The sequence below is a fragment of the Flavobacterium cutihirudinis genome, from assembly GCF_003385895.1.
GTDB classification, from domain to species: Bacteria; Bacteroidota; Bacteroidia; order Flavobacteriales; family Flavobacteriaceae; genus Flavobacterium; species Flavobacterium cutihirudinis.
Map to the genome: position 1 here is coordinate 173,014 of NZ_QRDQ01000007.1, position 461,373 is coordinate 634,386.

Sequence of the window (461,373 nt, forward strand, 5' to 3'; positions counted from 1 at the left end):
AATTGGGTTACAACATTGCGACAGCTTATAATCAAGTTTGTCATGTTCTGTTCCAAAAACCAACATATCATAATTACTGCTGATAACTGGTTTATGGATATCCTCGTCGGCAGTATCTTTATTTCTTTTGATTTTATTTTTGAAGAAATTGATAAACGAATTGCTTTTTTGAGCCGCATAATCTTTTAACTGCTGATTTTCGATCGCTCCAATTCCAACTCTGTAAAATAAATCTAAGCTTGTTTTTAATTTAAAAAAGTTAACCAGCTCGTTTGTAACTTGCTCGTTGAGTGTAACTTTTAGATGTTTTAATTTTCGGGTAAGAAGTTCTTTTCCTTCCTCGCCAATTTTTTTCGTGTTCTCGTTAAGAACATTTTTAATCTTGTTTTTCGCGCGTGAAGTAGTAACATATTCCAACCAGTTTACTGTTGGTTTTTGATTGGCAGATGTGATAACTTCAACCTGGTCACCACTTTTTAATTCGTGGTTTAAAGGAACAAGACGACCATTTACACGCGTTCCTCTGGTTTTGATTCCAATTTCAGAGTGAATACTGAACGCAAAATCTAATGAAGTTGCTCCTTTTGGTAATGATTTAATTTCTCCTTTTGGCGTAAAGACGAAAATTTCTTTTGAATATAAATTCATTTTGAAATCCTCAACAAAATCTACCGCATTCGTTTCCTGATTTTCTAAAGCCTCACGAAGTAAGTTCAGCCAAGTATCCAGACCGCTTTCTTCGGTTGCGCCATTTTTATATTTATAATGGGCAGCATAACCTTTCTCGGCAATTTCATCCATTCGTTCACTTCGAACCTGAACTTCGACCCAACGACCTTTTGGCCCCATTACGGTGATGTGAAGCGCTTCGTAACCAGTTGATTTTGGAGATGAAATCCAGTCACGCAATCGGCTCGGGCTTGGTCTATAATGATCTGTTACAATTGAATAGATTTTCCATGCGATGAATTTCTCATCATGCGGATCTGATTTATAGACAATTCTAAGTGCGAATTTGTCATAAACTTCATCAAAACTTACATTTTGCGCACGCATTTTTCGGCGGATCGAATAAATTGATTTCGGACGGCCTTTTATGATATAGTCAATATTTTCAATATCCAGAGATTTTTTCAAAACATCCGAAATGTCTTTGATATATGCATCTTGTTCTTCTTTCGTTTCTCTGATTTTGCTAACAATGTCATTATAAACATTAGGCTCAGTATATTTCAGTCCAAGATCTTCCAACTTGGTTTTAATATTATAAAGTCCTAAGCGATGGGCTAGAGGAGCATAAATATAGAGTGTTTCAGAAGCAATTTTGGTTTGTTTGTATTCTGCCATCGAATCCATAGTCTGCATATTGTGCAGACGATCCGCCAGTTTAATCAGAATTACACGAACATCATCGTTTAATGTCAGGATCATTTTACGGAAATTTTCCGCCTGCATCGATGCATTCAAATCTTTCTGAACTAATGAAATTTTCGTTAAACCTTCAACTAACTGTGCCACTTTAGGATTAAACAGACGCTCGATTTCTTGAACCGTCATAGGAGTATCTTCAACAACATCATGCAGTAAGGCAGCAGCAATGGAGGTCGCACCCAAACCAATTTCTGAGGCAACGATTTTTGCAACCGCAATAGGATGAAAGATATAAGCTTCACCAGATTTACGTCTTTGTTCTTTATGAGCATCGACGGCAACATCAAAAGCTTTCCGAATTAATTTTTTGTCTGTAGGGCTTAAAGTTTGATAACTAATTCGAAGTAATTCTTTGTATTCCTGCGCAATAGCTTTGTTTTCTTTTTCAATATCAATTTCTGTCATAACGGCATAGTTCAAGTACTAAAAATAAGAATTAGTTTGAATATACGCAAGGGAATAGAATGTTGATTTGGGATTTATAATTTTAGATTTATGATTTTAGATTTTGGATGAATTTGAAGAAAAAAAAGCTAAGAATTCTATAGTGATTAGTGTAATTTATATAGTCCCGAAGGGACAAAAAAAGGATTATGTCAGTTTGGTTACCGATATGAAATCTCTACGAGATAATTTTTGAAGATGTTGGTTTGAAATGCTCCTTTAGGAGCTAAATATTTTTTTAAAAAAATATCAGTTGCGAACAAATATGAAATTTCTGCGAGATAATTTTTGAAGATGTTGGTTTGAAATGCTCCTTTAGGAGCTAAATATTTGAAAAAAATACATCAGTTGCGAACAAATATGAAATTTCTACGAGATATTTTTTGAATAGTTTGAAAAACAATGCTCCTTTAGGAGCTAAATATCGGTAGAAAAAATACATGCGCGAGAAATAAAATGTCCCGTAGGGACATTAGAAGTTTAATCTTTGTCAAAGTTTTTAAACATTGACAAAGATTAAACCACTAAGAAGTTTTCTTATATTTTAGAAAAATCCAAATCCTGAAAGTCATAACTAAAATCAGTTAATTCAGAGATAGGAAGCATTTTTAAGTTCGTAACTTTTCCACTTTCGTCATAAGTGAATAGCAAGTGAGCATCGGCATGGAAAAAAGCATTGTTCCATTTTATGACATAATTTCCATTTTTATAGAAAAAAACTTCACCGGCTAATTGCGGAGAACGTTTTGAAGCAAAGTATAATTTTCCTTTTTTTTCTGTAATGTTGATTTCGCCAAACCAATTGTCTTTGTAAGTTCCAATAATTTTTGAGAAATCAATTTTCAGTTTATCTTTTTTGTTTTTGGCTACGGTTGCCCAAACTTCATCAGTAACTTTGTCGGCAGAATCTTCACTTTCTTTTATTCTGCTGCTATAAATAGTGACATAATCGTCAGATTTGATTCCTAAATAACTGTCTTTTATTGTATTTGTAATAGCACTGAATGCTGCTCCAGATTGCTGATTAGTTAAAACGATGATTCCCAAACCTAACTCCGGTATTAAAGTCGTCTGCGTAACATTTCCTTCTAATCCTCCGGTATGCGAAACTTGTTTGTAACCTTTAACATCACTTAAAAACCAACCTAAACCATAACCGGAAAAATGTGTATTGTATGGAGGTCTTGTTTTCACCGGAATAATAGTTTGTAATTGCCACATTTCGTTATGCTCTTTTTCAGAGAATAATTGTTTGTCGCCATATTTTCCATTATTGATTTGTAAAATCGCCCATTTGCTCAAATCATTTACGCTTGAATAAATTCCGGCTGCGCCATCAAAAAGCTGATTTTCGTATCTTTTAATTGTTTTTAACTTTCCATCAATTGGTACATGAGGTGTAATTACGTTCGAAGTATCTTTTAAACGTTTTAGAGAAGCCACACTCTGATTCATTTCAAGAGGTTTCATAATGCGATTTTCGACGAAATCTGCCCAGCTTTGGCCGCTCACAACATGAACAATTTCACCGGCAATTATGTACATTAAATTGTCATAATCGTATTTCGTTCTAAAACTTGAAACCGGTTTTAAGTAACGTAAATTATGTACAATATCCTTGGCTGTAAAATCACTTCCGTCAGGCCAGATCATTAAATCTCCCGCACCAAGTCCGAGTCCGCTTCTGTGTGTTAAGAGGTCACGAATAGTAAATTCGTTCGTTACGTAATCGTCGTACATTTTAAAATCAGGAAGATATTTAATAACCTTATCGTCCCATTTTATTTTGCCTTCATCTACCAACATTGCCAGTGCTGCACTGGTAAAAGCCTTGCTGTTTGATGCAATTCCGAAAAGAGTATTAGCATCTACTTTTTGTTGGGTAATAACCGATTTTACGCCATATCCTTTAGACAAAACTACTTTTCCGTCTTTTACAATCGCAACTGAAATTCCGGGAACATCAAATGCTTTCATCGTTCGTTCTACTAAATTATCTACTTCCTGATTGGTAATTTGTGCGAAAGCGGTGAAACTGAATAATAGTGCTAAAAACGATATTTTGTACTTCATAACTTGGTAGTTTTAGGTTATTTAAATTCTCTTTGGCGTTTGGCTTCAAAAATTAAAATGGCAGCAGCAACCGAAACATTCATACTGTCAATTTCGCCCTGCATCGGAATAATGATATTTTGTGTGGCGGCATCGCGCCATTCTTGTGTTAAACCAGTGGCTTCTGTTCCTACAACCAAAGCGGTTGGTGTAGTAAAGTTTTGTGTATGATAGGAAGTCGAATTTTGCAAGGTTGCACAGTAAAAATCAATCTTTTTTTCTTTTAGAAAAGCAATAATTTCAGCTGTTGTGCCCGTTGCGATCTGATTGGTAAATAAACATCCAACACTCGAGCGCACAATATTCGGATTGTATAAATCACTTTTTGGATTTGCAATCAAAACGGCGTCAAGATTTGCTGCGTCGGCAGTTCGCAAAAGTGCACCGATATTTCCAGGTTTTTCAGGAGCTTCGGCAACAAGAATTAATGGATTTTCGGATAATTTTAAATCGGATAATTGTAAGGATTTGGATTTGGCTACAGCCAAAATTCCTTCAGTGGTATCACGATAAGCAAGTTTCTGATAAACTTCTTTATTGATTTCAATTAGTTGAACCGATGAAGAAACCAGTTTGCTAATTTGATTTTCAGTAACCAATTCAGGTAAAAATAAAACAGTCTCGATTTCGTATCCGCCTTTTAAAGCTATTGAAATTTCACGTAAACCTTCAATCAAAAATGTTCCGGTTTGTTTGCGGGCTTTTGCTTTTTCCTGCAATAAAACAAGAGATTTTATAAACGGATTTTGAACTGAAGTGATTTGTTTCATTCTTTTTGAGATGCTAAGATTCTAAGGTGCTAAGGTACTGAGATTTTTTTTAAAGTTGCAAAGGCTCAAAGAGCCAAAAAATGCAAGGCAATAAAAAAGTTTGCCACAAATTTCGCGAATTTTCACAAATTTTTCACCACTGCAGGTAAAATAGTAATTCGTGTAAATTCGTAAAAATTGTGGCAAAAAATATAAAGCTTATTTCTCAAAAACTTCTTTAACCTCACTGTCTACAGGATGGTCAGCGGTAAAATTATATCCCATACTTTTTGCCATTGTCTGAGCAAATTGTTTTTGATACAATTGAGATTCTGTTTTAATTTCTCCTTTTGGAGCAATTTCAGGTCCCATTGCAGCAAACCAGATTTGTGAAGCTCCCGGAACATCAGAACCATGGTCAGTCCATTGGTCTTTTACTTTGTCTCCACGACCGTGATCAACTGTAATAAACAAGGTAGTTTTGTTTTTATATTGCGGATCATTCTGTACAAAAGTCCAGATTTCTTTAATCCATTTGTCAACCTGATTGGCAGCGTCTAAATAAGAACGATAATGACCGTGATGCGCCCATTCGTCCGTTTCTCCGTAAGCGATATAAAGCACTTTTGGTTTCTTGGTTTTAAGCTCATCCATCGCTTGATAATGTGTGAAAACATCCAAACATTCCCCTTCCTGAAATGGTTTATAGGAGTTATCACGCATGTCGTTTAGTAATTTTTGAGAGGCTGTAGGTTTGTTTCCGCCTACTTTATCAAATGCTGAAATTACCGGAAAACCGCTTCTTTCTTCGTTTAAGATTCTGTCGAAAGCATCCCATGCACCAAAAGCAGCTACTTTTCCTTTTAGTTTGGATTGTTTGTTGAAAAACTCCAAAACATTTACGTTCGGATTGGCTTTGTAACCATTCGAATTAACTTTTGGATCAACATTTCCTGTCATAATTTCACTGTATCCAGGGTAACTAAACCAATACGGATTGGCAACGTCTACTTTGTTTCCAAGATCGCGATTGCCATAAATTTGTCCTTTAGAAACAATTTCTGACCAGAAGAATGGCATTATTTTTTTTCGTGATTCTTTAATGTCGACGTTTGCATAAGTCTTATAAATATAAGTACTATCGCCTTGATTGAAATTTTTGTTATTGGCAATTGCCGGATCAATTCCTTTAAAAACTTCCTGCCATCTAAAACCGTCAGTGGTAATGATAATGATGTTTTCTGTTTTTTGTGCAGAGCTTAAAAAGCTTGTTAAAATAAATGCTGATAGAAATAACTTTTTCATGTTTTTTCAATTTTAAGAAACGAATAATAATTTTATTTTTTTAAATCTGTATTTTCTGAATTTACAAAATCCCTCTAGCTTTAATTTCCAAATATTTATTAATAGCATCCAAAGTCAGGTTTTCCGGTTGTGTCAGCACCGAATGTATCCCGTATTTCTTCAATTCATTGACAATTAAGCGCTTTTCGAAAATGAATTTCTCTGCAATTACTTTGTCATAAACTTCTTGAATGGTGTCTGTTTTTTTATTGATGATTGCGTTCAGTTCTGTGTTTTGAAAGAACACAACAACCAATAAATGACTTTTGGCAATTCCCTTTAAATAAGGTAATTGGCGATTTAGACCATCCATTGTTTCGAAGTTTGTGTATAGAATAATCAAACTTCTTTGATTGATATTCTTCTTAATATCGACATACAAACGACTATAATCGCTTTCGAAAAAATCGGTTTTGATGTTGTATAAAGTTTCAAGGATTTTTTGCATTTGCGAAGCTCTTTTTTCAGCAAAAACTCTGTTTTCTACCTTTTTTGAAAAAGAGAAAATCCCTGCTTTATCCTGTTTTTTCAGAATTACATTCGATAAAACTAAAGTCGAGTTAATTGCATAATCCAGTAAACTTAAACCATCAAATGGCATTTGCATCACACGGCCTTTATCAATCGCCATATATACCGATTGCGATTTTTCATCCTGAAACTGGTTCACCATTAAGGAATTTTTCTTTGCGGTCGCTTTCCAGTTCAATGTTCTTAAATCATCTCCCTGAACATATTCTTTGATTTGCTCAAATTCCATGGTATGACCAATTCGGCGTATTTTTTTTATTCCGTATTGGAATAGATTATTCGAAAAAGCCAGTAAATCGTATTTTCTTAACTGAATAAAAGACGGATACGTAGGTACCATTTGATCTTTATTAAATATAAATCTTCGCGAAATTAAACGCAAAGGCGAAGACACATAAATATTCAGATAGCCAAAAGAATATTCGCCACGTTCTGTCGGGCGTAAATCATAGCCAATTTCTTTTTGTTCCGATGCTTTAAGAGTCTTAATAATTTTGAAATCACGCACCTGAAACTGAAACGGAATTTCATCAATTATTTTTACCGAAACCGGAAAAGTATAATGATTTTTCAGAATAAGATTTATCGGATTTAAATCTCCATTTGATAATTTTTCAGGAGTAATTCGGTCGGCTTCAAATCCTGTTCGGGTTAGGTATAAAAGTAAAATATCAAGACCTAAAAATGTAATTAAAATCAAAACCCCAAACCAAACTGCATTATACAAATTCGGAAAAATAAAAGCACAAACAAATAAGGCTATAATGCCCAAAAGCAAATAGAAAAAGAAGTTGTTGAGATATAGACTTTTTATGAATTTCATTTTTTTAGTTTTCAGTCACAGTTTTTGGTCGCAGTTTTCAGTCACAGTTTACAGTCACAGTTTACAGTTTTGAACTGCGACTGCGACTGAAAACTGAATACTTATCTCGGAATCTCAACCGTTTCAATAATTTGTTTGATAATTTCACTGCTTGAAATTCCTTCCATTTCTCTTTCCGGTGTTACAATAACACGGTGTTGAAGAACAGGAATTGCAGCTTCTTTAATATCTTCCGGAGTTACGAAATCACGCCCTCTAATCGCTGCAAAACCTTTGGCAGCATTAAGAATTGCAATAGAAGCACGTGGCGAAGCACCTAGATACAAAAAGGCATTTTCTCTTGTGTTCACTACAATTCGGGCAATGTATTCCAATAAATTTTGTTCGACTCTGATTTGTTTTACCAAAGCCTGATATTCTTTTATTTCAGCCGAAGAAAGAACGGTTTTTATTGCTTCCAGTTTCCCGTGATTTTGCAATAAATGTTCTCTTTGTATAATCAGTATTTCTTCGTCTATTTTTGGATAATCGATTGTGATTTTGAATAAAAAACGATCCAATTGCGCTTCAGGTAAACGATAAGTACCTTCCTGCTCAATTGGGTTTTGCGTTGCAAGCACCAAAAATGGCGTATCAAGCGTATAAGTCGTTCCGTCAATTGTAATTTGGCGTTCTTCCATAACTTCAAACAACGCAGCCTGAGTTTTTGCAGGAGCACGGTTAATCTCATCAATTAAAATTAAATTGGAGAAAATAGGCCCTTTTTTAAATTCAAATTCAGAACTTTTTAAGTTGAAAATTGAAGTTCCTAAAACGTCAGAAGGCATTAAATCCGGCGTAAACTGGATTCGGCTAAAGCCAATATTTAAAGTTTTTGCAAGTAATTTTGCTGTTATTGTTTTTGCAACTCCCGGTACACCTTCCAGCAAAACGTGTCCGTTTGATAAAATGGCAACCAAAAGCTGATCAATCATTTTATGCTGACCCACAATCACGGTTTCCAGTTCTTTTTTTATCACATTAATATGATCTAAAAGCGGTGCCAGATTTATTCTGGTTTCAAAATTCACATTTTCATTTATGATTTCAATTTCTGGGGTAGTACTATCGTCCATGTTTTGCTATAATTTCTGTTGGTGAATTTCGGTTAAATTAATGTATGATTTTTTCAATGGCATTGTTAATTCGGATTAAATCTTCTTCAAGACTTCCGTGATAACTTTTTCGGTGTTCATTGATCAAGCGAACAAGTTCCCGAACATCTTCTATGTTTTTGCCTGTTTTATGATTCAGTTTTTTGATAAAATCTTCATCCAGTTTTGAGGTATCAATGAGATATTCATTTCGGATTTTCTCTAAGAAATAGATGATTTTTTTATCAATAATATTCGTGTGATCGCCTTCCTGATAATACAAATTGCCAATCGTTTTTGTAAAATCTACTGTCAAATTGTTCAAAGGTTTAATAATAGGAACGATGCGTTGTTTACGTTTAATATTAAAAAGAATAAAAACCAATATTCCAATAATACTAAAGTAATATGCCCATTTTAAAGCCGGTTGACTAAAAATATAGCGCAAAGGTGATCCTGAAATCGATTCTCCATTTTGCCCTTTGGTATACCAAAAAACGTTGCCTTTTGGGAGATAAGACAACACATTTTCTGCATACTGATAATCGTTGCCTTTTAATAAATGATAGTTTGTAAAAGCCGCTGGCTGTGTGTGCAAATAGAAATAACCACCTTTATAGGGAACCTTAATAAAGTTGATTTGTTTTTTATCTTTGGCGGAAGCCTGATAACCTAAAACAGTAGTATTTGAAGTATCTATTTTAGAAAAATAATCTTCTATAGATTGTTTGAAAGTATATTTTTTAGTACTGACTTTTTTGTTGGCCATCCATGTGGATGTATTACTTGGATATTTTAAATCGCTTTTTACTTCTAAATTCAGACTGTCCAGCAATGCTTCCGGAAAACTTCTCATACTTAAGAAAGCATTGTTGCCGTGAGAAACAAAGTAAAAAAGTTCGGTTATTGATTGTTCGTCAATTTCGTTGCGTTCTGCGATATTTAGGAAAGTTCCTTTTATGGTATAATTCGCCACCAGCGTATCATCATTAAATTTTGAATCAAGATATTCGTAAGGTGTTACGGTTGAAATTTTTTCAATTTTTGAACCTTTGAAAAGCGTTTTAATTTCCTTATCGAAAACAAACAATCCGTACGGAATTTTGTCATGAACAGAAAATGTCGGACGCCAGTCGATTGGTTTTGGTTTCCCCTTGTCGGCGATTAAAATTAAGGCTAATACAAAAACCAGAATAGCCACATAAATTTTGATGGATTTATTCATTGCTAAAGGTTTTAATTGCTTTTTTAAATCGGTTTTCAGTTTTTATAAAAATAGTCTCGTCAATTTCGAATTCGCCATACCAAACGTAATTGTACAAATATGACAAATAGGTAAACTCTTCTTTGTGAACAGGGTTTTTAAGTTCGTATAAATAATCGGAATTGGTTTTTTCAATATCCCATTCGATATAATGATTCTGTGCCATTATTTTCAAAAGCCATAAATAATAGTAACGAACAGCAATTCTCTTTTGTCCGGAAGAAATACTCTCTTTTATTAACTTTTCAAAATCTAAAAGATGAATGTTCTTTTCAGCATCTGAATAATAAATGGTTCTTTTTTGAGCATTTTTTCCGAAAATCCATTGCCCTTCTTTATTAATTAGTGCTTTTACAATCAGGTAAATAACTACAATGATTATTAAAATGGCAACAATTTTAAAAAGCATTGCCACAAAATTCAATGATGCCTGCGGATTACTGAAAGTGAATATTTTTCTAAGAATACTCGCAAGCCATTCCTTGAAGCTGTCCCACCAGGTTTTTTCAGCTGGTTTGGTTTCGTATATAAAATCAGAATCGGTGTATTTTTTTTTGAAATTTTTCTCAAAAGTTCTGGCTTCAATCGTACTTGAATCAATTTGGATATCTTTTTCGGTGTATTTTATTGTAGCAATTTTTGGCGGATCTTCGTAAGTCAAAGAATCCTGCGCGTTAGAAATACTGCAGAAAAGGAGAAAAAATAAAACGAAGAAAAATCTGTTCATTAGGGTTTCCGATTAATTCAGTTTGGCTGATAATTGTTGAACTTTTTTATTTACGATAAAAGGATAAATCAAATAGTAAAATGAAATGATTCCTAATGTCAATAAGATGATAAAACTGCTTAACCAATTCGGCATATCAATAGAATATCGGGTTATAAAACCTTCCAGAAATCCGGCGCTGATGGTAAACGGAAAAGTACTAAGGAATATCTTAAAGCTATTTTTGAAGCCAATTTTAAAAGAATTTAATCTCGAAAAAGTTTTAGGAAATAACATAGAAGCACCCAAAATAAAACCAGCTGCGGTTTCAATGACAATTGCAAAAATTTCCATTGAACCGTGTATCCAGATTCCTCTGACACTTTTCCAGAAAACACCTTCTTCGTAAAAGAAATACTGAAAAGAACCCAGCATAATACAGTTATTGAGGAAAATAAAGAAAGTTCCGATGCCGGCAAAAATTCCGAAAAAATAACATTTTGCGCCTACGTAAAGATTATTCATCGTAATGGCAATAAAACTTCCCCAATTGCTTCCTGAGCCATAAACGGCCATTGGGTTTCCTTTTTTGATGTTTTCCAAAGTCATATTGACATATTCATCGCCTAAAATAAGACGAACAAAATTGGGATCGTATTTCGCCGAAACAACACCAATAGCGACTGTTGCAACAAACAAAATAAAAGAGTACAATAAATAGCGTTTGTACTCATAAACGAGCAAAGGAATCTCGGTTAGGAAAAATTCAACGATTCTATTTTTTTCTGTTCTTTTGGTTTTGTAAATCTTTTGATAAATCTGCGAAGCGAGATGATTTAAGTATATAACGGTCTTACTTTTTGGATAATACGTTTGTGCATACGACAAATCATTCATCATTTGAATGTACAAATTTGCTAATTCGTCAGGATTTTTTTTAGCTTTACCAAAAATAGCTAGCTCAAATTCCAGCCATTTTTCTTTATTTTGTTTTATAAAGGCAATCTCTCTCATTGTAGGCTAAAATATAAAATATGTCAGAATTATCTATTAATACAACACAAAATGTTAAAATAAATTTTATAGCTGCTTCTGTAGGAGAACGTCTAGGCGCGTATTTCATAGATTTGGCTATAAAATTGTCGTATATTTTTGTGATTTCGATGCTGTTTTTTTATGTGCTTCATCTTGATAAATTGCTGGATAATGTCGATTCCTGGTCCAGAATTTCGATACTTTTAATCATTTATTTTCCTGTAATAATCTATTCGATTACGTTAGAAAGTGTTTTTGAAGGTCAGTCTTTTGGAAAAAAACTGCTAAAAATAAAAGTGGTAAAATTAGATGGTTATCAGGCGAGTTTTGGTGATTATTTAATTCGTTGGTTTTTTAGAATAATTGATTTTTCTTCTCTGTATGGTCTTGTCGGATTGATTACCGTAATTACAAGTAAAAAAGGACAGCGTCTGGGCGATATGGCAGCTGGAACTGCGGTTATCACTTTAAAGAATAAAATAAATATTAGCCATACGATTTTAGAAGAAATAGGGACGGCTTATGTGCCAACTTATCCGCTCGTTATAAAGCTATCAGACAATGATATGAGAATCATAAAAGAAACATTCAAGAAAGCGGATGCTAAAAATGACCACGAAATCATCTATAAATTAGTTGCTAAAATAGAAAGTGTTACAGGAATTAAAAATCAATCCGGAAATAACAGCGATTTTATAAGAGTGATTTTAAAGGATTATAACTACTATACGCAAAATATGTAATCGTATTTTTAATGTTTTTATGAGCTAAATCATAAGGATGAATAAATTGATTTCAGTAACTTAGTGCTCATTAAATTAAGAAATTTCAAAAACAATAATCTTAAATATTTGCAGTATGAAAATTAAAAATGTATTTGCCATAATAGTTGCTTTATTGGTTTCAGTTAGTGTATTGGCCCAGGGATCAAAAAAATTAGATAAAATTATAAAGAGAGATTATCAGATTATTGACTGTACGGTTTCTAAAATATCTGATAAAACAGTTGAATATTCGTTACCAGGCGAAACTTTACTTATTGTTCTGGATGTTTCGCAGATTGCGAGAATCGATTTTGCAAGCGGACGTTCTCAAACTTTTAATGTGGGTCAGAGCGCGACTTCAACTGCGACTTCACCCGCTTCTTCAGGTTCGACTTACGTAGCAGCCGGAGAAATCAAACAGAATACTATCGCGGTACTTCCGGTTCCTTATTTAAATTCAGATACGCAGGAAAGCTCTGAAGATATGGCTAAGTTTGCTCAAAATGATTTGTACAATAAGTTGTTAGATAAATCTTCAAACATTTTTCCATTGACAGTTCAGGATTTGAGAACTACAAATAGTTTGCTTCACAAGGCCGGAATTGATTATAAAAACATTGATGAAACTCCGATAGAAGATCTTGAAAAAATTCTGGGTGTTGATAATATTGTAGCGGCTAAAATTTCGTACACAATAGGAACCAATACAACATCAACTACTTACAATAGCGGAAATGCAAAAGTAAGTAATGATAACAAAAAGGTAAAAACGAACGATATTTCGACTACAACAGCCAACTCACAAGAATATTACTATTACACCGTATATTTTGATATGTATAAAAACGCTTCAAAAATATACTCACAAACTCGCAAACCGTTCTTGGCAGTAAAAGACAGTTGGATAGATTCTGTTCAGTATTTGCTAAAAAGAAGTCCTATTTATGTGAAGAGATAACCCTTAAGATTATAGGTTTAAAATTTTAAGATATTCCACACAACTTTGTAACTTTTAACCTTCGTAACTTAAGAAAGAATGTTCCATCTATTAGATATTATTGGTACAATGGCATTTGCAATGTCAGGAGCTTTAACCGCAATGCATAAAAAACTGGATCCTTTCGGTGTTTTTATAATTGCGTTTGTTACAGCTGTTGGTGGCGGTACGCTGCGCGATACGCTAATTGGTAGAACTCCAGTGGGGTGGATGCTTGATATTCAATATGTTTATGTGATTATTTTAGGTTTTTTTCTTGCTATACTTTTTAGGAAGAAATTTGACAAGCTACGAACCTCTTTGTTTTTGTTTGACACAATTGGTTTAGGGGTTTTTACCTTAATCGGACTTGAAAAAGGCATTATGATTGGGTTGCATCCTGTAATTTGTGTAGCATTAGGAACCATGACGGCTTGCTTTGGTGGAGTGCTGCGTGATATCTTGTGCAATGAGATTCCGACGATTTTTAGACGGGAAATCTATGCAACTATCTGTATTTTTGGCGGAATTGTTTTTTTTGCTTTAAAGCGATTAAATTTAGAAGATGACATTCTGTATCTTTTAACTTCTCTGGTTATCATTTCGGTTCGTTTACTGGCGGTAAAATACAAATGGTATCTACCGGCTTTTGAGCACAAATAATTGAGGAAAGTGATAAAATATACGATAAAGAAATACGAAGAGAACGATTATACATTATGGAATGATTTTGTAAATCAAGCTAAAAATGCAACATTTTTGTTCCATCGTGATTTTATGGAATATCACAAAGATCGGTTTGAAGATTTTTCGCTTTTAGTTTTTGAAGATGAAAAGTTGCGGGCAATTCTTCCGGCCAATAAACAAGGGAAATCAATTCATTCACATCAAGGACTTACCTATGGTGGATTGGTTTTTTCGTCTAAATTGAAAGCAGAAAAAGTGGAATCAATTTTAGATGAAATTTTATTTTTTTTAAAAGAAAATAGAATTGAAACCTTTTATTATAAGTCGGTTCCCGATTTTTATTTTAAAGAAGGAAATAAAGAAGTGGATTTTTTTCTATTTCGGCGTGGTGCAATCTTAGAAAGAAAAGAAATGAATTTAGCTATTAATTTGTCGACAAACTTAAAGATTTCAAAAAGTAAATTAAAGCATTTTCGAAGAATCGAAAATCTAGATTTGCATATGTTAGAAGAAGAAGATTTTAATCCTTTTTGGGAAAAAATTTTGCAACCAAGACTGTTAGAGAAATTTGGTGTAAAACCTGTCCATTCAAAGCAAGAAATGACTTATTTAAAATCTCAGGTGCCGCAAAATATTAAACAATTTTCGGCATACTTAAATGGTGAAATTATTGCTGGAGTAACAATTTTTGAAACAATAAATGGTGTAAAATCGCAATATGGGGCAACTTCAAAAAAAGGTGAAAAATTTAGGGCTTTAGATTTTTTATTCATCAATCTAATTTATAAATATAAACAAGAAGGTAAGTGTTTTTTCGATATGGGTATTGTAGATGATGAAAACGAGGTAGGTTATAATCTAGGGCTTTTGAAACAGAAAGAAGAATTAGGCTGTTCTGTTTATAATCAGGATTTTTTTAAAATAAACTTACTATAATAGTTTGAGTTTCTATAGAAAAATAATCCACACAAACTTGTTTAAGATTATGTCCTTAAACACTTTTAGCGTTGTTTTAAAAATTGGAATCGGGCTGATTACCTCAAAAATATTAGCCATTTTTGTAGGGCCGAGCGGAATGGCATTGGTCGGCAATCTACGCAATTTTTTAACTTCATTAGAAAATATTTCGATTGTAGGTTTTCAAAACGGAATTGTAAAGTATACGGCAGAAAATGAAAAGAACAAAACAGAATTTCATAAAATAGTTTCAACTGTTTTAATAAGTTTAGTACTTGTTGCGCTTGTTTTAAGCGGAATTCTATTTTTTTCAGCTTCTTTCTGGAATGAGAAAATCTTTGGAAATAATATCGAATATTTAATCGTTTTTAGAGTTTTAGCTTTTGTCATACCAACTTACGGTTTGTCAATTTTTTTGATTGCAATAATTAATGGCTTGGGAAAATTTCAAAAAGTAATAGGAATAAATATTATTGGAAATTTCATAAGTTTATTAACTTCTGTTTTTTTGATTTTGCAATTTAAAACCACTGGTGCTTTATTAGCAATTGTTATTGCTCCGAGTTTATTATTTTTTGTCACTTTTTTTTTAGTGCAAAAAGAAATTCAATTTCTTCAGTTTGTAAATTTCAATTTATTTGATTTTAAAATTATAAAAAATCTTTCTTCTTACTCTTTGATGGTCTTGGTTTCGTCCGTTTTAGGGCCATTTGTATTTCTTGCAATTCGAAATTACATTATTAAGAATTTTGGAATCGAACAAGCTGGATATTGGGAAACCATAAATAGAATCTCAACTTATTATTTAATGTTTGTAAGTACAATTCTAAGCGTTTATTTTCTTCCAAGACTATCGAAAGCCTCAACTAAATTCCAAACTAAAAGTATTTTTTGGCAGTTTTATAAATTCATTTTGCCTGTTTTTATATTGTCTATAATTGTAGTTTATTTGGGTAGATTTTTTATTATTCAACTATTATTTACAAAAGAATTTCTGCCCGTAACCAATTTGTTTTTTTGGCAACTTCTAGGAGATGTTTTGAAAGTTTGTTCACTAGTTTTAGGGCTTCAATTTTTTGCAAAAAAAATGACTTTTGCTTTCATAATTTCTGAACTTTTTTCACTTTCAGTGCTATACTTTTCGAGTTTATATTTTATAAAAATATTTAAGATTGAAGGTGCTGTAATTGCTTATGCTTTTCAGAATTTGGTTTACTTAATGACACTTTCTCTATATTTTAGGAAAAGCCTTTTTTAGTGTTCTACCCATTTTTGAATATATTTTTCCGCAATTTTTATATACTTGTGATGCTCCTCAATAAAAATTCTTGCGTGTTTTCCTATCTTCCTAATTTCCTCCGGATTTTCTATTAAAAAAGACAATTCTTTTACCAGATAATCCACATCAGGAATGGCATTTATACATACTTTTTCGGTAAGATTGTAGTATTTGATGAACTCAGGTTCGGCGTTTGTAAAGACTACTTTTCCTTTTGCCATGGATTCTAGAGCATTGTATCCTTGATCGTAGCCATAAATTTGATCTAGTAAAATATGGGCACTATTATATAAATTAATATATTCCGAATAGGGAACACTGGTAACAGTAATTACTTCTACTTTAGAACTATATTTTTGTTTAATTATTTCTAGTGCTTTTTCAAAATAATCATTTCCTTTTTTTAAAAAGTTATCCTTGTTGATCCCATGAAAAATGATGATTTTACGAATGGTTTCTAAAGCTTGAAATGAAAGTTTGTTAATATTTATTGGATTCGGGATAAGTCCTAAATATTTTTTGTTTCCTTGGAGAGGTAAATGGTAATCTAAATCTGAGGCAATTATGCCGTTGCAGTTTTTATATATAAAGTTATGTAGCCTGAAAAAACTTTTTTTACGGAATTTTAAAACATTTTCAAATGATTTTTTATCAATTTTATGATTTAGATAGAGAGGGATTACAGATTTAAATTCAGGATTTTCAAAACAATATTTTACATTCAAATAGTCATAACCACAGCTTAATAAAAACAATTTTTGATTGTTTTTTAGTAAATAAGAAATGATTTTTTTTTCAAAGTAAGGTGTACAATGAAAACTATTTTCGTTAATGAGTTGTACAACATCAAAACCAAAACATTGATTTTTAAATTTTAGAAATTGAATATAAGTTAGATAAGAACTGATATCAAAACCAGAAATTTTGAAGATCGCAATTTTTATTTTTTTCAATAAACCAGAATCCCATTTTTTTTGAATAGGAAAATCTACAGGAAAATTTTTAAAACCGTCATTTTGACCTATAATAAAAACTTCATGCCCTAAAGCCTTTAAACCTTCTTTTAAAGAATTATGCAAATGGCTGTATTCGCCTACCAATAAAACTTTCATTTATATGTATATTTGACAAATATATTTACTTTTTAGGTTAAAACATGAATAAAAAGAAAGTTGCTATTGTTTCAAATTCTTTAGATAAAGGAGGGGCAGAACGTTTTGCAACTTTATTGACTTTTATGTTAGAAGATTCCGATTTTGAAGTTCATTCTATTACAGTAAATGATGGTGTAGATTATTTATTTGCTGGCACTTTATTTAATTTAGAGAAAGAAAGTGCGAAATCAGTTTCTTTTAGAAAAATAAAAAAAGGTATTTTATTGCGTCGATATTTAGTTCTAAATAAAATTGAAATTATAATAGACAGCAGAACAAGAAATGTTCTTTTTAGAGAATTGACAACAAGATTTATTTACGGAAAAAGAAGAATCTTTTATATAGTGCACAGTTATAATTTTGAAAATTATTTTCCTGCTTCGAAATTTTGGTCAAAATTAATTTATAAAGATGTTGAAGCTTTAATTTGTGTGTCAAAAGCAATTGAAAAGAAAGTGAATCAGTTGTTTGAATTAAAAAATACAATAACAATACATAATCCTTTTTTCCTTACTAAAGAAGGAATACAAAAAGATTATGTAGTAACTCAAAAAGTAGTTTTGTTTTTTGGTAGGTTTGATGAAAAAGTAAAAAACTTTACTTTATTATTGGAAGGTTTTTCACAATCTAAAATTTTTCTAAAAGGCTATAAGCTTCATTTGATGGGTGAAGGGAATGATGTGAACTTTATTAAACAAAAAATAAAAACTTTTAATTTAGATAATTACGTTGAAATTTTCCCGTTTAAAAATAATCCTTATCAAGAAGTTCAAAAAGCTAAATTTACAATTTTGACTAGTAATTATGAAGGCTTTCCGCTTTCGATTATAGAATCTCTTGCTTTGGGAACGCCTGTTGTTTCGGTGGACTGTAATTCTGGTCCAAGAGAAATTATTCAAAATGAATATAATGGATTACTTGTTGAAAATCATAATTCAAAAGCTTTGGCTGAAGCTATGAATAGATTTATTGATGATCATGAATTATATTTTTTTTGTAAAAAGAATGCTATCGAAAGTGTTCAGCATTTAAATTTAAAAACTGTTGCTGAAAAATGGAAAAATCTTTTAAAAATATAAGATAATGTTACTTAAAAACTGATGAGCCAATTCCTAAATTTGTCAAAAAAGTTTTAAACAAAATTAAAGGCCGCAATAAAAACGAAGGAAGAGTTAATAGAATTCTTTTTTTTAAGCCTAGTTTTTTGAAATCAATTGGAGCGCAATATTTATTATAAAGGGCTTTTTCTCCAACTAACCTGCACTTTATAGCAAGCGAGAAACGATTTAAATCTAAAAATCTCTTTAAATCAGAATTTATTTTTTCAATTGCTTCAAATTTCGAAAAATCCATTTTTTGTGTAATTAATTTAGTGTTTTTAGAAAGACTTTTCGGGTCGTAAACATAACGGGCTAATATTTTCCATGAAAAAACCACAGGATGAATTAATCCAATTCTAATCCATAAATCAGTATCTTGGCCACTTTTTATTTTGGTGTCAAAAAATCCAACTTCCACAAAAATAGATTTATGGAAAACGGCGCATGAACTACAGAGTACAGTTTCTTTTAAACTCGCTTTAAAATAATTTACAATTTCAAGTTCATTGCCTGATTTGTAAATAGAATACTGAGCAGGAACTATTTTTTTAGAAGTTTCAAATTCAATTGCTGCTGCAAATACTTTTTGAGCAGGAACTTTTTTAATAGCATCAAACATACTTTCTAAAAACATTGGGTACCAATAGTCGTCTGCGTCTAGAAACGTTATGAAATCAGCTTTTGCTTTTTCGATTCCGTAATTTCGGGCTGTTGAGGTTCCTTCATTTTTTTTGCTGAAATAATTAATTCTGGAATCTTTAAATTGCATTATTTTTTTTTCACTTTTGTCTGTAGAACCATCATTTATAATAATAATCTCAAAATCCTGAAAACTTTGATTCAGTATGCTTTTTATCGTGTTTTCGATAAAATTTTCTTTATTGTATAATGGAACTATGATGGAGAAAAAAGCCATTTATTTTGTCTTTAAAAAGCAATAATAACCTAATTTATAAATATCAAACAGAAAAAGTGATGGCTTTTCTGAAAGTAGATTTAGTCGAATTTTTTGCTCTGATTTTTTAAAAATAAAAACAAAAAAAGAAATCAGTTTTAATCTTCGCAAAAAATCAAATGAAGTGATAATTTTACTTTGGTCTTTGGAGATTTTATTAGCAATATTTAAAAAAACTAAATTTTCTAAAGCGACTTTCGTTTTGGTTAGAAAAATTTTTGAAGTTTCACAGTTTAAATGAAAAATAGGATTTTCAATATGAGTAATTTTAATGCCATTTGATTTTAAAATGGTGAAAAAAAGCAAATCTTCGTAACCGTATTTCGTTAGTGTTTCATCAAATGGAAAACCAATTAAAATTTCTTTTTTAATTAATAGATTAGAAACTAAAGCAAAATCATAATGATTTTTAGATCGTTCAGCTAAATTTTGGGATTCTCTTTTTTTTCCATAAATCCAACGTAAAAGTAATTCTTTAGCAGGTTTATCATCTTTATATAATTGACCACCAAAAACGACTTTTTGATTTTTTTTTATTGCGGTAATATAATTAGAAACGAATTGGTTATTAGTAGGAATTACATCAGCATCCAAAAGAAGCAAATTTTCATACATTGCTTTTTCGGCTAATAAATTCCGAATCGCACTTCGACCAACATTTTTTTTTAAAACAATAAAAGAGCATTCTTGAAATTGACTTATTTTGTGATTTTCCTCTATAACAAGATCTGAAGCATCATCATAACAAATAATTTCATATTCAATTCCTAAATTATCAGCTTGCTGTTTAATCTCAGAAACAAGAGGATAAACATTATAATTGTAAACAGGAATTAAAACAGAAAGCATTACACGCTTCTTTGTACCACTTCGAAGATTCTTTCATCTTCGCATTTCAGTGTTTTAGATGGGAATTTCATCAACAAAGCATAATCGTGCGTTGCCATAATAACCGTTTTTCCGTTTGCGTTGATGGTTTTTAAAACTTCTAAAACCTCAGAACTAGTTTGCGGATCTAAGTTTCCGGTAGGTTCATCAGCCAGAATAAATTCCGGGTCATTTAGCAAAGCTCTTGCAATTGCAACACGCTGTTGTTCACCTCCGGAAAGTTGGTGTGGCATTTTGTTTAGGAAATTGATCATTCCAACTTTATTCAAAACTTCATCAATTTTGTGTTCCATTGCTTCTTTTTCTGTCCATCCAGTTGCTTTTAGGACAAAAAGCATATTGTCTTTTACAGAACGGTCCGGAAGTAGTTTGAAATCCTGAAATACAATCCCGATTTTACGTCTCAAATACGGAATATCATTTTCTTTTAAAGTTGCCAAATCAAATTCAACAATATGTCCTTCGCCTTCCGTTAAAGGCAAATCTGCGTATAAAGTTTTTAAGAAACTACTCTTTCCGGAACCTGTTTTTCCAATGATGTAAATAAATTCACCATGTTGAACATCTAAATTAATATGAGATATAATTTTTCTTCCTTCTTGATATATAGTGACTTCTTTAAGCGAGAGTACGGTTTGTGACATAATAAAATTGATTTGATTGGTAAAAGTAATAAGATAACGATTGGATTCAAAATAAATTTCAATCATTTCTTAAGAAAATTTCTAGTAAAAGAAATGAAAATTTAAACCCTATAAGTAATACAAGTTCATTTTAGTAAATGGCATAAAGAATTTTTTATTGGTTAAAACTTATATGATTTTAGAGTAATAACCAGATGACGAAAACAACTCGCTTATAATTACTTATATGACTTATATGGTTAAAAAATGCCATGCTGGAAGCTGTGAAATAGCGCTTGTTAAATTTTTTGTTCATAATAAAAGCAGGAAACGTTTCGTTATAAACGGTATAAAATGATAAATTTGAATACTAAATAAAACTAAAATGCGTAGACTTTCCTGGTTCTTTTTACTCCAAATTATTCTTATTTCGACCACGGTTTCGGCACAAAAATCAGCTATATATACTTACGATTTAAAGGATTTTGATAAAGCAGTTGCTTTATACAATGACAAACAATATGCATCGGCGCAGCATATTTTTCAATATGTTAAAAATAATAGTGCACCAACTGAAGAAGTAAAATCAGATTGTGCTTATTATATCGCAAATTGCGCCATCAGAACCAATCAGCCAAATGCTGATGCTTTGATGGAAAAATTTGTTGCAGATTATCCAACAAGTACCAAACAAAATCAAGCTTACATTGAAGTAGCACAGTATTTTTTCGAACAGGGAAATTATCCAAAAGCGTTGCAATGGTTTGATAAAGTAGATGAAAGTTACATGAGTAAAGCCGATTCGGATAAGTTTAATTTCCAAAAAGGCTATAGTTATTTCAATGCAAAAAAGAAAAAAGAAGCAACTACGTATTTCAATAAAGTAGTAAATTCTGCTGAATATGGTTCTCAGGCCAAATATTATTTAGGATTTATGGCGTATGAAGGTGACGACTATAAAGAAGCAACGAAATATTTTGATGAAGTTTCAGGCGAAGAAAAATACAAAGAGAAGCTTTCGTATTATCAGGCCGACATGAATTTCAAACTTGGAAATTTCCAAAAAGCAATTGATTTGGGGCAAAAAGCCATGGCGAAATCAAATGAAATGGAAAAATCAGAATTGAATAAAATTATTGGTGAAAGTTATTTCAACTTAAAGCAATATGGCAAAGCAATTCCGTTTTTAGAGCAATACGCAGGTAAAAAAGGAAAATGGAATAATACTGATTTTTACCAATTAGGTTACGCGTATTACGAACAAAAAGACTATGAAAAAGCGATTTCTCAATTCAATAAAATTATTGAAGGAAAAGACTTTGTCGCACAAAATGCGTATTACCATTTAGGTTTAAGTTATTTAAATACAGGCAAAAAGCAAGAAGCTTTGAATGCTTTCAAAAATGCTTCAGAAATGGAATTTAATGCTCAGATTCAGGAAGATGCGGCGTTGAATTATGCTAAATTGAGTTATGATATTGGAAATGCTTATCAGACTGTTCCTGGAATTTTGCTTGATTTCCTAAAAAAATATCCAAATAATTCGAGCAAAGCTGAAGTTGAAAAATTGTTAGTTGACTCTTATATTTCGACTAAAAACTACAAAGAAGCTTTGGTTTTATTAGAAAAAAACAGATCAGCTGAGAATAAAGCTGCTTATCAAAAAGTTTTGTTTTACAGAGGATTAGAATTGTACAATGAATCTAATTATGCTGAAGCTGGAAAAATGTTCAAAAGTGCCATCAGCGAACAAAAAACACCAGAATTTACAGCACGCGCTACTTTCTGGAAAGCGGAAACAGAATATCTTTCAGACGATTTTCAGAATGCTTTACTGACATACAAGCAATTTGCAGGTCAGACTGCTGCGAAATCTACAGAAGAATACAAAAACATCAATTATAATATTGGTTATACATATTTTAAACTGAAAGAATACGATCAGGCTGCAACTTCATTTCAGACGCAAATTGATAATTCGCCTTCTGATAAATCACGTTTAAACGATTCATATTTGCGTTTAGGAGATTCCAGATTTGTGAGTTCTAAATATTCGCAGGCAATGGAAGCTTACGGAAAAGCAATTGATGCTAAAGGTGTAGATGCCGATTATGCACAATTTCAAAAAGCGCTTTCGTATGGTTTTATGTCAAAAAATGATCAAAAAATCAATGAGTTGAACAACTTCCTAAAAATGTATAAAAAATCAGAATATCGTGATGATGTTTTGTTTGAATTAGGAAACACTTACGTTGCAGACAAGAAAAATGATCTAGCAATTAAAACGTACGATCAATTGATTTCAGAATATAAAAACGGTTCCTTTACTTCAAAATCAATTTTGAAACAAGGTTTGATTTATTACAATTCAGATCGTGATGAACAGGCTTTGACCAAATTCAAAAAAGTAGCTGCTGAATTCCCAAAAACTCCCGAGGCTTTAGAAGCAGTTGCCACCGCAAGATTAATTTATGTTGATTCAGGAAAAGTAGATGAATATGCAACTTGGGTTCGAACTTTGGATTTCGTTTCTGTTACAGATGCCGAATTGGATAACGATACTTATGATGCTGCGTTTAAACAATACAGTCAAAACAACAGTAAAACTGCAATCGCTGGTTTTGCAGGTTATGTGAGTAAATTCCCTTCTGGATTGCATGCTTTAGAAGCTAATTTTTATTTGGCTCAATTGTATTACGCTGACGGATCAGAAACAAAATCGATTCCAAATTATCAATATGTAATTGATCAGCCAAGAAGCGAATTCACAGAACAAGCATTGAATAGATTAGCTCAGATTTACTTAAAATCAAAAGAATGCGATAAGGCAATTCCGGTTTTAGTGCGTTTGCAAAACGAAGCAGATTATCCTCAAAATAAAAACTTCGCTCAAGCCAATTTGATGAAATGTTATTATGATAAAAAAGATTATGACAATTCGGTTATAGCTGCGGAGAAAGTATTGGAAAATCCAAAATCAGATGCAGGAGTAAAAGCTGATGCGCAGATTATTGTTGCCCGCGCTGCAATGCAAACAGGAAATGAAGACAAAGCAAAAGCAGCTTATGCAAAACTTTCGGCAACGTCAAAAGGAGAATTAGCTGCAGAAGCGTTGTATTATGATGCTTATTTTAAAACTAAAGAAGGCAAATTTGATGCTTCGAATACAGCAGTTCAAAAGTTGGCAAAAAATTATTCGGCTTATAAATATTATGGCGCGAAAGGTTTGGTTTTAATGGCGAAAAATTTCTACGGATTAAAAGACAGCTATCAGGCAACTTATATTTTAGATAACGTAATAAACAATTTTACAGATTATCCGGATGTGGTTGAAGAAGCAAAAACAGAATTGAGTGCAATTAAATTGGAAGAATCTAAAACGAATTCCTCAATTAATAAATAAGAAAATTGTAGAGAAAAGAAGCAAGAAGCAAGATTGCTGAAAAAGTCTTTCTTCTTGCTTCTTTTCTCTACTTTCTCTAAAAAAAAATAAGAACAATGAGTTTACCTTTTTATATAGTTGATGTTTTTGCTGATAAAAAATACGCCGGAAATCAATTGGCAGTTTTCTTAGATGCACAAAATTTAAGTTCGGCAGAAATGCAGCAGATTGCAAGAGAAATCAATTTCGCAGAAAGCACATTTGTAACCAAACTGGACAGAGAAAATAATAAAGCTGAGATTAGAATTTTTACTCCGGCTCATGAAATGCAATTTGCTGGTCATCCAATTATCGGAACTTCATGGGTTTTGATGAATAAAATATTTGAAAATTCGCCAACTGAAATTAAACTGGAAGTTCCTATTGGACCAATTGAGATTCGTAAATCAGAAGGATTGGTTTGGTTAAAAGCAGCGCAGCCAAAGTTTTGGGATGTTTTTTCAAAACAAGATTTTACACAATTTAGCAATCTGCAATTAAGTGATTTTGAAAACCAATTCCCAATTCAGGAAGTGACAACCGGAAGTGCTTTTGTAATGGTTCCTTTAAGTAGTGAAAGAGCTTTGGAAAATTTGGTTCTAGATAAAGATAAAGCGGATCAATGGATGAAACAACATTGTAAAACCGATCATAGAGGCTTGTATTTTTACTATTTTGAAGGTACTAAAGTAATGAGCAGATTGTTGTACATAGAGCACAATCAGTTAATGGAAGATGCAGCAACCGGAAGCGCGAGCACGTGTTTACAGGCTTCTTTACTGAAATACAATACCAAAGAAATCGAACTTATCAATCATCAGGGAGATTATATTAATCGTCCTTCCGAAATTTATTTCAAAGGAAAACTAACCAACGATAAGTATGATATTGAAATTGGTGGGAATGTTCAGTTTGTTGCCAAAGGTGAGTGGGAAGCTTGATTTTAGAAAATAGAAAAAAGAGCAAAGTGTCAAGATATTAGAAAATAGAATAAAAAAATAGAGAAAAATTTAGGAATTGCAGAGAAGTCTTTCTTCTTTATTCTAGCTTCTTTTCTCTAATAAAAAAAGAAATATGAAATTAAACTGCCGAAATAAAATCACCATTTTACTAATGTTGTGTGCTGTTCAGCTTTCGTTTTCGCAAAAGAAGAATGAAAACATCGGAACTGAAACGGTAAACGTGGTAAAACCTTATTCGCCAACAATCTCGGATGCCTTCAAAGTGAAAGAAACTCCTTCGCTTGACGATAGTGGTAATCAGCCAAAAGAAACTATTAAATATAGCATTTTGTCGGTTCCGGTTGCGTCAACTTTTACGCCTTCAAAAGGAAATGCGCAAGGCGTGGACAAATCTAAAAAAGAAAGATTGTTTAATAATTATGCAACGGTTGGAGTTGGTAATTACGGAACTTTAAATGCGGAATTATTCGTAACACAGGATTTAGGTAATAATGATTATATCGCTGGAATGTTGCGCCATCATTCTTCGCAAGGCGGAATTAAAGATGTGAATCTGAATGATGAATTTTATGATACGGCATTAAATGTTGGATACGGAGTTATCAATCGTGATGTTTCGTGGGGCGTTGATTTAGGATATCAAAATCAGGTTTATAACTGGTATGGTCTTCCAACTGATTTTGGAATGACTTTACCGCCGGCAACACAGGAAGATTTAATAAGAGGTATTAATCCAAATCATTCTTATAATACTATTTCGCTTGGTGGAAATGCTGAATTTACAGAGGGAATTTTCAGTAAAATCTCAACTCGTTTTACGCATTTTTCAGATAGTTTTTCTTCTTCAGAAAATCGTTTTTATCTAAAACCGACTTTCAAAGTGGATGTAATGGATCAGGCGATAAACACCAATATAATTGTGGATCATGTTAGTGGTTCTTTCGAACATAATTATGCTTACGATAATGTGGAGCCATTAAAATACAGTCTGACTAATTTTGGAATTGAGCCAAGTTTTGTGGTTCACGAGAACGAATGGACGTTAGAATTAGGTGCTGGATTATTTTATGCTTTAGATTCAGAAAATAGTGGAAACAAGTTCTTTATTTATCCAAAAGTAAATGCTTCGTATAAATTGGTGGGTGATTTAATGATTTTCTATACCGGAGTAAACGGAAGTTTAAATCAAAACTCATATGCCGATTTTGTAACTGAAAATCCGTTTTTGTCTCCAACTTTAAATATGAGACCAACAAGTAATCAGTATACTGTTTTTGCAGGTTTGAAAGGAAAATTAGCTAATAATGTTAGTTATAATTTGACAGGTTCTTATTTGAATGAAAAAGACAAAGCGCTGTTTAAAAGTCAGGATTATACAGAAGATTTTTCGAACCAGAATTATGCCTTCGGAAATTCTTTTGGTGTAGTGTATGACGATGTGCGCACTTTTCGTTTTTACGGAGAATTAAAAGCTGATTTTTCTCAAAATGTTTCTTTTGGAATTAACGGAACTTTTAATAGTTATAAAACAGATAGTTTAGAAGCGTGGAATTTACCAGCGATGAAATTGAGTTCAAATCTTGATGTCAATATTACAAAACAATGGTATGCAGGTTTGAATGTGTTTTTTGTGGGTGAACGAAAAGATATGCAGACTAATCTGGATTTAGGAGTTGATCCTTTTGTTACCACACTAAAAAGTTATTTTGATGCCAATGCACATTTAGGCTATAAATATAACGAGCGTTTGACTTTCTTCTTAAAACTAAATAATATTGGAAATCAGGCTTACGAAAGATGGCTGAATTATCCTGTACAAGGATTCCAGGTTTTAGTTGGAGGTAATTATAAATTCGATTTTTAAGGTTTTTAACCGCAAAGTACACTAAGTTTTGCGCACAGTCGTAAAGCTTTTTTTAGCCATGGTTTCATGAATTTTTTGGAGTAAATTCGTGAATTCGTGGCTAATTTTTTATAATTTTATTTTTATGGAAATTAAAATAAGACAAGAAAATAAAGAGGATTTCGAAAGTGTATTTCATTTAATAGAAAAAGCTTTTGAAAAGGAAGAATATAGCGATCACAAAGAACAATTTCTGGTAGAGAGACTAAGGAAATCGGAAGCTTTTATTCCGGAATTGTCAATTGTTGCTGAAGTTGAAGACAAAGTTGTCGGACATATTTTATTTACCAAACTGGAGATCAAGAACGAAACTCAAACTTTTCATTCATTAGCATTGGCGCCAGTTTCTGTTTTGCCGGAATTTCAGGGAAAAGGAATCGGCTCAAAATTAATTCTTTATGGGCACGAAAAAGTAAAAGATTTAGGATACAAATCGGTTATTTTGTTAGGGCATCAGGATTATTATCCAAGATTTGGATATGAACTATGCAAAAAATACAATATCAAAATGCCATTTGACGTTCCTGCTGAAAATTGCATGGTTATTAAATTGACAGAAAACGGATTATCGGGCGTAAGCGGAGAAGTAGTTTACCCAAAAGCTTTTTTTGAATAAAAATTTAGACAAAGAAAAAAAACCTTTGCACCTTTGCTTCTCAAAACCTCAGTATCTCAAAAAAATGACTTTTAAAGAAAAAATATATACCCATTATACGCAAATGGTTCAGGATAGAATCGATGTTTTTAGAGACATGATTTCAAACCTGACCGAAGATTCAAAAAACGATGCAAAAGGGTCGGCTGGTGACAAGCATGAAACTGCGTTGTCGATGATGCATATCGAACAGGAAAAACTGACCAATAAATTAAAAGAAGCGATTGCTCAAAAAGCAGTTTTAGATAAAATTGATCCGCTCAAAGTAACTGAGAATATAATTTCGGGAAGTTTGGTAAAAGCAAATGGAATCTATTTGTACTTAAGTGTGGCGCTTCCTAAAATCGCAATTGACGGTGTAAATGTTATTGCACTTTCTCCGCAATCTCCTTTGGGTTCTCATTTAATGGGAAATAAAGTTGGGTTTCAATTTGAGATTAATAAAACGCATTATACGATTGAAAGTGTTGCGTAATTGATTAATTAAGATGCAGTCCCTACGGGACATTTTAATATTTCTAACTTATTTTATTTCTACCAATATTTAATCTCTACGAGATATACTTTATTTAGTGTTAAATGTTTTGTGGCTAATATTAATTTCTCAAAGTTGTACTCCGCCAGGAGTTAAATATTGGTAGAAAAAATATGCCACAGAATAAATTGTCCCGTAGGGACTAAATTCCATAAAGTTTATTATTCCTCGTTCGAAATCGAAATGACAAACTACTTGTTAATATTGAACATAGAATAATTTCTGAATAGCTTTTTATGTTTTGTTTGAGAATCTTTTATATATATTTAAATATCCTAAAATTTAATTCAAAGATTTCTCCAGAACCTTCAATTTTACTCATTGTTTATCCTTGAAATTAAAAATTTCAAGTTCAAGCTAATTTTTACTCTTAAAATTTTACATTTTGTATGTAAAATTGAAAATATGATTACAATTTATAACTGAAATAAAGATTTGTGTTTTTCAATTGTAACCATTACCGCATCTTTGCCCTATCAAAATAAAATTATTAAAAATAAAAATATAGAATTATGTGCGGAATCGTATGTGCCTTTGATCTAAAACAAAAAGCTGAAGCGCTAAGACCTCAAGTATTAGAAATGTCTAAAATCATTCGCCACCGTGGACCAGACTGGAGCGGAATTTACAGCAATGATAAAGCAATTCTTTCGCATGAGCGTTTGGCAATTGTAGATCCAGCTTCAGGAAAACAACCTTTATTTACAGAAGATAAAAAGTTGGTTCTGGCTGCAAACGGTGAAATTTACAACCACAGAGAATTGCGTAAGCAATTTGAAGGAAAATATAACTTTCAAACTGAAAGTGACTGCGAAGTTATTTTGGCACTTTATAAAGAAAAAGGACCTCATTTTGTTGATGAAATGAATGGAATCTTCGGATTTGCAATTTATGACGTTGATAAAGACGAATATTTTGTAGCTCGTGACCATATGGGAATTATTCCATTATACATTGGTTGGGATCAGCATGGAACTTTTTATGTAGCTTCTGAGTTAAAAGCTTTAGAAGGATATTGTACAAAAATTGAGTTATTCCCTCCAGGACATTATTTATCAAGTAAAGATGGTGAATTTGTACAATGGTACAAAAGAGACTGGACAGAATACGATGCAGTAAAAGACAACGAAACAAGTATTCCAGAAATCAAGAAAGCGCTTGAAGCAGCGGTTCACAGACAATTAATGAGTGATGTTCCTTACGGAGTTTTACTTTCTGGAGGTTTAGATTCGTCTATTACTTCGGCTGTAGCCAAAAAATTTGCGCAAAAACGTATTGAGTCAGATGATACAACAGATGCTTGGTACCCGCAATTACACTCTTTCTCAGTTGGATTAGAAGGTTCTCCAGATTTAGCTGCAGCGAGAAAAGTAGCAGATCATATTGGAACTATTCACCACGAAATTAAATTTACAATTCAGGAAGGTTTAGATGCTGTTCGTGATGTAATTTACAACTTAGAAACATACGATGTAACTACAGTTAGAGCTTCAACTCCAATGTGGTTAATGGCGAGAGTTATCAAATCAATGGGAATCAAAATGGTACTTTCAGGAGAAGGTGCAGATGAGTTATTTGGAGGATATTTATATTTCCACAAAGCACCAAACGCAAGAGAATTCCACGAAGAAAACGTTCGTAAATTAAGTAAACTTCATATGTATGACTGTTTACGTGCAAACAAAAGTTTGGCAGCATGGGGAATCGAAGGGCGTGTGCCTTTCTTAGATAAAGAATTTATGGATGTTGCAATGCGCATCAACCCACAAGATAAAATGATCAACAAAGAACACCCGATGGAAAAATGGGTAGTTCGTAAAGCTTTTGAAGATATGCTTCCGGAAAGTGTTGCATGGAGACAAAAAGAACAATTTTCTGATGGAGTAGGATACAGCTGGATCGATACTTTGAAAGAAGTTGTGGCAAGAGAAGTTTCGGATGAGCAATTAGCAAATGCGAAATACAAATTCCCATTACAGACTCCAACTTCAAAAGAAGAATATTACTATCGTTCAATCTTTACTGAACATTTCCCAAGTGATGCTGCTGCGTTGTGCGTGCCTCAGGAAGCAAGTGTAGCTTGTAGTACAAAAATTGCTTTGGAGTGGGATGAGGCTTTCAAAAACATGAACGATCCATCTGGTAGAGCAGTTGCAAGTGTACATGACGATGCATATGCAAAGTCTTAAAAAGTAATTTTTAGAATTAGTATATATTTTCAAAAAAAAGACGTTCTCTTCCTGAGAACGTTTTTCTTGTCTTTGGTAAATAAATTTTAAAGGTTAAAATTTAGAAAAACGATTTAGATTGCGTTTTTTCTTTTATTTAAATGAAATAAAGTTAAATCGTTGAGATTTTAAGATAGATATTCCGTAAAAGCAGAAAATTATATTTAGTTTTGTTTTGGAATAAAGGATTATAATTTGCGTTTTTAGATTGTTCATTTCATTGGGAAATGATTAAAAAAATAATGATAAAATAGAATACTATGTCTGGATTATTGGCTGTTATTGGTAAAGGAAAAGACCCGCAACTTGTTAAAGAACTTTCGGCTAGAATGTCACATCGTGGGCCTGACGAGAGAGATTTACATATTATGGATAATGGAAGTGTGATTTGTCATGAAAGTTTGTCGATCATTGATCTGCATTCCGGAAGACAACCAATTCAGGGAACAGATAAGGCCTGGATGATTCATGATGGTGAAATATACAACTATCAGAAGTTAAAAAATACGGTTTTAAAAGAACATACTTTCAGAACTAATTCAGATTCAGAAGTAATTGTACATCTTTATGAAGAGTTTGGATATAATTTCTGTAACAAACTAGATGGTGATTTTGCTTTTGTAGTCATTAATGGAGATGATTACATGGCAGGAAGAGATCCGATTGGGATAAAACCATTGTATTATGGTTTGGATGAAAGAGGAAGAATTTATTTTTCATCAGAAATGAAAGCCATTGCAGATCAGTGTAAATCGTTTTCAACTTTTCCTCCAGGACATTATTATACAGGTAAAACAGGTTTTGTAAAATATTATCAGCCGGAATGCGAAGATCATAAAAATGCGGTTGAAAGTCTAAATTTAGAATTAATTCGCGAAAAATTAATCGAAGCTACACGCAAGCGTCTTGTAAGCAATGTGCCTTTGGGCGTTGTTTTATCAGGTGGTTTGGATACTTCTTTGATTTCTTCTGTTGCTTCGAGATTGTTAAAAGAGAAAAATGAAAAATTACATTCGTTTTCTATTGGTTTAGATGCGGATGCGCCGGATAATATTGCCGCACGAAAAGCTGCGGAATTTTTAGGAACAGAACATCATGAAATTCATTTTTCTGTAGAAGAAGGAGTTCAGGTTTTAGATAAAGTAATCTATCACTTAGAAACCTATGATATTATTTCTGTGCGATCTGGTGTTCCAATGTATTTATTATCTAAAGCTATTGCCGATGCTGGAATAAAAGTAATTCTTTCAGGAGAAGGTGCTGACGAAATTTTTGGTGGACATTTGTATTTCAGAAATGCACCATCTACAGAAGAATTTCAAGATGAAACGATAGAAAGAGTTCAGAAATTATTTACTGCTGATTTACTGCGTGCCGATAAAATGACAATGGCAAATGGTCTTGAAGCTAGAATCCCATTTTTGGATATTTCATTTTTGGATACTGTAATCCGAATCAAACCGGAAGAAAAACAGCCAAAAACATATGACGGAATTGAAAAATATATTTTAAGAAAAGCATTTGATACTCCGGAAGATCCTTATTTGCCTTCTGAAGTTTTATGGCGTCAGAAAGAACAGTTTTCAGATGGAGTTGGCTATAATTGGGTAGATGAATTGATTGAATATTGTGCTTCGCAGATAACAGATGAACAATTGGCTGGTGCTGCAAAAGAATTTCCATATAATTCTCCAACAACAAAAGAGGCGTATTTATACAGATCGATTTTTCATAAACATTATCCTCAGGTAAGTGCGGCGCAAACAGTTCGCAAATGGATTCCGAAATGGCAGGATAATCTTGATCCAAGTGGAAGAGCTAATGCCGCGCATTTAAAAGCAGGCGTTGAATTTTCGAAATCAAAAGTTATCATGTAAGACAAGCTTTAAAAAGGCATAAATTATATAAGCCGAGATAGTACAGTAAGTATTATCTCGGTTTTTTTGTTATAATGGTAAAATCAATAAAAAAGTAAGATATTAATAAGTAATACGTGAAATGATTGTAAAATGTATTGGTTTTGGCTAAAATTATTAAAAGTAAGTTAATGTTAATCTTACGTGTTTAAGAAAAATACTATATTTGATTACCAAGAATGATTTTAAAATTACTAAACCATTAAATAAAATTATGAGAAAATTATTACTAAGTGGAATTTTATGCTGCTCATTAATTTCTTTGAGTACAGTTTATGCACAAAAATCGGAGGTACCTAAATTTATTACCAATGTTGAAGGTGTTAAAGAATATTCTTTAAAAAATGGATTAAAAGTTCTTTTAATTCCAGACGCTTCTCAGAGCAACATGGTGGTTAATATTGTTTATAATGTAGGCTCCAGAAATGAAGGTTATGGTGAGAAAGGAATGGCCCATTTACTGGAACATATGCTTTTTAAAAGCACCAAAAATCTCGGAGACATAAAAAAAATGCTTTCTGATAAAGGAGGAAATGCCAACGGAACGACGTGGTATGACCGAACAAATTATTATGAAGTATTTCCGTCAAGTGATGAAAACCTTAAATGGAGTATAGAAATGGAAGCAGATCGAATGATAAATGCGACCATTCTGCAAACTGATCTTGATAAGGAGTTTTCTGTCGTGCGAAACGAATTTGAAATTGGAGAAAATAATCCGGATCGCGTTTTACAGGAAAGAATTATTTCAACGGCTTATTTATGGCATAATTACGGAAATAGTACTATCGGAAGTAAAGAAGATATCGAACGCGTAAAAGCAAATACACTTAGAGTTTTCTATGAAAAGTATTATCAGCCTGATAATGCTACGTTAATTGTAGCCGGTAAATTTGATGAACAAAAAACACTGCAATATATTGGGCAGTATTTTGGAGCTGTTCCAAAACCTAAAAGAGTTTTAGATAAAACGTATACGATTGAACCAGCTCAGGATGGCGAGAAATTTGTCGAATTGAAAAGAGCAGGCGATAGCAAAAATGTTGGTGCTTTATATCATACGGTTTCGTATGCCGACAAAGATTATGCAGCCCTTGATGCATTAGGGGAAATTTTAACTGCAGATCCATCTGGATATTTATACAAATCATTGGTTGAAACTCAAAAAGTTTCCAGTTTGTATTTTTGGCAGCCAACAGTAAGAGATGCCAGTTATCTGTATTTTGGATTTGCGGTAGCTAACGATAAAGATATCAAAGGGACACAGGATGTTGTAAGAGCAGAATTAGATAAAATTACAACAATAAAATATACCGATCAGGATGTAAGCAGAGCTCAGGCTAAAATCATCAAACAAATAGAATCAATTAAAAATAACACTATTTCGTTTGCAATAAATCTGACTGAAATTATTGGCGCAGGCGATTACAGATTGGGTTACTTGTATCGTGACGCTATTGAAAAATTGACTAAAGAAGATATTCAGCGTGTTGCAGAAAAGTATTTTAGAAGTAATAACAGGACAGTTGGTGTTTTTATTCCTTCAAAAGATGAGCAGCGAACAAAACCTGTAGAATTTACGGATGAACAAATCGTAGCGCTTACGAAAGAATATAAAGGAAAAGCTTTAGAAAAAGAAGTGGCAGCTTTTGAAGCTTCGATTAAAAATTTGAAACAAAATTTAACTGAAGGGAAACTGACTAACGGCATGAAATATGGCTTGATTAAGAAAGAAATCAAAGGCGGAAAAGTTCAGGCTAATTTTGTATTTCCTGTAAGTAATGAGAAAGATCTTGCCGGTAAATCAGACGTTGGTGCTATTATGGCGCAGTTGCTAAAAACTGGAACAACTACTAAAAGCAAGGAGCAGATTCAGGATCGTTTGGATCAGTTGAAATCGAGTATTGGTTTTAATTTTAATGGACAAACTTTATCTGTTTACGTTAGTACTTATAAAGAAAATTTTAAGGAAGTAATGGCGATTTTAGAAGATCTGCTTCTTAATTCAACTTTTCCGGAAAACGAATTGACTAAAACTATTGCTGAGTATAACACCTATCTAGAAGCAAATTTAAATGATCCACAGTCAATTGCTATAAATGAAATTGACAGACAAACAAGTTCTTATCCTAAAGAAAGTATTTTTTATACTTCTACAACACAAGAACAGATTGATGCTTTTAAAAAGATAAAACAATCGCAATTGGTTGATTTCTATAAAAATATTTTAGGAGGAAATAATGGTGTTGGAAGTGTTGTTGGAGATTTGGATACAAAAGAGGCGACGCAAATTCTGGAAAGTACTTTTGGGAAATGGAATTCTAAATCAAAATATGAACTTGCCAAACCAATTTATTTTGAAACGAAAAAACTAGACAAAGAGTATTTAACTCCTGATAAAGAAAATGCTATTGCACTTGGTAAAGTAAGCTTAAAAATGGACCGAAACAGTCCTGATTATCCGGCTTTTGTAATGGCAAATGAAATATTAGGAAGCGGCGGATTTTTAAGTGCAAGAATCCCAATGCGACTTAGAGAAAAAGAAGGAATTAGTTACGGTGCAGGATCATTTATAAATGTGCCAATTACAAATGATGTTGCTTATTGGGAATATTATGCGCTTTTAAATCCGACTAAAAAGAATGCCGTTGAAGTTGCAGCGAAAGAAGAAATTTCAAAAGCATTAAAAGACGGATTTACAGCAGAGGAATTAAAATCGAATTTGGTAAGCTGGCAAAACGAGAGAAAAACCAGATTAGGAAGTGATGATACTTTGATGGGACTTGTAAATACATATCTACAATACGGAATTCCATTAGAAGATTATGATACTCTTGAAAGTAAAGTAAAAGTGTTAAAAGTAGAAGAGGTAAATACCGTTTTAAGAAAATATTTGAGCCTTGATAAAATGACATCAATTTACGCGGGAGATTTTAATAAAAAATAATAAAGAGGAAATTTCAAATTTCTTATCCCGAAGCTTCGGGACCAAATTCCAATTTGGGAACCAAATAAAAAGCCAAAACACATTTCAAATGTAGTTTTGGCTTTTTTGTTGTTATAGATTCCAATTTTTGGAATTTGGAATTTTCTTTTAGGATTATTTTTTGGTTTTTCAGACAATTGTGTTAATAACTTAAGCGCTTTAAATGGTATTTTAACGGATATATAAATTGCGTTTTTATATATTTGCGTGTTAGACAATAATTACATTTTTTTAGAATAAATTATATGAGCGAAGAAATCAAGAAGAACAATTATTCAGCAGATAGTATTCAGGCATTAGAGGGAATGGAGCACGTAAGAATGCGTCCGTCGATGTATATTGGAGATGTAGGGGTTCGAGGGCTGCATCATTTGGTTTATGAAGTTGTTGATAACTCTATTGATGAGGCGATGGGAGGACATTGTGATACCATTGGTGTTGCAATTAACGAAGACGGTTCGATAACAGTTGAAGATAACGGTCGTGGTATTCCAGTTGATTTACATAAAAAAGAAGGCGTTTCTGCACTTGAAGTTGTAATGACTAAAATTGGTGCCGGAGGTAAATTTGATAAAGATTCTTATAAAGTTTCCGGAGGACTTCACGGAGTTGGGGTTTCTGTAGTAAATGCACTTTCAGTTCATATGAAATCTACCGTTTTTAGAGAAGGTAAAATCTATGAACAAGAATATGAAAGAGGTAAATCATTATACCCGGTAAAACAAATAGGAGAAACAGATAAAAGAGGTACGCGTCAGACTTTTTATCCTGATAATACCATTTTTACGCAAACAACGGAGTTTTCTTATGATACTTTGTCAGCGCGTATGCGTGAGCTTTCTTTCTTAAACAAAGGAATTACGATTACGTTTACAGATAAAAGAGAAGTGGATGAAAAAGGTGAGTTTAAAAGCGAAGTTTTTCATTCAAATGAAGGATTAAAAGAATATATCCGTTATTTAGATGGTAACCGTGAGCCAATTATCACTCATGTAATCAGCATGGATCATGATAAAGGTGAAATTCCAGTTGAAGTTGCCCTTATTTATAACACAAGTTATACAGAGAATATTTTCTCTTATGTAAATAATATCAACACACACGAAGGAGGTACACACTTGCAAGGTTTTAGAAGTGGTTTGACAAGAACACTTAAAAAATATGCAGATGCTTCTGGAATGTTAGATAAATTGAAGTTCGAAATTTCTGGAGATGATTTCCGTGAAGGTTTGACTGCAATTATTTCTGTAAAAGTTGCTGAACCTCAATTTGAGGGACAAACAAAAACTAAACTTGGAAACAGAGAAGTAGTTTCTCCGGTTTCTCAAGCTGTTGGAGAAATGCTTGAGAATTATTTGGAGGAAAATCCAAATGATGCTCGCGTTATTATTCAAAAAGTAATTTTAGCAGCTCAGGCACGTCATGCAGCGAAAAAAGCGCGTGAAATGGTACAACGTAAAACCGTTATGGGCGGTGGAGGTTTACCAGGAAAACTTTCAGATTGTTCTGAGCAAGATCCGGCAAGATGTGAGGTTTACTTAGTCGAGGGAGATTCGGCAGGTGGAACTGCAAAACAAGGCCGTGATCGTAATTTCCAGGCTATTTTACCATTACGAGGTAAAATTCTGAATGTGGAGAAAGCAATGCACCACAAAGTATTCGAAAACGAAGAGATTAGAAATATTTTTACTGCTTTAGGAGTTACAGTTGGTACAGCTGAAGACAGCAAAGCGCTAAATATTGAAAAACTAAGATATCATAAGGTAATCATCATGTGTGATGCCGACGTCGATGGTAGTCACATTTCTACCTTGATATTAACGTTCTTCTTCCGATTTATGAAAGAACTTATCGAAGAAGGTCACGTTTACATCGCAGCACCACCTTTATACTTGGTTAAAAAAGGAAATAAAAAAGAGTATGCATGGAATGATGTGCAGCGTGATCAGGCTAACGAAAGAATGGGTGGAAGCGCTAATATTCAACGTTATAAAGGTCTTGGTGAGATGAATGCGGAGCAGTTATGGGAAACGACAATGGATCCTGAATACAGAACATTACGTCAGGTAACTATTGATAGTCTTGCAGAGGCAGACCGCGTGTTCTCTATGTTGATGGGTGACGAAGTACCGCCACGTAGAGAATTTATCGAGAAAAATGCAGTTTATGCAAATATTGATGCATAAAATGAAAAATTAATAATTCCAATTCGTTTAATTGTTTAAATTTACTAGACAATTAAACGAATTGTCTGTTTAAGGAATAGACAAATTAATAACCGATAAAGTATAAAATATGAAAGTTACCATTGTAGGAGCAGGAAATGTTGGAGCTACATGCGCAGATGTTATTTCTTATAGAGGAATCGCGAGTGAAGTAGTATTGTTGGATATTAAAGAAGGTTTTGCGGAAGGTAAAGCTTTGGATATTACGCAATGTGCTACAAATACAGGATTTAATACCAAAGTATCTGGCGTTACCAATGATTATTCTAAAACTGCAGGAAGTGATGTAGTTGTAATTACATCAGGAATTCCAAGAAAACCAGGAATGACAAGGGAAGAATTAATAGGTATTAACGCAGGAATTGTGAAAACTGTTGCTGAAAATGTACTTAAATATTCTCCTGACACTATAATTGTTGTTGTTTCAAATCCGATGGATACAATGACGTATTTAGCTCTAAAAGCTACAGGATTACCAAAAAATAGAATTATCGGTATGGGAGGAGCTTTAGATAGTTCTCGCTTTAGAACATATCTTTCTCTGGCTTTGGATAAACCAGCGAATGATATTTCGGCAATGGTTATTGGCGGACACGGAGATACTACTATGATTCCGTTAACTCGTTTAGCATCTTATAATGGTATTCCGGTAACTGAATTCCTTTCCGAAGAGGTTTTGCAAAAAGTAGCCGCTGATACTATGGTTGGAGGAGCAACACTTACAGGTCTTCTAGGGACATCAGCATGGTATGCGCCAGGAGCATCTGTGGCGTACTTGGTTGATAGTATTTTAAATGATCAAAAGAAAATGATTGCATGTTCTGTTTTTGTTGAAGGAGAATATGGTCAAAATGATATATGTATTGGAGTGCCTTGTATAATCGGTAAAAATGGAGTTGAAGAGATTCTGGATATTCGTTTAAACGAGCAGGAGAAGGCATTGTTTGCTAAAAGTGCAGATGCAGTTCGAGGCATGAATGATGCTCTAAAATCGATTTTATAATAACGATTATCAAAAAAAAATGGAGAAGGCTGCACTTTTGCAGTCTTTTTTTTGAGATTAATTGAAAAATAAATTGGTTAATCTTTTCGAGAATTATATATTTGCTCGGTTTAAAAAAAATGTTGTAATTCGTGATCTCGATTTTTTAGTTTTAAAAACTCATGTCAGGGCTTATTTTATGGGAATTTAAAGCAAAAACAAACAATAAAACATAATTAATTTTTAGTAATAATGCAGAATAAAGGACTTATTAAATTTTTCGCAATTCTATTTGCATTGGTAAGTATTTACCAACTATCATTCACTTTTGTGGCAAATAATGTCAAAGGTGAAGCTAAAGCTTTTGCAGGAGATAATCCTGATAAAGAACTTAAATATTTAGATTCTATTGGTAAAGAAAAAGTATTTAATCTTGGTTTTACGGATTTTACTTATAACGAAGTAAAAAACAAACAACTAAATAAAGGTCTTGACTTAGAAGGAGGAATCAACGTGATTCTTCAAATTTCTGTTAGAGACGTTTTAAAAGGATTATCAAACAATTCTAAGAATCCTGTATTTAATAAGTCATTAGCTGATGCAACTGCAAACTTAGAAGGTAATAAGACCTATTTAAATAAATTTTTCGAAGCTTTTGAAGCTAACTCAAACGGAACTGTAAAATTAGCTTCGCCAGATATCTTTGCAAACAAAAGTTTACAAGGTGAAGGTGGAATCGATTTTAAAATGTCTGATTCAGAAGCTCAAAAAGTAATCAAAAGAAAAGTAGCTGAGTCTATCGAAAGTGCTTACAAAGTATTAAGAGAGCGTATCGACAAATTTGGAGTTACACAACCAAACATTCAAAAGTTAGGTGAAACAGGAAGAATCTTAGTAGAGCTTCCAGGTGCTAAAGATGTTGATAGAATTAAAAAATTATTAGGTGGAAAAGCTCAATTAGAGTTCTGGGAAACTTACAAAATTGAAGAAATCGGAAACTTCTTAGTAGCTTCTAACGAAGCTTTGAAAAAGACTGAAGTTAAGAAAACAGAAACTAAAGCTGTTGTTAAAGATTCTTTGAATGCATTATTAACGGATGCTAAAGATTCTGTTGATACTAAAAAAGGAAACAACCCATTGTTCGACAAAATGATTGGTCAGGGTGGTGGACCAGTTTTAGGATATTTTGCTCCTAAAGATACTGCTACAGTTAACGCATATTTCAAAAGATCTGATATTAGAATTTTATTGGGTGCAGACCAACACAATGCTAAATTTGTTTGGAGTAAACCAACTACATTAAAAGATGCTAAAGGAAAAGAAGTTGAAGCAGTAGAATTATATGCTTTAAAAGGTAACAGAGATAACGTTCCTGCAATGAGCGGTGGTGTTGTTACTGATGCAAAAGATACTTTTGATCAATTAGGAAAACCAGCTGTTTCTATGCAAATGAACAGCCAAGGTGCTAAAGTTTGGGAAGAATTGACTGGAAGAGCTTTCTCTCAAAAAGGTTATATTGCTATTGTTTTAGATGATATTGTTTATTCTGCTCCTGGTGTTACAAGTGGTCCAATTGCTGGAGGAAGATCTGAAATTACAGGTTCTTTTGATGTAGCTGAAACTAAAGATTTAGCAAACGTATTAAATGCTGGTAAATTACCTGCTTCTGCTGATATTATTCAATCAACTGTTGTTGGACCATCTTTAGGTCAAGCTGCAATTGACGCTGGAACAATTTCTTCTGTATTAGGATTTTTATTAGTTTGTTTATGGATGGTATTCTATTATGGTAAAGCAGGTTGGTATGCTAACCTTGCATTATTATTAAACTTACTTTTCTTGTTCGGAATTATGGCAAGTTTTGGTTTTGTATTGACATTGCCAGGTATTGCAGGTATCGTATTAACATTAGGTACGGCGGTAGATGCGAACATTATTATATTTGAAAGAGCAAAAGAAGAATTACGTGAAGGTAAATCTTTATCTGAAGCTGTTGTAGCTTCTTACGGATGGCACGGAGCAATGCGTTCTATTATTGATGCGAACGTAACACACGTTTTAACTGGAGCTATCTTGTTTATTTTTGGAACAGGACCAATTAAAGGTTTTGCTTTAACTTTATTGATCGGTATCGTAACTTCATTGTTTACATCAATCTTTATCGCGAGAATTTTTATTGACAAAAACATCGCTGGAAAAGCTGATTTGACTTTCTGTACTAACATTACTAAAAACTGGTTTACTAATTTCCACTTTGACTTTATTAAAATCAAAAAATTCACTTATATCTTCTCTTCTATTGTAACGGTAGTAAGTTTAGTTTCTATCTTCTTCGTTAACGGATTAGATGAAGGTGTTGATTTTGTTGGAGGAAGAACTTTCCAGGTTAAGTTTGAGAAACCAGTTGATGCAACTGTAATTTCAGATGAATTATCTGCTGCTTTCGGAACTCCGGTTGAAGCTAAAGTTTTAGGTGATGATGATCAGTTGAAAATCACAACTAAATATAAAATTAAAGAAGACGGTGTTGCTGTTGATGAAGAAGTAAACCAAAAGTTATATCAGGCTTTACATAAGTATTATCCAAATACTACTTATGATAAATTCATCAACTCATTTGATGGAAAAAAAGTAGGGGTTTTACAAGCTTCTAAAGTTGGAGCTTCTATCTCTGAGGATATTAAAACTAACTCATACTGGGCAGTTCTTGGTGCGATGGCAGTTATTTTCTTATACTTAATGGTTTCTTTCCGTAAATGGCAGTATTCATTAGGTGCGATTGCAGCTGTTGCGCATGACGTAATCTTTGTATTAGGAATCTATTCTTTATGTTATAAATTCATGCCTTTCCACATGGAAATGGATCAGCACTTTATTGCTGCGATTCTTACGGTAATTGGTTACTCTATGAATGATACTGTAATTGTATTCGACAGAGTTAGAGAGTTTATCATTGGAAACCGTAAAGGTAGTTTTGAAGATATCGTAAATGCTTCTATTAATACTACTTTATCAAGAACATTGAATACTTCATTAATGATGATCATTGTATTATTGACGATGTTTATCTTTGGTGGAGAATCAATTAGAGGATTTATCTTTGCAATGTTAATTGGTATTATTGTAGGTACTTATTCTTCGTTATTTATTGCTACGCCAGTATTGGTTGATACAATTTCTAAAGATGAAAAACATACAATCGAAGACAAACATAATAAGGCATAATTAAAAACCTTAGTTATATAAAATAGATCCAGTGAAAACTGGATCTTTTTTTTATGCTCTATTATAAGGTGTTTTGTCTTCTTTTGGTTTATTACCCACTCACTGAAGGTTTTCTTTTGAAATGCTGCGCAAATGTCTCTGACTTTGCGCAATTTTTTTGTTTGTTAGAAATTGGAATGTTGTCAAAAGTCTTCTGGCTTTTTTTGTTAGTGTAAGATAATTTTTTCTGAGTTTAGGAAATTATACTATGTTTTTAATTTTGATTTGGTTTAAAGTCGGAGACTTTTAGGTGTTTTCGTTTTTTATAAGATTTAAGAATAGCGCAAAGTCAGAGACATTTGCGTAGCGCTATTCAGGGCTACTTTGTGAAGCGAATTCTTTTGAAAATGATTCTTTCTCGCTAGCCCCGATGGAAGCGGTATCCTTTTTCCTGCTTCTTTAGCAGGAAAAAGATATAGCGGACAGCGGGAAAGTTATTTCTTTTGAAATAATGGGTTTCTGCTTCAAATAATTATTAGAAATGGAAAGTTGTATTAGAGAGTCGGAAGATTGTAAATTTGCTTTGAATGCGTTACTTATAGAGTAAAAAAAATCCCAATATTTATAAATATTGGGATTCTATATATTTTTATTGTCTTTTTTAAGATGTAGCTAAAGGATTTCTTTGTGCTCTAATGATGAAGAAAAGACCGATTATGATAAAAGGTATGCTTAGCCATTGTCCTGTCGAGAAAAGGCCTAATTCGTTCTCGAAACCGCCTTGGCTTTCTTTTACATATTCCACTATAAAACGCACAACAAACAGAAGTACTAAAAATAATCCGGAAAGGTAGCCTGATTTAAGTCTTGCGTTTGTTTTCCAGTATAAGAAGTATAAAATTGCAAATACAAAAACATAACTGAAAGCTTCGTACAATTGAGTTGGATGTTTTGCAGGGACCTGTGCTAAAATATCAGCGAATTGTGGGTTGTTGGCGATAGCATTATAGGCTTCTTTTGGATCTGCGATTTGAGTTGCGTTTACCGCTTCTGCTTTACTGAATTTATCATGCAAGAAACGAATCCCGAATGCTGATGTTGTTTCGTGTCCGATAATTTCAGAATTGAAGAAATTTCCAAAACGAACAAAAATTGCTCCACTTGCAACAGGAATTACCACACGGTCAAGAATCCATAATAATGGACGTTTTAAAATCATTTTGCTGTAAAAATACATTGCTACTATGATTGAAATTGCAGCACCGTGACTAGCCAAACCTTGGTATCCTGTGAATTCGAATTTTGGCTCGAATCTAAAAGGTAAGAAGATTTCAAGTAAATGATTTCTGAAATATTCCCAATCATAAAAGAAAACATGTCCTAAACGTGCTCCGGCTAAAGTAGCCAAAACTGTCCACACAAATAAAGAGTCAAGTTTGTCAAGTGATTCGTTTTCACGTTCGAAGATTTTTTTCATCAGGTACCAGCCTAAACCAAAAGCTATTACGAACATTAAACTGTAATAACGAATCATAAAAAATCCTAAATTGATTCCTTCTGAAGGATTCCAAACCATATTTAAGGCGTGTGTCATGTAGTATTGTGTTTTTATTGATTGTAAAAATAAATATTTAAAGCAGGTTTCCTCTTTATAAAAAGTTAATGTTTATGTGAACATTTCTTTTCTGGAACGGGATCGTAGCCGGTTCTTCCCCAAGGATGGCAGCTTAAAATGCGTTTCATTCCTAAGTAACCGCCATAGAAAAGTCCATGTTTTTGCAAGGCTTCAATCATGTAACTTGAACATGTTGGCTCAAAACGGCATGACGCAGGAGTAAACGGCGAAATGGCGGTTTGATAAAAGCGCACAAGCATTACAAATGGGTATATTAGAATTTTTGAAAACATACTATTTTAGTAATCAGTGGTATGTATTTAGTGTTCAGTAAGCGGTTCAAATCTGAACTTTTTGAACTGCTTACTGAACACTTATTTTTTGTTAAATACTAAAAGAAGTGCCTTCTTTTCCGTCCTTCAATTGAATTCCTAAAGCAATCAATTGATCACGAATTTGGTCAGAAAGCGCGAAGTTTTTGTCTGCTCTGGCCTGATTTCTCATTCCGATAAGCATATTTACAACGCCTTCTAATTTATCATTATTACTATCAGAAGCTTTTTCGTCGCTCAAACCTAAGACATCAAATACAAAAGCATTAATTGCTGTTGTAAATATTTTTAGATCTTCGGCAGAAATTGTTTCTTTTCCGTCTTTTAATAAATTGATGTAACGAACGCCTTCAAACAACTGTGCAATTAAAATTGGTGTGTTAAAGTCGTCGTTCATTGCGTCGTAGCAAAGTTGTTTCCAGGCTTGAAAATCAATAGAACTTGAATTGCTTGCTGTAATAGTTGGCAAAGCGTCAATGGCTTCCATTAATCTTTTATATCCTTTTTCAGCAGCAGTTATAGCATCATCAGAAAAATCAAGAATGCTTCTGTAATGCGCCTGTAACATGAAAAAACGTGTTACTGAAGCTGAAAATGCTTTGCTTAAAATGGTGTTGTCTCCGCTTAAAATTTCTCCTGGTAAAATATTATTTCCAGTTGATTTTGCCATTTTCTTTCCGTTTAAGGTAAGCATATTGGCATGCATCCAGTAATTTACCGGAGATTGTCCTGTGCAGGCTTCATTTTGTGCGATTTCGCATTCGTGATGCGGGAATTTTAAGTCCATTCCGCCACCATGAATATCAAAATGATTTCCTAGATATTTTGTACTCATTGCAGTACATTCAAGATGCCAGCCCGGAAAACCATCGCTCCACGGAGAAGGCCATCTCATGATATGTTCTGGTTCTGCTTTTTTCCAAAGCGCAAAATCCTGCGGATTTCTTTTGTCTGATTGTCCGTCAAGATCGCGGGTATTGGCAAGCATATCTTCGATATTTCTACCGCTTAGAATACCGTAATTGTTGGTTTCATTATATTTTACAACATCAAAATAAACGGATCCATTGGCAACATAACCAATTCCTTTATCAATAATTTTTTTGATGATTTCGATTTGCTCAATAATATGCCCGGTTGCAGTTGGTTCAATGCTTGGCGGTAAAAAGTTGAATGCTTTTAGAATATCATGAAAATCTACAGTATAGCGCTGTACAACTTCCATTGGCTCTAATTGTTCCAAACGTGCTTTTTTTGCAATTTTATCTTCACCTTCATCAACATCATCTACAATATGTCCAACATCGGTAATATTACGAACATAACGCACTTTGTAATCCAGATGTAAAAAGTATCTGAAGATTACATCAAAAGACATAAAAGTTCTTACGTTTCCTAAATGTACATTACTATAAACCGTTGGTCCACAAACATACATTCCAACATTTCCTTCATGGATTGGTTTGAAATTTTCTTTTTCACCTGAAAGTGAATTGTATATTTTTAACGGCTGCGTTGTATATAAAGGCATAATTGTTTTAAATGTTTAATCGTTTATTTGTTTAACCGTTTAATTGTTTGGGTCGTTTAATTGTATAAACGTTTTATCGTTTTTATTCTTTTGAAAGATAATATTTTTTTAGACTATTTATCTGGTTGCAGATTTTTTCAATTTTTTCACGAGATTCTACATATTCTGTTTCGGATACATAATTTAAATCTTTTGAAATAATTAAATGATTTAAAGTTTCCATTGCAGATGAATAAGAAATCGTTAAAAAATGAGCTTTGTCTTTACTTGTATTTCTTGAAGTTCCTTCCGCAATATTAGTCGCAATTGATGATGAGCTTCTTTTTATCTGAGAAGTTATTCCGAACAATTCATTTGATGGAAATTTACTAGTTAATTTATAAATATCCAAAATAAACATTCTTGCATTCTGCCACACTTCTAGTTTCTCAAATGAAAAAACATACATTCTTTTTCTGTTTAATTGTTGATTTGTTTAATCGATTAATCAAAATTTTGAGGTAGGGAAGAAGCGATTAAACAAATTAACGATTTACCGATTAAACTAAAATTGAGTTTCTAGTTTAATATAATCAAGAAATTCTCTTTTTGTTTGAGGGTCTTTGAATTTTCCACCGAATTCAGATGTTACTGTGCTGCTTTCGATATCTTTAATTCCTCTTGAGTTTACACAAAGGTGTTTTGCATCGATGACGCAGGCAACATCTTCAGTTCCCAAAGCTTTTTGAAGTTCCTGAACAATCTGCATTGTTAAACGCTCCTGGACTTGAGGTCTTTTTGCATAATATTCAACAATACGGTTCATTTTAGAAAGACCAATAACTCTTCCGCTTGAGATGTAAGCCACGTGAGCACGACCAATAATTGGCAATAAATGGTGTTCGCAGGTAGAATAAACGGTAATGTTTTTTTCTACTAACATTTCGCCGTATTTATAATTATTGTCAAAAGTAGAAGCTTTTGGCTGTTTTGAAGGGTTTAAACCACCAAAAATTTCTTTTACAAACATTTTTGCAACTCGGTTTGGAGTTCCTTTGATGCTGTCGTCTGTCAAATCCATTCCAAGAGTCTGTAGAATGTTTTCAACATCTTTTTTTATTTTTTCTATTTTTTCGTCATCAGTTAAGTCAAATGCATCCGCTCTTAAAGGGTTTTTTGCATTACTGCTGAAATGACTGTCACCTATTTCGTCTAAAAAATCTTCGTTGTTTATCATTAAAAACTACTATTATAATGTGGTATATCTTTTTAAGGCGGTAAAGATAATTAATAAATAGGAAACCTTTTCTATGGTTTTTACTATTTAATTGCTCCTTTTTGGATATAATTTAAAATACCGCTGTTGTTTTTTAAATTAAAAAAGGCAATAACATAATGTGTTATTGCCTTTTAAGTTTGTTAAAATTTAATATTTTATCTTTTGTTGTAAACTAAAAGAGCTTCTTTTAATATGTTTACCGCGGTAATCAAATCTTTTTTATTTAAAACATAAGCAATACGAACCTGATTCAATCCCATACCCGGAGTCGAATAAAATCCTTTTGCCGGAGCGATCATTACAGTTTCTCCGTTTAAGTCATAACTTTCAAGCAACCATTGAGCGAAGTCATCAGAATCTTCTATTGGTAGTTGTGCAATGCAGTAAAATGCACCTTTTGGTTTGGTTACAATTACACCTTCGATTTTGTTTAATTCAGAAATTAAAGTGTCACGACGCTCTTTATATTCTGAAATTACTTCGTCAAAATAACTTTGAGGTGTATCTATAGCCGCTTCGCAAGCAATTTGTTCAATTGTTGGCGGACTTAAACGCGCCTGAGCAAATTTCATTACAGTTGCCAGAACATCTTTATTTTTGGTTACCAAACAGCCAATTCTCGCCCCGCACATACTGTAACGCTTTGAAACCGAATCTACCATTATGACATTTTGTTCTACATCTTCTAAATTCATTACAGAATAATGAACGTCATTTCCATCGTATAAGAACTCACGATAAACTTCATCAGCAATTAAATACAAGTCGTGCTTTTTAATTAAGCCAGCCAGTTGTTTGATTTCCGATTCAGTATATAAATAACCTGTTGGATTACCCGGATTACAAATTAAAATTGCTTTTGTTTTTGGAGTAATCAGCTTTTCAACTTCTTCAATACTTGGCAATGCAAAAGCCGTTTCAATAGTTGAAACAAGTGGTACTACCGTTGCACTTGTTGAAGATGCGAATGCATGATAATTAGCATAAAAAGGCTCTGGAATTATAATTTCATCTCCAGGATCCGTAATTGTGGCCAGTGCAAAAAGTAAGGCTTCAGAACCACCAGTTGTTACAATGATGTCTTCTGTGTTAACGTTTACATTTTGGCGCTGGTAAAATTTTGCTAATTTTTTTCTATAGCTTTCATATCCGGCTGATGGACTGTATTCTATTAGAGTTAAATCAATATTTTTTACCGCCTCGATGGCCACTTCGGGTGTCTTGATATCCGGTTGACCAATGTTTAAGTGATACACTTTGTGTCCTTTTTTCTTTGCTAAATCTGCAAAGGGAGCCAGCTTGCGTATCGGTGATTCAGGCATGTTTCTGCCTTTGTGTGAAATTGTTGGCATGAGTATAAATTATTGAAGTGCAAATTTGCATTTTTTTTTCCAATTTAACGTAAACATTATTGGGTGTTATGAAAATGTAACAATTATCAATATTTTTATTAATTTTATATTAAAATATTATCAATGAAAAAATATTTACTGTGGTTTTTTGGGCTTTTAGCATGTTTCTCTACTCAGGCTCAGGATGATTTTATGATCTCAAGCCATAGTAGCAAGATTGTTATACCCTTTAAATTGATAAATAACCTCATTTTTATTCCCATAAAAGTAAACGGAGTTGAATTGAATTTTTTGCTGGATTCTGGTGTTGAAGAAACTATTTTGTTCAGTATGGAAGAAAAGCAAGAAGTAAGTTTTAATAATGTAGAAAAAATTAAACTTCGCGGATTGGGAAGCGAGGAAGAAATTGAAGGCTTAAAATCGACAAATAATGTTTTGGAAACGCATGGTCTAAAATCAGAAAATCATCTGTTGTTTATTATTCTGGACCAAAGTTTTAATTTATCATCACATATTGGAATTCCGGTAAACGGTATTATTGGCTACAAGTTTTTTAAGCATAATTTAGTAGAGATTAATTACCTCAAGAAAAAAATTACAGTTTATCAGGATAATGAAAATATTAGAGAGAAGTTTCAGAAAAAATTTAAAGCTGTTCCAATTTCTATTGAAAGATCAAAGCCTTACGTACTAGCTAAAGCTATTGTTGACAGCACTGAAATAGATGCTAAATTGTTAATTGATATTGGTAATAGTGATGCTTTTTGGATTTTTGAAAACAAAAAAATCAAGTTGCCAACCAAAAACTTTCCCGATTTTTTAGGGAAAGGGTTTAGTGGAGATATTGAAGGACATCGTGCCAAGATTGCAAAATTTTCTATTGATGAATTTGATTTTAAGAAACCTATTGTTTCCTTTCCTGATTCTACATCGATTAGAAATGTGAAGATGGTTCCAGGCCGTATAGGATCTGTTGGTGGAGAAGTTTTAAAACGCTTTACGGTTGTTTTAGATTATGCCGATAAAAAAATGTATCTAAAGAAAAATGGCAAGTTTAAAGAACCTTTCAGTTATAATAAAAGTGGAATTACTGTTCAGCATCACGGATTGCAATGGGTGCAGGAGACTGTTCATTTACAAACCGTTCAGGTCGTTTCTTCTTTAAAAGAATCGGAAGATGCTAATACAAATGCAGATAATTTCAAGTATAAATTTTCACTGAAACCAATTTACGAGATTGTAAACATCCGAAAAAATTCTGCTGCTGAAAAATGTGGATTGAAGCAAGGCGATATTATTGTTCGTATCAATAATGTAGTTCCTTATAAATATACGCTTCAGCAGATTAATAATCTTCTAAAATCCGAAGATGATATTTGGATTACTATGGAAGTTGAAAGAAATAGTTTGATTTTAAAATTCAAATTTAAACTCGAAGATGAACTGTAAATAAGCATTTAAAATAAATTAAAAAAAAGGACTAAAATGTGTGATTATCAATGTTAAAAACGAATTTGATTAAGATATGCGAAAATTCAATTGTTAAATTTTATTTTTTGGCGAACTGGCGTTATTATTTTAGTATGTTTATCCCAAAATTGTTTATTCATGGTCAAAAAATACATTGATTTCTTACAAGTAACTCTGTTTTTTGTTTTTTTATCATTAATTCCAAATTCAATCTCTGCACAATGCGCAGGCGGTGACAGTGCCTTTACGGTTTGCGACGTTCCAAATCCTAGTAATCAAGCAATAGATTTATTTACGAAGCTGGCTGGTTCTCCCGTTTCAGGAGGTGTTTGGACAGATGAAGATGAATCAGGAGGATTAGACACCGCAACCGGAATTCTAAATATTCATAAAGTCCCTATTAGTGGTATTTTTCATTATACCTACACGGTTCAAAATGTGGCAGGATGTACCACAAAATCTGCAACTGTAACGGTTACAATTGGCGGATATTCAGGAGTTACTTCACCAAACGTATCTGTTTGTAGTTCAGAAAAATATTTCAATCTTTTTCAGGCTTTTAACGGACAAGTTTTAGGTCCACAATTTAATGGGCAATGGAAAGACGATGCAACTGGCCGAAATGTTGATGCTGTAATAAATATTGAAGATTTAGAAGGAGATTATAGTTTTACTTATACAATGCCAGCTATTGGCACTTGTCCGGCAATGTCCTCAACGGCTATAGTTACGGTTAAGAGAGCACCCAAATCCGGAGATGCAATTAATCTCTTTTTGTGTGCAACAGATGGTTTGTCTGCCTACACCAATTATGATTTAAATAGTTCGCTGACAGATGAAGATCCAAATGGTACTTGGGCTGATCTTAGTAATAGTGGTGAAATAACTTCTGTTACAGATCATAATGTCGATTTACAAAATATCTATAATAAGTTTGGAGAAAAAGATTTGTACTACAGATATACGGTTTTATCGAACAATCCTATTTGTCCCACGGCACAGACAACAGTAAGAATCAAGCTCGAAAGAAAGCTTGATTTTACAGGAGCAACTGTAGAAGTGAGTTCTGATATCTGCGAAACAGAAATTTCAACAGCCAAATATTCGGTTAGAATTACAAGAGGTCCCTCTTCAGTTCCAAATGGAGCATATTATGTAACATTTAGTGTTTCAGGCCCCATGGCGGCTACAGAAACGATACTTGTAAATATTACTAACGGAGTTCTTTTATTTCCTATAAAATCAGAGTATTTTCAGCAAATTGGAACTTTTAGGGTTACTATTAATGATATATACGCACAGAACAGTGCGCGAGCCTGTAATAATATTATAGGGAATTTGTTCGATGATTTAATAATTTCTCCGATACCGGATTTAGAAGGTTCAAAAATAACTCCGGCAGTAACCTGTCAAAATTCTGAAGCAGAAGTTCAAATTACAGATGCAGTAAAACTTGCTGATGGAATCTATGATATTGTTTATAATTTATCAGGAGCAAATACGGCTAATAATCAAATTTCAAGAATTACAATTACAAATGGAACCGGTACATTTAAGGTTCCTGAGATTTTAAATTCTAAAGTAGGAACATCAATTGTAAATATTACTCATATTACACATGTAAGTTCGCAATGTTCAAATTCTGCCGATGTACAAGGAGAAATTTTGATAAATCCATTACCAAATGCAACAAATTTAAGAATACAAATTGCAGATGTTTGTTTTGGATCGCCCGTTACTGCATCAGTTTCTGGTTTGGGATCTTTAACAGATGTGACACTTTCGTATACACTTTCGGGTAAAAATTCGGCAACTGTGCAAACTGTTGTTCTAACAAGCACAAACGGAAATGCTAGTTTTGAAATTCCTTCTACGTTACTTATAAATACGGGTTCTACTACGGCAACTGTTACGAATTTGAAAAACAATATAACAAGTTGTTCTATAGATGTGACTGGTGTTTCTGATCCATTTTCACTAAATCCAATTCCAGGTGCTCCTGTAGCAACGGATCAGTTATTTTGTAAATCGGATAATGCAACCATATCGAGTTTAGAACCAAAAGGAGCTCAGTACAAATGGTATATTTCAGATGTTTCGACAACACCGCTTGCCAGTGATTATCTTTTAAAAGAAGAAAATTATTATGTGAGAGAAACTATATTGGGCTGTACGTCTGATGCAACTGGTATCGGTGTAATAATTAAAGATACACCAGCGCCTAACTTAATTGCACCTGCTGAATTTTGTGGTTTAAACAATCCGACTATTTCAGATTTATCAAATAAAACCAATGTGCCTTTAACTGTGGTTTGGTACAATTCACCAACAAAGGACTTTTTACTAACGCCGGAAACAGCACTAAAAGATAAAGGAGAATATTATGCCTTTGATTTAGACGATTGCCTTTCTTACGAAAGTACTAAAGTTGTTGTTTCATTAACCGCATGTGATAATGTGCCAAATGATTTTTTTGTTCCGGATGGATTTTCTCCAAATGGAGATAATGTAAATGACACTTTTGTAATACCGGATATTGACTTTTTATTTCCTGACTACAATATTGAAATTTTCAATAGATATGGAAACCGAATGTACAGAGGATTTAAAGGGAAAGCCGGCTGGGATGGTACCAACTGGGAAACAGAAGGATTTGCTCATGGAGTAGCGCCAAACGGAGTTTATTTTTATATTCTCAATTTTAATAAAGACAACAAACCTCCCAAACAGGGGCGACTTTATTTAAATCGATAATTCCATTTTGCATTACTTAATAAAATTCAAATGAAAAAAATAATATCTCTTATAACTTTTCTCCTCTTTATCAGCACGGTATCAGCACAACAGGATCCGGAATATACACACTATATGTATAATATGAGTGTTGTAAACCCGGCCTATGCAACCGGAATGCCGGCGATGATGAATTTTGGAGCATTATATAGAACACAGTGGGTTGGGGCAGTAGGAGCGCCAAAAACATTTACTTTTTTCGGGCACACTGCTTTATCTGAGAAAGTCGAAGTAGGATTATCTTTTATTTCTGATGACATTGGAGACGGAGCAAAAAAGGAAAATAATATCTATGCTGATTTTGCCTATGTTTTAGATCTTGGAGGAAGAAATAAACTGTCGCTAGGTCTTAAAGCTGGAGTTTCATCCATGCAAACAAACTTTAACGGATTCCGTTTTAGCGATCCTGGAACTGATTTTGCTTTTTCGGAAAATATTAATGCTACAAAGCCTAATATTGGAGTTGGTGCCTATTACTTTAGAGATAATTTGTACGTTGGGTTTTCAGCGCCTAATCTATTAAAATCGAAATACATCGAAGAAAAATCAGGAGTAAATGCTTTTGGATCAGAAGAAATTCATATGTTTTTTACTGGGGGATATGTTTTTCAATTTAATGATGCATGGAAATTCAAACCGGCATTTATGACAAGATTTGTAAAAGCAGCTCCAGTTTCAATTGATTTAACTGCAAACGTTTTGTACAACGAAAAGTTTGAATTTGGTGCAGCGTATAGAATCGATGATTCTGTAAGCGCATTATTCAATTTTAATGTGACGCCGTCTTTAAGAGTAGGTTATGCGTACGATTATACACTTTCAAATTTGGGTCAGTTTAATTCGGGAACGCATGAAATTTTACTGCTTTTTGATTTGGATTTACTAGGTAAAGGCTTTGATAAATCTCCTAGATTCTTTTAAAATGAAAAATATGAAAAAACTACTCGTTATTATATTCGTATTTTCAATACAATTTATAAACGCCCAAGATAAAGAATTGGCGAGAGCTAAGCGATTCTTCGATAAGACATATTATGCCGAATCGATTGTTTTATATGAAAAATTAGCTGAAGAAAAGCCTTCACAGGAAGTCATTAAAAACTTGGCAGATTCTTATTATTTTACCAACAATCTTGTAAAAGCACAGCGTTATTACAGATTGCTTTTTCAAAATTATAATAAGGATTTAGATCGTGAATATTATTTCAGATATGCGCAAACATTGAAAGCAACAAATAGTTATGCTGATGCAAATGTGGCGTTGAAAAAATATTATGCTTCTTCAACAACCAGTCGAGATTCTGTTTATTTTCAGAAAGAGCTGAAAGAACTTGAAAATGTTTCAGCAATTGGAAACCGATTTGAAATAAAAAATTTGGGATTAAATACACCAAATTCCGAATTTGGAGCAGTGCAATACAAAGGCAATCTTGTTTTTGCTGCGGTAAAACTAAAGCCGGGGTTATTTGATAAAAAGTTCAAATGGGACAATGAAACTTATTTGAATTTAGTTTCAGTTCCTTTGAGTGAAGTCAACGCAGTTGAACCAAACATAAGTTATTTTGCGCAGGAATTAAAGACAGGAATGCATGAGTCAAATGCTGTTTTTACAAAAGACGGAAAAACGGTTTATTTTACGCGAAACAATTCAAAAAATAAAACCAGAAAAACAGACGATAAGAGAGTTTCAAACCTTCAAATTTTCAAGGCTGAATTAGTCGAAGGAAAATGGACAAATATTGTGGCGCTACCATTTAATAGTCCAAATTATTCGGTTGAACATCCGGCGCTTAGTGTTGATGAAAAAATACTGTATTTCGCATCAGATATGCCGGGAACATTCGGTTCATTTGATATTTATTCGGTAAACATTAATAAAGGAGCATTTGATACGCCAAAAAATTTAGGTCCAATTATTAATACTGATAAAAGAGAACAGTTTCCTTTTGTAGCTTCAGATAATAAACTTTATTTCTCTTCTGACGGACATTTAGGTTACGGATCGCTTGATGTTTTTGTTTCAGAAATCAACGGAAATGAATATGCTGAACCCGTAAATATCGGATTGCCATTAAACTCAAATTTAGACGATTTTTCATTTGTAATTGATGCAAATACTAAAGAAGGTTTTTTTGCTTCTAATAGAGATGGCGGAAAAGGAAGCGACGATATTTATCAATTCAAAGAAACAAAAGAATTAATAGTAGAAGATTGTAAACAATTTATTGCAGGTACGATTACAGATATTGATACAAATTTGGCTCTGGAAAATGCAACAGTAATGCTGCAAGATGCTGATAAAAAGACTTTAAATACGATAACAACTTCAGCAGACGGAAAATTCAGTTTTACGGTTGCCTGCGAAAGTTCATACACAGTTGTTGCCTTTAAAGAAAAATACACCAACGAATCTAAAACTTTGACTATCGGAAAAACAAGAAATGTTACCAACGATGGTTCATTAGCACTAAAATCTTTAGAAGCAATTAAACTAGAAGAAAAACAACTTGCCGAAAACAAAAGAAAGCAAGAAATTATTTTAGAAGAAGAAAAGAAGAAAAAAGAGGCTTTGGCAATTATTGCTTTAAATGAAGCGGCTAAAAAAGCAAAAGCGGACGAAATAAAAGCAGAAGAAGCCAAGAAAAAAGAGAAAGTTGATGCGATTTTAAAACAAGAAAAAGATGTTGTAAAAGATGATAAAGACCGATTAATTATAAAAACTGATCCGATTTATTTTGATTACAATATGTGGTACATTCGAAAAGAATCTAAAGTTGTTTTAGGCAGAGTTGTCGCTTTAATGAATAAATATCCAGGAATGGTAATTGAGATTGGCTCTCACACCGATTCTAGAGGAAATGCTAAATTCAACGAAGAATTGTCTCAAAAAAGAGCCAATTCTACAAGAGAATTTATTATTCAGTCCGGAATAAACGCTAACAGAGTTTCTGCGAAAGGTTATGGAGAATCAGTGCCAATCATAAAGTGTAAAACAGATGATGCTTGTTCAGAAGAAGATCATGAATTAAACAGAAGATCTGAATTTGTAATTAAGAAGTTGTAATGTATTACCATTACAGTATTCCGTAGAGGCGTACTGCAATGCGTCTTATTCATGAATTGATATTCTTAAAGAAAAAATATTTTTTTAATCAAGAAGCCTTTCTTTTGGCTTCTTTTTTATTTATTTTTATATGAAAATAAAATATTCAGTTATGAGAAAAATTATATTGTCTTGCATGCTTTTGTCTTTTGTCGGACTTCAAAGTTGTAAAAATGAAGAAAAACAAAAAGCAATCGAAGCAGCAAAAGCTGAGGGCGAAAAAGTTGTTGGTACCGAATGTTATCAGGCAATTTATGAAAAAGATACGCTTCAGCTAAAGTTAAATACCTTAAAAAACGGAAAATTAACGGGTGATTTGACGATGAATATTGCTCCTTCTACTGTGAGAACAGGTGAACTTGAGGGTGAATTTCACGGCGATACTTTATTTGTAGATTATACTTTTAAAGATTCAGCAGACAAAGGTAAAATTTTCAAAAACCCAATGGCACTTCTAAAACGTAATAAACAGCTTATTCTAGGAAACGGAACTATGCAAACTACAATGGGAGTAACTTATTTGGTAAAAGATAAGCCAATTGATTTTGAAAAGGTAAAATACAAATTTGATAGTGCAGAATGTGCAACGAAGTAAAATGTAAAATTCTGATTTGAATAAAATAAAAAGCCGTTTCTAAATCAAGAAACGGCTTTTTGTATTTTAAGATTTTAATTTATTTATAAAACTTCACCTTTTATTTTTAAGGCAACTCTTCCGTCAGGATAATTGATAGCATTGGTTTCAACTGTAATTGTTTTACGAATTGGACCAGAAGCCATATTGTATTTAACGTCAATTTTTCCTTTTTTCCCAGGCTGTATCGCAGCGGCTGGTTTAGTAACTACAATAGAACTTACTGTTGATTCTGCACCGATAATTAAGAGCGGGGCATCGCCAGTATTGGTGAATTCAAAAGAGCGGACTCCATTATCACCTTTCGAAATTTTTCCATAATCAATTGTATTGTCCTGTGCCGAAAATTCGATTTTTGGGCCATTTTGCGCATAACCGATTGCGCTGAACAATACGATTGCGATGAACGAGGCAACATTTTTCATTTGAAATTATTTTAAATTGTAAGTAAATATACATTCTTTTAATTAACACACAAATTAATAATTCGCTTTTTATAGTGTCTTTAATTATTTACTTTTGCTGTCAGTTATAATTACAAAAATTGAACCAAAGTTTCGTTTATTTGTCTAACTGTTTAATCGTTTAATTGATTGGGATTGAGTTTAGATATGCTAAAATTCCAAAAAAAATAACGATTAAACGAAATAACGATTAAACGAATCAACAAAAAATAAACGATTAAACAACCTAATAAATGACAATTCCAGCACAATTTGACGCTAAGACGATTGAGAACAAATGGTATGATTACTGGATGAAAAACAATTATTTTCATTCAGAACCTGATCATAGAACGCCGTATACTATTGTAATTCCGCCTCCAAACGTCACTGGTGTCCTTCACATGGGGCATATGCTGAATAATACTATTCAGGATGTTTTAATTCGTCGAGCGCGTTTAAAAGGTTTCAACGCATGTTGGGTTCCGGGTACGGATCACGCATCAATTGCTACTGAAGCAAAAGTTGTGGCTAAATTAAAAGCAGAGGGAATCAATAAAAATGATTTAACTCGTGAAGAATTCCTAAAACATGCTTGGGAATGGACAGATAAATATGGTGGAACAATCTTGGAGCAACTTAAGAAATTAGGTGCTTCGTGCGATTGGGAACGCACCAAATTTACTATGGATCCAGATATGTCAGCATCTGTAATTAAATCGTTTGTTGATTTGTACAACAAAGGCTTAATTTATAGAGGATACCGTATGGTAAACTGGGATCCGGAAGCAAAAACAACACTTTCTGACGAGGAAGTTATTTATGAAGAACAGCAAGGAAAATTATTTTTCTTAAAATATAAAATTGAAGGTTCAGAAGATTTTCTGACGATTGCTACAACGCGTCCGGAAACTATTTTTGGAGATACTGCAATTTGTATCAACCCAAACGATGAGCGTTTTACACATTTAAAAGGTAAAAAAGCGATCGTTCCAATTTGCGGAAGAGTAATTCCAATTATCGAAGATGAATATGTAGATGTAGAATTCGGAACAGGATGTTTGAAAGTAACGCCTGCACACGATATGAACGATAAAACGCTAGGCGAAAAACACAATCTTGAAATCGTTGATATTTTTAATGAAGATGCAACTTTAAACAGCTTCGGATTACATTATCAAGGGAAAGACCGTTTTGTAGTTCGTACTGAAATTGCAAAAGAATTAGAAGAAATTGGTGCTTTGGCAAGAACCGAAATTCACTTAAATAAAGTAGGAACATCGGAAAGAACCAAAGCGGTAATCGAACCAAGATTATCAGATCAATGGTTCCTGAAAATGGAAGATTTAGTAAAACCAGCCATTAAGTCAGTTTTAGAAACTGGAGATATTAAATTACATCCAAAACGTTTTGAAAACACTTATGCGCACTGGTTAAATAATATTCGCGATTGGAATATTTCTCGTCAATTATGGTGGGGACAACAAATTCCGGCTTACTATTACGGTGATGGAAAAGAAGATTTCGTAGTTGCAGAAAACATCGAAGATGCGTTAGTTTTAGCAAAAGAAAGAACCAACAACCAACAACTAACAACCGACAACTTAAAACAAGATGTTGATGCGTTAGATACATGGTTTTCTTCTTGGCTTTGGCCAATGTCAGTTTTCGGAGGAATTATGGATCCTGAAAGTGCTGATTACAAATATTATTATCCAACAAACGACTTGGTTACAGGACCGGATATCTTATTTTTCTGGGTTGCGAGAATGATTATTGCAGGTTACGAATATGCGGGTGAAAAACCATTTACAAATGTATATTTGACTGGTTTGGTTCGTGATAAACAACGTCGTAAAATGTCTAAATCATTAGGAAATTCTCCTGATCCTTTAGATTTGATCGATAAATTTGGTGCCGATGGAGTTCGTGTAGGATTGCTTTTAAGTGCTTCTGCTGGAAATGATATCATGTTTGATGAAGAATTATGTAATCAAGGAAAAGCGTTTTCAAACAAGATTTGGAATGCCTTTAAATTGATTAAAGGTTGGGAAGTTTCAGAAACTATTCCGCAGCCAGAATCATCAAAAGTGGCAATCGAATGGTACGAAGCGAAATTACAGCAGACTTTAGTTGACATTGAAGATAATTTTGAGAAATACAGAATTTCAGATTCTCTTATGGCAATTTATAAATTGGTTTGGGATGATTTCTGTTCTTGGTTCCTTGAAATGATTAAACCAGCTTATCAACAACCAATTGATAAAGCAACGTTTGATAAAGCGATCGAAATGTTAGAAAGTAACTTGAAGTTATTGCATCCATTTATGCCTTTCTTAACGGAAGAAATCTGGCAGTTAATTGCAGAAAGAACTCCGGAAGAAGCTTTAATCGTTTCAACTTGGCCAGAATTAAAACCATTTGACGCTAAATTGATTGCTGATTTTGAAAACTCAATTGAAGTAATTTCTGGAATCAGAACGATAAGAAAAGACAAAAACATTCCGTTTAAAGATGCTATTGAATTAAAAGGAATCAATAGCGAAAATCTTTCTACTTATTTTGATTCAGTTGTAACGAAATTAGGAAACGTTTCTGCCTTTGAATATGTTTCTGAAAAAGTAGATGGCGCTTTATCTTTCCGTGTAAAATCAAATGAATATTTTATTCCGATTACAGGAAACATTGATGTTGAAGCAGAAATCGCAAAACTGACAGAAGAATTGAATTACACAAAAGGATTCCTGAAATCTGTTGAAGCAAAACTTTCAAATGAAAAATTCGTAAACGGAGCTCCTGAAAAAGTTCTAAATATAGAAAAACAAAAACAAGCTGATGCCTTGGCAAAAATTGCTACAATAGAGCAGAGTTTGGCTGGTTTGAAGTAAGAATTAGGTTTTCTCTTAAATATAAAAGCTGTCCATTTAGGACAGCTTTTTTTGTTTTTGTCATTTCGACGAAGGAGAAATCTTCGCAAGTAACTCTGCAACGAAAATCCAATCTTTGTCGAGCTACTTGCGAAGATTTCTCCTTCGTCGAAATGACAAATATTGGGCATTTTTTTAGTTAAAAACCGATCCTGTTTATTGTTTTAATAATAACAAAAATCTAAAAAAAATAGTTGGTATTTTTTAATTTTTTTATTTCAAAAAGATATAATTTTAATACGATTTTACGTTAAAATAAAAAATATCATTGCAATGAAAAAATATCTGTTACTTGTGATTATTTCTTCTTTTTTATTGGGCTGTTCCAATAAAGAAAATAAAGTTAAAAATGTCGAAAGAGCCTTCTATTACTGGAAGAGTGGATCTTCTTTAAATCAGGAAACAGTCGATCAGCTAAATAAATTGCAAGTAAAGAAAATCTATTACAAATTTTTTGAGGTGGATTATAGTGAAACGATGGGAAATTTCCCCTATCAAAAAAATAGTCCTGATCGATACACATTAAAAAATCTGGATTCCGTAAGTATCGTTCCAACCATTTTTATCAAGAATGAAATCTTTCAATACAATAATGAAAAGTCACTGGATAAGCTTGCAGATAATATTGTTTTTTTAATAAATAAATACCGTAAGAATCGTTTTCAATATGGAAATGATGATGCTAATAATTTCGATTATTCTGAAATTCAAATTGATTGCGACTGGGCAAAATCTACAAAAGATAAATATTTCTATTTACTGAAAAAGATAAAGCAATTATCTAAAAAAGAAATTAGTTGCACGCTACGTCTATATCCATATAAATATCCTGATATAATGGGAGTTCCGCCTGTAGATAAAGTAACGCTAATGTGTTATAATTTGATTAAGCCACAATCTCAAAAAGACAAAAATTCAATTTTAGATATAAACGAGTTAAAATCTTATTTAGATAAAAAAAGAAGTTATCCGGTACATTTAGATGTTGCATTGCCTGTTTTTTACTGGACATTATGGTATCACAATAATCATTTTGCTGGATTGGTCAATTTTAATTCTGCAGATATAAGCGGAATTGCTAAACAAACTAAACCAATGTGGTACGAAATGACAGAAGATTATACTTTTGAATATGAATATTACTTAAAAAAAGGCGACCAACTAAAAATCGAAGAAGTCGATTCAAAAACAATTCAGGAAGCGATTTCGATTATTAAAAAAAATGTCGAATTAGACGACACAGCAACAATTTCATTATTCCATTTAGACGACAGTACTTTTAAAAAATACAACCATGAAGAAGTTTCTAGTTTTTATAGTTCTTTTAGTAAGTAGTTTTTACAGAAGTTTTGCTTGCGGATATTCGCCCTATGGTGAAGATGTGAGATATTGTTTGTTTAAACCTCAGTATTTTAATTATGCGCAATACAAATCGTTCTTTTACAATGCAGATTTATGGGGATTTGATTATAGCAGAAATCCAGAGGATTATAAGCTGAATGTAGATTCTAATATTGCAGACTGGTATAATTATACCAATAAAAAAGTTTCGATTGATGCGATTGAAGATTTTAATTTCAATTTGTCTTACACTGATATTCATTCTAAAAGCGACAATGACTTTATAAAATATTTATATCAACATAATAAAACATCTGCAATTGCTTACCTCAAAATGGCAAAGAATTGCGAAATGATTGGTGATGCAGAAGATGTTTGGGAAAGAAATGAAAATGCAAACAATAAAAGCAAAGCTGTATTATTAGATAAAATTATAGACGTTACCAATAAAGAACAAAACCAATATTTTAAGCGAAAATATGCTTTTTTAACTATTAGATTAGCTTATTATTCTGGAAGAAATGATATTATCAAATCGGTTTTTGAGGCTAATTTTAATAAAGCTAAAAAAGATTATTTGTACTACTGGAGTTTATTTTTCTACACCTTTACAAAATCAAATCCGGGATATATGGTTGATGTTGCCAATTTAATGGCAAATTCTCCAGAAAAAAGTTATGCGAGCTATTTTTATTTTCATCATGATTTCAAAATTCAGGAGGCTTTGAAATATGTTGAAAGTAAGGAAGAAACAGCAAATGTTTATGCGTATGCATCGGTTCAGAAAGTAGATAAAAACCTCGATTATTTGAAAGCGATTTACGAAAATAATCCAAAGTCTCAGATATTGGGATTCTTGCTCTTGCGTGAGATTAATAAAATTGAAGATTGGGTTTATACGCCTTATTATTCTAATTATAATCCGTCTACAGATTTTGCTGATTTTTGGGACAATAAAACAAAAAATACAACAGAAACTTTACGTAATCGTTCAGAGAATGATAGATTGTATGCACAGGAAGTTTTAAATTTTATAGATACGGTAGATGTTGCTAAAACACAAAATCCGATTGTTTGGGAAGCTTCAAAAATCAACTTGCAATTTATTACAAGAAATTATACGGATTGTTTAAAAAACATTTCCCTTTTTGAAAAAGCACATCAATCTGAAAAAATAACAGCTGAAATAGAGAAAATAAAAGCACTTTGTATTACAGCAAATCAGGAAAAAGGGAATGCAATTATCAAACCTGAAATCGAACCGATTATCTTAAAATATAAAGGCGATCAACGTTTTATTTTTGCTTTAGGAAGAGAATTGGAATTTAAAGAAAACATTACTGACGGATTAGCTTTAATGTCTCTAATTGAAGAAACAACACAGCGATCATATGATTCAGGTGATGTAGAATGGCGAGGAAATCGAATCAAAACATCTGGTAATTTACAGGAGTTTTATGTCTATTTTGATTATTTGGATTTTGTTTATTCTGCTAAAGATTTGCAAACAATTGTCGATCAAATTGACAAAGGTCTTTCTACAGAATTTCAAAAAATAATTTATGCAAAACTCTTGAAGGATAAAGATTATCTTAAAGATTTATTAGGAACAAAATACCTCAGAGAGAATCAATTAAACAATGCACTAATTACGTTTAGATCTTTAGATAAAAAATATTGGGATGATAATTATAATGCTTGGGAAAGGGGAAGCTTTGGAGATTCTTATGTTTTTGATCAAAATCCGTTTTATGATTTTAAGTACACAAATTCTTTTATTGAACATAAAGAAAAATATCTGGTTACTAAACTTTCTGTGACGGAACATTTAATAAAATATACCAGTTTAGCAAATAATTCAAAAACGAAAGATAGGGATTATTACTATTTTCTAATTGCAAATTGTTACTATAATATGTCAGATTATGGTAATTCCTGGATGATGAGGCGTTATTCAAGTTTTAGTTATGGAAGTAATGAAGTGAATGAATCTTATATCGACGAAATTGAATACCGAAACAAAATCAAAGCTATTGCAAATTATAAACTAGCTTATCAAAATGCAAAAACAGATAAATTTAAAGCACTTTGTTTGCGAATGATTGATTATGTAGAAAAAAATGAATATTCGAGTTCAAAAAGAGTGGGCAAAGAATTTTCGCAATTCAGTTCAGATTTATCAGGTTGTGAAAATTTAAAAAACTACTTTACATCGAGAAGATAATTCAACCCGACAGGTTTTTTAAAACCTGTCGGGTTTCTTGTTTTTATACATGCAGTTTGTTATTCCGAGGCACGAGAAATCTCCATGAGAAACTCCACAATCAGAATCGACAATCTTTGTCCAACTACTTGTGGAGATTTCTCGTGCCTCGAAAAGACAATATTGTGTTGTTCTCTTTGGAAAACAAAAAAAACAGGCTACTTTCTTCTTTTCAAAACCAAAAATAACGGATAAGAAACAACCGTAATTCCAACAATAATTGCAAAACCTTTTGGATCGCTGTAAATAAATCCCAATAATAAACCAATGGATGCAATTATTGCAATTAAAGTTGTCCACGGATACCAAAAAGAGCGATAAGGCCTTGGTAAATCAGGTTCTTTAGTTCTTAATTTTAAAAGTGAATAATAGGCTAATCCCCAAACAATAATTGACATAAAGGCGGCGAAAGAAAACAGAACTTCAAAAGAACCAATACAAATTAAGAACAAACTAAAAAGTGATGAAACCAAAAGCGCGACAATCGGAGTTCCGCCTTTATTGACTTGAGTTCCTTTCTCAATAAAAAAACCGTCACGGCTTAATCCGTAAAGAATTCTTGGCGGAATCATCATAAAAGCATTCAAAATACTGATTAAAGAGAAAATGGAAATTACAGTAACAATTATGGCTCCGTTTTCTCCAAAAAGAACTTTGGCAACATCGGCAGCAGCCAAATTTGATTTAGCTAAAGTTTCAATTGGTAATACATGGAAAAAAGCAGCATTTACTAAAACGTAAATTGCAATGACCAACAAAACGCCACTATACAATGATTTCGGAATATTTTTGCCAGGATCGTCATTTTCTTCGGCAAAAAAACAAACAGCGTTCCAGCCATTATAAGTTCCGATGATGAGTTGTAAAGATTTGAAAAATCCAAAAACAAGTCCGATTTGAAATATTGAACTATCTGTTTTGATTTTAGGAACCTCAATTCCTGAATACATAAAACAAGCAATTACTAAAGCAACAAAACAAATTACTTTTAAGAAACTTGTAATTTGCTGAATAACGCTTCCATTTTTTACGCCGCCTAAATGTAACAGTACAAAGGCAATTAATAACGAAATAGATATTACGGTAGAATAATTGGCAAGAGATGGAAATAGAATAATAGAATATTCGCTAATCACAATACAGTAAAATGCAGGAGGAATGGCATTGACAATATAATCAAACCAGCCGGACAAGAATCCAGCATATTCTCCTAAAGCTCTTTTTATATAATTATAAGATCCGCCTGCTTTTGGGAGCATTGTCGCTAATTCTGAATAAGAATTTGCTCCAAGTAAAACGTATAAACCTCCAAAAAGCCAAGAAGCGATAATGAGCCAGTAATTATTTAATAAATCGGCAATGGCGCCTGGTGTTCGCAAAATCCCGACTCCAATTGTTCCACCAATTAATACAGCAATGTTAAAGCTTAATCCAAGTGTTTTTTTTAATTGGTTTTGTTTGGAATCTGACATAGAATTTGGTTTTGTTGAAAGAGGTATTAGAAACAAATGTAAAAATAAATGAGGCACTTTCGGTGCTAAAAAAAGAAAACCTCATTTAATAGTAAATGAGGTTTTCGATGAAAATTAAAAACTAAAACTTTTTCTGAGTTTCAAAAAAAAATGAAATACAGAAAAAGCTTTAGTGGATTATAAACTAATTCAAAAGTTTAGAATTTATATCGTAAGCTTGTCATAACTTGACGTGGCGCAATTGGGTTTACACTATAGTTTTCGTGAACTGTGTAATTAAGCTCGTTTGTGATATTTGACAATCGGCATAAGATTGAGAATTTTTTCCATTCATATCCAAGAGAAGCATCTATGGTAACATATCCTTCTAACGGAATATCACGGTCTCTAATAGTAACTACATAAGTTGGCGGAGTTGTTGGAGGTGTAACCGCAGTCCATAAATAGTCATCATTCCATCCTCCTGTACGATCACCAATGTAGTTTCCTATAGCTCCAAAAGTTACGCCCTTGAATAAACCAGTTGGTAATTTGTAGAAAAAGCTCAAGTTGGCAGTATTTTTTGGAGTTCTTGCTAAAATATCTCCAACAACAAGACTTCCGTTAGTTCCTGATGATTTAGATACTTTGGTTTCATTAAAACTGTAACCAGCCATAATACTCAGTCCTTCAAGAGGGTTAGCTGTAATATCAATTTCAACTCCTTTTCCTTTTGTAGCCCCAACCAATTCTTTGAAAGATGTATTTGCATTCTGCGTAACACCATCTGCTAAATAAGGAGCTGTTTGTGCTAAATTGTTATTTGTAATTTGATATACGGTTACGTTTGTACTTAATAAACCTCTCCAGAAATCTTTTTTCACACCTACTTCATATTGATCAATAATAGATGGATCTAAAGGTTTTGAATCTACTGTTGTCCCAGTATTTGGAGTAAAAGAGTTAGAATAACTTGCAAACAAAGATAAATCTTTAGTTGGCTGAACTACCAATCCAGCTTTAGGTGAAAAAGCTTTGTTAATCGCTTTTGGTCCTATTACAGGTATTGCATTTTCGTAAGCGGTTGTAATGACATTTACATTATTCTTTTTCTCAATAACTTCTTTTGTAGTGGTAGCTCCACTTTCTTGCCATGACCAACGTAATCCCGCCAGAACTTTTACGTATTTATTTATCGAAATTAAATCTTGAAAATAGGCACCAAAACGTTGCGTTTCTGTATTTGTTAATTGAGTAATTCTTGTTGGATAAGGAATAACATTACTTTGTGTACTATAATCGTAAGTATATAAGTTTATAGCGGTAGCTTCTGTTGTGATAAGGTCTGCTGGTTTTTCAGGAGCGTAGAATCCAAAAGTATAATTAGGAGCAATAGAGTTTTCGTAATCTACACCAGTAAATAATTGGTGTTTAATACTACCCGTATTAAAGGTTCCTTGTAAACTTAATTGATCACCAAAAATGTTTTCAGCACCATCAGATTTTGTTAAACCACGTTTCCAGTTTCCATTAGCATCAATTGTACTTAATTGCGCTGTAGAAGTTTGCGTTCTTCTGTAGGATTGGTAAGAAGAATTGAAATTTAATTTCCAATTTTTATTGAAGTCATGATTAAACAACATGGAAGCACTAGAAGATTTTGTATTTGCAGTAGACCAAAGCGCTCCAAAGAACTCATTACGTGGCAAATCTAAAATTGTTTTCCCGTAGATTCCTGTACCAAAATCAGGAGTCCAGTCTGCACTTAAATAATCTCCTTGTAATGTAATTTGAGTTTTGTCTGAAAGTTTAAAAAGAAAAGATGGATTGATATAAATACGTTCGTTTTTTACAAAATCTCTAAAGCTTTCTGAATTTTCATAAGAACCAGTAATTCTATAAGCAATAGAATTGTTTAACGGTCCGTAAAAATCTATAGCAGGTTTATAGTATGAATAACTACCGATCTGCATTGATACTTCGCCACCTGATGTGAATTTTGGCGTTTTAGTAACCAAATTCATAATTCCTCCCGGCGCAACATTTCCGTACAATAAAGCTGAACCTCCTTTTAAGAATTCTACTTTTTCTAAAGATGAAACTTCTGGTATAGAACCGGCATTATATCGGAAACCATTTTTGAACATGTTGTTAGCACTCATATCATAACCTCTTGAGAAGAATGATTCCTGTGCGCCACCACGTGCAGATCCAACATACACACCATTTAAGTTTTTTACAACTTCACTTAACCTGATTGCTTGTTGTTGTTCGATTACTTCGCTGCCAATAATCTGAACGCTTTGTGGTAAATCCATTACTTTAATACCAGCACGAGCAGCTTCAATTGGTTTTTTGGGTTTGTTTGCTGTAATTAAAACTTCGTTTAATATTTCTCCTTTTTTATTTTTTACAGTATCAGTAACTGTAAACGTAGTTTTGTTGCTTGAAAAATCTTGAGCGTAAGAGACAAAGCTCAATAATCCTAATGCAAATAGTAAATTATACTTCATGGTATTTATTTAGATTCAATAAAAATAGATGCCGCAAATATACAATCGCAGAGATGTGTTAACAAAATTTATCAAGGTGTTTTCTTACTTAAACCTTTCTTAGATTTTTCTTAAGATTGTCTTAAGAACTTTCTAATGATCTTTTAATTTTGTATTAATGTATGTTGATTATAACAAAAAAAACCTTGCCGTAAAGCAAGGTTTTATCTATTAAGAAGAAGTTTTTCTTAAAATTATTTTACTGTAATTTGGTAAGTAGCCATTTTCCAGATTTCATCATATTTTTTGCCGTTATGATCTCCAGAAGCTTTTTCTGTATGAGCATATTCTACCATATAATTCCCTGACCAGATAGGAGTGAAAGAGAATTCACCTTTATCATTTGTCCATAATTCTTTTTCCCAGCCGTTTGGAGCAATAACTTTAATTTTAGCTTCTTTAGCGATAGCTCCATCATAAGATGCCACTCCAGTGATTTTTGCATCTTTTTTTGCAATGTCTACATTTTCTGAGAAAACGGCAATTTTGTTAGTGTTTGACGCAATTGTGTTTCCAGCAGTCTTGTTTCCAACTACTACATTAGCACTTGAGTTGTAATCTAAAACCATTGTTCCGTAAACATCTTTTACTTTATGATGCATAACAACAGTATAAACACCATCTTCATCTGGCGTAAAGAAAGCCTGATATTTATTGTCTAAAGCTTTTGCTGTAAGTTTTATTTCTTTTTTTGAAGGAGAAATTACCACTAGCGAAAAATCTTTTAAATCAGAAAACCATTTGTCTGCTTTTGTAATGTCATTTTCTGAGAACTCTCCAAAGTAAATCGAAATTTCCTGAGCTTTTCCTTTTGTTCCAGTTGCTTTGGTATCAATCCAAAGTGCGTGTGCAAAAATTTGAGGGGCAGCAAAAAGCATAAAAAATGCAAATGTTATGAACTTAAAAGTTTTTGATTTCATGGTATAAAATTTTAAAAATTAATATTAAAAAATCCCAGACAAATATGGTAGGGAACTTTATTTTAGGTTAAAAATGTTGTGTAGCAAATGTACAGTTTTATATTAGTTTCGCAATGTTTATTTAGAATAAATATTAATAAGTAAATAAAAATTAAACGGAACTCACTTTTAAGTTTAGTTCCGTTTTTTAAGTTTTAAAAGAAGCTGTACAATTAGAATTTATAAGCAAAACTAGCTACAAAGTTTCTTGGCTTTTGGGGATTTAATGTTGACCATCCACCATTAAAATAATCTTTATTGGTAATGTTATTTATATTAAAGCTTACGCGGAATTTATTTGAATTATAAAAAACAGAACCGTTAATTACAGTATATTCAGGTAGAACAAATTTCCCGGTTACAGAACTGTCCAAAATGGCATTTTCACTTGCATAATTTCCACCAAAACCAAGTCCGAAATTTTCTAAAGTGCCTTCGTCAAATTTGTACGTAGCCCAAAGATTTACTAAGTTTTTTGGTCCTGACCAAAAAGGTCTTTTACCTTCTTCTAACCAAACATTTCCATCGTCTCCTTTTGTGATTTTACTGTCATTATAGCTATATCCTGCAATAATGCTCAAACCTTTTATTGGTGAAGCATTTAAGTCAAATTCAAAACCTTTGCTTCTTGCTTCGCCACCCTGAGAGCTATACATTGGGTTGCTGGTTACTAAATTGGCCACATTGATATCATAATAACTCAGCGTTCCGGTTAATTTATCTGAAAAAAGATCGGCTTTTACTCCAAATTCTAATTGATTGGCATGCTCCGGCTCAAAAGTTTGAGAACCTATTACATTACCATCTGGATCATAATTTATCGAAGGCGCAATATTTCTGAAACCATTCATATAATTGGCAAAAACAGATAATTTATCCTGAATTGGCTGATAAACTAATCCGAATTTTGGAGACAAAGCAGTTTGCGTATAATCGTCATCATCTGAATTTATATCGCCTTCGGTATCAAAATAATCGACTCTTAAACTGGCCATTGCCAAAAATTGAGGTGTAATATTAATTACATCTGAAGCATAAGCACTGTAAGTAGCGTCTTGCGGATTAAAATTACTTGCCGGTTCGTTTGCTAAAAGCTGATCAACTGAAGTTTGCGTTAAGTAATAAGTCGCATCCGGACTTAATTGTCTGACTTCGCCTTGTGCGGTAACATTATAAAGTTTCCCATATCCCGAACCTCCATACATGACGTTGCGGTCAAAATAATCTAAACCAACAACCAAACGATTACGCATTTGCCCAATTTTAAAATCACCAATAAAATTTTGCTGAATATCGGTTGCAATAGTTTGTGATTGCTCTTTTGTAATCCAAAAACCAAAATCACCATTTCCGTCTTCGTTATCATAAATATAAGAGTAATATCCTCTTGATTTTGATGAACTTCTTGATAATACGGTTTGCGAAGTCCATTGGTCAGACATCTTATACGTCATTTGTCCCTGTAAACTGAACCTCGGATTTTTCATTGACAAATCATTGCTGTAAAAAGATAAATCAGTATCATAATTTAATTCGTCTAAATTGGCAAATTGCAAAGGAGCATCTCTTCCTAAAAATAACATTGATGGCGTTGTTTTTTCTTCAGCCATAAATTCGGTATTAATCAGGAAAGATAATTTGTCATTTACTTTATAAGAAAGGGAAGGAGCTACAAAAATGGAATTGCGAAATCCTGCATCCTGAAAACTGTTCTCCGTTTGATAGGCTGCATTAATTCTAAAAGCGACATTATCAGCATCGTCTAGGGGCGTATTGATATCGGCAGTAACTCGGTTTAAACCAAAACTTCCTGCTAAATAAGAAACTTCGCCTCCAAATCCGCTGTATGGTTTTTTAGTAACCGTATTTATAAGTCCGCCGTAACTTACCAAGCTGCTTCCAAATAAAGTTCCGGATGGACCTTTAATAACTTCAATTCTTTCAACATTTGAAGGATCTAAACTTCCGTTTGTCAAACCTGGAAGTCCATTTACGATATTGGCCTGAACTTCGAAACCGCGTAAAGAATAATAAGAACCTCCATCGCCACCACGACCCGTAGATTCCCATAATTTTTGAATTCCCGGTACGTTTTTTAGTGCATCTTCATAATTTGTAATCGCTTGTTCTTTGATTAATTCTGAAGAAACAATGTTATAAACTTGCGGGTTTTCAATGTTTTTAAGAGGCATTTTTGAAACATAAACACTTTGCTTCGGAAAAGCTTTTCCTCTATTAGCGGTAACAATTACTTCTTTTAATTGTTTGTTTGAAACATTCAGTTGTAGCGAAAGTGTAGTCGTTTCATTTACAGTAACATTTACTGCTTGTTCTAATGTTTCATAACCGGCTAATGAAACCTGAAGCGTGTACGTATTTGGTTTTACACGGTTAAATTCAAAAGCGCCATCTTCGTTACTTATTGTTCCGTATTTGGTGCTTTTGAGGATAATGTTAACTCCAACGGCCAATTCTCCGTCAGAAGTTGTTATAGTTCCTTTAATTTTTCCGAAGTTTTGCTGAGCAAAAGCTGAGGGTGTAAGCAAGATCAAACAAAATAATAAAATGAAATGTTTGATCTTTAAATTTGAATAAATCATGGTTTTATTTTATTGATTAGTAAAATATTTTTATTTAGAGTAAATAAAAATAAACAAATATAGAGATTATATTTTTTTTGCAAAGCCAATTTAAATTGACAGTGTATTTTTGGAATAAAAAAGTTTAAGAAATTCGTTTTTAAGTTTTTACCACAGTTTTCTTTTTTTTGTTCTTTCGTCCCCACCAAATTAAAAAACCGGTTATCGGTAAACTTGCAGATACAAGACTGGCAAAAAAAGCAAGTACTTTTCCCGGAAATCCCAAAATACTTCCAACGTGTAAATCATAATTGATGAATCGAAATTTTTCGCCATTATTTTTATCATCATAAGTAATAGTTTTTAAATGTTTGGCTGTGTATTGGTCAAACTCTATAAAAACATCATCAAACCGATTCTCATATCTTACGAATGTTCTAAAAGTTGCTAAAGAATCGTTAGCTTCTGGCGGAAATAAAAAGTAGCTTTTTGCTCCCGGTTGTAATTGTTTTGTGGCTGAGAAGATTTTATCAACTGCCATATTTTGGGAATATTGAGTAGTATCAGAAACAAATTTTTCTTTTTTCTCAAATGTTTTTCCTCCGTTAAATAACCACTGAACACCGGTATCGTAACATTCAAAAGCCCAGACTAATCCGGTAAGTGCAATGATTAAGGCAAAAAACATCATGTAATAGCCGAGAATATTATGCAAATCGTAATTTTTACGTTTCCATTGCGTAGTGCTTTTCCATCGAAACCAAAAGCGCTGTTTAGCCGCCTGTTTGTTTTTTGGCCACCAAAGTATTAAACCTGTAATCAACGAAATGATAAATATAATCGTTGCCGTACCTACAATTGGATCGCCTATTTCGTTGTTCAGACAAAGCGTTTGGTGAAGCATTCTTATAAAAACAAAAAACTCGGAGTTATAAGCTTCAAGCTTTTTTACAACTCCTGTATAAGGATCTAAATAGACGTAAGTACTTTGATAACGGTTCCAATACCAAATAGCATTTGTATCTAATTCTTCAAAAAACCAAACAATAGTAGTACGTTTATCATCGTTAGGAATTGTGCAGCCAGAAAGTGTTTGTTTCGGATTGATTTTATTCGCTTCTTTTGCAATTTCAACGAGCTTACTAAGTGGAAGTTTTTTTTCTTTAACCTGATCTACATAATAATATTCATGAATTATAGGCCGTAATTCTTCTTCGAAAACATACAAACAGCCTGTAATACCAAGTATAACTACAATTAATCCGGAAGCCAGACCCAACCAAAGGTGAATTTTAAGAATTGATTTTTTAAAAGTCATTTAATATTAATTTATAAATAAGGGTTTAAAAAAGCAACACCGCTATAATGTATAGAGGTGTTGCAAAAAAATATGACTTTAGAATTTTAATGTCAGATTCACTAAGAAGTTTGTTGGTGCTTGAGAGTTTCCGTAAAAATCCCAATATCTTTCATTGGTAATGTTGTTGAATTTAACTCCAATTCTCCAATTCGACTGATCATAAAATACGGTAGCATTAGCAGTTGTGTATGACGGAATATAGAAAACGTTGTCTTCAAACATATAGCTTTTCCCAACATAATTTATTCCAAATCCGGCTCCTAAACCTTTCAAAGTATTTTGTAGTGTATAAGTCGTCCAGAAGTTCGCTACATTTTCCGGTGCGCCTGGAGATTTGTTTCCTTCAATTGCTTTAGAATCATCAGAAGTTTTTACAATTCGATTGTCATTATAAGCATATCCGGCAATAATGTTTAAACCATTTATTGGATTGGCTATTAATTCAAAATCCAAACCTTTGCTTTCCTGAACTCCATCCTGAATCGTATAGCCATTTACATCAGATCTTGTAGCATTATCAATATTAATATTGTAGTAACTCAAAGTAGTGCTCAGCTTTTTGCCGAACGCTTCTACTTTTACACCCGCTTCATATTGCACGGCATAAATTGGATCTAAAATCAATCTTGTTGCGTCTGGTTGTGTGACAGGAGCAGAATTTTGGAATCCGTTCATATAATTTCCGAAAATAGAAACCTGATCCTGAACGATCTGATATACCAATCCTAATTTTGGAGATAAAGCAGTTTGGCTGTAACCTTCAGTTCCTTCAACTTCGTCACGTTTATAGTTGTCCATACGTAAACTTAACATGGCAGATAATCTATCAGTAAAATTAACTACATCAGAAGCGTAAACACTAAACGTTTTGTCGCCATCATTTGGATAAGCAGTTTGTTTTAAAGTAGCATCAACGGTTTTTCTTCTCATAGGATCAAAAGGAGTTCTTACGTCAACTGTATCGATGTAAGCCGTAATTCCAGAAGAGAAAATGTTTTTGTTAAAACTATAATTGGCACCTACCAAAAGTTTATGTTTTATACTTCCCGTTGCAAACTGACCGTTTACATTCTGTTGAATGTTGGTATAGTTGTTATAAATTGGACCCCAGTTACCAACTCTTCTTGCAGCCTCATAAGGATTTAGCCAGAGTGTGTACGTTTGGTAGCTGCGTTCTACGTTTTCTCCCATAAAAGAGAATAGAGTAGTAGATTTCCAGTTATCAGACATTTGATATTCCGCTTGAGCGAAAACTTTGTTGGCTGAGGTTTTTGCATCATTATCATCATAAAATAATGATTTTCTGTAAGGTACCTTCAAATCTCCGGGATTGGTAATTCCGGAAGCTGGATCATATCTATGATACGTACGACGAGTATTGTTCGAACTAATATATTCGGCATCAATATTAAAAGTAAGCTTTTCACTTGCTTTATAAGTTAAGCTTGGCGTGATTGCAACTGTATTGTTGAAACCAAAATCTAAAAAGCTTTTTTCTCTGCTCACAGCAGCGTTTATTCTGAATAATACTGTTTTCTCTTTGTTTAAAGCAGTATTGATATCGGCAGTGAAACGGTTCAAATTGAAACTTCCCATGGTATACGATATTTCAGTAGCGGTCGTTTCAAATGGCTTTTTGGTAACCAGATTCACCACACCTCCAAAAGAGGAAATCGTCGAACCAAATAAAGTTCCCGATGGCCCTTTTAAAACTTCAATTCTTTCGACATTGGCAAGATCGGTAGAAGAACGATTTGTAGAAGTTTCCATACCATTTCGGGCATTAATTCCTGTTGTGAAACCTCTAAAAGTTACACCAACTCCACCTGAAGGATAGGTAACCGGAACCGCTCCTGGCGAGTTCTGAACTGCATTTTTAATATCAATCGAAACTTGCTCCATTAAAAGTTCTTTATGAATAACATTATAAACTTGCGGATTTTCGAGATTCTTAAGTGGCATTCTGGCTACATAATCTGTTTTTTTGGATGCAATACTTTTTTTACCGCTTATTACAACTTCTTTCAATTCTTTGTTAGAAACTTTAAGTTGAAGATTTACGATACTCGTTTCGGCTTCGGTAACAATAACCTGACTTTCTGATGTTTCGTAACCTGTTAATGAAACTTGTAAAATATAAGTTCCTGCTTTTACACGGTTAAATTCGAATGTACCATCGTCATTTGTGGTGGTGCCATATTTAGAATTTTTTAGAATAATATTTACGCCGGCAGCTGCGTCGCCGTCTGAAGTGGTAATGGTTCCTTTGATTTTTCCGTTGTTCTGTTGTGCAAATACACTTAAAAACGAAAATAGAAAACTGAATGAAAATAGAAAACGAGTTGTTTTCGAATAAAGGTAATTCATGACTATTTTTAATTGGTTTATAATTAATTTTATTTAGAATAAATAAAAACAGTGCAAATGTAGAAATTAAAATAACTTTAACAATTTTTATTTTTATGATTTCATATTGAAATTGTTAAATGTTGATTTATGAGGAATTAAAAGGAATTCTTATTGAAACTTATGGCTGGATAAAGTTTAAAAGCCTTAATTTTGCAGTCAGAAAATAGATTTCATGATTTTACCTTTCTTAAAAAAGTATCAAAACACCCCCAAAGGCTATCGTATTGCTAACACGGTTTTTTTCTTTCTCTCCGGAATTGGATATTCGTCTTGGGTTTCCCGAATTCCGCACATACAAGCACAATTGCATTTGTCTGAAGCTCAATTTGGTGCTGTTTTATTTGCTTTCCCGATTGGTTTAATGCTTACAATGCCTTTTACAGGAAAGTTATTAAACAAATACAGCAGCCGTTACATTATGCTTTTAGGAGCAATCATGTTTAATATTGTACTGGCTTTGCCTGGTTTGGTTGCTTTTGTGTGGCAATTGGTTATTGTGCTTTTAATTTTTGGAGCATCCCGAAATATTTTCAATTTATCAATTAATGCGCAGTCTCTTGAGGTGCAGAAATTGTACCCAAAATCGATTATTACACGTTTTCACGCTGTTTGGAGTATTGCTGTTTTTTCTGGCGCAGGTTTAGGTTATGTAATGGTAACGCAACATATTTCGCCGGCCCAACATTTGTTGGGAGTAAGTGTTTTTATGATGGCACTTACGGCTTGTTTTTATCCAATGAGTATCCATAATGAGCCTGTTCCGGTTAAAAAGAAATTCTTTTCTATGCCGGAAAAAAACTTGGTGAAGTTTGCCTTGATTTGTTTCGTTTCAATGGCTTGCGAAAATACAATGTACGACTGGAGCGGAATCTATTTCGAAAATATACTTAAAGCTTCGCCAAAGCTAACTAGTGCTGCTTTTGTGTTTTTTGCATCTGCTGTAACTTTAGGAAGAATATTTGGAGATTATGGTGTAATGAAATTCGGAACTAAAAAAATTCTGCTTTACAGCGGAATTTTAATTACTGTTGGTTTTGGAATTTGTTTTATTCTGCCTTATATCTATCCAACTATTTTTGGTTATATGTTAATCGGATTTGGGGTTTCTTGTGTCGTTCCTTTAGTGTTCAGCATTGCCGGAAGATCTTCTAAATTAAGTAGTGGTTCTGCATTGACTTCTATTTCTACTATTGGTTATCTGGGATTTTTATTGGTGCCACCAATGGTTGGTTTTATTTCTGAATATCTAAGTATGAAATGGGCGTTTCTTGTAATGGCGCTTTTAGGTATTCTGATGATTTTTATGGTGAATAAGATTGGTGAGAATGAGTAGGTTTTTTTTAAGTTGCTAAGATTCTGAGGTTTTATGTTGCTGGGAGTGCGTTGTGGATTATCTTTGCGTAAACTGGACTGAAGTCCAGCTCTACAAAATAGATCGAACCGATGGTTCTTTTTGAAATTAAAAAGTTATTCTTTTTTAAACGATTGGCAGTTTTTATCTATATGAGATTCAATTGCTTTTTTAAATTTTAATGGCAATTGAAATTCTCTTGAACAAAAATCTTCGATTTCGTATAGTTGAGTTTTTTCAGTAAACAGCAAAGCTTTTGAAGAATTATAATCACCGTTGTAATACCATACATTGGCATTTTCATCTACATATAATTTCCAAAAATGATATGGACTAAAAGTTTCGTTTAAGCTTTGTTGAAAAAGTATCTCGTTTTGAGAATTTCGTATTGCAAATAGTATTGAACCGTCTTTTAATTCTTTTACTAATATATTTCTTTTTTTATGAGGCAAATTATAAATGCCAGATTCTTCTATAAATCCCGAATGAAGACTTTCCTTTCTTAATTCAGAATTATTACATGACGTAAATAGAGAACTTAAAATAACGAATAAAACCAAAACAAAGAATTTTTTCATTTTAGTTGGTTTTCAAATATTGATTTTCAATTATCCGATTTGTCCATCGTGAAAAGAAAATAACAAGTCCAATAATTAAAAAAAATGATCCGGTTACGATAAAGTTTAATTGATAATCATTTATAAAACGACCTATTGCAAAAATTCTAAAATAATTCCAGCCCAGCGCATTATATCGGTATAAAAGATAAATGAGTACCAGAACGATGAAGCTATTTAAAATAGACCATTTTTTAATTTTTGAGATCGCAATTGATAGAATAAAAGCAAAAACAATTCCTGCCAAACTATAAACACCAGGCCAAAAATTAAAATAAGCTACTTCACCTGGAGTTATTCCAAGCTTTTCATGATTGTCCATAACATATCGAGGACCGTGAATTTGTGCTAATTCAATCAATCTGATATCGCGGAGCCATGAAAATGTCCGAAAAGAAAAGATAATAAAGTAAGCTGCAATGAAATGAAAAATTATCTGGATATAATTTATTTTCTGTTTCATTGATTTACTTCTTCGTCATAACAAACTTCTCTGAACTCGGTTTTCCATTCAAATTTCCCGAAATTTCAGCAGTCAAAGTATTATTCGCGCCTTTTGTATACGTGATTTTTTGAGGATAATCGTGCTTAGGATTTTCAAAAACTAATTGTTTATCCGATTCTGAAGTTGACGGAAACGAAACCGGTTTATCATCATTTTGTCCTTTTACAGTCGCTTTGTAGGTTAGCGTTTCGCCTAATTGAGCGAGAACAATCGATTCAAAATGTAAAGTGTCTTTTCCTTTTATAAAATAAGATGAAGCGCTGAAAGTACTGTCATTTAGCTTTTGCCAATTTTCTGTCAAAACTCCGTCAGGCGAAGTATTTTCCCAGTTTCCGATAAGCCAGTCGGCGATTTTAATTTTATCTTTTTCAACAGATTCTTTTTTCTGGCAAGAAACAGCTGTTATAACAAGCGCTAAAAGAGTAATTTTCTGAAACATCTTAAATGGGTTTTGGTGTTAAATTCTAGTACTAATGTATGAAAAAAATGTTTGCCACGAATTACACTAATTTTCACGAATTTATTTTTGAAAATTGTGAAGTGAATTTTGGTCAAAGATCAAAGAGATTAAAATGATTTTCTCTCTCGCAGATTTAGCAAATATGGCAGATTTAATTTATAATTAGAAGCAAAAATAAATCATTTAAAAGCTAATCTTCAAGAGAAAAAATTAGTGAAAATTAGTGCAATTCGTGGCAAAAAAAATAAAAAATCATTTTAATCCTTTTAATCTGTGGCTAAAAAAAATTAAACGCTTTCACACAAAATAGAATAGACCAATTCCTTTGTTGGTTTTTGATCTCCAAGTTTAGTTCGAACTTCATCAAAAGTCACTTTAAAATCACAACCTGATTTATATTCAGCGCATCCGTAAGCCGTTTTTCCTTTTAGAATAGTTCCTTTTTTGCATTTCGGACACGTTAAAGAATCTGATGTTTCTTTTGATGTTGATTTTGTTTCCGTTTTTTTAGGTTCTAATTTCAGTTTGTAGTTTTCCTCAAAACGAATTAAACCTTCAACGGTTCCAGAATCGGTTTTGAAACCTTTTATATTTACGGTTGAACCTTTCTGAACCAATCGTAAATATTGGCTTTCCGTAATTTTTTTATTCAGAAAAACAAAAGGCAGAACAAAGTCACAACCCGATTTGTATTCGCTGCATCCAAAAGCCGATTTTCCTTTTATCAGATTTCCTTTTTGGCATTTCGGACACGTTTCTGCAGAAATTCCGGAAGCTTTCTTTTTTTCTGCTTTTACAACAGGTTTCTGAATCGTTGCTGCATGCGAAATGTTGGCGTGTTTGGTTTCGCTTCGAACTTCATAAACCAAAGCTTCTACCATGCTTTTCATGTTTCTAATGAATGCTGCCGCGGTAAAAGTTCCTTTTTCAATATCTTTCAATTGTTTTTCCCAGGTTCCGGTAAGTTCCGCCGATTTTACCAATTCATTCTGAATCGTATCAATCAATTGAATTCCGGTTAAAGTGGGTAAAACCTGTTTTTTATTTCGAACAATATACTGGCGTTTGAAAAGTGTTTCAATAATATTCGCACGCGTAGACGGACGCCCGATTCCGTTTTCTTTCATCAATTCACGTAAATCTTCGTCATCAACTTGTTTTCCTGCGGTTTCCATGGCGCGAAGTAAAGTTGCTTCCGTAAACTGATTCGGTGGTTTTGTTTCTTTTTGAAGGAACGAAGGCTCATGCGGACCTTTTTCGCCCACAGTAAAACTCGGTAATAAATCAGGTTCTTTTTCTTTGGCGTTTGGATCTTCAAAAACTACACGGAAACCTTTTTTTAAGATTTCTTTTCCTGTCGCTTTAAAAGTTACTTCGGCTGCTTTTCCAATTACTGTGGTATTCGCAACCAAACAGTCATCATAAAAAACAGCTATAAAACGTCGTGTAATAATATCGTAAACCTGCTGCTGATTGTATGCTAAATTATTTTGAACACCAGTCGGAATAATCGCATGGTGATCGGTTACTTTTTTATCGTTGAAAACCTTTGGCGATTTCTTGATTTTTTTCTCTAAAACAGGCTGCGTCAATTCGGCGTAATTAGTTAATTTTTGCAGAATTCCAGGTACTTTCGGATAAATATCTCCGGGTAAAAAAGTCGTATCAACTCTGGGATACGTAATTACCTTTTGCTCATATAAAGTCTGTGCAATTTTAAGCGTTTCTTCTGCCGAAAACCCAAATTTCTGGTTGCAATAAACCTGTAAGCCTGTTAAATCGAAAAGCTTTGGTGCATATTCGTTTCCGTTTTTTTTATCAACCGAAACAATTTCGAAATCACTTTCTTTTACTTTTTCGGCTAGAATTTCTCCGTCTTCTTTTTTTAGAAAACGACCATCTTCATAACTGAAAAGGGTTTCTCGGTACAAAGTCTGCAATTCCCAATAGGGTTGAGGTTTAAAGTTTTCAATTTCTCTAAAGCGATCTACAACCATTGCCAATGTTGGCGTTTGCACACGTCCGATAGACAAAACTTGTTTGTAACCGCCATGTTTTACGGTATACAAACGCGTTGCATTCATACCCAAAAGCCAGTCGCCAATTGCTCTTGAAAATCCGGCGTAGAATAAATTATCATAATTCGACGAAGGTTTTAAGTTTTCAAAACCTTCTTTGATTGCTTCTGTAGTAAGAGATGAAATCCATAAACGTTGAATTTCGCCTTTGTAATGCGCTTCGTTCATCACCCAACGCTGAATCAATTCTCCTTCTTGTCCGGCATCCCCGCAGTTTATAACCACTTCGGCTTTGTCGAAAAGACTTTTTATGATTTTAAACTGTTTTTGGATTCCCGAATTCTGAACGACTTTGGTTTCGAATTTTTCAGGAAGTATTGGGAGATTGTTCAAATCCCAGCTTTTCCAGTGGGGTTTGTAATCGTTAGGTTCTTTTAAAGTACATAAATGACCAAAAGTGTAAGTTACTGCATAACCGTTGCCTTCGTAATAGCCATCGTGTTTGGTATTGGCACCCAAAACGGATGCGATTTCTCGTGCTACACTTGGTTTCTCGGCAATACAGACCTTCATTTTTCTCCTTTTCTTATTGAGGAGCGAAGTTAGAATTTTTTTGGTTTGCAACAAAGTAGTAATCCCAATAGCTATAAGAACTTAGTTTTATATTGATTCCCATAACAATTTGGAAAAACATTTTTATGCATTGGTATAATTGTTACAAATGTTGTAGAATAATTTATAAAATGTTGTAAGTTTTAGATTAAAAATAGTCTACATAATCTGTTTTTTTATGAAAGAAAAATAGTGTTTTTTTTTGCCCTTGAATTTGTTTTTAATAGATTTTATCTAGTTATTTACAAGACTAAAAATAAATCAAAATTTATGACAAAGCATGCCCCAAGTAAAATTTTTACGTTTCAAAAAATTAATAAAATGTTGTTCTTATTTGTTGTATTAATAACAATGTCATGTAGTAAAGAGGATAGTCCGGAAGAGCCTACATTACCAGTTGTTACAGTTGGTGTAATTACCGGAAGTGTGAATAATGGCAGTACAAATCTTGAAGGAGCAAAAGTAACTCTAAAGCAAACAGGTCAACAAGATAAAAGTATTGTTACTGGCGTAGATGGAACTTTTAAATTCGAAAATATACCAGCAGGTAACGTTACTCTAGTTACTTCTTTAGTACTTTATGCTGAACAAAATACTCAGGCTGTTATAGAGGCAGGGAAAGAGGTTAATTTGTCAATAAGTATGACAGGCGATGCTACAGTATTAACACTTATACCAGATGCTAAATTCGAAGAATTGTTGATTAATGCAGGTTATGATGTTGCTCCTATTAATGGAAGTGTACCAACTTATAAAATCAGTACAGTTAAATATTTAAATTTTAATGATTCTGGCGTAGCAGATTTAACCGGACTTCAGGATTTCGCGGCTTTAGAATACTTCTCTTGCTCTAATATTTATGGTACTTCGGTAATAAAATTAACATCGGTAGATTTTTCAAAAAATAAGGCGCTAAAATCACTGGATATTTCGTTTAACAAAATATCGACTTTGGACGTTTCTAAAAATACAGCGTTAGAAAATTTAAAAATGAGTTCTAATTTAATAAGTAATATAGATGTTTCTAATAATACAGCTTTAAAGCTATTATTTTGTGACAGAAACCCACTGAGTGCTCTGGATGTTACCAAGAATACCGCATTAACAGATCTTTCGTTTGGAGTTGATATAACTACTATTGATATTTCTAAAAATACAGCATTGATCAATGTATATGCTCAGAATGGTAAATTAACAAGTCTTGATGTTTCAAAAAACACTTCTTTAGAGATATTATGGGTTTCTGATAATCAGCTAACTACTTTGGATATTAGTAAAAATACAGCTTTAGTACATTTGATGTGTCAAAATAATAATTTAACAACTTTAGACTTGAACACGAATACTGCTTTAACTGGAATTGTATGTTCATATAATAAATTAACTTCATTAGATGTTAGTAAATGTACTGAGTTAGTAAGATTGGATTGCAGAAATAATACTCTTATGAGTTTGGATGTAAGTAAAAATGTAAAATTAGTTGGTTTGAACCTTTCTTATAATAACCTTACTACTTTAGATCTATCTAAAAACCCTCTTATTGCAACTATAGACGGAGATTATCTTTTTTGTGACAATAATTTATTGAGTACATTAAATTTGAAAAATGGAAATAACTCAAAATTTACTACTGGAAATTTTAAAACAAATACTTCTACTCTAAAAATAGTCGTAGATGATGTTAACTACGCAAATACCAATTGGAAAAATTTAAAAGATGCAAGTGCCGTTTATGTTAACTCTTTATAGTAAACAATAAATGAGTGATTTTATGAGATTGCAGATTCTATTACAGTAAGCAAGATTTGTAATTTTCACGAAATAAAGCGATTAAAAAAAAGCTGCAGAAATAATTTTCTGCAGCTTTTTTTATACAATTTTATCTAAATTTTAAAAATATCAATTCTTTTCATCCATGGAATTTCTGATTCTAAAAACTGAAGTTTCGTCTCAACGACTTTATCGCTTTTATCTTCAGGATTTTTAGTTACAAATCGCGCTGTAAAATGATTGAAATCCAAAGTATATTTTTCGTCAAAATCTTCTTTTTAATGTAATGTTTTATCAATCGTACTGCCAAATTGATATTTATAATGTTACAATCCGGTTTGTAAAATAAACTGATAATTTTCATAACTTCGCCTTTTTTAGATAGAAAATCTTTTCATTTACAGGCTTTTTTGGCCTTGAATAAATTGATGAATTTCTAATAAAAAAACAATCTAAACCAAAAACAGACCTAAAACCGATCATGAACCTACACAGCTTAAAAAAGTACGTTTTACCATTCTTCACTTTGTTATTGTTTATTAATTGTTCAAATGACGAAAAACCAATTCCAGAAAATGCTCTTTTTGAACCACAAACCGAATTAATCAGCTTGACTGGAAACAATAGTCAATTAAAGTTAACCTGGAAACCGGTTGTAATAGAAAAATTTAAAAAGTTTCAAGTATACCGTTTTGATTCCAATACAGATGAATACACAAACCCCGAAGTAGTACGATATTCAGGCAAACTTGTATTTGAAACGGAAGATAGTTTTAGAGATAACTTCACAGATAATGAAGTTCCTTTTAATTCCTTTATTTCTTATGTGGTTGTAACCGAATATTATATCGAAAATACATCTCAGACAGCTTTAAGTATTAACTATCTTTCGTATGAAAATAAAGATTTGTCATTTTCGATTACTTCATTAGAAAAAGGAGAAGACGGAAGTTTAAAACTAAAATGGGATGAAGATTCGAATGCAGGTTTCGAAAAATATACGATTTACGCCTTGAATAAAAGTTATTTAAACAATGACGAAATTTTTCTTCCTGAAAATATAATAAAGGTTAGCACCAATGCAAAAGAAACAACTGTTTCAGACGCTAAACGATATTTAAACGAAAATGTATTTTACGCCGTTACAAAGGTTGTAAACGGAAAAACAATAAAATGCAAGAAGATTGTATCTATCGAAAATCCAAGAAGTTTAAAATTCAGACCCGGGCAAACGCTTAAAAATCCGTATAATGAAAATGAAATAATCATTATTAGTAAAGAGGATGGACAGGTTTTATTTTACAATACCCATTCGTTAAATAAAGATAAAATTGATGTAAAAGGCCAAATTTTCTTTTGCTCAATTGGAAATTATAATGGAGTGGAAGATTTATATGTTCCGAGTATAGATGGAAATGTTTTTGTTATTGATTTAGTTTCTCATAAAATAAAAGAAACGATAAACTTAAAAACAGATTATAACATATTAACTGCAATTCCGATCAACAATTATATCCTTTTTGTAGAAAAACATGAGTTTGCAGATATAGGCGGAATGTTTGTTTATAATCGTACAAATGATCGTGTTTTAAATAGAAATGGTTCATTTGGAGTAGGAGCAAATGCAAAGTTGGTAAATGGTAAAGAAAACTATTTTTTTAGACTAGGAAATGATGGACGAGAATATGGAAGTGAAACTGCTCTAACACAACTGCATGTAAATGGTGATGAAGTAAAAACGGACTTTACTTTTGAAGGCGGTATTTCTGATAGTAGATTATTTGCTTTGTCGCCTGATAAAAGTTATTTCGTAAGTACCAATATGGGCTATTTAACGAATGTTAATTACGATAATTTCACAGAAGTTACGACAGGAAAATATTCTGAAACTTTGAATTTGGAAGATGTAAAAATCTCGGCTGACAACAAAATCTATTTTGCAGTACCTACTATTTCACGAATTAAAGCTTTCGAAAAAAACAACTTTACAACTCCAATTAAGCAATACGAAACTTATGGTTTTCCGTTATTGTTGGAAGTTTTTGACAATGAAATTATCTCTATAAATCAACTGGAAAGAGGTTATTGTATAGAGAACATTGCGAAATAAAAAACAATAGCAGTGCGAAGTAAATAGAATTCGCGCTGCTATTGTTTGTTCTTTAAAAACAGCTTCTTCACAATCTTCTTTTGGGAGAAAAAAAAGCGTATATTGCAGAAAGATTAGAATTATAATAATGGTCACTGCAAATTTTTATTTACTTAACAGCGGTTTGATGTGCTTGATGTACACCTTATTGTATTTGCATGATGATACATTCTTAAAAAGCTCAAAAGAGTTTATTCCTTTTGCCCTGTCAAAACTCTAGACAGGGATCCTCCCATTTATATTGCTCGTTTATTAATCTTCAATTTTCATTCAGGATAAGATATCACTGAATTAGACTGAGCTGCGAAACATTCAGTGAAGAGTTGTATATCATTATCTATGGAAATGAAGCAAATAAGAAAATCATGTCACAAAATATTATTTTAACAACCGGAACATACGATTTAATCAAAGATCATGTACGAAGAAAAAAAGTAACACCTCAGGAAGAAGAGTTGTTATTGGGCGAATTAAAACATGCCACTCAGGTATTAAGGAAAAACCTTCCGGAAGATATTGTATCGATAAACCGAAAAGTGACCTACAAAGACCACATAAAAAATGAAGAAAAAACCATTTTTATAGTTGGTCCTGAAAATGCCAAAGTAAGTAAAAACAAAATTTCAGTTCTTTCTGATGAAGCTATTGCAATGGTAGGATATAAAGTAGGCGATCTTGTCGAATGGCCAGCTAAAAAAGGGAATTTAAAATTAGAAATTTTAAAAGTAGAAATAGAGGCGTAATACTTTTTCGTTTTCTGCTCTAACCTAAAAAACATCCTGAAAAGAGATTTCTTTTTGGGATGTTTTTGTATTTAATTATTTCTAAATGATGGATTAGGCGTTAAAAAAAATCAGTGCCATTATCAAAGCTCCAAAAGATAAAACTCCAATCATATGATTTAGTTCGCTGTTTTCATCCTTTTTCTTATTACTTACTTTTGGTGACCAGAAACCTGAAAATGTTCTAAAATCATCATCGTTTAACAGCGTGCATAAATTGAAATAAAGATAACGTACTGAAGCGCCTAAAAACTCCAGAATGATTCGGCCTGAAAGGATTGCTATAATGTCCATTTTGAAATAATAGTAAGCTTAATTATTAATCATAGGATCCAAATTTTCGTCTTTGTTGCGTAAATCTAAACCACCTTCATAAACCGATTTAAGATTCGTAAGGTAAAAATGCCAGCCGTTAGAACAGCCTAACCTGATGTATTGTTTTGAATAATCATCAGTTGGAATAGTATGATGATGAAGTTCGACAATTGTATAACCATTGGTTTCGCTCAATTTTATATCGACAAGACAATCACCTTCAAAAGTAAATTGCACGAAATCTTTTCCATTCGCAGACGTGATTTTTCCTTTCATTGCGTCTTTATACAAATACCAAAGCCATTCGTAAGTAATATCGTTTATAACGTTTTGATCTTTGCTTATAGGTTCCTGATTGGCACCATAAAAAATAACCTTCTCGAGAAACCATTTTTCTAATTCCGCCGCAATTGTCCAGGCGTTATATATGTCACTGATTTTAGCTTTTATGGCTATTTTTTTGGTGAAGGATGTCCAGTCGAAGTTTTCCATATTTAAATATACTATTTAAAGGGCATTATTCGCATAATAAAGGCTTCAATTTATAGCTGCCATATTGCAGTTGTATGAAAATGTATTTTAGCTAATTCGTTTACGATTTTGCTTTTATCGCTCTTATCAATTTTTGATTGCGTTTGTCGGCTCTTGAATTCTGTAACGAAATAACAGCCCAAATTGCCGCCGGAATCCAACCGATTAAAGTGATTTGCAAGATGAGACAAAGAATCGAAGTGAGTATTTTTCCTCTCAAAAAGAAAGAAGCAAAGGGAAAGAAAATTGCAATTAGTGTCATCATTTTGGTTGGTTTTTACATTTTACTAAAGTAAATCCTATTTTCTGATTTGCCAAATCATATCAGCTTCATCTGGAGTATCTGTACTAAGATCTCCAGTTTAGAATAAAATCGAACAAATTCTCGATAAATATTTTGAGCCAGTTTTTCTTTTTCTTCATAAGGATTGTTAAATCTGTTTTTTACGATTATTTGTAAGTGCGATTACCAATGCAATTCCACAGAAGAGCAAACATATAAGTGCACGTACAATTTCATTTCCACCACCTTCAGATGGGTTTGCAAAGGCATCAGGAATATGAAAGAAAAGGAAAAACAATAAAAGCGTAAAGGCTAAAAGTAGTGCAATAGGTTTTATTAGTAATTTGAAAATAATGGATATTCCAGAAACGACAAGAGCAACACCAAAAAAATACGTCCAAAACATTGGCGCTGGTAACCATTTTGGAACCATTGTCGCAATAAAACTGGCAAAAGCAAAGTGACTTAATCCAAATAATATGATCAGAATGGAATAAAAAATGCGTCCAAACGGAATAAGTTTTTCTAAGATGGAAGTAAAATTCTTTTCGCTTCTGATAATATTGTTTTCTGCAAATGATCCAGCCATTACAAACGCTCCGCCGCTATAGGTTAAGGCTTCGATTGCATTTATCCAAACTTGAAAATCTGGAGTTTTTTCTGCGCTAAGCATGATGATGTACGGCAAATGAGAAGCGATAACAGAAACAAGAAAACCAAAACCTAAATAAAGACATACTTTTTTGGTGTCAATAAATCTAACTGTAAATACGCCTGAAATGATAATTCCTGCAAGTAGTAAAGCTATTCCAACAAGAATAGGGAAGATGCTATTGTTATGCGCCCAAGCAGGAAATGGAGCTAAAATCTCTGAACGAAATTTTTTGATTATAAGTTGGTGAATTCCTAAAGCAACAACGCCGATACCATAAAACAAACGGCCGATTTTAATAAGTTTTTCCATTAGTGGTTTTTTAGAAAAAAGAATCAAATAATAGATTTTGGCAACAATCAAATATATAAATTAATTTGTAAGATATTGATTTGCTGTTTGTTTTGTTTTTAGATTAAAAAATAAACGGCTAGCGTCGGCATCTTGCTCGTGCCCGAATAGTTTTTAAAATTAATTTAGATTGTGTTAGCGATCGGGACATTCGCTCCAGCGATGGAAAAACTTTATTTATCTCCCAAATTTGACGTTCCGAACCCCAAATTTGACGTTCTATGGTGGTCAGTTGAGGTTCCGAACTCCAAATTTGAAGTCTCGAGGGTCAAATTTGACGTTAGCGACGTCAAATTTGAGGTAGCATGACCCCAATTTTGACGTTCCGTACCTCAAAAATGACATGCAAAGGCTCAATTTTGACGCTACATGACGTCTAATTTGGATGTTTATACGACTCCGATGGCTGCTGGAGCCTCATTTGGTAGTGTTTTTTGGCCTTGAACATACAGTGCAGAATATTACATACGATAGCGTGGATCTGCAATCCGTGCCGGCAAAGATTAGTTTATTCTCTATGTAAACATAAAGTAAAAGCTACATGATTTTGTAGCTTTTGTTTTTGATGATTTGTATTGTGTTTTACGGTTGCGGGCACGGATTACAAATCCGCGCTATCGGATTATTGTTTGTCTTTTTTTGTTGCTAAATAAATGATATAACCGAAACTTAAAACATAAGTCATAAAGCTTATTAATGAAATTACTGTATTGTTCATTCCTGAGGTAACAATATTTGTTCCGATTCCTATAAAAAAGAGGAGAATAGCAAGTAGAATTTTTGTTGAATTTCGCATGAATTGTAATTAAATTTGATGGAGTATAGAGTAATTTTTTCTCGTAAAGGTTCGTATATGCCCCGCTGCGCCTGCTGCGCAAATGTCTCTGACTTTGCGCCACTTTGCTCCGTTAACGCAGATTTGTAATCTGTGCCCGCAAAGATTGGTTTGTTCTCTTTGTAAATATAAAAAAAGCTACATGATTTAGTAGCTTTTGTTTTTGATGATTTGTATTGTGTGTTACCGTTGCGGGCACGGATTGCAAATCTGCGCTAACAAACCACAAAGATATATCTGCGTGATCTGGTTACACTTCTGATTTCTTTTTTAAAATGAGCAAAACTATAGGCAATAAGAGAAGTGAAAATTGAATGTATAAATGACTAACAGCGTTAAACTTTTGATCTTCCATATGCTTTTTGTTGTCTACAAAAAGTGCGTCATTAAGTTTGTTTCTCCATACTTTGATAGATTTTGCTTTTCGGGTATAGACGTAATTGAAATTATCGTTGTTAAGGGCAAGTCTTCCTTTATAGAATGTATAAATATTATTGCCCTGCCAAATTATTTCTTTTTTGATGTTCGAATGCAATAAATTACCTCTAATTACGGTGTATTTTGATTTTGTGTCAGAGGGTTTTCTGCCTGAAGTTTCTTCAATAAATGCAGTATCGACTACAAAAAAATCACTTTTTAAATATTTTTCGGGATTAGACAATGCGATATAATTTTCAAAAGGTTTTTTCAAACCTAGCAAAGGACCCCCATTATTATAACCACCAACTAATCCTGAAATAACAATAAACAGAGAAACAAACAAATGAAATAATAATAGATACTTGAAATTTCTATATTTTGTAAAAAACGGATGATTTTTTATATTCATTTTCTTAAGGTTTGCCTTTTATTATCGAGAGCTATTATTTCATATAGATCTTCTAAAAACAATATCATGATGGCGCGGATTTGCAACCACGATAGCGCAGATTTGCAATCTGTGCCCGCAAAGATTGGTTTGTTCTCTTTGTAAATATAAAAAAAGCTACATGATTTTGTAGCTTTTTGTTTTTGATGATTTGTATTGTGACTTACTGTTGCGGGCACAGATTGCAAATCTGCGCTATCGGTTTTTTCACATGCTAACCGCCATACGAAAGGATTCGTGCGGGAACGTGGAGTTGAAATATTTTTATCTCTTAGGAGGTGGAGGTATGTGTTTTTTTTGACGTTCGCTTTCTCTTAACGGTACTTGCCTTGGTTTTGGAGGAACAGATTTTGGCTGTGGCTTAGGATTTGGTTGTTGAGATTTATCATTTCTCATTGTTGACATGGTTTTTTTGGTTTTGGTTTTCTGTAAATAATTTTCTTTATAATAGTTGTATCTATTTTGCCGTTGTTATTAATAAAAATAGGATTGTTTTCTATGCTAATTGGAGGGATATTGTTAGAGCTTTTATTAATAGTATTTACATCTTTGCGGTTAGTTGAAGATTCAAAATTTTTATTTTTAGATAAAAAATTTAATGAAAAGAAAATACTTATAGATAATAATCCGAAACACATCATTAAAGTTGAGATTTTGTTTACAAATTCTAACTCTCTTATTTTAATGAGATAAATATCAAATATTTCATCATTATCTTCTCCTTTTTCCGAAAGGACTTCTTCTAGTTTTAAAATTAAATTGCTAGTACTGCTTGTTACTAAACGATTATAATACACCTGTAGTAAAATTGTAAGAAATAATAATCCCCAACCAATAATTAATATAAAATTGAAAAATGTTCCTTGAGATGAAACAATGTTATCACTAAAAGTCATGCTAATAGTTAAAGCACCTCCAGAAAGACCCATAATTATTTTTTGGTATTCTTTCTGAGTATCTAATTTATGTTCAATTAATTTCTCATAATAATTTCTTAATTCTTTTAATCTTGCTTCCGTCATTGTTTTTAGATATTTAATATTATAAAGGAGGATCTGTGTCTGTAAAGATTGGTTTTTTTCTTTGTTTTGATGATTTGTATTCTTTGTTGCTATTGTGGACACTGATTACAAATCCGCGCTATCGGGTTCTGGGAAAATAGCTACATTTCTAAATCTTTCGTTTTTGATAAAATATTTTCTATTTCCGTTTTAAAAATATTTTTCATTTCACCATTTTGAATTGCAATCATCGCATCTTTATTCCAGGAATTATACTTAGGAAAATCATTCCAGACCCAATTTTTATTTTTATCCTTAAATCTACCTTTCAGTATTTCTAGTATTTCATCTTTTCTATTGTCTGGATTTATATATGTCACTCCAATAATTGAATTTCTTAATCCACGGGCTTCAAATTCTAAAGCTATTTTGAAAAAGTTCCAGTTTGGATTTATAATTCGAAATCCAGCCCAAGATGTATTAACTCTGTCGTATTCGTCAGAATCATTAATTAAATTAAGCTCTTCGCACAAGTCATTTAACTGCGGTAAAAAAACTTTATTAATTAAATGATTTTTTACATCATTTAATCTTTCTCCAATTGTGAAAGTCGCTTCAATATTATCATTTTGACTTAAAAGTTCAATAATTTCATTATTCATTTTAGAAAGGGAAGTATTATTGGTTAAAAATTTTAGGTGATTGATGTATTGTATTAAGGTTTCTCTTATAACTGGACTTTTAGCGGAAATTTCTACACATCTTTCTAACCAGTTTATTATAGTGTAACTGTACGAAATTGTTGAGTAATTAGAGTCTTGAGCACTATCTTCAGAGGCTTCATCTCCGTACAATGTTAAGTAAAAGAGTTTATAATCTGTGAATTTATTTTTTGCATATGTTTCGTATCTCTTTAATTGTTCTAGCCGATCCTTTGCATAAATTTTATTTTCGATGATAATACATTGATAACTATTTTTAATGAGAATGTCGATTCTACCTAATTCTCCAATAGAAAATTCGGGAATTACTTTTATGTCTTCGAGAGAAAATTGATAATCTTCGGATAATAAATTTTCTTTTTTTAAAGTTTTTAGAAAAGCTATAAAAAATTTGTTGCCAAAATTATGAGATGAATTATTACTTAAAAGCTCTGTTAAAATTGATGAATGCGTTACTTCATAATGATTGACTCCACAAATTTTAAACATGTTAAATCTTTCTTCTGATGATAAGTCGGAAATCTTTTTTTGATATTTATTCAGGATTTTTATTTTATCTAATAGCTGTAGCATTTTCTTGTATTTATGACATAGGTTTTGTAAAGATGTGTTCACGAGCGGGACACTCGCGCTAGCGGTTTTTTTAGTTTTTAAGAACGTAAAAAAAAAATTGCGCAAAGTCAGTGACATTTGCGTAGCGCTTCATGAGGGACACTTCGTAGAGCGGAAGGCGGGGCAACTTTACAAACTGGCTTTTGCTTGTTCTAAAATTGATAACAGTTTAGGTAAATCTTCTTTATCTAAGAACACATAAGATTTCCCATCATATCTTTCTAGTTTCATGTAAAAATCCCAACTATTCTTTTTTGAAAAACAGCCGGCTTCAAAACCACTTCTACTTCTAAACGAAACTTCTGTATAGCTTGTGGCGGTCGTTGGAAGAATTTTTTCTTGAACTAATTTTAAAGATTTGATTAAACCATCTATTTCGTCAGAATCTAGTAAGGCAAGTTTTGTGTCGCTTGAATACGAACTTACGTAACTATATTCAAATCTAACCGCACTTGTTTTTTGATTGCTAACCAAATCGGTAAATTTTGCAATTTGAATTTTACACTTTTTCAAATCACCAACATCGATAAATTCTTTTTGAATTAGAGTTCCTGATTTATCTGAAAATTTTTCTGCGTTACTTTTTTCTTTCTCTTTTAAATCAGTTTGTGCAAAAGAGATTGCAATAGACGATAAACACAAAAGGATTGTGCATAGGTTTTTTGTGAATTTCATATGTTTGTTTTTATTGGTTACGTTTTTGTTGCTTGCGACTAACGTCTTGGCATTACAGCGAGGACTTCGCACAGCGATCATCGAATTTTATAAGCGAACACTTCGTAGAGTTGGGACATTTGGGTAGGGTTTCAGAAAGAACACTTAGGAGAGCGGGTTTCCAAATCAATACTTTTTCCATTCAAAACTTTTAAAACCACTATCTAAAGTCCATTTTTTCCAAACTGCTTGAAGAATTTCATTATCTCGTAGACCTTTAGGATATTTATATGATTGCAATTGATTGTTTTTATCTCTTTCGTGCGTTTCTAATATATGAAGGTTGATTTGCTTATTCTTATTGCTTTTCTCAGTTGGAAGACCTAATGAGCTTTCCATTTCAAGTGCTTTTGATATATCGATATTATTACTTTTAGAAAACTGTCTTACTTTTTCAATTTCGGAATTGCTGAAATAAAACTGACTATTTCCTTTTTTATTAAGATATTCTAAATAACCGTCTGTAAATACATAGATATGATTGTCGTATTTTATGAAAGTTGTGTCGATGCCATTCACAAAAGATGTATCATTTTTAATAATGGCTTCATTTTCGATTTTTTCAATTAGAATGCTTATCAAATCCAAGCCTTTATTTCTGGTAGTTGCATAGGCAATTTTTACTTTACTTTCAAAATCTTCTATTTGTTTAGCAAGTCCATTATTTTTGTACTTCCCTGTAGAGTTAATAAAACTCTGTTTTTCAGCCAAGTTTTTATATTTTTCTAAATCAATTGCAGTTATAGTTTTTTGTGAAAAAGGTGAAAAAGAAATAGATGATTTATCTCCAATTTTTTCACCAGGCTTAACGCATTCATTTTTAAAAAAAATAATTATTTTATGAATTTCATCTATGTCTTTCGAAGGTTTATTGTCTAAACGACTTGACATATCGGAAATTATCACGATATTTTGATATGTAAGATTCTTGTTTTGAGATTCGGGAGTGCACGAAACTAATGCAATTGATATAGAGCAAAAGATTAAAATTTTTTTCATTCCAGTTTTTTAAATTTATTAAGTTGTTGTTTGTTCTATTTCTTTAACTCTGGTTGTTACTTCATCTGTTGCATAATATTTTGGGAGATGTTCTACAAATCCTGATTTATAAGCAGAAATAACACTATCTAGAATTACGTCAGTAAAAATTTTGCCACTGAGTATTTTTGCGCTAAAGTCATCAAATATTACTTTAATTTGTTTTTGTAATTCACTATACTTACTGTTTATGTGATTTTCACAATTATTAATTTCTGTTTCCAAGTTTAAAATTTTAAAATTGTTGTCATTTATCTCATCTTCCTTTTCTTTAAGCTTGTTTAATAAATATTCTTTTTCCACATTTAAATCTAACATTTCCTCGTCTAAAGATTGAATGTTTTTATTTTTTTCAGCATCCACTATTTCTCTCTGTGATTTTTTATATGCATCAATTATAAAATCAATTAAAAAATGTGTAAGAATTAAAGGGAACATACCAAAAGTAAATATTAGATAAAACTCGCCATGTTTTACCACTTCCCAAATTTGCATTGTAGATTTCTGCCCTACTAATAAGCATTTTATTTCGTCAGTATTGATTGCAACCATTGTGGAAACTAAGATGTCAAATACCAGTAGACCTACCCAAAACATAATATTATTTAAAAGTTTATTTTCACTGCCAAGGATTTTTAAATTAGATAGTAAAACTGGAATAAGAAAGAAAAGAGTCGCAATGAAGCCAAATAATGCTCCTTGCTGTTTAAAAATTTTAATTATTGCATTTGCATCCACAAGTTGAGGAATTCCCGGATTTATGCCAACTTCTAATGAAGTGCGTATTATATTGCCTTCAAAAAAAACTTTATAAATTGCTGAAGCAAAGAAAATAGATAGGTAAAAGACGAAAGTTGCCAATGCAAATATTATTAATATTGTTCCGATTGTCCAAAACTTTTTTATAACGAAAGATTGTTCAAGCGCTCTTCTTTCAATTTTATTTTTTTCAATTTCTTTATTTATTTGCAATAATCCTTTTTCGCCTGTATTTTGGTTGCCTGATTCGAGAATAGATTTCTCTGCTTTTAATTCTGATATTTTATCTTTAATTTGTCGCTTTTCTAATTCGCTGTTTCTCTTTTCGATTGTTATTTTGTCCTGTTTTTCTATTTCTAGATTTGCTTTTGCACTTTCAAACGCGTTTGTTATATTAGAAGTTAAAATGTTTTTTTTACTACTTAATCCTTCGTCAGTTGCATATGTTTTAATTTCTTCTCTTATATTATTATATTCTGTCCTAAAAATATCAATATTGCCTTGATTTTCTTTTGAATCTTCATAGCCTTTCTTTTTGTATTCATCAGTATTAATTTGCGCAGCAGAATAAACAAGATTGTTTAATTGTTGCGAAAAAGTATCGATAATATTCAAAGGTTGTGGAAGTTGGATTTGTTGAGGTGGTGTATGGGAAGTATTGTTTACACCAATATTATGATCAATATTATATCGTAGACGCTCAAATTCAGTCAAAAACTGAGAATAAATTTTTGTATCATCCGACACTTGAATATTTTCAACATTATTATTACTTGCATTTATCGAATAATTGTATGAGCCATTAATTGAGATTTTATTATCGATTAAACAAAATTTGTGATGCATTATACCTCTTACATCACCTGTTTCAAAGGCATGCACCTTGATTCCGGCTCCCTTTAACATTAATTTTACGGTCTCATTTTGAGAATTTGAAGACAGTATAATGTCTATAGTTAAATTTCTGTTTTTTGCTTCGATGATTGCCATTGCAATATCTCTATCTGTAAACCAGGCCATCGCTAAGTAAATAACTTGACATGCATTATTTATTTCAGAAATGATTCTTTGTTTGATTTCTGTACCATTTGTAATAAGATCATTCATACTATTTTTGTTGTATTTGTTTTTGGGAAAAGATTATTTTATTTGCTCATTTGATAGTAAAAACTTTTTCAAACATAACTACTAATGAATTAAGCTCTATACGGAAAACCGTAAAGTGATAATAACTCTTTTAATTTAGTCATCATGTCAACAAGTTTTTATTTGAGTAAAAATGTAATTTAGACACAAAACAAACATCGTATAAAATCTATACCTATTATCAAGTAAAAACCCCTGTTTTTAAAAATAAAACCCATGAAAATCATCATCAAAAATCCCAAAAAATAACCACTAGAATTTTCCACAAAAATTTTGTAATTTTGCAGTCCAATAAAAGGAATTAGAAAATGTTAGATAGACTTCAATATGTAAAGCAGCGTTTTGATGAGATTTCGGATTTGATTATTCAGCCGGATGTTATTGCTGATCAAAAACGTTATGTGCAACTCAACCAAGAATATAAAAGCATAAAAGCTTTGGTTGAAAAGAGAGAAGAATACATTCTTGTTTTAGCAAATATTGACGAAGCAAACGAAATTATTGCTGACGGAAGCGATGCTGATATGGTCGAAATGGCCAAAATGCAGCTTGACGAAGCAAAAGAACGCTTGCCTCAACTAGAGGAGGAAATCAAATTTATGTTGATTCCGAAAGATCCTGAAGATGCTAAAAATGTTATGGTGGAGATCCGCGCCGGAACGGGTGGGGACGAAGCGAGTATTTTTGCAGGGGATTTATTCAGAATGTATACGAAATACTGTGAGTCACAAGGATGGAGAACATCTGTTGTGGATATGAACGAAGGTACTTCAGGAGGTTTCAAAGAGGTTATTTTTGAGGTTTCGGGAGAGGATGTTTACGGAACTTTGAAGTTTGAAGCGGGTGTTCACCGTGTACAACGTGTTCCGCAGACTGAAACGCAAGGTCGTGTGCATACATCGGCGGCGACTGTTATGGTTTTACCGGAAGCAGAAGAGTTTGATGTTCAAATCGATATGAACGAGGTTCGTGTAGATTTCTTCTGTTCATCAGGACCTGGAGGACAATCGGTAAATACTACGAAATCGGCTGTACGTTTAACGCACATTCCAACTGGATTGGTGGCGCAATGTCAGGATCAGAAATCGCAGCATAAAAATAAAGACAAAGCCTTAATCGTATTACGTTCTCGTTTGTACGAAATGGAATTGGCGAAAAAACAAGAAGAAGATGCTACAAAACGTAGTTCTCAGGTAAGTTCTGGTGACCGTTCGGCTAAGATTCGTACGTACAACTACGCGCAAGGTCGTGTAACCGATCACCGTGTTGGTTTGACACTTTACGATTTAGGAAACATCATGAATGGTGATATTCAGAAAATTGTTGCCGAGCTTCAATTGGTGAACAATATGGAGAAATTGAAAGAAGCTTCTGAGGTGTACTAATCGTACACAGGTTCAAAGTGACAGAGAGACAAAGGTTCAAAGTTTTTTTTCTTTGAGCTTTAAAATATTAAAAGCCGAACTTATGTTCGGCTTTTTTTTGGTCTTATGCTGAGACATAATCAAACTCTAAATATAGCCCGTGGTTTCAACCACGAGAACGTAATGTGATAACGATTCGTTGGGATGCGATAAATTTGCAATCCGTTTCCCGTGGTTGAAACCACGGGCTATGTTTTAAAGCTTTGTCTTTATTATAATGAAGAAAACTTTGCAACTTTGCACCTCTCAGAGAAAAAGTTATTTTTTCAAGAAATTATTGTAAAGTTTTAGAACAGTAAAAATTAGTTTAAAAAGTTTTTCCATATTTAAATTAAGGACAATACTACAGCATATGTTTAAGGAGTAAGATTAATAATACTGTTTTTAAAGCTTTAGTATCTCAGTATCTTAGCAACTTAGAATCATAAAAAAAACTTAACGAATCAATGGTTTGTTAAGTTTTTTTTATGATTTTTTTTGTTCGATATTTGCCTGCCTTTAAAAACAAAATAGATAAACCAACCTAACCAATTTATGAAGAGAATTTTACTTTTACTTTGCTTCTTTGGAAGCTTTTTTTATGCGCGATCGCAATCGTATTTCGGATTTAGAGATGATAATTACGCCGGAATTCAGGGCGTTTTATTTAATCCGTCTGTGATTGTAGATTCTAAGTATAAATCGGATGTGACTATTTTTTCTGCCAGCGGAACTGGACAAAATGATTTGTACGGAATTAATTTTGGAGAAGCTTTTGGAGGAAATTATGACTTCGAGAACGACGCCAGCAAAAATATAAAAAACAATAATCAGGGAAATTTTAATATCGATATTTTAGGTCCTTCTTTTACGCTTAATATTACGCCTGTACATAGTATTGCGCTTTTTTCACGCGTTAGAAGCGTTACCAATATTGTTGATGTAAACGGACAGCTTATCGACGAAGTAAGCAAAGATATTGATGCCTCGAAGAGTTTTCTTATTCAAGGTGGTAGCCCTAATGCGGTAACGAATTCCTGGGCAGAAATTGGAGCGAGTTATGCTACCGTTTTGCTTGATCGTGATGATCATTTTGTTAAAGGAGGAATTACGCTAAAGTATCTTATGGCTGGTGTAAACGGTTATATTAACGGAAGAGATTTGAGTGTTGCTTTCAATAAAAACGAAACGAATCCGGAACTTAGTGAGTATTATTCGACAGGTAGTTTAAAAACCGCTGCAAGTTACGATTACGAAAATGGCAAAGATCCTGAATTTGATGCTGCATCAGCGGGCGTTGGAGTTGATTTAGGATTTACGTATGAATATCGTACGAACTGCCATACTTGTATTGGAAATCGTTATAAATATAAAGCTGCCGTTTCGGTAACGGATATCGGAAAACTGAATTATAGAAATCTTACTGAAAACACCTACGACTTAACAGGAAGAGTTTCGCAGGATGATATTGATAGTGCAGATAATATCTTCGAATTTTTTGATGCCAATTATACCAAAATAGCATCAAGAAAAGGAGTGAAAGCCAATTTGCCAACTGCGCTTCACACTTCGTTTGACTGGAATATTAACCAAAAATTTTATCTGAATTTAAGTGGAGATTTTGGTTTGGTAGATGCAAAAAAGATCAACGGAACTACAATTGCTAATTCGGTTACGTTTACACCTCGTTATGAAACCAGACAATTCAGTTTCTATGTTCCGGTTACCTGGATGGAATACAGCGGAATACAAATCGGAACTGGTTTTAGAGCCGGACCTTTATTCGTTGGTTCAGGCTCTATTATCTCGAATTTGTTTTCGAATAATTCAAAAGGAGCCAATATTTATGTTGGTTTGAAATTGCCTATTTATCAGAATTATAATTAATTAAGGTACAAAGAAACAAAGGTTCAGAGGTTCAAAGGAAAAACCTTTGCGCCTTTGAACCTCTGAACCTTTGTACCAAAAAAGCTGAATATACTTTTAGTATATTCAGCTTTTTTTATAGTCTGTATTAACCATTTAACCGTTTAATTTAATTAAAGAAACGTATAAACGAGCTAGATACCTAGAAATACTCTTGTGTATTCAAAACATTTATATAGGTTAGAGTACATGTATACACCGTTTTTTATTACAATATGGCTTAACTTTTCCATGATATAAAATTTTAGTTAAACAAATTACTCTTTATGATGGTTCGTATTGTGATGATGCTTCTTGCGAAGGTTCATCTGAAGATTCGTGTTGTGGTTTTGAAACCAAATTGGTGACAACCAGCTGAACGATTGAGCCTAAAATCCCTTTAAACATCGAATCACTTTTTCCGACTATAAATCTTTTAGCCAGATAGCCAATTCCGATGCTGATCGCAGATTGTGCGAGGTGGCTTTTAAAACCAACACTTTCGTTGATTTCTTCAACCGTATTTCGAATCAGATTAATAGGTTTTAAATTCTCTTTGATATCGTCGATTTCATCTTTTATAGAACACCACTCGGCGTCCTGACGATTTTCTAAAAGCTTTATTCTCTGATTTAATTCATCAATAGTGTAAATAGGCTCCATAATAGTCTGTTTTAGTTATTAATAGTTAAAATCAGTTTTTATTCTCTTCTTTTAGAATACTTGAAATAATAGTATTACCAATTGGCGTTTTTATTAATTTGTGATGCGTTTTATGAATCACAATGGCAACAATGAGATAGAAAAGTGCCATGATGAAAAAGCCATAGTAATACTCTCCAAGTTCTTTACCAACCCATAAACTAATCCCTATATTAAGAAACAGGGTAAAAAATGCAACAACAATCCCGACTGCTATCTTTGATGTTAATGTTGAAACAACATCTGCAACTGAACATACTGTTTTGAGTTTAAGTAATTCCAAACTCGTTTTAGTATAGTTCTCTGCTTTTTCATAAAGATTTAAATTCTCGTTTGTTGTTGCATTTGTTTCCATGGTATAGGGTTTTATGGTTTAGAAATCTCACTTATATTAGTAGTTCGATTTTACGGTTTTTGCTTCGTCTTTGATTGCATTGAAATCATCTTTAACTTGGTTAAATTTTGATTTTCCTTCATCTACAATCTCTCTTCCGTTTGATTTGATTGTGTCTACGATTCCGTCAAACTTTGTTTTTAAGTTGTCTCCGTAATCTTTCGATTTATCTTTGATTTTTTTTCTAGTTTCTGAACCTTTATCCGGTGCAAATAATACTCCTAATAATGCTCCTGCAGCTGCAGCTCCAACAATTCCTAAAATGGTGTTACTCGTTTTCATAATATTTGATTTTTAATAGATTAATATAATTATTTAATGTTGATTCAATTTTAAATTTCCCTGCCTTTAATAAGTCTAAGCAATACGGCAACAATAGCAATCACTAATAAAATGTGTATGATACTTCCGAAGCTGTATACAAAGAACCCAAGAGCCCAAAGAATAACCAGTATAACTGCGATTGTATATAATAAATTTGACATGGTATTTATATTTAAGGGGTTAATTAATTGCTGTTTAATTTAACTTATAAGATAAGTATAAAGTAAGGTTGCTGTTTTTTGCATCCGGAACGGTATAAGTTGTTCCTGCAACTGTTCTTTCTTTTCCAATAGTTGTTAATCCGTAATTGTATCGTAAACCAATACTAATTGGATTAAAATCTACTCCGACACCGGCTGATAAACCAGCATCAAATTTGTTTAAGTCGTCTGTGTCAATGTCTTCGTCGAAGTTAAAATCTCCATCGCCGGAAACTTTAGAACTTACCAGATACGATGCATAACCACCGGCGTGAATATTAAAGTTTTTAGTAACATTTACTCTCACTAACAAAGGAACTTCAATATAATTTAGTTTGAATTTTCCTGTTCCGCTTACAAAGGCATTGTTGTATTCCAATTCTGCACCTTTTGTAGTAAACAAGATTTCGGGTTGTATGGCGATAAAATCCGAGATTGGCAACGTGGCGTATACACCGGCATTAAATCCGTACAATATATTTTCGTCGTCAGCATTATTGTTATATAGATTCGACATATTGAATCCTCCTTTTACACCAAATTCGGTGTTTACATTATTGTCCTGAGCGTGCAGCATTCCAAATGAAGCTGATAAAAATAGGGTTAAGGCGCATAGAAAATTAGTTTGCATTTTCATAATTTAAAAATTTAGTTAATAATAGATATAAGGCGTTTACTTAATATTCTGTTTTTGTTTTTTCTGTTTCACGTAAAAGTTCATATTGTTCGGGCAAAAATTCCAAAACCAATTTTAAAATCTTTTCATCATTAGTTTCTGTCGATATTTTCTCAAGCAATTTTATCTGCTCTGACAATGATTCTGCAATCGAATTAAGATATGTTTTGCTAAAGACAGAGTCATTAGAATCAACTAATTCATATAAATCTCTTTTATGAATCGCATTTATATCAGTAATCATAATGAGCTTTTTATTTGCCATTTCAGATACATTCTGCAATAATTGATTTTGTTGATTTTCAATTTTTTTGCTTAATTCCAATAAATTTTCAGAACGTTTTTGTGCAATTTGACTTTTTGAAATAATGGTATTACTCACATTTGCAGTTGCGATAAAGAATGAAGCTTCAATTTGTTCTTTATCATTTTGCTGTTTGTTTCTTGTCAAAGTTTCGGTTTTAAAAGCACTTTCATTTTTATGTTCTTTCTTTCCACATGATGAAAAAAAAGCGACTATAATAAAGGATGAAAAGACTTTTATAATCGTTGCTTTTACAAAGGATTTTGTTTTCATTATTACTTCATAAAATATTACATTACAAAGATGCTAACGAATACCTTCTTTTGCTTTACAGCATAAAAAAGAAACTTTATATAATTCCCATAATACAAGTATATTAAGGCTTTAGAATGGTTTTGGGATAAAAAGAAAAGCGTTTACTACAGTTTATTAAGCTGTAGTAAACGCTGACTTTATTAAAAATGTTTTAGATTTATTCCGGAAGAAAAACGGTAAATTCAGACCCTTTTCCGGGAACGCTGTCTGCTAAAATATAGCCTTTGTGATTTTCGACAATTTTTTTGCAAATGGCAAGTCCAATTCCGGTTCCTGGATATTCTGTTTTAGAATACAGACGTTGAAAAAGAACAAAAATGGTTTCTTTAAATTGAGGGTCAAATCCCATTCCGTTATCTGAAAAAGTAATTTTATGGAATTTTTTAATGGATTGATCCAATAATTCAGGATAATTTGCTGATAAAACTTTTTCGCTTTCAATTTTAATTTCGGGAGTCAAATTTGCTTGGCTGTATTTTAATGAATTTCCAATTAAATTGATAAACAACTGTTCGATCTGATAAGGTATAACAGAAAGCTTCGGTAATTTTGTTGTTGTAATAATGGCTTTCTTTTCCTGAATTACTTCCGCTAATTCTGATTCAGCATTTTCAAGTAATTCATTTAAATTCGATTTCAAAAACTCTTTTTTAGTGGTATTGGTTCTCGAAAACAAAAGCAAATCATCAATTAAAACACGCATTCGTTTTGCCGAACTTTCAATTTTAGAAAGATATTCTCTCGCACTGTCAGACATAACGGCTTTGTCGGCCTCTGAAACTCTCGAAATAAAAGTCTGGATTTTTCGCAAAGGTTCCTGTAAATCGTGACTGGCAACATGATTAAAAGAAGCAAGCTCTTTGTTGCTTTTTTCTAATTCTTTATTACGTTCCTGAAGTTCGATATTGAGCAAATGTTCATCGGTAATATCAAAATTGATTCCGAGTAAGATATTACTTCCCTGCTGATCCGTCAATAATTTTCCGGTTGATTTAAAATATCTTACTTCACGATCCGGACGTATGATTTTATAGTAAATAAAAGGCAATTTCTTTTTCTGTAAAATACCTTCCATAGAATCTGCAACAGCATCGTGATCATCAGGATGTACAAAATTTAGAAAAGATTCTTTTTCAGGAACAAAAGAATTGGGTTCAACACCCAATAAACGAAACTGATTGTCAGAATAATCAATTTTTGAAGCATCTAAATCCCATTGCCAGGTACTGAATTTTCCTATAATTTCAGATTCGGCCATTAAGCCACTAGATATTAGTAGTTTTTTATTGAAAATTTTTAAACGCTCAAAATCTTTACTGATTTGACGATACGCCAATAATATGAAAAGTAGGGCTGTAAGGAATAATGAAATCGAGAAAATAGGGCTTAAAGAAATTTCCTGGTCGTAGATCTTTTGTCTTCTTTCCATGTATTTCTTTTCGATATCATTCATTTTATCTACCTGAAAACGAATGTTTTCCATTAAGATTCTTCCGCCAAACATATGATTGTCGAGTTTTCTTTTATCATAAGTTTTTGGATCACTGTATTTTAGACAGTTTTCGAAAGAAACAAAACGCTGAATAATCAATTTAAACAAACGTTCCAGATTTTGTTGCTGAACAGGATTATCGGCAGTTAGTTTTTTTAAGGTAATAAAAGAAGCATTTACCTTGTCGCGCGAATAAAGATACGGAGTTAAGAATCGGCCGTTACGCGTTATGATATAACCACGCTGACCTGTCTCGGCATCTTTAATCGCCGACATTAATTTTTCTAATTGTATGTTGATCTCATACGTATGCATAACCAGTTTGCTTGATTCATTCAGGCTCTGATTATGTTTGTAAGCAATTGAAGAAAGGAATAACAGAATGAAAACTGCGATTACAAAAATAACTCTCAATGAGTTTGAAGAATTAAAATTTGGTATCCATTTCATTATTTGATGCAATTGTTATTTGAGTCGCAACAGGAAATTATCACGATTTAACCCAGAGGTATGATAGTGCCAGTTTACAGTCACGACCTCATTAATTATTTTTTTCAGCGTATTAAAATCACTTGGCTTTTTGATGTAAATATTTGCTCCTTGAATAAAGGTGTCCTCAATATCTTCTTCAGATGACGAAGTAGAATAGATGGCAATAATGATATCTTTCAGTCGGTCCGATTTCTTTATTTCAATCAAACATTCTTTTCCTGTTTTTTTTGGCATGTTCAAATCCAGAAACAAAATATCAGGAAGTTTATTGTCAGCATTGTTTAAATGATCCATCAATTGCATTCCGTCATGAACAAAATCGACGTTGGTCTGTATTTTGATTTCTTCAAAGGCATCCTTAAAAAAAAGACGATCATCCTCATCATCATCCGCTAATAAAATATATAATGCGTTTTTTTGCATTTTAGTGTGGTATTTGGGTTTTTATTTTAAATTTTCTCTTCGTTTCTTAATTATTCTCTGAAAAGCCGATGGCGTTATTCCGGTTGTGTTTTTAAACTGTGTGCTCAAATGCGCAACACTTGAGTAGTTAAGTAAAAAAGCGATTTCGGTCAAACTCATTTCATTAATAATAATTAATTGTTTGGCTCTTTCAATTTTTTGTAAAATGATAAAATTTTCGATAGACGAATACGTTACTTCCGAAAAAACATTCGATAAATAACCGTAACTATGATTTAGTTTTTCTGCCAAAAATACAGAACTTTTATAGTTATTGCTGTCTTCCATGAAAACAAGTTCAATTATGGCATCCTTGATTTTCTGAACCAAAACACTTTTTTGGTTTTCCACTATTTCAAAACCGCAAGGGCTTAATTTGCTCTTTAAAGCTTCCATTGCTTCGGCATCCAGATTATCATTAATCTCAATTTCCCCAAAACCAAGACTTGTAAAATTTATATTATGCTGATCCAGATTGTGTTTCAAAAAAAGCGAGCAAATGGTATTAATGTCAAATTTTATAAATAGTTTCATTTTATAAGAAATTTGGTTAAAGATACTTAATTTATTTTTGGTGTTATCTTTAAAGATAGTTAGAGATTTATTAAATGTGAAAAAAAACATTAAAATTTTCAAAAAAATACCGCCTAATATACTTGTTACTAGACGGTATTTCGGATTGAGTCAGAAGGTTTTACAAATCTGACAATATCTGATGAAATTCTTCCTTAGTTTTTCCCAGTTTTTGCTGAAGTTTTCCGTACATCTCGTCTTTTTTTCCTTCAGCAAACATCAGATCATCATCTGTCAGCTCTGCGTATTTTTGTTTTAACTTTCCTTTCAACTCATTCCAGTTTCCTTTTATCTCTGTAGTATTCATGATTTTCTGTTTTAAATTTGTATTTGTAAAATTGCGATTTATGTGTTTGAAAGTCGTTACATTACTTTTGATTATCCTTTCATAATTCGCATTTCTATTTTTTTTTCTAAACCTGATAACGTCGAAGAACCCAGGCCATTTTTTCATGTTCTTGTAGCAATCCTGTAACAAAATCGGCAGATCCGGCATCGTTCGTTTCGTCAAAAACCGGAAGATAATCTCGAAATTCGGTTACCATTTGTTCGTGATTTTCAAGAAGTTCTTCCAACATATGTTTTTGAGAAGTATATTCTTTTGGAGATTCTTTTAGTGTTGAATTTTCAATGAACTCTTTCATAGTTCCGATTGTTTTTTCTCCTAATTGACTGATGCGTTCAGCAACTTCGTCGATTTGTGCTTCTAAAACGCGATATTGATCTTCAAATAATTTGTGAAGCTCCATAAAACTATTTCCTGAAATGTTCCAGTGAAATTTTCTTGTTTTAACGTAAAGCGTCATTTCATTTGATAAAATTGTGGCTAATATACTTGTACTCTTTTTTAAATTTGATGTAGATATTCCAATATTTGGGCTCATAACGGTCTGATTTAAGGTTCGATATCAAAAGTAGAAAGGAAGCTTTTCTTTTTTATTATATAATTTTGATAGGTTGTTATATGAATTCAATGTGGATTAGATAATTGGATAATTTGGCAATGAGATAATTAGATAATGAAATTTAAAATATATCAATTTTTACCCTGAAGGGAGTTTTAGGACGCACCAGTTAGAACGTGGGCTTGAATTCCGCCAGACAACAATTCACAATTCACAATTTACAATTCACAATTATAATTTGTAATTTTGCCGCACTATTAAAACACACTATGACAACACAACAGCTTCACGAACAAATTCTTCAAAAAAAATCATTTTTATGCGTTGGCTTAGATCCTGATTTGGATAAAATGCCACAATATTTATTAGAAACCGAAGATCCTATTTTCGAATTTAATAAAGCTATAATTGATGCAACGCATGATTTAACGGTTGGATATAAACCAAATACCGCTTTTTTTGAAGCATATGGAATAAAAGGATGGATGTCGCTGCAAAAAACAATTAATTATATCAACGAAAATTATCCTGAAATTTTCACAATCGCCGATGCAAAACGTGGCGATATTGGAAACACTTCAAGCATGTATGCTAAAGCTTTTTTTGAAGACTTGAATTTTGACAGTGTAACGGTTGCTCCATATATGGGAAAAGATTCTGTTGAGCCTTTTTTGGCCTTCGAAAATAAACATACAATTATGTTGGCTTTAACTTCAAATGAAGGTGCTTTTGATTTTCAGACTTTAAATACAAACGGAAAAGAGCTTTACAAACAAGTTTTAGAAACGTCTAAAACTTGGAAAAACAGCGAAAACTTAATGTACGTTGTTGGAGCTACAAAAGCAGAATATTTTGCGGATGTTAGAAAAATTGTTCCGGACAACTTTTTGTTAGTTCCGGGAATTGGCGCTCAAGGCGGAAGCTTATCTGAAGTTTGTAAATACGGAATGAATGATAAAGTTGGATTATTGGTAAACTCTGCAAGAGCAATTATCTACGCTTCAAAAGGAACTGATTTTGCTGAAAAGGCCAGAGAAGAAGCTTTGAAAGTGCAGCAGGAAATGGCTGATATTATTGCTAATAAATAAAAGTTTACAGTCTCAGTTTACAGTCCCAGTCTAAACTGAGACTGTAAACTGAGACTGCGACTGAATACTATGAAACAACTCATTGATCAACTGGGAACCGTTCATTCTTTTGAAACTGCTCCAAAACGAATCATTTCATTGGTTCCTTCTCAAACGGAATTGCTTTATGATTTAGGTTTGGAAGAAAAAATCATCGGAATCACGAAGTTTTGTGTGCATCCGTATCATTTAAAATCTACTAAAAAGATTGTCGGCGGAACCAAGAAGATTCATTTTGAAAAAATAAAGCTTTTGCAGCCCGATATTATCATCTGCAATAAAGAAGAAAATACCGAGGAAATTGTAAATCAATTAAAAGAAATTTGCCCGGTTTGGGTCACGAATATAGTTTCAATAGAAGACAATTTTCAAATGATTTCAGACTTCGGTCAAATCTTCAACTGTAGAACCGAAGCTCAAAAGTGGAACGACAAATTGGCTTTCGCCTTGAGCGATTTCAAAAAATACATTCAGGATATTGAAGTTAAAAAAGCCGCTTATTTTATTTGGAAGACTCCTTATATGGTGGCCGGAAATGACACTTATATAAATGAGTTATTAAAACTGAATCATTTCAAAAACATTTATGAAGATAAAGGTCGTTATCCTGAAATCGAATTAAAGAAAATGCGTTTAGAAGGCGATCCAGACATCGTTTTTCTTTCCTCTGAACCTTATCCTTTCAAAGAAGAAGATGCTTTTGAAATAGGAAGGTTTACACATCATGCCAAAACAATCTTCGTAGATGGCGAAATGTTCTCCTGGCACGGTAGTAGATTAGTAAAGGCTTTTGCGTATTTTAAAGTACTACACGAAAGATTGAAAAATTAAAAAGAAAAATTCCAATATTTTAAATTCCAAATTCCAAAATGCAAACTTGCTTAAATTGGAATTTGGAATTTTTTTCTTGGGATTTAACCAAAAAAAGAATGCCGGCATCTCGAAGACGCCGGCATTTATTTAACTAACCAAAACCAAAATAATAAATAACCAGTTTATTACAGTACAAAGATCCGACTTATATCAATAGTATGCTGTTAAGATCTTGTTATTACTTTGTTGAATATAAGTTAATGTCTTATTTTTTGTTTCAAGTTTCAGGTTTCAGGTTGTTGTTGGAGCGCATAGTTAACCGCAAAGGGCGTAATCCCGATAGCTATCGGGAACGCAAAGGGCGCAAAGTTTTCTACATGAAGCTTCGCTCCCGATAACTATCGGGATTGAGTTTTTTATACAAAATTTACGGAGTTAAAAACTTTGCACTTTTTGTGGTAAAAATAACCCAAAGTAAGGCAACATGAAACTAAGAGAACCTGAAACCTGAAACAAAATAATACAAAAAAAGAATGCCGGCATCTCGAAGACGTCGGCATCATTTAACTAACCAAAACCAAAATAATAAATAACCAGTTTATTACATTACAAAGGTCAGACATATATGGATGTTTTGCTGTTAAGGTTTTGTTATTACTTTGTTGGACTTACGTTAAGGTTTTTTATAACTTGATTCTGAGCTTTCTGCAGCGTTAAATAATTTTTAGCTATTAAAATATAATAACAATCAATTTTGATTATGAATATGCTAAGGATAAGTTTGTATATTTGATAAAGTGTTAAATATCAATGAAATGAAATTTAAATAAAAATTGGCATTTGACCAAAAAATAGATAACAGCAACATAAAAAACAAAAGAAATGAGCGAATCAAATGAAAGTAAATGTCCTTATCATAACGGACAAATGAAAGAAACATCTGGAACAGGAACATCTAATAAAGATTGGTGGCCAAATCGTTTAAATCTAAACATATTACGCCAACATTCTAGTTTATCAAATCCTATGGAAAAAGGTTTTGATTATGCTGCTGCATTTAAGACTTTAGATTTAAACGAAGTCAAGAAAGATCTTTTTGCATTAATGACAGATTCACAAGATTGGTGGCCTGCTGATTATGGTCATTATGGTCCTTTGTTCATTCGTATGGCTTGGCATAGTGCAGGAACTTATCGTATTTCTGATGGGCGTGGTGGTGCCAGTTCGGGTAATCAACGTTTTGCACCTCTTAACAGTTGGCCGGATAATGGTAATTTAGATAAAGCTCGTTTTTTACTTTGGCCTATAAAACAAAAATATGGTAATAAAATTTCATGGGCAGATTTAATGATTTTGACAGGGAACTGTGCATTAGAGTCAATGGGATTTAAAACTTTCGGATTTGCCGGAGGTAGAGAAGATATTTGGGAACCAGAGCAAGATGTAAACTGGGGAGCAGAAAAAGAGTGGTTAGCCACTAGTGATAAAGCTAATAGTAGGTATTCTGGCGATAGAAACCTGGAAGATCCTCTTGCTGCTGTACAAATGGGATTAATCTATGTAAACCCAGAAGGTCCAGATGGAAATCCTGATCCACTAGGTTCTGGTAGAGACATTAGAGAAACTTTTGCTCGTATGGCAATGAATGATGAAGAAACAGTGGCTTTAACTGCCGGTGGCCATACTTTTGGGAAAGCTCATGGAGCTGGAGATGCGTCATTAGTGGGGGCAGAACCAGAAGGTGCAAGTATTGAGCAAATGGGTATGGGATGGAAAAGTTCTTACGATACAGGAGTAGGTGGAGATGCGATTACGAGTGGTATTGAGGGGGCATGGAAACCAAATCCGACAACTTGGGATAACGGTTACTTTGAAACACTGTTTAAATATGACTGGAAATTGACTAAAAGTCCAGCAGGAGCGCATCAATGGACGCCTACAGATGAAAGTGCCGCTACAACTGTAGAAGATGCGCACGACCCAACGAAAAGACATGCGCCAATGATGACAACTGCAGATATGGCTATGAAAATGGATCCGGCTTATGAAAAAATTTCAAGAGATTATATGCAGAATTTTGACAAATTCGCAGATGCTTTTGCAAGAGCCTGGTATAAATTGACGCACAGAGATATGGGACCAATCAGCCGTTATTTAGGACCAGAAGTTCCGAGCGAAATCCTGATTTGGCAAGATCCGATTCCTGCTGCTAAAAGTGAATTGAATCATAGCGATATTGCTCTTTTAAAGGAAAAAATTCTGGCTAGCGGACTTTCGATTTCTCAATTGGTATCGACTGCATGGGCTTCGGCTTCTACTTTTAGAAATTCTGATAAACGCGGAGGTGCCAATGGTGCTCGTATTCGTTTTGAGCCTCAAATTAGTTGGGAAGTGAATTCACCAACTCAATTAAAAAATGTGTTAGCAACTTACGAAAAAATACAAAATGACTTTACTTCATCTGGAAAAGTAGTTTCTATTGCAGATTTGATTGTTTTAGGAGGATCTGTTGGAATTGAAAAAGCTGCTGCGAATGCAGGAATAAACATTGATGCTCCTTTTACGCCAGGCAGAGGTGATGCTACTTTAGAGCAGACAGATGTTCATTCTTTCAACGCATTAGAACCAAAAGCTGACGGATTCAGAAATTATAAAGGTGCTAAATGCACTTCGGTAACAGAAGAACTTTTAGTAGATAAAGCGCAATTATTAGGTTTAACAGCTCCTGAAATGACCATTTTACTTGGTGGTTTGAGAGTGTTAAACACAAATTATGATGGTTCTAAACATGGTGTGTTGACAAAAAATACAGAAACATTGAATAATGATTTCTTCATCAATTTATTAGATTTAGGTACGGTATGGAAAGCAGTCAATGAAACTGGTGAAACTTTTGAAGGCCATAACCGCAAAACAGGTGAATTGAAATGGACAGCAACTCGTGCAGATCTTATTTTTGGCTCAAACTCAGAATTGCGTGCCATTGCTGAAGTTTATGCATGCAACGATGCAAAAGAACGATTCGTAAAAGATTTCGTTGCCGTATGGACAAAAGTAATGAACGCTGATAGATTTGATTTAGTTAAATAAGCTACAAAGGTTCAAAGCAAAGCTTACTTCCAGATAAAAACCCGACAGATTTCAAAAATTTGTCGGGTTTGTTATTCGATATGCTTTTATTTAAACTGGACTGAAGTCCAGCTCTACAATATAATTCGTTCCTTCGGAACTATGAAAAGAGCCATCGGCTCGATCCATATTGTAGGGCTGGACTTCAGTCCAGTTTGATTGATGATTTTTTAAAATATAAACAACAAACCCTACAGGTTTTAAAACCTGTAGGGTTTGTTAATTTTTAGAAAAAAAACTTAGAAGCTTAGTATCTCAGAATCTTAGTATCTTTAAGAAAAAACAACCGTTTTATTGCTATAAACCATAGTTTTTCTTTCAGAATGTAGTTTGATTGCTCTTGCGAGAACAATACGTTCTAAATCACGACCTTTCATAATAAAATCCTCAACCGAATGAATATGCGATACCCTTGCGATATCCTGTTCAATAATTGGACCTTCGTCTAATTCTTCAGTTACGTAATGACTTGTTGCACCAATAATTTTTACACCGCGTTTAAAAGCCGAATGATACGGTTTTGCTCCTGGAAATGCCGGTAAAAACGAATGATGGATATTGATGATCTTATTTTCGTAAAGTGAAATCAATTTTGGTGTAATAATCTGCATATAACGCGCCAAAACAATAAAATTGATTCCATATCTTTTTAGAAGTTCAATTTGCTTCGCTTCACCTTCGTCTTTATTGTCTTTTGTAAACGGAACACAGTGATACGGAATATTAAAACGTTCCGCAACACATCTCAAATCATTGTGATTACTAATTATAAGCGGAATTTCAATATTTAATTCACCAGCACTGTATCGGCCTAAAATATCAAAAAGACAATGATCGTATTTCGAGACAAACAAAGCCATTTTTGGCTTTTGTTCCTGGTTGTACAAATCCCACGACATATCAAAATCGGTTGCAATGGTTTGGTTAAAATCGGCTTTAAAGCTTTCAATTGTTGTTTTGTGATTGGTTAATTCGCATTCCAATCGCATGAAAAACACATTTTGCTCGACATCAACATGCTGATCAATATAAGTAATATTTCCTTCCACTTTTGCAATAAAAGTAGTCACTGCAGCGATAATTCCTTTTTGGTCTTTACAATGAATAAGAATGGTAATTTTTTGCATCTCTTTTGGTTAATCGGTTAATCGTTTAGTTGTTTAATCGTTTAATAAATAACCGTAAATTCCGATTACACAATTAAACGATTAAACAGTTCAACAGAAAAAAAACTATTTTCCGTCCTGCATTGCAAAAACGCTTTTCAATAAAGGAGTTGTTCTTGCACTGATATTATTTCGGATTTCTTTTTCTTCTACAGCAATCATTTTGTAAACTCCCGCTAAAGCTTGATTCGTTGTATAATCAGTCAAATCAGGATTTACTTTTTTTACTAGCGGAATTGTATTGTATTTATTTATAATTTTTGTCCAAACTACATCAGCGCCCACTTTTGCAAATGAATTTTTAATCACCGGATTAAATTTTCCGTACAAAGCTGTTGTTGTGCTTCCTTGCAAATAGGTTGTTGCTGCGCTGTCATTTCCTAATAAGATATTTTTAGCATCAGTAAACGACATATTTTTAACCGCCGAAACAAATATCGGAGTTGCTTCTTTAACAGCATCTTCAGCCGCACGATTCAGCATTTTGATTCCTTCATCAGCAAGTGAGCTCAAACCAATTTTTCTCAAAGTGGCGTCGACTTTTTGTAATTCTTCAGGCATTAAAATCTTTACAGCTTCATTTTTATAAAAACCATCAACAGCGGTTAATTTGCTAACTTGTTGTGTAATTCCTTTATTCAGCGCTTCTTTTAATCCAGCAGAAATATCAACTCCGCCAACCGGAATTTGTGATGATATTTGTGGTAACTGATTTAAAGTCTGCTGCATTTCTGCACATGAAACGAGTGAAAATGTAACGGCGAATAGTAAAATCTTTTTCATTTGGGGGTTTTGTTTAAGTTTCAAAAATACTACTTATTCAAAAACAACGCCACAATTTTATTTTAGGAGCAGAAAGATTTTGTTTCATAATTAACACTCGTCCCGCTATACGTTGCAATCTTTTACTTTTTAAAGAAAAAGCAAAAGGATTTCCACTTCTATCGGGGCTAGGCAAGAACTTTTCGTTTTTTTCATGAACTTAAAAAGAAGTTGGTTTCATTCGGAATTATTTCTGTAATAAATCAATTTTCTCTTTAGTTTTCTCAATATAAACAGACATTTCACTGTACTTCCAGGTTCCTCTTTTTTCGCCTACAACAAAAAGGGTCGCTTTGCCTTTAGGACCTTTTAACGGTACTTGCACATCGCATTTTCTAACATCGTTTGTTGCGCTTACACTTCCAGAAACCATTCCATCAGTTTCTATAGGCGAACCAAGTTTTTCGATTAGTATTTTATTATGCTCAACACGAGTCATGGATTCGATATAAGCATCAGAATCTTTAATGATCGAAGTTACTTCAAAAAAAACTCCAACAAGGATTAAAGCAAATAGTACGATTAGACTTAAACAGCCTGTTGGAACAAACCATTTCCAGTTTCTGTCCCACCAATTTCTTTTATCTACTACAAGTTCGTTAGAGTCTTCCATAATTTTAGGTTTGCTAGTTTATATTTTACACTACTATTTGAAATTAAAAATACATTTTTTTAATAAGATTGAGATTATGAAAATGAAAAAAGCGAGAATAAACTTCTTATTCTCGCTTTGATTTTTATAAAAGATAAAATTTAAACGTATTCTAAACAATACAAATTAGGATTATAGATTGGATTGATTGTTTTTGCATCTGCCAATATTGCGTGCGTGTGATCTCTTCCGCCAATTGCTAAATAGAATAAAGATTTAGATATATGTAAAGGTCGTAAAGGAAAGTTTCTAAATCCATGCAGTAAATTTTTCATGAAATGTTTGAATGCATATTTAAAAACTTTTTCATCAGGACGAATAAAATAGATTGTAAAGCTTTTATGTTTTGTCATTGTATTAGGAAAAGTAACAAATCTTGCGCCTTGCTGAATTAATAAATTGATTTCAAAAAGTGATAATCCATCTATGTTTTCTGTTTTCATGATAAATTGATTTTGTAAATTAATATTAGTGGTATATTATTTTGCAAAGTTCAAATTATATAAAAGTATTTTTAAGGCTTAAAAGGTTTAAAATTAATAAATTAAGTTTTTTTTTCTAATTGTAAAATCAAAAAAAAGACGTTATCAACTTGTGACAACGCCTCTTTAAAATTTCGTTTTTGTATGTTTTTAGTTTAAAACTACACTTGGAGTAACTAATTCCTGATCTTTTTCGTAAACATCCTGAAAGAAACCAATTTCGCCATTTTCATTTACCAATGAAGTAAAATAAGTAATGAAAATTGGTATTTTTTTAGAAAGTTTAAAACTTTTTTCAGTTTTGCCCTCCATTGCACTGTCAATTTTTTCCTGAGTCCATTCCGGATAATCTTTCAGCATTGCAGCGGCTAATTCTTTTGCCATTTTTACATTTATACAACCATGGCTAAAAGTTCTTTTTTCAAAATCAAACAACGTTTTAGAAGGTGTATCGTGCATATAAATATCATCAGGATTTGGGAACATAAATTTTACCAAACCTAAAGAGTTTCCTGGGCCCGGTTTTTGTCTCACTTGCCCGTTTACAATTTCCATATTATGATCGGCAAGGTAATTAGGATCTCCGGCAATTTTCAATTTTAATTCGTTGTCTACAATGCTTTGCGGAACCGTCCAATAAGGACTGAAAACAATTCTGTCGATTTCTCCATTAAAAATTGTTGTTTTTGTTAAAGGTGAACCAACAAACACACTAGATGTCATTTGTACTTTTCCGTTTTTAACATAAATCAATTCATATGAAGGAACGTTTACCAAAACATATTCATCATTGCTCATAATTTGAGCAGAAATAGCGCGACATCTTTCCATATTAAGCATCAGTGTTTTTACTTTCTCAGAAATTGGAATATTCATTTCTTTAATATGTTCTTCAGCCAGAATATAGTTTGGTTTAAAACCGTTACGAACTTTGTATTTCATTACGGCATCCATCAATTCACGGTCATAAACATCACTTTTAGAATCCTGTTTTAAATCTCCCAGTAGATACAAACGGGTTCTTACTTGTGCAATCGTGTTTGAAACTGCGTCGGGACGCAAATCTTTATAAGGCATTTCGGTAACAATTGGTTTCCATTTATTGGATTTGTCTAATTTTGTATACTGTTTTGCAACAGTTTGTAATTTATAATATTGATCAAAAAGCATTTTGTTGTCTTCTGTAGCTACAGTCGATTCTTCAATAGTATTATAATTCATAAAGTCTTTCAACATAGCGTCATAAGACATTTTTTTAGCGTCAGTATTATTTTTTTTGGCATAAATGATATACAATGAACTCAAAAGCATGTCGGCATCAGTTTTAGAAATAGTTCCTTGTGCTGAAGAGTCAAATAGTTTCTCAATTTCTTTTTGATAAGGAATAACCAAATCATTTGTGTTTTTTGCTCTTTCATATAATACAGAGCCAAATTCATTAATTTCGTTTTCATCGTACCAAATCGTTCCTAGTTCTCGGTTTTTGTACAATGACATGATATCAGATTTATATTTTTTCAAATCGGCATATCTTTTAAAGAAGTCGTTTGAAATTTCGCTGTCGTCATTTTTTAAATTAGTTGAGGCAGCGGTAGTTTTTGGAGTCTTTTTATGTGAAAGATTGGTGTTTTCGATTCTATTGAAAGAAGTTACAAAAAAACTCAAACCTAAAATTAGGACGAATGACTGTAATGTTCTCATTTTTTTAAATTTTTACGTTTTACTTTTTAATGATTAAGTTTTAGTAAAAATCTGGGGCTTTTCTACACTGCTAAATTACAATGGGAATACTCGAAACATGTTTTTTGATTTTGTTTAAATGTTGCGAAATTGCCATGTCTTTAAGCTTTCTTTAACTTAGATCAATTTGTTTCAAAAATTGTTACCTTTCTATGAGGATAAAACATTTTCATTTTTTTGTTAACATAAAGCTATCGCAGTAATCAAATATTAAAAAAATTTGTAAATTGCTCCCTTAAAATTATCATATTCATAAAATGGAACAACAAATACCATATATTCCTAAAAATAAAGTAAGAATTGTCACAGCTGCTTCACTTTTTGACGGACACGATGCCGCCATCAATATTATGCGTCGTATTATACAGTCAACAGGAGTTGAGGTAATACATTTAGGTCATGACCGAAGTGTAGAAGAAGTGGTGAATACCGCAATCCAAGAAGATGCCAATGCAATTGCAATGACATCGTACCAAGGCGGACACAACGAATACTTTAAATATATGTATGATTTGCTTCGCGAAAAAGGAGCGGGGCACATCAAGATTTTTGGAGGCGGAGGTGGTGTAATTCTGCCAAGTGAAATTTCAGAATTACATGAATATGGTATTACAAGAATTTATTCTCCAGATGATGGCCGTTCTTTAGGACTTCAGGGAATGATTAATGATTTGGTTCAGCGTGCTGATTTTCCTATTGGAGACAAATTAAACGAAGAAATTGATCATATAGAAAATAAAGTTCCAACGGCAATTGCGCGTTTGATTTCTGCTGCAGAAAATTTCCCTGAAATTGCAAAACCAGTTTTTGATAAAATTCATGAAAGCAATACAACTTCTAAAATTCCGGTTTTAGGAATTACAGGAACAGGAGGAGCAGGAAAATCTTCTTTAGTAGATGAATTAGTTCGTCGCTTTTTGATTGATTTCCCAGAAAAAACAATCGGATTGATTTCTGTAGATCCTTCTAAGAGAAAAACCGGAGGAGCACTTTTAGGAGACAGAATCCGTATGAATGCGATTAATAATCCACGCGTATATATGCGTTCACTGGCGACACGTCAATCGAATTTGGCTTTATCTAAATATGTTGCAGAAGCGATTCAGGTTTTGAAAGCGGCAAAATACGATTTGATTATTCTGGAAACTTCAGGAATTGGTCAGTCTGATACCGAGATTATGGATCATTCTGATGTATCCTTATATGTAATGACACCAGAATTTGGAGCGGCAACACAATTGGAGAAAATCGACATGCTTGATTTTGCCGATTTAGTGGCTTTAAATAAATTTGATAAACGTGGAGCACTTGATGCTTTGCGCGATGTAAAAAAACAATATCAAAGAAACCATAATCTTTGGGATAAAAATCCTGATGAAATGCCGGTTTTCGGAACGATTGCTTCGCAGTTTAACGATCCGGGAATGAACACGCTTTACAAAGCGATTATGGATAAAGTGGTTGAAAAAACGGCTTCAGATTTGAAATCGACTTTTACAATTACGAAAGAAATGAGCGAGAAAATCTTTGTGATTCCGCCACACAGAACACGTTATTTATCTGAAATAGCAGAGAATAACAGATCTTATGATGAAACAGCGCATTCACAACAAAAGGTAGCGCAGAAATTATACGGAATTTTCAAAACCATCGAATCGGTTTCTGGGAAAGTTCCTCAAATTAATAAAGCTGGAATTGACGACAATAGTGTCATCCTGAGCGGAGTCGAAGGACTCGATGAAAACAGAATCTTTTTAAATCTTTTACTGAATCAGTTTGATAAAGTAAAAATGGATTTAGATCCGTACAATTGGGAAATTATCCTGAATTGGGATGAAAAAGTAGCGAAATACAAAAATCCGATCTACTCATTTAAAGTTCGTGATAAAGAAATCAAGATTGCCACGCATTCTGAAAGTTTATCACATTTACAAATTCCGAAAATTGCTTTGCCTAAATATGAAGGCTGGGGCGATATTCTGCGTTGGAATTTACAGGAAAATGTTCCTGGAGAATTTCCATTTGCTTCGGGATTATATCCGTTTAAACGTGAAGGCGAAGATCCATCAAGAATGTTTGCGGGCGAGGGCGGACCAGAAAGAACCAACAAACGTTTTCATTATGTAAGTGCAGGAATGCCTGCAAAACGTCTTTCGACAGCTTTTGATAGTGTAACTTTATACGGAAATGATCCAGATTTACGTCCGGATATTTATGGAAAAATCGGAAATGCAGGAGTTTCAATTTGCTGTTTAGATGATGCTAAAAAACTGTATTCAGGTTTCGATTTGGTTCACGCATTGACTTCGGTGAGTATGACCATTAATGGGCCTGCACCAATGCTGTTAGGTTTCTTTATGAATGCCGCAATCGATCAGCAATGTGAGATTTACATCAAAGCAAATGATTTAGAAAAAGAAGTTGAAGCGAAAATCAACAAATTATACAAAGATAAAGGAATCGAAAGACCAAAATACCAAGGCGATTTGCCAGCAGGAAACAACGGTTTAGGATTAATGCTTTTAGGTGTTACGGGCGATGAGGTTTTACCTTTAGACGTTTATAATGAGATAAAAGTTAAAACATTATCACAAGTTAGAGGAACGGTTCAAGCCGATATTTTAAAAGAAGATCAGGCGCAAAATACTTGTATTTTCTCAACCGAATTTGCTTTGCGTTTAATGGGTGACGTTCAGGAATATTTTATTACTAAAAACGTTCGTAATTTCTATTCGGTTTCGATTTCAGGATATCATATTGCTGAGGCGGGAGCAAATCCAATTACGCAATTGGCGTTTACGCTTTCAAATGGTTTCACTTACGTGGAATATTATTTGAGCCGCGGAATGAACATCAACGATTTTGGTCCGAATTTATCTTTCTTCTTCTCGAATGGAGTAGATCCAGAATATTCAGTAATTGGACGTGTGGCGCGTAAAATTTGGGCAAAAGCCATGAAAAACAAATACGGAGCCAACGAAAGAGCCCAAATGCTGAAATATCATATTCAGACTTCTGGACGTTCGTTACACGCACAGGAAATTGATTTCAACGATATTAGAACGACTTTGCAAGCTTTATACGCTATTTATGATAACTGTAATTCATTGCACACAAACGCTTACGACGAAGCGATTACAACGCCAACAGAAGAATCTGTACGTCGTGCCATGGCAATTCAGCTGATTATTAATAAAGAATTAGGTTTAGCGAAAAACGAAAACCCAATTCAAGGTTCGTTCATCATCGAAGAATTAACCGATTTAGTTGAAGCTGCAGTTCTTCAAGAATTCGACAGAATTACCGAAAGAGGCGGCGTTCTTGGCGCAATGGAAACGATGTACCAAAGATCTAAAATTCAGGAAGAAAGTTTGTATTATGAAACTTTAAAACATAATGGTGATTTCCCAATTGTGGGTGTAAACACATTCTTGAGTTCAAAAGGTTCGCCAACGGTGATTCCAGCTGAGGTTATTCGTGCAACAGAAGAAGAAAAACAATATCAAATTACGATGTTGGATAACTTGCATAAATTCCACGAAGAAAAAGTAAACGAGCATTTAAATACCTTACAGCAAGCCGCTATTAAAAACGAAAACTTATTCGATCATTTAATGGAAGCTGCAAAAGTTTGTTCTTTAGGTCAGATTACTTCGGCGTTGTTTGAAGTTGGTGGGCAGTATAGAAGGAATATGTAAAAATTACCATTTATAAATTTTAAAGAAAACCTCTCAGAAATGGGAGGTTTTTTTGTTGAAATTGTTTGAAATTGAGGAAAACCGTAAATTATTCGGTAATTTATTTTATTAATTTGACACAAAAAGATTAACCAAAAAAGACTGAAATGTAGAAATATTATTATGTTTGAATAACATTGAAATTTTATAATAAAAAAATAATACTAATCGATTAAAAAACTCAAAAATAAATGTCAACATTAACAATAGACCTTAATCAAGAATACAAAATTAAGATTGAAAAAGGTAATGAATTTTATAAATCAATATTTAAAGAAGTTTATATAGATGCATCAAAAAATGTAGTAGAAATTATTAAGCAATCTGAAAAAGGCATAACATATGATGATTATAATAATATTATTGCATTTACTGGAGAGAGAGGAAAAGGTAAATCATCGTCAATGATATCTTTCAACGATGCTTTGGTAAATAAAAATGATGAAAATCATAAGGATTTTTTTGATGGCAGAAATTTAGGCAAAAATTTGTTGAGTGAATCTTTTGAAAATATTAGAAAAAATAAATTTGCAAGTATTGATATTATTGATCCTTCTCTTTTTAGAGGAAATGAAAGCTTGTTTGAAATTATTTTAGCTAAAATGTTTTTCAAATTTCAAGATAATATAAAAAAAACAGATTCTAAAGTTACAGATGAGATTAGACGGACATTAATAAAGCACTTTCAAAGTGTTTTCGAGAACCTCCAAATTATTAATTCTGATCGTAAAGATTTATACAAACTTGAAACTATTGAGGCCTTAAGTAAATTAGCTACAAGTAGTAATTTAAGAGATTCGTTTAAAAGACTTGTTGATTATTATTTGGAGTTTTTTGAAAAAAAAGATCTTTTGATTATTGCAATTGATGATTTCGATTTAAATATAAATGGCATTTATCAAATGTTAGAAGATATTCGTCAATTTTTGATCCAAAGAAACATAATAATTTTAACAGCATTTAAGAAAGAACAAATCATTCAGTCATTAAAAAACTCAATGTTTGAAAAAGAAAAAAATCTTTCGGAAGAAGAGGTTAGAAATAGAGCTTCTAAATATTTTGAAAAATTATTTCCTCATAAACACTTAGTGTATTTACCTAACATAAATGAAATTGGAAATAATGATATAAGTGATATTGATGAAAAAAACGAAATTACAATCAAATCTGAAAATTTTGATGAAACCTTTAAGTTAAAGACTAAAGAAAATCTCGTTGATATTGTAAAAATGTTCTTGAATAAAAGACTAGATCTCTTTCTTTTAAATTATAGCTTTAAGCAAAATTTTTTAATACCTACAACGCTCAGAGAAACAATAGAGTTATTAAATACAGCAAATTATTTAAAATTCGATAAAATTGATCAATTGCTAGTCTTTGAAAAATATCTTATTGAAAAGATAATTAATAGCTTAAGACCGGACTATGTAGACTTTTTTATGTCTTTTAAGGATATAAATAAGAATTTAATAAAAATTGGAATCTTTAAAAAATTATATGAACTTCTTGAAAATGAGGATAAGGAGCTTTTTAAGGAATTATATGTTATTAATAATCCAAATAATATTAGTTTGGGTGATGTTTTATCCATTATCGAAAAGTACGGTGAGAAAACTTCAGTACTTGATAAAGATAGATTAATTTTTATTGATTATCTCCTAGCATATTTTTCCATTGAATGCCTGATCATTGAACAAGATTTATCGACCAAATTTATTTATAATGGAATTATTCAAAAATTTAGAAAAGAAAACAATAAATATAGAAGAGACTTTTTTGAGTTTAATTATGGACTGAATCAATTGTTTGATAAAAAAAGAAATGATAAAACTATTTTTTTACATAGTTTTATTAACTCCTATGGTAAGACAGACAACACCATAAATAAGCAAAAATCATCTACTTTGTTTTTTAAATTAGATTCAGGCTTTAGTCATGGTACATTTACACCTTTTGCAATTTTTACAAATTTTAAATATTTAAAAGCTAACTTGTCAGATAAAATATTTAATGACGTTTCTGAAGAATTTAAAAATGATATACTCAAGTATGATGATATATTTATAGAATACGTTTTAAATGATCCTCTTTTTGCTTACGAATTTGTTAATACAGTAAGTGAGTATTCTTATGAGTATAAAGATAAAATTGAAGATGAGTTTTTAGGAGCTTATGAATTTATTTATGTTGGAGGTAGAAAGGCATTAGAAAAATTGATCTCTATTAATGATAATTCTAAAGATCAATTAATTAAGAGTTTTGATGATTTTCCAATTTTCAAAATATGGAAGAATGAAATTGAAAATAAAAATAGCGAAATTAGAAAAGAGTATTTAAAAATATATAATAGCTCTAAATCAGAAATTTATTTAACTCAACAGATGATCTCTGATATACGCTACTACATTTCAGAATTATCTAATAAATCGTTTACAAAGGCAAAAATTACGAATTTTCACAAAAAGATAAAATCAGAAAATGAAAAATCTTTATTATTAAAAGAAATTATCACATTTAGTAATAGTTACTTTAAAAGAAATGTTGAAGAAGAAGAGAAAAAATATCTACTAAAAAGTTTTATTGATTATTTAAATGAAATTATAGATGGACAATCTTCGTAAATCTATCCGCTTATTGTTTGTAAATTATTGTTCGGATAAAATTTTAAATTTAAAGAGTGAAGAAGATTATATAACTAAACAAAATTTTATTGAAAACGGATTGTATTCATTTTCAAGTTATTCATTAGATGAAATTAGTAATGTTTTTACAAAACTAGAAAGCGATTGGTTCTTAATAAATGATAAAAAGAACAATAAATCTGTATTTAATATTCTTACTCATTTTAATTCTAAAATATTAGTTGAAGAAAATTTAGAACCTTTTGTAGTTTTTGAGCACTTATTAAAATGGAGAGATTTGTCATATTATGTAGGAGAAGATTTGCTTACATGTTCTCATTTTGCCTATTTAGATTCTATTTCGCAGCGTAGGAGGGATTTTTTTTCTTGGAGGCCTACAACATTTTCAAACAATAAACAGTTAAGAACATTACTTAAAAAAGGACTTGCTGAAAATCATTTTCATTTAAAAGGATCTGGCCCAGTTTTCGATTTAAGCTGGATTAATATAATGAATAATGTTAATAAATTCGAAAATGAATTTGACCTTTTAGAAAGGGAAATATCTTTACTAACGAAAATTTCAAATTCGTCTGTGACATCAAGAAAATCGTTAAAAATTTTAGTTTATAAAGCAGCTTATATTAGATTAAAACTTTTTAATTTTTTGAATAATATCGATCAATATGACGACAAAAGAAAAGAATTTAAAGTTGATTTATCAAAAGATTCGAATCCTATAGATTCTTATGATCTAATTTTAAGGTTAAATGATCTTAATCAGGAAATAAATCTTAATAGGAAAGATTGTGGTCATTGTTTTAAGCATTTTAAAAATGTTGAAGTAATTGATTATGCTATTCCTAAAAATATTCATAAGCAAAATTTAGAACACTCATACATTTTTTATGGTGAACGTAAATTTCTTTATGATTGTTTTAAGAAGATTTATAGTAGAGAAAATGACTTTGAAAAGTTTCATTATCTGTTTCATAGTTATTTACTTATTAAAGCACAGTTTAGAGCAGAATTAATTCAAATAAATGACAAGGTTGGATTTGGAAATTTTTCTAAATATCAGAATCGAAAGGAGTTTTTTCTAAGGGATAAATCGATCTATCATACTGCATTTGTAAATTTAGCAGTACATGATACATTAACCCATAGTAAAATAAAGTCTTTTGAAGTACGAATCGCGCCAAAAGAGAGTTATATTGACTTAACAAAAAGTATAAAATTATATAATACTGTTCTAACTAAGAATGCCATTCAATCGGAAAAAGAGTTTAATCCTGATTTCAAAAACTTAAATATTATTTCAACTGAGCAGCATTTCTATACTATACATTATATAAAGGATGAAGACAAATTCGAGACTTCTAATATTTCGAGTTACATTACTTGTAGACATTTTGATCTACGAAAGAAAATAAAAAAGCAGTCAATAGCCATAAGTACATTACGCGAAAGTCACTTAAAATATTTTGAATCAATTCGTGGCATAGATGCAGCTTCGAGCGAATTTGCAGCTTCACCTGAAGTTTTTGCTCACGGTTTTAGATATTTGAAAAACCATAAGCTAAAAGGGACTTTAAATCATTTAAAAGATAAAATTAGCGAGCATAAAATGTATGCAACATATCATGCAGGAGAAGATTTTTATGATATTTTAGATGGTTTAAGAGCTATCGATGAATGTGTTCTGTTTTTAAATCTAAGTCAAGGAGATAGGATTGGTCACGCTTTAGCTTTAGGCATTGATGTTAGGGAATATTATGAATTCAAGAAGTATAAATTAATGTTACCAAAACAAACAGTATTAGATAACACAGTTTGGCTATTAGCAAAAATTAGAAAATACGGAATTTCAATTTGTAGAAATGAGGTTAATAGGTTAGAAAGGCTTTATGAAATTTTATTTTATGAATTATATCAACAAAATTTTGATGAGAGTGAGTTCAAGAAAAAATATTTTCATCAAACAGTTTATTTTGATGCATGGAAATTAAGAGGCGACGATCCTTATCTTTATTTTGATAACTTACAAGAAGAGGTATATAGTAAAATAAATTTAACTTATTGGGAAAGGTGTCGTATAAATGATATACCTGTAATATTAAAAAATGTTAGAAATAATATTGATGTAAAGTTTTTGTATCAACAATATCATTTTAATCCTAAGATTAAGGAACAAGGGAAAATGATTAAACAACTTGAAATTAGTCACGATTACATTTTATTAGTGGAAGAAGTTCAAAAGAATATGATGCATGCTATTGCAAGTTTGAATATAGGAATCGAATGTAATCCAACATCAAATTATTTGATAGGAACATTTAAAAGATACGCAAAGCACCCGATTACTAAGTTTTTTAATTTAGGTTTGGAAATGGATCATAATGTAATAAAAGATTGTCCGCAACTTTCAGTTTCTATAAATACAGATGATCAGGGAATTTTCTCTACTTCATTGGAAAATGAATATGCATTAATGGCTATTGCTTTAGAAAAAGAAAAAGATGAATTTGGAAAGCCAAAGTATAATTCAAAAATGATTTCTGAATGGTTGGATAAAGTTAGGCAAATGGGAATAGAGCAGAGTTTTAAAGAATCTTAAATGCAATTAAAAAGATAGTTTTTTTAATAAGCACTAAACAATCTCTCTAACATAAATAAAAACCTCCCAGAAATGAGAGGTTTTGTGTTTCTATAAAATTCAAAAAAGAAAATATCAAACCTTCTTTTTTACCAACAACTTCGATTTGTGTCTGAGTTTTTCGATAATAGCATCGGCTTTTTCATTTTGGCAAATAAAACGTAACGATTCAGCGTAGCGATAGTAATACTCAGGTTCCAGATCAGACGTCATTTTAAAAAGTTCGCCATACCATTCGGCGGCTTTTTCCAGTTTGTAGTTGGAGTAGGACGAGTTTCCTAATTTCTGAAATAAGTCTACTGATTTATATCCTTTGGCAACAATTCTTTCATAAATGTTTATTGCATCCACATAAGCATATTTGTCGCTTATTTTATCTGTTATAAATACTTTTTCAGTTTGCGCAGCAGCACGAAACGAAAAAATGATCAGTACCACTAAAACAACAAGTTTTTTTCTCATAAGTCGTAGTTTAGAATGATAGATTTGAAAGTCATTTTTGTTTTTAATGCTAATTGTTTGTGCTAAAAAATAGAATTCCAACCCAGTTATACTATTTCATTTTGTTATTTGTTTGATTATGATTTAGTATCGGATTTGGTTGCAAATATATGTAAATCAGTGTAATAACATGTATTTGAACCCTGTTTTTTTTGATTTTGTCGATTTAATTTGACAATTTCTGTAGTTGGACTTTTACTTTTGAGGCTTATATTTAGAAAAGAACGCTTATGTAACGATTTTATTTTACGAATTTAAAATATAACTTTATGGTTATTAATACTTTCTGTATGACAATTGAGCAATATCTTAACGAAATAAAAACTTTGCAGCCAACAGGAAGTATTTTTGATCCTGAATTGGAAAATCTTCTTTGGAAAAAACCATCAAAAGAAGAGAATGATTATTTTACAATCCAAAATCTTTTTCAAAAATCAGAAAATGACACTTTTGTATTAAATAAAGAGATTATCGAAAAAATTGTAAAAGGTACCAATTTGCTGTTTGTAGATAAAAGTGAAAACGGAAATGTTTGTTTTGCCAACAATAGCGAACTCCGCTCTGAATTCAGGCAAAATTTCAATGTCGTCGATTTATTAGATTTTTGTTATGCTGTATTGTATACTTCAGTCTTTAAAGAAAATTTAGATAACGAAAATAAGAGAATCCCAATTCCATCTGATTCTGATGTTTTTTGGCAACTTGCAAAATTTGGCGTCAGATTTAGAGAAGAGAAGTTTCAAAAAAAATAGAAAAGCTTTCGAAATAAAAAAAGCAGCTCCTGGAACGAGCTGCTATTCATCTTTTTGTGGGGGCAAAAAGGATTTAGCGACGGAATGAAGGACTTTCGTTTACTGATTCGTCCAACTTTACAGTCTTCACTTTTTTTGCTGCAACTTTAAATTCGTGTTTCGAAATTTTGTCATTTGCTTTAACCTCAAGAACATAAGTTCCTGCTGGAAAGCTTTCTAAACTAATTGTTTTTGAAACCTCTAATTTGTTTGCTGCAGATTCTCCCGCATAAAGTAAATTGTGATTTTCGTCATAGATAGAAAATGTAGAATTTTCAACGGTATCTAAAGTAAAGCTCATTACTTTTCCGTTTCCGGTTTTTATATTTAAAATATAATCACCTTTTCCATCTGTGGCATAGGTAAAAAGTGTTGCTAGAAAAAAGGCTGCAACTAACCCGGTTTTGGTAAATTTTGTCATGTTTTTTTTAATGTTTATTACTAAATGTGGAACGTTCAAAACTACAAATAGAAATTTAATTTTATGCAATAAAATCGCTTTTTTAGAGCGATAAAATGCTGAATTAAAACCATTTCTGTGTTTTGTTTACGCTATGTACGTAAATAAAGGGATTACGGATGTTTTTTTGGTAACTTTTTTTAATGCGGTTTAAATCAGGTATATAGATTTATTAAGAATTATTTTTCATTTTTAAATTTGACGCTATTTTCACCACGATATGGAGCAAAAAAAAACAGCTCTATAACCACAAAGAGCTGTTTCTAAAACAATCACGTTTTTACTAACTATCTAACCTTATACTTTTATGAAAAGTATAACTTTTTAGCGTGAAGCTACGCTTGCATTTTTTGCAGAAAATCCTGCTTTATAAACTGATGAAACTGCTTTTGTAGATAAAACAGAAGCATGATCAGTTATTGTAATTTCATGTCTCACTTTTTTTGCAGTGTCTTCTACCTCTAAGAAGTAAGTTCCTTCAGGAAATTCTTCAAGGCTGAAAGTTCTTAAAATTCCATCTTTACCTGAAGCAGATTCAGAGTAAATCAGTGTACCGTCTTTGTCATAAATAGCTAAGTTTGCTTTTGTAACTCTGTTGATCGCAAACGAAATTAACTTACCGTTGTTCTTAATAACATGAAGATTGAAATCCTCATTTCCATCAATCGCATAAGTGCTTAAACCTGTAAAAAGTAATGCACATACTAAACTCAATTTTAAAATCTTTTTCATAGCTGTAGTTTTTAAATTAATAGTTTAATTCTCTGATGCTAAATTACTTACGTTATGTTGCTTTTTGCACAACTCTATTTGCTGATTTATATGCTATATTCTCATTTGCGAAACCGTTATAGGTTAAAATTTGAATTATATTTATCGTTTATGTTAATTTGGTTATTATTTTTTAAAGTTTTAAAATTTTTTACTTTTACAATAGCGTAACTTTTTTTTAATCCTAAAGAAGCAAATTATTGCCAATTGTAAACCGAAATTTATCAAAAAGTAAAGAGCAAAAAAAAACAGCTCAATAACCACAAAGAGCTGTTTTTAAAACTTGCGTTTTTAACTTTACTAACTATCTAACCTCATTTTTATACTGTATGTAAGTATAAACTTTTTCAGTGTATTGCTACACTTATGCTATTTGCAAATTCTTGCTTAGTTTACTGATGAAAGTGTTTTTGAAGACAAAACAGTAGAATCATTTGTAACAACAATTTCGTGTCTTGCTTTTTTAAAGCTGTCTTCAATTTCTAAGAAGTACGTTCCTTGTGGAAATTCTTCTAAACTAAAAGTTCTTAAAATTCCGTCTTTACCTGAAGCGTTTTCAGAATAAATTAAATTCCCTTTATTATCAAAAATGCTAATGCTTGCTTTTTGTACCTGATTCATAGCAAATGTTATTTTTTTGCCATTTGATTTTAATACGTGAAAGTTAAAAGAGTTTCCTCCGTCAATTGCATATGTACTTAAACCTGATAATAGTACTGCGCATACTAAACTTAATTTTAAAATCTTTTTCATATTCTCTGTGTTTAAATTTTTAGTTCATTTTTCTGATGCTAAATTACTTCGGAAGTTCAAATTTAAACACAACTCTATTTTCCAATTTATATGCTATATTCTCATTTACGAAACCGTTATAGGTTAAAATTTGAATTATTTTCGGTGTTTGTGTTAATTAGGTTATTATTTTCTAATGTTTTTGCAAAATTAAGGTTTGTTAAAATATTCTGTTTTTCTTACGAAAATGAGATATTTGTATAAAAAAGGAGTGATAAATGTGATATTTTTAAAAAATGACGGATAAAAAAATCAGACCCCAAAAAAAACCGCAATTCGTTCATAATTCAGTAGATGAAATTTGTGTATTTTCATGAAAAATTCTCAGTTACGAAACCGTTATAGGTTAAATTTTGAATTATTTTAGGTGATTTTGTTAATTTTGCTATTATTTTTTAAAGATATTATATGAAGACAATCGCCCCGGCTCTTGAAGTGATATCAAACTCTTACGGAAGTTCTTTTACCTACACCAAACATGCTGAAAAGACCAATAGTAAAGCCCATTTGTGGCATTATCATCCAGAAATTGAGTTGGTTTATATAAATGGAGGTGCGGGGAAGAGGCAAATAGGAAGCCATGTTTCTTATTATACGAATGGAGATTTGATTTTAATAGGTTCCAATTTGCCACATTGTGGTTTTACAAACGAACAAACAGGAAATAAAAAAGAAACTGTTATTCATATTAAACCTGAATTTTTGGGCACCGATTTTTTTGTTGCTCCTGAAATGAAAAGGGTTCAGAATATTATAGGCCAGTCAAAGGCCGGAATCGCTTTTACCGGCGAAACGAAAAAACAAATTGGAAAGAAAATCGAAATGATGGAACATCAGCTTCCATTTGAGCGTTTGCTGACACTTTTAAGCATTTTAGATGAATTGGAATCTTCGGAAGATTATACCGTTTTAAATGCTGACGGCTTTTCGTTAGAATTGCAAACTCAGGATAGTGATCGTATTAATGTAGTTTTTAATTATGTGAAAGACCATTTTCAGGAATCAATTGCAATTGATGAAGTGTCGAGTCTGGTAAGTATGACTACGCCTTCATTTTGCCGTTATTTCAAGAAAATTTCAAATAAAACATTTACCGAATTTGTAAATGAATACCGTTTGGTTCATGCCTCTAAACTTTTGGCTGAAAAGCAAATTAGTATAAATGAAGTTTGTTACGAAAGTGGCTTTAATAATTTCAGCCATTTCAGTAAATCTTTCAAACAATATACAGGAAAAAGTGCATCGCAATACCGTTTGGAGCACAAGATTATTATAAGTTAGTTTTTTAGGCCACTGATTACACAGATTAAAATGATTTTTTTGCTGTCACGACCCGAGCGATAGCGAACAGGCGAAGCAACTACACTAATTTTCACGAATTAAAACTTTGATAAAATTTTAAATTTTGTCAAAGTTGGAATTACATAATTAAAAATTAGTGTAATTTGTGGCAAAATAATTTGATCAAAAATAGAAATCCATAGAATCATTTTAATCTGTGGCAAAAAAACAAATCCGATTAGTAAAAGCTGGTCGGATTTTTCATATATTTTATTTTGAAATGGGTATATTTACATTCCCTAATCAGAAAAAAAATAACATATGAAAAACATTAAAATGCTATTTACTGCTTTTCTAATCTGCATGTCAACACTGACTTTTGCAGCAAAAGTAGATACCTTGCAAGTTGCCAGTACCGCTATGGGCAAAACCTACAAAGCAGCGGTAGTTTTACCAAATTCTTATGCCAAAAGTAAATCGAATTTTCCTGTAATGTATTTATTGCATGGAGCGTACGGTCATTTTGGTGATTGGCTAAAAAATACACCAAATAAAAAATTGGTTCAGAACTTATCTGATCAGTATAATATGATTATTGTAATGCCTGAAGGCGAAGTTTTTAGTTTTTACCTAGACAGTCCTGTAAATAAAGAGAGTCAGTTTGAAACTTTTATCACACAAGAAGTGGTTCAGAAAGTGGATAAAACATACAAAACGATAAGTAACAGAAACGGAAGAGTAATCACGGGACTTTCTATGGGCGGTCACGGCGCATTGTATTTATCTGCCAAACATCCCGATTTGTTTTGCGCTGCGGGAAGCATGAGTGGAGCAGTAGATATGAGCACAATGCTGAATAGAGATTCGGCTGCTCAAGTTGTAAAATTGATGCAACCCGTTTTTGGGGATAAAAGTGGCAGCACGGAGATGTACGCACAATACGCGGTTATGAATATGCTGGATAAAATAAAAGCAAACAAACTACCGTTAATAATAGATTGTGGTGTTGACGATTTTCTAATAGAACCAAACAGAGAATTACATCGTAGATTAGTATATAATAAGGTAGAACATGATTATACAGAACGCCCTGGCGCTCACACTTGGGATTATTGGGAAAATTCATTACCTTATCATGTATTATTTTTCAGCAAAATCCTGCTTAAAAATCAGGTTGTTGTAAAAAAATAATTAGAAATTTTATTTAAAAACCAACAAAACACTTTTTTTGGTTTGGTTTTTGGAATGCTTTTATAAACTTAAAAATTTAAATATTATGAAAAAGATACTTACCTTATTCGCAGTCATTGGACTGATCGCATTTTCAAGTTGTGAAGGACCAGAAGGGCCTCCGGGACCTCCAGGAAGAGATGGAATTGGAGCTGAGGCTTTTGAAATTGAAGCTAGTTTTTCTTTTAATACTACCGATGGTTATATAATTTCAGATTCTTTTTCTAAGTATTTAGGAGGAGATTTATTTCAAGATGAATCGGTGTTAGTTTATAGATTAGAAGGAACAAATAATGCTAATTCTGATGTTTGGCAACTTATACCTAGAGATGTGTATTTTGAAAATGGAGAATCAATTACATATGATTATAACTTCAGTAAGCAAGCATTTACAATTTTTGTAGGTGGAGATAATATTGCAAATAGACCAAATTTTATAAACAATCAAGTTTTTAGATTTGTTATAATTCCAGCAGATTTTGGTACTGGAAAGTCTGTTAATAAAGTTGATTTTTCAGATTATAACGCTGTAATCAAAAAATATAACATTGATGATAGTAATGTGAAAAAGTTTAAAATATAAACATTTCAAATCATAAATAAAAAAAAGGAAATCGCAAGATTTCCTTTTTTTATTTATATCTATTTTTAAATTCTATTCATCTTTTGTATCAGCATCCGTAAGAACTTTTTCCTGTCCAAATTTCAACGATACCAAAATCCCAACTAAAAGAGATAAGGCAATAAATCCTAAAGAAGCCCATTCCGGTACGTGAATCCAATCGTGTAAAAGCATTTTTAATCCAACGAAAGCTAAAATGGCTACTAAACTGTATTCTAGATAACTGAATTTCGCCAGCATATTTGCTAAGAAAAAATACATAGAACGTAATCCTAAAATGGCAAAAATATTAGAACTGAATACTAAAAACGGATCTTTAGTAATAGCAAGAATTGCAGGAACACTATCTACAGCAAATAAAACATCCATAACTTCAATAACAATTAAAGCTACAAATAATGGAGTTGCAGCTCTTTTTGCTGTTTTGGTTGAGATGAAGAAATTTTCACCATCCATTTCAGATGTAATCGGAATAATTTTTCCTAATGTTTTGTAAACGAATGAGTCTTTTGGATGGAAATCTTCTTCTTCTCCGGAAAAAAGCATTTTTATTGCAGTGAAAATCAAGAATATTCCAAATACATAAGTCGTCCAAGCGAATTTATTGATCAGCATTACTCCGAAGAAAATCATCAATCCACGGAAAACAATCGCACCTAAGATTCCCCAGAATAAAACGCGATGTTGGTATTTTTGCGGAATTTTAAAGGAAGCGAAAATAATAGCAATAACAAAGATATTGTCTACACTCAGCGAAAGCTCAATTAAGTAACCTGTAATGAACTTCATTGAAGCCACAGAAGGTTTCAAATTATCTGGATTTGCGATATAATCTGTGGTATACAGCCAGTAGATTACTCCTGAAAAAAGAAATGATAAAGTAACCCAAACTAAGGTCCATTTGCTGGCTTCTTTTGTGCTAATAATATGAGGTGTTTTGTTAAATACACCTAAGTCTAAAGCAAGAATAAAAACTACAGCAAGTAAAAAGAGTGACCAGACTATCATAATGATTTTTTTAAATGATTTACAAAGATAAGTTTTGAAGTTTAACTTAAAAATTAAATTTATAAGAAACTTACTTTTAAAATTAAGTAATTTTTGTTATTTGTAAAGTGTTAAGTATTATAAAGTTATAAGTTTTTTGAGATGTAAATTCGCTAGGTTTTTAAAAACCTGTCGGGTTTAACAAAAAAAAGTGCCAACATAAATGATGGCACTTTTTAGAATATACTTTAAGCTTTGAATTATAGCGCTGATTTAACAGTTTTGATAATTCTAGCAGCAATTTTGTAAGGGTCTCCGTTTGAAGCTGGTCTTCTGTCTTCTAACCATCCTTTCCATCCTTTTTGAACCGTCATCAAAGGAATTCTGATAGAACATCCTCTGTCTGAAACTCCATAAGAGAAATCGTGGATAGAAGCAGTTTCGTGCTTACCAGTTAAACGTTGGTCGTTGTAAGCTCCGTAAACCGCGATGTGCTCAGCAGTAACAGGACGGAAAGCTTCGCAGATTCTTTCGTAAGTTGCTTGGTCTCCACATGTTCTTAATACTTCGTTTGAGAAGTTAGCATGCATTCCAGAACCATTCCAGTCTGTATCTCCTAGAGGTTTTGGGTGATATTCGATATAGTAACCATATTTCTCAGTCAAACGGTCTAATAGGTAACGAGCAACCCAGATTTCATCTCCGGCTTTTTTAGCACCTTTAGCGAATAATTGGAATTCCCATTGTCCACAAGCAACCTCTTGGTTGATTCCTTCAAAGTTGATTCCAGCAGCGATACATAAATCAGCATGCTCTTCAACTAATTTTCTTCCGTGTGTGTTTTTTCCACCTACTGAACAGTAGTACATCCCTTGTGGAGCAGGGTATCCTCCAACTGGGAAACCAAGTGGAAGTTGAGTTTTAGTATCCATGATGAAATACTCTTGTTCGAAACCAAACCAAAAATCATCATTATCATCATCAATTGTAGCTCTTCCGTTAGATGGGTGTGGAGTTCCGTCAGCATACATAACTTCTGACATTACCAACCATCCATTGATACGAGTTGGATCTGGATAAATTGCAACAGGAACTAAAAGACAGTCAGAAGAACCACCTTCAGCTTGTTTAGTTGACGAACCATCAAATGACCAGTTTCCAAGTTCTTCTAATGTTCCTTTGAAGTTTTCGTGCTCTTCAACTTTAGTTTTACTTCTAAGATTTTGAGTTGGTTCATATCCATCTAACCAAATGTACTCTAACTTAATTTTAGCCATAATAATATAAATTAATTTTTTTGTTTTTTTCGTTGGGTCAAATATAGATTTATTTTTTTAGTCCTAAAAATTAGGGGGCTATTTTGTTTTGCGAAGTATAATTTTTTGGATAAGCGCAATTTTGGGAGGGGTATATTTTTAAAAAAGCAATTTTTAATGGGGATAAAAAATAAATTCGTAAAAAATAAACATGTTTTTTGAATTTTGTGGTTAAGGAATTATGAAAAAATGTTTATTTAATCAATATTACCGTACAGTTTTGTTATATTTCTTTGCTTTGAATTCATTATTCTTTGAAAAAAGCATTTTCTATTGAAAAATTCTAGTTCAAAAATCTAATATTTATATTCAAAACAGGCTATTTTATTGTTTATATTTGTTCCTCATTTTTTTAATGAAAATTAGTACGAATTTAAAATATACATAACCATGTCAACATTACGTTTCCAAGCTTTGCAAGAAGCTTCTACAAGAAAGCCGGTACACTTTGAAGAAATTGATAGAAAATCGAATCTTTTTGGATCAAATGTGTTCAATGAAAAAGCAATGAAGCAGTATTTAACTTCTGATGCTTTAAAAGGAGTAAGGGATGCCATCCAGCATGGAACTAAAATCGAAAGAAAACTGGCAGATTATATTGCCATGGGAATGAAAGAATGGGCTCTGGCAAAAGGGGTTACACATTATACACACTGGTTTCAGCCTCTTACAGGAACTACCGCAGAAAAGCATGATGCTTTTTTTGAAATTTCATATGATGGAAGCGATCCTGTAGAGAAGTTTGGCGGTGCACAATTAGTACAACAGGAACCGGATGCTTCAAGTTTTCCAAACGGAGGAATCAGAAATACTTTCGAAGCAAGAGGATACACAGCGTGGGATCCAACTTCGCCAGCCTTTATATATGGTACAACTTTATGTATTCCAACAGTTTTTATTGCTTACACGGGTGAAGCTTTAGATAACAAAATACCTTTATTAAGAGCATTATCTGCAATAGATGAAGCAGCTACAGAAGTTTGTAAATACTTTGACAAAAACGTAAAAAAGGTAACCGCTACTTTAGGCTGGGAGCAAGAGTATTTCTTAATAGATAAAGCTTTGGCAAATTCGCGCCCTGATTTAATGATGACAGGAAGAACGTTATTAGGACATACTTCTGCAAAAGGACAACAATTAGACGATCATTATTTTGGTTCAATTCCAACTCGAGCTCTTACTTATATGAGAGACTTAGAGCAAGAATGTATGTTGTTAGGAATTCCGGTAAAAACACGTCACAATGAAGTTGCGCCAAATCAGTTTGAGCTGGCACCAATTTTTGAAGAAACAAATCTTGCCGTAGATCACAACTCTTTATTAATGGATGTAATGCAAAGAGTGGCTGAGCGTCATGATTTTAAAGTATTATTCCACGAAAAGCCATTTAAAGGTGTAAATGGATCAGGAAAACACAACAACTGGTCGTTGGCTACAGATACAGGAGTTAATTTGTTAAGTCCGAGCAAGACGCCAATGAGCAATTTACAGTTTTTGACGTTCTTTATTAATACAATCAAAGCGGTAAATGATAATGAAACCTTATTAAGAGCTTCGATTGCAACGGCAAGCAACGATCACAGGTTAGGAGCAAATGAAGCACCTCCGGCAATTATGTCCGTATTTATTGGAGCACAATTGACAAAAGTTTTATCTGAGTTAGAAAGTGTAACAACTGGAAAACTTTCGCCAGAAGAAAAAACAGATCTAAAACTAAACGTTGTCGGGAAAATTCCAGATGTATTATTAGATAATACAGACAGAAACAGAACTTCGCCTTTTGCTTTCACAGGAAATAAGTTTGAGTTTAGAGCAGTAGGATCTAATTCAAACTGTTCGAACGCTATGACAACTTTGAATGCGATTGTAGCAAAACAATTAATTGACTTTAAAAATGAAGTAGAAAACCTGATCGACTCGAAAGACATGAAAAAGGATGATGCTATTTTTAATGTTTTGAGAGAATACATCAAACAATCTAAAAAAATCCTTTTTGAAGGTGATGGTTACAGCGAAGCTTGGGAAAAAGAAGCTGCAAAAAGAGGTTTAAGTAATTTTAAAACTACTCCGGAAGCTATTAAAGCTAAAGTTTCGAAACAAGCTTTGGACTTATTTGAAAAACTAGGAATCTTTAATCATGTTGAAGCTGAGGCTCGTTACGAGATTGAATTAGAAGAGTATACTAAAAAAATCCAGATTGAAGGAAGAGTTTTAGGCGATATTGCCAGAAATCATGTAATTCCGACTGCTATTCGTTATCAAAATACATTGATTGAGAATGTTAAAGGACTAAAAGAAATCTTCGGAAAAGATTTTGAAACCATTGCTAAAGAGCAAATTGTTTTAATTAAGGAAATTTCAGGTCATATTGAAGGAATCAATTCTAAAGTATTAGCCATGACTAATGAAAGAAAAAAAGCCAATCAATTGACAGATGCTCAAAAAATGGCAGAAGCTTACTGTAATAAAGTAAAACCTTATTTTGAAGATATTCGTACGCATTCTGATAAATTGGAATTATTGGTAGATGATGAAACCTGGACTTTAACCAAATACAGAGAATTATTATTTACGAAATAACATTCACAAAACAATTAATTAAAGCCTGTCATAAAAAGACAGGCTTTTTTTGTGATTATGTTAAAATATGTGTTCAGGAGTTTTGTTTTTAACATTTGTTTAGGGATAAATGTAAATAAAATGTAATCAAAACTCAATAAGTAGCTTTTATCTTACTAACGAAATTTTTAAATTGGGCAGTTTGTCGAGATAGTTTTGCACTTCATCGAAAAGGTGTTAAGTTCCCGTAAATTACGTATTTATACCTGATTCGGTTTTCGAGAAGTTTTCTAATTTTGGGTAAGAAATAAAAAAATAACAGTAGTTTTATTTTTTTAAATCACGGTTTTGCCACCAAATTTTCTCCCCTCCCCAGATTACCTACATAATAATTTGTATTAATAACCAATTAAATATATTTATTATGAAAAAAGTAATTTTAAGCATCTCCGCGATGCTGTTTGCAGGTGTAGCATTTGCTCAAAATGTTAGTGATGTGGATCAAACTGGAGCGTTAAATGGCGCTTTAGTAGTTCAAATTGGATCAAATGATTCAGATGTTGATCAAATTGGTATTGCAAACGTTGCAATTGTTGGACAAGTTGGAGCTGGTAATGAGTCAACTGTTTATCAATTAGGAGCATTCAATACTGCAGTGGTTGGACAAGTTGGATGGGGTAATACATCAACTATTGGACAAGGAATTTGGGTAGGAAATACTGCTACTACTATTCAAGTTGGAGTAGATAATAATTCTGATGTATTACAAATAGGTAACTTTAATACAGCAAATACTACTCAGGTTGGATGGGGTAATGACTCTTCAACACTACAATTAGGTGATGCTAATTATTCATCTACTACTCAATCTGGATTGTTTAATGATGCATCAACTTCTCAATTTGGAGCTTTGAATTTTGCATTTACTGATCAAGATGGTTGGTTCAATGATGCAAATACTACACAAGCAGGATTGTTCAATATTTCTAGCATCGAGCAAGACGGAATTGCAAACTATGCTAGTACTACACAGTTAGGATTCTTCAATCTTAGTACAGTTTCACAAACTGGAATACTAAATGCAAGTGTTGTAATTCAAGCAAACTAAATAAACCAGAAAAAGGAAGGACTTGATTAAATCAGTTCTTCCTTTTTTTATTATTTCAAAATTATGAAAGCAGTAATAGTCATATTTCTTCTCTTTACAGAAATTGTATTCTCGCAAACTATTGATGGGAATATAAATGATTATGTTATTGCTTTAAATGAAACAAACAATCACAATCAAAATAAGAATACAAATCAATATATTATAAGTCATAATATAGTAAAAATTACACAAATTGGCTATTACAATCAGGCCAATTTAGCCATTATCAGTAACAATGCTAATGTAACTGCACAGCAAACTGGTAACAACAACTACATGAATGTCTACAAAAAAGCAGACGAAATAAACCAATCCTACATACAGTCAGGTAACAACAATTATATAAGTGATGTTTCATTCTACTCCCGTGGAGTCGATGCAATGAAAGTCAATCAGGAAGGTAATAATTTAACGGTTTTCAGTACTGGATCAAATTCAATCTCCAAGGATATGATCATTAATCAGTCTGGAAATTCTGGTACAATTTACGTGTTCAATCGTTAAAATTATGATTATGAAAAAGTATTTGAACATAATTATCCTTTCCGTTTTTAGTATTTTTTTTTCTGAAAATGGATTTTCGCAGACCGTCTATAAAGAGGTAAAGGCTAAAATTGAAGTCAAAGAAATCGAAAATATGTTGTTTATAACCGGAACAGTAGAAAATCTAACATCAGAGTTCAAAAATATTTCATATAAACTAAGTGTCTTTAAAAAAAACAAATCAAATTCTAATAAATCAACAAACGCACAGGACGGAAGAGTCACATTAGAAGCTGTTCAGAAAGTAGAGCTTTCTAAAACACAGGTCAATTATTCTAAGGAAGATGAAGTGATAGTAATGTTGCTGATTTATGATGAAAAGAATACCATAATTGGTAAAGACAGAATTGTTTTTGGAGAAGAAACAGAATCAAATGCCGAAAAATCAGTTCCCGTTGACGGAATTGAAATGATTGGAATTGTCGCTAATGACACCAAAACCAAGCTTGGAAATGATTTCTATGATATGTTTTATGGACAATATTCTAAATTAAAAATTCATACCACTAAAATTGTGACTGTTCAGGAAGAATTGACATTCGGAAGAACTACCAAAATTACAATTATGGTTGATAGTGATATAATTGAAGAATTTATTTCGCGTCCTGATGAGGATTTTTTAAAATATATGGCTGACTCAAGTGCTTCTAAATTGTTTAAATATTTTAAAAACATAGAGAAGCAAAATAAAATGATAACTCAATATTAATTGAGAAGCATTTTTCAGCCAGGAATTAGTCTTTTTTAATACCTAAAATAGCGATAATATGAAAACTGTAGCATTACTTGTCTGCCTATTTGGCTTTACAACAATGTCAAACGCACAAGATTTGGCTTACAAACCTGCAAATCCAAATTTTGGCGGAGACACTTTTAATTATGCGTGGTTGCTTAGTTCAGCTCAGGCACAAAATGATTATAAGGAAGATACCAATACGGGTTATAAACAACCCACAGATTTGGAGCGATTTAAAAGTAATTTGAATAACCAATTGTTAAATAAGCTTTCAAATTCCTTATTCAATGACCAATTTGGAGGAACTGGTACGGGAACCGGTACAGGCACAGGAACCGGCACAGGTACTGGTACCGGCACAGGAACCGGTGGAGGATCACTTTCTCCCGGAACTTACGTATTTGGAACACTGTCTGTCGATGTATATAATTCTAATTTAGGATTAGTAGTTGATATTTTAGACACGGAAACTGGAGAGCAAACTCAGGTAATTCTGCCAGGGCAATAGATTTTCGACTTGTCGATATAAAAAGTTGGTTCATGTTTTACTGTAAATAATTTGATTATGAATAAAAGTCCCCTTTTTCTATTTCTAATAACTTGCCTATTCTCAGGATGTGGAGCATATTTTAATCAGCCAGTGGGAGTTCAGAAAGCCGTATTTGGAGAAAATACTCCTGCAACAATTTCACTGACTGAAATGCCTAAACCAAAAGAACAGATAGTTGTTGGTGTATATAAGTTTAAAGATCAGACAGGTCAGTACAAACCGACCGAATTAGGAAGTACGTTTAGTACAGCAGTTACACAAGGTGCGACATCTATTTTAATTAAAGCTCTTGAAGACTCCAAATGGTTTGTACCTATTGAACGTGAAAATCTTGGTAACTTATTAAATGAGCGTAATATTATCCGTTCTACTCGTCAGGAATATTCAAAAGGTGATGCAAATGAAGCGGTTTTGACGCCTCTTTTGTTTGCGGGAGTTTTACTCGAAGGGGGAATTATTTCCTATGATACCAATATTATTACCGGAGGTTTTGGAGCCAGATATTTTGGAGCTGGCGGCTCAACACGTTACAGACAGGATAGGGTTACTGTATATTTAAGATTAGTTTCTACTTCAAACGGGAAAATTTTAAATACCGTATATGTTTCTAAAACCATTTTATCTCAAAGTATAGATGCAAGTTTATTTAGATATGTAAATCTCAACAGACTTTTGGAGGTTGAGACTGGTTTTACACGAAATGAACCCATACAATTGGCCGTTACAGAAGCCATCGAAAAAGCTGTTGAAGGACTTATTGTCGACGGAATTAAAGATAAACTGTGGGAGGTAAATGCACCTCAAAAACAAATTGACACTTTTATTGCAGAATACGATAAAGAAAAAAGTGAAGCTGATCTGGCGCAACTTTATAATAGAAATCTAACTGAAAAAAGAGCTCGTTTTGGAATCGAAATGACAGGAGGAGCCACCTATATGCAAGGCGATTATAAAAGCCCAACTTTTGAACCAATGGCAAGAGGGGCTGCGAAATTCTTTTTTACTCCGTCATTTGATATTAGCGCTTCCACCAATGTTTTCAAACTCGGTAATAAGGGAAAAGATGAGTTTGGTTATGCCACTTTAGATATGAATCTTGAGTTCCTCATTTTACCCGAAGACACATTTTCGCCTTATGTTTTCGCTGGAACCGGTGTAGGTTTTAATGCCGATTTTGAAAATGTACATAGTAAAGTACAATTTGGTGCGGGTGTAGAATATCTGGTCACGAGCCATTTTGGAGTTAAATTATATGGAGAATACAATGTCAATTTTACCGATAATTTAGATTATAAGATTAGTGGTGTTCGGGATGATTATTATTGGAGATTTGGATTGGGAATGACCTATTATTTTCCAAAAGGATACAAATACAAGAAAAAATAGGTATACCACTGAAGTAAGCCTTCAATTTTCTTAATGACCAGCAAATTAATGTCAATATAATTTAATAAATATGTCTCAAATGAAAACAGGTTTAAAAATCTTGCTGTGCTTTTTTCTTTTGATTTCTTGTAGTGAAGAACAGATTGACGAAGGAGGAACAGGATCAGTAAAAGGAAGAGTAGTTGATGCCCGAAATTACGCGCCTATAGAAAATGCCCGTGTTTCCTCGAGTCCAACAAGCAGTACAGTATTCTCAGATAAAGACGGTTACTTTCTATTAGAAAATGTGCCCGTAGGAAAATATTCTTTTCAGGCGCAGAAAGATGGATTTATTGCCAGATTCCAGCCGGGTACAATTGAAAAGGATATTCCAATTCAAATTATTTTTGAATTAGAAGTATCAACAGCAAATAATAAACCACCAACAATTCCTGTTTTGACTGCACCAGCCAATAATGCAGTCGGACAAGCATTGAGTTTAGATTTGACATGGACAGCAACTGATGAAGAATCGGATCCGCTTACTTATACGGTGACGGTAAAAAATGGAACGACAGATGAAGTCAAAACCTATTCAGATCTAAAAGCAACTACATTAAATATTACAGGCTTAAAATACAGTACGAAATATTACTGGCAAGTTTCGGCAAATGACGGAATTAATAAACCGACAAATAGTGTTACAAATTCATTTACAACATTGGCATTTCCAAATCCACGCTATTTGTATGTGAAGAAAGTAAAAACAAATAATGTAATTTATACGGCTGATGAAGCAGGTAATGAATTACAATTGTCATCTGCGGAAGTAAACAGCTACAGACCAAGAAAAAATCTAAGTATTAATAAAATTGCTTACATAAGTTCTGATGGTTCAGCAAATCAGATATTCACTATGAATCCGGATGGAACTGGTGTCAGAAAAGTTACAAACGCAATACCTATTGCCGGTTTCAATATGGAACATGTAAATTATTGCTGGAGCACAAACGGAAGCCAGTTAATTTATCCAAGTTTTGATAAATTGTACCGTATCAATGCCGATGGTTCGGGATTAGTACAACTTTTTAAAACGCCAAATGGTAAATTTATATCAGAATGTGAATGGAGTCAGGATGGAACTCTAATTGTTTTAAAAGTAAATGATAGTTCAGGCTACAATGTTGAAATCTACGTGATAAAAACAAACGGTCAGGTACAGTATACAGTTCTATCAGGTGAACTAGGAGCTGCAAGTGGAGTTGATATTTCTATCGACAATAAAAAAATTGTTTACACGCGTGATATTTCTGGATTCGAAAATGCAAATTACAGACGATTGGATTCTAGAATATTTATTTACACAGTTGCGACAAATACATCGGCCGAATTAAACGCAGGAAAAGAAAATGGCTTTAATGATTTAGATGTGAAATTTTCACCAAATGAAGCTAAAGTCATATTTGTTAATACATCAAATGACGGTTTGTCTGCCAAAACAATTCAGACAGCAAATACAACTGGCGATGATGACGGAAGGGCAACTTTGTTTCAAAATGCGTCAATGCCGGATTGGAAATAATATAAATAAACCAAATTTTCATAACTAGTTAATTTCAAAAATTCGACAGTACTCAAAACTGTCGAATTTTTTATGAATCAAAATATTCGAATAAACGGAAGAATTAAAAAAACTGGTTATCTTTGCACCACATCAACACAAACTAATTTTCATGAGTTCAGATTCTAGCAAAAGATATGCACAAAGAGGTGTTTCGGCATCAAAAGAAGACGTACATAACGCTATAAAAAATATCGACAAAGGTTTATTTCCTCAGGCATTTTGCAAAATTGTTCCTGATTATTTAACTCAGGATTCAGAGCATTGCTTGATTATGCATGCTGACGGAGCTGGTACAAAATCGTCTTTGGCGTATATGTATTGGAAAGAAACCGGAGATCTTTCTGTCTGGAAAGGAATTGCTCAGGATGCTTTGATTATGAATATTGATGATTTATTATGTGTTGGAGCAACAGATAATATCCTTCTTTCATCAACAATTGGAAGAAATAAAAATTTAATTCCTGCTGAAGTGATCTCGGCAATCATAAATGGAACAGAAGAATTAATAAACGAATTAAAGTCTTTTGGCGTAACCATTCATTCAACAGGTGGAGAAACTGCTGATGTTGGAGATGTAGTTCGCACGATTATCGTAGATTCAACTGTTACAGCTCGTATGAAGCGTTCTGATGTTGTTGATAATGCTAATATAAAAGCTGGTGACGTAATTGTTGGTTTGGCTTCTTTTGGTCAGGCAAGTTATGAAAAAGGTTATAATGGCGGAATGGGAAGCAACGGATTAACTTCTGCCCGTCATGACGTTTTCGGAAAATATCTGGCTAAAAAATATCCTGAAAGTTATGATGCAGCTGTTCCTGAAGAATTAATCTATTCAGGTCAGGTAAATTTAACTGACGAAGTAGAAAATAGTCCAATCAATGCAGGGCAATTAGTGCTTTCTCCAACAAGAACTTACGCGCCAATTATCAAGAAAATTTTAGATAAATATACTCCTGCAGACGTTCATGGAATGGTACACTGTAGTGGAGGAGCACAAACAAAAATTCTTCATTTCGTAAAAGATTTACACGTAGTAAAAGACAATTTATTCCCGGTGCCGCCATTGTTCAAGTTAATTCAGGAACAATCAAAAACAGACTGGAAAGAAATGTATCAGGTATTTAACTGTGGTCATCGTATGGAAATTTATGTTCCGGAAAACATTGCACAAGATATTATTGAGATTTCAAAATCATTCAATGTTGATGCACAAATCGTAGGAAGAGTAGAAGCAGCAGATACTAAAAAGCTGACTATTACAAGCGAATACGGAACATTCGAATATTAAATTTTAGAGGTACAAAGGAACATAGGTTCAGAGATACAAAGTTTGTTTTTATATTAATAATCGTAGAGACGCACTGCAGTGCGTCTTTCGTCATCTTAGGCACGCTACCGTGCATTTCTACAATTTTTAAAATATTGATATTATGTACGAATTGCTTTTTTGGAGATATTTAGATGAAATTTACCTGAACAATCAGGAAGTTTATGAAGCTCTTCTTGAGAAAGAAGAAATAGAAGGACTTGCTATTCTTCCGGTTGACGTAATCATAAACCGAATTAATTCAGTATTTTCAAAATGGGAAAGAGTAGATGAAAACAGCTGGAAAAATAATGAAGGTAAAGGTGCTTTTCAAGTAATTACAACCACACAAAGTGTGAAAATTGATTGTTACGGCACCGAAGGAAAAACCATGAATCAGTTGGTTTCTGTAATGGAAGAATTCAAATGTCCGCTGTATGATCCACAAGTTCCGGAGCGTTATGATGAAATGAGTGAATAATTTCTTCAGATCTTTGTAAACTATATTATAAAATTAAGTCCCTATGGGACTTTTTTTATTTGAGAGATTTGTTTTTCTACCAATATTTTATTCCTAGTAGGGATAGGACATAAATAAATAGTATTTGATATACATTTTCTGCGCTAAATGATATCTCCGAGATATTACAAACTTGGTAGAAAGCATATCAATATTTTATTCTTGGCAGAGTATAGGGCAGAAATCAATATTATTTGATGTAAATTTTCGGTGCTAAATAATATCTCGTAGAGATTAAATATCGGTAGAAAAATGATTTTCGATTTTTATTTGTCCCGTAGGGACTTTATATTTATAGTCGAAAAATAATTTAAAGACCAAAATGAATTATGAATAAAACATCAAATTTCAATTTTACCGATACTATTATTTTAGAAGATGATTTCGTTTTGTTACGTCCACTTCAAGAATCAGATGTCGAAAATTTATTGGATATTTCAATTAATGAACCAGAAACCTGGAAATATTCTTTAGTTGGTGCAGACGGAAAAGAAAATTTGATCAATTATATCCAGCAGGCAATAAAAGCAAGAGAAAACGAAAAAGAATTTCCTTTCATAGTTTTCGATAAAAAATCTCAAAAATATGCTGGTTCAACACGTTTCTACGATATCAATCTTGAATTTAAAACATTGCAATTAGGTTATACTTGGTACGGTTCGGCATTTAGAGGAACTGGTTTGAACAAACACTGCAAGTTTTTATTACTTCAGTTTGCCTTCGAGACTTTAGGATTAGAAAGAGTAGAATTTCGTGCAGATAATAATAACGAACGAAGTATTGCAGCAATGAAAAGTATTGGCTGTAAAGTCGAAGGCGTTTTAAGAAGCAATATGCCTACAAGAGATAACAACTTGAGACGTGATTCAATAGTTTTAAGTATTCTTAAAGATGAATGGTTTGATGAGGTTAAAGAGAATTTAAAGCGCAAGCTTTACAATTAAATTTTAAACTATCATTGATTATACTATCCGTCTTTCAATATCAAATTTTGTCCTTTTCGAATTCTGATGATTAATTGATCAATATGGGTTTTAATTTTCTGGGGCAATAAATTCCAATTACTGTCTTTTTTAAAAGTTCTACAATCGTCCAGAACGCATTCAGTGGCGCGGATTACATATTTTTTGTTATTGTAAACTGTAATAATTTTTACGCGCCTAATCTCCTCGTCTTCAGTTTTTGTTCCGTAGACAATTATTGGATCTATAAATCCGTCGCCATCAATATCTTTTGTGCTGCAGTATTTTGTCCAGAACCAAATAGTTGTTTCTTTCGTGTTGTAATCTTCAATTAAATCGTTGATTTGCCATTTTTCGGATAAGTTACCGTCATCATTTATAAAGCAAATAGCTTTAATTTTTGTATTTATAGTATCTTTTTTAGAAATCACTTTTTGATTTTCGGTAAAAACTAAATCAAAAACACCAGCTTCATCCTTGTATTCTATTGCTTTGTAAATAGGAAAGTTTGTAACCTTGTCAAGTCTTTTTTGAATTATTTGTTCTATTGTTAATTTCTGGCTTTCAGTTTTTTGTGAAAAGACCACTATAGAATTCAATAGAATCAGCAGGAAGAATCTTTTTTTCATCAGATGTTTTATTTACGGTTATCAAAGATATCAAATCTCTTTATTCCATAAGTATATATTTGTAAGAATTTTATTCAATAAACACCAAGTAGCATGAATGATTTTGAGTAAAAAATAATAAATGGAAAAGGTAATCGTGTTTTGCAAAAACTTCACGAAATTTGCATTCTAAATTAAAGAAAGTATACCATGAAAATAAATCTAAAATCAGGAATTGATAAATTGCTTTTCGGAATGAAACAGAACGACGTTATAGCTGTTTTGGGAAAACCGGATAAAAATTACAAAGACGAAGATGACAATGTGATTTTTGTATATAATGAGCAAAAAATCAGATTGACTTTTTATGAAGAAGAAGATCTGAAATTTGGTTATGCAGTTGCGTCAAGTAATAATTTAGAAGTTTTCGGATATAAACTTATCGGAAGAAAAATTGCCGATGTAAAGAAAGATTTGGCAACAAAAGGAATCACAAAATACAATCAGGAAACTTTTGATACTTTCGAAAATTACTTCAACGAAGACAACTGGTTTATTCTTCAAACGGAATTTGATGAGGTTGTGAAATTTGAGATTGGAGCAATCATTAATGACAAAGATGAGTTTGACTGGAAATATCCTGTAAAAAAATAAAACATATAGTTTGTCAGGCTAAACAAAGTCTGACAAAAGAGAATAAAAAAAACCGACAATCACTTGTCGGTTTTTTTTATTTGTGTCATTAAAAGTTAATTATCCTTTTAACCATGCATTTTTAAGTTTTTCTTTTGAAGCGTCAGTAGCTTTAAAAGTCTCAGATTCATCATAAGGTAATTTTACAGTTCCTTTGATAGTTTCTTCTTTGCCTCCACGTTTAATTTTTACGGTAATAGGATCGTTTTCTTTCCAGTTTTCACTTTCTCCAATCAAATCATAAATATTTTCCAAAGAATACGGTTTATTATTAATTGCCAAAATGATATCACCACCTTTAATGTTTAGGTTTCTGAAGAAGCCATTTGGTTCAATATCAGAACGAACAGCAATTTCTTTCGTTTTTTTGTCAACTGTAATATAAGGAGTCTGACCTTTTAAGAAAACTGCTCCTGCTTTTTTCTCCAAAGCTTTCGTTACACCAACTTTAGCTAAATAAAAATCGTACGGAATTGGAGTAGTACCTGCAACATATTTATTCAAAAATTCGCCAACTTCCGGATATGTCAATTGAGTGATTTTAGCAAAAAGTTCGTTGTCGTTAAAAGGTTTATCTACACCGTACTCGTCTGATAATTTATGCATTAAATCAAGAATACCTCTTTCTCCATTGCTTTTTTCTCTGATAATGATATCGATGCACATTCCAATTAAAGCTCCTTTTTGATATACATTTAAGTATTGATCTTTATACGGTTGCTCTAACACATTTTTACTCATTACAGTAAACGACATGGTATCATCCAGACTTTTCGCTTGCTCAATTTTATCAGCAATACGAGTATAAAATTCGGCTTCATCAATTAAACCCTGATTGATTTGGAAAAGATTTGCGAAGTACTCCGTTACACCTTCATACATCCATAAATGCTCAGACATTTGTGGCGCATTATAATCAAAGTATTGAATTTCTTTTGAGTGAATAGTCAGAGGTGTTACAATATGAAAAAACTCATGAGAAACCACATCTTTCATTGATTCTACCAATTTTTCCTTTGACATTGATTCAGGTAATACTACAGTTGTTGCTGTAGGGTGCTCTAAAGCTCCAAAACCGTGAGCATCGTCTTTTGCTAAGCTTGATAGATATAGTAAAACCGTATATTTTTTAGTTGAATTTACTTTTCCTAAAAAGTTTTTCTGCGCCGTCATCATCGTTTTCATTTCCGGCGTGATGTTTTCTGCAGTAAATTTTCCTGTTGGAGAATAAACAGCAATCAAAATATCCATTCCGTTAACGTTGAATGTAGTGTAATCGGGTTTAGAATACATAATTGGATTTTCTACTAAAACGGCATAACGTGGCGTTGTAAAAACATCGCTTGTTTTGCTGTCGTCAGTATCTGTCATCGAAGTTGCGCCCCAAAGTGTTTCAGGATGTGTAATTGTCACTTTGTACGGAACATCTAGTTTGTCCTGAAAATAACCTACAAAACCATGTGTATTAACCATGAAGTTAATTCCTGCATTGATATTGGTTCCTGCCGGTGAGAAAACGTCGTCGTTACCAAAACCGGTACCTTTTTCAGTATCGAAAGTATCTCCAACTAAATATGAAATGCTTTTTAAGGTTTTTGCATTCGAAATAGACCAAGAATTATCGTCGATTCTTTTTACTGTCAAAGGATTTCCTTTGGCATCAAATGCTCTAAAATTATCAGAATATTTACCGTAGTTATCCGTTGAATAAGTTCCAGGAACCGTTTTAGGAATACTATAAATAATTTCATCAGTTTTTATTTGTGGAGGAGTCACAGTAACGAGAACCTTATCGTCTTTAACATCAACAAGATTAATGTTTACATCTACAATATTACTTTTTGCAGAACCAGCGGTACTACCCGTTTTACAGCTCCATAGCGAAACGGCAAGTGCCAGGGTATAAATTAGTTTTTTCATTTCAGTATGTTTAGTTATGACTATTTGACTTAAAAATTACAAAAAAGTTACATATTGTTAAAAATAAAAAAAAACTCCTGAAATTCAGGAGTTCTATTTTAGTCTAATTTGTTTTTAATGTAATACTTCCCATCCAAATCTTCGTCAAAATCATCTATTTTAACTGGTTTTGGTTTTGGTTTATTTGCAATTGCCTTTTTTTTCCACATCTCAAATTTTTCTAGAGGCATTTTCTTCTTCATGATTTCCAGAACTTCTTTTTCTGCTAATCCAAATTCTTTTTTTATAATTTCAAATGGATTCTTTTCTTCTAAAGCTAGTGAAACAAGTCTTTCTGTTTGTTCCCAATTCAATTCTTTGCGGCTACTCTTTTTCATCTCGTGAAAATTAATTCAAAATAGAGGTTAATGATTAATAGATTGATTTTCATTTTATATATCAATATTAATAAAAAAAATAATTAGTTGGTTCGCTCAGCTATACTTTTTTTATTGATTTTAACTGTTTTTTATCGATCTTGATTTTTGAAATGGAATTTGCAATAAATTTCTCAATTTGTTGTTTTCATTGGGCGTCATATGGGTATCAACTCCATAGATCAGATCTTCTTTTGGGAGTGTGGTAAAGGTTTTGAAAAGTCGGTCCCATATCGAAAAAATATTTCCATAATTACTATCTGTATAAGGTAACATATAATGATGATGAACCTTATGCATATTTGGAGAAACAATAAAGTAACTGAGGAAGTGGTCAAGCTTTCGCGGAAGCGATATATTGGCATGATTAAATTGAGAAGCTACAACAGATAATGACTGATAAAGAAAGACCATCCACATTGGACTTCCGACAATCAAAACGCCTAATGTTGTAAATATAAATCGTATTACACTTTCGCCCGGATGATGTCTGTTTGCAGTTGTAGTATCAATCCAGGTGTCTGTATGATGAATAAGATGAAACCGCCATAGAAATTTTATCTTATGCTGAACAAAATGGGCTAGATATGCCCCGATTAAATCCAGTAAAAGCAAGCCAATTATGGTATAAGCCCAAAGTGGAATTTCAGGCAGCCATTGCAGAATTCCAAAATGATTTTCAGTTGTCCAGGCAGCAGTTTTAATCAGAATAAAAGCCAAAACAAAATTGACAATAATCGTGGTAATTGTAAAAAAGATATTTATTCCTGCATGATGCCACTTTTTGTACTGCATTTGAAAAAGAGGAAACGTATTTTCAATCAACCAAAAAATTGTTATTCCTCCAATCAAAATTAAACTTCGATGCGAGGAAGGAATTGTGCTGAAATAAGCGATAATTTCATTCATGATTTACTAATGTATTTTTTCAAATGTAATAAAATTGATGAAATAATAACAGTAGTATTGAGAAATATAAAATTTTAACCTAGTATTGGTGTTTATTGTTTAATATGTGAAAAGTTGAAGATAAAAAAAGAGAAAAAAGATCAATAAGACTTCTTTTTTCTCTTTATAAGATATTAGGTTAACTAATTTATTTTGATGCTTTTGGTTTAAGCTTTTTTAATGAGACTTATAATGAAGAGTAAAACCCAGGCGCCACCAACGGCAATTAAAATTTGCCAAAGAAGCCCGCCTCCGCCAATGCCAAATTTCCCGGCAATCCAGCCGCCAATAATACCACCAATAATTCCAACGATAATATTACCAATTAAACCAAATCCGGCACCTTTCCATATTTGACCTGCCAGCCAACCGGAAATTGCTCCTATAAGTAAGAAATATAAAAATTCCATATCCTGTTTTTTTTAGAATTATGCTTCAGTTTGATTTTGCAGTAAATTTTTATAGATAAATCCGGCGACAATTGCACCTAAAATTGGAGCGACCCAAAACAGCCAAACCTGCGATAATGGTTCTCCACCAACAAAAATAGCCTGAGATAAAGATCTTGCAGGATTTACAGAAGTATTAGTAATAGGAATACTAATTAGGTGAATTAATGTTAAAGCTAAACCAATTGCAATACCGGCAAATCTTCCGTTTGCAAATTTGTCTGTTGCTCCTAAAATTACCAATAAGAAAAACAGAGTCAGAACAAACTCAGCAATAAATGCAGATTGTAATGAATATCCATCAGGTGAAAATGCTCCAAAACCGTTTGAAGCAAATGCTCCGGCTTTAGTGTTGTCTATTACAAAACCAGCTTTTCCTGATGCAATTGTGTACAGCGTTCCTGCAGCTGCAGCAGCTCCAATACATTGCGCAATAATGTAAGGAATTAGGTCTTTGGCAGAGAATCTTCCGCCGGCCCATAATCCAAAAGAAACTGCAGGATTAAAATGCCCTCCGGAAATGTGACCAACTGCATATGCCATTGTTAAAACAGTTAAACCAAATGCTAGTGCTACTCCAGCGAAACCAATTCCTAAATCGGGAATTCCGGCGGCAAAAATAGCACTTCCGCAACCTCCAAAAACTAACCAAAAAGTTCCAAAAAACTCTGCAAATAATTTTTTCATAATTAAGTGATTTTTAAATTAATAGATTCGATTGTTAAAGGGTATATTGGTATGCCCAAAAAACCAAAATAATTTGTAAGGGCAAACGTACAAATAAAATCCATTTAGGTAAATTAAAACTTGCTTTTTTATTTTGATACATATATAGATTTGCAGGAAACACAGCTATTAACAAAGCTATAATTGCCCATGCAGCAAAAATTTTTGTAAAAGGAAGTAATAGAAGAATACCAAATATAATTTCGGCAGCTCCACTTAAGTTATTTATTAATTTGGGGTTTTTAAAAATAGGAGGAATGATCTTGATGTACATTCCGGGTTTTCTGAAATGATTAATTCCGGCAACTATATATAAAAAAGCCATTAAATATAAATGCCAGGATTGTTTCATGATATCTTCTTGTATATCACGAATTTATAAAAAAATTAACAATTATTGCATTACAAGGCACTTTTTTTTAGGCCTCTTTAAAATTGTTTATTTTTTAGGTTTAAAATTTACATTCATAATAACAATGGCAAGAATGATTAAGAAGATCCCAACCCATTGAAGAAAAATTACTTTTTCATTCAAAAGTACGAAAGCCATCGTCACAGAAACAGGAAGTTCAAGCGCTGAAACAATACTTCCTAAGCCAATTCCAGTCAAAGGAAAACCGGCATTCATAAGCATTGGTGGAATTATTGTTCCAAAAAGAGACAAAACGATTCCCCATTTCATGAAAATTTCCAGATTAAAAGGGGTAACCTGAGTAAAAAAGGCAAATGAAAATACAATTACAGCTCCGCCAAGAAGCATGAATAGACTTCTCTGTGCTGACGAAATTTCGGTTGCAACTCGATTTGCAGTAAACATTGTAGTAGTAAAAGAGGCGGCAGCACAAAATCCCCAAAGAATACCTCTCCAGTCCAATTTAAAATCGGCATGAATTAAATTTGTTGCCAAAGCAGTTCCAATAAGAACAATGAAAACAGCAATAACTTTTTGTTTTGAAGGTAATTTTTTTTCTAAAATCATTTCCAGCAAAACCCCCATCCAGACCGTTTGCATTAACAAAACAATTCCAATTGAAACAGGGATATATTTTACAGCCAGATAGTAAAATAAGCTTGTCATTCCTAATGAAGTTCCGGCAAGCATCAAACTAAAGATGTTTTTTGGTGTCGCTTTAACAACCTTATTTTTGTTCTTTACTCTCTGGAATGTATTGATTATTAAAATCCCTATGATTCCTAAAACAAATTGTGAAGTTGTTACTTCTGCAGTTGTATATCCTTCGCTGTAGGCCATTTTTACAAAAGTGGCTAACATTCCGAAAGTTGTAGCTCCTAAAGCAACTAAAAAGACTCCTTTTAATACATTGTTTTGTGACATCTGAAATTCCTGTTTTAAAAAATTAGGCCGGCAAAGGTACGCTATTTTGTTCGAGATTTAGTAGAAAATAGTTTTAAACGTTGGTATTTGTGTAGTTTTTAGGTTGAATTTTATTTTTAAATTACATATTTATCAGAAAATGAGATGTTGTAGGAAACAAAAAGAGCCATCAAAAACAGTTGTTTTGATGGCTCTTTTTTATAATCTTTCAGAACAATTATTTTACTGGCTGATTGGTATAAGTTTCAATTTCGAAAATTAAAGTCGCGTTTGGCGGAATAACACCTCCTGCACCTTTTTCTCCATAAGCTAAATTTGATGGAATAAAGAAAATCGCTTTTTCTCCGTCTGTCATCATATCAAGAGCTTCAAGAAAACCAGGAATCATTCCGTCTTTTTTACCAACTGTGAAAGGAAAAGCTTTGTAACCGCCTTGTGCATCTCTGTTGGCATCGTATTTATCGTAAGCTCTTGCTACTGTAGCCATGCTGCTGTCAAAAAGATTTCCATTTTCAAAATATCCTGCATAGTGAAAGTAAATTGTAGAACCTTCAGCGCCTTTTACACCACTTCCTTTTTGTGTAATAACATATTTAAGGCCAGATGCTGTTGCTGTCGCTTTTGCTTTTGTTGCTGCAAAATAAGCTGCTTTTTCAGTAACTACTTTTTGACTAGCCAGTTTTTTTGCTTCTGCATTTTTAGCGTCATCTGCCAATACTTTTACAGCATCAAATTTTTTAGCTGCGGCACCTTTGCGTGTAATAGTGATTTTTGTCATAATATCATCCTGAACAATTTTGTTTACATTGTCCATTCCTGAAACTACATGACCAAAAATAGTGTGTTTTCCGTTTAACCAAGGAGTATCTTTGTGTGTAATGAAAAACTGACTTCCATTAGTAGCCGGACCAGAATTTGCCATTGCAAGAATTCCTCCTTTATCAAATTTCAATTCTTCAGTAAATTCATCTTTAAATGAATATCCCGGACCACCTGAGCCGTTTCCGTCAGGATCTCCACCCTGAATCATAAAGTCAGCAATTACACGGTGAAATTTTAAACCATCATAAAATGGTTTTCCTTTTAGTTTTTCAACCTTAACATTAGGATTGTTACCTTCTGCCAATGAAATGAAATTGGCTACAGTTACAGGTGCCTTTACGTACTCTAAAGTAACAACAATATCACCTTTAGTAGTTGAAATAGTTGCAAAAATACCATCGTTTGGATCTGTAGGAACAGCTGTTTTTGCTGTAGTAGATTTTGCTACAGTTGTTTTTGCCGGAGCAGCTTTTGATTTCGCTGCTGGTTTTTTTGTTGTTTGTGCCTGTAGATTTACAACAGCCAGACAAAATAATAATAGAAATTTAAATTTCATTTTGTTTCGGATTTGAGTCTATGAAATAATGAGTTATTCTGGTTTTTCTAATAATTGAATTTCGAAAATAATATTAGCATTTGGCGGAATAACTCCTCCTGCACCGGTTGCACCGTAAGCTAAATGAGACGGAATAAAGATTACAGCTTTATCTCCAAAAGAAAGTTGTTCGATTCCTTCAATAAATCCTGGGATTAAACCATCTTTTTTTCCTGCCTGAAAAGGAATTGGTTGATAACCATGTTGTTCATCTCTCGTTGCATCGTATTTTCCAAATGCTTTATTCACATCGGCGATACTTGAATCAAATAATGTTCCATCTTCAAGAAAACCTGCATAATGAATATAAATTTGAGTTCCAATAGCTGGCTTTTTGCCATTTCCTTTTTCAGTAATAACATATTCTAAACCAGAATTTGTTTTAGTTGCTTTTGCTTTTAAGGCAGCATAATATTCTACTTTTTCTTTTTGCGCTCCAGAATATTTGCTTTTTTCTTTTTCAATTTGTGAAAAATAATCGTGAAATACTTTTACAGCGTCAAATTTTTTGGCAGCTTCACCATTTCTGATAATCGTTACAGAAACAATTTTATCATCTTGTTTGATCTGATTAACAACTTCTTGTCCTTTCTCTACAACATGTCCAAAAATAGTGTGTTTACCTTCTAACCAAGGAGTTTCTACATGAGTAATAAAAAATTGACTGCTGTTTGTTCCTGGTCCGTTGTTAGCCATTGCCAATACACCCGCTTTGTCAAATTTTAAATCTGTAATTTCATCTTTGAATTTATAACCTGTATCGCCAGAACCTGTTCCTTCAGGATCTCCAGTCTGAATCATGAAATTTTCAATAACCCTGTGAAATTTTAATCCGTCAAAAAAAGGCTTCTTTTTTAGATAATCTTTAGTAACAAACTCATTTTTACCTTCAGCCAGCGTTACAAAATTGGCAACAGTAACAGGTGCTTTTGTATAATCCAATTCAACAATTATGTGTCCTTTGTTTGTTTCAATATCGGCGTATAAACCATCAGGCAAGTTGCTGTGTTCATCTTTACACGAATAAAATGAGGTTACGGCTAATAGTAATAATAAAATACTCTTTTTCATTTCTAAAATGTTTTTTTAAGGGTTTATTGTATCTTTTTTTATTGGAGCTGCAGGCTTTGCAGCGACTGGTTTTGTTGTAGTTGCTTTTGGAGCTTGTCCGCTGGGTGTCTGTGTGTTTGGATTTTGTGTTCCAGTTGTAGGCGTTTTTGCAGCAGCAGGATCCGGTACAAAATTTCGAAGCGTTACGGTACAAATTAATGCTTCATTTGGTCCAATTTTATTATTATCACCATGATATCCGTAGGCAATATGAGACGGAAATAAAAAAGTTACAGTTTCGTTCTTTTTCATGTATTTAATTCCATCACGCAATCCCATCATAATATCTTGCTTGTCTACAAAATAAGTTTGTGGTCCAAGATCAGCTTCAGAATAAATAATTTTTCCTTCAATATCTTTAATTTCTAAATTGAAATAAGCGATATCTCCTTTTTTTGGAGTTGCTGTTTCGGTTGCGCTTTTTTCATCATATGAAAACCAATACCCTTTTTTAGTAGCGTAATATTTTACTTTCGGATTGCTTTTGATTATTTTTTTGATGACGCTCTCTTCATTGGCGACTAATTTTTTATTTCGGTCAGCCGATTTTTTCATGAATGTACCTGAAGCTCTCGAAAGCGGTCTTCTGGCTTCTTCGTGTTGTTTGCAGCTTACTAATAAAACAGTAAAAAGAAGGCTGTAAATGCTTATTTTTAAGTAATTCATATACGGTTATATTTTTAGTTTTTTTACCAGATTTTCAAATTTTGTTAGCGTTTCTTTCATTGATAATTCTGATCTTCCACCTGCGGCGTTGCTGTGTCCGCCTCCGTTAAAATGATCTCGGGCAAATTGGTTTACATCAAAACCACCTTGCGAACGGAACGATATTTTAATTATTTTTTCTTCTTTATTTTCGATAAAAATAGCAGTAAAAACAATACCTTTTATACTTAAACCGTAATTAACAATTCCTTCAGTGTCACCTTTTACATAATCAAACGAATCTAATTCATCCTGAGTAAGCGAAGTATAAGAAGTTTTATGCGCTTCAAAAACTTTCATATTCTGCAAAGCGCGCCCAAGCAATTGAAGACGGCTGTATGAACTGTTGTCAAATAATAAAACAGGAATTTGAGTATTTTCAACTCCTAAATCAATTAATTCGGCAATAATTCGGTGTGTATTTCCTGTTGTTCCCGGAAAGCGAAACGAACCTGAATCAGTAAGAATTCCAGTGTAGATACAAGTTGCAATGGTTTTGTCAATATCTTCTTTCTTATTTAAGAAAGTAATAAAGTTGTAAACCATTTCACAGGTCGATCCAAATGAAGTGTCAGAATATGTATAAGCTGCATAATCATCTGGTTTTTGATGATGATCGATCATTATGAACGGAGCAGTCAGTTTGGCAAGAGTTTGCTCCATTATTTCGCCTGTACGATGAAAAGCATTAAAATCTAGGGTGAAAATAAGTTCAGCTTCTTCAAGTATTTTGGTACAGTTTTCAATATCCTTTTCGAATATTTTTACAGTTTCAGAACCTGGCAGCCACGCCAAAAATTCAGGAAAATCATTTGGTGCAATAACAGTTGCGTGATGATTGTTTTTTTGTAAAAAATGGTATAAACCTAAGGTTGAGCCCATGGCATCACCGTCTGGTCCTCTATGCGGAATTATTGCAATTTTCTTTGGGGTCGCAAGCAACAATTGTATTGCCTGAATATCTTGTATTTTCATAGTGTGCGAATTTACATTTTTTTAATGTAATGTTGCAATCATTTTATAGATTAACACACTTTTAAGTTATGAATTATGAGTTATAAGTTAGGAGTTTAATTTTAGGATTTTAGATTTGAAATTCAAATTACAAATGTTCCAATTCTTTCTTCTGAAATTTTTGATATAATTTGTACTTAGCACCTTTTACAATCTGTGATTTGTAAATTCCCAAAGAACCTGATGAAAAATAAGCAACTGTACAACCAATAGCTATAAAAAATCCTGGCTGGATTCCGAATAATTCCATTCCCATAATAGTGCAGGCGAGAGGAGTGTGTGTCGCGCCTGAAAAAACAGCCACAAATCCGACTCCGGCTAAAAGTGCAATTGGCATTGGAATTACTGTTGATAAGGCACTTCCTAAAGTGGCGCCTACAAAAAATAAAGGTGTTACTTCGCCGCCTTTAAAACCAGCTCCCAAAGTAAATCCGGTAAAAAGGATTTTAAGTAAAAAGTCATACCATTCGTTCGGACTTGAAAATGAATCAACAATTACCGGAACACCAAGTCCTGAAAATTTTGTAAATCCGAAACCTGCAATTGCAATGGCTAAAATTACTCCGCCAATAACTGGGCGAAGCGGTGGATATTTTATGTTTTTTGAAAAAAGTGAACTCCAAAAATGAGTACTTCTTGCAAATAATAAAGCTGCAAAACCAGATAAAACACCAATGACTATGATATAGAAAAGGTTACTAAAACTCAGTTCAGGAACAATAGGGATGCTGTAATGTGTATGTTTGATTTCCCAAAATTCGACCGTAAAATAGGCAGCGTACGCAACTAAAAAAGAAAGAACAATGCTTTTGAAGTTGATTTTACTAAAGTATAAAACTTCTAAAGCAAAAATTGCTCCTGCCAAAGGTGTTCCGAAAACCGATGCAAAACCAGCGCTAATTCCCAGAATGATTAAGATTTTGCGTTCAGAATTATCTAGTTTGAAAATTTTGGTAAATTGATCAGCAATTGCGCCTCCCATTTGAACAGCGGTTCCTTCTCGTCCCGCAGAACCTCCAAATAAATGTGTAAGCAAGGTTCCTAAAAGAACCAAAGGTGCCATTTTGAAGGGAATTGTTTTTTGCGGATTTTCATATTCTTCCAGAAGTAAATTGTTCCCTTTCGCAACAGATTCTCCCCAGTAATAATAACTTAATCCTACTAATAATCCTCCAAAAGGTAAAAGCCAGATAATCCAGTCATGCTGAATTCTAAATTGCGTAACCCATTCTAAAGAAGCAAGGAAAAAAGCAGATGCAGAACCTGATAAAATACCAATTAAAGCACAGATAAAAATCCATTTTGGAAGAGAAAGGAGAAATTGTTTAGTGTTTTGGGAAGTCATTAATGAATGCTAAAATAGTTTTGCCACGAATTTCACGAATTTTCACGAATTAAAACAGAAAAAATCATTTTAATCTGTCCATAAAGAAAAATAATTAGTGCAAATTCGTGAAATTCGTGGCAAAAAAAACTACTGTACTACAGCTGTAAATTCGATTTCAACCAAATATTCAGGTGCAACTAATTTACTGATTTCATAAAAACCAGTTGTAGGTTTTACATCTTTAAAGAAAGAAGAATGCGCTCTGGCAACTTCTTCAAAAGTAGAAACGTTCGTTGTAAAAATTCTGGTTCTGATCACGTCTTTTATTCCCACATTCAAATCCTCCAAAACTTTTTCAACGCGTTCGATTATATTGTAAGTCTGTGCATAAGCATCATCGGCTTTTACTTTTTCACCGTCAACTATTGCAACCGTTCCCGAAACTTCAATAATATTACCAATTCTTACAGCACGGCAGTATCCCATTTTGTCTTCCCACGGTGATCCTGTTAAAATGTTTTCTCTTTTCATTTTATGAGTTTTTTGAATTGTTTTTGACGTTTTTAAAAAACAAATTCAGGTTAATTAATGTGTTGCAATTTATAAAATAAGCCCGTGAAAAAGTATTGTTTTCGTTTGAAATCCCACTGAAAATCCTTCTTTTTTGTGATATTTTAAGATTTACTGTTCTTCGTAAATTCGCAGTTTGTTTTGCGTGTTTATAAGATGTTGCTGCAAAGTTTCAATTTTATTCAAAAGATGATAAATCGCGTCAATTCCCTCCAAATTAATATTAAGGTCGTAATGCATACGAATCATTTTTTCAATTACGGGCAATTGTTCCGGCTCCAGATATTCGTCATTTTTCTCTAAAATAATGTGTACTAAACCGTAATTGCTTAACTCTTTTATAAAAGTATTTTCAATTTCATGATACACACAAAATTGTTTTACCTGGATTAAATTTTTACTGGCCATGATTTCTAAGTTTAGCTAATTCTGTAAACAATTCTTTTTCTTTTTCAGATAATTTAGTTGGGATTTTCAAATTGTACGTTACATACAAATCACCAAATTGATTTTCCTTTTTATAAACCGGAAAGCCTTTTCCTTTCAGTTTGACTTTTGTTCCCGTTTGAGTTTCGGCAGGAACTTTAATTTTTACTTTCCCGTCGAACGTTTTTACGCTTATTTCGCCGCCTAAAACCGCAGTATATAAGTCTAGATCGACATTTGAATATAAATTATTGCCCTCGCGCTTAAAATCAGAATTATTAGCAATTATAAAGGTAATGTACAAATCACCATTTGGACCGCCATTTGCACCGGGACTGCCGTGTCCGGGAATTTTTATTACTTGTCCGTTTTCGACGCCGGCAGGAATTGTAATTCGGATGTTTTTTCCATTTACCGTTAAACTTTGTTTGTGAGTGGTGTAAACAGCTTCGAGATCCAATTGTAATTCGGCATTAAAATCCTGACCTCTGTATTTTGACTGACTTCGGCTACTTCGTCCGGAGCCGTACATAGAGTTGAAAAAATCTGAAAAGTCGCTTCCGCTAAAATCTCCGCCTCCAAAACCAGAAAAATCCTGACCACTCTGCTGTCTTGAATATTGTTGTTGCTGCTGATTTGGATCGTAACCTGCTTTTTCAAATTCGTCAGCATGTTTCCAGTCTTTTCCGTATTTATCGTACTTTTTTCGATTTTCAGGATTGCTTAAAACTTCATTGGCTTCGTTTATTTCTTTGAATTTTTTTTCCGCCTCCTTGTCATTCGGATTCAAATCCGGATGGTACTTTCGGGCCAATTTTCGATATGCTTTTTTGATTTCGGCTTCCGTAGCGGCTTTTGTAATTTCTAATGTTTTGTAGTAATCGATGTATTCCATTGTGTCGATTTTTAGTAAACTTAAATTGAAACAATGAATTTAGTGATAACTTGCTTACTGTCAAAATAAACGAAGTGTTTATAACAAAATTTTTTGACTAACACCGAATCCGTTTAGCAAGGTTTGATTTTTCAAAAAGAAATATTTTTTGGCAGGTTTTTTGCTTCCAAAATTTTGCATAATATAATGTTATAAAACTCTTAAAGTTGAAGAGCATAATTAAATTATACTATTTTTGCTTTGCTATACTATATATTTAAAAAATTATAAAAGCCGATTCGATAAAACTTTTTCAATGAAGCACATCCTACTTTTCATATTATTTTTTACAGCTGTAACAGTATCAGCCCAAACTGAATTTAGTACTAAATACAAAAGTATTCCGGCGCCAAAGTTTAGTGCAAAACCCAAGAAAACACCAATTCCTGAGGTTAAAGATCCTCAGGCCGATAATCTTGATATTCCAAGTATTAAAACTCCAAATGTTTTTGATAATACTACAATAACACCAAAATCAAAATTTCAGGTCGGAGAAGAGAAAAGCAAATTCACAATGTCGACAGAAACAGAGTTTGCAAATCCCGGTGATCGTTATGTAGCAAAAATGGAAAAAGATGTTGATAAAGCCTTAAAAGAAGCCGGACTTCGTGAAGGCCGAGGTACATTGGTTAAAAAGAATATTTCTTTAGGAGATTTTAGAACGAAGTCTTCGTATTTTATTGTAAAATTTCGTGATTTTGGCGCTATAGATGGCGACTTGGTAAAAGTGTCATGTAATGATCATGTATTAAGAGAACAAATATTTTTGGATTCTAATTTCAAGGAAGTTAAAATAGATCTTATAGTCGGTTTCAATAAATTAGATTTTGAGGCCCTCAATATCGGTTCCTTAGGAGGAAACACCGCCGAAATTCAGGTATATGATGATAAAGGACAATTAGTAACTAATGACTATTGGAATAATCTCGCTGCAGGATTTAAAGCGTCTATTGTTGTTACGAAAGAATAAGCGCTTTTAGCGCGAGTTACAAAGTGACAAAGGTTCAAAGGGACAAAGTTTTTACACTTCGTTTACCTTTGAACCTTTGTCACTTTGTAACTCTGTAACTCTGAACCTTTTTAGAAAGGATCCGCAGTAACCTTAAACTTCATATCTGCTTTTATAGTTACATCTTTTGTTAAGGTTTCTTTTAATGTTACCTGAGTTCTTATTTTGTAGCTGTCTGCTTTTATGTACTCATCCAGTTTTTTATCGGTACAAATCAAATCAATTGTATTGGTTGTAGCCATAATATTGTCTTGGTACGCCAATTCGATTTCTTCAGAATTTGCAGTTGAAATATATAAATGAACCGATTTTAGAAAAGTAAACGTTTTATCAGAAGGATCAGAAATTGATAATTTCAATGATTTCAGTTTTACATCTTTTACCAAGCTAGCTTTCGTTTTATTGTTTTCAAATTCAGCAGATGAATTTGTAGTAACGTCCGGCATTATAATTTCCGAAGGCAAATTAATTGGCGAAGTACTTGGGATTTTAATTGAAGTTTCGTTTGAAATTGTAAACGTTAGCAAGTCGTCGACAGCATCACAAGAAGTTAAAAAAAAGGACAGAAAAGCTGTCAGGGCGATAAATTTTGATTTCATGATTAAATTTAAATGGTTTTTTCTGCAATTACGAAATATTTTGGCTTTTGGATTTTCTCTTTCTAAGGTTTAAAGCAACAAAGGTTCAAAGGAACAAAGGCTTCTTGACTAATTTAAACCTTTGCATCTTTGTAACTTTAAGCCTTTGCACCTAAAAATCGGAACGTTGAAAAAAAATATTTATTTTTTCAACGTTCCGATTTTTCATTTTCGAATATAAAAAGTATTTTTGCGCATGCAACACAACGTACTTATTTTAGATTTCGGATCGCAATATACTCAGCTTATTGCGCGTAGAGTTCGCGAATTAAATATATTCTGCGAAATTTTTCCTTACAATCACATTCCAAGTGATTTATCAAGTTATAAAGCCGTAATTTTAGGAGGAAGCCCTTTCTCTGTTAGAGGAGAAGATGCGCCACATCCTGATTTATCGCAAATTAGAGGTAAAATGCCTTTACTTGCCGTTTGTTACGGAGCACAATATTTAGCTCATTTCAGCGGTGGAGAAGTAGCTGCTTCTAATACTAGAGAATACGGAAGAGCAAACTTGTCTTATATTAAAGAAGGTGAAACTTTCTTTGAAGGAGTTTCAGAGAATAGCCAGGTTTGGATGAGCCATAGCGATAGTATCAAAGCGCTTCCAACAAATGCTGTAAAATTGGCAAGCACGCATGACGTAGAATATGCAGCTTACAAAATTGAAGGCGAAACTACTTATGCAATTCAGTATCACCCGGAAGTTTACCATTCAACAGATGGAAAAAAAATGTTGGAAAACTTCTTAGTAAAAATTGCTGAAGTTCCTCAAAACTTTACTCCAAATGCTTTCGTTGATGAAATGGTAGCAGAATTAAAAGAGAAACTTGGAAACGATAAAGTTGTTCTTGGTTTATCAGGAGGAGTAGATTCTACTGTAGCAGCAGTTTTATTAAACAAAGCAATTGGGCAAAACTTATACTGTATCTTCGTAAATAACGGTTTACTTCGTAAAAACGAATTCCAAAATGTATTAGATCAATACAAAGGAATGGGATTAAACGTGAAAGGTGTAGATGCTGGAGATCGTTTCCTTGGCGAATTAGCTGGAATCAGTGATCCTGAAACCAAACGTAAAACAATTGGTCGTGTATTTATCGAAGTTTTTGATGATGAATCACATTTATTAGAAGACGTAAAATGGTTAGCGCAAGGAACTATTTACCCAGACGTAATCGAGTCAGTTTCTGTAAAAGGACCATCGGCAACTATTAAATCGCACCACAATGTTGGTGGATTGCCGGATTATATGAAATTAAAAATTGTAGAACCGCTTAGAATGCTTTTCAAAGATGAAGTGCGAAGAGTTGGAGCTACATTAGGAATCGATCCTGAATTATTAGGAAGACATCCTTTCCCAGGGCCAGGATTATCAATCAGAATTTTAGGAGATATAACTCCAGAGAAAGTACAAATTTTACAAGATGTTGATTCTGTATTTATTGAAGGATTAAAATCTTGGGGATTATATGACAAAGTTTGGCAGGCTGGAGCAATTTTACTTCCTGTAAACAGTGTTGGTGTAATGGGCGATGAGCGTACTTATGAAAAAGTAGTAGCGCTTAGAGCTGTTGAATCTACAGACGGTATGACTGCTGACTGGGTTCATTTACCTTATGAATTCTTGATGAAAGTATCAAATGATATTATAAATAAAGTAAAAGGCGTGAATCGCGTTGTTTACGATATTAGTTCAAAACCACCTGCAACAATTGAGTGGGAATAGTAAGATTTTTCAAATTAAGGCATTACATTTGTAATGCCTTAATTTTTTAAACCTACTATTTATGAGAGAATTTTTAACGTTTTTTCTTGTCTTTATTTTGTCTTTTAACAAAATAACTGCACAAGATTCATTTATCGAGCACAAAATTCAAAAGGGAGAAACCGCTTATTTTATAGCCCAAAAATACAAGGTTTCGGTAGATGAAATCTACAAACTCAATCCCGAATCACAGAGCGGAATCAAAGACAACCAGATTATTAAGATTCCGGTTCATTCTTCAGAAAAACCAAAAACAGAGCAACAAATTACTCACATTGTTGGTGAAAAAGAAACTCTTTACGGTTTATCAAAAAAATATCATGTTTCTCAGGAAGCACTTCAGGAAGCCAATAAAGAAATTCTTGCCAGCGGACTTCAAGTTGGTCAGGAATTAGTAATTCCGCAAAATGATTCTAATTCTGCTAAAGCTGAAAATACAAATACTTCAAAAACTTCACATCTTGTTTTAGCCAAAGAATCTTTATTCAGCATTGCCAGACAGTATAATGTTTCGGTTCAGGATTTGGAAAACCTTAATAAAGAAATTTTGGTTAACGGTTTGCAAATCGGACAAACTATCGCAATCCCAAATAAAAGAAAAACTTTGGATGGAAGAGTTCGTGTAATTAATCAGGAAACCATTTTTCATGTGGTTGAACCAAAGGAAACTAAATTCTCGATTTCTAAAAAATACGGAATTTCGATCGATCAATTGGAATCTCAAAATCCTGAGATCGTAAATGGATTGGTTGTTGGAAATAAATTGGCCATCAATACAAAAGAAATCAAACCTTCAAACGAAAGTGAAGAATTGATGTTGGCTTTAGCCGAGAAACAAGTTGTAGTCGAAAAAACAAAAGCCAAAACGGTTGAAATTGATGACTTGAAAGATCGATTGGTTATTCAGAAAGAAATGAATCAGAAGATTATAAAAATTAATGATCTGAAAGTGAATCTGAATGATATGAATGGTTCTAAAGAAAATTCGGTTGAGAAACTGAGATTGGTTTTAGAAGCAAATAAAAATGTTCAGGATATTTTGATGGCTAAATTAGATTCTTTGGTAAATACAATGAATAATGATTTGGTTGAATTAAAGCGAATGGATGTTTTGAATGTAGACGAATCAAAACGTTTGGAAAAACAATCGTACGAAAGTATCGGAAAAACGAGTGAATTGTCTTCGCAATTGAAAAAAGAATTGGCAGAAAACCGAAAAGCATATGCCGGTTTGATGAATAAAGTGGAGAAAATTGCTGTTGAAGAAAATCAGGAATACAAGAAGAAAATCCGCGAAAGCGAGAAAAATAATAATGTCGCTTCAATACAGCAACGTCTTTCTTTAGAAGAAATAAAACGCTACAAAATCGAGCAGGAGCAAGGTGATGCCCAAAATCAGCTTTTGATTGCTAAAATTGATTCATTGGATATTCAGAAAAAAATTGAAGTAAAGAGACACATCAGCAAAGCTTCTTATTATAGTATGGAAGCCAGAAAATTTGATGATAAACTGGCTTTGGTAAAATTGAAAAAGTATCAGGATGAGGCGATTAAAAAACAAAGCAAAACGGGAACTTCTGAAACTCCAAAAGCAGTCTCACTTGAAGAAATGAAACGCGAATTGGAAGAAAATCCGCTTAAAACAGGTAAAACGGTCAAAGTGGAAGTTTTTGATAATCTTAAAGAAGTTTCAAACGGGTATTACTTAGTTTTAGGTATATTTACAGACGCAACACTCAGAGATAAGCTGATTATGAAACTTATTGATTCTGGTGATTTTAACGCAAGTTTCTTTTTCAATATTAATAGTCTTTCTTACTATGTCTACTCGGATAAGTTTGAAAACATGGAAGAAGTTTTATACAAATGCAAGAAAAAGGAAGAAGATGAGTTATATAAAGAGATTAGTATTGCTAAGGTCGAAATTGATCTCAGATAATTTTGGGATGCTATTAACAATGGCCTGAATCTTGCTTTGATAAAAAATTAGTAACTTGTTTTTGAATTAAAAATTAAATTGTTTTTAGCCATATTATGAAGTATTTTTCAACATTATTGTTTCTCGTTTTTTTTGTAACCTGTTCTGCTTTTTCACAGGAAAAGGTAGTAAAATATACAGTTACAGGTGGAGAAACGATAAACCAGATTGCCTTAAAATTTAAAGTAACGCCGTATGATATTTATGCATTAAATCCGGATGCGAGAAACGGAATAAAGCCTAATACGGTTTTGCTAATTCCTTCCAGCGGTAGTAAAACTGCGGTTAAAACTTCTGAAACAGCTGTCGCAAAATCATCTGCAAATTCTAAAGATATTGTTCATGAAGTGCAGCCAAAAGAAACTTTTTATAGTATTGAACATAAATACGGAATTTCGGATGAAGCCTTAAAAGCTGCGAATCCTTTTTTAGAAAAAGATGGTGTTCAGATTGGACAAAAATTGGTAATTCCGGCAAAAGGTTCAAGTCCTAAAGCTGCGGTTGTAGCTACAAAACCGGCTAAAAGTGCCGCGCAGGAAAAATATGTTTTTCATGACGTGCAGCCAAAAGAGACAAAATTTGGTATTGCAAAACAATACAATATGAGTGTTGAAGAATTGGAAAAAAGAAATCCGGAAATTGTTGCAAATCTTCCTGTTGGATATCGATTAACAATTAAAGGAACTGCACCTAAAACGGAAACTGCTCCAATTGCAAATACTGCAAAACCTACAGAAACTAAAAAAGTGACTGAAACTCCTAAAAAAGGAACAACTTATATGGAGTATCAGGTAAAACCGAAAGAGACTTTTTATAGTTTAGGAAGAACTTTTCACTTGACGCAAGAAGAATTAACAGCTTTAAATCCTTCACTTTCTGAAGGTGTAAAAGAAGGAATGGTTTTAAAAGTTCCGACAGGATATTTGGCACCACAACCAATTATTCCTCAGGCACAACCAATTGAAACTGTCGCTGAAAAAACAATTGAAAAACAACAAGAAGCGCCAAGCGGAATCAAAATTGTTGATAAAGTAAAATCTGAAACTGTTTCTGCATCTCCTGAAATAGTGGAGCTGACAAAGAAAAGAGGGCAAACGGATCGTCAGAAAGTGGTTTTGTTGTTGCCATTTAATTTGGCTAAAATGCAAAATGATACGACCAGCAGCACTACGAGAATTAAAAATGATAAGTTTTTGAATATGACGCTGGATTTTTATTCGGGAGCTATGATGGCAATTGACTCGGCTAAAACCTTAAAACTCCCAATTGATGTCGCTATTTATGATTCTGGTGAGACAAAAACGACATCAAATGTTTCAAGTCTGATTGCTCAGAATAAACTCCAAAATGCGAATGCAGTTATAGGACCATTTTATCAAAATAATGCTGAAGCAACTGCAAATTCATTGCGTTTATATAATGTTCCAGTTATTTCGCCATTATCAAAAGATGCTGCAAACCCGATTGATAATTTATATCAAACTATTCCATCTGCAGATGTAATTCGAAATTCGGTTTTCGATTATATGCGTGCCAAAAATGGAAATATCGTAGCGGTGGTCGACAAGAAAAAGGAATCGGTTGTTAATTATATTAAACAAAATCAAAAAGGAGTTGTTTTTGCTGCATTAACAGAAACCGGAGGTTTGGATGTTGCAAATCTTAAAAGTTTATTGTTGCCAGGCCGCATGAATTATGTTGTAATGGAAACCGGTAATACAGCAATGGTGAAAGCGACAATAAAAGCTTTGCTTGATGCTCAAAAATCATGTCAGGTGCAATTGGTTATTTTGGAACCAAATAGTACTTTAGATACAGACGAGATCAGTTTTGATAATTTAATTAAACTGAAATTAATGTATCCTTCGGTAACGCGCGAAAGTGACGAACCGGCAGTTCAGATTTTCGACAAAGAGTATCGATTGAAAAATAAAGTAAATCCGAATGCTTATGCAACCAAAGGATTTGATGTAACGTTTGATACAATGATGCGTTTAGTGCAGGGAAAAACTTTTCAGGAAACTGCAGATTTGATGACAACGGAACAAGTGGATAATAAATTTCAATATTATAAAAAAGAAGATGGAGGACACGCAAACAAAGGTGTTTACATTTTATATTACGATACAGATTTAACTTTAAAAGTAGCAAATTAATGACATCAAAAGTAACCTATTTAGGCGATTTAAGAACAAGTTCAATTCACGTGCAATCTGGAAGCGAAATCATTTCAGATGCACCAGTAGATAACAACGGAAAAGGCGAGGCTTTTTCTCCAACCGATACCGTTGCAAATGCTTTAGCAAGCTGTATGATGACTATAATGGGAATTAAAGCTCGTGACATGCAAGTAGATTTTGTTGGTTCTACTGCCGAAGTAACTAAAATTATGAATGCCGAACCAAGAAGAATTGGAGCAATAGAAATTGTTTTCGAAATGAATGGTGTTGCGGATGAAAAAAGCAGAACGATTTTAGAACGCGCCGCAATGACTTGCCCGGTGTTTTTAAGTTTAAGCAGTGAAATCGAAAAGAAAATTACTTTCAACTGGAATTAATTTTTTAATCAAAATAATAAAAACCATCTGATTTGTCAGATGGTTTTTTTGTTTTACGAAAGGCCTAAAATAGACAAGAGAGCAACAACTACTTTGCTCTCTTGTCCCTTTTCAACTAACCAATAATATTTATTCTGAAAATTCTAATTTTTGTAATTTATTCCATCCTCCACGTGTGAAATCTGGAATTTCTACCGGTGCAGAATTATTGTCTAAAGAGATTTCAGTTAATGGACCTAAACAAGACCATTCTGCTAAATCATAAACATCCATATCTAGAGGAAGTCCTTTTTGAAGACAGTGAATTAAACGGTAATCCATAATGAAGTCCATTCCACCGTGTCCACCAACTTTTTTAGCTTGCTCTTCGATACCTTTAGCAATTGGGTGTTTGTATTTTTCCATCAAAGCTTTTTTAACTTCTTCAGGAACAAACGAGTGTGCGCTTAATTTTTCGTGATTTGGTTTTACATCATCACTTAATTCTTTTCCATCCAAAGCATAACCTTCTAAAGGATATTTGTTTGCAAAACCTTTAGTACCGCTTAATTGATACATTCTGCTGTATGGACGAGGAGAAGTAACATCGTGCTGAATTTGGATTGTTTTTCCGTTTTCAGTACGAATCATTGTCATTGTGTGATCTCCATTTCTGAAATCTTTAACTTCCTGTCCTGATTTTTCTTTGATATAAGCAGGATTTCCAACTGCTTTTGTATCCATAGAAACAAGGAAATTCATTTTATCACCACGGTGGATATTTAAGGCCTGACACGCTGGCCCCATACCATGTGTCGCATAAATATCACCGCGATGTTTTATGTTATAATCCATTCTCCAGTTGTTCCAGTATTCTCCCCAAAAAGGCTGTAAACCGTGAATGTAAGAACCTTCTGCATGAAGAATTTCTCCAAATAAACCTTGCTGAGCCATGTTTAAAGTCGTCAATTCGAAGAAATCGTAAACACAGTTTTCCAACTGCATACAATGTTTTCTTGTTTTTTCTGACGTATCAATAAGTTCCCAGATTTCTTTCATTGTCAAAGCTCCAGGTACTTCAATTGCTACGTGTTTTCCGTCTTTCATAGCCTGAACACCAATAACGGCATGGTGTAACCAGTCTGTAGCAACGTATACTAAATCTACGTTTGGCAACGCTGTTACTTTTCTCCATGCATTTTCATCACCATAAAATTCTTGCGCTTTTGGGAAACCTGCTTTAGTTAAAATTTCATTGGCACTTGCAGTATTTTCCTGTTTCATATCGCAAAGCGCAACAATTTCTACACCCGGAATATGTGTCATACGCTCTACAGCTCCCGGACCGCGCATTCCTAAACCGATAAAGGCAATACGAACAGTTGGAATCGCTGGAGCAGCCAAACGTAAAACATCGGTTTGACCTTTAGGACGCGATGGAGTTTTTGTTTTAATCATTTGTGCAGATGCAAGTGTTCCAAACAGCATAATGCAAGTGGCGAAAATGATTTTAAAATTAATGGTTTTCATAGTTAACTTGTTTTTAAAAGATTTTTGATAATCCGGATTCGGATTATCGGTCATTAGAATTTTTATTGTTTTATGGTGCTTTATGGTAAATTAGAAAAATCTATTACTGGTTTTTTATTAGTCAGAGGTCTCGTAAATGTAGTTTTTGGGATAGTAAAATCGTTAAAAAAACCTCCATTCTTTAAGTAAAAGAAACCGTTTTCAGTTCCGCCTGAAAAATCCATTCGGTATTCTTTTGCTCCTGTGTTGTCGTTGGTAAATCGGGCTGTATTGATTTCTGTCCAATTGCCTTTTTCATCACAAACCCATTGATTTCCAAATAAAACTTTACGAGATAAATCGCCTTGTTCAGGAACAAAATTTTCTAAAAACGAGTGAAACCTTTTCAAATAAGTATTGGTTCCAGGACGTTTAAAACTTGCAATCAGCATCCATTTATTTAATTCCGGAGCATAAAAATAGGCTGTGTATGTTGTTGTGTTATCTCCATTTGGAAGTCCTCTCAGCAAGAATTTATATGTATTTCCTGCTTTCCAGTTGTATTTTAAATAGCTTTGACCGCCAGAACCTTCATTTCCGAATTCTCCTGTATGAACATTTTCGCCTTTTTTAAGCATTTTTATTTTATGTGATTCCGGAATACTTTTAGGATCATCAGTATCAAACGGACTCCAAACAGAAAATAATACTCTTCTTTCTGTTTTCGAATTCACCTGAATTCCGAAATAACCTTCACCAAAACCGTTTGCCATATAGTAAGAACCAATTTTGTCTTCATTTACAGGAACAGTAATTTCGTTGTAGTACCATTCAGCGTTTATACTTTCCGGAACAGGATAGTTTAGGTGAACAGATGGACCGCGACGTCCCCAATGATAAAAATTACCTTCGTTGTTTGGAACATAAGAAATTTTTCCGTCTGAATCGGTGCTTGAGATCGTAAGACGATTTATGGAAGGGAAAAGGTTTCCGCTTTTGCTAATGCCTTTAATTTTTAAAGCCACATAGCCTTCTTTGTCAATCTTCCAGCTCCCAACCTGAACGGCTTTTTTCGAATCAGTAAATTGTACTTTTTTTGATTCATTTTGAATTGAAAATTCAAGTTCAGATTTTCCAGAAACTTTAACCGATTCTTCTACGGTGATTTGGAAAGTTCCCGGCTTTGAAACTCTGAAATAAACCGTGAAAAATTCCTTGGCATTTGTCCAGTTTTCAATTCCGTTATTTGTAATGGTTTTACTGCCGTCAATATGTGTAGAACTATATGCATTTCCTGCAAGTGGCAAGGAAATTTCGGTTTGGATATTTTCTTTTCTGTTTTTTTCAACGAAAGAAGTATCTTTTATAGGAGAAAAAGAAATTAGTGCTAAAGCAAGAAACAAGTATACTATTTTTTTCATTTGATTGATGGTTCGTTCTTTTATTACTTTTTTTTTGAAATTCCTCTCTAACAAACCAAATTAGAGAGGTTTCAAAAAACAAAAACATAAATAATTATGATTTTTAATCTAATTCAATTTTTAAAATACTTTAATTTTTTTGTGTTTTAATCTGTTAATCAGATGGTTGAATTGTTATCTAATAGTAAAATGATTGATGGTTATTTGTTATTATTTAACGAAACTATTGAATATATTTTGATTAACCAAGAAAAAACATAAAAAATGTGCTCGAACACACTAATTTTGTGTTCTCGAGCACATTTTTTATCATCTTTGATTATTGGCTTATAATTAGATGTGTATTATTTTTTAAACCTGATGCAGAATTTAGTTTGGTTTTGCGATTTCAACACTTAATTCAGTATTCTTTAAGTTTAGTTCTGTAGGTTGCATTCCTTTAAGAAGAATATTTTTTCCTAATACATCTTTTCCAATTTTGTTTCCGCTAATTTCTACGTTTTTGCAGGCTTCAATCCTAAAGTTATATTTTTCAGGATACCAAGGCGTAAAAGCAAAACTACGTTTGATAGTATTGTTTTTAAAACTTAAGCCATCTACAGAAACAGCATAAAGAATAGGGTAGTCTGAAGGGTTAAAACTGTTATTCTCGATTTTTATATTTTTATGAAACGGCTGCATAGCATTTGGTGCCGGAATTTCAGGGTAAATACTAATAATTGCTTCACAAAATTGATAGTAAGAGGAATTACATGGAAATCTAAATTCATTGTTTTTGATGGTGATGTCTTTAACAGCACCACTTTCGTACCAATAATTAGCATCTCCCGCAATAAGAATTGCCGAGCCACTAGTCTCAAAAACATTATTTGCTATTACTACTTTTCCCGGAGTAGATATTAAGTAACCTCGTGCACGATTGCTGCCCACAAAACAATTGGTAATTGTAGCATTTGGTGTCCAGCTTAGATTTTCCAGAACAAAATTAGCATCTATATCGGTCGGAATTTTTTCTTTGAATCGGATAATAAAATGATCAACATCTAAAGGTTCAAAACTTGAAACAATTCCATAAGACATCGTATTCATTTCTTTCTTTTGAATAAAACCAACTTTATCTCCAACTACAGCCCATAATAATCCGTGAGACATATTCTGTCCAAAGTTGCATTTTAGTGCATAATCATCTATTTTTTCCATTACTGGTACATATGTTCCGTGTATGTTAATAGGATCATCCATTAGACCTTGTGCATCGCAATTGTCTATTATGATTTCGCCCTTGCATCCCATAAAATGCAATCCATCATCATGACCACTCAGATAACGATTTTTTTTAGGATTTGGAATCATATTTACTTTTCTCATCTCTATATTTTCGCAGTATTGAGATAAAATTCCCAATCCGGAAGTGTGATACACATTAATATTCTCCAGTTTGGTGTTTTTGCTATGAAATAAAAACATTCCGGCGTGATCACGGGTTCCATGTCTTAAAATTAAAAAGTTTCCGACAGCGGGAGTTTTGGTAAATTTTCCTTTCATTAATACCAATCCTGGTTTTATCTCGCTATAAATTACGTTTTTTAAATCGCCTTTTACACATCCATTATCACCTGTGTTTGCTGGAATAATATGATTTTTGTCAAACTCAATTAACCACGAACCTTCGGAAAGTGCCCAATTTTCCTTAGCACCTTCGCCCACAAAAGTCAAACCTTTTTCATGTATTTTATAAGGAGATTGAGTAATGTCAATTTTCATTAGAATATGATTTTCATCAGCTTCAATAATTTCGCTTTCAGATGTTAACGGAACATCCCAATCGATGTTTATATTCTTGATTGTGATGTTTTCTGCATTATCTAAAGTAAAAGGCTGAATATGTCCATGATACACAAAATCAGATTGCTGAGCGTCGATTGTAATGTTCTTTTTGTTTTTTATGAGAATGGCCAGTTTTCTGGTATCAGCATCATAAGTATTACTCTCATAATACGTTCTGTAATAGTTGGCATCTGGGAAGAAATCGTAACGGCCTTTTGGAAAAGTTATTTGCACTGATTCGTTTCCTAATCCTTCAATAAGTTGATTGACCTTAGCGGTTAAATTTTCTTTGGTATTAGCCAAAATACCATAATCTTTTACATTAATTTTTTTAACCTTATTTTGAGCCGTGCAAATGGTTAAAAAAGAAAGTAAAATGGATGTTAAAAATATTTTTTTCATTTTTAGTTGAGATTTTTAGTTAAAAAATAACCTCTCTAATTAACCAGATTAGAGAGGTCTCAAAAACAAAACAGTTCAAAGGATTTACTAATTATTTTTGACTACTAATTTTTTTTATTAAAGGTGTAACATGCTTTTTAGTATCATCATCTAAAGATGATAATGCTTTATCTGACTCTTCGGTAGAATATTTTGCTAATCCGCTAATTCCCGCCGCGATAACATTATAAGATTGTTCTTTAGTGCTTTCCAGCATTAAATTTTTGTAAGCAGCATCTCCGGTCGAAGCCAATTTTACAATGGCTGCGGCTCTTGCAATTGTTTTTTTATCATTTTTAGCAATGTCAAGCAGTTTTTTCAAAACCTGATCTTTAGTTTGGTTATCATTTAAATCAATTGCTTTGATGCTCATAACTCTTAAATCTTCCTGCTGATCTGCTAAACCGGCTAAAAGAATCAATTGTCCTTGTTGACTTTTCTCTTTTGTAGCATACTTTATAGCTTCAATTCGGTTGTAATACGATGGTGCATTTTTATATTGAAAAAGATAATCAGCAGCAGTTTTTTTATCTACATTAACTTCGCCAACCAAAATTTTATCTGGATCAAGGTCAATAAATTCAGGTTTTGAAGGAAGATCAAAACTGAAACTTTGTTCTCTTTTGTCAATTAAAATATCCTTTCTTATTTTAGTTCCGTTTACGTAAAAATCAACTTTTAAAGGCAACGTAAAGGTTTGCACTGCACTATCCTGAGATTGACTTACTGTAATCGTAATTTTTCCGTTAGCATATTTGTAAGTAACATCCAAAATAGGACTTCCGGCATTGTAATACCATTGAGTAAAATAAGGTAACCAGTCTTTTCCAGTTACTTCTTCCATAGACAAACGTAACTGATGTGGTTCGCCAGATTTATAAGCATTTGTTGTTAAATAATGGTTTAATCCTTTAAAAAACGCTTCGTCACCCATTTGGTTTTTCATTGCATACAAAATGATAGAACCTTTAGAATAGCTGATATTATCAAACATATCATCGGCATTTTTGTAATGAAAACGTGCTAAAATAGGACTGTCACCATTTTTTTGAGAACGCAAATAATTTTGAAGTTTCTCATAACGAGACCTGTCTTCTGCATCTTGTCCAGCATCATGTCCGTGCCAAAGTACTTCTCCAAAAGTGGCGAAAGATTCGTTCATTGTTAAGTTTGACCATGATTCAGCTGTTACATAATCTCCAAACCATTGATGAAAAAGTTCGTGAGCAATAGTGCTTTCTTGATTATCATCTAATAATTCTCTTTCTGTTCGCTGAACATATTCGCCATGAACTGTTGCTGAAGTATTTTCCATCGCGCCTCCAAAATAATCTTTCACAACAATTTGCGCATATTTTGCCCAAGGATATTCTACGCCAAGCATTTTGCCGTAAAAATTCATCATATCTGGCGTTTTATAAAAAATTTGTTTCGCATACGGCGCATATTTTGGTTCTAAATAATAGCTGACTTCTTTTCCATTATAAGAATCTTTATATACTTTAAAATCTCCAACGGCCATCATAAACAAATAAGGTGCATTTGGCTGTTCCATTTTCCATATGTCCGTTCTTGTCCCGTCTTTATTTATTTTTTGTGAAGTTAATTTACCGTTTGAAAGTGTAGTATATTTTGCATCAACCGTCATCGCAATTTCAGAAGTTGTTTTCTGATTTGGTTTGTCAATTGTTGGGAACCAACAAGACGAAGCTTCAGTCTCGCCTTGAGTCCATATTTGTGTTGGTTTGTCTCCCTTTCCGTCGGGATTAATAAAATACAATCCGTTTGAGTTTGTAATCGATTCGCCGGCTTTGCTTTTCAGTTCTTCTGGTTTTGCCGTGTAATCAATAAATATGGTGTATTTTTCAGAAGCTTTATACTTTCTGTCCAGTTTAATAAAAAGTTGTTCGCTGTCGTAAGTATATTTTAAAGGTGTTTTTTTCTTTCCTTCTACGATAGAAATTTCTTTAAAATCCATTCCTTTTGCATCCAAAGTAAGCGAATCTGTCGTATAGAAATGAGGTTTTAAAGTAAGCCATTCTTTTCCGTACAAATGTCTTTTACCATAATCAAAAGACACTTCCAGTTTTGTGTGTACCAGATCGTGCACTTTTAGTGGAGTCGCTCTGTAAATAGCTAATTGCTCTTTATCTTTCTCTGTATTTTGAGCTTGTATGTTTTGGCACGCCAATGCAACTAAGCTTAAAACAGTATATTTTATAAAATTTTTATTCATCTTTTGTAATTATAGTAATCGTGTTTTGTCTATTTTAAAATTTATTTTTTGATTTGAAAATCAATCAGTCAGGGTTGTTATATCTAAAACCGGTTTAGGATAATTTTTCGATTTTATTGCGTTTTTACAATCCATCACCATTTTTTCGGTCATTTTATAATGATAAGCGCCATAACAATCTCCATCGAATTCGCCCACATAAAAGAATCCATATGCATCAAAGAAATCGGTTAAATCAACTTTACTAACTTCGCACGCTGTTTTTACGAAATTAAGTTGATACGCTGCCGGATTCTCATCAGCTTTTACATTTAGTTTATTAAATTCGTGAGCCTGTTTTCTGAATGCTTCATAAAGGTCAGGGTAAAAATCAGGATTTTTGCCTGCTTTTTCGAAGTACAGTTGAAGTTGCCAGAAAGGCACAAGAGGCTCAAAAGCGCCACCTACTTTTAAGTAGTTTTCTTTTGTTTCAATCACTTTTTTTCTTGCAGACTCATAATAATTACCTTCTAAAAGACGCGATTTAATTCCCAATGATTTAATTACATACATTGTGAAAACATTATTACTTACCTCACAAAGACCTCCCCAATTAAAATACGGTTGTAGTTGATGTACGTGACCGGTTTCATGGCTAAATCCCCATGCCGGATCACCAGCGATTACTTTTGCAGGATCAAGCACCATTCCTAACGCATAACCTGATTTGCCTCCCATATAAGCAATACCATCTTCGTCTCTAAACATGTAGTAATTGTAGTTTACACGAGCCAATATCCTGTTGTTTGGTACACGCTTGTATTTAATTAATCCCATAAGTCTGTGCTGACGATAGATCAAAGTGTCATAACAATTTAGTAATTCTACGCCTTTGTTGTAAGCATATTTTTTTAAATCTGCTTTAGGATAAATGGTTTGAATATACTTTCCTCGAGCATCTATCATAGGATAAATAGTGTTGTCCAGAAGTTTGTTCCATTCTTCATTTTTTTGTTTTCCCGAATCAAAAAAGCCGTTTATTTTACCATCAATAAAATGAATTTTAATGGCGTTTTCCTTTTTCGGATCTTCAGAATAATAATTGATATAAGCCAAACCATCAAAGTCTTTAACATCGATAATGTTTATACCATTTTTTAATGGATATGATTTTTTTTCAATTCCCCAATTAGGATCTTTATCAGGCTCAATTCCTGCAGGCGGTTGTCTGTTCCAATTTGGTATAACTAAATCGACCGTTTTATTTTTAGCAATATTGTCTACAAGAATTACATGTTTACCAAGCGGCAAGTAAATACCCGTAATGTTTTCATATTTACTATAACCATCACCAATAGACAACTTTTTTCCTAAGGTTGCTGGCGACAAATAAGCGTTGTAAGTCGCTAATCTATAATTGAAATCATATTCGCCTTTAAGCATTTGCGTGGCAGCGTCACGAATTTCTTTATTTTTAATCTGATCTAATTGTTGCTGCTTTATGTTCTTTTTTAGTTTAGTCGCTAAATTATCTTTAAAAAAAGCCAAATCTTCTTTTACAGAAATAGAGTCAATAGCACTTTGAGCATAACTATTACCAGAAAGGAAAAATAAAATGTAAAGTAAAACAAGGTGTTTCATTCGTGTAGATTTTTATTAATTATAGTTCGTAATTGATTAAATTTTCAGTTGATTCTTATAATTTTTCAATAATTCTAACTTCACCGTCTTTTTCATCTTCGCTTAAAATATTCGATGGTTTTTTGGTGTAAACCAATAAACTCCATTGAATTATTTTGTTTGTCGGATATAAATTTGCTTGGTTTTTTAGCCATTTTTCAGCTTCCTGAGAAGAAGATGTTTTTTCTATCGCCCAAGCCGAAACCAATTGATTTGCCGGCAAGAAATTCATCACCGTATTATCCACTTTTGGTTGGAAAGCCACAATTTTCTGTAAAGATTTTGAAGCCATTTCTTTGTTTCCAAGACTGTTGTAACATTGGTAATCCAGCCAGTTTTCTAGTCTTTCGTCAATATTTTCATCATACGGTTTTCCAACACCTAAATTTTCAGGGAATAATTTTGCATCGGCAATAAATTGTAAAGCTTTTTTGTATTGCTTATTTTTCATTTCAGCCAAAGCCTGCATCAATTTTGCTTCGTGATACAATTGTCTTCCTGCGGTTGCACCTTCAAAAGGAAGAATTTCTAATTTGGTTAAAAAGGAATCTGCTTCGCGGTATTTTTTGTTCAATAATAAAGTTTTAGCATACAGCATTCCAATTAAATAATTGTCCTGATGTTTTTTATAAAACGATTCGGCGGTTGCAAGCGCTTTGTCAAATTGTTTTTGAACGATGTAATGTTCCGTCAACATTTTATGATATCTCCAACCTTGCGGGTCGAGTTTGATTGCTTGCTGAAGACTTGCCAAAACGATTGCAGCGTCATCTTTAAACAAAGAAGCTTTTGCTCCATAAAAAGCCGGATCGATTGGTTTTATTCCACATTGCGTAAACAATTCTTTTGCCTGTGAAATAGAATTGCGATTCCACTCAATTAAACCTAAATGATATTTTAACTGATATTGATCGTTGGTCTGAATTAGTTTTTTCAGAATTTCAGCAGTTTCATTTCTGAAAGGGAAACTAGTTCCAGGTTTGATTTTACTTAAATCCACCGATTTATTTTCTAAAAAGGCTTTCCAATAAATAATTTCAGCACTTGGTTCTGCAATAGAAAACACTTTCAGAGCATCTTCTTTTCGACTTATATTATTGTACCAAATCCCTAATTCAAGAAAAGTCTGTTCCGGCATTTCGTTTTGAATTGAAGCAGTAAAAACATTTTTTGAATCATTTGAATTGCTCCAAAGATATTTTTCGAAATCAGCAAAATGATTCAGCGGATCAAGTTTTGTAATTGTTTTTAAAACAGAATTTGCTTTATCAGAATTATTTTGAAGACGATATAAAACCGCTAAAACCTGTAAACCTTCAATATTATATTGATTATATATTAAGCTTTTCTCTGCGTATTCGATCGCTTTTGGCAGATCGTTTTCGGCTAAATAAATTTTGCTTAAAGCAGTATAAGCTGGACTTCTAAATTCAACACTTGCAGCTGCAATATCGAAACCATCTTTTGCATCGGTAGTATTTCCTAAATGAAGGTTTGCCAATGCATAAAAATAATTAGCAGCAGGATCGTAAGTGTCTATTGCTAAAGCCTTACTTGCTAAATTGACTGCAGACTTAAAATCTAATTTTCTAATTTGCAAAGAAGCCAATGCAGAAAGGGCAGGAGCGTAGTTTGGATCTAATTTTAAACAAGCTGTTAATTTTTGTTCAGCAAGAACATAATCTTTAAAACCGATGTAATTTTTTCCTTGCTGATACAATCCATAAGTTGAATTATGATCAAAATCTTTTGGAATTTCTACAGGACGATTAATGTTTCCGTCTTCTGGAGCTGAATTCCAAACCAGTTTATTTCCGCCTAAAACAAATTTCAATTTATTAGAATCCACTTTTACCTGAATGGAATCTTTGAAAGTTTGCAATGTATTTAATGCAATATCTTTAGAATAAACTTTTTTATCGTTTTCAAAAACTTCAATTTTGTCATTTAATTTTTGAAGAGGAGAAAAATAGATTTTCAGCCAGCCGTTTTCGTTTTTGATATTTACAGAACCATAATTATTGGCTTTTACAAAACCTTTTGTGTGTTTTACAGGAAACCAATATTCAGTCCAGGTATCAGTTTGATAAGGCGCAAACGAACGCTGTTTGAAAGGTGTAAGATTACTGCCTTCACTAGCCTGATTAAACAATCTTCCACTTTGTACTTCTACATATTGTCCGTCAGTATCGGTTAATAGTTTTTCCCAAATCATTCCCTGCTGAGATAATCCCCAAATCCAGATTTTTTTGCCTGGTTTATCATCGTGATTGCCATATCTTCCCATTCCGAAATCTTCGTCATGGTAGTATCCTCCAAAGAAATCATCGTATTTTCCGAATACGTGATACGATTTGTAACCGCCAAAATTGTTGTTTTTGTAGAAAGATAAATCTTTGCCGTTTTCTTTATCAATTGGCCAAGAATTGTATTCTCCGTTATGACCAATATAAGTTTGTCCCGGATAAATAAACTGCAGATTTTCAGCTGCTTTTATTCCGGTATTCATCCATGTATAATAAGGCTGTTCGAATTCGGTTGTGTTTGACCAAAATGAATTCGTAGTAAAATAAGCTTTGTCTTTTGGCAGATTGATATCTAATTTCCAAGAAGTTCTCGTTAATAAATCCAAAACTCCAATCACGCAGCTAATACTTCCGTCTTCTCTGTTTATGATTTTGTAATCAACAGGAGTCGCGCAGTTTGGCGTATGTCCAATAATTCCATAATTGCCTTCAACACCGCCGCTTGTCCAAGGTCCGCGCATGGCAATGTCTCTGAATTTTACAACATGATTATTGTAAACAATGTCTTTTCCCGTAGATTTTTCTATAGCCGACCAAACTTTTCCGCCAATTTCCGGCAAGATCATTAATTTGATATAATCGTTTTCGATTTCGATCACTTTCCATTCTTTCTGAACGGGTTTATCAGTAAAACCGTCAAAACGGAAATACGGATAAAACTTTGTGTCAGGTTTCGGAATTGGGTCGGGATCTGAAAACGGATATGTAGTAAATACTTTTTTGTATTCTTTTACGGTCGGTTTGTTTTGTGCATTTATGAAAAGACTTCCAAAGAGCAAAAGGGATAATATTGGTCTAAATTTCATAAGAGAAGCTTTTTGTGTAGTTATGGTTATTTGCTTTTTGCCACAGATTAAATAGATTTCAATGATTTAATAGGCATTAATTGGTGTTAAAGTGCCGTTAGGCACTAAATATTGGTAGAAAATATATGTTTACAGTATATCAAGCGTGCCGTAGGTACGCAACAAAACGATAGTTATTGCGTACCTACGGCACGCTAAATCTATTTCAATTCGTGTTTTCTACCAATATTTAGTGCCCAACGGCACAAAATCTTGATTTAGATCATTACTTAACAATCAACAACCATCCTTTTCCTTTCGAAACTGGTATTTCGTCTTTTGCTGTGAACGTTTTTGCAGGCTGGAAATTGGTAACTTCAGGAGCAGTAATTGTTGCTTTTGCAGGATTGATTCCTAGTTTTTTCCAGTCAATATTCAATTTCACATTTACATCAGCATCAGCCCAGCTTGCAATTGAAATTAATGCTGTTCCGTTCTTTTTGTAAACTGTTGCAAGAACTTTCTCGTTGTTTGTTTTTACCGGACAGTTTTCGCTCCAGTATCCAATCATTTCAGAACCTTTGATTCCGAAAGAATCCCAAACTTTCCAGATGTTTCTTGGGTCTGCACCGTCGCTCCAAGGTAATCTGTTAGTCATTCCGTAAACCATTCCTCTCCAAGGATTTCCTCCATCCTGAAGCATTTCTCCCATTAATCCGAAAGGAATTCCGCTTACTTCAGTTAAGAAAAAGTCAGGTTGATTTTTCTCATAATCAAAGTATTCTCCAAACCATAATTTATTGATGTATGGAAAGTGCTCCATGTATAAGTTTGCACTATTGTTGAATCCGTCGCTTTTGTTGTACTGATTAGCACTGTGCAAATCGATAATTCCAGGATGTCCATCTTTAGTCAACACTCTTTTGATACGTTTCATTGTAATTCTGTCAAAAGCAACGTCATCCAGATAAATTCCGTCAATGCCAACATTTTGAGTTAACCAATTCATTCCTTCAACATAGTAATTATGCCAACGGTTCATGCCACTGTTTACAATAGCTGCATCTTTAATTTCAGGTACAAACCAAGCTGCGATATAATCATCTCCAACGTGTTCCTGTAACCAAGAGAATCCGCCTCCTTTTCCTGGAGAATAGATTTCGTGACCTAAACTTCTTAAAGCGAAAGTTTCATAAGCTTTGTTTGAAACCTCTCTAACTGTATTGTAGATTTTTACTTTTAGACCTTTTTCGTGCGCTTCATCGATATACGTTTTCATCTTTTTAAATTCAATAAAAGGATAATTGATATAAGGATTAATTGCATTTGCGTGGTGAATATTAATTACAGTTGCACCAGTTTTTGCAATAGAATCGATTGGGCTGTATTTGTGGTAAAACTTCGTATCCCATTGAAAATCGGTATTAATTGTATGGAATGGCGTAATTAATAAATTGAAATTATAGTATAAAACATCGCCTTTTTTCATTGTTCTTGCACCGCTGTATGCATTTACAAGAACCGATTTTTGATTTGTATTGACAGTAATTCCACCTTTATTTTCGTTACCCCAAGAAGTTGGAAGCAATAAAGGTTTTTGTAAATAGAAATTCGTGTTTAACGGACGGCTGTATTTTTCGTCTCTTAAAGAAAATTGCAATCCAGAATTTACAGCACCTATCCAGGCTCCGTCTTGATTTTTATGCGCAACATCCCATTTCCAGTCGAAAGTTGCAGGACGATCGCCACCTTTCTGACCTAATCCCATCATATATTTTGCAGATGTTGGCTGAATTGGCATTTGGAAATTAATGTCATTAAAAGATACATCTTCAAGAGCTGTAACTTTAACAATATAATGTACAAAACCATCAAATTCGATAGAAGCATTTACATCCATCTGAACTGATTTTGAAGTTGAAGTGTTTTCCCAAGAAACTGTTCCAGCTTCTTTTTTAGTGAATTTTACACCACTATTTTTCCATTGCGCTTCTTTTCCAGCGGCATCAACAAAATGAAAATCGATTGGCGCACTTAAAACATCATTCGCTTTTGTAGTTACAGAAGTCATTTCAGGAGTGAAAAAAGTCTGAATCTGAGCAGGGAATCCGTTTGCAGCCAAAATCAATTTTCTTCCTAATAATGAAATTTCAGAATTGTTTACTGTTAGTGGAGTATAAGGGGCAATAACTGTATTTTCCTGAGCTAATGTTGAATTTAACCATTTTAGACGCGTCATTTTTTCAGGACTGTCAATTCCTCCATTTTTCGTTACTTCGTTAGAAACCGTTATTTGAAGCGTGATTTCTTTTGATTTTCCGTCAGCAATTACAGTCGCTTTTCCTGAATAAGTTCCTGCAGCAGCCGTTTGTGGAACATCAATACCGCACCACATTGCCTGAATTTTTCCTTTTGAAACTGAAACTGTATTTGTAAAAGGAGTACCATCATATCTAGTTCCGTCAGTGTTGATACAGCTAATGTCTTTAGCTTCTATTGTTGCTCCAGCTGTACTTACTAAATTGGTAAAAGATACTTTTACATTTTTTAAATCTTCAAGAGCATAAACTCCTAATTGAAAAGCTAAATATTCGCCTTTCTTTGCAGTGTCAGAAAAACTATTTTGAACGCCTTTCTGAATCCATCTTTGTGGTAAATCAGATTTTAATTTGATAGAATGTTCTCTATCTTCAGGGAAAACCAAAAATGAATTTCCGCTGTTTTTTGCAACAAGAGCTGAAGTCTCAGAAGCCGTAGCAATCACTTCCATTGGATAGAAGCTATTGAATTCATTGACACTCTGAATTTCTGTTACAGAAGTATTGTCTTTTAAGTTTGCCTTTATATTAGACAGCCATTGAGCATTTGCCTTGTTTTCAGGTTTCTGATAAATTCCTTTTGGATAATTTGCAGTTCCTTCGTCAACATACGGCATGTAATAAACGTAGTAGGTTCCTTTTCCTGAAATAGGTTCAAAGTAAATTGTACCGTTTTCTCTATTGATGTTTTCTGTTTTTGTATTTTGAATTTCCTTACCAGATGCATCCTGAACGATGATTTTTTTTAGTTCGGGTTTATCATCCCTTCTGCGCCATTCAATTGTAGCTTTAGCAACATTTCCTGAACCAGAAAAGGCCAGTACAACACGATGATTTCCTAGTTGGTTGGGATTCCAGCTGTCATTGGCAGAAGAATATTTTATTTGTGCGGTTAACGGAATACTGATCGTCAAAAGACACAGAATTAGTATTCTGTTTAGAAGTTGTTTGTTTTTAAGATTTAGTTTCATTGTTTTAATGTTCAGGTTAAATAGTCTGAGATTTTTTTTGAATTTAGTAAACGGCTTTCCATCCTTGCTTTTTCCAATAGGCAATAATAGGTTTGTAAGGACCATATTTATGCTGTTCTTCTGAAAAATTATCTTGAAAAGGACTGTGTGAGTAATCAATTGGTTTGCCCATTTTATCCGGATAATCAAATGTTTTAGGGTTTGGTCTTGAATGGATTTTATCGTCGTTTACAAACGCAGCAATATCAAGTGCTTCTTTGTCTGTAAGGTAAGGTTTGCCGGGTTGTACTTTATCGTAAGGCATATTGTTTTTAAGCCATTGCGCTTGTTTGATAACGCGATGCATACTCGAACCTGGCTGGTAACCATATTCACCCCAAAGAGGAGGATAAGTGTAACCAGATTTATCGGCGTTGTATACACCTTCGCCATTATTTCCGTGACAACGTGCACAATTTTCAATGAACAAGGCTTTTCCTCTTTCTGGACTTGCAGCAACGTCTGGAAATTCAATTTCTAAATTTTTTGCGCCTTTAAAATTACCATCTTTTGGAACAAATTTGCTAATCCATTTAAAGTAAGATAAAAACGCCACCATTTCTTTACTATCCAACGGAAGCGGTTTTCCAGAATGTGGACGCATTATACAGTTATTAACTCTTTCTGCTAAAGTAAGCACCTTATTTTCGCGCCCTCGGTATTGCGGATAATTATCATGTGATGACAATAAGTTGAAAGCATGAGGCTTAGTTCCCGCATCCTGATGACAATTGGTGCAGTTCATTTTATTGCCCAGATACTTTCCGTTTATTCCATTTGGGCCAATATAATAAGCTGTTTTCAGCATTAGTTCTCTTCCGTAGCGAACCGATTCTCCAAATTGATCGTCTGGAATTTTAGAAGTATCAATTGTGATGTAACCTTCATCGTCAGCTTTATCGGTTTTTGCTGTTAAAGTTTGTGAGTTTGATTTCGTGCAGGAATTGAAAACAATTACTGGCAAAGCTGAAAAAAGTCCGATAAGAATTATTTTTTTCATGGTTACTATTTTTAATCTTATTTCTTTTTCTGCAAGGTTTTGCAAACCTTGTAGGTATTCGTTTTGTATTTAAATCTACAAGGTTTGCAAAACCTTGCAGGAAATCTTTCTAATTTTGAAGAAAAGGTTTTAGTTTTTCTTCTTCAATAAACTGTGTACGATAAGGCGGAATTTCAGATTCTAAAGCCCAAAGTAATACGCCTTTTTTATTTGTTAAAACCGTTATGTGTCTTTTAGAACAGCAAACTAATATGGCATCCTTATCAACCATGTAAGCACTTCCCATTCTGTCATTATAAATATCTGTTGGTAATTTTATATGAAAATCGAGATTTACTGTGTTGCCTTTTTCGTCCACTTTAAGAGCAAAAACAGAGGATTGTTTTATATCTACACCATTATCAAAAAATAATAAACTTCCTTCCTGATCAATATGTGCGGCATGCGCCTGAGAGAAATTAGTGTTTGGAGACATTTTCATTGTTCCGTCTTTTCCTAATTTCCAGATTACTTTTCCGGTTTTAGAGTCAATTTTCCAAATTTGTCCGTTGTTATAAAAAGAGAGTAAAAAATTTCCGTCTTTATCATAATTCAAACTATTGGCGTGTGTCCAGTCTTTTTTGGTTTTCAAAAGATTCTTGTCTTTCATAGGATCCAATTCATCAAAAACACTCCATTTCCATAGTTGTTTTCCTTTTTTGTCAAGAATTACAATTCCATCTCCGTTGATGGTATCTCTCTTTTTTCCTCCAATGGAAGTCAGATCCATTATTTTTTGATCAACAGTAATAGTCACAATTTCATTAGCTGATTTCTTTAAAATTTCATGATGAATAGCTTGTTTCAAATCGCCCTGACCTTTTTTGATATGAGTTAAAGTGTCGCCTTGAAGATTGATTTCAAGAATTTCGCTTCCGTAACTTGTAGGTTCATCATTTGTGCCCAAAATCGAAAGTATCGTTTGTTCTTTTGTAAAATGAACTACTTTAAAACCTGTGTCTTCAAGGGTATGATACCATCTTATATTTCCTTTGTAATCTACAATATAGGCAGTTCCGGGAGTTTCTCTTTTAGCCAAAAGCATAAACCCTTTTTTGAAATTCGCCGGTAATAATTCTGGTTTTGGACAATTGGCTTTAAATTGTTTTTGTAGCCATTCCGGTAGTTTTCGGGATTTGAAAGTATAAACTTTACTGGATTTTTTATCACCGTCTTTACTAGTAACTACCTGAAAACTATAATTTGTTTCAGGAGAAATATTGCAAAGAACCAAAGAATGTTTAAGACCGGATTTTGAAACAGGAGAAGCTAGTTTGCTTTGTATTCCTTTTTTATCAGACCAATATTCTACAAATACTTCTGCGTTGTCATGCGTAGTAACATCGATTTGAATTTTCAATTCGTTGTTGCTATGAGTGCCAATATTGATATTTACGATATCATTGCTCTGATTTTTGGAACAACTTGCAAAAACAAGCAGAACCCAAATGAAACTCCAGTGTATTAATTTTTTTATCATCTTAAAAGCTTCTTATATGAAACAGAAAAGTTTTTTTATAAAAAAATCAAGAATAGACAGACATTAAACTGTCTATTCTTGATTAAACTTGTTTTTATTGTCTATCGGCGTTACTTAACTGTGGGTTAAGATCCACCTGACTTTGTGGATAAGTGTAATACTTATTTTGTGGCATTTTTATAGGTGCAGGATCACCAACTCTAATATGATAAGCATTTACAAGTACATCGTATTTGTTCATTCTTATTAAATCGGCACGGCGTTTTCCTTCGTAGAAAAATTCCCAGCCTCTTTCTTGAAGAATTGCATCTCTTAAACTAGTTTGAGTATGTTCAGCTAATACCAACAACTTTGCATGTGATCTTCCTTTTACCTGATTGATAAGATTAATCGCCTCAATTGTTGGTCCGTTAATTTCGTTCAAGGCTTCAGCTCTGCACAATAAGACATCTGCATAACGCAGGATGTTTACACTGTGACCATCATAATAAGTTGTAGTTTCATCATCGGCATATTTTCTTGTTGCGACATCTTGCATATAAAATTCGCCTTCCGGTGGTTCAGCTCCCATTGATGGTGCTTGCTTGTATACTAAACCGTCGATTCCTGTATATTCAGGGAAAAAGCATTGTTTTCTTTCATCCTCATCACCAAATTTATTGTAGAAATCCCAGTTTACAGTGTAATATTGCCATCTGTTTTGAACTACTGGATGGTTTACTGGTCCAAAGTGATTTAGTAACTCAGTTCCGTTTGTATTTGCATCACTAAGAGACGAGAAGATGTTTTCACTACACCATTTGTTACTTTCTTTAAATAATCCTAAATACGAAGGATAAAGGCTGTACTCATTAAGGTTTATGATTGTTTGAGTAAGTGTCGCTGCTTTTTGCCACTCATGACTACGCATATAAAGTTTCATTAGTAATGTAAGTGCAGCGCCTTTTGTAGCACGACCAACATCATTACTATCATATATTGCGTTAGATTTGTAATTAACTGGTAGTACATCTGCTGCTTCTGTTAGTTCTTTAATCAGAAAAGCATCGATTTCTTCAACTGATGATGGTGGAGTTTGATCTAAATAACCTGGATTTCCTAAATTAGCTTCTGTAATTAAAATAACAGGTCCCCAAGAATCAGTTAAATCCATGTAAGCAGAAGCTCTTAAAAATTTGGCTTCAGCAATAAATTGTGCTTTTTCAGCACCGGAAATACCGCCCATTGGTGTAATATTAAAAATTGCATTGTTAGCATTTGCAATTAATTTATACATAGCATTCCAGTCTTCACGTAACAATCCATTAGTTGAATTCCATGTTCCCAAAGATAATTGTCCAGGATCACCTCCAAATTGGCAGTGACCTAAATCTGTTGCAATATCTGTTAATGCAAAGTGTCTTGTGGCCCAGTAAGAAAAGTTATCGCCAACAGAAGGCCCTTTTAGACGACCATAAATTGAATTGACTGCGGCGATAGCATCTGACTTTGTTTGATACCCATTGGTATTCGTCAAATTACTATACACCGTAGGTTCAAGATCCTGATTGCACGAGTATTGCGCTCCTGCAGCAAGTATAAGTAATAATAGTGTATATTTTTTCATTTTAATAAATTTAATGTTACCAAAAAAGCTGTTAGACTAGTGAATTGCTACTTTAATACCTAAGATAAAGGTTCTTGAAGCCGGGAATGAATTAAAATCGATTCCTCCACCTAAATTATTTGTCGAATGTCCGTTTACCTCTGGATCATTTCCAGAATAATTAGTAAAAGTTGCTAAATTTTGACCAATAGCATATAATCTGATACTATCTATAAATTTAGCTTGTCTTATAGCGCTTTCCGGAAGAGTATATCCAATAGAGATATTTTTCAAACGTACATATGATGCTTCTTCAACAAATTTTGAATTTACATAGCTTCCATATTTGCTTTTGTAATATCCATCTCTTGGAATATCAGTGTTTTCGTTAGTTCCGGCAACCCAGCGATTTAAAGCATCTGTGCTTGTTGATGACTCACCAACCATTCTTGTCATGTTGTAAACAGAATAATCAAAAGCACCTTGGAAAAAGATATTCATATCAAAATTTCCAAATCTAAAATCATTGTTAAGCCCAGCGATAAAATGTGGTATAGAATTCCCTAAATAGGTTCTATCTGCAGCTGTAATGGCACCATCTCCGTTTAAATCTTCATATTTTGGATCTCCCGGTTTAGAATCAGGTTGAGCAGCATAAGTTTCTCCTGTTTTAATTACACCTGCATATTTATAACCATATAAGACACCCATTTCTTTTCCTGGCTCTAATCTTGTGAATTCTTGCCCAGATACTGTACCGCTTGGATTTGAAGTATTTGTACTAATGATTTTAACATTATCTGCTAGAGAAACAATTTCTTGTTTGTTGTAAGCTAGATTTAAAGAGCTAGTCCAATTGAATTTATCATTTTTGAAATTGACAGTACTAATCCCTAATTCAATCCCCTTATTATCAATAACTCCAGAGTTAACTCTTTGTGTGCCAAATCCCCACCATCCTCCAACAGGAACATTAAGTAATGCATCAGTAGTTCTTTTTTTGTAAGCATCAATAGTAATACTTAATTTGTCGTTAAAGAAGCCCATATCTAAACCTAAATTGGTTTGTGCAGTTTCTTCCCATTTTAAATTAGGGTTTGCTAAATTGGCTGGTTCAGTACCGGCAACAAAATCATCTGGAGCAATAATTACACCCCATGATGTCAATCTACTCATATATGAATAATCACCAATTCCATCACTTCCGGTAATACCATAACTCGCTCTTAACTTAAGTTCAGAAAAAGTATTAAGGTTTTGAATGAATGGCTCATTAGACATTTTCCATGCAACAGCACCAGAAGGGAAAATTCCGAATTTATTGTTTGGTCCAAAACGAGAAGAACCATCTTTTCTTATTGTAAAAGTTGCAAGATATTTATCATTAAATGAATAGTTTAACCTTCCGAAATAAGAAGTCAGTTTCGTTTCTGTTTTTTCTGTTTCCGGTTTCAAATAAACCGCAGCTCCCTGTAGATTGTAGTAAGTAAGTAAATCACTAGAAAAACCAGTACCTGCCGCTCTTACTCTTTCATAAGTATCCTTTTGATTAGAAGTTCCAATCATGGCTGTTACAGCGTGTTGTTCGATAGCAAATTTATAGGTCAAATATTGCTCTGTACTCCATCTGAAATATGTTTTATTTTCCTCAGATCCAGAACCTTTTAACGCAGCTCCTGCTACTAAAGTACTTGGAGTATATTTTCCTTCAATGTTTTCTTGCCATTCAGCACCTGCACCAAAATGATAAGTTAGATTTTTGATAATTTCATAATCTAAAAACATATTTCCGTTAACCATTCTATTGATAACGTGATTTGTTGGTTCTAAAAGTAAAGCCAAGGCATTATCTTTTCCTTGATATTTATAATAAGAACCGTCAGCATTATAAATAGGGATTGTTGGAGGAGCAGTCTGGATAGAAAACATTGGAGATAAAATGTTGTCTCCAAAATCACTATTGTTTCCTTCGCTTACAGCACCGTAAACGTTAGTTCCCATGTTTAATTTTGAATTAAATCTTTTTTCGCCACCCATTCTAACAGTATATCTCTCGAAATCAGTGTTTACAATAGCTCCGGTTTGTTTCAGGTAATTTCCTGAAAGGAAAAATTTAGAACTTTGATCGCTTCCGCTAAAAGTAAGCGTTCTATTTAATACTTCTCCGGGACGCGTTGCAGCATCAAACCAATTTGTATTGGCTATTGGAAAACTAGCTGGAAAAATTGGTGGTATTTTATTTTCAAGTGCTATTGCATTTTGAATATCAGCATATTGTTGTCCATTAAGTAATGAAGGTTCTTTGATAATATTTTGGAAACCGTCTGAAATTTCGGCCTCAACCATCATTTTTCCTGATTTTCCTTTTTTAGTAGTGATAAGAATAACTCCATTTCCTCCACGTGCACCGTAAATTGCTGTTGATGCAGCATCTTTCAGAATTTGGATGTTTTCAATATCATTTGGGCTAATAGATGCTCCAGTACTAGTAATAAATCCATCAACTACATATAACGGCGCGTTAGACGTATTAATAGAGTTTCCTCCTCTAATGATAACTGATGGAGAAGTTCCAGGAGCATAACTATTTTGCTGAACCTGAACTCCCGAAGCACGACCTTGCAAGGCTTGACCTACATTGGCAACCGTTCCGCCTAAGTTTAAGTTGTCCTTTCCAATAGAAGCTACAGAACCGGTAAGATCTTTTTTCTTTGATTTCCCGTATCCAATAACTACTTCGTCCAGCTTTTGTCCTGCTTCTTTCATGACAACTTTAATAGGTGAATTGCCTACTGTAACTTCCTGATCTTCCATACCAATGTAAGTAAAGATTAGTTTAGTTACATTGTCTGGTACAGTAATAGCAAAGCTTCCGTCAACGTCGGTCTGGACACCTTTGTTTGACCCTTTTACAACAACGTTTACGCCAGGAAGTGGTAATCCGTTTTGATCTGTAACGGTTCCTTTTATTGTTTTTTCAAAAAACAGCGAAGCATTGTCTTTCTCTGACGCTTTTATTGATGAAGCCGCCGGAGCCTGAAATGTAAAAACTAATAAGGATAACAATGTTAGTTTGAATTCTTTTCCGGATAAATTGTTAATCCGAAAATCTCTTGGCTTTTTTTGGGTTAATAATTTCATACTTAAAATTGGTTTTGGTTAATGTTTAATTGTTTTTTGCTCTTTGTAAGTTTTGGATTTCTTTTTTGTTTTTTACAAATTCATTTTTTTTAAAATGGCCTGTAACTGAATTTGCTTTTTTGAAATTTTACTCTCCATATTTTTTAATCTTTTGGTACGTCTTTTAGCCTATTTTCATCTGTTTTTGAGGTATTATAACCAATCAGATTTTTACTTAATTAACGTAGTTTTAAGATTATTGTCCGACGAAACTATTGATTATATTTTTATAAAACAAGAAAAAGCACAAAAAATGTGCTCGAACACACGAAATTTATGTTCTCGAGCACATAAAATTGTACGAATCGTTTTTTTTGACTTAAAATGATGGGATTTTTATAAATTATTCTAGTAATGAAATTGTCTATGTAATTAAGGTATTTTTATATAGAATTGTCATTTAGATGGAATATAAATAAAGTAATGGTAAATTCTTATGAATTTCGCAATCACAAAATCTAAATATTGTAAAATACGCAAGGCTTTTCTTATGCTTTTTTAAGACTGTGACTGTCTTATTTTATTATTTTATCAGTGTTTTTTTCTTAAAAAATAATCTATATTCGTCTTTGTAAAAAATACCTTAAATTCGGAAGAGATTTGAGGTCATTTTGCACTTTGAAAGAAAATAAATTTTAACATATTTTAAGATTAATATTGTGAAGGAATATCAAGTAGCTTTAATAGAAAAAAATCAGCTGACAAATGCTGGAATTTTGAATTCAGATTTATGGGAAAATGCAAATTGCCTTACTGATTTTTCTTCGCCCTGGAAAACGGAGTCATTTTCTAAAATAGAATTTCGTGCGTTATGGGATCTTGAGTTTTTGTATTTTAATTTTAGAGTTTTTGATACCGATATTTATATTGATCGAAAAGATGACTCGGTAGAAAGTATTGGGAACTCTGATCGTGTAGAATTGTTTTTTAGAGCAGATAATACTTTGAATCCGTATTATTGTCTTGAAATGGATACTGCAGCCCGAATCATGGATTTTAAAGCGCTGCCGAATAAGAATTTCGATTTTAACTGGAACTGGCCTAAAAAAGGATTAGAATTGAAACCGTCAAAAGATGATGTTTCATTTACTGTTGAAGGAAAAATTAGTATTCAATCCTTAAACGAATTGAATTTAATACATAATAATATAATAGAAACAGGTGTTTACCGAGCGAAGTTCTCAGAAATAGAAAATCAAGAATACGAACCTACTTGGATTTCATGGGTAGATCCGCTTACAGAGACGCCTAATTTTCATATTGCTTCTTCTTTTGGAAAATTTAAATTAATGGTTTAAATTTTATGAAACATAAAAAGAAGCATTCTCTACATTGATAATATCAATAGGAAGCAATATTGTGTCCGGAATTTCTTTACGGAACAAAAAGTGGTCTACTAAAGTACTTACTCCAAGATAAGCCTGTCTTTTTTGATTTTGATGAATAAGGAAATGTACTAATCCCGTATTAAGAAACTGGACATTTTTTTCTATTAAGTCATATCCAATCAAAGCCACTTTTTTGTTTTGTAAAGAAGATAAAAGGGTGGCAATTTGATAGGCTTTTGATGTTGTAATGAAAATTCCTTTCAGATCCGGATTCTCTTCCAGAAAAACAGAAAATTTCGATTCTATATTTGAATGCTTAAGTTTTAATGTAGTTATAGAAAAATCAGAAAGATTTTTTTCGTCAAAATAATTTCTGAAACCTTTTTCTTTCTCTTGCATGTGAACTGCATTTTTTAGGCTTTCGTCAATATGGATGATTGCAATTTGGCCTTTTGGCAGAATTAGATTCATTAAACTTGCAGCCACTCGGCCACTTTTGTATAAATCCTGTCCCACAAAACTTTTAATAGAAGAAGATTCAACCTGATTGTTAAATGTGTTTACCATAATTCCCAATTCATCATATTGTTTTATGATTTCAAGAGTTTCTTTATGGAACAAAGGTGCCAGTAAAACAGCATCAGGAGATTTCTCTATAATTTCTTCGTTGGTTTTCAAAAAGGATTTTTTGCTTTCCGGATTAAAGTAATGTGTTTCAATAATAACACTGTAGGCTTTAAATTCGGTTATGGCATCCTGAATTCCGTTGACGCATGGAAGCCAGTACGGATCGATTTCGGGATTTGGTAATAAAACACAAATACGATATACTTTTGTGTTTTTTAAATTTCGGGCAATTAAGTTGGGTTCATAATCGATAACATTCAGAACCTCATTGATTTTCTCAAGTGCCGTAGGAGAAACCTTTCCTCTGTTATGCAAAACGCGATCGACAGTTCCTTTAGAAACTCCGGCCATTTTTGCAATATCCTTTATTGTATATTTTTTATCCATATAAGCAAATATAGAAACTTTGATTTAATTATAAGAAAAAAAAACACCGAAATATAATTGTGTGCTCGAGAACATTATTTTGGTGTGTTCGAGCACATTTTTTGGTTTTTTCTTGTTTTATCAAAATATAATATATAGTTTCGTGGAATCAAAACCCAAAAAGTAAAACAAATTTATAATCAATTTATATTGTAGTTTATTGAATTACAATGTTTTAATGCAAATTTTTAAGTGAAAGAAATTACTTCATTAGCCCCCGGTCGTACATGTCTCTTTGGAGACCATCAGGACTATTTAGGACTGCCTGTTATAGCCTGTGCTATAAATCGAAATATAAAACTAACTGCTAAGCAAAATAACACACACAATTTCGTTATTAATATGATTGATATTGACGAAGTTCGTATTATTGATATCAATGCTACTTTTGAAGAATTGGAACCGCGTGATTATTTTGCGTCTTCCTTACGTGTATTACGCAGATATGGCTGTATCCCAACTGTTGGATATGATATTACTATTACAGGCGATATTCCGATCAATTCAGGAACGTCGAGTTCTTCTGCATTATTAATGGCCTGGATTCGATTTTTGATTGATGCCTTTGGTGTAAATCATGAAGTGACGCCAGAACTTCTTTCAAAATTAGGATACGAATCGGAAGTTTTAGAGCACGGGGAACCAGGCGGAATGATGGATCATTTTAGTATAGGTGTCGGGAATATTGTTCATATTAATACAAAAATGCCTTTTTCTTTTAATGTAATAGGAACTCAGTTAAAAGGTTTAATTACTGGAGTTTCTGGTGTGCCTAAAGAAACTATTGGATTAATAGGTGAGTTGAAAGGAAATGCTTTAATGGCAATTGATCTTGTAAAACTAAATTATCCTGCTTTTGATTTGAATACATCAGAAATTCAGGATTTGGATAAATACCGAAATTGCCTTCCGGATCGTTTGATTCCATATTTTGAAGCGGCAATTAAAAATTATCATTATACAAAAGAAGCCTTAAAAGAGTTTGAAAAACCAGTTTTAGATCTTAAAAAAATTGGAAGTCTTATGAATGGGCATCATGAAGTATTACGTGATTTACTAAAAATCACAGTTCCAAGAATCGATGCAATGATAAATGCTGCTTTAAGAGCTGGAGCTTACGGCGCAAAAATCGTAGGTTCAGGCGGTGGCGGAAGCATTGTGGTTATTGCAGATCCTGCAAAAGAAAATGAGGTAATAGAGGCTATCTTAGCCGCTGGAGCACAAGAAGCGTATGCTGTTACGGTTGATCCTGGGGTGAGAATTATTGAAAATACAGAAATTTAAAAAATTAATATGCACAACAATTTAGTTATTCTGGCAGGAGGAGCATCTTCCCGAATGAAAAAAGAAGCAATTTTGGACAATTTATCGCCAGAAGAAATTGCACAGGCGAACGAAAGAAGTAAGGGTTTAATTGGCGTTGGCGCAAGCGGAAGACCTCTTTTGGATTATCTTTTGTGGAATGCGAAAAAAGCAGGCTATGAAAATATCTATATTATTATAGGAGAACAAGGTGAATTGTTTAAGGAGTTTTACGGAAGTGAAATGGAAAATAATGATTTTCATGGTCTAAATATTTCATTTGCTGTTCAATATATTCCGGAAGGAAGAGTTAAGCCATTTGGTACGGCAGACGCATTGTTTCAGGCTGTTGAGCAATATCCGGAACTGAACTCACAGTTCTATTCAGTTTGTAATAGTGATAATTTATATTCGGCTGAAGCTTTACGTGCGCTGAGAGAAACCGAAAGCCCTAACGCATTTATCAGTTATGATCGTGATGCAATGGAATTTCCTTCTGAAAGAATTTCGCGCTTTGCTATTGCAAAATTAGATGCAAATAATCAGCTTTTGGATATTCTGGAAAAACCTTCAGAGGATGTTTTAGAACAGTATAAAGATTCAGAAGGAAAAATCAGAGTGAGTATGAATGCTTTTAAATTTAATGGTAAAACATTATACACGCATCTTAAAAATTGTCCGGTTCATCCTGAGCGTGATGAAAAAGAATTGCCTACTGTACTTTTGAATTCGGTGAAAGAAAACCCGAATACTACTGTCGGAATTCCATTTTCTGAGCACGTTCCAGACTTAACTGCTAAGGAAGATATTGCCGAAGTAAAAACATATTTGGCAAAATATTACCCTGATTTAAACTGGAATAGCAAAAATTAACAAAACTTTCATATCTAAATTAGAAATTAAGGAAATTTAATGTACTACTTTTGTTTTGCAAAAAAAATGCAGATATTTGCATAAATTACGCAATCAATAATAAAAGTGTTGATTCTAATTTAGATTTGGAGGAAAAATAAATCTATAAACCAATCAACCCAAAAATTATGACAACCATTCAAAGTACATTAGAAGTAGAGAAAAAGAGCGCCATCGTCCCGATGGTGATTTTAACTTTATTGTTTTTTATCCTAGGATTTGTAACCTGGCTGAACGGGCCATTAATTCCGTTTTTTGAATTAGCTTGCGAATTAACTTCTTCTCAGGCGTATTTTGTGACTTTTGCATTTTACATTGCTTATTTCGTTATGGCGATTCCTTCGTCTTATATTATTGAAAAAGTGGGCTATAAAAACGGAATCTCGCTTGGATTACTAATAATCGCAGCTGGAGCTTTTATGTTTTATCCTGCAGCTTCAAGCCGAACTTTTCTTTTGTTTTTAATAGCATTATTTATAATGGGAACTGGTTTAGCGGTTCTGCAAACTGCTGCAAATCCTTATGTTGTAGTAATTGGACCGAGAGAAAGCGCAGCGGCAAGAATCAGTGTTTTAGGAATTGCAAATAAATTGGCCGGATTTGTGGCGCCAATTGTACTTACAGTTTTGGTTTTGTCTAATATGCAAGACTTTACAGCAGATAAAATTGCTTTGATGGATGAAGTGTCAAAAACAAATGCCTTAAATTCACTTGCATTGCAATTACAAAGACCGTATCTTTATATGGGATTGATTATTACGGTTTTAGCTCTGTTAGTGAAATTTTCTCCTTTACCGGAAATTGATTTGGATGAGGACGGAAATGTAACGCATTTAAATATTTTCAAGCAAATTAAAAACGCATTTAAATATCCGCAATTAGTTTTAGGGGTAATTACTTTAATGTTGTATTTATCAGCCGAAGTTTTAGCCGGAGATTCAATTGGTGCTTTTGGAAAACAATTAGGAGTTTATGGAAGTGAAGGAAACTTTTACTTAAAACTAACTTCGTTTACTATGTCAACAATGGTAATTGGATATATTCTTGGAATTGTATTGATTCCTAAATATGTGTCGCAGGTTTTAGCTTTAAAAGTTTCAGGAATTCTTGGTTTAATATTGGTTGTGGCAATTGTAGTGGTTTCGCCAAAAATAATGATTGCATTGCCTGGAACTCCAAATATTCCTTTAGTGATTCTTTTAGTAGCACTTTTAGGGTTGGCAAATGCTTTGTGTTGGCCGGCGATCTGGCCAATGGCTTTGCAGGATTTAGGAGGATATACAAAGATTGGAAGTGCAATTTTGATTATGGGAATTATTGGTGGTGCAGTCTTCCCGTTGTTTTACGGAATGATCACTGAAAGTATAAATGCTGCAAATGTTGCAAAAAATATGCAAGACGTTTCAAGAAGTGGTAATCAGCTTGCGTATTTAATGTTGTTGCCATCATATGCCATGATTTTGTTTTATGCTGCAAAAGGGCATAAGTACAGAAAATGGTAATTAAAAAGATAAAAACAAAAAAATAATATATCATGTTAAGAAGTAAAATCGACAAAGCAACAGGTTTCGAAAAACGATTCGAAAACATCAATACGGTTGTTTTTGAAAACTCAACTGAAGCTTCAAAAGAAGTAGCGCAGGAAATTGCAGCTTTAATAAAAGAAAAACAAAATGAAGGAAAACCATGTATTCTAGGCTTAGCTACAGGTTCTTCTCCAAAAGGTTTGTATGCTGAATTAGTGCGTCTTCACAAAGAGGAAGGATTGAGTTTTAAAAACGTAATTAGTTTTAACTTGGATGAATATTATCCAATGGAACCAAATTCAATCAACAGTTATGTTCGTTTTATGAAAGAACTTTTGTTTGATCATGTCGATATTTTACCAGAAAACGCTCATGTTCCTGACGGACTTTTGACAAAAGAACAAATTGCAGATTATTGCCACGAATACGAAGCTAAAATCGAAGCTTTAGGCGGAATCGATTTGCAAATTCTTGGAATTGGAGGTAACGGACACATCGGTTTTAACGAATCTGGTTCACTTCAAAACTCTAAAACTCGTTTGGTGGCATTAGATCATATTACGAGAGTTGCTGCAAGTAAAGATTTCTTTGGTTTGAATAATACGCCAAGAACTGCAATTACGCTTGGAGTTAAAAAAATCATGGAAGCTAAACGTGTAATTTTATTAGCTTGGGGTGAAGGAAAAGCGAATATTGTAAAAAGATCTGTTGAGGATGAAGTTACAAATAGAGTTCCTGCTTCATTTTTGCAAGAGCATAACAATGCAGTTTTTATTTTAGATAAAGAAGCTTCTTCAAAATTAACGAGAATCAACAAACCTTGGTTGGTTGAAAAAATCGTTTGGACAGATAAATTAACTCGTAAAGCGGTTTTAGGATTAGCATTAGACCTTAAAAAACCAATTTTAATGCTTACTGATGCGGATTATATCGAAAACGGAATGAGCGATTTATTAGCAGATTCTGGTCCGGCATATGATATTAATATTAAGATATTCAATAAATTACAAAATACAATTACTGGGTGGCCAGGTGGAAAACCAAATTCAGACGATACTAATCGTCCGGAAAGAGCTGAACCTGCTAAAAAACGTGTATTGATTTTTAGTCCGCATCCTGATGATGATATTATTAGTATGGGAGGAACTTTCATGCGTCTGCAAGAGCAAGGACATGAAGTACACGTAGCCTACCAAACTTCTGGAAATATTGCTGTTGCTGATGATGAGGCGCTTCGTTTTGCAAGATTCGTGATTGATTATAACGAGAAATTCGGAATCAAAAGTGAGCAGGCAGATGATATTTACAAAAAAGCTGAAGCATTCTTGCAGAACAAAAAGAACAGCGAAATAGATATTCCTGAAGTTCGTTACATTAAAGGTTTAATTAGAAAAGGTGAGGCGAGAGCAACAAGTTATTTTGTTGGTTTGCCAGACGAGCAAATTCACTTTATGGAATTGCCTTTCTATGAAACTGGAACAATCGAGAAAAAACCAATTGGAGCAGAAGATATTCAGTTGACAGTTGATTTAATTGAAAAAATTAAACCACACCAAATTTATGCTGCTGGAGATTTAGCAGATCCACACGGAACACACAAAGTTTGTTTGGACGCGATTTTTGAAGCTGTAAAAGTTTTAAAACCAAAAGAATTCATGAACGACTGTTGGTTATGGTTGTACCGTGGAGCTTGGCAGGAATGGGGAATTGACGAAGTAGAAATGGCAGTTCCAATGAGCCCTGATCAGGTTTTGGCAAAACGTCACGGAATCTTCAAACACCAATCTCAGAAAGATGGTGTTGTTTTTCAGGGAACTGACGCAAGAGAGTTCTGGCAAAGGGCTGAAGACAGAAACAGAGAAACAGCTGAATTGTATCACCAATTAGGTTTGGCAACATACGCAGCTATGGAAGCTTTCGTGAGATGGCATTATTAAAAAGTCTCAGTTTGCAGTGCTAGTTACAAGACTGTGACTGAAATCTGTGACTGAAAACTTTTTGACATAATATTTTTGAAGCAGGAGGAGAGGATTTTTATATTCTTTTTTCTTGCTTCTTTTTTTTGTTTAATTTCTAAGTTGTTGAGATGCGAAGGTTCTAAGTTTTTTAATTTATATAATCCTTTTAATCTGTGGCAAAAAGAAAAAATAAATGATAGTTTTGTATGCAATTGAGGCAGAAAGGTAGCATAAAGTCTTTCCTCTTGCTTCTTTCTTCTACAAGAAAACTATGGATCAAGACAAAAAACTTCTTATAAAATTAGCACACACCAAAATGCCTTTCGGGAAATACGAAGGTCGTTTTTTAATCGATTTACCGGAATATTATGTGGTCTGGTATCATAACAAAGGTTTTCCAAAAGGAGAATTAGGTCAGCAATTGCAGCTTATTTATGAACTAAAATTAAATGGTTTAGAAGAATTGATTCGCAATATTAAGAAGCAATACCCGAAACCTGTTAAATAGTAAGAAAAATCTTTTGTTAATTAAAATATTTTTTTTAAGTTTGAAATACAAAAATATTATAATTTCCAAAAACAAAATGATACCACAGAATTCAAGCTTGAATTCATAAATGTGTACAAGTCAGTGTTTTTAAATTATAATATTTTTTTTTGCACTTTTATAGCGACACTATTTATTTTACTTCGAAAAATACCTCTTGAAAGCTTGTTTAAAAATATTCTGACTAAGAATTAAAGACATTCCTCAAAAAAAAATCCTAATTAAAACTTAAAATTATCGATTACAAAATCAAGTAAACGATATGTTTAAAAATTTGCAAAATTATCTCATTATCTAATAGATAAATTATCTAATAAAATTTGTACTTTTGCCAAGTTTTTTACACAACTACAATACAAACAACTACAGAATGAATCAAACAAAATATATTTTTGTTACAGGAGGTGTGACCTCTTCATTAGGAAAAGGGATTATCGCGGCATCTTTGGCAAAATTGTTACAAGGAAGAGGATACCGTACAACTATTCAAAAATTTGATCCGTATATCAACGTCGATCCGGGAACATTAAATCCGTATGAACATGGAGAATGTTACGTAACAGATGATGGTGCTGAAACAGATTTGGATTTAGGTCACTACGAACGTTTCTTGAACGTTCCAACTTCTCAGGCTAATAACGTAACTACAGGAAGAGTTTATCTTTCGGTTATTGAAAAAGAAAGAAGAGGAGAATTTTTAGGAAAAACGGTTCAGGTTGTTCCTCATATCACAAACGAAATCAAAGACAGAATGCAATTGCTGGGTAAATCTGGCGATTATGATATTGTAATTACTGAAATTGGAGGAACTGTTGGTGATATCGAATCGTTACCTTATATAGAATCTGTTCGTCAGTTGGTTTGGGAATTAGGTGAAAATAACGGAATCGTTATTCATTTAACTTTAGTTCCTTATTTGGCTGCTGCGGGTGAGTTAAAAACAAAACCAACACAGCACTCTGTTAAGACTTTAATGGAAAGTGGTATAAAAGCAGATATTTTGGTTTGTAGAACAGAGCATGAATTGTCTCAGGAATTACGCCAGAAATTAGCTTTATTCTGTAATGTTAAAAAAGAAGCTGTTATTCAGTCAATTGATGCTTCTACTATATATGAAGTTCCAAATTTAATGCTTGAAGAAGGATTAGATGTTGTGGCTTTAAAGAAATTAGATTTGCCTAAAAAAGCATCTCCGGATCTTAAAAACTGGAATACTTTCTTAAAAAGATTAAAAAATCCAAAGCAAACTGTAAATATTGGTTTAGTTGGTAAATATGTAGAAATGCAAGATTGTTACAAATCTATTTTAGAGGCGTTTATTCATGCAGGTGCTGCAAATGAAACTAAAGTAAATGTAATTTCAATTCACTCAGAGCATATTAATGCAGACAATGTTGAAGAAAAATTAGGATCTCTTGACGGGGTTTTAGTTGCTCCTGGATTTGGTGAAAGAGGTATTGAAGGAAAAATTGAAGCAGTTCGTTACGTTCGTGAAAACAATATTCCTTTCTTCGGAATTTGTTTGGGAATGCAAATGTCTGTTATCGAATATTCTAGAAATATTTTAGGTTACGCTGAAGCGAATTCTACTGAGATGAACGATAAAACGCCTCATCCGGTTGTGAATTTAATGGAAGAGCAAAAAACAATCACTGACAAAGGTGGAACGATGCGTCTTGGTGCATGGAAATGTGATATTAAACCAAACACTTTGGCACACAGAATTTATGGTGAAAAAACAATTTCAGAGCGCCACCGTCACCGTTATGAATACAATAATAAATATGCAGATGAATTGCAGAAAGCTGGTTTAAAAGCTTCTGGAGTAAACCCTGATACTGGATTGGTTGAAATCGTTGAGCTTGAAAACCACCCATTCTTTATTGGTGTACAATATCATCCTGAATATAAAAGTACAGTAGCAAACCCACATCCGATTTTTGTAAACTTTGTGGCTGCTGCAGTGAATGCGCATAAAAAATAATAATTAATTCTAAGAAGTTGTAACATTCGCGTAAAACGCATAACTAATTACCTTCAACGAATAACTTTTTTAAATAATAATGGAAGAAAAAAAATTAGATCTTAATTCAATCATTGGTTTTGTATTGATATTTGGAATTTTGGTTTGGATTATGTACCAAAACCAGCCTTCTGAGAAAGAGATTGCTGCTGAAAAAGCCAAGAAAGAATTAGTTGCTAAACAAGAAGCTCAAGCAAAAGCGGATAAAACTAAAACTGCTGTTTTGCCAGTTGCTGCTGCAACTCCAGGTGACACAGTTCAATTGGCTCAATTGCAAAAAACATTAGGCGGTTTTGCTTATTCTGCAACACTTCCTTCTGCAAAAGAAGCTTTTACAACAATCGAAAATGAAAAGATTAAGCTAAAAATTGCTAACAAAGGTGGTTACATTGTTGAAGCAACTTTAAAAGAATTTGAAAGATTTAAAAAAGGTTCAGGACAATTAGTTGAGTTAATTAAAGACAATAATTCAAACTTAAATTTACAACTGCTTACAACTGATAACAGAACTTTAAATTCTAAAGATTTATACTTCGAACCAACGTTAGAAAAAATTGGTGCAGATCAGGTTTTATCTATGCGTTTGAAAGCTGGAGCTAACGAATTTTTAGAATACAAATATATTTTAAAGCCAAACGATTATTTAGTTGGTTTTGATATACGTTCTCAAGGATTGAACAGAGTTTTAAATTCGGCTAAACCAATTGATTTACAGTGGGATTTAAAAACATACCGTAATGAGAAAAGTATTGCTTATGAAAACCGTTATGGGCAAATTGATTTCAAATACGAGGATTCAAAATACAATAACGTAAGTTCACACGGACAAGGAAAAGAAGAAACTCCTGAGAAAGTTAGTTTTGTGGCTTTTAAACAACATTTCTTTACTACAATTTTATCGACAGAAAAACCTTTTGAAACTTCAAAATTACAATCTGATGATTTAGTTAAGGACGAAAAAATCGATACCGTTTTTACAAAACAGTTTAGAGCTAATTTGCCTTTAGCATTTACAAACGGTGAGATCGATTACAAAATGAGCTTATATATGGGTCCTGCGGACTATAAAACATTAAAAGCTTACGATAAAAATTTCGAAAAAATCATTCCATTAGGATGGGGAATTTTCGGATGGATCAACAAATGGATTTTCATTCCGTTATTCGGATTCTTAAGTTCAACAATTGGATTATCATTAGGAATTGCAATTATCATTTTTACTATAATGATCAAATTGGCAATGTCGCCAATTACTTATAAGTCATTCTTGTCTCAGGCTAAAATGAAAGTTTTAAGACCTGATATTACAGAGTTGGGAGAAAAATACAAAAAAGACCCAATGAAGAAACAACAGGAAACAATGAAATTGTACAATAAAGCAGGTGTAAACCCAATGGCAGGATGTATTCCGGCTTTGATTCAGCTTCCTTTTATGTATGCGTCATTCCAGTTTTTCCCTGCAGCATTCGAATTAAGACAAAAAAGTTTCCTTTGGGCAGACGATTTATCTTCTTTTGACTCTGTTGTGAAATTACCTTTTACGATTCCAATGTATGGAGATCACATCAGTTTGTTCCCAATCTTGGCTGCAATTGCGATTTTCTTCTACATGAAAATGACTTCTGGAGATCAGCAAATGGCTGCGCCTCAGCAAGAAGGTATGCCGGATATGGCAAAAATGATGAAAATCATGATTTATGTTTCACCATTAATGATGTTAATCTTCTTCAATAATTACGGTTCAGGTTTGAGTTTGTATAACTTTATCTCAAACTTAATTACTATCGGAATTATGTTTGTTATCAAAAATTACATCGTAGACAGTGATAAAATTCACGCTCAGATTCAGGAAAATAAATTAAAAGAGCCTAAAAAGCCAAGTAAGTTTCAGCAACGTCTTCAAGAAGTAATGGAACAACAAGAAGCTGCAAAAGCTCAGAATAAAAAGAAATAATATAATATATTGATAAAAAAACCGCTGTTGATCACAGCGGTTTTTTTATTTTAAAATTTTGGCAATAAAACCTTATCAATGACATGGATAATTCCATTCGAGCATTGTACATCCGTGGCCACAATAGTACTTACTCTGCCACTTGCATCCGTAATTTTTGCACCGCCAGTTAAATTAACGGTAAAACTTTGCCCAGCAAAAGTATTTACCACTTGTCCGTTTGTTAAAGAAGTAGAAAGTACATTAGCGCCTGCAACAACGTGATATTTCAAAGTTGTTTCTAAAACATTAGCAGGAATAGCTGGAAGTCCAGAAAATCCAGTTTCGGTTAGAAAACTTGCGAAAGCTGTATTTGTTGGAGCAAAAACGGTAAATGGAGAACTAGCTGTTCCTGATAAAATTCCAGCAAAACCAGAAGATGGATTATAAGTTAAAGCCGCGACTAAAGTTGTAAAATTTTTATTTGCTATTGCATGGTTAACAATCGTTGGTAAACCAATCACGCCATCAACTACATGAATAATTCCGTTTGAGGCTTCGATGTCAGCGGTAATTACTGCTGCACCACCATTTGTTTTTCCACCATTTATAGTAACTCCTGTGCCTTTTTCAAGATACATACTTATAGTGTTTGAAGTAGAAGCGCCTCCTTTAGCTAAGGTTTTTACATAACCAGTCGCAATTTCAGTTGATTTTACTTTTGTGCTTAAAACGTGATTTAATAATATTTCTTTTAATGCTGCAACAGGAACTTCATTAAGATTAGCATAACCTTTGGCTGATAGAAAAGCACTAAATGCGGTGTTAGTAGGTGCAAAAACGGTATAAGAACCGGAAGTGTTCAATGTAGCAGCTAAATCTGCTTTTTCTAACGCAGCAACTAAATTGCTAAGTTCGGGATTTGCTTTCGCAATAGATACAATCGTTTGTGGGGTTTGTGACGTATCATTGTCATCATTGTTACATGAAACACTGACGAAAGCAATTAATGCTAAGAAAGCAATTAATTTAATTTTTAATGTTTTCATAATATAGTTTTTTTATTTGTCAGGCTAAATTACAAAGTTTTGTTTAATGTTTTTTATATAATATTAAACAAAATTTATATTTATTACATGTTTTGTTTCTTTGTTTTGTTTTTTACAATGTTGATTTTTAGTAGTTTATATTGTGTTGACTTTGGTTTTATCATTTGAGTTGTTAATTTTGTTTAATTTTGATTAAACAAAATTTAAAATACTATTTAAGACTTTAAAAAATCATTAAAAAAGTAAAATTGGTTATACTTTTGCAATAATAAAACACACTTTTTAGTGTTATAAAGAAAAACAGTTTATGAAAAAAATTTGGATTTTATTTCTAATCAGTACAGCAGCTTTTTCTCAAGAACTTAATAAAGTAGATGCCAGCGGTAAAAAAGACGGAGTTTGGAAAGGAACTTATGAAGTGTCGAAACGTCCTCGTTATGAAGGTACTTTCAATCACGGAAAAGAAACCGGAGTTTTTAAGTTTTTTGATGATACTAAAAAAGGTGATGTAATAGCGACGCGTGATTTCACTGCAAATGACGGAAGTTCTTACACGATTTTTTATGATCAGAATAAAAACAAGGTAAGTGAAGGGAAGGAAATTGGAAAGGCTAGAGAAGGAGAATGGAAATACTATCACAAAGCTTCTAAAGTAGTAATGACACTTGAAAACTACAAAAATGGAAAATTAGAAGGTACAAGATCTGTTTTTTATCCAAATTCTAAAATCGCGGAAGAAACCACTTATAAGAATGGTTTAAAGGATGGGGTTTATAAAAAATATGGACAAAACGATATTCTCTTAGAGCAGAGTACTTATAAAGATAATGTGTATAACGGAGAAGCTGTTTTTTATGATTCGGATGGTGTAATGGCTTCTAAAGGGAAATTTCTTAACGGTAAAAAAGTTGGAATGTGGCAGTTTTTCTTAAAAGGAAAACTAACGAAAGAAGTCAATATGAGTGATCCAAAAAGCAACTACCAATCTGACTCAAAGCCTAAAATGGAATAAATTAATCTATCCGATATTTTTTGCCACGAATTACACCAATTTTCACGAATTAATTTGACTTTGACTGCTGAATAAAATTTGTGAGAATTGGTGTAATTCGTGGCAAACTTTATTTATGATTATATCATAAATTGTTTAAATTTGATTTGCTAATAATTTGATACAATGAATTTAAACGAACTCATCGGCCGGTTTTTATTATTGTTTTTTTCAATTTTGGTTTTGTATTTTTTCTCCAATCGAAAAGATAATGAAACTATAAATCCATTAATGGTTATTGTTGGATTGTGTACTTTTTCGCTTTGTTATTTGTTTACCAAAATTGAAATTGGAGTCGGAATTGGTTTTGGTTTGTTTGCTATTTTTTCCATTTTAAGATTTAGAACCCAGTCTTTTACAGTAAATGCTATCATTTTTCTTTTTGCAACAATCACACTTTCTATATTGGATATTATGTATCCGTATGAAAAAATTGAAGTGCTTCTGTTTTTTCAGTTGATCATTATCGGATTTTATATTGCAGCTTCATTTATAGTAAACAAAAAAGCTTCAAAATACCTGAACATTGTTGATGTTAAAATACCGCTTTTAAACGATTTTTCGTTAGAGAATGGAAATCTGCGAAAAGCGATTCAGGAAAAAATAAACATTCAGGATTTCGATTTTAAAATTGTATTAGTAAATACTGTTTTAAATGAAATTGATGTGCAGGTTTTTTATTGATTTATTCATTAAAAGGACGCACTTGTTTGATGTATAAATCCCTGTTTTCGCCCACAATTTTAAATTCAATATCAACTGGATTAAATTTGTTTTTTCTCCAATAACGATACATTTTTTCTTCAATCTTTTTGCTGACAAGATAAAGATTGCCTATTTCTTTTCTGTTTAATAAAGGTTCGTTATTATTTAAATTTGAATTGGAAGTGTAGTCGACTTCAAAATCGGTTTCGTTCTTTCCGTCATTAAAATGAGAAGCTATAAATTGCTCGCATATTTCTCCTTTTTCGGGTTTTACAACTGAATTTTCTCCTTTTTGAACATTGACAGTAATTCCCGGATAATCTTTTCGGAAAACATTTTTGGTTATAATTACTCCGTTTGCAAGTTCATCCGGAAAAGATCGATGAACTAAAACGCCCATTGCAATATTATGCTGATCGATGCCAAAAAGTTCTCTTTCATTATAAGAAGCTTCATTCCAAACGCTTGCCCAAACTTGTTTAATCGCTTTTTCAAAAGTTTTTATACTGTCGCCTAAAATCCCTGTTTTAGAATCATATAATCCGGCACCATTAAAATCATCCAAATCTTCTGCGTTTGTAGAGGATCGGAATCGGAAATTTTTGAACGCAGCATTTTTAAAAGTCTGGTTTAGTTTTGCTATTAATTCAGGATCAACAGGTTCTTTTTTTATAGCATCCCTTATCTTTTTTAATTGCTGCTGAATTGATATTGTAGAATCTTTTTGGGAATTTGCCAAAAGTTCTTCTATCAAAGGAGCAATAGATTTTTTTTGAATGTGTTTTGTATAATAATAAAACGGAATTGCATGAGCATTTTCTGGAGTTCTAAAAGGGATTTCTTTAGAAATTGCAATTAAATAAGCCATATTTTGTGCTTTCGAACCAATAAAATTCACTCCTTTTTTCGGAATCGTATTAAGATTGACTAATTCCGTAACAGTGGTATCAATGACTAATTTTTTCTTTTTTGAATTCGTTTTCTGAGCAATTTTTTTGTTGGTTTCCTTAATAAAAAAAGTATCCACCTGAATGTTCAATTCCACTTTTTTAGATAATAATCTTTTAATATTATTGTCTTTGAAAGCATTGGTATACGCCATAATCGGAATTTTTCTGTTTTTGCCCAGAAGAACTAAATGGCTTAACGGTGTTTGAAGCTCATTTACAATAATTCCTCTTACATTGGGTAAAATATCCGGCGTTCCGTCCAGAACTACAATTTCATCTGGATTTGGTTTTGTACGTTCTAAGTCCTTTATTTTGTATTCTTTCAGAATTCCGACATTGTTTCCTGAAACAACTTGCTGATACGTAATTTCATTAAAAATATAATCTGATTTTACACATGGAATTTTAAATTTTTGCTGTTCAAACCATTCCATTTTTTCTGGATTGTTTAAATAGAATTTCAGGTTTTCACCAATAAAAGTGGAGTTTTTTACGAGATTAAAAAAACGTTCAATCAGAGAAAGTGGCATATCATCAGACGCGGCCAATTCGAAAATCCATTTGTCTGTTCCTTTTATATGATTTAGGTTTCCGAGTAAATAATCGCGATTTTTCTCAGTATTGCTATAATTGTCTCTATTGAAAATTTCTAAATCATCTCTGTAATTCAGATAGTTTACGACAAAATCATAATGCAACGGAATCAAAGTACTGTTGAAATAGTACATTTTTTTCTTTCGTAAATCATAAATCACTTTTACAGATTCTATATTAGAAAATTTATCAGAAAGTGGTTTACCTCTAAATTCCTTGTAAGCTTCATAATTAGGTAGCGAAGCACTGAATCTTTGAGCACTTAAAGATACTGTTAGTAGAAGTAAAATAAAGCTGTAAACAATTTTTTGCATGACTTTTAAATTGGTTATTAAAAGTAATTAAAAAAAACGATAGCTTTTGTTTACTGCGTGATTATATAAACTAATCAAAACAGTGAAAATTTTCTATTATTTGGCGTACCTTTGCAACCTTAAAAAATCAAACATTTTAAAATGAAACGAGTAGTTGTTGGACTTTCCGGTGGTGTAGATTCTAGTGTTGCAGCCTATTTATTGCAGCAGCAAGGATACGAAGTTATTGGCCTTTTTATGAAAAACTGGCATGACGATTCGGTTACTATTTCTAACGAATGCCCTTGGTTAGAGGATAGCAATGATGCTTTATTGGTTGCCGAAAAACTTGGAATACCGTTTCAAACTGTTGATTTAAGTGAAGAATACAAAGAAAAAATCGTTGATTATATGTTCAACGAATATGAAAAAGGAAGAACTCCAAATCCGGACGTACTTTGTAACCGCGAAATCAAATTTGATGTTTTTATGAAAATTGCTTTAAGTCTTGGTGCAGATTATGTAGCAACGGGACATTATTGTCAAAAAAGCGAAATTGAAGTGGATGGAGAAACGGTTTATCAACTGATTGCCGGAAATGATATCAATAAAGATCAATCTTATTTTTTATGTCAATTATCACAAGAGCAATTGGCAAAAGCATTGTTTCCAATTGGCGCATTAACAAAACCTGAAGTTCGTGAAATTGCAGCTGAAATGGAACTGGTAACAGCCGAAAAGAAAGATTCGCAAGGATTATGCTTTATCGGAAAAGTGCGTCTTCCTGAATTCTTGCAACAAAAATTGCAACCAAAAGAAGGGAAAATTGTTCAGGTTGATAAAAATGATCCAATTTATAGTGCTGAAGATACTTCAGGCTTGTCTTTGGAAGAGCAATTAAAAGCAGAATCTGATAAATTGCATTATGTACCAACAATGGGAAAAGTTGTTGGAAAACATCAAGGTGCACATTATTTTACAAACGGACAAAGAAAAGGATTGAATGTTGGAGGAACTACTGATCCGTTGTTTGTAATCGCGACAGATGTTGATACCAATACCATTTATACCGGTTTATCAAGCAATCATCCTGGATTGTTCAAAAAGGCTTTATTTGTTGGAAACTCTGAGGTTCATTGGGTTCGTACTGATTTGGCATTAAAATCAGGTGAATCGATGGAAGTTATGGCAAGAATTCGTTACCGTCAGCCTTTGCAAAAAGCAACTTTATATCAATTTGAAAACGGAATGTACGTTCATTTTGACGAACCTCAATCAGCAATTACCGAAGGGCAATTTGTTGCATGGTATTTAGAAAATGAATTAGTAGGTTCGGGAGTAATTTCTTAGCTTTATACTTTTTTAGAAAGGTTTTCCTTTTGAAGAAAGTAGAGTATGAAAAAATGTTTTGCCTTTTTTTTATTGTTTTTTTCAGCTGTGATGTTTTCGCAAGAAGATGCATGGATATATTTTAAAGACAAACCAAGTGCGCAACAATTTTTGGATAATCCTTCACAAATGCTATCTTCCCGTGCTTTGGAGCGTAGAACAAATCAAAGTATTGCGCTTGATCTCACTGATGTTCCAATTGAAAAAAATTATGTAGATCAGATAAAATCGGCAACAGGAATTTCTGTTTTGGCGCGTTCAAAATGGCTGAATGCATTGCACATTAAAGGAACTCAAACGAATATTATAGCACTACAGTCATTGTCTTTTGTAGACAAGATTGTTTTTGCAAATAAGACCTTAAACACCACTTCAAAAAAAGCAAATCCAAACAAAGTTTTAAAAACGGTTAATAAGCTTGAAACCGCTATTGATTATTCGTATGGAAATTCCGGGAATCAAATTCAAATGCTTAATGGCCAAGTTTTACATCAAAAGGATTATACCGGTTCAGGAAAAATTATAGCAGTTTTGGACGCTGGTTTTCCGGGAGTTAATACTGCACAACCTTTTGCGAATCTTCAAGCAAATAATCGAATTTTGGGAGGGTATGATTTCGTGAACCGAAATACTAATTTTTATACCGGTGATGATCATGGAACCTTGGTTCTTTCAACAATGGGAGGCTATAAGGAAAATGCTTTGGTAGGAACCGCTCCTGATGCTTCTTATTATTTATTTATAACAGAAGATGATACTTCTGAAAATCCAATCGAAGAATCACTTTGGGTGGAAGCTGCCGAAAAAGCAGATAGCCTTGGTGTAGATATTATTACAACTTCACTTGGTTATTTTGAGTTTGATAAAGCGGGCGAAAGTCATACTTATAGCGATATGAACGGCAGTACGACTTTTATTTCGCGTGGCGCAGAAATCGCTTTTAGTCGCGGAATTATTGTTGTGGCTTCAGCAGGAAACGAAGGCAGAACTGCCGAACCTCATGTTGGGGCGCCGGCAGATGCTATTTCTGTAATTACAGTTGGTTCAGTAGATTCCTCAAAAACAAAATCTAGTTTTAGTTCGATAGGACCGAGCTATGATAATCGGATTAAACCTGATGTCATGGCACAGGGAAGCGGAACTGTTGTTTCGGATGAATTAGGAAATATCGGGACTTCAAACGGAACTTCTTTCTCATGTCCGGTATTGGCTGGAATGATTGCGTGTCTATGGCAGGCATTTCCAACAAAAACAAATAAAGAAATCCGGCAAATGATTCTTGAGTCGTCAGATCGATATACTACTCCGGATAATAATTACGGTTACGGAATACCAAATTTTGGTGCTACTTTAGGGTTCGAGAATTTTGCTATAGCTTCTAATTTTTCGGTATTTCCTAATCCAGCAAAAACAATAGTTTCATTTATGATTCCACAATCAGATTATGACGCCTCGGTTGTAATTTATTCTGTATTAGGGCAAAGAATAATTGAAAAACAAATAACAAATCAAAACCCGTTTCTGTCTGTTGAAAACTTAAACAGTGGACTCTATTTTTATACTTTCGATAGTGAAAGTTTACATAAAACGGGAAAAATAATCAAACAATAACAATCTCTGAATGAACAAGATTACGCAGCTTTTTAAAATAAAATATCCAATAATTCAGGGAGGAATGATTTGGAACAGTGGTTACAAATTAGCATCAGCCGTTAGTAATGCTGGAGGTTTAGGTTTAATTGGAGCAGGGTCGATGTATCCTGAAGTTTTAAGAGAGCATATTCAAAAATGCAAAAAAGCAACCGATAAACCGTTTGGAGTTAATATTCCGATGTTATATCCTAACATTGAAGAAATAATGAATATCGTCGTTGAAGAAGGTGTGAAAATTGTTTTTACTTCAGCAGGAAATCCTAAAACATGGACTTCTTTTTTAAAGTCTAAAGGAATTACAGTTGTTCATGTTGTAAGCAGCAGTGTTTTTGCTTTAAAAGCACAAGAGGCAGGAGTTGATGCCGTCGTAGCGGAAGGATTTGAAGCTGGCGGACATAACGGTCGCGAAGAAACAACAACTTTTACATTGATTCCGATGGTGAAAGAAAAAATCCAAATCCCGATTTTGGCTGCGGGCGGAATTGCAACAGGAAGAGGAATGCTGGCAGCGATGATTCTAGGTGCAGATGGTGTTCAGGTAGGAAGTCGTTTTGCAGCTTCATTAGAATCGTCAGCTCACAATAATTTTAAAGACACCATATTGAGCACAAATGAAGGCGGAACTCAATTGACTTTGAAAGAATTGGCGCCAGTAAGATTAATAAAGAATAAATTCTACAATGATGTTCAGGCTTTATATGAAACATGTCCTTCGAAAGAAGAATTAATAACTCTTTTGGGAAGAGCAAGAGCCAAAAAAGGAATGTTTGAAGGCGATCTTGAAGAAGGCGAACTAGAAATAGGGCAGATAGCTGGACTGATACATGAAATTTTGCCGGTTGAGCAAATTATTCAACAAATGATGACCGAATTTGAAGCAGCCTGCGAAGAAAAGACTAAATTTGAGTTTTAATTATCTGCAAGAATTATATTATGAATTTTATTCGCACTGCTATACTATTACTTTTTCTTTTATTTGGACTCCAAGATGCTCAAAGTCAGTCATATCATTTTAAGACTTCGGGTTTTAGTGTTTTAGAGAAAAATCAAAAAGGAAAATGGGGCGAATGGTCTAATCTTGATTTGGTTAATCTTTCGGTAGTTTTAGATACCAATAAACACCGAATCGTAGTTTATTCTCAGGAAATTCAGCTTTTTAGTATTTTGGATTATATTGAACGAGAAGAAAATGAAACCGATATTACGTATTCTTTTATGTGTAAAGACAATGATGGAAGAGAATGTAAATTATCGATCATAACACGAAAAAAACAAGATTACCGAAAACAACTTTACATCAATTACGATGATCATATTATTGTTTATAATATTTTTAGTGTGTAGTTAGATTTTAAGTTTCTGAGATTCTAAGATTCTAAGATACTGAGATTAAATAACAAACCCGACAAGCTTTAAAGTTTGTCGGGTTTGTTATTTAGAATTCGGTTTATTTAAGGCTTTCTGGCTATCAGTTTTTTTGATAAAGCGTATGCTATTTTTAAAATAAAACATTTTTAATTGCTGTTTGTTTAAATTGCTATATTTGACTTGTTAAAATTATGTCTATTATCTAAAATAAGAGGCCATTTTTTTAAAACTAAACCCAAAAACAACCTTAACCTACAGTGCGTATGAAGAAATTCTACTCTTTATTATTACTTACTCTTTTCGGATTATTATCATCTTATGCCCAAACAATAGATGAAACTTTTGTAAAACCAGTTCCTTATAAAGCTGCAAAAATTGCAGTAATCAAAGAATTTCCTGATGGAAAAATTTTATTAGGAGGGAAAATTGAATTTTATAAAGGCAAAAAAGTTAATAACCTTATCCGATTAAATGCAGATTATTCGCTTGACGAAACTTTTGTTTTTAACGGGGATCCAAAACTAGAAATTAGAGATGCAAAATTTCAAAGTAATGGAAATATTATTGTCTTAATGGATAATCCGACCGCTCTTGCTCCTGATCATTATGCATTGCATCAACTTAATTCAAGTGGTGAAATTTTAAGTTCTATTACTGACCTTATTATGGCGAAATCTATAGCGATCCAGGCTGATGATAAAATATTAGTTACTGGTGGTGAAATTGACGCTTATGGTAGTAAAAGCTGTTATTTGCACAGATACAATAGCGATTTTTCTTTGGATGAAACTTTTAATAATGACTTAGCTTTTAATGCTTCGACAAATACAGTTGTGGTTTCTACTGAGGGTATTTATGTTGGCGGTATGTTTACAGCTGTTAATGGAATTTCTAAAAATGGTCTTGTAAAATTAAATTCTGATGGTATACTTGATTCAACATTTGATATTGGAGAAGGAGGAAAAGGGTATGCATTTTCTTTAGCACTACAGGATGATGGAAAATTATTAATTGGTGGAAACTTTTTTAGTACTGAAGAAAACTCTGTAGTGCCTTTTATGATAAGATTAAACCCAGACGGAACACTTGATTCTAGTTTTAAATGTCAGTACGGTACACCTTTCAACTCAAAAATTTTCGTTAAAGATTCTTATATATATTTAAATGTAGGAATTAATAATAGTGTCGATTACGGTTTTTATTTTGTTAGGTTAAATTCAGATGGATCATTAGATGAAAGTTTTTCACCTGCCAAATTAAACGAACTGGCGTATGATTTTAATATGGGTTTTGTTGCAGACAAAATTATCTATAATAGTACAGAGCAAATTGGTAATAGATATGGTTTATCAGTTCGTGATTTAAATGGAAATGCTTTAGAGTCTTCAGACTTACAGACTAGTAGATTTGGAAGTTTTCAAACTGGAGAATCTATTGATGGAAAATTAGTAGTGAAGGGTGATTTTGTTAGAATTAATGATGTAGACACTTTTGGTATTGCATTAATGAATACGGATGGATCTTTCAATGAATCATTTGTTTTTCCGAAATATATTGGAGAAATAAGACAATTTCAAGTGGTAAACAGTACAACTATTTTTGTAAGTACTAAGACTAAATTTCTAAAACTGAATAATAAAGGAGAGGTCTTAAAAGATTTTGATTTTAAAAAGGACTCGCAGATTATCGAAATGAGTCGTTTCAAAGTATTAGAAAACGGTAAAATTTTAGTGACAGATCAGTGGAGATTATTTAGATTAAATGAAGATGGGGTTCAGGAGACAGAATACATATTAAATTCAGATTCAAATGTTTGGATTACGGGACTTTATTTTGAGTTGCATGACGATAAAATTCTTTGTAGCGGAATTTATAATGTTTTCAATAATGGAGGATACTCTTTTAAAATGTTGAGACTTAATTTAGATGGTTCAATTGATGAAACTTTTAAAATAGATGGCACAGGACCAGACTCTGCAGTTGGTAATATTAAGATACTTGATTCGGGAGAAATTATATTAGCAGGTATATATGCAAATTTTAACGGAGTGCCTGTTCCAAATCAAATTGTAAAACTTTCTAAGGATGGTAAAATGGATTTGGAATTTAATGAAAACCAAAAAAGCGGAAAAATTGGAAGTAGCGATTATCACGATTACAGAAAAATTGAGCAGTTAGGTTCTGTTCTTTATATAACAGAAGGTGACTCTAATGTGACTGCAATTAATCTTGACGGTACATTTGTTAAAGATTTTGAGATGCCGGCTGAAATAGATCATTTAAGCGATATAATTGCTTTAGAAGGAGTAACTTCTCCAACTGCAAAATCAACTTCTAATAGTGATAATTATATTTTTGCAATAGGCACGTCAGATAATCCTGGAGAAAATGCCCCATCATTTATTGTAAAAGTGAATGTTGGCAAATCATCAGGTTCACTTGGGCTTGATCCAACAGCAGAAAAAGAAAATTCTACTGTTAGAATGTATCCGGTTCCAGTAAAAGAACAATTAAATGTGACATTTTCGAACGCTGTTTCTCCACAAAAAATTGCGGTTTATTCTATAGAAGGAAAAGAATTATATTCGGCAAAAGCTGAAAACAAAAGCGAATTACAAGTCGATATGTCTAAGTTTGCCGCTGGAGTTTATTTTATAAAGCTTTCTTCAGATTCAGGAGTTGTAACAAAAAAGATAATTAAAAGGTAAAAAAAGTACAAAGTGCAAAGTACAAAGTACAAAGTACAAAGTACAAAGTACAAAGTACAAAGTTTAGCTTATTAACTTATAAAGGCTTGAAATTCATATTTGAATTTCAAGCCTTTTTTAATCTTAGTATCTTAGAAACTCAGAATCTTTTACGACTCAATGTCCTTAATAAACTCATCATATTCCAAGTAGAACATTTCAAGCGCATGCATGTTTTCGTTGAAAAAATCAAAAATGGCATCCCAATTGTTTCGATTACTAAAACCTACGCCAAGTTTTTCAACCCAGATTCTGCTAATGTTTTTGCCGCTTTCTAAAGTGTAGTTTTTCTCGAAAACCAAATCTTTAATAAATTCTTCTTCCAGTATATTTTTTAAGGCTTCAATTTTTTCAAAATAAGCAGTTCGTTTTTCGTCGCTTCGATGTTCTATATCAATTAAGACTTGTGCTTTTTTATTGTCAACGAAAAATTTAAAGGAGAAATCCTTAATTTTTGTATCATAAAGAACCCATTTTCTCGGATATTTTTCTGCGAAAGCAACCCAGAACTCTCTCTTAATTCGTTGTGATTCTTCTCTGCTGTACATTTTTTATGGCTTTGGTATTTAGAAAACTTGTAGAACCGCGTTTTCTAAAGTATATTTATATTTTATTTGAAAGTACAAAAATAAACTTTGAATATGGATTTTCAAGATTTTTTACAATATGTTCCTGATTTAATTCCTGTTGAACTGCCGGCTACATTTGCTCATATAAAAATGGCGCCAAAAGAACGTATTCAGGAATTACAAAATCTTGATATTAAAACAAAAAATCCAAGAATCGCTGCAGTTATGATGTTGCTTTATCCGAAGAATAGAGAAACACATCTCATTTTAATCGTAAGAAATGCATATAACGGTGTGCATTCTTCGCAAATTGCGTTTCCCGGCGGAAAATTTGAAACCACCGATGCTAATTTTGAAGAAACCGCTTTAAGAGAAACACATGAAGAGATTGGTGTTTTTCCGGATAAAATAGAAGTTATAAAGCACTTTTCCCCAATGTATATTCCGCCTAGCAATTTTTTGGTTCATCCTTTTTTGGGAATAGCTAAAGAAGAGCTTTCGTTTTTTCCGGATATCCGAGAAGTTGCAGATATTATAGAATTACCTTTGTCGGTATTTTTAGATGATGAAATCATTATCGAAGCCAGATTGTCAACTTCCTATGCAGCCAATATTTTAGTTCCTGCTTTTAATATACAAAACCACGTGGTGTGGGGCGCGACAGCTATGATATTAAGTGAACTGAGAGATGTGTTAAAATTGGTTTTTGAAGAAAATTTGTAAAAATGAATATTTAACAATTTGATATTCATTATAATAACAATTTATTTCCGAAATTGCTTTATAGTATTGCTAAAAGAATAATTTTTGTATGTTTGCGACTTAACAAAAAAATACAATAAACAGCTATGGGATTGTTTAAACGAAATCCTTTTGGACATATATTATTCATCAAGAAATGGTTGATCCGTATCTTGGGGTCCATGACGCACCGCAGATACAGAGGATTTAATGAATTGCAGATTGAAGGATCTGAAATTATTAAAACACTTCCTGATACTAATGTGCTGTTTATTTCGAATCACCAAACTTATTTTGCCGATGTTGTAGCGATGTTTCATGTCTTTAACGCAAGTTTAAGCGGACGTCAGGATACTATTAAGAACATTGGTTACTTATGGCAACCAAAAATGAATATTTATTATGTTGCCGCCAAAGAAACAATGCAAGCAGGTTTACTACCAAGAATTTTGGCATACGTTGGAGCAATTACTGTTGAAAGAACCTGGCGTGCAAAAGGAGTAGATGTTACTGAGAAAAGAGATGTTAACCCAAATGATACTGAAAATATCAGAATTGCTCTTAATGACGGCTGGGTAATCACGTTTCCGCAAGGAACTACGAAATCATTCAAACCTGTTCGTAAAGGAACTGCTCATATTATTAAGCAACACAAACCAATCGTTATTCCTATTGTAATTGATGGCTTCCGCCGATCTTTTGACAAGAAAGGATTACGAATGAAGAAAAAAGGAATTCTGCAATCTTTCATCATCAAAGAACCTCTTGATATTGATTATGAAAATGATACAATCGAAGAAATTGTAGAAAAAGTAGAATACGCAATTGAACAACATCCATCATTCTTAAAAGTAATTCCGGCTGAAGAAATCAAAGCGCAAGAAGAACTTAATGAAATGAGACGATGGAGCTACAAGGATACGGAAAATGAATATTAAGATTTAAAACTAAATAAAGGTTTTTGGGATTTATTTAGTTTTAAAAAAAACTTAGAATCTCAGAGTCTCAGAAACTTAGAATCTCAGCAACTTTTTCAGAAATCAATCTTCTTCAATTCTTTATAATTAGCATATAATCTGCGCAATAAAGTTCCGTAAAGCAATCTGTAAATACACCAGAACATTCCGAAGAAAACGAGCGTAAGAAGGACTAAAGCACCAATTGAAAACAACATTGCTTTTCCGTTCATCGCTAGTTTTTCTCTAATAAAAGCCATATCAGGATTGTATACATATCCTATGAAAAAACTTAGAATAGACGAAACTACAATCATTCCCAGATTATACCAAACATAATACTGAACTGTTTTTCTGGTTTTTAAAATACTTTTCATCAGTAATTTAGTCGAGACAGTTGTGGTTATGGTTTTGTAGTTTTTATAGAAAAAGTAAATGAAAACTAAAATCACGACATAATTGAAATACATTATAATTTCCATATAAAGTATAATTTCGGGGTGATTTATTTTCTTAAGGATATCGTCGATATTGGAGAAATAGTTTGATATGGTCCAAAAAATAACCTCCAAAATGCTGATAATCAAAATCCACTTCACAATCGATGAAGATTTTTTATGAATCATTTTGTAGATTTCTTTTTCAGAAATTTGTTCAAAAGAATCCGAGTTCTTTTTCCAGTCTTTTTTTAATAAATCCAGTTCTTTCATAATAATTTTTAAGGATTTAGTATTTTTTTAAGCTTTCCTTTAATTCTGTTCATTTTCACGCGGGCATTCACTTCGCTGATTCCTAATGTTTCGGCTATTTCTTGATAATCTTTGTCTTCTAAATACATAAAAACTAATGCTTTTTCGATGTCATTAAGCTGATAAACGGCTTTATACATCAACTTAATCTGTTCTTCCTCTTCATAATTGTAATCAACATCTTTTACAAAATGCTGATGACTTTCATATTCTACTGTCGATACGGTTCTTTTGGTTTTTCGGTATAAAGTGATTGCAGTATTTAATGCAACACGATACGTCCAGGTAGAAAATTTGCTGTCTCCTCTAAATTTTGGATACGCTTTCCAGAGCTGAATAGTAATTTCCTGAAACAAATCTTTGTGAGCATCTTCGCCGGCAGTATATAATCTACAAATCTTGTGGATTATATTCTGATTTGCCTGCAATTGCGCAACAAATGATTGTTCTAGATTTTCGCTCATAAAAGTATTAGTAGTAGTGTGATCAATTTTGTTACAAGAAGGATATATTTTTTCGCCACGAATTTCACAAATTTCCCGAATTGCTTCTCACAACACAAAATGATAAAAAATAAAGTGGCGCTTTGATTTTGAAATTCGAGTTGATTCGTGAAATTCGTGGCAACTTTCTACAATTGTCGTGTCTTATAATAATTAATCATCAAATCGATAAATTTACTATAGCTTTCCATTCCATCTTTTTGATTGTTTGTTTTTAAGAAATTATCCCATAGAAAGTGAAAACCTTTATCTATAAAAGTGTCATATCTTCTCCAAAAATCTTCACTTTCCTGAAAGTTCTTTAAAATTCCCGGATGAATATTTTGCGTTAATTCTTTAAAAACCTTTTCATCTTTATAATTCCAGACACTTAAACAATAATGAAGTGTAAAAGCATATCCTGCATATTGATAGTACAAATCATCGTTTTTTACAGATGCCAAAACACCTATAAAATTGCATTCATTTTCACTTGCGTAACCAATTTGATGCGCCATTTCATGAGCAGTAGTCAACGGAAAAGTGTACATTGGTAATTTATCATTAATCTGAGCTTCATTTGTAAACGGATTCAAATATCCTCCAAATCCCATATAAGTCAGGGGAGTGCTAAAAAGTGATTTTTTAACGCTTAAAGTTTCATATTTGAAATAAGGATGTTCTTTGGCTAAATTGTCATATCCGTTCAAAATCTTTTGGAACGATTCTTTCTGCGCATATGGAAATACTACTTTTTCATTTTTACTTTTTGTAATCAGTTGCTGAATTTCGTTTGTTTTGACCATTAATCTTTTTGTAAAAGCTAAAAGATCCGCATCAGTATATTCTCTTTTGATTTCCATTTTTTCGAAAAGAGGTTTACGATAATAATTGAAAGCCCAAAGCAGATGAAAGAAAAAGTAAAAAACAGAAATTTTACCTAAAATCGTTAAAAGATGATCTTTCCAATCGGTTCTCCATGTTTTTCGGATTTTCCAAAACCATCCAATTATTCCTAAAATCAGAAAAGCATAAATACAATCACCAAGAGAAAAAGGAATTCGGCCTAAGGCTATTCTTAGAAAGTGTGAAATTCGGATAAAGATATTGTTGCTGTAGAAACCTTCTACATAATCTGGAAAATATCTTAGAATTCTTAAGAAGATGATTTGAACTAATAAAAATAATGGAAGAATGTATTTCGATTTCACAGTATAATTTTTGGATACGTAAATATAAATACATTTTTGACTGATTGAAAAAAGTTCGTCACGAATTGCACGAATTTTCACTAATTACTAATCTGATTCATTTTAGAGCCATTATAATTTGTGCTAATTCGCGTAATTCGTGGCACAAATAACTTTTAAACTTTGTAACTTTGAAGCTCTTAATTGTTAAACATCAAACAAAATATATAATGAGTCAGGAAATAAGAAATCTGGAGCCAAAAGCACTTTGGAACAAATTTGCAGATTTAAATGCCGTACCACGTCCTTCTAAAAAAGAAGAGCGTGTTATTGAGTTTATGAAAAATTTTGGAAACAGCTTAGGTTTAGAAACTTTTGAAGATGAAATTAGAAATGTAATTATTAGAAAACCAGCCACTCCAGGCATGGAAAATCGTAAAGCTATCGTAATGCAAGGACATCTTGATATGGTGCACCAGAAAAATGCTGATACTGTTTTCGATTTTGACACACAAGGAATCGACATGTATGTTGATGGTGACTGGGTTCGTGCGCGCGGTACGACTCTTGGTGCCGACAACGGTTTGGGAGTTGCAACAATTATGGCTATTCTGGAAAGCAAAGATATTCCGCATCCGGCTATCGAAGCTTTGTTTACAATTGATGAAGAAACAGGAATGACCGGAGCATTAAACCTTAAAGGAGGAATTTTGCAAGGTGAGATTTTATTGAATTTAGATACAGAAGAAGACGATGAAATTGATATTGGATGTGCTGGAGGAATTGATGTAACAGCTACAAGGACCTATCATGAAGAAGAAGTTCCAGAAGCTTCGGTTGGTTATACTATTACAGTAAAAGGCTTAAACGGAGGACATTCAGGAATGGATATTCACAAAGGTTTAGGAAATGCTAATAAAATCATGAATCGTTTGTTGTTTGATGCTTTTGAAAACTTTGGTTTGCAGATTGTCGAAATCAATGGAGGAAGTTTAAGAAATGCAATTCCAAGAGAAAGTGTTGCGAAAGTAATTATTTCTCAAATGTTTGATGAAGCTTACGTTTATGATATGCAGGAAATCATTGCTGATATCAAAGCTGAATATAAAACGACTGAGCCTAATTTATCTATTGAAATCGTAAAAGGTGATTTACCTGAAAAAGTGATGGATTTAGGTGTTCAGGAAGGAATCATCAGAGCGATTTATGCTGCTCAAAATGGTGTTTACCGAATGAGTGCAGACATGGAGGATTTGGTAGAAACTTCAAATAATATTGCTCGTGTTGTAATTAAAGATGGAGAGATTTTAATTGGATGTCTAACAAGATCTTCTGTTGAATCTTCAAAATTTGATTTGGCTAATTCTTTACGTTCTGCTTTTGAATTGGTTGGATGCGAAGTAGAACTTTCTGGTTCTTATCCGGGATGGACTCCAAATGTAAACTCGGAAATACTAGAAGTTTTAAAAGGGATTTACGAAAAGCAAAATGGAGAACAACCAAAAGTTGTAGCTTGTCACGCTGGTTTAGAGTGCGGAATTTTAGGAACAAATTACCCGGGAATGGATATGATTTCTTTTGGTCCAACTATTCACGGTGCGCATTCTCCGGATGAAAGAGCAAGTATTTCATCTGCTCAGAAATATTGGAAATTTGTATTGGAAATTCTTTCGAATATTCCAGTTAAATAAAAAGTCTCAGTTTTCAGTCACGGTTTTCAGTTTCCTTTGAGACTGAAAACTGCGACTGTAACTGAATACTAAAAATTAATCTCTCTTAGGTGCATTTTTCTTTTCTCTTTTTTCTTCTTTCTTTTCCTTAGCCGTTTTTAGCGGTTCTTTTTTTGCTGTTTTTTTAGCATCTTGACCTTTTGACATGATTTACTTGTTTTAAAGTTAATTACAGGTAAATGTAGTGTTTTGAGATACTGAAAAAACATTAAGTGATCAGATTTAAAATTTAGGATATAAAATTGATAGGTATTTTGTTCAAATCAGTTGCAGTGTCTTTTACCTGCTATTTTTGCTATCTACTATTTTTGAACTAATACTGCTGTTTAATAGTAGTTTAATTTGTTGTTGTATTTCGGAATATTCCGTTGTTTCTTTTAGTGATATTATTATAGGTTTTATTTCAATATCATATACTTCTTTAGTCATTTTATCACATTTTGAATCTCCGTATCTTAAGTATTGAAAGACATTACTCAATCTGTTTTCATTGTTTGAATTTAATGCTTCTTTAATTGCGGAAATTCGACTCCAATTTTTTTTGTTTTCTTTCCACCATTTTTCCACATTCTTCGAAAGTATTTTTCGGTATTCTCTGTTTTTTTGATTTGATGTTTTGTTTTTCCAATCTAAGTCATAAGTACCTTTTTCTAGATAGTCATTATAGTTCTCTTTCATAAGTTTTAAGAGAGTTTCGTCATTAACTGCAGAATTCTTATAATTAAAATCTTGGAATGTTATTTCTTCGAGCAGCCAACCTGATCTTACAGAAACCCAATCCATATCATATGGTATGTAATGTCCGTGTCCATAGAAAGTTGTGCTTCCTGGATAAATTAAATCTGCCGTGTTTGTTAGTTTTACAAAACTTGTATCTTTTAAAAGTTTTATTAATTCTGGAATAATTATTTTCTGGTAGTTTTCAAGTTCTTGTTTGGCGGGATAAACATTTCCATAAAAAGACTTCTTCTTAAATTCAGTTAGCAAACTATCAACTTTTGCTTTTTGTCCAAAACAAGAATTTACGGTTATTATCATTAATCCAATAATAAATATTTGTTTCATCTTTTTTTATTTTGTAGGTAAAATAATATATAATGTTTTGCTACAGTGGGATTTGGTGTTAAATCAAGTCCTGTTTTCAGATTTGTTAAATTTATTTCTTATGATACTAACTTTCCATTAAACCTATTGCCTAAAACCGTTGTAGTAGCTGTTATCACTCGTTTTTTTTATCCACAATATATTCCGATTCAATATCAAACTTTTCTTTTTCAATCTGTTTGATTTTTAAACTAGTATATATTTTCCATTTTCGATCTTATTGTTTCCAATATGGTCAATTGGAAAACAAATTTGATGACTCCAAAAATTCTCTGTAAAGAGTTTCTTTCTGAATACTGTTAAATCATAACAATTGTCTTTCCATAAACCTTTAATTTTCTTTATTTCACTGTAACTTTTTGGTTCAATATTTTTAAATTCTGTTTCTTGACCATTAAAGTTAAATTTCAGCTTTTCTATTTTGAACTTACTGTTATTATAAATTCTTAACTCAAGATTTTCTTCTGGTTTATTTGCACTAATAAGGAAAAAACATAGGAGAATAATAAGTAGATTTTTCATTGGAGCAGTTTTAAAATGAGTGATAACGTTATGGTATAACAGCAGGTTTGGGACTAAATTAAGTCCATTCTTCGGATTTACAAATCATTCAAATATAAAACCATTATTCCATTAAGTCAATTATCCAAATCCGTTGTAGTAGCTGTTACCAGCTGTTGTTTTATTTCATACTTGGTGACTGCTCAATTTTTGGTAAATAATTAGATTTTTTATGTTCAATCAGAACTCGCTTTTCTATTTCTTTAATTTTGAATTTTGGATTTTCAATTTCTGCATTTTCAGATTGTTTCAATATTATATCTTCTAATTGGTTAAAAGTTAAATTAAATGCCTTTGACATATATGGTTCTACAAAACACAATTCTTCGTTGTCGAAAGCAATAAAGTTATAACTTCCCGTATAATGTTTTCCAGCGTCCATTTTAGTTTTAACCAAGTGTTTTTTTAAAGAATCTTTACCAATCATTAATGAATTAATTTGACTCATAAATTCATTTGATAATTGGTACTGGTAAAATTTTAATCCATTGTTACCATTTAAATGAACAGTAACAATTCCGTATTCATTTATTTGCGCATAGTTTGAAACGTTAATTTTTAATGGATTTCCATTTGTTTCGTAATATATTAGTTCAATTCTTTTAAAATTAAGTTTTAGATTCTGTTGGGCATTTAGGATATTGAATGATAAAATAGTTAAGAAAACTATGATTTGTAATTTTAATAATTTCATATAAATCGGTTGTTGTTTGGATTCGGATTTTTCCTACAATATCTGGTAACGTGTTCGCGCGCTGCACGCAGTTTGGAACTAAATTAAGCCCTATTTTTGGATTTGCCAAATCTTCCAAATACAAGACCAATTTCAAATTAAGCTAAATACCCAAATTGCTTGTAGCGTGTGTTAGCAAACGTATTTTCTAATCGACGTAACCTTCATAATCTATTTCTTTGAGACTATCTTTTTCAAATTTAAAGATGAATACTGATGTTTGTTCTAAGTTTCCAACTTTTACTATTTCAGAATTCAATTTTGTATTTAATATTTTTTCAAAGGATTTTTTGTCAATTCCAATTTTTATAGACTTTGCAAATTCAAATCCTGAATTGAGAATTTTTGCTTCGAAAATCCATTCTTCACTTACCGCTTTATACGATTTGATATTGATTTTATCAAAATTAAAAGTTTTAATTGTGTCTATTATGTTCTCTACATGTCTATTATTTACCAGTTCTTTTTCAATTGTAAATTTTGGATTTTTAACAAGCTCATTTAAATCAGATTCCATTTTGGATAATAAAGTATCGTTTTCAATGTATTGCTCTTGAATAACTTCTGTTTCAATTTTCTTGTTTACCTCTTTTTCAGAAGAATCTATATTTTCTTTTATCTTTTGGTTACATGAAACTAATAATAAAAATGTAAAATATTTAAGCAGTTTTTTCATAATATGTTTGCTAACGTTCTGGTATTACAGCGGGTTTGGGACTAAATTAAGCCCATTTTTAGGATTTGAAAAATCATCCCAAAAGCAAAACTAACTTTCTATTAATTCTATTGATCAAATTCGTTGTTGTAGTTTGTGGTGTTTTATATATTCTTTTTAAAATAATTCATTAATTCAGGTTTATTACACTTTTTGAATTTATAAACCATATTCACATTTTCTATTTTATTGGTTCTGTAGCTTTTCAGTTCATAAATCACAAACGTTGAATCATTTTTTACTTCACCATTCATTTCATATAAATAGTATGAATTAAAAGAGTCTTTATTCGGTATTTGCATTTCTGTCTGATAATATTGCATTTTTATTTTGTTGTTATTTTCGGTTATCTGAGTTAATCCTTTATGGTTAATGTAATTTGGCTCAAAATCACATCTTTTTTTAATTTTTTTGTCGTCAGAATTTTGGGCATTTACTAACAATTCTATATTTCTATGAGCATTTTCGAAACTATTTTCAGGGTGATTTCCTTCTGCACAATAATAAGGATAAAGTCCGTCAATTCCTGATAGATAAAGACTGTATCCATCGTCATATATGAAGATAGCGTTTATCCTTTTTATTTTTTCAGTAGTGTTATAATTTTGATTGCTTTCCGCTTCAAATTGATAATAGTAATAGCCATTAAGCTTTAAACTTTTTTTGGAAATTTTATTTGTTTTAAAATCAATTAAATCTTTTGTGTTGTGATTTACAGCACAAGAAAGAATAATTATCGAGGTTGTAAGAATAAAAAGGAATTTCTTCATTTATTATTTGTTTCGATTTTTTAATTCACAAATTTCAGGACTTTTCGACCTGTCTAATAATCAAAATCCCTGACTGTTTATGGCAATCAGGGATTATATTTGTGTGTTTTTCAATGTTAGGCAGCTGAACACTGCAACTGCGACTGAAAGTTTCTAATTTCGTTTCAATACTTTATATTGCTCATAACAGCCGCTAATAGCATCTAAAATCTGCAAGTCATTTGCAGTTTGAATAAACGAATCAGAATAGCTGCAACGCTGTAAGATTTCCGGAATTTCTTCTTTTGTTATTCCTAAAAGTATTGCAAGTGTTTCTCTGTCGTATTTTGTTTCAAGAAGATTTCTGATCGTGTCATCTTTTTTCATGTCCTTGAGCTTCTTGAGTTCTTTTCCGTTTTTTCCAAAGAAATTATAGAGCATATCGGCCGGATTAAAAATAGATCCCAGAACTTTTCCAAAAGCATTTGGAGAATATTCTCCCGCTTCATAACCTTGTGTAAGCCCGGAAATACTGTAACGGTAGTTCTCTTTGGTAGGAATAAGTTTTGAATCGACTTCCAGGTAACCAGTAAGGTTAAATGGCGCAATTACAACTTCCTCAAGCGCAATTGCTTTTTCGGTAAGCTGAATTCTTGTCATCTTATTTTTTATCCAGTCATTCGTTACTCTAATTCGGAGTGACTGAAATCCAAGTATAGAAAAATGAAGTGTGTCATTGGCTTGTACATCAATTTCAAAATAACCTTTAGAATCAGACTTAGCGCCCAAAACCTTGTTTTTATTGATGACGTTTACGTTAGGAAGAGGCTGCTTCGTATTATCGTTAAAGATATAACCAGAAACTCTTTGAGGGCCCGTTGATTCTGTGTCCTGTGCAAAACCAACACTTGATAGTAATATAAAAAATAAAACTGCGAAATATTTCATATCCTGATTTAAAGCACTAAAAGTAGTAAATCGGGATTAAATATTTCGCTGTCTTGGAATATAATTATAAGAAAATTAACAAAGGATAGAAGTGTTGCTTTTAGTATTTAACTAAAAAGAGATAGGGAGGGAGATTTTTGGCATAAAAAAATCCCAAATTCCAATTATGTCTGGAATTTGGGATTTGTATTTTAAGATCTTAAAAGATTAATCTCTTCTTGGTCTTCTTGGTCTTGGTGAATCACCAAAGCTTTCAGAACGCCTTGGAGCTCTGTCAGAACCTCCTTCGTTTCTTCTGAAACCACCTTCTCTAGGTGCAGAGTTTCTGTCGCTTCTGAAACCACCTCCAGAACCTTCACGTCTTGGAGCAGAGTTTCTATCGCCTCTAAATCCTCCACCGGAACCTTCACGTCTTGGTGCAAAGTTTCCTTCTCTTCTAGGTCCGCCAGAATTACGTCCACCACCACGGTTGTTGTGATCACGTCTTCCTCCGCCGTCATTTTTAGAAATTTCAACATTAATACGACGTCCTTCTAACTGAACGTTGTTTAAAATATCCATTACTTTATCAGTGTGCTCAGGATCAGTGTTAAAGAAAGAGAATCCTTCTTTTACGTCAACTTTGAATACGTCATCACGACCTAAATCTAATGTTTCTTTCAAGTAATCTTTAAGAGACATCCAATCGAAATTGTCTCTAGAACCAATGTTTACAAAGTAACGAACTGCTCCGTTATTGTTGAATTCTCTTGGCTCAGAATCATTTCTTTCGCGTCTTTCTCCTGAAGATTGAGACGAAATATCTCTGTTCTTTTTATAGTAAGCAATAAAACGGTTAAATTCTACTGAAACCATTTTCTTGATCAATTCTTCTTTAGATAAATCTTCAAGAACATTGTTGATTGCTGGTAAATAGTTGTCAATTTCGTGATCAACCTCAGTATCTTTAATTTTGTTTGCTAAGTGTAATAATTGAATCTCGCAGATTTCGATTCCTGATGGAATAGTTTTTTCTTCGAATTTTTGTTTGATGATTCTTTCGATAGAAGAAATTTTACGTAACTCACTTTTTGTAACAATTACAATAGAAGTTCCTAATTTTCCAGCTCTACCTGTACGTCCAGAACGGTGGTTGTACGTTTCGATTTCATCAGGTAATTGGTAGTTTACAACGTGTGTTACGTTATCAACGTCAATACCACGTGCAGCAACGTCAGTAGCAACAAGCATCTGAATTTGTCTTCCACGGAAAGATTTCATTACACCATCACGTTGTGCCTGAGATAAATCTCCGTGTAACGCAGCAGCACTATATCCATCTTCGATTAATTTCTCGGCAATAGCCTGAGTATCTCTTTTCGTACGACAGAAAACTACTGAGAAAATGTCCGGGTTCGCATCAGCTAAACGTTTTAACGCTTCGTAACGGTCACGTGCATTTACTAAGTAAAATTCGTGAGATACTGTAGATGAACCTGAATTTTTAGTTCCTACAGTAATTTCAACTGGTTCGCTCATAAATTGTTTTGCAATTCTGGCAACCTCTTGTGGCATAGTTGCAGAGAACAACCATGTACTTTTTTCGTCTGGAGTATCTGATAAAATAGATACGATATCCTCATAAAATCCCATGTTCAACATTTCGTCAGCCTCATCAAGAATACAGTAATCTATATTTTTAATGTTAACCAAACCTCTGTTGATCATGTCTTGCATTCTTCCTGGAGTTGCTACAATGATTTGTGCTCCTCTTTTGATTTCTCTAGCCTGCTCTGTAATACTAGCCCCGCCGTAAACTGCTACCACATTAATACCTTTTTCGTATTTTGAGTAGTTTTTAAGTTCGTTGGTAATCTGTAAACAAAGCTCCCTTGTTGGCGATAAAACTAATGCCTGTGTATTTCTGTTGTCAGCATCAATTTTTTGGATTAACGGAAAACCGAAAGCTGCCGTTTTCCCTGTCCCTGTCTGAGCCAACGCAACCATATCTGTGTCTTTTTCCAATAATAGGGGAATCGCCTTTTCCTGTACCTCTGACGGATTTTCAAATCCTAGATCTAAAATCGCCTTCAGTAACGATTCATTCAATCCTAATTGTTCAAATTTGTTCATATGTATTTTTAAAATAGGGTGCAAAATTACTGTTAATTATTCAGATAAACTAATTCAGTTTTAAGAATTATGTATTTGTTATGATTTGATTATCAAAAAGTTATGTTTCTTGTTCAATCAATTTTAAAAGAAAATCAAAAAAATATAAAAAAAAGACGTCGTGAAATATAAATTTTACGCATTAAAATGTTGTATTTTGAACAATTATTTTGTTGTGTTCAGAAAATCAATAAGTTGCTCGGTTGCTAGTGCGCGATGACTTATTTTATTTTTGATTTCAGATGATAGTTCGGCAAAAGTTTCGTTGTAGTTTTCCGGTTGAAAGATTGGATCGTATCCAAAACCATTTTTTCCGGTTTTTTCTAAAATAATTTTTCCTTTGGCCAGACCGGTAAAAAGATGTTGCTCTCCATTTAAATTTAATGCAATAACGGTTTTGAACTGTGCACTGCGATTTTCTTCATTATTTAAAGCTTCCAAAAGTTTATCCATATTATCATCGGCATTTTTTTGTTCGCCTGCATAACGTGCCGAATAAACGCCCGGAGCACCATTTAATGCTGTAACTTCAAGTCCGGTATCATCAGCGAAACAGTCATAACCAAATTTTTCCGTTACATAATTCGCTTTTAAAATAGCATTTCCTTCAATTGTATCTGCCGTTTCCGGAATTTCTTCATGACAGCCAATTTCTTCCAGACTTAATAATTGTATCGATCCGTTTAGGATGCTTTGAATCTCTTTTATTTTGTTTTTATTGTTTGATGCGAAAACTAATTTCATAAGAGGTATATTTTAAAATGATTTTTTCGAGTAAGTAAATAAAGGTTATTCCAATTGTGTAGGCGAGAATATCTGACCATAAAAAGCCTTGCCCTAAAACATATTTTCCAAAAAGTGTTTTTCGGAGATTGATTATCCAGTCTGCCTGATAAAGCTGTAAAAACTCAATTGCACAACAGCTTACTAAAGAAAGTAGTAATACAATTGAAGCTTTTTTATTAAATAAGAAAATCCGAATCAGAAAATAAATCATAATGGCATACAGAAAATCTCCAATCCATACTGGAATGAATGAAATTTTTCTTGAAAGAATTCCTAGAAAAATAGTAAAGAGAAAAGCTAGAAAATAGCTGATTCGTGATTTATTCAAAATCTTATTTGATGTTTTTCAGAACAAATTTACAATATCTTCGGGTTAATTTTTTTGTTAAGGTTTTAAACTTTTGATAAAAAGAGTGTAAAATTTCATTTCATCATAAAGCTGTTGAAACGAAAAGACATTTCTGAAAATTACGCTAATTATTATTAACTTGGGACATTCTTAAAATTTCAGAAATTAAATAAAAAAATCATGATCAGGAAAATTAGTCAAATTTCGTTTATTGTTTTAATGATAGTAATGTTTGTGGGCTGTAAAAATACAAAACAGAAGCTGCAGGAGTTTGTAACGGCTTATAATGCTGCTGCTCCCAGTTTTAAAGCTGACAATGTTAGGCTAACAACAGCCAGAGGATATATAAATGATGATAAGATTGAGTTACGTTTTGAAACTGCATTAGAACAAAATACACCAAACAAGCTTGCTGCAGATATTGCATTCAAAAAGCTTTTGAAAGAAATGATTAAGAAAAACCAAATTCCAAAAGATTTAATAGAAGAAGGCGTTCAGTTTGATACTTATTTTTTAGCTGATGACAATACGGTTTTTGTAAAAGAGGTATTGAATAAAGAAACGATTCCTGAATTTTTGAATTAAGTTTTGCGGATATATAAAAGTAAAGCCGTTTTGTAACTGTACAAAACGGCTTATTTGTTTTATCTTTTTGTGACATTCGTTAAAATGTCCGGAAAATAGAGATCGGATAAATGGGCGAATTCGTCACCACGCATAAAGATATTGATATCGACATCGCTGAAACTTTTTTTACCGGCAGCGGCCAGAAGTTCATTAGCAGAATGCAGTGTATTTTTATGAAAATGATACACGCGATCTGATTTATCGGTGACAACCAAACCTTTCATCAGCATTTTGTTTTGCGTGGCAACACCGGTTGGACATTCATTATTGTGACAACGCAAAGCCTGAATACAGCCTAAAGAAAACATAAATCCTCTTGCGCTGTTGCACATATCCGCACCCAAAGCGACTGCATGTAAGATGGAATATCCTGAAATAATTTTTCCACTTCCAATGATGCGCATTTTATCGCGGATATTTAAGCTTACCAATGTTTTATTAACAAATATCAAAGCGGGCTCAAAAGGCATACCAACACCGTCTGCAAACTCCAGCGGCGCTGCTCCGGTTCCGCCTTCAGCACCGTCAACCGTGATGAAATCAGGATACGTATCTTCGGCAATCATTTCGTGACAAATTGCTTCAAACTCGGCAGTGTTTCCAATACAAAGCTTAAAACCAATTGGTTTTCCATTTGATAATTCACGTAACTGTGCGATAAAGCGAATAAGTCCTTTACTGTCCGAAAAAGCATGATGTCCCGGAGGAGAAAGAATCATAGTATGAGGTTCAACACCTCTTATTTTTGCAATCTGTTCGGTGTTTTTTGCAGCGGGAAGAACTCCTCCGTGACCTGGTTTTGCACCTTGAGAAAGTTTAATTTCAATCATTTTTACATTAGGAAGATTGGCTTTTTCTGAGAATTTTTCAGGACTAAAATTTCCTTCAGCATCGCGGCATCCAAAATATCCGGTACCAATTTGCCAGGTAATATCGCCACCGCCGGCAAGATGAAATTCGGTTAATCCGCCTTCTCCCGTATTTTGATAGAATTTTCCTTTTTGTGCACCAATATTAATGGCACGAACTGCATGTTCACTCAAAGAGCCAAAACTCATGGCGGACACATTAAATAAAGAAGCTGAGTAAGGTTGTTTACAATCTTTACCTCCTACTAATACGCGAGGGAGTTCTTCGTTTACTTTTGCCGGAAAAATAGAATGTTTTATTCCTTCGTAAGTATCGCTATTTAAGTTTTGTTGTGTTCCAAAAGGTGTACTTGAATCAATATTCTTGGCTCTTTGATAAACCATTGAGCGCTGGTTTCTTGAGAAAGGTTTCCCGTCTGTTGATCGTTCGATAAAATATTGCTGAATTTCAGGAGCAATCATTTCGAACAAATAACGAAAGTAGCCCAAAACAGGAAAGTTCCTTAAAATAGCATGTTTTTTTTGCAACGAATTGTAAATTCCAACCACCAATAATATTGGAAGAATAATTACGAGTAAAAAACCACGATTGGTATAATAATAAGTTGCTGCAACGATTAGAAACAATAAGAAGCCGTAGATAAAGAATTTTTTTCTCATGTTTTTAAAATATTTAGAATGTAATAAGTTGAAAATTAATTGTATCGTAAACGAACGTATACATGTTTAATGCCTTTTTTGTCCGATTCTCTTTCATCAATTTCCAGAATTTCGGTCAAAGATTTTAGCATTGGGGTTAGTTTAGAAAAACCATAATTTCGAGGGTCAAATTCGGGTTTTTTCTTTACAATTAAATTGCCGACATCTCCTAAAAATGCCCAGCCATCGTCGTCTTCAATGTCTTCAATCGTAGCTTCTATAAGTTCAATAGTTTGTTTATCTATTTTATGAAGTGCTTTTTCAGCTGGTTTCTCAACAGGTTTTTTCGTGTCTGTTGCCGTAGTTTTTGGTTTTTTCTTCTGAGTGGCACCATCAAGTACTTCAATATAGATAAATCGGTCACAGGCAACAATAAAAGAATTTGGTGTTTTCTTTTCTCCAATTCCAATTACTTTCATACCCGATTCGCGAAGTCTTATCGCAAGACGCGTAAAATCGCTATCACTAGAAACAATGCAGAATCCGTCCAATTTACCCGAATAAAGCAAATCCATGGCATCAATAATCAAAGCCGAATCTGAAGAGTTTTTTCCAACCGTATAACTATATTGCTGAATAGGAGTGATGGCATGTTCCAATAAAACGCCTTTCCAGCCGTTTGCATTTGGTTTTGTCCAGTCAGCATAAATTCTTTTTGTTGTTGGAGTTCCTAATTTTGCAATTTCTTCCATCATGCCTTTTACATTGCTGTAAGGAACATTATCTGCGTCTATAAGAACAGCTAATTTTAAATCTTTTGAGGTGCTGAAAGCCATTATTTAGAGGTTATAAATTATAATACTCTCAAAGTTAAAATTAAAATTTGTTTTTATATGAATTTAATGACGAATTAGTGTTTTTCCAATACTTAATTATTTTGGTTATAAATAAGTTTTGAAACTTATAAAATTAATTAAAGATAAATTTGTCTTTTATTTCAAAACTCTATATCTTTGTATGGAATTAATGAATTGAGATATGTTTTCAAAAGCGTGTGAGTACGGAATCAGAGCTTCTATTTTTATTGCAACCAATTCTTCTAAAGGAATTAGAGTTGGAATAAAAGATGTTGCCAAAGAAATTGATTCCCCAGAACCTTTTACTGCGAAGATTATGCAGATTCTTACTAAAAGTGGGATTATACATTCGGCTAAAGGAGTAGGAGGCGGTTTTGAGGTTTCGAATGAAGCGCTAAAATCAATAAAATTAATTCAGATTGTAGATGCAATTGATGGTGATAAAATTTACAGAGGTTGCGGTATTGGTCTAAAAGAATGTTCAGAAGAGCATCCTTGTCCGGTTCATCACGATTTTAAAAAAATCAGAGGGCTTCTTTTAGAAATGCTGACCAAAACAACTCTGGAACAGCTCGCTTCGGGCGTCAAATCAGGTGATTTTTTTCTTAAAACATTGAATACAAATAATTAAATAAATACCAAAAAAATGAATACTAGAAACAAACTTTCATTATTGATCCTAATGGGATTTTTAGCAGTAACTTCTTGTGGAAAAAAAGAAACAGCTCCAACTGAGCAGCCAACAGAAGCAACCGATACTTATACAGAAGGTGAAGCAGCACCAACAGCAGCAGCGACTGAAGAAAATGTATTGGTAATTGAAGGTAACGATCAAATGCAGTACAATTTGAATGAATTGAAAGCTGTTGCAGGAAAACCAATTAAACTAACTTTAAAACATGTTGGTAAAATTCCAAAAGAAGCAATGGGACACAATTTAGTGATCTTGCAGGAAGGTACAGACCAAGCTGCTTTTGCATTGAAAGCAAATGATGCGAAAGCGACAGATTATATCCCGGAATCAGAAAAAGCCTCAGTTATTGCTCACACTAAATTATTAGGTGGTGGAGAAGAAGATACAATCGAATTTACAATTGATAAAAAAGGATCTTATCCATTTATTTGTTCTTTCCCTGGTCACGTTGCCATGATGAAAGGTGTGTTAATTGTTGAGTAAATAATCAAAACTCCAAATGCTGCAAATAGGTTTGGAGTTTTTTTAAAAACTAATAAAAGATAAAATTGTCTTTTATTGAATTAAGAAAAATGAAAAGAGAAAAGAAATTATGGATCGTTTTTGCACTGGTAATGAGTGTTTCATTTGCAGTGCTGGGTTATTACGGTTACGAAATATATCAACAAGCACCGCCGGTTCCAAAAGAGATTGTTTCAGATTCCGGAGAAGTTGTTTTTTCTGAATCAGAAATTAAAGACGGGCAAAATATCTGGCAGAGTATAGGAGGCCAGGAAGTAGGATCAATCTGGGGGCACGGCGCCTATGTGGCCCCAGACTGGACTGCAGATTGGCTGCACAGAGAAGCCGTTTTTATACTCGATATTTATGCTCAAAAAGATTTCAATAAAAAATACGAAGAGTTGGATGCTGAAAAACAATCGGCTCTGAAAATTCGTCTTCAAAACGATGTGAGAACGAATCGTTATAATTCGGAGACAGGCATTCTAACGATTTCTGATAATCGTGTGGCTGCAATTGAAAGTTTAAGTGAATATTACAAAGGTCTTTTTACGAATGATCCGAAGTTTGATAAACTGAGAGGCGACTATGCAATTCCGAAAAACTCGATAAAAGATGTCGAGAAAATGCATAAAATGAATGCCTTCTTTTTCTGGGCAACATGGGCGACTGTTACCAATCGTCCTGATGATACCATTTCATACACGCACAACTGGCCGTCAGATGAATTGGTTGGAAATACCACCACAACAGAACTTTTAGCATGGTCAGGAGTTAGTATTATTTTACTGATTTTAAGTGTTGGAATCTTAGTTTTCTATCATGCGAAATCAGGTGAAGAAGAAGCGTTTCCACTTCCAAAAGAAGATCCGCTTATCAAACAAGGAAAAACGAAATCTATGGGATTGGTAACCAAATATTTCTGGATTGTAAGTTTGCTGATGGTTTTGCAAATGGTTTTCGGAATCATTACAGCACATTATGGTGTTGAAGGAAACGGACTTTACGGAATCCCAATCGATCAGATTTTACCTTACGCCGTAACACGTACATGGCACACACAATTGGCTATTTTCTGGATTGCAACGGCTTGGTTGGCAACAGGATTATATATTGCTCCAGCGGTTTCGGGTAAAGATCCTAAATTTCAGTGTTTCGGAATTAACTTCCTGTTCATTGCTTTATTGATTATTGTACTAGGTTCAATGGTCGGACAATGGTTTGGAGTAATGCAAAAACTGAATTTGGTTCAAAACTTCTGGTTTGGGCACCAAGGTTACGAATATGTTGATTTAGGTCGTTTCTGGCAGATTTTCCTTTTAGTCGGATTGTTTTTATGGTTGGCTTTAATGATTCGTCCTTTAATTCCGGTTTTGAAGAAAAAAACAGAAGAAAAAAACTTAATCATTTTGTTCTTAGTTTCTTGTACCGCAATTGCAATGTTCTACGGAGCAGGATTAATGTGGGGAAGACAAACCAATTTAGCTATTGCTGAATATTGGAGATGGTGGGTAGTTCATCTTTGGGTTGAAGGTTTCTTCGAAGTATTTGCGACGGTTGTTATTGCATTCTTATTTGTTCGTTTGGGATTATTAAAAACTAAAACAGCAACGTTAAATGTTCTTTTCGCAACGATTATTTTCATGTCGGGAGGAATTTTAGGGACATTCCATCACTTGTATTTCTCAGGAACACCAACGGCAATTATGGCTTTGGGAGCAACATTTAGTGCTTTAGAAGTTGTGCCTCTAACTTTAATCGGATTTGAAGCGTATCAAAACTATAAAATTTCAAAATCAACACAATGGATTGCCGATTACAAATGGCCAATTTACTTTATGATTTCTGTAGCGTTTTGGAATTTTCTTGGAGCCGGAATCTTCGGATTCATCATTAATCCGCCAATTGCATTGTATTATGTTCAAGGTTTAAACACAACACCTTTACACGGGCATACGGCTTTGTTTGGAGTTTACGGAATGCTGGGAATTGGTTTGGTGTTATTCGTATTAAGAAGTTTATACCGAAATGTTAGCTGGAATAATAAGTTGCTTAAAATTACTTTCTGGTCTTTAAATATTGGTTTATTTTTAATGGCAATTCTGAGTTTACTTCCAATCGGAGTTTGGCAGGCAATAGAAAGTATCAATCACGGAATGTGGTATGCACGTTCTTCAGAATTAATGCAACAACCAGAAATGATTACGCTGAAATGGCTTCGTGCGATTGGAGATTCAATCTTCGGAATCGGATTTATCACAATGGCTTGGTTTGTATTTGAACTGACATTAAAAAACAAAAAATAGAAAATAAAAAAAACACAAATTATAAAATTGATTATCATGGAAAATTTAAAAAACAAAACGATAGGATCATTTGTAGCTGAAGATTTTAGAACTGCTGCAGTTTTCTCTAAATATAAAATAGATTTTTGCTGCAAAGGAAACCGAACAGTAACAGAAGTTTGTGAAAAACAAAACATTAATGCGGATGCTTTATTAGAAAATGTTTTTGAAGTTTTAAAATCAGAAAACGGCGGAAATATTGATTTTAATTCATGGCCTTTGGATTTATTGGCAGATTATATCGAAAAAACACATCATCGTTATGTGCAGGAAAAAACAAATGTTTTGCTTCCTTTTTTAGATAAATTATGCAAAGTTCACGGTGCAAATCATCCGGAATTATTTAGAATTAATGAATTGTTTATTGGTTGTGCTGGTGAATTGTCACAGCATATGAAAAAAGAAGAATTGATTTTGTTTCCATTTGTAAAAAGAATGGTTAAAACCAAAGACACAGACGGAGTTTTACACAAACCTTCTTTCGGAACAGTTTCAAATCCGATTGCAATGATGATGCACGAACACGATAACGAAGGCGAACGCTTTAGAGAAATCGCTGCATTGACAGATAACTACAATCCGCCGGCAGATGCTTGTACAACATATAGAGTAACTTTTGCAATGCTGAAAGAATTTGAAGAAGATTTGCACAAACATATTCATTTGGAGAATAATATTTTATTTCCAAAAGCTGTTCTTCTTGAAAAAGACTTTGTTGAAGTAGAATAAAAGGTTAATTTTAATAGTGCAAAAACATCGGTAATAATCTTCTAAAATGATAATTATCGGTGTTTTTTATTTGAAGAAATGTTTTAAACCATATAAGTAATATAAGTTCATTTTAGCCAACTTACAATTTCTTATATTACTTATATGGTTTAATAATTTTATAGGTTTAAAAATTTACAATATGAATTCTCAAAAAGTCTGGATACTTTGCTGTTTTTTTAATTTTCTGATTGCCTGTGGTTTCGGATTATTAATGCGGTTTATGTATTTATTTCCTTTAGATTTTCTGAACTACAGTTTTCTGCTTCATGCACATTCGCATGTTGCTATGTTAGGCTGGGTTTATTTGATTGTTTATGTTTTGATTGTTCATTTTTTTATCCCGAAAGAAAAAAGTCAGAAACCCATTTATAACCGCTTATTTTGGCTGACGGAGTTTTCAATTTTAGGGATGATGATTGCTTTTCCAATTCAGGGATATGCTTTATTTTCTATTGTATTTTCAACACTGCATATTTTGCTGAGTTATGTTTTTTGCCGCTTGGTTTGGAAAGATTGTTCCAAAGATAAAACGCCTCAGCAAAGACTTTTATTGACATCAATTCTGTTTATGATTTTATCGACATTTGGCGTTTGGTGTCTCGGACCAGCGGTGAGTACATTAGGAAAACAAAGCGCTTTTTATCAAATTGCTATTCAGTTTTTCATTCATTTTCAGTTTAACGGCTGGTTTATATTGGCAATTTTGGCTCTGTTTTTAAAGCAATTTCAAGATAAAATAGATGAGGTAAAGTTTAAGAAATTCTACTTTGCACTAATTGTTTCTACACTTTTAACGCTTGTTTTTCCGGTGCGATGGTTTATCGAAAATGATATTTTGAGCTATATCAATATTGTGGGAGTCATAATTCAATTCGGAGCTTTTATTTATTTCTATAAAATGCTTCAACCGCAAATCAAGCTTTTCAAAAATACTTTAGATAAAACAACCAAAACAGTTTATAGTTTGGCTTTATGTTCTTTGTTTTTGAAAGTCGGAATTCAGTTGTTGACAATTTTTCCAAATCTGGCAGAAGTTTCCCATCAAATTCGAAATTTCGTAATTGGCTTTATTCATTTAACAACTTTGGGAATCATAACCGGATTTTTATTTGGAATTTTACTTCAGAATAAAATGCTTTCAGCCAATTCTTCAATATTGAAAATAGGAGTAAAGTGTTTTATTTTCGGATATATTGCAACAGAAGTTTTGTTGTTTTTGCAAGGCTGGTTTTTCTTTTTTGGAGAAGGAACGCTTTCTGGATATTTTCAAAGTATTTTGATATTGAGCATCCTTTTGGTTTTGGGATTGATTTTAATAATGATATCTGCGATAAATTCTCTTTCCTGCAAGGTTTCAAAAACCTTGTAGGTCTTAGTTTTAAAACATGTAGATACCTACAAGATTTTTGAAACCTTGCAGGAAGCCACATTTTTTTTCTAAATCATCGATTTAATACTAAATCATCGATTTAATAATAGAAGTCAGATTTAAATAAAAAACAAGAGCCGATCCATTCCTAAATCTACTCTTGTTTCATCACTAATCAACCTATTTATCTAATAAAATTTATTTTAACACATAGAGACATAGTTTTTGTAACCGCATAAAAGGCGTTTCACTTACATTAATACACATAGCTATGTGTTAAAATCTAGATTTTTTTTATTTATCTTTTTTTGAGTTTTTTAAATCTATGCTTCTATGTGTTAAAAAAAAACGTTTAAATTTTTGCTGCTTCCTGATTAATTGTCTCAATTGTTTTTTCGTTATTCACACCTAAACCTTCTTGTTGAAAAATCAATTCACCTTCCGGATTAAAAACACTTATAATGTTAGAATGAGAAAAGTCTATTGGAGAGATCTGTTTATAATTCACAGCTAAAACTGCAGCAAATTCTCTCGTGTTTTCTTCTGATGATCGAAGAAACATCCAGGGATCTTTATCCATTTGATTTGCGATTGCAAACGTTTTTAATCTTTCAGGCGTATCGGTTTTTGGATCAATGCTAACCAAAATAAGTTTTACATTTTGTTTGGTCTTTTTTTCCAGTTTCGATTCAATATCACGCATATCGGCAACTAATCTCGGGCAGGCCGCCTTGCAACTTGTGTAGATCATCACCATAACCAGAACATTTCCTCTAAGCGATTTTAGCTCGATATCTTTACCGTTTTGCGTTGTCCATTTCGAAGGCAGATTATAAATAGATAAATCACTGATTTCCTTTTTTGTTTCTGTTTTAACTTCTGCTTTAGCTTCTTTTTTATCTGCGTCTTTACAGCTGTTCAGTGCAAATAGAATTAGAAAAGCGATTACTATTTTTTCCATCATAAACTAATTTAAATTAGATTTAGGTTTTGTTGTGCTTGCACATCTAAAACCAAGATTTCGGGTAGAATATTGCGCTTTTAGACTGCCTCGGAAAGCGTAACGCATAAAAGCGGCATAATCCATTAAATCGGAAGCATTTACTGAACCGCTTCCGCAGAAGAGATTTTTATCAGTGCTTTTGTCTTTTCTGGATTCTCCTGATAAAAAAATACTGTTGAAGTCAGAAGTCCACTCCCAGACTAATCCGTGCATGTCATATACGCCCCAGTAATTTTTGAACGTTTTGCCAATTTCATTTTCATACGTTTTCGATTTCTCGTACCAGGATAAAATATATTCGTTGAATTCTTTTTTAGTTCTGGCGTCTATTTTTTTAGTGTCAGCCATTGCAACATATTCCCATTCATCCATAGTAGCCAGACGTTTCCCTTCGCATTCGCAGTATTTTTTGGCTGCAAACCACGAAACGCTTGTCACTGGCGATTTCGGATTGGCTTTTCCAAAATCATAGTCACTTGACCAATATGCTAAATAGCTTTTCTCGGCAAAAATTCCTTTTATTTTTGATTTACTGTAAGAAGGATTTTTTTTGACAAATTTTAAAAATTCACCATTTGTTATCGGGTAAACATCAATATAGAATGATTTTACGACAACTGGTTTTTTAGAAACGGAGCCATAAAGAGGGACAAAAGATCCCTCTTTTATGAGAACCATTCCAGTTTCCTGTGCTTTCATGACACTAGACACAGAGAAAAAGAGTATTGCAAGTATGAAAAGATATTTTTTCATGCTGAGAGTTTTGCGATTATCTTAACGCTTTTACCATTTCTGGTGTAATTTCTGTTTTGTTATTGCCCCAACTGCTATAAATATAAGTTAGAACATTTGCGATTTCATCATCAGATAAATTCTGAGCAGGCATCACGTTATTGTATTTTTTACCGTTCACACTTACTTCTCCAGTTAAACCGTGTAGAATTGTTTTAATCGCACGTTTAGAATCAGCATTCAAATAATCTGATTTTGCAAGAGGAGGGAATGTTCCTGGGATTCCTTGTCCTTCAGATTGATGACATGCAAAACAAGTTGTTCCAAAAATTTCTTTTCCAATTTTGACTTTTTCCTCAACGGTACGTTTAGGAACCACTGTTTTAGTAGCGTCAGTTCCCGGCATTTTCTGGATTGTTCCTCCTTCAGGCAAATAAATTCCTTCCTGAATTGTACCTGAATAGATGTTTTTATTTTCTTTTCCTTCAACTTTTAGCATTCCCAAAGCACCTTTATTAAATGCTCTGAAAATAGAGTGATCCACAAGAATAAAAGTTCCCGGAGTTTCTACTTTAAAATCTACAATAGCAGCGCCACCAGCAGGAATTAATGTTGTTTGAACATTTTTATTTATTGTACTTCCGCCTTCAATATGTACACTGTCGAAAATTTCTCCAATAACGTGGAAAGAAGAAACTAAGTTTGGTCCACCATTTCCAACAAATAAACGAACTGTTTCACCTACTTTTGCTGTTAATTCATTTCCATTTGTTAAGGCACCTACTTTTCCATTAAATACAACATAATCAGGAGTTTCTTTTACAGCTTTATTCATATCAAAGGGCTGTAAACCTTTTGCTCCATATTCGCCTTGAGTATAAAAATCGCCCTGCATTACATAGTATTCTTTGTCTACAGGAGGAAGCCCGCCTTCAGGTTCAACCAAAATTAATCCGTACATACCATTTGCGATGTGCATTCCCACTGGAGCAGTTGCACAGTGATAAACATATAGTCCAGGATTAATTACTTTAAAGCTGAAAACTTTTTCATGTCCAGGAGCTACAAGAGAAGAAGTTGCTCCACCACCAGGCCCTGTAACGGCATGTAAGTCAATATTATGAGGTAATTTGTTGTCAGGATGGTTTTTTAAGTGAAATTCTACTTCATCACCAACACGGGTTCTGATAAAACTTCCGGGAACAGAACCTCCAAATGTCCAATACGTATATTTAACACCATCGGTCATGGTGCCTTCTTGTTCTTTTATTTCCATGTTTAGTTTTAACTTCATCGCAGTTCTGTCTCCCACTGGTTTAGGCACATGAGGTGGTGATGTAAGCTCCGCATCCATTTCGCCTTCCGTCATAATGTCTGCGTAATCTTTAGCTTCTTCTTTTTTGCAGCTTCCTAAGATAAGAAGCATACAGAATGCACTTAAAAGAATATTTAAGGTACTTAGAATTTTGCTTTTCTTTTTCATAATTCATTGATTTTGTTTTGGTTGTATAGTTATTTTAAAGATAATTAATTTATTTATTCAAAAATAAAAGATAAATTTGTCCTTTATTATGATAAAAATCATGTTTACTGATAATTATCTAAAAAGAGTAAATGAAATAAAGTTAATTCTTGTTAAAAAAAATATGTGGAATATTTTTTAATAAAAATATATGACGAACTGCATTTTAGAAGAATAATGATTATTTTTGCTCGCTGATTAAATTAAAATTATTACTACACTATATTATGGTAAAAGATTTATTCGAAAGAATTCAGGACAATAAAGGACCTTTAGGAAAATGGGCTTCTCAGGCAGAAGGTTATTACGTTTTCCCAAAGTTAGAAGGAGAGTTGGGTCCTAGAATGACATTTCATGGAAAAAATATTTTAAACTGGAGTTTAAATGATTATTTAGGTTTAGCAAATCATCCAGAGGTTCGTAAAGCAGATACTGATGCAGCAATTCAGTTTGGTGCAGCTTATCCAATGGGCGCTCGTATGATGTCTGGCCACACTACGTACCACGAACAATTAGAAAATGAATTGGCTGCTTTTGTAATGAAAGAATCAGCTTATTTATTGAATTTTGGTTATCAGGGAATGGTTTCTATTATTGATGCCTTGGTAACAAAAAATGACATCATTGTTTATGATGTTGATTCACACGCTTGTATCATTGATGGTGTTCGTTTGCACATGGGTAAACGTTTTACATACAAACACAATGATCTTGAAAGTATGGAGAAAAACCTGCAGCGTGCTACTAAAATGGCCGAAGAAACAGGTGGAGGTATTTTATTTATTACCGAAGGTGTTTTTGGAATGCGCGGACAGCAAGGTAAACTGAAAGAGATTGTTGCAATGAAGCAAAAATACAATTTCCGTTTATTAGTTGATGATGCACACGGTTTTGGTACACTTGGAAAAACAGGTGCCGGAGCAGGTGAAGAGCAGGGAGTTCAGGATGATATCGATGTTTACTTCTCAACTTTTGCAAAATCTATGGCTAATATTGGTGCTTTCGTGGCAGCTGATAAATCGGTTATTGATTATTTGAAATACAACTTACGTTCTCAAATGTTTGCAAAAGCATTACCAATGATTCAGACAATTGGTTCATTGAAACGTTTAGAATTATTGCGTAATTCATCTTCAATTAAAGATAAACTTTGGGAAAACGTAAATGCATTGCAAAACGGTCTTAAAGAAAAAGGATTTAATATTGGAGATACAAATACCTGTATTACACCAGTTTACTTAGAGGGAAGTATTCCTGAAGCGATGGTAATGGTAAACGATTTAAGAGAAAACTACGGTATTTTCCTTTCTATTGTTGTTTATCCGGTTATCCCGAAAGGAATTATCCTTTTGAGAATGATTCCTACAGCTTCTCATACACTTGCTGATATTGAAGAAACATTAACTGCTTTCGAAGCAATTCGTGAGAAATTAGTTAACGGAACTTATAAAGAAATTGCTGAACGTACAACTGTTGACGTTTCGTAATCGAATATAAAAATAGATTCCCTTAAGTGGGAATTATGTAAAAAAATCCATTTGTTCTACGAATGGATTTTTTTTATTTGGGGTAACTTTAACTTCATAATCAACAAAATAAAAATATAGCGTTATGAAAAAAGTAGTAGCAATCGCCGCCCTTCTTCTAACAGTTCTTGTTTCCTGTAAAAAAGCAACTGATACCGAACCAATTCAAATTGAACCAAAAGCTCCAAAAGAAGCTGAAATCGTTGAACCCGCAGGAGATCAATGTTATGCTTCAAGAGCGGATGGAAATGTAATTGAAATGAGTTTTAATGTCAACTCTCATCAGGAAGTTAACGGAAAATTGAGTTACAATTTAAGTGGAAAAGACAAAAACGAAGGAACTCTGATAGGAAATATGAAAGGTGACACTTTAATTGCAGATTACACATTTACTTCAGAAGGAGTTTCATCAGTTAGGGAAGTTGCATTCCTTCAAAAAGACGGAACTTTAATCGAGGGATTTGGAGATGTAATTTCAACGAATGATAAGGTCACTTTTAAAGATAAATCAAAACTAAAATTTGACGCAAAAAATACTTTGACTAAAGTTGACTGTAAAGTAGAGTAAAGTACAGTTTTAGAAAATTAAAAAATCCATTCGTTTAGGGCGAATGGATTTTTTTTATTTTCAATCTGCGGATAACTGAGACTGAGACTGAAAACTAATTAAAGATTTTTCAAATACGTTTTTCTCTGACAGTGAATTTTCGGATCAAAGTTTTTCCATAATAAATGGATAGCATTATTTTCTAATAATTCAGGAGTTCGGATGCAATTTCTAATTCCTTTTTCTGAAAAAGTCTTATAATATTCGTCAAAAATTAATGCTGTAACACCTTTGTTTTGATAATCAGGATGAACTCCAATCAAATAAAAAACAACATCTTTACTGTGTTTTTTTGCTTTTAGTAATTGCAGAAAACCAAACGGAAATAATTTTCCTTTTATTTTTTGCAAAGCTTCTGTAAAACTTGGCATAACGATGCTGAAAGCCACTAAATTATCGTCTTTGTCAACGATAAACTTTATATATTCAGGATTGATAAAACTGATGTATTTCTTTTTAAAATATTCTTTCTGAACATCTGAAATTGCAACAAAAGAAGCTAGTTTTTCATAAGATTCATTAAACAAATCAAACATTTTGTCTACGTGAGGCATAATGTCTTTTGTTTTGGTAAAAGTCAGTGCTCTTACTTCGTAACGTTTTTTGATTAAAGCTACTGCCTTCTGAAAGAATTCCGGTTTAACATTAGAAAAAGGGAAAATACTTTCTATATATTGTTTTTCCACCTGAAATCCTAATTGCTCAAAATGAGTTACATAATACGGATGATTATACCAGGTAATCATTGTTCCAACCTGATCATAACCTTCAGTCAAAACACCAACTTTATCCAGATTTGAGAATCCCATTGGGCCTTCAGCATGTTCCAGATTGTGTTTTCTGCCTAATTCATATACTTTTTCAAGCAATGCTTTAGTTACTTCTATATCATCAATAACATCAAACCAGCCAAAACGTACTTTTCTTTTATGCTGATTGTTTACTTCGGCCCAGTTGATGATTGCTGTAATACGCCCAACCGCTTCGTTATTTTTATATGCGATATAGAAATAAGCTTCTGCATTATCAAAAGCCGGATTTTTAGTTTTATCAAAAGATTCAAGTTCGTCAGCAATAATAGGCGGAACCCAATACGGACTGTCCTTATACAGAGAAAATGGAAATTTGATATATTCGGTTAATTCTTTTTTAGTTTTGGCTTCTTTAATTGTAATCATTAGGCGTTATTGTAAGATTCTCGTTTTATGGAGACTTAGTTATAAATTTATTCGTATTTAGATTTTCGTTTTCTTTCTTTTTCCTGGTAATCTATTTCTTTTTTGTTTTCTGCATTCTTTTTTGCTTTTTCTTTATTTTTTGTGGCTATAACCTTGTCTTTGTACCATCCATCATAACGCCAGGAAACTCCAATTCCTCCATATAAAATAGAAGGTGTGTTTTTGAAATTTGTACTTATTGAAGCATCAACTTGCATATTGGAAGAAAGAAGATAAGCTGCTCCGCCACGTAAAATCGAATCGCTATAGAAATCGCTTTTATATACTTGATTTTCAATAAATCCAGACCAGTGGTCGTTGAATCCGTGCGTCAAAGTTAATACATATCCATAACTTGGATAATCAGTACCAATATAATCTGCAATAATATTGGTTACAAAAACCCAAGATCCTCCACCAAGGATGTTTTGCGTAATCAATGAAACTTTAGGAGAAATGGCGCCATCGGCAGAAAAATAATACGGATTATCTGCTCCAACAAAATTAGCTCCTGCGAAAACAGAAACAGCTGGAATTAATTCTCGCCACTGAAAATTACGATTGGCTTTATAGCTGTAAATGTTTACTTCTCTTTTATAATTTTTATAGGGATCGTAAATTAAATACTTAGCCCCTAAGACTGTTTGTCTGAAATTGTTTTTTTTGTAGTTAGTATAAGGACTTTCAAAATTTTCAGATTGGTACTGCATATCAAACACAAATTCCAATTGTTCCAGAAACGCTCCATATCGAAGCGTGAAATCTGTACCTATTCCACTTGCATCATAGTCCAATAAGTCATGTTTCTCTTTTATGCCATAAACTCCAAGTTCAGCCTGAATTACTGATTTTCCTACTGCGTAAGCAGACATCGTTTCACCTGGACGGTTGGAGTTGATCACATCTGTGTATTGAGCAAAGAAAAGTTGTGGTGATAAAAAAAGAGACGCAAAGAGTAAGTTTTTAATTTTCAACATACATGTATTTTTTGATTAAAAAGCTATAACGCATTTCAAATGTACTATATTTTATTATTTATTTAAGATTGATATTTTAATTTTAAACAGCGGATTTACTAATTTTGGCAAAAATTATATAGTTATGCAAGAAGCATCTTTTACAAATTTGTTTAAAACGATAATGTGGATCATTGCGTTTTATTATATTTTTAAATTTTTGGCTAGAATCTTTTTGCCAGTATTGGTAAAGAAAGCAGTTGAAAAAGCAGGTGAAAATTTTCAGAGACAGCAACAATATAGCCAGGATAATTCATGGCAAAGAACTCAAAATAAAAACAATGATGAAATAATCATCAATACTGCTAATGCCAAAAATCCACGCGAAACCAAAAAAGTCGGGGATTATGTTGATTACGAAGAAATAGATTAAGTTTGTATCCTGATAAAAAGGATTCATCATTTAACCAAACCAGCCTAAATTGAAAATAGTAAATAAGTTCTATCCGCACGCCCTTGTAGTATTGGGCTTTATTCTTGTTTCATTAATTTATTTTTATCCAGTTTTACAAGGAAAACAAATTTTCCAGTCGGATATTGCTCAATATACCGGAATGGCAAAGGAGCAAAATGATTTTCGTGCTGCTGAACATGCCGAGCCTTACTGGACCAATTCTGCTTTTGGCGGAATGCCAACATATCAGTTAGGAGCTAATTACCCATATGATTTTGTTGGTAAAATAGATGACGTTCTACGTTTTCTTCCTCGTCCGGCAGATTATTTGTTTCTATATTTCTTAGGATTTTATGGCTTGTTATTGGTTTTAAAAACAGATCCTTTAAAAGCTTTTATTGGTGCTATTGCTTTCGGTTTTTCAACTTATTTGATTATTATTTTGGGTGTTGGGCACAATGCAAAAGCGCATGCAATTGCTTATATGCCGCTGGTAATTGCAGGTTTTATACTTGTTTTTCAAAAAAAATATATTTGGGGAGGACTTCTCACCATGTTTGCGGTTGCATTAGAAATAAATGCAAACCACTTCCAAATGACCTATTACTTGTTGATTTTCTTATTGATACTTTCAGGTTATTTTGCTTTTAATTTTATCAAAGAAAAAGAATACAAGCCGCTTTTAATTTCAATTGGAACTTTGGCTATAGCCGGAATTTTTGCGCTTGGAGCTAATGCAGGAAATTTATTGGCAACCAGCGAATATGCAAAATACAGTATTAGAGATAAAAGTGAGTTGACTTTTAATCCTGACGGTACTAAAAATGAAACTACTGCGTCTATGACTACTGATTATATCACAGAATATAGTTATGGAATTGCAGAAAGTCTGAATTTAATTGCTCCAAGAATTTTTGGAGGTTCAAGTCATGAGAATGTAGGTACAGATAGTCGTATGTATTCTTTTATGATAGAACAGGGAGTTCCATCAGATCAGGCGGCAGATTTTGTTTCTGGTATGCCTACATATTGGGGAGATCAGCCAATTGTTTCGGCTCCTGCATATATTGGAGTTGTTGTTTTCTTTTTAGCTGTTTTAGCTTTATTTATAGATGAAAGAAAGATAAAATATGTTTTCCTTTCTGGAGCATTATTTACTTTGATGCTTTCCTGGGGAAAAAACTTCTCTTTATTGACTGATTTCTTCATTGAGTATGTGCCAATGTATGATAAGTTTAGAGCTGTATCGTCTATTCAGGTAATTTTGGAATTATGTATTCCGGTACTTGCTGTTATGGGATTGCAATCTTTTTTCAAAGCTAAAGATGAGCCTAAATTACAACAAAAAGCTTTAATTCAAACAGGAGTTTTTGGACTTGGAGTTCTATTGATTCTGGTTTTCGCAAAAGGCTTTTTCCATTTTACAGGAATGAGCGATAAATATTATTTAGAAAGTTACGGACCAGCTTTTGTTGATGCATTAAAGGAAGACAGAATGTCTTTATATTCTGCTGACTTGCTTCGTTCTGGTTTCTTTATTGTTGTTACTTTTGGTGTTCTGTGGTTGTTTATTAAAAACAAATTTTCTCAGACTACGGCATTAGTTATTGTAGCATTATTAATGATTTTCGACTTATTCTTTGTAGATAAAAAATACGTTTCAGCTAAGGATTTTGTTAGTCCGGTTCAGATCGCTGCACCATTTCAGGAAACACCTACTGATACAAAAATATTACAGGACACTTCGGTTTATCGTGTATTTGATCCGCAAGGACAATTACAGGGAAGATCTTCTTATTTTCATAAAACAATTGGTGGTTACAGTGCTGTGAGACCAAGAAGAATGCAACAGTTATATGATTATCAAATTGCTAAAAATAATCTGGAAATACTAAACATGTTGAATGTGAAGTATGTAATTCAAAGTGATTCTACAGGCGCACCTATTCCAACAATAAACCCAGATGCTAATGGAAATGCATGGTTTGTAAGCTCCGTAAAACTGGTTAATAAGCCTGATGATGTAATGAAAGCATTAAATAGTATTGATACTAAAAAAGTTGCAGTATTCAATGTTAGAGAGCATGAAGGTAAATTTAAAGATGCCAGAATGAAAAAAGCATGGGATACAACGGGAACTATTCAAGTAGTTACTTATAAACCTAATTACATTAAATATAAATCGGATAATAAGAAAGACGGTTTAGCAGTGTTCTCTGAAATGTACTATAAAAATGGATGGAACGCTTATATAGATGGTCAGTTAACAGATCATTTTCCTGTTGATTATGTTTTAAGAGCAATGGAAATTCCTGGCGGAAAACACACTATCGAATTTAAATTTGAACCTCAGGTTATCAAAACTGGTGGTACAATTACTTTAATAAGCTCAATTGGAATGTTATTACTTTTAGTTGGCGGGATTTATTTTGAGAATAAAAATTCTAAAAAGAAAAAAGAAGCATAATAACTGCAAATTCTAAATTGCACTTTTAAATAGTAAACTCATTTTCATTGGAACAAAAAAAACTTTTAATAATTACTTATTACTTTCCGCCTGCTGGTGGACCGGGCGTACAACGCTGGTTGAAATTTGTCAAATATTTACCGGATTTTGATGTACAGCCAATAGTTTATATTCCTGAAAATCCAACTTATCCTATAGTTGATGAAGGTTTGGTAAGTGAGATTTCGGATAAAGTTATTGTTCTTAAAAATAAAATTTGGGAGCCTTATCAATTGGCTTCTGTATTTTCAAAAAATAAAACCAAGAAAATTAGTTCTGGAATTTTTCCGCAAAAGAAAAAACAAACTTTTTTAGATAAAACATTTCTTTGGATTCGTGGAAATCTGTTTATTCCGGATGCACGTGTTTTTTGGGTAAAACCATCTGTTTCTTATCTTGAGAAATATATTCAGGAAAATAACATTGATACTATTGTAACTTCTGGACCACCGCATAGTCTGCATTTAATTGGTCTTGAATTGCAAAAGAAATTAAAAGTAAAATGGTTTGCCGATTTTCGCGATCCCTGGACAACAATTGGCTATCATAAAGCACTTCGATTGTCTTCGTATGCTGAAAAAAAACACAAAAGTTTAGAGCATAAAGTTCTGAATTCGGCTGATGAAATTATCGTAACAAGTAAAACTACAAAAACAGAATTTGAAGCGATTACAACTAAACCAATTACTGTAATTACAAATGGTTACGATGTTGAAACCGTCGAAAAACAAACTTTAGATACTAAATTTAGTCTAGCACATATCGGTTCTTTTTTGTCAGATCGAAATCCGCCTTTTCTTTGGGAAGTTTTGGTTGAATTGCTTCACGAAGTTCCGGAGTTTAAATCTCATTTAGAAATTAAACTTATTGGTGCTGTGAGCCAAGAAGTTTTAGACGCTATTAAAGAACATCAGCTAAATGAATATTTGAATTTATTGGGTTATGTTTCACATCAAGAAGCTGTTGCGCATCAGAGAAAATCGCAGGTTTTGCTTTTAATCGAAATTAATTCAGAAGATACTAAAAGTATTATTCCGGGAAAATTGTTCGAATACATGGTTTCAAACCGCCCAATAATAGCTATTGGACCTCAGGGTTCTGACTTTGCCGATATCGTTACGCAGACGAATACAGGAGTATTTTTTGATTATTCTGAAAAAGCGAAGTTAAAAAGTGTAATTTTGGACTTTTTTAATCAGTTTTTGGAAGGTAAATTACAATCGCATGGCGTTGGTTTACAACAATATTCGAGAAAAAACCTTACGAAGCAATTAGCGCAATTGATTAAGAAATAAATCTTTCGGGAAATTCACTTTTAAATTCAGAAATCCAAAAATGGGTATTGTCTTAAACCAGTCTTTTAAAAATACTATTATAACTTATATAGGTTTCGCTATCGGAGCCATCAATACACTTTATTTATATCCGGTTTTTCTAGGAGCAACTTATTATGCTTTAACGAACTATATTACTTCTGCAGCAAATGTAATTATGCCATTATTTGCGATTGGTATGCAAAATACTTTGGTGAAGTTTTATTCACAATACGAAACGGAGGAACAGCGCGAACAATTTCTATCGTTTACTGCTCTCTTTCCGGTGTTAATGTGTATTCCTTTGGGAATTGTTGGTATTTTCTTTTTTGATGACATTACGGCTTTTGTGTCTAAGGAAAATCCGGTCGTGAAAGAATTTATGCTTTTGATTCCTTTTATTGGAATTTGTATGGCATATTTTGAAATTTTTTACGCCTGGGCCAGAGTTCACATGCATTCTGTTTTTGGAAATTTTATTAAGGAAGTAGGTTTGCGTTTACTGTCGACCTTTGCTTTAATCGGATTGTATTTTAATTGGATTACCTTGGTACAGTTTGTATATGTTACTGCTTTGATTTATTTTCTGGCTTTTATAGTAACAATGTTTTATGCATTTTATATCAAAAGACCCAATTTCCAGATTACAATTCCTGACAATGTAAAAGCAGTAATGGAGTATACTTTTTTTATTATTCTATCTGGAAGTGTAGCTAATTTACTTTTAGACGGAGATAAGCTGATGCTGAATCAGTATATGAAAATAGAAAACATCGCTTACTATTCTGTCGCAACTTATATCGCGTTGGTGATTTCTGTCCCAAGTCGCGCAATGCATCAAATTGTGTATCCAATTACTGCCAAATTGATGCATGAAAATAAGCATGATGAATTAAATCAGCTTTATAAAAAAACGTCTATTAACCTTCAGATGGTGGGTGGATTTGTAATGCTTTGCATATTTGTAAATATCAGTCAATTGTATGAATTGGTTCCAAAAGAATACAGCGGCGGAATCTCAGTTGTATTTATGATTGGATTATCAAAGTATTTTGATTTGATTTTAGGAAATAATAATGCTATTATTTTTAATACTAAATATTACCGAATGGTATTGTATTTAGGTCTTATGCTGGTAGTTCTGACTATTGTTTTGAATATGATTTTTATTCCGATTTTTGGGATTTTCGGATCAGCTTTTGCAACCTTATTGTCAATTACATTATACAGTCTTGCGAAGTTGCTTTTTGTGGTGAAAAAACTTCATTTATACCCTTTTACGAAAGAAACAATTTATTCAGCATTATTGACATTTGCATTGTTTTTATTGTTTTATTTTTGGGAATTTCCATTTTTTCAATTAATTAGTATCGCGTTGAAATCAATTTTGGTGACCATTTTGTATGTGTACTTGAATTATAAATTCAATATTTCTCCTGATATCAATAAAGTGATAGATACCATGTTGAGAAAAGTTGGAATAAAAATTTAATACGATTTTGGCGAGAAAACAGAAACTAAGTTAGTTTCCGATTTATTTTGTTTTTATATTTGTTAGAAAGGATAACTAATTTATTTCTAATTGCTTATGAAAAGTAAAATTACTCGATTTCTTGCTCTGGTATTCTTTTTCATTTCCTTCTATACCTTCGCTCAAAAAGATAAGGTGCAAACAGTTAGTGCTGAGCCGAAATTAAAAGGATATCCAGTAAGTCCTTTTAAAGATACTCTTTTTTATGTTTACAATAATGTAGGTTCTTTTTCAGCCGAGAACAGGGCAACTGCCATTACTGATAAAATTAGAAAATTATACGAAGATTCCTTTTTTGAAAAGGATTCAATCACGGTTGTTCAATCTGATATTTCTCAGGATATTGTTTACAAAGGTGATTTTATTGTTATGTCTATTTTGGACAATGATGCAAAGGCGGAGAATCAAACTAAAAAATATATCGCAAACCGTAATTTAAATTTGATAAAAAAAGCAATTATTTATCAAAATGAAAATTATTCTCAACTGCCAAAACGATTAGGATACACGGCTTTAATGATTCTGATAATTGGTTTGGTTTTATATATTGTTGCGAGAATTTTCAGGGCTATAAAAGCTTATTTTCTAAAACGTAGTGACAGGTATTTTAAAGGAATTGCCTATAATGATATAAAAATACTTACTTCGCACAAACAGCAGTTTTTGGTGATGAAATTATTCGGGTTTGTAAAAATTATAACTTTAATTTTTATCGTTTATCTTTCTTTACCTGTATTGTTTAGTATATTTCCTTCTACAGAAGTTTACACCACAACTTTATTAAGATGGATATTAACACCGGCAAAGCTTGCGTTAATGGGATTTATTGGTTTTCTGCCAAGTTTGGTTACGATTTTCGTCATCATTATTATTTTTAGATATGCTATAAAAGTGATTAAATTCTTTTTTGACGAGATTAAAAAAGAAAATATTAAAATTGATGGTTTTTATAGTGATTGGGCAATGCCAACTTTCAACATCATTCGATTTTTGATGCTTGCCTTTATGCTTGTTATAATTTTTCCATATCTGCCTGGTTCCGATTCCGATATTTTTAAGGGTGTTTCCGTGTTTGTTGGTATTTTGTTTTCTTTGGGATCTTCAAATGCTATTGCAAATATGGTTGCCGGTTTAGTTATCACTTACATGCGACCTTTTAAAATTGGTGATTTTATAAAAATTGGTGATGTCAGTGGAGAAGTAATTGAAAAAACTGCTTTAGTAACCCGCATCAGAACTCCAAAATTCGAAGATATTACAATTCCAAATGCTACAGTTTTATCAAGTACATCCACAAACTTTTCTGCCAATACGAGACATTCTACAAATGGTTTATTGATTCATACAACAGTTACGATTGGGTATGATGTGCCATGGAAAGACATTCATAGTGCTTTGATTAAAGCAGCATTAAAGACCGAAATGATAGAAAAAACTCCAGAGCCATTTGTGTTGCAAACTAGTTTAGACGATTTTTATGTTTCGTATCAAATAAACGTTTACACGAAAGAACCAACAAAGCAGCCGAGGATTTACTCTTCTTTGCATCAAAATATTCAGGATTCCTTCAACGAAGCCGGCATTGAAATAATGTCACCGCACTATAATGCAATGCGAGATGGAAATACTACTACTATTCCGTCTAATTATTTGGATAAAGATTATGAATCACCAGCTTTTATTATAAGTAAAAAAGAGTAAAATATTGATTGTTAGTAACTAAGTTAAAATTTTAACACTTGAAAATTTTGTTAATTTTTTTTTAAGAAGTAACTTTAGCTAAGAAATCGAAAAGCTTTGTAGATTATAATAATAAATTTCTTATTATAATACAATAAAGTGAAAATATTGAGGTTTAAATAGATTGAAATGCTTTTCAGAGAAAATGGAAAGTATTGTAGTTGAAGTAGTATCAGATTAATGAATTTAATTGAAGATTATGAAAAACAATCAACTTAGTCAAGAACAAAGCTTACAAGTATTTTCTAATATGATATCGAACAAAGTTCATAACGGATTTACATTGGAAGAAAGAAATGATGAAATGCTTTTCGCTGTACTTTCAAAGGGAGGAAAAGTAGTCAATCATGGTTTGAATTTTATTATCTTTTGCTTGACCTTGGGATTGTGGTCGTTTGCATGGCTTTATCTAACGTTGGAAGCGTCAAAGCAAAGAAAAATTTTAGTTGCCATCGATGAGGATGGTTGTCCATTTGAAGAAAAATGTTTAGTAGCTTAAAGCTTTCGCCTTTATACTGTAAACTATAAGCAAAATCAGCCTAAAAAAAAAACAGCCATTTTAATGGCTGTTTTTTTTTTATTTTTTTTATTCTTTGGTCTAATCTTTTATTAATAAGCCTTAAAGGCAAGAGCCTACAGCTTACTGCCTACAGCTTAAAGCCTAATTAAAGTTTATCTTTTAAATAAACTCCGGTAACGGATTCTTTTACTTTTGCAATATCTTCAGGAGTTCCAGAAGCTAATAGATTCCCTCCGTTTTCACCACCTTCGGGGCCAAGATCAATAATCCAATCCGCGCATTTTATTAAATCCAGATTGTGTTCAATAACAATTATTGAATGTCCTTTTTCTATAAGAGCATCAAAAGATGCTAATAATTTCTTTATATCGTGAAAATGTAGTCCGGTGGTAGGTTCGTCAAAAACAAATAGCGCCTTATCTTTTGTTGCTCCTTTTACTAAAAACGAAGCTAATTTAATACGTTGTGCCTCACCGCCAGAAAGAGTAGAAGATGATTGTCCTAGTTGTACATATCCCAATCCGACATCCTGAAGTGGTTGTAGTTTCTGAATGATTTTTGTCTGTTTGTTTTTCTCAAAAAAAGCAATGGCATCATCGATTGTCATAGTTAAGATATCGTTGATGTTTTGATTGTCGAAATTGACCTCCAAAATTTCTTTCTTAAATCTTTTTCCACCGCAAGTTTCACATGGCAAAGAAACATCGGCCATGAAAACCATTTCAACATTTATAGAACCTTCTCCTTTACAGGTTTCACAGCGTCCTCCATCAACATTGAAAGAGAAATGTTTGGCCTGATAACCTCTAATTTTGGATAACTTTTCTTTAGCATACAAATCACGAATATCATCATATGCTTTAATATATGTTACCGGATTAGATCTTGAGCTTCTTCCAATTGGATTCTGATCTACGTATTCAATGTGTTTGATTTGCGAAAAAGAACCTGATATTTCAGTAAATTGTCCCGCTTTTTCTCCTGCATTTTCAAGTTTCTTTTGCATGGCGGGAAACAAAATTTTCTTGATAAGGGTACTTTTTCCACTACCAGAAACTCCGGTGATCACAGTTAACACTTCCAGCGGAAATGTAACATTTATATTTTTTAGATTGTTTTCTCTAGCTCCAATTATATCAATATGATTTTTGAATTTTCGTCTTTTCTTAGGTACAGAAATTTCTAAATCACCATTCAGATATTTAGAAGTAAGTGAATCCGATTTTAGAATTTCTGCATAGGAACCCTGAGCAACCAATTTTCCACCAAAAGTTCCCGCTTCCGGACCAATATCAATAATCATATCTGCCGCTTTCATAATGTCTTCGTCATGCTCTACTACAATTACGGTGTTCCCTAAATCACGTAGAGATAACAGGACTTTTATCAAACGTTCAGAATCTTTAGGATGTAGTCCGATACTTGGTTCATCCAAAATATACATCGAACCAACTAAACTACTTCCAAGTGAAGTTGCAAGATTAATACGCTGCGATTCTCCTCCGGAAAGGGTAGATGAATTTCGATTAAGTGTAAGATAGTCAAGACCGACTTCTGTTAAAAAGGATAAACGATTATTAATTTCAACTAGTAATCGTTTTGCAATTTGTTGTTCGTATACATTTAATTCCAGATTTTTGAAAAAAGTAACTAAATGTTTAATTGGAAGATCAACTAAATCGGAAACGGTTTTATTGCCAATTTTGACATACGATGCTTCTTCGCGCAAGCGTTTTCCGCGGCAAGCGTGACATTTCGTTTTTCCGCGATAACGTGAGAGCATTACACGGTTTTGTATTTTGTAATTTTTCTCTTCAAGTTCTCTAAAGAAATCATTCAATCCTTGGAAATACTGATTTCCTTTCCAAATCAAATCCTTTTGATCTTCCGTTAACTGGAAATAAGGTTTGTGAATTGGGAAATCAAATTTGTAGGCATGTTTTACCAATTCATCTTTGTACCAACTCATACTGTCGCCGCGCCAAGGATAAATAGCACTTTCAAAAACAGATAATGAAGTATTAGGCACAACCAAATCGGAATCAATGCCAATTATATTCCCGTACCCTTCGCAAACTGGGCAGGCACCGTAAGGATTGTTGAAACTAAACAAATGAACATTTGGTTCTAGAAATGTAATTCCGTCCAACTCAAAATTATTTGAATATGAGAATTTTTTGTCTGTGCCAACTTCCTGTAAAAAGCAAATCCCTTTTCCTTCAAAAAAGGCAGTTTGTACAGAATCTGCAAGACGGTTATAGAATTCCTCTTCTTCTTTAACAACGATACGGTCAATAATCAATAAAATGTCTTTGTTATCAAGCTGATGAATGTTTTTCGGAGAAAATTCATCTAATCTGACCATTTCATTTTCGACTAATATACGTGCAAAACCTTGTTGTAATAGTACTTTTAGTTTGTCTTCAATTTGTCTGCCTTCTTCAAGATGAATTGGCGCAAGAAGAAGCCATTTACTATCGATATCCAGTTTTTTTACCTCAAGAATAACATCGCTTACAGTATTTTTTTTGACTTCTTTTCCAGAAATTGGCGAATATGTTCTTCCAATTCTGGCAAATAAAAGTTTAATATAATCGTAGATTTCAGTAGAAGTTCCAACCGTAGATCGCGCATTTGTGGTATTTACTTTTTGTTCAATAGCAATTGCGGGAGCGATACCTTTAATATATTCTACTTTTGGTTTATCCAAACGTCCCAAAAACTGACGTGCATACGATGATAAACTTTCAACATAACGGCGTTGTCCTTCGGCATATAAAGTGTCAAAAGCCAGACTCGATTTTCCTGATCCTGACAGCCCCGTTATGACAACAAGTTTGTTTCGCGGAATTGCGACATCTACGTTTTTTAAATTATGTACCTGGGCACCTTTTATGATTATATTTTGCTTCGGGTCGAGCTTAGAAAGATCAATTTGCATAAAAAAGTCAATTTTTACAAAAGTAATCAATTTTGAGTTGAGTTTAGTAAAGGACATTGTTCCAAATCTTAACAGAATTCATCGCAAAAAATCAATGCGAAACTTCGAATAAATAAATAGTGATTAAGTATAAAAAGAAAACTGAAAAGTCTTTTCATAAAAAAAGAAACACCTTTTATAAGTCTTCTATAAGCTATTTAAAAAACGATTAAGGTGTAAATTATCCGATAAATTTGTTTTTGAAAAATTTCATTAACAATAAAATAATTACATAAGTAGTTGTTTTTTAGATGTTTGAAATTTATTTTTCAGTAATAGAATCTCTTAATATTTGAAGTTTTAACTCACTTAGTCGATAAAATTTAAATAAAGTGTACCATTTTTAAGTTTTTATTGTTAATTATTTTTAATATAATTTGCTTTTTAAAATTAAAAATTGTTAAATTTGATCACAATATTAACATAACCAAAAAAAGAGAAGCCTATATCATAAAATTACTTTTTAGAAAATTACTCCAAATTATTAAAACTAAAAAAGTAGTATTATGGCTGATCTGCATATTCCAGACGCTCTATTAGTAAAAAATTATGTTGAGGGCAACGAAGCGGCGCTTTCGACATTAATTAAAAGGCACGAGTCTAAAATATATGGATTTATATATTCAAAGATTGCTGATAGAGATATTTCAAATGATATTTTTCAGGACACATTTATTAAGGTTATTAAAACCCTTAAAAGTAACTCCTATAACGAAGAAGGTAAATTTTTGCCTTGGGTAATGCGTATCTCTCATAATTTAATTGTAGATCACTTTCGCAAAACCAAAAAAATGCCAATGTACAGAGAAACTGAAGAGTTTTCTATATTCTCTGTCATGTCTGATGATTCCCTTACTATAGAAAGCAAAATGATTGCAGAACAAGTAGAGGTCGATCTTAAAAAACTAATCGAAGAACTTCCTGAAGATCAGAAAGAAGTGCTGTTAATGCGTATGTATCAGGACATGAGTTTCAAAGAAATTTCAGAACTTACAGATGTAAGTATTAACACTGCACTAGGCAGAATGCGCTATGCTTTAATGAATTTGAGAAAAATAATTGATAAACATCAAATTATTTTAACCAACTAATACTATTTTGAGTATTAAGCCGTTATACTAAGTATAAACTTAATCATAAATGGCAAAAATTTACTCTAAAAAAGCATTAGCTTCAAAAGACTTGAAACCTAAAAAAGAAGTAGTTTCTTTTTTATTAAATTATTCACAGGCTTTGACAGTTGTGAAGATTGAAAATAAAAGTTTTGAAATTATAGCTAATTAAACATCCCATTTTTATTTATCGGATGTTTTAAAAAGAATACCAAATGGTCGTTTTGGTAAAAAGCTCACTATTCGTACGCAAGTATAAATAGTGAGCTTTTTTATTTTGCAGATATGTTTTTTTTCTTTTAGCTTATCAGAAAGTTAAGCTTTTAATAAAAAATTATTAGTATTTTATTGTGTATTCAATTTTTAATTCTATTTTAGAGAAATAATTATATTGTTTGTATTGATACACTTACAATTTTACGATTTACAGTGTAATTATTGTTAAAATAGTGTTTTTTATAAATAGAAAAGAAAATAAGTTTAATTCAAAATAAAGTATTTAATATGAGAAAAAACTACACTAATTAATTTTCAGTTTGATCTTTTTTTAATTTCTCGAAATAGAGAATGTTAGAAAATGCAATTCTGCTATTTTACTTGGCAGACAACCAAAATTGCATAGTAAAGAACCCTTAATCTATCTAACTAATCAAACTCAATCTACAATGAAAATAAAATTTTTAATTTTATCAATCGTATTGATAAATGTTGGCGCGTATGCTCAAAAAGCGCAAATAAAAGAAGCTCAAGGACTTTATGATAAAGGAAATTCGCAGGAAGCTTTAGCTATCTTAAAAAAGACAGAATACCTTATTATTAATGCTCCGGATGAAGATAAGTCCGATTTTTACTTTCTGAAAGGAAATGTTTTGAAAGACCTTGCTGTTAAAAATATTGATGCTGCGACTAATTTTACTTTAGCATCAGAAGCGTATCAGGATGTGTTTTTATATGAAAATGAATCTGGTAAATTTAAGTTTACAGTAAAAGCAAATATCGCTCTAAAAGATATGAAAGCGAGTCTTGTAAATGGTGCAATGACTGATTTTAAAGCTGGAAAATTTAAAGAAAGTGCCGAAAAAAGTTATAAGGTGTATCTGTTTGATAAAAAAGATACAATAAACTTATTGAATGCAGCTGCATCATCTATAAATGCAAAAGATTACGATTCTGCAGTTAGATATTATGAAGAGCTTAAGAAGAAAAATTATTCCGGAAAAGGTGTGCGTTATTACGCTACTAACAAAAAAACAAAAGAAGAAGATGTCTTTGTTTCTCCAAAAGCAAGAGACGCCGCTATTCAGGAAGGATTTTATGAAAAACCAAGAACAGAATCTGTTCCTTCGAAAAAAGTAGAGGTTAATAGTAATCTGGCTTATGCTTACTTGGAGAAAAGAGATTATAATAAAGCAGAAACAATTTATAATTATGTTTTAGAACTGAGCCCGAATAACATTGATGCTTATGTTAATTTGGCATATTTGAGATTACAAATGAAAAAAGATATCGCAGATCAGATTGCCAATTTAGGAACAAGTGCAAAAGAAATGCAAGAATATGAGAAATTAAATGCTAAGAGAGAGGATATTACAAAAAGTGCAATTCCGTATCTTCAAAAAGCATTAAGCATTGAACCAAAAAATGAAGATGTAACCAAAACGCTTTTAGGAGTATACAGATCGCTTGATATGACAAGTGAATACAATGCATTGAAAGCTAAAATGTAGCTTTTTATAGGCGGAAAGGAATAGAGTTACAGAGGCACAAAGGATTTTCTTTGTGCCTTATTTTTTTGCAAGAGTTAAAGATTTCTCCATTTCTTCTATGATAGATTTCTTACCGATAGTTTTTGTGATGATATCTTTTTCAAGGCTCCAGCCTCGAGCAGGCGAATATTCACGACCATACCAAATAATTTGAAGATGCAGGTCGTTCCAAATTTCTCTTGGAAACAATCTTTTGGCATCTTTTTCGGTCTGAACCACATTTTTTCCATTAGAAAGATTCCATCGGTACATTAACCTATGAATATGCGTATCGACCGGAAAAGCCGGAACACCAAAAGCCTGAGACATTACAACACTTGCTGTTTTATGGCCTACGGCCGGCAAAGCTTCAAGGGCTTCAAAACTCTGAGGAACCTCGCCATTGTGTTTTTCGATTAAAATTTCAGATAAACCATGAATTCCTTTTGATTTCATTGGAGACAATCCGCAAGGACGGATAATTTCCTTAATTTCTTCCACAGACATTTTAACCATGTCATACGGATTATCAGCTTTTGCAAACAATAAAGGTGTTATTTGATTCACACGAACATCAGTGCATTGTGCCGAAAGCAAAACTGCAATTAATAAAGTATAAGGGTCTTTGTGATCAAGAGGGACTGGTATTGTAGGGTAGAGTTCTTTTAATGTGTTTATAACAAATTGTACGCGAGCTTCTTTGTTCATTTCCGTATTTTTAATCCTGTAAAAATAGTAATAATTTTAATGATGTGCCTAATCCAGCTTTCCGTTTCAACTCCTCATTATAGCAGTAACATTTTTAAGTGTTTAAAAGAGCTTCCGCTGGTCGCTTTTTAAACACAAAAAATGCAAACTGCCATAATTCCGGGGTTTTCACTACAATCTGGGGCATGAAAAGAATTATGAATTATGAGTTATGAGTTAAAAGTTGTGAGTTATCTTTGTTTTAAATCTAAAATCAACAATCTAAAATAAAAGATATGACAACATTAAAAGCAGGTGACAAAGCTCCAAATTTCTCCGGAGTAGATCAGGAAGGAAAAACGCATAAATTAGCAGATTACGCAGGAAAAAAATTAGTAGTTTTCTTTTATCCAAAAGCAAGCACACCAGGATGTACAGCTGAAGCCTGTGATTTAAGAGATAATTTTCACCGTTTTCAGGCAAATAATTACGAACTTCTTGGAGTAAGCGCTGATAGTCAAAAAGCACAAGTTAAATTCAAAGAAAAGTATGAGTTGCCATTTCCATTATTAGCTGACGAAGATAAATCGGTAATTAATGCTTTTGGAGTTTGGGGACCAAAGAAATTCATGGGAAGAGAATACGACGGAATCCACAGAACCACTTTTGTTATTGATGAAAAAGGAATCATTGAAGAAGTAATCGAAAAAGTAAAAACTAAAGAACACGCTGATCAGATTTTGAAATAGTTTTCAGTCGCAGTTTTCAGTTTTCAGTTTTCAGTTTTTTGGAATGTTTTTTTAACGCAAAGTGCGCTAAGTTTTTTTAAAGTTGTTTTTTATCAAAAACACAAAAGTTCTCAAAGTTTAATCGATACAAAGCTTTGCGAACTTTGCGCACTTTGCGTTAAAAAAGAATCGCACCGTAAATCTTGAAATAGTTTTCAGTTATTGTCAGAACTGAAGACTGCGACTGAAAACTAAAAAAAAAGTCCCAAATAAGGGACTTTTTTTTATGAATTTTGTTCTAATTCTTTCTGCGGATGATATCCAAACAAGTGATGTTCTTTTATGATTTCTGCAACTCCAGAAGGAAGCATTGGTTCCCAGCCAGTTTTTCCCTGACCGATCATTTTCAATACTTCACGAGAGAATACATTTAATATGTTTGGATTATAATCTTTAATATCGACTACTTTTCCGTTGAATTTAAAGAATTTGTATAATTCTTTCATTCTAGGATGAACTTTTAGGTTGTCAGATGTTATAATTTCTCCGTTTTCACCTAACATTGGGTACAAGAATACTTTCATGTCGCGGTAGAATAATTTCCCGAAAGCTTCAAGAATACCACCACTTAAATGGCGATAGTATTTTTCATCAAAAATATCAACCAAGTTATTTACACCCATTGCCAATCCCATTCTGGCTTTGGTATAATTAGAGAAATATTCAACCACTTTATAATATTCCTGGAAATTCGAAATCATTACAGTTTGACCAAGTGAACAAAGTAATTCGGCTCTATCCATAAAATCACGCTCATCGATTTCACCATCAGAACGTAAATTCGAAAGTGTAATTTCAAAAACTACCAGTGTATTGTCTTTTTCGACCTTGTTTTCTTCCAGAAACATCTTTAATGATTTCTCATACATATCGAGATTTACATTCGTAACCGGACGAAAACTTCCTCTAAAAGCAAGAAGGTTCTTTTTGTATAAAACTGCAGCTGGCAAAACGTTTTTTCCTTCCGGATTAAACATTACCGCATCTGTCATTCCATTTTTTACTAATTGTAAACTCATCAGACGATTATCTACATGAGCAAAACGCGGACCGGAGAAGTTTATAGTATCAATTTCTAGTTGATCTTTGTCAAGGTGATCGTATAAGTAACGCAGTAAACGTTTTGGATCATTGTATTTGTAAAAAGCACCGTAAATTAAGTTTACACCTAAAATTCCTAATGTTTCTTGTTGTAATCGTGCATCTGTTTCTTTAAAACGAATATGAAGTATAATTTCGTTGTAAGCTTCGTCAGGTTCAATTTGGTATCGTATTCCAACCCAACCGTGACCTTTAAATTGTTTGGCAAAATCTATAGTTGCAACCGTATTGGCGTAACTAAAAAAAAGTTTCGTAGGATGTTTCTCTCTGCTAAGACGCTCTTCAATAATTTGACCTTCCAGCGTAAGCATTTTTTTTAATCGCTCTTCGGTAACGTATCGTCCATCTTTTTCAATTCCATAAACGGCATCACTAAAATCTTTATCGTAGGCAGACATTGCTTTTGCAATTGTTCCAGAGGAACCGCCTGATCTGAAAAAATGCCTAACGGTCTCTTGTCCAGCACCAATTTCAGCAAATGTTCCGTAAATATTTTCGTTTAAGTTAATGCGTAACGCTTTGTCTTTTATGGAAGGAATCTGTTCGATGACCTTGTCACCTTTGAGTTTTATTTCTGTACCCATTTTATTTTAAATAGATTTGTTACAAAGTTAGCAAATTAGGCTTCTAATGAAAGAGAAATAATCCTATTTTTGTAAAAAAATTAAGTTCAATTGAAGGTCTATTTTTTAGGTACTGGTACTTCTCAGGGCATTCCGATTATTGGAGTCGATCATCCCGTTTGCAAAAGCACTGATCACAAGGATAAAAGGCTCCGCGTTTCTATTTGGATAACGTGGAATGAGCATTCGTATGTTATAGATTGCGGCCCGGATTTCCGTCAGCAGATGCTTTCTTGCGGGTGCCGAAAACTCGATGCTATTTTATTTACACACGAACATGCTGATCATACAGCTGGTCTGGATGATATTCGCCCGTTTAATTTCAGACAGGGAGAAATTCCTGTTTATGCGCATCAGCGTGTCATTGATAATTTAGAAAGACGTTTTGAGTATGTTTTCGAAACGGTTAACAAATATCCGGGCGCGCCAAGTGTTAAGACAATCGAAGTTATCAACAACAAGCCTTTTACGGTTGGAGACAAAACTGCTATTCCCATTAATGTAATGCATGGCGATCTGCAGGTATTTGGTTATCGAATAGACGATTTTGCCTATTTAACAGATGTAAAAACAATAGAAGGTGCCGAAATTGAAAAACTTAAAAATTTAAAAGTTTTAGTGGTAAATGCTTTGCGTGTCGAACCGCATGATACGCACTTTAATCTTCAGGAAGCGCTTGATTTTATTGAGCTTGTAAAACCTGAGAAAGCGTATCTTACCCATATAAGTCATGTTTTAGGTTTTCACGAAGAAGTACAAAAAACGCTTCCTGAAAATGTATATCTGGCTTATGATAATTTAGAAATTACAATTTAATTATACCACAAAATGAAAAAATCCTTAATGCTTTATCTTTTTATCCTTGCGATATTAATGAACCTTTTTACTTATTCGTTTTACAGTGGCGAATTAAAGTTTCAGCAGGAAAGATATGATAAAACAACAAAAAAGTTAAGAGATAGTATTAATTTGGTTACCACAAAATTAGCCGACGCTGATTATTTTTCATTAGAGCATAATGAAAACGCACAAAATTATTTTGATAACAGCGCTTCCGGCGGAAAAGTTATTCTGTACGAAAAATTAATTCCGGTAGTGACTGAAAAATTATTAGACTTGAATGCCAATCCTAATGGGAATCCATATACTGGTCAGGATGTAATGGGTGGAAAGAAATTTATCATCAATAAAGTAAAAATTCTAAATCACAGATGGATTATTGCTGACTACAATAACACTGATTTATGGGGAGAAGTCTTGTTAAAATACTTTGTTAATGACGATGAAAGTATTACTTTTGAAGTAAATCAAACTTTGTTATATCAAAAATAGGATTTTTTAATCCTATTTTTTTTGCTCAATTTAAACTATAGGATTATGAAAAAAATGATTTTGATCGTAATGATTGTAAGTACTGCATTGTCTTGCGCAAAGAAAGTTTCTACGGAAAACACCAATTCGCAAGAACCTAAAAAAGATTCAGCAAAAGAAACTGTAGTTGGAGCTGATTCTGATGTTCATGGCTGTAAAGCTTCTGCCGGTTATACCTGGTCAGAGCTTAAGAAAGAATGTATTCGAATTTTTGAAGGAACAAAATTGTCGCATTATGATGACGGGAAAACTTATACAACGGCATCATATGTAATCTTTGACGGAAATAAAGCAGAACTATTTTTAGACACGCAAAAAGAATCTATCATTTTAGAAAGAAAATCTGAAGGCGATTCTTGGACGAATGGTGATTGGCAGTTAATTCCGTGGAAAGGATATGTTTTGAAGAAAGACGGAAAGATACTTTATACAGGAGAATAATAATCAGTCGCAGCCGCAGTTTCCAATATTTAAACTTTAAAAACTTGAAGTATAGTTCCAAATTGGAAACTGCGACTGCGGCTGAAAATTAAACAATTTCTTTAATAAAATCGGAAGTAACAACTTGAGCAAATTCCTCGTTTAAACTTGCCAAAGCGGTTTGATGTATAAGTTCTGCAGAAAATTCTTCTCCGTTTAATCCTTTTTTGTTGAAAGTTGCTGTTGCATCTGAAATCACGTAAGCCGTATATCCAAAATTTCCTGCCATTCTTGTTGTTGTAGAAACGCAATGATCTGTTGTTAAGCCAACAATTACTAAATTTGTGATAGCAGCATTATCAATTAATTCTTTTAGGTTGGTTCCTATAAAAGCGCTGTTCACATTTTTTTTAATAATAGTTTCGCCTTCAAGAGGCTTTACAATATCCTGAAATTCATTTCCTGAATTGGTTTCGTTTAAGATTGAATTGGGATTTGAGGAACAATGTTGCACATGAAAAATTGGAAGTTTTTTGGATCTCCATATTTCTAAAAGCTCGCTAGATTTTTCTTCTGCCTTTATATTGTTTCTGTCACCTCCCCAATAAGCAACGTCGTGAAAACCTTTTTGAATATCAATTAAAATTAATGCAGGATTCTCAAGTTTTGTAGTGCTCATTTTATTAACGATTAAATTGCTGTAAATTATGTTTTGAAAAGAAAAACTAACTCAAAAGCCAATTCTTAAAATCAAAGAAATTCTGCGGAGCAACTCCGTGTCCAACAGGATATTCTTTGTAAGTAACAGGAATATTTAGTTTTTCTAAAATTGCTGGTGTTTTTCTAGCCCAATCAATTGGAATAACCTGATCAACAGTTCCGTGTGAAGCAAAGAATTTTAAGTTTTTAAAGTCATTTTTCTCAAAACCTTCTTTGATGATTTCTTCATTAAAATAACCGCTCATCGCAACTACTCGCTGAATTTTTTCAGGATATGAAAGTGCTGTAGCATAACTCAGAATCGATCCTTGACTGAACCCAATTAAAGTTACATTATTAGCGTCAATAGGATACTTAGCGATTAATTCATCGATAAAAGTAGCAATTATATCACGAGAGATCTTTGCCTGCTCGTTATCTGAAAATTTGTTTTGATCGGCGTCAAAATTAATAGCATACCAAGCATAAGCTCCATATTGCAAATCATAAGGTGCTCTTGCAGAAATAATGTAATAATTATCAGGAAGTTCAGATGCAAAAGAGAATAAATCGGCCTCATTGCTTCCATATCCATGCAATAAAAGCAATAAAGGATTTTTGTCTAAAATTACTTTTGGTTCTCTTATTTTGTATTCTAAAGATAGGTTCATTTTTTAATTGCGAATTGTAAATGGTGAATTGTGAATTTTTCACTTTGTCAAAAATGCAAACTTTGACAAAGTTCTTGGAATTTGGAATTTATTTTTTTGGATTTGATTATCCTATCGATTTAAACCATTTTTGAAAAAGATTTCCAACTAACGGAATTGGTTTCGTCTGACCCTGAATCGCATTAAAAATACCAAAAGTCCATAGAATTGAAATACAAATCCACATTGGGAAAGTGATAAAAAAACTATCAAAATTGCTGATAATGGCTCCGAAAGAAATAAAGGTTAAAGATAAACCTAAAGCCTGACGAATATGAAAAGAAGCAAAACTGTTTTTGTTTTCAGAATTCATGCTCATTGCAATTAAAACACCAATAATAAGGATGTAACTTGTAATAGCAATTGATTTTCCTTCTTCGATTGAATTATTCATTTTATTATTTTGTAACGATTTGATTTTGATTTAAAATTCCGTAAACCGAACCTTTAATTTCAGTTCCTAAGAAAGCAGAATTTTTAGATTTTGAAAGAATATTTTCTTTCGTAAAAGTTGATTTTCCTTCGGTTGTAAACAAAGTGAAATTAGCTTTTGCACCTTCTTCAATTGTATTATTTTCCAAATCGAAAATGGCTCTTCCCGAAGTTAATTTCGCAACAATAGTTTCAACAGGTAAAACCGTTAATAGAGCTCCAAAAGCACTTTCTAAACCAATAGTTCCATTTTTTGCCATATCAAATTCCATTTTCTTGAATTCGATATCAATCGGATTGTGGTCAGAAGTGATCATGTCGATAGTTCCATCTGCAATTCCGTTTAGCAAAGCTTGTCTGTCAACTTCAGTTCTTAATGGCGGTGTTACTTTGAAACGTGTATCAAAACCGTCCAGTTTCTCATCGGTTAAAACCAAATTATGAACAGATGCACTGCAGGTTACATTTAAGCCTTTTGCTTTGGCTTCTCTAATTAATTCTACTGATTTTGCTGTTGAAATAGTCGGAATATGAAGCCTTCCTCCCGTGTATTCTAAAAGAAATAAGTTTCTTGAGATTTGCAACTCTTCTGCTAAATTTGGAATTCCTTTTAATCCTAATCGTGTTGAAACAATTCCTTCGTTGGCAACTCCGTTTCCTTTTATGTTAGGATCTTGCGAATAAGCAATAACCAAACCATCAAAATCCTGTACATATTGTAAAGCGATTTTCAGGATATTGGCATTGTCGATACTTTTGTTATAATCTCCAAAAGCTATCGCGCCGGCTTTTTTCATGTCAAAAAGCTCTGCCATATCTTTTCCTTCACTTGCTTTTGTTAAAGCACCGATAGGGAAGATTTCAGTTGCAAAACCGTTACCTTTATTTTTCACAAAATTTACCTGAGACTGATTGTCAATAATCGGGTAGGAGTTAGGTTGCAAACCAATGGCCGTGAAACCGCTTTTTGCAGCAACGTTTAATCCGTTTGCAATAGTTTCTCTGTCTTCATAACCTGGCTCGCCCAATGAGACGCTGCTATCAAACCAGCCTTGAGAAATGTGAAGATTATCAAATCTTACTACTTCAGCATCATCGTTTGGAAGTGAAACCCCTATTTTTTCTATTAAACCATCTGCAATTAAAAGATCAACGGTCTGATTGTGAAACGGACTTTTTGAGTCGATAATTTTGGCGCTTTTGATGATTAGTTTCATATGTAGAGATATTTATTTTTGTATTTATAGATTCTCGTTTGTCATTTCGACGAAGGACAAATCACATCCAATTTTCAATGCAGTGTGTTCTCAGCGTTTGTGATTTCTCCTTCGTCGAAATGACAAACAGACTGAATAAACTACTTTACAAATTTTATTATTGCCATTTCTAATGCTAAAAATAACAGTGCAAAGATAACAAACCATTTCCAAATTTGGCTGTCTGTTCGTTCAGTTTGTAAAGTATTGAATATTGTCGAAATCGTATCGGCTGTTTTGAAATCTGAAACAACGTTGGTATTTATTTGACTCAAATCACTTTCAGCACGTTTGTAATTAAAACTCAAATTTTCTATCCCTTCTTTTTTATCAAAAATGCTGTAATTTCCAGCTGTTTCAGGGAAATCGTTAAACGTTAATTTGACTTTATTGTTCAAAATTTGCTGAATTGGAATGAAAGAATCATCTTTTCCTTTTACTTCCAAAATAGCGTCTTTTGTCAATAAAACATCCACAAAATAAGGCTGATTGTTTCCTATTGTCAAGGCATTAACTCCCGTTTTCTGATTATTTTGTGCTATTTTATAAAATAATGGCACTATTAAAGGAGATTGCTGAAAATTACTATTTATGCTATTTATTGGTGCCGAAAAAACCGTAATCCCAGAAACAGAACTTTGAATTGCTGTTACAAAAGGACTTTGATCTTCATAAGATAAAACAGCTGGATATTGACTAGAAATACCAAAAGAACTGTTTGTTTTTGGATATTGGAAATTCGTTATTTTATTTTCAAAAACGCCTGAAAACAAAGGATGATCAAAATTGATTTTGGTAATCAGTTTACTTTCTGTTTTTGGATTATTGAATTGAATTTTTCCAAAATTTCCTAAAAAAGAATTAAAGTTAGAAATTGAAGTTTTCTCAGAAGGAATTAAAACCAAATTTCCGCCTTTAGAAACAAATGCTTTCAAAGTGGTCTGTAATGCCTGCGGAATTTCAATTAATTCATTTAGAATAATCGTATTTTGCTTTTCTAAACTATTATAATCTAAAGAAGTGATGGAGTAATTACTGTAGTTAAATTCAGTTGGAGTATAAATTCGGGATAAGAAATTGCTTTTTTCCGGTTCGCCAATACTGATAACGTTTATTTTTTTGTTTTTAGAAATGCTGAAATATAATTTGTTATCATAAGTTAATCCATTGTCTTCAATAGAAACATAACCATGAAAAGCTTCTTTTGGAATTGTAAAATTGATTTTCTTTTTCTTTGTATCAAAATTAATAATCGTTTTGGCAATCAATTTATTTTGGTTGTATAAAGCGGTCGAAATTGGACTGAAATCATCGCCATAAGCAGATAAACTTACGCCAATTTCATAGAAATTTTCTAAAGTCTGATTAATATAAACGCTGTCAATTGATACATTATTTTTTTGCTCTGCTTCTGGAATTATGAAATAGGGTTTTTCCTCAAAATCAATATTTTTCACATCTTTTTCAGCCAAACCAACAGCATCTGTAATAATAACAATGTCTTTTTTATGAGCTGATTTGTGGGCTTTTACTTTTGCTATAATTGCCGAAAGTTCAAAGGGTGTTGCACTGTATTTTAAATTTTGTAAAGAACCTTTAACCGATTTAATATCTGTATTCCAATAATTTTCGGTGTTAGTTAACAACGAAAATTGAGTGGTTTCAGGCGTGTTTTCCAGTAATTCCTGCACAGCACGTTTTAGTAGTTCACCTTTTTTTCCTTTTGCCTGCATGCTGAACGAATTGTCTAAGACTATATACATTTCGTTTGAGGCATTTTTACTATCCTTGGCTTCAAAAAAAGGTTGTGCGAAAGCAATAATAATGCAAGTTAGTAACAATAAACGTGTAGCAAGCAACAAACGTTTTTTGATTTTTGAACTTTTACGAGTCTGAATCGCTAATTCTTTTAGAAAACGAACATTGGTAAAATAAGAAGTTTTAAATCGGCGTAATTGAAATAAATGGACCAAAATTGGAACAATCAATAAAAACAGAAAGTATAGAATTTCGGGATGTTTAAAATGCATTCTGGCTTCGATTTACTTCGTTACGTTTTGTTTTTCGCGAAGATGCTGGTCAAAAATACAAATTAAAAATTATTAAACCATATAAGTTCATGGAAGAGATTATAAGTAGAAATGTTTAAGTGTCTAAAATGAACTTATATAACTTATATGCTGGAAATCCTTTTAAAAAATGTAACTTTTATGGTTTCATTTGTAATGAGGAAAAAGATATAATTGCTTATTTTAGCATACTCAAAAAAATAATAGAATATGAAAAATTTATATGTGATCTTATTTTCCGCTTTAACTGTTGTAAATGCAAAGGCTCAAAATAAATTCAACTTATTAGTTGGCACTTATACAAATAAGTGCCAAAGCAACGGAATTTACGTGTATGAATTTAATGCCGATTCTGGAGAGTTTAAATTAAAAAATTCATCAGAAAATGTAATAAGTCCGAGTTATTTATCAGTTTCAGCAAATAATAAATTTGTTTACGCTGTAAATGAAAACGGAACTCAAAGTGCCGTAAGCGCATTTGGTTTTGATGCGGTTTCTGGAAAACTTAATTTTTTAAATACAAATGATGCTTTAGGCGCAGATCCTTGTCATTTGATTAATGATGACAAAAATGTAATTGTAGCTAATTATTCTGGAGGAAGTATTGTTGTATTTAAGAAAAATGCAGACGGAAGTATTTCGACAGTTCAGCAATTAATTCAGCACGAAGGAAAGGGGACAAATGCGGCACGTCAGGAAAAAGCGCATGTGCACCAAGTTGTTTTTTCGCCAGACAAAAAATTTGTTTTATCTAATGACTTAGGTTTAGATAAAATATTCATCTACAAATATAATCCAGATGCAAAAAGTGAGATTTTAACTTTAAAAGGAAGTGTCGATGTGAAAGCAGGAAGCGGACCAAGACATTTGACTTTTAGTAAAGATGGCAAATTTGTTTATTTAGTACAAGAATTAGATGGTACATTGACAACTTTAAGTTATGATAAAACTGGAAATCTGAAGATAATTGCCGAAACTAGTATTCTTCCTAAAGGATTTACAGGAGGAACTGGTGCTGCTGCAATCAAAATTTCGCCTGACGGACAATTTTTATATTTAACAGACCGTGTAGATGCCAACGCCATTTCAGTGTATAAAATTTTGAAAAACGGAAGCCTGGAATTGGTAGAACAACAAAGCACATTAGGAAAAGGCCCAAGAGATTTCGCTATTGATCCAACAGGAAATTTTCTTTTAGTAGGACATCAATACACAAATGATATTATTATTTTTAAAAGAGATAAAACTACAGGAAAACTTACAGACACAGGAAAACGAATTGAATTGTGTTCACCGGTTGGTTTAGTTTTTACTAAAATATAATTTAAGTTGCTAAGATTCTAAGTTACTAAGCTGCTAAGTTTCTAAGTTGCTAAGAGGTTAAGAAAAAGGCTCAAAAGATTTAGATCTTTTGAGCCTTTTAAAATTTTTTAAACTTAGTAGCTTAGAATCTTAGCAGCTTAGCATCTAAAAAGAAGCTATTTATTACTATCTTTTCTCTTCTTATCTCTCGTTTTCAGCATGTTTCTATTTACTGAACCGTGAGTTTTCTTTTTTGTTTTAGAAGGACCTCCTAAGTTGACTTTTTTATTCTTTTTCGATTTTTCGTGAAAAGCACCTTCACCTTCAAGTTTTACTTTTTTCATTAAAAACTTAATTGGCTGTCTGTCTTTTTCAGGTTCGATAAGTTTGGTAGAAACTTCAACTTCTTCAGGGAAATCAGTGATTTCAAGTTCCTGATCCATTAAAAGTTCTGTTGCAATTTTGAATTCCTCTTCTCTTGGAGTAACAAAACTAATTGCAGTTCCTGTAGCATCTGCACGACCTGTACGACCAATTCTGTGCATGTAAAGTTCTGGTTCCTCAGGAAGTTCAAAGTTGATTACGTGCGAAATGTCAGAAATATCCAAACCTCTCGCCATAATATCTGTAGTAATTAAGCCGCGAAGGTTTCCTTCCTGAAATTCGGCCATCGTGCTCAAACGATAATTTTGAGATTTATTAGAGTGAATAACACCAAATTGACCATCAAAATGCTCTTCGATACGCGTGTGAAGCATATCTGAAATCTTTTTATTATTAACAAAAACCAAAACACGATTCATGCTTTCGTCTGTTTCTAATAAATGTTTTAACAGATTTACTTTCGTATTGAAATTTGGAACATTATAAGTAATTTGAGTAATTTTTTCAAGCGGAGTTCCGGAAGCTGCTAATGTAACTTCTTCAGGAAAATCGAAATAATCGTTTAGAATCTCATCTACGTCATCAGTCATTGTTGCCGAGAACAAAATGTTCTGACGTTTTGTTTTCATCATTGCCAAAAGTGAAGTCAGCTGTGGTCTAAAACCTAAATTCAGCATCTCATCAAATTCGTCAATAACTAACTTTTGTGTTTCGTCAAAACGAACAACAGCGTCCAAAGCCAAATCCATTGTACGTCCCGGAGTTCCAACAAGAATGTCAACTCCTTCGTAAACCGCTTTTTTTTGTGTATTAATGTTTACACCTCCATAAATTCCTAAAGTTTTAACAGACATGTATTTTGTCAGTTTCTCCACCTCCTCAACAACTTGAACCACAAGTTCACGAGTAGGAACCAAAACAACAATTTTTGGCGTATTGGTATTTGTGAATTTATATAATTTTAAAAGAGGCAGTAAATAGGCAAATGTTTTACCGGTTCCGGTTTGCGCAATTCCCATCATATCACGTCCAGACATGATTACAGAGAAAGATTTTTCCTGAATAGGAGTAGGTGTAACAAACCCTAATTCATCAACTGCTTTTTGTAATGATTTTGGAAGATTGAATTTTTCGAAAGTGCTCATTTGCGTTTAAATTTTTGCAAAGATAGCTATAAATAGCTGAAAAATGGGAATTTCTGAATAATTAGAAAAATCCTTTCATTGATTAATTCATTAAAAACCACATTTAAATTACTACAATAATCGTTTTATTCGCAATAAAAGCTCGTTGGGATTAAATGGTTTTGCAATGAAATCATCTACACCAAGCTTAAAAGCTTCTTCAACGGTATCTTCTTCTTCTCCAAGAGATGAAAGAGCAATCACACGAATTTCTTTATAATTTTCTTTAATATGATTGATTATTTCCAATCCGGATTTCAAAGGAATAATGATTGTTGTAATTACTAAATCGGGCATAATAGACGGGATTCGTTCCAATGCGGTAATTCCGTCTTTAGCAATGCTAATTTTATAACCTTCACGATTCAAAAGAAATTTCAGGATTTCAATAGTCATATCATCATTATCAATGATCATAATTTTTTTTTCGCTGGTATTCATTTTGTTATTTTGGCGTTTATTTTTTATACAACTCGATTTCATCAATCATTACCATTGGCTTTTTATTTTTTCTAATTCGCCATTCGGGTAATTTGGATTGATTTTCTATAACTATTTTAATTTTTTCAAAACTATCAAAATTAGAAGCCGTAATTTCCCATGATTTTGTTGTAATTTCATTCGTTTCTGTTAATTTTTCACAAGTAGTTTCTTGTAAGAACTTCCATTTCTGACTTTTATAACCATAGACTTTTATGGTATTTGGAGGAAAAATCCAATGTCTTTGATCTTCGAGAAAGTTTATTTTCAAAATATTGAAGCTTGCTTTTTTTGTTTCAATTTCGAAGGAAGGATTTGTTCCATACCAGCCAATCCAATTAATATTAAAGTCTTTATAGCCTTTAATTCCATCAACCAAACCAGAACTCCCTTTTCCTTTAAATTCATCCGAAGGTGGAGTTAAAAAAGTAACTTTCATTTCCTCGCCTAAATGTGTTGCCGTATTCTTACTAATTTGCAACCATTCCTGATAATAATTATCCGGCGAAAGTCCGCCTTCGCTTAATTCGTAAATACCAAGTTCATTACAAGCTTTGCTAAATTTTAAAACCCTTTCGCTCAATTTTTCGAATACTTCTTTTTCCCCTTTATTATTTACGAAAAACATTCCATGCTGGTTTTTGCCATAAAATTTAGATTGTTCAAAATAAACAAATTCCAAAGCTAAACGCAGTTTTTGAACACGGACTTTAAGAATCGGATCATCGTCAACAGCATTCGATGCTTTTTCTAAAGCTTGATCGTACTGATCCATTGCGCGAGGCGATAAAAATGTATTCCGAGCCTGAACCGGACCGGAATAAATATCTAAATACGAATTGCTTTTGTTTTGATTTTCAATTAGTTCTTTAAGATATAAACTTACAGCTGGGGCCGCTTTTCCATAAAATCCACGCAGAAAATCTGCTGTTACAGCTTCAATATCAATTTCGGTATCCCATAATAATTTTGCCAGAAGATATTGTCGCAGTTCTGAAAAATCTCCTGGAATATCTGAATAACCCTGAACAAAAATGCCCTTGACTTTATTCTTTTTGTAGAATTTGAAATTATTTTTAAAAGTACCAATGTTCGGAAATGGTGACATATAATTTGAAAATTGAACGGTATAATCCCAAAGAAATAAATGAGGAGATGTTTTGCTCCAGTTTTCGATAATTTTAGTAAAAGATGGTGCACTTTCTGCTGAAATAGCTTTTCCACGGTTTAATTCGATTGGGCATAAAATGGTATAAATATTGGGCGCTATTTTTTGATTTACAGGCGGTTTCAACGTGTGTAAATAAGCAAGAGTAGTAATTTTTGTTTGCGGAAACTGAGCAGCAATTTTGTTTAGAAAATAATAAAGAGAGCCTTGTGGTCCGCCAAATTTTTCGTTGAGTTTTCGGCATTCTGTGCATTCACAATATACAATGTCGTCATTTTGGCTAACAGAGTAAAATTCTGCATTAGGTTTTTCTTTTATGATTTCGGCCATTTTTTTCTTAACGAGCTCTACAACAGTATCGTTTGTCATACATAAAGATTCTCCATTTCGTTTTCCTTCGTACAAAGCAAAAAGTTTAGGATTACTTTTAAAGAATTCTTTAGGCGGAACAAGAGTACTAAATGAATGTCCCCAAATACCAAAATCGTCAATTTGCCAATCGAGTTTATGCCAGTCTCTAAAAGCTTCGTCATAGCAATCTGGGTAAGATAAAGCTCGATAATCAAATGAAGGTTGATATCGTTTTGATGAATTTTTAGGGAACAAAAACTCTTTCTTTTTGGGAATATAAGTTTCTGAAGCTGTAAATTTTCTGAACTCCCAAATTTCCAATAAAGTATAAACGGCATATCTAAGGAATTTCGGATTTTGAGCCGTCAGATAAATATGCTTTAAATCGCTTTTGATTATAAATTCATTTGGTTTTAATTTTTCCTGATCTGAAATCTCTAAGACTATTTCAGACAAATCATCATTCTTTGGATTTTCAGTTATATTATCAAAAGGTTTTGCAAAAGCTTTATCAACATATTTTTTTAAAATTACTGCCGCGTCGCGACTTTCATCAGACTTTGAAATAATACTGTTTTTATGAGTTATAACAATTTCTGACTGTGCCATTATATTCAGGTTAAATGTGAAAAAAAAGATAAGGGGGAGATATCGATAATGCTTCTTTTTCATAACTTTTAAAATTTATATTGCAATAAGAAAGCAAAATCAAGTTCGGTCTGGAATTTGCCTCTTGTATATTCCTGTTCATTGTCCGTAATCATAAATCCGGCAATATAATGACGGTTTATTAATTTAAAAAAACCGGCGCTCAAGCGGTATGAGCTTAAAGCTATTCTATTTTCGTAATCTGCAGATCTTGTTCGGTCATCCGGAGATGTTCCGTAGCCGGCAATAAGCGTTACATAATCAAATTTTGTTTTATAATAATATCTCGAGGTCAGCGTAAATGAAGGACCTTCATCTTGTATATACGATCTTAAATTAACCCAATAGGAACCAAAATATTTTCCGAGTCCCAGATTCAACGTTTTTACATCAGTTTTATCTTCCATTAAAATATAACGAAATCCTAAATCAGCTTCCCAGCCTTTATCAAAATTATGAAAATAAGAATACCCCAATCGCAATTTTGGAAAGGCATTATCTTGGCTGTAAGCGAGATCAATGTATGAATAATTATTCTTTTTTGCAAAAAGGTAGGATTCTGCTTCAAATTGTAAACCACTCGACATCACTGAATTAGCTGAAAGTCTTTTAGCGTAACTCACCCTTCCAATAAGGCTTCCCCATGAGCGTTGTCTTGTATAATCAGCACTTACTAAATGCCAGGGACCAACTCCATCACGGTCAATAGTAGTGTAATTATAGTATAAACCTGCACGATCCATATTGATTTGTGAATACAATTCATATAAAAGCTGCTGAATTTCAGGGTCATTTGGGAATTTAGCTTTAATCGATTTTAGATATTTGGCTTCGTTTTCGGTATCATTTTGAAGAGAATAAAACTCTATTCGTTTAAGACGATATACTTTTTCATCGGGATATAATTCTATTGCTTTGTTTGCCACAGTGACGCCTTCATCATATTTTTTTTCTACAATATTTAAGTTAATCAGATAGATAAAAGCTTCCTGATACTTTGGATTTTGATCTATTACATAATTATAATAATATCTGGCACTGTCTTTTACGTTGGATAAATCATAATTTCGGCCTAAAGCCAAATAAAAATCCAGATAGTCAGGCGCAATTTTTTTTCCTAATAATGCTCTTTTTATATTGAGTTTATAGTCAGGATGCGAAGTTTTCATGTTATTGGTTATAACCGTCAACAAACTGTCTGTATCTATTTTTTGGCTATTTATTTTTTGATGAGAAAACAAAAGAAAAAAAAGAATCAGCAAGGTGGAATGTATCTTTTTTGTATAGCTCATAAACATTGTCTTATTTTTTATCGGGTTTTTCAAAACCTTTTCTAACCATTTCGCCCCAGTTTTGCTCTTTTTTCCGAAAGAAATTCCAATATCCTCTTAAGGATGCATAAACAGTTATTGGATGATAAACAATAGGTTCTATGGCGGCCATTCCTGCCAGAATAATTAGTTCTTTGTAATTGGCATAACTCTTATATAAAATTTCATCTATTAAAATCGAAATTATTGTAATCGACAAGTAAAATAGATAAATCAGGGCCGTTATGATTAGTAAATACTCAAAATCAATATGACCAAAAAAGTAGCTTATAATAAGTGTAATAACACCTAGAAATTCGATAATTGGAACTAAAAATTCAAAGCTGAAAAAGTAGGGTAAAACCAGGAAACCTGTCTTTCCATATTTTGGATTTAAAAACATTTTTCGATGTAAATAAAGTGTCTGTACCAAACCTCTTGCCCAGCGAATTCGTTGTCTTATAAAAACCTTTTGCGTGCTGGGAACTTCAGTCCAGCAAAGTGATTCCGGAATATATTTTATTAAGAACTTTTGATTTGTATCGTGCATATACCTTCTCATTCGGGTAATAAGTTCCATGTCTTCTCCAAGAGATTTATGCCAATAACCCCCTGCCTTAATTACAATTTCTTTATCAAACATTCCCAAACCTCCTGAAACTAAAAGCAATCCGTTAATCTGACTCCAGGCCATTCTCCCAAACAAAAACGAACGAACATATTCCAGTTCCTGAAAACGCGGATACCATTCTTTAGGATAATGTACTTTTAATAAAAAACCTTCTTTTACCTGACAGGAATTTGAAATTCGGATTCCGGCTCCTGTAGCAATAACACGGGTTTTTCTTTCCATGAAAGGTTTTGCCAGTTTCAGGATGGTGTCTTTTTTCAAAATACAATCAACATCGGTACATAGAAATAGCGGATATTGAGAAGAATTTATGCCTGCATTTGAAGCATCGGCTTTACTTTTTCCATTTACTTTATCAACAACGAGCAGTTTAGAATAAACCGGATTTTTAGATTTGTAATGCCCTCTTACGGGTTGTGTGGCAATTTTTTCCTGATAGTAGAAATCAAATTTAACCAAATCAAATTCGGTTATTAATTTTTCTAAAGTATCATCCGTGCTTCCATCATTTATAATAATAACTTCATATTTAGGGTAGGTTAGTGAAAGCAACGATTTGACATTATAAACAATATTTAAGCCTTCATTATAAGCAGGCGCCACTATTGAGACGCCCAATATATGATTAGATCTGAGTAATACTTCTTCTTCTAAATATTTTTGATATTTAAGATGTTGTATAATTGCCCAATAGGATAAAAGAGCTAAAACTATATAGAACAACATATAGCCCATTGAAAACAATGCTATGAAGATATTATAGAGCCTGACAAAATCGGAAAGAAAATTGTAATTCATAACTCTACTTTTCTAAAATGATTAATCATTTTTTGTGTATCCGGATCCTGAGTTCCCAAAACATCGACTCCTTTTGGATCTAAATTATTGTAACAAAAGACCATTTTTAGTTTCAAATCTGTGATTTGCTGTTTTATTATTTCATTTTTTAAAAATTGAATCGTTTTTTCAGAACCAATTACAGCCAGTGTTTCCAACATCTGCAGCTGAATTTTGATAGTTTCTGTTGGATATAAAGACAGTATTTCATCTTCTGCTTCATTCAGAAAAAGGTTTTTGATAGCAATTACTACATCATTTTTCAGAGAAATATCATCGTGATGCAAAAGGTTTATTATTTCTGCCGATTTATTTCTGTAATTATAGAAAGTCATCGACATCAGGGCTAGTTTTATAACGACTTTGTTATCAGAATGAAGCCATTTATCTATGTTTGGCGGTATTGGTAAATTTTCAGAATGCAACACATCCATCACTTTTATTGTTGTAATGATAGAGGCTTCAATAGGTAATTTTTCAACTGCCTGCCAATCGCCTTTAGATAGTAATAAATAGGCAATATTTGCATTAGACCGAACTACTTTATTAGAACTGAAAAGATGCTTTTTAATAAGTGAAATTCCTGGTTTATAACGCAATTCCTGAAAGTGGTGAATACCATGGTATTTTTTAAATATCCTGAAATCACGAATCAGACTTGCTGAATATTTATTTAAACCTAAACGTTTATAAATAATGAGAATATTCTTGGCTGCAGTGCCTTTTAGATTACTTTCCATTCGAATCAAATCTGCAATCAACATGTCCTTACACCATGTTTTATGTATGGGAATTTCTGATTTGAATTTCGCTATTTTATATTTTAAAGTATTCTTATCTGGTTTTGATAAAGTGATTTCAGTCAGAAAAATTTCAGATTTTCTGATAATCATATGTTTGTAGGGAAGTGTGTATTGGTATAGAATTCTTTTCAGTATTAAAATGACTGTAAAAGATAAACTGACAACTAAAAAAAATGGAATGACGAAATGTTTGATATAACCTATAAGTTGTTCCATAACATACAGCTTTATACATGTAATATTACGAAAAAAAAATGCTATATCAAAATAAGAATCAATTTATTTGTAGCTAAAAACTTTCAAAAACTCCTAATCCGAAAAGGGCAAAATCATATTTTACTGGATCTTGCTTATCCATTTCTCTAAGTTTTAAATCTAATTCGGCCAAAGCTTTTCCGTCGTTTTGCTTTCGCGAAAGCAAACCTAGTTTTCGAGCTACATTTCCGGAATGCACATCAAGCGGACAAGATAATGATGCCGGCGAAATGGTTTTCCAAATTCCCAAATCGACTCCTTTTGCATCCTGGCGCACCATCCATCGTAAATACATGTTGATTCTTTTTGCAGCCGAATTGTTTAAAGGATCTGAAATATGTTTTGGCGTTCGAGGTAAATGATCAATTTCGAAAAATAGTTTTTTGAATTCATGAATACTTTTCTGAAGACTGTCCGCTTCCTGATTTTTTGCAAATACATTTTCAAGTCCGTTATGGTTTTTGTAAATATGTTGCAATCCTTTTATAAAGCCTCCAAGATCTTTTCCATTGAAAGTCCTGTGGACAAAAGTTTCCAGTCGCGCTAAATCGTCTTCAGTATGAGACATTACAAAATCATAAGGTGTATTTCCCATTAATTCCATCATTTGATGCGAATTTTTGATGATCATTTTTCGGTTTCCCCAAGCAATTGTAGCACTTAGAAAACCGGCAATTTCAATATCTTCTTTTAAAGAAAATAAATGCGGAATTTGTACAGGATCACTTTCTATAAAATCCTGATTGTTATATTGAATGACTTTTTCGTCAAGAAATTCTTTGAGCTCGGTTTTATTCATCTTTAGCCACTTCCGTATTACTAATTAAGCCATCAACCATAATTAATTTTCTATCGGCCATATTTGCCAATTCTTCGTTATGGGTGACAATTACGAATGTTTGTCCAAATTCATCGCGAAGCTGAAAGAATAATTGATGCAGATTTTCAGCAGAATGTGTGTCTAAGTTTCCAGATGGTTCGTCGGCAAAAATAACATCTGGTTTATTGATCAGTGCGCGCGCAACGGCAACACGCTGTTGTTCTCCGCCAGAAAGTTCGTTTGGTTTGTGGTCAATACGATGTGATAATCCTAAAAAAGCTAATAATTTTTTAGCTTCTTCTTCAGTTTCAGATGGTTTTTTACCAGCAATGTAAGCAGGTATGCAAACATTTTCCAGAGCCGTAAACTCCGGTAAAAGCTGATGAAACTGAAAAATAAAACCTAAATTCAAATTTCTAAAATTAGATAAAGCTTTGTCGTTGAGTTTCAGAATATTTTCTCCATTGATAGTCAATGAAGTTTCTGTATCCGATTTTGATGGTTTATCTAATGTTCCTAAAATATGCAGCAAAGTTGTTTTCCCGGCTCCGGAAGCACCAACAATCGATACAATTTCTCCTTTTTTAATGTGTAAATCGACTCCTTTTAATACTTCAAGCTGATCGTAAAATTTATGTATATTTTTTGCGTGTATCATTTTTAGAAACTGTTTCTACAAAGAAACAAAGAATATGCTGATATAAAAATGTGTTCTAACAGAATTTTAGGAATTAGACGAGATTTGAAGTTTTTAGATTTGCGGCTCGATTTTTGTTTTTGGACAGAAAACAAATTAAAGTGGAAATTTTAGAAATTTAATTAGGTTTCATAATAAGTAATTATGACAAAATTTTTATAAATTCGAATAGTTTAAAACGGAAATAAAATGCAGGAAATCAAAGTCATAAAGGAAGAAGATAAAACCAGAAAGCTTTTAATAGGCTTGCTTTTGGATGGAATTGGAATGATTTCATTCAGCATTCCTTTAATTGGAGAATTTTCAGATGTTATTTGGGCACCAATTGCCGCTTTTATAATGACCAGAATGTATAAAGGCAGAGTAGGAAAGGTGGCCAGTGTTTTGACCTTTGTAGAAGAAATTATTCCTTTTACAGATGTAATTCCTTCATTTACACTTACGTGGATTTATACTTACTATTTTGTAAAAGAAGAAGAGAAGAATTAGTTTTTAAACAGAAATCCTAATCCCATGTTTTTGAGCATCTTTTTTTCGAAGTTCCAAAAGAAACGAAATTGTCCAAAAATGGTTCCTATAGCCACCAGCAAAACCTGGTAAATAGGGAAAATAACCAACAATCGAATTAGAGTAAACCATCCGCCAAAATCTTCTTTGGTAATTCCGAGCCAGACACAGAAAGGTTTAGACAACCACGCTGATGCCGATCCGGTGATGGCAAAAACGATAAGTATGATAATGGCTTGTAAATTGGAGGTAATGCCCCAGCGTTTCTTTAATCTATTCATTGTTATTTGTAATGATTACAAATATACTAACATTATCTTGAAGGAACATACCCCCAAAGTTTTTGTTTATAAGTATTTTGAAAATAGATCATATAATTGTAGATAAGGTAATTTACTTCATACCCATAATGAATGTCATTTCTATAATCGATAGACATTTCATATAGATTTGGATTATAACGTTGCGGCTGTAAAACGCGGTTATTCCATTCGGTTACGTACAAATAATTTTTGTTTTCAAGGTAAGAAAGAGAATGGTAATTTCGAGGATAAGCTCTTGAAGCTAGCCACGTATTAAATCCGTTATCGATTATAATAACTTCATATTCTAAAGAATCATTTGCAATTCTGACCGTATCATTTGCTTTCTTATTTCCAGAATTATCTGCGACAGTTGTACTCGCAACATTTTGAGAAGCGGTAGAACATGCTATGACAGTGAGTAAAAAAAGTAATATGGCAATGCATTTTTTCATGACACTTATTTTGAACCTTAAATTTACGAAAAAAGCGCTGAAAGACTTTCTGATTTAACAGTTTCTTCGCAAAAGCGTGTATGATTATTAGTCTAAAAAAAAGCTGTTTATTTTAATAAACAGCTTTTTAATATTTATGTAGAAACTAAAATCTTAGAACCTTTACTTGCTTCCAAAAAGTTTACCAATAAAACCAGAAATACCGCCTTTGCTTTTAGTAACAACTAGTACATCAGCAACGTCTACTTTTCCGTCGTTATTTTGGTCAAGGCCAAATTGCATTCCGTATTTCGAAATCGTATCCATAATTCCTGATGCTTGTCCGCTGTTTCCGGAAATCGAGTTTATGATATCTGAAATCTGAAAACTGCTATCATTTGGGTCTTTTGCTTTATTTACTAAAGAGCCTAAAATCTGCGGAATCAAATTAGAAGCAACTCCGCTAGAATCTGCACTACTAAGGCCAAATTTTTCGCCTAGATTTCCGCTCAATTGTTGTTGTATTTGTTGTACTACAGGATTCGAACTGTCAATAGCTGAATTTCCATTAAATAATCCCGCAATTTGCTCTGTTCCGCCTTCAGAAACTATTTTTTGTAATCCCGCAAAAATTGAATTACTGGTTTCATTTAACACTGCTTCGTTATGTTCATTTGGAACAGCGTTATTGTTTACAACTGCATCGCCTCCGTATTGTTGTACTAATTGGGTTAATTGTTCAAACATGATTTTTAGGATTAAGATTAGAAATCAAATTTAATCAAAAAAAGAAAGGGATTTATTAAACAATGTTAATAAATCCCTTGCAAGTAATTTAATTATAGTTAATTAGCTCAATAAAGTAATGATTTGTGAAGCTAATTCTGTTCCAATTCTGTCTTGTGCTTCTCCTGTCGCAGCTCCAATATGTGGAGTCAAAGAGATTTTAGAGTGCATTAAGATTGCCATTTCTGGTTTTGGCTCGCTTTCGAAAACATCTAAACCTGCAAAAGCAACTTTTCCTGAATCTAAAGCTTTTACTAGAGCAACTTCATCAATAACACCACCACGTGCACAGTTAACGATTCCAACACCATCTTTCAAAATTTCAAATTCTTTTTCTCCGATGATATAACCATCCTGAGCAGGAACGTGTAATGTAATGAAATCAGCTTCTTTAAATAAAGATTCTAAAGATTGAGAAACGATTTTAGTAGTGATAGATTGTCCGTCGAAAAACTCAACTTTAACATCTACTTCAGGAATAAAGCTGTCAGCAGCGATAACTTTCATACCTAAACCAAGCGCCATTTTTGCAGTAGCTTGTCCGATACGACCAATACCAACAATACCAAGAGTTTTTCCTCTTAATTCAGTTCCGTTAGCGTATGCTTTTTTCAAACCGTCAAAGTTTGAATCACCTTCTAATGGCATATTTCTGTTTGAATCATGCAAGAAACGAACACCAGAAAATAAATGTCCAAATACTAATTCCGCAACAGATTCTGATGATGAAGCTGGAGTGTTGATTACGTGAATTCCTTTGCTTTTAGCATAATCAACATCGATATTATCCATACCAACACCACCACGTCCGATGATTTTGATTCCAGGACAAGCGTCGATGATATCTTTACGAACTTTAGTTGCACTACGAACTAAAATTACGTCAACATTATTTTCATTAATAAAATTAGCTACTTGTTCCTGAGCTACTTTTGTAGTTATAACTTCAAATCCGCCTTTTTCTAAGGCTAGAATTCCACTTTTAGAAATTCCGTCATTTGCTAATACTTTCATTTTAGGTTTATGTGTTTATTTGTTTAACCGTTTAATCGTAATAATTAAATGATAAAACATAGTAGTGTTATTTTTTCTTTTTTGATTAAAATGTAACAGTAATTCCGATTAAACGATTAACCGAAAAAACGGTTAAACTTTGCTTTCAAGTGCTTTCATTACATCAACTAAAACCTGAACGCTTTCGATTGGCATTGCGTTGTAGATAGAAGCTCTGTAACCACCAACAGAACGGTGTCCTGGTAATCCTGAGATATTTGCTTCTTTCCATAAAGCATCAAAAGTTGCAGTATGATCTGGATTGTTTAATAAGAAAGTCACATTCATGTTAGAACGATCTTCAACAGCAGAAGCACCTTTAAATAATGGGTTTCTGTCGATTTCAGCATAAAGAAGTTCTGCTTTTGCGTTGTTTAATTTTTCAACAGCAGCGATTCCGCCTTTTTCTTTAATCCATTGTAAAGTTAAAAGAGAAACATAAACAGAGAAAACAGGTGGAGTATTGTACATACTTTCTGCTTTAATATGTTTAGCGTAATCTAACATACTTGGAATTGTTCTTCCGTTTTTCGCCAGAATTTCTTCTTTCACGACAACTAAAGTAGTTCCTGCAGGTCCCATATTTTTTTGAGCTCCGGCATAGATTAAGTCAAATTTAGAAAAATCTAATTCACGTGAAAAAATATCAGAACTCATATCGCAAACAACCGGAATGTTAGTTGCCGGGAATTCTTTCATTTGAGTTCCAAAGATTGTATTATTACTTGTACAGTGGAAATAATCAGCATCAGCTGGTATTTCGTATCCTTTTGGGATATGAGTATAATTATCGTCTTTTGAAGAGCCTACAATAACAGTTTCTCCAAAAAGTTTAGCTTCTTTTATCGCCGCAGTTGCCCACGTACCTGAATCTAAATAAGCAGCTTTTCCGTTTTCTTTCATAAGGTTGTAAGGAGCCATTAAGAATGCTGTACTTGCACCACCTTGTAAAAATAAAGCCTGGTATCCTTTTCCTTGAAGCCCTAATAATTCTAAAGCAAGGGAACGAGCCTCTTCCATAACAGCAACGAAATCTTTACTTCGGTGCGAAATTTCAAGAATAGATAGTCCTGAATCATTAAAATTTAAAATTGCTTTTGATGCCTTCTCAAAAACTTCCTGTGGTAAAATACTTGGACCTGCGCTGTAGTTGTGTTTTTTCATGGTTGTTATTAATAGTCGAAAATTTTAAAGATGCAAATTTCGGCAATAGGAGCTGAAAAAGCGATAAATTATTCGAAATATTTAAACATATTTTTACTTTGTTGTTAACAAAAACGTTATAGTATCAACGTTATCTGCGTAATCCCACAATTGTGGTTTTTGGGTTTGACCAAATGTTATGCTGTTTTTAATCAAATTGTTGCTTACAATACATTGAATTTGTTCAGAATCAGCTTCAAGACGAGATTGTAAATCTTCGATGTTTTCATAAAATTCATAAAAAACACTTGAAATAGGAGAAGCATAACTCGAATCTTCTTTAATTGTTAAAAAGCCATTGTCTAGCAATTTAAAATTACTCATCAAAAATACCGCTTTGTTGTAATCGTAATTATTCGCATACTTCTCATAATGAATAACATCCTGATATTTGAACATGGCTTCAAAAAAACCGTCGAATGAATAATCTTTAGGAACAAAAATTTTAGAAACATTGCGGCATCCTAATCCGAAATAGCGAAAAATATCTTCACCCAAAGCTTCTAATTCTTCTTTAGATTCTTTTCCGTTCAAGACCGCAACTGAATTTCTGTTTTTTCTAATGATTGAAGGTTTGTCTTTAAAATAATACTCAAAATAACGTGCAGTATTGTTGCTTCCGGTAGCAATTACAGCATCAAAATTTTCCAGTTTGCCTTCCACGAAAGTGATTTTATCTTTTAAAGTTTCATCAGCAGCAATTAAATACTTCGCTAAAAATGGCAGCAAATGCTGGTCGTTTGAGGAAGTTTTAATTGACGCTTTATTTCCTGTAATTAAAACAGATAAAAAATCATGAAAACCAACCAGAGGAATATTTCCCGCCAGAATCAAGGCAACAGTTTTTTCGTTTTCTGTAGTATCAAAAGAGTACTGAGATAACCATTTGTCTAGGTTTTCATCTGTCAGCGCTTCTGCCCAGGAATTTATTGCAAAGTACACTTGTTCCGGAGTGTACCAGCCATTATGAGATTGCGATAAATGGATAAGATTTTCAAAATCATCGAAGAAAATATCATTATTTAAAACGTCTGATTTTCTATCGGATTTCTTTTCAGAAAACTGACTTAAAAATTTTCTTAATTCAACAAAAACACTTTTTTTTGTTTCTAATGTCATAATGTTTGCTTATGAATTGTTTTGATTGTAATTTTGCACAAAAATAAGCTATATTAAGTTATATGGCAAAGCCGAATAAAATCTTTAGGATTTTTAACGCAAAACCTATAATTTTTAACACGTAATCAAGAAAAAGATGGCAATTATTATAACTGACGAATGCATTAATTGTGGGGCTTGTGAACCAGAATGCCCAAATACAGCAATATATGAAGGAGCAGACGACTGGAGATATAAAGATGGAACTAGTCTTAAAGGAAAAGTAGTTTTACCTGACGGAACTGAAGTCGATGCAGAAGATGCACAAACTCCAATTTCGGATGAAATTTATTATATCGTTCCTGGAAAATGTACAGAATGTAAAGGTTTCCACGATGAGCCGCAATGTGCAGCTGTTTGTCCTGTTGATTGTTGTGTACCAGACGATAACCACGTAGAAGATGAAGAAACCTTGTTGAACAGACAAGCGTTTTTGCACGGAGAATAATATTCTGATTTGTTTATTTCAGAACCAGAAAAATCCTGAGTATAGTGCTCAGGATTTTTTTTATTGTTTTTTTTGTGGATTTTTTTGCTTTTTATTCTTTATAATGCTGTAACCTAATGATTTATTTTGTTAATTTGATGTTAATATTCTAAAAACAGCCTATGAGGAGACTGCTACTTTTGTTTCTATTATCTAATATTACTGCTTTCGCCCAAAAAACGGAGTATTCTATTATTGTTAAAGATATAGAAACTCAATTGCCGATAGAAAATGCAACAGTAGTTATTCTTAAAACTAAGCAAATTTTATTGAGCAATAAAGAAGGTAAAGTAACTTTTATGTTAAATGGAGCCTCTACGATTGAAATTTCAAAAACGGATTATGAGAGTGCAAATACTCGTTGGGTGTCTTTAAAAGATGATCAGAAGTTTATCGTTTATTTGAAGAGTACAAACAATAAACTGGATGAAATTGTTGTTTCAAAGGAAAAACCTCAGAAAATATTTCAAAAAGTTGTTTCCAATTCGCGAAAAAAGTTAGCTACATCGTATCGGTTAAAAGTGTATGTGCGAGAGTTCTTTATGCTTGACAATAAATATTCCTATTATAATGACGGACTGGTGAATTTTCAGTTTGCGGTAAATCAAAAAAAATCTAGAACTACATTGTTGGTAGAACAAAACAGATCTTATGGTTTATTAGAAGCTGATGTAAGTGGCGACTTAAAAGGTTATAATTTGAATAATTTAATGGAAAATTATTCCAATTTAAAATATTTTGATCCTCTTTTGGATTCAAAAGCTAAAACAGAATATGATTTTACCACACGAGGTCATCCAAATAATAAAAATTACTACATATTAACGGTTACACCTTTAGATAAAGCAAAAAAGGCCCTGGATACTTTTGAAATTGTATATGATCCTGTGAAAAAACTAATTGTAGAATTTACAATAACGATCGAACCGGGAAATCTGCTTCAAATTGAAGAAGAAACAAAACCAGGTTCTAAAAATGTTACCAAATCTGATATTAAAGTAAGTTACAGATTAGACGGTGAGGATTATTATTTATTGAGTTCGAATGAAGAAATTGCCTATAATTTGGTCTTAAAAGATCAAACAAAGAAAATTCATGTTCGAAATAGTTTTATAACAACCAATTTCAACAAACAAAATTTCACCTATAAAGAAAGTGATGTTTTTAAAGAAAAATCACTGTTTAACAAACGAAATAAAATCTTGACCAAGTATTGGGATATTTCAGGTTTTACTGCAACAGAGGAAGAAAAAGCAATCGTAAGTTCTCTGGAGTTTAAACTCTAAGAAATCACATAAAAAAAATCCTGAACAATGAAGTTCAGGATTTTTTGTTTTATTAATAGAAATGAGATTAAAAATTAAATCCAAGTCTGGCGTAGTAATAAGCACCGTTGAATCCCATTTGTACGGCATCCCAATAACCACCTGCTTCAACCCAGTCATCTTGCTGATCAGGATAGATATTCAATAAGTTATTTGCTCCAATGCTTATTTTAGTCGATTTAGAAACTTTAAACCCTAAAGTTAAATCGGTTACAATTTTGGCACCGTAAGTATCTGTTGCAGCTTTCTTTTGGTTTGCAAATACTTGAGCATCTGTTTCAGAAGGATCTGTTCTGTAATCTTCTGGATCTTCATCCATTTGGTAGTCTAATAATTTTACTTCACTAAATCTTGTAAAGGCCAATCCGGCATCAAACCATTTTCTGCCATAATTTAAATTAAGGCCAAATTTATTTGGAGGAGCAGAAGCAAGTAAAAAAGCTTTGTCGCGTTCTCCAAAGAATGTTTTTTCGTCTAAAGCACCATTTTTTACCTTATCGATTTTCATATCGTTGATGTTTCCAACTAAAGTAGCGCTGAATCGGTTTTCATTAATAGTTTTTTTCCATGCTAAAACCACATCAAGTCCAATAGTTTTAGTATCGACACCATTTACGAAAAACTGAGCTTTGTCAACATTTGTTCCTAAATGCGATGCATCGAAGTATCCGGTTAATACAATTCTGTCATTTACGTTGATTAAATAACCGTCGACTGTTGCTGTAAAGTCGCCAAGACTTGCTGTAAATCCTAAAGAAGCGTTTAGTGCTTTTTCTTCATTTAGTTTCTGGATTCCGAAAGCGCGTGTTATTTCGCTGTCGTTAGGAGCTAATAAAACTTCTGTTGCTCCTGCCGAACTAAAGTTTGTGAAACGAAGATTATAATAAATCTGAGCTAAAGAAGGCGCACGAAAGCCAGTACTTACAGAACCTCTTAAATTGATTTTATCTGTTAGTTTTAGTCTTGAAGCTAATTTACCGTTTAAAGTACTTCCAAAATCACTGTAGTTTTCGAATCGGACAGCTCCGCTTACCATCCAGGCTTCAGTAACATCAAGTTCTGCGTCTGTATACAAAGAGAAGTTAGATCGGTTTTTGTTTACTTCGTTTGCAGGACTATATCCTGGAAAACCTTGTGAACCTCCTGGTCTTGGAATTGTTGGCGAAGATTCTGGATCGGTTGGATCATAATCAGGATTTGGAACTGTTGGAGCACTTTGTGTAGTTGGATCTGTAATAGGAACTCCATTTGTGTCGTATGTAGCATATGAACCTTCTTCTCCGGCAAAAATCTCGAATTTTTCCATTCTGAATTCAGCTCCAAAAGCTAAATTTAATCCGCCAAGAATGTCTCCGTAATTTTTTGAAACATCTAAATTGGTTGTGTTTTGAAGCAAGCTATGACCACCTGCGTCAAATTCTGTTGGAGATTTTTCTTCAAGAGAAGCATTTAATGTGCCTTTTATATCATAGTGAAATTTGTTTTTTCCTAAGGTGTTGCTGAAATCCCATTTCCAGCCTCCGGTACTCTCCGTTCTGATTCCCGCCGCAATCGAATTATCATTGATTTTTGATGTAATTCTAGGAGTAAATCCACCAGGGTAAATCGCTTCAACAACTCTTTCGCCATCGTTTCTTGTAAAAGCGTAAGCGTCAGTATCTCTAAAATTGCTTCCTCCAAAAGCATAAAATTCAGTTTTATCAGCTATCGGAACCGCAAGATTTACGAATAAATTGACACCTTGAATTTCGGCTTCTCCAAATCCTTTTCTAAAATCGAAACCTGGTCTTAGTGTTTTATTTTTATTCAAAAATTCTCCTGTTACATTCACATAACCGCCTTTGGTTCCAATTTTTGTTCCGTAATTGGCTCCGATTTGAACCGATCCTCCATCAAAATCCTGATCTTTTCCAAATGAATTTCCATTTCCGTGTTGGTCTAATCTATAGCCTTTTGTATTAGCTGTTCCTTCAGGAAAATCACCTTTAGCATGAGTATTGAAAGCGCCGTAAGTAACAGAGCCGGTAAATTCATTTACATTGTCGTTTGTTACAATATTAATAACCCCGGCAATGGCATCAGAACCATATTGTGCAGCAGCACCATCTCTTAAAATCTCAATTCTTTTGATGGAAGAAGCTGGAATTGCATTTAAATCTGTTCCAGTATTTCCGCGCCCGCGTGTACCAAATAAATTGATAAGAGACGATTGATGTCTTCTTTTTCCGTTAATCAAAACCAAAGTCTGATCAGGTCCCATACCTCTTAAAGAAGCAGGATCAACGTGATCGGCACCATCAGAACCGGATTGTTTGTTGGCATTAAATGATGGAGCAACATACTGAAGCATCTGATTAATTTCGATTTTACCGCTTTGTGTAGTTACATCTTTTACATTGATCACGTCTATAGGAACTGCTGAATTTACAACGGTTCTTTTTGTATTTCTGGAACCAACAACTACAACATCATTCAGTATCTGGCCGTCGTTTTCGTTCAAAACAATATTCAGTTTATCACCAGATGCCGATTTTTCGATCGTTGTGAATCCTACGTAGCTAAAGATTAAGATTGCACCTTCTTTAACTTTTATTCTAAAACTACCTTCAAAATCGGTAGAGACTCCATTAGAAGTTCCTTTTTCAACAATATTTACACCAGGAAGAGGAGCGCCAGTTTTGTCTTTTACAATTCCCGAGACTTCCTTTTGTGCAAAAAGGAATGCGGTATTTAGCAGAAATAGTAGTACAGCAATTTTCTTCATAACAATTTGGTTTTTTGGTTTGTTTTTTATTGGTTTATTTTATAAAAATAGTATTTTTTAACAAAATTTTAATAAAATGTTTAAAAATTTTCGAAACAAGCGTGATAATTATATTATTACACATTTTTACTTCTCTTAAGAGCTATTAAATCTTATATTTGCAAAATTTTAAAGCCAAAAAATAGTATTTTGGCAGAAAATCAAAAAACGCGTAAAAACATAAACCATTATTATACAGTATTAATGGTGAGGCCTGATTCATTCAGTGTCGATTAAAAATAAATAGAAACAAACAGATGAAAGCAGGAATTGTAGGATTACCAAATGTTGGAAAATCAACATTATTTAATTGTTTATCTAATGCAAAAGCGCAGAGTGCGAACTTTCCGTTTTGTACAATCGAACCTAATATTGGTGTTGTAAACGTTCCGGATCCAAGAATCAACAAATTAGAAGAATTGGTAAAACCAGAGCGCGTTCAAATGGCTACTGTAGATATCGTAGATATTGCAGGTTTAGTAAAAGGAGCAAGTAAAGGTGAGGGTCTTGGAAACCAGTTTTTAGGAAACATTAGAGAGTGTAATGCGATCATTCACGTTTTACGTTGTTTTGATAATGATAATATTGTTCACGTTGATGGAAACGTAAATCCAATTCGTGATAAAGAAACTATCGATATTGAATTGCAGTTAAAAGATTTAGAAACAATCGAAAAACGTTTAGAAAAAGTAAAACGTGCTGCTAAAACAGGAAATAAAGAAGCTCAAACTGAAGAAGCTTTATTAAACAGAATTAGAGAAGCTCTTTTACAAGCAAAATCTGCCAGAACAATTATTCCTCAAAGTAATGATGAAGAAGTTTTGATGGAAGGATTTCAATTGATTACTGCAAAACCAGTTTTATACGTTTGTAATGTTGACGAAGGCTCAGCAGTAAACGGTAACAAATATGTTGATCAAGTTCGTGAATTAGTAAAAGATGAAGATGCTGAAGTAATTATCCTTTCAGTAGGAGCAGAGGCTGATATTACTGAATTAGAAAGCTACGAGGAGCGTCAGGTTTTCCTTGAAGATATGGGATTGACTGAGCCAGGAGCTTCTGTTTTAATTCGTGCGGCTTACAAATTATTGAAACAACAAACTTACTTTACTGCTGGTGTAAAAGAAGTTCGTGCCTGGACAATCAACATTGGAGCTACAGCACCTCAAGCTGCTGGAGTTATCCACACTGATTTCGAAAAAGGTTTTATCCGTGCTGAAGTTATTTCATATGAAGATTACGTTCAATACGGTTCTGAGGCAAAAGCAAAAGAAGCTGGAAAATTCAAAGTAGAAGGAAAAGAATATATCGTTAAAGATGGTGATGTGATGCATTTCCGTTTTAATGTTTAATCTTTTTTAGAAGAAAGAGTAAAGAACAAAGAATAAAGATTGAAACTGCTGGAGAAATTCAGCAGTTTTTTTATGCTCAAAACATAAGGTTTCATATTGTCAGGCTGAGCGTAGTCGAAGCCCCACAAAGAATGGCGATTTACATTGTGGAGCTACTTGCGTGTCCTTCTCCCGAAGCCTCGGGATTGCTCTGGATGACAAAAAATGAGAATAAATCTGCTAAATCTGTAAAATCTACGAGAGATAAATTTCAGCATTAAAAATTTTTGGCTCAAAAATTGGTTACAGAAAAATTAACCAATTACTAATCTAAAATCAACTAATCAAAATGCTAAAAAAATCTTTCAAATTTCTGGGCTGGACGCTTTTCGGAATTTTCACTTTCCTTGCGTTATACATTTCATCAGTTTTGATTATTTCCAAAATCACAGTGAATTCAGATGTTGCAAAAGTTGAAGAACAAAATGCAATTCCCATTTATATTCTTTCAAACGGCGTTCATACTGATATTGTCGTTCCTGTTAAAAATGAAATCAAAGATTGGCGAAATGAAATTCAGTTCAGCCAAACACAATCAAAAGATTCTTTAATGAATTTTATTGCTTTTGGCTGGGGTGATAAAGGCTTTTATCTCGATACGCCAGAATGGTCCGATTTAAAAGCGAGTACAGCTTTCAAAGCGGCTTTTGGAGTAAGTTCTTCAGCCATGCATACTACATTTTTCAAGCAGTTGCGAGAAGGCGATGATTGTAAACGTATTTTAGTTTCAAAAGAAAATTATCAAAATTTAGTCGATTATATTTCTAATAGTTTTAGTGATCCGGTTCATCCACAATGGATTGAAGGTCATAGCTACGGAAAAAAAGATGCTTTTTATGAAGCAAAAGGAAGTTACAGTCTTTTTAATACCTGCAATACTTGGGCAAATAGTGCGCTAAAAGCGGCCAATCAAAAGGCGAGTTTGTGGACCGTTTACGATAAAGGGATTTTTTGTCATTATAAATAAAATTTTAGTGTAGTCCCTACGTGACAATTATTACGAGCAGATTTTTAGGGTTACCAATATTTAATCTCTACGAGATTATTCCGTTAGGAATTCAATATTGGTAGTTTTAAAATTATAATCTTCCTCGACAGATTATTCCGTTAGGAATTTCATATTGGTAGACATGGAAAAAATATAAAATTCGCCTAAAAATCAAGAAGAAGGAACTTTTCATTATTGCGTAAATTTGAGAGAATATCAAAAAATCAGCAAATGAAAATTAAAGATATATTCTCTAAAACATGGTTTCTCTTAAAGAATACTTTTTTAGAATTTAACGATGATAATGCAATTAAGCTTAGTGCAGCTTTGGCATATTATACCATATTTGCGTTGCCTCCTTTATTAATTATTATCATCACAATTTGTGGTGTCTTTTTTGGAGAAGAAGCTGTGACAGGCGAATTGTATGGACAAATAAATGGTTTGGTGGGGAACGGCGCGGCGAGCCAAATTCAGGAAGCTATTAAAAATGTGCAATTATCTGGCGATAATGTTTTTGCAACCGTATTTGGAGTTGTAATGCTATTAATTGGTGCTTCAGGAGTTTTTGCAGAAATACAAAGTTCGATCAATTTTATTTGGGGATTGCGTGCAAAACCGGATAAAGGAGTTAAGAAATTCATCCAAAACCGCTTAATGTCATTCTCAATGATCGTTTCTGTGGGGTTTTTAATGTTGGTCAGTCTTTTTATAAGTACCACTTTAGACTTACTTAGTACACGTTTAAAAGTCTATTTTCCAGAGAGTACCGTTTATTTATTTTATGTAATTAATATCATTATTGTGCTGGCGAGTATCAGTACTCTTTTTGCGATTATTTTTAGAACACTGCCAGACGGGAAAATAAGATGGAAAGATGCTTTTATTGGCTCCGGAGTTACTGCAATACTATTTATGATTGGTAAATTTGCTATTGGGCTTTATTTAGGGAATTCTACTGTTGCTTCTGTTTATGGCGCAGCAGGCTCTGTGATAATAATTCTGGTTTGGGTTTATTATTCGGCAATAATTCTGTATTTTGGAGCTGAATTTACAAAAGTCTACGCTAAATCATATGGAGAAAAAATTTATCCAAATGAGTACTCTGTAGAAATAGCAAAAGAGATTTACGAAATCGACGGACCAAAAAAAGAACCAATAGAAGAAACATTACAAAAAGAGAAGCCATGAAAATAGTAGCATTTGGAGGAAGTAACAGCAAGCAGTCCATCAATAAACATTTAGCAACTTATGCATCAAGTTTGTTTGAAAATGCCGATGTCGAAGTTTTAGATTTGAACGATTTTGCAATGCCGGTTTTTAGCGTTGATCTTGAAAAAGAAGTGGGTCAGCATTCTCTAGCGCAAGCTTTTCTAAATAAACTGAAAGAAGCTGATATTTTAGTAGTTTCTATGGCAGAAAATAACGGGAATTATTCAGTTGCCTTCAAAAATGTTTTCGATTGGAGTTCCCGCATCGAAAAAGATGTTTTTCAGCATAAACCAATGCTTTTGTTGGCAACTTCACCGGGTGGAAGAGGAGGAAGTTCTGTTTTAGGAATTGCTCAAAATCTTTTTCCGCGTTACGGAGCCGAAATTAAAGGAAGTTTCTCATTACCAGCATTTGGCTCGAATTTTGATTTACAAGAAAATAAAATTTCTAATCCTGAGTTAGATAAAGAACTCAAAGATATTATTAAATCAAATTTCTAAATGCCACAAAAAAAGATTGCTTTTATATTCCTTTTGCTGAATAGTATTTTTTTGAATTATACTTTTGCGCAAAAAATTAATGAAGTTGATAAAATTGTTGCAAAGTATCCAAAAAACTTTGCAACAACAGAAAAATTAGCAGAAAGAATCGAAAAAGATTTCAATTCTGATTATGACAAAGCACGCGCTATTTACAGCTGGATGGCTTTTAACATAAAATATGACTTCAATGCTTTTCTGAATCCGCCTAGAACGCAGGGTTTTAGTTATTCCACTGAAGCCGAAAAACAAAGAAAAATAAAACAGATTAATGATAATCTGATTGAGAAAACTTTTAAATCTCAAAAAGCCGTTTGCGAAGGTTTTACCGCTTTATATCAGCATTTGACTTCTTTAGTTGGATTAAAATGTGAAATTATTCGTGGAGATTCAAAAATTTCGGTACGAGATATTGGCCGAAAAACAACCTCTTCCAATCATGCCTGGAATATGGTTTTGATTGATAAAAAATGGGTTTTGGTTGATGTCACTTGGGGTCAGGGTTATTATGACAGTAGTAAAGGCCGAATGGTTGCTGATTTTTCGTCCATTTATTTTGACACAGATCCTGATTATTTCTTTGCTAAACATTTTCCTGATTCAGGTTCTTATTTAGGAAATAGATTAAGCAAGGAAGATTTCCTGGACGGACCTTTGATTTACAATAAAACGATCGAATTTGATTATAAAATTAAATCACCAGAATCGGGTTTAATTGAAGTTAAGAGAGGCGACAAAATTACTTTTGAAATCAAAAACGTTTCAAAATCAAATCAGGTTTTTTATCTAAATAAATACAACAAGCCTGTTAAAGTTCAAAACTCGAAAGAAAAACGCGGAGGTCTAGAATTTCAGATTCTTTATGATGCTAATGTAGGGGAATATATTACCATTTTTATAGACACAAACAGTATTGTATCTTTTAAAATTGTTTCAAAATAATTAAATATGTTTCTTGTTTGAATTTTCTTCTTTTATTGAATTGCCGTATCTTAGCAATTCAAGATTTGAACTAATATGCCATGGAAACAACTTTTTTGAAGTCGATCTTAGATAATGATTTCTATAAATTCACAATGCAACATGCCGTAATTAGACTTTTTCCAAAGGCAAAAGTGCGTTACGGATTTATAAATCGAGGAAAACATATCTTTCCGGATGGTTTTGCAGATTTACTTCGAAAATCTGTAGATGCAATGGCTGATCTTCGTTTAACAAAAGAAGAAAAAAATTATCTGTCACATTACTGTCCTTATCTTGATCCCACTTATTTAGATTTTCTGCAAGGCTATAGTTACGATCCGTCAGAAGTTCAGATTAGTCAGGAAGGTTCAGAAATAAAAGTTACCGTTGAAGGTTTTTGGTATAGAACTATTTTGTGGGAAGTGCCGTTAATGGCTTTGATTTCGGAACTTTTTTATAAATCAAACCATTTGATTCGACTAAATGATGAAGCGATTAAAAAGCTGACCAAAGATAAAATTGACAATTATAATAAACTAGGAGTTTCGATTTTAGAATTTGGAACAAGACGCCGTCATTCTTATGATGTACATGTTTTGGTTAATGAAACTTTACAGGAAAACGGCGGACAAAGCTTCATTGGAACTAGTAATTTGCATTTTGCCATGGTTAATAATAGAAGACCTTTAGGTACGCACGCGCACGAATGGTTTATGTTTCATGCGGCGCAATACGGTTTTCAGGTGGCAAATTTTATAAGTCTCGAAAATTGGACAAATGTCTATGGTGGAGATCTCGGAATCGCTTTAACAGATACTTATACTACAGAAATATTTTTCAATCAATTTGATAAAAAATATTCGAAACTTTTTGATGGAGTTCGCCACGACAGCGGTGACCCGATTGAGTTTGCAAAAAAAGTGATCTCGCATTATACAAAAATGGGAATTGATCCAAAATCAAAAGTCATCGTTTTTTCAGATTCCCTAAATTATGATAAAGTAAAAACGATAGTTGATTTTTGTCAGGACAAAATAAAAATGTCTTTCGGAATCGGAACAAATTTCACCAATGATGTTGGGCTTCCGGCAATGAATATGGTGATAAAATTAACCGATACAAAACCTGATAATACACATTGGCAAGGTGTTGTGAAACTTTCGGACGAAAAAAATAAAAACACAGGAACGCCCGAAATGATTGCGCTCGCAAAAGAAGTACTCGGAATCAAATAGTATTTTTTTGTTTCATAGCTGATTTTTTATATTTTTAACGGTCGTATTTTTTTAAAATCAATTTAAATTGGTTTAAAAACTGTTATTATTCGTAACAAAAGAAAAAATACGCTTTCATTTTTTGCCGATAAATGGTACATTAGCCAAAAATCCAATTCACCTTATGCTAGAGCAAAATCAATATACCGAAGATAATATCCGATCACTCGATTGGAAAGAACATATCCGTATGCGTCCCGGAATGTATATCGGAAAATTGGGAGATGGTTCTTCTCCAGATGATGGTATTTATATTCTTTTAAAAGAGGTTTTAGATAACTGTATCGATGAGTTCGTAATGGGCTCTGGAAAAACTATTGAAGTGACTATCAAAGATAAAACGGTTTCGGTTCGTGATTACGGACGTGGAATTCCGTTGGGGAAAGTTGTCGATGTAGTTTCGAAAATGAATACAGGTGGAAAGTACGATTCTAAAGCTTTCCAGAAATCAGTTGGTTTGAATGGTGTCGGGACAAAAGCGGTAAATGCACTTTCGAATTATTTCCGTGTAGAATCTGTTCGTGAAGACAAGCAAAAAGCGGCGGAGTTTTCTGCAGGAAATTTGGTTTTAGAAGAAGATGTAGTGGAAACCACAAAACGTAAAGGAACAAAAGTGACTTTTACGCCAGATGAAACGATTTTCAAAAACTATAAATTTCGTTTAGAATATGTAATTAAAATGGTTAAAAACTATTGTTATTTGAACAATGGTTTGACTATTATTTTCAACGGAGAAAAATATTATTCAGAAAACGGACTTCGTGATTTGTTAGAAGAAACAATCAGCGAAGAAGATTTAGAATATCCAATTATTCACCTAAAAGAGCATGATATCGAGGTTGCGCTTACACACAGTAAAACGCAATATAGCGAAGAATATCACTCTTTTGTGAACGGTCAGAATACAACGCAGGGAGGAACGCACTTAGCAGCTTATCGTGAAGCAGTTGTAAAAACGATTCGTGAGTTTTACAATAAGAATTTTGAAGCATCAGACGTTCGTAAATCGATTGTGAGTGCGATTAGTATTAAAGTAATGGAACCGGTTTTTGAGTCTCAGACCAAAACAAAATTAGGTTCTACAGATATGGGTTCTGATGATGGAACGCCAGCGGTTTCTGTTCGTACTTTCGTAAACGATTTTATCAAAACCAAGTTAGATAATTACCTTCATAAAAATCCAACAACTGCCGAGGCTTTACTTCGTAAAATTCTTCAGGCAGAACGTGAGCGTAAAGAACTATCAGGAATTAGAAAATTGGCGACAGACCGTGCTAAGAAAGCAAATCTTCACAATAAAAAATTAAGAGATTGTAGAGCACATCTTCCAGATACCAAAAACCCAAGAAACTTAGAAAGCACGCTTTTTATTACCGAGGGAGATTCGGCTTCCGGATCGATTACAAAGTCGCGTGACGTTAATACTCAAGCGGTTTTCAGTTTGCGTGGTAAGCCTTTGAATTCATACGGAATGACAAAGAAAATTGTGTATGAAAACGAAGAATTCAATTTATTGCAAGCTGCACTTGATATCGAAGACGGTTTAGAAAAATTACGTTACAACAACATCGTAATCGCAACCGATGCCGATGTCGACGGAATGCACATTCGTTTACTTTTAATTACTTTCTTTTTACAGTTTTTCCCTGAGTTAATTAAAGAAGGTCATTTGTATATTTTGCAAACACCACTTTTCAGAGTCAGAAACAAAAAAGAAACAATTTACTGTTATTCTGAAGACGAAAGAAAAGACGCGATCGAAAAACTAAAACCAAAACCAGAAATCACCCGATTTAAAGGTTTGGGAGAGATTTCGCCAGACGAGTTTAAAAATTTTATTGGAGATACGATCCGCCTTGATCCTGTTATGATGGATAAGCATACTTCGATTGAGCAGTTGTTATCTTTTTATATGGGAAAAAATACGCCAGACAGACAAGAGTTTATTATCAAGAACTTGAAGGTGGAGATTGATGAGCTTGAAGAGGTTTAAGAGATGGAAAAGAAAAAATTGATATACGCAGCAATTGTTTTTATTTTCAGTTTTGCTTTAACTTATACTTTAATAAAAATGTATAAAAATAAGAAAAGCAACGAAACCGAAACAGTTGAGAAAATTAAGGATAAATAAAATAATATCGGAATCAAAATAAATGAAAGACGAAGAAGACGATAACATAATTCCAAACGACGACGAGAATAATCATGATGAAAATCAATTTGATGAAAATCAAGATGATTCAGATGAGATTATAAATGTAGATGCAAAGCATTTCGAAGGACAGCATTTTTACGAAAATCAAGAAGAAGAAGGTGAAGACGTTATTACGAAAGTAACCGGAATGTACAAAGACTGGTTTTTGGATTATGCTTCGTATGTAATTCTGGAACGTGCGGTTCCTGCTATCGAGGACGGATTTAAGCCAGTTCAGCGTCGTATTATGCACTCTTTAAAAGAGCTGGATGATGGTCGTTATAATAAAGTTGCCAATGTTGTTGGTCACACTATGCAGTATCACCCACACGGAGATGCGAGTATTGGTGACGCAATGGTGCAAATTGGTCAAAAAGATTTATTGATTGATTGCCAAGGAAACTGGGGAAATATTTTAACGGGCGACGGAGCAGCAGCTTCGCGTTATATTGAGGCACGTTTATCTAAATTTGCTTTGGAAGTTTTATACTCTCCAAAAATTACCGATTGGGGTGTTTCGTATGATGGTCGTCGGGCAGAACCAAACAATCTTCCAGTAAAATTCCCATTGCTTTTGGCTCAGGGAGCGGAAGGTATTGCAGTTGGACTTTCTACAAAAGTTCTTCCTCATAACTTCAACGAATTAATAGAAGCTTCGATTAAAATTTTAAAAGGAAAACCGTTTACATTATATCCTGATTTTATGACACAAGGTATCGCCGATGTGTCAAATTATAATGATGGACTTCGTGGCGGACGTGTACGTGTACGTGCTAAAATTTCGCAATTAGACAAGAATACATTGGTGATTACGCAAATTCCGTTTTCTACCAATACATCGACTTTAATTGACAGTATTTTGAAAGCCAATGATAAAGGCAAAATCAAAATCAAGAAAATTGAAGACAATACCGCTGCTGATGTTGAGATTTTAATTCATCTTTTCCCAGGCGTTTCTCCGGATAAAACAATTGATGCTTTGTTTGCTTTTACAGCTTGCGAGACGTCTGTTGCGCCTTTAGGATGTGTTATTGAAGACAATAAGCCATTGTTTATAGGAGTTTCTGAAATGTTGAAAATCTCAACACACAGAACGGTTGATTTGCTTCGTCAGGAATTAGAAATTCAGTTAGAAGAATTAAAAAATAAGTGGCATTTCTCTACATTAGAAAAAATCTTCATTCGTGAAGAAATGTATATTGACTTCAAATTATACGGAGATAGAGAATCACTTTACAAATATTTATACGATCGTTTTGAGCCTTTCAAAAAATCATTCGTCAGAGAAATTACCGACGAAGATTTACAGCGTTTGACTCAAATCCCGATGATTCGTATTACGCGTTTCGATTCTGATAAAGCTGATGATTTGATTTCAAGGTTAGAAGAAGAAATGAAAGAAGTAGAGCATAATCTGGAGCATTTAACAGATTTTGCTATTGCTTACTTCACCAAATTAAAAGAGAAATACGGAAAAGGCCGTGAGCGTCAGACAGAACTTCGTGTTTTTGATAACGTTGAAGCTACAAAAGTAGTTTTACGTAACACAAAATTATACGTAAACCGCGAAGAAGGTTTCGTTGGAACGAGTTTAAAGAAAGACGAATATGTAGCTGATTGTTCTGATATTGATGATGTAATTGTGTTTTTACGCGACGGTAAAATGATGATTACAAAAGTTGATGCCAAAACGTTTATCGGGAAAGATATTATACACGTTGCTGTTTTTGATAAAAGCGATAAACGTACCATTTACAACATGATGTATCGTGATGGTAAATCAGGTCCATCGTACATAAAACGTTTCAATGTTTCGGGTGTTACACGTGATAAAGCTTACGATTTAACGAATGGGACAAATGGTTCACAGGTTGTTTATTTTTCACATAATCCAAATGGAGAAGCTGAGGTTGTCACTATATTATTACGTCAAATAGGAACAATTAAGAAACTGAAATTCGATATTGATTTTGCTAAATTAGCAATCAAAGGACGTGCTTCAAAAGGAAATTTGGTTACCAAATATCCAATCAAAAAAATCGAATTAAAAGAAAAAGGAATTTCAACTTTACTTCCAAGAAAAGTTTGGTTTGATGATACTGTAAAACGTTTAAATGTTGATGCGAGAGGGGAATTGCTGGGTGAATTTAAACCAAGTGATAAAATCTTAGTAATTAGCCAAAGTGGTAAATTAAAAGTAATTATTCCGGAATTATCGACTCACTTTGAGGAAGATATGATTGTATTAGAAAAATGGAAACCTAAGAAACCAATTTCGGCAATTTACTATGATGGAGAAAAAGAGCGTTATTTCTTGAAACGTTTCCTTGTAGAAAATGAAGGAAAAGAAGAAAGCTTTATTACAGATCATCCAAATTCGCAATTAGAAATTGTATCGACAGATTATCGTCCAGTAGCGCAGTTGGTTTTTGCAAAAGTAAAAGGAGTTCAAAAAGAAGATTTACATATTGATGTAGAGGACTTTATAGCCGTAAAAGGTTTCAAGGCTTTAGGGAATCAATTAACAACAGATAAATTAAAACAGGTAAACTTGTTAGATCCGCTTCCATATGAAGAACCGATTGAAGAAGTTCCTGAAAAACCAGAATTGCCAGAAGATGATTCGGTCGAAACAGAATTAGAAGACGATGGCCAAATAGGTTTGGTTTTAGAATAAAATAGAAAACGCTAAGAATTTAACTTAGCGTTTTTTTTTACGTTTTTTGATTTAATTTTTAAGAGATAAAATGACTTCTTCTTTGATCCATTTTACATCGTTATTTTCAATTGAAATAAATCAATTGCTTGCATCGGTTGAACAACAAGCCAAAGAAAGTAGTTTTTCTAAAAATAATGATCCGTATTTGATGATTAAGCCCACAACAGAGGATTCGACTGGAAAATCATTTACGATAAGTTATTGGTCAACTTGTGCTGAAGAAGGAAATGATATTAAAGCCGGAACCGTTTTAGAGTCGAAAGATGATTTGTTTTTTGTTAGTAAAAGAGTAACATTAATGACCAATACAGTTGGAGGCTTGAATAAGCAGAATAAAAAAGACCGAATTCTTGCCTACAGAAATGCATTATTAACTCGAGGCCGAATTGTAACTTTTTCCGATATTAAAGCATTCGGATTTAATCATTTTAAAAATTCAATCGAGGCTATCAAAATTGAAAAAGGAACAAGAAAAGAAATTTCTGTAAAAGCTGGTTTCAGCCGAACGGTTGATATTCATATTAAAACAAATTTTGAAGAGAAACAACATTTGTCAGATTCAGAGTGGACATATCTCTGTGACAGCTTTATGAAAAACTTAAAAAATAGATCTTCAAATGTATTTCCGTATCGAATGTTTGTTGATTAATTTAAAACGCCGGAATAATTAATTTTCCGGCGTTTTTGATTGTTGAGGTTATAATATAATTGGTTTTATTGGTATTTCTTATCTGTAAGTGTTTTCATAAAAGCAACAAGTGCTTTTTCTTCTTTGACATTTAAATTCAATTTATCGAAAGGAAGAGTCTGATTTTCTAATTCATACCCTAAGCCTTGTCCGCCACCTTTATTATAAAAAGAAACGACTTCTTCTAATGTTTTGAAAACACCGTTGTGCATATAAGGTGCAGTAACAGCAACATTACGTACAGTTGGCGTTTTAAAAGCACCAACTAATTGCGGCATTTTATTATATAAGTAACGACCTTTGTCCGGACTTAAAGCCTTTCCTGAAGCTTCATTTGGTGTTCCAATAACTTCGTGTTCCGTTTTAGAATAAGTCGGCGGAACTGTTCCGTTAAACAATGGCGTAAAATGACAAGTTGCACATTTTGCTTTTCCCATAAAAAGATTCATTCCTTCAATTTCCTGATTGTTAAGAGTATTTTTGTTTCCACGCATATATTCATCAAATCTTGAATCAAAAGAATTTAAAGATCGTACATAACTTGCGATAGCATTTTGAATCTGCCAGGCTTCTGGCTTTGAGGCTTTTGGGAACGCTTTTTTAAACAATTTTATATAATCATTATCCACTAAAATTTTTGCATGAATATTTTCCATTGAACCATGCATTTCGTCTTTATTCTGAATTACATCTACACTTTGTTTTTCTAAATCCAATTGGCGCATATCCCAAAATTGAGCATTTTGCAAGGAAGCGTAGGTTAGGGTAGGAGTATTTCTGGCAAGATTTGATCCTGTTAGAGAAACATTTGTTTTTAAACCATCGGTAAAAGCTTTTTCAGGATGATGACAAGTCGCACAGCTTCTGTCATTGTTTTTTGAAAGGCTTTTGTCATAGAATAATTTTTCTCCTAAAACCGCCTTTTCTTTAGTGAAATTATATTCTTTTGAAAGAACAAAACCGTTAACATCAAAAGCATCTTTATCAAATAAAGTTTCAACAGTTGGTTTTAATGGACTGGTTTTCTTTACATTTTTAATATTTTCTTCCTTTTGAAAAGCTTTAATTTTTTTTGAAATCGGGTTTAAATATTCAGTTATAAAAAAGGCTCTGTCAAAAGCATTGAAGTTGTTATTTTTAGTGCAATATTGGCTTGCTTTTGCAGTTAACTTCTTTAAATTTTCTAATGTTTTATTATTGGAATTGATAATTTCAAGAGGTTCAGAAATAGAAATTAGACTTTCTGCAGCTTCAGGAATAGAAGATTGCAAAATTGGACTGTCAAAACCTGTGATTCCCAAAGAAATAACACGAAATACATTTTGCTCAATAGCGTCTAAAACATAATCATCGCTGATGGTAATAACTTCAAAAGTGCTTTTAAGCTGTTTGATATTTGATTGAAAAATATTTAATTCTCTTACAACATTTTCTTTATCTGCAATTTTATATTCAGGATAAATCATTTCTTCGATTACCTGAAAACCATGAGGTTCAAAAGATCTGTTTTCTTCGAGTTCCATTTCATCCAAGGCCGGACCGTTCATAAATCGTGCGGTTTCGGGAATAAAATACTCAATTGCCCATTCTACTTTTTTATAGACCAGACGTGATTTTTTAAATTGCTCCAAAATCTCTTTTTGGGAAGCATTTTTTATTACGAGTTCTTGAAAATGTACAATTTCACTATTTAATTTAGTTAAATCTACTAGAAGATTCTGTTTAATTGTGGTTTTGGGAACTTCATTTTGTTTGCATGAAAATAACAGACAAAGTGCTAAAAATAGAAAAGTAAAGTGTTTTAATTTCATAATGGTATTGTAATAGAAACAACCCTTATTCAACAATAAGGGCTGTTTAATATAATTTTGGAGTTGAAATTATTATCGTTGAACGTTTCTAATAATTACAGTTTGTCCACCTTCTTTATTGCTGTTGATTCCTGATCCGTCAGCATTTTTGAATTTGTCGCTCTGCCAAGTGTGAGGGTGAATATTCACAGTAAAAGTATCCGGAACACCTATGATATCTGAGATGTCTTCCATTGCACCAAATTCCCAGCTTCCAAAACGCATTTCCCCAGTTTGGTTGTAAAGTGTATTCCAGTCTGCATCTGTTCTTTTGTGATTCATGTTCAACCAAGGCTTATTTTGTTTTGTAGCAATGTTATATTGCCAGATATAAGAATCGTGTTTAGCATCGGCATAATAACTATCTCCGTCTTCCTGAATGTAAACGAAATTTTCAGTCACACATAAGTTGTCCGGGTTAATGATGCCTGTACCCGGAGTACTGTCACCTTCAACAGCCAATTCTAAAGTTCCTTTTAAAGGATCGTTAGCATCCATTTTTAATTTGTAAACACGTCCCCACATTGTATAACCTTCTACTGGTGCATTTGATGTCGCCTGACCAGTTGCAGTGAAGTAAACTTCTCTGTTGTTGCTTGCACTTCCTTTTCTGTAATCTACGTCTTCAACTCTTGAAAAACGAATTGCACCCAAAGAATTTACTGTAGTATTAATTACAGCTCCAGTTAAGTTTTTAGCATTTGGAATTTCAACAAATTGAACTGGGTATGAATTGTTTAATTTCATTGTAGTTTCAACCTGATTTCCATCAGTTCTTTTTAAAGCGTATAATTTTCCGTTTGACAAATCGCCAACTGTACTGCTCATGTACATAATTAATTGTCCTGCACTTACGTGTGAAGTTGCGTAAGACTGATCTTCTCCAATTAAAATAACTGTTTTTTCTGGATAAGCTTCTTTTGGAAGCGGTACAGCGTTTTCCATACTTGCTTTTCCTAAAGCAGGTAAAACTCTGTCCGTTCTTGCTTTATCAGAAGATAATCCTAACGGATTGATTCCGTGAACCATACTTTCCTGGCCGCTTTCTCCTGCAGTTAAGAAAACCGGACCAAAACCGTGAATTTCTGGAGTTGCCAAAGTTGCAGAACACAAACGAGTTAGACCTCCAACACCATCAACTAAATAATCACCTTTTACAGGTTTAAAAGTTTTGTCAAGATAAACTCTTGAAACTGATTGAAGAATTTCGTGATTCGTAATCATGATGTAACCTTCGCCATTTGGGTTTTTCATTAATCCGGCTCCGTCTGGTTGCGCACCATAAACAAATGATGGAGACTCTGGCAATACATCTGTACTTGCAATCAATGTACTGATTTTCAAATTTTCGAAACCAGTCATTGGATAAACAAAAGCAGGAACTTTTGAATGTGACGTAAAATCGATGTCAGCATTTACACCGTTAGAAGAATCTTTGTCATCATTTTGACAACTAATTACAGAAAAACCTGTAATTCCAAGCAAAGCAATTGATTTAAAAAAGTTAGCTTTCATAATTGTTTTTTTGTGTTTTTTTTGATTGAAGCAAAGCTATCTTTCAAAAACAAAATACATGTTATGGCTACTTTTCCTTTTTGCTAATTTTTATAAGTCTTGTATTACTAAAAGGTAAATAGTATTGATCAAATGTAAATTTAAGACTCATAAAATAATCTTAAAACAACTTAAAGAGCTGATTAAGATTAATTTCTTTTTTCTCTTTTAATTTCTTCACGATTTTAAGAAAAGCGATAGCTGTGATATATGCATCGCCTAAAGCGGTATGACGGTCTTTCTTGGAAATATCAAATTTATCAGCTAGGTCATCGAGACTATAATGATCTTTTCTCTCAAACAAATGCGATTTGATTAAGGTTCTTTTGTATAAAATTGCGGTATCTAAACTATGATTGGCAAGCTGCGGAAGATTATTTCTTTCTAAAGCTCTATTAATCATAGTTATATCAAATGTAGTATGATGTGCAATGATGATAGAATCTCCTAAAAAATCCAGAAACTGCTGTAAAGCTTCTAATTCACTTGGGCGCTGAATAACGAATGCTTTTAAAATTCCATGAATCTGCGCAGTCGATTTATCGTAATGATCTTGTTCCAGATAAACTTCGAAACTTTCATTTATGGCAATTTTTCCGTTTTGAAGAATCAGCGCTCCTATACATAATATACGGTCGTTATCGTAATCAAAACCTGTCGTTTCTGTATCTAAAACAACAAAACGTGTTTCTTCGATAGTGATATTTTTATCAAACAGATCTTCTTCTTTCTTCCAAAAATTGAATAAACTCATGATTAAACCAGATTTGATATATTAAAACGTACCGAAATAAGTTCCTGAAGTTCTTTGATTGTTTTAAAAGTGCGTTTCAGTTTTATTTTTTCCATTTTGGATAAAGATTCCAAAGCAATAAACTGACCGGAGTCATGATGCAAAAGACCTTGTTTGGTTCTGAATTTTAATAAAGCTTTAAATGAATACGAGCAGGATAAATAAAGTTCTTTATTAGTAGGTTCCAGTTCGGCTAATTTTTCAAAACGTTCTGCCGTATTGCTTATTGATTTTACAGAATGTGATAAAATCAAAACACGCGCAGCATCAGTCAAAGGCATTAAAGCTCTTCTTTTAATATCAAAATTATCTTTATTGGCACCGTCTTGTTCAACCAAAAATTGTCTGAAAAAGCCAGTAGGCGATGGACTTTGTAAAGCACCGCTCACTAAATGCATATAAAAAATCGGATTTGCTTTTACATCCTCAAAAATAGAATCGGATAATTGGTTAACGATATCCGAATCGCCATAAGTCATACTGTAATCAAAGAAAATGAAAGAAAGCAAAACTTCATTTTTGCCCGGATTGGTGATCCAATGATGTACTTGATTTTTCCAATCGTCAAGACTCATGCACCATTTTGGGTTCGAAGCCATCATTTCTGCCGGACAATAATCATAACCAATATCAAAAAGTCCTTTGTTTACAAGTCCGGCAAATTTTAAGAAATAAATTCGCGTTTCATCCCTGAAAACCTCATTTACATTTTCATATACAATTGCATTATCCTGATCAGTATGCAGCATTTGTTCACCTCTTCCTTGACTTCCAAGTGCTAGCCAGGCAAATTTTACAGGTGGGGGACTGCTCATTTTTTCTAAACAGATTTCAATTACACGATTGGTACAGGCTTCATTAAGTTCTGTAATAATTTTGGTAATCAAAGTCATTGGGATATTCTGATCCAGATAACCTTGCAGCAATTGCATAATTCGGTTTCGGATCGGTTTTATTTCTTTGATTTTTTTGGTTCGTTTTAAAGCTTTTATCAAAACAGCTGGGTTATTTCCAAGCGCAACCATTACATCATGTTTGGATAAAATTCCGACCGCTTTAGTATTGACAGTTCCGTCTTTGGTCAGACATAAATGACTGATATTGCTTTTCATCATGGCCATTTGAGCCTCAGTCACCGTCATTTTTTTCGGATACGTAATAACCGGTTTGGTCATTATCGTTTCAGCCGTAGTTGTTATAGGAAAATCTCCGGTTACGATTTTATTTCGAAGATCTTTGTCCGTCAGAATACCAATCGGAAGCATTTCGTCTACAATCAAAATAGCACCAACTTTCTTTTTATTCATGATTTTGGCAATGTCTTTTACAGTAGTAGACGGGCCACAGGTTACAATTTTCTTGGAATATTTTATAGGCGCTAAATCAAATGAATGATTGCTTGAATGAAGATTTTCGTGTAGAATATCATCGTGACCATATAGTTTATCTTTATGGATATCAGAATAAGGATTTCGGGTGTTTGAAGCATAACTTTCAATCAGGAAATTACCAACATTTCGATTTTCAAGCGCATAGGGTTTAAAAACAGCGATTGGAATGGCGTACAAAATGCTTTCTTCATGCGCTACAGCTTCCATAATGTAATTTTCCTGTGCCAAAAGAGGACGGAGCCCAAAAATATCACCTTCATCACACATGTCCAAAACTGTATTTTTGGTGCTCTTTTTCAATGCAACCGCACCTTTATGAACCACATAAAAAGAATCATGAGTTTTGTCATTTTCGGCAAAAATGATGCTGTCTTTTTCTTTATAAATGATAGAAATTTGCTCAGACAACTTTTCCAGATCCATCTGGTGTAAAAAACTAAAAGGCGGATAATTTTTTAAAAAGTCGGCAACTCTTTGCGAAATGGTATTTTTCATGAGGTTAGATTAAAGTTCTAAAATACTATTTAAAAATATAAACGTGAAATAAACACGTTTCTTTTTTTGGGGACAAAGGAACAAAGGTGCAAAGTCACAAAGTTTTTTCCGTAATGGTAAAAAACTTTGTGACTTTGTGTCTTCGTGGCAAATCAAAAAAAAAGCCCCAATTTGGGACTTTAACTTTTTAATCAACTTTAAAAACTTTACCATGTTGCTTCTCTTCAGAGCCAACTAAGCCAAATTCAAAAGTATAAGAATCTTTTGAAGTTGTTAAAATCTTCATGCTGATTGCTTTTTCTTCAGCCATGTTTTTTGGGTGTTTCTTTTGCAGTACATATTCGCAGTCGCTTACCCAACGAATTGTTGCCGTATCGACTTTTCCTTCAAAAGTTTCGATTTCGATACTGTCTTTGCGTTCAAAAAAGGTCGTTTTTTTAACGCCGTTTACTTCAAACTCAAATTTGAATTTTCCGTTTTTGAAATCTTTGCAGTTATGCTCGGCATTATAGCAAGAAACTAAAGCCAGAAAAGGAAATAGGAATATAATTTTTTTCATTTTTTTTTAAGCTTTCAGCGGTAGACTATAAGCTTTAGGCGGCAAGCAGTTTTGCTTATAGCCTAAAGCTTATAGCTTACTGCTTTATCATTTGAATCTTTTTAATTCATCATCGGTAAAGTTCTTAATTTCTTTTTCTTTGGCAAACTTTTCAGCGTTGTAATTTCCGGATTTGTTTTTTGGAATTGATAAGCTATTCCATTCGCTGTTTTTCAATTGTTTGGCGTAAAAAACAATTTGCCCAATATGATAAGGATAATGCGCTAATTGCCGATTTATCGCTTCAATAACCGTATGACCTTCATTTCGAATATAAATAATCTCAGAAAGTTGTTCGGGTTTTAAGTTTTCTAAGGCATTTTCTAAGCAATTCCAGCCTTTGTTCCAGAGTTGCAGAACTTCTTCTTTTGAAGTTAGATCATTTTCAAATTCGGAATCACGATTGCGCCATTCTTTTTCACCATCCGAAGTTAGAAAATCCGTCCAGCGTGAAAGCATATTGCCCGAAATATGTTTTATGATTGTGGCAATGCTGTTGGTATCTTCGTTTACAGCAATAAAAAGTTGTTCAGGCTCTAATTGAGCAATGGCTTTTTCACCGAGCATTTTATAGTATAAAAACTGTTTTTTGGCACTTTCTAAATAAGAAATATTAGCACTCATAATTATACAATTTTAATATCATATTTATCTAAAAGACCAACAATTCCATCTGTAGAAAATTGTGCTTTTTTCATCGGATTAAATTCAGGATCAATTTTATAATTGTAAGCAGTTCTAAAATCGACTCCGGCCAATTGCGTTTCATTAAATATAGCGCCATTAAGATCACAATTATCAAAAAACGAACTCGTTAAATTGGTTCCAATAAAAGTTACTTCTCTTACAGAGCAATTTATAAACTTGGTTTTAGGCATTTTTTTATTCGAAAATAAAGCATAATCCAGAGCACTTTCTTCAAAATGTACCTGAAACAAAAAATCATCACATTCGTTGAAGGCTATTCCTAAAAGTTTGCAATTTCTAAAAGTGACATTCTTTAAACTTGTTCCTGCCAAACTTGTCATCGATAGATTGCAGTCAATAAATTCGCAGTCCAAAAAAGTATTGTAAGCAAAATTGCTGTTCGAAAAATCACAGTTTTTAAAAACACAATCCTCAAACTCGCGGTTGTTTATTTTTTTGTCGATATAAACAACTTTATCGAATGTTTTCTGAATGTGAATTAAACTTTCCATGAATGTTTTTTAAGAAGATTTTAAAATCTATTTAGTTCGTTAAACCGAAAGAAATCTGAAATTTGTTAGGTTTAACTTTTTGATTTAGTCGTTAAAAATACCTTTCATGATAATTTTCAATCCTAAAAAGATTAAGACCATCGAACTCAGACAAGCCACAATACCAATTCCTAAAACAAGATAATGCCAATTGGTATGTTGATTCATAAAAGCATTATATATAAGTGTTGGACCAATAAACATTAGAGGTAAAGCACCTGTTAAATATTTAATTCCTTTTCCTAATAATTGTTTATTTGTTGCCATTTTGTTTTTGTTTAAAATTTTCTTTGTTTCAGGTTTCAAGTTCTACTTTGAAACAGATTTTAAATTTTACAGAAAACTTTTTACTTTTTATAATTGTCAACAGCATTTCTTACGCTGCCGTATTTTTTCAATAATTCTGAAGCTTCTTCGTAAGGAACAGAAATTTGTTCCATTACCATCTTAACACCGCGATCAACTAGTTTTACATTACTTAATCGCATATCAACCATTTTATTGCCTTTTACCCTTCCAAGTTGAATCATCGCAGCAGTAGAAAGCATATTTAAGACTAATTTTTGAGCAGTTCCGGCTTTCATTCGAGAACTTCCGGTAAGAAATTCAGGTCCTACAACTACTTCGATTGGAAATTTTGCTGTCAAAGCAAGCGGACTTCCAGCGTTATTTGTGATACATCCAGTAACTATATTATTCTGATTGCAAGTTTCCAAGCCTCCAATTACATAAGGAGTAGTTCCAGAAGCGGCAATTCCTATTACAACATCATTTGGACCAATATTATGCATCTGTAAATCAATCCAGGCTTGCGTTGCATTGTCCTCAGCATTTTCAACAGCACGACGAATAGCGCCATCACCACCCGCAATAATACCGTTTACCAAATCGAAAGGAACTCCAAAAGTTGGCGGACATTCAGATGCATCAACAACACCTAAGCGTCCGGAAGTTCCAGCTCCAATATAAAAAAGACGTCCGCCTAGTTTTAAGTTGGCAACTACTTGTGTAACCAGAGCTTCAATTTGTGGGATTGCTTTTTTGACGGCATGTGGCACAGTTATATCTTCCTCATTAATATTGTTAAGGAGTTCATGAACTGACATTTGCTCTAAATGTTCGTATTTTGAAGACTGTTCTGTTGTTTTTGTAAAAGTCATTTTCTTTCAAAAATTTTATCGTTCAAAATTAACATATTTTATATCAAACTTGGATAAATTTATTGCGTAAACTTATCAAAATGTTAAATTTTTTTTCACCGATTTGTTTGAGACGAAATTGGAGTTTAACCCTACGAAATCAACTAAAATATTATATTTGTTAAAATATTAAAAAATAAATGGATAAACTGGATATATTGCAAGGGATTGGCGGAATCTCTGTTTTCGTTTCTTTATTGCTTGCGTTTTTCTTATTTACAGTTAAAACTCAAAATAAATTGGCGAACAGTTTATTTGGTGCTTTTTTTATCTTATCAGCAATCGATTTAAGTGGATTTTTTATAAATCCGGCGACCCGCACTGAGCTGAATTTTGAGATATTTAGATCGACTTTCTGTTTATTAGCAATGCCGCTATTTTACCTTTATGTATTGGCTGTTTGTTATTCTGATTTTAGATTGCAGCGAAAGCATTTAATTCATTTACTTCCGTTTATAGTGGTCAATTTAGTTTTTATTCCGAGAATTTACGGGAGTTTAGATATTGATAAGAATAGTTTTATTACTGTTCTGAATCAAATGCCGGAAATCTATTTTATTCAGATTTTAGTTGAATTTCAGTATGCCTTTTATATTATAAGTGTCTTTTTGATTTTAAAGAAATACAGAGAAATCTATTTAGAAAATTATGCAAATCCGAGTACGGCAACTTATAAATGGCTTTTTCAAATAACATGCGTTTTTCTTACGGCGCATTCTATAGTGATATTGAAAAATTTATTGCGATATACTGGTTTCAGAGAGATATTTCTTTGGGCAAATGTACTTGTAGGGAGCATTGCTTTATTTATAACTTGTTGGTTTATAATGAAAGCGCTCAATCATCCGGAGCTTTTTAGAGGAGTTAATTCAAAATTAAAACTGACAAAAGAAATTTTGCCTGAAACAGAAGAAAAGTCAAACCCAAACAATGCCCAAACCGAATTGATTTCCAGTCAGATTTCGAATTTAAAGCAATATATGACAGAGAAAGAACCATTTTTGGATCCGTCGCTTACGATTCAGGAATTGGCAAATCAAATTGATATTCCTGTTCGGGATTTATCTATTTTGATTAATCATCATATGGATCAGCATTTTTTTGATTTTGTGAATGAATATCGTATTCAAAAAGCCATGAATATTTTGAAAGATAAGTCTAAAAATGATGTTACGGTTTTAGAAATTTTATATGAAGTTGGTTTTAATTCAAAATCTTCTTTCAATACTTCTTTCAAAAAATATACGAGTTTAACACCAACAGCCTATAGAAACGCTTCATAAAGGTTCTGTTAATTTTTAAATACTTTGTTTCTTTGTAAGGATCTGTGCTTTTCTCGATAGAGCTAAAGAACTAGAATATTAATATTGTTTACTAATCTAAAATACTAATGGATATAGATAGTTTTTTGCATGTTATGAGCTGGATTTCAGTTTTTGTTTCATTGTTGTTAGCCTTCTTTTTACTCACAGTAAAAACCCAGAATAAATTAGCAAACAAGCTATTTGCGTTTTATTTACTTTTTTTTGCAATTGATAATATTGGCATTTTTATTAGTGAAGATTTTGTAAAAGCGCATTTTAATTTAGAATTCTTCAGATGGACTATCTGTGCTTTGATACTTCCTGTTTTCTATTTGTATATAATATCCGTTTGTTTCACTGATTTTAGATTAAAAGCAAAGCATTTGCTCCATGCAATTCCATTTATAGTAACAAATATGTTTTTTACCTTCAGACTTTATTTTTTAAATGATGTAGAAAAAATACAGTTTTATAATTTTCGTAGTCAAATGCCTGAATTGTACGGTTTTCAAATATTGTTAGGCCTTCAAATTGTATTGTACAGTATTGCAGTTTTTTTGGTTTTAAAAAAATATAGAGAAATTTATCAGGAGAATTATACTAATCCCAAAACTTCTATTTTTAAATGGTTGTTTCAAATAGCTACAGTAGTTTTTGCTTTGTATTATTTATCAATAGCAAAAAACGGTTTAAGATATACTGATTACGACCAATTATGGATTTGGGCAAATGTAATCATGCAATTTCTGGCTTTGGCAGTAACATGTTGGTTTGTGTTGAATGCATTGAATCATCCCGAACTTTTTAGAGGAATCGATTCTAGATTACAATTAGCAAGAGATATTCTTCAAAATAATGAAAGTATTGTTGGAGAAAAAGGCACGCAAAACGATGCGATTACAGCTCAAATTGTTTTATTGAAACAATACATGATAGAAAAAGAACCTTTTCTGGATCCGTCGCTTACGATTCAAGAACTTTCTAATCAAATAAATATTCCTGTCAGGGATTTATCAATTTTGATTAATCATCATATGAATCAGCATTTTTTTGATTTTGTGAATGAATATCGCATTCAAAAAGCCATGACTATTTTAAAAAATCCTTTAAAAAGTGATTTGACCGTTTTGGAAATTTTATACGAAGTGGGTTTTAATTCAAAATCATCTTTTAATACATATTTTAAAAAGTATACTAATTTAACGCCTACAGCTTATCGAAATGCTTCAAAATAAGTAGTTTGTGAAAAGTCGTACTCCAGACCTAATAAAGTCGAACCAATTTCTTTAACAGAAAATGGTTCGACTTTTTTTGTCGGTCGCGTATGGAAAATTTCTAAGGCAACTTTGCTTCAAATTAATCGAAACAAGTTTAAAATTAGAAATCATGAAAAAACTAAATCTCCTTATCTTTTTAGTATTGCCTTTATTTTGTTTAGCGCAGGGGACGGTAAATTTAAAAGGGAAAATAGCAAGTAAAACAACTTCATTAGAATGGGCAGAAGTTTCAATATCAAATTTAGAAGGAAAAATAATAAGCGGCACAACAAGTTCGCAAGATGGAACTTTTGAAATTCTTATTCAAAAAGGTTCTTATCAATTAGAAGTTGCCCTTTTAGGTTTTACAAATTACAAAAAGGTAATTACTATACAAAAGGATACAGATTTGGGTATGATTACCTTAGAAGAAAACACAACCAATTTAGGAGAAGTTGTTATTCAAACTAGAAAAAGTACGATAGAGCAAAAAATTGATCGTTTGGTTTATAATCCTGAAAATAATGCGACAACGGTTGGAGGCGATGCTTTGAATGCCATAAATACAGCTCCTGGAGTTGTGGTGCAGAATAATGCTATCAATATTTTAGGAAAAGGAACCTCCCGTGTTATGATTGATGGAAGAATGATTGAGTTGACGGGAGAAGAGCTGAATAATTTCTTGAAATCTATTTCGGCAAGTGATATTAAAAGTATCGAAATCATAAGTAATCCTTCTTCAAAATATGAAGCCGAAGGAACTGGCGGATTAATTAATATTGTGATGAAAAAAGGAACTCGTGATTCCTGGAAAAATACAACAACAGCCTCTTATGATCAAAATAAATACGGAATTTTAGCTTTAAGAAATAATTTCTTTTATAATAAAAACAAGTTTAGATTTTCGGCCAGTATTAATGGAAAAACGGGTTATAGAAATATCGAAGAAACTCTTGATATGTATTTTGTTGAAGGACCTTCGAAAATGAAAGCTACAACAAAATTGAATGAAGCTAATCTATCTGGTAAAATGGCTTTGGATTATGATTTTTCAGAAAAAACAACGGTTGGTTTTCAATTTTTAAAAGACAAAAGCAATCCTGATTTTAGTTCGGATATTAGAATTGATAACTATAATTCTCAAAATGAATTAAATAATTATATAATCAACGAGAGTTTTTTAGATAAAAAAACGGGTAATCAAACTTATAATTTGCATTTGATTACAAAACTAAATCCAAATCGAAAATTGTCATTTGATGCAGATTATTTTAATTATAGTTCAAATTTTGATAGAGATTTTGTTGCGAAAAATTACTCATCAGATGGGACTTTTATTGATGTAAATCAATCAGGGCGAAATATTTCGAATCAGGATATTGACAATTTAAGCTTTAAGGCTGATGTGGAACATCCGCTTCAAGCGTTAAATTTATCGTACGGAGCAAAAGTGAGTTTTACAACCAGCAAAAGTGATGTAGTATTTTTTAATACAATTACCGGATCTCCAGTTTTAGATACTAACCAATCAAATCAATTTAAGTATACCGAAAATAATCAGGCGGTTTATATTAGCGGAGATAAAAAAATCAATGAAAAATGGAATTTTCAATTGGGATTACGATTAGAAAATACGCAAACAAACGGTTTTTCTGAAACCTTAAAGCAGGAAACGATAAATAACTATTTTAAATTGTTTCCAACCGTTTTTGCTTCTTATGAGAAAAATGAAAATAATAGTTTTAGTTTGAATTATGGAAAGAGAATTCGCAGACCTGGTTTTTCATTATTAAATCCGTTTCGAGTTTACATCAGCAGTAATAGTTATTCAGAAGGAAATCCGTTTTTAAAACCTTCATTTAGTGATAATTTTGAATTCGCACATTCGTATAAAAAAATATTGAGAACTAGTGTTTTTGCAAATTATATTACAGATGGTTATGGCGTAATATTTACCGCAAATCCAGAAACATTGACGCAAATTGTAACGAGAGAGAATTATTTTAAAGGTCTTAATTATGGAATTGGAGAAACGTATTCTGCGAGTTTTGCAGATTGGTGGGAAAGCGAAAATTCATTGTATTTTACAGGCTCAGATATTAAATTTATTAAAGATATTAATGCAACGCCAGTAAATGGCCTTCAAATTGATTTCTCGACAAACAATACATTTTTATTGAGCAAAGCAAGTAAACTGCAAATCGATTTTAATTATACAGCGCCTTATAAAAGCGGATTGTATGAAACAGGATATACGTCTAGTTTGAATATCGCTTTTAAGCAAGATTTTTTAAGCAAAGCAATGCAGATTACTTTTTTAATAAATGATATTTTTAATACGTCTTATTTAAAAAATGATGTTTCGGTGGTAAATGGCGTAAAACAAGTTTACAGTCAAAATGAAAGTAACCGATTTGCACGTTTATCTGTGGTTTATAATTTCGGAAACAAAAAAATCAACGTGAAAGAACGTGCTTTTGGTAATCAAGATGAGAAAAAGAGAGCGGGGAATTAGATAATTGTTAATTGTGAATTGTGAATTGTAAATGTTGACATTCGAATTTTATATCCTAACAGGTTTTGGAAACCTGTTAGGTATTTTTTTGAATACGGCAGGTTCTCGTTTTTTTTGCGTGAGGGATAGGAGCAAATTACCGAAGTAATGCGGATAGCCCGACCAGATTTGCGAAAGGCGCTTGTAAGCGGTTTGTTAGATAGCGCCTTTTGTAAATATGGTCACGCCCTAATAATCCTGATCTGAAATATGATTTTCCGGATGCTAAAGTTAATACCTAACAGGTTTCAAAAACCTCTTAGGATATCAAAATGTATATGTAGTTTTGAATGTTATAGAAAGAATGCTAATAGAATTCCAAGTACAATCATAGAAACTTTGGCGACATTGAATTTATGTCCTTCACTGCTTTCGAAAATAATTGTCGATGAAATATGGAATAAAATCCCGATTACTATGGCGGTGATTTCGGTATAATAATCGTTTAGGAAAGCCAGATATTCAGAAGCAATGGTTCCAAGTGGTGTCATTAATGCGAAAGTAAGCATGAAAGCAAAAATGGCTTTTTTGTTTAAATCGGCATTGATGAAAAAGGTAGTTAGAATTACGGCAATTGGCAAATGATGAATGGCAATTCCGATTGCCAGACCATGGTGATGACTTACCGGAAAACCTTCTAAAAAGGCATGAATACACAAACTGATAAACAAGAGCCACGGAATTTGAGACATTTTAGCGTGCCCATGAACATGTCCGTGTTCTGCGCCTTTTGAGAAAAACTCAAGTACGATCTGGAACAAAATTCCGATCATTATAAATATACCAATATTATGATTGTGTGATTCGTAAACTTCAGGAAGAAGATGCATTACAGTCAACGACAATAAAAATGAACCACTGAAAGCCAGCAGTAATTTTAAATTGGTTTTGTTATTTGGTTTAATGAACAAAGCCACGCTATATCCTAAAAGTACAGAAAATAAGGGTAATAGATAATTCATTTTTTAGTTTGTTTAATCGTTGATTTGTTTAATCGGTTAATTGTTTTTTTGTTTAGCGATTAAATGGTTAAACAATTAAACGATTTACCAATTTATTTAAAAATCATGATTAATCTTTCGCTTTCAGTTTTATGGAATTTTTTGAGTTTGTAATCTCCAAAAATATCCAGCAAGTAAATACCAGCTTTGGCCATTAATTCTTCAAAATCATTTAAAGTTAAGGCTTTTACTTTTTCGGTAAAATGAAACTTTCTACCTTGATCTTCAAAGTCAATTTCTTTGAAAATATGACCATCTTCAACATATCTTTTTATGTGGAAATCAATTCCGTCAACGGTTTTCACTTCTTCCGGAACCAAAGTTTCGATTACCTGATTCACATTCATAAAATCAATTACCGCAAAACCGTATTCAGATAAACTTTCTTTAATTGCTTTTAGGGTTGTAAGATTGTCATCGTCACTTTCAAAATAACCAAAACTTGTAAAAAGATTGAAAATTGCATCGAATTTTTCTTCAAATGGTTCGCGCATATCATGCACTTTAAAATGAAGGGAATCATTACTGTTTTTAGAAGCTTCAGCTATACTATTTTCAGACAAATCGGCTCCTAAAACATCAAAACCAAGTTGATTTAGATAAATAGAATGACGACCTTTTCCGCAGGCTAAATCTAATACTTTTGCTTTTTCAGGAAGATTAAGATAATGAGTAAGGTTATCCATAAAAATCTGAGCTTCTCTGTAATTTCTGTCTTTATAAAGAATGTGATAATACGGAGTGTCAAACCATGAAGTGAACCAGTTTTCTGTGTTACGTTCCTGATTTGGTGTTGATGAGTTTTGTGCTTCAGACATTTATTCTATTTCAATTAATTCAAAGTACCGCAAATTTAGTGTATTTTTGCCGAAAAATAACTATTTCACGATGATACGTAATGAAACGTTTTTATACAGCTGTGATTGGGGTTGTTTTTTAAAACAAAAATAAAGATGGAAGAAAATTTTAAAATGATAGCCAAATGTTTTTTTGGCTTTGAAGAAATATTAGAAAACGAATTGCGCGCGCTTGGTGCTCAGGATGTTGAAAAAGGTGTGCGAATGGTGAGTTTTAAAGGCGATAAAGGTTTTATGTACAAAGCCAATTTGTCGCTTAGAACGGCGCTTAAAGTCTTAAAACCAATTTATTCGTTTAGAGCCAATAACGAACAAGCATTATACAAAGGAATTTCGGGCATTAACTGGTCAAAATTGCTAAATGCAAACCAGACTTTTGTTATTGATGCTACGGTACATTCAACTTATTTTAATCATTCTGAGTTTGTTTCTCAAAAGTGTAAAGACGCTATTGTCGATCAGTTTAGAGAAAGAACGGGACAAAGACCAAGTATTGATAAGCAATATCCAGATTTAAGGATTAATGTTCATATTGATAAAGACCAGGTTTCTGTTGCCTTAGATACTTCCGGAAATTCATTGCACCAGCGCGGTTATAGAACTGCGACAAATATTGCGCCTATAAACGAAGTTTTGGCGGCAGGAGTTTTATTATTGTCCGGTTGGGAAGGTCAGAGCCATTTTCTAGATCCAATGTGTGGTTCGGGAACGTTTCTTGCAGAAGCGGCGATGATTGCCTGCAATATTCCGGCAAACATTAATCGTAAAGAGTTTGCTTTCGAAAAATGGAAAGATTGGGATAATGATCTTTTTGATCAAATTGTAAATAGTTTGATGAAAAAAACAAAAGAATTTCATTATACAATAAAAGGTTTTGACAAAGCACCAAGTGCAGTAAGCAAAGCCAAAGACAATATTAGAAATGCTAATCTTGAAGATTATGTAACAATTTCTGAGGATAATTTTTTCGATAGCGAAAAAGAAGTTGAAGGGAAATTGCATATGGTTTTCAATCCGCCATACGATGAGCGTTTAGATATTCATATGGAAAAATTCTATGCAAGTATTGGTGATACTTTAAAGAAAAATTACCCGGGAACAAACGCTTGGTTTATTACAGCAAATCTTGAAGCTTTAAAATTTGTTGGTTTAAAACCGTCAAGAAAAATCAAACTTTTCAACGGAAGTCTGGAAGCACGTTTGGTAAAATACGAAATGTACGAAGGAAGTAAAAGAACGAAATTTCAAATTAACGAATAATAGGTGCAAAGGCTCAGAGGTTCAGAGGTGCAAAGGTGAAAAAACTTTGTACCTCTGAACCTTTGTAACTTTGAACCTCAAAAAGAAAAAAAATGACAAAACTACAAGTAAGAGCTTTTTTATATCAATTAGGAACATTTGCAATTCTGTTTATAGCGGGAAGATTTGTAATTGACATGTACACGGGATTAACAGGATTCTGGATTCCGATGACGGCTTTTGTAATCGCGACTATAATCGGACCTAAATTTCAGGCTGTAAAAACAAAAGATGGTGAAAAGCTTTTTATGAAATGGATTTTTATAAAAGGAATTAGAGAAATTGGTTAATCTTTTTTTTAAATTAATATGAAGAAAATTGGACTTATTGGCGGTATCAGCTGGGTTTCGACAGCAGATTATTACCGACTTATAAATGAAGGCATAAATGAAAGAATGGGAGGTTTGAACTTCTCAGAATGTTTGGTCTATTCGTTCAATTATGCTGATATTAAAAAGAATAATGATGCCAACGATTGGGATTTAACTTTTAAAATGCTTTTAAAAGGTTGTGAATTTCTAAAATCGGGCGGGGCAGAAGCGATTGTTCTATGCGCCAATACAATGCATTTAATTGCGGATAAACTTCAGGAAGCAATTGGTATTCCGCTTATTCATATTGCGGAGGCTACGTCGGCTGAAATTCAGAAAAAAGATATTAAAAAAGTGGCTTTATTGGGGACGAAGTTTACAATGGAACTTGATTTCTTCAAAGATAAATTAGCTGCAAACGGAATAGAAGCTATTATTCCGGAAAATCAGGAAGATAAAGATTTTATTCATTACACTATTTTTGAAGAACTTGGCCGCGGACTTGTTACCGAGGAAACAAAAAAACGTTATTTAGAAATAGCTGATGATTTGATTAAAAATGGTGCTGAAGGAATTATTCTGGGTTGTACTGAAATCCCGTTAGTAATAAAACCGGAAGATGTTTCGGTTCCTGTTTTTGACACCGCTTTGATTCATTCTAAAGCTGTTGTTGATTTTCAACTATCATAAAGAATACTTTAAATAAAAATAAAAACCGCGAATTCAATATTAGAATTCGCGGTTTTTTATTTTGGGTAAATTGAATATTATTTTTTAGGCGCGGTTTTAGGGTTTGTCGGAATTACTATTTTCTTTTTGTAAATTGGAATAAAATAAGAAACGGTGTAGTTAAAACCAATTCCAAAACTTCCGTCATATGTTCTGTTGAAACCCGGGATGTATAAATTATCAAAGCCTTCGGGTTTTGAATTTGCAAGCAAAAGTTTTAGCTGAACACCAAAACCAACAAATACATTATTAAATACTTCGGCTTTTAATCCCATGGCAACTTCAAGCCATCCGGCGGTAAGACCGTTGTATTTTTGTCCGTCAACAATTGGCGGCTGCTCTCCCCAATACGGATTTGGATTGTAAATTTTATAACTGTTTAATTGCTGGCTAAAAGTACTAAAACCACCTCTCATTCCAATCGTGATAAGGTTTTCCATATCCAGCCAGTTTTGATATACATTATAATCAAAACCTCCTTTAATATACGTTCCTGTTGCGCTTGAATTTAATCGATCGTCATCTGTTGTTTTATCTTCAAAACCAAGTTCGGCAGCTAAATAGTATTTTTTTGTTAGACGCCAGTCTCCTGTAAATTCAACGCCTTTGTAATCTTTGTCGTATAATCCGCGTGTTAGTTTATAAAGGTCAACACCAACACGAAGGCCATAACGATCCGTTTTTATACTATCCGGTTTTACAACTTCCTGAACTTCGGACTTTGTTGCAACAGTTTGCGATTTTACGGGTACAGTTTCTTTAGCTGTCGGAGTGGCAGTATTTTCCTGAGCGTAACTCATGAACATAGAAAACAATAAGCAAATACTAGAAATATATTTCAATGTGTGTTTCATTTTCTAATTCAACTTTATAATTTTTTACATAAACTTGTCTTATCCATAGTCCGTTTGAATCTCCGTCAGTCAAGACAAAAGGGCGTGATACCGGTACACCGTCAGAAAGGGGATCTAGAGCAAAAGTAGTTTTGAAACCGCAAGCTCTGGAAACATATTCATCCTGATGTGTATAATTGAATCGCAAAACATCTGAATTCCTTGCGGCCACATTCGGATTATTGGAATCTAAAATAAGGGTATACGTTGTTGAATTGTCATTTGTTTTTAAAGGAATTGAAACAGTACTTCCGCTTGTCAAATATTTAGACTCATCGGTAGCATTTTCATTAAAAATAATTCCTTCTTTCATATCCTTTCCAATTACTTTCAAATTTGTAACCGGTCGAAGGGTTGATGGATTATTGGCATCATAAAATGTAATGACTAATCGCGGCGTTGTCGGAGTGTTTGGGTCACAAATATCATCTTTCTCACAGCTTGACAAACCAAAAGTGAAGACCAATAAAAGAGAAATTATTTTTTTCATTTACAAATATTATCTAAGTTCTAAAAGTACAACATTTTCAACATGATGCGTCTGTGGAAACATGTCAACAGGACGAACGCGGGTAACTTTGTATTTTTCATCCATTAAAGCCAAATCACGCGCTTGTGTTGCTGAATTACAGCTTACATAAACTACTTTTTTTGGTGCAATTTTAAGGATTTGATCAATAACAGCTGCGTGCATACCGTCTCTTGGAGGATCGGTAATAATAACATCCGGTTTTCCATGTTGCGCTATAAAAGCTTCGTTGAAAACTACTTTCATGTCTCCAACAAAAAACTCACAATTAGTAATATTATTGCGTTCTGCATTTGCTTTTGCATCCAAAATAGCTTCAGGAACACTTTCTACTCCAATTACTTTTTTGGCTTTTTTAGAAACGAATTGAGCAATAGTTCCTGTACCGGTATACAAATCGTAAACCGTTTCATTTCCTGTCAATCCCGCAAAATCACGTGTAATTTTGTATAATTCGTAAGCTTGGTCAGAGTTGGTTTGGTAAAAAGATTTAGCATTAATACTAAATTTTAAACCTTCCATTTCTTCAAGGATATAATCTCTTCCTTTATATAATATTACGTTTTGATCGTAAATTGTGTCGTTTGGTTTTCCGTTTACAACATATTGTAATGAGGTAATTTGCGGAAATTTTTCGTATAAATGATCTAGAATTAGTTCACGATTTTCTTTGTCTTCTTCAAAAAACTGAATCAAAACCATTATTTCTCCAGTCGAAACCGTACGAATCATTACAGTACGTAATAAACCCGAATGTTCTCTTGGATTAAAGAAAGCTAAATTGTGTTCATTCGCAAATGCTCTGATTTCATTTCTAATAGCATTTGAAGGATCTTCTTGCAAGTGACATTTTTGAATGTCAAGAATCTTATCCCACATTTTCGGAATATGAAAACCTAAAGCATTTCGGTTTCCTAAATCTTCAGTACTTCCAATTTCTTTTTCAGTTAACCAACGGCTGTTAGAAAATGAAAATTCCATTTTATTTCTATAGAAAAACTGTTTTTCAGAACCTAAAATAGTTTCAAATTCAGGAAGTTCAACTTTTCCAATACGCTGCAAATGATTTTTTACTTCGTTTTGTTTGTAATACAACTGTTGGCTGTATTTCATATTTTGCCATTTACAACCTCCGCAAACGCCAAAATGCTCGCATATTGGTTCAATACGATGCTCTGACAATTCATGAAATTTTACGGCTTTGCCTTCATAATAGGCTTTTCTCTTTTTGAAAGTTTGCACGTCCACTACATCACCCGGTACTACATTCGGAATAAAGATTACTTTTCCGTCAGGAGCTTTCGCTACTGATACTCCTTTTGCTCCAGCGTCAAGAACCTGGATTTGATGAAAGACAACTTTGTCTGTATTTTTTCTTCCCATAGCGCAAAAATAAGGGTTTGTAAACTTTTATAAATTTAATTTTCAAAATATTTTATCAAAATGTTGAATTTGCTAGTTTAATTCAGTTTAAAAGTTAACTTTGTTTTTGGTATTTGTCCCACATTACCTAATTCTAACCTACAGTATTGTTATTTTTTTATGAAATTGTATCATAATCTTTCACAAATAAGTTTTCTTAAAAGAAATTATGCATTCAAATTTTTGTTTGTAGCTTTTATAGGAATTCATATTCCGCTTATCGGAATTCTGTTTTTTGTGCTTTATTCAGATCATACAGTTTCGCCTACTTCAATTTTAATTTTTTCTTTAATCATGACCTTGCTGGCGACTTTGGTGACGCTTTTGGTATTAAAACAGTTAATTAAACCTATTTCTATAGCTTCAAAAGCGTTGGATGATTATAGAAGCAATAGAAAATTATCTGTTTTGCCGACAGAATACAAAGACGAGGCAGGATTGTTAATGTGTAATATTCAGGAATCTATATACGAATCTGAAAGTTTTATAAATGAAAAACAGGATTTAATTTATATGCTTTCTCACGATTTAAAAAATTTCGCCGGGAACCCGCAAGGTTTGGCAAAATTAATTTTAAGTGAAAACCCTTCTGATTCTGTAAGTCATCTGGCAGAACTTATTTGCGAATCGACGAATCTTCAGTTTCGCTATATTGAAAATTTTATAAAATTATTAAAAGAACAAGATCAGGTTGTAAAAGTTAATCAGGAAGCCAGAACAGTAGTCTTTCCTAATATTCTTCCTTTTATCAATGAGCAGGTAGAACAACGATTGACAGATAAAAATATTACTTTGAATTTAAGTTTAGAAGCTGTTGAGGCCAAACTTAAAATCGATGAAGGTTTGCTTGTTCAGGTTTTGGTTAATCTTATAAGCAATGCTGTTAAATTCTCTTATTTTGATAGTGAGATAAAGGTTAGAATTTATAATGATGACACTAAATTGATCATTAAAGTTGCCGACAACGGTATTGGCTTTGATAAACATCAGATTGAAGAATTGTTCAAGAAATTCACTAAAATGAGTCGATTAGGAACTGCAAATGAATCGTCGACAGGAATTGGTCTTTACTTGTGCAAAAAAATTATCGAACGCAACAAAGGAACACTTAGTGCTTCCAGCGATGGTAAAAACCGTGGTGCCGAATTTAAAATTGAATTTGAGATATAGTTTTTTTTTAAAGTTGCTAAGATACTAAGATTCTAAGTTTAAATAAAGCTTAGTATCTTAGTATCTTAGTATCTCAGAAACTTAGGCTACCATAAATGATGAACGGATGTTTTTATGTATTTATCATAAATGTCGTTCATTGCTGCAATTTTTTCTTCCGTTAATTTTGGCTGATCATATACTGATAAATTAGAAAGGATATGGCTTTCCTTTGAAGCGCCCGGAATAATACAGCTGATTTCATTAAAACTTAAAATCCATTGTAATGCTATTGGGGCAAGGTTTGTTGCTTCGGGAAATAATGCTTTTAGTTCTTCAACGGCTCTTAAACCTAAGTCGTAATCAATTCCTGAAAATGTTTCGCCTTTATCAAAAGCATCTCCGTTGCGATTAAAGTTTCGATGATCCTGAGGGTCAAAAGTAGTTTTTGAATCAAATTTACCTGTTAAAAGTCCACTTGCAAGGGGAACACGTGCAATTATCCCAATGTCTTTCTTTTTTGCTTCCGAGAAAAACAATTGTGACGGACGTTGGCGAAATAAATTAAAAATAATCTGAACCGTTGTTACGTTTGAATATTCAATTGCTTTTAAAGCTTCTTCAACTTTTTCAACACTTACTCCAAGATTTAAAATTTTACCTTGTTCTTTTAAGCGGTCAAAAAGTTCAAAAATTTCAGGGCGATAGAAAACCTCAGTAGGAGGACAGTGCAGCTGAATCAAGTCTAAAGTTTCTAATTTCATTCTTTTTAAACTGTCTTCAACAAATTTCTGAAGCACTTTCGGCTGATATCCATCATTTACATGCGGATTAATCTGGCGTCCGCATTTTGTTGCTACATAAATACGTTCAGAGCGTGAACGAACAACACGCCCAACAGCAGTTTCACTTAATCCGTTTTCATAAACATCTGCAGTATCAATAAAGTTAACACCATTATCAATTGCCGTATTGATTAATTCATCGGCATTTTTATCATTAAATCCAGATCCCCATTTTCCTCCAACCTGCCAGGTTCCAAGTGAGATTTCTGAAATATTGAAGTTTGTTTTTCCTAGTTTTCTGTAGTTCATTTTCTTTTAAGTTACAAAGGTTCAAAGTTACAAAGATGCATAGTTTTTTTTGTAGAGGCGCACTGCAGTGCGTCTTCTAGGGAGTTGTAAGGGCTTGTGGTTAGTTTATAAAACGTAGCTCAGTTAGCCTTTGTCTCTTTATTCCTTTGCATCTTTGTCCCTTTTTTAGTCGAATAAATCCGAAGACAAATAACGATCACCGCGATCGCAGATTACTGCAACTACAACGCCTGATTCTAGTTGTTCGGCAATTTTTAATGCTACAGCTACAGAACCACCACTGCTCATTCCGGCGAAAACGCCTTCTTCAAGCGCCAATCTTTTGGTCATTGCTCTGGCTTCTTCTTCGCTGACATCGATAACGGTATCTACTTTTGATGCATCAAAAATTTTAGGCAAATATTCCTGTGGCCATTTACGGATTCCGGGAATCTGAGATCCGTCGCTTGGCTGAGCACCAACGATTTGAACGGCTGGATTTTTTTCTTTTAAATATGTCGAAGTTCCAATAATGGTTCCTGTTGTTCCCATTGCCGAAACAAAATGAGTTACAGTTCCTTCCGTATCGTTCCAGATTTCCGGTCCGGTTGTTTTATAATGTGCTTTCCAGTTGTCATCGTTTGCGAACTGATTCAGCATTAAGTAACCGCCTTGAGCAACTTTTTTGTCGGCGTAATCTCTTGACCCGATAATTCCTTCATCAGCAGGCGTTAAAATGACTGTAGCGCCATAAGCGCGCATTGTTTGAGTACGCTCTTTTGTAGAATCTTCCGGAAGAACCAATTCGATTTCGATGCCAAATAATTGTGCAATCATTGCCAAAGCAATTCCGGTATTTCCGCTTGTGGCTTCAATTAATTTATCGCCTTTTTTGATTTCGCCTCTTTCTAAAGCAGATGCGATCATATTGTACGCAGCTCTGTCTTTTACACTTCCGCCGGGATTGTTTCCTTCAAGTTTAAGTAAAAGTTTTACGTTTTTATTTTTAACCAAATTGACAGTTTCCATCAATGGAGTATTTCCAATTAGGTTTAGCAATTTCTGTGGACCCATTTTATTTTTTTTCTTTTATTTTTACTTCAGTTGTAGTGGTATTTAAAACAATAGAATCTGCTGGAATCGATTTGGTAATCCAGGCATTTCCGCCAACAATACTGTTTTTGCCAATAGTAGTTTCACCTCCAAGGATCGTCGCATTAGCATAAATACAAACGTTTTTTTCTACTGTTGGATGACGTTTTGCATTTTTCATGTCTTTGCTTACACTCAAAGCGCCCAATGTAACACCCTGATATATTTTGACATGTTTTTCGATAACGGTTGTTTCACCAATAACAATTCCGGTAGCGTGGTCAATAAAAAATGGTGAAGCTATCGTAGCGCCGGCATGAATATCAGTTCCTGTAATGCGGTGTGCGTATTCGCTCATCAATCGGGAGAAAAGCAATAAATCTAGTAAATACAGTTCATGGCTTAATCTGTAGATGGCAATTGCGTAGAATCCCGGATATCCCAGATAAACTTCGTCAATGCTGTTTGAAGCCGGATCATTTTCCAGAATATATTCAGCATCCTGATTTAATTTTTCTAAAACGCCGGGTAGTTTTTCTAAAAAGCGATCCCAGATAGATTCGCATAAATTTTCCGGTTTTTTGCAAGCCAGCATAGCGATTTCCTTAAAGCGGATTTCGAGTTCATCAATGCTTTCATCAAGTGCAGCATTCGAATCGAAAAGGGTATAAAAAAGCTTCTCGGTAAAATCCTCAGTTTTGGTTTTAATACCGTAATTTATGTTAGAATGGCTTTTTAAAGCTTTGATATTTTGTATGATAGTGTCTTTTGTCACAATTATAAAATTGAATGTAAAATTTGAAACGTTAAAAGTAAGGCGTTTTTTGTAAATAAGGGCACGAATTAACTAAAGAAATTTTAGGAAGCCGGATCTATTTGTGATATTAAAAAGATTATAAAATCATTGAACAATTATTTAATAACCTCAAAAGTTATTTGTGTAAATTAGCTTATAAAATTTTGAAAAATGAAAAACAATCCAACTTTTAAGAGTGCAATTTCTAATATTGAGTTTCCTGAAAAGCAGAGAATTTATGGTAAATCGATTCATGATCCAATTTTAAGTCTTATCATAAAAGATTATCCTTCTTTTTCTGATGCCGATTGTATTGCATTTGAAGAGCTGAATGATTACCGTCAAAAATATATTTCAAACTATTTGTCTACCGAAATCGGAATGCTTTCTGATCTTGAAAAAAATGTTATTTCGTCATTGAAAGAAGACAAATCAATTGTTAGTATTGTTGAAGATGAAGTCGAGACAAGAAATTTTGGACAAAAAATTGCCGATAAAGTGGCTGATTTCGGCGGAAGCTGGACTTTTATTATTTCGTTTATGCTTTTTATCGGGATTTGGATTATCTCCAATGTATATATTTTGATGAATAAAGGTTTTGATCCCTATCCGTTTATTTTGCTGAATTTGATTCTTTCGTGTATTGCGGCATTACAAGCTCCGGTAATTATGATGAGTCAAAATCGTCAGGAAGAAAAGGACAGGAACAGAGCCAAAAAAGATTATATGATCAACTTAAAATCGGAATTAGAAATCAGAATGATTCATGATAAAATTGATCATTTGATTATGCATCAGCAACAAGAATTAATCGAAATTCAAAAAGTACAGATCGAAATGATGAACGATATTCTGAATCAGACCAAAAAATAATTCTTACAAAAACTATAGATAAAAGTGTTTGTAATAATATCCGAAAAGTATAAAAATGAAGTTTAGAAAAGCGAAATTCCAAACTAATTTTTTATGCTTTTTTGATTTGTCAGCTAAATGATAAACCACAAAACCGACAAATAAAAGAGTCGAATAAAGTGCCGGATACATTTTAAAAGCGGCTAAAAATTCTCCCTGAAAAAGTAAGAATACAGAACGCTGAAAACCACAGCCCAGACACTCAAAACCAAAGAGTGTTTTGAATAGGCACGGGATCATATAATTATCTAAATGCACGGTGGTTATTTTTTACAATTTTACAAAAAAATATTCGATAACGGTATGGGAGTTAGGAACTCTTATTTTAAAGTTTCATACTTTTGGAGACTTATATTTAAATAAAATGAAAGCGTTTAAAATTTTAATAATGATTCTTGCTATCGGAGTAGCATTGTACGAGCAGGTTTCTGAGGAGAAAAATATCTATGTAATGATAATTGCGATTGTAGTTTTCATGTATGGAATGATGCAGCTGAGCGCAAAAACACCAAGTAAAAATCAAGATAAAGACGAACAGGATGCTGAGTAAAGGAGATAAGGTTTCGGTTTTAGATGAAGCCATTAACGGAACAGTTGTTTCGGTGAAAAACAATGAAGTTTTGATCGAAACTGAGGATGGTTTTATGATGACATTTTTTGTCAACGAATTACTTAAAATTCAAGAAACCAGTATTTTAATGAATTCTATTAAAAGAATAGATTTAGATGCGATTTCAAAAGAGAAAACAGAGCCAAAACCAAGAAGTTTTGTCAAGGAAAAGAAAGATAAGCGCGAAATTTCGGCTCCTGAATTTGATTTGCACATCGAAAAACTGGTTCCAAATAAACGCGGAATGTCGAATTATGATATTTTAACTTTACAGACAGAAACGGCAAAAAGACATATTGAATTTGCGATCAAAAACCGAATTCCGAAAATTGTTTTTATTCACGGTGTCGGCGAAGGAATTCTAAAAGCAGAACTTGATTTTTTATTGGGCCGTTATGACGGAATAGATTTTCAGGACGCCAATTATCAAAAATATGGCCTTGGTGCAACGGAAGTTTATTTTAGACAAAACAATAAATAGAGGCTATTTTTTGAGTTGTATTTAGCTCTTTTAAAAGCATAAAAAAACATCGGTTTTTTAAACTTATTCATCATTGAATTAGATTAAAAAACCGATGTTTTTTTTGTAAGAATTAAAACTGATTTTTAAAGCTGTAAATTTATGGTGCAATCGTTGTTACTTCTCCTAAAACAAATTCAGTTGCTATTTTAAATGTACTGTTTAGTTTTTTCATGGTTACGTTTCTAAGGACAACTTTATGCTTATAAACCTTATTGACATGTGAAGTGCTTACTTCGATAATTCCACTTACATTTGCGACCCCAGGAACACCTGTCCAGGTTTCTTTAATTGTTGGATTTGTTGGAGTATTATCTACACAATAATACTCTTTTGTTTCTGTAGGTAGGTTGCCATTATAGATGCGATAAAACAAATTGTTTATTGTAGTAGAATTCGAAGTTTGACCAATTGTACCGGTTCTTGGTGCACCTGGTGCAGTATCTTCGTTTTTGATTAAATCTGGATTCAGATTTTCTATCACTAATGAGTTTGCTTGGTTGCTATTGTATACTTTATGTTGTACATCGCAATACTTTGCAATTTGGTCTGTAAAAGCGATTATAATCGATGTAACAGGCGTCTGATAGTCTCCAAAAACATATTCGTCCTGAGTTTGTTCAGGACCAGGTGTTGAGAATGTAATACCTTTAAAAATAATGTTGTGATTGTATCCTACAATTTCGGTGTGTCCATCGTCCGGAGCCGGATCTTTGTAAACGGTTTTTGTTACAATTTGTATTTTTCCTCCCGTTGCAAACCATTCTTCAGTAACTTTTGGTGATGCTGGGGGTATTGCGTCGCATATAGTAGATTTAGTAACAGTACCATCGTACGCTCTGTAAAATACGCGATAAGAAACATTGTCAATATTGTAAAATAAAGTATCGTTAACTGTTGGGTCATTTACAAGTTTGTCTACAGGCAATTGAAAAAGCAGTGCTTCTTGTGGCTTAAGTTTGTATATTAATGTGTTGGTAACAGGGTCGCAACTTGTAGCAGTGACATTTGTAAAATCGATTGTATCTACAGTAAGGTCACCATCGTCGCATCCATTTAATAAAAGAGCAAATAACAAAAGGCTTGCAAATTTTTTCATCATAAATTTATTTGGGTCAAAAATAGTGAAAATTTGGTAAATGATATTTAAGATTAGACAATTGATATTTCATAACTTTGCGCCAATGAAAAAAGTATATCTAGATAACGCTTCTACAACCGCTATACGACCTGAGGTTGTTCAGGAAATGGTCAAAATTATGTCTGAAGATTTTGGAAATCCTTCTTCGACACACAGTTTTGGCCGCAATAGTAAAACCATTTTAGAACTTTCGAGAAAGAGTATTGCAAAGCATTTTAATTGTTCTGCTCAGGAAATTGTTTTTATTTCCGGTGGGACCGAAGGAGATAATTGGATTCTCCGTTCTGCAGTCGAAGATTTAAAAGTAGAGCGAATAATTACTTCAAAAATTGAGCATCACGCAGTTTTATACAGTGTTTTGGCCTTGCAGTCAGATTATGGTATTCAGGTCGATTATGTCAATGTGAATCCCGATAGCAGTATCGATTTAACGCATTTGTCAAATTTATTGTCTGACGAAAAGAAGACAATTGTGAGTTTGATGCATGTAAATAATGAAACCGGAACGATTTCAGACATTGAAAGAATTGGGATTATTTGTAAGCAGTATAACGCCTTATTTCATTCTGATACGGTTCAGTCTGTTGGTAAAACGGAAATTGATCTTCAAAAAATAGCAGTCGATTTTATTTTGGCCAGTGCACACAAGTTTCATGGTCCAAAAGGAATTGGTTTTGCATTTATCCGTAAAAATTCAGGATTACAGCCTTTAATATTTGGTGGTGAGCAGGAAAAAGGTCTACGTGCCGGAACCGAAGCAGTTCATCAAATTGCTGGAATGACAAAGGCTTTGTCTCTATCATATGAGAATTTGGATCAGGAGAGAAAATACATTTCTGAACTAAAAAAATACCTCATTGAACAGCTTGAAATTCATTTTCCAGGTTATAGGATAAACGGCACAAAAGAGGATTTTTATAATATTATCAATATTATTTTACCTTTTTCTTCAGATAAAACTTCTATGTTGTTGTTTAGTTTGGATATGAAAGGAATTGCAGTTTCCCGCGGAAGTGCTTGTCAGTCTGGAAGTATCAAGCCTTCTCATGTTTTAAAAGAAATGCTTTCTGAGGCTGATTTAAAATTACCAAATCTCCGAATTTCATTTAGTCATTACAATACTAAAGAAGATATTGATTGGTTGATTGAGAGTTTAAAAGTTGTTTAAAGTTTCAAGTTTCAGGTTTCAAGTTTCAGGTTTTTTAGCAGAACATGAAACTTGAAACCTGAAACCTGAAACAAAAAAAAACTATTTACGAATCACTTTAACCTGTGAGTCGTTTGTCAATTTTATAATTGTTGATGGTTTTCCGGCAACTTTGTCGTGATATAAATTCACTACATAATCAACTCCGTTTACAATTTCTGGACTAATATCTTTAAAAGCCATTGGTGTTGGCTGACCTGAAATATTAGCAGAAGTTGAAACTAATGGCTTTTTCATTCGCTCTAATAATTTAAAGCAAAAAGGTTCTTTTACCAGTCTTATTCCAAGTGAGTTGTCTGCTGCGATAATATTTGGCGCGACATTTCTTGGTTCGTCTAAGATTAAAGTTGTTGGTTTTTCGGATAAATCCAATATTTGCCAGGCAACTTCGGGGATGTTTTTGAAAACGTTGTACATCATTTTTTCCCCATTCATAAGCACAATCATGCTTTGAGTTTCGGCACGTTGTTTTAGTTTGTAAATTTTTGCAACAGCTTCCGGATTTGTTGCATCGCAGCCAATTCCCCAAACAGTATCTGTTGGGTACAGTATAATTCCGCCTTCTTTGATAACTTCGTAGGCTTTTATGATTTCTTCGTTCATTTTATAAATCAATTAATTTATAGGAAGGAACTCCTTTGATTTTGAAATTGTTATGATAAATATAAAGATTTATCAGACGTTCTGATATAAAACCAAAAATTCTGGCTTGATAAGCATCTTCAGGAATAGTAACTTTCGATTCAAGCTCAAACAGAATATCGAATAACCACTCATAATAAGCGTCAAATTTTTCTTTTGATGAAATCATCATATTTCCCATATGAAAAGTAGTTCCTTTGTCTAGGAATTTTACAATACTTTCCTTGTATTCCGGGTATTTTTTTACAATAATTTCCTTTGTTAGATCCCAATCTTCTTTTCTATGATCGTCACAATAATGATCAGTTAAAGTAGAACTTTTAAAAGTATAAGGTTTACAAAGAATTGCATCATATTCTGAAAGAATAGAAGCAATTTTTTTTTCTAATTTTTCTGAGGAAGCATTAAATAATTTCGTGTTTTTGAAATCTTCAATTTTGATTTTTTTCTGCTTCGATGGTTTAACGTTATACCAGTCGTTGTAAAAATTTAGATATCTTCTGTAGTGGCAAATCCCAACGTAATCAGCATCTTTTACATTTTTCCAAATCCAGTATGTTGCTGTTAATTCGCAATAATTATTGTTTTTGTCTGCAATATTATCAAGCGTATTGTCTCTTAAAATATCGGTAGAAATATTTTCATTAGTTCCCACCTGAATAGGAACTAAAACATCATTAGCTAATACAGGATTTTCTTTGTGAGTAACTACAAAAATTTTAATCATTTTTTAATTCTTTTTTAGATCTTGTTAAAGCTAATGCAATTACTTGATGCATATCGTAATATTTGTATTCTGATAATCGTCCTCCAAATATTACATTTTCTTCCTGTAAGGATAGTTTCTTGTATTCTTCAAACAAAGCCTGATTTTTAGTATCATTTATAGGATAAAAAGCTTCGTTTGACGGATTCCATTCCTGAGGATATTCTTTGGTAATAACCGTTTTGCTTTGTTTACCAAATTCAAAATGTTTGTGCTCAATTATTCTTGTAAAATCGTAACTCGCATCATTATAATTGACAACGGCATTTCCCTGAAAATTGTCAGTATCAAGAACTTCATTTTCAAAATGAAGCGATCTGTATTCTAATACGCCTAATTTATAATCGAAATACTCATCAATTTTTCCTGAATAAACAATCTTATCAGCAAGTGCATCAAATTTTGGTCGGTCAGAGAAATAATCTGTGTTTGTGATTACTTCGATACCTTTTAATAGACCTTCGATTAATTTGTTATAGCCGCCAATTGGAATTCCCTGATACGTATCATTAAAATAATTATTATCAAAAGTAAATCGTACCGGAAGTCTTTTAATAATAAAAGCAGGTAATTCAGTGGCTTTTCGGCCCCATTGTTTTTCCGTATATTCTTTAATAAAGTTGTCGTAAATGTCTTTTCCAACCAAACTTAAAGCTTGTTCTTCTAAATTTTTAGGGTTTTCGACACCATAAATGGCAATTTGTTCCTCAATTTTAGCTTTTGCTTCCTGCGGAGTGATAGTTCCCCATAGTTGGTAAAAGGTATTCATATTAAAAGGCAAATTGTACAATTTTCCTTTTGAGAGTGACATTGGTGAATTGGTGAAATTATTAAATTCAACGAATTGATTTACATAATCCCATAAACCTTTATCATTGGTGTGAAAAATGTGTGCACCATATTTATGAACGTTAATTCCTTCTATATTTTCACAATAAACATTTCCTCCAGTATGCTCTCTTTTGTCAATTACGAGGCATTTTTTCCCGGCTTTAGTGGCTTCATGAGCAAACACACTTCCGAAGAGTCCCGACCCAATAATTAAATAATCATATTGCTTTTTCATGGCGTAAAAATAGATATTAATTACTAAATTGCAACAAATTTTATAAAACATCATGGCAGGAAAAATACAGGTTGGATATCTGGTTTCGTATGATTACGAAATGCTAAAAAACTCATTACCAACAATATATAACGAAGCGGATGCAGTTTTTTTAGCTATTGATGTGAATAGAAATACCTGGAATGGAGGTTCTTTTATAATTGATGATTCTTTTTTCGAATGGCTTAAGGCTTTTGATGTTGACAAAAAAGTTGTCATTTATGAAGATGATTTTTATGTTCCCGAATTGACTACAATGCAATGTGAAATCAGAGAGAGAAAAATGCTTTCTGAAAAAATGGGAATTGGAAACTGGCTTATTCAAATTGACTGTGATGAGTATTTCGTTGATTTTAAAAAGTTTGTAAAAGATTTACGTAAGTACGATTCGTATATCGAAAACCCACTGAAAAAACCTATTCAGATTGCTGCATTCTGGCTTATTCTTTATAAATATACTCCAGACGGAATTTTATATGTTGATCAGCCGGCTAAAGCTATATTTGCAACAAACAATCCACAATATGTGAACGGTAGAAGAGTAAAAGCGCAAGTTATTTACACCAATAATATAGTTTTGCATGAATCATTGTCAAGAAGCGAAGAAGAATTACGTTTTAAATGTAAAAACTGGGGACATAATACCGATATAAACAATGACTTCCTTGACAAATGGGTTAAAGTCAATGAAAATAATTATAAGGAATACAGCGATTTCTACTATATAGAGCCTGAAAGATGGAAGAAGTTGGATTATTTTCCAACAAAAGACATGAAAGCTATTAAGGAAATTGTCGAAAAATCTAAGAATTTAGATATTCCGAAAACAAAATTGTTTTTCAGGAATTTCGGTCAGTGGTTTAAATTTTTGTTTAAATAAGATTGTTGTAAAAAACGATTACTAAAATTGAAAAATTGAAAAAGAACATAATCTTTAATACTTCTCATATATCCGATCAAAAAGGTTTACTGGACGCAATCGAAAATTTCGATTCAACGGGAACGCTTTTTGGAAAAGGCGACCGTAACAAAATTAAACTTTTTGATATCGATCATAAAACGATAAATATCAAGTCTTTTAAAGTTCCGCACTTTATAAATAAAATTGCGTACAAATATTTCAGAAAGTCAAAAGCAAGACGATCGTATGAATTTGCAACAAGATTGTTGGAAATGGGAATTGGAACTCCAAAACCTGTTGCTTTTGCAGAATATTCTACTTTATTAGGTTTGAATAAAAGTTTTTATGCAAGCGAACATTTAGATTGCGATTTGACTTATAGAGAATTGGTTGAAATTCCGGATTTTGAGGATCGTGAAAATATCTTAAGACAATTCACTAAATTCAGTTTTGATCTTCACGAAAAGGGAATCGAATTTTTGGATCATTCACCTGGAAATACTTTAATTAAAAAGAATGCTGAAGGAAATTATGACTTCTTCTTGGTGGATTTGAACCGAATGGAATTTCATGATATAATGACTTTTGAAATGCGTATGAAAAATTTATGCCGTCTAACTCCATTAAAAGAAATGGTCGAAGTTATGAGCAATGAATACGCTAAATTTTACACAGCTGAACCTGAGCAAAAAATATTTGAAACGTTATGGAAATTTACTGCTGATTTTCAAGAACAGTTTTACAGAAAAAAACGTCTGAAAAAGAAGCTTAAATTTTGGAAGAAGTAATACGATTCAGTTCATAGTATCGTATAAAGATACTATACGCATTTAAGTAACATATAGTAATTCCTTTGATGCCATCCAGAAAGCCCAAACGAATTATAAACTGATATAAAAAAGTATATAAAGGATGAAAAACCATTAATAGAAAAGATGGTTTTTGTCCTTTTTTTATTTTTTCATTTGCTTTTAGAACACCATAATGGTACATTTTTTCCTTGTAATCCTTATAGGAAGTATAAGAGAAATGAATGATTTTGTTTTTTAAAGCAGAAACACTTCCGTTTACAATCAGCTTTTCATGAACCATTCTTTCTTCATTATATCGGCAATTTGACTTGTTGAAAAGCCTGAAAATTTTATCTGTCTGCCAACCGCTAAAATTGAGTTTTTTATCTTTAAACATAAAAGTTCGGTAGATAAAATAAGCACTTGCAGGTTTTTCGCTGTTTATTGTTGAAACAATTTCAGTTTTTAAATTGGCTGTTAATTGTTCATCAGCATCTAAAAATAAAACCCAATTATTTTTCGCTTGATCTAAAGCAAAATTACGTTGAGAAGTGTAATTTATAAATTCGTTCTGAAGTAGCTTCACATTCGAAAAACGTTCAGTTATTGCAACAGTCTGATCAGTGCTATAAGAATCCACAACGATAATTTCATCGGCAAAATCAATATCTTCAAGAAGTGATTTTATTCGATGTTCTTCGTTGAGTGTAATAATGAGAACGGATAACTTTTGTTTTTCATTATTGTTCATCTGATGCTGTTTATTTTCTCAATTTTTATATTCGTGAAAATAAGCTTCCAATTTTTCGAGCATTAGAGGCAAAGGATATTCAGCATAATATTCAAAAGTATGTTCTTTTATATATTGCTCGGTATGTTGCTCGTAGATTTCAGGTTTAAGATCTTTCAGGTGAATTGACGCGTTTTTTGCTTCGTTTTCAAACAATTGCCAGGTTTCTTTTCGTACCGAAGGTGTGAAAATTGAAAAAGTCGGAATTTCAAGCGCTTTTGCCATATTTACAGCGCCTCCCTCATTTCCGATAAGCATTTCACATTGAGAAAGCAAAGCCAAAAACGGACGTAATTCCGTACAATACAAATCAAAAACAATATGTTTTTTTGTTTCTTCTGTACAGTAATTATAAACTTCTAAAGCCTGTTCCTTCTGATCTGGAATATAGTTGAAAATAATTGTAGCGTTAGTCTTGGCAACCGTAAAATCAATAATTTTTGCCATTCCGTCAAGCGGATATGTTTTATAAACCTCACTTCCCAAAATACCAAACATGATAAGCGGCTTTTCGGTATCGATGTTGTAGCTTTTTAATAATTTTTTTGCTTCAGTGATTTCAGATTCTTTTAAAAAGATTTTTGGTTTTACATCTGTAATTTTTTCTGAAATGAATGGTTTTAAAAGCAATAGTCTGTTTTCAATAGCCAAACCATATTCTGATTTTATGGCATCAAAACGTTCGTAGCTATAATTATAAAAAATATTGGAGTACCATTTGTGATAAGAAACTTTATATTTTGCACCCGAAAATAAGGTGATTAAATTAGTTTCTAATTTGCTGTAAACATCAATTACAGCATCGTACTTTTTTCTTCTAATCTGAAAAATAAATTTGAACAAAGAAGGAATCGATTTTCGGACCTTGTTTGTTAATGGAATAATAGTGTCGATATTAGGGTTTTCTTTTAAAACATCAACAGAATTTGGGTAGCACATATAATCTATGACAGCATCAGGAAACTTAGTTTTTAAGTTGTTACAGATTATAGTACTTGTTAGTACGTCTCCAATTCTTTTTTGTTGAATGACTAATATTCTCATTTATTCAGGGTTCGATTTTGGGGCTAAAGTACAAACTATTTTAGGAAGTGTACAAGTGTATTGAGGAGAATAAGATTAAACTGAATTAAAAATGTCCTATTTTTGCGGAAATTAAATTATTCTTAGAATGGAAATTAGTGGTCTAGTAATTACTTTTAATGAAGAAAAAAATATTGGAAAATGTTTAGATGCTTTGTTTAAAGTATGTGATGAAGTAATTGTTGTAGATTCTTTTAGCAAGGATCGCACAGTTGAAATTGCTAAAGAAAAAGGAGCAACTGTTATACAGCAGTCTTTTTTAGGAGATGGGCCACAACGTACACATGGTTTACCTTATTGTAAAAATGATTGGATTCTTAATCTCGATGCTGATGAATTTTTAGATAAAGATGCCGAAGAATTTATACTGAACAAAAAATATCTGGATGGAAATTATGATGCATTCAGTTTTAGAGTGAAAAACTTTCTGGCAGACAAACTTATTGATTTTTCGGGTTGGTATCCGGATCATAAAGTTCGTTTTTTTAATAAAAAAACAGCTCATCCATCTGAATCAAAAGTGCATCAAAAAATCATTACTCAAAATGAGAAAAAGGTCGCAGTTCATATTTTGCATTATGGTTGGGATTCTTTGGATCAGATTATAGCCAAGAAAAACCAATATTCTGGTTGGCATGCACAACAATTATTCGATCAGGGAAAAAGAATAAATACTTTCAAACCGGTTTTAAACGGAACTGTAGCTTTTGTTCGTTGTTATTTTTTCAAAAAAGGTATTTTTAATGGCGTCGACGGATTGTCAATTGCCATGATTCAGGCTTTTTTCTCTTATATGAAATATGCAAAGCTTTTAAAACTTCAGAAAAGAAATTTGAAATAAAAAAAATCCAAATTCCAATTGATAATGATTGGAATTTGGATTTTAAAGTATTTAAATCTATTTAGACTTTAAAATTTAAACCGCAACATCGTATTCGCGAAGTGCATTGTTCAATGAAGTTTTTAAATCTGTAGAAGGTTTACGAGTACCAATAATTAACGCGCATGGAACCTGAAATTCTCCGGCAGCGAATTTTTTAGTGTAACTTCCAGGAATTACTACCGAACGTGCAGGAACAAAACCTTTCATTTCAACAGGCTCATCTCCGGTTACGTCAATAATTTTTGTTGAAGCAGTAAGACAAACGTTAGCACCAAGAACAGCTTCTTTACCAACGTGAACACCTTCTACAACAATACAACGAGAACCAATAAAAGCACCGTCTTCAATAATTACAGGAGCAGCTTGTAATGGCTCTAAAACGCCTCCAATACCAACACCTCCACTTAAGTGTACGTTTTTACCAATTTGAGCACAGCTTCCCACAGTTGCCCATGTGTCAACCATAGTTCCTTCGTCTACATAAGCACCAATATTTACATAACTTGGCATTAAGATAACACCGCTAGAAATGTAGGCCCCATAACGTGCTACAGCATTTGGTACTACACGAATTCCTTTTTCAGCATAATTTCTTTTTAGCAACATTTTGTCGTGGTACTCAAAAATACCAGATTCCCATGTTTCCATTTTTTGAATTGGGAAATACATTACAACGGCTTTCTTAACCCATTCGTTTACTTGCCATTTGTCTCCAACTGGTTCAGCAACACGTAATTTTCCTGCATCAACCAATTCGATTACTTCTCTAATAGCATCTGTAGTTGCAGTTTCTTGTAGCAAAGCTCTGTTTTCCCAAGCTTGTTCAATTATAGTCTGTAAAGAATTCATATGTTTTAATTTTTGGCAAAGATAACGTATTTGTAGAAAAGCAGAAAAGTAAAAGCTTTTGAAAGTGTTATAAATATAACATTTTGTTTTTAATTTGATAAATAAAAATTGGCGTTGCTTATTGAAATTATTAAAAATAAAAAGCCATAAAACGTTTTTTTAGTGTCAAAATATGACAAAAATCAGATTTTGCATTTTTTCTTCTCTCTATTTTTGTCGGATTAATTCTGAGAAATCAGAATTAAATTACCAATCCAAACAACATTATAAGCAGTAAAACATGAATCAGGAAAATCAAATTCGCACTCCAGTTACCATTATCGACAAAGAAGTTACGTGGGATAAAACGCAGGTAATTATGAGTAAAACAAATGCTTTTGGTATTATAGAATACGCCAATGAAGTTTTTGTCGATGTATGTGGTTATGAGGATTATGAATTAATGGGACAACCCCATAATATAATTCGTCATCCAGATATGCCTAAAGTTATTTTTAAAGTGCTTTGGGAAAATTTAAAACAAGGTAGAAATTTTCACGCAATCGTAAAAAATTTAGCAAAATCAGGCCGATATTATTGGGTTATAACCGATTTTGAAATTGCCAAAGATGAAAATGGCGTAATTGTAAATTATTTTGGAAGACGACAATCTGTTCCGCAAGAAGTAATTGCGATGCATATTGAGCCATTGTATAAAAAACTTTTGCAAATCGAAGCGGCAAGTGGTGTAGAGTTCAGTGAAAAATATTTAATAGGGTTTCTTGAAGAAAAAAAGAGAACGTATGTAGAGTATATTAAAGAACTAATACTTGAACATGAACGTGCGCTATCTAAGTTTGTACAGTATGAAGAGGAAGAGGAAGAAGAGGAGGAAAGAGGCTTTTTTAGACGCTTGTTTAATAGATAAAAGAAGGATTTTTAGTGTTTTTTTATATCTAGGGTCAAATCCGCTTCGAATTATTCGGGCGGATTTTGTTTTTTGATGCTATCTTTCATAGTAATGGATTTCATTTTTAAAGCAAGAAAAATTAAAAATAGTTATCTTTGATAAAAATTTTAAAATGCCAAGAATTCTCTCCATCGACTACGGACAAAAACGAACAGGAATCGCTGTTACAGATGAAATGCAGATCATAGCATCCGGTTTAACTACTATTCCCACAAATACGGTAATCGATTTTTTGAAAGATTATTTTTCTAAAGAAAAAGTAGAAACCGTTCTTATCGGCGAACCGAAACAAATGAACGGTCAGCCATCGGAGAGTGCTTCAATAATAAAAGGATTTGTTACACATTTCTCAAATATCTTTCCAGACATGAAAGTTATTCGCGTTGACGAGCGTTTTACGTCAAAAATGGCGTTTCAAACCATGATTGACAGCGGATTAAGTAAGAAACAACGTCAGAATAAAGGTCTCATTGATGAGATCTCAGCGACAATTATGCTTCAGGATTATCTTTCTTCTAATCGTTTTTGAGTTTACGGCTTAAAAATTTCACTTTATTTAGAAAAAAATATGATTTTCTAACTTTTATCATGCAAAATTTAGTTTTTTTTTGCGAATGAAAAAAGTACCTTTGCACTTTAAAAACAAATTACTGTTATGCCTGACAATACAATACGTTCCAATAGTGAAGTAGTGCTTATTGGAGCTGGAATTATGAGCGCAACTCTTGGATTAATTTTAAAAGAGTTACAACCTGATTTAAAAATTGAAATTTACGAAAGATTAGATGTGGCTGCAGCCGAAAGTTCTGATGCATGGAACAATGCCGGAACCGGACACTCTGCTTTTTGTGAATTAAATTATACCCCAGAAAAGGCTGACGGAAGTATCGATCCTAAAAAAGCAATTAGTATTGCAGAAGCTTTTGAGGTTTCACGTCAGTTTTGGTCTTATTTAGTACAAGAAAAGAAGGTACCATCTCCTGATAATTTTATTAAAAGTGTTCCTCATATGAGTTTTGTATGGGGTGATAAAAATATAGCATATCTTAAAAAAAGATTTGAGGTTTTGCAAAGCAATCCAATTTTCTCTCAAATGAAATTTAGTTCCGATTTTGAGCAGCTGAAAAAATGGATGCCATTGGTTATGGAAGGCAGAGGAGCAGATGATAAATTAGCTGCAACTTACATGGAAATTGGTACCGATGTGAATTTTGGAGCCTTGACCAGAAGTATGTTTAATTATCTTGAAAAACTTGACGGTGTAACTTTGTATTTTAATCATGAGGTTAAAAAACTAAAACAACGTGAGGATAAATCATGGAGAATTAAAATCACTGACATATCTACAGGACAAAAAAGAAAAGCGTATACCAAATTTGTTTTCATTGGTGCCGGCGGAGGTTCTTTGCCATTATTGGAAAAAGCAAACGTACCTGAAGGACATGGTTATGGTGGTTTTCCTGTAAGCGGTCAATGGTTAAAATGTACTAATCCCGAAGTAATTGAGAAACACCAGGCTAAAGTTTATGGTAAAGCAAGTGTTGGAGCGCCTCCAATGTCTGTTCCTCACATTGATACACGCGTAATTGATGGCGAAAAAGCACTTCTTTTTGGGCCTTTTGCAGGATTTTCGACACGTTTCTTGAAAAATGGTTCTTATTTGGATTTACCAATGTCGATAAAAGCGAACAATTTAATTCCGATGTTATCTGCAGGTTATCACAATATTCCTTTGACGAAATACTTAATTGAGCAAGTTCGTCAATCTCCAAAAGATAGAATGAAAGCACTTCGTGAATATTTGCCTTCTGCACGTTCTAAAGATTGGAAATTAGAAAAAGCCGGACAACGTGTTCAGGTAATTAAAAAGGATGAGAAAGAAGGTGGAGTATTAGAATTTGGTACCGAAGTAATCAATACACATGACGGATCTTTAGCGGTTTTACTTGGGGCTTCTCCGGGAGCGTCTACTGCGGTTGCGATTATGGTTGACTTGATTAGCAGATGTTTTACAAATCAAAGTCAAACTCCGGAATGGAAAGCGAAAATGAAGCAAATGATTCCTTCTTACGGACAAACTTTAAATGACAAACCAGAACTTTTAGAAGCGCTTAGAAAACAGACGGCTGAAGTTTTGAAACTAAATAATTAAGCATTTAATTTATATAAAAAGCAACAAATCCAGATGAATTAATCTGGATTTGTTGCTTTTAGTTCTTTGGTTATTTTTAAAATCTTTTCTGCCAGATTGCTCATCCATATTAATTGTTCAATAACCATTTGAGCTTCCTGCATTTTGTTTTGACGCGTTTCCTTATCCAAATCATCGTCCTCTGCGAGACGTTTAAAATTAACTCGTTTTAATTCCTCAAATTGTAATGTAACGTCATCTTTATCAAAGAAAGTGTCTTTTATTACAGTTTCATTTCGTAAAACCGAAATCGACTGATCCAGATTGGATAAAATGGTTTTTATAATATAATTAAATGATTCAGATGCTGATGTTGTTTGATGCGATTGAATATAAGTGGATAATGACGCTAAAGCGGATAAAATAGAATGGTTTAGCACAACTAATTTATTGACAAGAGGAAGTGTTTTTTGCTTCGACTTCGGCTCTTGCATCATACGCTGAAATGAAGTCATTAAATTGCCAATTTCTACGAAAGCATGTTTTCGGGCCAAACGGTAAGAAGTTGGAACTTCACCTTTTTTATTATAAAAATCAGCGATTTCCTTTAGGTAATTTTTATTGGCACGAACTGCATTTTCAATATGAATTGGTGTATTAATAAATTCCCAGGCGGGCCATAAAAACTGATTAGCGATGAAAGCTAATGTCGCTCCTGCAAGGGAATCCAGTATTCTAAACTGAATAACTTCAACAACATCCGGTGTTAGAATTCCATAAATGAAAACAACGTACATTGTTACAAAAGTGGCGCTGATTTTATAATTAATCTGTGTAAAAGAGATTCCTAATAACATACAGATTATCGAAAAAATACTGAGTGCAACATGATTTTGGACAATTGAGACAATTCCAAAAGCAAATAGTCCTCCTAATAGAGTTCCAAAAATTCTGTTATAGGAACGTTCTTTGGTTAGCCCGTAACCAGGTCGCATAATAACCACAATTGTTAGCAAGATCCAGTAAACGTTTTGAAAAGGAAGCATTTTTCCAATCAAAAAACCAATAAGAATGGTAATCGTTAAACGAAGCGAATGTCTGAAAATTGACGAAGAAAAACTTAAATTCTCAATTAAAGTACGCAACGGATAATATTGTGGTGTTAGGAATTTTTCAAGTTCTTTGTCTTTGTCCTTAAGTTTATAAGACTGCATGGCAAGCGAGAAAGCACGCTGAATAATTTTTATTTTTCCAACTTGATTTTTAGCATATTTCAGCATATTTGTCAGCATCAAAACACCTTCAGAAGCTTCTTCTTTGCCTAGACTTTTTTCGTAGTCAAAAATGGCAAATTCTAACGCATCAAGCTCATTCTTTAAATCATTTTTGTCAACATATACGGCAATATGATGCACGTTTTTGGAAAGTTTTTTTAATGTTGAAGCTAATTTGTATGCTACATTTTGATATGTTCTAAGTACTTCAGGATGTTTGGCAAATTTTTCATGAAGCTTATTATGGTCAAAAGAAGTATATAAAGCAAGTTCCTGAATTTCGACCAACGTGATAAAAACAAGTAACATTTTTCTGTTTTGAGCGGTCGCGGCCGAAGTATTTTGATTGCCGATTAGCATTTTTCGTAAATCTTCATGAACCAGATTCAATTCAACTTGAACTGCAAGTTGTTTTTCTATAATCGTTTCTCTGTCTGCTTCGGGATTCCATAAATCGCCTCTTAACTTCAAATATTTAGCAGTAAGTTTAATGCCTTCAGCAATTTGAAGTTCAACATATTTATAAGGTTGAATAAAGTGAAATATAAGAGAAATAACCAGATATAAAATTCCGCCTAGAAATATAAAACCAGAATATTCAAAAGCTTCCCAGCCTTCATGCAAATGACCAAATGATAAAGAGATAGATAATAAAGCAGAGAAAGAAACTAAAGTGGCTCTTTGTCCATATACAGAAATCATGGAGCATAAAAACAGCAAAAATCCTAAAAAAGGATAAAATAAAACCGGATAAGGATAAGCAAGATTGACTAATAAATTTACACCGGAAACAATAAATGAAGCTACAATTAGTCCTTTTATTTTATGGCTAAGTGAACTCGGAATGTCGCTAGGATAGGTATAAAAAGCACCTAAAGCGATTGTAAAACCTATTTCGAAATGTCCTAAAAGATTTAAAATCAGTACCGGTACAACAGAAGCGATCGTTACTTTTGAGGCGTTTAGAAATGAAGTACTATTGGTAAATTTTGAAATTCGATCAAACATATGGAGAGGTTTACTAACAAAGGTAAGAATTGTACGAATTAATTTGGCATAATTATGGATGAGATTTTAACAGATTTGGTAAAAAATATGATATTATATAATGTTTGCAATTATTCGTAGACTATTTTTTACTATTTTTGCCAGCTGAATTATGGGAAATTAAATTCAGTTTTTCAGTAGATAATACAATAAAATAACACAAATGATTTTACCAATTGTAGGATATGGTGATCCTGTTTTAAGAAAAGTAGGTGTGGCAATAACGCCAGATTATCCAAACTTAAAAGAAACAATAGCAAACATGTATGAAACCATGTACAACGCTTATGGTGTGGGCCTTGCTGCGCCACAGGTAGGTATGGCAATTCGTTTGTTTGTTATCGATACGACTCCTTTTAGCGAAGATGATGATTTAGAATCAGCAGAACAAAAAGAGTTGAAAGGTTTCAAAAAGACTTTTATAAATGCTAAAATCGTAAAAGAAGAAGGCGAGGAGTGGAGTTTTAATGAAGGCTGTTTAAGTATTCCGGATGTTCGTGAAGATGTTTATAGAAAACCAACTGTTACGATCGAGTACTGTGAGGAAGATTTTGTTATGAAAACAGAAGTTTTTGATGGTTTAATTGCAAGAGTTATTCAGCATGAATACGATCATATTGAAGGTGTTTTATTTACAGATAAAATATCTTCTTTGAAAAAGCGTTTGATTCAGAAAAAATTAAAAAATATTACTGAAGGTAAAACTTTTCAGGAATACAGAATGAAGTTTGCTGCAGCAAAAAAAGGAAGATAAAAAAGATGTTCTTTTTAGAACAAAAAAAATACAATAGAGAAATTCTTAATACTAATTTTAATAAACATGAATTTAGACAAAATTTTAGCCATTTCAGGTAAACCAGGTTTATACGTATTGAAAGTGCAAACTCGTACAGGTTTTGTGGCAGAATCATTATTAGACGGAAAAAAAATCACAGTAAACTTAAAAAGTAATGTAAGTTTATTGTCTGAAATTTCAATTTATACATACGAAGGAGAAAAACCGTTGACTGAAGTAATGCAAAAAATTGCTACTAAAGAAAATAAAGGTCAGGCTATTTCGCATAAAGAAGACAATGCTACTTTGAGTGCTTACTTTAAAGAAATTTTACCTGATTATGATGAAGAAAGAGTTTATCCTTCAGATATTAAAAAGGTATTAAACTGGTACAATACACTTCAGGCTAAAGGTTTAGTAACTGATCTTGCTCCTGCAGCTGTTGAAGTAGCAGAAGAGGCTCCGGTTGCAGAAGAAAAGCCAAAAAAAGCACCTGCGGCTAAAAAAGCTAAAGCTAAAAAAGAAGAATAGTATTTGATACTTTCAAAAATAAAGAATCCTGTTAAGATAATTTCTTGACAGGATTCTTTATTTTTACAACTGTTTAGATGAATTTATAAAATAATAAAGATGAGTAAAGAACTTCAATTAAAAGCCTTCGAAAGATTATTGATTATCATGGATGAATTGCGCGAGCAATGCCCGTGGGATAAGAAGCAAACTTTACAAACGCTAAGGCATTTGACGATTGAAGAAACTTATGAATTGGGTGATGCTATTTTAGACAATGATTTAAACGAAGTTAAAAAAGAACTTGGAGATTTGTTATTGCACATTGTTTTTTATGCAAGAATAGGTTCTGAGACTAATGATTTTGATATTGCTGATGTTTGCAATGAAATTTGCGATAAATTAATCCATCGTCACCCGCATATTTATAGCGATACAGTGGTGAAAGATGAGGAAGAAGTGAAACAAAATTGGGAAAAACTTAAACTAAAAGAAGGTAAAAAATCAGTTTTAGAAGGAGTTCCGAGAAGCCTTCCTGCATTAGTGAAAGCAAGCAGAATTCAGGATAAAGTTAAAGGAGTAGGTTTTGATTGGGAAGAACCACATCAGGTTTGGGATAAAGTTCAGGAAGAATTACAAGAATTGCAGGTTGAAGTCGAGAAAGGAGATCAGGATAAAATTGAGGCTGAGTTTGGCGATGTAATGTTTTCTATGATAAATTATGCTCGTTTTTTAAATGTAAATCCTGAAGATGCCTTGGAGCGAACCAATAAAAAGTTCATAAAGCGCTTTCAATATTTGGAAAGTAAAGCGAATGATTTAGGAAAGCCTTTAATGGAAATGACTTTGGCTGAAATGGATGTTTTTTGGAACGAAGCTAAAAAACTTTAATTATTCGGCTAGTTTTTTTAATGCTTTGATGTTTTTAAGCATTATTTTTTTTCCAACAAGTTCAATTAGGTCCAGCTTATTAAAGTCAGATAATAATCGGATGCAGCTTTCTGTAGCTGTACCAATTATTCCTGCTAACTCTTCTCTTGTTAGCTGTACTTTTAGTGTTTTGTCGCTATTTTCACCAAATTCATCATGCAAATGTAAAAGAGTTTCTGCAAGACGTTGTTTTACAGTTTTTTGAACCAAAGCAATTTTCTCATTCTCAGATTCTTTCAAATCTTCGCAGACAGATTGCATTAAATTTAGAGAAAACTGATTGTTGTTATTAAAGAAATGAAGAATTTCAGCTTTAGGAATAAAACAAACTTCCATATCGGCTATTGCTTTTGCAGATAAATTGGCAGGCTCATTACTAATCATGGAACGTTGCCCCAGAAGTTCACCAGATTTAACCAGTTTTACGATTTGGTCTTTACCATTTGCGCTCAACTTTGATAATTTTCCAACTCCGTCCTTTACACAAAAAACGCCATTGGTAACTTCGCCTTCTTCAAAAAGTGCTTCGCCTTTTTTTATTGTATAAGTGGTTTTGCTATTAGCCAATTTTACAACTTCTTCTTTATTAAGGGCTTTGAGAGAAGAAAGTTGGCGTACAATACACTGGTCACATTTATTCATAGCAAAAAAAATTTACTGCAAAATTAACCAATATTCACATTCTTTCCCAGTATTATGGCTAAAAATTGAAGAAAATTTTTACGACAGTATTTCGCTTCCTTTATTTTACTAAATTAGAATTCTATTTAGTTTTTACATGATAAATGTCATTTTTAACATGGCTTCTTATTTTGAATATTTGTTACATTAAAAAAAAACAAATTTATGAGTGAGCAAGGTTGTTTTCATTGTGGGATAACGATTCCTAAAAATGAAGAAATCAATTTTGATGAAAAAAAGTTTTGTTGCAACGGTTGTAAAACCGTGTACGAAATTTTTAGTCTTCATGATTTAACCTGTTATTATGATTTCGAAAAATCACCCGGAGCAACTCCACAGGATATTGCAGGGAAATATGATTTTTTAGATAATGATGCTATTCTCACAAAAGTACTCGAATTTCAGGAAGGAAATACTTCAATTGTTTCTTTAAATATTCCGCATATACATTGTAGTTCTTGCATTTGGATACTTGAAAACTTAAACAGAATTCAAAGCGGAATAAGTATTTCGCAAGTTAATTTTCCGGAAAAAAGAGTCCGAATTACTTTCAAATCGGATCAGGTTTCACTCAAAGAAATTGTTTATTTGCTTAGTTCCATTGGTTACGAGCCTTATATAAGTCTTGAAAATTATGAAACTGGAAAAAGTAATGTTGACCGAAGCTTAACTTATAAGCTTGGTGTGGCATTTTTTTGTTTTGGGAATATTATGCTGCTGTCTTTTCCTGAATATTTCGAAATTAAAGAGTTCTGGCTGGATAATTACAAGCCATTTTTTAGATTTTTAATTTTCATTTTGGCTTTGCCTAGTTTTTTATATTCTGCAAGCGGTTATTATGTTTCTGCTTACCATAGTATTAAAACCAGAATGCTGAATATTGATATTCCAATTGCATTGGGGATTATTGTTATGTTTATCAGAAGTACATACGATATGCTGATGGATCACGGACCGGGTTTTTTTGACAGTTTAGCGAGTTTGGTTTTCTTTATGCTTTTGGGAAAAATGTTTCAGATCAAAACCTACAGTTTTTTAAGTTTTGAAAGAGATTTTAAATCCTATTTTCCAATTGCGGTTACACGTATAAATTCAGATACTTCAGAGGAAAGCGTTCCTATTTATGATGTTTTGAAAGGAAACAGATTATTGATTAGAAATCAGGAATTAATTCCTGTTGATGGTATTCTAATTAGTGAAAAAGCGGAGATTGACTATAGTTTTGTAACTGGTGAAGCAGTTCCAATCACAAAAAAATCTGGTGATAAGGTGTTTGCCGGAGGAAAACAAATTGGGAAAGTTATTGAGATGGAAGTACTTCATTCTGTTTCTCAAAGTTATTTGACTCAATTATGGAGTAATGAAATTTTTCAGAAAAAGGTAAATCAAAAACATAAAACAATTACTGATAAAATAAGCAGGTATTTTACTCCTATATTATTACTAATAGCATTTGCAGGATTTGGATATTGGATTTTTATAGATGCTAATATTGCTTTTAATGTTTTTACAGCCGTTTTGATTGTTGCATGTCCATGTGCGCTTGCATTAACAGCTCCATTTACTTTCGGAAATATATTGCGAATAATGGGGAAACAAAAAATGTATTTAAAAAATGCTATAGTAATTGAACAATTGGCAAAAGTAGACACTATAGTTTTTGATAAAACGGGTACAATTACAACGAATAAGAAATCAAATATTAGTTACGAAGGTAAAGAGATTGATGAGGAAAATTTGATTTTAATTAAAAATGTGCTGCGTGGTTCTAATCACCCTTTAAGTCGTATGTTATATGATTTTTTGCCGGAAACCATTAGAATCAAAGTAGATGATTTTGAAGAAATAACCGGGAAAGGAATCTTAGCTTCTGTAGAAAACCAAACAATTAAAATAGGTTCAGCTTCCTTTCTTGAACAGTCTGAACTCCAATCTTCAGAGATTGAAAAAACGGCACTTTATATAAAAATAAATGATGTTTATTTAGGTAGATTTAATTTTAAAAATCAGTATAGAGATGGTCTAAGAACGTTATTTTCGACTTTAAGTAAAAACTACCAGATAAAAGTATTATCAGGCGATAATGACGGAGAACGAGCCACTCTTGAAACTCTTCTACCAAAAAATACAGAATTAATTTTTAATCAGAAACCAGATCAGAAACTGGAATTCATAAAAAAACTCCAGGAACAAGGGCAGAATGTCATGATGGTTGGAGATGGTTTAAATGATGCCGGTGCACTGGCTCAAAGCAATGTTGGGGTTTCAATTTCTGAAAATGTCAATGTTTTCTCGCCTGCCTGCGATGCGATTTTAGATGCGAGTGAATTCTCGAGACTGGATTATTTTTTAAATCTTTCGCATAATGCTATAAAAATTATCAAAATGAGTTTTATTTTATCACTATTGTATAATGTAGTAGGGCTGGCTTTTGCAGTTACAGGAAATTTACTTCCTCTGGTGGCGGCAATCATAATGCCTCTAAGTACAATTACGATTGTGAGTTTTGTTACTTTTATGTCTAACTATTTCAGTAAGAGTAATTTAAAATGATTATAAATAATTCTAGAACGTTTTTTTAGTAAATTTATCATTAGTCATTTGACAATGATAATTATCATATTTTATACCCCAGTAACCCACTAATTTTGTTAACATAAATTTATGGTATGAGTGTAATTTATCTATTAATTTCAGTTAGTATTTGTGTCGCAATAGGCTTCTTTATTGCTTTTATCATCGCTGTTAAATCCGGACAGTATGATGATGATTATACACCATCTGTCAGAATGCTTTTTGACGACGAAACAAAAATTACTCCTCAGAACAATAATTCACCAACCGAAGAAAAACAAGTATAATTATGGAAATGGAACAGTTTTATTACGACAACAAAATTGTAAAAAAATTCATTTACGCCACTATTCTTTTTGGAGTAGTAGGTATGTTAGTAGGTCTGACCCTGGCGGTTATGTACCTTTTTCCCAATATAACAGATGGGATCTCCTGGCTTAGTTATGGTCGTCTAAGGCCTTTGCATACTAATGCCGTAATTTTTGCCTTTGTAGGAAATGCGTTCTTTGCCGGAATGTATTATTCTATGCAAAGATTATTAAAAGCAAGAATGTTCAGTGATTTTCTTAGTAATCTGCATTTTTGGGGCTGGCAGCTTATCATTGTTGCTGCAGCAATTACATTGCCATTAGGTTATACTTCTTCGAAAGAGTACGCAGAACTTGAGTGGCCTATTGATATTGCAATAGCACTTATTTGGGTCGTAATGGGTATCAATATGATTGGTACAATGCTAAAACGAAGAGAGCGCCATTTGTACGTAGCGATTTGGTTTTACATTGCAACATTTGTAACTGTAGCTGTTTTACACATTTTCAATAATATAGAAATTCCTGTTTCAGGTTTAAAAAGTTACTCCGTTTACGCGGGTGTGCAGGATGCACTTGTACAATGGTGGTACGGTCATAATGCGGTTGCATTTTTCTTAACTACTCCTTTCCTTGGGTTAATGTATTATTTCATTCCTAAGGTCGCAAATCGCCCTATTTATTCTTACAGATTATCAATTATTCACTTTTGGTCTTTAATTTTTATTTATATCTGGGCAGGACCTCACCACTTATTATATTCTGCTTTACCAAACTGGGCTCAAAATTTAGGAGTTGCATTTTCAGTTATGCTGATTGCTCCGTCTTGGGGAGGTATGATCAACGGATTGTTAACTCTAAGAGGTGCGTGGGATAAAGTACGTGAAGAACCGGTTTTAAAATTCTTTGTAGTTGCAATTACAGGTTATGGTATGGCAACTTTTGAAGGACCAATGCTTTCTCTTAAAAATGTAAATGCTATTGCGCACTATACAGACTGGATCGTTGCACACGTACACGTTGGAGCTTTAGCATGGAACGGATTTATGTCATTTGGTATTATTTACTGGTTGATTCCAAGAATGACCAAATCAACATTATTTTCTAAAAAATTAGCGAACTTCCATTTCTGGATTGGTACTTTAGGGATTATTGTTTATACTATTCCGTTATATGTGGCTGGTTTTCAACAAGCTTCTATGTGGAAGCAATTTAACCCGGACGGAACTTTAACTTATGGAAACTTCCTTGAAACGGTTACAGCAATTATGCCAATGTATTGGATGAGAGCTATTGGTGGTAGTTTGTACTTAATTGGTATGCTAACGCTGGTTTATAATATTATTATGACTGTGAAAGCTGGTGAAACAATTGAAGATGAATTGGCTCAGGCTCCGGCTTTACAAACAATAAAAAGTAGTAGATTAAATGGTGAAAAATTCCATTCTTGGTTAGAAAGAAAGCCAATTCAGTTAACAATATTGGCAACAGTTGCAATTTTAATTGGTGGTATTATTCAAATTGTGCCAACAATTATGGTTAAATCGAATATACCAACAATTTCGAGTGTGAAACCTTATACGCCATTAGAGTTAGAAGGACGTGATTTATACATCAGAGAAGGTTGTGTAGGTTGTCACTCTCAGTCTGTGCGTCCTTTTAGAAGCGAGGTAGAACGTTACGGAGTTCAAGCAAAAGCTGGGGAATTTGTTTATGATCATCCATTCTTATGGGGATCAAAACGTACCGGTCCGGATTTATTAAGAGTAGGTGGAAAATACAATGATAATTGGCATTTTAACCACATGTGGAATCCACAAAGTACATCTGCTGGTTCAATTATGCCAGGTTATAAATGGCTATTTGATAATGAACCTCTTGATATTTCTTTGACACAAAAGAAAATGAAAGCGATGGTTACATTAGGTGTACCTTATACAGAAGAAGAGGTTGCCAATGCACAGCGTACATTAAGAGAACAGGCTGTTAAAATAGAAAAAAGCCTGGAGAGTGATCCTGATTTTGTAAAAAGCTATGAAGACAGCAAGAAAAAAGCTGCAGCAAAAGGCGAAAAATTTATTCCAATGAATGAAAGAGAAATCGTTGCGCTGATAGCTTACATACAAAGGTTAGGTACTGATATTAAGGTAAAAGAAACTTCTAAATAACAGCATTATGTTTGAGCAAATAAAACACAATATGGAAACAATATCGGGTATAGAAGTTTACCCGATAATTTCTCTCTTGATTTTCTTCTTCTTCTTTGTAGGATTGGGCTTTTGGGTGTTTTCGTATAAAAAAGATAAAATTCAGGAAATGAGTCAGATTCCTTTAGACGAAGGGAGTATTATAATTTCAAAAGATAGATAACAATGAAAAAGTTTTTCCCAGTATACGTTAGAGTACCGCTGATTTTCTTCATCGGTTTTGCCTTAATGGAGTATTTTATAGACTCAGGAGATAAACCGGCATTTATAAAATATCCAATGGTTTCTGTCTTTTTATTTGTCTTTCTTTTTATTCTGATCGCAATCGAGATTACATTGAGCGCAGTAAATCGCGTAATGTACCAATTGATGTCTCCTGAAGAGAAAGCAAAATTAGATTACGAAGATAGTCTGAGTTTGAAAGAAAGCACTTGGTACAAAGACCTTATGCATAAGCTGACTAAAACACAGCCTATGGAAAAAGAAGGTGACTTATTGATGGATCATGACTATGATGGAATTAAAGAGTTGGATAATAATTTACCGCCATGGTGGGTATATTTATTCTACATCTGTATTGTTTTTGGTGTTATTTACGTAGCAAAATATGAGTTGTTTGGTGGAGATAATCAGGAAATGGAATTGAAAAAGGAAATGGCTCAAGCAAAAATTGATGTCGATGAATATTTGAAAACTGCTCCGGATTTAATGGATGAAAAAACAGTTGTATTGCTTACGGATGCACCTAGTTTAGATGCGGGTAAAGAAATATTTACGACCAATTGTGTAGCGTGTCACCGAGCAGATGGAGGAGGGCAAATTGGACCGAACCTGACTGATGACCGTTGGATTTTAGGTGGAGGAATTAAAAACTTATTCCACACTATTACAAATGGAGGTCGTGACGGTAAAGGAATGATTGCCTGGAAAGGAACTCTTAAGCCAAAAGAAATTCAAAAAGTAGCGAGTTATATTTTGTCTTTACAAGGAAGTAATCCAAAAGATCCAAAAGAAGCAGAAGGTGAAGTTTGGGTAGACGAGAGCGCTCCAATAAACGATGCAACCTCAGCTGCACCAAAAAAAGACACCACAGAAGTTAAAAAATAAAATAGAATACCATGTCAAATTTATCAGACGAAGCTTTTAGAGATACCATTGGAACAATAGATGAAGGTGGTAAACGGAAATTTATTTTCCCCAAGAAACCGTCTGGCAAATTTTATGATTATAGAAAGATTGTCAGTTATGTTTTGCTGGCAATCTTATTTATAAATCCGTTTATTAAAGTAAACGGAAACCAATTTATGATGTTTAATATTCTTGAACGTCGTTTTAATATATTCGGATTCCCGTTCTGGCCGCAAGATTTTTATCTGTTCGTCATTTCAATGCTGGTCGGCGTTGTTTTTATAATCTTATTTACCGTTGTTTTTGGAAGGATATTTTGTGGATGGATTTGCCCGCAGACCATTTTTCTTGAGATGGTTTTTCGCCGAATTGAGTATTGGATTGATGGTGACAGAGGGGCTCAGTCCCGTTTGGCAAGACAGGAATGGGATGCAGAAAAAATTAGAAAAAGGCTTATAAAATGGACTATTTTCTTTTTGATTTCTTTTCTCATAGCAAATGTTTTTCTTGCTTATTTAGTTGGAAGTGATGCTTTGTTTTTAATGGTTGAGAAAGGACCAATTAAAGAGTCAAGCAATTTTATTGCGTTGCTTATTTTTACGGGAATTTTCTATTTTGTTTTTGTTTGGTTTCGTGAACAAGTTTGCATTATAGCCTGTCCTTATGGTAGATTGCAAGGTGTACTTTTAGATAATAAATCAATTAACGTGGCTTATGACTTTGTACGAGGCGAAAAAGAAGAAGGTCGTGCAAAATTTAATAAAAAAGAAGACAGAGCATTAACAGGAAAAGGCGATTGTATTGATTGTCTTCAGTGCGTTCATGTTTGCCCTATGGGAATTGATATTAGAAATGGTACACAATTAGAATGTACAAATTGCACAGCCTGTATTGATGAATGTGATCATATAATGGATTCTGTTGGATTGCCTAAAGGTTTGATTCGTTATGCTTCTGAAGATGAAATTGCTAAAAAAGAGCCATTCAAGTTCACTTCAAGAATGAAAGGGTATACAGCCGTTCTGTTTATATTGTTGAGTATTTTTGTTGGAATGTTATTTTTAAGAACGGATGTTCAGGCAGTTGTATTGCGTTTACCTGGTCAGCTTTTTCAGCATGAAGGAGAAAAAATCAGTAATGTGTACACCTATAAAATTGTAAACAAAACAATGAAAGATTATAACGATATTCATTTTGAGTTGATTGATCAGAAAGGCGAAATAAACAATGTTGGAAAAAGACATTTTAAAGTTGCAAAAGAAGGAATCTCTCAAGGAACATTATTTATAAAAATAGATCAAGCCTTATTGGAAAGTGATAAAACGAATGTTAAAATTGGTGTTTATAACGGTTCGGAACTACTTGAAACTACTACTACAAATTTCTTAGGACCGCGAAGTTTTAATTAAAAATATACAATCATGAAAATTAATTGGGGTACCGGAATTGTCATTGCATTTGCATTGTTTATGACATTTATTTTATATTTTGTTTTTGAAGTACAATCAAATAGTAAATATGATAACGATTTGGTTGTAGAAGAATACTACAAACATGACACTCATTTTCAGGAGGAAATGGCACGAATTCAAAATGCACACGATTTGCAGCACAAACCAGTTATTAAATATAATGATCAAGGAGTAACTGTAACTTTTCCGGCAACTTTTGAAAGTGATAAAATTAAAGGAAATGTTTTATTGTATCGACCTTCAAATAAGAAATTTGATTTTGATACTCAGCTTGCTTTAAATAATTCTTCTTTACTTATTCCACAGAAAAAATTGATTAAAGGACGCTGGGATGTCAATATGGAATGGCAATATGAGGGTAAAAAATACTTAACAAAAGAAGTGATTTACGTAAATTAAAGAATGTTATACTCTGCTTTTATATTTGGTCTTATTAGTAGTCTTCATTGCGTTGGGATGTGTGGTCCTATTGCAATGATGCTTCCTGTTGATCACCAAAACAAAGCAAAGAAAGTAATACAAATACTCACGTATCATTTAGGCAGATTAACCGCATATTCTACAATCGGTTTGATATTTGGATTATTGGGACGCGGCTTTTTTTTAGCTGGAATGCAGCAGAATATGTCGATTTTTATTGGCGTACTTATGATTGTCATCGTGCTGGTTCCTGAGAAAATATTCTCAAAATATAATTTTTCAAAACCTGTTTATAAAGTAATTGCCAGTATAAAATCCAGTCTTGGAAGCCAGTTTAAAAAGAAAAGTTATCAATCTCTTTTTACGATTGGTTTGTTAAACGGATTTTTGCCTTGCGGAATGGTGTATGTAGCTTTATTTGGAGCAATTGCTATGCAAAGTGCTTCGCTTGGAGTTGTTTATATGTTGCTTTACGGATTAGGGACTTTACCTTTGATGACTGCCGTAGTTTACATACATTCTATGTTAAAAATGCCTTTTAGAAATAAAATCCAAAAAGCGATTCCTTATGTTGCTGTTATAATTGGAATCTTATTTATATTAAGAGGTTTAGGTTTGGGAATTCCTTATATCTCACCTTCAAATATGAGTTTATTTGTTCAGGGAACACCGGATTGTCATTAAACAGTCATTGAAAACAAGTTGGTTTCAGGTGATTTTCTTTTTAATTGTAAATCAAAAGCCATACAGATATTACGAACGAAAGGTCTTCCAGCTTCCGTAATTTTGATTTTATTTTCTTCTATCACGATTAACTGATCGCTTTCAATTTCTTTTAAAGATTCTAAAACTTCCGGAAGTTCTTTAAAGTATAAAGAATCTTTACTCCAGGAAGTTTCCAGTTCGCAAGTTAGATTAAGTATATGTTTTCTAATAATTAGGTCTTCATCATTTAAAATATGACCTTTAATAACAGGCAATTGATCAGCATCTAAAAGTTGATAGTAATCTTCAAGGCTTTTAGTGTTTTGAGCAAAACTATACCAGCTATCACTAATAGACGAAACACCTAATCCAATCATTAATTGCGTTTTTGATGCGCTGTATCCCATAAAATTTCGGTGCATTTTCTTGTTGTGTGCAGCATGGTAAAGACTGTCTGAAGGCAAGGCAAAATGATCCATACCAATTTCGTGATAACCATTAGCGGAAAGCAATTGTTTTCCTGTTTCGTAAAGTTGTCTTTTTTCAGCGTCTTTTGGAAGATTTTCTTCGTAGAAACCTCTTTGTCCATTTCCTTTAATCCAAGGCACGTGAGCATAGCTATAAAACGCCAAACGATCTGGTTTTAATGAATTTGTTTTCTCAACTGTGTCGATGATATTTTCTATGGTTTGAAATGGTAATCCAAAAATAATATCATGGCCAATAGATTTATATCCAATTTCTTTTGCCCAAAAAGTTACTTTTGCTACATTGTGAAAAGGCTGAATTCTGTGAATCGCTTTTTGTACTTTTTCGGCATAATCCTGAACGCCAAAACTTACTCGGCGAAAGCCAAGATCATACAGTTTTTTTAGTTGTTCGTATGTAGTGTTGTTGGGATGTCCTTCAAAACTAAATTCATGATTTTCAGCTTTTACTGCACGACTTAATATTCCGTTTATTAGAAGTTCTAAATTATCAGAAGAGAAAAATGTCGGAGTTCCTCCACCTAAATGAATTTCTTTTATTAGGGGTTTTTCTGGAAGTAATTTACAGTAAAAACGCCATTCTTTCAAAACAGCTTCAATGTATTTTTCTTCGACAGAATGGTTTTTTGTAATTCGTTTGTTGCAACCACAAAAGGTGCACATGCTTTCGCAAAAAGGTAAATGGATGTATAAACTTATTCCGTTTTCTGAATTGCTCTCTGAAAATGCTTTCTGAAATGATAATTTCCATTCTTCAACCGTAAAAGCACTTTCGTTCCAATAAGGCACTGTAGGATAGCTTGTATATCTTGGTCCAGGAACATTATATTTCTGAGTTAGCGAGATTTTCATAAAAAACGGATTTAGTTTTCATCAAAATTACTATTTCATGAGAAGGTATAAAATGACAAATATCATAAATCGCTAAATAAAAAAGAGACCCAAAATGAGTCTCTTTTTTTTGAATTAAATAACTAACGTGAAATAGAATCTTGGATGATTTTAAGCCATTTTTTTGCAAACATATGATCTTGGTAAGCGCTTATTTGTTTGATGCGATCGTCATCAAAATCATAGAATGGGATTGTGATTTTTTTGGATGTTTCTTTATCTATAAACTCATAATCAATTTTTACAATTGTATCAGATTGCCCTTCGGTTGTCAGGACCAATTTGCAGGAAGAGACACTTTTTAAGTCCAAATAAGTTGATTCCTGTTGATTTGGATTGAAATTCATCAATATAAATCTTCGGTGTTTTTGATCGATTGTGAGCGTTTTATTGCTTTGTGATTCGGTTAAATCAAACTCTTCCGGATGAGTAGGATTGAATTTCTTTTTTATATTTAGAATTTTTGATTTGTTTGCAGCACTTGACTTAGCCGAAAAATAAATAGGAATCGCCACTATAATAGCAATCACGATACCAATAATGGTTACACTTGTTTCCATGTTTTAAAATTTGATAAATAATGTGAAATACTAACAATTTCCTGATGGAAAGTGCCAGAAGCTTTTAGAAGAATTTATTTCTTCACGTTTAAAATTTCATATTTAACTACCAGAAAAAATGGAAGGGGTAAAGCATCAGTAAGGCCTTTTTGTTTTGCGCAGAGAATTGATGGGCAAAATTTGAAGCCGACTTAACTAATTGATATTGCGGAATAACCACCAACAAGGTATCAAACCATTTAATTATAGGATGGTTTGTCTTGATGTTTGCTGCCAATTGATAATTGGACTGTGGTTGAATGAAAGCAGAAGAATCTGTGCTTTCTTTTGTGAAATTGGTATCGGTTTTTTGGGTTTCGATTTTTTGCACAGCACTATTGCTCTCTTGCGAAACAAAAAAGGCAATAATTAAAAGTGAAACAAAAAATACAGTTTTACGAATCCAATTCATGTGGGCGAATTTAGTTCATAAAACACAATAAAAGAAATTTTAGAGTGCTAATTACTTCTTAAAGTTCCTTTTATTTTGTTAACCTCAGCTTTTATTTTAAAAGCTGAGGTTAAATATGATTTATTGCTGCATTTTGAAATAGTAATCTGCGGAATGTTTTCCTCCGCCATAAAACAGGAAGAAAATGCAAAGTAATAACACTACAATTGCTAAAATTAAGCTTTCGGAATGCATACGTCCCATAAAATTAACTAGAACGGCACCAAAAAGTATTGGTAATTGAGCTGCAATTGCCCAACGGGTGAGTAGCCCAAAAACAATCATTATTCCCCCAATCATATGGGCTGGTGCGATATAATGTAACAGAAACATACCGCCACCGAATTGATCAATAGGAGAAATTAAATCATGTAAATACTGAACATTCGTTACAAATGAAACTCCTTTCATAAATAAAAAAACACCCAATATAATACGTACTAAATCTACAGGTAAATAAGTGTGCGAATTTGCCCATTTATTCAAACTTTTTACATTTTCCATGATACTACGTGATTTATAAATTATGTAACTAAGTTACTAAATTTTAATTATATTTTTAGTTTTAAGTATCTGAAAATAAGTTTTTTACTTTTTATTTAACAACCATTGCGAAATTCGGAATGGTGTTAAACCTGAATAACACCCAAATTAAATGGTTTTTGAATAGGAGCATGGTTTGCAGCTTCAATTCCCATTGAAATCCATGTACGCGTGTCCAAAGGATCAACAATGGCGTCTGTCCACAAACGTGATGCGGCATAATAAGGAGAAGTTTGCTCATCGTAACGGGCCTTTATTTTGTTGAAAAGCTCATTTTCTTTGGCTTCATCTATGATTTCTCCTTTTGCTTTAAGCGAAGAAGCTTCTATTTGTGCCAAAACTTTAGCGGCCTGAGTTCCGCCCATAACAGCTAGTTCTGCACTTGGCCAGGCAAAAATTAATCGTGGATCATATGCTTTTCCGCACATGGCGTAGTTACCAGCGCCATAAGAATTTCCGACAATTACAGTAAATTTCGGAACAACAGAATTGCTCACAGCGTTTACCATTTTTGCGCCATCTTTGATTATTCCGCCGTGTTCAGATTTCGATCCTACCATAAAACCGGTAACATCCTGTAAAAATACAAGCGGGATTTTCTTTTGATTACAATTTGCAATAAAACGAGTCGCTTTGTCTGCACTATCAGAATATATAACTCCGCCAAACTGCATTTCGCCTTTTTTTGTTTTTACAACTTTACGTTGATTAGCGACAATTCCAACGGCCCAACCGTCTATTCTTGCATAACCGGTTATAAGAGTTTGGCCATATCCGTCTTTATAAGCCTCAAATTCTGAATTATCAACCAAACGATTGATGATTTCCATCATATCATATTGTTCATTTCGGGCTTTTGGTAAAATCCCATAAATTTCATTAGGATTTAAAAGAGGTTTTTCGGCTTTTATTCGGCTATAGCCTGCTTTTTCAAAATCACCAATTTTATCGACAATATTTTTAATTTTATCTAAAGCGTCTTTATCGTCTTTTGCTTTATAATCGGTTACACCGGAAATTTCGCAATGCGTCGTAGCGCCACCTAATGTTTCGTTATCAATAGTTTCTCCAATTGCCGCTTTAACCAAATAGCTTCCGGCAAGAAAAATGCTTCCGGTTTTATCTACAATTAAAGCCTCATCACTCATGATAGGTAAATAAGCTCCGCCGGCAACACAACTTCCCATTACGGCAGCAATTTGAGTAATGCCCATACTGCTCATTTGTGCGTTGTTTCTAAAAATTCGGCCAAAATGTTCTTTATCCGGAAAGATTTCATCCTGAAGCGGTAAATACACACCAGCACTGTCAACTAAGTAAATAATTGGCAATTTGTTTTCCATTGCTATCTCCTGAGCGCGCAAGTTTTTCTTTCCGGTAATAGGGAACCACGCTCCGGCTTTTACAGTAGCATCATTTGCAACAACAATACATTGTTTGCCTTTTATATATCCTATTTTTATTACGACACCTCCAGAAGGACATCCTCCATGTTCTTTATACATTCCATCTCCAACAAATCCTCCAATTTCTATGCTTTTAGAATTTTCATCCAGTAAATAAGCAATACGTTCACGAGCGGTCATTTTTCCTTCGGCATGAAGTTTTTCAATTCGTTTTTCTCCGCCACCTAATTTTACTTTAGCAAATTTTTGTTTTAATTCTGAAAGAAGTAGTTTATTGTGATCTTCGTTTTTATTGAAGTTTAAATCCATGAGATATTGATGTTTTTATAAAATAGTATTGGCTAATTTACAAAATCAATTGAAATAAACAGAAGAATTTGATTTTGTATAATGGATATTCTAAATGATCTAAATTTTGATTGTAAAAAAAAACAGAAGGTTTTGAAGCTTCTGTTTTTTATAGATTTTATTTTTTTGAATCGCAAACCATTCGTTTTAAAATTGCCCATTGTTTTAAGGCATCACGTGCTTCAACGGCGGGATATCCCAACATGGTTTTTCCGGCAGGAACATCACAGGTAACTCCTGAACCTGCACCTACAATAGCGCCATCGCCTATAGTTGTATGATCTTTTATCGAAGCGCTTCCGCCTATTATAACGCCATTTCCCAAGGTTACAGATCCAGCAAGACCGCTATTACCGGCCATGATGCAAAACTTCCCAAGTTTGCTGTTATGACCTATTTGAACTAAGTTATCAATTTTACATCCGTCTCCAAGAACGGTTGAACTAAATTTACCACGATCGACACAAGTATTTGCACCAATTTCGACTCTGTTTCCAATTATTACATTTCCAATTTGCGGAATTTTAACCAAACCATTTTCTTTACAAGGACGGAATCCAAAACCATCTGCTCCAATAGTAGCATTTGGATGAATTATACATTCGTCTCCAATATGGCAACGCTCACGAATTACAGTTCCTGACCAAATTATTGTGTTTTTACCAATTGTGCATTCGTCTAAAACAGTCACATTTGGGTATAAAGTAGCACGTGCACCAATTTCAACTTTTGGGCCAATGTAGCAACCGGCACCAATTTTAGCACCTTCGCCAATTATTGCCGTTTCGTCGATAGTAGCAGTTTTGTGAATTTCTGTACGAAAGATTGGAGTAGGTGGGGCAAAAAGAGCAAGAATTTGAGACATGGCCAAATCAGCATTTTTTACTTTAATGAATGCACGATTTTCCCCAGGTTCAATAGATATATCTTCGTTAACGACAGCGACAGAAGCATTTGAAGCTGACCAGTATTTTTCGTATTTTTTATTTCCTATAAATGAAATTTCTGAAGTTGTGGCTTTTTCGAGTTGCTCGGTTGCAGTTATGCTTTGAGAAGTTGTTCCGTAAATTACGCCATTGATAACGTCATTAATTTCTTGGATTGAATACGATTTCATTGAATTTATTTAATATAGTTGGGGATAATTTTCGCCAAATAAAATAAATAACATTTTAATAACCTAATGTTTTTTCTGTGTTTGATAAAAAATATTTAAAATAATAGTTCAAATATTACAAAATTAACATTTTCCCTATTAATTTTTTGATTGTTTTCTAATATTCGCTAATTCAAATGAGTTTGCTTCTATTGTAATAAATGACTGAAAATGATAGATTTAGCTTTGAAAAAAGTAGTGCGGAAATATTGATAAGAGATAACTTATGTTTTATTTGTTAAGAAGCGGTATTTAAAAAAAAAGCGATTCACTTTTTAGAAAGGAATCGCTATACTTTTATTCTTTTACTTTAGAAAGAGAAACAGCATTGATACAGTATCTTAAACCGCTTGGAGGAGGTCCATCTGGAAAAACATGTCCCAAATGAGCATCGCAAACATTGCATACTACTTCAACCCGAATCATTCCATAAGATTTGTCTGCATGATAAGCGATTGCATTTTCTTTTATCGGCTGTGTAAACGAAGGCCAGCCCGTTCCTGATTCAAATTTTTCGCTTGCATCAAAAAGAACCGTACTACAACATTTACATTCGTAGATTCCGGGGTCAAATAAACTACACAATTCAGAACTAAAAGATCTTTCAGTTCCTTTTAAACGTGTTACCTGAAATTCTTCCGGAGTTAGAATTTGTTTCCATTCTTCTTCCGTTTTTTCCACTCTTTTTTCGGGAGCGGGATTTCCTTTATTTGTAAAATGAATTACATCGGCCCATTTTATCATAACTATTTTTTTAAGTTTTCAGTCACAGTTTTCAGTCACAGTTTTCGGTCGCAGTTTTCGGTCGCAGTAAACTGAATACTGCGACTGAACACTGAAAACTTTTTTATTCTTCCTCTTTTTGCCCCATCATCATTAAATATGCTTTAAGGAATGGGTCAATATTTCCGTTCATAACGCTGTCTACATCGCTGGTTTCGTAGCCAGTACGAACGTCTTTAACTAATTTATAAGGTTGCATTACGTAATTACGAATTTGCGAACCCCATTCAATTTTCATTTTTCCGGCTTCAATATCAGCACGTTGTGCTTGCTGTTTTTTCAATTCGATCTCGTATAATTGAGAACGTAACATTTGCATGGCACGTTGTCTGTTATCTTGTTGCGATCTTGTTTCAGAACACTGAATCTGAATTCCGGTTGGTTTATGTACCAATTGTACTTTGGTTTCGACTTTATTTACGTTTTGTCCTCCCGCACCACTCGAACGAGATGTTGTAATTTCAATATCGGCTGGATTAATATCAATCTCAATACTATCATCAACAAGCGGATAAACATAAACAGAAACAAATGAAGTATGACGCTTTGCATTACTGTCAAAAGGTGAAATTCTCACCAAACGATGTACACCATTTTCTCCTTTTAAATAACCAAAAGAATAGTCGCCTTCAAATTCTAAAGTTACCGTTTTTATTCCGGCTACGTCACCTTCCTGAAAGTTAAGTTCTTTTATTTTATAGCCATAACTTTCTCCCCACATCATATACATACGCATAAGCATTCCAGCCCAGTCACAACTTTCTGTACCTCCAGCTCCGGCAGTAATTTGAACAACTGCGCTTAAACTGTCGCCTTCTTCTGAAAGCATGTTTTTGAATTCTATATTTTCAATATGCGACTCAGTGGCGTTATATTGTTCATCTAATTCTTCTACAGAAAGTTCGCCCTCTTTATAAAAATCATAAGCAAGCTGTAATTCTTCGGTAAGTGTTACTGCTTTGTCATAATCTTCAATCCATTTTTTTTTGTTTCGAAGATTTTTTACGATGCTTTCTGCTTCTTTTGGATTGTTCCAAAAATCAGGTGCAAAAGTTTTTTCTTCCTCGTTTGCAATTTCGATTAGCTTGGCATCAACGTCAAAGATACCTCCTCAACGCACCAAGGCGCTCCACAATACCTTTTACTTGTTCGGCTGTTGTCATAAATTAATAATGGTTTTTATATGTTTTTAACAAATATTACGTTAATTTGGTTCTATAGAATCAGCAAGTTAAATTTTACTAAAACTTGCGGTCAATAACAAACAGTAATATGTAATTTTGCTGTACAAAAATAAGATATAGTTTTTAGAATATGGAAATAAATTTAATTAGCGATACCATTACCAAACCTACATATGAAATGCTTCAATATATGTTTAACGCTCAGGTTGGCGACGATGTATACAAGCAGGATCCTACGGTTATCGAATTAGAGACAAGAGTAGCAGAATTTTTTGGTATGGAAGCTGGGCTTTTTTTTCCATCTGGAACTATGGCAAATCAAACCGCGATTAAATTGCATACCCAACCCGGAGAGCAATTAATTGCTGATAAGTATGCACACGTTTTTCATTACGAAGGAGGAGGTGTTTCCTTTAATAGTGGCGTTTCCTGTTGTTTATTGGACGGAGACAGAGGTATGATAAATGCGGCTCAGGTTGCGGCTGCGATAAATGATCCGGAGTTTTATCATAGTCCGTTAACGAGTTTGGTATGTGTAGAAAATACAACAAACAAAGGTGGTGGAGCTTGTTATGAATTAGAAGATTTAAGAGAAATAAAAAAAGTTTGCGACGCTAATAATTTGAAATTCCATTTAGATGGAGCAAGGATCTGGAATGCATTAGTCGCTAAAAGACAAAATCCAAAAGAGTTTGGAGCTATTTTCGATACTATATCAGTTTGTTTATCAAAAGGTTTGGGAGCTCCAATTGGTTCAGTTTTGCTTGGAAGTAAATCTGATATTCATAGAGCGTTGAGAATCAGAAAGATACTTGGAGGTGGAATGCGTCAGGTTGGTTATTTGGCTGCAGCCGGATTGTATGCCTTGGCTAATAATATTGAAAGGTTGGCTGAAGATCATCGCAGAGCTAAAGAAATTGGAGCAATTTTGAGCACAAAATCCTGGGTTGCCTCAGTAGAACCGGTAGAAACTAATATTTTGATTTTTTCTTTAGCAGAAGGTTATAGCGATCAGCTTCTGATTGAAAAATTAAAACAGAAAAATATTTTAATAAGTTCCTTAGGGCACAACAAACTAAGAATTGTTACGCATCTGGATTATAAAGAAGTGATGCACAGTTATGTAGTGGAGATGCTTTCGAAGATTTAGGAAAGAAGGTTCAAAGTTACATAGTAACAAAGGGACAAAGGGACAAAGGTTAATAAAAAAGACGCTTAATTAAGCGTCTTTTTTGTTTTAGGTTCTAATAAGAAACCTTTGTCACTATGTAACTTTGAACCTTTGTCTCTTATTTAAAAAGATTATCCATCCCCGGAATCATTGGCATATCCATTTTTGCAACAGCGTCAAGTTCTCTTTCGTTTATATTTGTTGCTTTTTCAATTGCTTTATTTAATGTTACGATTAAGTAATCTTCTAATTGTTCTTTATCTTCTAAAAGTAAATCGTCAACAGAAATTGTTTTGATTTTTCTGCTAGCCGTGATAGTTATTTTTAATAATCCGTCAGCACTTTGCTCGTCAATCAAAACAGTATCCAGACGTTTCTTTGTATCTTCAATTTTTTGTTGGGTTTCTTTAAGTTTTCCCATCATTCCCATTAAATCCATTTTTTGTTGATTTTGAAATTATTTCATACAAAATTAGTATATTGCTGTATTAATCCAATAGAATATTTTATGAAAAAATTAATTTTGTTCTGTTGCGTTTGTAGTATTTTTGCTCCTTCGTATTTAAAAACAAATGCTCAATCAATGCAAGAAAATATACAAGCTCCAAAAGCTAAGGAAATTCCAAAAACATTAAAAAAACATAAAGAAACCCGAATCGATAATTATTTTTGGCTGAATGATAGAGAAAATCCAGAAGTTATAGATTATCTCAATAAAGAAAACGAATATTACCAACAAATGACCGCTCATACTAAAGGTTTTCAGGAATCTTTATATGAAGAGATGAAAGGAAGAATTAAAGAAGATGATTCATCAGTTCCTTATTTCTATAATGGTTATTATTATATTACACGTTTTGAAACAGGGAAAGATTATCCAATTTTTGCCAGAAAAAAAGGAAGCCTTTCGGCAGAAGAAGAAATCCTGTTCAACTGTAATGAAATGGCAATAGGCCACGCTTATTTTAAATTAGGAGGTTTAAGTATAAGTCCTGATAATAAATTTGCCAGTTTTGGAACTGATATTGTGGGACGAAGAATTTATACTGTTCAGATCAAAAATCTTGAAACAGGAGAAATTCTACCAGAAAAAATCGAAAATGCTACAGGCGGATCTGTCTGGGCAAATGACAATAAAACTATTTTTTATACCAAACAGGATGAGGTTACTTTAAGATCTGATAAGATTTTTAGGCATAAATTAAACACAGATCCAAAAACCGATGTTTTAGTGTATAATGAATTAGATGATACTTTTAATGTTTCAGTAAGTAAAGAAAAATCACGAAAGTACATTGTTATTGGTTCATCAAGCACTTTGACGACAGAATATAGAATCCTTAATTCAGATAATCCTGAAGGTGAATTTGAGGTTTTTCAACCTCGCGTGAGAGGTTTGGAATATAGTATTTCACATTATGAGGATTCCTTTTATATTTTGACCAATAAAGACAAAGCGACTAATTTTAAACTGATGAAAACTCCTGAAAATAAAACAGGAAAGAAAAATTGGGTTGATCTTATTCCGCATCGAGAAGATGTTTTATTGGAAGATATTGAAATCTTTAAAAATTATTTAGTTGTAGAAGAGCGCTCAAATGGTTTAAATCATATTCGTATTATGCCATGGAACGGCGAAGAGGATTATTATCTGCCTTTTGGAAGCGAAACCTACAATGCTTTCACCACAACAAATATTGATTTTGATACTGATATTTTGCGCTACAGTTATCAGTCATTGGCAACGCCGTCATCGGTAATTGACTTTAATATGAAAACCAAAACCAAAGAAATCTTAAAAGAGCAGCAGGTTTTAGGTGGGAAATTTGATAAAGAGAATTATGTCGAAGAGCGTGTTTGGGCAACAGCAAGAGATGGTGTAAAAGTGCCAATTTCGATGATTTATAAAAAAGGATTAGTGAAAAATGGTAAAAATCCGTTGTTGTTGTATGCATATGGCTCTTATGGAATTACGATGGATACTTATTTTTCGTCAACCAGACTTTCTTTGTTAGACCGCGGATTTGTTTATGCGATCGCCCATATCAGAGGAGGAGAAGACTTAGGAAGACAATGGTACGAAGATGGAAAACTGTTAAAAAAGAAAAATACCTTTACAGATTTCATCGATTGCTCTAAATTTGTGATAAATGAAAAATACACTTCGCCTGAACATCTTTATGCTGAGGGTGGATCTGCAGGAGGACTTTTGATGGGTGTGATTGTAAATGAAGCACCTGAATTATACAATGGCGTTATTGCGCAAGTACCTTTTGTAGATGTTATAACAACAATGCTGGATGACAGTATTCCGCTTACAACCGGAGAATATGACGAATGGGGAAACCCAAATAATAAAAAGTATTATGATTATATGTTGTCCTATTCACCTTATGACAATGTAAAAGCGCAAAGTTATCCTAATATGTATGTATCAACAGGATTGCATGATTCTCAGGTACAATATTGGGAGCCAGCTAAATGGGTAGCCAAATTGAGAACTATGAAAACAAATAATAATTTTTTGTTTTTAGATACCAATATGGATGCCGGACATGGCGGGGCTTCAGGACGTTTTGAGGCTTTAAGAGACTTAGCAAAGGAATTTAGTTTTTTATTAGATTTAGAAAAAATTAAAAGCTAATTAGATTTTTTTTGTTAAATTTGCAACCTATCGAGGTTATTTTGAAATACCTTTGATTAACTATTTTTTTATGAAAGAAGAAATAAACGCTTATAATAATGTTTTAGAGTTAATAGGTAATACCCCACTTATTAAACTAAATAAAATCACCGAAGAGTTAGAAGGAAATTTCTACGCAAAGGTAGAAGCTTTTAATCCAGGTCATTCCTCAAAAGATAGAATAGCGTTATATATTATTGAAGAGGCCGAAAGAAAAGGAATACTTTCTCCAGGCGACACTATTATTGAGACTACATCGGGTAATACAGGTTTTAGTCTTGCAATGGTAAGTATTATAAAAGGTTACAACTGTATTTTGGCAGTAAGTTCAAAATCATCCAAAGACAAAATAGACATGTTGAGAAGTTTAGGAGCCAAAGTATATGTTTGCCCTGCTCACGTTTCTGCTGACGATGAAAGATCTTATTATAATGTAGCAAAACGTTTGCATGAAGAGACTAAAGGTTCTGTTTACATTAATCAATATTTCAATCAATTGAATATTGATGCTCACTACAACACTACAGGTCCTGAAATTTGGGAACAAACTAAAGGAAAAATTACCCACCTTATTGCATGCAGCGGAACCGGAGGAACAATTTCCGGAACAGCAAAATTCTTAAAAGAACAAAATCCAAATATTAGAATTTTAGGCGTAGACGCTTTTGGATCAGTATTGAAAAAATATCATGAAACAAAAGAGTTTGATAGTAAAGAAATTTATCCGTACCGTATCGAAGGTTTAGGTAAGAATTTAATTCCATCAGCGACTGATTTTGATATTATCGATAAGTTCATGAAAGTTACCGATGAGGAAAGTGCTCACTCAGCAAGAGAAATCACTCGAAAAGAAGGTCTTTTTGTGGGTTATACTTCAGGAGCAGTAATGCAAGCTATCAAACAATATGCAGAAGAAGGCGAATTTACTAAAGAGAGCAATATCATTGCAATCTTCCCTGATCATGGTTCGCGTTATATGAGTAAAGTCTTCAGCGACGACTGGATGAATGAACAAGGATTCTTTGATAGTATAAATGAGGAAGAAGTTCAGAAAATAGAATTTGTAAAGTAATTAAAAGCTTTTCTAAAATATAAACTCCATCAATTTGATGGAGTTTTTTTTATATAGATTTTAAAGTTTCAAAAAAAAAGCTATTAGATAAGAATGAATGAAATTTGGTGTTTCTTTACAAATACCGTATTTATACGTAAGAACTTCATGTAATACTTGAGCTTCTTCTAAAATTTTAGTAAAATTTCAAGTAGTATAAATAAATGTAATTAATCGTTAAAATACATCAATTTTTGTTATTTAAACGATTATTTAGGTTAGTTATCGGAAAAATTTCCGTTAAAAAACGTAAAAATATAGTTTAGCAGTGTTAAAATGACGCATAGTTTTTTAATCCCCTAAATCTATACATTATGAAAAAATTACTACTTACTTTAATGTTTGTAAGTCATTTGAATGTTAATGCGCAAAACCCTATTCAGGAATTTAACTTCAATGGCACTTTGAATAATACTGCAAATACAACTTCCTTTATGGGCGCCAATAATTTTGTTGCTGACAGAATGGGAAATGTAAATAGCGCACAGCGATTAGTCAACAAAGCTTTAGAAGCTGTTATTGATGGCATTCCTCAAGAAAATAAACCAAGAACAGTTAGCATCTGGGTAAAATTTAATGATATAACCTCAGCAAATTATATTTGGGGTTATGGAACAGCTTATAATGCACAATATTGTGGATTGTTGCAACAAGCTACTTCAACTTCTAATTCTGATTTAAGTTTGGCGGGTTGGGGTGCAAGCAACGATGTTATTGTTTCTAGTCCGTTAACAAAAGGAATCTGGTACAATTATACTATTACTTATGACGGAACGGTTTCTAAAATCTTCAGAAATGGTGTCATGCTGAAATCATTAAACGGTATAGTTCGCGCTACAAAAGGTAATATCTTCCGCTTAGGCGAAATCAATACAACTGTAGGTATAAATGCTGATATAGATGATTTGAAGATTTATAATGTTGCAATGACTGATGAACAGGTTATAGCACTTTATGATGAATCTAAACCAGTTGTACCGGTTGTTGCTGAAACTACAGCACCTGTTGCAAAAGAAGAAAAAGTAGCAGCTACCCCAAAAGCAAAAACAGCAGTAAAGCCATCTGGATCAATAATTACAACTAGCGATGTAAATTCAGGATCTAAAAATATTGAAGTGTATTCACAAGGTCAGATGATTATTGGTAACAATGCAATGATGAGCATTGATGATCTTCCTGAAGGGACTTATTTACTTAAAGTAAGCAATAGTCCTGCTAAAAAAATAACTTCGAAATAAGAGTTTGGTTAATAGAAATAGTTAGTTTTTTATTTTTTATCATGTTGTTTAGTAAGCAATTTATTTTGGATAGTAGAAAAGCCTTCTGGACTTTCAGAAGGTTTTTTTAATTGGTTTACTGAAGTTGTTTTGTAAAAATGTTTTTACAAAAGGTATCCAAAAAAAAATGTGATTTTGTGTTTTCTGTAATTTATTAAAAACATTGTATTTATATGTTGTAAATGTTTTGTGATTTTGAATTTAAATTATAGTTTTAACAAAATTTTTGAATTAATAATTTTTATGCTTCAATGCAAGCTATTGTCTTAAAAATAATTCATGCTCTTTTTAATATAGTTTTTACGCCCATTATATAAATCTTTAAAACCTAAAATTGTAATTATGAAAAGAATACTACTTACTTTAATGTTTGTAACTTTTTTTAATGCTAATGCCCAAAATCCTGTTCAGGAATTCACTTTCGATGGAACTTTAAATAGTTCTGATAATACAATTTCATTATTAGGAACGCCAAATTTTGTCATTGACAGAAACGGTGCTGCTAAAAGTGCTCAACGACTTACCAATAAATTTTTGCAAGGAGTAGTAGGGGATCTTCCTCAAGAAAATAAACCAAGAACAATTTCTTTTTGGGTAAAATTTAATTCAATTGCTGCGGCAAATTACATTTTTGGTTACGGTACAGCGGTAAATAGTCAGTATTTTGGTTTGCTGCAACAGCCAGCAGTTTCAGGAAGTTCTGATGTAAGTCTAGTTGGTTGGGGTGATACAAATAATGTGATCACTTCAGTTCCGCTTCAAAAAGAGATTTGGTACCAATACAGTATTACTTATGACGGTACTAATTCTAAGTTATATCGCAACGGCGAATTATTAAGATCAGCAAATGGAGTTTCTCGTGCCACAAAAGGATATATTATTAGGTTGGGACAAATTAATGGGACAACTACTATAAATGTGGATATAGATGATTTAAAAATATATAATGTGGCTATGACAGATGAACAGGTTTTAGAATCTTATAACAGCTCGAAACCAATTGGGCAGGCTAAAACAGAAACTGCTCATGTTTCAAATGAGGTGAAAAAAGTTGCGGCAACACCTGTAAAGGCTCAAACAATATCAAAAACATCAGTTTCGCCAGCAGGGAGTTCGACTGAGAATTCAGATTCAAAAATTGTTGAGGTTTTTTCGCAAGGAAAAAAAATAACAGGAAGCAATGCCTCAAACATTTCAGATTTGCCTGAAGGAACCTATTTATTAAAAGTAACAAATAAACCTGCGAAGAAATAATTGTCTTTGCCAAGTTTTTAACCCATAATTGATGCAAAAAGCCTTCTGAATTTCAGAAGGCTTTTGTTTTAGTTTTTCTTTTGTTGTCCCGGTGCGTATGCTTTTGCACTTTTACTTCCGGACATTTTTTTAGCCTGGCCTGGTGGTACTTTTTTAGTTTTTGTTGGCCCAGTTGTATGTACGTGAGTGCTACAACTTACCACGCTTAATGCTAAAAATAGCGCGATCGCCGCTATTTTGGTGTGTTTTAATGCTTGCATTTTCTTGTTTTATTTGAGGTGTTACAAATATAAGATTCTGCTTGTATTTTTGTATTAGAATGTCTTAGTTTAAAGTGATTATAAACAGTAAATGGTCATTCTGGTTTGATTTTTTTATGTAAAAAAGAGTAATGAAAATTAACAAAGCCTCCTGATTTCAGAAGGCTTTGTTTTAACTAATTACACTTATAACAATAAATAGGATTACAAGTGCTATTACAGCAAATTTCATGAATTTTGAGGATTGCATAGTAAAGATTTTAAAATTTATATTCTGATATCAGCAAATATAAATTTTTATTTGAATCAAAAAAGCTAAAGTTTGTTAAAACAAAAAAGCCCCGGAAAATCCAGAGCTTTTGTATATTCTTGAAAAAAATTATTCTTCTTTCATAGTGTGATAAACGTTCATAACGTCATCATCTTCTTCGATTTTTTCGATCAATTTTTCTACGTCAGCGATTTGTGCTTCCGTTAATTCTTTAGTGATTTGCGGAATACGCTCAAAACCAGAAGATAAGATTTCTAAACCTCTGTTTTCTAATTCTTTTTGCAAAGCACCAAAGCTTCCAAAAGGAGCGTAGATTAAGATTCCGTCTTCATCTTCAAAAACTTCTTCAGCGCCAAAATCAATAAGTTCTAACTCTAATTCTTCAGCATCAAGACCATTATTAGCAATTCTGAAATTACAAGTGTGGTCAAACATAAATTCAACAGAACCCTGAGTTCCCATTGTTCCGTTGCATTTATTAAAATAACTACGAATGTTTGCAACGGTTCTGTTATTGTTGTCAGAAGCAGTTTCAATCAGGATCGCAATTCCGTGAGGTGCATATCCTTCAAAAAGAATTTCTTTATAATTGGCAGTATCTTTATTACTTGCATTTTTAATTGCGCGCTCCACATTGTCCTTAGGCATGTTGGCCGCTTTCGCATTTTGTATTACAGCTCTTAATCTAGAATTGGCATCTGGGTTTGGTCCACCTTCTTTAACAGCCATAACGATATCTTTACCAATTCTGGTAAATGTTTTGGCCATTGCAGACCAACGTTTCATTTTTCTTCCTTTTCTAAATTCGAACGCTCTTCCCATTTCTAATTTTTAGTTTTGTGATGCAAAAATACGGTTATTCCTTATTTTTCCAAAAACAATATTATTCTTTTTTTAATGTTTGAAATTTCAGGTTTCAGGTTTCAAGTTTCAGGTTTCAAGTTCAAATAGGAACGTGAAACTTGAAACCTGAAACTTCAAACAAACAAACTATTTTGAAGCATTGAATTCATTGATAACATTTACAGCTTCATTTAAGTATGGATTCGTTTTTAGATTCTCAATTTGATATTGATTTATTGTTTTTTCGTTAGGATAAACACCAAGCAGTAATTGATTTACGGTCGAATTGTAAACATCTAGCGGATTATTGTCTTCATTAAAAGTATTAATCTCTTTCCAAAGTGAGTTGATTTCTTTTTTTTGATTGAAAACAGCGTCCAGCGTCATCGGAATTTCTGCTTTAGGTGTATTTACGATCTGATCAATTTTTTGGTTTATTTTTTTGATATCATTAAAATAATAATTATCCGAAAGCCTTTGTTTTGAATTGCTGGCTAATTTGTCTATAAGATTTCGTTTTAGATAAGGTTTGAATTTTAGAGGTTCAATACTATCATTTTTAATGGCAGTAGGAAAATCACTTTCTTTCTGGAAAACATCTTCATAGAATTCTGGAAGAACAACATCAGGCGTTACGCCTATATATTGATGACTTTTGCCTGTAACTCTGTAAAATTTGTTGATTGTAATTTTTAGAAAATCAGTGTTTTTGGTTTCGTCAAGCGAAAGAATAGTCTGCATAGTAGCTTTTCCCAAAGTAGTACTGCCTATCAAAAGCGCACGATTATAATCCTGCATAATAGAAGAGAAAAACTCGCTTGCTGAGGCAGTATTACTATTCACTAATATAACAATTGGGCCTTTGTAAATAAGTCCTTTGTAAGGGTCATTTATAACAGATCGCTCTTGTTTGTTATCTACTACAATAGAAATTGGCCCGTAATCGATAAACATGCCGGCCATTTTGATAGCTTCTTCCATTGAGCCACCACCGTTGTTAATCAAATCGACAACTAAACCTTTTATATTGTCTCTTTCTAGTTTCATTACTTCGCGTGCAACATCATCTGCGCAGCCTTTTCTGCTATTTCCATCCAGGTCTGCATAAAAGCTTGGAATTTTAATGTAACCAATTTTACTGTCTTTCCCGATGATAAAACTATAAACCGAATTTTCTTCGTCTTTCATGACTTGCTTTTCGATATAAACCTCAAAACTTTTGCCTGAATTACGTTTTAGTGTCAGGGTTATGTTTTTGTTTGCTTCAGATAAAATCATTGTTGAAATAGATTCTAAAGAAGCACAGGAAACTTTTAGGGTTTCTTTTTGATTGGAAATGGAGACAATTTGATCTCCTTTTTTAATCAATCCGGTTTGGTATGCGGGACCATTTGGATCTACTTCTTCTACAATAATTTCGTTTTTTTCATTTAGATTAACCGTCATGCCAAGTGATAAATGCTCTTTTGAAAGAGAAGCAACGAAACTTGATTTAGAATCGTCACTAAAATAGGCAGTATGCGGATCGAAATAGGTACAGAAATAATTGTATAGATTTTCTTGTTGGTTGATTTTAGTTTCTAAGAGTGTGTTGATTCTGCAAATTTCATTCGACAAAATCTGTTTACTGATTGTTGCTTCAATCGAAGTCAGATTGCTTTTTATAGAATCAAGATTTTCGCTTGTTTCAGCAATTTCGTCGAGAATTTGGTAACGGATTTTTTTCAGCCAGACTTTCTCTAAATCTTCTTTTTTTAGATAAAACGGGAATGATTTTTTATAAAATCGTATAGTATCATTTTTATTATAATCAATTTTTCCGGCTTGAATTTTTTCTAAAACCTCTTTTGTTCTTATAAGACCGTTTTTATATTTGGAAGTAATATCGGCCAAAAAACTGCAATCATTACTTAAAATTAAGTCATCTAAATTTAGACGGTATTTTTTTGACAATTCATCATACTCACTTTTAAAAAGAATATTTCTTGAAGGATCTAACTCGTTGATTAAGTTATCAAATACAAAAGTTGACAAGCTGTCATTTACCGGTTTCGGACGTATATGTTCAGTCTGAATCATTGCATTTATCTTATTCAATATACTGCAAGTTTCCGCGCTATTTTGACTAAATAGTGTAGCTGAAGTCAGTAAAAATAACAGACATATCTTTTTCATAAGTGGATAGTTCTTCGTTTAGACTAAAATTACGGTATTTTTTTGATAATAAATAGTAATTTCAAGGAATATCGATAACTAAAAGATTTTGTCTGTGAATGGCATCATTGGCTCAAAATTTACCTGTTTTCGTTACTTTAGAGCAAACTCAATTGCTATATTTTGGCGCAAAAAAAAAGCATTACAATTAGTAAATCGTAATGCTTTTTTTAAATTATGTCTAAAAAATTATTTCTTGTAAAAAGGCAATTTCACCACTTTAGCAGGAACATCATTTTTTCTGATTCTGATAAAAATATCGCTGTCAACCGAGCTGTTTGCAACTGTAACATATCCTAAACCAATTCCTTTATTCATAGAAGGCGACATAGTTCCCGAAGTTACAATTCCGATAACCGCTCCAGAACCATCAACAATTTCGTAATCGTGTCTTGGTACTGCACGTTCCTGCATTTCAAAAGCAACTAGTTTTCTTGTAACACCTGCTTCTTTTTGTTTTTTTAGCGCTTCAGAATTTGTAAACTCTTTTGTGAATTTAGTGATCCATCCTAAACCAGCTTCAAGCGGAGAAGTTGTATCGTTGATGTCATTTCCGTATAAACAGAATCCCATTTCAAGACGTAATGTATCACGTGCCGCAAGACCAATTGGTTTAATTCCGAAAGAAGCTCCAGCCTCAAAAACCTTATTCCAAATCGCTTCTGCATCAGCATTTTTGCAGTAAATTTCAAAACCTCCAGAACCTGTATAACCTGTAGCAGAAATAATTACATCATTGAAACCAGCAAAATCAGCCACTTCAAAATGATAATAAGTAATCGCAGACAAATCGATAGAAGTTAATGGCTGCATGGCCTCAACAGCTTTTGGTCCCTGAATAGCCAATAATGAATACTCATCAGAAAGATTTTTCATTTCCACTCCCAAATCATTGTGAGATGAAATCCAATTCCAGTCTTTTTCTATATTTGAAGCATTTACAACAAGTAAATACTCTTCTTCTTTCATTTTATAAATAATCAAATCATCAACAATTCCGCCTTCGTTGTTTGGAAGACAAGAATATTGCGCTCTTCCAATTGTTAAAGTCGACGCATCATTAGAAGTTACTTTCTGAATCAAAGCCAAAGCATTTGGTCCTGTCAATAAAAATTCACCCATGTGTGAAACGTCAAAAACACCAACGGCATTTCGAACTGTTTCATGTTCAGCATTAACACCTTCATAAGTAATAGGCATGTTGTAACCGGCAAAAGGAAGCATTTTTGCTCCTAAACCTTCATGTATGTGCGTAAGCGCAGTATTTTTCATTGTGTTGTTTTTATATAATTGTTTTGCAAATCTATTTAAAAAATATCTAATTAGAATAGCTTAAATTATAAATTTCGCAATGATTAAGAGCAATTTTCTGCTTCCCGATAATAATCGATGCTTCTAATGTTTTTTCTTAAAACGCAGAATTCCGCCGCTTGCATCTTTTATATATTGAATAAACATAAAAGCATCTGGATCAAGTTGTGTTATTTCCTCTTTTATACGAAGTAATTCCAAACGGGTGACAATGGTTACAATAATATCGCAATCCCATTTTTCATTAAAACTATCTGGCAAATAACCACGTTCTCCTTTTATAATGGTTATGCCTTTTCTAAATTTTGTGGCGATCAATTCTTTTATTTCGTCGCTTTTGGCTGAAATAATATGAAGTGAAATATATTGCTCAACGCCTTGTGAAATGTAATCTAATGATTTTACAGCTGAGAAATAAGTAACAATAGAATACAATGCAGTCGATATTCCGAAATACCAGGCTGCAGCGAGAAATAGCAAACTATTTATACCAAAGATTACTTCAGAAACATTTAAACCAATTTTTCTTGTAGTAAGCAAAGCTAAAATCTCAATACCATCGGCCGTAGAGCCACTCCGAATACAAAATCCCATACCGACACCAATGAGACAACCTCCAAACAAAGCGATTAATAAACGATCTGAAGTCACGGCCTCAATATGAACAAAATTAATGCTCAAGGCTATCATTACGAAAGTTATCAGACTTTGAAAAGCGAAAGTACTTCCAAGAATTTTTTGTCCAATAAAGAGAAACGGAATGTTTAAAACAAGAATTAAGGCTCCAAGCGGAAGATGAAAAACTTCATGTAAAAGAATCGAAATTCCGATTACGCCGCCATCTAAAAATTTATTTGGAAGCATAAATCCTTTTAAGGCTAAAGTGATAAGAATTACTCCAATTAAATTGAGAAGGATATTTTTAAAATTAAAAATTTCTTTCCAATCTATTGCGTGTTTTATTGCAGTCATAAGCGTGGGATTGGTTAACAAAAATAAAATCGGAATTTATTTGTAAAACGCTTAAAAACAATATTTTACATTTATAAATATAAAGAATTTACTTCTTTTGTTTTGCATTTGTTCGACGAAATGGCGGTTTAATCCGTTTAAATCACCGTTAGGCGATTTTATAAACTTTGGAATAAAAAAATTACTAAATTTGATTTATTATAAAAGTATTTGTTCCTCAAAATCAACCTGTTAAACTGTGGTTCCTGACTAATTTTTGGCCTGTAAAAAATAAATTAATTAACCTAAAAAATTAAATTATGGGTAAAAATGTCCAGATAGTTTTAACTGTTGATGCCAGCAGTCTCTATCATATGGAAAATCCTTCGCAGGATGATATTCACGATCATTGTTCACTTTCTGATGATAATGATGGAGTTAGTGAAACCGGAAAAGTTGTTGATTTTTTAAGCAATGTCTATATTGCTCAAAATGTGGAATGGGTGGGCGAGTCTACAGACGAAGGTTATGATGTTGCAATTGATAGTATTGTTTATGATTTTGACCTAAACGATCCAAGTGATATTTATTTTCTCGATGATGACATTACTATTACTGGCTCAGGAGGCAGAAACAGCAAAGTCATTGCAACTGTAAAAGATCAGGCCGATATAGCCGAAACCAATAATATCTACAAAATCAATTTTAGTATTCATTATCAGGATACCATTAAAAAATACCTCGTTGATCCTAAATTAAAAGCCAATACATAAAGATCGTGAAGAAACAGATGCAAATTGCTAAAATGTATTTTACGATTTTGATAATCTGTTTTTTATCTATTCTTTGCCATGCTCAGAATCAAAAAACTGCCGACAGTTTGGAGAATGTTTACAAAGAAAACAAACTGTCCGGAGAAGCTAAACTGGAATTGTTGCGGAATCTAGCTTTTAACGAAGTAAGGGATCTTAAATTATCTCTTAAATACGCTGACGAACTCATACGATTATCAAAGGCCGGAAACAACTATCTCTATCTTCATCGCGGTTATTTGCAAAAAGGAAATTCCTATCGTCTTTTGGGAGATTTAAACATGGCTTTGGATGCTTTTTTTAAAAGTAAAGATGCCGCTGTTCAAGCTGATTTTCCTGCTGGAGAAGGCTCTGCAAATATGTCTATTGCCGATGTGTATTCGGTTATGGATAACACTTTAAATGCCCAAATGTATTACAATAAAGCCATTTTGATTCTGAGAAAAACTACCGATACAGTTTCTTTGGCGACAGCCTTATTAAATGCAGGCGAAGAATATTCGAAAAGTAAAAAGTTTGAAAATGCGTTGGCTTATTACAAAGAGTCGGGCGAATTGTTTAAAAAGGCAAATTATTTAATTGGCACGGCTTACAATTTGGGAAATATCGGGATGCTTTATGCCGAGCAGGGAAAAGATGATCTGGCGATGAAGAATATAAATGAAGCCATTGTTATTCTGGAAAAATTAGAAGATTATTATGCTATTTCGGATTATCTGACTTATATGTCCGACATCTATTTAAAACGAAATAATTGGAAAAAAGCTTTGGCTTATGCCGAAGAAAGTTTGAGTTTAGCACAGAAATATGGATTAAAAGAACAGCTGAGCAATTCCAATTTGAAACTTTCAGAATTGTACCAGAAATCGGGTAATTTTAAGGAATCACTTCATTATTTTAAAGATCATATTGTTTATCGCGACAGTGTAAATAATATTGAAATGGTGGAGAAAATGGCCGATATCCGAACAAATGCTGAAGTTGCACAAAAACAAATAGAAGTCAATTTACTCAATCAGCAAAAAAAGACACAGAAAATTATCGCAATTTCATCCATAATTTCATTTGTATTAGTGCTTTTACTGGCTTTTGGATTGTACCGAAGATATAAATTTGTGCATAAAACCAATAAAATTATTGAAAGAGAAAAAAATCGCTCAAACACTTTATTGCTTAATATCTTGCCCGAAGAAACCGCAGCTGAATTGAAAGAAACCGGAAAAGTGCTAGCGAAAAAATTCGAATCGGTAAGTGTACTCTTCACCGATTTTGAAGGATTTACAAGTTATGCAGAGAATTTGCCACCGGAAAAACTGGTTGATACAGTAGATTATTACTTTTCTAAATTTGATGAAATAATCGAAAAATACGATTTGGAAAAAATCAAAACGGTAGGAGATTCCTATATGTGTGCTGGTGGATTGCCTTATCCGTCTGATAATCATGCAACTTTAATGGTTCTTGCTGCCTTGGAAATGCTTAAATTTGTTGAAGACTCGAAATCAAAAACAGATTTTAATGAAACGCGCTTTAATATCAGAATTGGTATTAATTCGGGGCCGGTTGTTGCAGGAATTGTCGGAACTAAAAAATTCGCTTATGATATTTGGGGAGATGCAGTAAATATCGCATCGAGAATGGAATCTAATTCGGAACCCGGAAAAATCAATATTTCTGAAAACACCTATCAATTAATAAAGGACGAATTTAGTTGCAGTTATAGAGGCGAAATTGAAGTGAAAAATAAAGGAATGATGAAAATGTATTTTGTAAACAAACTTTTGAATTGAAAATTTCAGTTAAGCTGAATAAGTTTTTTTGCCACAGATTATAGGATTTAAAGGGTTTTTAATCTGTGGAGAAATAAAAAAATCTTTGTAAATCCTATAATCTGTGGCATAACTTTTTTATAGTCACTCATCAAAAATAATTAGAATGAAAGCTCCATATTTAATTACAAAAGAAGAAGTTCTAAAAATCTACAAACCGGTAAACCCAAAGGCACATAAAGGAATTCAAGGTCATGCCGTGATTATTGCGGGCAGTTATGGTAAAATTGGCGCAGCCGTTTTAGCTTCAAAATCCTGCTTAAAAACGGGTTGCGGTTTAGTCACGACTTTTGTGCCAAAATGTGGCTATCAAATTCTTCAGATTTCTATTCCCGAAGTTATGGTTGTCACCGATGAAAATGCAAATTTCATCACGAATATTCATTTACCATTAATTCCACAAGCGATAGGATTTGGACCCGGAATAGGGCTGGAACTAGCCACACAAAAAGCACTTTTTGAATTTTTAAGAGTAAATAAAGTGCCTTTAGTTTTAGATGCCGATGCTTTAAATATTATTTCAGAAAATATATCGTGGCTGGAATTGGTTCCTGAGGACACAATTCTTACTCCACATCCAAAAGAATTAGAACGTTTAATAGGAAAATGGAATTCAGAATCCGAGAAATTTCAGAAAACAATTTCTTTCTCAGAAAAGTATAAAGTCATCGTCGTCATGAAAGGCGCACCGACATTTATTATAAATAGAACTTCCGTCTACGAAAACACAACCGGAAATGCCGCACTTGCAACAGCGGGAAGCGGCGACACTTTAACCGGAATCCTCACAAGCCTTTTAGCTCAAGGTTACGAACCAAAATATGCTTCAAAATTGGGCGTTTATCTTCATGGCTTAACCGCTGATTTGGCCTTGCCTAAAACGGGTCATGAATCCTTTACAGCTTCTACCATCATTAAATATTTAGGAAAAGCTTTTTTAGAATTAGATAATTTGTCAATTTGATAATTAGATAATAACACGTGCAGTTTGTCATCCTGAGGAACGAAGGATCACACTCGAAACTCCACACAGTAATTTGCCAATCTTTGTAGAGCTTCTAGTGTGATCCTTCGTTCCTCAGGATGACATAAAATGAGAATAAATCTGCTAAATCAATCTGCGAGAACAAAACTTTGCGATTCCGCTCCCGATAGCTATCGGGATTGCAAGATTAAAAAAACTTAGCGCCTTTGTGCCTTCGTGGCAAAAACCGTAGATTTGTATTTATGAAAAACAACTTCGATCTCAGAACGGTAAACGTCATGCGATATATAACGCCACTGCGCGAAGGCGGTTCTTTACCCGCTTTGGCAGAAGCCGATGACGATTTTAAATACGTATTAAAATTTAGAGGAGCCGGTCACGGTGTAAAAGCGCTTATAGCCGAATTAGTTGGCGGACAAATAGCAAAAGCCTTAAAACTTCAATTACCGGAGTTAGTTTTCGCCAATCTAGACGAAGCTTTCGGAAGAACCGAAGCCGACGAAGAAATTCAGGATTTACTACAAGGAAGTCAGGGATTGAATCTGGCGCTTCATTTTTTATCTGGCGCGATTACTTTTGATCCTGTTGTAACGACTGTGGATGCGAAATTAGCGTCGCAAATCGTTTGGTTGGATGCTTATATCACAAACGTAGACAGAACTTTTAAAAACACCAATATGTTAATCTGGCATAAAGAATTATGGCTGATTGATCACGGCGCATGTTTGTATTTCCATCATTCATGGAACAATTGGGAACAACATGCTAAAAGTCCGTTTGCGTTGATAAAAGATCACGTTTTATTGCCTCAGGCTACACTTTTGAAAGAAGTTGATGCCGAATTTAAAGTGATTTTAACGCCACAAGTTTTAGAAGAAATTGTCAATACCATTCCGTTGGACTGGTTGCAATGGGAAGACGCAGATGAAACACCGGAAGCATTGCGAAATGTTTACTTACAGTTTTTAAAGACAAGATTAGAGAATTCAGAAATATTTGTAAATCAGGCTCAAAATGCAAGATAATCACTTATACGAATATGCTGTAATTCGTGTTGTGCCAAGGGTAGAACGCGAAGAATTCCTGAATATCGGAATCATTTTGTTTTGCAAAAAAGCCAAATTTATAAAAGTACTTTTCCACTTGAATAAAGAAAAAATCCAAGCACTTTCTAATGATTTCGACATCGAACAATTAGAATGCAATTTAACTTCATTAGAAAAGATAGCAAAAGGAGCCAAAGACGGAGGTCCAATCGCTGAATTTGAGATTCCGGAGCGTTTTAGATGGTTGACTGCAATTAGAAGTTCTGCGATTCAAACTTCAAGACCGCATCCGGGTTTGTGTCAGGATTTGGAGAAAACGATTCAGAGATTGTTTGAAGAGTTAGTTCTTTAAAGAGGGACAAAGTTACAGAGAGACAAAGTGACAAAGGTTTTCTGTAGAGACGCACTGCAGTGCGTCTAACGTATTGTAAAATTCCGAAAAGAAATGCCAATTTCGATAGAATTTTCCCCCAATCTTATCATTTCGAGGAACGAGAAATCTCCACAAGTGGCTCCGTTACAATAAGCCAATCTTTGTAGAGCTACTCGTGGAGATTTCTCGTTCCTCGAAATGACAAACAGGATGGGAACTTTAACTAAAAAAGCTTAGTGCCTTCGTGGCAAAACAAAAACTAAAAATCCAATATCCCAAAGAGGCATTTATTAGAAAAATGAAGCTTTACATTTTCCTTTTTTTGATTTTCAATGACCAATAAATCATAAGCTTCCATCTGGTATGGTTTATTATTAATTGTAATAACTGTTGCCTCTAAAGAAAATAAAATAATGATTTCAGCATTAGAATTCTGCTCTTTATTTGTTATGATCAGTTTGTGATGGTGGGTTTTTTCAGAAACCATCCAATTAAAATCAATACCTTTTGAATAAGAAGTTACGTCATCATCCGAATTAAACTCCATGATTTCATATTTCTCATAGCATTTTTTCTCTTTGTTTATCTCAATATCTAAACAACCATCAAGCATAACCAAGTATCGGTGATAGCCCTTAAATTTGGTAAATTCTGATGGCGCTTGCTCTATTGTAGCACTGCTTATTCTGAATATAAAATCTCTATCGGCATAGTTTGCTGTTTTCGGATAAATCATATATTCATATGTCAATCCGCCGCTCCAAACAGAGGCTTTGCTACTTTTTTTATGTAAAAGATGGATGTTCATTTGCTATCTAAATTCTTAAAGCTGTTTTTCTAAGAAAATAAATTCCAAAGGTTCTTCGGAAACCGTAACATGAATTCCGCTTTCCGGAAAAGCCTCTCTTTCGCCTGTATCTACATAACCATGTCGTTTGTACCAAGCAATAAGTTCTTCACGAACCGAAATTACCGTCATAATAATAGAAGACAATCCTAAAGATTTAGCATGATTTTCGGCTTCAGCCAAAAGCTTTTTCCCAATTCCACTGTTTTGAAGTTCAGGTGAAACAGTTAACATTCCTAAGTATAATTGATGCCCTTTTTCAACCAATAAAACCGACCCGATGATTTTGTCATTCTCTGTAAACTTCAGAATTGTATTTTTTGGATTCTGAAGTATTTCTGTCATTTCTTCTTCGTCGGTTCTTTTTCCTTCCAATAAATGTGCTTCTGTAGTCCAGCCTTTTTTAGAAGTCTCGCCTCTGTAGGCTGAATTTATTAAGGTGGTTAATGCTGGAATGTCTTGTAATGTTGCTTTTGTAATCATGGTTAAGCGATGCTGAATTATAAGGAATATCTGAATTGCCTCCAGCTTTAGCTGGAGAAACAAAAGTACATTAGAAAATGGCTTTAGCCAAAGTTTTTTAGTTTTGGTTAAAGCCATTTCTTGTGTTTATTTCCGAATGTTCGGTTAAACTATACTCATTCACTTTTAAGCAAATGTTGTTATTCGTAAGTGAAATTATATCTTCTGACTAGTAATTTGCTGCCGTCATTATCCATTAATGTTTGTGTTAATATTGTTAGGTATCCCCGTCCTTGTCATAATTATAATCAAAACCATATTTGTACATAGTTGTGACACCACCCTCAATTTCAGTTTTCATTTTCCATTCTTTTAAATGAAGCCATTTTATAAAATCGTATCTAAAAATGGGCTCGCTCGAATAGATTCCTGCTTTGTTGTAGTCTACAGTAACCTCGTCAGTAGTTTTTGTAATTCGGTCTTTAATATTCTTAATAGTACCATTATCAGTACGGGTAACTGTAATGTAGCCCTTTTGGTTATCTATTGTCTCTATAAAAATTTTATCGCCCACGTAACTATAGGTAGTTTTTGTTTCAGTTTGGCCATAATGGGTTTCATAGTTATCGTCTGTATTATAAGTTAATAATAGTTGGCTATATGGATAAACGCCTTCTTGTTTTATTAAACGTCCAATTTCGTCGTAATATAAATTTAATAGTGTTCCATTTTGATCTGTTTTTTTTTTGATATATCCTTTGCTATTAAGCTCAACTGTTTCATTAGGATTAGTAGCATTAATTAATTCATCAGCGTTATTGTACTGAAATTTAGCGGCACTAAAAAAGTCAACCCAATTACTTTTTTTATCCATAGCACTTAATCTTCCTTTTGAGTCGTAGGAAAAACTTATTTCAGTAACATCTTTTTTGACTTCATTTCCAAGATCATCCTGACTTATAGTGGCAATTATAGTTTGTATGATACTTTTAAAATTTTCTTTTTTTGGAAAAAGTTTTACAGCTGGTCTGAATAGTTTCTGGTTCGGCAATCTCGGATCGACAACTTCAGGCGTTGTTGTCGTTGGATCTTGTTTACCCGAATCTTCATTAGAAGAACAGCTAACAAAAAATGTTGTAGTAATAAATAGAATTAGAGCGGCAATTTTTTTCATTTTAGTTTTAACGTTAGTAAGCTATTAGTACGATTATAAAAAATGTAAAATTAAATTACATTTTCATCTTTTTTGTACGGGAACCCGTAAAACGAGATTTTTTTAAACGCTGTCTTGAACTAAGATTTTGTGTTTGCTGCTTATACACTTGCGCTAATGATAATGAAGTTTTTAGGAATTGAAGATTTTCTAGTTATTTCATTAAATAAACTTTTTCAACTGATTTATATTATAATGTATATTTGAGTCTAACAAATCAATAACCTAGTCGAGAGAAAATCCCGATCTAATTTTTAAGATATTTCAATGAAAAATAAACTAGTATTCCTTACTTTTTTGCTGTTTTTTGGAACAGCTATTGGTTCTTTATCTGCTTTCAGTGCAAAAGAAACGATTATGTCTTCAACAGAAAACAATTTTAAAGGACAGTTAAAAGTACTTTCTTTAAATACCTGACAGGAAGGAACTTCGGTAAAAGGAGGTTTTGATGCGATAGTGGAAGTAATTCTTCAATCAGAAGCCGATGTCGTTTTCCTGAGTGAAGTGCGCAATTATAAAGGAGTGTTGTTTGTGCCACATCTTTTGGAAGCCCTAAAAGCGAAAGGCGCGACTTTTTATGGTTCTAGTCTCAAAACGGATGCATGTATTTTGTCCAAATTTCCTATCGAGTCTACAGCATCGATAAGTTCAGAATCGGTTACCAAATGTATGATCAGGTTGAACAAGAAAACCAGTGTTGCCGTATATGCAGCGCATTTAGATTATACGCATTACGCTTGTTATTTGCCGAGAGGTTACGACGGAATTAACTGGGAAAAATTACCGGAACCCATTTTAGATACCGAAAAAATTCTGAAACAAAATATCGATTCGCAACGTGACGAAGAAATAGCACTTTTTGTAAAAGATGCTCAAGTAGAACGTCAAAAAGGAAATCTGGTGCTTCTAGGAGGTGATTTTAATGAACCTTCGCATTTAGATTGGACAGCAGCAACAAAAGATTTATTTGATCATAACGGCGTTATTGTTCCGTGGCACACCAGTGTAACGCTTAAAAATAATGGATTTCTGGATGCTTACAGAGTAAAATATCCTGATCCGGTTAAAAATCCGGGATTTACCTGGCCAGCTTATAACACTGATGTGGAGTTGTCAAAACTATTATGGGCGAAAGACGCCGATGAAAGAGATCGTATTGACTTTATCTATTTCTATCCAAATAAAAAGCTTTCGCTAAAAGATGCTGTAATTGTTGGACCTGTAGCAAGTATAATAAAAGGAAAAGGAGTGGAGACTCCCGACGGAGATATGTTTTTAAAACCAAACGGTATATGGCCGTCAGATCATAAAGGGGTTTTGGCTACTTTTTCGATTGCTGATTAACTTGAAACTTTGAAGTTGTGCGAAGTCTTAGGCTGTGCAAAGTCTCCTGACTTTGTACAGCGAAAATCATTGTAATCTAATGCATAATTTAAATCTCGGATTACGTTCTTTCATGCATCATTTAGGTTCTGAACCCCATCGTTTAGGTTCAGAACTCCATCGTTCAGGTTCGGAACCTCAAATTTGACGTCCGGAACCCCAAATTTGAGCCTCATGACGTCAAATTTTACGTCAGGCAACGTATATTTTGAGGTTCGTGACGTCAAATTTGAGGCTCGGAACCGAAAAATTGGGGTAAACAACCTCAACTATGGATGTTGGGACGTCATTTATGTAGAAAATTGGTCTATTTGTTAGTGCGAGCGTGTGTCTCGCTCTTAGTGGCAAAGATTTGTTTTTTATTTATGTTTTTGATTATTAAATGGAGTTCTCATCAGATTCTATTTGCTTTAATCTTTTATTGATGAGTTTGATCATTTTTTTGTAGAGAATATTCAATTTTTTAAACTGTTCAATACTGTCATCGGAGCTCTTTTTTTGTAAAGAATAGGTTTCTTCTCTGAGTGAATTCCTTATTAAGGTTTGTTTGGCAAAATCACTTTGCGCTTGACTTAACTCGAATTCAGCTTTTGAATATTTATAATGAAGTTCATTTACCGCCTTTGTCAAAATAAATTCTAATTCTATTATGCTGATAACTAAGTCTTTTTTTAAGTCAATAAATTCTTGATCTTGCATGAATAATGTTAAATGAGCTTCAGCTAAATCACTATCGTACTGTCTTTTGGCAAATTCTTTTAAGGATTGCTTTATTTCTTGATAATTGTTTATGTCATAATTTGAAAAACTAAAGCGTATCAAATAGTAAAACCATGCTGCAATATGTTTATTGAATGCGAAAAGAGCTTCGCGTTCTGCGTTCTTTAAATTTAAACGATGTTGATTATTAAATGAAATTTGTGCTTTTAATATTTCATTTTGCTTTAATAAATCTGATTTTATATTTTCGACTATTTCTGTTATTTCTCCAATATCTTCCTTTGTGGCTTGATTTGTTGCTTTTGTTTCAAAATATTTTGGCCAAAAATTTTTGAATATATAAAAAAATGCAAGCGAAAATAATATGAGTAAAAAATTATAAAAGTATTTCTCCATTTTTTATTTAGTTATTTTTTGTGTCTGCTATTTAAATCGATAATTTTTCCCTGCTGACGCCAGCTGTCTTGCTAGTAAACATTATCATTATATAAGTATTTTCAGAACGAGATGGGTAAATTAGTGAAAATTTTGTAATTAAGGATTTTAAAATGTAATTGGTTTTATCGTAATATTCAATAAGTAAAACTCATCATTTTCCACCACTAAAAAATTTGCCTACCAAATCATTTGGCATTGTTGGTGACGAATCTTCTTTGAGTAAACCGGTATCTGCTCTACTAAATAATGATTGCATAATTAATTTTTTCTCTTCTGAATCAATTTCAGATTCTTTTAATAAGGCGAGATAGAAATAAGTTAAAGTATGTCTTTCTTCTGAATCTCTTGCTAAGTGGAAAGAACTAAACATTACTTTGGAAACTGCTTTTATGCAGAAAGCAAGAAAAGCGATTAATGTTATGTATATTATTGACCATCTAATTGCTGCACTATGATCACCTTTAAAATAGCTTGTAAATATCTGCTCCGGACTTCGCCATAGCAACTCATTTAACGAATCGCAAACTAATAAAACTAAAATAATTAGACAAGTAAGCGCAATCCAGCCTTGTCGTCTTAATTTTTTAGCTCTTTCTGACCAGTAAGTTGCAGGTCCTTCTAGTTTTAATTTTTCTTTATAAGTTTTTTCTAACTCTCCTATCTTTAGTTTTGAATCTTTGTCAAAAGTTTCAAATTCCCCTTTGGTATTAATAAACCAATCTGAATAAGTTTTTTCTTTATCTGTTTGAAAATCATCAATTCTTTTTACATATTCATCATATTTATCTGATCCGTCTTTCAAATGATCTACTAATTGTTTATCAAGTTCCGGTAATCGATTTTTAAAATTATTTTTAAGTTGTTGAAGAGATGTTTTTTCAGCGCTTACTCTTTCAGATAATTTGTTTTCCTTAGATTTAAATTCATATGCGGCTAAATATCCTTCAAATATTTTTTTGTTGTTTATATGCTGGTTAAGGTCACCAATTAAATATGTAAAAGCGCCAAGAAAAGATGTTTGATTAGATTGATAAACTCTTAATAGAAAATCAACTTCAGGAGAATCATAAGTAAAAATATTTGTATTTCTCCGATTAATATTATTAAGCACGTTTACAAAATTAGAATCTAAGTCTGAATCATCTTCTATAGCAGAATATGATTCAACAAAATTTTCAATTTCTTGTTTTTTACTTATAAAATAATTTTTTGAATCAATAAGTTCCGTTGGTAAATTTTCAAATTCTTCCCAGCCAGAAATTTGTTCATCGAGAAATTTGTGATATGAAGCTAGACCTTTAAAGTTTTGAGTTGAATTAAGAGTCGGAAACGAGATATTAATTTCTACAGAATTAAACCAATTGAAATTGGTCATCTCGGTTATTCGCTTTTTAAATTGTTTTGTTTCCATTGAGTTTAACTAAATTAATCGTTGCTTTTTTAATTTAACATGGATCGATGATTATTATTTCATTTTCTTGTTTCTCAAATATATGTTTTTTTTCTTCCCAATTTTTAAAATTATAATATTGAGGGATAGGGCACTTTCTTGATTCTAAGGATAATAGTTTATGAGTGTTTTAAAAAAAAATCGGTTGAAAACAAAATTCAACCGATTTTTTTTAAGCTTAAAAGAACAAATAAATTACCCTAAGAATTCCTTCAATTCCTCATAACTCTTAATTTTCACACTAACTTTCTCCTCATTAATAACACTCTCAATCTGACCAGGAATCGGAAGTGTAATGCCTAAAGCAGGTTCAACAACATCCAAAAACTTTATAGGATGCGCCGTTTCTAAGAAAATTCCAATAGCATTGCTATGTTTCTCCAATTCTTTTTTCAAACCTAAATAACCAACAGCACCATGCGGTTCTGCGATATAACCGTCTGTGTAATAAATGTTTTTTAGAGCAACTAATGTTTCTTCATCAGTATAACTATAAGAAGAGAAGTCTTTTTCGAAAGCTTTTAAGTCATTGTTGTACAATTCCTGAATCCTAATAAAGTTGCTTGGGTTTCCAACGTCCATGGCGTTAGAGATTGTTGCTTTAGAAGGTTTTGGATCGTATTTTCCGTTTTCTAAGAATCTTGGCACCGTGTCATTTACGTTTGTAGACGCTACAAAATGCTCAATTGGCAAACCTAATTTCTTTGCCATAATTCCGGCGCAGATATTCCCGAAGTTCCCGCTTGGGCAAGAGAAAACTAAAGGTTTGTTTTGGCTTTTCAACGCTTTGTAAGCAAAGAAGAAATAGAACATTTGCGGTAACCAGCGCGCAATATTAATAGAGTTTGCCGAAGTCAGGTTTTTATGCGCTAAAGTTTCATCTAAAAACGCTTTTTTTACCATATCCTGACAATCATCAAAAACACCGTCAACTTCAAGCGCTTTAATGTTTTGCCCTAAAGTGGTCAATTGTTTTTCCTGAATATCGCTCACTTTTCCTGACGGATATAAAATGACAACATCAACGCCGTCAACGCCTAAAAATCCACTGGCAACAGCTCCGCCAGTATCTCCGGAAGTGGCTACCAAAACGGTGTTTTTAGCGTCTTTTTTATCTTTATTGAAATAACCCAAACAACGTGACATAAAACGCGCTCCAACGTCTTTAAACGCCATTGTAGGACCGTGAAATAATTCTAACGAATAGATTCCGTCTTCGACTTTCACCACCGGAAAATCAAAAACTAAAGTCTCGGCAATGATTTCTTTTAATTTATCTGCAGGTATTTCATCGCCAACGAATTGTTTGATCGCTTCAAAAGCGATTTCTTCGTGGCTTAAACTTTCGATTTTATCAAAAAATGAAGGATCAAGCGGTGTAATACTTTCTGGGAAATATAATCCTTTGTCAGTGGCTAATCCTTGTATAACAGCTTCTTTGAAAGAAACTTTTGGGGCATTATGGTTTAAACTGTAGTATTTCATTTCTATGGCTTTAGGCTGTAAGCAATATGCTTTAGGCTTTTCCTATGTTTGCTTATAGCTTTTGTTTTTTATTTTTAATTATCTCTTCGTTTTGTCAGGCTGAGCGGTCCCGAGGCTTCGGGAGAAGCCCCGCAACGTATAGACATAAAGTAAATTCTCGACGTTTGTCATTTCGAGGAACGAGAAATCGCACTCGAAACTCCGTATAGAAATTCGCCAATCTTTGTCGGCATACTAGTGTGATTTCTCCTTACGTCGAAATGACAAACTGAACGTGCTATACTTTGCGGGGCTTCTCCCGAAGCCTCGGGACCGCTCAGCCTGACAAACTTGTCTTAATACTTCTTTACAAAATTCTTACGCCGTCTGGATTAATCTTCGAAACATGAATTTCATACGGTAAATTCATTTTTTCGTAAACGTCGCTCATGGCTTTTGCGATTTTTTCAGCGGTATCTTTTCCTCGGCTTAAAGCGAAAATAGATGGACCAGAACCTGAAATTCCAGAACCTAACGCGCCGTTTTCGTAAGCCGTTTGTTTTATCTGGTCGAATCCCGGAATTAAAACACTTCTTAAAGGCTCAACGATTTCGTCGTGAAGCGATCTACCGATTAATTCGTAATCTTTGGTGTATAAACCAGCGACCAATCCGCCTACATTTCCCCATTGCATAATCGCGCTTTTAAGGGAAACGTTCTGTTTTAAAACCGAACGAGCATCAGATGTTTTCAATTCAATCTGCGGGTGAACAACCGTTGCGTATAATTCTTCCGGACTGTCAATTCTGATAATATCAAGCGGCGCATAACTTCTCACCAAAGTAAATCCGCCTAAAAGGGCAGGAGCAACGTTGTCGGCATGCGCGTTTCCGCTGGCTAATTTCTCGCCCTGCATCGCAAACTGAACCAAATCTTTACGAGAATAAGGTCTTCCTAATAATTCATTAATTCCGAAAACCGCTCCGGCAGAACTTGCAGCACTGCTTCCGATTCCGCTTCCAGCTTTTATGTTTTTGTAAATTTCGATTTCGAATCCAAAATCCAATTCGTCTAAAGTTTCTAACATCGCCAAAGCCGCAACTCCGGAAACGTTTTTCTCGGTTTCCAAAGGCAAATCGGCACCGACAATTTTAGTGATTCGAACTCCTTTTTGATCGACTTTTCGAACAATCATTTCATCGCCCGCATTGTCTAAGCAAAGTCCAAGTACGTCAAATCCGCACGAGAGGTTTGCGATAGTTGCTGGGCAAAATAGTTTTATTTCCATCTTTTTAAAGGTTCAGAGTGGCAAAGGCTCAGAGGTTCAGAGGTTTTTGCAACTCTATATTTTATATTTAGGTTAAGGTTCAAAGAGGCAGAAAGACAAAGAGAAAAAACCTTTGTCCCTTTGCGCCTTTGAACCTTTGTCCCTTTACTAAACATTTCCAATTCTAATAACGTCTGCAAAAATTCCTGATGCTGTTACCGCAGCTCCGGCTCCGGCTCCTTTGATCAATAAAGGCTGATCTACGTAACGGTCTGTGTAGAACAAAACGATATTATCTTTTCCTTCTAAATTGTAAAAAGGATGATCTTTTGGGATGAATTGCAGTCCAACGCTTGCTTTTCCGTTTTCGAATTGCGCCACGTATTTCAATCTTGAATCTTTTGCTAAAGCTTCATTATAAATACCTTCAAAATGTGAAGCATGTTTGATTAACGAAGCAAAAAAGTCTTCGTTGTTTGTTGTTGCTAAACATTCTACCGGTAAAAACGATTCGTTTGCGATAGCATCAATATCCATTTCGTAACCGCTTTCGCGAATTAAAATCAGGATTTTACGAGCCACATCAACACCGCTTAAGTCGATTTTCGGATCTGGTTCTGTGAAACCTTGAACTCCGGCTTCTTTCACCACATCGTGGAAAGAATTGTCTTTGTCGAAATTGTTGAAAATGAAATTCAAACTTCCTGATAAAACCGCCTGAATTTTATGCACTTTATCACCAGAAGCAATAAGATTTTTTACAGTATCAATAATTGGTAATCCCGCACCAACATTCGTTTCAAATAAAAACGGAGCGTTGTATTGGCGAGATAAGCTTTTTAGTTTTTTATAATTGTCGTACGCAGATGAACAAGCAATTTTGTTACAAGTTACAACCGCAATACTTTCTTTTAAGAATTTCTCATACATTTCAGATACGTTTGCATTTGCTGTGATATCAACAAAAATGCTGTTACGTAAATTCAGTTCTTTGGCGCGTGCGATGAATTCTGTCGGAATTGCAGCTTCTCCTTTTTCTAAAGTCGATTGCCAGTCTTTTAATGAAATTCCGTCCTCATCAAAAATCATTTTTCTTGAATTTGACAACGCAATTACGCGAACATTGATTTTTAAAACCTCTTTTAAAAATTTTCTCTGATTGTGAATCTGTTCGATGAATTTTTCGCCCACATTTCCAACTCCCATTACGAATAAATTCAGCTGTTTTGTGTTTTCTTCAAAGAAGTTTTCGTGTAAAGTATTCAATGCTTTTTTAACGTCTCTTTCGTTAATCACAGTCGAAATATTTCTTTCAGAAGCACCTTGCGCAATCGCACGGATATTTACGTTGTTTTTTCCTAAAGTAGAGAACATTCTTCCGCTTAAACCTTGGTGATTTTTCATGTTTTCACCAACCAAAGCAATGATGCAAAGGTCTTTTTCGACATAACATGGATCGATTTTGTTCTGTGAAATTTCGACTTCAAAAGCACTGTTAATCGCAGCTTCAGCATTATCAGCATCCGAATTTAAAATCCCGATACAAATTGAATGCTCAGAAGAAGCCTGAGTAATAAAAATCACGTTGATTTTTTCCTGAGACAATACTTCGAACAAACGTCTTGACGAACCTGCAACTCCAATCATTCCAGGACCTTCAAGTGTCAATAACGAAATATTATCAATATGACTAATTCCTTTTACAACAGTATCTTTTGATAAAACAACATCAGAAATCAAAGTTCCTTCGGCCTCTGGCTCAAAAGTATTTTTGATTAAAATCGGAATATTTTTTCTCAAAACAGGCTGAATTGTTGGCGGATACAAAACTTTGGCACCAAAATGTGACAATTCCATTGCTTCCTGATACGAGATGTTTGCAATTGGTCTTGCTTGTTTTACGATTTTCGGATTTGCAGTAAACATTCCGTTTACGTCAGTCCAGATTTCCAATTGTTCAGCATCGATTGCTCCGGCGATAATTGCAGCAGTATAATCAGATCCGCCGCGTCCTAAAGTCGAAGTGATTCCGTCTAAAGTTTGTGCGATAAATCCAGGAAGAATATTGATTTTTGCTTCATTTTGAGCAAAATAATCTTTAATTAATTGATTCGAAACTTCAAAATTCACAACTGCTTTTCCAAAATCGGCATTGGTTTTAATCAATTCGCGACTGTCTTTGTAAATCGCATCGTTATTGATTTGCTGATACGCTTTCGCTATAATAAAAGAAGACAATAATTCTCCAAAACTTAATATAGTATCAGAAGTTCTTGGTGATAATTCGCCTAAAAGGAAACAACCGTCCAATAAAGTTTCTAAATGATTGATAATTCTTTTTACGTGGCTCAACAAACTGCTTTGTTCGCTTACCGGAATCAATTCTTTTAGAGTGTCAAGGTGTTTTTTCTCGATTTCTGCAACGACTTCTCTAAAACTTTCGTCGTTTGCTGCTGCTTTTGCTGCCGCCAGCTGAAGCAAATCGGTTACTTTGCTTAATGCTGAAACTACTACAACCAGTTTATCTTTTTCAGCTTTTTGTTTAACAATTTCGAGAACGAGTTTTATATTTTGAGCATTGGCAACCGAAGTTCCGCCAAATTTTAATACTTTCATTTTTGTGATATTTTTTATAAGGTGCAAAGATTTTGAGTAACAAATGTTCAATGATTATCAACTGTGAACTGAAACTGAAAACTGCGACTTTTTTTCTTTGTAAATGTTTTTCATGTGTCCAGTAACTCTCTTCTTTCAAGAAAAAAGTATAGGTAACCTAGGATTATATGTAAAAATGTATACCCCTAAGGGGTAGTAGTTGTTGTAGTAGAAATCGTGGTAGCAGCAATCGCAGTTCTAGTTTGAACTGTCATTGTAGATTGATATTTTGTGCTGTTACTTTTCATTTTTGATTTTTCAAAAGTACAGCTTTTAAGTAGGATTAAAAATTCTTGGTGTCTTTTTACGAATATTTTAATAATTCAAATCTCAAAAAATCAATATTGAGTATTTGTTAAAATTAAATATGCTAAATTGAAGTTTTGATAGAATTAGGGATTGTTTTTTTTCGAATGTGCCCTGACAATTAGCTGATTTTAAATAAAAAGCTTAACAAAAAACTATTTAAAGCCCTTTTGTCGGGATTACGAATTAGTTAAAAGTGAAAAACGGCGCCATCCTAAATTTTAATTATTGTGACAAAATGTTGCTTTTTAATATTGATTTGTTGAATTTTGACGTCTTAAATTTAAAATAATCATGAGAGAGATTCATTATATAAGTACTGAGACCATAACTTTAGAAACATTACAAGAGATTTTAAGCAATAATAAAATGCTTGAATTATCAGAAGAAGCAAAAGTAAACGTTCAGAAATGTCGTGATTATCTTGACAAAAAAATGTCAACACATTCTGCACCGATTTACGGAATCAATACTGGTTTTGGATCACTTTACAGCGTAAAAATCTCAAATGAAAATTTATCTAAGCTTCAGGAAAACTTAGTGAAATCGCATGCTTGCGGAACAGGAGAAGAAGTTCCGGCAGAGATTGTGAAAATGATGCTTTTGCTAAAGATTCAGTCATTAAGCTACGGACATTCTGGAGTTCAGTTGATTACTTTGCAGCGTTTAGTTGATTTTTATAACAATGACATTCTTCCAATAATCTATACACAAGGTTCACTTGGTGCTTCTGGCGATTTGGCACCTTTAGCACATTTATCTTTGCCTTTATTAGGAGAAGGCGAAGTTCTTTTTGAAGGAAAGAAAGTGGCTTCCGCCGAAGTTTTAAAACAGTTTAATTGGGAACCGATTGTTTTGTTGTCTAAAGAAGGTTTGGCTTTGCTGAACGGAACTCAGTTTATGAGTGCATATGGAGCACATATTTTAATTAAAGCATACAAATATTCATATTTAGCTGATTTAATCGGAACAATTTCTTTGGAAGGTTTTGATGGAAGAATCGAACCTTTTAATGAATTGATACATTATATACGTCCACACAAAGGACAAATTGTAACCGCGCAGCGCATCGCTGAATTTTTAGACGGAAGTGAAATTATCGCTCAGGAGAAGAAACACGTTCAGGATCCGTATTCTTTCCGTTGTATGCCACAGGTTCATGGCGCTTCAAAAGATGCTATCGATTATGTTCGAAAAGTATTTAAAACCGAGATTAATTCAGTTACAGACAATCCAAACATATTTGTAGAAGCCGATCAGATTATTTCAGGAGGAAATTTTCATGGACAACCATTGGCTTTAGCTTTAGATTTTATGGCAATTGCTTTAGCAGAATTAGGAAGTATTTCTGAAAGAAGAACCTATCAGTTAATTTCAGGATTAAGAAACCTTCCGGCATTTTTAGTTGATAATCCGGGATTGAATTCAGGGTTTATGATTCCACAATACACTGCGGCAAGTATTGCTAGTCAGAATAAACAATTGGCAACTCCGTCGAGTATTGACAGTATTGTTTCGAGTAACGGACAAGAAGATCATGTAAGTATGGGGGCAAACGGTGCCACAAAAGCCTTACGAATTTTAGATAATCTGGAGCGTATTTTAGCCATTGAATTATTGAATGCTTCGCAGGCTATTGCATACAGAAATCCTTTAAAATCAAGTGATTTTATAGAAATGTTTTTAAGCAGTTATCGTGAAGTTGTGCCTTTGGTTAAGGAAGACAGAATCTTACATTATGATATTGAAAATACAGTTTCGTTCCTGAATAGTTTCCAAATTGAAAACGATTTGTTAACAATGGCTTAACATTATAGAATATTAATGAAGTAATTTTGCGCTATCAAAAATATAAAAATGTCAATAAACAGTATTTTCCAATTTTTAGTGCCGAAAGACAAGAAATTCTTTCCACTTTTTGAAGAGGCTTCAAGCAATTTAATTGAATTAGCTTCTAACTTACACGAAGCTGTAAATCTTCCATTGAAAGAAAGAGAAATTCTTTTTCAAAAGATTGACGAATTAGAGCAAAAAGGAGAAGACATTACACGTCAGACTAACCTTGAGTTAAGCAGAAACTTTATTACTCCGTTTGACAGAGAAGATATTCATACCTTAATTACTTCAATTGATAACGTTGCTGATTATCTTCATGGTGCGGCAAGTCGTATGAGATTGTATCAGGTTGATAAGATTACAAAATCGATCAGAAAAATGACAGAAATCAATCTTGAAGCTTGTCAAAATATTGATAGTGCAGTAAAAGAGTTGAGAAACTTGCAGAATTTTAAGATCATTAAAGATGCTTGTTCTAGAATTAATAAACTAGAAAACAAATCTGATAACGTATATAACAAAGCAGTTTTTGAAATTTTTGAAAACGAAACAGACGCTAAAAATATCATTAAGTATAAAGAAGTGTTATCTGTTTTAGAATCAGCAACAGACAAATGTAAGAGTGTTGCAAACATACTAGAATCTATTTCTGTAAAACATTCTTAATTCAATTTTTCATTCTGAAGTTATAATTTTATGACGCTACTTATATTAATTATAGTATTAGCTTTAATTTTTGATTACATCAATGGTTTTCATGATGCAGCAAATGCTATAGCGACTGTTGTTGCAACAAAGGTTTTAACACCTTTTCAGGCGGTTGTCTGGGCAGCATTTTTTAACTTTTTGGCTTATTGGGTTTTTGGATTTGGTGTTGCGGATACTGTTGCAAAAACAGCGCACACAATGGAAATAAACCTTGTTGTTATCCTGGCCGGAGTAATAGCGGCAATCTGCTGGAATTTATTGACTTGGTGGTTAGGAATTCCGTCAAGTTCTTCACATACATTAATTGGAGGTTTTGCCGGAGCAGCTGTGGCACATGCTATTGCAGTTCATGGTTTCTCAGGTTATGTTGGAGAAGATGGAGCAACTCATTATTGGTATGAAATTGTAAGCTGGTATAAGGCAGGAAAAGATGGTGCAATGCCTTCCGGAGTTCTTATTATTATTGCTTTTATTGTTTTAGCACCTTTATTAGGAGCTTTAGCATCTTACCTAATTTCGATTTGGTTGTTAAATGCTTCTAGAAAAAGTATTGGTCCTAAAATTTTTACAGTGCTTTTAATGATTGCTACTGTGTGGTTTGTTTATTCTCAAATGGTTCCATACTCTGAAATAGAAAAGCCAAGATTTGATTCTCATTTCTGGAGTGTTGCTTTTGAAGCGCATAACATTAAATGGTTTTTAGTTGCTTTTATTATCTTAACGGTTAGTGCGTTTTGTTTAATATTCAGTAGTTTAAATCTTCACCAAGCTGATGCTGCTTTGAAAAAAATGCAATTATTATCTTCTGCGGCTTTTAGTTTAGGTCACGGAGGTAATGATTCTCAAAAAGTAATGGGTATTATTGCAGCTGCGGTTGCAGTATATATCAATACAAATCCTGGTGTTCATATGGATGCCTGGTTGGATGTAGTTTTACCAAATGATGATGCAGGTATTAAAGGTGTAATGCCGAGCTGGATTCCTTTAGCGTGTTATTCTGCAATTGCTGCAGGAACTTTAAGTGGTGGATGGAAAATTGTGAAAACAATGGGTTCTAAAATCACAAAAGTAAGTTCATTTGAAGGTGTTGCTGCTGAAACAGCTGGAGCTTTAACGCTTTACTTTACAGAACACTTGAAAATTCCGGTAAGTACAACGCATACCATTACAGGATCAATCATTGGAGTTGGATTAACAAAACGTGTTTCTGCAGTTCGTTGGGGAGTTACGGTAAGTTTAATCTGGGCATGGATCTTGACTATTCCAATTTCAGCTTTATTGGCAGGTTTGGTTTATTTTTTACTGAGCGTATTTATTTCGTAAAATGATTAATGTAAAATGTGAGATTTAAATCGCATTTTGTAAACATATTTAAAAAACCGATTTCAAACTGAAATCGGTTTTTTTTGTTTGTTTTTATATTAAAACTTTTGAAGGTTTTTATGGTTATGTTTTCGCTTGTAATGTGTTTGTTTAAGATGTTTCTGATCTTTCTGATCTTTCGAAATTACACTAATAGTTCCGTCGATTTCAAGCATAGCAAGTTTAATGTCTGTTAGGTGCTCTAAGCCGTGTTCGCGCGCTGCTTCTTTTAATTCTTCATGCGAAATATCTAGCCTGCTTAAAGTGTTAAAATCCAATACACCATTATGAATTAATATTTCAGGTTTATCAAGTATTAAATCACCTAGAGTTTTGAATCTTTTTGTGAGTTTTTTGATTGCAAAGTTTATGGCAAACAAAACTAAAGCCGCAACTAAACCTCCAATAAGACTAGTGTCAGGTCCGACCATTGCATTTTGAACCGAGTTACTGATTAGTAAGATTAGAATAATGTCGGCAGTGTTTAATTGTGAAAGTTCTTTTTTGCCAAAGACGCGAAGAGCAATCGTCATAAAGAAATAGACGGCAACACTTCGTATTATAATATCTAAATAGGGGAAAACCATATTTTTTTATTTTAAAGTTAAATAAAAAAGCTTTGACAAAGTTTAAAACTTTATCAAAGCTGCTAAATTATTTAGATGTGATTAAGTTTAAATGAACTTAATTATAGTTTAAAATTCTTTTCAATAGCTTTAATCATTTCTCCGGCAACATCTTTATTTGTTGCGCCTTCGATTCCTTCAAGACCTGGAGAAGAGTTTACTTCAAGCAATAATGGACCTTTAGAAGAACGAATAATGTCCACGCCAGCTACTTTTAAATCCATTGCTTTTGCGGCTTTAATAGCGATCTTTTTTTCTTCTGCAGTAACTTTGATTACGGATGCTGTTCCGCCAAGGTGGATATTAGCTCTAAACTCACCCGGCATAGCTTCACGCTGAATTGCGGCAACGACTTTTCCGTCAATTACAAAACAGCGAATGTCTTTTCCGTTTGCTTCTTTAATAAATTCTTGAACTAAGATATTGGCATTTAAACTTTTGAAAGCATTAATAACACTTTCGGCAGCTTTTTTGGTTTCGGCCAAAACAACCCCTTTTCCTTGTGTTCCTTCTAATAATTTCACAATTAGCGGTGAACCGCCTACCATTTTAATTAAGTTGTCTGTATCAAGCGGAGAATTAGCAAATCCAGTTGTTGGAATATCAATACCACTATTCAAAAGTAATTGCAATGAGTATAATTTATCACGCGATTGTGTTATGGCTGTCGCCGAATTTAAAACGAAAACTTTCAAAGCCTCAAACTGACGAGTCAAAGCACAACCGTAAAAAGTAATGCTCGGTCGGATTCTCGGAATAATAGCGTCAAACTGATTTAAGATTTTTCCGCCTCTATAGTGGATTTCCGGAGTTTTGGCATCCAGCTTCATATAACATTCTTTGATGTTCAAAAAATGCATTTCATGACCGCGCATTTCGCCAGCTTCCATAATTCTTTTATTACTGTATAATTCCGGATTACTAGCCAAAAGACCAATTCTTAAACCAGAACTTGCTTTCTCTGAGTTTTTGTATAATTCTTTAAGCGATTCGGGAGTTGGCTGACCTAAAAGATATTTTTCTTCAGGATCTACCAAAACGCGTCCGCTCATGGCTTCACGTCCTAAAAGCATTCTGAAACCCATTGAGTCACGATTGGTTAAGGTCATTTCAATTGGCCATTTTGTATCGCCTATTTTTAAACTTGTTTGGATTACGTAACGGTGTTCTCTAAATCCGCTTGAGCTTTTTACAATCCTTTTGTCGACAAGCGGTGCTTCGCAATGAATTATGGTTTTGATATTATTCTGAATCGGATTAATATCAAATTTTACCCAATTGGCATCATTTTTTATAAAAGGAGCTATGTTTAAAGCGTGCATCGCCGAAGTTTTGGCACCAGAATCTACACGAGCCTTGATTGTAGGGATTCCAAGTTCTGGAAATGAGCACCATTCTTCGCTACCTAAAATGACCTTGTTTTGAAGCATATTTTGTTTTTTATTATAGAATTTAAATTCAAAAATAGCTATTTGCTTTTATTAAAGATAGTGATTTTTAATAAAAAAAATACCCGTTATGTTATGAAAACGTAACGGGCATGTTATTAGTGTTATAAATTTTGACTAATTTATTGATTAGTCGGTTCTTCAGCTTTATGAATTTCTACTGATAGTTCTTGCGAATCATCTTTTAGGTCCATCATGATTTCGTCGCCTGAATGTATTTTCGAAGTAATAATTTCTTCTGCCAATAAATCTTCAACGTATTTCTGAATGGCTCTTTTTAATGGTCTCGCACCAAACTGTTTGTCAAAACCTTTTTCTGCAATAAACGCTTTTGCTTTATCAGTTAAGCTTAGTTTGTAGCCTAACTCAGCAATACGAGAATAAAGTTTTTTCAATTCGATTTCGATAATCAAATCAATATCGGCTTTTTCTAAAGCATTAAATACAATTACATCGTCAATTCGGTTTAAGAACTCAGGAGCAAAAGTTTTTTTCAATGCATTTTCGATGATGCTTTTCGAGTTTTCATCAGCTTGAGCTGTTCTTGCAGCTGTACCAAAACCAACACCTTGTCCGAAATCTTTCAACTGACGTGCACCAACATTAGATGTCATGATAATAATAGTGTTTTTGAAATCGATTTTACGACCTAAACTATCTGTTAAATATCCATCATCTAAAACCTGAAGCATCATATTAAACACATCTGGATGTGCTTTTTCGATCTCATCTAAAAGTACAACACAATATGGTTTTCTACGAACTTTCTCTGTTAATTGACCGCCTTCTTCGTAACCAACGTATCCCGGAGGCGCTCCAACTAGACGAGAGATTGCAAATTTTTCCATGTACTCGCTCATGTCGATACGAACTAACGCATCTTCAGAATCAAATAGTTCTTTTGCTAAAACTTTAGCTAATTGTGTTTTACCAACTCCAGTTTGACCTAAGAAAATAAACGAACCAATTGGTTTGTTAGGATCTTTAAGTCCGGCTCTGTTACGTTGAATAGAACGTGCAATTTTTAAAACAGCTTCATTTTGACCAATTACTTTGTTTTGAATCAATTCAGGTAATTTGGCTAACTTGTTGCTTTCAGTTTGTGCAATTCGGTTTACAGGAATTCCAGTCATCATAGAAACAACATCGGCTACATTATCTTCAGTAACTTCAATTCTGTTGTTTTTAGAATCTTCTTCCCATTGTTCCTGAGCTAAAGCAAGATCTTTTTCGATACGTTTTTCATCATCGCGAAGTTTGGCTGCTTCTTCATATTTTTGTTTTTTAACAACCATATTTTTCATTTCGCGAACTTCTTCCAACTGACGTTCCAAATCCAAAATTTGTTTCGGAACATCAATGTTTGTGATGTGTACGCGAGAACCAGCTTCGTCCATAGCGTCAATCGCTTTGTCTGGTAAGAAACGCTCAGACATATATCTGTTTGTTAGCTTAACACAAGCTTCGATTGCTTCTTGAGTATATGTTACGTTATGGTGATCTTCGTATTTGTCTTTTACGTTGTTCAAAATAGCAATAGTTTCTTCAACAGAAGTTGGCTCAACAATTACTTTTTGGAAACGTCTTTCTAGTGCACCATCTTTTTCAATATATTGTCTGTACTCATCAAGAGTAGTAGCACCAATACATTGAATTTCGCCTCTTGCTAAAGCAGGTTTGAACATGTTTGAAGCATCAAGTGAACCAGTTGCTCCTCCGGCGCCTACAATAGTGTGAATTTCATCAATGAAAAGAATGATATCGTCGTTTTTCTCCAGCTCGTTCATTACAGCTTTCATTCTTTCTTCAAATTGTCCTCTGTATTTAGTTCCGGCAACTAAGCTTGCTAGATCCAATGTCACAACACGTTTGTTGAAAAGAATACGAGATACTTTCTTTTGGATGATACGTAAAGCCAGTCCTTCTGCAATAGCAGATTTACCAACTCCAGGCTCTCCAATAAGAAGCGGGTTGTTCTTTTTTCTTCGGCTTAAAATTTGCGAAACACGTTCAATTTCTTTTTCGCGTCCTACAACAGGATCTAGTTTTCCTTCTTCAGCCATTTCTGTTAAATCTCTCCCAAAATTATCTAAAACCGGAGTTTTCGACTTTTTGTTTGACTTATTGGCTGGATTATTAAAACTGCTTTCCTTTAGACTGTCATCTTGTCCTGAATCGTCATTATACGATTCGTTTCTTGGCAAGTTTTCTAAGAATTCTTCTTCGTTTGGAGTCATATTTAAGTATTGTTCTTTAGCTATGTCATAATCTATTTTTAGTTTATTCAATAGCTTGGTTGTTGGATCGTTTTCGTTTCGTAAGATGCATAAAAGCAGGTGTGCTGTGCTAATCGATGAACTTTGAAATACTTTTGCTTCCAGAAAAGTGGTCTTCAGGGCTCTTTCTGCCTGTCGGGTAAGATGAAGATTTTTCTTTTCGGCATTTACTTCAACGCTGTGATTGGCTGGACTCAGTATTTCTACTTTCCTGCGTAAATGATCTAAATCGACTGCTAGGTTATTAAGTATATGAATAGCTTTTCCGTTACCATCTCTTAAAATGCCCAGCATTAGATGTTCAGTACCAATAAAGTCGTGTCCTAAACGAAGGGCTTCTTCTTTACTGTATGTAATAACATCTTTTACTCTTGGTGAAAAATTATCATCCATAATATATAATTGGTATTGTAAATTTAGTGAATTACAGTTTGAAAAACAAAAACCGTACCTATCGCGAACAGCTGTCAGCTAATTGACAAAAAAAATAACAATAAAACCGTTAAAAAACGCTTAATTTATTAACTAAAAGCGAAAATAAAGTTGTTAATAAATCATTGAAATAAGTGTAAGGAAATAGCTGAAAAAATTTCAAAAAAACGTATCTTGGCACGCTTTGAAACTAATATAATTATTTAAACATAACAACTTATGTCTGAAGGAGAAAAGTTAATTCCTATTAACATTGAGGATGAAATGAAATCAGCTTACATCGATTATTCGATGTCAGTAATCGTATCGAGAGCACTTCCGGATGTTAGAGATGGCTTGAAACCAGTGCATCGAAGAGTTCTTTACGGAATGTATGATTTAGGTGTAACTTCTAGATCTGCCCACAAAAAATCTGCGAGAATTGTAGGGGAGGTTCTGGGTAAGTATCACCCGCACGGAGATACTTCTGTTTATGACGCAATGGTTCGTATGGCTCAGGAATGGAGTATGCGATATTTATTAGTTGATGGCCAGGGTAACTTTGGATCTGTCGATGGTGACAGCCCGGCAGCAATGCGTTATACAGAGGCTAGAATGCGTAAGATTTCTGAGGACATTATGGCTGATATCGAAAAAGAAACGGTTGATTTTCAATTAAACTTTGACGATACTTTATACGAGCCAAAAGTAATGCCAACCAGAGTTCCTACTTTGTTAGTAAACGGAGCAACCGGTATTGCGGTTGGTATGGCGACAAATATGCCTCCACATAATTTAACTGAAGTTATCAACGGTACATTAGCATACCTTGATAATAACGATATTGAAATAGATGAATTAATTACGCATGTTAAAGCTCCGGATTTCCCAACAGGAGGTGTAATTTATGGATACGAAGGTGTTCGTGAAGCATTCAAAACAGGAAGAGGACGTATTGTAATGCGTGCTAAAGTTGGTTTTGAAGAAGTTGATGGAAGAGAATGTATCATTGTTACTGAAATTCCATATCAGGTTAACAAAGCCGAAATGATCAAACGTACGGCTGATTTGGTTAACGATAAAAAAATTGAAGGTATTGCCAATATTCGTGACGAATCGGATAGAACTGGTATGCGTATCGTTTATATTTTAAAACGTGATGCTACTCCAAACGTAGTTTTAAATACCTTATATAAATATACTCAGTTACAATCTTCTTTCAGTGTAAATAATATTGCATTGGTTAAAGGACGTCCTCAATTATTGAATCTAAAAGATATGATTCATTACTTTATTGAGCACCGTCACGATGTTGTAGTGAGAAGAACACAATTTGAATTACGCAAAGCGGAAGAAAGAGCACATATCTTAGAAGGTCTGATTATTGCTTCTGACAATATTGATGAAGTTATTGCGTTAATTAGAGGTTCTAAAAACACAGATGAAGCAAGAGAAAAATTAATCGAAAGATTTAAGTTGTCTGACATACAAGCTCGTGCGATTGTTGAAATGCGTTTACGTCAGTTAACAGGACTGGAGCAGGATAAATTAAGAGCTGAGTTTGAAGAATTAATGAAATTAATTGAGCATTTGAAAGCTTTATTAGCAGACGTTAATTTAAGAACAGATTTAATTAAAGAAGAATTAATTGAAATTCGCGATAAATACGGTGACGCTCGTCGTTCTCAAATTGAGTATTCTGGTGGTGATGTAAGTATCGAAGATTTAATTGCCGATGAAAATGTAGTAATTACTATTTCTCATGCAGGTTATATCAAACGTACAAACCTAACAGAATATAAAACTCAAAATAGAGGAGGAGTTGGTCAGAAAAGTGCTGGAACAAGAGATCAGGATTTCCTTGAGCATATGTTCGTTGCAACCAATCACCAGTACATGATGTTCTTTACGCAAAAAGGAAAATGTTTCTGGATGCGTGTTTACGAAATTCCGGAAGGAAGTAAAACAGCAAAAGGTAGAGCAATTCAGAATCTTGTTAATATTGAAAGCGATGACAAAGTAAAAGCTTTCATTTGTACGCAAGACTTAAAAGATAAAGATTATATCAATAGTCATAATCTTGTAATGGTAACCAAACAAGGTCAGGTTAAGAAAACTTCTTTAGAGAAATATTCTAAACCTCGTGTAAATGGTGTTGCCGCTATTACAATTAAAGAAGGAGACGAATTAATGGGAGCGCAATTAACCAACGGTGAAAGTCAGATTATTTTGGCTGTGAAGTCTGGTAAATTGGTTCGTTTTGAAGAAACCAAAACACGTCCGATGGGAAGAACAGCTTCTGGAGTTCGTGGAATTACTTTAAAAGACGACACTGATGAAGTAATTGGTATGGTTACTGTTGATAAAAACGACATTAATGATTCTCAAATTTTAGTTGTAACTGAAAATGGATACGGAAAACGTACCAAATTAGTAGACGAGGATGGAGAAGATGTTTACAGAATTACAAACCGTGGAGGTAAAGGTGTTAAAACACTTAATATCACTGAAAAAACGGGTAAATTAATCTCGATAAATGCTGTAACTGATTCTGATGATTTGATGATTATCAATAAATCAGGATTGACAATTAGAATGGCTATCGAGGATTTACGTGTTATGGGACGTGCTACTCAGGGTGTTAGATTGATTAACCTGAAAGGGAAAGATTCTATCGCTGCTGTTACAACAGTAATGAAAGATGAGGCTGAAGAAGTTGTTGTCGATGAAGACGGAAACGTTGTTGAATCGGTTATAGAAAGAGTTAAGCCAGATCTTGATGAAGTTCTTGAAGATGATGGAACACCGGATGACGACGAGGATGATACTGAAGAAGAAGTAGAAGACGAAGATGATTCTGAAGAAGAAGAATCTGAAGAATAAATAATTAAGAAGAAAATTAAAATTAAATACACAAATTGAATATTATGAAAAGTAAATATGTAATATTGGCATCAGCATTATTGATTTCACTAGCTACTTTTGCTCAGAAAGATCAGATTAAAAGTGCTGAAAAAGCTTTAAAAAGTGGAGATGCTCAAGGAGCAGTTTCAATCTTAAACGACGCAGAGAACATGATAGCAAATGCTAAAGATGTTGAGCAGGCGCAGTTTTATTTTGTAAAAGGGAATAGTTATTTAGAATTGGCTAATAAAAAGGTAGATGAAAGTAAAAACTTATCTTTAGCTGCTGACAGTTACAAAAAATTAATTGAAATTGAAAAAGCATCTGGAAAACAAAAGTATTCTACTCAGGCGGCTACTTCAATTACTGATATTAAAGGAAAATTGATCAATTCAGCTATTGAAGATACTCAGGCTAACAAAAACTCTGAAGGAGCTAAAAAGTTATATGATGCTTATTTGTTAGATAAAAATGATACAATTAATTTATACTATGCAGCTTCAACTGCTGTAAATGCACAAGATTTTGATACTGCATTGCCAATGTATGAAGAATTGAAAAAAATCAATTATTCAGGAAAAGGAACAAGCTACACTGCAGTAAACAAAGCTACAAAGAATGAAGATGGCTTCAATAGTGCAAAAGAAAGAGATTTAGCTGTAAAATTAGGTACTCACGAAAAGCCTAAAACTGAGGCTATTCCATCAAAAAGAGGAGAGATTTACAAAAATCTAGCTTTAATTTTGGTTCAAAAAGGAAAAATTGAAGAAGCTAAAAAAGCTATCTCTGATGCAAGAAAAACAAATCCAGATGATTCTTCTTTACTTTTAACAGAAGCTAACTTATATCTTGAGACTAAAGATTATGATACTTACAAAAAATTAGTTGGTGAAGCTTTACAAAAAGAGCCAAACAATGCTGATTTAGTATTTAATTTAGGTGTTTTAAGTGCAAATGCTGGTAATAATGCAGATGCTGAAAAGTATTATTTAAGAGCAATTGAAGTTAATCCTAACTATACAAATGCTTACCTTAACCTTGCTGCATTGAAATTAGAAGCTGAAAAGCCAATTATCGATGAGATGAATAAATTGGGTACTTCTGCTAAAGATATGAAGCGTTATGATGTTTTAAAAGCACAAAGAGAAGGTGTTTTCAAAAGTGTTATTCCTTACCTTAAAAAAGCAAATGAGTTAGATCCTAAGAATGAAAGTGTATCTAAAACTTTGTTAGGAGTTTACAGCGCGTTAGAAATGACTGCTGAAGCTAAAGCTTTAAAAGCAACAATGTAATAGATTGTTATAGAATATAAAAAAAAACCATTCACATCGTGAATGGTTTTTTTTATGTCTTACTATTAGATTAATTTTCTAAAACAGCATTTAATGTAATGGTTGTGTTTAGAAGTTTTGATATTGGACATATTTCTTTAGCCTTGGCAGCAGTTGCAGCAAATTCGTCTGCAGAAATCGAAGGAACTTTTCCTTTTAGTTCCAGATGTATTAATGTAATTGTTCCATCTTCAAACGTTACTGTAGCTTCTGTAGTTAAATCATCCGCAGTAAAACCTCCTTCGTTTAATAAAAAACTTAATTGCATCGTAAAGCAGCCAGAATGTGCTGCTGCAACAAGTTCTTCTGGATTTGTTCCAACACCGTCAGCAAATCTGGTTTTAAATGATAATTGTGCATTGTCAAGAGTTGTGCTCTGAGTGCTTATAGTTCCTTTTCCCTCCATGCCGGTTCCTTTCCAATTTGCATGAGCTTTTCTGGTAAATTTCATATTTATAGTTTTAAGGATTAATATAGTTTTTAATGGTTTGATTATCAGTTGTAAAAAGTGAATATCAAATATAATCAATATTTTGTGGTCTCGTTTTATTAATTTGTTATCTCTCAGTGAAATGCAAAAAAAAAGGTGCAATTTTAATTGCACCTTGATTATTTGTAAAGATCTAAATCTATTCCTGATTTAAATTTCTTAATTGTTTTAGTTTGTCTTTCCATACTTCGAGACTTTCTTTATGGATAGCAATGTTTTTACGCACTTCTAGAACAATTGAATTTTCTTTTTTAGCGTTTTTTGTATTGGCAAAAAACTGAATATTATTTTCAAGTTGAAATATTTCGTTTTGAACTTCTTCAATTTTACGCATTAGGAAAATCTTTTCGTTGTCTAATTTACGAGTATCATTGCTGTCAGATAAAGAATCGATTCGGTTAGAAAAACGCATCATTTCAGTTTCTTTCTTGCTCAAGCTTAGTTTTTCAAAAAGAGCATCAAGGATTTTATTGAATTTGCCTTCAATATGACGTCTTGAAAAAGGTACTTTTCCGTAACCTTTCCAGATTTCGATGTGTTTTTTTATAGCATCCAAATCCGTTTTATGATCACCAGTTAGTTGGTAAGCTCTTAAAATATCTAAATATGCTTTTTTATTATCGAAAGCGTTGATTTCATCAACATTTTCTTCTGATTTGTGTTCTTTTAATTTGTCGAAATAATGGTTGCAGGCATCTTTAAATTCTTTCCAGATTTTATCAGAATATTTTTTAGGCACATGACCAATTTGTTTCCATTCTTCCTGAATTTGTTTCATCACAGGTGTTGTTGAACCGAAATCAGTGCTTTCCTGAAGTTCTTTAGCCTTTGCAACCAAAGCCATTTTTTTGTTCAAATTGTCGTTTTGATCTTTTTTAATGTCTTTGTAAAATGAATTTTTAAAAGCATTAAAATTTCTAACTGCCGTTTTGAAAGCAGCCCAGGTTTCTTCGTTTACTTCTGCTGGTACTTTTCCGGCTGCGAAAAACTCATTTCTAAGACCTTCAACTTTCTGAATTTGAACAAGCCATTGTGAGTGAGAGTTAACTTTTTCTGTTCCTAAAACTTCAATTTTAGCAATGATTGCTTTTTTTGCTTCAAGATTTTGTTGTTCGTTGGCTCTTTGGCTTTCGAATAAAACTTCTCTTTTATCATGAATTTTTTTAGTCAGTTCACTAAACTTATTCCAGATCGTATCGCGGTGTTCTTTAGAAACAGGTCCGATATCTTCTTTCCAGATACGGTGCAAGTCCTGTAATTCACGGAAAGCTTTGCTAATATCTGTTTCGTTTAATAACTCTTCAACTCTTGCAATTATTTTTTGCTTTTGGTCTAAATTGTATTTAAAATCCAAATCTCTTGCTTCACGATCCAGATGTAAATAATCGTAGAAATTTTCAACATGAAAATGATAGTTATTCCAAACATGATTGTATTTGTCTTTAGGAATAGCTCCGGCATTTTTCCATCTTTCTCTTAAATCATTAAAATGCTTAAGTGTGTCTTTTATGTTTTCCTGAGGGTTTATTAGTTCTTTTAGTTCTTCAACTATGGCAAGTCTGTTCTCAAGATTTGTTTTTAAATTTGATTGTAAATGCTTAAAGTGAGCATTTCTTTTTTCTCTAAAAACATTATAATATTCGTCAAATTTTGATTTTAAAGGAGAATGGTATTCAAATTCCTCGTTTGGATCTTGTTTAGAAGCGTTGAATTCTTCTTTTTTCTCTTCAATTAAATGATTGTATTGTAGTAAAAATGATTTTTTGATTTCTTCAATATGATCCTTAACAGACATTACCTTGTCTATTTGAATTAGTTTTTTTAATTCATCGACAAGAGCATCTAGTGCAAAGGTGTCATAATCCTTCATAGGAATATCATGGCGCTCTTTTAGCGTTTCATCTTCACTTTCTTCAGCATTAGAATTTGTGATAGCATCAAGTGCAGTCTGGTGATTGTTTTCTTCGCTTTCAGTGGTGTTTTGAGCCTCTTTTTCAGAAACTTCATTTTCAACTGTACTGCCAGAATTCAATGTTTCAATTGCATCTTCCTGAGTAGAATCCGTAATTTCGATTCCTAATTTTCCGTCTGCTTCCTGCAGGTTATCATTCTTTTCTTCTAACATTGTAAATGTATAAGGTTTTTACTTTAACAGTGCGAAAGATAGTAAAGGTGTTTCTAAATACAAAATAAATCGTTTGTTTATACGCTATTTTACTATGAATTAACTGTTAATTGATATGATATAATAGATTGATATGTTAATTTTTGCTCATTATTTTGAAATACGGTTAGATGCTTTTTTAGTGCTTCAACTGTAATTTAAATAAAAACGATAAAAAACAGAATTACGAATTTGGTTTAAAACAAAACTAGTAAACCAACTTCGACACCAAAATTATATGATTTTTCGCCTCCAAAGGCAACGCTGGGGTGTACGTAAACCAAATTTGTTGGAGTAATTTTTCGACCGAATTCCATAAAAGCATTATTCTGAAAGCCGTCAAGAAAATAATTATATCTAAAAGCAACATCTGTCGCAAGCCAATTTTTTCCAAAGAACCACAAAAGATTATTTTCAAAAAGAGTAACGCTTACATCATTTCTATTGCTTGATCCTGCAAAGCTTTGAGAATGTTCAACAGTAGAAATCCATAAAAATTGTTTTTGCTTGAAATATTTTGCGAAAATAAAGGCAGGAATAACGACCCATTTTCCGCTTCCAAAACTAGGATCTACAGCCGAATTTGAGACAACACGGGTTCTTAGGCCAATTCCGTCGTTTTTTTTGAAATAGGGAATATAACTAATTCCTGCGGCAATATCTCCGAGTCCGGTTTGGTTGATGGAATTTGAGTTGGTTGAAATTAAAGGAAGATCAAATCTCAAATTCCATGCTTTATTGCCTATCGGCTGTAAAACGCGCAAATTAGTGGTGTTAAACGAGCCATTATCTGTATCCAAATATTCATTGTACAATAAGATAGTCTGAAGAAAATAATGGTAGCGGGGCTCCGAAAAGGGACTATCGACCCTACTAATATCTTCATCTTGTGCTTTTGCAGTAGAGGAAATAAGAAATAAAATGCTGAAATAAAGTAAAAGTTTTTTCATAACAGTCTATTAATGAGTAGACTAATTTACGAAAATTACTTTAACATTTTATTTTTTATTTGTTCCAGATTTTCCATGCTTTTTCTGCCTGAAAAATTAGCATATCATAACCATTTTTAATTACGGCACCTCTTTCTTTTGCATTTTTAAGAAATTGTGTTTCTGCCGGATTATAAATTAAGTCATAAGCAATATGTCTGTCGGTAAAAAACTCGTAAGGAAGATCAGGGCAGGCCTCAATATTTGGACTTGTACCAACAGGAGTGCAATTGATAATAATTTGAAAATTATCAAATGTTGTCGCGTTGATTAGATTGTAGTCAATAATATTTTCCTTTGCTTCTCTGGAAACAAATGTATAGGGAATGTCTAATTCTTCTAGCGCATAAGCAACTCCCTTTGAAGCGCCTCCTGTTCCCAGAATGAGTGCTTTTTTGTGATGTGGCTCTAATAACGGTTTTAAAGATTTTTTAAAGCCGTAATAATCGGTATTGTAGCCTTTTAATTTTCCGTTTTTGGTAAATTTAATAGTGTTTACAGCACCAATTAATTGTGCTTTTCTTGAAAGTTTATCTAAATACGGAATGACTTGCTCTTTGTATGGAATGGTAACATTTAAGCCTTTCAAATCCGGATTGTTTTTAATTAATCCGGTCAGGTGATCGATTTCTGAAATGTCAAAATTTTCGTAGCTGTTGCCGGCAAAAACTTCATCACTAAATTTTTCTGTAAAATACCCTTTTGAAAATGAGTAACTAATATTGCGGCCCAATAAGCCAAAACGTCTTTTTAGAATACCAATCATTATTATTTTCTGTGTTTTTCGATATAATTTTTTACCATTTTTTTTGTCCATACTACCGGAAATAAGTCTTCGATTAATATGTAATTATCGAAGTTTAGGCGTAAGGCATTGCTTAAATGAAATTTAGCTTTCGTATTGTCCTGAATCATAAAGTATAAACCGGCAAGACGATATTCGATTTCGTTTTCTTCCGGAAAGTACTCTGAAGCCTGTAACAAGGTTTGGATAGCACTTTCAAATTCTCCTAAAAATTGAAGAATATCAACCCAGTATAACCAGGTGTCTAAAGCGTAATCACCAAATTCCACAGCTTTTCTATATCCAAATTCAGCTTCTTCAAAAAAGTTCATTTGTTTGTTTATGGTCGCATATCGCTTCCAGTACAAACGATTTTGATTGTCGATTGCTAAAGCTTTGTTGACAAAAAATAAGGCTTTTTGGAAGTTTTTTTGACGAACATGAAAATCTGTAATAGCAATCCATCCCTTGTCCAACAAAGGATCTTCATGTACAGTCTGATTGTAATATTGAAGCGCTTTTATCGAATTCCCAAGTTTTTCATAACATTTTCCAATTCGCAGCAATGCATAAGAAGTTGCGTCGTCTAGTTCTATCGTACGATTATAGCTTTCAATTGCTTCATTGTATTTTTTAAGACGTTCGTATGATTTCGCCTTTTCCATAAATGCCCCCAAAAATTCATCGTCTATTAAGGTTGCATAATCAAAAGCACGAATCGCATTTTCGTATTCTTTTACTCCATAATGCAGGCGTCCAAGCTGGTGCCACGCAATTTCGCTGTAAGGATTTTTGTTGATGTAATCGTTAAGATACACAATGGCTTCCTGGTTTTGATCTAAAAATTCAAAACAATAAACAACATTGTATAATGCAGACTGATCTTCTAAATCTTCTTCAAGACATTTAATAAAACTGTCTTTTGCCATCTCAAGGTTATCCATAAAAAGATACTCCATTCCAATAAGATTATACACGTCTGCGTAGTCGTCAGTATACTGCAACGCAATTTTAAGCAGCTCTACCGCTTTTTCGTGTTGGTCTCTTTTAGAACAGATATTGGCTTTCTGGATGTAAATTTCCTCGTTGTTAGGTTCAATTGCATACAACTCATTTAAAAGCTTCTCAGCAATTTCGAGTTTGTCATCGTAAACCAGCATTTCTACTTGTACTAATTTTAAGCCTGTAGATTTTGGGTGCTGATCTAATGCAAGTTTTAAGGCCTTTTTTGCTAAATTAGCCTTACCTATATCCAAATAATGAAGAATAATTTCTTCGAATTCTTCAGAATCAAAAAAGAGTACTTTGTTAGTTTTTAACATTGACTCAAATTTGGATAGGGATAGGTTATAATCTTCTTCTTCGTTGCTTAATTGCATACTTTGTTTTATTTGAAATTAGCCTGTTATAAAATTAGGCAACCATATTATTGATGTGGGGAAGGAAAATTAATTGTTGTGAACAATTTAATTAACAATATGGACAGAATCAAGGTTCTGTTTTTAATCATAATCTTCTGATATTTAAAAGATTATTTGGTTGTTATTCTATTAATTTTCGAAACTGAAAACGCGATTAGAAATCAGTTTCATTTTTAGCTTATTTGCCTTTTTTCAGTATTTCATCCATAACGCTTAAAATTATGGAACAGCCTTCTTTAATTTCTTCTTCGGAAATTGTTAATGGCGGTGTGATTCTTATGGCGCATCCTTCGAAAAGTAACCAAAACAAAATCAGTCCTTTATCCTGGCAATTCAAAATAACTTCATTTGTTATTTCTGCATTTTCGGTCATCGCGGCAAGCATTAATCCCTTTCCTCTAACTTCCTTTATCAAAGGATGTACCAAAAGTGATCTGAAGAGTTTTTCCTTCTCTAGCGCTTCTTGCATTAAATTAGTCTCAGTTAATTCTTGCAAAGTGGCTAAACAGGCTGACGCAATGACAGGGTGACCTCCAAAAGTGGTGATATGCCCTAGTTTTGGATTTTCTGTTAAAAGATCCATTTTCTCTGCTGAAGCAGTAAAGGCACCAACCGGCATTCCGCCTCCCATGCCTTTTCCCATTACAACAATATCAGGAACAACGTCGTAATTCTGAAAACCAAAAAGTTTTCCGGTTCTTCCGAATCCGGGTTGAATTTCATCGACAATCATTAAAGCTCCAACTTCATCACAGCGTTTACGGACTTTTTGCAGAAAATTATTTTCAGGCTGAATAAATCCTGCGCCTCCTTGTATTGTTTCTAAAAGAATTGCAGCGGTTCTTGTAGTTATTTTTTCTAAATCGTCTTCGTTATTGAATGTAATAAAATCAACATCCGGAAGCAAAGGACGAAAAGCTTGTTTGCGTTCCTCAAATCCCATAACGCTCATTGATCCCATGGTATTTCCATGATAAGCATTGTGACAAGAAATCAATTGACTGCGTCCTGTAGTTCTTTTTGCTAGTTTTAAAGCGCCTTCAATTGCTTCTGTGCCTGAATTGACTAAATAGGTTTTATTTAAAGATTCGGGCAGGAGCGAAGCCATTAATTTGCAATATTGTACAGCCGGACTTTGTGAATATTCTCCGTAAACCATTACGTGCGAATATTTGTCTAATTGGTCTTTAATTGCCTGATTCACTCTCGGATGCTGATGCCCAAGAGTACAAGCGGAAACACCTGCAACAAAATCTAAGTATTTTTTATCGTTTGTATCGTATATGTAAGATCCAATGGCATGCGAAACCTCCATTCCTAATGGATAAGGAGACGTTTGTGCCTGGTATTTTATAAAATCTGGATTCATTTTTTAAGGTACTAAGTTGCTTAGAAGTTAAGATTCTGAGTTTAGTCTCATTTTTCAGTCGCAGTTTTCAGTTTCAAACTTAACTGAAAACTATGACTGCGACTGAAAACTATTTTTTCTTAGGTGTTATTGCAGGTTTTGCAGCAGGTTTTTTCTTGTCGTAATTCAAAGTTTCTTTCCTTACTTTCATTGGAACATCTTTGTCTTTGGCTTCCTGATCTTTTCCTTCCTGAATTAATTTTTCGTTCATTTCATTGTCTTCGGGTGAAAAAATATCATCTTTCGATTTTATTCTTTCATCGCCACGCCAGACCAAACCTCTTAATTTTCGGGCATTTTCTGGTAATTCGGCTTCTGGGAATAAATCTCCGTCAACGTTATTAAAAAGCGTAATCGATTCAATAGCGTTATTCTCCAAAATCAAATTGATTTTACTGCTTACACTTTTATCGATTCCCACAAGTTCGTTTTGGTCATTTCGACTGTAATAAATTACCTCGGTATTTTTGATTATATCAACATCATGCAGTTTTCCGTCTCGGAATTTCCCAAATAAATTTAGTCCTTTAACTTGGTTAAAACCGGTTCCCAACGTATCCCGAGAGACCAGAAAAGTATTATTCAGAACTTTTAAAGAATCTAATTTTTTGGTATTATTATCACCGATCAAATGCATTACGTCTCCTGTAATCTGGTTTTCGCCATTCCATAAAATGGGATGTCCAATTAGTTTTGTCAATGCTGTTTTTGAATTTGAATGTATAGAATCGCATTTTCCGCTCATATCAACTTTAAAAAAGCGGACATTATTGTAAGCTCTTAAAATACGTTCGCCTTCTTTTCCGGTTACCATTAATTTTTTTCCGTGAATGTAAACCGAATCTTTTTCAACCAAATTGATAGCAACGGCCCTTTTGGTTACAAACATGGAATCTTTCAGCTTGTATAATTCGGCGTAATGCCCTTTTACGATGCCTTTATTAATTGAATCCGTAATTTTTACATTTCGTGTTGCCGATGCAAATTCGATATTTCGATTATAGTACAAACTATCTCCTTCGATGCGCCTATCATCGTATTTAATGTAAGATTTCCGAAGAAAATGCGCGAGATTTTTCTTGGTGTCATAAAACCCTTTCTCGGTATAAATATAATTGGCTTTACTTGTAATTGTTGATGGTCCGAGCAAGTAAGTATGTCCGGAATTACTGTAATAATCTAAATGATTTGATTTTATAACGTATTTCGGATTTGTGATAGTGACTTCTGTCAGAAACTGGAATTTTTTCTGTTCGACGTAATATCGTCCTGATTTGCTGACCAAAGTATTGTCTTTATTGACGATTGTTCCTTTGGTGTTGTAAAAAACTTCCTGAACATTTCGGTCAAAATTGATAGTGTCAGTTTGCAAAGTTGCATCAGGCGATGTCATAACGGCATTTCCTGTTGCAAAAGCTTTTTTCATATTTCCGTTGTATTCGGCATATTTACTGTTTAAGAATAAAGTATCGCCTTGAACTAATTGTACATTTCCAAAAGCTTTAAGGTAGTTTTCTTTCTGAAAATAATAAGCTTTATTGCAAGTAAGTACAACGCCATCATGATTTACTTTTACATTTCCGGTAAGTAAGACTGCATCAGGTGCCGTAGCTTGATCAACATCTAAAAAATCAGAATGTTCAATGTTAATTTTTTTGGGTGCCTGTGCAAAAGCAAATTGTACGCTTAGCAAAAGCAAACAAAGTGATATGAAAAAGAGTGATTTCTTCAACTTATTAAATTTTTGTCAAATTTATGAAAAAGGATAGAACCTCATATTGTTATTAGGATTAATTTATAATTCAAAAGTTGCTGTTTCTTAATGTATGTTTTAAATTTAGATTTTATCAACAAAATCACCAACTCTTACGTTGTAGTAAAGTATTTTTTGCTGATTTATAATTAATTTTAAGAGAGACTTATTTGAACTTTAAAAATTAGACTAAATTTAGAAAATGGTTTCGAATGTCTAATTCATTCGAAAGACTTTTAAAAATTAGATTTTAAAGTAGAATATGGTACATAAACGATTTATTGTTGCAGGAATGGTTGCAACTTTGTTTTTCACTGCATGTAAAACGCAAAATATAAAAATGAGCGAATCAAAAGAAGAAAAAACTACCAACAAAAAAGTAGTAGTTTATCAGGTTTTTACGCGTTTGTTTGGGAATAAAAACAGTACAAACAAACCTTGGGGAACAATCGAAGAAAATGGTGTAGGTAAGTTTAATGATTTTACTGATAAAGCGTTGCATGAAATCAAAGATTTAGGAGTTACTTACATTTGGTATACTGGCGTGCCGCATCATGCATTGGTACGAGATTACACCGCTTACGGAATTTCAAATGATGATCCTGAAGTAGTAAAAGGTCGTGCCGGTTCGCCATATGCGGTGAAAGATTACTATAATGTAAATCCTGATTTGGCTGTTAATCCTGCCAATAGGCTCAAAGAATTCGAAGATTTGATCGCCAGAACACATAAAGCAGGTTTAAAACTTCTTATTGATATTGTTCCCAATCATATTGCACGAAAATATGAAGGAAAGAATAATCCAGAAGGAGTTAAGGATTTTGGCGCCGATGATGACGTAAATGTTGAATATAAGAGAGATAATAATTTCTATTACATTCCGAAAACTCATTTTGAAATTCCAGATGGAGATATTCCGTTAAACGGAGAAAAAAATATGTTGGTTGATGGCGTTTTTGATGAAAATCCTGCAAAATGGACCGGAAATGGTTCAAGAAAAGCAAAACCAGATCAAAATGACTGGTACGAAACAGTAAAAGTTAATTATGGAGTTCGTCCTGATGGCTCTAAAGATTTTCCTGAACTTCCGGCAGGTTTTGACGAGAAAGGTTATGAAGAGCATTTTGCATTTTGGCAGGATAAAGAGGTTCCGGATTCATGGAAAAAGTTCAAATCAATTGCATTATACTGGACTGCAAAAGGAGTAGATGGATTTCGTTATGACATGGCCGAAATGGTTCCTTATGAATTTTGGAGTTATATGAACTCGGCTATTAAAATGAAAAACCCAAACGCGTTTTTGTTGGCAGAGGTTTATAATCCGCAAGAATACCGAAATTATATCCGTTTAGGAAAAATGGATTATTTGTATGATAAAGTCGAAACTTATGATAAGTTGAAAGACGTAATTCGAGGAAAATCTTCTCCTGATGGACTTTCAGATATACAGAAAGGAATGTCGGATATAGAGCATCATATGTTACATTTCTTAGACAATCATGATGAACAGCGTTTGGCAAGTCCTGAATTTGCTGGATCTCCGGAACGAGGGAAACCTTTAATGGTGGTTTCAACAACAATTAGCACTTCACCAACAATGGTTTATTTTGGACAAGAAGTAGGAGAGGCCGGAAATGAAGATGCCGGTTTTGGAAAACGCTCGAGAACATCTATTTTCGATTATATCGGAGTTCCAAATCATCAGCGTTGGATGAATGAAGGAAAATTTGACGGTGGAAAACTTTCAGACTCAGAGAAAAATTTGCGTGATTTTTATAAAAGATTGCTGAATTTTTCAATTAACAGTTCGGCTTTAATGGGAAGTTTTCAACAGATTCAGTCTGTTAATCGTCAAAACAATGCAGGTTATGATGATTTGATTTATTCTTATGTGCGTTGGTCAGAAAAGCAGAAATTAATTATTGTAGCTAATTTCTCTTCGGAAAAAACAAGTGAATTTGAATTAAAAGTTCCTGTTGATGTTATTTCGAAATGGAAACTGAAAGACGGTTCGTATTATGTATTGGTAGATAAGTTGTATTCTGAAAATAAAACGTATTTTACAGTGAAAAATGGAGAAGGAATAGCAAGAGTTAAAATAAAGCCTTCTGAATCATTTATTTATGAAGTAAATTAAAATTTAAAGGACAATAAATAAAAAACGGGTTTAGATTTTTTTTCTGAGCCCGTTTTGTTTTAAATACCAATCAAAAGCGACAAGATTTCTTTGATTGAAAAATGAGCAGCACAAACAAATTCATCTGAAGCACCATAATAAACGGTCAGTGTATCGCCATCAGGTTCTAGAACATGACCATTTGTAAAAACCACATTTCCAAAGAAACCGCTCAGTTCATAATTTGTTTTAGGGAACATAATTGGAGTTTCGGTTCTGGAAATAACTTTAGCCGGATTTTCTAAATCCATTAAAAATGCGCCCAGACAATATTGATGATATTCGTTTGCTCCATGATATATTTCAAGCCAGCCTTTTTCTGTTTTTATTGGAGCGGCTCCGGCACCAACTCTTTTGCTGTCCCAAAAACCGGTTCTTGTTTTAACGATGCATTTATGATTTCCCCAATGAACGCCATCTGGAGAAGAGGCTATCCAGATATAGTTTCCTCCAATATCTACACTGCTTGGACGATGTAGAGCATAAAACAATCCATTAATTTTTTCTTCAAAAATGGCACAATCTTTATTGTGAGCAGGAAGTATCATCCCATGTTTTTCGAAAATCTTCCAATCCGTTGTCGTACGTAAACCGACCCCAACGCCATTGTCAGACACAGCGGTAAAAGTGAGATAATAACGACCTTCTAGTAAGGTGACACGGCAATCTTCGATTCCAAATGTTTCTAATATTCCTTCGCCTACTAAATGTGGATAATCTTTTGGTTCATAAAACTGTTTTCCATTTTCACTACAAAGCAGTCTAATATGTGATAAAGTTGTCAAGTAGTCAGTTCCTTTATAATTGATGACGCGCGCATCTGTAGCAATAAGTTCAGGATCATCTTTTGCAATTTCTATTATTTGTATCGTCCCGTTTTGAGTTAATATAGGAAATGAAATGGTGTTTTCTGTTTGTTTTGGTCTCTCAGCAACACGTACTGCGAGCCATATTTTGTTTTGAAACTGAAATACGCCAGGATTAAGAAGACAAGTAATTTCAAGTCCGTCTCTGCTTGGCGGAATATCTGATGGTGATAAAAGTGGATTTTCTATAAAACGGTTTGCAATATCTTTCATGATTTCATAGCTAAGATTCATTTAAGATATAAAAAAAGCTGATACATATTGTATCAGCTTTTTTAAAGTTTTATACTTTTTTGACTTTCTTTAAAGCCTCTTTGTAGTTTTCGTTTACTTTTTCCCAGTTTATATGTTGATAAAAAGCATCAATGTAACTTCCTTTTCTGTTTTGATAATCCAGATAATAAGCATGCTCCCATAAATCGATTCCTAAAATTGGAGTTCCACGAATCACAGCATTTTTCATTAAAGGGTTATCCTGGTTATCCGTTGTTGTTACTTGTAGCCTTCCATATAGGTCAACTACCAGCCAAACCCAACCCGAACCGAATTGTTTTTCGGCCTGACCTTTAAATTGGTTTGTAAGATTGTTAAAAGATCCAAATTCTTTATTTATAGACCCAGCAAGTGTATCTTTTGGAGTTTGCTCTTTTTGACTTAAGGTATTGAAATATAGAGTGTGATTATAGTATCCTCCCGCGTTTTGACGAAGTTTGGCATTACTAAGATCCATTTTTTTTAGAATATCTTCAATTGGCATGTTTTCATACTCTGTAGAAACAATTTCCTTATTCAGATTATTAGTATACGTTACATAATGCTTAGAATAATGCGTTTCTAAAGTAAGTGATCGAATATCAGGAGACAGTCCGTCATAAGCAAATGGAAGTTTAGTCAATCCGAAAGATCCTGGATCAGCTTTTACGTCATCGGGACTTCCAATTAGGATTTTTTCTTCCTTTGTAGGAAGCGGAACTTCAACAACCTCTGTGAGTTTATTATTGTCATTACAAGAAAATAACATGAAAAATGAAGCTATAATACCAAAACGAATACTCATTTTCTTCATAATAATTTATTTTGATGTTAGTGAATTGATAATTTCAATGTAACATTCCTTTGCTTCGTCAATCGAAATGTGGCTTATTTGCATCCAGGCATTTGTTTTGAAAGCATCTCGTAAATCAAAATTTTGTGGCTGATTGTAAACTGCCATACCAAAAGTTGCCTGTTTGTAATAAGCATAAAGTCTTAGCTGCACATCTTGCGGCAAAGAAGCTTGCGTCATTTGTAATGCAGTTTCAACAGCTTCTGAAAAACGAGTATCTAAATCTTTATCTGCCATTTATGCTTTTGTAGCAATAATAGTTTTTCCGCCAATTGCTTTTTGGTTCAGTTCAACATTGATTTGTGTACCTAAAGGTAAAAATAAATCTACTCTTGAACCAAATTTAATGAAACCTGCGTCAGTTCCCTGAACAACTTGCATTCCTTCCTTAGCGTAGTTTACGATTCTTCGTGCCAATGCACCAGCAATTTGTCTGTATAAAATTTGTCCGAAAGATTCATTTTCGATTACAACTGTAGTTCTTTCGTTTTCTTCACTTGCTTTTGGATGCCAGGCAACCAAAAATTTTCCCGGATGGTATTTGCTGAATTTAATAATTCCGTCCATAGCATAACGAGTTACGTGAACATTGATAGGTGACATAAAAATAGATACTTGTAAACGTTTATCTTTAAAATATTCGCCTTCATATACTTCTTCAATAACCACAACTTTACCGTCAACAGGAGCAAGGATATGATCGCTGTTTCTGATTGCAATTCTTTTCGGATTTCTAAAAAATTGCAAAATAATAATCAAAACTACTACGCCGGCAATCTGAACAAGCATTCTAAGCCAGGCAATATCAATGAATTTGTCGGCAATTAGCAATACAGCAACGGCAAAAATAGTACCTAATAAAATGGATGGTCCTCCTTCTTTATGAAACATAATATAAAATTTGATAAAATAAAAATATAATTGGTGCTACAAATATAACACTATCTAATCGATCTAGGATACCACCGTGTCCCGGCATGATAGAACCACTATCTTTAACTCCGGAAATTCTTTTAAACTTCGACTCTATTAAATCCCCAATTGTACCAAAAATGCTAACAATTAAGGCAATAATAGTCCATATTAAAATGGATTTGCTGCTAAATTCAGGATTCGGCTGAATGTATAATTTAGAAATTAAAAAGCCTGCAAATGCTGCGAAAACAACACCGCCTAAAAAACCTTCTATTGTTTTTTTCGGTGAAACCCTTTCAAATAATTTATGTTTTCCCATTGATTTTCCAACCAGATAGGCAAAAGTGTCGTTTGTCCAAATAAGAATAAATAACCCTAAAATGATCTTCGGATTGTAATCATTAGTCCCAAAAGAAATTTTAACGATAAACACAAAAGGAAGTGTAATGTATCCTAAAAGATACAAATACTTTGATGAGACACTTACTTTTTGGACAGAATCATAAAATAGAAACAAAATACACTTGATGGATACTACTAAAGTAATAGCCAAAAGTATAATATCCAGTTTTTGAATGTTTGCATCTAGACTTAAATCTGTTTTGAATTGATTATTCAAAAAAGCAGTGGTCTGTTTGTTGTAATGACTAATAAGAACAATTATAGAATACGTTAACACCCCAAATAGAATCGAGAAGATTTTATTTAGATGAACCAGATTAGAATATTCATAAATTGTAATAATTAAGAAGATCCCAAAAAGAATAATGAAGCTTTCAGTAGAAAACAGAATTGATGTTAATAGGAGAGCGATATAAACAGCACCAGAAATGGTCCTCTTCAGTGTTTCATTCATCTTAAAGATCTTCTAAAAGCAGTAAATATAGATTTTTTGCTACGCTTCCGTATTGCGTAAAATCTTCTTCTTTAGCTTTTTCGAAATATTTTATTGTGGTAATGTTAGTCGGATAGTCTCTCTCGTACTTGCGTTTAATAGCACTCAATCCGTCGCTTTTCATTGGCAGAATTTGGCTTGTGGTGGCTATTATAACAATATTCGCAGGTAATTCGTTTGGTTTGTCTTGTCTGATTTGTTTTGATGAAAACAAAATCGAGCCTTCATCTGCAATAAGGTTCTCGCAGGAAGCTAGCAAAAATTTAGGAGTTCTCGGTGAAATATATTGTAATTTGTTTTCTTCCAATAAATGAAAAAGACCTGGTTCGTAGCATAAAACTTCTTTTTCGAACCAATCATTTTCTTCAAGGATATTTTCAAACTGTTCAGCAACTTCTTGTTTGTTTTCGCAATACAAAAATTTACCTCCATTTTTCTTAAAATTGAAAATGAATTGTTCATCTAAAGATAGATGACTATTCTGAACTGGATTTCCTCCGTATTCGCTTTCGTTTTCTTCGTCAGAAGCGGAATCACCGGACCCAAATATTTTTTTGAAAAAATTCATTTTTATATGAAATACTTTACATGTTAATTGAAAACGTTCAAAGATAAAAAAATCTTAATTCAAAAGGCTATTTTGAATTAAGATTTTAAAAAATATTACATATTTATTGAATAATTTACGAAACGACTTCTTCTAAATTTTTATCAAAAGTACGTTTTCCGAAAATTGCTTCTAAGTCATCTTTAAAGATAACTTCTTTTTCGATTAGTATATCAGCAAGCTGATTTAACTTGTCTTTGTTTTCTTCAAGAATTTCAATAGCTCTTTGGTATTGACCTTCAATTAATTCTGAAATTTCTTTGTCAATAATTTTTGCAGTTTCATCAGAATATGGTTTTGAGAAACTATATTCGCTTTGTCCGCTCGAATCATAATAAGTAACATTTCCAATTTTTTCATTCAAACCGTAAATCGTTACCATAGCACGAGCCTGACGTGTTACTTTTTCTAAATCGCTCAATGCACCAGTCGAAATTCTGTCAAAAGTTACTTTTTCAGCAGCTCTTCCACCCATTGTAGCACACATTTCGTCTAACATTTGATCTGTTCTTACGATTTGTCTCTCTTCCGGAAGGTACCATGCAGCTCCTAAACTTTGACCACGAGGAACAATTGTTACTTTAATAAGTGGTGCAGCGTGTTCCAACATCCAGCTTACCGTAGCGTGACCCGCTTCGTGAATTGCAATTGCTCTTTTTTCTTCTGGAGTAATGATTTTGTTTTTCTTTTCAAGACCACCAATGATTCTGTCAACAGCATCAAGGAAATCTTGTTTGTCAACAGCTGGTTTGTTATTACGGGCAGCAATAAGTGCAGCTTCGTTACAAACATTAGCAATATCAGCACCAGAGAATCCAGGAGTTTGTTTAGCTAAGAAATCTAAATCTAATCCTTCAACTTTTTTGATAGGAGCCAAGTGAACAGCAAAAATTTCAGCTCTTTCACGAATGTCCGGTAAGTCAACAAAAATTTGTCTGTCAAAACGACCTGCACGCATTAAAGCTTTATCAAGAACATCAGCTCTGTTTGTTGCAGCCAATACGATTACGTTAGAATTTGTTCCAAAACCATCCATTTCTGTCAGTAATTGGTTCAAAGTATTTTCTCTTTCGTCGTTTCCGCCTGACATATTGCTTTTTCCTCTCGCTCTACCAACAGCATCAATCTCGTCGATAAAGATGATCGCAGGAGATTTCTCTTTTGCTTGTTTGAATAAATCACGTACACGAGAAGCTCCCACACCAACGAACATTTCTACGAAATCAGAACCTGATAATGAGAAGAAAGGCACTTGAGCTTCGCCAGCAACAGCTTTAGCCAATAAAGTTTTACCAGTTCCCGGAGGTCCTACAAGTAAAGCTCCTTTAGGAATTTTACCTCCTAAATTAGTGTATTTTTCAGGGTTTTTAAGGAATTCTACAATTTCCTGAATTTCTTCTTTTGCACCTTCCAGACCTGCAACATCTTTAAATGTTGTTTTGATATCAGTCTTTTCATCAAATAGTTTTGCTTTTGATTTTCCAATATTGAAAATCTGTCCGCCTCCGCCAGCGCCTCCGCCAGACATTTTACGCATAATGAAAATCCATACACCAATAATAATGATGATTGGAAGAAGACTGATGAAAATGTCACTCCAGTTGTTTGCCTCTTTGAAATCGTAATCGACTAATTTTTTTTCAGCTTTAGCTCTGTCTAACTTTTCCTGAAAAGACTTTAAATCACCAAATTTTGTGGTGTAATGTGGGCCTTTATTTGGTCTGTCGAAGATATCTTTAGCTACTTTTTTATTTGCCGGATCTTTTAATGCTGCATCAGAAAGGTAGATTTCAGCATCTTTATTATTAAAAATAATAACATTTTTAATTTGTCCTTTTGCCAACATATTATCTATGTCAGACGATTTTAATTGAGCAGGCTCGCTCATATTAGATCCACCGGTTGCAAAACTTATAAATAGAAAAATTAGAAGTATTGCAGTGTATATTAACCAGGGACTTATTTTAAATTTACTCGGATTTGGATTATTATCTTTAGCCATTTAAAATTTTTTTCTTTAGTATTTGTTTTCGATTGTAGTTATTTTGGCGTCACCCCAAAGGCTCTCGATATTATAATATTCACGAATGTGTTTTTGGAAAACGTGTACCACAATATGCACATAATCCATCAGAACCCATTCTCCGTTATCGGTTCCTTCTACGTGCCAAGGTTTATCCTTTAAGTCTTTTGATACAGTTTTTTGAATAGAGTTTACAATGGCGTTAACTTGGGTGTTAGAACTTCCGTTGCAAATGACAAAATAGTCACAAACAGCCGTGTCTATTTCTCGTAAGTCAAGAATATCGATATCATTTCCTTTTACTTCTTCAATCCCTTTGATTATGTTCGCCAATAGAACATCATTATTAATAGTCTTTTTCGCCATGAATTATTTTTATGAATTTGTAAAGTTACCAAATTTTGTGATTATTTTTGAACCTTAACAAAATATTAAATTAAGTTAATTTAAAATTACTTGAATGAAACTAATCAAACTCGATGCCATAGATTCTACAAACGACTTTCTTAAGGCATTGTCTAGCCGTGATGAACTTGCCAATTTTACAGTGGTAACGGCTGAAAATCAGACAAAAGGGAAAGGGCAGATGGGCTCGAAATGGGAGTCAGAATCTGGTAAAAACTTAATTATGAGTGTCTTGGTAAAGGATTTTATACCAGAGAATGAACAAGTTTTTAATTTGAGCCTCATTGTTTCTTTGAGTGTAATTCAAGTTTTAAAATCATTAAATATTCCTGATTTAAGTATAAAATGGCCAAACGACATTATGTCATACAATAAAAAAATTGGTGGCATACTAATCGAAAACACCATCAAAAGTGATGGCAGAATCGTGTCAGTTGTCGGATTAGGGTTGAATGTAAACCAAACTAATTTTGATGAATTGCCTCATGCTTCTTCTTTGGCGGTTATTTTAGGAAATACTCTTGAAAAAGAAATTTTGCCAGAATTGATTATTGAAAAAATCAAAGAAAAAATTGATTCATGGTCTGTTTCAGCTTCGATCTTTTGGGACGATTATTTTCATTCGCTTTTTCGAAAAGGTATTCCAATGCCTTTTAAGAATTTAGATTTGAATGCTGGAGTACAAAATTTCATGGGAATTATCCAAGGTGTATCTTCAATTGGAAAATTGCAGGTTTTACTTGAAGACGATTCTGTTTCAGAATTTGATATAAAAGAGGTTCAGATGCTTTATTAAGTTTCTAAGATACTAAGATTCTGAGAGGCTAAGTTTTTTTTGCTACAAAGGCGCTAAGCCACAAAGTTTTTTTTATTTAATTTTAAATCTTTGTGTCTTAGCGTCTTTGTGGCATTTCAAATAAAAAGCCCGATTGTAAAATCGGGCTTTCTATTTATAATTGACAATTAATAATTTACCATTATTAAAGCTTGTTCATATTGTTTGCAAGAGTCTCAATAAACTTGCTGATTGGCCCTTTGATCATCATCGCCATCATAGCGTTGAATTCACCTTCAAAAAACAGCTGAACAGCACTTTCTGAATCAGAAACACTGTCAATGTTTGAAGTCAAAGTAAACGGAAGTTTATCGCTAGCAGCACCCAAAACAATTTTATTTGACGCTACTTTATCTTTCATCTTTAATTTGATTTCCGGCATGCCTTTCAATCCAAAAATAAAAGCATCTTCGCCAATTACCTCAAATTTAGCGATATTATCCGGCATTAATTTTTCAAAATTCTTAACGTCAGTCAATTGATTAAATAAATCCTGAGCTGATTTCTGAACAGTAACTTTTGGACTTTCTAAGTTCATATTGTTTTTTTTATTTTTAACGCAAAAGGCGCTAAGATTTTTTTAATATACAAGGTTTTATAAATAAACGCTAAGATCGCAAAGTTAAAACTTTAGATAAATTCTAAAAGGAGCAAAGCGACTTTAAGAAAATCTAAAATCTATTCCTGTCCCCAAGTTGATGGACTTGCGTTCCATTCAAGCAAGGTCGATTGCTGATCTTCTGTAATGTATTGTTTTTGAACCGCTAAATCCAATAAATTCTCGTAATTACTTAATGTAAACAAGTCGATATTAGCATTTTTAAAGTTTTCTTCAGCAACATTAAAACCGTACGTAAAAATCGCTGCCATACCTTTTATGTTGGCACCTTCATTACGCAAAGCTTCCACAGCCATCAAACTACTGTTTCCAGTGCTGATTAAATCTTCAACAACTACAACATTTTGTCCTTTTTGTAAAAAACCTTCCACTTGATTTTGTCTTCCGTGCTTTTTTGGTTCCGGACGCACATAAACGAATGGCAGACCCAAACTTTCAGCAACCAGAATACCAACACCAATGGCTCCGGTAGCAACACCGGCAATCACGTCAGGTTTTCCAAATTGTTTTTCAATGTTTTTAGCAAATTCATCACGAACATAGTTTCTGATGCTCGGAAATGAAAGAATTAACCTATTATCACAGTAAATAGGAGATTTCCAACCAGAAGCCCATGTAAAAGGATTTTCGGGATTCAATTTAATTGCATTTATTTGCAAAAGCAATTCGGCTGTTTTTTCGGCAGTATCTTTATTAAAAATCATAGTACAAATGTATAAAGTTTTTGTGAACGACAAACCACTTTTTTTGACAAATGAAATCTCACGCGAAACAGATTTCCAATTGTTCTTGTTAGAGAGTATTGATATCGAACAGCTTATCATAAAAATTTTTCAAAATAAAATTCAAAAAGCCATTCTGTATCATCCCGATGAAAGTGAGATAATGAAAACCCTGAAAGCCAAAATTCCGGTTAATAAAGCCGGCGGAGGTTTTGTGTACAATAAGAAAGGCGAGGTTTTATTCATCTTCAGAAATGGAAAATGGGACTTACCAAAAGGCGGAATCGAGAAAGGCGAAGATATCGAAGCCACTGCAATGCGAGAAGTTGAAGAAGAAACCGGAGTAAATCAGCTTCGTATTATCAATAAATTGCAAAAGACGTATCATATTTTCAAACGCAACGGAAAATACAAACTCAAAATCACGCATTGGTTCGAAATGCAATCTGATTTTGAAGGAACACCACACGGACAGCTTGAAGAAGGAATCGAAAAAGTGGCTTGGCTAAACCCGGAACAAATCAAAGATGCGCTTAAAAACTCTTACGAAAACATTAAATTGTTATTCGAAGAAGAAGAAATTTCAACAGGAAAAATTACACCGCCTGTTGCTTACCGATCAAGTCCAAATTCCAAGGATTAATATTTGGGCGTGCCACCAATAAAAAAAAGACCCAATCAACTTTGCGTTCATTGGGTCTTTTTTTTATTGCTGTCGGGCTTTCGCCGCTACTTCGGTAGCTTGGCTCTATCCCTCACGCGAAGATATGCTTTGTTTGAATTTGTTTCAAGTTTCGAGTTTTTTGCTGGCGCGAGCGTCCCAATCGTGCTTTTTTTAGTGATTTAGATTGCGTTCACGAGCTCGACCCTACCGCTAGCGGGGGATTTTAATTAGGTAATGTAATTCCTCTTTTAAGTAAATTTGTAATTATTGCACCATTGATTGTCAAAGGAAAACTTATTACTCCTTGCTGTATTTGCTCCTGTACAAGTCCTTTTTCAGTAAACGATCTCATCATATTTAAACTTTCAAGTTCATTAATCATGATATTACCATCTGAAATTTGTGAGTCTTGAAGAAAAATAAATTCTGCTTTTGTGAGCATTGCACCAATTTGCAGAACCTTGTTTTTTACTGATCTCGACATTTTTTCGTTATCGACGAGAATTTTAAATTGTCGAAAGTATTCCAAATCTTCTACATGAGAGTTTGATATATTTATTGGAGGTGCACTGTCATTCTTCAAAGCATCAATAGCGCTTTTCCTATAATTTTCCTCATTTATTTCATTAGCAAGCTTTAAAGAATTCTGAAGCTCGTCAACAGTTATCTTATGAGATTCATTAATCTGTTTGATGCTTTCCTGAAGATTCCTGTTACTGTCTTTTAATCCTTCAATCTGAGTGAGAAGCTCATCAATTGATTGTGATCCCGATTCAATGTTCTTTAATTCATACTCAGCTTTTGCAACTTTCTTTTTTTGTAAAGTTTTATGTTCGATTCCGTCATAACGCTTTGTTACTCGTTCATCATTAGTTTTAGATAAGTTTTTATCAATTAGTAACATTAACCTAGGAATTATTAAAGTATAAAAAAACGCTAATAGTATTGGCCAACCCAGTGCGGCAGGAGAGCAATATTCATAATTAATAACTATAATTTTATTCTCAATAGATTCTTCAGAAAAAAAAAGGAATAATATTGGCCTCCAGTTGAAAATAATAAAAGACCATAAAAAAGCACCTGATAAAGGTGTTTTTAATCGTTCTTTAGTCGTATCACTTAGGTCTTTTAAAAAGTCGAAAAAATCCATCCTTTATTTTGTTAATTCAAGTTTTGTAAAATCATTTCCAAAATGAGTTAGTAAAGTTGCGGTAAACATCCCCAAAACAATTGCATTAACAGCATCTGTCGGTTTTTTTACATTTGTCCAATAAGTATGATAAACTGTTAACTTCTCTTTTGAAGCGTAAAGCTGAAGCAAAACTATATTATTATATTGGGAAGAAATTGGTGTTAAGTAAAAATCCCCTTTTTTAGATTTTTTAATTTCCCAAGTTTCCAAAGTTTTTTCAACAGATTTGAAAATAAGAACTTCTAGTTGCTTAGGATCCAACGTATGTATATAAATTCTCATTTCTTTACTTTTTTTCAAATGTAGGATATTGTTACCAATTTTACATAAATATAAATTTAAAATCTGTAAGTTTATATCTCAATATTTTTTAATCTAAATTTGTAACAAATGCCAGACAAAAATTCACCTAGACAGCAACCAACACCTCCACAAAGACCAACGCCTCCACAAAGACCAATACCTCCACAAAGACCAACCCCGCCAGCAGGACCCGGCCACGGAGAAGGCCTAGAAAGAAAAGGTACTCCTAGGCCTCCTACAAAGGTAACTGCAAAAAAGACAAAAGTTAAAATCAAACCTAAGAACATAGAACCCATACTCACATAATTCATTATAGTTGTTAGGTTTGAGAACTTGTCAGAAGCTGTGTCATATTTTTTGGATTCTTCTTCTAGTTTATTTATTTTCTGGATAACAAATTTAGGATCAGGATTATCTTCTTTAATTTGTTTTAACTCAATTTCAGCAAGATGCATTAAGTAGCATTCTCTATTTGCAATATAACCAAACTGCTGAGATAGGAAATTTAATATAATACCCACTAAAAAAGAAAGAGCAGCTATTTTAATTAATACTATGGGGGGAGTTATACAACATGTACATTTATTTGTAGCAGACAATACATATTTAGTTGTTTCTAAACATGTATAAATTCCAGCACCACAGATTGAGATTATTAATAAATCAATTCTTTGAATGCTGTAGAACATGCTATCCCATGATTGTTTTTTACCTTCTATTAAATTATCCATAATTATTCAACTATTTTTTATTTAGATTTAAATGTAAATATTTGTAGTTTTACTTGCTTGCTTTTTTATTTGCTAAATCTTCCAAAATTGGATTCTTCCATTTTAAATTTAATTCCCGTAGCTTCAATTAAAAAAGCACAAGATTCATTAAGAGTGTAGATCTATGGATTCATTTTCATTTTCTGAAACTTTCTCTAACGGAACTAAATTGAAAAGAAAAATTTCCTTGGCATCGTACGTATCCGCATTTATAGAAAAGAAGGAAATCAATAAAATAACTAAGATCAATTTTTTCATGTTTACTATAAAGTCATAATGTTTTTGAAATTAAAGTGTGGCCAATTAAAAATCAATCACTTTTTCTTTTTCCGGCGCGAGTGTCTCGCTGTTGTCTTTTATTCCAAATGCTTTGAGAAAAACTGTAATGCAACTTTGGCAAAGTTTAATACACAAAGCTTTGCGTTCTTATCGTAAATCAAACCCAATCAAAATCAAAAAAACTTAGCGTACTTTGCGGTTAAAAAAAAACTACAAAACTCGATAAACTGGATACTGCAAATGCGCCTTTTCATAATAAACAGAATGCTTATAAATCCAATCCAATTGCGCTTCAGAACTTTTAGCAAATTCACGGTCGTTTTGTTTTTTAGCTTCTAATTCTGCTTTCAAAGTTGGGTTTTCTTTTAAAAGCTGTGCTGCAGTATCTTCGAAAATATATTCAGAATAATGCTCTTTTTGTTGTAAAATTGCATCGAAGAAATTCCAGTTAAAAAACGAATCAACACCTTCTGGTTCAAAAGCTTCCAGAAGATATTTTACACCTTTTTGAGTTGTCGGAACGATGTAATCTCCTTTGGCGAAAGCCATTTTAACCATTTTAGAAGTTACAGTTGTATTTCTATGTGTGTAATGTCCTTCGTAAGCAGACGGAACCGTTTTAAAATCGGCAATTCTATAGCTTTCTACTTCTATAATCGTGTCATTTTTTAGTTGTGAAAAAGAGATGTTGTTATTCTTCAAAAGGTCAATAATATTCCAATATCCTTTCGGAATAATATAAGCAGAAGGAATAACAACATCTTTTTGTGATTTGAATTCTTTAATATACGGAACGTCTTTTTTGTACGGTTTGCTTCGGTCGTAATACAAACGATCTCCGGTTGTGGCCTCGCTTTTTTTGTAACCGGCTTCATATCCTAAGAAAGAAAATTTGGTTGCTTTGGTGCTGTCCATTTCCCATTTTAAAGTGTAATTCTTTTTAGGCTGATACTGCTCTAAATTTTTTACGCGAAGTTCTTTGATTTTCTGATAATTGGCATCGGTAAAATCCATAGTTGTTTTCATGTATTCGTAGGTCATTTTTACCCGTTCGGCGTATTTTTTCAACATATGTGTTTCTACCACAAAACCAATTGTATTAAATAAAGAAGTATAACCCGTAGTATATCTCGGACTGTCAACAAACTGCCCAAAACCTTTGTCTGGCGTATCTTTAAACGAATCAACATAAGGTGTTGTTTCGATTTTCTTTTTCTGAAGATCTTTTACCAAGGCTGGCATCATTTCGTTGTTCATAAAATCGCCCAAAACCGTTCCGAGTTTATTATGTTGTGTCATAATATAAGTTAGTTTGTATTGATAATCAGAGCCGTTGCTTACGTGATTGTCAATAAAAACATCGGCATTTATTTTCTGGAAAATTTCAACAAAACTCTTTGTATTTCGAGTGTCGGATTTCATTAAATCACGATTCAAATCGTAGTTTCTCGCGTTTCCTCTAAAACCATAAATCTCAGGTCCATCCTGATTGGCTCGGGTTGTAGAATTTCGGTTTAAAGCGCCTCCAATATTATAAACCGGAATGCAGACCAAAACGGTATTTTTTGGCGCTTTCAGTTTTCCCGTTGCTAGATCTCTGTAGAATTGCATCGTCGCATCGATTCCGTCTGGTTCTCCCGCATGGATTCCGTTATTTACAAAAAGTACGGCTTTCGTTTTCTGAATTTTATCAAAGTCAAATTCCTTATCCGGATTAAAGGTAATCATGTGCAAAGGTTCGCCGGAATCAGTTAATCCCATTTCTTTCATTTGAATAGTAGGAAAATCAGCGGAAAGCATTTTAAAATAAGCAATAGTTTCTGCATAAGACGCCGATTGATTTCCGTTTCCTTTTTCGAAAAAAGTATCGTATTTTTTATTGTTTTGAGAGAAAGCAGTGATTGTGAAAAGTGAAATGAGAATGGTAAAAAGTTTCATGGTTTGGATTTATAATAGGATTCAAATATAGAGAAATTTAGATTTAAAAGTTAGTCACGAATTTCACGAATTAGCACGAATTAATTTGTGAAAATTTGTGTAATTCGTGGCGAAAAACATTTTTCAGCGGCTGAAAACTGCGACTGCGACTGTAATCTGAATACAAAAACTGTACACTGCCAACTATTTTCTCTACTTTTGCAAAATGAATAAAAAACACCATTCCAACAATATACTTTCGAATTTAGGGATTCAGAGCCTTAACGAAATGCAGGAAATGGCACAAGATGCTATTTTGAACGAAAACAATATTTTGCTGCTTTCTCCAACAGGATCAGGAAAAACATTGGCATTTTTGCTTCCTGTTTTAGAATTATTGCAGCCCGAAATTTTATCGGTTCAATGTTTAATATTAGTTCCATCACGCGAGCTTGGACTTCAAATTGAGCAGGTTTGGAAAAAAATGGGAACGCAATATAAAGTCAATATTTGTTATGGCGGACATTCTATAGATACCGAAATCAAAAATCTAAGCAATCCGCCTGCAGTTTTAATTGGAACTCCGGGAAGAATTGCAGATCATATCGACAGAGAAACTTTCAGAACAGATAAAATTCAAACGCTGATTTTAGATGAGTTTGATAAATCGCTTCAATTGGGTTTTCATGAGCAAATGTCTTTTATCATAGGAAGACTTCCGAAAGTCAATAAAAGAGTTTTGGTTTCAGCAACTTCAGATATTGAAATTCCTAAATATACACGCGTTGTAAATCCTAAGATTTTAGATTTTATTCCGGAAGAAGAGGAAAAAGCGAATCTTTCGATGAAAATGATTGTTTCTCCGGCTAAAGATAAATTGGGAAGTTTGTTCAATTTGATTTGTTCTTTAAAATCAGAATCGGCTATTATTTTCTGTAATCATAGAGATGCTGCGGAAAGAATCAGTGATACTTTAAACGAAAAAGGTATCTATTCGGTTTATTATCACGGCGGAATGGATCAGGACGAACGTGAGCGCGCTTTGATTCAGTTTAGAAATGGAAGTATCAGTTATTTAGTCACAACAGATTTGGCTGCCAGAGGTTTGGATATTCCTGAAATGAAACACGTTATTCATTATCATTTACCATTAAAGGAAGACGAATTTACGCATAGAAATGGGCGTACAGCGCGTATGCAGGCAACAGGAACGGCGTATGTAATTATTCACGAAAGTGAAAAACAGCTGGATTATATTGATTATGGAATGGATATTCTTGATGTTGAAGGAATAGTTTCATTGCCGAAACCTCCACAATTTCAGACGATTTACATCAGCGGCGGTAAAAAAACAAAACTGAATAAATTTGACATTGTTGGTTTCTTTTCTCAAAAAGGAAAATTAGAAAAAGACGATTTGGGACTGATTGAAGTAAAAGATTTTGTCTCATTTGCAGCAGTAAAATTCAATAAAGTAAAAGATTTACTGAAACACATCAAAGATGAAAAAATGAAAGGTAAAAAGTTCAAAATTGAAGTGGCGCGAAATGTTGTAAAGAAAGAAGAAGAAACAAAAAATAAAAAATACTAAATTGAATAAAAATAGAATAATTGACTGATTTTAGTTCTATTTATTTGTTTATCAATGCCTTGTGTTTTTTGAATGAAGTTTTACAATTTTGTGTTAAAAAAATAATGATTTGATAGGTGTTTTTTCATTATTTCTGTGTTTTTTTGTTACAGTAAAAATGTAAACCCCAAATTCATTATGAAAAAAATTATTACCGTTGCCATTTTGTTCTTTAGTTTCGTTTCTTTCGCGCAAATTAAAGTTCTTGAAACAGTTCCTGTTGAGAAATTAGGAAAAGTAAATAACAATTATATTCAGAAGATTGGAGATGAATATACTGTGTATTATACTAGTATTCAGAACGATGATGATGAATCATCAAGCTTAAGAAAATTTACATTCAAAAATGTGAATAACGATTATGCAAGCCTTTACAATATTATTATGAATGGTTTTACTGCAAGCCCATTGTATGATATTAAGTTAGAATTGCCAAATAATTATATCTGGTTGCACTACACAGGAAGTGTTATTCCTGATAAGGCGACAGTTCAGTTTATGGTTTCAAATAAAGATGCTTCTTCTGCAACAAGTAGCGTATCTGAGCCATTTGTAAAAGATCAAATCAATAAATTATTCCAGAAATAATTTTTTTAAGGTTCAAAGTTACAAAGTAACATAGGGACAAAGTTTTTTAAAACTCTGTTTTACTTATTGTCATAAAAAAAGCTGTTCAGTTATGAACAGCTTTTTTGTTTAGTTTGAGGTTTTAAGTTGCAAACCTTTGAACCTTTGTTACTTTGTCCCTTTGTTACTAAAAAGAATTATATTTTTTTAACGTATTGTGTAATAATAACAATTTGCTGACCATCTACTTTTCCTTCAATATATTCGGCATTTTCGTGGTCTAAACGGATGTTTCTAACTGCAGTTCCTTGTTTTGCGACCATGCTTGATCCTTTTACTTTAAGATCTTTGATTAAAACAACAGAATCGCCATGCTGTAAAACTACGCCGTTACTATCACGGTGAACTAGCTTATTTTCGTCATCTTCGCCTTCGCCTGTTGCTTTTGCCCATTCAAGAACATCTTCTTCCAGATACATCATATCTAGTAATTCCTGTGGCCATCCGGCAGCACGCATTCTGCTTAACATTCTCCATGCTACAACTTGTACTGCAACATTTTCATTCCACATGCTGTCGTTAAGACATCTCCAGTGGTTTAAATCAACGTTATCAGGATTTTCAATTTGGTCAATACAGGTATTGCATGCTAATATACTTTCGTCTAGACCGCCTTTTTTAGTTGGAAGTACCTGATAAACTTTTAGATTTTCTTCGGCGCCACAAAGCTCACATTTAGATCCGCTTCGTTTGCTTAATTCTCTTTCGATGCTCATTATTTCTTGTTTGTTTTAAAAATGCGAAATTACTTATAATTTGCTTCGCTGGCAAATATTAAAATTTTATTGGAAACAACTTTATCTATTTTATTTTTTCACTCTAACCGCATCCGGAACCAGCATTTCATATTCGCCTCCATGACGCAATACATCGCGTACAATGCTAGAACTTATAAATGATGTACTTGCCGCGGTCAATAAAAATACGGTTTCTATTTTAGACAGTTTTCTGTTGGTATGTGCAATAGCTTTCTCGAACTCAAAATCGGCTGGATTTCGCAGACCTCTCAAAATGAAATTTGCTTTTAGTTTTTTTGCTAAATCTATTGTTAATCCTTCGTAAGTGATCACCGAAATTTTTGGTTCGTCTTTAAAGGTTTCCTCAATAAAACGTTTCCTTTCTTCTAGCGAAAACATGTATTTTTTTTCGGCATTGACACCAATGGCAATTACGATTTCATCAAACAAAGGAATTCCTCTTTTTATAATGTCTTCGTGTCCTAAAGTAATTGGATCAAATGATCCTGGAAATATAGCTTTTCGCATTTTTTTTGTTTTTTAGGTTCAAAGCTGCAAAGGCTTTTTTATTCTGTAATTGGAGTTTAAATTTTGGGATTTGTTTTTATGTTATCCTAAATGTCTTAATTGCCGAAACCCACTCGTCTTTATGGCAAATTTCGCAGTTTGCATTTCCTTGTTGTAATTCTTGTGTGTGACCGCAGAAAGTACAAGCATGAATTCCGTCTTTCGAGATTGTTTTATTTTTTTTATTAAACAGAGCTGGTAAAATAGGAAGACCATATTTTACTTCTTCATCCGGATAATAAAAAACACTTATTTCGCCGCTGGTTTCTATAAAAGCATGTTTGACTTGCCCTAAATGTTCAATCGATTTGATGCGCAATTCTGCGAAAAATTCATCCTGAGCCAGACTTTCTTTTTTGAAAGTAGCTATTGAAAACTTTCCGTCATTGATTAAACATTCCGTTTTACCTTCGATGAATTCTTCAAATTTTTTGCTTTTTCCGGTAAGCCAGGTTACAGAGCGGTACAAAATGATAATTACGGTAAATACAATTGCGGCCGGTATGATTCCGACATCTTCATAAAACATTGGATCTCCTGCAGCAGAACCTAATGCAATAATAATTACAGTTTCGAAAATTGATAATTGTTTTACGCCTCGTTTACCCGCGAGTTTTAAGGTCAACAGCAAAATAATGAACATTACCGTTGAACGAAATATTACTTCTAAAGCAAAATTTGCTGGTAAATCATTGTAAAATAATCTATTCCATTCAAAGATTTCTTTCATTTTTTTTCTTTAGAGGTTCAAAGGTTCAGAGTGACAAAGGTTCAAAGTTTTTTGCGTAGGACTTTTACTTTGCTTGGTTTGACAGTTATGAATAAAAAAAGGTTCTGAAATCTTAGTAATTTAGAATCTCAGAACCTTAGTATCTTTATGCTAAAGCTAACTCAATTGCATTTGTAAACAAATCTTCCAGAGAAATTCCAGCTGCTCTTGCTTGTTGCGGAATCAAACTTTCGGTTGTTAAACCTGGAATTGTATTCATTTCAAGCATATAAGGCTCGTTGTCTACGATAATGAATTCGCTTCTTGAAAAACCTTTCATTTTTAGAACTTCGTACGCGCGTTTGGCTGTTTCTCCAACTTTTCTTGTCAGTTCATCTGAAATTCTTGCCGGAGTAATTTCTTGTGATTTTCCTTCGTATTTCGCTTCATAATCGAAGAAATCATTATCGGATACAATTTCAGTAATTGGCAATACTTTAATTTCTCCTTTATAATTGATAACTCCAACAGAAACCTCAGTTCCGTCAAGAAAACTTTCGATGATAATTTCGTTGTCTTCTTTGTAAGCAACTTCAATAGCGATTGGAAGCTCGGCTTCTGTTTTTACTTTTGAAATTCCGAAACTTGAACCCGCTTTGTTTGGTTTTACGAAACATGGCAAACCTACTTTTTTAACGATTTCTTCAGTATTGATTACATCGCCTTTGTTTAGGTAATACGAAATTGCTGTTTTGATTCCGTATGGTTTTAAAACCGATAATAAATCTCTTTTGTTAAAAGTCAAAGCCGATTGATAATAATCACAAGATGATTGCGGTAATCCAATTAATTCAAAATAAGCCTGCATTAATCCGTCTTCGCCCGGAGTTCCGTGAATAGCGTTGAAAACACAGTCAAAAGTAATTTTTTCACCGTTTACAGTTACTGAAAAATCGTTTCTGTCAATTGGAAATTCGGCGTCGTTTGCGTCTACATAAACCCATTTTTCTTTGAAAATATGAATACGAAATCCGTTGTATTTTGTTTTGTCAAGATATTGATACACAACGTTTCCGCTGATAAGCGAGATTTTATACTCACTTGAATATCCGCCCATTATGATGGCAATGTTTTTCATTGATGTTTGTATGTTTAATCGTTAATTTGTTTAACTGTTTATTTGTTTAACTGTTTATTTGTTTAATCGTTTATTCGTTTTATTGCTGATTCACTTAACTGTTTGTTTGCTATGAATTTATCAAATTTTTACGAATTGTTTTTATTCGTTTTGTTTGTCAGGCTGAGCTTAGTCGAAGCCCCTTTTGCTGAATAACTTTAAGGGGGACTTCGACTACGCTCAGCCTGACAATATTGTAGTTTTTTTAAATAAAATTAAGAACAAAAATCTTCTTTTGAAACCAAGTGCCCTAGCCCTGATGGGAGCGGCATCCTTTTATGGTGGGGTTCACCATAAAAGATACAGCGGACAGCAGGAAACAGCTCCTAAAATTGAAACTCTAAATTTTTAAATTCCAAATTCCAAAGGCCTTTTGTTATTATAAAAATTACAATCGCGCGACTTCCTTGTTTTAAACAAAATTATCATTTTTTTTGAAATGAAATACTTTATCTTTGCGTTCAACTAAAAATTAATTTATGAGTTTACGTAAGTATTTAACTAGTCGGGTATTTTTTTTACAAGTATTAGCTGCAGCTGCTATTATCGCAGTTTTAGGTTATTTGTTTATGCATTGGCTGACTTTTACAACGGATCACGGACATGAAATTGCGGTTCCGAATTTAGCTAAATTAACTGAAGAACAAGTTGAAGAAAAATTGGACGAACTGGACTTAGATTATGTCCTTTTGGATAGTGTCGATTATAGAAGTGAGTTTCCTAAATATAGTGTTGTTGAGCAAGATCCGTTGCCTGGAACAATGGTGAAAGTAGGAAGAAAAATATATATTAAAATTAATGCATCAGGATTTTCGTCTGTTAAAATTCCTGATTTGATCGAAAAAACATATCGTGAAGCGGTTCCTACTTTGAAAGCTTTAGGGCTTGAGCCGGGAACAATCACTTATATTCCGAATCTTGGAAAAGATATGGTTTTGGAGATGCGTTACAAAGGAAGAAATTTAAAGGTAGGCGACCGCGTATTGAAAGCTTCTAAAATTGATTTGGTTTTAGGAGATGGAAAAGCAAGTTATGTAGATGAAAGTCAGGCAACAGACAGTACAGCAGTGCCTGCAGAAACCCCACAAGATGAACAATAATATTGAAGAAAATTTAGATCTGGAAGACGAATTATTCGAACATTACAGATTTGAAGTCCCTAAAGGTCAGGCGTTTTTACGTATTGACAAATATTTAATGTATTTGATTCCGAATGCCACGCGAAATAAAATTCAGAACGCGGCAACGAACGGGAACATTTTTGTAAATGATATTCCGGTAAAATCAAATTATAAAGTAAAACCTTTTGATGTGATAACAGTAATGTTGTCGCATCCGCCATTTGAAAACCATATTCTGCCGGAGGATCTTCCGATTAATATTGTGTATGAAGATGATGCCTTTTTGTTGATCAACAAAGAGCCGGGAATGGTTGTGCATCCTGGTCACGGAAATTATACTGGGACTTTGGTGAATGCTTTGGCACATCATTTCGATAATTTGCCAATGAACAGCAGTGAGCGCCCAGGTTTGGTTCACCGAATTGATAAAGATACGTCCGGACTTTTGGTTGTTGCCAAAACGGAAGCGGCAATGACACATTTGGCAAAGCAGTTTGAAGCAAAAACAACCGAACGTGAGTATATTGCTCTTGTTTGGGGAAATGTTGTCGCAGAAAGCGGTACAATTGAAGGGAATTTAGCAAGACACTTGAAAGACCGTATGCAAATGGCGGTTTTTGCTGATCCGGAAATTGGTAAACCGGCTATTACGCATTATAAAGTGTTGGAACGTTTTGGTTATGTAACGTTGATTTCGTGTAAACTGGAAACGGGAAGAACGCACCAGATTCGTGCGCACATGAAGCATATCGGACATCCGTTATTCAATGATGAGCGTTACGGTGGACATTTGATTTTGAAAGGAACGACTTTTACTAAATACAAACAGTTTATTGAAAATTGTTTTAAGGCTTTGCCACGTCAGGCTTTGCATGCTAAAACGCTTGGATTTGTTCACCCAAATACGGGAGAAATGATGCGTTTTGATACGGAATTACCTCAGGATTTTCAGGATTGTATTGAGAAATGGCGTACGTATGTGAAGTCGCATAATACGGAAGATGACGAGAATTAATTAGATAATTAGATAATTTCTTGAAACCGAAATAAATAAAAAGCTCCTTTTGGGAGCTTTTTGTTTATGCGATAATTTTATTATTGTTCCAAATTTCTGTAGAGGCGCACGGCAGTGCGTCTAACGTATTGTGGATATTCGTTGTAGATATTCGTTGCGGAGACGCACTGCCGTGCGCCTCTACGGATATGCATTGTGTTCGAATTGTAAGATTACCTAATTGTCACATTGTCTAATTTAATTTAGAATGATGTTTTATTTTTAAATCGGTTATTTTGACTTCTCCGTTTGTTATGAAACCTAGTTTTCCTTTTTGATTTAGACTGCTTTTTTCAAGTGAGCATTCTAGTGTCTTGTCATCAACAGTGAAAAATAATTGATTGTTTAAAACTTTGATTTTTACCGAATACCATTTGTTGTTTTCTAATTCCATTGGTTTTCTGAACAACGTTTTTCCACCTCTTTTTCCGTATGAATTGTCGTTTTTGAAATAAATACCATCACCAATTACAATGTTTTGATCAATTTGATATAAATAGGTTCTGATGTATTTTTCTTTATCGATGTTTAACATTACCTCAAACAATGATCCTTCGGTCATGTTGACTTTAAAAACGATTTCATAATTTTTAGGAAGTCGTTTTTTTGATTCCATTACTCCCCAATGCATCGGTACTCCATGTCCAATCAGGGTATCTTTTTCCAGAAACCATTCATTTAAATTGCAATGTGATTTAAATTGAGAAGCTTTAGTGATTTTGTATTCTTTATTTGTTGTCGAAATTGTCGTAGAACAAGAAATTATTAGTAGTGTAATTGCTAATATAGCTATTGATTTGATTTTCATTTTGGCTTTTAGTTCAATTCAGAATGATATTTTATTTTTCCAATTGACCCAGTTTCAGCCGGTAAAAGTTCAAAAACAGAAGTGGGAGCAAGGCCTTGTTCTATTCGATGTGAAACATATAAAATAGAGACGTTTGTTTCTTGTTTTATAGTATTAATGAGCTGAATTACCAAATCTACATTTTCGTCGTCTAAACCTTCTACGGGTTCGTCTAAAATCAATAAAGGCGGATGTTTTAAAACTGCTCGAACTATTAAAGCAACTCTTTGCTGACCGATGGAAAGATCAATAAAACGTTTTTTGCGTAAATGCGTCATTTCTATCACTTCAAGCCATTGATTTACAATTTGTTTTTGATGCGTTGTCGGTTCAGTGTATAATCCTATGGAGTCAAAAAAACCGGAAAGAATCATTTGTTCTAAAGTATGACTTTTTTGAAATAAATCGGTCATCGAAGTAGCGAAGATTCCGATTTGCTTTTTAATATCCCAAACACTTTCGCCGCTTCCTTTTTTTCTTCCAAATAAATATAAATTCTGACCAAAACCTTTTGGATTATCGCCTGTAATTAATGATAAAATAGTGCTTTTTCCGGAACCGTTCGGGCCAATTAATTGCCAGAATTCTCCCTGTTTGATTGTCCATGAAATCTTGTCGATAATTTTTCGATCCTCATAACTCACCGAAACTTCATCCATTTTGATTAATACACTTTCGTGGAAGGAATGTGGTTCAACCGCTTTTGGAATTGCGGCTGTATTTAAGGTTTTAAAATGATTTTCGGCTTTTACAAATGGATGTAATTCGAAAGTATTGTCTTTGATTAAAGCTTTATTTGGAACAAAATCTAATATATCGACAGTGCGATTTAATAATTGAATAATAGCAACAGAATCGGTCAGTTTTTCTAAAGATTCTGCCAAAACCACTCGCGAAGCCTGATCTAAATGATCAAACGGATTATCAAAAATGATAAAATCCGGTTTTAGATCAATGCAGTAACGTAAAAACTCTTTCTTGCGTTCTCCCGAAGAAAAGGTTCTTAATTGTCTGTTTGAGCTTGGAGAAGTTTCAACGCTATCGTATTGAAACTCTTTCTCGATGAATTTTTCTATCGCAATATCAGAAAAGAGAATTCCTTTCTGATCGTTAAAAATGGCTAATTCTCCTTTTGATTCTCCGTTTAAAATAGTGTCTATAAAAGCTTTTTTGTTTACCTGATTTGATAAAAGTATATCCCAGTGTTGCATTATAAAATCTTAAAAAATTAATTTTGTTTTGTTGCCATTTCGCGGTCATTTCTGGACCATTCGCTCCATGAACCTACATAAAGTTTCGGAATTTCAATTCCTGCGTAATCCATTGCCAGTAAAGTATGGCAAGCCGTCACACCAGAACCGCAATGCACGATTACATTTTCAGAACTTACGTTGCCTAAAATGGCCGAATATTTCTCTTTTAAAACTTCAGCCGATTTATAAAAACCGTCTTCAGTTAAGTTTTCGCTAAAAGGAACGTTAATAGCGCCTGGAATATGTCCTGCAATCAAATCAAGCGGTTCTGTTAAACCGTCAAAACGGTTTTTATCTCTTACGTCAATTACGATATTTTCGTTATTTTTTCGGGCTGATTCGACTTCATTGATATCAGCTACAGCTAATTTCCAATTTGAAACTGGATATCGGCTTTTCTCAATTTTTTCTACTGCTGAACTTACAGGATAACCAGCTTTTATAGCTTCCTGCAAACCTCCATTTAAAACCTGAACTTTTTCATGTCCAATTGCTTTCAACATCCACCAAAAACGTGCCGCTGCATTTGAACCGTTTTTGTCATCATAAATAATAACATGACTTTCAGAAGAAATTCCTGTTTTAGAAAGTGCTTCAGAGAATTTTTCTAATGAAGGCAAAGGATGTCTTCCGCCATTTGCTGGATTTTCACCAACAGTAGCGAGATCTTTATTTAAATCAACGTATCGTGCGTTTTCTAAATGCTCTTTTTGATAATTTTCTTCAGCATTTATTCCAGCTCTGGCATCGACCAGAATAATTTCAGACGAATTTTGAAATTGTAATAATTCTTCAGGATTTAGGAGAGGAGAAAGTATTTTAGACATTTTGGTTTATTTATTTTTTTTATTTCCAAACAAAAGCAAAGCATTCAGAATAACTTTGTTTTGCGTTTCATTTTCAAAAGTATAAGAAAGGGTTTTGTTTGTTCCACCTTCATAATCAATATCATTATGCCCCATATTTACATAAAGCATTTTATAGTTTTTATTCGTCCAGACTACAGGATAATAACCGCTGTGCCAAATTTCGTGTGCTTTCGGGCCGGTTCCTAAAGGAAAACTGCTTTCGTCGATTGCTAAAAGAATCTTGATATCGGGATTTTTTGTTAAATCATTGCTCCATCTGTACCACTCATTGGGTTGTGAAGTGAAGGTTTTAGGAAGATTTTTTGTTATTGGATCTTGATTTTCAACTCTTAAAATTGCCGAAGTCGGTTTCCAAGTATTGCTTCCGTATTCGCCTGAACCTAAAAACGTATTGTGATACCAATTCCAATTTTGCGGATAAGAAGATTCGCTTAATGCAAAAGCCGAGAAATGAAATCCTATAAAACCACCACCGTTTTCCATGTATTTTTGGAAAGCTGCACGCTGTGACTCGATTTCAGGTCTTGTATCCAGAAATAAAACGACTTGATATTTTGACAAAAAATCAGCATTTAGATTGTTCCAATTGCTTGTAGAATCGTATTGAAAATGATTTTCTTCTGCTAATTTTGGAAACCATTTGTTGGCTTCATGAACAAAACTGATGTGTGCCTGATCATTTTTGGCAGTATAAAAAGCGATTACTTTAAATTTGGTTTGTTTGTGTTGAGAAAAGCCAAAAAAACAAGCTAAAAAAAGTATCAGCAGAATACTTTTTTTAGCAAATGTGTCTCTTTTCGGACTGAATATTTCCATATAATTATTTAAAATTAAAGAGGAATTTTTTCAATCAAAATTTCATTATCAGCACTGTCAAAATACGTGCATGTCAAATCGATAATGTCAACTCTCCATTTTGCGATACCACATTGTCCGCAATGATTACAGAATGTTGGATAGTCTGTTTCGCCATGCTGATGCTTCACCAATTGTTCGATGAAAAGCTCCTTGTTAACAGTTGACGAAATACTAATCGGACTGTATTTTTCTTCTGATGTCACAGAATATCCGTTTACACCATAATATTCTGAGCGTCCGTCATTCACGAAAGTGTCATAACCTTTTACGCCTAAAATGATTAAATCTTGTATGTAGTTTGGGAAATCTGCTCCGCTTTTAACTTTTGAATGTGCATCTTTTATTTGTTCGATTGTAAACATATATTTTGAGTTTTAGATTAGTAATTAAAAAAAATGTCAGAATAAATTATTCCTTCAAAAATACAATTAATGGTTTTATAAATTGATCAAAAGATTCAATATGTGGTAAATGTCCTGTGTTTGCAATTTCGACTAATTTCGAGTTCGGAATGGCCTTTTGTGTTCGTTTTCCCAATTCGGCATAGTTTCCCATTGTTGCACGAATTTCGTCTGAAACTAATGGTTTTCCTAAAGCCGTTTTATCTCTTGTTCCAATTATTAAAAGGGTAGGAGCCTGAATGTTTTTAAATTCGTATAAAACGGGTTGTGTAAAAATCATATCGTATAATAATGCCGAATTCCAGGCCACTTTATCATATTCAGAATCCATTGTCCAGCCAGCGCTTAGTTCTGCCCATTTTTGATATTCGGGATTCCATTTTCCATCATAATAATTCGCCATTTGATAGCTTTTGATGGCCTGATAATTTTGTTTTAATTCCGATTCGTACCACCAGTCTACCGGTTTGTAAGGAACTACTAATTTCCAGTCTTCTAATCCAATCGGATTTTCCAAAACCAATTTCTCCGTCATTTCCGGATACATTAAAGCAAATCTGGTGGCAAGCATTCCGCCCATAGAATGTCCTAAAATGGTCGCTTTTGGAATTCCGAGATGATCCAATAATTTTTTGGTGTTTTCAGCTAATTGCTGAAAAGTATATTGAAAATTATCAGGTTTTGATGATTTTCCAAAGCCAATCTGATCCGGTACAATAACACGATAACCTGTGGCAGTTAAGGCTTTTATTGTTGTTTCCCAATAGGCTCCGTTAAAATTTTTTCCGTGTAGTAAAACAACATTTTTCTGGTTGTAATTTTCCGGTTTTACATCCATATAAAACATTTGCATGTATTGGCGTTGGCTGCTCAATTCTAGAAAATGAACCGGAAATGGATATTCGTAATTCGTGAGATTGATATCTAAGGGTTTTATTTGGGCTTCCTGCGAAAAAACTAAAAAAGGAAACAAGAACAGTATAAGCTTTATCATTTTCATTTTTTGAGTCGGTTGTGGTTTGAAGTATAAAATTACCGTTAACCATTCTGAAATGCAAAGATTACGGTCTTAAAGTTATCAGAAAAAAAAGAATCAAATTGTTTTCGTGCTTTTTAATGCTAATTATCGATAATTTTTTAAAATTTTATCGATGAAATGGTTCGGATTTTGAAAATAATGCATTTTGACGAATAATGTAGTAGTTCAGGGAACTTCTTTTATTAACAGGAAAAATGTATGTAATTTAGTATCAGAATGTTGTCAGCTAAAAAATAGTATTATGAAAAAAACAATACTTTTACTCTTGCTTTCAGTCCCCATTTTTGCCCAGGAACTCAATACATTTGATTTCGCTGTTATAAACTCAACCTTAATATCTGCAAATATCGATCTCGATAAAGGGCGGAGCGTTGTCGCTGCCAATCAGGATCAATATTCGGCTTATTTTCAGTACGCTTTTAATATGTGTGACGACGATATTATTTTTGGCGCCGGAATCGATAAGTCGGAAATTGACCGAACCTACGTTGGCTATATCGGAAAAATATGCGATAAGTTCAGAGCAACTATCGGATTTGGTTATCTGGAATCGCGGAGTGGTTACGACGGAACTTTTACTGGTTTTAGTATTTCATGGCATTTTTCTGAAAACACTTACATAGGCGGAAATCTCGAAAATCTCCATTCTACAAGTGTGGATTACGAAACAGATGAAAGTTATGATTATTATAAAAAACTCGTGCCGAAAGCTTTTGGGAGTTATGAATTTATTCCGCACTTCATTGTTTTTGGACAAATAAGCTCACGAGTAAATGATATAGCCCTAAAATATCAGGTCGATCGATTTTCAGCCGGAGGATTTTACTCCGGACATAGTGTAGGTGGAATCTTTGGAACGGTAAATATTGGAAGGTTTGCCATTTCCTGCAGTACCACTTTTGAGAAAGTAAATTTTGGATTGAAGTTTCAATAGCATTTGCTTTATTCTCAAAAAAAATCCGAAAAATGAATTTCATTTTTCGGATTTTTTAATTTAGAATTATCAGCTTTATAGTCCCACAAAATCATCACTTTTAGGAAATATACTTAATGCTTCGATTGCAATTTCCGGTGTTGGAGAAGCTAGTTTTCTAAGTTTAGTATCCATCCATGCACCATCAACGGTTATTGTAGCGCAAAGTGTGTCGTCTTCTCTTCTAAATTCATGGACAATTGACCAACGTGAAGCGTCAGATTTCATTTTTGATGTTTTGGTATGAATAAATATTTTGTCTGAAAGCTTTAATTCTTTTCTGAAAACACATTCTTCTCTAAATAAAACAGGACCAAATCCCTGTGTTTGCATAACTCTTAAAGTCAAACCTAATTCTTCAAGGATTTCGATACGATGTTGTGCACCAAAATCATAATAAGCACTGTGACGAACATGAAAATTAGGGTCAAGATCTGACCAGCGAAAAGATATTTCTTTTGTAAATGAAGCCATTTTTAATATTGTATTTTATTGAAAAGTCGAAATTACGAATAAAAAAGAAACGAATAGTATAAAATTACTATGCGCGCATATTTTTTTATCGTTTTTCCAATTTTACAAGATTGTATTTTTCTTTAAAAAAAATATCAAGATGCTCTTTCAACTAAACAAGCAAAACAACCTGGTTTTGCATTGTGGATGTGGATATAATCTATTTTCTCGTTTTCAAAAGTTCTAATAATCTCTTCTTTAAGAGAACTTCCTTCTATCACAATTGCTTGCTTCATTATACCATTTTCGTCGTAACTGCGCAGCGAAAGTAACCTATGATCAAAAATCGTTGGTATCTCGTTATTTTCGAATATTGGTGTATTTGCTCTTTTTCGTATAAAAATCGGCCCGCTTGATTGATAAGGAGAATTTGTTTTATGATGTTTGTATGGCAAAAGAAGGACTTCTTCACCAATTTCTGCATCTTCTAAGCTTATTCTGCAAGGAAATCCCGGAAATTTATCAACTGTCATCTTGATTGCACCAATTTTTTCCAGTTCCTGATTCGTTAAATCGAAAAAGCCTAAAAATTCTTCATGATTTAAAGGCTTGATTTTAAAATTTGCTTTCATAATTTTTTAAGCAAAAATCATTTATTTTCGAATGTTAGAAAATCCAAATCTTGCTATGTTTGAGCAATTTCAATGCGTAAGTACATTCTGAAGAATAGTCTATTTTGAGAGCAGTTTTTTAATTTCACTAGCTATGTCGTCCAAATTCCCATCTTTATTGCCCATTGCAACATATTTTACAACGCCGTTTTGATCGATTACAAAGTTTTTAGGAATTGAGTTTGTAGCATAATCGTTCCATATTTTTTGGGTTGGGTCAATGCCAAAATTAAAGTTCAAACCATCGTTTCTTAATTTCACTACTTTTTTTGCAACAACATTTTCAGGTTCTCCAATTGAGATGGCCAAAAGTACAAAATCATCATTTTTGAAAGGTTCAAGAATTTTTGTCGGAATATCATAAAACTCCTGTAAGCATGGTCCGCACCAGGTTGCCCAGAAATTCACAAGAACAACTTTGCCTTTTAGATCAGAGAGTTTTACTTCTTTTCCGTCAATTAATTTTAAGGTAAAGTCTTTTGCAGTGTCATTTACATTTAAGACAAATTGCTCTTTCTTAACTACAACTCTTTTTTCTGGTGGTGAAGCTTTGATTTTTTTATCGTTTTCAAGTTTTTCCTGTTCGGTATAAATTCCGACCACTATAATAAACTCTTTATCACCAATTTTATCACCAAATTTTTTCGCTAATTCATTTCGTTCTTCTTCGCTAACTCCTTTATTCATTGATTTAACGTAACCTTCGCTGCCGTATTTCTCAACTTGTTGCATTGTAACAATTTCATTATTGATTATAATAACGTTTTCAGGCTTTTTGGCAACATTATTTTGTGCATAAAAGTTGTTGGCAACTAATAGAATTGCAAGACAAATTAGTTTTTTCATGGATTAGGTTTTGTAGTTTTTGATAAATATAGCATTTTTTATAAGAGAAATTTTAATTATTTAAAGAAACACAAAAAATGATAACACGACTAAACACTTAATTTAGAGCGGATTTTCTCTTGTTCGGAAAATTTGAGAAGGAAATCAGCAATCATTTCTGTTTCTTCAAAAAGAAAGCTTGGATTGAAGCATTTTATGTAAGGAAGTAATTCGTTTAATGTGACGATTTTTACGAATTGAAATTCCTCAGAAGGCTTATTATTAGTAAAAACAACAATATTTTTGATAGGAACTTTTCTATTTCCCCAATAGTGTCTGGCTAAATTTTGATGTAAGTTTTCCAATTCATTGTTTAGCATTATATATACAGCAAAATTAGTTCTAAGAATTTGCTCAACGGGTGATCGCAATTTTGAATTATTTATGGAATCATTACTCCAGTTTTTTGTTTCAATTAAGAAAATACCAGATGGAGAAAGAAGAAGATGATCAATTTGAATCGAATGAATACGATCGTTATTACTTTTATTATAGATTGGAGGATTGAAAGTGCAGCAAAAATCATTAATCAAAATATAATCATCTGAGAGTTTTTTGAGTAAATCTTCTACTTTTTTCTCGCCAATTGCGCCATAAATAGTATTGTTTAGATTTTCAATTATTTCCTTTTTTTTCTCAAATGCCTGTAAAGATAAAAAACTGCTTTCGTTTACTGCATCTTGAAAATTCCCTGAAATATAGGCTAAACGTTTATTTTTTTCGGAAAGTATTTTTTTTGCCCGATAAGAAAAAAGAGCAACATCAAACTGAAATTTAAGTTGTGAAAACCAAAACTTTATACAAAGTATAAGATTAAGCCAATAATCTTTTATTGTTGGAATAATTTTAGAATTAGTTGCTGGAAGATTTTCAATTTCTTGATTTAGATTGCCAAGTTTTTGTTTTAATTGATCTTGAAGATTATTTTTATTTTGCTGAATTGTTTCTTTTAATTCTAAAATTTCTTTTTCAAGAGATACATTTTCTTCTTGCACAAAAAGTGTATGATCCGCGATAATTTGTTTTTCATGAAACTGATAGTTTTTACGAAAATGAATCAATTCACTCAGCGTGCGAAATTCGTCAATATTATATCTGACTAAATGAATCTGCAAGGCATTCAGGCATCCGATTGTATTGTAAACTTTGCACATTTTTGTTCTTGCTTAGGATCATAAGAAATATTTAGAGATTTTATTATGATTGCATTTTCGATAATTCGACTTCAAGTTTATCAAAGTTTTCTTCGTTTTTATCGACAACGTACGGTTTCAATTTCTGGCATTCTTCGGCGGTTTCGAAAAGCATTTTGAAAACTACTTTTGTCTCATTTTCAGAAATGGTTTCAAATGTTGTCAGGATTTGAAACAACGGTTTCGAATGTCGTTTCCAAGCAATAAGATTTGGTTTGTCAATTTTTATAAATTCACATTCATTTTCATAATTTCCTTTTTCGGGGCCGTGCATTGTAAAAATCCATTTTCCGCCTACGCGAAAGTCAAATTCATGGAAAGTATTAGTGAAGCCTTTTGGTCCCCACCAGTTTTTTAAATGATCAGGATTACTCCAGGCTTTAAAAACCAATTCCTGTGGAAAATTTAGAATTCGCGTTGTCACGATTTCTGATTCAGGCGTGGTTGAAAGGATATCAGAAGTCATTCTGCAAAGTTTTAAATTAAACAAAAATGAAGCAGTATAAAGTTAATATAAATTTCTTAAAATTAATAGGTTAGCTAAATGGTTTCAAGATTATCCCATTGATATTCTATTTTGTTCATCTTAATATAATATGGAATAAGCAATAGGATTTCTAATCGCAAAGAGAAATGTCCGTTTTCTGTAGTCAATGGAAGTATAAACATAGAAACGAGACAAATTACAACTCCAACTATTGCATCGATTTTTGCAATTGAAATGGCATTTGCTTTTTCAAACCAAAGTAAATAACCGGCATATCCTTTTAATGAAATGACTAAAATAATAAAAAACCCAACAAGAGAGTAAGCTGTATTGGTTTCAAAACCATATAATGACAAGTGAACATTTGTTGAAAAAGCGCTTGCTATAATTGTACCTAGTCCGCAAACGGCCATAAACATGAAAATCCAGCAAAATGTTTTAATCCACCAAGGCAATAGTTTTCTTCTGATGATTTCCGGTTTGTCAAATTCGTCAAATTGGCTTTGTAATTCTTCACTCATGGTTTTTTGTTTTGTTTTGGTTGTTAGTTAGTAATGTAAGATCGAATATTTATCGAAAGTAAAATCGTAAAATGGAAAAGATATTTATGTAAATATAAAAGAAACTTTTTTGATTAGGATGTAATATCATTTTTGGCATTTATTTTTTTTACAACCCAAGGCAACGTAAGTCCTTGACCAATTATGGTTATCAAAACAACCGCTACTGAAATAAAAATTATGGCATTTCGATGCGGAAACGGAGTTCCGTCTTCCAAAAATTTAGGCAAACCTAAAGCAATTGCCAGCGAAACAATACCACGCATTCCTGACCATGCAATTATAAAACTGTTTTTTGAATCCAATAAAGCATGTTCGCTTACTTTTCGTTTTTTCTTGATGTTTTTGAGATATGTTTTTTGCAAATTTATTTTTTGCAGAAATATCCTCACCATTCTGGTCAATAAAGCGACGATTGTAATTATTAAGGCATAACCAATGTAAGGCAGAATCATTCCGTTGTCAATATCTTTTAAAACGTATCTAAAATTAAGTCCGATCAGGATAAAAATTAATCCGTTAAGCAAAAAGATGATCACGTCCCAAAGACTTTTAGAATTGGTTTTTAATTTTTCGGGCAAGATTTTATTGCTTAAACGCGCCATTGCCAAACCTAGAAATACAACAGCAATTACTCCAGAAACATGCAAATGCTCTGCAACAAGATAAGTCACAAATGGCATTAAAAGCATAAAACTGACAGTAACGTTAATATTGTTTCGGACTTTTGTTAGAATGAAAGCTAAGATTTTGCCCATAACAAAGCCTACAAAAAAACCGCCTCCAAGCAAAAACATGAATTGAAAGGTCGCTTTCCAAAGCACAAAAACAGAACCCATAACTGCTGCGACTGCAAAACGATACGCGACTAACGCAGAGGCATCATTAATTAGACTTTCGCCTTCTAGTATTGTCAGCGTTTTTTCAGGAATGTCAAGACCTCTTGTGATGTTTATGGCCGCAACGGCATCTGTTGCAGAAAGTATAGAGCCAAGCACAAATGACAAAGGCCAGCTCATGCCGGGAATCATATAATGAGAAACGACAGCGATCCAAAATGTAGTTAGAAAAACCAACGGAATGGCTAATGTACTTATCGTACTAAGGTTTGTTTTAAAATGTTTTGGCGAAATATTAAATGAAGCATCATACAATAATGGAGGTAAAAAGATCAGGAAAATAATTTCCGGATTAATTTCTATTTCATTCATTGTCGGAATAAATCCGATTGCAACTCCAACAATTACCAAAAGAATAGGGAAGGGCAGTTTTGATTTTTCGGCAAAAGCAGAAATTCCAATTACGATGGCTAATATGAAAATGATGATGGTGTAGTTTTCCATTTTTCGGAATTTAGGCGAATGGCTAATTTAGTTATTTGGGTCTTCAATAAATTTCTAATTTAGAAAAAAATAAGAAATGATTTGTATTAATGAGTTGGTAATGACAGCTAAAATATAGTTATGCCACGTTTGTCATGTTTTAAAAATGTCATGTTGTCAGATGATTTTTAAGGTTCTGACGGCAAAACTGACAATTTTATTTAGTTTTTTATATTGGCACAAAGATTGACTTATGCCACCTGAGTTAATAAAATTAAATCAAAAATTAAATATATAAAAAATGGGTAAAATAATCGGAATTGACTTAGGTACGACGAACTCTTGTGTTTCTGTAATGGAAGGTAACGAAGCAGTTGTTATCCCTAACGCAGAAGGAAAAAGAACTACACCATCTATCATCGCTTTTGTTGAAGGTGGAGAAATTAAAGTAGGTGATCCTGCAAAAAGACAAGCAGTAACGAATCCTACAAAAACGATTGCTTCTATTAAACGTTTTATGGGACACACTTTTGCTGAAACTCAAGATGAGGCAAAAAGAGTTCCTTACAGTGTTGTAAAAGGTGACAACAATACTCCACGTGTGGATATTGACGGTCGTTTATACACTGCTCAAGAATTGTCTGCAATGACACTTCAAAAAATGAAAAAAACTGCTGAAGACTATTTAGGTCAAACTGTAACTGAAGCGGTTATTACTGTTCCTGCTTACTTTAACGATGCGCAACGTCAAGCTACTAAAGAAGCTGGTGAAATCGCTGGTCTTAAAGTTATGCGTATCATCAACGAGCCAACTGCTGCTGCACTTGCTTACGGATTAGATAAAAAAGGAACTGATCAAAAAATTGCTGTTTACGATTTAGGTGGAGGTACTTTTGATATCTCTGTTCTTGAATTAGGAGACGGTGTATTTGAAGTATTATCTACAAATGGTGATACTCACTTAGGTGGTGATGATTTTGACCAAGTTATTATTGACTGGTTAGCTGACGAATTCAAATCTGAAGAAGGAATTGATTTACGTTTAGATCCAATGTCATTACAGCGTTTGAAAGAAGCTGCTGAGAAAGCTAAGATTGAATTATCATCTTCTGCTGAAACAGAAATCAACTTACCATACGTAACTGCTACTGCTTCTGGACCAAAACACTTAGTGAAAAAATTATCTAGAGCTAAATTTGAGCAATTATCTGATACTTTAGTAAAACGTTCTATGGAGCCAGTTGCTAAAGCATTAAAAGATGCAGGTTTATCTACATCTGATATCGACGAAGTAATCCTTGTTGGAGGTTCTACTCGTATGCCAAGAATCGCTGACGAAGTTGAAAAATTCTTCGGTAAAAAAGCATCTAAAGGTGTTAACCCTGATGAGGTTGTTGCTATTGGAGCTGCTATTCAAGGTGGAGTTTTATCTGGAGATGTAAAAGATGTATTGTTACTTGACGTAACACCTCTTTCTTTAGGTATCGAAACTATGGGTGGTGTATTGACTAAATTAATCGAGTCTAACACAACTATCCCAACTAAAAAATCTCAAGTATTCTCTACTGCTGCTGATTCTCAACCATCTGTTGAAATCCACGTATTACAAGGAGAAAGAGCAATGGCTGCTGATAACAAAACTATCGGTCGTTTCCACTTAGATGGTATTCCACCAGCACCAAGAGGAGTTCCTCAAATCGAAGTAACTTTCGATATCGATGCTAATGGTATCATCAAAGTTTCTGCAACTGACAAAGGAACTGGAAAATCTCACGATATCCGTATCGAAGCTTCTTCTGGTTTAACAGCTGAAGAAATCGAAAAAATGAAAAAAGATGCAGAAGCTAACGCTGATGCTGACAGAATTGCAAAAGAAAGAGCTGAGAAATTGAACGAAGCTGACAGTACTATTTTCCAAACTGAATCTCAATTGAAAGAGTTAGGAGATAAATTGACAGACGATCAAAAAACAGCTATCGAATACGCTTTAACTGAATTGAGAATGGCTCACCAATCTCAAGATCTTGACGCAATCCAAAAAGGATTAGACAATGTAAATGCAGCTTGGAAAACAGCTACAGAAGCAATGTACGCTCAAGGAGGTGAAGGACAACAAGCTGCTCCACAACAAGAGCAGTCTTCTGGAGACAACGTAGAAGACGTTGAATTCGAAGAGGTAAAATAATTTACTCCGTAGAGACGCACTGCAGTGCGACTTTGCAATTGAATATTAAAACCGAGTCAGAAATGGCTCGGTTTTTTTTATGCCTATAATTTAGGTAGAGGTGCACTGCAGTGCGTCTTTTTTAGAGGTCTTCATAAAATGATAATTGTCATTTCCCATTCAAATTCTTTTTCGTAATATTACTATTGTAAATTTTCATGAATGAGAAAGATAAAATACAAGAAAGGGCGCAAACTGCAGCATACTAGTTTAGAGTATACTGGATCTCACAAAGATTTTCAAACAGAGATGCAGCTTTTTGTATATAATGATACTGAGATTACAGAATATGAGAAGTTTAATCCTTTAGCCTTAAATTCTTGTTTTGACTATTCAAAAAACAATTGGCTTAATATTCATGGCTTAAATGATATTACTCTTATTAAAACAATCGGAGCGCATTTTGCACTAGACGATTTTTTACTGGCAGATATCTTAAATACCACCAAAAGAACGAAATTAGAAGAACAGCAAGGCGTTTTATTTTTCAATATAAAATCACTTTTGCCCTCAGAATCTTCAGATGATTTGAAAGTGGAGCAGCTTAGTTTTATTTTGAAAGACGGAATTTTGATTTCATTTCAGGAAAAACGAAGCGATTTCTTTACACATGTTCGCGAACGTCTTCGTACACATGCTGGAATTGTAAGAACAAAAAAAGTAGATTATCTTCTTTATTTATTATTAGATGCTGTAATGGAGAATTTTTACATTACGATAGAAGATGAGGAGAATAACATTGAGGAACTTATTAATTTGACTAAAAAGGGAGCTGATCCTGTTATTTTGGAAAAAATTGAAAACCACCGCGATAACTTTAATTTTTTAAAACGTTCGATAGTGCCGCTCCGCGATTCGTTATACTATCTCAAAACGATCAAAGACGACGAAACAAATGGTTTAATTCAAAAAGATACTTTTAATTTCTTCATCAGACTGCATCAAAAGAGTTTGGAACTTTTGGAGCAAATTGAATCCGATATGAGTTCACTAGAAAGCGCTTCTAACTTTTATTTTTCGGAGCAAAGCCGGAAAATGAATGAGATTATGAAAACACTAACTATAATTTCAGCCATATTTATTCCACTTACTTTTATTGTTGGAGTCTATGGAATGAATTTCGAATATATGCCTGAACTTCGCGAAAAAAACGGCTATTTCATTGTAATGGGTAGCATGTTTTTATTGGTTATAGCCTTAATTATATATTTCAAAAAAAGGCGTTGGTTTTAAAAGTTTACAAATTGTAGAAAAAATATACTAAATATAAAATTGTTGATATTTAAAACATGAATCATGAGTAAAGCAATATATATAGCAACCAGTGATCAAAACAGCGGAAAATCGATTATTACACTCGGTTTAATGAGTATTTTGATTGGTAAAACCGCCAAAGTTGGGTATTTCCGACCTATAATTGAAGATTTCGTTGATGGCGAGCAAGACAACCACATCGAAACGGTTTTGTCGCATTTTAACCTCGATATTAAGTTTGAAGATGCTTATGCAATTACGAAAAGTCAATTAATCAAGAAGAAAAACAAAGGTAAAATAGGGGAAGTTTTAGATTTAATAATTGAAAAATATAAAAAGCTCGAAGAACGTCTTGATTTTGTATTGGTTGAAGGAACAAGTTTTGCTGGCGAAGGAACTTCGATCGAATTGGACTTAAATGTTCTGATTGCAAAAAATCTCGGAATTCCGACTATTATAATTGGCTCAGGAGTTGGAAAAACATTAGAAGAACTTGTAGACAGCTTGTATTTGGTTTATGATTCTTTTAAAATAAAAGAAGTTGAAGTTTTATCGGTTTTTGCGAATAAAGTGCAACCGGAAAATATTGAATTGGTAACTAAAAGTCTTCAGAAAAGCCTTCCGCCAAGTGTGTTAGTGAATACAATTCCGTTGATTTCAAGTTTGAATAATCCAACAATGCAGGAAATTGTAAACGAATTGGATGCCAAAGTATTGTTTGGAGAAAATTATCTGAATAACGAAATTGGGCATTACAGCGTTGGAGCAATGCAATTGCATAATTACTTAGTTCATTTGCATGACAACGCACTTGTAATAACGCCAGGAGACCGTTCTGATATTATTTTGGGTGCTTTACAGGCCAACGAATCAGCAAATTATCCGACGATCTCAGGAATTATCCTGACAGGGAATATTGTTCCTGAAGAAAGTATTTTGAAACTTATAGAAGGACTTTCTGCCATTGTTCCTATTATTGCTGTTGATGGAGGAACTTATAATATTACAAATAAAATAGGCTCAATTAAATCCGAAATTTATGCTAACAATACGCATAAAATAGAAACATCGATAAATACTTTTGAAAAATATGTTGATATTGAATCGTTATCGCAACGAGTAATCACTTTTGAGGCAGAAGGTATGACGCCAAAGATGTTTCAGTACAATATGGTTAAAAGAGCTAAGCAACATCGTAAACATATTGTTCTGCCGGAAGGAAATGATGACAGAATTATTATGGCAGCTTCAAGATTGCAAGATATGGATGTGGTCGATATTTCTATTATTGGCGATAAAAAACAAATTGAAAACAAAGTTGCCGAACTTGGACTTACATTCGATTTCTCAAAAGTAAAAATTATCAACCCAAAAGAATCCGAACTGTTCGAGGATTATGCTAATACCTATTATGAGCTTCGAAAAGCTAAAAACATTAGTATTACGATGGCAAGAGATTTAATGGAAGACGTATCGTATTTTGGAACTATGATGGTTTACAAAGGACATGCCGATGGAATGGTTTCCGGCGCAGCACATACTACACAACATACGATTTTACCTGCTTTGCAATTCATTAAAACAAAACCAAACTCTTCTGTAGTTTCTTCTGTATTCTTTATGTGTTTGGAAGATCGAGTTTCTGTTTTTGGCGATTGTGCTATTAATCCAAATCCAACAGCGGAGCAATTGGCAGAAATTGCGATTTCGTCAGCAGAATCGAGCTCAGCTTTCGGAATTGAACCAAAAATTGCGATGCTTTCTTATTCATCCGGAGCATCAGGAAAAGGAGATGAAGTAGACAAAGTTAGAACGGCTACCGAAATCGTAAAACAAAAACGTCCAGATTTAAAAATTGAAGGACCAATTCAATATGACGCAGCGGTAGATCGTGCAGTTGGAAAAAGCAAAATGCCAGATTCTGAAGTAGCTGGGCAGGCAAGTGTATTGATCTTCCCTGATTTAAATACAGGAAACAATACTTATAAAGCGGTTCAGAGAGAAACTGGAGCTTTGGCAATCGGTCCAATGCTTCAAGGTCTAAATAAGCCTGTAAACGATTTAAGCCGAGGTTGTACTGTAGACGATATTATAAATACGGTTGTAATTACCGCTATTCAAGCGCAAGGATTGTAGTTAATTGCGAATTGTAAATTTTACCGTTTCTTGAAAAATGTTTTTATTTCAATCTAAATTCACGATTAAAAATTAAGTCTTAAAAAAAGACTCAGCATCTTAATGACTTAGAAACTTAGCAACTTAAAAAAAATGAAAATATTAATTATAAACTCAGGAAGTTCATCTATTAAATATCAATTAATGGTTATGCCGGAAAACGAAGTAATTTGTTCTGGTATGATTGACAGAATTGGTTTAGAAACTTCAAACGTAACCTTTAAAACAGCATCAAATTCAATAGAAGAATCGCTTCCTATTCCAACTCACAAAGTAGGTTTGCAAAAAGTGGCAAATATGCTTTTAGATGCAGAAAAAGGCGTAATAAAATCAACTTCAGAGATTGCGGCTGTCGGTCATCGCGTCGTGCATGGTGGTAGTGAGTTTAGCGATACTGTGAAGATTAATGATAAAGTAAAACAGAAAATTAAACAGCTTTTCGAATTGGCTCCGCTTCATAATCCGGCTAATTTAGAAGGAATTATTGTGGCTGAGGAAATCTTTAGTTCTGCCGAACAAATTGCTGTTTTTGATACTGCTTTTCACCAAACTATGCCGGAAGTAGCTTATAAATATGCGATTCCGAATTATCTTTTGACAGAAAATAAAGTTCGTGTGTATGGTTTTCACGGAACTAGTCATAAATACGTTTCTGAAAAAGCAATTGCTAATTTAGAAAAGAATTCAAAAATTATTACAATCCATTTAGGAAATGGTTGTAGTATGGCTGCTATTCAAAACGGAAAATGTATTGATACTACTATGGGATTTTCTCCATCAAACGGTTTGATTATGGGAACCCGCGCCGGTGACATTGATCAGTCTGTGATATTTTATATGATTAAAAATCTAAATTATACTCCAGACGAAGTAAATGCTATTTTATTGAAACAAAGCGGAATGCTTGGTCTTACTGGCTATAGTGATCTTAGAGACATTGAGGCAGAAGCCGCAAAAGGAAATAAAGATTGTCAATTAGCGCTTTTAATGAATGCATACAGGATTAAAAAAACGATAGGAGCTTATGCCGCGGCATTAAATGGATTAGATGCTATAGTATTTACAGCCGGAATTGGCGAGAATTCGTCTTATATGCGCCAATTGGTTTGTACGGATATGGATTATTTTGGAATTGAAATTGATGCAGAAAAAAATCAAATTCGATCAAAAGAAGTGAGGGAAATCAATAAAGCTGATTCAAGAGCCAAAGTTTTGGTAGTTCCAACAGATGAAGAATATGAAATTGCCAATCAGGTTTATAACTTACTTCAAAACTAATTTTTAAAATTAAACAACATAAAAGCTTCTCAATTGAGAAGCTTTTTTACGTTATATAAATCAATATTTGTCATTATCTTTGACTATAAAAACGAATATTTTGAAAACGATACTATATAAATTTCTTTTCTTCTTTTTCATCGCTTCGCAACTTCAGGCACAAGAATTACTTCCTTTCGTTGAAAACTACAATAAATCAGATTATCAAGGAGATAACCAAATCTGGAACATCGCCCAAGGAAGAGATAAAGCAATGTATTTTGCCAATAATCATTATCTTTTAAGATATGATGGTGTAGTTTGGGAAAAATATTTTTTACCTAATAAAACGATTATTCGTTCTATCTTAATTGAGGGCGACCGCATTTATTCAGGGTCATATAAAGAATTTGGATATTGGCATAGAAAAAATGGTAAGATGTATTATGTTTCCATTACCAAAAATCTAAGATTATTTGACGAAAAAGATAATGAAGAAATCTGGAAAATTTTCAGGTATAATGGCGCATTGTATTTTCAATCCTTTAATGATGTATTTATTTATGATGGAAAACAAATTAAGAAAATCAAATTTCCATTTTTGATTTCTTATTGTTTCGTTGTAGATAAAAATCTCTATGTTGCTTCGGTAAATAAAGGTATTTTTAGAATGAATGGATCTAGAATTTCAAATCCAAAAGGATGGGATATTCTTAAAAATACGGTTGTACATGCTATTGAAAAGTACAAAGACAAAGCATATATTTTTACACAAAAAAGAGGAATTTTTACTATTGAAAAAAATGGACTTAAAGCTTGGGATAATCCGCTAAATGAAACTCTGAAATCTAACGGAATTAATGTCGCAAAATTTATTAAAAATGACAAACTTGTTGTAGGAACGGGAAATAAAGGTGTTTTTATATTCGATTTCAAAACTAATACGTATAAGAACATTGATAGAAATAATGTTCTAATGAACAATTCTGTTTTAACCATTGGTTTTGATAAAGAAGGTGATTTGTGGCTTGGCCTTGATAACGGAATTGCTCATGTTGAGGTTAATTCGCCAATTTCATTTTTTTATGATAACTCCGGTATTTTAGGTTCTGTTTATTCTGTTGCTACAACGGCAAAGGGTTATTTAATTGCTTCAAATCATGGTATTTTCGAATTTGATTCGGGTATTTTTAAATTGTTACCCAATACACAAGGGCAAGGTTGGAATATTACGAAAATTGGAAATAAATATCTAATAGGCCACAACGACGGAACTTTTTGCTATGAAAATGGGGCTTTAACTAAAGTTAATAATGTAAGCGGCGGATGGAATTTATCTAAAAGTATTATAAATGACACCTATTTTCAGTCGACTTACAGCGGTGTTTTAGTTTATAGTGATATTTCTGATTTAGCTAAAAGTAAAGAATTTAAAGATCTTACCAAACCAATTAAATATGTCGCTCAAAATAAAAGAAATGAGATTTGGGCAGCAGATAATTATCGTGGTTTGTATCGTGTACTTTTTGACGAAAATTACAATACTTTAAATGTTGAAAATATAACACAACAAAGTAAGATTAAAAATGACTTTGGCGTTAAGATTTTTGAATTCAGAGAAGAAATTCTTTTTTTAATAAATAATGTTTGGTATACCTTCAATTCTATCTCCAATAAATTGGAGGAAAATGAATTGTTCAACAGTAATTTCAAAAATATTTCGGATGTTGTAGCAATCGATGAAAATCATTTTATTGTATTGCAGGATGGTATTTTATATCATATTTATGCAGATGGAAATAAGTTTTTATGGAACATTATTCAGGAGAAATATTACAAAGGAAAGTTGATTAATGAAAATCTTCGAATTTTTAAAAGTAATAACCATTATTTGATGAATTTGGATGATGGGTTTATTTCGCTTCAATTAGGATATCAAAACAAACAAAATAAAGGCGTAAAGGTCGAAGCTTACAATGATGAATCTTTATTGGAAGATGGCGGGAAAATTAAACACAATACGGAACTTACGATAAATGTTATTTCCGGTATATATGGAGCAAGTAAGCCTAATTTGTTTTATCAGATTAACAGAGAGAAAAAATTTATTCCAATTTCGAATGGAAAAATAGTACTGAACAATTTAAGCAGTGGTTCTCATTCTATAATTATATTTAAGCATGACGGTGCCAGTTATGAAGAAGTATCCAGTTTTGACTTCAAGGTTTCTCAGCCGTGGTATTTTTCATTTTGGATGATTATACTTTATTTGTTGCTAATAGGAGCAATCCTCTTTTTCTATTATAAATGGAATAAGTTGCGTTATACCCAAAAACTTAAATTGCAAGGAGAAGAATTAAAGCATCAGCGTGAAATTCTTGAAATGGAACTCAAAAAAGAAAATGAACTAAACCTTCAGGAATATGAAAAACACATTCTGGAACTCGAGTTGCAAACTAAATCTTCAGAAGTTGCCGGAAAATCTCTATCTATTGCCAAACAAAGCGAAATGATTGATAATATTCAGAATATTCTAGATTCTGAAAAAGACTTCAATAAATTGAAGAGTGAAATCAAAAAAGTCATTAAAATTAATGAGGTAAACAAACATGAATGGGAGATTTTTGAAACCAATCTGAATCAGATTCACAATGAGTTTATAATTAATTTGTCCAAGAAGTTTCCAAATCT

The 461,373-nt window shown here is 33.1% G+C and carries 396 protein-coding genes (2 of these 396 cut by a window edge); 168 read left to right on the top strand and 228 right to left on the bottom strand.

What is annotated here, in order from left to right; all coding sequences use genetic code 11:
• The 9 genes from BD847_RS00780 to BD847_RS00820 all read right to left on the bottom strand — a co-directional run.
• Positions 1-1,836: the 5' portion of a RelA/SpoT family protein gene (locus BD847_RS00780; RefSeq protein WP_115886368.1), read on the bottom strand. Its footprint begins 384 nt before the window's first position; 1,836 of the gene's 2,220 nt are visible here — the first part of the coding sequence; the start codon lies at positions 1,834-1,836; the stop codon falls past the left edge of the window.
• Positions 1,837-2,412: 576 nt separating this feature from the next.
• Entirely contained in the window at positions 2,413-3,948 is a 1,536-nt protein-coding gene (locus BD847_RS00785; RefSeq protein WP_115886369.1) for a serine hydrolase, read from the bottom strand.
• A gap of 17 nt (positions 3,949-3,965) precedes the next feature.
• Entirely contained in the window at positions 3,966-4,757 is a 792-nt protein-coding gene (locus tag BD847_RS00790) for a TrmH family RNA methyltransferase (RefSeq protein ID WP_115886370.1), read from the bottom strand.
• A 198-nt stretch (positions 4,758-4,955) separates the two neighbouring features.
• A complete protein-coding gene (locus BD847_RS00795) occupies positions 4,956-6,041 on the bottom strand; it encodes a phosphoglyceromutase (protein WP_115886371.1) in 1,086 nt (361 codons plus the stop codon).
• Between the two features lie 61 nt (positions 6,042-6,102).
• Complete coding sequence (locus BD847_RS00800) at positions 6,103-7,434, bottom strand: DUF58 domain-containing protein (RefSeq protein ID WP_115886372.1); 1,332 nt, start codon at positions 7,432-7,434, stop codon at positions 6,103-6,105.
• Positions 7,435-7,535: 101 nt separating this feature from the next.
• Positions 7,536-8,549, bottom strand: coding sequence for an AAA family ATPase (locus tag BD847_RS00805; RefSeq protein WP_115886373.1), 1,014 nt, complete (start codon positions 8,547-8,549; stop codon positions 7,536-7,538).
• A 37-nt stretch (positions 8,550-8,586) separates the two neighbouring features.
• Positions 8,587-9,792, bottom strand: coding sequence for a DUF4350 domain-containing protein (locus tag BD847_RS00810; RefSeq protein WP_115886374.1), 1,206 nt, complete (start codon positions 9,790-9,792; stop codon positions 8,587-8,589).
• Positions 9,785-10,558, bottom strand: coding sequence for a DUF4129 domain-containing protein (locus tag BD847_RS00815; RefSeq protein WP_115886375.1), 774 nt, complete (start codon positions 10,556-10,558; stop codon positions 9,785-9,787). Before BD847_RS00815 ends, BD847_RS00810 begins: the two co-directional genes overlap by 8 nt.
• 12 nt (positions 10,559-10,570) lie before the next feature.
• Positions 10,571-11,551 carry a stage II sporulation protein M gene (locus BD847_RS00820; RefSeq protein ID WP_115886376.1) on the bottom strand — a complete coding sequence of 327 codons (981 nt, stop codon included), beginning with the start codon at positions 11,549-11,551 and terminating at the stop codon, positions 10,571-10,573.
• 20 nt (positions 11,552-11,571) lie between these two features.
• Between BD847_RS00820 and BD847_RS00825 the strand changes: the two genes are divergently transcribed.
• From BD847_RS00825 to BD847_RS00845, 5 genes are all read left to right on the top strand, one after another.
• Positions 11,572-12,315, top strand: coding sequence for an RDD family protein (locus BD847_RS00825; RefSeq protein ID WP_115886377.1), 744 nt, complete (start codon positions 11,572-11,574; stop codon positions 12,313-12,315).
• Between the two features lie 115 nt (positions 12,316-12,430).
• Complete coding sequence (locus tag BD847_RS00830) at positions 12,431-13,294, top strand: hypothetical protein (RefSeq protein WP_115886378.1); 864 nt, start codon at positions 12,431-12,433, stop codon at positions 13,292-13,294.
• Between the two features lie 78 nt (positions 13,295-13,372).
• Positions 13,373-13,975: a trimeric intracellular cation channel family protein gene (locus tag BD847_RS00835; protein ID WP_115886379.1), complete on the top strand. Its 603-nt coding sequence runs from the start codon at positions 13,373-13,375 to the stop codon at positions 13,973-13,975.
• Between the two features lie 114 nt (positions 13,976-14,089).
• The gene (locus tag BD847_RS00840; RefSeq protein WP_244201537.1) at positions 14,090-14,935 is read left to right on the top strand and encodes a FemAB family protein; all 846 of its coding nucleotides are present in this window, start codon (positions 14,090-14,092) and stop codon (positions 14,933-14,935) included.
• Positions 14,936-14,984: 49 nt separating this feature from the next.
• A complete protein-coding gene (locus tag BD847_RS00845) occupies positions 14,985-16,214 on the top strand; it encodes an O-antigen translocase (protein ID WP_244201538.1) in 1,230 nt (409 codons plus the stop codon).
• On the opposite strand, the gene BD847_RS00850 is transcribed toward BD847_RS00845, so the two are convergent.
• Positions 16,211-17,347: a glycosyltransferase gene (locus BD847_RS00850; protein ID WP_115886381.1), complete on the bottom strand. Its 1,137-nt coding sequence runs from the start codon at positions 17,345-17,347 to the stop codon at positions 16,211-16,213. The two genes, BD847_RS00845 and BD847_RS00850, sit on opposite strands and share 4 nt — an antisense overlap.
• Positions 17,348-17,391: 44 nt before the next feature.
• Here BD847_RS00850 and BD847_RS00855 point away from each other — a divergent pair, with 44 nt between their 5' ends.
• Complete coding sequence (locus BD847_RS00855) at positions 17,392-18,468, top strand: glycosyltransferase (RefSeq protein ID WP_115886382.1); 1,077 nt, start codon at positions 17,392-17,394, stop codon at positions 18,466-18,468.
• A 7-nt stretch (positions 18,469-18,475) separates the two neighbouring features.
• Here BD847_RS00855 and BD847_RS00860 read toward each other — a convergent pair whose 3' ends face one another.
• Genes BD847_RS00860 through BD847_RS00870 form a run of 3 tightly spaced genes read right to left on the bottom strand, consistent with a single transcriptional unit; the run spans position 18,476 to position 20,976 of the window.
• Complete coding sequence (locus tag BD847_RS00860) at positions 18,476-19,405, bottom strand: glycosyltransferase family 2 protein (RefSeq protein ID WP_115886383.1); 930 nt, start codon at positions 19,403-19,405, stop codon at positions 18,476-18,478.
• The gene (locus BD847_RS00865) at positions 19,406-20,293 is read right to left on the bottom strand and encodes a glycosyltransferase family 2 protein (protein WP_115886384.1); all 888 of its coding nucleotides are present in this window, start codon (positions 20,291-20,293) and stop codon (positions 19,406-19,408) included.
• Positions 20,293-20,976, bottom strand: a complete 684-nt coding sequence (locus BD847_RS00870) for a cell division ATP-binding protein FtsE (RefSeq protein ID WP_115887304.1) — start codon at positions 20,974-20,976, stop codon at positions 20,293-20,295. The genes BD847_RS00865 and BD847_RS00870 overlap by 1 nt, the downstream gene beginning before the upstream one ends.
• Before the next feature lie 364 nt (positions 20,977-21,340).
• Between BD847_RS00870 and BD847_RS00875 the strand changes: the two genes are divergently transcribed.
• The 11 genes from BD847_RS00875 (at position 21,341) to secDF (ending at position 41,993) form a co-directional block, all read left to right on the top strand.
• Positions 21,341-24,358 carry a tetratricopeptide repeat protein gene (locus BD847_RS00875; RefSeq protein WP_115886385.1) on the top strand — a complete coding sequence of 1,006 codons (3,018 nt, stop codon included), beginning with the start codon at positions 21,341-21,343 and terminating at the stop codon, positions 24,356-24,358.
• A 95-nt stretch (positions 24,359-24,453) separates the two neighbouring features.
• Positions 24,454-25,317 (top strand): PhzF family phenazine biosynthesis protein, encoded by an 864-nt coding sequence (locus BD847_RS00880; RefSeq protein ID WP_115886386.1) that lies wholly within the window; start codon positions 24,454-24,456, stop codon positions 25,315-25,317.
• A 133-nt stretch (positions 25,318-25,450) separates the two neighbouring features.
• Positions 25,451-27,202: a TonB-dependent receptor gene (locus tag BD847_RS00885; RefSeq protein WP_115886387.1), complete on the top strand. Its 1,752-nt coding sequence runs from the start codon at positions 25,451-25,453 to the stop codon at positions 27,200-27,202.
• A 124-nt stretch (positions 27,203-27,326) separates the two neighbouring features.
• A complete protein-coding gene (locus tag BD847_RS00890) occupies positions 27,327-27,857 on the top strand; it encodes a GNAT family N-acetyltransferase (protein ID WP_115886388.1) in 531 nt (176 codons plus the stop codon).
• A 64-nt stretch (positions 27,858-27,921) separates the two neighbouring features.
• On the top strand, positions 27,922-28,371 hold the full coding sequence (locus BD847_RS00895; RefSeq protein WP_115887305.1) for a hypothetical protein: 450 nt from the start codon (positions 27,922-27,924) through the stop codon (positions 28,369-28,371).
• Between the two features lie 572 nt (positions 28,372-28,943).
• Positions 28,944-30,620, top strand: a complete 1,677-nt coding sequence (gene asnB, locus BD847_RS00900; RefSeq protein WP_115886389.1) for an asparagine synthase B — start codon at positions 28,944-28,946, stop codon at positions 30,618-30,620.
• 299 nt (positions 30,621-30,919) lie between these two features.
• The gene (gene asnB / locus BD847_RS00905; RefSeq protein WP_115886390.1) at positions 30,920-32,536 is read left to right on the top strand and encodes an asparagine synthase B; all 1,617 of its coding nucleotides are present in this window, start codon (positions 30,920-30,922) and stop codon (positions 32,534-32,536) included.
• 253 nt (positions 32,537-32,789) lie between these two features.
• Positions 32,790-35,522 carry a M16 family metallopeptidase gene (locus BD847_RS00910; protein ID WP_115886391.1) on the top strand — a complete coding sequence of 911 codons (2,733 nt, stop codon included), beginning with the start codon at positions 32,790-32,792 and terminating at the stop codon, positions 35,520-35,522.
• A gap of 284 nt (positions 35,523-35,806) precedes the next feature.
• A complete protein-coding gene (gyrB, locus tag BD847_RS00920) occupies positions 35,807-37,747 on the top strand; it encodes a DNA topoisomerase (ATP-hydrolyzing) subunit B (protein WP_115886393.1) in 1,941 nt (646 codons plus the stop codon).
• Positions 37,748-37,856: 109 nt separating this feature from the next.
• A complete protein-coding gene (gene mdh, locus BD847_RS00925; protein ID WP_115886394.1) occupies positions 37,857-38,789 on the top strand; it encodes a malate dehydrogenase in 933 nt (310 codons plus the stop codon).
• A gap of 231 nt (positions 38,790-39,020) precedes the next feature.
• Entirely contained in the window at positions 39,021-41,993 is a 2,973-nt protein-coding gene (secDF, locus tag BD847_RS00930; RefSeq protein ID WP_115886395.1) for a protein translocase subunit SecDF, read from the top strand.
• A gap of 640 nt (positions 41,994-42,633) precedes the next feature.
• Here secDF and lgt read toward each other — a convergent pair.
• The 6 genes from lgt to BD847_RS00960 all read right to left on the bottom strand — a co-directional run bounded on the left by lgt (position 42,634) and on the right by BD847_RS00960 (position 48,060).
• The gene (gene lgt / locus BD847_RS00935) at positions 42,634-43,566 is read right to left on the bottom strand and encodes a prolipoprotein diacylglyceryl transferase (RefSeq protein ID WP_115886396.1); all 933 of its coding nucleotides are present in this window, start codon (positions 43,564-43,566) and stop codon (positions 42,634-42,636) included.
• Between the two features lie 65 nt (positions 43,567-43,631).
• The gene (gene yidD / locus BD847_RS00940) at positions 43,632-43,880 is read right to left on the bottom strand and encodes a membrane protein insertion efficiency factor YidD (RefSeq protein WP_115886397.1); all 249 of its coding nucleotides are present in this window, start codon (positions 43,878-43,880) and stop codon (positions 43,632-43,634) included.
• Between the two features lie 91 nt (positions 43,881-43,971).
• Positions 43,972-45,450 carry a cysteine--tRNA ligase gene (cysS, locus tag BD847_RS00945; RefSeq protein WP_115886398.1) on the bottom strand — a complete coding sequence of 493 codons (1,479 nt, stop codon included), beginning with the start codon at positions 45,448-45,450 and terminating at the stop codon, positions 43,972-43,974.
• Between the two features lie 82 nt (positions 45,451-45,532).
• The gene (locus BD847_RS00950) at positions 45,533-45,898 is read right to left on the bottom strand and encodes a four helix bundle protein (RefSeq protein WP_115886399.1); all 366 of its coding nucleotides are present in this window, start codon (positions 45,896-45,898) and stop codon (positions 45,533-45,535) included.
• 96 nt (positions 45,899-45,994) lie between these two features.
• The gene (folE, locus tag BD847_RS00955) at positions 45,995-46,666 is read right to left on the bottom strand and encodes a GTP cyclohydrolase I FolE (protein ID WP_115886400.1); all 672 of its coding nucleotides are present in this window, start codon (positions 46,664-46,666) and stop codon (positions 45,995-45,997) included.
• Positions 46,667-46,863: 197 nt separating this feature from the next.
• Positions 46,864-48,060, bottom strand: a complete 1,197-nt coding sequence (locus tag BD847_RS00960; RefSeq protein ID WP_115886401.1) for a pyridoxal phosphate-dependent aminotransferase — start codon at positions 48,058-48,060, stop codon at positions 46,864-46,866.
• Positions 48,061-48,183: 123 nt separating this feature from the next.
• On the opposite strand from BD847_RS00960, the gene BD847_RS00965 reads away from it, so the two are divergent.
• The 5 genes from BD847_RS00965 to BD847_RS00985 all read left to right on the top strand — a co-directional run bounded on the left by BD847_RS00965 (position 48,184) and on the right by BD847_RS00985 (position 56,021).
• Entirely contained in the window at positions 48,184-49,509 is a 1,326-nt protein-coding gene (locus tag BD847_RS00965) for a PDZ domain-containing protein (RefSeq protein ID WP_115886402.1), read from the top strand.
• A 159-nt stretch (positions 49,510-49,668) separates the two neighbouring features.
• Complete coding sequence (locus BD847_RS00970; protein WP_115886403.1) at positions 49,669-52,284, top strand: gliding motility-associated C-terminal domain-containing protein; 2,616 nt, start codon at positions 49,669-49,671, stop codon at positions 52,282-52,284.
• A 30-nt stretch (positions 52,285-52,314) separates the two neighbouring features.
• Positions 52,315-53,244: a PorP/SprF family type IX secretion system membrane protein gene (locus BD847_RS00975; protein ID WP_115886404.1), complete on the top strand. Its 930-nt coding sequence runs from the start codon at positions 52,315-52,317 to the stop codon at positions 53,242-53,244.
• Between the two features lie 10 nt (positions 53,245-53,254).
• On the top strand, positions 53,255-55,387 hold the full coding sequence (locus BD847_RS00980; RefSeq protein WP_115887306.1) for an OmpA family protein: 2,133 nt from the start codon (positions 53,255-53,257) through the stop codon (positions 55,385-55,387).
• A 151-nt stretch (positions 55,388-55,538) separates the two neighbouring features.
• Positions 55,539-56,021 (top strand): hypothetical protein, encoded by a 483-nt coding sequence (locus BD847_RS00985; protein WP_115887307.1) that lies wholly within the window; start codon positions 55,539-55,541, stop codon positions 56,019-56,021.
• Between the two features lie 83 nt (positions 56,022-56,104).
• Here the strand turns inward: BD847_RS00985 and BD847_RS00990 are convergent, their stop codons facing one another.
• Positions 56,105-56,485, bottom strand: a complete 381-nt coding sequence (locus BD847_RS00990; RefSeq protein WP_115886405.1) for a DUF1573 domain-containing protein — start codon at positions 56,483-56,485, stop codon at positions 56,105-56,107.
• A gap of 272 nt (positions 56,486-56,757) precedes the next feature.
• Here BD847_RS00990 and BD847_RS00995 point away from each other — a divergent pair, with 272 nt between their 5' ends.
• The 3 genes from BD847_RS00995 to BD847_RS01005 all read left to right on the top strand — a co-directional run bounded on the left by BD847_RS00995 (position 56,758) and on the right by BD847_RS01005 (position 62,995).
• Entirely contained in the window at positions 56,758-59,391 is a 2,634-nt protein-coding gene (locus BD847_RS00995) for a valine--tRNA ligase (protein ID WP_115886406.1), read from the top strand.
• 312 nt (positions 59,392-59,703) lie between these two features.
• A complete protein-coding gene (locus BD847_RS01000) occupies positions 59,704-60,765 on the top strand; it encodes a hypothetical protein (protein WP_115886407.1) in 1,062 nt (353 codons plus the stop codon).
• Positions 60,725-62,995 (top strand): hypothetical protein, encoded by a 2,271-nt coding sequence (locus tag BD847_RS01005; protein WP_115886408.1) that lies wholly within the window; start codon positions 60,725-60,727, stop codon positions 62,993-62,995. Before BD847_RS01000 ends, BD847_RS01005 begins: the two co-directional genes overlap by 41 nt.
• A 197-nt stretch (positions 62,996-63,192) precedes the next feature.
• Here BD847_RS01005 and BD847_RS01010 read toward each other — a convergent pair whose 3' ends face one another.
• From BD847_RS01010 to BD847_RS01035, 6 genes are all read right to left on the bottom strand, one after another.
• Positions 63,193-64,506, bottom strand: coding sequence for an APC family permease (locus tag BD847_RS01010; protein ID WP_115886409.1), 1,314 nt, complete (start codon positions 64,504-64,506; stop codon positions 63,193-63,195).
• A 197-nt stretch (positions 64,507-64,703) separates the two neighbouring features.
• Positions 64,704-66,998, bottom strand: a complete 2,295-nt coding sequence (locus BD847_RS01015; protein WP_115886410.1) for a TonB-dependent siderophore receptor — start codon at positions 66,996-66,998, stop codon at positions 64,704-64,706.
• Positions 66,999-67,231: 233 nt separating this feature from the next.
• A complete protein-coding gene (locus BD847_RS01020) occupies positions 67,232-67,957 on the bottom strand; it encodes a DUF4198 domain-containing protein (RefSeq protein ID WP_115886411.1) in 726 nt (241 codons plus the stop codon).
• Positions 67,958-68,169: 212 nt separating this feature from the next.
• Positions 68,170-70,596: a TonB-dependent receptor gene (locus BD847_RS01025; protein WP_115886412.1), complete on the bottom strand. Its 2,427-nt coding sequence runs from the start codon at positions 70,594-70,596 to the stop codon at positions 68,170-68,172.
• 139 nt (positions 70,597-70,735) lie between these two features.
• Positions 70,736-71,893, bottom strand: coding sequence for a PepSY-associated TM helix domain-containing protein (locus tag BD847_RS01030; RefSeq protein ID WP_115886413.1), 1,158 nt, complete (start codon positions 71,891-71,893; stop codon positions 70,736-70,738).
• 78 nt (positions 71,894-71,971) lie between these two features.
• On the bottom strand, positions 71,972-74,302 hold the full coding sequence (locus tag BD847_RS01035) for a TonB-dependent receptor (protein ID WP_115886414.1): 2,331 nt from the start codon (positions 74,300-74,302) through the stop codon (positions 71,972-71,974).
• Between the two features lie 214 nt (positions 74,303-74,516).
• Between BD847_RS01035 and BD847_RS01040 the strand changes: the two genes are divergently transcribed.
• Positions 74,517-75,677, top strand: a complete 1,161-nt coding sequence (locus BD847_RS01040; RefSeq protein WP_115886415.1) for an MFS transporter — start codon at positions 74,517-74,519, stop codon at positions 75,675-75,677.
• Positions 75,678-75,811: 134 nt separating this feature from the next.
• On the opposite strand, the gene BD847_RS01045 is transcribed toward BD847_RS01040, so the two are convergent.
• From BD847_RS01045 to BD847_RS01060, 4 genes are all read right to left on the bottom strand, one after another.
• Entirely contained in the window at positions 75,812-76,273 is a 462-nt protein-coding gene (locus tag BD847_RS01045) for a hypothetical protein (protein WP_115886416.1), read from the bottom strand.
• 1 nt (position 76,274) lies between these two features.
• Positions 76,275-76,775 carry a hypothetical protein gene (locus tag BD847_RS01050; protein ID WP_115886417.1) on the bottom strand — a complete coding sequence of 167 codons (501 nt, stop codon included), beginning with the start codon at positions 76,773-76,775 and terminating at the stop codon, positions 76,275-76,277.
• Positions 76,776-76,779: 4 nt separating this feature from the next.
• Positions 76,780-77,256, bottom strand: a complete 477-nt coding sequence (locus BD847_RS01055) for a DUF6265 family protein (RefSeq protein WP_115886418.1) — start codon at positions 77,254-77,256, stop codon at positions 76,780-76,782.
• A 308-nt stretch (positions 77,257-77,564) separates the two neighbouring features.
• A complete protein-coding gene (locus tag BD847_RS01060; protein WP_115886419.1) occupies positions 77,565-79,868 on the bottom strand; it encodes a type IA DNA topoisomerase in 2,304 nt (767 codons plus the stop codon).
• Positions 79,869-80,177: 309 nt separating this feature from the next.
• On the opposite strand from BD847_RS01060, the gene BD847_RS01065 reads away from it, so the two are divergent.
• The 3 genes from BD847_RS01065 to BD847_RS01075 all read left to right on the top strand — a co-directional run bounded on the left by BD847_RS01065 (position 80,178) and on the right by BD847_RS01075 (position 84,569).
• Complete coding sequence (locus BD847_RS01065; RefSeq protein WP_115886420.1) at positions 80,178-81,656, top strand: carboxypeptidase regulatory-like domain-containing protein; 1,479 nt, start codon at positions 80,178-80,180, stop codon at positions 81,654-81,656.
• Positions 81,657-82,158: 502 nt separating this feature from the next.
• Positions 82,159-83,787 (top strand): hypothetical protein, encoded by a 1,629-nt coding sequence (locus BD847_RS01070; RefSeq protein ID WP_147298485.1) that lies wholly within the window; start codon positions 82,159-82,161, stop codon positions 83,785-83,787.
• 404 nt (positions 83,788-84,191) lie between these two features.
• Complete coding sequence (locus tag BD847_RS01075) at positions 84,192-84,569, top strand: GreA/GreB family elongation factor (RefSeq protein ID WP_115886422.1); 378 nt, start codon at positions 84,192-84,194, stop codon at positions 84,567-84,569.
• A gap of 93 nt (positions 84,570-84,662) precedes the next feature.
• Here BD847_RS01075 and BD847_RS01080 read toward each other — a convergent pair whose 3' ends face one another.
• From BD847_RS01080 to BD847_RS01130, 12 genes are all read right to left on the bottom strand, one after another.
• Positions 84,663-84,902 (bottom strand): hypothetical protein, encoded by a 240-nt coding sequence (locus tag BD847_RS01080; RefSeq protein WP_115886423.1) that lies wholly within the window; start codon positions 84,900-84,902, stop codon positions 84,663-84,665.
• 18 nt (positions 84,903-84,920) lie between these two features.
• On the bottom strand, positions 84,921-85,415 hold the full coding sequence (locus BD847_RS01085; RefSeq protein ID WP_115886424.1) for an SRPBCC family protein: 495 nt from the start codon (positions 85,413-85,415) through the stop codon (positions 84,921-84,923).
• Between the two features lie 100 nt (positions 85,416-85,515).
• A complete protein-coding gene (locus BD847_RS01090) occupies positions 85,516-85,719 on the bottom strand; it encodes a YqaE/Pmp3 family membrane protein (protein ID WP_208641779.1) in 204 nt (67 codons plus the stop codon).
• A gap of 166 nt (positions 85,720-85,885) precedes the next feature.
• Positions 85,886-86,701 carry a DoxX family membrane protein gene (locus tag BD847_RS01095; RefSeq protein ID WP_115886425.1) on the bottom strand — a complete coding sequence of 272 codons (816 nt, stop codon included), beginning with the start codon at positions 86,699-86,701 and terminating at the stop codon, positions 85,886-85,888.
• A 661-nt stretch (positions 86,702-87,362) separates the two neighbouring features.
• A complete protein-coding gene (locus BD847_RS20760; RefSeq protein ID WP_167443806.1) occupies positions 87,363-87,536 on the bottom strand; it encodes a hypothetical protein in 174 nt (57 codons plus the stop codon).
• A 289-nt stretch (positions 87,537-87,825) separates the two neighbouring features.
• Entirely contained in the window at positions 87,826-88,404 is a 579-nt protein-coding gene (locus BD847_RS01100; protein WP_115886426.1) for a hypothetical protein, read from the bottom strand.
• 303 nt (positions 88,405-88,707) lie between these two features.
• Entirely contained in the window at positions 88,708-88,848 is a 141-nt protein-coding gene (locus tag BD847_RS20765; RefSeq protein ID WP_167443807.1) for a hypothetical protein, read from the bottom strand.
• On the bottom strand, positions 88,836-89,465 hold the full coding sequence (locus BD847_RS01110; RefSeq protein ID WP_147298486.1) for a hypothetical protein: 630 nt from the start codon (positions 89,463-89,465) through the stop codon (positions 88,836-88,838). The genes BD847_RS20765 and BD847_RS01110 overlap by 13 nt, the downstream gene beginning before the upstream one ends.
• Before the next feature lie 140 nt (positions 89,466-89,605).
• Positions 89,606-90,739: a PDDEXK-like family protein gene (locus tag BD847_RS01115; RefSeq protein WP_167443808.1), complete on the bottom strand. Its 1,134-nt coding sequence runs from the start codon at positions 90,737-90,739 to the stop codon at positions 89,606-89,608.
• A 168-nt stretch (positions 90,740-90,907) separates the two neighbouring features.
• Positions 90,908-91,453, bottom strand: coding sequence for a hypothetical protein (locus tag BD847_RS01120; RefSeq protein WP_147298487.1), 546 nt, complete (start codon positions 91,451-91,453; stop codon positions 90,908-90,910).
• A gap of 165 nt (positions 91,454-91,618) precedes the next feature.
• On the bottom strand, positions 91,619-92,491 hold the full coding sequence (locus tag BD847_RS01125; protein WP_115886431.1) for a hypothetical protein: 873 nt from the start codon (positions 92,489-92,491) through the stop codon (positions 91,619-91,621).
• Positions 92,492-92,509: 18 nt separating this feature from the next.
• Positions 92,510-94,396: a phospholipase D-like domain-containing protein gene (locus BD847_RS01130; RefSeq protein ID WP_115886432.1), complete on the bottom strand. Its 1,887-nt coding sequence runs from the start codon at positions 94,394-94,396 to the stop codon at positions 92,510-92,512.
• Between the two features lie 347 nt (positions 94,397-94,743).
• Between BD847_RS01130 and prfA the strand changes: the two genes are divergently transcribed.
• Positions 94,744-95,820, top strand: coding sequence for a peptide chain release factor 1 (prfA, locus tag BD847_RS01135; protein ID WP_115886433.1), 1,077 nt, complete (start codon positions 94,744-94,746; stop codon positions 95,818-95,820).
• Between the two features lie 573 nt (positions 95,821-96,393).
• Positions 96,394-97,725, top strand: a complete 1,332-nt coding sequence (locus tag BD847_RS01140) for a DUF5723 family protein (protein ID WP_115886434.1) — start codon at positions 96,394-96,396, stop codon at positions 97,723-97,725.
• Between the two features lie 303 nt (positions 97,726-98,028).
• Here BD847_RS01140 and BD847_RS01145 read toward each other — a convergent pair whose 3' ends face one another.
• The 11 genes from BD847_RS01145 to BD847_RS01195 form a co-directional block, all read right to left on the bottom strand.
• A complete protein-coding gene (locus BD847_RS01145) occupies positions 98,029-98,406 on the bottom strand; it encodes a hypothetical protein (RefSeq protein ID WP_115886435.1) in 378 nt (125 codons plus the stop codon).
• Positions 98,407-98,437: 31 nt separating this feature from the next.
• Positions 98,438-98,800 carry a hypothetical protein gene (locus tag BD847_RS01150; protein WP_115886436.1) on the bottom strand — a complete coding sequence of 121 codons (363 nt, stop codon included), beginning with the start codon at positions 98,798-98,800 and terminating at the stop codon, positions 98,438-98,440.
• Positions 98,801-98,836: 36 nt separating this feature from the next.
• A complete protein-coding gene (locus tag BD847_RS01155) occupies positions 98,837-99,121 on the bottom strand; it encodes a YtxH domain-containing protein (protein ID WP_115886437.1) in 285 nt (94 codons plus the stop codon).
• A 50-nt stretch (positions 99,122-99,171) separates the two neighbouring features.
• Complete coding sequence (locus BD847_RS01160; RefSeq protein ID WP_115886438.1) at positions 99,172-99,324, bottom strand: lmo0937 family membrane protein; 153 nt, start codon at positions 99,322-99,324, stop codon at positions 99,172-99,174.
• 34 nt (positions 99,325-99,358) lie between these two features.
• A complete protein-coding gene (locus BD847_RS01165) occupies positions 99,359-100,000 on the bottom strand; it encodes a porin family protein (RefSeq protein WP_115886439.1) in 642 nt (213 codons plus the stop codon).
• A 40-nt stretch (positions 100,001-100,040) separates the two neighbouring features.
• Positions 100,041-100,616, bottom strand: coding sequence for a DUF4142 domain-containing protein (locus BD847_RS01170; protein WP_115886440.1), 576 nt, complete (start codon positions 100,614-100,616; stop codon positions 100,041-100,043).
• A gap of 199 nt (positions 100,617-100,815) precedes the next feature.
• On the bottom strand, positions 100,816-102,600 hold the full coding sequence (locus BD847_RS01175; protein ID WP_115886441.1) for a sensor histidine kinase: 1,785 nt from the start codon (positions 102,598-102,600) through the stop codon (positions 100,816-100,818).
• A gap of 15 nt (positions 102,601-102,615) precedes the next feature.
• The gene (locus tag BD847_RS01180; RefSeq protein ID WP_115886442.1) at positions 102,616-103,065 is read right to left on the bottom strand and encodes a response regulator; all 450 of its coding nucleotides are present in this window, start codon (positions 103,063-103,065) and stop codon (positions 102,616-102,618) included.
• A 21-nt stretch (positions 103,066-103,086) separates the two neighbouring features.
• A complete protein-coding gene (locus BD847_RS01185) occupies positions 103,087-103,638 on the bottom strand; it encodes a helix-turn-helix domain-containing protein (RefSeq protein WP_115887309.1) in 552 nt (183 codons plus the stop codon).
• 160 nt (positions 103,639-103,798) lie between these two features.
• Positions 103,799-103,984, bottom strand: a complete 186-nt coding sequence (locus tag BD847_RS01190) for a CsbD family protein (protein WP_115886443.1) — start codon at positions 103,982-103,984, stop codon at positions 103,799-103,801.
• 106 nt (positions 103,985-104,090) lie between these two features.
• Entirely contained in the window at positions 104,091-104,561 is a 471-nt protein-coding gene (locus BD847_RS01195) for a Dps family protein (protein ID WP_115886444.1), read from the bottom strand.
• A 290-nt stretch (positions 104,562-104,851) separates the two neighbouring features.
• On the opposite strand from BD847_RS01195, the gene pyrF reads away from it, so the two are divergent.
• The 3 genes from pyrF to katG all read left to right on the top strand — a co-directional run bounded on the left by pyrF (position 104,852) and on the right by katG (position 109,612).
• A complete protein-coding gene (pyrF, locus tag BD847_RS01200) occupies positions 104,852-105,670 on the top strand; it encodes an orotidine-5'-phosphate decarboxylase (protein WP_115886445.1) in 819 nt (272 codons plus the stop codon).
• A 69-nt stretch (positions 105,671-105,739) separates the two neighbouring features.
• A complete protein-coding gene (locus BD847_RS01205) occupies positions 105,740-106,540 on the top strand; it encodes an ABC transporter substrate-binding protein (protein ID WP_115886446.1) in 801 nt (266 codons plus the stop codon).
• An 864-nt stretch (positions 106,541-107,404) separates the two neighbouring features.
• Positions 107,405-109,612: a catalase/peroxidase HPI gene (gene katG / locus BD847_RS01210; RefSeq protein WP_115886447.1), complete on the top strand. Its 2,208-nt coding sequence runs from the start codon at positions 107,405-107,407 to the stop codon at positions 109,610-109,612.
• Between the two features lie 311 nt (positions 109,613-109,923).
• On the opposite strand, the gene purU is transcribed toward katG, so the two are convergent.
• The 5 genes from purU to BD847_RS01235 form a co-directional block, all read right to left on the bottom strand.
• Positions 109,924-110,778: a formyltetrahydrofolate deformylase gene (gene purU / locus BD847_RS01215; RefSeq protein WP_115886448.1), complete on the bottom strand. Its 855-nt coding sequence runs from the start codon at positions 110,776-110,778 to the stop codon at positions 109,924-109,926.
• Between the two features lie 105 nt (positions 110,779-110,883).
• Positions 110,884-111,600, bottom strand: a complete 717-nt coding sequence (locus BD847_RS01220) for a DUF4197 domain-containing protein (protein ID WP_115886449.1) — start codon at positions 111,598-111,600, stop codon at positions 110,884-110,886.
• 226 nt (positions 111,601-111,826) lie between these two features.
• On the bottom strand, positions 111,827-112,252 hold the full coding sequence (locus BD847_RS01225) for a cytochrome c oxidase assembly factor Coa1 family protein (protein WP_115886450.1): 426 nt from the start codon (positions 112,250-112,252) through the stop codon (positions 111,827-111,829).
• A gap of 140 nt (positions 112,253-112,392) precedes the next feature.
• Complete coding sequence (locus tag BD847_RS01230; protein ID WP_115886451.1) at positions 112,393-112,734, bottom strand: hypothetical protein; 342 nt, start codon at positions 112,732-112,734, stop codon at positions 112,393-112,395.
• A gap of 189 nt (positions 112,735-112,923) precedes the next feature.
• Positions 112,924-114,474: a L,D-transpeptidase family protein gene (locus tag BD847_RS01235; RefSeq protein ID WP_115886452.1), complete on the bottom strand. Its 1,551-nt coding sequence runs from the start codon at positions 114,472-114,474 to the stop codon at positions 112,924-112,926.
• Between the two features lie 296 nt (positions 114,475-114,770).
• Here BD847_RS01235 and BD847_RS01240 point away from each other — a divergent pair, with 296 nt between their 5' ends.
• The 3 genes from BD847_RS01240 (at position 114,771) to BD847_RS01250 (ending at position 123,488) form a co-directional block, all read left to right on the top strand.
• Positions 114,771-118,211 (top strand): methylmalonyl-CoA mutase family protein, encoded by a 3,441-nt coding sequence (locus tag BD847_RS01240; protein ID WP_115886453.1) that lies wholly within the window; start codon positions 114,771-114,773, stop codon positions 118,209-118,211.
• A gap of 230 nt (positions 118,212-118,441) precedes the next feature.
• Positions 118,442-120,871, top strand: coding sequence for a ligand-binding sensor domain-containing protein (locus BD847_RS01245; RefSeq protein ID WP_115886454.1), 2,430 nt, complete (start codon positions 118,442-118,444; stop codon positions 120,869-120,871).
• Positions 120,855-123,488, top strand: coding sequence for a hypothetical protein (locus BD847_RS01250; protein ID WP_115886455.1), 2,634 nt, complete (start codon positions 120,855-120,857; stop codon positions 123,486-123,488). The genes BD847_RS01245 and BD847_RS01250 overlap by 17 nt, the downstream gene beginning before the upstream one ends.
• Before the next feature lie 114 nt (positions 123,489-123,602).
• Here BD847_RS01250 and BD847_RS01255 read toward each other — a convergent pair whose 3' ends face one another.
• Positions 123,603-123,989 (bottom strand): flagellar motor protein MotB, encoded by a 387-nt coding sequence (locus tag BD847_RS01255; protein ID WP_115886456.1) that lies wholly within the window; start codon positions 123,987-123,989, stop codon positions 123,603-123,605.
• A 308-nt stretch (positions 123,990-124,297) separates the two neighbouring features.
• On the opposite strand from BD847_RS01255, the gene BD847_RS01260 reads away from it, so the two are divergent.
• Entirely contained in the window at positions 124,298-124,780 is a 483-nt protein-coding gene (locus BD847_RS01260) for a type ISP restriction/modification enzyme (protein WP_115886457.1), read from the top strand.
• A 73-nt stretch (positions 124,781-124,853) separates the two neighbouring features.
• On the opposite strand, the gene BD847_RS01265 is transcribed toward BD847_RS01260, so the two are convergent.
• From BD847_RS01265 to BD847_RS01275, 3 genes are all read right to left on the bottom strand, one after another.
• A complete protein-coding gene (locus BD847_RS01265; RefSeq protein WP_115886458.1) occupies positions 124,854-125,240 on the bottom strand; it encodes a secretion protein in 387 nt (128 codons plus the stop codon).
• A gap of 363 nt (positions 125,241-125,603) precedes the next feature.
• Complete coding sequence (locus tag BD847_RS01270) at positions 125,604-126,011, bottom strand: secretion protein (RefSeq protein ID WP_115886459.1); 408 nt, start codon at positions 126,009-126,011, stop codon at positions 125,604-125,606.
• A gap of 426 nt (positions 126,012-126,437) precedes the next feature.
• Complete coding sequence (locus BD847_RS01275; RefSeq protein ID WP_115886460.1) at positions 126,438-126,803, bottom strand: T9SS type A sorting domain-containing protein; 366 nt, start codon at positions 126,801-126,803, stop codon at positions 126,438-126,440.
• Between the two features lie 447 nt (positions 126,804-127,250).
• On the opposite strand from BD847_RS01275, the gene BD847_RS01280 reads away from it, so the two are divergent.
• The 3 genes from BD847_RS01280 to BD847_RS01290 all read left to right on the top strand — a co-directional run bounded on the left by BD847_RS01280 (position 127,251) and on the right by BD847_RS01290 (position 129,936).
• Complete coding sequence (locus tag BD847_RS01280; RefSeq protein WP_115886461.1) at positions 127,251-128,123, top strand: AraC family transcriptional regulator; 873 nt, start codon at positions 127,251-127,253, stop codon at positions 128,121-128,123.
• Positions 128,124-128,444: 321 nt separating this feature from the next.
• Positions 128,445-129,314, top strand: a complete 870-nt coding sequence (locus tag BD847_RS01285) for an alpha/beta hydrolase (protein WP_115886462.1) — start codon at positions 128,445-128,447, stop codon at positions 129,312-129,314.
• An 85-nt stretch (positions 129,315-129,399) separates the two neighbouring features.
• On the top strand, positions 129,400-129,936 hold the full coding sequence (locus BD847_RS01290) for a hypothetical protein (protein WP_115886463.1): 537 nt from the start codon (positions 129,400-129,402) through the stop codon (positions 129,934-129,936).
• A gap of 72 nt (positions 129,937-130,008) precedes the next feature.
• Here BD847_RS01290 and BD847_RS01295 read toward each other — a convergent pair whose 3' ends face one another.
• Both BD847_RS01295 and BD847_RS01300 read right to left on the bottom strand, forming a co-directional pair.
• A complete protein-coding gene (locus BD847_RS01295) occupies positions 130,009-130,983 on the bottom strand; it encodes a TerC family protein (RefSeq protein WP_115886464.1) in 975 nt (324 codons plus the stop codon).
• A 239-nt stretch (positions 130,984-131,222) separates the two neighbouring features.
• Positions 131,223-132,239: a glutamine synthetase beta-grasp domain-containing protein gene (locus tag BD847_RS01300; protein WP_012024410.1), complete on the bottom strand. Its 1,017-nt coding sequence runs from the start codon at positions 132,237-132,239 to the stop codon at positions 131,223-131,225.
• Between the two features lie 429 nt (positions 132,240-132,668).
• Between BD847_RS01300 and BD847_RS01305 the strand changes: the two genes are divergently transcribed.
• From BD847_RS01305 to BD847_RS01350, 10 genes are all read left to right on the top strand, one after another.
• Complete coding sequence (locus BD847_RS01305) at positions 132,669-134,858, top strand: glutamine synthetase III family protein (RefSeq protein ID WP_115886465.1); 2,190 nt, start codon at positions 132,669-132,671, stop codon at positions 134,856-134,858.
• 403 nt (positions 134,859-135,261) lie between these two features.
• Positions 135,262-135,945, top strand: coding sequence for a hypothetical protein (locus tag BD847_RS01310; protein ID WP_115886466.1), 684 nt, complete (start codon positions 135,262-135,264; stop codon positions 135,943-135,945).
• Between the two features lie 63 nt (positions 135,946-136,008).
• Positions 136,009-136,491 carry a hypothetical protein gene (locus BD847_RS01315; RefSeq protein WP_115886467.1) on the top strand — a complete coding sequence of 161 codons (483 nt, stop codon included), beginning with the start codon at positions 136,009-136,011 and terminating at the stop codon, positions 136,489-136,491.
• A gap of 10 nt (positions 136,492-136,501) precedes the next feature.
• The gene (gene csgH, locus BD847_RS20930; RefSeq protein ID WP_244201539.1) at positions 136,502-137,239 is read left to right on the top strand and encodes a curli-like amyloid fiber formation chaperone CsgH; all 738 of its coding nucleotides are present in this window, start codon (positions 136,502-136,504) and stop codon (positions 137,237-137,239) included.
• 58 nt (positions 137,240-137,297) lie between these two features.
• Positions 137,298-137,774, top strand: a complete 477-nt coding sequence (locus BD847_RS01325; protein WP_115886468.1) for a curli assembly protein CsgF — start codon at positions 137,298-137,300, stop codon at positions 137,772-137,774.
• Positions 137,775-137,831: 57 nt separating this feature from the next.
• On the top strand, positions 137,832-139,202 hold the full coding sequence (locus tag BD847_RS01330; RefSeq protein ID WP_115886469.1) for a CsgG/HfaB family protein: 1,371 nt from the start codon (positions 137,832-137,834) through the stop codon (positions 139,200-139,202).
• Between the two features lie 79 nt (positions 139,203-139,281).
• Positions 139,282-140,763: a carboxypeptidase regulatory-like domain-containing protein gene (locus BD847_RS01335; RefSeq protein ID WP_115887311.1), complete on the top strand. Its 1,482-nt coding sequence runs from the start codon at positions 139,282-139,284 to the stop codon at positions 140,761-140,763.
• Positions 140,764-140,914: 151 nt separating this feature from the next.
• Entirely contained in the window at positions 140,915-142,093 is a 1,179-nt protein-coding gene (locus BD847_RS01340) for an AIR synthase related protein (protein WP_115886470.1), read from the top strand.
• A 142-nt stretch (positions 142,094-142,235) separates the two neighbouring features.
• On the top strand, positions 142,236-142,592 hold the full coding sequence (locus BD847_RS01345) for a hypothetical protein (RefSeq protein WP_115886471.1): 357 nt from the start codon (positions 142,236-142,238) through the stop codon (positions 142,590-142,592).
• A 368-nt stretch (positions 142,593-142,960) separates the two neighbouring features.
• Positions 142,961-143,575 carry a GNAT family N-acetyltransferase gene (locus BD847_RS01350; RefSeq protein WP_115886472.1) on the top strand — a complete coding sequence of 205 codons (615 nt, stop codon included), beginning with the start codon at positions 142,961-142,963 and terminating at the stop codon, positions 143,573-143,575.
• Positions 143,576-143,598: 23 nt separating this feature from the next.
• On the opposite strand, the gene BD847_RS01355 is transcribed toward BD847_RS01350, so the two are convergent.
• On the bottom strand, positions 143,599-144,222 hold the full coding sequence (locus BD847_RS01355; RefSeq protein ID WP_115886473.1) for a M949_RS01915 family surface polysaccharide biosynthesis protein: 624 nt from the start codon (positions 144,220-144,222) through the stop codon (positions 143,599-143,601).
• A gap of 189 nt (positions 144,223-144,411) precedes the next feature.
• Here BD847_RS01355 and BD847_RS01360 point away from each other — a divergent pair, with 189 nt between their 5' ends.
• Complete coding sequence (locus BD847_RS01360; protein ID WP_115886474.1) at positions 144,412-144,855, top strand: hypothetical protein; 444 nt, start codon at positions 144,412-144,414, stop codon at positions 144,853-144,855.
• A 99-nt stretch (positions 144,856-144,954) separates the two neighbouring features.
• Here BD847_RS01360 and BD847_RS01365 read toward each other — a convergent pair whose 3' ends face one another.
• From BD847_RS01365 to BD847_RS01435, 15 genes are all read right to left on the bottom strand, one after another.
• On the bottom strand, positions 144,955-146,814 hold the full coding sequence (locus BD847_RS01365) for a M61 family metallopeptidase (RefSeq protein WP_115886475.1): 1,860 nt from the start codon (positions 146,812-146,814) through the stop codon (positions 144,955-144,957).
• 98 nt (positions 146,815-146,912) lie between these two features.
• Positions 146,913-147,191 carry a DUF2805 domain-containing protein gene (locus tag BD847_RS01370; protein WP_115886476.1) on the bottom strand — a complete coding sequence of 93 codons (279 nt, stop codon included), beginning with the start codon at positions 147,189-147,191 and terminating at the stop codon, positions 146,913-146,915.
• A 120-nt stretch (positions 147,192-147,311) separates the two neighbouring features.
• A complete protein-coding gene (locus tag BD847_RS01375) occupies positions 147,312-148,139 on the bottom strand; it encodes a sterol desaturase family protein (protein WP_115886477.1) in 828 nt (275 codons plus the stop codon).
• A 206-nt stretch (positions 148,140-148,345) separates the two neighbouring features.
• Positions 148,346-148,588 carry a GlsB/YeaQ/YmgE family stress response membrane protein gene (locus BD847_RS01380; RefSeq protein WP_115886478.1) on the bottom strand — a complete coding sequence of 81 codons (243 nt, stop codon included), beginning with the start codon at positions 148,586-148,588 and terminating at the stop codon, positions 148,346-148,348.
• A gap of 18 nt (positions 148,589-148,606) precedes the next feature.
• A complete protein-coding gene (aqpZ, locus tag BD847_RS01385; RefSeq protein ID WP_115886479.1) occupies positions 148,607-149,314 on the bottom strand; it encodes an aquaporin Z in 708 nt (235 codons plus the stop codon).
• A gap of 34 nt (positions 149,315-149,348) precedes the next feature.
• Complete coding sequence (locus BD847_RS01390; protein WP_115886480.1) at positions 149,349-149,705, bottom strand: DoxX family protein; 357 nt, start codon at positions 149,703-149,705, stop codon at positions 149,349-149,351.
• 87 nt (positions 149,706-149,792) lie between these two features.
• Positions 149,793-150,689, bottom strand: coding sequence for an EamA family transporter (locus BD847_RS01395; RefSeq protein WP_115886481.1), 897 nt, complete (start codon positions 150,687-150,689; stop codon positions 149,793-149,795).
• A 217-nt stretch (positions 150,690-150,906) separates the two neighbouring features.
• The gene (locus BD847_RS01400) at positions 150,907-152,067 is read right to left on the bottom strand and encodes a peptidylprolyl isomerase (protein WP_115886482.1); all 1,161 of its coding nucleotides are present in this window, start codon (positions 152,065-152,067) and stop codon (positions 150,907-150,909) included.
• Between the two features lie 33 nt (positions 152,068-152,100).
• Positions 152,101-153,177: a peptidylprolyl isomerase gene (locus tag BD847_RS01405; RefSeq protein WP_115886483.1), complete on the bottom strand. Its 1,077-nt coding sequence runs from the start codon at positions 153,175-153,177 to the stop codon at positions 152,101-152,103.
• Between the two features lie 15 nt (positions 153,178-153,192).
• Positions 153,193-153,882 (bottom strand): gliding motility-associated peptidyl-prolyl isomerase GldI, encoded by a 690-nt coding sequence (gene gldI, locus BD847_RS01410; RefSeq protein ID WP_115886484.1) that lies wholly within the window; start codon positions 153,880-153,882, stop codon positions 153,193-153,195.
• Positions 153,883-153,888: 6 nt separating this feature from the next.
• Entirely contained in the window at positions 153,889-154,896 is a 1,008-nt protein-coding gene (locus BD847_RS01415) for a DHH family phosphoesterase (protein WP_115886485.1), read from the bottom strand.
• A gap of 127 nt (positions 154,897-155,023) precedes the next feature.
• Positions 155,024-156,280, bottom strand: a complete 1,257-nt coding sequence (locus BD847_RS01420; RefSeq protein ID WP_115886486.1) for a voltage-gated chloride channel family protein — start codon at positions 156,278-156,280, stop codon at positions 155,024-155,026.
• Positions 156,281-156,409: 129 nt separating this feature from the next.
• Positions 156,410-156,793 (bottom strand): RidA family protein, encoded by a 384-nt coding sequence (locus tag BD847_RS01425; RefSeq protein WP_115886487.1) that lies wholly within the window; start codon positions 156,791-156,793, stop codon positions 156,410-156,412.
• 150 nt (positions 156,794-156,943) lie between these two features.
• Positions 156,944-157,240 carry a chaperone modulator CbpM gene (locus BD847_RS01430; protein ID WP_115886488.1) on the bottom strand — a complete coding sequence of 99 codons (297 nt, stop codon included), beginning with the start codon at positions 157,238-157,240 and terminating at the stop codon, positions 156,944-156,946.
• Positions 157,230-158,153, bottom strand: coding sequence for a DnaJ C-terminal domain-containing protein (locus BD847_RS01435; protein WP_115886489.1), 924 nt, complete (start codon positions 158,151-158,153; stop codon positions 157,230-157,232). Before BD847_RS01435 ends, BD847_RS01430 begins: the two co-directional genes overlap by 11 nt.
• Before the next feature lie 295 nt (positions 158,154-158,448).
• On the opposite strand from BD847_RS01435, the gene BD847_RS01440 reads away from it, so the two are divergent.
• Complete coding sequence (locus BD847_RS01440) at positions 158,449-159,162, top strand: hypothetical protein (protein ID WP_115886490.1); 714 nt, start codon at positions 158,449-158,451, stop codon at positions 159,160-159,162.
• A gap of 110 nt (positions 159,163-159,272) precedes the next feature.
• On the opposite strand, the gene BD847_RS01445 is transcribed toward BD847_RS01440, so the two are convergent.
• Positions 159,273-159,800: a hypothetical protein gene (locus tag BD847_RS01445; protein WP_115886491.1), complete on the bottom strand. Its 528-nt coding sequence runs from the start codon at positions 159,798-159,800 to the stop codon at positions 159,273-159,275.
• Between the two features lie 235 nt (positions 159,801-160,035).
• Here BD847_RS01445 and guaA point away from each other — a divergent pair, with 235 nt between their 5' ends.
• From guaA to BD847_RS01465, 4 genes are all read left to right on the top strand, one after another.
• Positions 160,036-161,565 (top strand): glutamine-hydrolyzing GMP synthase, encoded by a 1,530-nt coding sequence (gene guaA / locus BD847_RS01450; protein WP_115886492.1) that lies wholly within the window; start codon positions 160,036-160,038, stop codon positions 161,563-161,565.
• Between the two features lie 61 nt (positions 161,566-161,626).
• Positions 161,627-163,543: a lytic transglycosylase gene (locus BD847_RS01455; protein ID WP_115886493.1), complete on the top strand. Its 1,917-nt coding sequence runs from the start codon at positions 161,627-161,629 to the stop codon at positions 163,541-163,543.
• A 95-nt stretch (positions 163,544-163,638) separates the two neighbouring features.
• Positions 163,639-165,738: a LysM peptidoglycan-binding domain-containing protein gene (locus BD847_RS01460; protein WP_115886494.1), complete on the top strand. Its 2,100-nt coding sequence runs from the start codon at positions 163,639-163,641 to the stop codon at positions 165,736-165,738.
• Positions 165,738-166,139 carry an OsmC family protein gene (locus tag BD847_RS01465; protein WP_115886495.1) on the top strand — a complete coding sequence of 134 codons (402 nt, stop codon included), beginning with the start codon at positions 165,738-165,740 and terminating at the stop codon, positions 166,137-166,139. The genes BD847_RS01460 and BD847_RS01465 overlap by 1 nt, the downstream gene beginning before the upstream one ends.
• A gap of 129 nt (positions 166,140-166,268) precedes the next feature.
• On the opposite strand, the gene BD847_RS01470 is transcribed toward BD847_RS01465, so the two are convergent.
• The 11 genes from BD847_RS01470 to BD847_RS01520 form a co-directional block, all read right to left on the bottom strand.
• A complete protein-coding gene (locus BD847_RS01470; RefSeq protein WP_244201565.1) occupies positions 166,269-167,606 on the bottom strand; it encodes a Gfo/Idh/MocA family protein in 1,338 nt (445 codons plus the stop codon).
• Positions 167,607-167,728: 122 nt separating this feature from the next.
• Positions 167,729-169,048 (bottom strand): DUF3472 domain-containing protein, encoded by a 1,320-nt coding sequence (locus BD847_RS01475; protein WP_115887313.1) that lies wholly within the window; start codon positions 169,046-169,048, stop codon positions 167,729-167,731.
• Positions 169,049-169,417: 369 nt separating this feature from the next.
• Positions 169,418-171,277 (bottom strand): alpha-1,3-galactosidase-related protein, encoded by a 1,860-nt coding sequence (locus BD847_RS01480; protein ID WP_115886496.1) that lies wholly within the window; start codon positions 171,275-171,277, stop codon positions 169,418-169,420.
• Between the two features lie 91 nt (positions 171,278-171,368).
• A complete protein-coding gene (locus BD847_RS01485) occupies positions 171,369-173,552 on the bottom strand; it encodes a M1 family aminopeptidase (RefSeq protein ID WP_115886497.1) in 2,184 nt (727 codons plus the stop codon).
• 60 nt (positions 173,553-173,612) lie between these two features.
• The gene (locus BD847_RS01490) at positions 173,613-175,172 is read right to left on the bottom strand and encodes a M60 family metallopeptidase (protein WP_115886498.1); all 1,560 of its coding nucleotides are present in this window, start codon (positions 175,170-175,172) and stop codon (positions 173,613-173,615) included.
• 55 nt (positions 175,173-175,227) lie between these two features.
• A complete protein-coding gene (locus BD847_RS01495; RefSeq protein WP_115886499.1) occupies positions 175,228-178,323 on the bottom strand; it encodes a DUF5107 domain-containing protein in 3,096 nt (1,031 codons plus the stop codon).
• Positions 178,324-178,588: 265 nt separating this feature from the next.
• Positions 178,589-181,591, bottom strand: coding sequence for a glycoside hydrolase domain-containing protein (locus BD847_RS01500; RefSeq protein ID WP_115887314.1), 3,003 nt, complete (start codon positions 181,589-181,591; stop codon positions 178,589-178,591).
• A gap of 43 nt (positions 181,592-181,634) precedes the next feature.
• Positions 181,635-182,630, bottom strand: a complete 996-nt coding sequence (locus BD847_RS01505) for a c-type cytochrome (RefSeq protein WP_115887315.1) — start codon at positions 182,628-182,630, stop codon at positions 181,635-181,637.
• A 109-nt stretch (positions 182,631-182,739) separates the two neighbouring features.
• Positions 182,740-184,149 carry an aryl-sulfate sulfotransferase gene (locus BD847_RS01510; RefSeq protein WP_115886500.1) on the bottom strand — a complete coding sequence of 470 codons (1,410 nt, stop codon included), beginning with the start codon at positions 184,147-184,149 and terminating at the stop codon, positions 182,740-182,742.
• Positions 184,150-184,243: 94 nt separating this feature from the next.
• On the bottom strand, positions 184,244-185,755 hold the full coding sequence (locus tag BD847_RS01515; RefSeq protein ID WP_115886501.1) for a RagB/SusD family nutrient uptake outer membrane protein: 1,512 nt from the start codon (positions 185,753-185,755) through the stop codon (positions 184,244-184,246).
• Between the two features lie 36 nt (positions 185,756-185,791).
• A complete protein-coding gene (locus BD847_RS01520; RefSeq protein ID WP_115886502.1) occupies positions 185,792-188,875 on the bottom strand; it encodes a SusC/RagA family TonB-linked outer membrane protein in 3,084 nt (1,027 codons plus the stop codon).
• 698 nt (positions 188,876-189,573) lie between these two features.
• Here BD847_RS01520 and BD847_RS01525 point away from each other — a divergent pair.
• The gene (locus tag BD847_RS01525; RefSeq protein WP_115886503.1) at positions 189,574-190,212 is read left to right on the top strand and encodes a sugar-binding protein; all 639 of its coding nucleotides are present in this window, start codon (positions 189,574-189,576) and stop codon (positions 190,210-190,212) included.
• A 3-nt stretch (positions 190,213-190,215) separates the two neighbouring features.
• Here BD847_RS01525 and BD847_RS01530 read toward each other — a convergent pair whose 3' ends face one another.
• Entirely contained in the window at positions 190,216-191,256 is a 1,041-nt protein-coding gene (locus tag BD847_RS01530) for a LacI family DNA-binding transcriptional regulator (protein ID WP_115886504.1), read from the bottom strand.
• 231 nt (positions 191,257-191,487) lie between these two features.
• On the opposite strand from BD847_RS01530, the gene BD847_RS01535 reads away from it, so the two are divergent.
• From BD847_RS01535 to yidC, 7 genes are all read left to right on the top strand, one after another.
• Entirely contained in the window at positions 191,488-192,579 is a 1,092-nt protein-coding gene (locus BD847_RS01535) for a mevalonate kinase family protein (RefSeq protein ID WP_115886505.1), read from the top strand.
• 9 nt (positions 192,580-192,588) lie between these two features.
• Positions 192,589-193,470 (top strand): sugar phosphate nucleotidyltransferase, encoded by an 882-nt coding sequence (locus BD847_RS01540; protein ID WP_115886506.1) that lies wholly within the window; start codon positions 192,589-192,591, stop codon positions 193,468-193,470.
• 167 nt (positions 193,471-193,637) lie between these two features.
• Positions 193,638-195,011 (top strand): sugar MFS transporter, encoded by a 1,374-nt coding sequence (locus BD847_RS01545; protein ID WP_115886507.1) that lies wholly within the window; start codon positions 193,638-193,640, stop codon positions 195,009-195,011.
• 32 nt (positions 195,012-195,043) lie between these two features.
• A complete protein-coding gene (nagB, locus tag BD847_RS01550; RefSeq protein ID WP_115886508.1) occupies positions 195,044-196,972 on the top strand; it encodes a glucosamine-6-phosphate deaminase in 1,929 nt (642 codons plus the stop codon).
• A gap of 292 nt (positions 196,973-197,264) precedes the next feature.
• Positions 197,265-197,501, top strand: coding sequence for a DUF3820 family protein (locus BD847_RS01555; RefSeq protein WP_115886509.1), 237 nt, complete (start codon positions 197,265-197,267; stop codon positions 197,499-197,501).
• 409 nt (positions 197,502-197,910) lie between these two features.
• A complete protein-coding gene (locus BD847_RS01560) occupies positions 197,911-199,524 on the top strand; it encodes a CTP synthase (protein WP_115886510.1) in 1,614 nt (537 codons plus the stop codon).
• Between the two features lie 79 nt (positions 199,525-199,603).
• The gene (gene yidC, locus BD847_RS01565) at positions 199,604-201,517 is read left to right on the top strand and encodes a membrane protein insertase YidC (RefSeq protein WP_115886511.1); all 1,914 of its coding nucleotides are present in this window, start codon (positions 199,604-199,606) and stop codon (positions 201,515-201,517) included.
• Positions 201,518-201,567: 50 nt separating this feature from the next.
• On the opposite strand, the gene BD847_RS01570 is transcribed toward yidC, so the two are convergent.
• Positions 201,568-202,545 (bottom strand): fasciclin domain-containing protein, encoded by a 978-nt coding sequence (locus BD847_RS01570; protein WP_115886512.1) that lies wholly within the window; start codon positions 202,543-202,545, stop codon positions 201,568-201,570.
• 307 nt (positions 202,546-202,852) lie between these two features.
• Here BD847_RS01570 and BD847_RS01575 point away from each other — a divergent pair, with 307 nt between their 5' ends.
• Together BD847_RS01575 and BD847_RS01580 are read left to right on the top strand one after the other, a co-directional pair.
• Positions 202,853-203,557 carry a toxin-antitoxin system YwqK family antitoxin gene (locus BD847_RS01575; RefSeq protein ID WP_115886513.1) on the top strand — a complete coding sequence of 235 codons (705 nt, stop codon included), beginning with the start codon at positions 202,853-202,855 and terminating at the stop codon, positions 203,555-203,557.
• Positions 203,558-203,722: 165 nt separating this feature from the next.
• Entirely contained in the window at positions 203,723-204,280 is a 558-nt protein-coding gene (locus BD847_RS01580; protein WP_115886514.1) for a DUF4956 domain-containing protein, read from the top strand.
• A 1-nt stretch (position 204,281) separates the two neighbouring features.
• Here the strand turns inward: BD847_RS01580 and BD847_RS01585 are convergent, their stop codons facing one another.
• On the bottom strand, positions 204,282-206,159 hold the full coding sequence (locus tag BD847_RS01585) for a PEP/pyruvate-binding domain-containing protein (RefSeq protein WP_115886515.1): 1,878 nt from the start codon (positions 206,157-206,159) through the stop codon (positions 204,282-204,284).
• 141 nt (positions 206,160-206,300) lie between these two features.
• Here BD847_RS01585 and mnmA point away from each other — a divergent pair, with 141 nt between their 5' ends.
• The 5 genes from mnmA (at position 206,301) to BD847_RS01610 (ending at position 213,256) form a co-directional block, all read left to right on the top strand.
• On the top strand, positions 206,301-207,488 hold the full coding sequence (gene mnmA / locus BD847_RS01590; protein ID WP_115886516.1) for a tRNA 2-thiouridine(34) synthase MnmA: 1,188 nt from the start codon (positions 206,301-206,303) through the stop codon (positions 207,486-207,488).
• Between the two features lie 45 nt (positions 207,489-207,533).
• Complete coding sequence (locus BD847_RS01595) at positions 207,534-209,138, top strand: S8 family serine peptidase (RefSeq protein WP_115886517.1); 1,605 nt, start codon at positions 207,534-207,536, stop codon at positions 209,136-209,138.
• Between the two features lie 10 nt (positions 209,139-209,148).
• Complete coding sequence (locus tag BD847_RS01600) at positions 209,149-210,093, top strand: NAD(P)H-dependent flavin oxidoreductase (RefSeq protein WP_115886518.1); 945 nt, start codon at positions 209,149-209,151, stop codon at positions 210,091-210,093.
• A gap of 20 nt (positions 210,094-210,113) precedes the next feature.
• Positions 210,114-210,524, top strand: coding sequence for a hypothetical protein (locus tag BD847_RS01605; protein WP_115886519.1), 411 nt, complete (start codon positions 210,114-210,116; stop codon positions 210,522-210,524).
• A 287-nt stretch (positions 210,525-210,811) separates the two neighbouring features.
• Complete coding sequence (locus tag BD847_RS01610; protein ID WP_147298488.1) at positions 210,812-213,256, top strand: T9SS type A sorting domain-containing protein; 2,445 nt, start codon at positions 210,812-210,814, stop codon at positions 213,254-213,256.
• A gap of 149 nt (positions 213,257-213,405) precedes the next feature.
• Here BD847_RS01610 and BD847_RS01615 read toward each other — a convergent pair whose 3' ends face one another.
• Positions 213,406-213,843, bottom strand: a complete 438-nt coding sequence (locus tag BD847_RS01615; protein ID WP_115886521.1) for a DUF4268 domain-containing protein — start codon at positions 213,841-213,843, stop codon at positions 213,406-213,408.
• 93 nt (positions 213,844-213,936) lie between these two features.
• Here BD847_RS01615 and BD847_RS01620 point away from each other — a divergent pair, with 93 nt between their 5' ends.
• A complete protein-coding gene (locus BD847_RS01620) occupies positions 213,937-214,587 on the top strand; it encodes an NUDIX hydrolase (protein WP_115886522.1) in 651 nt (216 codons plus the stop codon).
• 125 nt (positions 214,588-214,712) lie between these two features.
• Complete coding sequence (locus BD847_RS01625; RefSeq protein WP_115886523.1) at positions 214,713-215,543, top strand: lysophospholipid acyltransferase family protein; 831 nt, start codon at positions 214,713-214,715, stop codon at positions 215,541-215,543.
• A 95-nt stretch (positions 215,544-215,638) separates the two neighbouring features.
• Here BD847_RS01625 and BD847_RS01630 read toward each other — a convergent pair whose 3' ends face one another.
• The 3 genes from BD847_RS01630 to BD847_RS01640 all read right to left on the bottom strand — a co-directional run bounded on the left by BD847_RS01630 (position 215,639) and on the right by BD847_RS01640 (position 218,003).
• Positions 215,639-216,271 carry a hypothetical protein gene (locus tag BD847_RS01630; RefSeq protein WP_115886524.1) on the bottom strand — a complete coding sequence of 211 codons (633 nt, stop codon included), beginning with the start codon at positions 216,269-216,271 and terminating at the stop codon, positions 215,639-215,641.
• 8 nt (positions 216,272-216,279) lie between these two features.
• Entirely contained in the window at positions 216,280-216,774 is a 495-nt protein-coding gene (locus BD847_RS01635; RefSeq protein WP_068843197.1) for an RNA polymerase sigma factor, read from the bottom strand.
• Between the two features lie 167 nt (positions 216,775-216,941).
• The gene (locus tag BD847_RS01640; RefSeq protein ID WP_115887316.1) at positions 216,942-218,003 is read right to left on the bottom strand and encodes a DUF3810 domain-containing protein; all 1,062 of its coding nucleotides are present in this window, start codon (positions 218,001-218,003) and stop codon (positions 216,942-216,944) included.
• 209 nt (positions 218,004-218,212) lie between these two features.
• On the opposite strand from BD847_RS01640, the gene BD847_RS01645 reads away from it, so the two are divergent.
• A complete protein-coding gene (locus BD847_RS01645) occupies positions 218,213-219,673 on the top strand; it encodes an aminoacyl-histidine dipeptidase (protein ID WP_115886525.1) in 1,461 nt (486 codons plus the stop codon).
• Between the two features lie 318 nt (positions 219,674-219,991).
• Here the strand turns inward: BD847_RS01645 and BD847_RS01655 are convergent, their stop codons facing one another.
• From BD847_RS01655 to BD847_RS01695, 9 genes are all read right to left on the bottom strand, one after another.
• A complete protein-coding gene (locus BD847_RS01655) occupies positions 219,992-220,777 on the bottom strand; it encodes a hypothetical protein (protein ID WP_115886527.1) in 786 nt (261 codons plus the stop codon).
• A gap of 225 nt (positions 220,778-221,002) precedes the next feature.
• Positions 221,003-221,338, bottom strand: coding sequence for a hypothetical protein (locus BD847_RS01660; RefSeq protein ID WP_115886528.1), 336 nt, complete (start codon positions 221,336-221,338; stop codon positions 221,003-221,005).
• 160 nt (positions 221,339-221,498) lie between these two features.
• Positions 221,499-222,071, bottom strand: a complete 573-nt coding sequence (locus BD847_RS01665) for a hypothetical protein (protein WP_115886529.1) — start codon at positions 222,069-222,071, stop codon at positions 221,499-221,501.
• Positions 222,072-222,258: 187 nt separating this feature from the next.
• Positions 222,259-222,786 carry a hypothetical protein gene (locus BD847_RS01670; RefSeq protein ID WP_115886530.1) on the bottom strand — a complete coding sequence of 176 codons (528 nt, stop codon included), beginning with the start codon at positions 222,784-222,786 and terminating at the stop codon, positions 222,259-222,261.
• Between the two features lie 143 nt (positions 222,787-222,929).
• Positions 222,930-223,595, bottom strand: coding sequence for a hypothetical protein (locus BD847_RS01675; protein ID WP_115886531.1), 666 nt, complete (start codon positions 223,593-223,595; stop codon positions 222,930-222,932).
• Between the two features lie 153 nt (positions 223,596-223,748).
• The gene (locus BD847_RS01680) at positions 223,749-224,522 is read right to left on the bottom strand and encodes a carboxypeptidase-like regulatory domain-containing protein (RefSeq protein ID WP_115886532.1); all 774 of its coding nucleotides are present in this window, start codon (positions 224,520-224,522) and stop codon (positions 223,749-223,751) included.
• A gap of 207 nt (positions 224,523-224,729) precedes the next feature.
• Positions 224,730-226,634, bottom strand: coding sequence for a DEAD/DEAH box helicase (locus BD847_RS01685; RefSeq protein ID WP_115886533.1), 1,905 nt, complete (start codon positions 226,632-226,634; stop codon positions 224,730-224,732).
• A gap of 204 nt (positions 226,635-226,838) precedes the next feature.
• A complete protein-coding gene (locus BD847_RS01690; RefSeq protein WP_115886534.1) occupies positions 226,839-227,417 on the bottom strand; it encodes a non-canonical purine NTP diphosphatase in 579 nt (192 codons plus the stop codon).
• Positions 227,389-227,787: a ribosomal maturation YjgA family protein gene (locus BD847_RS01695; protein ID WP_115886535.1), complete on the bottom strand. Its 399-nt coding sequence runs from the start codon at positions 227,785-227,787 to the stop codon at positions 227,389-227,391. The genes BD847_RS01690 and BD847_RS01695 overlap by 29 nt, the downstream gene beginning before the upstream one ends.
• Positions 227,788-227,988: 201 nt before the next feature.
• Between BD847_RS01695 and BD847_RS01700 the strand changes: the two genes are divergently transcribed.
• Entirely contained in the window at positions 227,989-228,393 is a 405-nt protein-coding gene (locus BD847_RS01700; protein WP_115886536.1) for a hypothetical protein, read from the top strand.
• 59 nt (positions 228,394-228,452) lie between these two features.
• Here the strand turns inward: BD847_RS01700 and BD847_RS01705 are convergent, their stop codons facing one another.
• The gene (locus BD847_RS01705) at positions 228,453-229,964 is read right to left on the bottom strand and encodes an FMN-binding glutamate synthase family protein (protein WP_115886537.1); all 1,512 of its coding nucleotides are present in this window, start codon (positions 229,962-229,964) and stop codon (positions 228,453-228,455) included.
• A gap of 35 nt (positions 229,965-229,999) precedes the next feature.
• Entirely contained in the window at positions 230,000-230,779 is a 780-nt protein-coding gene (locus BD847_RS01710) for an NYN domain-containing protein (RefSeq protein WP_115886538.1), read from the bottom strand.
• Positions 230,780-230,981: 202 nt separating this feature from the next.
• Here BD847_RS01710 and BD847_RS01715 point away from each other — a divergent pair, with 202 nt between their 5' ends.
• The 5 genes from BD847_RS01715 (at position 230,982) to BD847_RS01735 (ending at position 236,480) form a co-directional block, all read left to right on the top strand.
• On the top strand, positions 230,982-231,431 hold the full coding sequence (locus BD847_RS01715) for an RrF2 family transcriptional regulator (RefSeq protein WP_115886539.1): 450 nt from the start codon (positions 230,982-230,984) through the stop codon (positions 231,429-231,431).
• Between the two features lie 15 nt (positions 231,432-231,446).
• Positions 231,447-231,977: an azurin gene (gene azu, locus BD847_RS01720; protein ID WP_115886540.1), complete on the top strand. Its 531-nt coding sequence runs from the start codon at positions 231,447-231,449 to the stop codon at positions 231,975-231,977.
• Positions 231,978-232,066: 89 nt separating this feature from the next.
• Complete coding sequence (locus BD847_RS01725; RefSeq protein WP_115887317.1) at positions 232,067-234,301, top strand: nitric-oxide reductase large subunit; 2,235 nt, start codon at positions 232,067-232,069, stop codon at positions 234,299-234,301.
• A 36-nt stretch (positions 234,302-234,337) separates the two neighbouring features.
• On the top strand, positions 234,338-235,069 hold the full coding sequence (gene ric, locus BD847_RS01730) for an iron-sulfur cluster repair di-iron protein (RefSeq protein ID WP_115886541.1): 732 nt from the start codon (positions 234,338-234,340) through the stop codon (positions 235,067-235,069).
• Between the two features lie 181 nt (positions 235,070-235,250).
• On the top strand, positions 235,251-236,480 hold the full coding sequence (locus BD847_RS01735) for a hypothetical protein (RefSeq protein WP_115886542.1): 1,230 nt from the start codon (positions 235,251-235,253) through the stop codon (positions 236,478-236,480).
• 352 nt (positions 236,481-236,832) lie between these two features.
• On the opposite strand, the gene BD847_RS01740 is transcribed toward BD847_RS01735, so the two are convergent.
• Genes BD847_RS01740 through nirK form a run of 3 tightly spaced genes read right to left on the bottom strand, consistent with a single transcriptional unit; the run spans position 236,833 to position 239,641 of the window.
• On the bottom strand, positions 236,833-237,441 hold the full coding sequence (locus BD847_RS01740) for an SCO family protein (protein WP_115886543.1): 609 nt from the start codon (positions 237,439-237,441) through the stop codon (positions 236,833-236,835).
• 6 nt (positions 237,442-237,447) lie between these two features.
• A complete protein-coding gene (locus tag BD847_RS01745; protein ID WP_115886544.1) occupies positions 237,448-238,236 on the bottom strand; it encodes a formylglycine-generating enzyme family protein in 789 nt (262 codons plus the stop codon).
• A 16-nt stretch (positions 238,237-238,252) separates the two neighbouring features.
• Complete coding sequence (gene nirK / locus BD847_RS01750; protein ID WP_394336441.1) at positions 238,253-239,641, bottom strand: copper-containing nitrite reductase; 1,389 nt, start codon at positions 239,639-239,641, stop codon at positions 238,253-238,255.
• Between the two features lie 323 nt (positions 239,642-239,964).
• On the opposite strand from nirK, the gene BD847_RS01755 reads away from it, so the two are divergent.
• Positions 239,965-241,224 carry an aminotransferase class I/II-fold pyridoxal phosphate-dependent enzyme gene (locus BD847_RS01755; RefSeq protein WP_115886546.1) on the top strand — a complete coding sequence of 420 codons (1,260 nt, stop codon included), beginning with the start codon at positions 239,965-239,967 and terminating at the stop codon, positions 241,222-241,224.
• Between the two features lie 124 nt (positions 241,225-241,348).
• Positions 241,349-241,831, top strand: a complete 483-nt coding sequence (locus tag BD847_RS01760) for a hypothetical protein (protein WP_115886547.1) — start codon at positions 241,349-241,351, stop codon at positions 241,829-241,831.
• A 98-nt stretch (positions 241,832-241,929) separates the two neighbouring features.
• Here BD847_RS01760 and BD847_RS01765 read toward each other — a convergent pair whose 3' ends face one another.
• Positions 241,930-243,048, bottom strand: a complete 1,119-nt coding sequence (locus tag BD847_RS01765; RefSeq protein ID WP_115886548.1) for a GTP cyclohydrolase — start codon at positions 243,046-243,048, stop codon at positions 241,930-241,932.
• 47 nt (positions 243,049-243,095) lie between these two features.
• Entirely contained in the window at positions 243,096-244,064 is a 969-nt protein-coding gene (locus tag BD847_RS01770) for a transporter (protein ID WP_115886549.1), read from the bottom strand.
• Between the two features lie 124 nt (positions 244,065-244,188).
• Between BD847_RS01770 and BD847_RS01775 the strand changes: the two genes are divergently transcribed.
• The 6 genes from BD847_RS01775 to BD847_RS01800 all read left to right on the top strand — a co-directional run bounded on the left by BD847_RS01775 (position 244,189) and on the right by BD847_RS01800 (position 252,086).
• Positions 244,189-244,476, top strand: a complete 288-nt coding sequence (locus BD847_RS01775) for a DUF4834 family protein (RefSeq protein WP_115886550.1) — start codon at positions 244,189-244,191, stop codon at positions 244,474-244,476.
• Between the two features lie 49 nt (positions 244,477-244,525).
• Positions 244,526-246,964: a YfhO family protein gene (locus BD847_RS01780; protein ID WP_115886551.1), complete on the top strand. Its 2,439-nt coding sequence runs from the start codon at positions 244,526-244,528 to the stop codon at positions 246,962-246,964.
• A 47-nt stretch (positions 246,965-247,011) separates the two neighbouring features.
• Entirely contained in the window at positions 247,012-248,298 is a 1,287-nt protein-coding gene (locus BD847_RS01785) for a glycosyltransferase family 4 protein (RefSeq protein WP_115886552.1), read from the top strand.
• Between the two features lie 40 nt (positions 248,299-248,338).
• A complete protein-coding gene (locus BD847_RS01790) occupies positions 248,339-249,808 on the top strand; it encodes a lipopolysaccharide biosynthesis protein (protein WP_115886553.1) in 1,470 nt (489 codons plus the stop codon).
• 174 nt (positions 249,809-249,982) lie between these two features.
• A complete protein-coding gene (locus BD847_RS01795; RefSeq protein WP_244201540.1) occupies positions 249,983-251,548 on the top strand; it encodes a mechanosensitive ion channel family protein in 1,566 nt (521 codons plus the stop codon).
• Between the two features lie 238 nt (positions 251,549-251,786).
• Complete coding sequence (locus tag BD847_RS01800; protein WP_115886555.1) at positions 251,787-252,086, top strand: hypothetical protein; 300 nt, start codon at positions 251,787-251,789, stop codon at positions 252,084-252,086.
• 166 nt (positions 252,087-252,252) lie between these two features.
• Here the strand turns inward: BD847_RS01800 and uvrA are convergent, their stop codons facing one another.
• Positions 252,253-255,048 (bottom strand): excinuclease ABC subunit UvrA, encoded by a 2,796-nt coding sequence (uvrA, locus tag BD847_RS01805; RefSeq protein WP_115887318.1) that lies wholly within the window; start codon positions 255,046-255,048, stop codon positions 252,253-252,255.
• Positions 255,049-255,593: 545 nt separating this feature from the next.
• On the opposite strand from uvrA, the gene BD847_RS01810 reads away from it, so the two are divergent.
• From BD847_RS01810 to BD847_RS01815, 3 genes are all read left to right on the top strand, one after another.
• Positions 255,594-256,178, top strand: coding sequence for an RNA polymerase sigma factor (locus BD847_RS01810; protein WP_115886556.1), 585 nt, complete (start codon positions 255,594-255,596; stop codon positions 256,176-256,178).
• Positions 256,179-256,227: 49 nt separating this feature from the next.
• Complete coding sequence (locus BD847_RS20770) at positions 256,228-256,371, top strand: hypothetical protein (RefSeq protein ID WP_167443809.1); 144 nt, start codon at positions 256,228-256,230, stop codon at positions 256,369-256,371.
• Positions 256,372-256,864: 493 nt separating this feature from the next.
• On the top strand, positions 256,865-257,926 hold the full coding sequence (locus BD847_RS01815; RefSeq protein ID WP_115886557.1) for a tetratricopeptide repeat protein: 1,062 nt from the start codon (positions 256,865-256,867) through the stop codon (positions 257,924-257,926).
• 57 nt (positions 257,927-257,983) lie between these two features.
• On the opposite strand, the gene BD847_RS01820 is transcribed toward BD847_RS01815, so the two are convergent.
• Positions 257,984-258,652: an endonuclease III domain-containing protein gene (locus BD847_RS01820; RefSeq protein WP_115886558.1), complete on the bottom strand. Its 669-nt coding sequence runs from the start codon at positions 258,650-258,652 to the stop codon at positions 257,984-257,986.
• 275 nt (positions 258,653-258,927) lie between these two features.
• Here BD847_RS01820 and bcp point away from each other — a divergent pair, with 275 nt between their 5' ends.
• Positions 258,928-259,380, top strand: coding sequence for a thioredoxin-dependent thiol peroxidase (bcp, locus tag BD847_RS01825; RefSeq protein ID WP_115886559.1), 453 nt, complete (start codon positions 258,928-258,930; stop codon positions 259,378-259,380).
• 263 nt (positions 259,381-259,643) lie between these two features.
• Here bcp and BD847_RS01830 read toward each other — a convergent pair whose 3' ends face one another.
• Positions 259,644-261,104, bottom strand: coding sequence for a TonB-dependent receptor (locus BD847_RS01830; RefSeq protein ID WP_115886560.1), 1,461 nt, complete (start codon positions 261,102-261,104; stop codon positions 259,644-259,646).
• Positions 261,105-261,194: 90 nt separating this feature from the next.
• Between BD847_RS01830 and BD847_RS01835 the strand changes: the two genes are divergently transcribed.
• From BD847_RS01835 to BD847_RS01845, 3 genes are read left to right on the top strand one after another with little or no spacing between them, the layout of a single operon-like run.
• Positions 261,195-261,959 (top strand): MBL fold metallo-hydrolase, encoded by a 765-nt coding sequence (locus BD847_RS01835; protein WP_115886561.1) that lies wholly within the window; start codon positions 261,195-261,197, stop codon positions 261,957-261,959.
• Positions 261,960-261,971: 12 nt separating this feature from the next.
• Positions 261,972-262,475: a hypothetical protein gene (locus BD847_RS01840; protein WP_115886562.1), complete on the top strand. Its 504-nt coding sequence runs from the start codon at positions 261,972-261,974 to the stop codon at positions 262,473-262,475.
• A gap of 45 nt (positions 262,476-262,520) precedes the next feature.
• Positions 262,521-262,955: a hypothetical protein gene (locus BD847_RS01845; RefSeq protein ID WP_244201541.1), complete on the top strand. Its 435-nt coding sequence runs from the start codon at positions 262,521-262,523 to the stop codon at positions 262,953-262,955.
• An 88-nt stretch (positions 262,956-263,043) separates the two neighbouring features.
• Here the strand turns inward: BD847_RS01845 and BD847_RS01850 are convergent, their stop codons facing one another.
• The 5 genes from BD847_RS01850 to BD847_RS01870 form a co-directional block, all read right to left on the bottom strand.
• Positions 263,044-263,613 (bottom strand): cysteine hydrolase family protein, encoded by a 570-nt coding sequence (locus BD847_RS01850; protein ID WP_115886563.1) that lies wholly within the window; start codon positions 263,611-263,613, stop codon positions 263,044-263,046.
• Between the two features lie 46 nt (positions 263,614-263,659).
• Positions 263,660-264,304 carry an alpha/beta hydrolase gene (locus BD847_RS01855; RefSeq protein WP_115886564.1) on the bottom strand — a complete coding sequence of 215 codons (645 nt, stop codon included), beginning with the start codon at positions 264,302-264,304 and terminating at the stop codon, positions 263,660-263,662.
• Positions 264,305-264,410: 106 nt separating this feature from the next.
• Complete coding sequence (locus BD847_RS01860; RefSeq protein ID WP_115886565.1) at positions 264,411-264,737, bottom strand: hypothetical protein; 327 nt, start codon at positions 264,735-264,737, stop codon at positions 264,411-264,413.
• Positions 264,738-264,741: 4 nt separating this feature from the next.
• Positions 264,742-265,992 carry a dihydroorotase gene (locus tag BD847_RS01865; protein ID WP_115886566.1) on the bottom strand — a complete coding sequence of 417 codons (1,251 nt, stop codon included), beginning with the start codon at positions 265,990-265,992 and terminating at the stop codon, positions 264,742-264,744.
• 140 nt (positions 265,993-266,132) lie between these two features.
• Complete coding sequence (locus tag BD847_RS01870) at positions 266,133-268,061, bottom strand: vWA domain-containing protein (RefSeq protein WP_115886567.1); 1,929 nt, start codon at positions 268,059-268,061, stop codon at positions 266,133-266,135.
• A gap of 249 nt (positions 268,062-268,310) precedes the next feature.
• Here BD847_RS01870 and BD847_RS01875 point away from each other — a divergent pair, with 249 nt between their 5' ends.
• Positions 268,311-269,423, top strand: a complete 1,113-nt coding sequence (locus tag BD847_RS01875; protein WP_115886568.1) for a lactonase family protein — start codon at positions 268,311-268,313, stop codon at positions 269,421-269,423.
• 155 nt (positions 269,424-269,578) lie between these two features.
• On the opposite strand, the gene BD847_RS01880 is transcribed toward BD847_RS01875, so the two are convergent.
• The 8 genes from BD847_RS01880 to BD847_RS01915 form a co-directional block, all read right to left on the bottom strand.
• Positions 269,579-270,931 carry a DEAD/DEAH box helicase gene (locus BD847_RS01880; protein WP_115886569.1) on the bottom strand — a complete coding sequence of 451 codons (1,353 nt, stop codon included), beginning with the start codon at positions 270,929-270,931 and terminating at the stop codon, positions 269,579-269,581.
• A 111-nt stretch (positions 270,932-271,042) separates the two neighbouring features.
• On the bottom strand, positions 271,043-271,411 hold the full coding sequence (locus tag BD847_RS01885; RefSeq protein WP_115887320.1) for a response regulator transcription factor: 369 nt from the start codon (positions 271,409-271,411) through the stop codon (positions 271,043-271,045).
• Positions 271,412-271,427: 16 nt separating this feature from the next.
• On the bottom strand, positions 271,428-273,578 hold the full coding sequence (locus tag BD847_RS01890; RefSeq protein WP_244201542.1) for a DUF4838 domain-containing protein: 2,151 nt from the start codon (positions 273,576-273,578) through the stop codon (positions 271,428-271,430).
• A 68-nt stretch (positions 273,579-273,646) separates the two neighbouring features.
• Positions 273,647-274,786 (bottom strand): YaiO family outer membrane beta-barrel protein, encoded by a 1,140-nt coding sequence (locus BD847_RS01895; RefSeq protein WP_167443810.1) that lies wholly within the window; start codon positions 274,784-274,786, stop codon positions 273,647-273,649.
• A gap of 133 nt (positions 274,787-274,919) precedes the next feature.
• Positions 274,920-276,356 (bottom strand): glycosyltransferase family 2 protein, encoded by a 1,437-nt coding sequence (locus BD847_RS01900; protein WP_115886571.1) that lies wholly within the window; start codon positions 276,354-276,356, stop codon positions 274,920-274,922.
• A complete protein-coding gene (locus BD847_RS01905) occupies positions 276,353-277,414 on the bottom strand; it encodes a hypothetical protein (protein ID WP_115886572.1) in 1,062 nt (353 codons plus the stop codon). Before BD847_RS01905 ends, BD847_RS01900 begins: the two co-directional genes overlap by 4 nt.
• A gap of 73 nt (positions 277,415-277,487) precedes the next feature.
• Complete coding sequence (locus tag BD847_RS01910; protein ID WP_115886573.1) at positions 277,488-278,252, bottom strand: TIGR02757 family protein; 765 nt, start codon at positions 278,250-278,252, stop codon at positions 277,488-277,490.
• Positions 278,245-278,931 carry an ABC transporter ATP-binding protein gene (locus BD847_RS01915; RefSeq protein ID WP_115886574.1) on the bottom strand — a complete coding sequence of 229 codons (687 nt, stop codon included), beginning with the start codon at positions 278,929-278,931 and terminating at the stop codon, positions 278,245-278,247. Before BD847_RS01915 ends, BD847_RS01910 begins: the two co-directional genes overlap by 8 nt.
• 228 nt (positions 278,932-279,159) lie before the next feature.
• On the opposite strand from BD847_RS01915, the gene BD847_RS01920 reads away from it, so the two are divergent.
• Positions 279,160-279,459, top strand: a complete 300-nt coding sequence (locus BD847_RS01920; RefSeq protein ID WP_115886575.1) for a hypothetical protein — start codon at positions 279,160-279,162, stop codon at positions 279,457-279,459.
• Here the strand turns inward: BD847_RS01920 and BD847_RS01925 are convergent.
• The 6 genes from BD847_RS01925 to BD847_RS01950 all read right to left on the bottom strand — a co-directional run bounded on the left by BD847_RS01925 (position 279,456) and on the right by BD847_RS01950 (position 284,374).
• Positions 279,456-279,758 carry a DUF6787 family protein gene (locus tag BD847_RS01925; protein WP_115886576.1) on the bottom strand — a complete coding sequence of 101 codons (303 nt, stop codon included), beginning with the start codon at positions 279,756-279,758 and terminating at the stop codon, positions 279,456-279,458. The genes BD847_RS01920 and BD847_RS01925 overlap by 4 nt on opposite strands.
• Before the next feature lie 32 nt (positions 279,759-279,790).
• Positions 279,791-280,234, bottom strand: coding sequence for a DUF6146 family protein (locus BD847_RS01930; protein WP_115886577.1), 444 nt, complete (start codon positions 280,232-280,234; stop codon positions 279,791-279,793).
• Between the two features lie 162 nt (positions 280,235-280,396).
• Positions 280,397-280,960 carry a DUF937 domain-containing protein gene (locus BD847_RS01935; protein WP_115886578.1) on the bottom strand — a complete coding sequence of 188 codons (564 nt, stop codon included), beginning with the start codon at positions 280,958-280,960 and terminating at the stop codon, positions 280,397-280,399.
• A gap of 102 nt (positions 280,961-281,062) precedes the next feature.
• Positions 281,063-282,013, bottom strand: coding sequence for a D-2-hydroxyacid dehydrogenase (locus tag BD847_RS01940; RefSeq protein WP_115886579.1), 951 nt, complete (start codon positions 282,011-282,013; stop codon positions 281,063-281,065).
• A gap of 132 nt (positions 282,014-282,145) precedes the next feature.
• Positions 282,146-283,216, bottom strand: coding sequence for a 3-phosphoserine/phosphohydroxythreonine transaminase (gene serC / locus BD847_RS01945; RefSeq protein WP_115886580.1), 1,071 nt, complete (start codon positions 283,214-283,216; stop codon positions 282,146-282,148).
• A gap of 93 nt (positions 283,217-283,309) precedes the next feature.
• Positions 283,310-284,374, bottom strand: a complete 1,065-nt coding sequence (locus BD847_RS01950; RefSeq protein ID WP_115886581.1) for an acyl-CoA reductase — start codon at positions 284,372-284,374, stop codon at positions 283,310-283,312.
• Positions 284,375-284,510: 136 nt separating this feature from the next.
• On the opposite strand from BD847_RS01950, the gene BD847_RS01955 reads away from it, so the two are divergent.
• The gene (locus BD847_RS01955; RefSeq protein ID WP_035648673.1) at positions 284,511-284,861 is read left to right on the top strand and encodes a 4Fe-4S dicluster domain-containing protein; all 351 of its coding nucleotides are present in this window, start codon (positions 284,511-284,513) and stop codon (positions 284,859-284,861) included.
• A gap of 161 nt (positions 284,862-285,022) precedes the next feature.
• Positions 285,023-286,186 (top strand): peptidase associated/transthyretin-like domain-containing protein, encoded by a 1,164-nt coding sequence (locus BD847_RS01960; protein ID WP_115886582.1) that lies wholly within the window; start codon positions 285,023-285,025, stop codon positions 286,184-286,186.
• 67 nt (positions 286,187-286,253) lie between these two features.
• Here the strand turns inward: BD847_RS01960 and BD847_RS01965 are convergent, their stop codons facing one another.
• Positions 286,254-288,989, bottom strand: coding sequence for a TonB-dependent receptor (locus tag BD847_RS01965; protein WP_115886583.1), 2,736 nt, complete (start codon positions 288,987-288,989; stop codon positions 286,254-286,256).
• Between the two features lie 296 nt (positions 288,990-289,285).
• Here BD847_RS01965 and ychF point away from each other — a divergent pair, with 296 nt between their 5' ends.
• From ychF to BD847_RS02010, 10 genes are all read left to right on the top strand, one after another.
• Complete coding sequence (gene ychF / locus BD847_RS01970) at positions 289,286-290,380, top strand: redox-regulated ATPase YchF (RefSeq protein ID WP_115886584.1); 1,095 nt, start codon at positions 289,286-289,288, stop codon at positions 290,378-290,380.
• A gap of 328 nt (positions 290,381-290,708) precedes the next feature.
• On the top strand, positions 290,709-291,386 hold the full coding sequence (locus BD847_RS01975; protein ID WP_115886585.1) for a TIGR02117 family protein: 678 nt from the start codon (positions 290,709-290,711) through the stop codon (positions 291,384-291,386).
• Between the two features lie 252 nt (positions 291,387-291,638).
• Entirely contained in the window at positions 291,639-292,598 is a 960-nt protein-coding gene (locus BD847_RS01980) for a YihY/virulence factor BrkB family protein (protein WP_115886586.1), read from the top strand.
• Complete coding sequence (locus tag BD847_RS01985) at positions 292,595-293,119, top strand: NADPH-dependent FMN reductase (RefSeq protein ID WP_115886587.1); 525 nt, start codon at positions 292,595-292,597, stop codon at positions 293,117-293,119. Before BD847_RS01980 ends, BD847_RS01985 begins: the two co-directional genes overlap by 4 nt.
• Positions 293,120-294,100, top strand: coding sequence for a transglutaminase domain-containing protein (locus tag BD847_RS01990; RefSeq protein WP_115886588.1), 981 nt, complete (start codon positions 293,120-293,122; stop codon positions 294,098-294,100). It abuts the gene before it with no gap.
• Positions 294,101-294,180: 80 nt separating this feature from the next.
• Positions 294,181-295,356: a nicotinate phosphoribosyltransferase gene (gene pncB, locus BD847_RS01995; protein ID WP_115886589.1), complete on the top strand. Its 1,176-nt coding sequence runs from the start codon at positions 294,181-294,183 to the stop codon at positions 295,354-295,356.
• A 163-nt stretch (positions 295,357-295,519) separates the two neighbouring features.
• Positions 295,520-297,388 (top strand): DNA topoisomerase IV subunit B, encoded by a 1,869-nt coding sequence (locus tag BD847_RS02000; protein ID WP_115887322.1) that lies wholly within the window; start codon positions 295,520-295,522, stop codon positions 297,386-297,388.
• 3 nt (positions 297,389-297,391) lie between these two features.
• Complete coding sequence (locus BD847_RS21030) at positions 297,392-297,526, top strand: hypothetical protein (RefSeq protein ID WP_262511883.1); 135 nt, start codon at positions 297,392-297,394, stop codon at positions 297,524-297,526.
• Between the two features lie 22 nt (positions 297,527-297,548).
• Positions 297,549-300,266: a DNA gyrase/topoisomerase IV subunit A gene (locus BD847_RS02005; RefSeq protein ID WP_115886590.1), complete on the top strand. Its 2,718-nt coding sequence runs from the start codon at positions 297,549-297,551 to the stop codon at positions 300,264-300,266.
• 70 nt (positions 300,267-300,336) lie between these two features.
• Complete coding sequence (locus BD847_RS02010; RefSeq protein ID WP_244201543.1) at positions 300,337-300,957, top strand: hypothetical protein; 621 nt, start codon at positions 300,337-300,339, stop codon at positions 300,955-300,957.
• Positions 300,958-301,022: 65 nt separating this feature from the next.
• Here BD847_RS02010 and BD847_RS02015 read toward each other — a convergent pair whose 3' ends face one another.
• From BD847_RS02015 to murQ, 9 genes are all read right to left on the bottom strand, one after another.
• Positions 301,023-302,807, bottom strand: a complete 1,785-nt coding sequence (locus BD847_RS02015; RefSeq protein ID WP_115886591.1) for a cytochrome-c peroxidase — start codon at positions 302,805-302,807, stop codon at positions 301,023-301,025.
• A 72-nt stretch (positions 302,808-302,879) separates the two neighbouring features.
• Positions 302,880-304,361, bottom strand: a complete 1,482-nt coding sequence (locus tag BD847_RS02020; RefSeq protein WP_115886592.1) for an alkaline phosphatase PhoX — start codon at positions 304,359-304,361, stop codon at positions 302,880-302,882.
• Positions 304,362-304,521: 160 nt separating this feature from the next.
• The gene (locus BD847_RS02025) at positions 304,522-305,154 is read right to left on the bottom strand and encodes a 3'-5' exonuclease (protein ID WP_115886593.1); all 633 of its coding nucleotides are present in this window, start codon (positions 305,152-305,154) and stop codon (positions 304,522-304,524) included.
• A gap of 2 nt (positions 305,155-305,156) precedes the next feature.
• On the bottom strand, positions 305,157-307,079 hold the full coding sequence (locus tag BD847_RS02030; protein WP_115886594.1) for a DUF294 nucleotidyltransferase-like domain-containing protein: 1,923 nt from the start codon (positions 307,077-307,079) through the stop codon (positions 305,157-305,159).
• Positions 307,080-307,266: 187 nt separating this feature from the next.
• Complete coding sequence (locus BD847_RS02040) at positions 307,267-307,638, bottom strand: DNA topoisomerase IV (RefSeq protein WP_115886596.1); 372 nt, start codon at positions 307,636-307,638, stop codon at positions 307,267-307,269.
• 87 nt (positions 307,639-307,725) lie between these two features.
• The gene (locus BD847_RS02045; RefSeq protein WP_115886597.1) at positions 307,726-308,301 is read right to left on the bottom strand and encodes a DUF1572 family protein; all 576 of its coding nucleotides are present in this window, start codon (positions 308,299-308,301) and stop codon (positions 307,726-307,728) included.
• Between the two features lie 2 nt (positions 308,302-308,303).
• Positions 308,304-308,876, bottom strand: coding sequence for a pentapeptide repeat-containing protein (locus BD847_RS02050; protein WP_115886598.1), 573 nt, complete (start codon positions 308,874-308,876; stop codon positions 308,304-308,306).
• Between the two features lie 84 nt (positions 308,877-308,960).
• Positions 308,961-309,182, bottom strand: coding sequence for a DUF6095 family protein (locus BD847_RS02055; protein WP_115887323.1), 222 nt, complete (start codon positions 309,180-309,182; stop codon positions 308,961-308,963).
• An 80-nt stretch (positions 309,183-309,262) separates the two neighbouring features.
• On the bottom strand, positions 309,263-310,075 hold the full coding sequence (gene murQ / locus BD847_RS02060; protein ID WP_115886599.1) for an N-acetylmuramic acid 6-phosphate etherase: 813 nt from the start codon (positions 310,073-310,075) through the stop codon (positions 309,263-309,265).
• 179 nt (positions 310,076-310,254) lie between these two features.
• Here murQ and BD847_RS02065 point away from each other — a divergent pair, with 179 nt between their 5' ends.
• The 3 genes from BD847_RS02065 (at position 310,255) to BD847_RS02075 (ending at position 315,189) form a co-directional block, all read left to right on the top strand.
• Complete coding sequence (locus BD847_RS02065; protein WP_115886600.1) at positions 310,255-311,397, top strand: helix-turn-helix domain-containing protein; 1,143 nt, start codon at positions 310,255-310,257, stop codon at positions 311,395-311,397.
• Between the two features lie 107 nt (positions 311,398-311,504).
• On the top strand, positions 311,505-312,653 hold the full coding sequence (locus BD847_RS02070; protein ID WP_115886601.1) for a helix-turn-helix domain-containing protein: 1,149 nt from the start codon (positions 311,505-311,507) through the stop codon (positions 312,651-312,653).
• A 151-nt stretch (positions 312,654-312,804) separates the two neighbouring features.
• A complete protein-coding gene (locus BD847_RS02075) occupies positions 312,805-315,189 on the top strand; it encodes an outer membrane beta-barrel family protein (protein ID WP_115887324.1) in 2,385 nt (794 codons plus the stop codon).
• Between the two features lie 332 nt (positions 315,190-315,521).
• Here BD847_RS02075 and BD847_RS02080 read toward each other — a convergent pair whose 3' ends face one another.
• Together BD847_RS02080 and BD847_RS02085 are read right to left on the bottom strand one after the other, a co-directional pair.
• Positions 315,522-316,190, bottom strand: a complete 669-nt coding sequence (locus BD847_RS02080; RefSeq protein ID WP_115886602.1) for a ZIP family metal transporter — start codon at positions 316,188-316,190, stop codon at positions 315,522-315,524.
• A gap of 92 nt (positions 316,191-316,282) precedes the next feature.
• Positions 316,283-317,047, bottom strand: coding sequence for a class I SAM-dependent methyltransferase (locus tag BD847_RS02085; protein ID WP_115886603.1), 765 nt, complete (start codon positions 317,045-317,047; stop codon positions 316,283-316,285).
• 135 nt (positions 317,048-317,182) lie between these two features.
• On the opposite strand from BD847_RS02085, the gene BD847_RS02090 reads away from it, so the two are divergent.
• The 3 genes from BD847_RS02090 (at position 317,183) to BD847_RS02100 (ending at position 319,386) form a co-directional block, all read left to right on the top strand.
• Entirely contained in the window at positions 317,183-318,346 is a 1,164-nt protein-coding gene (locus BD847_RS02090; protein ID WP_115886604.1) for a THUMP domain-containing class I SAM-dependent RNA methyltransferase, read from the top strand.
• Between the two features lie 92 nt (positions 318,347-318,438).
• Positions 318,439-318,675, top strand: a complete 237-nt coding sequence (locus BD847_RS02095; RefSeq protein WP_115886605.1) for a hypothetical protein — start codon at positions 318,439-318,441, stop codon at positions 318,673-318,675.
• Positions 318,676-318,693: 18 nt separating this feature from the next.
• The gene (locus tag BD847_RS02100) at positions 318,694-319,386 is read left to right on the top strand and encodes an aspartate/glutamate racemase family protein (RefSeq protein ID WP_115886606.1); all 693 of its coding nucleotides are present in this window, start codon (positions 318,694-318,696) and stop codon (positions 319,384-319,386) included.
• Between the two features lie 77 nt (positions 319,387-319,463).
• Here BD847_RS02100 and BD847_RS02105 read toward each other — a convergent pair whose 3' ends face one another.
• The 3 genes from BD847_RS02105 to rlmD are packed head-to-tail and all read right to left on the bottom strand — an operon-like array spanning position 319,464 to position 322,230.
• On the bottom strand, positions 319,464-320,279 hold the full coding sequence (locus BD847_RS02105) for a DUF6048 family protein (protein WP_115886607.1): 816 nt from the start codon (positions 320,277-320,279) through the stop codon (positions 319,464-319,466).
• Positions 320,251-320,808, bottom strand: coding sequence for a DUF6452 family protein (locus BD847_RS02110; protein ID WP_115886608.1), 558 nt, complete (start codon positions 320,806-320,808; stop codon positions 320,251-320,253). Before BD847_RS02110 ends, BD847_RS02105 begins: the two co-directional genes overlap by 29 nt.
• Positions 320,809-320,817: 9 nt before the next feature.
• Positions 320,818-322,230 carry a 23S rRNA (uracil(1939)-C(5))-methyltransferase RlmD gene (rlmD, locus tag BD847_RS02115; RefSeq protein ID WP_115886609.1) on the bottom strand — a complete coding sequence of 471 codons (1,413 nt, stop codon included), beginning with the start codon at positions 322,228-322,230 and terminating at the stop codon, positions 320,818-320,820.
• A 222-nt stretch (positions 322,231-322,452) separates the two neighbouring features.
• On the opposite strand from rlmD, the gene BD847_RS02120 reads away from it, so the two are divergent.
• Positions 322,453-323,439 carry a sensor histidine kinase gene (locus BD847_RS02120; protein ID WP_244201544.1) on the top strand — a complete coding sequence of 329 codons (987 nt, stop codon included), beginning with the start codon at positions 322,453-322,455 and terminating at the stop codon, positions 323,437-323,439.
• A gap of 86 nt (positions 323,440-323,525) precedes the next feature.
• Here BD847_RS02120 and BD847_RS02125 read toward each other — a convergent pair whose 3' ends face one another.
• The 3 genes from BD847_RS02125 to epsC all read right to left on the bottom strand — a co-directional run bounded on the left by BD847_RS02125 (position 323,526) and on the right by epsC (position 326,358).
• Positions 323,526-324,512, bottom strand: coding sequence for an aldo/keto reductase (locus BD847_RS02125; protein ID WP_115886611.1), 987 nt, complete (start codon positions 324,510-324,512; stop codon positions 323,526-323,528).
• 165 nt (positions 324,513-324,677) lie between these two features.
• Entirely contained in the window at positions 324,678-325,565 is an 888-nt protein-coding gene (cysM, locus tag BD847_RS02130; RefSeq protein WP_115886612.1) for a cysteine synthase CysM, read from the bottom strand.
• A 1-nt stretch (position 325,566) separates the two neighbouring features.
• Positions 325,567-326,358 (bottom strand): serine O-acetyltransferase EpsC, encoded by a 792-nt coding sequence (gene epsC / locus BD847_RS02135; RefSeq protein WP_115886613.1) that lies wholly within the window; start codon positions 326,356-326,358, stop codon positions 325,567-325,569.
• A gap of 192 nt (positions 326,359-326,550) precedes the next feature.
• On the opposite strand from epsC, the gene BD847_RS02140 reads away from it, so the two are divergent.
• Positions 326,551-327,252, top strand: coding sequence for a DUF1003 domain-containing protein (locus BD847_RS02140; protein WP_115886614.1), 702 nt, complete (start codon positions 326,551-326,553; stop codon positions 327,250-327,252).
• A gap of 12 nt (positions 327,253-327,264) precedes the next feature.
• On the opposite strand, the gene BD847_RS02145 is transcribed toward BD847_RS02140, so the two are convergent.
• Positions 327,265-327,531 (bottom strand): DUF2752 domain-containing protein, encoded by a 267-nt coding sequence (locus BD847_RS02145; protein WP_244201545.1) that lies wholly within the window; start codon positions 327,529-327,531, stop codon positions 327,265-327,267.
• Between the two features lie 124 nt (positions 327,532-327,655).
• Here BD847_RS02145 and BD847_RS02150 point away from each other — a divergent pair, with 124 nt between their 5' ends.
• Together BD847_RS02150 and BD847_RS02155 are read left to right on the top strand one after the other, a co-directional pair.
• Positions 327,656-327,841 carry a hypothetical protein gene (locus BD847_RS02150; RefSeq protein WP_115887325.1) on the top strand — a complete coding sequence of 62 codons (186 nt, stop codon included), beginning with the start codon at positions 327,656-327,658 and terminating at the stop codon, positions 327,839-327,841.
• Positions 327,831-328,382, top strand: coding sequence for a Smr/MutS family protein (locus BD847_RS02155; RefSeq protein WP_115886616.1), 552 nt, complete (start codon positions 327,831-327,833; stop codon positions 328,380-328,382). The genes BD847_RS02150 and BD847_RS02155 overlap by 11 nt, the downstream gene beginning before the upstream one ends.
• A 139-nt stretch (positions 328,383-328,521) precedes the next feature.
• Here BD847_RS02155 and BD847_RS02160 read toward each other — a convergent pair whose 3' ends face one another.
• Complete coding sequence (locus BD847_RS02160; protein ID WP_147298489.1) at positions 328,522-329,523, bottom strand: hypothetical protein; 1,002 nt, start codon at positions 329,521-329,523, stop codon at positions 328,522-328,524.
• Between the two features lie 82 nt (positions 329,524-329,605).
• Between BD847_RS02160 and BD847_RS02165 the strand changes: the two genes are divergently transcribed.
• Positions 329,606-330,730, top strand: coding sequence for a cysteine desulfurase family protein (locus BD847_RS02165; protein ID WP_115886618.1), 1,125 nt, complete (start codon positions 329,606-329,608; stop codon positions 330,728-330,730).
• A gap of 81 nt (positions 330,731-330,811) precedes the next feature.
• On the opposite strand, the gene BD847_RS02170 is transcribed toward BD847_RS02165, so the two are convergent.
• From BD847_RS02170 to glf, 3 genes are read right to left on the bottom strand one after another with little or no spacing between them, the layout of a single operon-like run.
• Positions 330,812-331,372 carry an L-threonylcarbamoyladenylate synthase gene (locus BD847_RS02170; protein ID WP_115886619.1) on the bottom strand — a complete coding sequence of 187 codons (561 nt, stop codon included), beginning with the start codon at positions 331,370-331,372 and terminating at the stop codon, positions 330,812-330,814.
• 1 nt (position 331,373) lies between these two features.
• The gene (locus BD847_RS02175) at positions 331,374-332,138 is read right to left on the bottom strand and encodes a DUF4422 domain-containing protein (RefSeq protein ID WP_115886620.1); all 765 of its coding nucleotides are present in this window, start codon (positions 332,136-332,138) and stop codon (positions 331,374-331,376) included.
• Positions 332,131-333,243 (bottom strand): UDP-galactopyranose mutase, encoded by a 1,113-nt coding sequence (gene glf / locus BD847_RS02180; RefSeq protein WP_115886621.1) that lies wholly within the window; start codon positions 333,241-333,243, stop codon positions 332,131-332,133. Before glf ends, BD847_RS02175 begins: the two co-directional genes overlap by 8 nt.
• A 52-nt stretch (positions 333,244-333,295) precedes the next feature.
• Between glf and BD847_RS02185 the strand changes: the two genes are divergently transcribed.
• Entirely contained in the window at positions 333,296-334,162 is an 867-nt protein-coding gene (locus BD847_RS02185) for a hypothetical protein (protein ID WP_115886622.1), read from the top strand.
• Between the two features lie 35 nt (positions 334,163-334,197).
• A complete protein-coding gene (locus BD847_RS02190; protein ID WP_244201546.1) occupies positions 334,198-334,971 on the top strand; it encodes a lipopolysaccharide kinase InaA family protein in 774 nt (257 codons plus the stop codon).
• Here BD847_RS02190 and BD847_RS02195 read toward each other — a convergent pair.
• A complete protein-coding gene (locus BD847_RS02195) occupies positions 334,952-335,725 on the bottom strand; it encodes a glycosyltransferase family 2 protein (RefSeq protein WP_115886623.1) in 774 nt (257 codons plus the stop codon). The genes BD847_RS02190 and BD847_RS02195 overlap by 20 nt on opposite strands.
• An 18-nt stretch (positions 335,726-335,743) precedes the next feature.
• Positions 335,744-336,808, bottom strand: coding sequence for a glycosyltransferase family 9 protein (locus BD847_RS02200; protein WP_115886624.1), 1,065 nt, complete (start codon positions 336,806-336,808; stop codon positions 335,744-335,746).
• A 127-nt stretch (positions 336,809-336,935) separates the two neighbouring features.
• On the opposite strand from BD847_RS02200, the gene BD847_RS02205 reads away from it, so the two are divergent.
• Positions 336,936-337,688 carry a glycosyltransferase family 2 protein gene (locus BD847_RS02205; protein ID WP_115886625.1) on the top strand — a complete coding sequence of 251 codons (753 nt, stop codon included), beginning with the start codon at positions 336,936-336,938 and terminating at the stop codon, positions 337,686-337,688.
• A 75-nt stretch (positions 337,689-337,763) separates the two neighbouring features.
• Here the strand turns inward: BD847_RS02205 and BD847_RS02210 are convergent, their stop codons facing one another.
• Positions 337,764-338,579, bottom strand: a complete 816-nt coding sequence (locus BD847_RS02210) for a 2,3,4,5-tetrahydropyridine-2,6-dicarboxylate N-succinyltransferase (RefSeq protein WP_073409737.1) — start codon at positions 338,577-338,579, stop codon at positions 337,764-337,766.
• Positions 338,580-338,859: 280 nt separating this feature from the next.
• Between BD847_RS02210 and BD847_RS02215 the strand changes: the two genes are divergently transcribed.
• The 3 genes from BD847_RS02215 to BD847_RS02225 all read left to right on the top strand — a co-directional run bounded on the left by BD847_RS02215 (position 338,860) and on the right by BD847_RS02225 (position 341,680).
• The gene (locus BD847_RS02215; protein WP_115886626.1) at positions 338,860-339,486 is read left to right on the top strand and encodes a PAS domain-containing protein; all 627 of its coding nucleotides are present in this window, start codon (positions 338,860-338,862) and stop codon (positions 339,484-339,486) included.
• 154 nt (positions 339,487-339,640) lie between these two features.
• A complete protein-coding gene (gene ruvX / locus BD847_RS02220; RefSeq protein WP_115886627.1) occupies positions 339,641-340,057 on the top strand; it encodes a Holliday junction resolvase RuvX in 417 nt (138 codons plus the stop codon).
• 126 nt (positions 340,058-340,183) lie between these two features.
• Complete coding sequence (locus BD847_RS02225; protein ID WP_115886628.1) at positions 340,184-341,680, top strand: malate:quinone oxidoreductase; 1,497 nt, start codon at positions 340,184-340,186, stop codon at positions 341,678-341,680.
• A gap of 38 nt (positions 341,681-341,718) precedes the next feature.
• On the opposite strand, the gene BD847_RS02230 is transcribed toward BD847_RS02225, so the two are convergent.
• Positions 341,719-343,941, bottom strand: a complete 2,223-nt coding sequence (locus BD847_RS02230) for an FUSC family protein (RefSeq protein WP_115886629.1) — start codon at positions 343,939-343,941, stop codon at positions 341,719-341,721.
• 202 nt (positions 343,942-344,143) lie between these two features.
• Here BD847_RS02230 and def point away from each other — a divergent pair, with 202 nt between their 5' ends.
• From def to mazG, 3 genes are all read left to right on the top strand, one after another.
• Positions 344,144-344,734 (top strand): peptide deformylase, encoded by a 591-nt coding sequence (gene def, locus BD847_RS02235; RefSeq protein ID WP_115886630.1) that lies wholly within the window; start codon positions 344,144-344,146, stop codon positions 344,732-344,734.
• A 66-nt stretch (positions 344,735-344,800) separates the two neighbouring features.
• On the top strand, positions 344,801-345,286 hold the full coding sequence (locus tag BD847_RS02240) for a DUF5606 family protein (protein ID WP_115886631.1): 486 nt from the start codon (positions 344,801-344,803) through the stop codon (positions 345,284-345,286).
• Positions 345,287-345,385: 99 nt separating this feature from the next.
• Positions 345,386-346,156, top strand: coding sequence for a nucleoside triphosphate pyrophosphohydrolase (gene mazG, locus BD847_RS02245; protein ID WP_115886632.1), 771 nt, complete (start codon positions 345,386-345,388; stop codon positions 346,154-346,156).
• Here mazG and BD847_RS02250 read toward each other — a convergent pair whose 3' ends face one another.
• Entirely contained in the window at positions 346,157-346,837 is a 681-nt protein-coding gene (locus BD847_RS02250) for a Crp/Fnr family transcriptional regulator (protein WP_115886633.1), read from the bottom strand. It lies immediately after the preceding gene.
• 204 nt (positions 346,838-347,041) lie between these two features.
• On the opposite strand from BD847_RS02250, the gene BD847_RS02255 reads away from it, so the two are divergent.
• From BD847_RS02255 to BD847_RS02290, 8 genes are all read left to right on the top strand, one after another.
• Complete coding sequence (locus BD847_RS02255; RefSeq protein WP_115886634.1) at positions 347,042-349,429, top strand: heavy metal translocating P-type ATPase; 2,388 nt, start codon at positions 347,042-347,044, stop codon at positions 349,427-349,429.
• A gap of 116 nt (positions 349,430-349,545) precedes the next feature.
• Positions 349,546-349,737, top strand: coding sequence for a cbb3-type cytochrome oxidase assembly protein CcoS (ccoS, locus tag BD847_RS02260; protein ID WP_115886635.1), 192 nt, complete (start codon positions 349,546-349,548; stop codon positions 349,735-349,737).
• A gap of 2 nt (positions 349,738-349,739) precedes the next feature.
• A complete protein-coding gene (gene ccoN / locus BD847_RS02265) occupies positions 349,740-351,926 on the top strand; it encodes a cytochrome-c oxidase, cbb3-type subunit I (protein WP_115886636.1) in 2,187 nt (728 codons plus the stop codon).
• A 7-nt stretch (positions 351,927-351,933) separates the two neighbouring features.
• Positions 351,934-352,128, top strand: coding sequence for a CcoQ/FixQ family Cbb3-type cytochrome c oxidase assembly chaperone (locus BD847_RS02270; protein ID WP_115886637.1), 195 nt, complete (start codon positions 351,934-351,936; stop codon positions 352,126-352,128).
• Positions 352,129-352,130: 2 nt separating this feature from the next.
• On the top strand, positions 352,131-353,072 hold the full coding sequence (locus BD847_RS02275; RefSeq protein ID WP_115886638.1) for a cbb3-type cytochrome c oxidase N-terminal domain-containing protein: 942 nt from the start codon (positions 352,131-352,133) through the stop codon (positions 353,070-353,072).
• Between the two features lie 11 nt (positions 353,073-353,083).
• Positions 353,084-354,502: a cytochrome c oxidase accessory protein CcoG gene (gene ccoG, locus BD847_RS02280; RefSeq protein ID WP_115886639.1), complete on the top strand. Its 1,419-nt coding sequence runs from the start codon at positions 353,084-353,086 to the stop codon at positions 354,500-354,502.
• A gap of 12 nt (positions 354,503-354,514) precedes the next feature.
• Positions 354,515-354,964: a FixH family protein gene (locus BD847_RS02285; protein ID WP_115886640.1), complete on the top strand. Its 450-nt coding sequence runs from the start codon at positions 354,515-354,517 to the stop codon at positions 354,962-354,964.
• A 3-nt stretch (positions 354,965-354,967) separates the two neighbouring features.
• Positions 354,968-355,669 (top strand): sulfite exporter TauE/SafE family protein, encoded by a 702-nt coding sequence (locus BD847_RS02290; RefSeq protein ID WP_115886641.1) that lies wholly within the window; start codon positions 354,968-354,970, stop codon positions 355,667-355,669.
• Here BD847_RS02290 and hemN read toward each other — a convergent pair.
• From hemN to prfB, 8 genes are all read right to left on the bottom strand, one after another.
• Positions 355,666-357,030, bottom strand: a complete 1,365-nt coding sequence (gene hemN / locus BD847_RS02295; RefSeq protein WP_115886642.1) for an oxygen-independent coproporphyrinogen III oxidase — start codon at positions 357,028-357,030, stop codon at positions 355,666-355,668. The two genes, BD847_RS02290 and hemN, sit on opposite strands and share 4 nt — an antisense overlap.
• A gap of 122 nt (positions 357,031-357,152) precedes the next feature.
• Positions 357,153-357,629 (bottom strand): hypothetical protein, encoded by a 477-nt coding sequence (locus BD847_RS02300; protein WP_115886643.1) that lies wholly within the window; start codon positions 357,627-357,629, stop codon positions 357,153-357,155.
• A gap of 106 nt (positions 357,630-357,735) precedes the next feature.
• Entirely contained in the window at positions 357,736-358,080 is a 345-nt protein-coding gene (locus BD847_RS02305) for a hypothetical protein (RefSeq protein ID WP_115886644.1), read from the bottom strand.
• A 120-nt stretch (positions 358,081-358,200) separates the two neighbouring features.
• Positions 358,201-358,623 (bottom strand): DoxX family protein, encoded by a 423-nt coding sequence (locus BD847_RS02310; protein ID WP_115886645.1) that lies wholly within the window; start codon positions 358,621-358,623, stop codon positions 358,201-358,203.
• A gap of 125 nt (positions 358,624-358,748) precedes the next feature.
• Positions 358,749-360,377: an acyl-CoA carboxylase subunit beta gene (locus BD847_RS02315; RefSeq protein ID WP_115886646.1), complete on the bottom strand. Its 1,629-nt coding sequence runs from the start codon at positions 360,375-360,377 to the stop codon at positions 358,749-358,751.
• Between the two features lie 157 nt (positions 360,378-360,534).
• On the bottom strand, positions 360,535-361,533 hold the full coding sequence (lpxD, locus tag BD847_RS02320) for a UDP-3-O-(3-hydroxymyristoyl)glucosamine N-acyltransferase (RefSeq protein WP_115886647.1): 999 nt from the start codon (positions 361,531-361,533) through the stop codon (positions 360,535-360,537).
• 336 nt (positions 361,534-361,869) lie between these two features.
• Positions 361,870-362,316, bottom strand: coding sequence for a peptide-methionine (R)-S-oxide reductase MsrB (gene msrB, locus BD847_RS02325; RefSeq protein WP_115886648.1), 447 nt, complete (start codon positions 362,314-362,316; stop codon positions 361,870-361,872).
• A 103-nt stretch (positions 362,317-362,419) separates the two neighbouring features.
• Positions 362,420-363,518 (bottom strand): peptide chain release factor 2 gene (gene prfB, locus BD847_RS02330; protein WP_115886649.1). Its coding sequence is split into 2 segments (ribosomal slippage): positions 362,420-363,454 and positions 363,456-363,518, totalling 1,098 coding nucleotides; the frame shifts between segments, so codons are not numbered across the junction.
• Between the two features lie 151 nt (positions 363,519-363,669).
• On the opposite strand from prfB, the gene BD847_RS02335 reads away from it, so the two are divergent.
• Positions 363,670-364,689 (top strand): threonine aldolase family protein, encoded by a 1,020-nt coding sequence (locus BD847_RS02335; protein WP_115886650.1) that lies wholly within the window; start codon positions 363,670-363,672, stop codon positions 364,687-364,689.
• Between the two features lie 139 nt (positions 364,690-364,828).
• On the opposite strand, the gene BD847_RS02340 is transcribed toward BD847_RS02335, so the two are convergent.
• Positions 364,829-365,149: a YbaB/EbfC family nucleoid-associated protein gene (locus tag BD847_RS02340; protein ID WP_115886651.1), complete on the bottom strand. Its 321-nt coding sequence runs from the start codon at positions 365,147-365,149 to the stop codon at positions 364,829-364,831.
• A gap of 69 nt (positions 365,150-365,218) precedes the next feature.
• Here BD847_RS02340 and BD847_RS02345 point away from each other — a divergent pair, with 69 nt between their 5' ends.
• The 4 genes from BD847_RS02345 (at position 365,219) to BD847_RS02360 (ending at position 371,035) form a co-directional block, all read left to right on the top strand.
• Entirely contained in the window at positions 365,219-367,354 is a 2,136-nt protein-coding gene (locus BD847_RS02345) for a S9 family peptidase (protein WP_115886652.1), read from the top strand.
• Positions 367,355-367,424: 70 nt separating this feature from the next.
• Positions 367,425-368,465: a PLP-dependent cysteine synthase family protein gene (locus tag BD847_RS02350; protein WP_115886653.1), complete on the top strand. Its 1,041-nt coding sequence runs from the start codon at positions 367,425-367,427 to the stop codon at positions 368,463-368,465.
• 353 nt (positions 368,466-368,818) lie between these two features.
• Positions 368,819-369,742, top strand: a complete 924-nt coding sequence (locus BD847_RS02355) for a LamG domain-containing protein (RefSeq protein WP_115886654.1) — start codon at positions 368,819-368,821, stop codon at positions 369,740-369,742.
• Positions 369,743-370,123: 381 nt separating this feature from the next.
• Complete coding sequence (locus BD847_RS02360) at positions 370,124-371,035, top strand: LamG domain-containing protein (protein WP_115886655.1); 912 nt, start codon at positions 370,124-370,126, stop codon at positions 371,033-371,035.
• Between the two features lie 68 nt (positions 371,036-371,103).
• Here BD847_RS02360 and BD847_RS02365 read toward each other — a convergent pair whose 3' ends face one another.
• The 5 genes from BD847_RS02365 to BD847_RS02385 form a co-directional block, all read right to left on the bottom strand.
• Positions 371,104-371,295: a hypothetical protein gene (locus BD847_RS02365; protein WP_115886656.1), complete on the bottom strand. Its 192-nt coding sequence runs from the start codon at positions 371,293-371,295 to the stop codon at positions 371,104-371,106.
• Between the two features lie 379 nt (positions 371,296-371,674).
• Positions 371,675-372,388: a YebC/PmpR family DNA-binding transcriptional regulator gene (locus BD847_RS02370; protein ID WP_026729302.1), complete on the bottom strand. Its 714-nt coding sequence runs from the start codon at positions 372,386-372,388 to the stop codon at positions 371,675-371,677.
• Positions 372,389-372,556: 168 nt separating this feature from the next.
• Positions 372,557-374,584 (bottom strand): carboxy terminal-processing peptidase, encoded by a 2,028-nt coding sequence (locus tag BD847_RS02375; protein ID WP_115886657.1) that lies wholly within the window; start codon positions 374,582-374,584, stop codon positions 372,557-372,559.
• Positions 374,585-374,812: 228 nt separating this feature from the next.
• Entirely contained in the window at positions 374,813-375,895 is a 1,083-nt protein-coding gene (gcvT, locus tag BD847_RS02380) for a glycine cleavage system aminomethyltransferase GcvT (protein ID WP_115886658.1), read from the bottom strand.
• A gap of 123 nt (positions 375,896-376,018) precedes the next feature.
• Entirely contained in the window at positions 376,019-376,906 is an 888-nt protein-coding gene (locus tag BD847_RS02385) for a YitT family protein (RefSeq protein WP_115886659.1), read from the bottom strand.
• 299 nt (positions 376,907-377,205) lie between these two features.
• Here BD847_RS02385 and BD847_RS02390 point away from each other — a divergent pair, with 299 nt between their 5' ends.
• The 5 genes from BD847_RS02390 (at position 377,206) to BD847_RS02410 (ending at position 381,909) form a co-directional block, all read left to right on the top strand.
• Positions 377,206-377,658 (top strand): hypothetical protein, encoded by a 453-nt coding sequence (locus BD847_RS02390; protein WP_115886660.1) that lies wholly within the window; start codon positions 377,206-377,208, stop codon positions 377,656-377,658.
• 5 nt (positions 377,659-377,663) lie between these two features.
• Positions 377,664-379,487: an adenylate/guanylate cyclase domain-containing protein gene (locus BD847_RS02395; RefSeq protein ID WP_244201547.1), complete on the top strand. Its 1,824-nt coding sequence runs from the start codon at positions 377,664-377,666 to the stop codon at positions 379,485-379,487.
• Between the two features lie 145 nt (positions 379,488-379,632).
• The gene (locus BD847_RS02400; protein ID WP_115886662.1) at positions 379,633-380,490 is read left to right on the top strand and encodes an NAD(P)H-hydrate dehydratase; all 858 of its coding nucleotides are present in this window, start codon (positions 379,633-379,635) and stop codon (positions 380,488-380,490) included.
• Between the two features lie 263 nt (positions 380,491-380,753).
• Positions 380,754-381,536 (top strand): HipA family kinase, encoded by a 783-nt coding sequence (locus BD847_RS02405; protein WP_115886663.1) that lies wholly within the window; start codon positions 380,754-380,756, stop codon positions 381,534-381,536.
• Positions 381,526-381,909 (top strand): DUF3037 domain-containing protein, encoded by a 384-nt coding sequence (locus BD847_RS02410; protein ID WP_115886664.1) that lies wholly within the window; start codon positions 381,526-381,528, stop codon positions 381,907-381,909. Before BD847_RS02405 ends, BD847_RS02410 begins: the two co-directional genes overlap by 11 nt.
• Positions 381,910-382,189: 280 nt before the next feature.
• Here BD847_RS02410 and BD847_RS02415 read toward each other — a convergent pair whose 3' ends face one another.
• From BD847_RS02415 to BD847_RS02425, 3 genes are all read right to left on the bottom strand, one after another.
• On the bottom strand, positions 382,190-382,738 hold the full coding sequence (locus BD847_RS02415) for a HutD family protein (RefSeq protein WP_115886665.1): 549 nt from the start codon (positions 382,736-382,738) through the stop codon (positions 382,190-382,192).
• 15 nt (positions 382,739-382,753) lie between these two features.
• Positions 382,754-383,377 (bottom strand): GNAT family N-acetyltransferase, encoded by a 624-nt coding sequence (locus BD847_RS02420; RefSeq protein ID WP_244201548.1) that lies wholly within the window; start codon positions 383,375-383,377, stop codon positions 382,754-382,756.
• A 139-nt stretch (positions 383,378-383,516) separates the two neighbouring features.
• Positions 383,517-384,413 carry a hypothetical protein gene (locus BD847_RS02425; protein ID WP_115886666.1) on the bottom strand — a complete coding sequence of 299 codons (897 nt, stop codon included), beginning with the start codon at positions 384,411-384,413 and terminating at the stop codon, positions 383,517-383,519.
• A 306-nt stretch (positions 384,414-384,719) separates the two neighbouring features.
• Between BD847_RS02425 and BD847_RS20885 the strand changes: the two genes are divergently transcribed.
• Complete coding sequence (locus tag BD847_RS20885; RefSeq protein ID WP_208641780.1) at positions 384,720-384,869, top strand: hypothetical protein; 150 nt, start codon at positions 384,720-384,722, stop codon at positions 384,867-384,869.
• 39 nt (positions 384,870-384,908) lie between these two features.
• The gene (locus BD847_RS02430) at positions 384,909-385,796 is read left to right on the top strand and encodes an endonuclease/exonuclease/phosphatase family protein (protein WP_208641781.1); all 888 of its coding nucleotides are present in this window, start codon (positions 384,909-384,911) and stop codon (positions 385,794-385,796) included.
• 417 nt (positions 385,797-386,213) lie between these two features.
• Here the strand turns inward: BD847_RS02430 and BD847_RS02435 are convergent, their stop codons facing one another.
• The 5 genes from BD847_RS02435 to thrA form a co-directional block, all read right to left on the bottom strand.
• Entirely contained in the window at positions 386,214-386,951 is a 738-nt protein-coding gene (locus BD847_RS02435) for a hypothetical protein (protein WP_115886667.1), read from the bottom strand.
• A gap of 193 nt (positions 386,952-387,144) precedes the next feature.
• Positions 387,145-388,404, bottom strand: coding sequence for a DUF6161 domain-containing protein (locus BD847_RS02440; RefSeq protein ID WP_147298490.1), 1,260 nt, complete (start codon positions 388,402-388,404; stop codon positions 387,145-387,147).
• A 234-nt stretch (positions 388,405-388,638) separates the two neighbouring features.
• Entirely contained in the window at positions 388,639-389,928 is a 1,290-nt protein-coding gene (gene thrC, locus BD847_RS02445; RefSeq protein WP_115886669.1) for a threonine synthase, read from the bottom strand.
• Positions 389,929-390,274: 346 nt separating this feature from the next.
• Positions 390,275-391,195 carry a homoserine kinase gene (locus BD847_RS02450; protein ID WP_115886670.1) on the bottom strand — a complete coding sequence of 307 codons (921 nt, stop codon included), beginning with the start codon at positions 391,193-391,195 and terminating at the stop codon, positions 390,275-390,277.
• Positions 391,196-391,342: 147 nt separating this feature from the next.
• Positions 391,343-393,790, bottom strand: coding sequence for a bifunctional aspartate kinase/homoserine dehydrogenase I (thrA, locus tag BD847_RS02455; RefSeq protein ID WP_115886671.1), 2,448 nt, complete (start codon positions 393,788-393,790; stop codon positions 391,343-391,345).
• Between the two features lie 639 nt (positions 393,791-394,429).
• On the opposite strand from thrA, the gene hutH reads away from it, so the two are divergent.
• The 3 genes from hutH to BD847_RS02470 are packed head-to-tail and all read left to right on the top strand — an operon-like array spanning position 394,430 to position 398,002.
• On the top strand, positions 394,430-395,944 hold the full coding sequence (gene hutH, locus BD847_RS02460) for a histidine ammonia-lyase (protein ID WP_115886672.1): 1,515 nt from the start codon (positions 394,430-394,432) through the stop codon (positions 395,942-395,944).
• A 48-nt stretch (positions 395,945-395,992) separates the two neighbouring features.
• Positions 395,993-396,637: a DUF47 domain-containing protein gene (locus BD847_RS02465; protein WP_115886673.1), complete on the top strand. Its 645-nt coding sequence runs from the start codon at positions 395,993-395,995 to the stop codon at positions 396,635-396,637.
• A 30-nt stretch (positions 396,638-396,667) separates the two neighbouring features.
• The gene (locus tag BD847_RS02470; protein ID WP_115886674.1) at positions 396,668-398,002 is read left to right on the top strand and encodes an inorganic phosphate transporter; all 1,335 of its coding nucleotides are present in this window, start codon (positions 396,668-396,670) and stop codon (positions 398,000-398,002) included.
• Between the two features lie 98 nt (positions 398,003-398,100).
• On the opposite strand, the gene BD847_RS02475 is transcribed toward BD847_RS02470, so the two are convergent.
• The 3 genes from BD847_RS02475 to BD847_RS02485 all read right to left on the bottom strand — a co-directional run bounded on the left by BD847_RS02475 (position 398,101) and on the right by BD847_RS02485 (position 402,784).
• Positions 398,101-398,628 carry a DUF421 domain-containing protein gene (locus BD847_RS02475; RefSeq protein WP_115886675.1) on the bottom strand — a complete coding sequence of 176 codons (528 nt, stop codon included), beginning with the start codon at positions 398,626-398,628 and terminating at the stop codon, positions 398,101-398,103.
• A gap of 101 nt (positions 398,629-398,729) precedes the next feature.
• Positions 398,730-400,097, bottom strand: a complete 1,368-nt coding sequence (gene rimK / locus BD847_RS02480) for a 30S ribosomal protein S6--L-glutamate ligase (RefSeq protein WP_115886676.1) — start codon at positions 400,095-400,097, stop codon at positions 398,730-398,732.
• Between the two features lie 140 nt (positions 400,098-400,237).
• On the bottom strand, positions 400,238-402,784 hold the full coding sequence (locus BD847_RS02485; protein ID WP_115886677.1) for an ATP-dependent Clp protease ATP-binding subunit: 2,547 nt from the start codon (positions 402,782-402,784) through the stop codon (positions 400,238-400,240).
• Positions 402,785-403,042: 258 nt separating this feature from the next.
• Here BD847_RS02485 and gyrA point away from each other — a divergent pair, with 258 nt between their 5' ends.
• Both gyrA and BD847_RS02495 read left to right on the top strand, forming a co-directional pair.
• On the top strand, positions 403,043-405,685 hold the full coding sequence (gene gyrA / locus BD847_RS02490; RefSeq protein WP_115886678.1) for a DNA gyrase subunit A: 2,643 nt from the start codon (positions 403,043-403,045) through the stop codon (positions 405,683-405,685).
• 44 nt (positions 405,686-405,729) lie between these two features.
• Positions 405,730-406,998: a tetratricopeptide repeat protein gene (locus tag BD847_RS02495; protein WP_115886679.1), complete on the top strand. Its 1,269-nt coding sequence runs from the start codon at positions 405,730-405,732 to the stop codon at positions 406,996-406,998.
• Between the two features lie 70 nt (positions 406,999-407,068).
• Here the strand turns inward: BD847_RS02495 and BD847_RS02500 are convergent, their stop codons facing one another.
• The 7 genes from BD847_RS02500 to BD847_RS02530 form a co-directional block, all read right to left on the bottom strand.
• Positions 407,069-407,488, bottom strand: a complete 420-nt coding sequence (locus BD847_RS02500) for an OsmC family protein (RefSeq protein WP_115886680.1) — start codon at positions 407,486-407,488, stop codon at positions 407,069-407,071.
• Positions 407,489-407,666: 178 nt separating this feature from the next.
• Complete coding sequence (locus tag BD847_RS02505) at positions 407,667-409,652, bottom strand: DUF349 domain-containing protein (RefSeq protein ID WP_115886681.1); 1,986 nt, start codon at positions 409,650-409,652, stop codon at positions 407,667-407,669.
• A 236-nt stretch (positions 409,653-409,888) separates the two neighbouring features.
• Entirely contained in the window at positions 409,889-410,641 is a 753-nt protein-coding gene (locus BD847_RS02510; protein WP_115886682.1) for a lipid A phosphoethanolamine transferase, read from the bottom strand.
• A 55-nt stretch (positions 410,642-410,696) separates the two neighbouring features.
• A complete protein-coding gene (locus BD847_RS02515) occupies positions 410,697-411,446 on the bottom strand; it encodes a shikimate dehydrogenase family protein (RefSeq protein WP_115887328.1) in 750 nt (249 codons plus the stop codon).
• A gap of 2 nt (positions 411,447-411,448) precedes the next feature.
• A complete protein-coding gene (locus BD847_RS02520; RefSeq protein ID WP_115886683.1) occupies positions 411,449-412,843 on the bottom strand; it encodes a tetratricopeptide repeat protein in 1,395 nt (464 codons plus the stop codon).
• A 220-nt stretch (positions 412,844-413,063) separates the two neighbouring features.
• Positions 413,064-414,254 carry an aspartate aminotransferase family protein gene (locus tag BD847_RS02525; RefSeq protein ID WP_115886684.1) on the bottom strand — a complete coding sequence of 397 codons (1,191 nt, stop codon included), beginning with the start codon at positions 414,252-414,254 and terminating at the stop codon, positions 413,064-413,066.
• Between the two features lie 109 nt (positions 414,255-414,363).
• The gene (locus BD847_RS02530) at positions 414,364-416,025 is read right to left on the bottom strand and encodes an OstA-like protein (protein WP_244201549.1); all 1,662 of its coding nucleotides are present in this window, start codon (positions 416,023-416,025) and stop codon (positions 414,364-414,366) included.
• Between the two features lie 283 nt (positions 416,026-416,308).
• Here BD847_RS02530 and BD847_RS02535 point away from each other — a divergent pair, with 283 nt between their 5' ends.
• Positions 416,309-418,183: an alpha-amylase family glycosyl hydrolase gene (locus tag BD847_RS02535; protein ID WP_115886686.1), complete on the top strand. Its 1,875-nt coding sequence runs from the start codon at positions 416,309-416,311 to the stop codon at positions 418,181-418,183.
• 59 nt (positions 418,184-418,242) lie between these two features.
• Here the strand turns inward: BD847_RS02535 and BD847_RS02540 are convergent, their stop codons facing one another.
• The 8 genes from BD847_RS02540 to rsfS all read right to left on the bottom strand — a co-directional run bounded on the left by BD847_RS02540 (position 418,243) and on the right by rsfS (position 424,999).
• On the bottom strand, positions 418,243-419,301 hold the full coding sequence (locus BD847_RS02540; RefSeq protein WP_115886687.1) for a glycoside hydrolase family 130 protein: 1,059 nt from the start codon (positions 419,299-419,301) through the stop codon (positions 418,243-418,245).
• A 70-nt stretch (positions 419,302-419,371) separates the two neighbouring features.
• Positions 419,372-420,154: a superoxide dismutase gene (locus BD847_RS02545; RefSeq protein ID WP_115886688.1), complete on the bottom strand. Its 783-nt coding sequence runs from the start codon at positions 420,152-420,154 to the stop codon at positions 419,372-419,374.
• Between the two features lie 6 nt (positions 420,155-420,160).
• Positions 420,161-420,430 carry an acyl-CoA-binding protein gene (locus tag BD847_RS02550; protein WP_115886689.1) on the bottom strand — a complete coding sequence of 90 codons (270 nt, stop codon included), beginning with the start codon at positions 420,428-420,430 and terminating at the stop codon, positions 420,161-420,163.
• Complete coding sequence (locus BD847_RS02555) at positions 420,431-421,084, bottom strand: phosphatidylserine decarboxylase family protein (RefSeq protein WP_115886690.1); 654 nt, start codon at positions 421,082-421,084, stop codon at positions 420,431-420,433.
• On the bottom strand, positions 421,074-421,964 hold the full coding sequence (locus tag BD847_RS02560; protein ID WP_115886691.1) for a phosphatidate cytidylyltransferase: 891 nt from the start codon (positions 421,962-421,964) through the stop codon (positions 421,074-421,076). The genes BD847_RS02555 and BD847_RS02560 overlap by 11 nt, the downstream gene beginning before the upstream one ends.
• 1 nt (position 421,965) lies before the next feature.
• Entirely contained in the window at positions 421,966-422,571 is a 606-nt protein-coding gene (locus BD847_RS02565) for a lactate utilization protein B/C (RefSeq protein WP_115886692.1), read from the bottom strand.
• A gap of 115 nt (positions 422,572-422,686) precedes the next feature.
• The gene (gene ftsH, locus BD847_RS02570) at positions 422,687-424,612 is read right to left on the bottom strand and encodes an ATP-dependent zinc metalloprotease FtsH (protein ID WP_115886693.1); all 1,926 of its coding nucleotides are present in this window, start codon (positions 424,610-424,612) and stop codon (positions 422,687-422,689) included.
• Between the two features lie 15 nt (positions 424,613-424,627).
• Positions 424,628-424,999: a ribosome silencing factor gene (rsfS, locus tag BD847_RS02575; RefSeq protein WP_115886694.1), complete on the bottom strand. Its 372-nt coding sequence runs from the start codon at positions 424,997-424,999 to the stop codon at positions 424,628-424,630.
• A 94-nt stretch (positions 425,000-425,093) separates the two neighbouring features.
• Here rsfS and BD847_RS02580 point away from each other — a divergent pair, with 94 nt between their 5' ends.
• A complete protein-coding gene (locus tag BD847_RS02580; protein WP_115886695.1) occupies positions 425,094-425,834 on the top strand; it encodes a biotin--[acetyl-CoA-carboxylase] ligase in 741 nt (246 codons plus the stop codon).
• 184 nt (positions 425,835-426,018) lie between these two features.
• Here the strand turns inward: BD847_RS02580 and BD847_RS02585 are convergent, their stop codons facing one another.
• Together BD847_RS02585 and pyrE are read right to left on the bottom strand one after the other, a co-directional pair.
• Positions 426,019-426,411 carry an SRPBCC family protein gene (locus BD847_RS02585; RefSeq protein WP_115886696.1) on the bottom strand — a complete coding sequence of 131 codons (393 nt, stop codon included), beginning with the start codon at positions 426,409-426,411 and terminating at the stop codon, positions 426,019-426,021.
• A gap of 140 nt (positions 426,412-426,551) precedes the next feature.
• Positions 426,552-427,196, bottom strand: coding sequence for an orotate phosphoribosyltransferase (gene pyrE, locus BD847_RS02590; protein ID WP_115886697.1), 645 nt, complete (start codon positions 427,194-427,196; stop codon positions 426,552-426,554).
• A gap of 7 nt (positions 427,197-427,203) precedes the next feature.
• Here pyrE and BD847_RS02595 point away from each other — a divergent pair, with 7 nt between their 5' ends.
• Positions 427,204-427,857 carry an NUDIX hydrolase gene (locus BD847_RS02595; protein WP_115886698.1) on the top strand — a complete coding sequence of 218 codons (654 nt, stop codon included), beginning with the start codon at positions 427,204-427,206 and terminating at the stop codon, positions 427,855-427,857.
• A 244-nt stretch (positions 427,858-428,101) separates the two neighbouring features.
• On the opposite strand, the gene BD847_RS02600 is transcribed toward BD847_RS02595, so the two are convergent.
• From BD847_RS02600 to BD847_RS02615, 4 genes are all read right to left on the bottom strand, one after another.
• Complete coding sequence (locus tag BD847_RS02600) at positions 428,102-429,028, bottom strand: hypothetical protein (protein ID WP_115886699.1); 927 nt, start codon at positions 429,026-429,028, stop codon at positions 428,102-428,104.
• Positions 429,029-429,031: 3 nt separating this feature from the next.
• Positions 429,032-429,370: a hypothetical protein gene (locus tag BD847_RS02605; protein WP_147298491.1), complete on the bottom strand. Its 339-nt coding sequence runs from the start codon at positions 429,368-429,370 to the stop codon at positions 429,032-429,034.
• A gap of 53 nt (positions 429,371-429,423) precedes the next feature.
• Complete coding sequence (locus tag BD847_RS20890) at positions 429,424-430,104, bottom strand: hypothetical protein (protein ID WP_208641782.1); 681 nt, start codon at positions 430,102-430,104, stop codon at positions 429,424-429,426.
• A 528-nt stretch (positions 430,105-430,632) separates the two neighbouring features.
• Positions 430,633-432,360, bottom strand: coding sequence for a M14 family metallopeptidase (locus BD847_RS02615; protein WP_115886701.1), 1,728 nt, complete (start codon positions 432,358-432,360; stop codon positions 430,633-430,635).
• A 205-nt stretch (positions 432,361-432,565) separates the two neighbouring features.
• Here BD847_RS02615 and BD847_RS02620 point away from each other — a divergent pair, with 205 nt between their 5' ends.
• Both BD847_RS02620 and BD847_RS02625 read left to right on the top strand, forming a co-directional pair.
• Positions 432,566-433,930, top strand: coding sequence for a DEAD/DEAH box helicase (locus BD847_RS02620; RefSeq protein ID WP_115886702.1), 1,365 nt, complete (start codon positions 432,566-432,568; stop codon positions 433,928-433,930).
• A 177-nt stretch (positions 433,931-434,107) separates the two neighbouring features.
• Positions 434,108-434,557, top strand: coding sequence for a hypothetical protein (locus tag BD847_RS02625; protein ID WP_115886703.1), 450 nt, complete (start codon positions 434,108-434,110; stop codon positions 434,555-434,557).
• Positions 434,558-434,733: 176 nt separating this feature from the next.
• Here BD847_RS02625 and BD847_RS02630 read toward each other — a convergent pair whose 3' ends face one another.
• The 4 genes from BD847_RS02630 to BD847_RS02645 all read right to left on the bottom strand — a co-directional run bounded on the left by BD847_RS02630 (position 434,734) and on the right by BD847_RS02645 (position 437,747).
• Complete coding sequence (locus tag BD847_RS02630; RefSeq protein WP_115886704.1) at positions 434,734-435,312, bottom strand: PhnA domain-containing protein; 579 nt, start codon at positions 435,310-435,312, stop codon at positions 434,734-434,736.
• Between the two features lie 90 nt (positions 435,313-435,402).
• Complete coding sequence (gene coaD / locus BD847_RS02635) at positions 435,403-435,861, bottom strand: pantetheine-phosphate adenylyltransferase (protein ID WP_055098044.1); 459 nt, start codon at positions 435,859-435,861, stop codon at positions 435,403-435,405.
• A gap of 76 nt (positions 435,862-435,937) precedes the next feature.
• Positions 435,938-436,630: a DUF421 domain-containing protein gene (locus BD847_RS02640; protein WP_115886705.1), complete on the bottom strand. Its 693-nt coding sequence runs from the start codon at positions 436,628-436,630 to the stop codon at positions 435,938-435,940.
• A 145-nt stretch (positions 436,631-436,775) separates the two neighbouring features.
• A complete protein-coding gene (locus BD847_RS02645; RefSeq protein WP_115886706.1) occupies positions 436,776-437,747 on the bottom strand; it encodes a D-alanine--D-alanine ligase in 972 nt (323 codons plus the stop codon).
• A 518-nt stretch (positions 437,748-438,265) separates the two neighbouring features.
• Here BD847_RS02645 and BD847_RS02655 point away from each other — a divergent pair.
• Both BD847_RS02655 and BD847_RS02660 read left to right on the top strand, forming a co-directional pair.
• Positions 438,266-438,886 carry a PASTA domain-containing protein gene (locus BD847_RS02655; protein WP_115886708.1) on the top strand — a complete coding sequence of 207 codons (621 nt, stop codon included), beginning with the start codon at positions 438,266-438,268 and terminating at the stop codon, positions 438,884-438,886.
• The gene (locus BD847_RS02660) at positions 438,876-439,922 is read left to right on the top strand and encodes an RluA family pseudouridine synthase (RefSeq protein WP_115886709.1); all 1,047 of its coding nucleotides are present in this window, start codon (positions 438,876-438,878) and stop codon (positions 439,920-439,922) included. Before BD847_RS02655 ends, BD847_RS02660 begins: the two co-directional genes overlap by 11 nt.
• Before the next feature lie 232 nt (positions 439,923-440,154).
• Here BD847_RS02660 and BD847_RS02665 read toward each other — a convergent pair whose 3' ends face one another.
• The 6 genes from BD847_RS02665 to BD847_RS02690 are packed head-to-tail and all read right to left on the bottom strand — an operon-like array spanning position 440,155 to position 445,189.
• On the bottom strand, positions 440,155-440,769 hold the full coding sequence (locus BD847_RS02665; RefSeq protein WP_115886710.1) for a hypothetical protein: 615 nt from the start codon (positions 440,767-440,769) through the stop codon (positions 440,155-440,157).
• Positions 440,770-440,777: 8 nt separating this feature from the next.
• Entirely contained in the window at positions 440,778-442,019 is a 1,242-nt protein-coding gene (locus BD847_RS02670) for an ATP-binding cassette domain-containing protein (protein ID WP_115886711.1), read from the bottom strand.
• A gap of 17 nt (positions 442,020-442,036) precedes the next feature.
• Positions 442,037-442,888 (bottom strand): sulfurtransferase, encoded by an 852-nt coding sequence (locus BD847_RS02675; protein ID WP_115886712.1) that lies wholly within the window; start codon positions 442,886-442,888, stop codon positions 442,037-442,039.
• Between the two features lie 6 nt (positions 442,889-442,894).
• A complete protein-coding gene (locus BD847_RS02680; RefSeq protein ID WP_115886713.1) occupies positions 442,895-443,746 on the bottom strand; it encodes a ThuA domain-containing protein in 852 nt (283 codons plus the stop codon).
• Between the two features lie 14 nt (positions 443,747-443,760).
• Complete coding sequence (locus BD847_RS02685) at positions 443,761-444,150, bottom strand: DUF1398 domain-containing protein (protein WP_115886714.1); 390 nt, start codon at positions 444,148-444,150, stop codon at positions 443,761-443,763.
• Positions 444,151-444,196: 46 nt separating this feature from the next.
• Positions 444,197-445,189 (bottom strand): alpha/beta fold hydrolase, encoded by a 993-nt coding sequence (locus tag BD847_RS02690; protein WP_115886715.1) that lies wholly within the window; start codon positions 445,187-445,189, stop codon positions 444,197-444,199.
• Between the two features lie 280 nt (positions 445,190-445,469).
• Between BD847_RS02690 and BD847_RS02695 the strand changes: the two genes are divergently transcribed.
• Positions 445,470-446,162: a hypothetical protein gene (locus BD847_RS02695; RefSeq protein WP_115886716.1), complete on the top strand. Its 693-nt coding sequence runs from the start codon at positions 445,470-445,472 to the stop codon at positions 446,160-446,162.
• A gap of 75 nt (positions 446,163-446,237) precedes the next feature.
• Here BD847_RS02695 and BD847_RS02700 read toward each other — a convergent pair whose 3' ends face one another.
• The 7 genes from BD847_RS02700 to BD847_RS02730 form a co-directional block, all read right to left on the bottom strand.
• Positions 446,238-446,675 carry an acyl-CoA thioesterase gene (locus BD847_RS02700; RefSeq protein ID WP_115886717.1) on the bottom strand — a complete coding sequence of 146 codons (438 nt, stop codon included), beginning with the start codon at positions 446,673-446,675 and terminating at the stop codon, positions 446,238-446,240.
• A 134-nt stretch (positions 446,676-446,809) separates the two neighbouring features.
• Positions 446,810-447,286 carry a DUF1203 domain-containing protein gene (locus BD847_RS02705; protein WP_115886718.1) on the bottom strand — a complete coding sequence of 159 codons (477 nt, stop codon included), beginning with the start codon at positions 447,284-447,286 and terminating at the stop codon, positions 446,810-446,812.
• 99 nt (positions 447,287-447,385) lie between these two features.
• Positions 447,386-448,171, bottom strand: a complete 786-nt coding sequence (locus tag BD847_RS02710) for a peroxiredoxin family protein (RefSeq protein ID WP_115886719.1) — start codon at positions 448,169-448,171, stop codon at positions 447,386-447,388.
• 89 nt (positions 448,172-448,260) lie between these two features.
• Entirely contained in the window at positions 448,261-449,205 is a 945-nt protein-coding gene (locus BD847_RS02715) for a nuclease-related domain-containing protein (protein WP_167443811.1), read from the bottom strand.
• Positions 449,206-449,407: 202 nt separating this feature from the next.
• Positions 449,408-449,869 (bottom strand): SRPBCC family protein, encoded by a 462-nt coding sequence (locus BD847_RS02720; protein ID WP_115886721.1) that lies wholly within the window; start codon positions 449,867-449,869, stop codon positions 449,408-449,410.
• A gap of 74 nt (positions 449,870-449,943) precedes the next feature.
• Entirely contained in the window at positions 449,944-450,411 is a 468-nt protein-coding gene (locus BD847_RS02725) for a hypothetical protein (RefSeq protein ID WP_115886722.1), read from the bottom strand.
• 113 nt (positions 450,412-450,524) lie between these two features.
• A complete protein-coding gene (locus tag BD847_RS02730; RefSeq protein ID WP_115886723.1) occupies positions 450,525-451,793 on the bottom strand; it encodes a Na+/H+ antiporter in 1,269 nt (422 codons plus the stop codon).
• A 280-nt stretch (positions 451,794-452,073) separates the two neighbouring features.
• Between BD847_RS02730 and dnaK the strand changes: the two genes are divergently transcribed.
• From dnaK to BD847_RS02755, 5 genes are all read left to right on the top strand, one after another.
• Positions 452,074-453,957, top strand: a complete 1,884-nt coding sequence (dnaK, locus tag BD847_RS02735) for a molecular chaperone DnaK (protein WP_115886724.1) — start codon at positions 452,074-452,076, stop codon at positions 453,955-453,957.
• A gap of 201 nt (positions 453,958-454,158) precedes the next feature.
• A complete protein-coding gene (gene corA / locus BD847_RS02740) occupies positions 454,159-455,229 on the top strand; it encodes a magnesium/cobalt transporter CorA (protein ID WP_115886725.1) in 1,071 nt (356 codons plus the stop codon).
• 63 nt (positions 455,230-455,292) lie between these two features.
• Positions 455,293-457,386, top strand: coding sequence for a phosphate acetyltransferase (gene pta, locus BD847_RS02745; RefSeq protein ID WP_115886726.1), 2,094 nt, complete (start codon positions 455,293-455,295; stop codon positions 457,384-457,386).
• A 132-nt stretch (positions 457,387-457,518) separates the two neighbouring features.
• On the top strand, positions 457,519-458,703 hold the full coding sequence (locus BD847_RS02750; protein WP_115886727.1) for an acetate/propionate family kinase: 1,185 nt from the start codon (positions 457,519-457,521) through the stop codon (positions 458,701-458,703).
• A gap of 100 nt (positions 458,704-458,803) precedes the next feature.
• Positions 458,804-461,373, top strand: partial view of a helix-turn-helix and ligand-binding sensor domain-containing protein gene (locus BD847_RS02755; protein WP_115887329.1) — the 5' portion only. 175 nt of this gene lie beyond the right edge of the window; only the first 2,570 of its 2,745 coding nucleotides appear in the window; it begins with the start codon at positions 458,804-458,806; the stop codon falls past the right edge of the window.

Coding starts and splice junctions, on each gene's coding strand:
- BD847_RS01275 (WP_115886460.1), bottom strand. CDS start 126,803: ATGAAAAAGATTTTAAAATTAAGTTTAGTATGCGCAGTACTATTATCA.
- BD847_RS01910 (WP_115886573.1), bottom strand. CDS start 278,252: ATGAATAAAACCGAGCTCAAAGAATTTCTTGACGAAAAAGTCATTCAA.
- BD847_RS01930 (WP_115886577.1), bottom strand. CDS start 280,234: ATGAAAAAATGCATTGCCATATTACTTTTTTTACTCACTGTCATAGCA.
- asnB (WP_115886390.1), top strand. CDS start 30,920: ATGTCTGGATTATTGGCTGTTATTGGTAAAGGAAAAGACCCGCAACTT.
- BD847_RS00850 (WP_115886381.1), bottom strand. CDS start 17,347: ATGAAAGTTTTATTGGTAGGCGAATACAGCCATTTGCATAATTCTTTA.
- BD847_RS02110 (WP_115886608.1), bottom strand. CDS start 320,808: ATGAAAAAAATAATTTCTCTTTTATTGGTCTTCACTTTTGGTTTGTCA.
- BD847_RS20770 (WP_167443809.1), top strand. CDS start 256,228: ATGGCAAAAATTTACTCTAAAAAAGCATTAGCTTCAAAAGACTTGAAA.
- BD847_RS01365 (WP_115886475.1), bottom strand. CDS start 146,814: ATGAAAAAACTAATTTATACCCTGGCACTTGCCGTTTCGCTATGGAGC.
- asnB (WP_115886389.1), top strand. CDS start 28,944: ATGTGCGGAATCGTATGTGCCTTTGATCTAAAACAAAAAGCTGAAGCG.
- BD847_RS01885 (WP_115887320.1), bottom strand. CDS start 271,411: ATGAATACCAGCGAAAAAAAAATTATGATCATTGATAATGATGATATG.
- BD847_RS01370 (WP_115886476.1), bottom strand. CDS start 147,191: ATGAAAAAGAGTAGCCGCAAAGAATTGAATTGGGAACAAACAGAAAGA.
- BD847_RS01420 (WP_115886486.1), bottom strand. CDS start 156,280: ATGACTTCCCAAAACACTAAACAATTTCTCCTTTCTCTTCCAAAATGG.
- BD847_RS01495 (WP_115886499.1), bottom strand. CDS start 178,323: ATGAAATTTAGACCAATATTATCCCTTTTGCTCTTTGGAAGTCTTTTC.
- BD847_RS02305 (WP_115886644.1), bottom strand. CDS start 358,080: ATGAATTGGATTCGTAAAACTGTATTTTTTGTTTCACTTTTAATTATT.
- BD847_RS01065 (WP_115886420.1), top strand. CDS start 80,178: ATGACAAAGCATGCCCCAAGTAAAATTTTTACGTTTCAAAAAATTAAT.
- BD847_RS01980 (WP_115886586.1), top strand. CDS start 291,639: ATGAAAATTAAAGATATATTCTCTAAAACATGGTTTCTCTTAAAGAAT.
- BD847_RS01350 (WP_115886472.1), top strand. CDS start 142,961: ATGAATAAAACATCAAATTTCAATTTTACCGATACTATTATTTTAGAA.
- BD847_RS01660 (WP_115886528.1), bottom strand. CDS start 221,338: ATGAAAAATCTACTTATTATTCTCCTATGTTTTTTCCTTATTAGTGCA.
- BD847_RS01530 (WP_115886504.1), bottom strand. CDS start 191,256: ATGGATAAAAAATATACAATAAAGGATATTGCAAAAATGGCCGGAGTT.
- BD847_RS01090 (WP_208641779.1), bottom strand. CDS start 85,719: ATGATGACACTAATTGCAATTTTCTTTCCCTTTGCTTCTTTCTTTTTG.
- BD847_RS02535 (WP_115886686.1), top strand. CDS start 416,309: ATGGTACATAAACGATTTATTGTTGCAGGAATGGTTGCAACTTTGTTT.
- BD847_RS01140 (WP_115886434.1), top strand. CDS start 96,394: ATGAAGAGAATTTTACTTTTACTTTGCTTCTTTGGAAGCTTTTTTTAT.
- BD847_RS00870 (WP_115887304.1), bottom strand. CDS start 20,976: ATGTCACAAACCGTACTCTCGCTTAAAGAAGTCACTATATATCAAGAA.
- serC (WP_115886580.1), bottom strand. CDS start 283,216: ATGAAAAAACACAACTACAGCGCAGGTCCAAGTATTTTACCACAGGAA.
- msrB (WP_115886648.1), bottom strand. CDS start 362,316: ATGATAAAATGGGCCGATGTAATTCATTTTACAAATAAAGGAAATCCC.
- BD847_RS01395 (WP_115886481.1), bottom strand. CDS start 150,689: ATGTCACAAAACAATGTATTAAAAGGAGTCTTTTTAGTTGCTTTAGGA.
- BD847_RS02240 (WP_115886631.1), top strand. CDS start 344,801: ATGAATTTAGACAAAATTTTAGCCATTTCAGGTAAACCAGGTTTATAC.
- BD847_RS01295 (WP_115886464.1), bottom strand. CDS start 130,983: ATGATAGTCTGGTCACTCTTTTTACTTGCTGTAGTTTTTATTCTTGCT.
- BD847_RS01675 (WP_115886531.1), bottom strand. CDS start 223,595: ATGAAGAAATTCCTTTTTATTCTTACAACCTCGATAATTATTCTTTCT.
- BD847_RS02150 (WP_115887325.1), top strand. CDS start 327,656: ATGAAAGCGTTTAAAATTTTAATAATGATTCTTGCTATCGGAGTAGCA.
- BD847_RS01070 (WP_147298485.1), top strand. CDS start 82,159: ATGAACCTACACAGCTTAAAAAAGTACGTTTTACCATTCTTCACTTTG.
- BD847_RS01455 (WP_115886493.1), top strand. CDS start 161,627: ATGAGAGAATTTTTAACGTTTTTTCTTGTCTTTATTTTGTCTTTTAAC.
- BD847_RS01520 (WP_115886502.1), bottom strand. CDS start 188,875: ATGAAATTATTAACCCAAAAAAAGCCAAGAGATTTTCGGATTAACAAT.
- BD847_RS01975 (WP_115886585.1), top strand. CDS start 290,709: ATGCTAAAAAAATCTTTCAAATTTCTGGGCTGGACGCTTTTCGGAATT.
- ric (WP_115886541.1), top strand. CDS start 234,338: ATGGAAAATTTAAAAAACAAAACGATAGGATCATTTGTAGCTGAAGAT.
- BD847_RS01005 (WP_115886408.1), top strand. CDS start 60,725: ATGAAGAAGTTTCTAGTTTTTATAGTTCTTTTAGTAAGTAGTTTTTAC.
- BD847_RS01815 (WP_115886557.1), top strand. CDS start 256,865: ATGAAAATAAAATTTTTAATTTTATCAATCGTATTGATAAATGTTGGC.
- BD847_RS01610 (WP_147298488.1), top strand. CDS start 210,812: ATGAAGAAATTCTACTCTTTATTATTACTTACTCTTTTCGGATTATTA.
- rlmD (WP_115886609.1), bottom strand. CDS start 322,230: ATGGGAAGAAAAAATACAGACAAAGTTGTCTTTCATCAAATCCAGGTT.
- BD847_RS01680 (WP_115886532.1), bottom strand. CDS start 224,522: ATGAAATATTTCGCAGTTTTATTTTTTATATTACTATCAAGTGTTGGT.
- BD847_RS00895 (WP_115887305.1), top strand. CDS start 27,922: ATGACTTTTAAAGAAAAAATATATACCCATTATACGCAAATGGTTCAG.
- BD847_RS02030 (WP_115886594.1), bottom strand. CDS start 307,079: ATGAAAAATACCATTTCGCAAAGAGTTGCCGACTTTTTAAAAAATTAT.
- BD847_RS01850 (WP_115886563.1), bottom strand. CDS start 263,613: ATGAGCACTACAAAACTTGAGAATCCTGCATTAATTTTAATTGATATT.
- BD847_RS00840 (WP_244201537.1), top strand. CDS start 14,090: ATGGAATATCACAAAGATCGGTTTGAAGATTTTTCGCTTTTAGTTTTT.
- BD847_RS01020 (WP_115886411.1), bottom strand. CDS start 67,957: ATGAAATCAAAAACTTTTAAGTTCATAACATTTGCATTTTTTATGCTT.
- BD847_RS01905 (WP_115886572.1), bottom strand. CDS start 277,414: ATGGAACAACTTATAGGTTATATCAAACATTTCGTCATTCCATTTTTT.
- BD847_RS01940 (WP_115886579.1), bottom strand. CDS start 282,013: ATGAAAGTATTAGCAAATGACGGAATTTCTAAAAGTGGAATTCTAGCC.
- cysS (WP_115886398.1), bottom strand. CDS start 45,450: ATGCCTTTATATACAACGCAGCCGTTAAAAATATACAATTCACTTTCA.
- BD847_RS02475 (WP_115886675.1), bottom strand. CDS start 398,628: ATGGTTTTCCCCTATTTAGATATTATAATACGAAGTGTTGCCGTCTAT.
- BD847_RS00995 (WP_115886406.1), top strand. CDS start 56,758: ATGACAATTCCAGCACAATTTGACGCTAAGACGATTGAGAACAAATGG.
- rsfS (WP_115886694.1), bottom strand. CDS start 424,999: ATGGCGAAAAAGACTATTAATAATGATGTTCTATTGGCGAACATAATC.
- BD847_RS00960 (WP_115886401.1), bottom strand. CDS start 48,060: ATGCCAACAATTTCACACAAAGGCAGAAACATGCCTGAATCACCGATA.
- BD847_RS01765 (WP_115886548.1), bottom strand. CDS start 243,048: ATGATTACAATTAAAGAAGCCAAAACTAAAAAAGAATTAACCGAATAT.
- BD847_RS01345 (WP_115886471.1), top strand. CDS start 142,236: ATGTACGAATTGCTTTTTTGGAGATATTTAGATGAAATTTACCTGAAC.
- rimK (WP_115886676.1), bottom strand. CDS start 400,097: ATGCTTCAAAACAAGGTCATTTTAGGTAGCGAAGAATGGTGCTCATTT.
- BD847_RS01030 (WP_115886413.1), bottom strand. CDS start 71,893: ATGACTTTTAAAAAATCAATTCTTAAAATTCACCTTTGGTTGGGTCTG.
- BD847_RS01080 (WP_115886423.1), bottom strand. CDS start 84,902: ATGGACATTATAGCAATCCTTTCAGGCCGAATCATTCTGGAGTTTTTA.
- BD847_RS01015 (WP_115886410.1), bottom strand. CDS start 66,998: ATGAAGTATAATTTACTATTTGCATTAGGATTATTGAGCTTTGTCTCT.
- BD847_RS02230 (WP_115886629.1), bottom strand. CDS start 343,941: ATGTTTGATCGAATTTCAAAATTTACCAATAGTACTTCATTTCTAAAC.
- BD847_RS02550 (WP_115886689.1), bottom strand. CDS start 420,430: ATGGCAGATAAAGATTTAGATACTCGTTTTTCAGAAGCTGTTGAAACT.
- BD847_RS02600 (WP_115886699.1), bottom strand. CDS start 429,028: ATGGATTTTTTCGACTTTTTAAAAGACCTAAGTGATACGACTAAAGAA.
- mdh (WP_115886394.1), top strand. CDS start 37,857: ATGAAAGTTACCATTGTAGGAGCAGGAAATGTTGGAGCTACATGCGCA.
- BD847_RS00970 (WP_115886403.1), top strand. CDS start 49,669: ATGGTCAAAAAATACATTGATTTCTTACAAGTAACTCTGTTTTTTGTT.
- BD847_RS00805 (WP_115886373.1), bottom strand. CDS start 8,549: ATGGACGATAGTACTACCCCAGAAATTGAAATCATAAATGAAAATGTG.
- BD847_RS02470 (WP_115886674.1), top strand. CDS start 396,668: ATGACGCTACTTATATTAATTATAGTATTAGCTTTAATTTTTGATTAC.
- BD847_RS02070 (WP_115886601.1), top strand. CDS start 311,505: ATGGATATAGATAGTTTTTTGCATGTTATGAGCTGGATTTCAGTTTTT.
- BD847_RS02400 (WP_115886662.1), top strand. CDS start 379,633: ATGAAAGCTCCATATTTAATTACAAAAGAAGAAGTTCTAAAAATCTAC.
- BD847_RS01500 (WP_115887314.1), bottom strand. CDS start 181,591: ATGAAACTAAATCTTAAAAACAAACAACTTCTAAACAGAATACTAATT.
- BD847_RS01865 (WP_115886566.1), bottom strand. CDS start 265,992: ATGAAACTAATCATCAAAAGCGCCAAAATTATCGACTCAAAAAGTCCG.
- BD847_RS00790 (WP_115886370.1), bottom strand. CDS start 4,757: ATGAAACAAATCACTTCAGTTCAAAATCCGTTTATAAAATCTCTTGTT.
- BD847_RS01820 (WP_115886558.1), bottom strand. CDS start 258,652: ATGAACAAAGAAGCTCGCGTACAATTTGTTATAAACACATTAAAAGAA.
- coaD (WP_055098044.1), bottom strand. CDS start 435,861: ATGCGAAAAGCTATATTTCCAGGATCATTTGATCCAATTACTTTAGGA.
- BD847_RS02415 (WP_115886665.1), bottom strand. CDS start 382,738: ATGAACATCCATCTTTTACATAAAAAAAGTAGCAAAGCCTCTGTTTGG.
- BD847_RS01790 (WP_115886553.1), top strand. CDS start 248,339: ATGGGTATTGTCTTAAACCAGTCTTTTAAAAATACTATTATAACTTAT.
- BD847_RS01760 (WP_115886547.1), top strand. CDS start 241,349: ATGAAAAAAGTAGTAGCAATCGCCGCCCTTCTTCTAACAGTTCTTGTT.
- BD847_RS01600 (WP_115886518.1), top strand. CDS start 209,149: ATGAACAAGATTACGCAGCTTTTTAAAATAAAATATCCAATAATTCAG.
- BD847_RS01985 (WP_115886587.1), top strand. CDS start 292,595: ATGAAAATAGTAGCATTTGGAGGAAGTAACAGCAAGCAGTCCATCAAT.
- BD847_RS01040 (WP_115886415.1), top strand. CDS start 74,517: ATGATTTTACCTTTCTTAAAAAAGTATCAAAACACCCCCAAAGGCTAT.
- aqpZ (WP_115886479.1), bottom strand. CDS start 149,314: ATGAAAAAATTATTTGCAGAGTTTTTTGGAACTTTTTGGTTAGTTTTT.
- yidC (WP_115886511.1), top strand. CDS start 199,604: ATGGAAGAAAAAAAATTAGATCTTAATTCAATCATTGGTTTTGTATTG.
- BD847_RS01665 (WP_115886529.1), bottom strand. CDS start 222,071: ATGAAATTATTAAAATTACAAATCATAGTTTTCTTAACTATTTTATCA.
- BD847_RS01305 (WP_115886465.1), top strand. CDS start 132,669: ATGTCAACATTACGTTTCCAAGCTTTGCAAGAAGCTTCTACAAGAAAG.
- gcvT (WP_115886658.1), bottom strand. CDS start 375,895: ATGAAAAATACTGCGCTTACGCACATACATGAAGGTTTAGGAGCAAAA.
- nirK (WP_394336441.1), bottom strand. CDS start 239,641: ATGCTTCTTATCTTAGGAAGCTGCAAAAAAGAAGAAGCTAAAGATTAC.
- BD847_RS02275 (WP_115886638.1), top strand. CDS start 352,131: ATGAAAAAGTTTTTCCCAGTATACGTTAGAGTACCGCTGATTTTCTTC.
- BD847_RS01290 (WP_115886463.1), top strand. CDS start 129,400: ATGAAAAAGATACTTACCTTATTCGCAGTCATTGGACTGATCGCATTT.
- BD847_RS01670 (WP_115886530.1), bottom strand. CDS start 222,786: ATGAAAAAACTGCTTAAATATTTTACATTTTTATTATTAGTTTCATGT.
- BD847_RS01575 (WP_115886513.1), top strand. CDS start 202,853: ATGAAAAAAATTTGGATTTTATTTCTAATCAGTACAGCAGCTTTTTCT.
- BD847_RS01285 (WP_115886462.1), top strand. CDS start 128,445: ATGAAAAACATTAAAATGCTATTTACTGCTTTTCTAATCTGCATGTCA.
- BD847_RS01165 (WP_115886439.1), bottom strand. CDS start 100,000: ATGAAAATGCAAACTAATTTTCTATGCGCCTTAACCCTATTTTTATCA.
- BD847_RS01120 (WP_147298487.1), bottom strand. CDS start 91,453: ATGAAATTCACAAAAAACCTATGCACAATCCTTTTGTGTTTATCGTCT.
- BD847_RS01630 (WP_115886524.1), bottom strand. CDS start 216,271: ATGAAAGAACTGGATTTATTAAAAAAAGACTGGAAAAAGAACTCGGAT.
- BD847_RS01055 (WP_115886418.1), bottom strand. CDS start 77,256: ATGTTTCAGAAAATTACTCTTTTAGCGCTTGTTATAACAGCTGTTTCT.
- BD847_RS02585 (WP_115886696.1), bottom strand. CDS start 426,411: ATGAACTTAGAAAGTCCAAAAGTTACTGTTCAGAAATCAGCTCAGGAT.
- glf (WP_115886621.1), bottom strand. CDS start 333,243: ATGAAAAAGCAATATGATTATTTAATTATTGGGTCGGGACTCTTCGGA.
- BD847_RS01425 (WP_115886487.1), bottom strand. CDS start 156,793: ATGAAAAGAGAAAACATTTTAACAGGATCACCGTGGGAAGACAAAATG.
- pyrE (WP_115886697.1), bottom strand. CDS start 427,196: ATGATTTTTAATAAAGATACTGCCGAAAAAACAGCCGAATTGCTTTTG.
- prfA (WP_115886433.1), top strand. CDS start 94,744: ATGTTAGATAGACTTCAATATGTAAAGCAGCGTTTTGATGAGATTTCG.
- BD847_RS02055 (WP_115887323.1), bottom strand. CDS start 309,182: ATGGCAACAAATAAACAATTATTAGGAAAAGGAATTAAATATTTAACA.
- BD847_RS02085 (WP_115886603.1), bottom strand. CDS start 317,047: ATGTCTGAAGCACAAAACTCATCAACACCAAATCAGGAACGTAACACA.
- hutH (WP_115886672.1), top strand. CDS start 394,430: ATGAGAGAGATTCATTATATAAGTACTGAGACCATAACTTTAGAAACA.
- BD847_RS02375 (WP_115886657.1), bottom strand. CDS start 374,584: ATGAAAAAGATATGTCTGTTATTTTTACTGACTTCAGCTACACTATTT.
- BD847_RS01775 (WP_115886550.1), top strand. CDS start 244,189: ATGCAAGAAGCATCTTTTACAAATTTGTTTAAAACGATAATGTGGATC.
- BD847_RS00835 (WP_115886379.1), top strand. CDS start 13,373: ATGTTCCATCTATTAGATATTATTGGTACAATGGCATTTGCAATGTCA.
- BD847_RS02485 (WP_115886677.1), bottom strand. CDS start 402,784: ATGGATGATAATTTTTCACCAAGAGTAAAAGATGTTATTACATACAGT.
- BD847_RS00855 (WP_115886382.1), top strand. CDS start 17,392: ATGAATAAAAAGAAAGTTGCTATTGTTTCAAATTCTTTAGATAAAGGA.
- BD847_RS01685 (WP_115886533.1), bottom strand. CDS start 226,634: ATGAACAAATTTGAACAATTAGGATTGAATGAATCGTTACTGAAGGCG.
- BD847_RS02105 (WP_115886607.1), bottom strand. CDS start 320,279: ATGAAACACACATTGAAATATATTTCTAGTATTTGCTTATTGTTTTCT.
- BD847_RS02345 (WP_115886652.1), top strand. CDS start 365,219: ATGAAAAAATTAATTTTGTTCTGTTGCGTTTGTAGTATTTTTGCTCCT.
- BD847_RS01160 (WP_115886438.1), bottom strand. CDS start 99,324: ATGTCAAATTTATTATATACAATCGCAGTTATACTGGTTATTCTTTGG.
- BD847_RS00990 (WP_115886405.1), bottom strand. CDS start 56,485: ATGAAAAATGTTGCCTCGTTCATCGCAATCGTATTGTTCAGCGCAATC.
- BD847_RS02270 (WP_115886637.1), top strand. CDS start 351,934: ATGTTTGAGCAAATAAAACACAATATGGAAACAATATCGGGTATAGAA.
- BD847_RS02525 (WP_115886684.1), bottom strand. CDS start 414,254: ATGAATCCAGATTTTATAAAATACCAGGCACAAACGTCTCCTTATCCA.
- BD847_RS01155 (WP_115886437.1), bottom strand. CDS start 99,121: ATGAAAACGAGTAACACCATTTTAGGAATTGTTGGAGCTGCAGCTGCA.
- BD847_RS02730 (WP_115886723.1), bottom strand. CDS start 451,793: ATGGAAAACTACACCATCATCATTTTCATATTAGCCATCGTAATTGGA.
- BD847_RS02405 (WP_115886663.1), top strand. CDS start 380,754: ATGAAAAACAACTTCGATCTCAGAACGGTAAACGTCATGCGATATATA.
- BD847_RS02750 (WP_115886727.1), top strand. CDS start 457,519: ATGAAAATATTAATTATAAACTCAGGAAGTTCATCTATTAAATATCAA.
- BD847_RS02210 (WP_073409737.1), bottom strand. CDS start 338,579: ATGAATTCTTTACAGACTATAATTGAACAAGCTTGGGAAAACAGAGCT.
- BD847_RS01735 (WP_115886542.1), top strand. CDS start 235,251: ATGAATTCTCAAAAAGTCTGGATACTTTGCTGTTTTTTTAATTTTCTG.
- dnaK (WP_115886724.1), top strand. CDS start 452,074: ATGGGTAAAATAATCGGAATTGACTTAGGTACGACGAACTCTTGTGTT.
- BD847_RS01170 (WP_115886440.1), bottom strand. CDS start 100,616: ATGAAAACAAAATCCTTTGTAAAAGCAACGATTATAAAAGTCTTTTCA.
- BD847_RS01095 (WP_115886425.1), bottom strand. CDS start 86,701: ATGGAAAAACTTATTAAAATCGGCCGTTTGTTTTATGGTATCGGCGTT.
- BD847_RS02370 (WP_026729302.1), bottom strand. CDS start 372,388: ATGGGAAGAGCGTTCGAATTTAGAAAAGGAAGAAAAATGAAACGTTGG.
- ftsH (WP_115886693.1), bottom strand. CDS start 424,612: ATGGCTAAAGATAATAATCCAAATCCGAGTAAATTTAAAATAAGTCCC.
- BD847_RS02340 (WP_115886651.1), bottom strand. CDS start 365,149: ATGGATTTAATGGGAATGATGGGAAAACTTAAAGAAACCCAACAAAAA.
- BD847_RS01270 (WP_115886459.1), bottom strand. CDS start 126,011: ATGAAAAAGATTTTAAAATTGAGTTTAGTATGTGCATTACTTTTTACA.
- BD847_RS02630 (WP_115886704.1), bottom strand. CDS start 435,312: ATGAGCATCGAAAGAGAATTAAGCAAACGAAGCGGATCTAAATGTGAG.
- BD847_RS01035 (WP_115886414.1), bottom strand. CDS start 74,302: ATGAATTACCTTTATTCGAAAACAACTCGTTTTCTATTTTCATTCAGT.
- BD847_RS00845 (WP_244201538.1), top strand. CDS start 14,985: ATGTCCTTAAACACTTTTAGCGTTGTTTTAAAAATTGGAATCGGGCTG.
- lgt (WP_115886396.1), bottom strand. CDS start 43,566: ATGACACACGCCTTAAATATGGTTTGGAATCCTTCAGAAGGAATCAAT.
- BD847_RS01380 (WP_115886478.1), bottom strand. CDS start 148,588: ATGGAATTTTTATATTTCTTACTTATAGGAGCAATTTCCGGTTGGCTG.
- BD847_RS02285 (WP_115886640.1), top strand. CDS start 354,515: ATGAAAATTAATTGGGGTACCGGAATTGTCATTGCATTTGCATTGTTT.
- BD847_RS01935 (WP_115886578.1), bottom strand. CDS start 280,960: ATGTTTGAACAATTAACCCAATTAGTACAACAATACGGAGGCGATGCA.
- BD847_RS01505 (WP_115887315.1), bottom strand. CDS start 182,630: ATGAAAAAAATAATTCTTATCGGACTTTTTTCAGCTTTGCCAGTAATT.
- BD847_RS02705 (WP_115886718.1), bottom strand. CDS start 447,286: ATGAAAGCAAATTTTAAAATCAAGCCTTTAAATCATGAAGAATTTTTA.
- thrA (WP_115886671.1), bottom strand. CDS start 393,790: ATGAAAGTATTAAAATTTGGCGGAACTTCGGTTGCCAATGCTCAAAAT.
- BD847_RS01150 (WP_115886436.1), bottom strand. CDS start 98,800: ATGGAAACAAATGCAACAACAAACGAGAATTTAAATCTTTATGAAAAA.
- BD847_RS00950 (WP_115886399.1), bottom strand. CDS start 45,898: ATGTATGTTTTTTCATTTGAGAAACTAGAAGTGTGGCAGAATGCAAGA.
- BD847_RS02425 (WP_115886666.1), bottom strand. CDS start 384,413: ATGAAAAAAATTGCCGCTCTAATTCTATTTATTACTACAACATTTTTT.
- BD847_RS02160 (WP_147298489.1), bottom strand. CDS start 329,523: ATGATGAAAAAATTTGCAAGCCTTTTGTTATTTGCTCTTTTATTAAAT.
- BD847_RS01000 (WP_115886407.1), top strand. CDS start 59,704: ATGAAAAAATATCTGTTACTTGTGATTATTTCTTCTTTTTTATTGGGC.
- katG (WP_115886447.1), top strand. CDS start 107,405: ATGAGCGAATCAAATGAAAGTAAATGTCCTTATCATAACGGACAAATG.
- BD847_RS01510 (WP_115886500.1), bottom strand. CDS start 184,149: ATGATAAAAAAATTAATACACTGGAGTTTCATTTGGGTTCTGCTTGTT.
- BD847_RS02665 (WP_115886710.1), bottom strand. CDS start 440,769: ATGAAAATCAAATCAATAGCTATATTAGCAATTACACTACTAATAATT.
- BD847_RS01605 (WP_115886519.1), top strand. CDS start 210,114: ATGAATTTTATTCGCACTGCTATACTATTACTTTTTCTTTTATTTGGA.
- mazG (WP_115886632.1), top strand. CDS start 345,386: ATGAGTAAAGAACTTCAATTAAAAGCCTTCGAAAGATTATTGATTATC.
- BD847_RS01110 (WP_147298486.1), bottom strand. CDS start 89,465: ATGACGGAAGCAAGATTAAAAGAATTAAGAAATTATTATGAGAAATTA.
- BD847_RS01180 (WP_115886442.1), bottom strand. CDS start 103,065: ATGCAAAAAAACGCATTATATATTTTATTAGCGGATGATGATGAGGAT.
- BD847_RS01880 (WP_115886569.1), bottom strand. CDS start 270,931: ATGAGCACTTTCGAAAAATTCAATCTTCCAAAATCATTACAAAAAGCA.
- BD847_RS01625 (WP_115886523.1), top strand. CDS start 214,713: ATGGGATTGTTTAAACGAAATCCTTTTGGACATATATTATTCATCAAG.
- BD847_RS00810 (WP_115886374.1), bottom strand. CDS start 9,792: ATGAATAAATCCATCAAAATTTATGTGGCTATTCTGGTTTTTGTATTA.
- BD847_RS01875 (WP_115886568.1), top strand. CDS start 268,311: ATGAAAAATTTATATGTGATCTTATTTTCCGCTTTAACTGTTGTAAAT.
- BD847_RS02050 (WP_115886598.1), bottom strand. CDS start 308,876: ATGGAAAGTTTAATTCACATTCAGAAAACATTCGATAAAGTTGTTTAT.
- BD847_RS00785 (WP_115886369.1), bottom strand. CDS start 3,948: ATGAAGTACAAAATATCGTTTTTAGCACTATTATTCAGTTTCACCGCT.
- BD847_RS01740 (WP_115886543.1), bottom strand. CDS start 237,441: ATGGAAAAAATAGTAATCGCTTTTCTAATTCTATTTGCACTGAACAGC.
- BD847_RS02300 (WP_115886643.1), bottom strand. CDS start 357,629: ATGGAAACAAGTGTAACCATTATTGGTATCGTGATTGCTATTATAGTG.
- BD847_RS01255 (WP_115886456.1), bottom strand. CDS start 123,989: ATGAGAAAAAAACTTGTTGTTTTAGTGGTACTGATCATTTTTTCGTTT.
- BD847_RS01260 (WP_115886457.1), top strand. CDS start 124,298: ATGGTTATTAATACTTTCTGTATGACAATTGAGCAATATCTTAACGAA.
- BD847_RS02200 (WP_115886624.1), bottom strand. CDS start 336,808: ATGAGAATATTAGTCATTCAACAAAAAAGAATTGGAGACGTACTAACA.
- BD847_RS02145 (WP_244201545.1), bottom strand. CDS start 327,531: ATGATCCCGTGCCTATTCAAAACACTCTTTGGTTTTGAGTGTCTGGGC.
- BD847_RS20765 (WP_167443807.1), bottom strand. CDS start 88,848: ATGTCAACAATGAGAAATGATAAATCTCAACAACCAAATCCTAAGCCA.
- BD847_RS02655 (WP_115886708.1), top strand. CDS start 438,266: ATGAGTTTACGTAAGTATTTAACTAGTCGGGTATTTTTTTTACAAGTA.
- def (WP_115886630.1), top strand. CDS start 344,144: ATGATTTTACCAATTGTAGGATATGGTGATCCTGTTTTAAGAAAAGTA.
- BD847_RS02310 (WP_115886645.1), bottom strand. CDS start 358,623: ATGGAAAATGTAAAAAGTTTGAATAAATGGGCAAATTCGCACACTTAT.
- corA (WP_115886725.1), top strand. CDS start 454,159: ATGAGAAAGATAAAATACAAGAAAGGGCGCAAACTGCAGCATACTAGT.
- ccoS (WP_115886635.1), top strand. CDS start 349,546: ATGAGTGTAATTTATCTATTAATTTCAGTTAGTATTTGTGTCGCAATA.
- BD847_RS01900 (WP_115886571.1), bottom strand. CDS start 276,356: ATGAATTACAATTTTCTTTCCGATTTTGTCAGGCTCTATAATATCTTC.
- BD847_RS02015 (WP_115886591.1), bottom strand. CDS start 302,807: ATGAAATTAAAACACTTTACTTTTCTATTTTTAGCACTTTGTCTGTTA.
- BD847_RS01470 (WP_244201565.1), bottom strand. CDS start 167,606: ATGCTGTTTGGAACACTTGCATCTGCACAAATGATTAAAACAAAAACT.
- purU (WP_115886448.1), bottom strand. CDS start 110,778: ATGCAAAAAATTACCATTCTTATTCATTGTAAAGACCAAAAAGGAATT.
- BD847_RS00800 (WP_115886372.1), bottom strand. CDS start 7,434: ATGAAATTCATAAAAAGTCTATATCTCAACAACTTCTTTTTCTATTTG.
- BD847_RS02720 (WP_115886721.1), bottom strand. CDS start 449,869: ATGACTTCTGATATCCTTTCAACCACGCCTGAATCAGAAATCGTGACA.
- ruvX (WP_115886627.1), top strand. CDS start 339,641: ATGCCAAGAATTCTCTCCATCGACTACGGACAAAAACGAACAGGAATC.
- BD847_RS02315 (WP_115886646.1), bottom strand. CDS start 360,377: ATGGATTTAAACTTCAATAAAAACGAAGATCACAATAAACTACTTCTT.
- BD847_RS02420 (WP_244201548.1), bottom strand. CDS start 383,377: ATGGCTTTAACCAAAACTAAAAAACTTTGGCTAAAGCCATTTTCTAAT.
- BD847_RS01545 (WP_115886507.1), top strand. CDS start 193,638: ATGACAACCATTCAAAGTACATTAGAAGTAGAGAAAAAGAGCGCCATC.
- BD847_RS02645 (WP_115886706.1), bottom strand. CDS start 437,747: ATGAAAAACATTGCCATCATAATGGGCGGATATTCAAGTGAGTATAAA.
- BD847_RS01440 (WP_115886490.1), top strand. CDS start 158,449: ATGAAGCACATCCTACTTTTCATATTATTTTTTACAGCTGTAACAGTA.
- guaA (WP_115886492.1), top strand. CDS start 160,036: ATGCAACACAACGTACTTATTTTAGATTTCGGATCGCAATATACTCAG.
- BD847_RS01075 (WP_115886422.1), top strand. CDS start 84,192: ATGTCACAAAATATTATTTTAACAACCGGAACATACGATTTAATCAAA.
- BD847_RS00880 (WP_115886386.1), top strand. CDS start 24,454: ATGAGTTTACCTTTTTATATAGTTGATGTTTTTGCTGATAAAAAATAC.
- BD847_RS02510 (WP_115886682.1), bottom strand. CDS start 410,641: ATGAAAAAACTTTTACTTTATTTCAGCATTTTATTTCTTATTTCCTCT.
- BD847_RS01050 (WP_115886417.1), bottom strand. CDS start 76,775: ATGAAACAGAAAATAAATTATATCCAGATAATTTTTCATTTCATTGCA.
- BD847_RS01635 (WP_068843197.1), bottom strand. CDS start 216,774: ATGAGCGAAAATCTAGAACAATCATTTGTTGCGCAATTGCAGGCAAAT.
- nagB (WP_115886508.1), top strand. CDS start 195,044: ATGTTAAGAAGTAAAATCGACAAAGCAACAGGTTTCGAAAAACGATTC.
- BD847_RS02495 (WP_115886679.1), top strand. CDS start 405,730: ATGAAAAGTAAATATGTAATATTGGCATCAGCATTATTGATTTCACTA.
- BD847_RS01190 (WP_115886443.1), bottom strand. CDS start 103,984: ATGAATACTACAGAGATAAAAGGAAACTGGAATGAGTTGAAAGGAAAG.
- BD847_RS01300 (WP_012024410.1), bottom strand. CDS start 132,239: ATGGCTAAAATTAAGTTAGAGTACATTTGGTTAGATGGATATGAACCA.
- folE (WP_115886400.1), bottom strand. CDS start 46,666: ATGATAAACAACGAAGATTTTTTAGACGAAATAGGTGACAGTCATTTC.
- BD847_RS02660 (WP_115886709.1), top strand. CDS start 438,876: ATGAACAATAATATTGAAGAAAATTTAGATCTGGAAGACGAATTATTC.
- BD847_RS01325 (WP_115886468.1), top strand. CDS start 137,298: ATGAAAACTGTAGCATTACTTGTCTGCCTATTTGGCTTTACAACAATG.
- BD847_RS01560 (WP_115886510.1), top strand. CDS start 197,911: ATGAATCAAACAAAATATATTTTTGTTACAGGAGGTGTGACCTCTTCA.
- BD847_RS02700 (WP_115886717.1), bottom strand. CDS start 446,675: ATGGCTTCATTTACAAAAGAAATATCTTTTCGCTGGTCAGATCTTGAC.
- BD847_RS02365 (WP_115886656.1), bottom strand. CDS start 371,295: ATGCAAGCATTAAAACACACCAAAATAGCGGCGATCGCGCTATTTTTA.
- BD847_RS02010 (WP_244201543.1), top strand. CDS start 300,337: ATGACTTCTTCTTTGATCCATTTTACATCGTTATTTTCAATTGAAATA.
- BD847_RS01745 (WP_115886544.1), bottom strand. CDS start 238,236: ATGAAAAAATATCTTTTCATACTTGCAATACTCTTTTTCTCTGTGTCT.
- csgH (WP_244201539.1), top strand. CDS start 136,502: ATGAAAAAGTATTTGAACATAATTATCCTTTCCGTTTTTAGTATTTTT.
- BD847_RS02725 (WP_115886722.1), bottom strand. CDS start 450,411: ATGAGTGAAGAATTACAAAGCCAATTTGACGAATTTGACAAACCGGAA.
- mnmA (WP_115886516.1), top strand. CDS start 206,301: ATGAAACGAGTAGTTGTTGGACTTTCCGGTGGTGTAGATTCTAGTGTT.
- BD847_RS01595 (WP_115886517.1), top strand. CDS start 207,534: ATGAAAAAATGTTTTGCCTTTTTTTTATTGTTTTTTTCAGCTGTGATG.
- BD847_RS02385 (WP_115886659.1), bottom strand. CDS start 376,906: ATGACTGCAATAAAACACGCAATAGATTGGAAAGAAATTTTTAATTTT.
- BD847_RS01115 (WP_167443808.1), bottom strand. CDS start 90,739: ATGCTACAGCTATTAGATAAAATAAAAATCCTGAATAAATATCAAAAA.
- BD847_RS01890 (WP_244201542.1), bottom strand. CDS start 273,578: ATGGCACAGTCAGAAATTGTTATAACTCATAAAAACAGTATTATTTCA.
- BD847_RS02045 (WP_115886597.1), bottom strand. CDS start 308,301: ATGAGTGCTAATATTTCTTATTTAGAAAGTGCCAAAAAACAGTTTTTA.
- BD847_RS02020 (WP_115886592.1), bottom strand. CDS start 304,361: ATGAAAGCTAACTTTTTTAAATCAATTGCTTTGCTTGGAATTACAGGT.
- BD847_RS01485 (WP_115886497.1), bottom strand. CDS start 173,552: ATGAATAAAAATTTTATAAAATATACTGTTTTAAGCTTAGTTGCATTG.
- BD847_RS01955 (WP_035648673.1), top strand. CDS start 284,511: ATGGCAATTATTATAACTGACGAATGCATTAATTGTGGGGCTTGTGAA.
- BD847_RS01125 (WP_115886431.1), bottom strand. CDS start 92,491: ATGAAAAAAATTTTAATCTTTTGCTCTATATCAATTGCATTAGTTTCG.
- BD847_RS02690 (WP_115886715.1), bottom strand. CDS start 445,189: ATGAAAATGATAAAGCTTATACTGTTCTTGTTTCCTTTTTTAGTTTTT.
- bcp (WP_115886559.1), top strand. CDS start 258,928: ATGACAACATTAAAAGCAGGTGACAAAGCTCCAAATTTCTCCGGAGTA.
- ccoG (WP_115886639.1), top strand. CDS start 353,084: ATGTCAAATTTATCAGACGAAGCTTTTAGAGATACCATTGGAACAATA.
- BD847_RS00885 (WP_115886387.1), top strand. CDS start 25,451: ATGAAATTAAACTGCCGAAATAAAATCACCATTTTACTAATGTTGTGT.
- BD847_RS01315 (WP_115886467.1), top strand. CDS start 136,009: ATGAAAGCAGTAATAGTCATATTTCTTCTCTTTACAGAAATTGTATTC.
- BD847_RS01145 (WP_115886435.1), bottom strand. CDS start 98,406: ATGGAGCCTATTTACACTATTGATGAATTAAATCAGAGAATAAAGCTT.
- BD847_RS01810 (WP_115886556.1), top strand. CDS start 255,594: ATGGCTGATCTGCATATTCCAGACGCTCTATTAGTAAAAAATTATGTT.
- BD847_RS00860 (WP_115886383.1), bottom strand. CDS start 19,405: ATGGCTTTTTTCTCCATCATAGTTCCATTATACAATAAAGAAAATTTT.
- BD847_RS02355 (WP_115886654.1), top strand. CDS start 368,819: ATGAAAAAATTACTACTTACTTTAATGTTTGTAAGTCATTTGAATGTT.
- BD847_RS02335 (WP_115886650.1), top strand. CDS start 363,670: ATGGAAATAAATTTAATTAGCGATACCATTACCAAACCTACATATGAA.
- BD847_RS01375 (WP_115886477.1), bottom strand. CDS start 148,139: ATGAATGAAATTATCGCTTATTTCAGCACAATTCCTTCCTCGCATCGA.
- BD847_RS01340 (WP_115886470.1), top strand. CDS start 140,915: ATGAGTTCAGATTCTAGCAAAAGATATGCACAAAGAGGTGTTTCGGCA.
- BD847_RS02225 (WP_115886628.1), top strand. CDS start 340,184: ATGCCTGACAATACAATACGTTCCAATAGTGAAGTAGTGCTTATTGGA.
- BD847_RS02025 (WP_115886593.1), bottom strand. CDS start 305,154: ATGAGTTTATTCAATTTTTGGAAGAAAGAAGAAGATCTGTTTGATAAA.
- BD847_RS01360 (WP_115886474.1), top strand. CDS start 144,412: ATGAAAATAAATCTAAAATCAGGAATTGATAAATTGCTTTTCGGAATG.
- BD847_RS01540 (WP_115886506.1), top strand. CDS start 192,589: ATGCACAACAATTTAGTTATTCTGGCAGGAGGAGCATCTTCCCGAATG.
- BD847_RS01435 (WP_115886489.1), bottom strand. CDS start 158,153: ATGGAATACATCGATTACTACAAAACATTAGAAATTACAAAAGCCGCT.
- BD847_RS01400 (WP_115886482.1), bottom strand. CDS start 152,067: ATGAAATTTAAATTTCTATTATTATTTTGTCTGGCTGTTGTAAATCTA.
- BD847_RS02185 (WP_115886622.1), top strand. CDS start 333,296: ATGGCAGGAAAAATACAGGTTGGATATCTGGTTTCGTATGATTACGAA.
- BD847_RS01130 (WP_115886432.1), bottom strand. CDS start 94,396: ATGAATGATCTTATTACAAATGGTACAGAAATCAAACAAAGAATCATT.
- BD847_RS02100 (WP_115886606.1), top strand. CDS start 318,694: ATGAAGAAAATTGGACTTATTGGCGGTATCAGCTGGGTTTCGACAGCA.
- BD847_RS02625 (WP_115886703.1), top strand. CDS start 434,108: ATGAAAAAAATTATTACCGTTGCCATTTTGTTCTTTAGTTTCGTTTCT.
- BD847_RS00865 (WP_115886384.1), bottom strand. CDS start 20,293: ATGCTTTCTGTTTTAATTCCTGTTTACAATTATAATGTTTATCCTCTT.
- BD847_RS02555 (WP_115886690.1), bottom strand. CDS start 421,084: ATGTTTCATAAAGAAGGAGGACCATCCATTTTATTAGGTACTATTTTT.
- BD847_RS01585 (WP_115886515.1), bottom strand. CDS start 206,159: ATGCAAAAAATTGTTTACAGCTTTATTTTACTTCTACTAACAGTATCT.
- BD847_RS00975 (WP_115886404.1), top strand. CDS start 52,315: ATGAAAAAAATAATATCTCTTATAACTTTTCTCCTCTTTATCAGCACG.
- BD847_RS02675 (WP_115886712.1), bottom strand. CDS start 442,888: ATGTCTAAAATACTTTCTCCTCTCCTAAATCCTGAAGAATTATTACAA.
- BD847_RS01205 (WP_115886446.1), top strand. CDS start 105,740: ATGAAACAACTCATTGATCAACTGGGAACCGTTCATTCTTTTGAAACT.
- BD847_RS02695 (WP_115886716.1), top strand. CDS start 445,470: ATGAAAAAAACAATACTTTTACTCTTGCTTTCAGTCCCCATTTTTGCC.
- BD847_RS00820 (WP_115886376.1), bottom strand. CDS start 11,551: ATGAGAGAGATTGCCTTTATAAAACAAAATAAAGAAAAATGGCTGGAA.
- BD847_RS01570 (WP_115886512.1), bottom strand. CDS start 202,545: ATGAAAACATTAAAAATTAAATTAATTGCTTTCTTAGCATTAATTGCT.
- murQ (WP_115886599.1), bottom strand. CDS start 310,075: ATGACTTTTACAAAAACAACAGAACAGTCTTCAAAATACGAACATTTA.
- BD847_RS01620 (WP_115886522.1), top strand. CDS start 213,937: ATGGATTTTCAAGATTTTTTACAATATGTTCCTGATTTAATTCCTGTT.
- BD847_RS02670 (WP_115886711.1), bottom strand. CDS start 442,019: ATGCAACACTGGGATATACTTTTATCAAATCAGGTAAACAAAAAAGCT.
- BD847_RS02520 (WP_115886683.1), bottom strand. CDS start 412,843: ATGCAATTAAGCAACGAAGAAGAAGATTATAACCTATCCCTATCCAAA.
- BD847_RS00825 (WP_115886377.1), top strand. CDS start 11,572: ATGTCAGAATTATCTATTAATACAACACAAAATGTTAAAATAAATTTT.
- BD847_RS01185 (WP_115887309.1), bottom strand. CDS start 103,638: ATGAAACTATTTATAAAATTTGACATTAATACCATTTGCTCGCTTTTT.
- BD847_RS02560 (WP_115886691.1), bottom strand. CDS start 421,964: ATGAATGAAACACTGAAGAGGACCATTTCTGGTGCTGTTTATATCGCT.
- BD847_RS00875 (WP_115886385.1), top strand. CDS start 21,341: ATGCGTAGACTTTCCTGGTTCTTTTTACTCCAAATTATTCTTATTTCG.
- BD847_RS02075 (WP_115887324.1), top strand. CDS start 312,805: ATGAAAAAACTAAATCTCCTTATCTTTTTAGTATTGCCTTTATTTTGT.
- BD847_RS01580 (WP_115886514.1), top strand. CDS start 203,723: ATGAATTTAAACGAACTCATCGGCCGGTTTTTATTATTGTTTTTTTCA.
- BD847_RS01515 (WP_115886501.1), bottom strand. CDS start 185,755: ATGAAAAAATATACACTATTATTACTTATACTTGCTGCAGGAGCGCAA.
- BD847_RS21030 (WP_262511883.1), top strand. CDS start 297,392: ATGGAAAAGAAAAAATTGATATACGCAGCAATTGTTTTTATTTTCAGT.
- BD847_RS02465 (WP_115886673.1), top strand. CDS start 395,993: ATGTCAATAAACAGTATTTTCCAATTTTTAGTGCCGAAAGACAAGAAA.
- BD847_RS01390 (WP_115886480.1), bottom strand. CDS start 149,705: ATGAAACAATCCTGGCATTTATATTTAATGGCTTTTTTATATATAGTT.
- BD847_RS01755 (WP_115886546.1), top strand. CDS start 239,965: ATGGTAAAAGATTTATTCGAAAGAATTCAGGACAATAAAGGACCTTTA.
- BD847_RS01060 (WP_115886419.1), bottom strand. CDS start 79,868: ATGAAGGTCTGTATTGCCGAGAAACCAAGTGTAGCACGAGAAATCGCA.
- BD847_RS02620 (WP_115886702.1), top strand. CDS start 432,566: ATGAATAAAAAACACCATTCCAACAATATACTTTCGAATTTAGGGATT.
- BD847_RS02540 (WP_115886687.1), bottom strand. CDS start 419,301: ATGAAAGATATTGCAAACCGTTTTATAGAAAATCCACTTTTATCACCA.
- BD847_RS02080 (WP_115886602.1), bottom strand. CDS start 316,190: ATGAATTATCTATTACCCTTATTTTCTGTACTTTTAGGATATAGCGTG.
- BD847_RS01770 (WP_115886549.1), bottom strand. CDS start 244,064: ATGTTGAAAATTAAAAACTTACTCTTTGCGTCTCTTTTTTTATCACCA.
- BD847_RS00910 (WP_115886391.1), top strand. CDS start 32,790: ATGAGAAAATTATTACTAAGTGGAATTTTATGCTGCTCATTAATTTCT.
- pta (WP_115886726.1), top strand. CDS start 455,293: ATGAGTAAAGCAATATATATAGCAACCAGTGATCAAAACAGCGGAAAA.
- BD847_RS02090 (WP_115886604.1), top strand. CDS start 317,183: ATGGAAGAAAATTTTAAAATGATAGCCAAATGTTTTTTTGGCTTTGAA.
- ccoN (WP_115886636.1), top strand. CDS start 349,740: ATGGAAATGGAACAGTTTTATTACGACAACAAAATTGTAAAAAAATTC.
- BD847_RS01355 (WP_115886473.1), bottom strand. CDS start 144,222: ATGAAAAAAAGATTCTTCCTGCTGATTCTATTGAATTCTATAGTGGTC.
- BD847_RS01960 (WP_115886582.1), top strand. CDS start 285,023: ATGAGGAGACTGCTACTTTTGTTTCTATTATCTAATATTACTGCTTTC.
- BD847_RS01475 (WP_115887313.1), bottom strand. CDS start 169,048: ATGAAAAAAATAGTATACTTGTTTCTTGCTTTAGCACTAATTTCTTTT.
- BD847_RS01175 (WP_115886441.1), bottom strand. CDS start 102,600: ATGAAATGGATACCAAATTTTAATTCTTCAAACTCATTGAGAGTTATT.
- BD847_RS02410 (WP_115886664.1), top strand. CDS start 381,526: ATGCAAGATAATCACTTATACGAATATGCTGTAATTCGTGTTGTGCCA.
- BD847_RS01710 (WP_115886538.1), bottom strand. CDS start 230,779: ATGGCTTTCAGCACCTCAAAAGATTTAAAATTAGCTGTTCTTATAGAC.
- BD847_RS02640 (WP_115886705.1), bottom strand. CDS start 436,630: ATGAAAGAAATCTTTGAATGGAATAGATTATTTTACAATGATTTACCA.
- BD847_RS02615 (WP_115886701.1), bottom strand. CDS start 432,360: ATGAAACTTTTTACCATTCTCATTTCACTTTTCACAATCACTGCTTTC.
- BD847_RS02500 (WP_115886680.1), bottom strand. CDS start 407,488: ATGAAATTTACCAGAAAAGCTCATGCAAATTGGAAAGGAACCGGCATG.
- BD847_RS02505 (WP_115886681.1), bottom strand. CDS start 409,652: ATGTTAGAAGAAAAGAATGATAACCTGCAGGAAGCAGACGGAAAATTA.
- lpxD (WP_115886647.1), bottom strand. CDS start 361,533: ATGAAATCGTATTCAATCCAAGAAATTAATGACGTTATCAATGGCGTA.
- BD847_RS02065 (WP_115886600.1), top strand. CDS start 310,255: ATGGATAAACTGGATATATTGCAAGGGATTGGCGGAATCTCTGTTTTC.
- BD847_RS01895 (WP_167443810.1), bottom strand. CDS start 274,786: ATGAAAACTTCGCATCCTGACTATAAACTCAATATAAAAAGAGCATTA.
- BD847_RS01615 (WP_115886521.1), bottom strand. CDS start 213,843: ATGTACAGCAGAGAAGAATCACAACGAATTAAGAGAGAGTTCTGGGTT.
- BD847_RS01915 (WP_115886574.1), bottom strand. CDS start 278,931: ATGATACACGCAAAAAATATACATAAATTTTACGATCAGCTTGAAGTA.
- BD847_RS01855 (WP_115886564.1), bottom strand. CDS start 264,304: ATGAACCTATCTTTAGAATACAAAATAAGAGAACCAAAAGTAATTTTA.
- BD847_RS01460 (WP_115886494.1), top strand. CDS start 163,639: ATGAAGTATTTTTCAACATTATTGTTTCTCGTTTTTTTTGTAACCTGT.
- BD847_RS02440 (WP_147298490.1), bottom strand. CDS start 388,404: ATGGAAACAAAACAATTTAAAAAGCGAATAACCGAGATGACCAATTTC.
- BD847_RS01025 (WP_115886412.1), bottom strand. CDS start 70,596: ATGATTTATTCAAATTTAAAGATCAAACATTTCATTTTATTATTTTGT.
- BD847_RS01430 (WP_115886488.1), bottom strand. CDS start 157,240: ATGGCCAGTAAAAATTTAATCCAGGTAAAACAATTTTGTGTGTATCAT.
- BD847_RS01465 (WP_115886495.1), top strand. CDS start 165,738: ATGACATCAAAAGTAACCTATTTAGGCGATTTAAGAACAAGTTCAATT.
- BD847_RS02215 (WP_115886626.1), top strand. CDS start 338,860: ATGAATCAGGAAAATCAAATTCGCACTCCAGTTACCATTATCGACAAA.
- BD847_RS01655 (WP_115886527.1), bottom strand. CDS start 220,777: ATGAAACAAATATTTATTATTGGATTAATGATAATAACCGTAAATTCT.
- yidD (WP_115886397.1), bottom strand. CDS start 43,880: ATGTTTTCAAAAATTCTAATATACCCATTTGTAATGCTTGTGCGCTTT.
- BD847_RS02000 (WP_115887322.1), top strand. CDS start 295,520: ATGCTAGAGCAAAATCAATATACCGAAGATAATATCCGATCACTCGAT.
- hemN (WP_115886642.1), bottom strand. CDS start 357,030: ATGAAAATCTCGCTAACTCAGAAATATAATGTTCCTGGACCAAGATAT.
- BD847_RS02250 (WP_115886633.1), bottom strand. CDS start 346,837: ATGAATAAATGTGACCAGTGTATTGTACGCCAACTTTCTTCTCTCAAA.
- BD847_RS01330 (WP_115886469.1), top strand. CDS start 137,832: ATGAATAAAAGTCCCCTTTTTCTATTTCTAATAACTTGCCTATTCTCA.
- BD847_RS02170 (WP_115886619.1), bottom strand. CDS start 331,372: ATGAACGAAGAAATCATAAAAGCCTACGAAGTTATCAAAGAAGGCGGA.
- BD847_RS01840 (WP_115886562.1), top strand. CDS start 261,972: ATGAAAAAATCCTTAATGCTTTATCTTTTTATCCTTGCGATATTAATG.
- BD847_RS00980 (WP_115887306.1), top strand. CDS start 53,255: ATGAAAAAACTACTCGTTATTATATTCGTATTTTCAATACAATTTATA.
- BD847_RS02435 (WP_115886667.1), bottom strand. CDS start 386,951: ATGGAGAAATACTTTTATAATTTTTTACTCATATTATTTTCGCTTGCA.
- cysM (WP_115886612.1), bottom strand. CDS start 325,565: ATGGGTCCACAGAAATTGCTAAACCTAATTGGAAATACTCCATTGATG.
- BD847_RS01990 (WP_115886588.1), top strand. CDS start 293,120: ATGCCACAAAAAAAGATTGCTTTTATATTCCTTTTGCTGAATAGTATT.
- BD847_RS00890 (WP_115886388.1), top strand. CDS start 27,327: ATGGAAATTAAAATAAGACAAGAAAATAAAGAGGATTTCGAAAGTGTA.
- BD847_RS02155 (WP_115886616.1), top strand. CDS start 327,831: ATGCTGAGTAAAGGAGATAAGGTTTCGGTTTTAGATGAAGCCATTAAC.
- BD847_RS02195 (WP_115886623.1), bottom strand. CDS start 335,725: ATGAACAATAATGAAAAACAAAAGTTATCCGTTCTCATTATTACACTC.
- gldI (WP_115886484.1), bottom strand. CDS start 153,882: ATGAATTACTTAAAAATAAGCATTTACAGCCTTCTTTTTACTGTTTTA.
- BD847_RS01010 (WP_115886409.1), bottom strand. CDS start 64,506: ATGTCAGATTCCAAACAAAACCAATTAAAAAAAACACTTGGATTAAGC.
- BD847_RS01280 (WP_115886461.1), top strand. CDS start 127,251: ATGAAGACAATCGCCCCGGCTCTTGAAGTGATATCAAACTCTTACGGA.
- BD847_RS02205 (WP_115886625.1), top strand. CDS start 336,936: ATGGAAATTAGTGGTCTAGTAATTACTTTTAATGAAGAAAAAAATATT.
- BD847_RS01690 (WP_115886534.1), bottom strand. CDS start 227,417: ATGAAATTAGTTTTCGCATCAAACAATAAAAACAAAATAAAAGAGATT.
- BD847_RS01920 (WP_115886575.1), top strand. CDS start 279,160: ATGCAGGAAATCAAAGTCATAAAGGAAGAAGATAAAACCAGAAAGCTT.
- BD847_RS02165 (WP_115886618.1), top strand. CDS start 329,606: ATGAAAAAAGTATATCTAGATAACGCTTCTACAACCGCTATACGACCT.
- BD847_RS01100 (WP_115886426.1), bottom strand. CDS start 88,404: ATGAATATAAAAAATCATCCGTTTTTTACAAAATATAGAAATTTCAAG.
- BD847_RS01715 (WP_115886539.1), top strand. CDS start 230,982: ATGTTTTCAAAAGCGTGTGAGTACGGAATCAGAGCTTCTATTTTTATT.
- BD847_RS02140 (WP_115886614.1), top strand. CDS start 326,551: ATGAAAAACAATCCAACTTTTAAGAGTGCAATTTCTAATATTGAGTTT.
- BD847_RS02595 (WP_115886698.1), top strand. CDS start 427,204: ATGTATAAAGTTTTTGTGAACGACAAACCACTTTTTTTGACAAATGAA.
- secDF (WP_115886395.1), top strand. CDS start 39,021: ATGCAGAATAAAGGACTTATTAAATTTTTCGCAATTCTATTTGCATTG.
- uvrA (WP_115887318.1), bottom strand. CDS start 255,048: ATGCAAATTGATCTTTCTAAGCTCGACCCGAAGCAAAATATAATCATA.
- BD847_RS01415 (WP_115886485.1), bottom strand. CDS start 154,896: ATGAAAATACAAGATATTCAGGCAATACAATTGTTGCTTGCGACCCCA.
- BD847_RS02450 (WP_115886670.1), bottom strand. CDS start 391,195: ATGGAAATAAAACTATTTTGCCCAGCAACTATCGCAAACCTCTCGTGC.
- BD847_RS02005 (WP_115886590.1), top strand. CDS start 297,549: ATGAAAGACGAAGAAGACGATAACATAATTCCAAACGACGACGAGAAT.
- BD847_RS01480 (WP_115886496.1), bottom strand. CDS start 171,277: ATGAAAAAAATATTTTTAACATCCATTTTACTTTCTTTTTTAACCATT.
- BD847_RS02290 (WP_115886641.1), top strand. CDS start 354,968: ATGTTATACTCTGCTTTTATATTTGGTCTTATTAGTAGTCTTCATTGC.
- BD847_RS01235 (WP_115886452.1), bottom strand. CDS start 114,474: ATGAGAACATTACAGTCATTCGTCCTAATTTTAGGTTTGAGTTTTTTT.
- BD847_RS01045 (WP_115886416.1), bottom strand. CDS start 76,273: ATGAAAAAATTCTTTGTTTTGGTTTTATTCGTTATTTTAAGTTCTCTA.
- BD847_RS01645 (WP_115886525.1), top strand. CDS start 218,213: ATGAGTCAGGAAATAAGAAATCTGGAGCCAAAAGCACTTTGGAACAAA.
- BD847_RS01245 (WP_115886454.1), top strand. CDS start 118,442: ATGTCAACATTAACAATAGACCTTAATCAAGAATACAAAATTAAGATT.
- BD847_RS02680 (WP_115886713.1), bottom strand. CDS start 443,746: ATGGAAATATTCAGTCCGAAAAGAGACACATTTGCTAAAAAAAGTATT.
- BD847_RS01405 (WP_115886483.1), bottom strand. CDS start 153,177: ATGAAAAAGAGTATTTTATTATTACTATTAGCCGTAACCTCATTTTAT.
- ychF (WP_115886584.1), top strand. CDS start 289,286: ATGAAAGCAGGAATTGTAGGATTACCAAATGTTGGAAAATCAACATTA.
- azu (WP_115886540.1), top strand. CDS start 231,447: ATGAATACTAGAAACAAACTTTCATTATTGATCCTAATGGGATTTTTA.
- BD847_RS20890 (WP_208641782.1), bottom strand. CDS start 430,104: ATGGATAATTTAATAGAAGGTAAAAAACAATCATGGGATAGCATGTTC.
- BD847_RS01220 (WP_115886449.1), bottom strand. CDS start 111,600: ATGAAAAAGATTTTACTATTCGCCGTTACATTTTCACTCGTTTCATGT.
- BD847_RS01705 (WP_115886537.1), bottom strand. CDS start 229,964: ATGAGAAAAAAATTCTTTATCTACGGCTTCTTATTGTTTCTAATCGTT.
- BD847_RS00815 (WP_115886375.1), bottom strand. CDS start 10,558: ATGAACAGATTTTTCTTCGTTTTATTTTTTCTCCTTTTCTGCAGTATT.
- BD847_RS01250 (WP_115886455.1), top strand. CDS start 120,855: ATGGACAATCTTCGTAAATCTATCCGCTTATTGTTTGTAAATTATTGT.
- BD847_RS01490 (WP_115886498.1), bottom strand. CDS start 175,172: ATGAAACACCTTGTTTTACTTTACATTTTATTTTTCCTTTCTGGTAAT.
- BD847_RS01555 (WP_115886509.1), top strand. CDS start 197,265: ATGGATCAAGACAAAAAACTTCTTATAAAATTAGCACACACCAAAATG.
- BD847_RS20885 (WP_208641780.1), top strand. CDS start 384,720: ATGAAAAATAAACTAGTATTCCTTACTTTTTTGCTGTTTTTTGGAACA.
- BD847_RS00830 (WP_115886378.1), top strand. CDS start 12,431: ATGAAAATTAAAAATGTATTTGCCATAATAGTTGCTTTATTGGTTTCA.
- BD847_RS01225 (WP_115886450.1), bottom strand. CDS start 112,252: ATGGAAGACTCTAACGAACTTGTAGTAGATAAAAGAAATTGGTGGGAC.
- BD847_RS02095 (WP_115886605.1), top strand. CDS start 318,439: ATGACAAAACTACAAGTAAGAGCTTTTTTATATCAATTAGGAACATTT.
- BD847_RS01860 (WP_115886565.1), bottom strand. CDS start 264,737: ATGAATAATTCAATCGAAGAAGGAAAATCAATTGCTATTACAAGTTAC.
- BD847_RS01845 (WP_244201541.1), top strand. CDS start 262,521: ATGAAAAAAATGATTTTGATCGTAATGATTGTAAGTACTGCATTGTCT.
- BD847_RS01310 (WP_115886466.1), top strand. CDS start 135,262: ATGAAAAAAGTAATTTTAAGCATCTCCGCGATGCTGTTTGCAGGTGTA.
- BD847_RS01700 (WP_115886536.1), top strand. CDS start 227,989: ATGATCAGGAAAATTAGTCAAATTTCGTTTATTGTTTTAATGATAGTA.
- BD847_RS02710 (WP_115886719.1), bottom strand. CDS start 448,171: ATGAAAAAACTAATTTGTCTTGCAATTCTATTAGTTGCCAACAACTTT.
- pyrF (WP_115886445.1), top strand. CDS start 104,852: ATGACAACACAACAGCTTCACGAACAAATTCTTCAAAAAAAATCATTT.
- BD847_RS00795 (WP_115886371.1), bottom strand. CDS start 6,041: ATGAAAAAGTTATTTCTATCAGCATTTATTTTAACAAGCTTTTTAAGC.
- BD847_RS02040 (WP_115886596.1), bottom strand. CDS start 307,638: ATGAAAAAAATTATATTCCTATTTCCTTTTCTGGCTTTAGTTTCTTGC.
- BD847_RS02255 (WP_115886634.1), top strand. CDS start 347,042: ATGAGTGAGCAAGGTTGTTTTCATTGTGGGATAACGATTCCTAAAAAT.
- BD847_RS02685 (WP_115886714.1), bottom strand. CDS start 444,150: ATGTTTACAATCGAACAAATAAAAGATGCACATTCAAAAGTTAAAAGC.
- BD847_RS01265 (WP_115886458.1), bottom strand. CDS start 125,240: ATGACAAAATTTACCAAAACCGGGTTAGTTGCAGCCTTTTTTCTAGCA.
- BD847_RS02125 (WP_115886611.1), bottom strand. CDS start 324,512: ATGAACTACAGAAAACTAGGAAAAACAAACTTCAATATTTCAGAAATC.
- BD847_RS02390 (WP_115886660.1), top strand. CDS start 377,206: ATGGGTAAAAATGTCCAGATAGTTTTAACTGTTGATGCCAGCAGTCTC.
- pncB (WP_115886589.1), top strand. CDS start 294,181: ATGGAAACAACTTTTTTGAAGTCGATCTTAGATAATGATTTCTATAAA.
- BD847_RS01725 (WP_115887317.1), top strand. CDS start 232,067: ATGAAAAGAGAAAAGAAATTATGGATCGTTTTTGCACTGGTAATGAGT.
- BD847_RS01925 (WP_115886576.1), bottom strand. CDS start 279,758: ATGAATAGATTAAAGAAACGCTGGGGCATTACCTCCAATTTACAAGCC.
- BD847_RS02565 (WP_115886692.1), bottom strand. CDS start 422,571: ATGAATTTTTTCAAAAAAATATTTGGGTCCGGTGATTCCGCTTCTGAC.
- BD847_RS01445 (WP_115886491.1), bottom strand. CDS start 159,800: ATGAAATCAAAATTTATCGCCCTGACAGCTTTTCTGTCCTTTTTTTTA.
- BD847_RS00985 (WP_115887307.1), top strand. CDS start 55,539: ATGAGAAAAATTATATTGTCTTGCATGCTTTTGTCTTTTGTCGGACTT.
- gyrB (WP_115886393.1), top strand. CDS start 35,807: ATGAGCGAAGAAATCAAGAAGAACAATTATTCAGCAGATAGTATTCAG.
- BD847_RS01240 (WP_115886453.1), top strand. CDS start 114,771: ATGGAACAACAAATACCATATATTCCTAAAAATAAAGTAAGAATTGTC.
- BD847_RS01965 (WP_115886583.1), bottom strand. CDS start 288,989: ATGAAGAAAATTGCTGTACTACTATTTCTGCTAAATACCGCATTCCTT.
- BD847_RS02515 (WP_115887328.1), bottom strand. CDS start 411,446: ATGATTGGTATTCTAAAAAGACGTTTTGGCTTATTGGGCCGCAATATT.
- BD847_RS01195 (WP_115886444.1), bottom strand. CDS start 104,561: ATGAGCCCAAATATTGGAATATCTACATCAAATTTAAAAAAGAGTACA.
- BD847_RS02175 (WP_115886620.1), bottom strand. CDS start 332,138: ATGATTAAAATTTTTGTAGTTACTCACAAAGAAAATCCTGTATTAGCT.
- BD847_RS01800 (WP_115886555.1), top strand. CDS start 251,787: ATGAAAAACAATCAACTTAGTCAAGAACAAAGCTTACAAGTATTTTCT.
- BD847_RS01230 (WP_115886451.1), bottom strand. CDS start 112,734: ATGAAAACAGAAAACATAGATGGATTATCACTTTTTGAAATCAATTTA.
- BD847_RS00965 (WP_115886402.1), top strand. CDS start 48,184: ATGAAAAAATATTTACTGTGGTTTTTTGGGCTTTTAGCATGTTTCTCT.
- BD847_RS01830 (WP_115886560.1), bottom strand. CDS start 261,104: ATGGGTACAGAAATAAAACTCAAAGGTGACAAGGTCATCGAACAGATT.
- gyrA (WP_115886678.1), top strand. CDS start 403,043: ATGTCTGAAGGAGAAAAGTTAATTCCTATTAACATTGAGGATGAAATG.
- BD847_RS02580 (WP_115886695.1), top strand. CDS start 425,094: ATGAAACTAATCAAACTCGATGCCATAGATTCTACAAACGACTTTCTT.
- BD847_RS02545 (WP_115886688.1), bottom strand. CDS start 420,154: ATGAAGAAAATGAGTATTCGTTTTGGTATTATAGCTTCATTTTTCATG.
- BD847_RS01870 (WP_115886567.1), bottom strand. CDS start 268,061: ATGCATTTTAAACATCCCGAAATTCTATACTTTCTGTTTTTATTGATT.
- BD847_RS20760 (WP_167443806.1), bottom strand. CDS start 87,536: ATGCGAAATTCAACAAAAATTCTACTTGCTATTCTCCTCTTTTTTATA.
- BD847_RS01335 (WP_115887311.1), top strand. CDS start 139,282: ATGAAAACAGGTTTAAAAATCTTGCTGTGCTTTTTTCTTTTGATTTCT.
- BD847_RS02350 (WP_115886653.1), top strand. CDS start 367,425: ATGAAAGAAGAAATAAACGCTTATAATAATGTTTTAGAGTTAATAGGT.
- BD847_RS01085 (WP_115886424.1), bottom strand. CDS start 85,415: ATGGAAAACTTCGACTGGACATCCTTCACCAAAAAAATAGCCATAAAA.
- BD847_RS02360 (WP_115886655.1), top strand. CDS start 370,124: ATGAAAAGAATACTACTTACTTTAATGTTTGTAACTTTTTTTAATGCT.
- BD847_RS01950 (WP_115886581.1), bottom strand. CDS start 284,374: ATGACATTAGAAACAAAAAAAAGTGTTTTTGTTGAATTAAGAAAATTT.
- thrC (WP_115886669.1), bottom strand. CDS start 389,928: ATGAAATACTACAGTTTAAACCATAATGCCCCAAAAGTTTCTTTCAAA.